Origin of the sequence: Clostridium beijerinckii, from assembly GCA_003129525.1 — a bacterium.
Lineage (GTDB): Bacteria > Bacillota > Clostridia > Clostridiales > Clostridiaceae > Clostridium > Clostridium beijerinckii_D.
In genome coordinates, this window is sequence record CP029329.1 from 1,984,216 (window position 1) to 2,445,588 (window position 461,373).

Here is a 461,373-nt window from a genome sequence, read left to right on the forward strand (position 1 = left end):
GAGTGCCTTTGAGGTTTATATAGATAAGACAGAAGAAATTACAGAGGTAAGTGAAATTTAGTAGGAAATTCAGTCATTTAATTAAAGGATAATAAAATGATGGAATGCCGTATGAGCTCGAAAGACTCACGTACGGTGTGAAGCGGAGAAAAAGATGGAGATTACGTAAAAATCTTACCTATTGTTATTGTGCAAGGATTATGTGGTGGAGTTTGAGAAGAATATAAACAATAATTATAGATTAAAATAAATTCATTTGGCAATAATTATAATTAAAGTAAATTCAATAATTGTAATTATAGAATTAAATAAATTATAAGTTTTAGGAGGCATTTGAAAATGAAAGAATCAGGAATAGTAAGAAAAGTTGATCCACTTGGACGAATTGTAATACCGAAAGAAATAAGAAAAGTAATGTCTATTAATGAAGGAGATCCTTTAGAAATAGTAAAAGAAAATAATGAAATATTATTAAGGAAATATCGTAGAGGATGTATCTTTTGTGGAGGTAATAAGAGCATCATTAAATTTAGGGAGATGCTTGTTTGTAATGAATGTAAGAAGGCTTTAATAGAAGCATAATATAATTAGTATATGGAGGTAGAGGGAATGAATAAAGAGGATATTAAAGAAATTATATGTGAAAATATTAAACTAACAGGAGAGAATATTAAACTTGGATATGAAAATAAACAACTAAAAGATAAATTAGAAACATTAAAAATCAAATTAGCATTAATGAAATTTAAACCAAATTATTTAGAGGAAACACGATTCGCTATTGCTCGTTGTGTAAGTTCGAATAGCCAAATTCAAGATGCTCACAGAGAAAGTTCTGTTAGCCAAACATAAGATTTGGAACATCACTTTTGGATTCTCACTTAAAAGAAAACATAGAAGATTTAGAAGTAAGATTAGATTTGGATTTAAAGAAAAAAGTATTGTCAGTTAAGAATAAATCACAATATGTTGTAGTGATGATTTCTAAACTAAATCGCCAGAATTTGTTTTAAAGATATTTTTAGAGATTATGATATCCATAAGAGCATTGGCTTGCTCTTTTGTAACAGCATAATTTTTTACTTCCTTTATTTTGCTTTAACAGAGGTATATGAATAATGATAGATTATTACATAATAAATTAAATATAATTTTAAGAATAAGAGTTCAAGAGACAAGTTTAAAATATTTAAAAAATGAATAAATGATATTAATCATTGTATAGAAATATTTTTAAGAATATGATATTCTATACTAATGCCTAATTTTAAAGTTTGGCTATTTTAAAAGGAGATGGTTGATATGATACCAATAAATCATAAAAGTTTTATAGATAATTCAATAAAAGTTTTAAAGAATGACTCTAGAATTGTAGGAGTTGCAACAGGAGGATCGTATATTACAAATGAAATGGATCAATATTCAGATATTGATTTTATAATTGCAGTAGATTCTAACTACTATGAAGAAGTAATGAATGAGAGGCTTAAAATAGCAGCAAATCTAGGTATATTATTATCAGGATTTACAGGAGAACATGTTGGAGAACCACGACTTTTAATATGCTTGTACGGTCCAGAATTACTTCATGTTGATTTGAAATTTGTATCAATAAATGACATAGCACATAGAGTTGAAGATCCTGTTATTTTATGGGAAAGAGATAATTGTGTATCAAAAGCATTAAAGGAAGATGATGCAAAATTTCCAATTCCAAGTTTACAATGGATTGAGGATAGATTTTGGGTTTGGATTCATTATGGAGCTACAAAAATAGGTAGAGGTGAAATTTTTGAGACTATAGAATTTATATCATCATTAAGGCAGATGGTAATAGGTCCATTAATATTGATGAAAAATGGAGAGTTACCAAGGGGAGTGAGAAAAATAGAATTTGTTGCTCCAGAGAGCATAAGCTTATTGAAAGATACTATACCATCATATAGTATAGAAAGTTGTATAAAATCGTTAAAGGTGATAATACAAATGTATTTGGAACTAAGAGAATACTTTATAACGGAAGATTTTATAAAACGTGTAGAAGCTGAAAAATATTCTATAAATTATTTAAATAAAATAAATCATGAGAATAAGTAATCTATAAAAATTAATCATAGAAATATAAACATTTTAAAATATATAGTAGTAAGTTAATAATTCTTAACCTTCTTTTGGCAAATACAATAAAGAATAAAGGAAAAACTTAAATATCACATTGTTAAATGTGATATTTTTTGTTGAGCAATACTAAAATTAAGTTTAGATAAAGTAACTAATATTTTTTTAGTGAAACTCAAATTATAATTGCAGACATTATTCCTGCACTTCCGCTTAAAAACAGAAGCTGTTGGAAAATTAATTATACTAATACATAGTTTGTAGACCTAGTGAATTAGCTATTAATTACGATAATTGAATTTTTATGTTTTTACATATTTTTATATTTTTTATCAAATAATATCCAAATATTGTTGTAAATTGGAAAATTACTTAGTATAATATACACATAAATATATGTAGTTCTGAAGAAAATCTAATATTGTAAACAATAATGAATTTTTTTTATTTGGTTACTTAGGAAATTCGGAGTTTGTAGTGCAACCTGCTAATATAAGACTAAAATCTTTAAAAGGTATTAGTTTTATGTTGGCTTTTTATTTTAACAAAGAGGATTAAAATTACTAGGAAAGAAATTATTATAAATATTATAGGAGTAATGTGATATTTAAATAATATTTAATTATTAATACACAACAATAATTTATAACGACATTATAAAAAATAGAATTAAAAACCTTGGAGGAATCTAAAATAATGATTGAAAACAATAATTACAATATTGATATAGATTTACTTGAAATAAAAGATGTTATAGATATAAAACTGTTGCAAAAATTTCAGGATAACTTCGCAGAAAGTATGGATATTGCAAGTATAACTGTAGATAGAAATGGAAATCCAGTTACCACACCAAGCTCCTATACAAGTTTTTGTATGGATTTTGTACATATTACTAATATAGGTGATAACAGATGTGCGGAATGTCATAGAAAAGGTGGCGAGGAAGCTGCACGAATAGGCAAGCCTTATATTTATACATGTCATGCTGGACTAATTGATTTTGCAGCTCCTATTTTAATAGATGGTAAACAAATTGGAACTATCTTAGGTGGACAAGTTTTAAGAAAGAAACCTGAAAAGTCAAGGTATATACAAATAGCAAAAGAAATAGGTGTAGATGAGGATGGACTTGTTGAGTCTGTAAGAAAAATTAAGGTTATTACAGAAAAAAATATAACGGCTGCTGCAGAAGTATTGTTTATAGTTGCAAATTCACTTTCAAAGATAGGCTACGAAGAACTAAAGCTTAAGAGGCTTTCGAACAGCTTAAAGATTGAGGTGCAAAATAAAAATTTGTTATTAGAAGAATCTAATGAATATAATAGATTAAAGTCTCAACTTTTTTCAACTATATCACATGAATTAAAGACTCCTATTAATATTATCTACAGTTCATTACAGTTATTAGAAAAATGCTACCAAGAGAGTCCATTTGTATTTACTGTTGAGACATTTTTTAAATATTCAAAAATAATGAAACAAAATTGTCATAGATTAATTAGGATGGTTAACAATATAATAGATATGAATAAAATAGAAGTAGGCTTTTTTAGTCTACACTTAAAAAATAGCAATATTATTAAAGTTATTGAAGATATTACATTATCAATAGTTGAATATGCAAGATTAAAGGATATTAATGTTGTTTTTGATACAGAAATAGAAGAAAAAATAACTGCATTTGATGAAGAAAAAATTGAAAGAATTATGTTGAATTTATTGTCAAACTCAATCAAGTTTACTGAGCATGGAGGAAACATAGGTGTCGCCATATATGATAGAAAAGAGCATATATTGATTTCGGTCAAAGATAATGGGATTGGTATACCGCAAGATATGTTTGAAAAAATTTTTAATCCATTTACTCAAGTAGATCCCTTATTTAGACGACATGCTGAAGGTAATGGCATTGGCTTATCACTTGTAAAATCCCTTGTAGAAATGCATGAAGGGGAAATTATTGTAGGAAGCCAATTAGGTATTGGTAGTGAGTTCATAATTAAGCTACCTATCAAGCTTGTGAAAAGTGAATTAAATGAAAATAAACATAAAGTCATAGATTTAAATTACAATATAGAAAATACTAAAATTGAGTTTTCTGATATATATTTTAACTAATATAAATGTAATTGTAATCTGATTAAATAATAAAATTGTTAAGTAACATTAATACATTATGAATTAATAAAAAATAAATAACATATTAAAATATCGCATTACTCAGTGAATTTGTGATATTTTTTTTCTGCATAATTCTAAAATTAAGTATAGATAAAGTGATTAATATTTTTAAAATTAATGTTCCTTAGTTTGGTATATTATTTACATAATTATCCTGTAATATAATCAGTATAAAATAGTTAAAATATTATTACCCCTTATTAAAAATAAATTATTAACCAGCAAAAAGAATGACCTATTCACCCTAGTAGGTCATTCTTTTTCGCCATATTGTTAATGGAGTAAATATTTAATGGAATATCGCAAGTGAGTTCTTGCAGCACAAGGTGCTGACAAAACAATGCAAGCAGTTTTAAGTAAATCAGCAGATATTGGTTTTTGTGGACCTGAGCAAACAATTTACATTAACAATCAAGGAAGAGAAGATTATCCTGTGCTTTTTGCACAGCTTACTCAAAAAGATGGCTCTTTCTTAGTTGGAAGAACTAAAGATGATAATTTTAAATGGAACAATATTAAAGGGAAAGATGTTATAGGTGGAAGACCTGGTGGGGTTCCTGCTATGGCTCTTGAATATGCATTGAAACAAAACAATATTAACCCTAAAACAGATGTTAACATGGTTACTAATATAGATTTTGCTGCAACTGCTGGTGCATTTAAAGGCGGTACTGGAGATTACGTAGCACTTTTTGAGCCAACAGCATCAGTTCTTGCAAAAGAGGGTACTGGAACTATACTTGCATCAGTTGGTGAAGAGTCAGGCCTTATTCCTTATACTTGCTATTTCACTACAAAATCTTATATGGATAAAAATCCTAAAGTTATTGAAAATTTTACAAAGGCAATTTATAAAGGACAACAGTGGTTCTTTAATCATAGTACAGAAGAAGTTGCAGATAGTATAATTGAATATTTCCCTGGTACTGAGAAAGAGACAATTATGACTGTTATAGACAATTACAAAAAAATTGATGCATTAGCACATACACCAGAAATTAAAGAAGAAAACTTAAATAGACTTATGGATATAATTGCAGATTATGATGCAAGTTTAATGCCACAAAGGCCTGAATTTAATAAAATAGTAGATAATTCATATGCTCAAAAAGTAGTTAAGTAGAGGTCACAAAAAGATGAGAAGGTGGTGATTTAATTTGAGCTTGCTTAAAATATCAGACATATCCATGAATTATCATTCGATTAAAGGAGAAACACAAGCTTTAAATAATGTGAATTTTGAAGTAAATGATGGTGAGTTCATTTCTATTTTAGGACCATCAGGATGTGGCAAATCTACGTTGCTTAATATTATGAATGGATTATTAGAGCCGTCAAATGGACATGTATTATATAAAGGTGAAGATATAAAAAAAAATTTAGATAAAATAGGATATATGTTTCAAAAAGATCATCTTTTTGAATGGAATACTGTTTGGGAAAACGTAACTTTGGGATTAAAAATAAAAAGGCAATTAAACAATGAATCAAAAGAAAGAGTAAATGAATTATTAGACACTTATGGATTACAAAGGTTTAAGGAGCATTATCCAAGTGAACTTTCTGGTGGAATGAGACAAAGAGTTGCCCTTATAAGAACTTTAGCTTTAAAACCTGAAATACTTTTTTTAGATGAGCCATTTTCAGCATTAGATTATCAATCAAGACTTTTAGTATGTGATGATGTTTATAATATAATTAAAACAGAAAAAAAGACAGCAATTATGGTAACTCATGATATTTCAGAAGCCATTTCTATATCTCAAAAAGTAATAGTATTAACTAAAAGACCATCAAATGTAAAAGTAGAAATTCCTATAGATTTTCAAAATGATAATCTAACTCCATTTCAAAAGAGAAAAAATCCACTGTTTAGTGATTATTTCAATAGACTATGGAAGGAGTTGGATCAAAGTAATGAGTAAGAAACCTGAGATATATTTTTTAAAAAAACCAAAAGAGGAAAATGAAAACAAAAAAAGTAATAGTTTAATTGAAGAGGTTAAAGTAGATAAAAAATATAAAAAAGCAAAATCAGAAGATAACGTCAGTGAAGAACATGAAATATATTTAAAAAAGGTAAAATCTACTAAAAGAAAAATTGTAATTACTAGAATTCTTATACTTGTTATTTTTATTGCTTTATGGCAAATAGCTGCTAGTTTAAAATGGATTGACCCATTTCTAACTTCAAGCCCAACTAGAGTTATTAAATCTTTTGTATCTTTATATGAAGATGGGAGTTTGTTTAAGCATATAGGAATTACTTGCTATGAAACTATTTTAGGATTTTCGTTAGGTACAATTTTAGGTGCTGTAATTGCAGTTATTCTATGGTCGTGTCCTTTTGTATCAAAGATATTAGATCCATATATAGTAGTTTTGAATGCACTTCCTAAGGTTGCTTTAGCTCCAATTATAATATTTTGGATTGGAAATGGCATGCCTGCTATAATTGTTATTGCACTTTTAATTTCAGTAGTAACAACAGTTATCAGTATTTTAACTGGATTTAATGAAATAGATAAAGAAAAAATTATGCTAATGAATACCTTCAGAGCATCTAAGACACAAATATTAAGATATTTAATATTTCCATATTCTATTCCAATTTTTATCTCAGCTTTAAAAATAAATGTAGGGCTATCTTGGGTAGGAGTAATAATGGGCGAATTCTTGGTAGCTAAGAATGGTTTGGGTTTTTTAATAGTCTATGGTGGACAAGTTGCTCAATTAGATATGGTAATGATGAGTATTGTAATTCTTTCTATAATTGCATTTATTATGTATGAAATGGTTGCATTTACGGAAAAAAAACTTGCGAAAGATAGAAATTAAATTTTAAATTTTCTAAATAAATATGTAATAATTAAACACAGTCTTAAAATGTAGAAATAGAGCGATATTTAGCAAAAAGGTAACCTTTACTTAACGTAAAAAGCAATTTTACTTATTGATGTAATAGTGGTAGATTAAATTGTATAAAGCAAATTAAAAAAATAACAGTCTAATATGCTATATATTAGACTAGTTATTTTTCTAAGATGTTTAAGTAATTGGAGGGTGGAAAATTGAAATTATTTAGAGAAGTACTAATTATATTGGGAATTTATTTGCTAGGGGAATTATTATCATCATTGCTCCACTTGCCAATACCAGGCAATATTTTAGGCATGGTAATATTATTTATTTTATTATGTACTAAGGTAATTAAGGTTGATAACATTTCTAATGTCACAAATTTTTTATTAGATCATTTGTCTTTCTTTTTTATTCCAGCAGGAGTGGGACTTATGACTTCAATTGGAATAATAAAATCAACATGGTGGCAATTATTAGTAGTATGTATATCAACAACAATAATTATAATCGGAGTAACTGGAATTATTGTTCAAATTATTTCAAGAAGAACAAAAGAGAAAACATTTAATTTAGGTACATTAAAAAAATAACAGACTAGTATGTTTGCTTATTTTGTACCGTAGATGAAAATTATAAGAAATGAAGGTGAAGTATTTGGAGATATTAACAAATAATGTTCTGTTTGGGCTAGTGCTTTCACTAGCAGCCTTTGAGATAGGTATATTTATTAACAGAAATACAAGAATACCAATTTTAAATCCATTACTTATTGCAATAGTAAGTGTAATATGTTTTCTATTTGCATTTAATATTGATTTTAATACATATAATAAAGGTGGCCAATTTATAAATATGTTTCTTGGACCGTCAACTGTAGTACTTGCAGTACCTTTATACAAGCAACTTGATTTACTTAAAAAGAATGCCAAAGCTATTTTAACTGGAATATTTGTAGGTAGCTCTATAGGGATAGTTTCTATAATTGTAATATCATATTTGGTGGGACTAGATTCAAGCATAATAAAATCATTAGTGCCTAAATCAGTAACAACACCTATAGGAATATCAATAAGTAGTCAGCTAGGAGGATTAGTTCCAATAACAGTGTTAGCTATTATAGTTACAGGTATAATAGGCGCTATTTTTGGACCAACTATATGTAAATTATTTAAGATAAAAGATAAGGTTGCAGTTGGAGTAGCTATAGGAACGGCTTCACATGCTGTTGGAACTAGTAAAGCATTAGAATTAGGAGAAATAGAAGGAGCTATGAGTAGCCTTTCAATAGGCATTGCAGGAGTCATGACAGTAATAATTGCACCTATTGCATATAATTTAGCAACAGTTATATATCACATGGTAAAATAGGTATAAATATAAATTAACTGTGATTTGAGGCATAAGGATATTATAAGTTGGAGGGAAAAGTTATGTCTATATTTGAAGCTTGCGTTGGAAATTATAAGGAAGCTGTTTTAGCAGCAGAAAGAGGAGCAAATAGAATTGAACTTTGTGATAATTTAATGGAAGATGGAACTACACCTAGCTATGGTACAATTAAAAGAACACTAGAAAAATTAGACATACCAGTCATGGTCATTATAAGACCACGTAGTGGCGATTTTGCTTATGCAGAAGATGAATTAGAAATAATGAAATATGATGTACAAATGTGTAAGGAATTGGGTGCCAGTGGAGTTGTAATTGGAGCAATTAAAGACTCTGTTGTGGATAAAGAGATAATAAGGGAATTAGTATCAATAGCAAAACCTATGACAATAACCTTTCATATGGCTTTTGATGAAATACAAGACAAATATTCTGCTATTGATGAATTAATTCAAATTGGAATCGATAGAGTACTTACTAAAGGTGGAAATGAAAATGCTATGGCAGGTAAAGATTTATTGAGGGATTTAGTTAAATATGCCAACGGTAGAATATCAATAATGCCAGGTAAGGGCATAAATAAGGAAAATAGAGATTTTATATTAGAATATACCGGAGCATACGAAATACATGGAAGTAAGGTTGTTTAATGATTTTAAAATAAAAAGTTTGGGGGAATAATATGAAAAAGTTAAAGGAATATGGAATTATAACAATAGGAGTAGTATTAGTACTTATATCCTTAGAATTTTTCTTCTTTCCAAATAAAATAGCGTCGGGCGGAGTATCAGGATTAGCACTAGCAATTAATAATATCTTTAAGATTGATACAGGAATAGTAATGGTAATATGCAATGCTATATTATTTGTGTTAGCATTTATATTTATTGGTGGAAATTTTGGGATTAAAAGTATGTATGCAGCATTTACATTATCATTTGCGTTATCAATTATAGAAAAAATGTATAAACCAATAGCTGTCACAAATAATTTAATGCTTGCTTCAATATTCGGAAGTGTACTTTTAGCTTTAGGAACAGCAATTATGCTTACTCAAGATGCCACTACAGGAGGTACTAGTATTACCGCAAAAATATTAAGTAAATATGGAAATATAGATTTTGGTAAGGGACTTCTAATATCTGATTCTATTGTAGTATTAATTGCAATGTATACATTTGGAACGGAATTAGCATTATTTGGACTATTAAGTATCTATCTGACTGGGACTTTAATTGATAAATTTATAGATGGATTTAATTTATCAAAACAAGTTATGGTATTTACTGAGCAAGAAAAACTTGTTGCTGATTATATAATTAATGATATAAAGAAAGGATGTACTGTATTTTATGGAAAGGGTGGGTATACTGGAAAACATACCTGCATGATTTTAACTATATTAACTAGAAGTCAATTTATAAAGCTCAAAAAATTCATTAAAAATAATGATTCCTATGCATTTATTACAGTTAATGAAACAAGCGAAGTTTTAGGAGAAGGATTCAAAAGTTTAAATGAATAAAGAAACACATTTATAGAAAAAGTTGTACATGATACAATATAAAGTGAAATTTTTCAGCAGGAGTTAATACTCCTGCTGAATTTAGTTGAACGGTAAATCTGAAATAAAAGATGTTTAGCAATATTTACTTGTTGATTATAATAATGAATACAAATTATAATTATGTATACAAACTAATTATAAAAAATAACAATATAATAACAAATCATATTGTTAAAATTAATAAGAGATGCGGGAGAAAAGTAAATATGGCTTGTGACGATGAATTACTTATAACTTACGGACTAGGATATGCTTTTGAAAAAAATAAATTATTAATTATTTCAGAAATTGAAGAAAAAACTGTATTAAAGCAAGAAATAAATATTATAGAAGAAATAAATATCATTAATAAATTTAAAGAAAAACTTTATAACAAATGTAATATTAAATTCCCTAATGATTATATTATAAACATTGAAGAAGTTCTAGAAGAAAAGTTAGCAAAAACTATTCCTATAATTACATCAATAAAAGCCAAGAATAAAAATATGGAAAAGCAAGTTAATCTTATGGAGGAATATGTTAAAAAAGATTTAAACCAGGTGAGATTAAAAAAAGAAGGGTACATACAAAAAGACTCAAACTTAGTTAAGGGATATTTAGATAATTGTGCTGAAGCTTTAGAACTAGAGACAAAAGATAAAGAGCAAAAAGTATTAAAATATAATAAAATAATTCTAAAAATTATTTTAACTACTAGCTTTGGAAATGAGTTTAGTAATTTTTTAAGTAAACATGGACAAGCTAGTATTATAAGCACAAATGATAAGCTTATAGAAGAACAATTAGAATATGAAATTAAGAATAATTTCTTAATAAAGAAGAAATATAGTGAACTTGATTTTTTGAATTTATTACTGTTTCTTGAAGAATGGCAAAAAAAATATTTTGTATGGGATGAAAAGTATACAAGCTTAATGTTTTCCATTGATAAAAATGGTAAGAAACATAAGGGTCAAAAATCAGAGTTAAAAGATTTTGTAATATCGTTTATTAAAGAAAAAAAATATTTATATTTTCCTTTTGGAAAGTATAATGAAGACAATATATTTATAACTTTGAATGATGAAATGTATCAGAATAATACGAAGAATAAAGAAAGTAACATAAAATCAGATAATAAACAAAGTAAGGTGATTTTAGAAAAGAAAGATAATAAATTATACGAAATTATGTCCATTAATTATAAAGGAATTGATTTAGAATATAACAAAGAAATAGGGTATTTACTTTCATATAGCAATGATGAGGTTTATATTTCTTTAGTTACTTATGATCAAAAAAATCAAGAAGTAAGTTATGTAGATAAATTTAATTGCTTTAAAACAAAAATGATTGAAGTAATTAAAAAATACTTTATAATATAAACAACTTTTTAAGTTTTAAGATTTTGAATATAGGTAAAAAGGTTAAAGATTTTCTTTATTAGAATAAATTTATAGTATACTGCGTGCATATACATAGATAACCAGCTTCTAAGTTATACTTATCCTATGAAAATATACTAAACTAGAAATTAAGGTCATGCTTTTGTGGAAGTGTTACTAAATCCTCACGTAACCTGAACAAATGCATGACCTTCATTTGGGTGGATTATACGCATAAGTATAATTCTGACTGTGAGTATCAACAGTTATTTTTTTGAGGATGCATTAAGTTGTCTACGTTTTTTGGTTTTCTTTTTCATAACTGAAAAACCAAAAGAACCAATAGGCTTTTTAGATAGGGGGAAATATTCACCATGACAGTAAGACATCATATTTGCATTTTCAAAGTGAATTTTACCTTTTTCATCTAATAAATCCTCATTAACATGAGAAGCAACAACTTCAGCTATAAACATATCATGAGTTCCAAGGGGAATTATATTTTTAACTTTACATTCAATATTTACAGGGCATTCATCAATATAAGGAACTGATACATTAAGACTTTCTTTTAATGTAAATCCCATTTCAGTTATTTTATCATTCTTTTTACCAGATCGAACTCCACAATAATCTACTTTTTTTACTAAGTCAGAACTAGGTAAATTTACAACAAACTCCATAGATTCTTTTATATATTCATAAGATAATCTTTCTGGTCTTATGGAAATATAAAGCATAGGTGGTTTTGTATTTATTGTACCAGTCCATCCAACTGTAAAAACGTTGGTTTTACCATCAGCATTTTTTGATGTAATTAAAACCACAGGTACTGGGTTTAAAATTACACTTCCTTTGAAATCAATTTTATCCATTTTAAATTACTCCTTTAAATAAAGGCATCTTCAAAAATAATTAGGAAGTATACAACCTATTTATTTAAAGATGCCCAATCACTTGTCTGTGGTCTAGCTGTTATTAACATCCATCTAAAAAGATGTGAGTGTTAAAATGGCTAGATATGATATAAAAAATAAGTAAGTAGATTAATATCTTCTTCTTTTAGTGTAATGATTCTTTTTACGTTTTGAATTAGATGCCATATTCTTAATAAGAGCAATTAAAGTAATAATAATAACTATTGCCACTATAGTAGCTATATATGTTATTAAATTATCTTTAACTATTGCACCAAGTGAAATATCTACGGCTCCTGCAACTTCCTCAGTATAATTTCTTGTACTATAAGTTAACTTAGTATCCTTATTAAAAAGTAAATTCCATGCACTTGAATCTGTGACCTTATAAGCTATTTGAGATTCAGCATCGTTTATTGTATTTTTATAATAAGATACGTCTTGAGTTAATTTAATTGGGACTGTAATAGTTTTTGTAGGTCCGAATAAAACAAAAGATTTATATTGTAATTGTGCAGTTCCAACATTTTCGCCACTTGATTTATAAATTTCTTTAGTAGATGCATAACTATAATCTATAATAGAATCCATGTCATTAAATTTTGTCATATCTGCATTATCAATTTGTCTATCTTTAAGAACAACACCGATTAAATGTCTGCCATCTCTCTCATACACAGCAGCTAAACATCCGCCAGCTTGACTAGTTGTACCAGTTTTTCCACCAACATTACCATTTTTATCAAGACCTAAATTTCTATTTTCTAGAATTATTCTTGAATTATTTAAAGTTATAGTAGCTTTTTGAAGTGCCATAGTTTCTTGTTCCCAAGGATTTGCATAAGCTGCTTTTGTAATTAATGAAAGATCATAAGCTGTAGTATAATGATTTTCATCATGCAATCCATTAGCAGTAATAAAATTACTATTATTAGCTCCAAGTTCTTTTGCTTTTTTATTCATTAATTGTGCAAATGATGCAGAATCGCCTGAAACATTGTCTGCAATTACATATGCAGTATCATTACCAGAAAATAATAGTAGCCCCTTCATTATATCATCAGCTAATATTTTATCACCAATTTGCATAGTGTTATGCATGTAATTGATATTTAAAGAATACTCAGGTTGTTCCTTTGCTGATTTAGTAAATTCAAGTTGATCAGTTTTTTCTTTATTTTCAGCTAATAATAAACCTGTTAAAAGTTTAGTTGTACTAGCTGGATATCTTTTGCTATCAGCATCTTTACAATATATTATTTCTCCAGTTTCTAAATCCATAGTTAAAGCTGCTTCAGCAGTAATTTCAGGTAAGTCTTGAGTAGCAGTCTCCGCTTTAGTAGTAGAATTTGCTGCATAGCTTGCTGTGATTAATGGACTAAATAAAGACAGAGAAAGGGTCAATGCAAGTGCTTTTAATATTAAATTTTTCTTCAAGTCAAATCTCTCCAATTCTATTTAGGCATATAAAAAAATAACTAAATTTTCTGTACATGCCGTAATTATATTAAAACATTATTAGTATAACATTTATGCAATGCTATAACAATCGATGTAAAGCTGAAAAATCCATACAATATATGGAATAATATTTAAATAATCCTAATTACTTAAATCGTTCAATCATAGATTTTTTTGCAGTTAGTTCAAACTCATCATTTAATGAAGCTAATTGTATTTCATTACCATATTTCTTTTGTAGTGCTAAAGTTAAAAGTCTATCTGCAAATTCAGGATTCTTAGAGAGAAAAGAACCGTGAAAGTATGATCCAAAGGTATTTTTATATATACATCCTTCAAATCCATCTTCTCCATTATTACCATATCCATGGATGCATTTCCCGAGTGGAGCGTGATTATTTATGTATGTTCTTCCAGAATGATTTTCAAAACCTACATAAGTTTCATTAAAAGTTTCATTAAAGATTTCAGTATTTCCAATGAATCTAGTATCTCCGCCTTCGGTATATACATCTAAAATGCCAAGGCCTTTTATTTTTTCACCATTGGGGGCAGTATAATATTTACCTAATAATTGATATCCACCACATATGGCAAGAAGAACTTTTTCATCTTCTATATATCTTGTTAAACCTTCTTTTTTTAGTTCATTTAAATCATTTGAAACTATAGATTGTTCATAATCTTGACCACCACCAAAGAAAATAATGTCCACATTTTCTTTATCTATAGTTTCACCTAAAGAACAATTGACTATATTTACATCAATATCTCTAAGTGCTGCTCTATGCTTTAAAATAAGTACATTACCTACATCACCATATACATTTAATAAATCGGGATATAAGTGACAAATAGTTAGTTCCATGAATTAAGCCTCCTTGCATTACCATAATTTATTGATATAACCTTTTGAATGAAGATATTTTCTATAATTAATCATTGCAGTATAAGTTGCAAGGATATATATTTTTTTAGAAACTGAACCTTTAATCTTATCTGTTAGATTTTCATAATCTTCTTCCAAAACGAATTTATCAACATTTAAACCAGCAATTTTTAATCTTACTGCCATATCATACATTCTAATTCCTGACACAAAAACATCTTCTATCTTTAACGTAGATATTTTTTCGAAATCTACATCCCATATCCAAGAAACATCACGACCATCAGCATAATTATCATTTAACATAAATACTGCTGAAAATTCATTTTGATTAAGAGCAAGAGTGTCTAATGCTTGGTTATATCCAGCAGGATTTTTAACTAATATAATTTGGATATCTTTATCATCTATTGTTATTTGCTCTTGTCTACCAAAACTTGAACTTTGATTTTGAAGAGAGGATTTAATTACTGAATCTTCTATGCCTAGTTCTTTTGAAATAGCAAAAGCACACAAAGCGTTATAAATATTATAAGCACCTGATTGACTTATGAAAACTTCAGTATCATTAATCAAAACAGAAGAATTATCAGAGGTTAAATCAAAAATCTTATTCACAGCATAACTAAGATCAGAACGTTTATAACCACATTCAGGGCAATAAAAATCTCCTAAATGATTATAAGTAACTAAGTTATAAGAATAAGGTGATTTACAAAACTTACAAAACTTTGCATCGGCATTTATATCTAAAGAAGTATTTTCTTTAATTGGTATATTAAAGCCGTAATAAACAATTGGATTTTTAATATCCAATTTTCCAAGTAAAGATTCATCGCCATTAAAAACTAACTTGGAATTTGGAACTTTAGATATACCTTCCAATATTTTTACTAAAGTTGTATAAACTTCTCCGTATCTGTCTAATTGATCTCGGAATAAGTTAGTTACAGTTATTATTTCTGGAGTTAAATGTTCTGTAATAAATTTCACATTAGCTTCATCAACTTCAATTACAGCATAAGTATTTTCTTTCTTTTTAAAGAAAGAATAATTTGCAATAAAACAAGCTACAATTCCAGGATATAAATTAGCACCAGTATTATTGGTAATAACATCGAATTTATTTTCTTTTAATATATTATAAAGCATGCTAGTAGTTGTGGTTTTACCATTGGTTCCTGTTACTAAAATTACTTTATATCCTTTGCTTACTGTTTTTAAAATCGACTTATCAATTTTTAAAGCTATTTTACCAGGAAAATTACTTCCACCTTTTACAATATGTTTTGCAAGAAATGCAGTAATTTTTGATGATAATATGCTTAAAATAGATTTAATATTTATTGTACTCACCGCCTAATTCTAATTATATATTAAGAATGATTAACAAAATAGTGTAATGATAATCATTAAAGAGAAAACACTTTAATTTTATGTTACTTTTCAAGAATGCATAAATTTTCTGTTGAAAATAAAGTAGTAACTTTAAAAATATTATTTATATAGTATTAAACACAAAATAATCAAAATAAGTATAGCACAAAAATCAAAAACTACGAAAATATTTTTAATAGTCAAAACAAAATTGAGATTTAGGAATTGAAAGAAAATAACTAATATAATAGACTATGATTTTTTTTCAAATGCCTAACGTTACATAATTGTTTTATTAGTTAATATGCCATATAATTAGAGGTAATTAAAGAATTTTAAGAGGTGTTATTATTATGATTAAAGTAACAATTAATATAAATGGAATGAATTATAACCTAACAGGAGAAAAAGATGAAAAATATTTGCTTGGGGTAGCAAATTATGTTGATGGAAGGATTAAAGAAATTATTTCTAAAAAGGACAACCTTAGCACAACAGCAGCAACTGTCTTGGCAGCTGTAAATATTGCTGATGAACTTTATGAATGTGATTTAGAATTAGACAAGACTATTAAAGCTATGAAGGGTATTGATGATGAAAATGCTTTATTGAAGCAAAAATTAGATGAAATTAAGCTACAACTAAAAAATACTATTCAAGAAAAAGTGAATGTTAAGGATACCTTTGGAAAAAGAGAAATAGAATTAAATAGAAAATATGAAAATGTAGAAGGAAATTTTAATTCATTGAATAATCAAATAAATCAGCTTAAGTCAGAAAATGAGAAACTAAAAATAGAAAATAAATTAATAACTGATGAAGTCAAGAGAAATAAGAATATTAATGAAACCTTAAATAAAGAAAGTATTGAATTAAAGGACAAAAATAAGATTCTATATAAAAAAGTAGATGAAGATAAAAATAAGGAACATAGATTAAATAAGCAACTTCAACAAGCTAATGAAGAAATAAACACTTTTAAAAGTGAAATAAATAATCTTAATAAAGAAAAAGATAATATTAATATAGAATTAGCTGAAATAAATACTAAGAATTTAGAATTAAACACAGAAATTAAAAAGATAAATGAAGATAAAATAAACTTAGTTAATGAAAGTTTATTGTTAAAAGAAAATGTCAGCCAATTAACTAAGAAAATAGAAGAAAACAATATGGAAAGAGCTGACCTTAATAAGCAATTAAATGATTTGTTTGAAGAATCTGATAGAGAAACTACAGAATATAAAGAAAAATTAAGTAAGTTAAATAAAGAAAATGAGAATTGCATAAATCAAATTAATTTCCTAAATGATGAAAAAGAAAATTTAGAAGTAGAAGTTGATAAGTTAAAAATAAATCAAGACATCTTAAATAATGAAATTAATAATATTAAAGATATTAATGATCGATTATCAAGGGAAATAGAGCAATGTAATTTACAAAAAGAAACTTTAGAAGTTGAAATTAATCATTTGAATACCAATCAAAATATTTTAATTGAAGAGAAAAATAATATGAGAGTTAAGAATGAAGAATTATTAAATGAAATTGAAAAATGTTATATAGAGAAAGACACTTTAAAGGGTGAAGTTATTAAGTTAAAAACAGATCAAAATATCTTAGATAATGAAATTAACAATATTAAAGCTAATAATGAAGAGTTATCCAAGGAAATAGAAAAATGTGATAGAGAGAAAGATGTTTTAGAAGAAGAAATAGAGCTTACAAGAAGTAATAATGAAAGATTAAAATATGAAGCTAAGGAAGCGCATGAAGAAAGTGAAGAACAAATTAATCTTAAAAATAAAGAAATAGAAGGATTAAGCAAAAGCTTAGAAGCTTCGGAATGTGATTTAAAAAGAACTAAGGAACAATTAGGAAGCAAAGAAAGGGCAGTAGTAAGATTAGAAAAGGAATTAGAAGATAAAGAAGATATTTTCTTAAATTTAAAAAGACAAATAGAATCAAATGAAAAAGATTTAAAATTTATAAATCAAGAATTAGAAAATAAAAATAAAGAGTTACTTAAATTAAAAGAAGTATTAAAAGAGAAAAATAATACATTAATAAACTTAGAAGAAAATTTAGATGCTAGTAAAGAGTCTATAAATGAGTTAGAAGAAAAGATTTCATTATTAATTAAGGAAAAAGAAGAAGTAACTAGTGAAAATAATAAACTTAATCAAGAATCTAGAACTTTTCAACATAAAGTATTTCAATTACAAGCTAAGATAATAGATACTGAAATAGAAGTTGCAAAAATAAAAAAAGAGCAAGTAGGACCGATTGTAAAGAGAAGATAAATCCTTGATATAAACACTTAAGATTAAAACTACACTTATGTATATGATCCACTGAAATAAGGGAGCCTGCATTTGTTCCAGTTATTGAAGATTTCACAAAAGTATGCCCTTATTTCTAGTTTAGAATATACATTCAAAGTGCAAAAAATGATTGATCCAATACTTATACTCACTAAAAATTAAAGATTGATAAATATTGTTTAAAATCAAATAATATTTATCAGTCTTTAATTTAGTTTTATTAGAAATTGATATTTAACAATACAAATAAATTAAAGCATGAAATGAAACAAATTTCATAACGATGAATTAAATATAAGAAGTGTAGAAACTTGACTCATTTATAAACATTAGTTAAGATTTAATATGATATAATAAATAAGCTATTTATATCAGGGAATTAGCGAAGCGCAACTAAGAATATTTCACTGATAAAAAAGTGTGAAGTTATCTTTACTATAAATTGGTTAACTAATATGTGTTCGTTGAGTAACCAAGTACGAGATTTGGTTATTTAAACTTAGGAGGAAAATATGAATAAAATTGAATTACTAGCTCCAGCAGGAAGCATGGAGAGTTTAATTGCAGCTATAAATAATGGAGCAGATGCAATATATCTTGGGGGAAATAAGTTTTCAGCTAGAGCTTATGCGTCAAATTTTGATAATGAAACTATGATGAAAGCTGTGGATTATGCACATAGCTATAACGTGAAGGTATATGTTACTATAAATACTGTTTTAAAACAAAATGAATTAAAAGAAGCTTTAAAATATGCAGGTTATCTTTATGAAATTGGTGTAGATGCACTAATAATTCAAGACCTTGGATTAACAAGTTTAATTAGTGATATATATCCTAACTTTGAACTTCATGCATCAACTCAAATGACAATTCATAATGGAGAAGGTGCTTTGTATTTTAAAGAAAAGGGTCTTCAAAGAATTGTTTTATCTAGAGAGCTTACATTAGATGAAATTAAGCATATTTCAAAGGATTTAGGGATTGAGACAGAAATCTTTGTACATGGTGCATTATGTGTGTGTTATTCAGGACAATGTTTAATGAGTTCTATGATTGGTGGAAGAAGCGGAAATAGAGGAAGATGTGCTCAACCTTGCAGAATGCAATATACATTGAAAAGTGAGACTTCAGGTGAAAAGAAGGGATATCTTTTAAGTCCTAAGGACACATGTTTCATTGATGATATAGATTCAATTATAAAGAGCGAAACATCATCTTTAAAGATTGAAGGAAGAATGAAAAAACCAGAATATGTAGCTGGTGTTACAAGAAATTATAGAAAATCCATTGATAAGGTATTAAATAATGGAAAGTTTGATTTAAATAAAGGTAGACATGAATTAGCTCAGCTATTTAATAGAGAAGGTTTTGCTAAAGCGTATTTATATAAAAATACAGGTAAAGACATGATGAGCTATAATTATCCTAAAAATACTGGAGTGTTTATAGGACAGGTTACAAGTAGTGGTGAAGTTGTCTTAGAAGAAAATGTAGCTTTAGGTGATGGAATAAGATTTCATGATGATGGATTCACTTTAAGCAAAATTTTAAAAAATAATAATGAAGTCAAAGAAGCATTTAAAGGAGATACAGTTAAGTTATTTCCAACTGGGGGATATAAAAAGGGTTATAGATTATATAAAATGTCTGATAAAAAGTTGTATGATGATTTAAAAGATGATCTAAAACCATATAAGAGGAAGATAGATTTAATAGGAATAGTTGAATTTAAAGTTAATGCTCCACTTGTTATAAAAACTAAATTTAATGGAAAAGAATATAAAGTTTTTGGTGAAAATGTTGAAATATCAACAAATACGCCTTTGACAAGAGAAAGAGTTGAAGAATCTTTAAAGAAATCGGGTGAAATTCCTTATAAATTTAATCAAATAGTTTTTGATACATTTGATGATGGATTTATGAGAATAGCATCAATAAATAATTTGAGAAGAGAATTATTTGAAAAGATTTTAAAAGAAGAAGTAAGTTCACATAGAAAAAGAAGAATTCAAGAAAGTCCTAAAACAAAGAATGTAAAATCTAATGAGGATTTAGGGTATATTTATAGCTGTATTACAAAAGACCAATTAAAAGCATTACTTGAAAATAAAAATGTCAAAAATATAGCATTAGATATCTTCTTTAGTAGACAAAAGAATGCTTTAAATAAAGAAGATTTAAAGAAATTATATGAACAAACTCCAAAAAATAAAAATATCTATTTAAAAGTACCTAACATTATTAAAGGTGAATTTAATAATGTTGTTAAAACTATAGAAGAATTAGCGCCTTTCATAAAAGGAATAATTACATCTAATGTTGGAATAATAAGGATTTATAAAGATAAACTATTTATAGTAGGAGATTATAAATTAAATATCTTCAATAAGGAAGCAGCAGAATTTTATGCAGAAGATATAGATATTCCATGTATAAGCTTAGAATTAAATAGAAAAGAAATAAAAGAAATGATGAAAGATATTAATTGCAAAGTTGGAGTTAATATTTATGGTAATACTGAGCTTATGGTTAGTGAATATTGTCCTATAGGTAGCACTTTTGGAAGTAAGTCTTCTAAAAAAGAATGCAATGGAGCATGTATGAAGGATAACTTTAAATTAATTGATAGAATGAATGAAAGTTTTAGTGTTCTAGCAGATAATAATTGTAGAAGTCATATATTGAATTCATTGGCTACAAATTTAATTGAACAAGTAGAAGAACTTAAATCTTTTAATATTACAAATTTTAGGGTAGACTTTAAAGATGAGAGCTATGAGGAAGTTAAGGATATTTTAAATCAAATTGCTCTTGGAAAGAAAAATGAAAATAAAAAATATACTCAAGGCCATTATAGACGTGGAGTGGAATAGCAATTGTTAATTAAGTCAAGGAGTGTTGTAAATGAATGAACGTTCTCTAAGAATATTAGAGTTTTACAAAATAAAAGATAGAATTAAAAAATATGCAAGAACAAATGCTGGTAAAAAAATGGTTGAAGCCCTTGAGCCTTATGATAATGTATATGAAATAAACAATAAACTTGAGGAAACAAATGAAGCTCTTGAAATTCTAATTACTAAGGGGAATCCACCTCTTGAAGGTCTTTTTGATATACAAGAAGGAATTGAAAGAGCTAAAAAAGGTGGTATTTTGACACCAGAACAACTACTTAGAGTTTCCGGTATGCTTAGAGTTTCTAGGAATATGAAAGAATTCGTTAAGAGAGAGGAAGCTGAAAAATCATATCCAAGACTTGAAGATTTAGCGTACATATTAGTCCCAATAAAAACATTAGAAGATGAAATAGATAGAGCTATAGTATCGGAAGAAGAAATCAGTGATAAAGCTAGTCAAACTTTATATAATATAAGGAGAAGTCTTAAGGAAAAGAATTCTTCTGTTAGGGAAAAAATAAATTCTATAGTTAAAAGTAATTCAAAGTATTTACAAGATGATTTGTATACTATGAGGGGCGACAGATATGTAATTCCAGTAAAATCAGAATATAAGAGCCAAGTGCCTGGACTTGTACACGATCAAAGTTCAACTGGAGCTACATTTTTTATTGAGCCCATGAGCTTAGTAAATTTAAATAATGAAATAAGAGAATTAGTTTTAAAAGAAAAAGCTGAAATAGAAAGAATATTAACTGAACTTTCCTTAAAAGTTCAAGTTAATGGAGAGCAATGTTTAAGTAATTTTAAAATACTTATTGAATTTGACTTTATATTTGCAAAAGGAAGATATGCATCTTATTTAAATGCAATAAAACCAATAGTTCGCGAAGATGGAGTATTTAATATAATATCAGCAAGACATCCTTTGATAGAAGCAGATAAAGTAGTACCAGCTGATATTTACTTAGGAGAAGAATTTCAAACATTGATGATTACAGGACCAAATACTGGGGGTAAAACTGTTACTATAAAAACTGTAGGATTACTTCATATTATGGCTTTAAGTGGACTGTTAATACCAGCTCGCGATAATTCATCGATAGCTTTCTTTAAAGAAATTTTTGCAGATATAGGTGATGAACAAAGTATTGAGCAAAGTCTTTCTACTTTCTCATCTCATATGACTAATATAGTTAATATTATGAAACATGTAGATGATAAATCAATGGTACTTTTTGATGAACTTGGTGCAGGTACTGATCCAGCAGAAGGTGCAGCACTTGCTGTATCCATTTTAGAAACGTTAAGAAGACGAGGGGCAAAACAAATTGCAACAACTCATTACAGTGAACTTAAAGCGTATGCATTAAAAACAGAGGGGGTTGAAAATGCTTCTGTTGAATTTGATATAGAAACTTTAAGTCCGACCTATAGATTATTGATTGGTGTACCAGGAAAATCTAATGCTTTTGAAATTTCTAAGCGATTAGGACTTGTGGAAGGCGTAATAAAACGAGCTAAAGAATATATGTCAGAAGAAAATCTTCAATTTGAGAATTTGATTAGAGAACTTCAAGAAAAGAGCATTATAGCAAAACAGGATGCAAGAGAAGCTAAGATTATTAAAGATGAAGCAGAAGAACTTAAGAAAAAATTTGAAGATAAGCTTGAGAAGTTAGAAAAGACTAGAGAAAAAGCTTATATGGATGCAAGGCGTGAAGCTAAAGACATTGTATCGAATGCCAAAGATGAAGCTGATGATATTTTAAAAGCTATGAGGGAACTTGAAAAGCTCGGGATATCAACTGGTGGAAGGCAAAGACTTGAAGAAGAACGCAAAAAGCTTAAAGCAAGTTTGGAGAAGCAAGAAAAAGGCATTCATAATATGAGAGAAAATGAAGGTGAAGTCATAACAAAAGTAACGCTTGGAATGGAAGCATTTTTACCTTCAGTAAATCAAACAGTAATCATTATTTCTATGCCAGATAATAAAGGCGAAGTTCAAGTTGAAGCTGGAATTATGAAAATTAATGTTAAGCTAAAAGATTTAAGAAAAACTCAAACTACTAAAGCGGAGAAGGTTAGAAAAAAGAGAGAAGTAAAACTTAATTTAAGTAGTGTGGAATCACGAGTAGATTTAAGAGGATTAGATGCAGAAGAAGCATGTTATAAAGCAGATAAATATCTGGATGATGCTTATTTGGCTAATTTAGGAGAAGTAACTATAGTTCATGGTAAAGGGACTGGAGTACTTAGAAAAGCTATAAACGATATGCTTAAAAGACATACTCATGTAAAGTCATATAGATTAGGTGCTTATGGCGAAGGTGGAGATGGAGTTACTATGGTTGAACTTAAAGGTTAAAACTTTAATTCAGTATTAAATTAAAAATATATATGATTTAAAATGCACAATTCAAAGTAAAGATGTACAATAAAAGAATAAATTTTTATAGAATATATTCTTTTGTGTAAATCTACAACTTGGATTGTGCATTAAAGAATTGGTGTGTATTAAAACTATAAATTATACAATGTAATTGTTACATTAAAAACGAGGTGGTTTTATGTATATAATAAGTGCATGTTTATGTGGAGTTAACTGCAAATATAATGGAAAGAATAATTTAAATGATAGATGTTTAAAATTATTTAAAGAAGGTAAGGCTGTTTTAGTGTGCCCGGAACAATTAGGGGGACTACAAACACCAAGAAATCCAGTTGAACTAAATAATATGGCAAGTGAAGTGTTGGAAAATAATGGGAAAGCACTAAGCAATAAAGGCAAAGATGTGACTAAGCAATTTTTAAATGGGGCTTATGAAACATTAAAAATTGCAAAAGAGCTTGGAGCTACTAAAGCTATATTAAAAGAAGGAAGTCCTTCATGTGGATCAAATTTTGTATATGATGGTACATTTACAGGAAATAAAATTAAAGGCAAAGGAATAACAGCATATCTTTTAGAAAAAGAAGGAATAACCGTATTCTCAGATGAAGACTTAGAAGTAGATAATAGTAAATTAGTATATCTTAATGAGTATGATAGAGAAAAGGCTAAAAAGAGAAAACTTTTTGAATTAGGGGAAGAATCAGAAGAGGAAGAAGAATATTTTGATTTAACTGAAAACTTGGCAGATATGTCAGACCTACCTCCAAAGGTTGAAGAAAATGTTAAGAAACTCATGATTTCGTTAGCATGCGATTTAATGGGGTTTGAAGAAGTGGACGAAATTGCTGAGGCAACAGGATTAAGTATTGAAGAAGTAGAAGAAATATTAGATGGAAAATAAAAATGACAGATATAAAGGCCATGAATTTGTTGGGGTTACTGAAAATTTTAATGGGTGATTCTAAGATTACAACCATCAAAATCATATAATGTAACATTCCAGTACGCCAAGCAAGGGCGTAGAAGATAATGAAAGCGAAGCTTTTATTATTACTATATAGCAGGTGGGAATCCTGCATGACAAAGGCTAGCAACCAGTCATTAGTTAGTCTTGGGCTTATTATGGTGATGTAATGAGTTAAGTGTAGACAAACAAGGTACCAGACCGCAAGCGAATGCTGAAACTAGTAGCCCCGAAATTACATTAATCGGAAAGGACGATAATTTTGGAGTCTTAGAAGTCAGTACATAGGTAGTCGTTATTGCAAGAATACCTATGCTTTCCCGGGGTTGTAAGGTGCAGTATGGTATACACAGTTATAGTACGTCAACTTGGGAGGACTCAATATTCTCTATTGCAGAGTATGGAAAACAATGATTAGTAATCAGAGATATCCAAATGATAATGAGTAGTCGGATTACATCATAGTACCGATGAAGTGAGTAATGACCATGGAGGGAAGGGTGTAACATATTATAGATCTTGAAAAGAGAAACAGAAATTCTTACACAGAGGAGAAATAAAATGTATACAAAACTTGAGAGGATAGCAGAAGTAGCTAGAAATAATCCTAAAGACAAATTTACATCATTAATGCATTTAGTTAACAAAGAAATGTTAATGATGTGCCATTATGAATTAAGTGGTAACAAAGCAACAGGGGTGGATAAAGTAACAAAAGAAGAATACGAAACTAATTTAGAGGTAAACATTGATGACCTAATAATTAGAATGAAAGCTTTTAAATACAGACCGCAACCTGTAAGGAGAGTATACATAGAAAAACCGGGTTCTGATAAGAAAAGACCGCTAGGTATACCAGCTTACGAAGATAAAATTGTTCAATTAGCCATTAACAAAATACTGAAATCAATATACGAGCAAGATTTTATGGATAATTCTTTTGGTTTTAGAGAAAATAGAAGTTGCCATGATGCTCTTAAAATTCTAAATGTATATCTATCTGAAAAGACTGTGAATTATGTAGTTGATGCTGACATAAAAGGATTCTTTGATAATGTAGACCATAAATGGATGATGAAATTTCTTGAACACAGAATTGCTGACAAGAATCTTTTAAGATATATTGGACGATTTTTGAAAACTGGAATAATGGAAGATGGACAATTTTATAAAGTTTATGAAGGAACACCTCAAGGAGGTATAATATCACCAACATTAGCTAATATTTATTTACATTATGTATTAGATATTTGGTTTAACAACTTTATTAAAAAGAAATGTAAAGGTGAAGCCTACATTGTGAGATATGCAGATGACTTTGTGTGTTGCTTTCAATACGAAAGCGAAGCGAATGAATTTTACAAAGAACTAAAGGATAGATTAAATAAATTCAATTTGCATATTGCTGAGGATAAAACTAAAATTTTATACTTTGGCAAGAATGCATACTACGATAGAAAATTTAAGAGAGCTTGAAATTCAGAATTATACAAAGAGAAAACCTTTGATTTTCTTGGTTTTACGCACTATTGCAGTTGCAGTAGGTATAGAAGATTTAGAGTGAAACGAAAGACTAGTTCGAAGAAATTTAGAGCAAGTGTTAAGAGATTAGGTGAATGGTTAAAGAAGAATAGAATATTACCGCTTACAGATTTGATGGAGAAACTAAAACAGAAAATGGTAGGATATTTCAGGTACTACGGAATTACTGATAATATTCTGAATTTATACAAATTCAGATATTTAGTAAGAAGATTAACTTTTAAATGGTTAAACAGAAGAAGTCAGAAAAGAAGTTATAACTGTACTGGTTTCGATAAAATGTTTAAATATTTTAAGGTGCCTAAAGCCCAACTATATGTTAATATATTCGAATTGAAAGAAGATATTACATATATTCTGTGAATTATAATATGGGGAGCCGTATGCGGGAAATCCGCACGTACGGTTCTGAGAGGGGCTAGGGAAGTGACTCCCTAGTCTACTTACCCAAAAGCATGACCTTTATTTATAGTTATAATTTAAATTATATAAGCAACTTAAAATTGGGGTATATCTATAATATATGCCAATATAATGGGGTGGAAAAATGGATAATCAAAATTTGGGCAAATTTCAATATTCTTATTTTGATAGTTTTTTCAATTTAATGGAAGAAGCATTTCCTAGTGTGGAAAGGCGAAGTTATGAAGATGCGAAGAAGCTTCTCTGTGAAGAGTTATATAATATTATTGTAGACAAGGATGAAAATGATAATATAACTGCTTTTATAGCAAGTTGGGAATTTGATGATTTTAATTATATTGAACATTTTGCTGTAGAGGGTAAAATAAGGGGCAATGGTATAGGTACATCAATGTTACAGGCTTATTTAAATAAATCTAATAAGCCTATATTCTTAGAAGTTGAGTTCCCAGAAAATGATGTTTCTTTGCGTAGAATTGAATTTTATAAACGTTTAGGGTTTCATTTAAATAACTTTGAGTATTTACAGCCACCTATGCAAAAACAACATGGGTTTTTGCCACTTAAGATTATGAGTTATCCTATAATAGCTGAAGAAAATGATTTTATTAATTTTAAAAATATAGTATATAATAAAGTTTATAAGATATAATTAATTGAATTTTTATTGTAGACACTTATTTATCCAAATTAAAATTAATTATTTTTGATAGCAGGCAGAGCTAATCAAATATTAAATTGGGATAATACTCACAGGTTTTGTGGTAAATGTGGTTCTAAAACAGAAAATAAAAAACATGATTAAAAAAATAGCAGAAGCTAAGGCGAAGGCACTGAACAAGTGCCCTCATTTTATTTTAATATAAATTATTTGATTTTAGATAATATTTTATTATATATTTTCATCATATGAGGTTCATTAGAATACAGATCTATTTCATCTATTGATATCCATTTAACATCACTATTTTCATCAGGTTTAACAATAAGTGGGTCCATATCATCTGCTTCAATTAAATAAGCAACTGATAGATGCAAATGTGAAGAAATATACTTTCCTTTTTTTATATGTGCAAACACAGGTAAAATATCTAATGATAAAATATCATTGCTAACAGGAAAAATGTTTTTTACTCCAGTTTCTTCTTGTGCTTCGTTAATTGCAACGAGCAATAAATTTTCTTCGCCATCAGCATGTCCTCCTGTCCAACACCATGAATTATATATATTATGATGTACCATTAAAACTTTAGTTCTATTTTTATTTACTATAAAAGCAGAACTTGTAATATGCATAATATTATTATCTCGTGACAGAATATCATCAAACATATTAAAGCATCGTAGTATTATTTCTTTATCATTTTCTTCTTGTTCATTGGAAGGAATATAATTTTTTATTGAATCAATCCAATTCATATCTTATCTCACTTTCACTATAAAAAATTTCAACATGTAATTATTATTTACTTATAATTAATATAACATAACTTTGAAATATTTTATAAGAAACTTATTTACGATGTTCACAATATTGGATAGTTAATGTTTTTCTTAAAAAAGGAAGTTTAAATAGAGCTTGGATGAAGGTTTGTCAATATAAGAATACTATGATAGTATATATAAGCATATAAGGAGCTCCTTATATGTTTTTAAAATTTTTAAGTTCGTGATTGCTATTCTTACGAAGTTGTAAAAATGGATTTAAAAATAATTTTTTAACAATAACGAATGGAGGAAATGAAAATATGTTGGATTTACCGAAATGTCCAAAATGTAATTCAGAATATACTTACGAAGATAGAGGTCTTTTTGTTTGCCCAGAATGTGCTTATGAATGGACTTTAGAATTAGAAACTGACAACAGTGAAGATAAAAAGGTTATTAAAGATGCAAATGGAAATATATTAAATGATGGTGATACTGTAGCTGTAATCAAAGACCTTAAGGTAAAAGGAAGTTCATCAGCAATAAAAATAGGGACAAAAGTAAAAAATATACGTCTAGTAGATGGAGATCATGATATTGATTGTAAAATCGATGGATTTGGAGCTATGCAATTAAAATCTGAATTTGTTAAAAAAGTATAAATGGAGTTTCAGTTGAACTAAAGATAAAGATATAGTCTGTGCTCACTTTATTTGATAAGTTATTATATTATATTTATAAAGTTTGCACGGACTATTTTACACACACTTTCTATCCATGATATTCATAGTAAGGCATTTCTATTGAATTTTCATAGCAAAGTTAGTCTATATATTAAAACACAGTAATTATAGATAAAATAAAAGGCAGAGAAGCTTTTTTTCAGCTATCTCTGCCTTTTAGAATACATTTTTTTATTATGACTTAAATTATTCAGGTAATTCTACTGCTTGAATAGTGCCATAATCATTATATCTTAGTTCAGTGTATTTCACGCAACGTTTGTTGTCAGCTCCACCTGATAAAGAACTATCATGATAGAATAGGTACCATTTATCTTGGAATTGAACAATTGAATGATGAGTAGTCCAACCTATTACTGGATTAAGTATTTTACCTTTAAAAGTATAAGGACCTTTTGGATTTTTACTCATAGCATATACAATATAATGAGTACTACCAGTAGAATATGAAAGATAATAATATTCATTGTACTTATGAACCCATGGACCTTCAAAATATCTTCTATCTTCATCACCAGCAAGTATAGGATTTCCATCCTCATCAACAATTAATATTTCTTCAGGATTCTCCTTAAAAGTAAGCATATCATCATTTAATTCAGCTACTCTTGGTCCTATAGCAGGTTCAGTTAGCGCTGGACCTTCAGCATCAGGAATAAAAGTACCAGTTTGCCATTTTTCTAATTGTCCTCCCCAAAGACCACCAAAATAAACATATGATCTATTATCATCATCCACTAATACAGCTGGATCAATGCTATAGCTGCCAGGGATATAATTTTCTTGAGCTTTGAATGGGCCAGCAGGATTTGAACTAGTAGCTACTCCAAGTCTAAAGATATCATCTTTATCTCTTGCTGGAAAAAATAAGTAGTATTTATTATTTTTATAAGCAGCATCTGGAGCCCATAATTGCTTACTTGCCCATGGGATATCTCTTAAGTGAAGTGCTTCACCATTATCAACACAATGTGAATTCATATCATCAAGAGATAAAATGTGATAATCCTTCATGTTATATTGGTCACCGTTATCGTTTGAAACCTGAACTTGATCAAGATCATGAGAAGGGTAAATATAAATTTTACCTTCGAATACGTGAGCAGAAGGATCTGCAGTATAAATATTAGTTACTAAAGGTTCGTTTGGTTTTGCAATGTTTTTCATATCATTCTCTCCTAATTAATTTATTTTAATAAATATATAATTGACTATATATTTATTAAAATAATAATCAAGCTAAATTACTTGATTCATGCATTATAGAAATAAATCGCTAAAAGCAACAGCTTGGTTTAGCAATTAAATTAGATTTAGTTTGTGTAGAAATAACTATAATATTTATAAATAAATAAAACCTATAGTTGGTTTATATATGCCATTATTGGTAGAGTTATCATAGATTATAATTTATGATAATGGTTAATATATTGATATCAAAAAAATTAAATAAAGAGACTAGGTTTGTGCACTAAATAGAAAAATATTAAGTCACTAGTCCTAATTTGGAAATAGTTGAATTAAAACTTATTCCGTTATCGCACAATTATGTGCGAAACTAACTATTTGTACCAATAATTGTTTCGGAAGTAGGATATTGTATCTACTAAACTTTCAGCTTTAGTAGATACAATATTTCACTCTGAAAATCTCGAAAAAAATATAAGCTAGTATGATTTGATTATCTAACGATATATTTGTACTTAATAGGAATCAATTAATAAAGATAAAAGTTATAGGATAAACTAAAATAATTCATGAAATCGATTAGCTGAAAGATAAGGTGGTAGAACTTGAGTAATTTATTAGAAATGAAGAATATACATAAAAGATTTCCAGGAGTTTATGCACTTAAAGGAGTACAATTGGAAATTAAAAAAGGTGAAGTACATGCTTTATTAGGAGAAAACGGTGCTGGAAAATCAACTTTAATGAAAATACTTGGAGGAGTTCATACACAAGATGAAGGACAAATATTTGTTGAAGGGGTTGATTGTGGAGTTATTGATCCTACTAAAGCTGCACAGTTAGGCATCGGATTTGTTCATCAAGAACTAAATTTAGCAGAAACATTGACAGTGGCAGAAAATGTTTATATGGGAAGGCTTCCATATAAAAACAAATCATTAGGTATTGTTGACTATAAAAAGTTATATGAAGATACAGATTCTATAATCCAAAGGTTGGAAATCAATATAAAATCTACTGACTTAGTTATGCAATTACCAACCGCAAAAAAACAAATGGTAGAAATAGCAAAAGCAATAAGTCTAAATGCAAAAATCATTATTTTTGATGAACCAACAACATCTTTATCTCAGAAGGATGTTGAAAACCTTTTTAAAGTTATAAAAACCTTAAAGAAAGAAGGCGTATCAGTAGTATATATATCACATAGATTAAAAGAAGTTTTTGATATTTGCGATAGAGCTACTGTTTTAAGAGATGGTACTTATATAGAAAGTTGCGATTTAGAAGGAATAAGTCAAGAAAAGCTTATAAATATGATGGTAGGAAGAGATTTAACTGAATTATTTCCTAAGGAAGTTTTTGAACCTAAGGAATATGTTTTAGAAGTTGAAGCTCTTAGTGATTATGATGGTAGAGTTAAAAATGTTAGTTTAAAAGCAAGAAAGGGTGAAATTTTAGGTATAGCTGGTTTAGTTGGTTCAGGAAGAACGGAACTTATGAGACTTATTTTTGGAGCTGATAAAATTAGTAAAGGAAAAATTATAATAAATGGAAAAGAAGTAAAGATTAACTCACCTATAGATGCAATTAATAATGGAATGTGCCTTTTGACAGAAGATAGGAAAAATCAAGGTTTATCACTGGTAATGAGTGTGCTTGATAATATAACGTTAACTAATTTAAAGGATTTTATTTTAAATCATAAGAATTTAAGAGAAACGGGGGAAAGATTTAGGCAAGCACTTCAAATCAAAACATCAAGTCTTGATGTTATGACAGGAACATTATCAGGTGGAAATCAACAAAAATTGATACTAGCCAAGTGGTTAAATACAGATTCTAATATATTCATTTTTGATGAACCAACTAAAGGAATAGATGTAGGTACTAAAGCAGAGATATATCATATAATGAATGATTTAGTTAGAAAAGGCAAAGTAGTTATTATGGTTTCTTCTGAATTACCAGAATTATTAGGTATGTCCGATAGAATATATGTTATGTGTGAAGGAAGAATGACAGGAGAACTTAGTAGAGAAGATGCGACACAAGAAAAGATTATGAAATTAGCTACGCTTGGAGGTATTAATGAAAGATGAAGGATATAATCAATAATAAAGTTATGCAAGAAGAAAGTATGAAGGCAAAAGCGGAAGGATCTAATTTTAGAAACTTATTTCTAAAATATTCAATTTACCTTGTGCTAGTTGTGCTTATTATAACATTTTCGATAGTAAGTCCAGATTTTTTAGGAGTTGCGAATGCTTCAAACTTTTTTAGACAAATTCCTACAGTAGGAATCTTGACGGTTGCTCTTACCATGGTACTAGTAACTGGAGGCGTTGACCTTTCCATAGGTGCAATAGCTGCTTTCTCAGGATGTACAGTAGCGTATTTAGCGGTAAAGGGACTCAATGCACCAATTGCTATTGCCGGAGGTTTAGTAGCAGGAGGATTTTGGGGATTATTCAATGGAATATTGATTACAAAATTTAAGCTAGAATCTTTTATACTTACTATGGGTACTACTTACCTAGTAAGAGGATTAATACTATTCTTCACAAATGGAATTTATATTAAAGGCGTTCCAGACTGGTTTTACAATCTTTCTAACATAGAAGTTGGAATATCAATAATACATACTAATACTGTAATATTCTTCATAATAATTATTATTATCGCCTATTTAATGAAAAATACACGATTCGGCAGATATTGTTATGTGGTCGGATCAAATAAAGAAGCAGGTAGGTTATCCGGAATAAATGTAAATAAGCATATTATAAAAGTATATGCAATTGAAGGTGTTTTAGCTTCAATTGCGGGTATATTACTAATGTCTAGCATTAATGTAGGTGCACCAAGCGAAGTAAGTGGACCAGACTTATTTGCATTGGCAGGTGCAATTATGGGTGGAGTCCAATTTGGTGGCGGAGTAGGAACTGTAGGAGGAGCTATGGTTGGAATATTTACTATACAAGTGTTCCAAAGCGGACTCGCAATCCTCGGAATCAACTCATTCTTACAACAAGCTGTAACTGGAGCAGTTATAATACTTGCAATAGTTGTAGATTTCTATAGAAAAGGAAGTTTATTTAATAAAAAAGGTTAGTTAAAAATTTTTATACATAATCAAGTTAATTTTTTCAACAAGAAGTATAAGAATTTACTAAATAAACAATATAAAAATAATAAATAAATTTAAAACAATGAAAGGAGATTAATTTTTATGAAGAAAAAGATTATTGCATTTTTGTCAACAGTAGTTATTGCTAGTAGTTTAGTAGGATGCGGAACAAAGACTCAAACCGGAGATACAGGAAAAACTGAAGAAAAAAGTAAGACTATTTATTTTATCCCAATAGTTGATACAGGAGCTTACTGGTCTCCTATGAAAAAAGCAGCCGAGGATGAGGCTAAGGCATTAGGATATGAGTTAGTAGTTAAAACATCACCACCAAATGAAACACAAAAGAATGAAAAGCATATAGGTTTTCTAGATGAAGCTATAAAAAATAAAGCGGCTGGAATAGCAATTGCTCCAATGGATCCAGATATGTTTGATAAGAAGGTTAAAGAAGCAAACGATAAAGGAATTCCAGTAGTAACTTTTGATGCAGATGTAAAAACAAAAGAAAATAGAACATCTTATATAGGAACAGATAATAAGTTAGCCGGAGAACAACTTGGAGAAAATGGTGCTAAAGCTTTAAAAGAAAAAGGTATTACAAAAGGTAAAATAGCATTAGCAGCTGTAAACTTAACTCAAACAACGATGACATATAGACAAGAAGGAATAAAAACTGGTTTTGAAAAAATCATGGGATCAGATGCTGCAAATTTCCAATGGTTAGAACCAATTCAAGATAATGATCAATCAGCAGAATCAAAGAGACAATTAGAAGGTCAAATAACTTCAAATCCAGATATGGTAGCTGTATTCTCATTAGGATCAGAAGGTCCAGATACAGGTGTAATGGAAGCTATAAAATCTCAAGGTAAAGCTGGAAGCATATATCACTTTGGTTTTGACTATACTCCAACTTGGGAAAATGGTATAAGTAATAATCTAATATCAGGTATTGTTGACCAAGACTCATATGCAATTGGAAAAACAATAATAGATACAATAGATAAGAAAATAAAAGGTGAAAAAGTAGATGATGTTTATCCAGTACCAGTTCAATGGATAACTGCAGATAAAATTGTTGAATATGGAAAAGAAAAACAAAAACAATTTACCACTGAAACAAAATAATAAATTTCTAATCAAATGGATGAAAATAAAAAATATAAAGGAGTGTAATGTATGAAAGAATATTTTGAGAATATTTCAAAAATAAATTATGAGGGGGCAAGTTCTAAAAATCCATATTCATTCAAATATTATAATCCAGATGAAGTAATTGGCGATAAGACAATGAAAGAGCATTTAAGATTTTCTTTATCTTATTGGCATACGTTGGATGCCAGTGGATCAGATCCGTTTGGAGCTGGAACTATGATTCGTCCATGGGATAATGAAACAAATGAAATGGATTTAGCTAAAGCTAGAATGGAAGCATCTTTTGAACTTATGGAAAAACTAAATATAGAATACTTCTGTTTTCATGATAGAGATATAGCACCTGAAGGCAAAACATTACAGGAATCTAATAAAAACCTAGATGATATAGTTAAGATGTGTAAGACTTTAATGGAGAAATATAACAAAAAGCTTTTATGGGGAACAGCAAATTGTTTTAATCATCCAAGGTATGTCCATGGCGCAGGAACTACATGTAATGCAGATGTATTTGCTCATGCAGCAGCACAAATTAAAAAAGCTATTGAAGTAACAAAAGAGTTAGGTGGAGAAAACTATGTTTTTTGGGGTGGACGTGAAGGCTATGAAACATTATTAAATACTAATATGGGATTGGAATTGGATAACTTCGCGAGATTACTCCAAATGGCCGTTGATTATGCTAAAGAAATAGGATTTACAGGACAATTTCTTATAGAACCGAAACCAAAAGAACCAACAAAGCATCAATATGATTTTGATACAGCAACAGTTTTAGGATTCCTTAAAAAGTATAATCTTGATAAATATTTTAAAGTAAATATTGAAGCTAACCATGCTACCTTAGCACAGCATACATTTCAACATGAACTTTATTTTGCAAGAATTAATAATTTCTTAGGAAGTATAGATGCTAACCAAGGAGATCCAATGCTTGGTTGGGATACAGATCAGTTTCCTACAAATCTATACGATTCTACTATGGCTATGTATGAAATACTTAAAAATGGAGGAATTGCACCAGGTGGAGTAAATTTTGATTCTAAAGTTAGAAGAGCATCATTTGAAAAAGAAGACTTATTCTTAGGATACATAGCTGGAATGGATACGTTTGCTAAAGGTATAAGAATAGCACATAAGCTTTTACAAAATGGTGATTTAGAAAACTTTATTAATGAAAGATATTCAAGTTTTACAGAAGGTATAGGTAAGGATATAGTTGAAAATAAAGTTGGACTTAAAGAGTTAGAACAATATGCATTAAATAATAGTGCTATAGTTAATAAATCTGGAAGACAAGAGTTGCTTGAATCTATAATTAATCAATATATACTTGAAGATAAATAAAAATATATAACTTACTTAAAAGATATTATATAAGAGCCCAAATTATCAAAAATATGATAATTTGGGCTTTTTTTATTGGTAAGTTTATATTTAATTAGGCTATAATAGGAGTATAAATTGGGAGAATATAAAAACTTAGGGAGGAATTAAGTTTGAGAATATTACATACAGGCGATTGGCATTTAGGTAAAAATTTAGAAGGCCAAAGCAGAATGGATGAGCAAGAAGAATTCTTAAATGATTTTATAAATATTGTTGAAGAAAATAATATAGATTTAATTATGATTGCAGGGGATGTTTATGATAGTTCAAATCCTCCAGCAAGGGCTGAAAAAATGTTTTATGATACGCTTAAAAGATTATCAGGAAATGGGGAGAGGCTTACTTTAGTCATTTCAGGGAATCATGATAATCCAGATAGACTGGTTGCAGCAGGACCACTTGCTCGTGATCATGGGATTATTATGGTTGGAACTCCAAAGACTGTTGTGTCTTGTGGAGAATATGGAAATCATAAAGTTTTGGATTCAGGGGAGGGGTTCATTGAAATTGAAATGAATAATGAAAGAGCAGTTATTTTAACTGTACCTTACCCAAGTGAAAAAAGATTAAATGAAGTGATTTATAATGGTATGGATGATGAAGACGAAAAAGCTAAATCATATAGTGATAGAATATTTTCTTTATTTGATTCATTAAAAACCCATTATAGAGAAGATACTATTAATTTGGCTATATCCCATTTATTTGCTATGGGAAGTGAAGAAAGTGGATCAGAAAGAAGTATTCAATTAGGTGGTACTTATATAGTTGATGGTAGCTGTTTTCCACAAGAAGCACAGTACGTAGCTTTAGGACATGTACATAAGCCACAGATAGTACCTGGTACAAATAAGAAAGCTAGATATTGCGGTTCACCTATTCATTATAATAAAAAGGAAATCAATTTTAATAAGAAATGTTTTATAGTTGATGCTAAAGCAAATGAAGAATGTAATATAGAAGAAATAAACTTAAAGGTTTATAAGCCTATTGAGGTTTGGAAATGTTCTAGCATTGAAGAGGCTATTTTAAAATGTGATGAAAATAGTGAAAGAAATTGTTGGGTTTATTTAGAGATTAATACAGATAGATATATAAGAGAAGATGAAATAAAACAAATGAAAGATTTGAAGAAGGATATTTTAGAAATAATTCCTAAAGTCAAGGGCGTAGAAGAAGAAATTGCTATAGATTTGAGTGATAAGTCCTTTGAAGATATATTTAAAGATTTTTATGCAAAAGAAAGAGAAACTATGCCTGAAGAAGAGGTTGTAGAGTTACTTCTATCAATTATTAGTGAAGAAGGTGAAATAGATGAAACCAATCAAGCTTAAAATTAAAGGTCTAAACAGCTTTATAGAAGAACAAACCATAGACTTTGACAAATTAACTGATAGAGGATTTTTTGGTATCTTTGGTCCTACAGGGAGTGGAAAATCAACGATATTAGATGGAATAACTTTAGCACTGTATGGAAATGTATCAAGAAAAAGTTCTAATTATATAAATACCAATTGTGATAGATTAAATGTAAACTTTGAATTTCAGATATCAGGAGCTGAAATTAAAAGATATGCTATAGATAGAGAATTTAAAAGAAAAAAGGATGGAACAATAAATTCTGGAAAGTGCAAAATAGTTGATATCACAAATCTAGAAGATGAAGAAGTTTTAGCAGATGGGGTTAAAACCATAAATAAAAAAGTTGAAGAGATAATAGGTCTTAATTTAGAAGACTTTACAAGAACTGTTGTACTGCCGCAAGGAAAATTCAGTGAGTTTTTAAAGCTTGAGGGTAAGGACAGACGAGATATGCTTGAAAGATTATTTAATCTTCAACAATATGGAGATAACTTATCTAGAAAGCTAAATTCAAAAATCAGTAAGGAGAAAACTGACAATAATGTTTTAATTGGACAATTAAGTGGATACGACCATATAAGTGAAGATAAATTAAAAGAAAAAGAAGAAATATTTGAAGGAATCAATAATAACTTAGAAATTTTAAAAAGTGAATTAGAAATAATTGAAAAAAATTATAATCAAAATGAAGAAATCTGGAAATTGCAACTAGAATTATTAGAATACAAAGATAAAGAAAAAATCTTTAAGGAAAAAGAAGAAGAGATAAATAAAGATAAAGAAAAAATAAAGCTAGGGGAATCAGGTGCAAAGGTTGTACCTTATATAAATACATTTGAAAATACTATAAAAGAATTTAATAAAAATGAAATTGAATTAAACAAATTAAAATCAGCAATAGATAAGGTTAAAGAAGAAAAAGAAAAAATAGAAAAGCTATGGATTACAGCAAAGGACAACAAGGATAATAAACTTCCTAAGTTAAATATAGATGAACAAAAGGTTAAAGATGCTATTGAAGAAAAAAAATTAATAGATGTTATACAAAATAAAATAAATAGATTAATATCAGAAGTTAAAGAACTTGAGGCTAAGAGTAAAAAATTCCAAAGGGAACTAATTAACATAGATGCAGAAATAAAAAAGAAAAATAAAGAAATTAAAGAAGATGAAAAAACATATGATGATTTAAAAATTGATGAAAATGTTAAAGAAAAGGTTCAACAAGGAATAATTGCAGAAGACAAAGCAGGAGATATAAAAGTAATTATTACTAAAGACAAAGAGAAGGAAACCTCTCTTAAAAAAGAAAATGATGAAACTATACTTAAAGGCACAGCATTAAAAGATATAATAGAAAAATTAAATAAGGATTTAGAAGAGAATGAAAAGCAATATGATTATTTACTTGAAAATTCACCGGGAGAGCAAAAAGATTTAGTGAATTTAAATCAATTGATAGTTGAAAATAATCAAAAGTGGAAGAGTTATGAGAAATTAAATTATGAGATAAAAGAGTCTAAAGATGAAATAAAATCTTTGAATATTGAAATCATAAATAAAAAAAATGAAGGAAAAAAACAAGAAGAAGAATTAGAAGAAATTAAAAATAAACAAAAAGAAATTATAAGAGAAAATTTAGCACATATCCTTAGAAAAGAGCTTAATGATGGTGATACATGCCCAGTATGTGGTTCTACTCATTATATTAAAGAAAATATAAAAATTGTAGAGATATCAGATTCAAAAGTTATAGAGGAAGAAATAAAAGATAAAGAAGAATTAATAAAAGATATTAATAATAAAGTTATTCAAAATGAAACGAAAGTTACTAATTTTAATGAAAAGATAAAAGTGAATGAAGTAGAAATAGAGAAATTAGGAACTGAATTTAAAGAAAAACCAATAGAAAAATTGAAAGCTGAATTTACGAATTTACAAAATGCTTTAGATAAATATGATAAAGATAAACAGAAATTAGAAAAAAATATCAATAACTTAAAAACTGAAATAAATACTAAAGATGGAGAAATAAAAGCACTACGAGCTGTCGTTACAACTAATAGAAGACAATTAAAAGAATTAGAAGATAATATTAAAGCTAATACAGAAGATTTAAATAAATTAAAAAATATCCTAAGTTTATTAAAATCAGAAACCAAAGTAGATGATTTCAATAAAAAGAATGAAGAAATTAAAACAATTGAAAAAGAAAGAGAAAAGATATCTAAAATATTTAAGCAAAATAGAAATTTAGTTGAAAGTTTAGAAACACAAAAAGATAAATTAAATATTGAATTAACGTCTATAAAAGAAAAATTAGCTACTGATAATGCAGATTTAGCTGGATACGAAAAAAATAAAGACGAAAAGCTTCAATCAATAAGAAATAAAGTTAATGATGAAAATGATTTGGATTCATTGCTTAATAAAGTTCAAAAAAACATAAAAGATATACACTTCTATTTCAACTGTGCTGAGAATAAGAAAAATATAATAGAAAAAGAATTTACAGATTATAATGAAAAACTAATAGCTGCAATTGGTAAAGACAAAGACTTAAGCAAGAGAAAAAAAGATGAAGAAGTACAATTAGAAGTAGCCATTGACAGTGAAGGTTTTAAGTCATTAGAAGAGGTTAAAAAAAATATAATTGAAAAAGATGAAATCAATAAGTACAAAGAAAAAGTAGATAACTATAATAACAATTTAGCAAGAATAAGTGGAACAATTGAAAGTTTATTAAAAAAAATAGAGGGTAAAGAGTTAACAAAAGAAAATTATGAGGAAACAAAATCATTAAAGAATAAAAAAGAAAAAGAATTTAATGAAGTAAATGAAAATAAAATTAAAGTTGATGAAGAATTAAAGAATATAAAGTCAAAGCTAGAAGAGCAAAAGGGTCTTTTAGAAAAAAAGAAAAAATTGGAACATAAACTAGCGTTATTAAGTGATTTGGATAAATTATTTAAGGGAAAGAAATTTGTTGAATTTGTAGCAACAAATAAGCTGAAATATGTATCTATTGAAGCATCGAAAAGATTGAAAGAAATAACTAATGGAAATTATGGATTAGAAGTTGATGAAAATGGTAGATTTATTATTAGAGATTATAAAAATGGTGGAGCTAAAAGAGATGCAACAACACTATCAGGAGGAGAAACCTTTTTAGCGTCACTTTCACTGGCTTTAGCCCTATCATCTCAAATTCAACTAAAAGGGACAGCCCCGCTAGAATTATTTTTCCTTGATGAAGGTTTTGGAACTTTAGATGATGATCTCCTTGAAGTTGTTATTAGTTCTTTAGAAAGAATTCATAATGAGAAATTAAAAGTAGGAATTATAAGTCATGTGGAATCTATAAAAAATAGAGTGCCAGTAAAACTCATAATTACACCAGCAGAATGTGGCAAAGGTGGAAGTAAAGTTAAAATTGAGAGAAGCTAAAACAAGAGGAACAGGCATGCAATAACTACACAAATAACCGATTTATATGCCATAAGTGAATAAAATTTTATGCAATATTACTATAACGTGATATAATATAGTAGTAACAACTATAGTAAATAAAAAATTTAATAAATTAGAGGCGAGATAAATGTTTAATTGAAAGTCTAATTTGATTTTATCTTTTCACAATTCTTCAGATAAAAACAATATTAGCAAAACTATTAGACCTTATAAATGTAAGAGGCCTACTTATTTTATTCCCACGTGAACAAATACTCTTAAATAATAAAAAGTTAAATAATTTAAAAATTAATTTTAGGAGATGTTCATAATGGAGGAATTAAATTTAAATAAAAGAATAAACACAATTGGTCATAGTGCTAGACAAGAAAGGAAACAAGGTAAGATTCCTGGAGTAATCTATGGTAAAAAAATAGGAAATGAACTTTTTTATGTAGATTCACTAGCATTAGCAAAAGAACTTTCAGTTAGTGGTGAACATGGAGTATTAAATTTTAATCTTGATGGTAAGAAGAAGGGTACTGCTGTAATTAAGGAAGTACAAAAAAACTCATTGGGAAATAAAGTAATCCATATTGATTTAGAAGAAATAGCAGCTAATGCTAAGATGCACACTGAAATTTCAATTAAAATTATTGGTAAAGGAATTTTAGAAAGCAAAGGATTATTGTTGCAAACTCAAAGAGATTTAGTTAAGGTAACTTGCATCGCAGCAAATCTACCAAAAGATGTTGAGTTAGATGTCTCAAATGCAACCGCAGGAACTGTTTATACATTTAATGATTTAGAGCTTGGCAAAGATGTTTCATTTGTAGATGATTTATCAACTGTCATAGGTTCAATAAGCGAAGATCAAAAAGAAGATGTAGAAGCTGAAACAGAAGAAACTAAATAATATCATAGTTTAAAATAGTATGAAAAATCATTCTTTTAATGAGTTGAGGCACATTAATAAGGATGATTTTTTTATCATACAAAGAAATTATATACCAATAAAAAACACGTACATATAAAAAGGCACGAAGTGCAACCAAAATCTTTTTACCGTGGACACTATTGACTTAGTTTTTTGAACTCTCTTCTTGAAGCTATCATACTCAATTAACCATAGTGTACCCTAAAGAATTTTAATTGTAAATTAAAGGATGGTGCAGTCAAGTTTGTTTAACATATATGAATAAAATCTCCTTAAATGAGAAACAATTATAAAATAGTTAGCTAATACTAGTTGATTGTGAAGCAAATTTAAGGAGGATTTAGAATGGATGAATTAATTTTAAATAAGAGATTAAATCAAACTGCTAATGCAGTTAAGCAAAAAAGAAGAGAAGGAAAAGTTCCAGGGGTTGTTTATGGTAAGAAATTAGGAAGTTTAATGTTTGAAATAGGTGAAATGGAATTAGTAGAAGAACTTTCAAGAACCGGAGAACATGGTGTTTTAAGATTTGATTTGGATGGATATAATGGAACCGCTGTAATTAAAGAAGTTCAAAAAGATCCAATATCGCACAAAGTAATGCATATAGACTTAGAAGAAGTAAGTAGATATGGCATGCTAGAAACAGAAGTGCCAATTAAACTTGAGGGTAAAGAATTTTTAAGTAAAAAGGGGATCGTAATACAAACACAGAAAGATTCAGTAAAAATATCTTGTAAAGCTCAAGATATACCTAAGTCCATAGATGTTAATGTTTCAAATGCAAAATTAGGCAGTGTTTATAAATTAAGTGATTTAGAGGTAGGAAGTGAAATTTCTATTATAGATAATTTATCAACTGTATTTGCATCTGTAGTTACACGTCAATTTATAGCAACAGAAGATTCAAAAGAAGAGTAAGCACTAAGAATTGGATTCTATCTGATAGTGTTAATAACATAAGTACTAAATAGTCTGAGAGAGTAAGTATTTCAGACTATTTTATTTAAAAACTAAATACGATTATCAAACGTTTATTAAAAATTATAAAGTAGTACATCATATTTTGTTATAATTTTAAAAGTTAAACATTAGATTTATAAAACTATTTTTAAATATAAGTAAATATTGTATAATAGAATAGAGAAAAAATGGGGAGGGTAACATGAAATGAATTACAAAGATAAGTATAACATGTGGATTGAATCTGATATTATTAATGAGGCAACAAAAAACGAATTAAAGAACATATCTGACGATAAAGAAATTGAAGATAGATTTTATAAAGACTTGGATTTTGGTACTGGTGGACTTCGAGGAGAAATAGGTGCTGGAAGCAATAGAATGAACGTATATACTGTTGCTCAAGCTACACAAGGATTTGCAAACTATTTAAATGATAACTTTGAAGATCCGTCAGTTGCAATTGCATATGATTCAAGAAATATGTCTAAGGAATTTGCTAAGGCGGCAGCCCTTACTTTATGTGCAAGTAATATAAAGGTATATTTATATGAAAGTTTAAGACCAACACCAGTGTTATCTTATACAGTAAGAGAACTAAAGTGTAGTGGTGGTATTGTAGTTACTGCGTCTCATAATCCTAAGATATATAATGGTTATAAAGTGTATGATGAATTTGGTGGACAAGTAACAGATGAAAAAGCAAATACAATTATTGATTGCGTTAATGCAGTAGATGATTTTTCAAAGATTAAGAATATAGATGAAAAAATTGCTTTAGAAAAAGGTTTGTTAACTTATATTGGAGAAGATTTAGACAAACTTTATTATGAAAAAGTTAAGGGATTGACTATAAGAACAGATTTAGTTAAAGAAAAAGCTGAAAACTTAAATGTTATATATACTCCAATTCATGGTTCGGGAAATGTTCCGGTAAGAAGTGTATTAGAACAATTAGGATATAGTAATGTTAAAGTAGTTAAGGAACAAGAAGCTCCAGATGGAAATTTTCCAACAGCATCTTATCCTAATCCAGAAAATCCAGATGTATTTGAACTAGCTGTAAAGATGGCTAAAACTGAAAATCCTGATATAATATTTGGAACTGATCCAGATTGTGATAGAATAGGTCTCGTTGCTAAGGATAGTAATGGAGAATATAAAGTTCTAACTGGTAACCAAACCGGATTACTTTTAACTCATTATGTATTAAGCTCATTAAAAGAAACTAACAAGTTACCACAAAATGGAGTTGTTATTAAAACAATTGTAACAACTGAAGGTGCTAGAAGTATAGCAGAAGATTTTAATATTGAAATTATGGATGTATTAACAGGATTCAAATATATCGGTGAAAAAATCAGAGAATTTGAAGATGCAGGAAATAAAACTTATCTTTTTGGATTTGAAGAAAGCTATGGATACCTTGCAGGAAACTTTGTACGTGATAAAGATGCAGTAATAGCTGCAATGTTAGTATGTGAAATGTGTCTTTATTATAAAGAACAAGGAAAGAGTGTCTATGATGCATTAATAGAATTATATGAAAAGTATGGATACTTTAAAGAAAATCTTGTATCATTAGAATTAAAGGGTAAAGAGGGTCAAGAAAAAATAACTGCTTGTATAGAAGCACTAAGAAATGATCCAATAAATGAAGTTGATAAAGTTAAAATTATTACAAGATTAGATTATAAATTAAGCATTGAAGAAAATACTGTAAATAACACTAAAGTGACTATTGACTTACCTAAGTCTAATGTATTAAAGTACATCTTAGAGGATGGTTCATATTTTGTAGTAAGACCATCAGGAACAGAACCAAAGATGAAGATTTATTTAGCAGTAAAGAGTAGTAGTTTAGATAATGCAGATAAAGATATTGCAAAATTTAAAGAAAAAGTAATGGAAATTATTAACTCAAAGTTAAACTAAATTTCCATATAAATTGCTATCATCTTTTAGATGGTAGCAATTTTTACTCAATTAACAATTAACAGTGAACAACTAAAAAAGAAAAGCTAAAATCATTTTAAAATGAAACTTTAAGTTTGATTTAGTAGTTGTTTAGTGTTAAATGTTAACCCAGTTCTAAAAGAACTGAAATTTATATAAAAAAATTATCAAATAATTGTTAACTGTTAATTGTTAACTGTTAATTGAACCAACGAGGTGTAAAATGAGTAATTATAAGACAATGTATAAAGATAAATTAAGTAAAATATTATTTTTAGAAATGAAAAAGGATGGATTTAAAAAGAGTATTAATATTCCTGAAAATGTAAAATTAAAAAATGATGATTTGTATATGCCTATAAGCGCTGAATATGTTGCTGCTAATGCAAATAATGAAATAAAACTAAGTAATTTGCCAATATATTATTTTATTGAAGGTATGTTCATAACTTTTGGTGCGGATAAAAATATTAAATACAATGAAGATTATGGAATAATTTTATCATATATTCCTGATTCTGAAGAATGTGTAAAGAGTCTTATCGCAGATAGAATAAAGAAAAATAGATTAGAAGATGCTTATATTTTATTAAAAGGACTTTATAGATATACTAAGGAAGAAGAAATTTTAACTAAGTTATTGGCTGTAGGAGAAACCATAAGAGAAAAGGATTCGAGTTTTGCGGAAATTTTATTAGAAGATATTGATGAATGTAAAGAAAAATTTGAAAAATCTCCAGAACCATATCTTTATAATGCATTAATACTTAAAGATAAAGGTGATTATAAAGGCGCAGAAGCAGAAATAAACGAATATATAAACAAGGGTGGGAAAAAAACACCTCAAATTGAACAAGTAGGAACTGATATTATCAATATAAGTCACTTTGAAAAAGCAATCGATTATTTAAAAGATGAACCTAAGAAATCAATTGAATTATTACTTCCATTATGTGAAGAATTTAAAGAAAATCCTTTAGTTTATTATTATTTAGGTGTTGGGTACAGAAAAATTGAAAATTATAAAACAGCTATACATTACTTAGAAGAAAGTCTTTCTCTTGAGTCTGGAAGCCTTGAAACTGTTAATGAACTTGGAATGAATTATGCATCTATTGGAGATTATGAAAAAGCAATAAAATACTTTAGGAAGGCTTTTGAAGCATCTAAAGAAGTAGAAATATGTACTAATATAGTAATGTGTTACATAAATTTAGGAGATAAAGAACAAGCCAAACTTAATTTAGATATTGCTAAAAAGTTGGCTCCAGATGATGAAATAGTAATAGAAATAGATCAAATGCTAAATAGAACAATAAAATAAGTTTTAGGAGATAATATGTTTACAAAAATACTCGATTTTAATATCTTTAATAAAGATAAAAAAACTTTAATGAATTATATAGAAGATCTTGATAAAGTAAATATAATATCAGGAAATCCAGAGGTTTTATTTAATGGATTAAATAATCCTATGCTTAAAGAAAACTTTAATGATAAATCGTCTATAATAATACCGGATGGAGTTGGAACAGTTCTTGCTACAAAATTATTAAAAAAGCCAGTTAAAGAGAAGATAGCTGGAATAGATGTTGTTAGAGAAGTTTTAATTAAAGCAAATTTAGAAGCGAAATCAATTTATTTATTAGGAGCAAAAGAAGAAATTCTTAAAAAATGCGTAGAAAATATTAAGCTTGAATTTCCTGATTTAAAAGTTTCTGGATTTCATAATGGATTTTTTGATTTAAATAACTGTGATGATATAATTGAAGATATAAAAATGTGTGAGCCTTGGGCTATTTTTGTGGCTATGGGTTCTCCAAGACAAGAAATATTTATACGGAAAATTATAAATATTTCCAATATTCATATATTTATGGGAGTAGGTGGTGTTTTTGATATATTTGCAGGCGAACTTAAAAGAGCACCAAAATGGATGATATCCTTAGGGTTAGAGTGGTTATACAGAGTTATGAAAGAGCCTTTTAGAATAAAAAGATTAGTTTTTATACCAAGATTTTTATTATTAGTATTAAAGAGTAAAGATAAAGTCAATAATGTTTAGGGTCGTGCAGTTTTTAGTTCAAAGTTTAAAAAAATATAGAAATATTATAATTGCTAGACATCAGGAAAAGTATATATGGGAATAAATAGGTGGAGAGAATGAAAAAAGGAAGCAGTTTAATTAAATCTACATTCATAATAATGATAGTGTCTTTAATAAGTAGAGCTTTAGGATTTATTCGTGATATGCTTATTGCAAAAAACTTTGGTGCAGGAATATATACTGATGCTTACAATATTGCTGTATCTGTACCGGAGATAATATTTACATTAGTTGGACTTGCAATATCAACTGCTTTTTTACCTATGTTAAGCAAAGTTAAAGCTAAAAAGGGCAAAAGAGAAATGTATAGTTTTGCCAATAACGTAATCAACATACTTTTTATTGTATCATTGATTTTTTTTATGATAACAAGTATTTTCTCGAAAGAAATAGTTAATATATTTGGATTTTCAGAAGAAACATCACTACTTGCAATTAAATTACTAAAAATTACACTTTTGAATCTTTTATTCTTATCAATTAATGCATGTTTTACATCATTATTACAAGTAAATGAAGATTTTGTTGTTCCATCTATTTTGGGGCTGTTTTTCAATTTACCTATGATATTATATTTATTATTATTTAAGAATTATGACATTGTTGGTTTAACAATTGCAAATGTTATAGGGAATTTCTTTAGGGTAGCTGTTCAAGTTCCATCATTGTTGGAACATGGATATGAATATAAATTCTTTATAAGCTTTAAAGATGAAAGATTGAAAGAAATTATGATATTAATAATTCCGGTAATTATTGGAGCCGGAGCAAATTCATTAAATATGGTAGTAGATAAATATATTGCTTCATATTTAGAAGTTGGATCAGTTTCAGCATTGGATTATGCCCAAAAATTGATATTTTTTATTAATACTATTATTACAACTTCAGTTACTAGTGTGGTATACCCACTTATGGCTAATATGCGACATAGTGGTGATAATGATGGTTTTATAAATATACTGAAAAAGGCTATTTTATATTTAGCTATATTATTAATTCCTATTACTATTGGAGTTATGATATTCGGTAAGGATATAGTTAAAATCGTATATGAAAGAGGAAAATTTACTGAACATGCAGTATATATTACAACTCTTGCTCTACTTGGATATGGCTTGGGAATATTCTTTACAGGAATAAGGGATATATTAAATTCAACATTATTCTCTATGGGAAAAACAAAAGCCACTACAATAAATGGAATTATAGGTGTTATAATTAATATAATTTTCAGTGTGATTTTATCAAAGTATATAGGCATAATGGGTGTTGCATTAGCTTCAGCAATAGCTATGATAGTGACATCAATGCTTTTATTTAAAAGTATAATTAAATTGGAAAAAGGTTTTATAATAAAGGATATAATTAAAAAGATAGGTATAATAACAATAAATTCTATAATTATGGGAGTGATAATTATAATTATAGTAATTTTTTTAAGAAGTAAACTAAATTCAATAGTTCTTTTATCACTTGGAACTATTATTGGAAGTATTATATATTTTATATTATGTTATCTATTTAAAATTGAAGAAATTATTGAAATAAAAAGTTTGATTTTAAAGAAAATTAAAAGATAGGAGGACATATGAAAATATTGTTTATTGCCTGCTACTCTCCATTAATAAATAATTCAGCGGCCATTGAAACGCTGCAATATTTAAATAAGTTAAGTGAAATTAATAATAATGAAGTGCATCTTTTAACTGTCAATTTTCCAAAGGATTCAATATATTATGATGAAGCACTTCGATCTATGATGGACCATAAAATAAAAATTCATATTGTCGATGGTGGAATTGTATTTAAAAAATTGATGCCTAAAAATATTAATGATTCTAAGGTGAAATCTAATAAATTAAAGCTAAACATTAAATATGGTAATGCAAAAAAGATATTGAGAAGAGTAAAAAATGCAGTAGTGATACCAGACATGTATTATGGATGGGCAATAAAAGCAGGAAAATATGGAATAGACTTAATGAAAAAAGAAAATTTTAATGTTATATTTTCAATGCATGAACCTCCATCTTCGCATTTATGTGCTTATTATATAAAAAAACAATATAGAAATATACCGTGGATTACATATTGGAGTGATCCATGGCTTAAGGATTCCACAAGGGAAAAGTCTTTTATTGTTAAAAAGATACTTGAGAAAAATATGGAAAAGGATATTGTTAACTTAGCAGACAAATTTATATTTGTTACAGATGCAAATAAAAATGAATATTTAAAAGATTATAAAGCATTAAGTGATGGTCATAAAAAGACTTTCATATTAAACAGAGGTTTTGATACGAAATTATATGATAGATTATTTCATGAAGAAGTTCCAACACTTATAGAAAAGGATAAGATTAACATTATTTATACTGGAGAAATATTTTCTAAACTTAGAGATATAAAACCCTTTATTAAGGCAATTGAAGAAATAAAGGAAGAAGATATAGAAGCATATAGTATGCTAAATATTTTATTTTTTGGGAATATAGATGATATAGAAGGTAAAAAGAAACTAGAAAGTTTAGATGTAGCAAAAGTATCACCTAGAATACCTTTTGATGAAGCACTTAAATATATGCTACATGGAGAAGTTTTGCTTTTATTTGGAAATAAAAATTCCAAACAAATACCGGCTAAAATTTATGAATACTTTGGATCTAAAGGCAGAATACTTGTAATTTATGGGGATGAAAATGATCCTATTAAAAGAGTAGTAAAAGATAATAAAAAATGTATTGTGACTGAAAATAATACTAAAGGAATAAAAGATAAAATTTATACATTAATAAAAATGCACAAAAGTAAGGATATAGATTGTGCACCAGATTTAAATTATGAATGGAATTCAATAGTTGAGAGATTAAACAATATCTTAGAAGGAAGTGATTAAATGCATATAATGGTCATTCCATCTTGGTATTCTTCTTCAAGAAATAAAATTCATGGTAGCTTCTTTAAGGAGCAATTTAAAGCTCTTGCAAATAATAATGAAAAAATTACTGTTGCATATAATGAGATTTGGCCAATCACTTTGATTGGGAAGATTCATGAAAAGCACGGGATAAACTTTAATGTGGAAGATAATCTCAGAACTTATAGATATAAAGATTATAATTATTTGCCTAAAACTTCACTGATGTTTAAGATTTTTAATAGAAGGATGGATAAACTTTATCAAGAAATTGTTAAAAAAGAAGGTAAGATTGATGTTATCCATGCTCATTCAGCCTTTTGGGGTGGAATAGCAGCAGCTTTTATAAGTAAAAAATATAATATTCCATTAGTAATAACGGAACATTCATCGCTTAAATATGCTAAGTATGTTAAGGAAAGTTATAAAGAATATATTTATGAAGCTTATAAAAATGCAGACTGTTTAATTGCAGTTGGAAATGGACTAAAGAAAGAACTGATGGAATATGTAAATAGACCTATTGAAGTGATTAATAATATGGTTGATTTGGAATTATTTTGTATAGATGAAAATATTGAAGATAAGAATTCAAACGATACTGAAGAATTTAAATTCTTTTCATGTGCTTTCCTTGAAGAGGGAAAAGGAATGGAATGTTTAATTAAGGCTTTTACTGTAGCTTTTAAAGATAAAAAGGTAACATTGAGAATAGGTGGAGATGGTTCACTTAAATTACCATTAAAGAAACTTATTGAAGAGTTAAGGATAGATAATCAGATAACACTTTTAGGAACCTTGTCAAGAGAAGACGTTTCTAAGGAAATGAAAAGATGCAATGCGTTTGTTCTGGCATCTGAACATGAGACATTTGGAGTTGTGTATATTGAAGCTCTTGCATGTGGAAAACCTGTTATAGGAGCTGATAATGGTGGTGCAGAAGATATAATAAAGGAATACAATGGGATAATAGCTAAAAAGAAGAATGTAGAGGATTTAACAAAAGCGTTAAGAACTATAAAAGACAATTATCAAATGTATGATAAATATAAAATAAGTAAAAAAGCAATTTTTAGCTATTCAGAAAAAGTATTAGTTGAAAAGCTAAAGGGAGTGTATAAAAAAGCATATGAAGGAAATAATTAAAAATATATATGATTTTGTAGATAATAAATTTTATTTTAAGTTGTTATATTTGTTTGTAAGTTTAACATTTGTGACTATTTTAAAGTATGTGCCAGGAATAATGATATTAAAGTATATAGCATTAGCGTGGGGAATAATTTTAGTTTTAATTATGATAATTGAAGATTATAAAAGAAGAAAGATTTATAAGTTTGATATTCCATTGGGAATCTTTATGATAATTACATTATTACTAAATATTATCTCTTACAGAAGTATTGATAATATAAAAACTTGGATGATTAACTTAATTTTGTTTGTCATAATATTTACAGTAGATGTTTTTAGATGTAAAAAAACTATTATTAAAGAGATGAACATAATAACTTATTTTTATGTTATTTTTATGTTTATTGCTTCTAGTATATCATTGATAATGAAATTTTTTGATATGAAAATTAAACTTGGAGATTTTATTTTTGAATTTAATGGCGTTAATGGTGGCGTATTTGAAAATAAAAATGCAATTGCAATAGCAGCCGCATTAGCTATTGTTATGTGCATTTATATTTATGACATATCTAAAAACCATAAAATCAGGATATTCTTGATACTCAATATAATATTGCAGACTATAATCATGATGGGAGAACACGGAAGAAGTGCTTTGCTAATAGTAATAGCTGTAGTATATACATTTATTTTTGTATACAATAAAAATAAATATATTAGAATTGTATTTATATTAATACCAATACTAATATGTGGAACATTCTTAACATATAAAGATAATATTAGAGATTTTACGAGTGGAAGAAGTAGCCTTTGGACTTCAGCAGCTATTGTAATAAAAGAGAATCCTTTAAATGGCGTTGGCAATAATAAACTTGTAGATGCTGTTAAAGGTGCACGTGAAACTGATGATTTACCTGGATTAGAAATTGGAGGATTACACAATATATATGTGCAAATAGCAACTGTAAATGGTATTATTTCATTATTATTATTTCTTACTTTTATTGGGATAATTTTAATGTTCATAATACAACGCTTAGATAAACTAAAGAGGAAAGAAAAGTTTCAAATGACAACATTAACTTCACTCGTAGTTGGAATTCTTGCGGTAAATTTATTCGAAAGTACATTAATATATATAGTAAGCTTTATTTCTATGATATTTTGGATATATTTAGGGTGTTTAGTGTCAATTTTGGATAATAAGAATATTCAATAATTAGACTTATATAAAATTGAATTTTTGAATTAGAGTTAATACCCTTAATTAAATTTAGTTAAAGTAATAAAATCAAGGGTGATAAAGTATCTTGTCTGGGGAGATGTATGTTATTTTCTTTCACATTCCTTAGACATAAGATAAAAAATACTAAAATAGAAGGGAATAACAACATATGAAATTTTGTGATGAAAGTATTAAACAGTTTTTAGAAGAATTAGGATCAGATTTATCTGCACCAGGTGGTGGTAGTGTAGCTGGACTTATTGCTGCATTATCAGGAGCACTAAATTCTATGGTTTATTCATTAACAGTAGGTAAAAAAAATTATATGGCTTTAGAAAATAACGAAAAAGAAACTATAGATAAATTTAAAAAAGAGTCTGAAGAATTTACATCAAGAAGCTTAGAACTTATGGAAGAAGATAGAGAAAATTTTTTGAAATTAATGGATTCTTATAAATTATCGAAGGATACTGAAGAAGATAAAGAAAGAAGAGCATTAGCTATAAAAGAAAATACTATGAAATCTATGGAAGCACCTTTAATTTTAGCGAGAGAAAGCTTAGAATTTTATAAGAATCTAAAAATTATGGCTAAGTATGGGAATAAAATGTTATTATCGGATTTGGCCATTTCTGCAATTTTACTTCATAGCGCTATAGAAAGCTCTATAGTGAATGTTAAAGTAAATTTAAATGCACTTAGAAGTGAAGAATTCTTTAATAAAGTTGACAATGAATTAAAAGGAATTATGGACAAATCAATTAAAGAAAAGAATTCTATTACTGAAGATGTAAACAGTGTTATTTATCCTAATTAATAATATGCTTTTTGATGTGTTGTTGTTTTTTATATGTATAAAGAGATACTTAGTTTTACTGAAATTATTACTAAGTATCTCTTTAATTTAGGCACAATCAAAAAAATAACAAGTCCATCTACCAAGCCTATTTTCCATCATTGGAAGCTCGATTCGCATACGCTCACTGAGTAAGCGATTCACACCAAATCATAGATTTGGGTTCACTGCTCACGTCAGCAGATTGCCCTAATAGGCTCGCTATGAGACCAATCTGCTTCCTTACCTGATGAAAAATAATCATGGCATTTTGGACTTGTTATTTTCTTTCATGTGCCTTAGTCTATAGGTTTTCCTTCAAAATTTGTATATTCAGGTTTAGTTTTATGATTTCCACCAAGGTTATCTTGTTTATCATGTAATTTTTGTCTTCTTGCACCTTTTTGTATAGAGTTAATGGCCCCTTCTTTATTTGGCATATTAATCACTCCTTTCATGTATCTTATTAAGTATTTTGCACTTATATTAAAATTTGATACATTTAAATTTTTGGATAATAATATGTACAAGTATTGAAAAATATTGTATATATGGTATATAATATTTGATAGTATGATATGTATACGTATAATTATTAATTGGAAAGAAATACGTAGAACTAAATAATCTAAAGGAGGAATAGACAATGGAGGGTACAAAGTTTCCTATTGTTATTAAAAAAAGAAATGGTGTAATGATAGGTGTTTCAATACTTGAAATAGCAATGGGAATAATGTTTGGAATTATTGCAGACGGACCAAAGAGCGTTCTTCTATGGATATTTGTATTTACTGGGATAATAACTGCACTTTCAGTTTTAGTAGAATACAATCAAGATATAATACTTAAAGAAAATAATGTGGAATTTTATAAAAATAATGATTTGATAAAATCAATAAAATATAGTAGTATCAATGCTATTTATATTTCAAAAGGAAATGAAACTAAAACTAAGAAAAAAGATTTTTTAACAATTGGATTTAACGGTAATGACAATAAAAGTAATAAAAATAGCAAAAATAATAAAAGCAAAAATTCTAAGGGCGAGAGTTATCCAATTAATCATAGTGTCTATAGCTCTCAAGATTTAAATACATTAAATAATATTATTCTAATGAAAAATTCTTCTATAAAAGTAAGTGATGACGTAAAAAATCTAACAAATAAAATACACACAAAGTAATAAATAAATCCCCTCAAAACAATTTTTGTTTTGAGGGGATGTTCTTATTCTGTAGGTAGATCATTTAATGATTTAAATTCATAGCCATCTTCTTTTAAAGTTTTAATAACTGTTGGGAGTATTTTTGTATTTGTATTTGAAACTGCATGTAAAAGCATTATAGAACCAGGATGAGCTCCTTTACATATTTTTTCTAAAGCATAACTTTCAGACGGTTGATTATTTACTAGCCAATCTTTATAAGCAAAACTCCAAAATATAGTTTTATATCCTAAATCCTTTGTCAATTGCAAAGATTCTTTTGAATATTTCCCCATTGGAGGTCTAAAGAAGGTTGGCATATCTTCTCCAATAAGTTCTTTATAGGCATCTTCTACACCATTAAGCTCTGCTTTGAATTTTTCGTTGTCATGTATTTGTGCCATAGAAGGATGATGTACGCTATGATTACCAACTATATGCCCTTCATCAACCATTCGCTTAATTAGCTCAGGCTCTTTAATAATGTAAGGTTTAACAACAAAAAATGCAGCAGGTACGTTATATTCTTTTAGTATATCGAGAATTTGCCCAGTATGACCGTTTTCATATCCTTCATCAAAAGTAAGATATAAAACTTTATTTGAAGTATCACCTAAGTAATAAGCAGAGTTTTCTTTAAGAAAATCAATAGATTCTCTTGGTGCTTCTGCGATTTGACCTTTCCCTTTTCCAACATAATACCAGTTAAGTTCGTCTTCATCGCTGAAAGAGGAAAAGATATCTTTTATATTATCAATATCTGAAATATCTCCCAAGACTCCATCTTCTTGAAAACATTCATTTGCATCAATATCTTCATTACTTGTAGCACTTACATATTGGGTTGGAGAAATTACAATTAGATCTAGAATTAAAGAAAGAGCAATAAAAGATTTTATTGATTTTTTCATTTTTTCACCTTCAATCTTCAAAATAGTATTGGCATAAGCTTTATATTGATAACTTAATGCTTAATCATTCATAGTATTTCAAATTTATTAAAGAATAACCATGGTAAATTATATATATACCTTAACTAAAAGGAATCTTTGCCATATACCCTATGGATATGAAATGAAATCTTTAAATATCGATTATAGGTATTCTGAAGTTAGAGTTGAAATAAAAAATGTTCTAGAGTATAATTTTTAAAGGTAAGGCATATGAAAGAAAATAACAAGTCAAAGATGCGATGTATATTTTGCGTCAGACGAGGAAGTGTGTTTACCTCATAGCAGGCTATTAGGTGAACATGCTGACGAAGTATGACACAAAATAGACTAGCATACTGACTTGTTATTTTTTGAATATGCCTAAATTAAAAGTTAGAAGTTAGAAAGGAATGTACATAGATGAAATTAGGTATGGTAGGTTTACCGAATGTAGGTAAGAGCACATTGTTCAATGCGATAACAAAAGCTGGGGCGGAATCAGCGAATTATCCATTTTGTACAATTGAACCCAATATTGGAGTTGTAAGTGTTCCAGATAAGAGATTAGAAGTTTTAGAAAAAATGTATAATACAAAGAAAAAGGTATACACAGCAATAGAGTTTTATGATATAGCAGGATTAGTTAAGGGAGCTTCTAAAGGTGAAGGATTAGGAAATAAATTTTTATCACATATTAGAGAAGTTGAAGCAATAGTTCATGTTGTTAGATGCTTTGATGATGGTAATGTTGTTCATGTTGATGGCTCTATTGATCCAATACGTGATATAGAAACCATAAATTTAGAATTAATATTTTCTGATTTAGAAGTTTTAGAAAGAAGAATGGAGAAATCATTAAAACTTGTAAGATCAGGAGATAAGACTGCAAAATTTGAATATGCAATCATGGAAAAAATGAAGGAGCAATTAGAAGCCAATAAACCTGTTAGGACTTTAGAAGTTACAGAAGAAGAAGACGCTTTTGCAAAAAGCTTATTTTTAATTACTTCAAAGAAAGTTTTATATGCTTGTAATATTTCTGAGGATGATGTTATGGAAGGTAACTTTGATAATGATTATGTTAAAAAAGTCAAAGAGTACGCAGCAGAAGAAAATTCAGAAGTTATGGTTGTAAGTGCTAAGATTGAGGAAGAATTATCAGGACTTGAAGATGATGAAAAAGCTGAAATGCTAGGCGAATATGGATTAGATGAATCAGGACTAGATAAATTAGTTGAAACTAGCTATAAATTACTTGGTCTTATGAGTTACCTAACAGCTGGAGTTCAAGAAGTTAGAGCGTGGACAATTAAAAGAGGAACTAAAGCACCAGCAGCGGCAGGTAAGATTCACTCTGATATTGAAAGAGGATTTATTAGAGCTGAAGTAGTTGGATATGATGATTTAGTTGAATGTGGTTCAGAAGCAGCAGCTAAGGAAAAAGGGAAATTTAGACTTGAAGGAAAAGATTATATAATGCAAGATGGAGATGTAGTTAATTTTAGATTTAATGTATAGGCATATTTTTATAGTATAAGTATAACTTAGAAGCAGGGTATGTATCTATATAAGTAAATAAATTGTATTAAAGAGTGAGGTTAAAAATCTTGCTCTTTTTCAGTGGAATTTTTAATTACTGATAAATTTATGAATATATAGTTACAATTGAATGAATATTATGTAAAATGTAGATTTTTATACTAAAGTTTGTTAAAATAAAGTGCAAGTCTAAGCTTAATATAATAGTAAGGTGTGATTTATTCGTGAAAAGATCAAGGGAAGAATATATAAGTGCTTTAAAAGAATATATAAGTGTCTTGAAAAGAAATACAACGTTCATAAAAGAAAAGATAAGTATTTTACAAGGAAATAAATATTTTATTCCAATCATAACTATTATTATATCTTTAAGTATAATAATGGGGATTAATGAAGTGGTCGAATCTAATATTGGGACAAATAAAGATGAAGTATCGATTGCTACTAATACTGCAGAGACAGATTTTTATAATAGAAAATATGAGGCGGCAATTGCTGGTTATACAAAACTTCAAGAAAAAGAGGACTGGCCTATATGGAATGTAAAAATCGCTGAAATTTATTCTGTTGAAGGAAACTTTGTAAAATCAAATGAGATGCTTGAACAAGTTTATGAAACTAGAAATAAAATTATAGATACGAAAAAGGAAGAAAAGGACAAACTTGAAATTAAAGATAGAGAATTAACCAATTATATAGCATTTACAGCTCTTATGAATGGTGACGATAAAAAAGCTTTAGAATATGGGGAAGTATTCCTACAAGATTATCCAGATGATAAGAATTTATTAAAAACAATGTTCACTATTTGTCTTGCAAATAGTAACAAAGTTAAGGCAAAGGAAATAGTTGATAAATATCCAATAAGTGATGAAACTGCAAGTGATTTAGCTGCTTTGGCTAGAATGAATTTGTTAATTGATGACTTTGATAAAGGATTTGCATTGTTAAAAGATGCTTGGTATAAAGATAAAAATGAAGTGAGAACATTTGATGTTATAGCTCAAATTGCAGATTATGATCAAGCTGATATTTTAAATAAAATTTCAAAACTTGAAGAAAAAGAACCTAATGAACTTGCATATAAAATGTGGAGAGCTAAGATTTACTCTATGAGTAAAGATTACGCAGAAAAAGCTGGTGAATTGGTTGATAAGCTGGATAGTGAAGATGTTGGAAATACAAATCTAATGCTTATTAAATCTAATATGTATCAAAATATGGGAGAAATAGAAAAATCAAAAGAAGTTTTAGATGAAATAATAAATAAAGATCCAAACTCATTTATAGGATATCACGCTGCGGCATGGCAAGATTATAATAATGAAAAGTACGATGACGCTTTTAAAAATTGCGAAAAAAGTATAGTTATGGACAAAGATTATCCAGATAATTATGGATTTCTAATACCTGAAATAATGGCAAAACAAAATAAGAGTGAAGAAGTAGAACCATATTTTAGAACTGCTTTATATAAAGAACCATTTAATTATAATATTATTATTAAAATAGCAGAATATTATGGGAATACAATGCAGGACACAACTAAGGCATTATATTATTATGACTTAGCTTCAAAAATAAAACCAAATGATGCAGAGATATATTACAATATGGCATTAATAAAAAGTAATAATCAAAGACAAGATGAAGCAATAGAGTTATTAAAAAAGAGTATTTCAATAAGTGATAAAGTTATCAAATATCATAGAGCACTTGGAACTGTATATTTAAATGCAGAAAAAAGTGAAGAAGCACTTAAAGAAATAAGAAATGCATATTCTATTGATAAAAATGATATTTTAACATTAAATAATGCAGGGTGCTATTACATAGCAATTGATGGTGATGTAGATAGAAGTATGACTAATTTAAAAGCAGCATATGATGGAATAAATGAAAAAACAAGTGCTGACGATAAAGATACAATAACCGAGAATTATAATAGAGTTAAAAATCTGTCTGATGCATACAATAAAAGAAATGGTGCAACACTAACAGTACCAGACCTTAGATTATTTTATTAGTAGGGGGAAGTAATATGTATCCAATTAAATTTGAAAACCTATATTATGAAAGAATATGGGGAGGAAAAAACCTAGAAAAATTTAGAGATAATGTTCCAGAAGGTGTCATAGGAGAAAGTTGGGATATTGCTTGTCATAAAAATGGTACAGGTAAAGTTGAAAATGGTGAGTTAAAAGGAAAAACTTTTGATGAAATAATACAACTTTATGGAGAAGAACTTTTAGGAAAAGAAATAGATAAAAAAGAATTTCCACTTTTAATTAAATTAATAACTGCTCAAGATAAACTTTCAGTTCAAGTTCATCCAAATGATGAATATGCAAACAGAGTAGAAAAAGATTCCGGAAAAACAGAAGCTTGGTATGTAGTAGATGCAGAAGAAGGAGCTTCATTAATAGTTGGAACAAAGGATTGTGATAAAGAAACATTTAGTAAAGCAATTAATGAAGGAAACTTAGATAAGTATTTAAATAAAATTTCAGTTAAAAAAGGGGACTTTTTCTATGTGCAAAGCGGACTTGTGCATGCCATATGTGAAGGCGTTTTGATCGCTGAAATTCAACAAAACAGCGATACTACATATAGAGTTTATGACTATAATAGAGGAAGAGAAATACATGTTGAAAAGGCATTAGAGGTAATAGATTTTTCTCTTGAAGGAAAGAATTCAAATGGTATATTAATAAAAAAAGATGGATATGACAAAACATATCTTTGCTTAGGAGAATATTTTACAATACAAAAATATAAAGTTAATACATCTGCAAAGGAAAAGAGTGATGAAGAAAGATTTTATTTATTCACTTGTGTTGAAGGAAATGGTGTAATAAAATATAGTGATGGAGAAGTAAAGATACATATAGGAGATAGTATTTTTATTCCAGCAACTCTTGGAGATTACGAATTAATAGGAGATTTTACTTTGTTAAAAAGTTATGTACCTAATGTAAAAAATGAAGAAATAGATGTATTAAGTATAATAGAAAAATAGTAATAAAAATTTAAGGAGGAACTAAAAGTTGCTCCTTAATTATTGAAATAAATTAATTAATAGAAAGAGAGTGATATTTAAGTGGGATTTGATATTTTATTTATAATTAAAGCTATTATTATAGCAATAGTTGAAGGGCTGACAGAATTTATTCCAGTATCTTCTACAGGACATATGATTCTTGCAGGAAGTATTATTAATTTTAATGAAGAACCATTTGTAAGTATGTTTGAAGTTGTAATTCAATTAGGTGCAATATTTGCAGTTGTAGTTTTATATTGGGACAAGATAAGAGACAGTGTAATTGATTTTTTAAAATATATATTTACAAATGGGAAAGAAGGCAAAGTTGGATTTAGATTTGGAATTAATATTATTGTTGGATCAATTCCAGCTCTAATAATAGGATTGATTTTACATGACAAAATAAAATCATTATTCGTAGTAGGAGCTGTTGTTATTGGATTTATTGTTGGAGGCATTCTTTTAATAGTAATTGAAAATAAGTTTAGAAAAAAGAAGCATTCAATAACAGATATAGATAAAATAACACCTATTGATTCTTTTAAAATAGGGTGTTTTCAATGTCTTGCTATGTGGCCAGGAATGTCAAGGAGTGCATCTACAATAATGGGTGGTTGGATAGCAGGACTTTCAACTACTGTCGCAGCTGAATATTCATTTTTCTTAGCAATTCCAGCCATGGTTGGTTCATCAGGATTAGATTTAATAAAATTTGATTATTCAACAATGAATTTAAAATATGCACTTGCTTTGATAATTGGATTTGTTGTAGCATTTATTGTTGCACTAATTGTAATGAGGAAGTTCATAGATTATTTAAAAAAGAGACCTATGCGAGTATTTGCTGTATATAGAATAGGTGCGGGTATAGTATTTGCCATACTTATGTTCTTTGGATTTTTAAAAATTTAAATTATAAAAAAGCGTTGTTTTAAAAGCAATAAATAATTCATAATTAGGTATATGAAAGAAAATAGCAGATCCAATATAAAAGCTATTGGTCTGTTATTTTTTAAATATGTTTTAAGTTAATATGTAAGAAGAAATTTGAAAAGCAAAATAAAAAAATGTTAATAAAAATGCTATTTTAATGAATCCGTTATGCACATGATGCACTAACTTGAATTCTTATTTAAAGAATGAATATATTGTAAATTAATGCTTTAAATAAATTAAAGTTTATGATATCATTAAGTAAATAGTCAGAAAATAATGATAATTTACTTTTAGTGATTATTTAAAAACAAGATCATGGTATAGGGGGAATTAAGAAATGACTAAAGATATTAAAAAAATAGCTCTATTAACTGGGGGAGGAGATTGCCCCGGATTGAATGCTGTTATAAGAGCTGTGACAAAGTCAGCAATATTAAATTATGGATATGAAGTTATTGGATATAGATTTGGGTATAGAGGATTATATAACAATGATTTTATTCAGTTAGATTTATCAACAGTATCAGGTCTTGTATCGAGAGGTGGAACAATACTTTATAGTTCAAATAAAGATAATTTATTTGATTATACAATAGAAGAAGACGGAAAAACGGTTAAAAAGGATGTATCAGATGTAGCAGTTGAGAATTTGAGAAAAGAAGGTGTAGACGTTTTAATAGTCATTGGTGGAGATGGAACATTAACATCAGCTAGAGATTTTTCAAGAAAAGGAGTTAATGTAATAGGTGTTCCTAAAACTATAGATAATGATCTAGGATCAACAGATATAACATTTGGATTTAACACTGCAATTGATATTGCAACTGAAGCTTTGGATAGATTGCATACAACTGCAGAATCACATCATAGAATTATGATTCTTGAAGTTATGGGAAGAAATGCAGGTTTCATAGCATTAGAATCAGGAATAGCTGGTTCAGCTGATGTTATTTTATTACCGGAAATTCCATATGATATAAATAAAATTGTAGAAAAGATTGAAGATAGAAAAAAGAATGGGAAGTTATTTACTATAATTGTTGTAGCCGAAGGTGCAAAACCTAAGGATGGTGAAGTTATGGTAGCTAAAATTGTGACAGATAGCCCAGATCCAATTAGACTTGGTGGAATTGGAAACAAATTAGCAGGGGATCTAGAAAAGTTAGTTAAAGAAAGAGAAGTCAGATGTACAGTACTTGGTCACATTCAAAGAGGTGGAATTACATGTACATTTGATAGAATATTATCAACAAGATATGGAGTTGCAGCTGTAGAGCTTATCAATGAAGGAAACTTTGGAAATATGGTATGCCTAAAGGGGAATGAAGTTACTTATGATAGTTTAGAAAATGTTATTGGAAATAATAAAAAAGTAGATCCAAATGGAGAATTGGTAATTATAGCAAAGAAAACAGGTATATCATTTGCTGATTAATTAATTTAAAATGAGTACTAATTTATGAATGATATTCTAGTGCTCATAAGGCATATGAAAGAAAATAACAAGTCCAATAGTTTGGTTAACTTATTTTTTAAATATGCCTAAGATACCTAATGACATTAATAGTATTTTAGAAAGCGGTGGGTATTATGAAAGAAATTAAAAGATATTTAGAATCTAGAATAGGAACATATGCATTTTTTTTCGAAGATTTAGAAAGTGGATTTACGTTTGGATATAATGAAAATGTACAGATGACAAGCGCTGGATGCATGAAACTTCCAATAGCAGTCTCTGTAATAAAGTATATTGAAGATGGAAAAGGTACATTTTTAGATAAGATAAAAATCGAAGAAGAAGATAAAGTTTATGGAACAGGAATATTACATGAATTTGATAATAGAGAATACACTATATTTGAATTATTAGTTGCAATGCTTATACAAAGTGATAATACAGCGGCAAATAAACTTATAGATATGGTAGGTATTGATAGCATAAATGAAGATATAATAGCTCAAGGATTAAAAAATACCAAATTGAATAGAAGGACTTCAGATGAAAGAGCAGCAAGCAGTGGAGTTGAAAATATAACAAGTGCTTTAGATTTAGCCAAGATATGGAGGCACTTATATAATTCAAGTTTTTTAAATAAGAAAAATAGCACAATGCTTATGGATATATTACAAAGACAACAAATGAAAAATAAATTAGCTCTCTATATACCAGACGATTTAAAATATGAAATTTCAAGTAAAACAGGTGATAAGACTAGTGTAGAAAATGATACAGCATTAATTCATGTTCAAAAGGGATCATTCACATTTACAGTTCTTTCAATGGGAATTCCTAATAGTGTATATGGAACAGTAACCCTTGCAAAGTGTGGTAAAATGATGTGGGATAGCGTAATGAATAATTTTTAGATTAAGTAATCTAATAACTCCTAGAAAGCTAGGAGTTATTTTCATATAATCACATAGATTTGATTTTATAAAGTAAAATTTATATTGAATAATTTATTATTGACACAACTTCAAAGAAATGTTATTCTTACACAAAGAATAACCTTTAATTTGATTCAGAGAAGTCAATAAGGAAGTTATATGATAACAGCTATTAGGATTATTATGCCTTCCTTTAATTTAAAGGGGGCTTTTTTTATATATTATTGTATAATTTTTTCCCTTTAAGGCATGTGAAAGAACATAACGAGTCAAACATACTAGCATACTGACTTGTTATTTTTTTAGATATGTTTAAATTAGTACAGAGAGGTTAACAAGGAGTGGTGATAAAATGACAAAAAGTATTAGACATCTAATAGAACCTATGGATTTTAAAATAGAAGAATTAGATGAAATATTTAATTTAGCGCATCAAATAATGGCACATCCAGAAAAGTTTTCTCATATATGTGATGGGAAAATTTTAGCTACTTTATTTTATGAACCAAGTACAAGAACTAGATTGAGTTTTGAAGCAGCAATGATGAGACTTGGTGGTAAAATACTTGGTTTTTCAGAACCTAGTTCAACATCAATTTCAAAAGGAGAAACTTTATCTGACACTATTAAAATGGTATCAATATATTCAGATATTATAACTATGAGACATCCTAAAGAAGGTGCAGCAAAAGTTGCAAGTATTTATTCTAATGTCCCAATAATTAATGCAGGAGATGGAGGACATCAGCACCCAACTCAAACTTTAGCAGATTTACTTACAATAACAAGCTTAAAGAATGGTTTGAATAATCATACTATTGGAATTTGTGGAGATTTAAAATTTGGTAGGACAGTACATTCACTTATAAAGGCAATGTCAAGATATAAGAATAATAAGTTTGTATTAATATCACCAAAAGAACTTGCAGTACCACAATATATAAGAGAAGAAATTTTAGAAAAGAACAATATTGAATATGTAGAAGTAGAGAAACTAGAAGATGTAATTGAAGATTTGGATATTTTATATATGACAAGAGTTCAAAAAGAAAGATTCTTTAATGAAGAAGAATATTTAAGACTTAAGGATAGTTACATATTAGATAAATGTAAAATGGATATGGCTAAAAATGATATGATAGTAATGCATCCACTACCAAGAGTAAATGAAATTGCATATGAAGTAGATGAAGACAATAGAGCTTCATATTTTAAGCAAGCGGAATATGGAATGTATGTGAGAATGGCATTAATGATTAAACTTTTGGGGGTGATGTAAATGCTTGAAATAACGAGTATTAAAAATGGAATAGTAATAGATCATATTCAAGCCGGAATAGGTGTTAAGATATTTAAGTATTTAGAGTTAGACACTAAAAATTATAGTGTTGCTCTTATAATTAATGCAGATAGTAAGAAACTTGGTAAAAAGGACATAATAAAGATAGAAAATTGTGATAAACTTGATTACACTGTTTTAGGATTACTTTCACCAACAATAACTATATGTGAAGTAAAAGATGAAAAAATCATTAATAAAGTGATGCCAACGCTACCGAATAAAGTGGAAAACATTATAAAATGCAAAAACCCAAGTTGTATAACAATTCAAGAAGAGTATGTCCCACATTCATTTATTTTAGTTGATAAAGAAAATGGAAGATATAGATGTGAATATTGTGATGAAATAACCAAATTATCAGATTTGTAGTGGTTATAGAAATAAACAAAATTAAAATTGTATTTATATTTGGAAATTAATTGTAAATTCTCAATAATCAATGTTTGAACATTGTAAATTGAGCATTGATTATTGGAAGTAGGTGTTATATGAAACTGTTAATTAAAAATGCAAGAATAGTAGATGTAACTCAAGATTTTATAGGAGACATATATATTAATAATGGGTTAATAGAGGAAATAGGCAAGGAAATACATAAAGATAATATAGAGATATTTAACTGTAATGGGAAAGTTTTAATGCCGGCATTTATAGATACTCATGCACATTTTAGAGATCCAGGACTTACTTGGAAGGAAGACATTGAAACAGGTTCTAGAGCGGCACTAAAAGGAGGATATACAGGAGTTTGTTTAATGGCAAATACAAATCCTATATGTTCATCAAAAGAAACTTTAGAATATGTGAGAAATAAAGCAAAAGAACTTGATTTAATAGATATTCACCAATGTCTATCAGTTACAAGGAATTTTGATGGAGTTACTTTAAGTCATTTAGAAGAACTTGCAGATGATGAGGAAATTAAAGCAATTTCAGATGATGGAGTTGGAATATCTAATTCAAATACAATGCTTGAAGCCATGAAAATTGCAAAGAAAAATAATTGGGTTATAATGTCTCATGCAGAAAGTCCAGAGTTTTCAAAAGTAGATATGAGAATAGCTGAAAACATGATGACTTTAAGAGATATTGAATTAGCTAAATTAAGTGGAGCCAGATTACATATGTGTCATGTTAGCACAAAAGAATGTATTAAATATATTATTGATGGGAAAATGAATGGGGCCAATATTACCTTGGAAATTACACCGCATCACATTGGACTTACAAGAGATATAAATGACTATAGAGTTAATCCACCAATTAGAGAAAAAGAAGATGTAAGGGAGATAATAAAGGCTATAAAACTAGGCGTGGTTGATACAATAGGAACAGATCATGCACCACACACGAAAGAAGAAAAGAAAAAAGGTTCTCCAGGAATGGTTGGGCTAGAAACAGCTTTTTCAATTTGTTATACGAAATTAGTTAAGGAAAATAATATTTCTTTAAATAAATTGAGTCAACTTATGTCTTATAATCCTGCAAAACTTTTAGGCATGAATAAAGGTAAGATTAGTGTGGGGACAGATGGAGATTTGGTTTTAATAGATATAGATAAAAAAATAAAAGTAAATTCAGAAGAATTTGCATCAAAGGGAAGAAATACACCATTTGAGGGTATGGAATTCTATGGAGAAGTACTCACGACAATAAAGGGTGGAGAAGTAAGATACAATTCATAGTTAACAGTTAACAATTAAGGAACAAGTTCCCATGGAACTTGAAAAACATATTTAAAGAAATTCTGAAAGAATTTCATCAATCATTTTTAACTGTACATTGTTAATTGTTAACTGAAAAAAAGGGAGGAACTTTAAAATGATAAGTTACATAATGGATAAGTTATATGATAGAGTTGAAAAAAGAGGAGTTGTTTGTGTAGGTTTAGATACAGCATTAGACTATGTTCCTAATCACATAAAGGACGGTAGAACTCCAGGAGAAGCAATCTTTGAGTTTAACAAGCAAATTATAGATGCAACATATGATGTTTCTGCATGTTTTAAAGTTCAAATCGCATATTATGAAGCATTAGGATTAGAAGGATTAACTGCTTATAAGAAGACTTTAGAGTATTTAAGAGGAAAAGATGAAATAATAATAGCAGATATAAAAAGAGGAGATATAGCAGCGACAGCAACAATGTATGCAAAAGCTCATTTTGAGGGGGATTTTGAAGCTGACTTTATAACTTTAAGTCCATACATGGGAATGGATAGTATAGAACCATATTTACCTTATTTAGAAAAAGGTAATAAGGGAGTATTTAGCTTGGTTAGAACATCTAATCCAGGAGCAGAGGATATTGAATATTTAGATGTTAGTGATAATAAAAAAGTTTATGAAGTTGTAGCAGATAAGATAAGTGAAATGGGAAAAGACTTCACAGGAAAATGTGGATATACTGCAATAGGTGGAGTTATGGGATGCACTCATGTTGAAGAAGGAAAGAAGATAAGAGCAAACTATAATAGTATGTTCTTCTTAATTCCAGGATACGGTGCACAAGGCGGAAAAGCAGAAGATGTTGCATTATATTTAAATAACGGAAATGGTGGTGTTGTTAATTCTTCAAGAGGTATATTGCTTGCTTATAAGAAAGAAAATAAACCTGAAGAATTTGCATTATGTGCCAGAGAAGAAGTTATAAAGATGAGAGACGAAATTAGAAGTCAATTAAGAATTAACAATTAACAGTTAACAATTAAGTAAACAAATCCTCGGAAGAGGATTTGTAATAAAATAGTTGCAAAGTACAATTAGAAAATTATTAATAACAAAAATTATTTCATAAATAAAAAAGTAAATATTTATTAATCAAAATATAAAATTTAGAAATTCTGTAAGAATTTCATCCAAAACTGTTGACTGTTAATTCTTAACTGTTAACTGAATATAGGGAGGCAGGACATGGCTATAACTTATAGAGATGCAAAGGTGATTTCAAATGAAGAAATTTCAAAGGATATATATAAATTAGTTGTAGAGGATGATAGCGAAATAAAAGCAGGGCAATTTTATATGCTTAAACTTAATGGAGCGACATTCCTTCCAAGACCAATAAGTATATGCGAAAAGTATGAAAATAAGCTAACATTTTTATATGCAGTAGTAGGAGCTGGAACTAAAGAATATATAAAGCTTAAAGAAAATGATGAAATAAGCTTAACAGGACCTCTTGGAAATGGATTTGATTTAGAAAAAGATTACAAAAAAGTTGCGTTAGTTGCAGGAGGAATAGGAACTGCACCTATGCTAGAGCTTGCAAAGAAGTTAAGAGAAAAGAATGCAAATCAAATAATAGATTTATATGTAGGTTTTAGAGATGAAATTTATTTGATAGATGAATTAAAAGAATATGTAAATAAAGTTCATATATCTACAAATACAGGAAAGCATGGATATAAAGGTTTTGTTACGGATATTTTAAAACCAGAAGATTATAATACAGTTTTATGTTGTGGACCTGAAATCATGATGAAAAAAGTTGTAGATATGTGCAAAGAGAAAAATGTTGGTATATATGTATCAATGGAAAAACATATGGCCTGTGGAGTTGGAGCTTGTTTAGTATGCACTTGTAAAACAAAAGAGGGGAATAAGAGGACTTGCAAAGATGGTCCAATATTTGATGGATACTATGTGGAACTATAATAAGCCAGAGGAGGAATAATAAAATGATGAAAGTAAACATTAATGGAGTAGAATTTAAGAATCCTGTAATTGCTGCATCAGGAACCTTTGGTTTTGGTGGAGAATACAATAATTTTTATGATGTTGGAATCCTTGGAGGGATATCGTCTAAAGGTCTTACAATTAATCCTAAAGAGGGAAATGATGGTCTTAGAGTATATGAAACGCCATCTGGAATGATGAATTCAGTAGGATTAAATAATCCAGGAATAGATTCATTTATATTAAATGAACTTCCTAAGATGAGAAAGCTTGGAACTAATGTCATAGCTAATATTGGAGGTGGATGTTTAGAAGATTATGAAGCAGCTGTAACCAAAATTAATAATACAGATGTAGATATGATTGAACTTAACATTTCTTGCCCTAATGTAAAACATGGTGGAATGGCATTTGGAATTAAAGCAGATGTAGCGTATGATGTAGTAAAAAAAATTAAGACTATATCTAAAAAACCATTAATGGTAAAGTTATCTCCTAATGCAGAAGATATAGTGAATATGGCTTTTAAATGCCAAGAAGCTGGTGCAGATTCTATTTCACTTATAAATACATTAAAGGGAATGGCTATAGATATATATAAGAGAAAACCAGTATTTAATAACATAACAGCAGGTCTTTCAGGTCCTGCCATAAAACCAGTAGCCCTTAGAATGGTTTATGAAGTATCTAAAGCTGTTGAGATACCAGTAATAGGACTTGGTGGAATTGCAAGTGGAAAAGATGCTATTGAATTTATGATGGCAGGGGCTAGCGCAATTCAAATTGGAACTATTAACTTTGTAAATCCTATGGCGGGAAAAGAAATTATTCAAGAAATCGAAGCATTTCTAAAAGAACAAGGTATAAAAGATATAAATGAAATAGTTGGAATTATATAAAAGTTCAATTCACATATATTAAAAATAAAAAATATTGGAGGAATTATTGATGAAAGCTTATAAAAAAGAATTTATTGATTTTATGATAGAATGTGGAGTATTAACATTTGGAGATTTTGTTACTAAGAGTGGAAGAAAAACTCCTTTCTTTGTAAACACAGGGAATTATCAAACAGGAAATCAATTAAAGAGACTTGGAGAATTTTATGCAGAAGCTATAAATGAAAACTTTGGAGACGATTATGATGTATTATTTGGACCTGCATATAAAGGTATTCCATTAGGTGTTACAACAGCAATAGCACTTTCAACTTCATTCGATATCGATGTTAAGTATTGCTCAAACAGAAAAGAAGTAAAGGATCATGGAGATACAGGAATCCTTTTGGGAAGCAAATTAAAAGATGGGGATAAAGTATTGATAGTTGAAGATGTTACAACAGCAGGAACTTCAATTTATGAAACTATGCCTATCTTAAAAAGTCAAGGAAATGTTAATGTTAAAGGACTTATAATATCGGTAGATAGAATGGAAAGAGGTCAAGGAGAGCAATCAGCATTAGTTGAAATTAGAGAGAAATTTGGATTTAAAACTTGTGCTATAGTTACTATGACTGAAGTTATAGAATACCTATATAATAGAGAAATTAATGGGAATATACTTATAACTGATGAAATAAAAGCAAGAATTGATGACTATTACAAACAATACGGAGCGAAATAAAAGTTAAGGCTATAAATTACCGAAATGAAGGTCATGCATTTGTTCGGGTTACTGAGGATTCAGCTGTGAATTTCTAACAGTAGAAGTTGTACCCATTTCTACATGCTCCCAATATACATTGGGACAAGTAAAAATGGAACAACTTCTACTGAAGAAATATCTACAGCTAAATCCTCTAATGTAACGCCTCCACAAAAGCATGACCTTCATTTCTGGTGTATTAGTATTAAACTTAAATTTTTGATATTACTGCAAGTATTTTTATGCTACGTAATACTTGTAGTATAGATTTTCTTATTTATCTTTTAGTGCATCAATATGAACTGTCGTATATTCATCAGATTTAAGGGTTTTAACTATTTGTTGTAATGGTGACTTTTCATCAAAGGTTACATTTAGTTTGTTGCCTATAGTATTAAAATTTATATAATCTATTTCAATAGATGGATGATAGTAAAAACTATTTAGTACGTCAGGGCTATCATCATTGAGTCCATTAATTATATCTGAAGCATCTGAATCATGAACACGTCCTAAAGGCGCTGGGACATATAAGTGATAATCATCAGGTGTATATATATTTTTGTGTGAATAATCAAAAGGCTCATATATAAATTGAAAATATTCTGCAATAACGTTTCGTTGAAGCTCAGTTTCTCTATAATGAGGGCTTTCGTAAAAGGAGATAGGAATATTCAAAGCACTTGCAGTATCAATTCCATTTTCAATTATAGATTTAGTTTCTGGAATAGTGTTATTTACATCTTTAGACATTTCTTCGCCAGATCCACTTATCTCATCAGCATGTTGATGAGTATAACCATGAAGTCCAATTTCTCCGCCTTTATTAAGTATATAGTCAAGCACGTTAACAAATCCTACATTTGTTATATTATCATTTGTTAATAGATCATTATCAATATTGTCTGGAGGAGACATAAATCTAGGAATCCAACCAACATGAAATTTCATACCTTGAGAATATAGAAGATTCACCATGCATTTTACTTTTGCTTGATTTTTGTCTACAGTATTTGTATATCCACAAGCAAAGTCTTCAAATCTAATTAAAGCAATTTTGTCAGTATACAATACTGAAGAGTCTTCAGGTGCTTTAACATTGCTAGGAAGTAAACTAATATTATTATTTTTAAAGTCAAAGATAGCAACTAAATTAAAAAGTTCTTCTATATCTGAGATTGAAATATAATTAGTTCCATTACTATTTATCAAATTACCACGAAGAGAGCTTGTCTCAGAATTTTTAGTATAAGAATTTTCAGTTAGTTCTATTTTAGTATCATTGTTAGATAATGAAATAGAACCGTCAGAAGTATCAATAGTATAATTAAGTTTCTTACAAATAAAATTAATAGGAATATAATATCTTTGAGCTTTAAGTAACATAGGTACATTAGTAATATTCGTTTCATTTAATATATTTAAGCTTATATCATTAACTTTTGTTACAGGTCTATCTGCAAACTTAATTTTTGCAGTGTAGTGACTGTTAAAGCTCTTTTCAGGAAGCAAATTAGAGTATACAGTCTTATTTATAATAATTAAATCATTTCTAAAAAAATTATAATAAGAAAGGGCTTGGCCAATTATAAGTATAGAGGTTATTATTGATAAAAGAGGGAAAATGTATGTTTTAAAATTCCTTTGCATATGTTTCGTCTCTCCTTCTAATTATGTATAAAGTGAAACTTTTCAGTTGAAATTATAACCACAAGGGTCACATTTATAAGAAAATTATACCATCGGTTTGTGTCAATTTATTTTTATAAATGTTAAATTTATGTTATAAATGAAAAAAATAATTGACATGATATGTGAAACAATTTGATAATTCACATATGAAACTAAATTAAAACTTCAATATATTATTTGACTTATATTAAAGTATAAATGATAATTTGAAAAATTCAATTAGTAATTTTCAAATTAAATAATAATTTGAAAGACAATAAAAAGTAACAATAATTAATGCGCAATACAATGAAAAAATTAATTTATGTATATAATAAAGCATAAATTAACTGATGAAAAACAACTGATTTTTATTGACAAATTAATTATTCCATAGTATTATAATGACAAGAAATCTAGTCATATGACTGACGGAAGTGGGTTTACCACATGAAGTATGACTATAAGAAAGCCGACCGTCTGGGCATGAAAGCCTGGATAGTGGGTTTTTTTATATGCAAAAATAAGTTTTGCTTAATGAAAATAATTTTGAGGATGAATATACTTTGAAGAAGGTGATAACAAATATTAAATGATAAAAGATATCATTGACAAGAGGTAAATTAATGTATACAATAAAGGTATGAATTGATTGATAAAACAACAACGAATTTTTTACTGCAAAGTATAAAGGAGGATAAAAAATGTTTAAACAATGGGATGGCTTTAAAGATGGAACTTGGCAAGAAGGTATAGATGTAAGAAACTTTATACAAAAAAATTATAAATTATATGAAGGTAATTCAAACTTCCTTGAAGATAAAACTGAAAAGACAGATAAGGTATGGAAAAAAGCATATGAATTAATAGTTGAAGAAGTTAAAAAGGGGATTATTGATGTAGCTACTGACGTAGTATCAGGAATTGATAATTATGCCCCAGGATATATAGATAAAGATAACGAAGTAATAGTTGGACTTCAAACAGATGCGCCACTTAAGAGAATTGTAAATCCATTTGGTGGACTTAGAATGGTTCAAAGTTCATTAAAAGAATATGGATATACACTTAATTCGGACATAGAAAAGTATTTTCCACAATATAGAAAGACTCATAATGAAGGGGTATTTGATGCTTATACAAAGGAAATCAGAGCTGCAAGAAGTGCAGGACTTTTAACTGGGCTTCCAGATGCTTATGGTAGAGGCAGAATAGTAGGCGACTATAGAAGAGTTGCACTTTATGGTATTGATTATTTAATAGAAGAAAAGAAAAGAGATCTTGATAATTTAACTGGTGATATGCTTGATGAATTAGTAAGAAAAAGAGAAGAAGTTAATGAACAAATAAGAGCATTATCGGCTATAAAATCAATGGCTGCTGGATATGGAGTTGATATTTCTGCGCCAGCTGAAAATGCTAAAGAAGCAGTACAAGCTTTATACTTTGGATATTTAGCAGGTATTAAAGAAAATAATGGAGCAGCAACATCATTTGGAAGAACTTCTACTTTCTTAGATATATATATTGAAAGAGATTTAGAAGCAGGATTAATAAATGAAAAAGAAGCCCAAGAATTAGTTGACCAACTTATAATAAAATTGAGGTTAGTTAGACATTTAAGAACTCCAGAATATAATGAATTATTTGGTGGAGATCCAACTTGGGTAACTGAATCAATTGGAGGCATGGGTATCAATGGCAAAGCACTTGTAACAAAGAATTCATATAGATATCTTCATACTTTAATAAATTTAGGGACATCAGCAGAACCTAATCTTACAGTTTTATGGTCAGATAAATTGCCTGAAAACTTTAAGAAGTATTGTGCAGAAATCTCAATAAAGACAGATGCTATCCAATATGAAAATGATGAAGTTATGAGACCACTTTATGGAGATGATTATACTATAGCTTGCTGTGTATCTGCTATGAAGGTTGGTAAGCAAATGCAATTCTTTGGAGCTAGAGCTAATGTAGCAAAATCATTATTATATGCTATAAACGGTGGAATAGATGAATTAAAGGGTATAAAAGTAGTACCAAACATTCCAAAGCTTACAGATGAAGAAGTTCTTGACTATGCTAAGGTTAAAGCAAATTATGATAAGGTATTAGAATATGTTGCTAAAATCTATGTAGATACAATGAACATTATTCACTGCATGCATGATAAATATGCTTATGAAGCTAGTCAAATGGCACTTCATGATACAACAGTAGAAAGATTAATGGCATTTGGTATTGCTGGACTATCAGTTGCTATAGACTCATTATCAGCTATTAAATTTGCTAAGGTTAAGCCAATTAGAAATGAAGCGGGAATAGCTATTAATTTTGAAGTAGAAGGAGAATTCCCTAAATACGGAAATGATGATGATAAAGCAGATGATTTAGGCGTAGCATTGGTTACCAAGTTCTCAAATGAACTTAAAAAACATCCATTATATAGAAATGCTAAACATACATTGTCAGCACTTACAATTACATCTAATGTTATGTATGGTAAAAAGACAGGTACAACTCCAGATGGTAGAAAGAAGGGCGAACCACTAGCACCAGGAGCTAATCCAATGCATGGTAGAGACATTAATGGAGCGCTAGCATCACTTAACTCAGTAGCTAAAATACCATATAATGAAATATGCCAAGATGGTGTGTCTAATACATTCTCAATTGTTCCAGAAGCACTTGGAAAAAATGAAGAGCAAAAGATTAACAACTTAGTTGCAATTTTAGATGGATATTTTGTTCAAGGAGCTCATCACTTAAATGTTAATGTTCTTAATAGACAAACATTGATTGATGCTATGGAAAATCCAGATAAATATCCAACACTAACAATTAGAGTTTCAGGATATGCAGTTAACTTTAGCAGATTATCAAAAGAACAACAATTAGAAGTTATAAGCAGAACATTCCATGAAAGTATCTAATCAATAGATTGGGTTAGGATTATATAAAAGTATAGAGGCAGAACCTTGGATAAAGAGTAAAATTACTTAATTAATCTAAGGTTCTGTCTGCTTTTATAATATGAATGCTATAGAATTTAATGGATAGAATACAGATGTAATGTAAACTAGAAAATTAAGTGACAAATCATTTAACTCAATAAAAGGGGGATGTTTATGATTAAAGGAAGAGTTCATTCAATAGAATCAATGGGCCTTGTAGATGGTCCTGGAATAAGAGTGGTAGTATTTCTTCAAGGATGTGCACTAAGATGCAAGTTTTGTCATAATCCTGATACTTGGACATCTAATGGAGGGGAAGAGTATACTCCGGAAGATTTGGTAAAAAAAATAGAAAGATTTAAAACTTATTTTGCAAGTAGTGGAGGCGGAGTTACATTTTCTGGCGGAGATCCTTTAAGGCAACCAGAATTTCTTCTTGAAGCACTAAAGTTATGTAAAAACAAAGGAATAAATACATGCATTGATACATCAGGATATGGATTTGGAGATTATGATGAAATATTAAAATATACAGATTTAGTATTGTTTGATGTAAAACATTTTACTCGTGAGGGGTATAAAAATGTTACCGGTATGGAAATCGATGAATCTTTAAAGTTTTTAGAAGCAATGAAGAAGAATAATACTAAGATGTGGATAAGACATGTTGTGGCACCCGGGTTAACAGATGGAGAAGATCATCTAAAAAAACTTAAGGAATATATAGATACAATACCAAATGTTGAAAAGGTAGAATTATTACCTTATCATGTTTTAGGCGTAAATAAATATAAAGTTTTAGGGATTAACTATCCACTAGATGGAGTAAATGCTATGGATAAAGAACTTATAAAGAAGTATCAAGAAGAGATATTCAATTAAGCATCTTTGGCTCATTAATTTATTTAATATGGATAAGAAAAAAGACTATAGGAGAAAATCTTATAGTCTTTTTAAGGTTTAAACTAGATATAGATGTATGGCAATTAAATTTCAATCGAAAAATTATCTTTGTTAAAAGAACATATAGGACAGACCCAATAATCTGGTAAATCGTCAAAATCTACACCTGGATTAATGCCATCATCAGAATCTCCAACTTCAGGATCATAAATATACCCACATACTTCACAAACATACTTTTTCATTTTACCACCTCGGTATAAAATTTAATAGAACGTAAATAATTAAGGCTATGAATGAATCATTAATATAGTATATGATTCATTCTTCAAGGTGTTAATTATAAAAACATTTTATTTTTTAGAATTAAAAATATTTGTAAAGTATCCTTTAGGGAAATGACCCTTTTTTAAGCCCTCTATAACAGTTAAATAAGTTGCCGCTGTATCAAATCGTGCATCGTGATAATTTCCACTACCTTCAAATAACTTTTCAGATGTTTGAACAATTTGATCAGTTGAAATATTAAGCCAATCTATTACTTCAGCCAATTTTGGGTTTTTAATTTCTCCATTAGCTTTTGGAATTTTACATATGTCTCTGTAATAAGCCATAGTGCAGAAAGCATTTTTGGGAGTAAAATCTTCTCCTAAGGATAATAATTCATGTTTTAAAAATCTAATATCAAAATTAACATTGTGTCCAATTAAGAAATCAGAATTGGTGAAATCGTCAATGAATTCTGGAACTAAATCTTCAAAATATTGTCCGTTAGATAATTCATAAAGTTTTTCTAATGAAAAACCATGAATTTCTTGAGCAGAAGGATCCATTTCATCAACTGCAAAGAAAAAGTTTTTACCTGTAGTTATTTGAGGTTTTACTCCAGCGTCAACAGTTATGTAACTTAATTGACATATGCTACCGGGTTTTATACTGGTGGTCTCTGTATCAAAAAATAATAATTTCATTAAATTGTACCTCCATATTGTACATAAGGTATCTAAAAAATAAAGGTTTAAAGATACCAAAGTCATCAATTCACTATTTAGGCATACTGACTTGTTATTATCTTTTTATATGCCTTAGGTTTCTAAATTTAATTATATAGTATTTACGAAAAATTTCAAATGAGTTATAATAAGTGATGAGAATAATTATTATTTGATAATATTTACAAGCAAGGAATAAATCATATATTTATATCATAATGTGGAAAATATTTAATAAGTAATAATAAATTCACAAGTTGTAAATAATAAATTAGTAATGTAAACAAGGAGGAAATTAAAAATGGTAGAAAGAAGACGTAAAGTATCTATAATAGGGGCAGGGTTTGTAGGAGCAACAACAGCATTTGCTTTAATGAATAGTGGTGTAGCTACAGAAATATGTTTATTTGATATAAATATGGATAAGGCAATGGGAGAAGTTATGGATTTGGTTCATGGCACATCTTTTGTAAAACCAGTTAATATCTATGCAGGTAATATTGAAGAAACTAAGGATTCAGATATTGTTATAATAACAGCTGGAGCAGCACAAAGAGAAGGGGAAACTAGATTAGATCTAATTGAAAAAAATTATAATATATTTAAAAGTTTTGTTCCACAAATTGCGGCAGCAAGTCCAAATGCAATTTTATTAGTTGTATCAAATCCATGTGATGTATTAGCATATATAACATATAAATTATCAGGATTTCCAAGTGAAAGAGTTATTGCATCAGGTACTGTATTAGATACATCAAGATTAAAATATGTTATTGGTAAGTACTTTAATGTAAATAACAATAATGTTCACGCATATGTTTTAGGAGAACATGGTGATAGTGAAGTCGTAAGTTGGAGTACTGCAAGTATAGCGGGAGAAAGCTTTGATGAATATGCAAAGAAGTTTAACTTAGAATGGGATAATGAGGTAAAAGCAGTAATTGAAAGCGATGTTAAAAATGCTGCTTACGAAATAATAAGTAAAAAAAATGCAACTTATTTTGCAGTAGCATTAGCAGTAAATAGAATAGTAGAAGCTATATTAAGAGATGAAAATACTATTTTAACTGTATCTTGCTTAATTCAAGGAGAATATGGAATTGACGATGTTTATTTAGCAGTTCCAACTATTCTTAATAGTACAGGGGTTGTAAGAATTGTTAATCCAATAATAAATGATGAAGAAGAGTTGAAAAAATTACAAGAATCAGCTAATGTATTAAAGGGTTATATCAAAAAAGTTATTAAGAAATAAAAATGATTTTAAAGTTGTTAAGTATGAATGTTGAAAATATTCCGGCATAATTTGACAAATGAAAAAAATATTTATATAATAAAATTTATTTATTATATAAAATTTAAGGGGGCACATATGGATATTCAAGGTATAATTATTCCAAAAGATTACAAGGGGAAATATTCACTAATTGAAACAGAAATTCATATTAAAAAAATAAAGGATTTTTTTGAAAAATCTTTAGCAGAAAATTTAAAATTAACTAGAGTTTCAGCACCGTTATTTGTTGAACCTAACACAGGAATAAATGACAATTTAAATGGGATTGAAAGACCTGTTAGTTTTGATTTATTAGAAGCAAAAAAAGACGTACAAATAGTACATTCACTAGCAAAATGGAAAAGATATAGTCTTTTTAGATATGGCTTTAAGCAAGGCGATGGATTATACACTGATATGAATGCAATAAGAAGAGATGAAGTGTTAGACAACCTTCATTCTATATATGTAGATCAATGGGATTGGGAAAAGATAATTGATAAAAGTGAAAGAAGTATTGAAACTTTAAAGAATATTGTAAACAAAATTTATGATACATTTAAAGCAACTGAAACGTATGCTTGCAATGAATTAATAAATGAAGAAAAATTCTTACCAGAAGAAATATTCTTTGTAACTACACAAGAATTAGAAGATACATATCCAGATAAGACTCCTAAAGAAAGAGAAGATATTATAGCTAAAGAAAAAGGTGCAGTATTTATAATGCAAATTGGAGGCGCTTTAAAATCAGGCGAAAAGCATGATGGACGTTCTCCGGATTATGATGACTGGACATTAAATGGAGATATAATATTCTACTATCCACTTTTAGAAAGAGCATTTGAAGTATCATCTATGGGAATCAGAGTTGATGAAGAAGCATTAGATAAGCAATTAACTATTGCAGGTGCTGATGATAGAAGAGAGCTTAAGTTCCACAAAATGTTATTAAATGGAGAACTTCCATATACAATTGGTGGAGGAATCGGACAATCAAGAATATGTATGTACTTTTTGAAAAAGGCACATATTGGAGAAGTTCAATCATCTGTATGGGATGATAAAAATACTAAAATTTGTGAAGAAAATGGAATCACTTTACTTTAAAGTGATTTAAATAAAAATGTACTGTTATTTAATAATTAATTTAAATAACAGTACATTTTTTATTTAATAATTCAATTTTCTAAGGAAATTATATAATAATTGTCATTGTTAACTGAACTTAGTTCATTCCATTGAAACTTATTTCACCAGTAAGTACTGATTTTTCATTTCCAGTACTGTCTTTGACAATAAGATCACCTGTGTCCGATAAAGAAATACAAGTGACAATTTCTTCATTGTTATATGTAATCAATTTTGCTTGTTTTCCAAATATATTGGAGTGCTCTCTACAAATTGAAATTGTCTCGGAAAGATCAAGATTATTTACAAATTTACTATATAATATTTCAAAGTGATTTAAAAATCTTGCAAGTATTTCGCTTCTTTCAAATTGTTTAGTACATTGAATTTTTAGAGAGGTTGCAATGGATTTTATATCTTCATCAAAATCATCTATATTAATATTCATACCTATGCCTAAAACTAAATAGTGTACACTATCCATATCACATTTCATTTCAGCTAATATGCCACAAAGCTTTTTATCATTTAGAAGTATGTCATTAGGCCATTTTATTGTTGTGTTAATATTAAAATCTCTTAAAGTTTTATAAATTGAAGCAGCTGCTATTTGAGTTATCTTAGGAGCTTCATTTGGAGGAATGGTTGGTCTTAAGACTAAAGTAAACCAAAGTCCACCACTAGGAGAAACCCATTTTCTATTGAAACGTCCCCCACCAAGAGTTTGTTTTTCAGCAATTATTATACTGCCGTCTTCAATGTTTTTTTGTGCAAGTTCCTTTGCTTTAATATTTGTAGAATCTATTTCGTCAAAGTGAATTATATTTTTACCGATTATAGATGTTTTTAGTAAGGATAAAAGTTCACTTTTATTCAATAAATCAGGGGAGTAAATCAGTTTATAGCCTTTATTTGATATACCTTCTATTATATAACCTTTTGATTTCAAGTTTTTTATATGTTTCCATATGGCAGTTCTTGAAACGCTTAATGTTGAACTTAAATATTCACCAGAAATATAATCTTTAGATATTTTTAATTCATTTAAAATTTTATCTTCCATAAATAAGTACCTCCTAGAATTTATTATATCATAATAATAAAGTTATTATTAGCTTCGGGCATATTCAAAAAATAACAAGACAGTATGATATTAAATTAACTATAGCCTTTCACATGGAAATCATATATAATATAGTTTGGTATAATTTAAAAATGCAAGTAAACTTAAGGCATTTCTAGAGAGGATAATAAAATGAATACAAATAAAAATAATAGAAATATAAATCAAAAATCAAAATCTAAATTAAAAAAAGGTAAGAAAAAGGCGAAAAGATTTTCGACTTTAACTTTAATGTCTTTTTTTATATTTGAATTTCTTTTTACAGCATGCACATTTCCATTTATGCTTTTATATGGACCATTTGAAAATTCAAAAAGTACATATGTTGGAGCTGCAATGACTTCAATGAATCATCAATATTTAGCAAAGTGGTTTTTATCAGATGAAAAGATATCAGAAATAATGGGACAAAATTCAACTGAAACTACGGATGAAACAACTAATACATCTCAAATTGAAATTCCAAAGATTAAGGATGATACTATAGAATTAAATGAGATTGATAATGACAAATATAAAGGTTATTACCTTGTGATAAAGGATTCAACAAGAGTTAAAATTGGATATACGTCTAAGTTAAAGGTAGAAGGTGAAACGACATCTCAAATTGCTGAAAATAATGAAGCTATTGCTGCTGTTAATGGTGGTGGATTTACAGATCAATCATCAAATGCTTTATGGACAGGAAATGGAGGATTCCCAATAGGTCTTATAATGAATGGAGGAGAAGTTAAATACAATGATTTGGGAAAAAGTGGTGAAGCTGATTTGCTTGGAATAACAAAAGAAGGCGTAATGCTTGTCGGTAAATATTCTGTAGAAAAACTTCAAGAACTTGGAGTTCAAGAGGCTTTAAGTTTTGGACCATCATTAGTTATTAACGGAAAAATGACAGCTATGAGTGGAGATGGGGGCTGGGGTATAGCTCCAAGAACCATAATAGGTCAAAGAAAAGATAGTGCAATAATTCTTTTAGTTATCGATGGTAGAGGAACAAGTAGTCTTGGAGCTACGTTAAAAGAAGCACAAGAAGTTATATATAAACTTGGTGCCATTAATGCAATGAATTTAGATGGTGGAAAATCAACAACAATGTATTATGATGGAGATATTATTAATACACCATCAAATAGTATGGGTGAAAGATCTATTCCAACAGCAATTATTGTTAAGTAAACAGAAGGTGAGGTCAAGTTATGAAAGTGTCTAAGAAGATAATTGCGTGGGCAATATTATCTATAGTATTACAAGTTGGTGGATTATATGTTTTAGATAACTTTGTATTTAAACATTCATCAGACTTTCAAAGTAAAAAGATAGAAATTCAAAAGGATAAGACAAAAGATATTAATGCAACTATTCCAACTGATGCTGAAGCAATAAATGTATCTTATGATGGAAAATATTTAACTTATAATGAAAATAATAATTTATATATGCAAGATACTAAAACGGGTACTAACACTCAAATAACGACAGAAAATGAAGGCGAAATTCTTTACTATAAATGGTTATCAGATAGAGATAGGCTTATAATAGCTAAAAAGGTTAAAAGTGAAGGGGAATATAAAATTCAACTTGTAACATATAGCCCTCAGAATGCTTCTGAAACATTTGTTAGCAATATATGTACATACCAAAAAGACATGGAAGTTAAAAAAGTAAGTGAATCTACTATTACAGGTGTATATTATGTAGATATTTATAAAGGTGGACTAAAAAATACAGTTTATAGAATAGATATAAATGATACTTTAACTAGGGTTTCACTTCAAACTAATGTTTTAGGAAATATGCAAGTAATACCCCATGAAGATAGACTGATTTATGAAGATAAAGTAAATGGTAAGTTCTTTGTTACAAGTCCTAATAAACAATTAGTATTTAATTCTAATAAAAAATTAACGCTTTTAGGGATTGATAGAAAAGATGTAGTATATATTGGTGAACTTAATGGAGATAAGATAGCAAGTATAGTTTACGGTAAAGTTAGTGAAGATACATCAACTTGGAAGAAAATAACTCTTGATTCAGTTGTAAATAGTGATGATTTATACTTTAGTAATGAAAGCGAAATACTAATTAATGATAATCTTAAAGGTAGTGTTAAGAACTTAACTAATGGAAATGAAGTTGAATATGAAGGAAAACTTATTCAAATTAAAGAAGATTTTATAGTTACTACAGATAGCAGTGGAAAATTAGTTTATAAAAATTTAAAATCAGAAAATAAATAATCATTAAGTATATTAAAGAAAATATACTAACATGTTATTTTTTGAATGTGACTGATAATAAAGAGCGCTCAATCTTGGAGGTTGAATGCTCTTTGTTTTCAAAAAATATGTATTACTATATATTAAATATGATATAATACAAGACATATACAATGAAAAAGGAGGAAAATATGAATTCAATACTTAATATGATATTAATGATTCCAGGTATGCTTATTGCTTTTACATTCCATGAATATGCACATGCATACGTTGCAGATAAACTAGGAGATAAAACACCAAGATTTCAAGGAAGATTAACTTTGAATCCAATTGCACATATTGATCCACTAGGATTTATAGCAGTTTTAATTTTTAGTTTTGGATGGGCAAAGCCAGTACAAACTAATCCATCAGCATATAAAAATTATCATAAAGATGATTTGAAGGTAAGTTTAGCAGGGCCAATGGCAAATTTTTTAGTTGCTATAGTAATTGCAGTAATATTAGGATTTTATGTGAGATTTGCATATGGAGTTTTACCATCAGCATTATCTGGAGTACTATTTTCAATGATACGCTTTGCAATTGTAATTAATGTGAATATTGGTTTGTTTAATTTAATTCCAATACCGGGATTGGATGGGTTCAGCCTTTTAAGAGATTTACGTCCAAATACTTTTTATAGATTTGAAGAGAAATTCTATCAATATCAAATGATAATAATGGTAGGACTCATATTTATTGGAGGAAGAATAATTTCAATACCAGCAGGAATTATAATAAATGCATTATTAAGCCTTGCTTCTCTAGTAGTTAATCTATTTTAATGTGAAAAGAATAAAGTTGACAAAATTTAATACAATTTGTATAATTTAATAAAATTAATATTGAAATATTCGAAGAAAAGGAGAGTATTTTAATTGATTCCTTAAGCGAATAGGGATAAGGTATATGCCTTGTGGTGAAAGCCCTATGGATAGATTAAAAGAAGAGAACCTTGGAGAAATCACCTGAAATGAGTAGGGATGGTCGCAATTAAACTTTGCGTTAAAAGTTAAGTGGTATTTTATTTAAACATATTAAAAAATCAATATGTTTTATACAAAATACAATTAGAGTGGTACCGCGGATAATCCGTCTCTTTATTATTAATAAGAGACGTTTTTTATGTGTCTGAAATTACTGAATGAAATTGACGATTGTCAATTAAATAGTGGCTTAGCCACAATTGTTAACTGTTAATTGTTAACTGTTAACTGAATTAGAGGAGGATATTTATGGATTACAAAATTAAAGTTGCAGAATTAATAAAAGAACATGTGGATTTAGATATTGAAATTATAGAAAAATTAATAGAAATACCACCAAAACCAGAAATGGGGGATTATGCTTTCCCATGTTTTCAATTATCAAAGGTTATGAGAAAATCACCTAATATGATAGCAGAAGAATTAAAGAATTCGATGTGCATTGATGGATTTGAAAGAATCGAAAATCTTGGACCATACGTTAATTTTTTTGTTGATAAAGGCGTTTTTGCAGAAAATACAATTAAGAAGATTCTAGAAGATGGTGATAGCTATGGTTCATCAAATATAGGAGAAGGAAAAACTGTATGCGTGGAATACTCTTCACCAAATATAGCAAAGCCTTTCCATGTTGGACATTTATTTACTACAGCTATAGGAAATGCTTTATATAAGATGTTTAAAAAAGAAGGATATAATACTGTAGGACTAAATCACTTGGGAGATTGGGGAACTCAATTTGGTAAGTTAATATCAGCTTATGACAGATGGGTAGATGAAGAAGCTTTAGAAAAAGCACCTATTGATGAATTACTTAGAATATATGTTAAATTTCATGAAGAAGCAGAAAAAGATTCTACGTTAGAAGATGAAGCAAGAGCAAACTTTAAAGCGCTAGAAACTGGTGATGAAAAAGCTACAGCTCTTTGGACTAGATTTAGAGATTTAAGTTTAAAGGAATTTGAAAGAGTTTATAATATTTTAGGCGTTAAATTTGATTCATTAGCTGGAGAAGCATTTTATAATGATAAAATGGATGTAATTGTTAATGAATTAAAAGAAAAAAAATTACTTGTTGAGAGTAATGGGGCACAAGTTGTAATGCTTGATGATTATAATATGCCACCATGTATTGTACTTAAAGGTGATGGAGCATCAATATATGCAACAAGAGATTTAGCTGCTGCTATGTATAGAAAGAAAACTTATGATTTCCATAAATGTGTTTATGTAGTTGGAAGCCCACAAGCGCTACATTTTAAACAAGTATTTAAGGTGTTAGAACTTGCAGGACATGAATGGTCAAAAGACTGTGTACATGTAGGATTTGGATTAGTTAAGTTTGCAGATAGAAAACTTTCAACTAGAAATGGTTCAATTGTTTTACTTGATGATTTAATTCGTGAAGCAATTGAAAAAACTATGGAAGTTATAAATGAAAAGAATCCAGAACTTGAAAATAAAGAAGAAGTTGCAAAGAAAATTGGTGTGGGAGCAGTGATTTTCACTTATCTTAAAAATTCAAGAGAAAAGGATATTGTTTTTGATTGGAAAGAAATTTTATCATTTGATGGAGAAACAGGTCCGTATGTACAATATTCATATGCTAGAGGAAATAGTATATTAAATAAAGGTAATGAATGTACAGGAACTGTAGATTATAGTAAATTATCATCAAAAGAAGAATTTGAATTAGTTAAGAGCTTAGCTAATTTTAATAATGCAATAACTTTTGCGTTAGAAAAGCTTGAACCATCAATATTAACTAGATATGTAATTGAAGTAGCAAAAGGATTTAATAAATTCTATAATGCACATTCAGTATTAAATTTAGAAGATGAAGATTTAAAAGCTACTAGATTAAGCTTGGTTAAAGTAACTCTTCAAGTTATAAAAAGTGGATTAGAACTACTTGGAATAGATGTAGTAGAAAAAATGTAAATAGAAATAGAGGAAAAGCTCTTTTTAGAGTTTAGCCTCTATTTTTTTACGTTTTTTTACACAAGAAAATTATATACTTCAGAAATATATAAGATTAAAAAAATGAATATATGATATAATTAAGTCATGATTGCAAGTTTTAACTAAAAAGGATTTAAAATCGTTTACTCCTCTGACATTGGGAAGAGGAGTTTCATATAAGTGGGAGTGTTACGGATGCTAGCTATCGGATAAAGGGATATTTAGCAATATGGAGGAGAAATGAGAAGAAACGAAATCGATTGGATTAGAAACATTTGTATATTATTATTATTTGTATTTCATACAGCATCCATTTTTACATATTATGAACCATGGTATATTTGGTCTGATAGTAAAAGTTGGTTAGCTACAATAGTCTTTATAGTATTTATTCCTTGGCATATGCCTGTACTATTCTTTTTAGCCGGAGCATCTACAAGATTCTCATTAGGTAGTAGAAATGGAAAAACATATATTTTAGAAAGAGTGAAAAAACTTCTAATTCCATTTGTACTTGGAATGTTAATTTTAGTTCCTCCTCAAGGGTATTTTGCACGAGTAAGTAGAGGAAAACCTGTAGAGAATTATTTGCAGCAATATAAGTATTTTTGGACTACTATTTCAGATATACCTTATGATGGAGGACTCGGGCCTGCACATTTATGGTTTATATTGTATCTATTTATTATTTCAATAGTTGGATTATTTATTATTAAAAGCTTTAAAAAAGAAGGAATGAAAAGTTTTTTATTAAGGATTAAGGATAAATTAACTAGTAAATATTCTTTGTTTTTTATAGTGTTAGTATTTTTTGTTGCTGATATAACTCCACTTGCAATTGCAGAAAAGAATATACTAATATTTTTAATAGTATTTTTATTGGGATATATTGTTTATAGTGATAATGATTATTTAGAATATATAGATAAGAATAAAATGAAGAGTCTAATTATAACAGTGATTTTTTTCATGGTTTATATAGGTGTAATTTTACCATACTACCAATTGAACAATAATGGTAGAAGTGGCTTGAAATTTTTATTATCTATAATGAGGAATGCTGCCATGATAACTACTATTGTAGCAATTATTGGATATGGAAGGAAATATTTAACTGGTAGAGGAAAAGTACTTGATTATTTAAATAAATCTTGTTTTCCAATATATATATTACATCAACCTATAATAGTTATAATTGCATATTATATTATGAATTATTATACATTACCCACATATTTATTAATTTTAATTATTTTAGGAAGTTCAATTCCTATAACTTTTGGAATTTATGAAATATTTAGGCGAATAAAAATAACAAGATATTTAATTGGTGTTAAGTAAGACATCAAAAAATAAATATAATAGGATATATTATTGAAGGAGTTTTATGGAAGAATTTTATGATTTAATAAATAAACGTCAGAGTTGCAGAAAATATTTGGATAAGCCTGTTGAAAAGGAAAAATTAATTAAATGTATTGAATCTGCAAGAATAGCTCCATCTGCATGCAATAGTCAACCATGGCATTTTGTTGTTGCAAATAATAAAGAATTATCATCAAAGATTGCCATGTGCTTGCAAGATAAGGTTATGAATAAGTTTACTAGTGAATGTCAATCATTTATAATAGTTGTTGAAGAAAGCGGTAATTTGACCTCACGTGCAGGAGCATTAATGAAACAACAGGATTATAGGTCTGTTGATATTGGCATCGCTACAGAACACATATGCCTATCTGCAGCACAACAGAATCTAGGGACCTGTATTTTAGGTTGGTTTAATGAAAAGAAGCTTAAAAAACTTTTAAATATTAATAAATTAAAAAGAATTAGATTAGTAATAGCAATAGGGTATCCAGAAAACAATGATATACGAAAGAAAATAAGAAAAAATATAAATGAAATTTCTACTTTTATAGAATAAGGTACATCAAATAAGATAAAATACTGGGTTATTAATCTTTTTAAGACACATGAAAATAAATAACAAGTCCAAAGTTGCCATGAATATTTTTTATCAGGCAAATGGATTTGTTATTTTTTTATTGTGTCTAATGTGACTAAACAAGAATATATTAAAACACTATAAATATAATTATGTTTTTATAGTGTTTTAATTATGTTAGGCATCTTTGACCTGTTATTATCTTACGTGTGCTTTGAATTATTAATATCTTGTTTCTAAGCTTTTCTGAATCACAAAAATAAAGTATAATAAATAAGTGAAAAAGGATGTGGTAAAATGTCAAATATAGGTGCATTTTTTGATTTAGATGGAACTCTATACAGAGAAGGGCTAATAACAGAAGTATTTAAAAAAATGGTTAAATATGAGATTATAGGGTCAGAAAGATGGTATAATGATGTAAGACCATATTTTATGAAATGGGATAAAAGGCAAGGTGATTATGATAATTACCTTTTAAAGATGATAGATATATATATTGAATCCATTAAAGGATTGCAAAAATATCAAATGGATTATATAGCACAAAAAGTTGTAGAACAAAAAGGTGACAGAGTTTATACTTTCACGAGAGATAGAATAAAGTGGCATAAAGCGAGTAATCATACTTTAATCATAATATCAGGATCACCTTCAGAGCTTGTAGGTCAAATGGCTAAAAAATATGGATTCACAGATTACATCGGGGCTAAATACGTTGTAGATAATGAAGGTGTATATACAGGAGATGTTATTCCAATGTGGGATAGTAGAAGCAAAGCTAGGGCAATAGGTGATTTTGTTAAAAAATATGATATAGATTTAAGTGTAAGTTATGCTTATGGAGACACAGCGGGAGATTATACTATGTTTAAAAATGTAAAACATCCTTATTGTATGAATCCAACTAAAGAACTTTTGCAAAAAGTTCTAAAAGACAGAGAATTAATAAAAAAAGTTAATGTCGTAGTTGAGAGAAAGGATGTAATATATAACTTGGATATTGAAGATATACAATTCTTATAGGAAAGAGTGATACTGTGATTATTCGTGAAAATAAGGTCAAGATAAAAAATTTTGAGGATGAATTTATTATGAAGTCTCAAGATAGAGAGTATAATCCTGAAGAAATTATCTTCTTTGATCTTGAACATTATGTTTATAAAAAACCTAAATGCATTGGAGTATTTGGTGCATGTGAGTATGACAATAAAAATAATCATATATTAGTTACTCAATATATGATCGAAGATAGAGATGAAGCCATAAATATATTATATCTTGCAAAAGAATATTTTATAAGAATGAAAGAAAAAGGTAAAAAAACAATAGTTACATTTTCAGGGAATAATGATTTTACAGTTATTAATTATCTTTTTAAGGAAAATGGCATAGACTATAATTTTAGCAAAGAGTTTGATTCAATTGATATTCAAAAGGAATATGAAAAAGAGAAAAAGGTATCTACTGGGCTTAAAAAGTTAGAAAAGATATTTGATATTGAAAGAGAAGGCGAAGTTATTAGTGGATCAAATTTAGCTAAAACTTTTCATAAAGTTATGAAGGATAAAAGTTATTTTAAAAGAATGCCAGAAGAAAAAATAGAAAAAATACTACTTTATAATGAGCAAGATGTTATAAATTTATTATATATATATATTAACTGGAAGAAATATGTTTTTGAAGATGCTATAGAAGATGAAATCACTCTGAAAAATATAGAAGATTTAGAAGATTATAATATGAATGAAGATGAATTAAATACGGATTTGTAAATTAAAAACATAGTAATCGCTACTTTCTTTTTAATTTACAACTTTCGGTAATTTAAATAAATTTATCTTTATTTTTTCTTTATATTAGATTAAAATTATTATAAGTAAAAATAACAATATAGTTTAAGAGAGAATGTTATTTTAAGTAATATACTCTTTTCTTAATTAAAATACATTTATAAGTGAGGTAATACTATGTCAAACGAAATTAATTCGTCTAATTTTATAAGGAATATCGTCATAGAAGATTTAGAACAAGGTAAACATAAGGAAATAATTACTCGTTTTCCACCAGAACCTAACGGTTACTTACATATAGGTCACGCTAAGTCTATTCTTTTAAATTTTGGTTTAGCAGATGAGTTTAATGGAAAAACCCATTTGAGATTTGATGATACGAACCCTGTTAAAGAGGATACGGAATATGTTGAATCAATTAAAGAAGATGTAAAATGGCTTGGCGGAAATTGGGATGAACTTTTCTTTGCGTCCAATTATTTTGATGAAATGTATAATAGAGCTATTCTACTAATAAAAAAAGGTAAAGCTTATGTTTGTGATTTAACAGCTGAAGAAGCTAAAGAGTATAGAGGAACATTAACTAAGCCTGGCACCGAAAGTCCTTACAGAAATAGAACAGTTTCTGAAAATTTAGATTTATTTGAAAGAATGAAAAATGGAGAATTTGCTGATGGTGAAAAAGTTCTTAGAGCCAAAATAGATATGACTTCAGCAAATATAAATATGAGAGATCCTATTATATACAGAATATCTCATTCTACTCATCATAACACTGGTGACAAATGGTGCATATATCCTATGTATGACTTCGCTCATCCATTAGAAGATGCTATTGAACATATAACTCACTCTATCTGTACTTTAGAATTTGAAGATCATAGACCACTTTACGACTGGATGGTAAGCGAATGTGAAATGGAAGCTACTCCAAGACAAATAGAATTTGCAAGATTAAATATTACTAATACAGTTATGAGTAAAAGAAAACTTAAACAACTAGTTGATGAAAAGGTTGTTGATGGATGGGATGACCCTAGAATGCCAACTATTTGTGGACTTAGAAGAAAAGGTTGCACTCCTGAAGCGCTTCGAAATTTCTGCACAGCCATTGGAGTTGCTAAAGCTAATTCTACCGTTGATTCTCAAATGTTAGATTACTTTGTAAGAGAAGATTTACAACTTAAAGCACCACTAGCTATGGCTGTATTAAATCCTCTAAAACTTGTAATAACTAACTATCCTGAAAATGAAACAGAAATGCTTGAAATAGAAAATAATTCTAAAGATGAAGCGCAAGGTACAAGATTCGTTCCATTCTCTAGAGAAATATATATTGAAAGAGAAGACTTTATGGAAATTCCAGCTAAGAAATACTTTAGATTATTTCCTGGTAACGAAGTTAGACTAAAGGGAGCATATTTTGTTAAATGTAATGAAATAATTAAAGATGAAAATGGCAGCGTTACAGAAATTCACTGTACTTATGATCCAGAAACTAAGAGTGGTTCTGGCTTCACTGGCAGAAAAGTAAAGGCAACTATCCATTGGGTAGATGTAAAATCTTGCGTTTCGGCTGAATTTAGATTATTTGAACCATTAATATTAGATGATATTGAAGAAAACGAAGGTAAAGACTTCCTTGAACAAATAAATCCAAATTCAATGGAAATATTACAAGGTTTCATTGAACCAACAGCAATTAAAGATGCTAAACCTCAAGATAAATTCCAAATGGTTAGAAATGGCTTCTTTACAGTAGATACTAAATATACCACACCTGAAAAGTTAGTACTTAACAGAATAGTGTCATTGAAATCATCATTTAAGTTGAGCTAATTTAGGAAAATCTAGTTTATAGAAAATATTCAAAAAAGGATAATTTTTTGCTAATGCAAAGGATTATCCTTTTTTTGCCGGCATAGAAGTATGACTTAATATGACATGCTACTTTTTTTCCAGTACAATGAATAAATTTTATATCAAAACACAACCTATATATGTTGCAATTATCAATGTCAAATACTCAATTCTCAGTTATAACTAGAATTATTATATGATTTTTGAAATTGACAATAAATAATTATTTTACAACATATATAGTACATAGATACAATAATTTAAGGAAATGTACATGGAGGGAAAAATGAATATAATAAAAAAAATACTGTCACTTATTATAATTTCTATATTACTATTCCATAGCGTTAAAACTAATGTATACGCTATTCAAAATACCACCACTCAAAATCCAGTTAATGTAGGAGTATTCTTACATAATTTTAATGACCCATTTCTTTCTAATGTTAAGAAAGGCTTAGAAGATATTCAACAGGAAAATGAAAACAAAGTCAGATTTACTTTTTTTGATGCGAAAGATAATCAACTTACTCAAAATGAAAGTATTGATCAAGCAATTAATAAAAAGATTGACCTTTTAGTAATAAATTTAGTTAATAGAAATAAATCTCAAATTGAAAGTGTTATTAATAGAGTTATTAATAGAAATATTCCATTAATCATATATGGATCTGCAAATAAAGAAATTACAGATTTTGTTAAAACTTATAATAGAGCTATTGTTATAGGTGGTGATAACAGGCAGTCTGGCTTTCTACAAGGAAAAGTTCTTGCTAATGAATGGAATGCGAATAAAGAAATTCTTGATAAAAATAAAGACAATATAATGCAGTATGTTCTGTTCCAAGGTACATATGATAGCTTAGCAGCAATTGAAAGAACTAAATATTCTATTCAAACAATTAATGATTCTGGAATAAAAACTGAGCAACTTTCATCAGTAGTTTGTAATTGGGACGAAGAATGTGCAAAAACTGCTATGGAATCAATGTTTTTAGTTAATGGTAATAAAATCGAAGCGATACTTTCTAATAATGATGCTATGGCAATAGGTGCTATTAAAGCCCTACAAAAATATGGACTTAATAAAGGTGATGACTCAAAGTATATTCCAATTGTTGGCGTTGATGGCTTGCCGGAGGCTAAAGAATTTATTAATCAAGGAATTATGACAGGTACTGTTGTGCAAGAGTTTGGTGAACAGGCAAAAGCCATTTATACAATTGGAATGAATATGATTTCTGGTATTACTCCTCTTAATAGTACAAATTATAAATTTGATGAAACAGGAATTACAGTTAGACTCTCTCCTCAAGAATATGTTAAATAATTATAAAATAAGAAGGGGTTTAAATTAACTTCTGATATTTATTTTACCTATAATTTATATAAATATAAGCACCGTATTTTAAGTACACTTGTATATTGTTACATCCCAGGTTGGTTTAAAAACTCAGTTTATACATACGCAAAAAAAGGAAAAAGCCAGTTAGTGTGTAATCACCCTAACTGGCTTTAATTATTAAGTCTGCATTATGTTTCGGATAACAAATTATATAATTCTCTTGTATCCATAAATTGATTATAATTGAATTTATTTATAGACTTAAAAATTTATCAAATCTGCTTCTAGTATTTTCTTCACCTATAATTTGCATGATTGTATAAATATCAGGGGAATTAGTTCTATGGGTTAAGGCAGCTCTAACTGCTCCTGCAACATCAGAAATCATACCTTTATATTGATCTGGATTTGCTTTGAAGTCTTTTCTATTAGCACAGTATCCAAGTCTAAGTCCAATCTCCTTTAAATCATCAAACCAAGCTTCTTGATTTTCTACATTAAAGTTAAATTCATTTTTATAAACTTCTACTACAGCCTTAGCAGCTTCTAATGTAACTCCTTTTGGTAGTTCTATTTGTTCTACTGTTTCTTTATCAAATAATTCATCAAAGAAATAGAATACTTTATCTTTTACTTCATCCCATTTAGCAAAGTCTTTTCTTGGTTTTGGACCTTCTTTATCTATATTAAACATTTCTTTTACCATAGTTTCATTTTCTGTAACTAATTTACACATTTCTGTATCAAACTCTTTAGTCCAAGCTATATAGCTATTATAAACATCAGTAGCTTTCATAGCAGCTATACGATCTTTAGACACGTCATTCAATTTAACTAAATCAAACAATGCTCCACTTTTACCCATTTTTTCTAAATGAACTTCAAACTCATGATAATCAGCTTTAGGATTCTCAGCTCTCCATTCTTCAAAAGTAGAGTTAACTATATTAAGTAAATATTCAATTACTGTTATAGTTGGGAATCCAACTTCCTTATAGTAAGAAACAGCAGCTTCTGGATCTTTTCTTTTCGAAAGCTTTCTCTTTGAGCCACCATCTTGCTTCATTATTGTTGGGATATGAGCATATTTTGGAGCTTCAAAGCCTAAAACTTCAAATAATTGAACATGTATAGGAAGTGAAGATAGCCATTCTTCTCCTCTTATTACATCTGTAGTTCTCATTAAGAAATCATCTATTGCATGAGCAAAGTGATATGTAGGAAGTCCATCTCCTTTAATAAGTACTATATCTTGATTGTTTTCTGGGAATGATATATCACCCTTTATTAAGTCGTGGAATTCAACTCTAGTTTCAGGATTACCTGGAGATTTTAATCTTATTATATATTGTTCTCCATTTTCAATTCTCTTTATAGCTTCTTCTTCAGTTATATTTCTGAACTTAGCATATTCTCCATAATAACCTGGAGTTATTTTATTAGCTATTTGCTTTTCACGGAGTTCTGCTAATTCTTCTGGAGTACAGAAACATGGATAAGCTAAGCCTTTTATAAGTAAATCTTTTGCAAAGGTATTGTATATATGTGCTCTTTGGCTTTGTCTATATGGGCCATATTCACCCTTAGAAGTTTCTTGTCCTGTCATACCTTCATTAAAATCCATACCAAAGTTATGCATAGTTGCTACAGTATCATCTATTGCACCTTCAACTTCTCTTTTTTGATCAGTATCTTCTATTCTTAAATAAAAAACTCCGTCTGTTTGACTTGCTAATCGTTCATTTATTAAAGCAGCAAAAATTCCACCTATATGTTGGAATCCAGTTGGACTTGGTGCATATCTTGTAACTTTCGCACCTTCTTTAAGATTTCTCTTTGGATATTTTTCCATATAATATTCAGTTGTATGTTCTACATTTCCCAATATCATATTTGCAAATTTTTCAAAACTCATTATGTATTTCTCTCCTTCAAATATATCCTGTACAAGGTATTATAAGCCCCTTGTCATGGCAATTTATATATAAACAATATAGCCTATAATGTACTATGTTATAATTAGCACAAAATTATAGAAAAGTGTGTACAAACGGAAGTTTAAAATATTAATTTGTACAATCTTATAATTTTAATAAGGATTTATAGAGTATAGATATGAATATATTATCCATATGATCGCAATAATAATTAACATAATTGCAGATGATACTATTAATATTTTGTTTTTCTGCATTCTTCCATAGATTAAACCTATAAGCGAAGCTACAATAAGAATAATACCCAACGCCATACCTTGCACCTCCATATTTTAATTTTATCTCAAAATGAGATAATAATTCTAATTAATTAACAATAGTTTACAATTCTAAATATAAAAAAAGCCCCTCGTCCTAAAATATCATTAGGACGAAAGGCTGACTTCCGCGTTACCACCTAAATTAATCAATCTAGACATACTCACTTTCTATATTAATATGTCTTAAATTAATTCACTTAATTATCTATAAGGGAATAACCCCACAAATATACTACATCTCACGATTTTCTATTTATTGCTCCAAAGCTTCCTTCAATAGCTTTAAATTCTAGGATTACACTATCCCTAGATCTCTTAAAAATAAAATACTATTTACTCTTCTTTTTCAACACACTTACTACTATTTTAAATTATAGTATTTACAAAACACAAATCAATTATACATTTTGAAAATAGTAATGTAAAGATAATTTATTTTTTAGTTACATTAGAACCGTCAGAAGTAATTATTACTGTACCATCTTTATCGGTTCTATATATTTTCGCTTTATTTTGAGTCAAACGCTTAATCGTATCCTCATTTGGATGATTATATGTATTATCTTCTCCAACGGAAATTACCCCAATTGATGGATTCACTTTATTAATAAAGTCCATGCTAGTAGAAGTGGATGAACCATGATGACCAACTTTAAGGACATCAGCACTAATATCTTCATTAGTAGCAAGTATTTCTTTCTCTACATCCTTTTCAGCATCTCCTGTAAATAGAAAAGAAGTGTTTCCATACTCAATTTTTATAACTAGTGAATAGTTATTTAAATTTTCATAAGAATCTTTTGCGGGGGAAAAGACTGTAACTTTAGTATTTTCGCCTAAATAAATAGTATCTGTTCCTTTCTTTAGCACATTAATTTTTAAGCTCTTAGCTTTTAAGGCTTCTACCATTTTTTCAAATGTCCTTGTTGTAGATTGCACTTTTGGTGCATAAAAATCTAAGACATTATAATCATTTATTACGTCATCCATGTTACCAATATGGTCTTCGTGTGGGTGCGTTGCAATTACATAATCTAATTTGTCTAAGTGTAAAGAGGATAAGTAATTTAAAAGCTTCTTTTTATCGGACTTAGGCCCAGCATCGATTAGAAGATTCTTATTATTTACTTGAATAAGAATAGAATCTCCTTGACCTACATCTATGTAATGCACAGACATATTTTTAGGCTGATTATTATTAGAATTTCTAGTGAAATCTAATGAAATGAAGCGATTTGCTATTAAAATTGAAATAAGTATAACTAGCATAAACAAAAATGAATATTTCTTTTTCTGTAAGTAATTTTTGTACATAAATATAGTCTCCTTTTTGACATTCCTGTATAATAGTTTATCATTACAAATAAATAAAATAAAGGAATAATATACATAGAAACTATAATATATTTATTTATAAGTTACTTAATTTATAAATTTACAGTAAGCTAAAAATTTATCAAAGAATAATGGAGGGTTAGTATAATATTAGAAACAAAATTTATATTGAAAAATATATAGTTAAGTAAAAATAAACTGCTAATAATAATTAAGTAATAAAAGTTATTGACTAATAAAAAAGAGTGGGTTATAATAAACTTAATAAATAACCTTTAAAAAGTATTTTATTATATGAAAGGGAGATGGAAAAAATGGGAAAATATTTTGAGAATGTACCAAAAGTAAATTATGAGGGAATTAATTCAACTAATATGTATTCGTTTAAGTACTATAATCCAGAAGAGATGATTGCAGGAAAATCAATGAAGGAACATTTAAGATTTGCTATGTCATATTGGCATACTTTATGTGCAACTGGTAATGATCCGTTTGGATCTGCTACTATGAACAGACCATGGAGTAATGAAGATGAAATGCAAGAGGCGAGAAATAAAGTCGAGGCAGCATTTGAATTTATGAGTAAATTACAAATCCCATACTTTTGCTTTCATGATATAGATATTGCACCAGAAGGAAAAAATATAGAAGAAAGTAATAAAAACCTTGATGAAATAGCTTCTTTACTTAAAGAAAAAATGAATGAAACAGGAATTAAGTTATTATGGGGAACAACTAATTTATTTAGTAATCCAAGATTCGTTCATGGCGCTTCTACTTCTTGTAATGCAGATATATTTGCATATTCAGCAGCAAAAGTTAAAAAGGTTTTAGAAATAACAAAAGAACTAGGTGGAGAAAATGTTGTATTTTGGGGTGGAAGAGAAGGTTATGAAACTTTATTAAATACTAATATGGAGCTAGAATTAGATAATTTTGCGAGATTTTTGAAAATGGCTGTAGATTATAAAAATAAGATTGGGTTTGAAGGACAATTTTTAATTGAACCAAAACCAATGGAACCAACTAAACATCAATATGATACTGATGTATCAACTGTTTTAGCATTTTTAAGAAAATATAATTTAGATAAAGATTTTAAAATGAATATAGAAGCTAACCATGCAACTTTAGCAGGGCATACTTTTGAACATGAGTTACATGTAGCTAGAATAAATGGAGTACTAGGTAGTGTTGATGCAAATCAAGGAGATCCAAATTTAGGCTGGGATACAGATCAATTTCCAACAGATATATATAATGCAACATATGCTATGTATGAAATTTTAAAGAATGGTGGCTTGCATAGTGGAGGATTAAATTTTGATTCAAAAGTTAGAAGAGCATCATTTGAAACAGAAGATTTAGCACTTGGATATATTTCAGGAATGGATACTTTTGCTATTGGATTAAAGGTAGCTAGCAAATTATTAGAAGATAAAATATTAGAAAATTTTGTGGGAGATAGATATTCAAGTTATAAAAGCGCTATTGGTAAGAAAATAGTTAATAATGAAGTTGGCTTTGAAGAATTAGAGAAATATGCACTTACATTAACTGAAATTAAAAATGAATCAGGAAGACAAGAATATTTGGAAAGCATAGTTAATAATTATATTATGAAATCAAATATTAAATAGATAAATTTCATGAATTACTTATTGGAATAATAAACCATGTGACAATAAGTGAAAGCTTTTCAAATTGAAAAATTAGAAAATATAAATTGATACCTATAGACTAGACATATGAAAAAATGTTTAGTTTATAGGTATTTTTATTACTATATAAAAAGATAAGTTATGTATATTAAATACGAACTAAGTACTTGTAAATCTAATGAATATTCATATTTACAATATATTTATCTATATTTGGTAATATATAAATTTAATTATTAAATCAAAATAGATAGTAATAAATACGTTTTTAATTAAAATAGTTAGAATTAATATTTATTAATAAAATTGAAAATTGAAAAAAATCTAGATTTAATATTGCAAAAAGTATGGTATAATTAATTCAATGTGTATAATTTGAAAAAAAATGCAATATTACAGTTTATAAAGATTCATATGGGGGGCAAGGGAATGAAAAAAGAATTTTCAATGAGTAATGACAAAGTGATGATAAATTTTACGGCGAAGTACTGTAATAATTTTGAATCTATATTAGAAAGTGATGGGTTTAGACGAATTTTAGAAGTTTATTTAAGGCGAGCTAAAAAGAGGAATTCAATATCATATAGATACTTAAATCAAGCATTAGATACAGATAGTCTTATAGATATTAGAAGATATTTAACAGTGCTCATGAAATATTTAACAGTTATGAGTGTAGAAGAAATTGTAGAAATTAGTGCAGCGTATTCAACATTATTAGAAGATAGAGATAAGTTTATAGTATTTATAGAAGATTTATATTTATTTTGGAGAAAACTTGAAAGATACGCTATAGTTCATAGATATAAAGTTCAAGAAGGACTTGCAGCTGTTAGTTTTACAGAAGCAAATGCTAATTTCTCTACATTGATTTTGAATTTATATAGAAAAGTTGAAATGCATGTAGCCGGATATCAACCAAAAGTCTACAGACAAATACCAGCAGGTGGAAATGCATGTATTATGATTCACGAAATGGAATGGGTTAGACCAAAGGGTTATGAAGTATTAGATGAAGTTCCATTTATAGACCATATTCTTCTAGAAACACCGTTTATTACTTACCCTAAGAAAAATACGAGAGATGGCATGTTTACAGAAATAAAATATAATCCTTTAAAATATGCTCAAATAAATAAGGAACATTGGTTCTGCTATCCAGCTAAAATAGGTGGATTACTTACTTTCATTTATTTCCATAGAGATTTTATGGAACATGGAATAAGTTTATGTAATTTATTTGAAATGGCAAGAAGCGAAGAGACAAGAGGTAGAAAACCAGATATTGTTTATGTATTTGGGGCTAAAGATGATGGAGAAGAACTTAAAACAGTATTTTATGATGATTCTGAAAATGATATAATGCTTGGGTATGTAAGTCATTCAGAAAAAATTGATTATTTTGGTTATATAAAGAAGATGACGCTAACACTCTACAATTTAATTATGATAAAAAGAGATTTCTTACCAATACATGGATCAATGGTAAACATTATTCTTAAAAGTGGAGATGAGGCTAATGTTGTTATTATGGGGGATAGTGGGGCAGGAAAGTCTGAAAGCTTGGAAGCTTTTAGAAGTTTAAGTGAAGATTATATTTCAGACATGACAATTATATTTGATGATATGGGTACATTTAAATTAGAAGATGGCGTTATTAATGGGTATGGAACTGAGATTGGTGCTTTTGTTAGATTAGATGATTTAGATCAAGGATATGCATTTAAAGAAATGGATAGAAGTATATTCATGAATCCAGATAAGATTAATGCAAGATTAGTTGTGCCAGTAGCATCATATAAAGAAATATCCAAAGGACATCCAATAGATTTCTTTTTCTATGCTAATAACTATGAAGGTGTTGAAGAGGGTGGAAAATATTTGAATTACTTTAGAAATCCAGAAGAAGCAATAAAGGTATTTAAATCAGGTGCTAGAATGGCTAAAGGAACCACTACTGAAACAGGACTCGTAGAATCATTTTTTGCAAATCCATTTGGACCAGCTCAAAAACAAGCTGAAACTAATATTCTTATTGAGAAATATTTTAAAACTATGTTTGAAAATGGACAAGTTAAAGTTGGACAAATCAGAACATGTTTAGGGGTAAGTGGCCAAGAAAAAGATGGTCCAAGAAATGCAGCAATAGAATTGTTTGATGAAATAAAGAAAATGAAATAAACGTTAGGAATATGAAAGGAAATAATAAGTCAGATACAATAACATACTGATTTATTATTTTTTGAATATACTAAAAAATGATTAAGGTTATTTACCTTAATCATTTTTTAACTTATTTTTCAAAGCTTTAAATATATGAGTTAATGATTTGTTTGAAATAGTATACCGTAAGTTTTTATTATTTAAATTAAATTTAAATTTCCCAAGAAGAGATTCAAAAGTTCTAATTGTATAAATAGCTTTCTCTCTTGTAGAATTTAATAATACGCTAGGCTTCTCCAATAAAAAATTAACTGGTACAAATTGAAATGCATAAAACATTTTATCAAATTGCATTAAGGACGCTAGAGTAAAACAAAAATCAAAAATAAAATAAATAACAATTCCAGAGAGTAATATATCACCTAATAGTGTAGGAATATTCATAACGAAATTATTAAGTATAGGATGTATTATTCTAATTACAATAATTTCACCAATACCCCACATTAATGAATAAAGTAAGCAAACCCGACCATGTATATTAAATGGATCATCAGTATAATCCCACCATTTAGTTTTAAAAGATTTTTCTAATATAAATCCTGTAAAATATTCTAAAATTGAAGTAAATATAACTGCTAAGAAAAATAGTATAAATATATTATTCTTATAGGGATCCAGAAATACTACAAGAGATACTGCTCCACAACCATATATTGGACAAAAGGGTCCACATAAAAAACCTCTATTAACAAATCTATGTTCATTTTTAAAATAATACAAAACTTCAACACACCAACCAGCAAAAGAATAAAATGCAAAGAAATATATTAAATTATAATAATTAAAATTTAACATTGCATGCAAATATATATCTACCTCCTAATAAAAATATTAAATAATTAGAATTTATTATATTATATATCAAAATACAATATAATAATATTAATTTTATATTAAAAATTTCTTAGGACATAGTATAAGAAATTTCATAAAAATACATTCCATTATATATATTATGTATTAAAAAATGTATTTTTATTCTGCAATTTAATAATTTCTTTATAAAGAAATATTTCTATCTATAGGTTGAGATAAAGAAACGAAGGTATCAGTTCGTTGTATTCCATCAATATTATTTATCTTATTAAGTAATACATCTTGCAAATCTGAAATATTAGTACAAACTATTTTTGCAAACATAGAATAGTTGCCTGTAGTTAAATGTAATTCCACAACTTCATTTATATGTGACATTTTATCGAATACAGTATTAAATGAAGAAGTTTTATCAACATATATTCCAACAAAGCAACATACATCATATCCTAATTTAGGAAGATTTAAAAGTATTCTAGAACCTTTTATTATTCCTAAGTCCTCCATTTTTTTCATTCTAACATGAATAGTACCACCACTAACATGACAAATTCTTGCAATTTCCAAATATGGTGTTCTGCAATCTTTTATTAACAAGTCCAATATTTGTAAGTCTAATTCATCTAAAGGGTTATTTGAAATTAAAGTCATTATATCACCTCACATTATTCTTATAACATACTTTTTTAATTTTATCAAAGATATAGAAAGAATTAAAGATAAAAATATAAAATTGTAAAAATAAATTTTATAATATTGATATTTTAATAAAAATTGTTATGTTATACTGATAATAGAAGTTTATAAATTAAAAAAGAAACTATAATGGATACTTGATAATAGTTTACATATAAATTATTATTAACTATATAAAGTAAAACTTTTCACTTGAAGGTACTAGGTGCCCCTTGAGGGTATAAACTTTTTTAGGAGGATGTGGGACAAATGAATTTATTAACAACAATTATTTCATTCATATTAATGTTTGCAATTATAGTAGGAGTTTATGTACTATGTAAAAAATTTGTTTTTGGGAAAGTAAAAATAAATAAATGGATTACTTTAGCAATAGCTATAGTATTATTTATAGCGCAAATACTTATGGGTACAACAAATAAATATATTTCAAGTGTATTATCAATATTTGCAGTATTGTTTTTTTTATGGTTTATGGATATTACACAAAGAGGTGGACCCAAAAAGAAAGAAAAACAAATAGTAATTAAACCAAAAGCTAAACCTAATAGAGTAAAGAAAAATAAGTAGAAATATAATTATGTGGATAACTCGCCGAAATAAGTAACATGCTTTTGTTTTGGGGAGTTATCCGCATAAGCACAAGTTTTCTTTATTCTCTAAAGATAGGAGAACTTATGGCAATTTTATTATTATCTAAGGTTACTTTGATTATATACCACAATTCATTTTTTAAGGATTCATGATTATATAAATATTTTACTTTATTTAAGTTCAAACCAGATATTTTTTTTACTATTATTCCACCGGCAGAAATAATATCAATTTGTAATATTTTATGAATTGGGTCATGAGCAAAAATTGAAAATTGTAAATCTTCATTATCTGATGGGATTATATCACCCATAAAATTATCATTTATTGTGAAATACATAATTAAAGATTTAGATTCAGTTGAATATGTGCGGCGATTTCTAAAAGCATTAACGACTGAAGTACTTGTAAGCTCATCTGAAATTACACATGTTAAGTTTTCATCATCACCAAAATTTAATTTGTGATTGTCTTGACCATTTATAGCCCCTAATTTCCAACCATTATCAAGTAAGTAATAATAATATTTCTCATATCTTAAATATTTGTTAGGAGAAGAACCATTACCAACTTCTATAGAAGTTATTAGTTTATTTAAAATAGGATTATATTCTAAATGCTCTATTGTTTTATGTGGATGATTAATTGAAACACATGCAGTGGGGTTATTAAGCATCCAAAGAACCAATAATTGAAGATTATTTACTGTGCCAGTGAAGAATCTATTAGAATTTATTATATTAATATCTCCAAAGGGATTGGTTTTGCTTTCAAAACCTATTAATGCTAAAAAATTATCATGTTTCTTATTATAGCGTGAAGCTAAATATTTAGCTGTATCCCACTTACTTAATTCAGTTCCTTTTAAATGTACAGTTTTAGTCAAATAATTATTATGATCTGTTAAAATTAGAAAATCGAGGCCAGCATGTCTTGCATAATCAAAAGCTTCAATAGGAGTACCACGTCCAGTTGAAAATACACAGTGAGCATGAGGGATACCATAATAGAAATTTAAAGCATCTATATTAAGACTATTCTTCGTTGATTTTTTTTTACCCAATATTATACCCCTAAAAATTATTTATAATATATATTATTATAAAGATGGGCAAAATAATGACAATAACTCAATCTAATGTTAAAATAACTTTAAGTATGTGGATGAGGTGATAAATTATGATAAAGAATTTCATGGATATGAAACCTATTTTAGAAGAAGAAATTTATATTGCAGAGACAGCAGTAATTATTGGAGATGTGACGTTAAAAAGAAATTCAAATATATGGTTTGGTGCTGTTCTTAGAGGCGATGAAGAAAGCATAGTTGTAGGAGAAAATACTAATATTCAAGAAAATGCTATAGTACATGTTGACGAAAACAATAAAGTAGAAATTGGGGATGGATGTACAATTGGACATGGTGTAATAGTACATGGATGCAAGATTGGAAATAATACTTTAGTTGGAATGGGTGCTATAATATTAAACGGAGCAAAAATTGGCAATAATACTATTGTAGGTGCAGGAAGTTTAATAACTCAAAATAAAGTATTTGAGGATGGCGTTTTAATTATTGGGAATCCTGCAAAAGTAGTGAGAAAGTTAACAGAAGAAGAAATTGATAATAATAAGAAATCTTATTTAAATTATATAGAACTAAGTAAGAAATTTAGGAATATGAAGTAAAATAGACGTGCAGACTGATTTGTTATTTTATTGAATGTGCCTTAAATAAAAGAAAAATAATTAGCCCGAAAATTAGGTGGCTGATGGAGGAAATAAAAAATGATGATAATTGGAGAATACAATAAATTAAAAGTGAGCAAAAAGGTGGAATTTGGATATTACCTTGAGGATGAATTTGGTGATGAAGTTTTACTTCCTAATAGTGCAGCAAAGGAACATGAAATTAAAGAAGGCGATAAGTTAGAAGTATTTATTTATAGAGATTCTAAAGATAGATTAATTTCAACTTTAAAAAAACCACTTGTAACAGTAGGTCAAATTGCCTATTTAGAAGTTGTGAGTCAAAATAACATTGGAGCATTTGTAAACATTGGACTTGAGAGAGATTTATTTGTTCCACTAAGAGAGCAAGGGTTTAAGCTTAAAGAAGGTAAAAAATACTTGTTTTACATGTATGTAGATAAAACTGATAGATTAGCAGGTACAACAAGAATAGATTCACACTTATATTTGGCAGAAGAAGGTAAATATAAATCTTCTGATGAGGTTAGTGCAATAGTTTATGATACGTGTGAAAATGGTACTTTAAATGTAATGATAGATGGGAAATATAGAGGATTAATATTAGCAAATGAGCATTTTGAGTACATACATCCAGGTGAAGAAATACAAGCGAGAGTTAAGATTATTTATGAAGATGGAACTCTTGGAATAACAACAAGAAAGAAACGATTAGATGAAAGAGAAGTATTAACGGAAAAAATACTTATATATCTAAAAGAGAACGGTGGATTTATGCCATTTAATGATAAGTCTTCTTCTGAGGATATAAAAAAAGAATTTAATACAAGTAAAAATTACTTCAAAATGACTCTTGGTGGATTGATGAAGCAAAAGTTAATAACACAAGATAAAGAAGGAACTAGACTTCTTTAAAACATACCTTAAAATAAAAGTATTTCTATAAAAGTTATAAAAAATGAAAATATAAAGAGGATTTAATACTAGGCAATAAAAATTTAGTATTAAATCCTCTTTAATTAATTTATTATTGAACATCTTTTGATATTCTTGTTCTAAATAATAAGTTTTTGAGTTTTTTCCAATTAAATGGTATTAATGGATAGAAGTATTTATCTCCTGCTACTGTTTTAGTAGTTCCCATGATTATAAGTAAAATTACAATACCTCCTATAAATCCCCAGAATCCAAATAATGCGCAAAGTACTAATAATAGCATCCTTGAAAATTTGATAGCAAAAGTCATTTCTAAACTAGGCTGAGTAAAATCCCCAAGGGTTACTATAGCCATATATAATATAGACTGAGTTGTAAACCAACCTGTCTTTATTGCATATTCACCAAGAATTAAACCCCCAATTAAAGAAAGTGAACTTCCAAGTGGACTTGGAGTATTTAAACCTGCTAATTTTAATACATCTACAGCAAATTCTAAAATTATAAATTGAATTGCCATAGGAATAGCGAATTGGTCTTGAGGTTTTAAAAAATCAAAAAATGGTGGTAAAAAAACATTACCGTTCACAAAAAGTAAATAAAGAGGAGTGATTAGAATAGTTGCTAATAATGTTAAATTTCTAATAATCCTTAAATAGTTCCCGGTAAATACTGGAAAATAATAATCATTTACATCTTGTAAAAAATCAAAAATTCCAGTTGGAAGAATCATAACATTTGGAGAATTATCTACAATGACTATTATTTTTCCTTCAACGATATGTGCAGCAGCTACATCAGGTCTTTCAGTATATCTTACTTTTGGAAATGGATTAAGCCAATTTTTTTTACACATAATATCAACTAAACTTTGATCTCCAAGAGTTAAGGCTTTTATATCTAATTCTGATAAACTATTAACTATTAAATCATGTACTTTAGGATCTGCAACTCCATCGATATACGCGAGACAAACATCTGTTTTTGAAATATCACCAACGGAATGCATTTCAAAAACTAATCTAGGATCACGTATTCTTCTTCTGATAAAAGCCGAATTAAATACTAATTTTTCTATAAAGCCATCTCTTCCGCCTCTTAAAGTTTTTTCTTTTTCAGGTTTTGATGAATCTGCCCCAGGATAAGTACGTAGGTCAAGAGCTATAAATGAATCATAACCACCAACAAACATTATTGTTTGACCAGTTAATAATGCATGTATAATTTTTTCTAAATCACTTTGTTTTTCAATAGATACATGAGGAATTTCATTATTCATAAAATCATCAACAGTTTTATATGAATTCATAGTTTCAGTAGATATTTTAAAAAATGATCTTAATATATCTTCCATAATATTGTCTTTAATAAAACCATTCAAGAAATATAGGACAGCATCACGTCCCCCTACAACAAATGTTCTTTCTACAATATCATAACTTTTATCTATTGCTAAATGTGAGTGTATTAATTCAATATTTTGTTTGCAATCGCATGTAACATTCAAATTATCTAACCTTCTCTCTAAAGAAATATGCCTTATATAGGTAGTATGTGATATATATAAAATTGTATTCATATTTTATTTTTTAAAGGTGTAAAGGATCTTAATTGTGCTGTCGCACTTTTTTTAGAGGTATAAAAGATCTTAAGTGTGCTGTCGCACTTTTTTCAGCAGTGTAAAAGATCTTAATGTGCTGTCGCACTTTTTTAAAAGGTGTAAAAGATATTAATTGTGCTGTCGCACTTTTTTAAAAGGTATAAAAGATCTTAATTGTGCTGTCGCACTTTTTTTAAAGGTGAAAAGTTCTTAATTGTGCTGTCGCACTTTTCTAAAAGGTGAAAAGTTCTTAATTGTGCTGTCGCACTTTTTTCAGCAGTGCATATTTTAATAAGATAAGGCATATGAAATAAAATTAACTAACATACTGATTTGTTATTTTTTGAATATGTCTAAATCTATTAGAAGGTGAAATAAATGTGTGGAATTGTGGGACTCGTAAATTTCAAAGAAGATATAGTAAAAGATAAAGAAATATTAGAAAAAATGATAAAGACATTGGAGAGAAGAGGTCCAGATTCTAAAGGATATTATATCTCTAAAAATGTTTTGTTAGGGCATAGAAGGCTAATTGTAGTAGATCCAGAGGGTGGCATGCAGCCAATGACTAAAATAGTCCAAGATAAAAAATATACATTAGTTTATAATGGAGAACTTTATAATACAGAAGATTTAAGAAAAGAATTAAAAGATAACGGATTTACCTTTGATTCTTATTCTGATACTGAAGTATTACTTACAGCTTATATTTATTGGGGTAAAGAATGTGTTAATAAATTAATAGGTATTTTTGCTTTTGGAATTTTTGATGAATATAAAAAAGAAGTATTTTTGGCTAGAGATCAAATGGGAGTTAAGCCCTTGTTTTATACTGTGAATAACAATACTCTTATCTTTGGATCAGAAATAAAAACTATTTTAGCAAATCCCAGAATTAAAAGGGAAGTTGATAGAGAGGGATTAACTGAGCTTTTTGGACTCGGACCTGCTACAATACCAGGAAGTGCAATATTTAAAAATATAAAAGAAATTGCACCTGCAAATTGTCTTTTAATTTCCAGTGATAATAATATTAAAACTTGGGAATATTGGACAGTGCAAGCAAGGGAATTTCATGAAACTCCAGAAGAAGCAATAATTCATACAAGGGAATTATTAATAGATGCAATAAAAAGACAATTAGTTGGTGATGTACCAGTTTGTACATTATTATCAGGTGGATTGGACTCTTCAATTATTTCAATGATAGCTGCAGAAGAATTTAAAAAACAAGGAAAGACACTTACTACTTATTCTATTGATTATGAAAATAATGAAAAGTATTTTAAATCATCATTATTTCAACCCACATCAGATGAATATTGGGCAGAAGAAATGTCTAAATTTATTGGTAGCAATCATAGAAAAGTAGTTTTAGATCATACAGATTTGGCAGTAGCACTAAAAGATGCTGTAATTTCAAGAGATTTACCAGGCATGGCAGATATTGATTCATCTATGCTTTTGTTCTGCAAAGAAATTCGTAAAGATTTTGTAGTTGGTCTGACAGGAGAATGTGCTGATGAAATTTTTGGAGGATATCCTTGGTTTACAAGAGATGAAATGTTCTATTTAGATACATTTCCATGGTCAAGATTTGTTAGTGACAGAAAAGCAATAGTTAATAAGAGTTTAAAGAATATGCCACTAGAAGATTTGGTTAGAACACAATATGAAAAATCCTTAAGTAAAGTACCTCATCTTGATGGTGAAAGCAAACGAGATTATAGAATGAGGGAGGTATCTTATCTAAACTTAAAATGGTTTATGGTACAACTCCTTACTAGAAAAGATAGGGTTAGTATGTATAATAGTTTAGAGGCAAGAGTTCCATTCGCAGATATTAGATTAGTAGATTATGCTTTTAATTTACCTGCAGATATAAAATTGTATAAGGGAAGGGAAAAGGGATTACTTCGAGCAGCCTTTGAAGGAATGTTACCAAATGACATTATATACAGAAAGAAGAGTCCTTATCCAAAGACACATAATCCAATATATACAGATATAGTATGTGACATGATGACACATATATTAGACGACAAATCATCATCAATTCATGAAGTAATTGATGATAAAGTAATTAGAGAAATTGTACAAACTAAAGGAAAATCCTATAAATCACCATGGTATGGACAACTAATGACAGGACCACAATTAATTGCTTATTTAATTCAAGTAAATATTTGGATTAAAGAATATAATGTAAATATATTGATATAGATCGTAACATGTACTCTAGGATTATGTAGTGGCTTACCGAAATTGAATGAAATCTGTTGTTTAGGTTGCTATAGAATATGACTGTGGATTTCTAACATTATAAGTTGTATCCATTTCAGATTGATCCCAAGGCAAGCTGAAATGGAACAATTTATAATGAAGAAATATCAACAGCTATATTATATATCATAACAACATCTACCATTAGTTTTTTCTAATTAACAAGTTAAATGTACCAGAATATGACTTGTTATTTTTTTGAAGCTCCCTTAAGTGAATTTCTAAAATAGAAATAAGTAACATATTGTGTGGAGTGTTTCATTGGAATTTTGATGGTAATGATTCTTGACTAGAAGTTGTCTCAAAATGCTTGTTCAACGCTTGTCGTTGAGGCAAGCATTTTGGGTACAACTTCTAGTCCTAGAATCATCCATAAAAATTCCTAGAAACCGGAACACAATATGTTACTTATTTCGGTTTATATGCACTTACATGTGAATTAGTTATATTTAAATTTTACAGATATTTCTTTAATTTCACCTTTAGAATTCTTTCTAATAGTAAATTGTTTAATGTCTTTAAAATTATTTTCTAATTGATAACTTAACTCTGTAATAGTAGCTTTAGTCTTTTTTGTTAACCCACCATCTTCAATAATGCTAAATCTTGTTTTTCTGCAAGTTGTTTCTTCATTTTTGTCATCAAGAATTACATAATATTCAGCAGCTTCCTCTATAACTACGTATTCCTTACTTAAAGTTAAAGTTGAGCAAAGGTTATTATCAATACATCTTATTATCATATTTATTACCTCCTAAAATCCCTTTTATCCGATAGCTAGAATCCATAAGACTCTCACTTATTCAAATGAGAGATAACGGTTGCATGCTCCTGGACATTGTGCCCCTTGTGGGTATAAGTTCTTCTAAGCTTCAGGAAGAAAGAAAATTGTATTACTACTAAGAACACTCAACCTAAAGCTAAGAATCACTTTATAACATAAATTTTATTATAGATAATTCATTGTTTCAACTATATTTAACAATATAAAAAAACTTTGGTAAAACTCATAAAAAAACATAATTTAAATAGTAAAATATTATAATAATAATTATGAAATAAGTACCTACTTACGATATTTTATTAGTTTAAATAATTCATTAACTACAAAAGGTATAAGTGATATAAAAGTAACGAGAATCCAATCTCTAGCATTTAAAGTAAATACATTAAATACTTGAGCAAAGAAAGGAATTATAATAATAAAAAATTGAATTAATATTCCAAGCAAAATTGAAGCTAATAAATACTTATTTGTAAAAAATCCAATTCTGAAAAGCGATTTTTCCTTACTTCTCATAGAAAGCGAGAAAAATAATTGAGAAAAACTTAAAACAACAAATGCCAAAGTTTGCGCATGAACTAAAGAATTCATATATAATCTTTCACCAACTTTGAAAGCAATTAAGGTTACTGCTCCGATTAATACTCCGTTTAATCCTAAAAACAATCCCATGTGATTGGCAAAAAGAGATTCCTTTGGATTTCTAGGAGGATAATCCATAACACTTGAATCTTTTGGATCTACACCAAGGGAAAGAGCAGGAAAACTATCAGTTATTAAATTTACCCATAAAATATGAATTGGTAATAGTGGTGGATTTAAGTTAAACAAAATTGCTATAAAGAGTGCAACTATTTCACCTAAGTTACAAGCTAGTAGAAACATTATAGATTTTCTTATATTATTATAAATATTTCTACCTTCTTCGACTGCGCTCACTATAGTGGTGAAATTATCATCTGTTAAAATCATATCAGCAGCACCTTTAGCTACATCAGTTCCAGTAATACCCATAGCAACACCTATATCAGCAGCTTTTAGTGAAGGTGCATCATTAACACCATCACCAGTCATGGATACAATATTTCCATGGGATTTAAATGCTTTTACAATTTTAACTTTATTTTCAGGTGAAACTCTAGCAAAAATTTTATAATTATTAACTATTTTATTAAAGTCTTCATCGCTATAAGTATCAATTTCGCTTCCAATCATACATTCATTTAAATTTTCTGCGATACCAAGTTCGCTAGCAATGGCAAAAGCAGTATTTTTATGATCTCCGGTTATCATAATAGGGGTTATACCTGCTTGTTTACATAAAGCAATGGAAGGTTTAACTTCTTGTCTAGGTGGATCTATCATTCCCATTAGCCCAATAAAAATCAAATCTTTTTCTAATGAATTTAAGTTGATATTTTCGTCAGGTATATCTTTATAGCCTAAACCAAGAACTCTTAAAGCTTCATCAGACATTAAATTAGAAAATTTAAGTATTTGATCTTTTTTATCTTGTGTAAAATCAATAATTTCTCCGTTTAATAATATTTTATTTGAAAGTTTAAGTAAATTATCAATAGCACCTTTTGTAAAAACCTTAAATTGTGTTTCATATTTATTTACCGTAGTCATTAATTTTCTGTCTGAATCGAATGGAACCTCATTAACTCTTTCATGAAGTGAATTTAAATCTTCCTTATATAGATCAAACTTAATTCCTGCATCTAAAAGAGCTATTTCAGTAGGATCACCTGTTTTTGAACCATTCTTTGAAGTAGCATCATTACATAAAATCATACCTTCAAATAATAATTTGGTATCATGATTAGCTAAATCACAATCATCAACAGATAAAATTTCATTATTTATACAGCACTTTTTTATTGTCATTACATTTAAAGTTAAAGTTCCAGTTTTATCAGAACATATTATATTTACAGAGCCAAGAGTTTCAACAGCTGGAAGTTTCTTAATTATAGAATTTTGTTTTATCATCCTTTGAACACCTATAGCTAAAACTATGGCAACTATAGCGGGAAGTCCTTCCGGAATTGCAGCAACAGCTAGGCTTATAGCGGTTAAGAGCATTTCAAACCAATCTCTACCTTGAAACATAGAAATTATAAATATTAATAAGCAAATTCCAACAGCTCCAAACCCTAAAGTCTTTCCAAGTGAAGCTAACCTTTTTTGAAGAGGAGTAGTATTATCCTCTTCTTTATTTAATAAATCTGCTATTTTACCTATTTCAGTATTCATACCAGTATTTATAACGACTCCAGTACCACGCCCGTAAGTAACTAAAGTGGACATAAATGCCATATTCAGTTGATCTCCTATAGGGATATTTTCAGCTGAATTTAGAACATTACTATTTTTTTCAGCTGGAACTGATTCACCAGTAAAAGCTGATTCATCAATTTTTAAATTAGAACTTTCAATTAGTCTTAGATCAGCAGGGATATATCTGCCAGCATCCAAAATAACAATATCTCCTACAACAACTTCTTCAGATGGAATCTCTTTAATATTTCCATCTCTTTTTACTATTGCTTTAGGTGTAGATAATTTTTTTAACGCCTCAAGTGATTTTTCTGCCTTTGACTCTTGGATAACTCCTATGAGTGCGTTTATTAAAATTACAATCAAAATAATAACAGCATCACTATATTCCTTCATAAAAGCAGAAAGAATAGCTGCACCTAAAAGTATATAAATCATAACATCATTTATTTGAGATAAGAAAAGTTGAAAAATGCTTTTTTTCTTTTGAGAGTTTAATTTATTTTCTCCATGTTCTTTAAGTCTTTGTTTTGCTTCTAATTCAGAAAGACCAGTATTTTGGTCAACGCTAAATTTCTGCAAAATGTCTTGTGAAGTTTTATCAAACCACATAGATAACATCACTCCATTCAAAAAAATTATATATATATATATATATTAGAAATTTTGCGAAATTATATACGTGGAAAAAAATGAAATATATGTTTTAGTCCTATAAAAAAATATAAGTAGAGAAGAATACGTAACTTTGATATAATTAATTAAGAATTATCAAATCTTTTAAGATTATATTTATATATATATTTTGTAGAAGTTTAATTGATAGAATGTGGATGTAATGAACAATGGACGATAAATAATCGAAAATGTAGAATGAAATTCCTACATCAATTTCATTATTAACTGTTAAATAAGTGCCTTGATATAAGAAAGGATTGAGTATATATGGAAATAGGGAGAGTAAGAAGAGGAAATGTAACATCTGAAAGAAAAATTGTTTCAGAAAAAAAAGACTTTTCTCAAAGTTTTAGTCAAGAAAGACATAAAAAATCAGAGGAACAGCTAAATAGGATGATAGAAGACATAAAAAAAAGAGGTAGTAAGCTAATAACTACTAAGACTTATGTTGATGTAATTATGTATAAGAAGATGATAAAGGAATATTTAGAATCAATACTAAAATTTATGTATGAAACAAAAAAAGATATTAGTTTTTGGCAAACTCAATATTTTATAACTGTTGATACGGTTGATAATAAACTTGAAGAATTAACGAAAGCTTTACTTTCAGATGAAAAAGACAATATAAATATTGCATCAACAATAGATGAAATACAAGGAATGATAGTGGATATATATAGATAGGAACTGAAAGATATATGAACACTTAAAATATAGTAAAGGCATATCTTTAAATTATTTTCAAGATATGTCTTTTTATATTAATAAAATACTATATAAATTTGATAAGACACAATTGTAGTTAAAACAACTAGAATTGAATTTGGTATTTATGTGTAAATATGATATTATAATTAAGAGTGAATATCAATTAGGGAGTATTACTGTTTAATTAAACTCATTTTTTATTTTGCGTCTTAATATAATTATTTGATATTTTAGTAATTAAATATAGCGTAGATAATTAGATATGTAAGGAGGATTCAAAAATGAAAAAGAAATTATCGTTAATTTTAGTTATAGTATTAGCAATGTTAACATTTATAGGGTGTGGAAATAGTAACACAACTCAAAGTGAGGCTACAAAGAATACAGCAGAAACTAAGGAAATTAATTTTATGGCACCGGATGGACTTCCAGCTATAGCTGTAGCTAAGCTTATAAAGGAAAAACCAGAAGTTAAAGCTGGATACAATATTAATTATACAATTGAAAAGAGTTCAGAAAGTTTAGTAACTAGTGTTATGAAGAGTGAACCAGACATAGCAATAGTACCATCAAATGTGGCAGCTACTGTATTTAATAAGAATAAAGAATATAAGATAGCAGGGACTGTTGGATTTGGATCATTTTATATAGGCTCAACTAATGAAAATCAAACTTTTGAAGATTTAAAGGGAAAAGAAGTTTATAACATAGGTAAGGGTTTAACACCAGATATAATTGCAAAAACAATACTTAAAGATAAAGGTATTGATGTAGATAAAGATATTAATTTTAGTTATGTAGATGGAGTAAATGAGCTTGCACCAATAATTTTAGCTGGGAAGACACAATATGCAATAATACCAGAACCGGCGTTATCTACAGTCCAAAGCAAAAATGAAAAGTTTAGTGTAATATTAGATTTAAATGAAGAGTGGAAAAAAATTAATAACTCAGAATATGGATATCCACAATCAACAATTATAGTTAAAAAGGATTTAAGTGAAAACCATAAGGCATTTGTAAAAGAATTTTTAGCACAAGTTAAAGCTGGAACTGAGTGGTTATATACAGATAAGGAAACTCTAGGGACGTATTGTGAAGAAATAGGAGTTTCAGCTAAAAAGCCAATAATAATAAAATCTATTGATAAATCAAATATAAAATATGTAGATATAAAGGATTCTTATAGAGAATATAAAACCTATTTTCAAAAACTAAATGAATTTGATTCAAAGACAATAGGAGGAAGTATACCAGATGATGAAATATACATGGAAAAGTAAATTATATACTTTATTATCATGTATATTTTTCATGGGAGCATGGCAGTTAATTGCAATATTAATTAATAATGATATATATATTCCAACAATACAACAAATAATTGAAGCTATCGGGATTATTTTTAAAGAACAAGATTTCTCGGAAATTATTTTAAGTAGTTTCTATAGAACTATGATTAGTTACCTTTTAGCTTTAATTTTCTCTATGATTTTAGGGGTACTCGGAGCTGTGTATCCATTTTTCAAATATTTAATGCAACCTATAAATTCATTTGGTAAAACAATTCCAACTATGGTTCTTGTTGTTCTTTCATTAGTATGGTTTGATAAAGATAAAACTCCTTTTGTAGTTGGATTTGCTATTACTTTTCCAATACTCTATGAGGGAATAAGAAACAGTATTATGCAGATAGATAAAAAAATAATTGATATGACAAAGATATATGAAGTTAGCTTAAAAGATAAAATTAAAAAAATATATCTTCCAGTCATGAAATTTTATTTTATGAGTATTTTTGTCTCAACATTCTCATTAACTTTTAAAGTGGTAATTGCTGGAGAGGTACACGGTCAACCAAAGTTTGGAATAGGATCTCAAATACAGTTAGAAAAAGTAAACTTTAATACAACGGGAATTTTTGCATGGATTGTAATTATTGTTATCATATCTTTGTTTTTAGAACTAATAAATAAGTTGTTGAAGGAAAAAATATATAGGTGGACGAAATGAACATAAGTATCAGAAATTTAAATAAATCCTATGAAAATGAAGTAATATTTAAGAACTTTAATTTGGATTTTTGTGACGAAAAGGTAAATTGTATAATAGGAAAGTCAGGATGTGGAAAAAGCACTTTATTAAACATAATAGCAGGACTCACCCAGATACAAAATGGAGAGATAAGTGGAATATCATTAAGCGATATAAGTTATGTATTTCAAGAAGATAGATTAATAGAGTGGCTTACTGTTAGAGAAAACTTGGAACTTGCGTTAAAGAAATATTTTGACAATTCCATTCTGCAGGTGAAAATTGATGATGTTTTAAAATTAGTAGGTATTTACGATATAAAAAACAAATATCCAAGTGCACTAAGTGGAGGAATGAAGCAACGAGTTAATATAGCAAGAGCATTTGGAAAACCATCAAAACTAATTCTAATGGATGAACCATTTAAATCTTTAGATTATAAATTAAAATATACTATAATAGATGAATTTAAGAATTTGCTTAATAAAGAAAAAAGAATGGTTATTTTAGTTACTCATGATTTAGATGAGGCAATATATTTCCAAGGAAATATAATAGTATTTAGCAATAAGCCAGTGCGAATAAAAGGAATATTTAATAAAAATTTAAATAAATGCAAGAATGAAATTCTAGAAATTATGTAGGTACCCAATGTGAAAATCATACTTATGCGTATAATCCACCGAAATAAGGTGGTATGCATTTGTTCCAGTTACTGAAGATCCCACAAAAGCATGCCCCCTTATTTCTACTTTGGGATATATATGCAAGGTATAAGAGTAACTTGTAATTTCGTATCTATATAGATAGCTAAACTAAAAATCGTACTTATGTGTATACCTCGCCGAAATGAAGGTCATTCATTTGTTCAGGTTACGTGAGGATTTAGCTGTGAGAAGAATGAAACTCGACTCGCTACGTTCGCTGAGTAAGTTCGAATATCCAAATGCAAGATTTGGATTCTCACTCAATAGCAGAAGTTGTACCCAAAATGCTAGCCTCAAAGTCAAGCGCTCACAGAGAAAGTTCGAAGAACGAAATGTAAAATTTCGATTCTCACTTTTTGAACAAGCATTTTGGAACAACTTCTACTAAAGAAATATCGACAGCTAAATCCGAAATAGTAACACTTCCACAAAAGCATGACCTTCATTTCTAGTTTGGGTATATTTTCATCAGATAAATATAACTTATACATCGAAAATTATTAGGTGATACTTAGGTTTATTAAGATGAATAAGTGCAACTTTGCACATGTGTATATAGAGTCCTGTAATTAGAACTTAAATATTCATAAAAGTATATTTGTTATTATCACCAATATGTCTTAAGTATAGTTAAATTTTTGAATATAGACCCTGTGAAATCCTCAAAACAAAGATCTAATGGGTATAATCAGCTCAAAGTAGATCCATATTTATTCAATAGGACTAATAAAGTTTCACAAAAATATATCAAATTTATCTGATTAGATATATTCCTAAGTAGAGTAAATATTTAATATAATAACAAGTATAAATATTACCGTGAACCTCCGTATCTAGAACTTTTAGCTATATATACAAATTTTACTTCCAACTACAATAAATAAAAAGCTTGCAAGTATAAAGCTAGAGATGCTTAGAAATTTTTTATTAGCATTTAACAAATTAATTCCAAGAAAAGTATCGCAGAAAGCTAAACAAATAAAAATTAAAGGAAAAAAGTTATTTGGATCTGATTTACTCATTATTATATTTAACGAAAACAGGGGTAAGAGTATTGCTAAGCTTAAATTAAGAATACAAAAAGTTTTTTTTATCAAATTCATTCACCACCATACAATTGTAAAATTATGTATCTTAATTTAATTATATACAAGCTATGTAGATTTTATTCCTTAGACAAATGAAAAAATAAAAACCAAAAGGTGTACGCACGTTTTGGAAATGTGTATCAAAAGGAGGGGTTTGAATGATAAAGAAATTTATTTCATTTTACAAACCATATAAATTATTATTTACTTTAGATTTAGTAGTAGCATTTATCGCATCTTTATGCGATTTAGTATATCCTATGATGACAAGGCAACTTGTCAATGATTCAATTCCTAATAAAGATTTAAGATTGATTATTATTTTTGCAATAACATTACTTATAATTTTTATAATCAAAGCTGCGTGTGGATATTTTATGCAGTATTGGGGGCATGTTGTAGGTGTTAGAATGCAAGGGGATATGCGAAGACATATATTTAGGCATCTTCAAAAATTGCCAAATAGATTTTTTGACAATAACAAGACAGGGGATATAATGTCTAGAATTATTAATGATTTAATGGACATTTCTGAGCTTGCTCATCATGGGCCAGAAGATTTATTTATATCGATTGTTATGCTTATAGGTTCATTTGCAATATTATGTACAATTAATATACCTCTTACAATATTAATTTTTGCATTTATACCTTTTATAGTATGGTTTACTTTGCATCAAAGAAAGAGAATGAATAAAGCATTTTTGGAAACTAAAGTAGAAACAGGAGTTGTTAATGCAAGTCTTGAAAATAGTATTTCAGGAATAAAAATATCGAAGGCATTTGTAAGTCATGTGTCTGAAGAAGAAAAATTTGAAAAGGGTAATGCAAAATTTATTACTGCTAGAGAGAAAGCTTATAAAGTGATGGCTGAGTATTCTTCAGGTTCTGGATTTGGAATAGATATATTAAATTATGTAGGGTTAATAGGCGGTGGTGTATTTACACTGATTGGATTTATAAGTGTTGGTGACTTTTTAGCATATATGCTATTTATAAAGTTATTTACTGAACCAATAAAAAAGCTAATTAATTTTATGGAACAATTTCAAAATGGAATTACAGGTTTCCAAAGATATTTAGAAATAATGGGTGAAGATAAAGAAAAAGATAAAGAAAATGCAATTGACCTTAAAAATGTAGAAGGAGAAATAGAATTTAAAAATGTAGATTTCAGTTATGAAGGGAAAAATGTTTTAAAGGATATTTCTGTTAAAATAAGTAAAGGGAAAATGTTAGCTCTAGTTGGAGAATCTGGTGGAGGCAAAACGACTTTTTGTAATCTTATTCCTAGGTTTTATGAACTAGAAAGAGGAGATATTTTAATTGATGATAAAAGTATTTATGATATTAAATTAGAATCACTTAGAGAAAATATCGGAATAGTTCAACAGGAAGTATTTTTATTTACAGGAACCATTAGAGATAATATATTATATGGTAAGATAGATGCAACTGAAGAAGAACTACTAAGAGCCACTAAAATGGCTAATATTGATGAATTTATAAATACTTTACCAGAAGGATATGATACTTATATTGGTGAAAGAGGCGTAAAATTATCAGGAGGACAAAAACAACGTATTTCTATTGCAAGAGTTTTTCTTAAAAATCCACCAATACTCATATTGGATGAAGCAACTTCAGCTTTAGACAATGCAACTGAACGTATAATTCAAGAATCATTAGAAAAACTATGTTCAGGAAGAACAACAATAGTAGTAGCACATAGGTTATCTACTATTAAAAATGCAGATGAAATTATTGTTCTTGGTAAGGAAGGAATAATAGAACAAGGTACTCATGAAAAACTAATGGAGAAACAAGGCGAATATAGTAAATTACATAAGTTGGCAACCATATAAGACTCGTAATTATGCTTATAGTCCACCGAAATAAGGGGGCATGCATTTGTTCCAGTTACTGAAGATTTTGATGGGTGATTCTAAGATCACAAGTTGTACCCAAAAGCATGCCCCCTTATTTCTACTTTGGGATATATATGCAAAGTAGAAGTTATGATATGCTTGGCATTATATTCAATAGTTACTACACTTATGTATATATCTAAACAGAGAAATATGTATCTAAATTCAGCATGGAGTCTGAATAAATTTAGTTTTTAATTTGGTATATAAATATAGATAGCTATAGTAGAATATTTAATTTATTCCAAGAAAATTTTTAAGCCAAGTTATATATAGATAACTTGGCTTAAAAATTGAAAATCATTAGGTTAGTTATATATATATATATATATATATATACGTACCTTTTAAGTTATACTTATACTATGCAAATATACTAAAACTAGAAATGAAGGTCATGCTTTTGTGGAAGTGTTACTATTTCGGATTTAGCTGTAGATATTTCTTTAGTAGAAGTTGTTCCATTTTTGCTTGTCCTGAGCTTGCCTCAGGAACATGCAGAAATGGGTGCAACTTCTGCTATTAGAAATTCACAGCTAAATCCTCACGTAACCTGAACAAATGCATGACCTTCATTTCGGGGGATTATCTGCATAAGTACGATTTTCACTGAGGGTGTCTATAACTTAAAATTACCTTTTCAAGGTATTAAGCAATTCAACTTTTTTGTATATAGTAGAAACATCAACGTTAACTTCCATAGCTTCACTGAGTTTATTAAGCAATTCAGTTTCAGCAATATTTTTGTCAGAATCAGAATGGTTTGAGTTGTTGTTAATAAATTTTGACTGAACTAATCTTAAATTTTCTTCACTTTTTAATCTTAACTTATTCTCTAATTCATTTGAGAAAGTTGTTGAATTATCATTTGATGAATTGTGTGGAGTAGTTGAGTGTAAAGTATCTTCAAAGGAATCAGAAGGATTTTTCTTTTTACGCGGTGGAACAGGTGGTTTAGTATAAGGTCTTTTGCTTATTCTGTTATCAACAGTAGAACCATTTACACTGTTCACAACATAGTGGCTGTCAGAGATTATTCTATTATCATACATAAATACCCCTCCTTTAAATAGAGAACCAAAATCCATGATTTGGTGTGAATCGCTTACTGAGCGAACGAATGTGAGTCGAGTTTCCTTAAGTAGATAAGTGAGAGTCCAAAAAGTGAAAATTGAAATTTTACATTTCATTCTTCGAACTTTCTCCTTGGAGCTTTCACATTTGGTTCCTCGAACTTAGTTAACTTGTGTATACAAGTTAATTTCCTTGAACACATGATTTGGTGTGAATCAGTTAAGCAGGCATCTCGAATCTATGATTTGATGATGGTCGCTTACTCTGTGAGTACTCAACGAACGAATGTGAGTCGAGTTTCCTTTAAGTAGAGAACCAAAATCTGTGATTTTGTGTGAATCACTTATTCAGCGAATGAATGTGAGTCGAGTTTCCTTTATAATAAAAAACTGTGCTTAGAATTATTATGTTATTTATATATTCGTATGATTTATAGAGAAGTTTACCATATATAAAATAAATATTGTTTATATATATTTATATGTAATATAAAAATGGGGTAGAATCATTTTTAACAAATGACTCTACCCTATTTTTATTAATTTGTATTTATTATTCTACTTCGTACATCCAACCTTCAGGTGCTTCAACATCGCCAAGTTGAATTCCATAAAGGGTATCATATAATTTTTTAATTACTGGACCAACTTCAGTTTCGCTATGGAATACATGTCTTGTACCTTTATAATCAATAGCACCAATTGGAGTTATTACAGCAGCAGTACCACATGCTCCAGCTTCTGCAAATTCATCTAAATTATCAACAAAAACATCTCTTTCATAAACTGGCATTTTTAAATAATGTTCAGCAAGATAAAGTAAAGAATATTTTGTTATACTTGGTAAAATTGAAGATGAGTTAGGTGTTACGAATTCACCTTTTTTAGTTATTCCAATGAAGTTTGCTGCTCCAACTTCATCAATTTTTGTATGAGTAGCAGGATCTAAGTAAATACAATCGGCATATCCACCTTCTGCAGCCTTTTTATGAGATTGCAGTGATGCAGCATAGTTACCACCAACTTTTTGTTTACCAGTACCATGAGGAGCGGCTCTATCAAATTCCTCTTCAACAATAAAATTACATGGTTTTAAACCACCTGAAAAATAAGGACCTACTGGCATACAGAATATTGTAAATATATATTCTGATGCAGGTTTTACACCAATATTATCTCCAACGCCCATAATAACAGGTCTAATATATAAAGTAGCACCAGTGCCATATGGTGGCACATACTTTTCATTGGCTTTTACAACTTGTTTAACAGCATCAATAAATTTTTCTTCAGGAATATTTGGCATAAGTAATTTATCACAACTTTCATTCATACGAGCCGCATTTCTGTCAGGTCTAAATAATTGGATTTTACCTTCCTTTGTTGTATATGCCTTAAGTCCTTCGAAAGAACTTTGACCATAGTGAAGAACAGTAGAAGCTTCACTCATATGAAGAGTATTATCTTCAGTAAGTTTTCCGTCATCCCATTTCCCATCTTTCCAAACTGAAATATAACGAAGATCTGTTTTTATATAAGAAAATCCTAATTTACCCCAGTCGATATCAGCTTTTTTCCCCATTTTCCATTCCTCCATATCTATCTAGGCTCAAAAACATATGTAGAAAATAACAAGTCAAAATACTAGTTTATTTTTTCTTAAGACAAGGTACCCCTTGAGGTCACTAGGTGCCCCTTGAGGTCATAAGTTCAACTAAATTCATCTGGAATATAAAATTCCACCTGAAAAGTTTCACTTCATATCATATGTTTTATTACCATTGTTTATTTAATAACATCTATTGTAGCACTACTTTGAAAAGAATTCTACAATTCATCATCAAAAGTGTAATTTTATTAATAAATCATTAAGTATTTAAAATAAAAAACAAATAATTAATAATAAGTACTAAGCAATTATCACAAATTAATAGTTGGAGAAATTGCTTAGTAAAAGATTAAAAGTAATTATATGCAAAATATACAGGGTATTGATGTATATTTAACTTGCTATTTTTTGATATATCTAAATTTACTTCCAACAAGGTTCAGCATCAGAAGGCATTCTGAAATCTCCTCTAGGACTTAAAGAAATACTTCCAACCTTTGGTCCATCAGGAAGAGCACTTCTCTTAAATTGTTGAGTGAAGAATCTAAACATAAATTTATCTAACCATTTTTCTATTTCTTCCTCAGAATAATCATCTTTAAAAGCAATTTTAGCTAAGAAAAATATTCTTTCTTTTATAGAACCATGTTTTATAAAATGATATAAGAAGAAATCATGAAGTTCATAAGGGCCAACAATATCTTCTGTCTTTTGGGCTATCTCCCCATTTTTATCTTTAGGCAATAATTCGGGACTAACAGGGGTATCTAATATATCCATAAGTGTATCGCGTACAACTTCAGTAGACTCGTTTTCAGCTACATATTTTACTAAATATCTAACTAGAGTCTTAGGTATAGAAGGATTTACAGAATACATTGACATATGGTCTCCATTATAAGTACACCAACCTAGAGCAAGCTCTGACAAATCACCGGTTCCTATTAAAAGCCCATTTTCTTTATTAGCAAGATCCATTAATATTTGAGTTCTTTCTCTTGCTTGAACATTTTCATAAGTAACATCATGAATATTTTTATCATGACCAATATCTTCGAAATGTTGAAGACAAGCTTTGACTATATTTATTTCCCTAAGGTCTGTTCCAAGTTCTTTGCATAAATCAATGGCATTATTATAAGTTCTATCAGTTGTACCAAAACCAGGCATAGTAATAGTCACTATATTCTTTTTATCTAAATTAAGTAATTCAAATGTTTTAACTATTACTAGTAATGCTAATGTTGAATCCAACCCACCTGAAATTCCAATCACTGCTTTTTTTGATTTAGTATGTTCTAATCTCTTAGCGAGGCTTGCTGATTGTATATTGAATATTTCTTTACATCTTAGTTCTCTTTCTCTTTCGAAAGAAGGAACAAATGGATGTTTATCTATATATCTATCAAAATTTTTAATAGAAGTATCACTAAATTCAAAGTTAATTAGAGTAGGTTTTTTATTTATAGATTTAGATGAATCTCTAAAACTAAGATTTTTCATTCTTTCAGCTTTTAGTTTAAAAACATCAACTACAGAAGATATTACTTCATTATCTCGTTGGAATCTATTGTTTTCTTTCAATAGTGAACCATTTTCACTTATTAGTAAATGACCACTAAATAATACATCAGTAGTAGATTCATGAACTCCAGCTGAAGAATATATGTAGCTACACATTGTTCTAGCACTTTGATTTGAGATAAGACTTTTTCTATAATCCATCTTACTTACGAGTTCGTTTGATGCTGAAAGATTTCCAATTATATGAGCACCCATAAGAGAAAGATAAGAACTAGGTGGAATTGTTACCCATAAATCTTCACAAATTTCAACTCCGAAATTAGCAATGTTAGATGAAAAAATTAAATTTGTACCAAAAGGCACATCTTTTTGAAAAGGTAAGTCTATGATTTCATTTTCTATAGAAAGTCCTTCACTAAACCATCTTTTTTCATAAAATTCACTGTAATTTGGAAGATATGATTTGGGAACTATGCCTAAAACACTTCCTTTAAATAATAAAAAGGCACCATTATATAAAACACTGCCAGAAATAAGTGGCGCACCAACTGCAATTAAAATATCACTATCTCTAGTAGCATTTAAGATTTGATTAATACCATCTAAAGATTTATTTATTAAATATTCTTGTAAAAATAAATCCCCACAAGTATAAGACGTAATGCAGAGTTCAGGGAAAACTATAAATTTATTTCCCTTATCCCTAGCATCATTTATGCATAGTAGAATATTTTCAACATTATAGTCAACATCAGCAACCCTAGTTTTAGGACAAGCAGAAGCAACTTTAATAAAATCCATGTGATCACTCCTTATAATAAGATTTCATGTGAGTTTCTTTAGTAGGTTATATAGGTACAATATGGAACATTACAATAATTAAATGTTTTATAAATATATTTTAATATGTCTTAATAAGCAAAAATATATCCTAATTATTATAAACTAAATATAAATGAAATCAAAGTGGGACAAAAGTGGTATAAAATAACTTATATAAAAGTAAATAATACCTTGATAAATAATTAGAGATGTTGTATAATAAAACTATGAGTTATAGCACTTTTATAATTAAGAGGAAATATATATACTAAAAGTAGAAAAAATCAGTATGATAATAATAAAGGGGGAGATTAGATGGGAGGAGCAATATTTTGGTTAATTATTGCAATTTTTGCATTTGCAATAGATATTTTAACTAGTAATTTTTGTTTCATGTTGTTTTCAATTGGAGCTATTGTAGCTGCAATATGTGGAGCTTTGGGTATACCGTTTATGACTCAAATAATAATTTTTTCAATAATAAGTATAATATCATTATCAATTGGCTATCCGTGGTTAAAGAAAAAATATAAGAATATGCATAAAAATACACCACTTATGGAAGAAACGTATATTGGCAAAATTATAGAGAGTGAAAAACAGATTATTAGCAAAGCTCAAGTTAAAGTTAATGGAGAATATTGGACTGTAATAAATGAAGGAGATGTGATTAATGTTGGTGAAAAGTTTATAATTACAGGAATTCAAGGTATAAAATTAAAAATAAAAAAAGTATAGGGGGATTAGAAAATGACTTTAATAATAGTTTTAGGCGTAATATTATTATTGGCTTTGGCAATAGTATTAGCATCGATAAAAATTGTAAATACAGGTTATTTATGTGTTGTAGAAAGATTTGGACAATTTGACAAGGTATTAGAGCCTGGCTGGCATTTTATAATACCATTTGTAGATTTTGTTAGAAAAAGAGTTTCAACAAAACAACAAATATTAGATGTTCAACCACAATCAGTGATAACAAAGGACAATGTTAAAATTTTAGTAGATAATGTTATCTTCTATAAATTATTAAATGCAAGAGATGCAGTGTATAACATAGAAGATTATAAATCGGGTATAGTATATTCAGCTACAACAAATATGAGAAATATACTTGGTAATATGACATTAGATGAAATTTTATCAGGAAGAGATTCTATAAACCAAGATCTTTTAAGTATTATTGATGAAGTTACTGATGCATATGGTATAAAAATACTTTCAGTAGAAATTAAAAATATAGTTCCACCAGATGAAATTCAACAAGCTATGGAAAAACAAATGAGAGCTGAAAGAGATAAGAGAGCTATGATTCTTCAAGCAGAAGGTTTAAGACAATCTCAAATAGAAAAAGCAGAAGGAGAAAAACAAGCTAAAATATTATCAGCAGAGGCAGAGAAACAAGCTAATATAAGAAGAGCAGAAGGTTTAAAAGAATCTCAATTATTAGAAGCAGAAGGTAAAGCAAATGCTATAGAACAAATAGCTATTGCAGAATCAGAAGCTATTAGAAAAGTAAATAAAGCTATTATTGAATCAGGTACAAATGAAACTGTTATAGCTTTAAAACAAGTTGAGGCTCTTGTAGAAATGTCTAAGAATCCAGCTAATAAGCTTATATTACCAAATGAAACCCTATCATCTCTTGGAAGTATAGCTGCAATTGGAGAAATGATTAAGGGAAACAAATAATATAATATTGAAATTGGAGGGAACAGGGTGACTTGTTCTCTCTAATTTTTTAAAAGTAATGTTTAACATACTGGTTTTTATGGAATAAATATATTATATAAGATACAATATTACAAAAGAAACTCGACTATATGCACTTACTAAGTAAGTTTAAAGGGCAAAATGTAAAATGGACTTGGTATTTATAAAATATACCTAAGCAGTGGAGGGTAATATAAAGAAATATGAAAGATAAAGATTTTAAAGAAGAAAGAGTTATACTTAATCAAAAAAATAAGTTAATAAAAATGGAAAATAAGATTTTGAACAAAAAGGAAAATATTTATATAAAAAATAAGATATTGCCAATAAGAGAAAAACTAGAAGAAAAGATTCCGGCTAAGATGATGGATACATTTCAAAAAGCTTTTGAAAAAGGATTTTATTATGTTTTTGAAAAAGGAACTGGAATAATAGAAAAGAGTTATAATTCAGAGAAATTAAGAAATGAAGCTGATATAAATGAATATATATTATCTAAGCAAATAAATAATAAAAATATAAATAGAATAGATAAAAATGTAAGAAAAAGTGCATTTATAAACAAAGGTATAACAACTATAGAGGGAATAGGATTCGGAGCATTGGGAATAGGGCTTCCAGATATACCAGTTTTTATAGGGATAATCTTAAAAACTGTATACGAAATTTGTTTAAGTTATGGTTTTAATTATGATTCAGAAGAAGAGAGAGTTTTTATTTTAAATATAATTTGTGCAAGCGCAAATAAAACACCAGAAAGAATTATATATTCTAATGAAGCAGATAGAATTGGATATAATATTGATAAGAATTTTCAGAGTATAGTAGACATGAATAAGATGGTAGAAGTAACTTCTATAAACCTATCTCAAAATATAATTTTATCTAAAGTTATACAAGGGGTTCCTATTATTGGTGTATATGGTGGTATTTCAAATTACATCTTAATAAGAGATATAAGCGAAATAGCAAGTATAAAGTATAAAAAGAGAATGTTATCTAAATTGTAATATAAAAAAGGAAATGAAGAAACATTATTTTGTTAACCATTGAGCATTTATAATTGATAATTAATCACAAAGCATAAGTATGATTTACAATGTAGGTATCTATATGCGGTTGAAATGATGATGAAAAAGTATTAATATATACTATACAGTATAAAAAAGATAATCTGGGGTGAAAAGATGAAGAAGAAAAATATAATAATTTTAATACTATGTAGTATAATGTCTTTTTCTTTAATTGGTTGTAACATTAAAGATGATTATATAATTGAAACAAAAACAAATACTGATGAAAAGCCATCAGGAGACAAGGTGAACGAAGTGTTTGATTCTGAAAAAATGACAGAGTTAATGGATAAATTAAAAACTACACCTAAAGAAGTTTCAGATAAATTAGATGAAGTTGACAGTGATACAACAAGAACCATTAGAGAATTAAATGATAAAGCTGATGAATTGACTGATGCCTTAAATAATGCTGATTTTCAAGGTAAAAGTGAAGATATAAAGAAGCAATTTGATGATATATCAGATAAATTGGATGAATTAAAAAATAATGTTGATGATGTAAAAGATAGAGCAGATACAATTAAAAATCCTATTGATGAAACTCAAGTTACAGATACTATAGATGAATTTACTTCACATATAGATAACTTACAAAGAGCCTTGGATAGAGCAACTTCAACTAAATAAATGATAAATGGTAAAATATCAATGTTCAATAATTGACCATTGATATTTTTTTGTATACCCAAATTTGGTAATCAAAAAATACTTGATTTCTTTGCTTTAGTATGATAAAGTGATAAATAGAGAAAAGCATTTTTAGGAGGAGATAATTTATGAAAATTAATACTTTAATAAAGAAAATAACGATAGTTGCTATTATAGCTACGCTAGGAACAAGTTTAGTTGCATGTACAGGAACTACTCAAAATAAAGCTTCAGAAACAAAGACTACAGGAAGCACATTAGATAAAGATGAATTAGTAGTAGGTTTAGATGATACTTTTGTTCCAATGGGATTTAAAGATGAAAGTGGAAAAATAGTTGGATTTGATGTAGAACTAGCAGATGCAGTTGCTAAAAAACTTAATAAAAAAATTAAATTCCAATCAATTGACTGGAGTATGAAAGAAACAGAATTAGCTAATGGAAATATAGATTTAATATGGAATGGATATTCAATTACTGATGAAAGAAAACAAAAAGTTGAATTTTCAAAACCGTACTTAAATAACACTCAAGTTATAGTAACATTAGCAGATTCCAATATAAAATCTAAAGCTGATTTAGCAGGGAAAAAAGTTGGTGCTCAAACTGGATCTACTGCAGTTGATGCTGTAGAAGAAGATGGAGACACAATAAAGGGTTTTGATGGCGGTAATCTTGTTACATTTGAAGATAATAATTCTGCATTAATGGATTTAGAAGCAAAAAGATTAGATGCTATTGTTGTAGATGAAATTTTAGCTAGATATTATATGAAAGCAAGAGGAACAGAAAAATATAAAATCCTAGATGAAAATTTCGGTAAAGAACAATATGGAGTAGGAATTAGAAAAGGTGATACTAAATTTGTAGATGCTTTTAATAAAGCATTAGATGAAGCAATTGCTGATAAAACTGCTGGAGAAATATCTAAGAAGTGGTTTGAAGATGATATAATTGTTAAATAAGATAGTTAAATTACTTAAATTTAGGCATATAAAATAAAATGACAAGTCAAAGATGCGATGTATATTTTGCATCAGATAAAATATAGTAGCATATTGACTTGCTGTTTTTAAAATTCTTAATAGATAGAATATTTGAAGTTTTTAATGGAATTTTGAATATTCATAATATGGAAACTACAAAGAGGAGGAAATGACCTTGACTTATATTTTAGAAATAATGCCTCAAGTATTAGAGGGGCTTAAAGTCACATTAGAAATTTTTGCATTAACATTAATATTATCTATTCCACTGGGAATAGTAGTTGCTGTGATGAGAACATCTAAATTGCTAATAATAAGACAAATAAGTGGGATATATGTTCTTATAATGAGAGGTACTCCTTTATTGCTACAGATTATTATAATCTTTTTTGGATTGCCTATAGTTGGTATAACTTTTGATAGGTTTCCAGCTGCAATTTTAGCATTTACTTTGAATTACGGCGCTTACTTTGGGGAAATATTTAGATCGGGAATAATGTCTATTGATGATGGACAAGTTGAAGGAGCTCAAGTTTTAGGTTTAAGCTCAAAAAATATATTTTTTAGAATTATACTTCCACAAGCATTTAAAAGAGTTATTCCACCAGTTGCAAATGAAATAACAACTTTAGTGAAGGATACTTCTTTGGTTTATGTATTGGGATTAGATGAAATGCTAAAGATAGGAAAAATGGCTGCAAATAGAGATGTTTCATTAATGCCACTTTTAATAGTTGGAGTTGTATACTTAATAGTAATAGCAATTCTTAGCCAAGTATTAAAGAAAATTGAAGAAAAATATGACTATTATAAGTAAGCACATTAAAAAATAGTGGATTAGTACACTTGCGTAGTTGATCTGTTATGTTATTTATTTTATGTGATTAGTGTGGAGGAATGTATATGCTTAAAGTTAACAATATAAAAAAGAAATTTGGGGATACAGAAGTCTTAAAAGGTGTTAATCTTGAAATAAAACAAGGTGAAATATTAGTTGTTGTAGGTCATTCAGGTGGTGGAAAAACTACATTACTTAGATGTGTAAATGCATTAGAACACTGTGATGAAGGCGACATAGAAGTAAACGGAAAAATTCTATGCAAGGATGGAAAGTATGTAGAGAAAAAAAGTCTCAAAGAAATAAGAAAAGACATAGGACTAGTATTTCAAAATTTTAACTTGTTTCCACATATGACTGTTTTAGAGAATTTAATAGAAGCACCTCAAAGAGTATTTGGATGGACAAAGGAAGAAGCAATTAAAAAGGCGGAAGAAACTCTTGGATTTTTAGATTTATTAGAAAAAAAGGATAATTATCCTTTTGAATTATCTGGTGGACAAAAGCAAAGAGTTGCTATTGGTAGAGCACTAGTGTTAGAACCTAAAATAATGTGTTTTGATGAACCAACTTCTGCATTAGACCCAGGACTCACTGGAGAAGTTGCAAATTTAATAAAGAGTTTAAGTGTAAAAGGTATGAGCATGATGATTATAACTCATGATATGGATTTTGCTAAAAAAGTAGCGGATAGAATAGTTTCTATGAATGCAGGAAAACTTCAAGATGGTTTGATTTTTGAAGATTAGGCATTTGAAGTCTTTTGAATTATAACTGTTTATTCTTAAACATTAGAAAACTGTTTCTCCTTCCTTATTTGGAATAATTTATGTTGAAATTTAAGAGGAAATATGGTAATGTAAAGGAGTAACATAATTCAAGATTTAATCAATACTGTACATTCGCCTCTGTTTCAGAGATTGGGTCAAGTATCGGGTTATATCTTTGAAAAAAAAGGGAGGATTTTATAATGGATGATAGAACTCTAGTATGCAAAGATTGTGGAAAGGAATTTATTTTCACAGCAGGAGAACAAGAATTTTACAAGGAAAAAGGATTTGAAAATGATCCTGTTAGATGTCCTGATTGTAGAAGAGCTAGAAAGCAAGAAAGAAACAATAGAAATTACGACAGATAGTAACCTAGAAGGTCATAAGATTAATCTTATGGCCTTTTCTTTTTATATAAAGTGAAACTTGGTTCAGGTGGGGTTTGATCCCCATCTGAATCTTAGTTGAACTTATACCCACAAGGGGCACCTCGTCCAGGAGCGTGCAGCCGTTATCTCCCAGTTAAGCAGAGAACCTAAATCTATGATTTAGTGTGAATCGCTTACTCCTCTGACTTTAGGAAGAGGAGTTTCATATAGAGGGCGTCTTACGGATGCTAGCTATCGGAAAAAAGAAAACTTTTCAGTTTTAAATATTTTATTTTACCGTTTATTGGTATTGTACTTGGCGTTTCGGGAAAGATATTCAGTATATATAAATATTAGTTGAATTCATTGATTTGAACATATAAGAAGTTTTACATAATTACATATTCGCAAAACACGAATTATAAAAGAAAAATATACATATAAAATCCGGGAATATATGAAATAAATGAAAAAATAACACGATATGAGTTGACATCATACGTGTTAAGTGATAATCTTAAGGTATCGATACGAAAGTTAACGGGGTGTTGTCAAAAAACATTCGCCATTGCAAAAAAAGTAGTGATTAAGCTAAAACTCATAATATTTTTTTGGAGGAATTAAGATGTTAGATATTAGAAGCGTATTCGTTGAAAAGAAAAATGGATTTAATGTAGAGGCTCAAAGTTTGTTAAATGATTTTAAAGATAACTTAGGAGTAGCTGGATTAGAAAATGTAAGACTTGTTAATAAATATATTATTTCAGATATATCTCAAGAATATTACAATAAGGCATTACATACAATTTTTTCTGAAGCAACTGTAGATGTAGTTTATGAAGCAGAATTACCAATTAAGGAAGGTGAAGTAGCTTTCGGCGTAGAATTTTTACCTGGTCAATATGATCAAAGGGCAGATTCAGCTTCTGAGTGTTTAGCTCTTTTAACAGCAGAAGATAAGGTGGAAATTAAAAGTGCTAAAATAGTTATATTAAAAGGAAACCTCTCACAAAAAGATATTGAAAAAATTAAAAATTATTATATAAATCCAGTGGATTCACGAGAAGTTGATATAAATAATAAAGATTTATCAACACTTTCAAACATACCTAAAGATGTTCAAATCTTAGATAAATTTACCCAAAAGACTTTAGAACAATTAAAAGAATTCCATAGTGAACAAGGTTTAGCTATGAGTACTTCCGATCTTGTTATGATCCAAGATTACTTTAAAGAAGAGAAGAGAGAACCAAGTATAACTGAAATTAAGGTTATAGATACATATTGGTCAGATCACTGTAGACATACAACATTTTCTACAATATTAGAAGATGTACAAATTGAAGATAACAAGTATACAAATCCTATAAAAGCAAGTTATGAAGGATATATAAAATCAAGAGAATATGTTTATGGGGAAAAAGAGAAAAACAAAACTCTTATGGACATGGCTGTAATTGCAATGAAGGAACTTAGAAAAAGAGGTAAACTTGAAGATTTAGATATTTCTGAAGAAATAAATGCTTGTTCAATTAATGTAAAAATTGAAACAGACAAAGGCATGGAAGACTATTTAGTAATGTTTAAAAATGAAACACATAATCATCCAACAGAAATTGAACCTTTTGGTGGCGCAGCAACTTGTCTCGGAGGAGCTATTAGAGATCCACTTTCAGGAAGAACTTATGTATATCAAGCAATGAGAGTTACAGGAGCAGCAGATCCAACAGTTGCAATTGAAGATACATTAGAAGGTAAACTTCCTCAAAGAAAGATAGTACTCGGAGCAGCACACGGATATAGTTCATATGGAAATCAAATTGGTCTTGCAACAGGTCAAGTTGAAGAAGTATATCATCCAAATTATGCAGCTAAAAGAATGGAAGTTGGAGCAGTTATTGCAGCAGCTCCAAAAGAAAATGTAGTAAGAGAAGAGCCTAAGCTAGGTGATGTAATAATTTTACTAGGTGGAAGAACAGGTAGAGATGGTGTTGGTGGAGCTACAGGTTCATCTAAGGAACATACAGTAGATTCAATTAACGAATGTGGAGCAGAAGTTCAAAAGGGAAATGCACCTACTGAAAGAAAAATTCAAAGATTATTTAGAAATTCAAAAGTAGCAAAAATGATTAAGAGATGTAATGACTTTGGTGCTGGTGGAGTTTCAGTGGCAATCGGAGAACTTTGCAGAGGGTTAGATATAGATTTAGATAAGGTTCCTAAGAAATATGATGGATTAGATGGAACAGAACTTGCAGTTTCAGAATCACAAGAAAGAATGGCAGTTGTGGTAACAAAAGAAAATGCAGACGAGTTTATAAGACTTTGTAATGAAGAAAATTTAGAAGCTAATTTAGTAGCTAATGTTACTGATACAGATAGACTCAGATTATTCTGGAGAGGGAAACAAATTGTTGATTTAAAGAGAACCTTCTTAGATACAAATGGAGCTACTCAAAGAACAAATGTTACAGTTAAAGCACCTAAAGAATATCCATATACAATAGCAGATATAAATGTTAAAGAAGAATGGATAAATAACTTAAAGAAATTAAATGTATCATCTAAACAAGGATTATCAGAAAGATTTGATGCAACAATTGGTGGAGGAACAGTGCTTATGCCATTTGGTGGTAAATATGCAAAAACTCCAGCAGAAGGTATGGCAGCTAAAATTCCAGTACTTCATGGAGAAAGCAAAGATGCTACATTAATGACATTTGGATTTAATCCAGAACTAGGAACTTGGAGTCCATATCATATGGCATATTATTCAGTAATTGAAAGTTTAACAAAACTTGCAGCTATGGGTGGCGATTACAGACGTGCCAGATTAACATTCCAAGAATACTTTGAAAGATTAGGGAGTGAAGCTTCAAGATGGGGAAAACCATTTGCAGCATTGCTTGGTGCATATAACGCACAAATGGCATTTGAAATTCCAGCAATTGGTGGTAAAGATTCAATGTCAGGAAGTTTTGGAGATTTAGATGTACCTCCAACACTAGTATCTTTCGCAGTTGGAGTTGAAAAAGCTAAAAATGTAATATCACCAGAATTTAAAGGAGTAGGATCAAGTTTAGTTTTACTTGAAACTGAAAAATTGGAAGATGGAACTATAAATATAGATAGGCTTAAGAAAAATTTAGATGTTCTTTATACATTAATACAAGATAAAAAAGTAATTTCTGCATCTGCTATTAAATTTGGCGGAGTTTCAGAAGCTCTTACTAAAATGACACTTGGAAATAGAATTGGAGTTGAATTTGAGAGTTTAACTAAAAATGAATTATTTGCTTTCAACTATGGAACTATAATATTGGAAGTTAAAAAGGGTATTAATATAGAAGAAGAATTTAAAAATTGTCTTTACAAAATGGTTGGTAAGACAATAGATTCTGCAACTATAGTAAGTAAAGAATATGACTTAAACTTAAATGTTTGTGATTTAGAAAAAACATATGAGGAAAAATTAACTTCAGTATTTAAGATTAAAACTGCAGATGTTAATGAAAAAATTGAAACAGTTTTATATGATAATAAATCTGTACTTTCTCCTAAGTTTAAAATAGCTAAACCAAGAGTAGTAATTCCAGTGTTCCCAGGGAATAACTGTGAATATGATTGTGCTAGAGCCTTTGAAAAAGAAGGCGCAGAAGTAACTCAAGTTGTATTTAGAAATATCACTAAAGAAGCACTTACTGAATCAATAGATAGACTTGCAAAAGAAATAAGTAATTCTCAAATTCTTATGATTCCAGGAGGTTTCTCTGCAGGTGATGAACCAGATGGTTCAGGTAAGTTTATTGCAAATGCTCTTAGAAATGAAAAGATAATGAATAGCGTAATGGAATTACTTAAAAATAGAGATGGATTAGCTATAGGTATTTGTAACGGCTTCCAAGCATTAATCAAATTAGGATTAGTGCCATATGGAGAAATAGTAGATATAAAAGAAGATATGGCAACATTAACTTATAATAATATAAATAGACATATGTCCTCAATTATCACAACAAAAGTAGTTTCAAATAAATCACCTTGGTTTAATGAAGTTAATCTAGGAGATATGCACTCAGTTGCAATTTCACACGGTGAAGGAAGATTTGTTGCACCAGAAAGCTTAATTAAAGAATTAATTAAAAATGGCCAAGTTGCAACACAATATGTTGACTTTGATGGAAATGTATCATTGAATATGCCGTTTAATCCAAATGGTTCAATGTACGGAATTGAAGGTATAACAAGTCCAGATGGAAGAGTTCTAGGTAAGATGGCTCATAGTGAAAGAATTGGGTCAGATTTATATAGAAATATTCCAGGAGACTTTGATCAAAAGATTTTCAAAGCAGGCGTAAAATATTTTAAGTAGGGAACCCAAAAGTGAGAATCGAAATTTCATATTTCGTTCTTCGAACTTTCCCTGTGGGCATCTACGATTTGGTGTGAGTCACTTACTCAGCGAACGTATGTGAGTCGAGTTTCCTTTGAAAAAGATTTGATTATTAGAATATAAGAATATAACCATATATATTCTGAAGAATATATATTCTTCAGAATATGCTTGAAAAATGCGAGTTAAAAGTATATTTTGAAAAAATAGGAGGTCTTTATGCAAGTAGGTATATTTTTTGGAAGTAAGTCTGATACAGAAGTTATGAGAGGAGCTGCCAATGCTTTAAAAGAATTTGGAATAGAATATAAAGCATTTGTGCTTTCAGCTCATAGAGTACCAGAAAAATTAGAAGAAACGCTTCAAGAAATTGAAGCACAAGGATGTCAAGTTATAATTGCTGGAGCAGGTTTAGCTGCACATTTGCCAGGAGTTATAGCATCAAAGACAATACTTCCTGTAATAGGGGTTCCTGTTAAGGCAGCACTTGAAGGTGTAGATGCACTTTATTCTATAGTGCAAATGCCAAAATCAATTCCAGTTGCAACTGTTGGGATTAACAACAGCTACAATGCAGGAATGTTAGCAGTTCAAATGTTATCAGTTAATAATGAAGAATTAAAAAACAAATTAAAACAATTTAGAATAGATATGAAAAAAAAATTTATTGAGGACAATGCGGAAGGGGTAGAACTATAATGGAAAAATTAGAAATGTTATATGAGGGAAAAGCAAAGAAGATTTATGCAACAGAGAAGGCTGATGAAGTAATAGTATATTACAAGGATGATGCAACAGCATTTAATGGAGAAAAGAAAGGTCAAATTGAAGATAAAGGTGTTATGAATAACGAAATTACATCAATTTTATTTGAACTTTTAGAAAAAAAAGGTGTAAAGACTCATTTCATTAAAAAGCTTAACGAGAGAGAACAATTATGCAAAAAGGTTGAAATAGTACCACTTGAGGTAATAGTAAGAAATGTAGCAGCTGGTAGTATGGCTAAGAGATTAGGTCTTGAAGAAGGATTTAAACTTAAAACTACAGTATTTGAATTTTCTTACAAAGATGATGAACTAGGAGACCCATTAATAAATAGTTATCATGCTGTAGCAATCGGAGCAGCAACTTTTGAAGAAATAGATACACTTTTAGCTATGACAGCTAAAATAAATGATATATTAAAAGAAGTATTTGCAGCACAAAATATTAACTTAATTGACTTTAAAATTGAATTTGGTAGATGTCCTGATGGAACAATAGTTTTAGCTGATGAAATCTCACCAGATACTTGTAGATTCTGGGACGCAACTACAGGAGAAAAATTAGATAAAGATAGATTTAGAAGAGATTTAGGTAATGTTAAAGATGCTTATATTGAAATATTAAAGAGAATCTCCAAATAACAGTTAACTGAATAAAGGTGAAAGGGTTGTGTAAATGAGTAATCCAAATTTTGAATTAATAATGGATCCAAGCAATGATAAATTCAAGGATGAATGTGGAGTTTTTGGTGTTTATGCCAATAATCCTATAGATGTTGCATCTATGACTTATTATGGACTTTATGCTCTTCAACATAGAGGGCAAGAAAGTGCAGGAATAGCAGTTGCAGATGGAGAAAAAATTGACATACATAAAGGTTTAGGTCTAATTACAGAAGCATTTAAACAAGATGATTTAGAAAAATTAAAAGGTCATATAGCTATAGGCCATGTAAGATATTCAACTGCTGGAGGAAAAGGAATTGAAAATGCGCAGCCAATACTCGCTACATCAAAAATGGGGCCAATAGCTATGGCTCATAATGGAACTTTGGTAAATGCTGATGTAATAAAAGAATTGCTTGAAGATGGAGGACAAATTTTCCACACTTCAACAGATTCAGAAGTAATTGCTTGCCTTATAGCAAGAAGTGCTAAGAAAGGTCTTGCAAAAGCAGTAGTTGATGCCATGTCAGCAGTTAGAGGATCATTTGCATTAACTATTATGTCAAAGGATAAATTAATTGGAGCAAGAGATCCACACGGAATCAGACCACTTTCATTGGGGAAAATTGAAGAAGGTTATGTACTAACTTCAGAAAGTTGTGCTTTAGATGCAATAGGCGCTGAACTCATAAGAGATATAGAACCAGGGGAAATAGTTATAATAGATGAAGAAGGTATACATTCATATAGATATTCTGAAAATACTCAATGTCAAACTTGTGCTTTTGAATATATATATTTTGCTAGACCAGACTCAAGAATTGATGGACTTGAAGTTCATACAACAAGAGTAAAAGCAGGAGAACAACTATTTAAGGAACATCCACTAGATGCAGATATAGTTATTGCTGTTCCAGATTCAGGAATACCAGCAGCTATAGGTTATGCAAAGGCATCAGGAATACATTATGATACTGGATTTATTAAAAATAGATATGTTGGAAGAACGTTCATATCACCATCTCAAGAAATAAGAGAAAGAGCAGTTGCAGTAAAATTAAATCCATTAAAGGTAAATTTAGAAGGTAAGAGAGTTATACTTATTGACGATTCAATAGTAAGAGGCACTACTTCAAAACATTTAATAGAATCACTTAGACGTGTGGGTGTAAAAGAAATTAGCTTTTTAATTGCATCACCAAGTGTTAAGTATCCATGTTATTTTGGAATAGATACTCCTTATAGAAGTGAACTTCTCGCAGCTAATAATACTGTGGAAGAAATGAGAGATATGATTGGAGCAGATTATTTAGGATATTTAAGTGAAGAAGGCCTTTATAAGAGCTGTGAAGGGAAAAAAGGATTCTGCATGGGATGCTTTAATGGAGTTTATCCAGTCGCAGCACCAGTAGAAAATCAAGTGCAATAAAATATCTAAAGATCATCTTGAAAGGTAGGAATTAATAAATGATTACTTACAAAGAAGCCGGAGTTAATATAGAAGAGGGATACAAATCAGTTAAATTAATAAAAGAATATGCAGCTAGAACTATGAGCGAGTATGTTTTAAATGGACTTGGTAGTTTTGCAGGAATGGTTGAATTACCATCTGGATATGAAAAGCCAGTTTTAGTTTCAGGAACTGACGGAGTAGGAACTAAGCTTGAAATTGCATTTAAGAATAAAAAATATGATACAGTTGGAATTGACTGTGTAGCAATGTGTGTAAATGATATTTTATGTCATGGAGCAAAGCCATTATTTTTCTTAGATTATATAGCTTGTGGAAAGCTTGAAGCAGAAGTTGCATCGGATTTAGTTAAAGGTGTATCAGATGGTTGTGTAGAGTCTGATTGTGCTTTAATTGGAGGAGAAACAGCTGAAATGCCAGGTTTTTACTCTGATGGTGAATATGATATGGCAGGATTTGCAGTAGGTATTGCTGATAAGGATAAAATCATAAACGGTAGCAATATTAAAGAAGGAGATAAATTAATAGGTATTGCTTCTTCTGGAGTTCATTCTAATGGTTATTCATTAATTAGAAAAGTATTCCCAGATTTAAATGAAGAATTTAATGGTGAAGAAGTATGGAAAACATTAATTACTCCAACTAAAATCTATGTTAAGCCAGTTCTTAAATTATTAGAAAGCTATGAAATTAAAGGAATGGCTCATGTTACAGGTGGAGGATTTATTGAAAATGTTCCAAGAATGTTCAATGGTGGAGATTTTACAGCTGTAATTAAAAAGGATTCATATCCACTTCCAGCTATATTTGAAAGAATTATTGAAAAGGGTGTAGATAAAGATCATATGTACAATACTTTCAATATGGGAATAGGATTTGTTCTTGCAGTTTCAGAGGCGGATGTGGCACCTATTATAAAGGCTTTAGTAGAAATGGGCGAAAAAGCTTATGAAATAGGATATGTAACATCTGGAGGTGAAGGTGTTTGTTTAAAATAGCAGTCTTAGTTTCAGGTGGAGGAACAGACCTTCAATCTGTAATAGATGCAGTAGAAAATAAATATATTGATGGCAAAATAGAAATGGTTATAGGTAGCCGTGATAATATTTATGCCTTAGAAAGAGCAAAAAAACATAATATAGACACTTTTGTTGTTTCACGACGCGAGTATGGGGAAAAATCTTCAGACAAGATATTAGAATTAACAAAGGGAAAAGTTGATTTAATAGTCCTTGCAGGATTTTTAGCAATTTTAGATGGAGAAATATTAAAGGAATTTGATAATAAGATTATAAATATTCATCCATCTCTAATTCCCTCTTTTTGTGGACCGGGAATGTACGGATTAAAGGTTCATGAAGCTGTAATTAAAAGTGGTGTAAAATTTTCAGGATGTACTGTTCATTTTGTAAATTCTGAAGTTGATGGGGGCGCAATACTTCTTCAAGAAGCTGTACCAGTTTATTTTGAAGATGATGCAGAAACTCTTCAAAATAGAATATTAGAAAAAGAGCACTTAATATTACCAGAGGCAATTAAGCTGATTAGTGAAGGTAGAGTTCAATTTGTTAACGGAAAAGCTAAAATCAATTAAAAATAAAATCAGTTACAATAATCGGTGTTAAGTTATCAGTTAAAAAATCAAAGAAACTCCGAAAGGAAAAGTGAATGTCCAAATTTTATATTTGGAAACATGAACTTTCCCTTTGAGGTTTCCTCCTAAATTGTTAATTGTAAACTGTTAATTGTTAACTGAATCAAGGGGTGTTTTTGTGAAAAAGAGAGCTTTAATAAGTGTATTTGATAAAGATGGAGTTTTAGATTTTGCTAAATTCCTAGTATCTAAGGATGTTGAAATTGTTTCAACAGGAGGAACTTACAAGTACTTAAAAGAAAATGGTTTAGATGTAATTGAAATTAATGAAGTTACTAATTTTCCTGAAATGTTAGATGGTAGAGTCAAGACTCTTCATCCATTAGTTCATGCAGGAATATTAGCTATAAGAGATAATGAAGAACATATGAATACATTAAAAGGAAGAGATATTCATACAATAGATTATGTTATTGTAAATCTTTATCCATTTTTTGAAAAAGTTAAAGAAGATTTAGAATTCGAAGAAAAGGTTGAATTTATAGATATTGGTGGACCTACAATGCTTAGAGCTGCTGCAAAAAATTTCCAAGATGTTGTAGTAATTTCTGATAAGAATGACTATAATGTTGTTATGGAAGAAGTTGAAGCAAATGGTGAAACTTCTTTAAAGACTAAGAAGAAATTAGCTGGTAAGGTATTTAATCTTATGAGTGCTTATGACGGAGCTATTTCAAACTTCTTATTAGCTGATGATGAAGAAGAATATCCAGAATATCTTTCAGTTTCATATAAGAAGATGCAAGGCCTTAGATATGGCGAAAATTCACATCAAAGTGCAGCAGTATATTCATCAACAATGCTTGATGGAGCTATGAATACTTTTGAAATGTTAAATGGTAAGGAATTATCTTATAATAATTTCAAAGATGTTGATATAGCTTGGAAATGTTCTAGTGAATTTGAAGAACCATCATGTTGTGCATTAAAACATAACACACCTTGTGGTGTTGCAATTGGCACAGACGCTTATGAAGCATACATGAAAGCTTATGAAGTAGATCCAACTTCAATATTTGGTGGAATTGTTGCTTTTAATAGAAAAGTAGACAAGAGAACAGCAGAAGAAATGGTTAAAATTTTCTTAGAAGTTATAGCAGCACCAGAATATGATGAAGATGCTTTAGAAGTATTAAAAACTAAAAAGAACTTAAGAGTTCTTAAGTTTAACAACACTCCAAAAGCTGATAAATGCATGGTTACAGTAGATGGAGCAATATTAGTTCAAGAAGAAGATAGCAAATTAATTGAAGAAATTAAAGTTGTAACAGAAGTTAAACCAACTGATGAAGAAATGAAAGATTTATTATTTGGCATGAAAGTGGTTAAATATGTTAAATCCAACGCTATAGTTGTAGCTCATAACGGAATTGCACTTGGAATTGGTGGAGGTCAAGTTAATAGAATCTGGCCAACAGAAGATGCCCTGAAGAGAGGGATTGGAGCTACAATATTAGCTTCTGATGCTTTCTTCCCATTCAGAGATGTAGTAGACCAAGCTGCAAAGGCTGGCATTAAAGCTATAATCCAACCAGGTGGATCTATGAGAGATCAAGAATCAATAGATGCTTGTAATGAACATGGTATAGCTATGGTGTTTACAGGACTTAGACATTTTAAACATTAGATTATTGTTATAATTAAATATAATCATTAATAAATTAATGCTCAATGGTCAATTTTCAATGACGAAATTCATAATTGGAATTTGAAAATTGGGCATTAAAACTTAATAATGATAACTAAAAACTAAATTTAATAATAATTATGAATTAGTAATAGTACATTATGTATTAATAAGTTAGAATTAAAAATTGATTCGGAGGTATATTTTATGAAACTTCTTTTAATAGGTGCAGGTGGTAGAGAACATGCTTTAGCTTGGAAACTTGCAAAGAGTGAAAAGGTAGAGAAAATATTTGTTGCACCAGGTAATGGTGGAACTGCAATTGAAAATAAATGTGAAAATATAAACATAACTGATATTGATGAGTTAGTTAAATTTGCACAAAAGGAAATTATTGATATTACAATAGTTGGGCCAGAAGATCCTTTAACAAAAGGGATTGTTAATGAATTTAAAAAAGAAGGATTAAAGATATTTGGACCAGCTGAAAATGGTGCGAGACTTGAAGGTAGTAAAAGCTTTTCTAAGGAATTTATGAAAAAGTATGGAGTTAAAACTGCAGAGTATGAAAAATTTACAAATGTAGATGAGGCATTAAAATACCTAGAAATTTGCCCATATCCAACAGTTGTAAAAGCTGATGGACTAGCTGCTGGGAAAGGCGTTGCTATATGTGTAAATAAAGAAGAAGCAATAAATGCAGTAAAATCTTATATGATAGAGGATATTTTTAATGGAGCAGGTCAAACAATAATAATCGAAGAATTCCTTGAAGGGGTTGAAGCTTCAATTCTTTCTATAACAGATGGAAAGGCAATAATTCCATTTATATCAGGAAAAGACCATAAACAAATATTTGATGGTGGCACTGGACCTAATACAGGTGGAATGGGAGTTTTAGCTCCAAATCCTTATGTTACAGAAGATGTGATGAAAGATTTTGAAGATAATATAATGGCTAAAACTTTAACAGGTATTCGTGAAGAAGGATTTGATTATAAAGGAATAATCTTCTTTGGTATTATGATAACTGAAAAGGGAACTTATCTGTTAGAGTATAATGTTAGAATGGGAGACCCTGAAACACAATCAGTTCTTTATTTAATGGAAAGTGATTTAGTAGAAGTTATTGAAGCTGCACTTAGAGAAGAATTAGATAAAACTATTATTAAGTGGAATGATGGAGTTTGCATAAATGTAGTTTTAGCATCAGGAGGATATCCAGGAGAATTCGTTAAGGGATATGAAATAAAAATAGATGAAAAAGTAAGAGATAAGGTATTTTTAGCTGGAGCTAAAGCAGAAGATGGAATTTTAAAGACAAATGGTGGTAGAGTATTATCAGTTGTTGGTCTTGGAAAAACTGTAGAGGAAGCCAGAATTGACGCATATGAGAATATTAAATATGTAACTTTCAAAGATGCATATTGCAGAACCGATATAGGAATTCATAGATAGATTATTTTTTTATGACGTTGCTACAAAATGATTAAAAAATCAATGAGTAGTAACGTCTTTTTTATATTTAAGTATATTATATATTTCAATTGGAAATTAGTTAATTAAATAAATATAATAAAGATTTAATATTATATACATTGAATTAATTATTGATTTTAACTGTAAATAATTGTATAATAACTAATAGATGTAATTGATTTCAAATTCAAGGAAACTGTGATTCGAATATTTACGTGGGCACTTTATATTCGATGAGTTAATAGTGCAACCGACCTTTTTATAAGGTCGGTTTTTTGTTGTTAGGTACATGAAAATAAATAACAAGTCCAAAGGTTGCCATGAATATTTTTCATCAGGCAAGGAGATGAATTGCCCTCATAGAGATTCTATTAGGTCAATTTGCCGACTCAGCATGATGGAAAACAGGCGGGTAAATGGAAATATAAATTCAAAATTAAAATTGAGGTGTGATTTGTATGGGTATTTTCAATATGTTAAAAAAATATGATGAGTATGGATTTGATTCAAAGGGATTTCATAGAAATGGTACAAAATTTAATGAAGATGGATTTAATGAAATTGGAATTCATAAAAACGGCACATGTTTTAATGACGAAGGATACAGTATAGAAGGATATGATAAAGATGGATATGATAAAGAAGGATATAATAATGGAGGATATAATAGGGAAGGATATAATGCAATGGGATATAATATGAAGGGATATGATAAACAAGGCGAATTTTTAGAAACAAAATACAAATGGAAAGTAAAGTAGAAAGATAATAATCATTATATATTGGAATATTAATTTATAAAAGTTGGAAGGGAATTGAAACAAGGTTGAGAAAGATTATATATTTAAAAAAATCAAGAAAATTAATGGTTGGTATTTCACTTATAGCTACAATATTATTTACATCTACAGGTGTATTTGCTGCAAATAATATTACATCAAATTCTATAAATAAATCAAATAAATTTGCTGTATTTGTGTCTAATGATGGGCTATATATGTCAGAGCTTAAAGATTATAATCCTGTTAAGCTAGATGAAGGAACACAAATCAAGTTACCTGTAATATCTAGAGATGGTTCATATGTTGCATATACTAAAAGTGATAATTTGGATATTTGCAATATTAAGACTAATGAAAAAGAAGAAGTTGCAAAAGATATAGAGTCATATGATTGGGATAGTAAAGGTGAGTTAATTTATTCTACAAAAAATACAGGAATATCAATGTATAACACAAATACAAAAAAATCAATCAATATTATTAACAATGAATATAAGTATTATAATATTAATTGTGATAGTAAAAATAAGATATATGCTAATAAGGAATATAGATACACTGAAGGAAAGTATTTGAATGGGAAAGCACTTGGTATAATTAGTTATGATTTAGACAATAAGTCAGAAAAACTTATTTTAGAAGGAAAAGCACCAACTGATAAAGAGATTGGAAAAGAACATACAAATTCTGAAATACTTACATCGCTTGGATCAACTCCTACGATTTCTCAAGTATCAAATGATGATAAATACATTTATATTTGGAATAAACCTAATTCAGCGTCAACAGCATCAGATATCACAGAATTTGCAATATATGATATTGTAAATAATAAGTTTATAGAATTTAATAATGATAATGCCTATGCATTAGCATATAAAAATAATATTTCACAAAATCCTGTAGATAGTAGTCTTGTTGCATTGAATTCAGGGACTGGAAGAGATATGTATTATAATAAAACTTTAGGAATTTTAAATACAAAAACAAATACATTTATAAATTTATCTCCTGAAAATCAAGTTTCAATGACACCATGTTATTCTGAGGATGGAAAAAATATTTTGTATTCAGGAGCTAAGATGTTAGACAATATAAACATTACGCAAAATTTAAAGATTTGGCAAAGTGAACCTCACAATATTTATGAAGTAAGCACAGAAACACAAAAAATAACACAAATAACTAATGGAAAATATTTTGATTTTGCACCTAAATATTTGTCAAATAATGAGATCCTTTTTGTAAGAGGAGATGGAGATTCATTTAGTTTGTGGAAAACAAAAGATGGAGTTGAAACTAAGCTTGGAGATTCATTAAGTTTTAATAAAGAATATACAAATAGTTGGTATTATGGACATTATAAAACTGAAATGGTCGTGGATGTATTTAAATGAAAAGTTATATTGTAGGAATTTAGTGTGCTAAATTATAAGAAAGAAACCAAACTCTAATTGTATTAAAGTTTGGTTTCTTTCTTATAATTGTATATTAAACATATTCAAAAAATAACAGGTTAGTATGTGAGTTTATTTTAGGCCATACGCCTTATTCTAATTTCTATATTTAACAGTAGATAAATCTGATACATGATCATACTCTATTGCTTCATTATTATATAAGAATTTTACACCATCAATCCATTCACCTCTAGATTTGTTATTAGATTGAAGGAAGTTTTCAATTAAAGTATTTGATGTTACTGCACCACCAGTTGAACCTTGGAATTTTGGTACCCATTTATTGGTGCCAGAATCAGCTAAATTTATAGTAGCGACTTTCTTCCCATTCACTGTATCTATAGATTTAACTTCAATAGCTAATTTATCAAATCTCTTTTCAGAAACTGTTTTTGATAATTCTTTCAATTTATCTTCTAAACTTAAACTTTCATCTACTTCAAGGGTACTTGATTCGTTAGGTTCTAAAGAATTTTCATCTATAGTATAGATAGAAAGCTTTATCTTATTTACCTTTGCCTCTTCTTTAGATGTATCAGAAGAGCTATTGCTGTCTTTATTTTGTTCTACAGTAGTATTACTATTGGAACTATCGGAACTATTAGTATCCTTAGGCTTTGTAGTACAAGAAACCATTGTAATACTTAACATTAAAACTGTAGCTAAAATTAATTTTCTAGTCATAATATGTACACCTCCTATATTATGGAATATTCCATAAATAATCTTAATTAATTATATCATATAGCATTTGAAAATAAAAGTATGCTTACATATGGAAGAAATTGAAAACTATTTGACAATGGATTTTTAGTATAGTATATTTTGATTATCAAACTATTTGATATTAAAACTTTTTTAGCTATACGTATTTTTAAGATGAAATAATCATCTTATATTTTTGTTTAATAATAAAATAATCATATTCAAAGGATAAGTAACTATATTATGTAGTGATTTTCATATGATGTTGCATTAGCATTCTGACTTGATATTTTTTTGAATATGCCTAAATGCAAAATATAAGTTTCATATTTAAAAAGGTATTTTTTTTAGAGGCCAAACTGGAGAGTGCAGATGAATGAATAAATCAACAATGATGATTAATGAACTTTTGGTGCAGTTATTTAATGAAGTTTTACAAATTGAAGAACAGAGTTTAAAAAATGGTATACTTTCAGATCTTTCAGTAACAGAAATACATACAATAGAGGCTATTGGAATGTATAGCGAAAGAACAATGTCAGAAGCAGCTCAGAAATTAAAAATTACTGTAAGTACTTTAACAACTGCTATAAACAAATTAATAAAAAAAGGATATGTAGAAAGAAAAAGAATAGAGGAAGATAGAAGAGTTGTGTTAGTCAAATTAACTAAAAGAGGTAAATTAGCTCTTAGACTTCATCAAAAATTTCATGGAGAAATGATAAATAACGCAATAGAAGGATTAAGTATGGAAGAGGAAACAATTTTAATTTCCTCTTTAAATAAATTAAATGACTTTTTTAAAGAAAAATACGAACTGGATTAAAGAAAAATATAAATTGCAATAATAAAGGAGAATACTATGATTAATGTTAAAATTTCTGGAATTGGTGCATATTTACCACCATTAGTAGTTACAAACCACAAAATCAGTGAATTTGTTGAAACTAATGATGAATGGATAGTTCAAAGAACAGGAGTTAGTGAAAGAAGAATTTCAGAAGGCGAAGATACATCTGATATAGCAACAAAAGCAGCTAAAATTGCTCTTGAAAGAGCTGGAGTTGATGCAAAAGATTTGGATTTAATAATAGTTGCAACTATTAGTCCAGATATGTTTATACCATCAGTTGCGTGTTTAGTACAAAGCAACTTAGATGCAGATAATGCTGCGTGCTTTGATATAAATGTTGCATGTTCAGGATTTGTATATGCATTAGAAATAGCAAATAGTATGATGCAGTCTATGAACTATAAAAATGCATTAGTAATTGGAGCAGAAGTTCTTTCAAAGGTAACTGATTGGACAGATAGAGGAACTTGCATTCTGTTTGGTGATGGTGCTGGAGCAGCTGTGCTTAAGCAAGATGAAAAAAAGGGAATTATTAAATCATATTTAAGATCAGATGGAAAAAAAGGAAATGCTTTAACTATAGGAGCAGCTGATTTTGATACTCCTTTTTCTAAAGAAAAGGTATTAAAAGATAGATTAATAAGAATGAATGGTAGGGAAGTATTTAAATTTGCAGTAGGTGCAATAGAAGACGCTATAAATGAAGTTATTAAAGATACTAATGTTTCATTAGAGGAAGTTAAATATATAATTCCTCATCAAGCAAATTCTAGAATTATAGAATTAGCAGCTAGAAAATTAAATTTAAATATAGATAAGTTTTATATGAATTTAGATAAAGTTGCAAATACATCATCAGCAACAGTTCCAATAGCTTTAAATGAAATGTATGAAAAAGGTTTATTAAATAAAGGTGATAAACTTATATTAGTAGCATTTGGTGGTGGATTAACTTATGCCTCTACTTTAATTGAATGGTAAGAATATCAAAGTTTATGGAGGTATAAGATTATGTTGTTTGAAGAAATTAGAGAAGTTATATGCGAACAATTAGGAGTTGAAAATGAAGAAGTAAAGCTAGAAACAACGTTTGAAGAGTTAGGTGCTGATTCTTTGGATTTATTTCAAATAGTAATTGAACTTGAAGAGAAATATGATATACAAATAGAAGATGTTGAAGAATTAAAAACTATAAAAGACTCAGTAGATTATGTAGAAAAAATAAATAAACAATGATTTTAGAGAATATGAACTTATTTTTAACATTTTAGTAATCAATTGATAAATACAAGTTATAATAGTAAAATTAATTTCATGTAGCTTATTTTACCAAGAATATATTTAAGGTACATTTAAAAAAATTCCATTATTATGTTAAACATAGTATGGCAGGAGGAATTTGTTGTGGAAAAAAATAGAGTATGTGAACTATTAGAAATAAAATATCCCATATTTCAAGGGGCTATGGCAAGAATTGCAGATGCTTCATTAGCTTCAGCAGTAAGTGAAGCTGGAGGACTTGGAATAATAACAGGTGCAGCACCAACAGAATGGGTAAGAGAACAAATACAAAAAACTAAGAAAATGACTAATAAACCATTCGGTGTGAATATAATGTTGATGGCCGAAAATGCTAGTGAAATAGCAGACTTAGTATGTGAAGAGGGAGTATCTGTTGTTACAACTGGTGCAGGAAGTCCAGGGAAATATATGGAGAAGTGGAAGTCTCATGGGATAAAAGTTATTCCAGTAGTAGCTTCAGTTGCTCTAGCTAAAAGAATGGAGAAATCAGGTGCTGATGCAATTATTGCAGAAGGAACTGAATCAGGTGGTCATGTAGGTCAATTAACTACAATGACATTAGTACCACAAGTAGTGGATGCAGTAAGTATTCCAGTTATAGCAGCTGGTGGTATTGGAGATGGTAGAGGTGTAGCTGCATCATTTATGTTAGGAGCTGAAGGAATTCAAGTTGGAACAAGATTCTTAGTAGCTAAGGAATGTACAATACATCAAAATTACAAAGATAAAATATTAAAAGCTAATGATATAGATACAGAGGTAACAGGAAGACCAACAGGTCATCCTGTTAGAGTTCTTAGAAACAAACTTGCAAGAACTTACCTGAGGTTAGAAAAAGAAGGGGCGTCTATCGAAGAATTAGAAAAACTTGGTGCCGGTGGTTTAAGGAAAGCTGTTGAAGATGGTGATGTAGAAAATGGTTCCCTTATGTCAGGTCAAATAGCAGGACTTGTTAATAAAGAACAAACATGTAAAGAAATGATTGAAGAATTATTTGAAGAAGCAAATGAAATATTTAAGCGTTTTGGAGGAAAACATGAATAGTAATAAAACTGCATTTCTTTTTCCAGGCCAAGGAGTTCAAACTATTGGAATGGCAAAGGAACTTTGTGAAAATATACCAGAATGTAAAGAAATTTTAGATCGTAGTGAAGAAATTTTAAATATGCCTATAAAAAAAATGATGTTTGAAGGACCAGAAGAACTTATTACTTCAACAGAAAATGCACAACCATTAATTGTTGTTGCTTCTCTTATTGCATTAAAAGCATTAGAGATAAATGGCATTGAAGCAGATTATGCAGCAGGACTTAGCTTAGGTGAATATCCAGCGCTTATATATGCAGGAGCACTTTCTTTAGAAGAGGGATTACTACTTATAAAAGAAAGAGGAAGAATTATGGGAAGCGCCCTTCCAAAGGGTTTAGGCAAAATGGCTGCTGTCTTAAAGTTAAATGATGAAAAGCTAAAGGAATTATTAACTAGAGCAGGAGAATTTGGAATAATAGAAGGGGCTAACTTTAATTGCCCAGGTCAAGTAGTAGTTTCAGGTGAAAATCAAGCAATAGACGAAGCTGTAAAGATTGCAAAGGAACTTGGAGGTCTTGGAATTCCTCTAAAGGTTAGTGGACCATTCCATAGTTCACTACTTGAACCTGCAAGTGAAGAATTCTTTAATACTATAAAAACTGTAAATATTAAAGAAATTAATAAAACAGTATATTCAAATGTTAAGGGGCTTCCTTATGAGCCAGAAGATGATATTAGAGAGCTATTAAAGAAACATATAAGAACTTCTGTGCTTTTTGAGAAAACAATAAATCATATGATAGATAGTGGTGTAGATACATTTATTGAAGTTGGGCCGGGAAAAGCACTTAGGGGATTTGTTAAAAAGATCAATAAAAGTGCAAATCTTTTAAATGTAGAAGACATGGAATCATTACAATTAACAATTAACAGTTAATTGTACATTGTCAATTGAATTAAGGGAGGTAATTATTTATATGTTAAAAGGAAAGTGTGCTATAATTACAGGAGCATCAAGAGGACTAGGAAAAGCAATTGCTTTAAAACTTGCATCTCTTGGAGTAAATATAGTTTTAAACTATAGAAGTAGCGAAAAAGAAGCAATAGATGTTGAAAATGAAATAAAAGAAATGGGTGTTGAAGTTCTAAGTGTAAAAGCAGATATTTCTAAGTTACAAGAAGTTGAAAATCTTGTAGCAGTGGCTAAAGAGAGATTTGGAAATATTGATATTATGGTAAATAATGCAGGAATCACTAAAGACACATTAATACTTAGAATGAAAGAAGAGGACTTTGATAGTGTTATTGATGTAAACTTAAAAGGAGTATTTAATTGTTTAAAATCTATTACTCCAATCATGGTTAAGCAAAAACACGGAAAGATAATAAGCATTTCATCAGTAGTTGGAATTTCAGGAAATGCAGGTCAAGTTAATTATGCTGCATCAAAAGCAGGTATAATTGGAATGACAAAGTCACTTGCTAAAGAAGTTGGTTCAAGAGGAATCACTGTAAATGCAGTAGCACCAGGATTTATTGAAACTGATATGACAGATGCTTTAAGCGATAAAGTTAAAGAAGAAGCAAAGAAAAACATACCACTTAAAAGACTTGGAAGTGCAGAGGATGTAGCAAATGTTGTAGCTTTCCTTGCAAGTGAAAGTTCAGACTATGTTACTGGGCAAGTTATTCAAGTTGATGGTGGAATGTTAATGTAATGGAGGAAGAGTGGATTTATGGAAAGAAGAGTTGTTATTACAGGAATGGGAGCTTTAACACCCATAGGAAATGATGTTGATACATTTTGGAATAATGCAAAGAGCGGAAAACTAGGAATAGATTTTATTACTTTAATAGATCATGATTTAATAGAAGTAAAAATTGCAGCAGAAGTTAAGGACTTTGATGCAGATACTTTAATAGGTAAAAAAGAGTCTAAAAGACTAGATAGATTTGCTCAATTTGGTTTAGTTGCATCAGATGAAGCAATAAAAAATTCGGGAATAGATTTAGAAAAAGAGGATTTAGATAGATTTGGAGTAATGCTAGGATCAGGAATAGGTGGATTTGAAACTATTGAAACTGAATGTACTAAAATTGCTACTGGAAAATCAAAGAGAGTATCTCCATTTTTTGTTCCTATGACAATCATAAACTTAGGTGCAGGAAATGTAGCTATTAAATTTGGATTAAGAGGACCTTGTACATCAGCAGTAACTGCTTGTGCTACAGGAACTAACAATATTGGAGATGCATTTAGAACAATAAAGCATGGCTATGCAGATGTGATGCTTGCAGGAGGTGCAGAAGCGCCTATAACTAGACTTGGAGTTTTAGGATTTGGTAGCATGAAAGCATTAAATTCAGACAATAATCCAACTAAAGCATCTATTCCTTTTGATAAGGATAGAAGCGGATTTGTAATGGGAGAAGGTGCAGGACTTGTAGTTCTTGAATCTTTAGAACATGCACAAGCTAGAGGTGCAAATATTATAGCTGAAATCGTGGGTTATGGTTCAACTTGTGATGCATATCATATTACATCACCAGCTCCAGACGGTAGTGGTGCTGCAAAGGCAATGACAGATGCCATAGCTGAAGCTGGAATTAAGCCAGAGGATGTTTCTTATATTAATGCTCATGGAACTTCAACACCATTGAATGATGAATTTGAAACAGCAGCTATTAAAAAAGCATTTGGAGAAGCTGCATATAAGGTTCCAATATCTTCAACAAAATCTATGACAGGTCATCTACTTGGAGCAGCAGGAGCAATTGAAACAATAATATGTGCAAAAGCTCTTCAAGAAGGATTTATTCCACCAACAATTGGATATACTACTCCGGATGAAGGCTTAGATCTAGATTATGTACCGAATGTTGGAAGAAAAAAAGAATTAGAATATGCACTTACAAATTCATTAGGATTTGGTGGGCATAATGCAACTTTACTTCTAAAGAAGTGGAAGTAGTATTTTATAATGAATCATTAATAGTGAATGATGAATGATGAAGGATGAAGGATGAATGATGAGATTACAAAGTAATTTCTTACATAATCATTAATTATTCATCATTAGTCATTCATTTATTTAGAGGAGGATATATTTATGGAATTTGAGAATATTAAGGAATTAATTAATTTAGTTGATTCTTCAAGTTTAGCTTTTTTTGAGCTTGAAAGTGGCAATGACCATATAAAAATGGATAAATCATTGAGCAGAGGATTATCAGATAATAATTCGAGTAGTTTAAGTAATGCTAATGGGGGAAATAATGTAGATAATATTAATACTTCATTAAAATCAGTAGAAAAATCAGAAATTCATGTAGAAAAAAATGAAGATTTAAAAGGCACTGAAAAAGAGATAGTTATAGAAGACAAGAATACAGAAGTTATAACATCTCCAATGGTAGGAACATTTTATTCTTCAGCATCACCAGAGAGTCCAGCTTTTGCAGAAGTTGGGAATACAGTTTCTAAAGGGAATGTTATTTGTATAATAGAAGCTATGAAACTTATGAATGAAATAGAAAGCGATTTTAATGGAATAATTGTTGAACGTTTAGTTAATGATGGAGATATGGTTGAATATGGTCAACCATTATTTAAAATTAAGGGGGAATAGGCTTTGCTTAACATAAAAGAAATAAAAGAAATTTTACCACATAGATACCCATTTTTATTAGTTGATAGAGTTATTGAAATGGAACTAGGAGAAAAAAAGTTTGTAAGAGCATATAAAAATGTTTCTGCAAATGAAGAATTTTTTAATGGACATTTTCCAGAAGAGCCAATTATGCCTGGAGTATTGCAAATAGAAGCATTAGCTCAAGCAGGAGCAGTTGCTCTACTATCAATGGATGAATTTAAAGGGAAAATACCATTATTTGCGGGTACAAATAAAGTTAGATTTAGAAATAAAGTTGTTCCTGGAGATAAATTAGAATTATATTGTGAAATTATAAAAATAAAAGGACCTGTGGGTATTGGAAAAGGAATAGCTACAGTTGATGGAAAGACAGTTTGTGAAGCCGAAATACTTTTTGCTATAGGGTAGGTGATAAAAATGTTCAAAAAAGTGCTAATTGCCAATAGAGGAGAAATTGCAGTAAGAATAATTAGAGCGTGTAGGGAAATGGGAATAAGTACAGTTGCTGTTTATTCAGAAATAGATAAAGAAGCGCTTCATACGCAGTTAGCAGATGAAGCTGTATGTATTGGACCTGCAATGCCTAAAGACAGTTATTTAAATATAACTAATATTTTAAGTGCATGTGTTTTAACTGGCGCCGATGCTATACATCCAGGATTTGGTTTTCTATCTGAAAATCCAAAGTTTGCAAAAATGTGTAGACAATGCAATATAAAATTTATAGGTCCTGATTATGAAACAATTGAATGGATAGGAAATAAAGCTAAGGCTAGAGAAATCATGAAATCTTGTGGAGTTCCGGTAGTACCAGGGTATGAAGGACAAATAAGAGATGAAGCACATGCTTTAGAACTAGGAAAAAACATCGGATATCCTGTAATGATAAAAGCAGCAGCAGGTGGCGGTGGAAAAGGAATAAGAATTGCTAATAATGATGAAGAATTCTTAATGGGATTTAAAACAGCTAAAGCAGAAGCAAAAGCTTGCTTTGGAGATGATACATTATATTTAGAAAAATTTGTTCAAAAACCAAAACATATTGAATTTCAAATATTAGCTGATGAGTATGGTCATGTAATACATTTAGGTGAAAGAGAATGTTCAATGCAAAGAAAAAACCAAAAGGTTTTAGAAGAAGCTCCATCTAATGTATTAAATGAAGAATTACGTGCTAAAATGGGTGAAGCTGCAAAGATGGCAGCTCTTGCTGTAGATTATAAAAATGCAGGAACTATAGAATTTTTATTTGATAAAGACAATAATTACTATTTCATGGAAATGAATACAAGAATACAAGTAGAACATCCAATCACTGAGATGATTACTGGCATAGATCTAGTAAAAGAACAACTAAAGATAGCGTCAGGAGAAAAGCTGGAGTATACACAAGAAGACATAAAATTAAAAGGGCATGCTATAGAATGTAGAATTAATGCAGAAGATCCAGAACATGATTTTAGACCATGTCCAGGAACTATAGAAGAGCTTTGTGTTCCAGGTGGCTTAGGCGTAAGAATAGATTCTGCAATATTTTGTGGCTATAAAATACCACATTGCTATGATTCTATGATAGCTAAGGTAATTACTTTTGGAAATAATAGAAATGAAGCTATTGTAAAAATGCACAGAGCATTATCAGAATTTGCAGTAGGTGGAGTAAAAACTAATATTAATTTTGAATTATCCATACTTGAAAGCAAGGAATTCTTAGAAGGGGATTATGATACTTCATTTTTATCAGAAAAGATGGTGAAGAAGGATGCTTAAGGATTTATTTACAAAAAGGCAATATGCGACTGTTAAGCCTTCAGTAATAAGAAAAAGTGTTGAAGAAGCTGTAGAAAAGCCTAATATTCCTTCAGGAATGTGGACTAAATGTGATAAGTGTAATGCAATGATTTATGGAGAAGACTTAGAGAATGTTAAGTATGTTTGTACAACTTGTGGTCATCATTTTAGATTAGATGCAAAAAAAAGAGTAAAAGTATTTTTTGATAAAGATACTTTTAAAGAACTTTGGGCAGAATTAAAAACTACAAACCCATTAAATTTTGAAGGTTATGAAGAAAAGCTAAAAAGTGGAAAATCCAAAACAGATAGTACAGAAGCAGTTGTTACAGGTGTTGGACAATTAAATGGATTAGATGTAGCCTGTGCAATTATGGATAGCTTTTTTATGATGGGAAGTATGGGAACCGTAGTTGGAGAGAAGATTACAAGGCTTGTAGAATATGCTACAGAAAATAGATTACCAATTGTAATCTTTACAGCATCAGGCGGTGCTAGAATGCAAGAAGGAATTTTTTCACTTATGCAAATGGCAAAAGTAAGTGCAGCACTTGCAAGACATGATGAAGCCGGTCTATTATATATTTCAGTACTTACAGACCCAACAACTGGAGGGGTAACAGCCAGCTTTGCAATGGAAGGTGATATTATTCTAAGTGAACCCAATGCATTAGTTGGATTTGCAGGAAGAAGAGTAATTGAAAATACAATCAAAGAAAGTCTTCCAGATGATTTTCAAAAGGCAGAATTTTTATTAAAAAAGGGTTTTGTTGACAGTATTGTTGAAAGAAAGAACATGAGAGCATGCATATATAAAATTCTTATTTTACATGGGGTGAGAAATAATGGATAAAGACTTTATAAAAATGAATACAACGCCATGGGAAAATGTTGAAATTGCAAGGCATAAAGACAGACCAACTGGAAAATACTATATAGAAACTATATTTAAAGATTTTATTGAATTTCATGGAGATAGAGCTTTTGGGGATGATAAGTCTATAATTGGCGGAATTGCATCATTAAATGATATAAGTGTTACAGTTATTGCAATAACAAAAGGTTCAAATACTACTGAAAACATTGAAAGAAATTTTGGAATGCCAAATCCAGAAGGATATAGAAAAGCATTAAGGCTTATGAAACAAGCTGAAAAATTTAAAAGACCAGTAATTTGTTTTGTGGATACACCAGGTGCATTCCCAGGTATGGGAGCAGAAGAAAGAGGTCAAGGGCAAGCTATAGCAAACAATCTTTTTGAATTAAGCAGATTAAAGACACCTATAATTTCTATAATTACAGGTGAAGGTGGAAGCGGAGGAGCATTAGCTTTAGCAGTAGCTGATAGAATTTTTATGCTAGAACATTCTGTATATTCTATTCTTACACCAGAAGGATTTGCTTCGATATTATGGAAAGATGCGTCTAGAGCAAAAGAAGCAGCAACAGTTATGAAAATCACTGCCAAAGACTTAAAGGATTTTAAAATAATTGATGATGTGATAAAGGAACCTAGAGGTGGAGCCCATAAAAATCCAGTTAAAGAAGCTGAAGTTATAAAGAAAAGTATCTTAGATTCTTTAACAGAATTAAGAGGAAAAGATTTAGATACTTTAATTAATGAAAGATACGATAAATTCAGACAAATGGGTAACTTTTATTAATAGACACTTAACTTGGGTAGATATATATTGAAAATATAAGTTCACATAGTTAAAACACTAATAAATTAAATTATTTTATTGGTGTTTTTTTAATTGGTGGAAAAAGTACAATATTTTTAAAATATTAAATATTGTATGCTATTTTATTTACAATGTACATATAATATCGTATAAATTATGAGGCATATGTGATTTGTTATTTTCTTTCATATGAACAAATTTAAAGTTTAAGGTGGTGTATTTTTATAGTTATGCAGAAAAGGTTTAATAGTACAGGAGTTTGTGTTTCAAGAAAACATTATATGGTTGATATAAGCAATAAACTTGAACAAATAAAAAAACTTATAGATAATGAATTTTATTTTACAATAAATAAGCCTAGGCAATATGGAAAAACAACGACTTTAAATGAAATAAATAACACATTAAATAATATATATTTAGTCATAAATATAAGTTTTGAGGGAATTAGAGATATTGTATTTGAAAATGAAAAAAGTTTTTGTAATAAATTTTTGAAATTACTGATTAAAGAATTAAATTTTGTAGATAAAGAAGAAAGTGAAAAATTAACTAATTTAAGTTTGGATATTCATGATATTGAAGAATTATCAGAAGCAATAACAAAATTTGTGAAGAATTCTAAAAAAGAAGTGATTTTAATTATAGATGAAGTAGATAAAAGTTCAAATAATCAATTGTTTTTAAGTTTCCTTGGTATGCTTAGAAATAAGTATTTAGCTAGAGAGATTGGACGAGATTTCACTTTTAAAAGCGTTATTTTAGTTGGGTTATATGATGTAAAAAAATTAAAATTAAAGATTGTAAATAAAGAAGAAGGAAAATATAACTCTCCATGGAATATTGCCGTAGATTTCAATGTGGATATGAGTTTTTCACCAAATGAAATAAGTACAATGTTAAATGAATACTGCATTGAAAATTCCCTTTCAATGAATATAGATAAACTAAGTGAAGAATTATACTTTTTTACAGGTGGATATCCTTTTTTAGTTAGTAGGATATGCCAAATTATTGATGAAAAAATTTACGAAGCAGATAAAAAACCTTGGAATATTGAAGATATTCAAAATGCAGTTAAGATAATCTTAGAAGAAAAAAATACTTTGTTTGATAGTTTAATTAAGAACTTAGAAAATAATAAAGAACTTTATGAGTATATAGAAGATATAATTGTAAGAGGAAATGATAAGAGCTTTAATAATGATAATCCTCTTATTGAATTCGGAATATTATATGGATATTTTAAAAATGTAAATGGAAAAGTTCAAATATCTAATAAAATATTTGGAGAAAGAATTTATAATTATATGATATCTAAACTTGAAAACAATTACAGCTCAATAAATGCTTATAATTTTAAAGGAGCATTCATTAAAGAAAATGGAGAATTAGATATAGAAAAAATCCTAAATAAATTTCAGCAATTTATGAAAGAACAATATTATGATGAAACTCCGCTTCTTTACATCGGTAGAGTAAGCGATTCACACAAAATCAAAGATTTTAGTTCTCTGCTTAAAGATAATGAATTTGTAGAGTATCATGGACGACTATTATTTTTAGCGTTCATAAAACAAATAATGAATGGAACAGGATTTAATTTTAAGGAAGTTCAAGTTTCAGAAGAAAAAAGATCAGATGTAGTTATAACCTATAACAATTTTAAGTATATAATTGAAATGAAAATTTGGAAGGGATTAAAATATCATGAAGATGGAGTCAAACAACTTTGTGATTATTTAGATATACATGATTTAAATAAAGGATACTTGCTAATTTTTAATTTTAATAAGAATAAAGAGTTTAAAGAAGAAAGAGTGAGCGTTGAAGCAAAAGATATTTTTGAAGTTTATGTATAGGACTTGGAACAAGTGAAGAAATGAAGGGTATTTATATATATATAAACATTCGATTGCAATGGAAAATGTACTACAATTCTGTATTACTTAAAACTACTAATAAATTAAAATAATTTTATTGGTAGTTTTTTATATGCTATAATTTAGTTACTAAAGTTAATGGGAGCGTGAAGAAATGGAAAGTAATAGTACAATAGTTGCAAAAATTGCAACTAAGATGGCTATATGCAATAGAAATGAAGAAGATGATTTAAAAAGACTTTATAATGAACAAGGAATAAAGGTTACAGCGGTAAATGTAGGAGGAAACATTAATTCATCTGTATCTAAAATATTAGAGAGTGCTTTAGTTGCAGCAAAAAGAAATGAATTAATAAGAGATGAACATTTACATGAAGGGGCTGTTATAGGTGCGACTAGAGATGCAATAATTCAGATTTCTACTCGCGCTAATGGCCTAAGTGTCGGAGGTAAAATAGGTATAGCAAGACGTGGAGAACATATATCAGTTTGCATATTTTTAAGTATTGGATTATTACACTTGGATGAAGTGGTTATTGGAATAGGACATAGATCATTACCGATATAGTTGAACTTTACAACTATTTTAAATTATGATATTATAATTTAAAAGATTTATAAATTATTGTCAATTTATTTAAGCATTTATTATAAATATAAGTATATATTTATAATAGTAGTATTTGGGTTATATGTATAATCTAGGAGTATAGTAGGAAATTGACAATAATAAGAATAAATAGGAGGATAGTATTATGGTAGGAAAAAGAAAATTATCTATGTTATTATGTACAGTTTTAGTTGGAGGAATCCTTGCAGGATGTGGACAAAGTGCAACAGATTCTAAAGGCGGAACAGCTAATTCGTCAGAAGTGAAAAATATTGGAGTTGTACAATTAGTACAACATGATGCTTTAGATGCATCTAATAAAGGCTTTATTGATGGATTAAAAGAAAAAGGGTATGAAGAAGGAAAAAACATTAAAATTGAACAACAAAATGCTCAAGGTGAACAAGCAAATGCACAAACTATTAGTAAACAATTTGTAGATGCAAAAAAAGATTTGATTTTTGCAATAGCAACACCAGCAGTTCAAGCAGCATATAATTCTACTAAGGAAATTCCAATAATATTTACAGCTGTAACAGATCCAGTAAAAGCAGAAATCGCAAAAGATTGGAAGAGTTCAGGTACTAATGTTACTGGTACATCAGATAAAGTTCCTGTGGACAAGCAAATAGAATTATTAAAAAAATTAATTCCAAATGCTAAAACTGTAGGAGTAATTTATAGTACTTCAGAAACAAATTCAGTAGTTCAAGTTGATGAACTTAAGGCTGCAGCAGAAAAACAAGGACTAGCAGTAAAGGAAATTGGAGTTACTACTGTAAATGAAATAAATCAAAACTTATCAAGTGCCCTTGGAGAAATTGATGTATTATATACACCAACAGATAATACAGTAGCTTCAGGATATGCATTAGTAGGAAAACTTTGCGTAGAAAAAAATATTCCTATTATAGGTGCTGAAGAAGCAATTGTAACTAAAGGTGGTCTTGCATCAATAGGAATAGATTATTATAAATTAGGAAAAGAAGCAGGATTTAAAGCTGCAGAAGTATTAGATGGAAAGAAACCTTCAGACGTTGAAATAACTACATTAAGTGAAATGGCATTTACTATAAATACTGATGTTGCAAAGAAGTTAAATATAACAATTGCGCAAGACATAGAATCAAATGCTAAAAAGGTAACTGGAGGCGTTGAGTAGTGGGTGTTTTAATTAACATTTTAGAACAAGGACTGCTATTCTCAATTGTTGCAATTGCAGTATATATAACTTACAAGATATTAGATTTTCCAGACATGTCCGTTGATGGTACTTTTCCTATGGGAGCTGCTATTTCAGCAGCTCTACTAGTACAAGGTGTTAATCCATGGGTTAGTATTATTGTAGCAGCTATTGGAGGTGCAATAGCTGGGGCAATAACAGGAATTTTGCATGTTAAATTTAAAATTGATAATTTAATGGCTGGAATACTTGTTATGATAGGATTATATTCAATAAATTTAAGAATAATGGGAAAAGCAAATGTTCCTTTATTCAATACACCAAATGTATTTAAATTGGGAATACCAACTATGGCTATTATTATAGTATTGCTTGCTATAGTAAAAATATTGCTTGATTTATATTTAAAAACAAAATCAGGATTTTTACTTAGAGCAGTAGGAGATAATGAACAAGTAGTATCTTCAATTGGAATTAATAAAGATATGGTTAAAATATTAGGACTTGTAATAAGTAATGCACTAGCTGCATCAGCAGGAGCATTAATGGCTCAATACCAAGGGTTTAGTGATGTTGGAATGGGAACAGGTACTGTAGTAATGGGTCTTGCTGCAGTAATTATTGGAAGTTCATTATTTGAAAGAATATCTTTTATAAAAGCAACTACATTATCAATATTTGGTGCAATTATTTACAAAGGTGCAATTGCTCTTGTATTAAAATATGGCGGAGTAATAGGATTAACTGCAAATGACTTAAAGCTAATGACAGCAATAATTGTAGTTATAGCACTATGTTCTAACAATGGAATTTTTAAATTCAAGAAAAAAAAACTTGTGGAAGGTGGTGCACAAGAAGATGTTATACGTAAAACAACTATCCAAGGTATTTAATCCAAACACTATAAATGAAAATAGAGTTTTTGATAGATTATCTTTAGATGTTAAGCAAGGAGATTTTATAAGTATTATCGGTTCAAATGGAGCAGGTAAATCAACTTTGTTAAATATGATATCTGGAACAATTGAAGCAGACTCAGGATCTATATTATTAGATGGAAATGAAGTAATTAATAAACCAGAGTTTGCTAGGTCAAAATCTATTGGAAGAGTATTTCAAAATCCGTCAATGGGCGTTGCTCCTAATATGACTATTTTAGAAAATATTGCTCTTGCAGATAATAAAGGCAAAACCTTTGGTCTTGGATTTGGAATAAATAAAAAGAGAATAGATTATTATAAAGAAATGGTAAGTGAACTTAATTTAGGTTTAGAAGATAAAATTTATAATAAAGTATTACTTTTATCAGGTGGACAAAGACAAGCATTAACACTACTTATGGCTGTAATGTCAAAACCAAAGTTATTATTACTAGATGAACATACTGCAGCCTTAGATCCTAAGACTTCAGAAACTATAATGGATATAACTAGAAACATTGTTAAAGATAGTGGAATAACAACACTTATGGTTACCCATAATCTTAAACATGCTCTTGAAAATGGTAATAGACTTTTCATGATGCATAGAGGTCAAATTTTAGCTGACATTAAAGGTGAAGAAAAAGAAAAATTAGATACTAATAAACTTCTTGGACTTTTTGAAAAAGCTAATGGCGCAGATGCTTTAAGTGATAGAACTTTATTTGGATAAATAGTACTTGTGGGTATAATCCGCCGAAATAAGGGGCATGCGTTTGTTACGGTTGCTGAAGATTTTGATGGGTGCTTCTAAGATCACAAGTTGTACCCAAAGTGCTAGCTTCAAAGGCAAGCTTTGAACAAGCACATTTGGAACAACTTATAATCTAAGAAGTACAACCATCAAAATCCTCTGATGCAACACTGCACAAAAGCATGCCCCTTATTTCTGGTTTGAGTTTATATTTCAAAGTGTAAACTACCTAAATGAGAGTATACATTTTGTTCAAAAACAACACTACATAAAAGCATGTCTCTTATTTCTGGTTTAGGTATATATTGAAAGTATAAGTAAGTGTAACTCACTTAAATAAGAGCATGCATTTGTTTCTCTGAATAACATTGAACAAAAGCATGGCCTTATTTATGATTTGAGTACATATTTACAGTATAAGTATCTATGATTAACGGGTTGTGTTAGCTAAATTAAATCTTTTTTAAACATTACCATCTGAGACCGCATTATTGGCGCATATTCTTCACCATATATATGGTAATATGGTTCTCCATACATATGGTAAACCATATTAGAATATGCAGTATTTGAGCATATATCTGACGCGGGATATACAGCACATCCCATTGACTTGTTATTTTCTCGTTCACGTTCCTAAGAACTAGCACAACGGGTATAATTATGATTTCTATATTACATTGGGACGCTTCGTAAGAATAAATTAAGCAGATAAATTAAGCAGTAAGAAATTTATGGATCTTATTGCTTAATTTTTTTTTATGTGTATATCTGTTAGATAATTAGTGTTTTTTGACACTATAAATGTTATCAAATTACAAGTACCATGCAAAAGGATTTTATGCTATAATGTTAATTATCAATAATTGGAAATAATTTGATAATTTGGGAGGTGGATTACTGAAGGGGATTAACAGATTAAGATCTTGGATAATTATAGAGCTGAGAATTATTACTTATGTATAAAGAAAATATTTTAATATAAAAGAAAATTCAGTGGAATTTAAAGGTAGAAAAAATATTAGGTATGGAGAGTTTAAAGATGAACGAAGAAATTATAAGGAATGAAGAAAATATAAGAATTGAAGATATAAAAAATATATTGATAAAGAGATGGAAAATGATACTTTCAATAACATTGATGACAACTTTAACAGTTGGAATTATTAGTTTTTTTGTAATTGCACCTAAGTATGAAGCAAGTACAAAAGTCTTTATAGGAAAGGAAAACACTAAAGATGAAAATTATAATAATGGTGATATACAAATGTATCAGCAACTATTAAAGACATATGCAGAAGTAATAACAACTAATAATTTAATTGAAAAAGCTATTGAGGCAGATGATTTGAATATAAATTCAGAGGAAGTTCTTAGAAGTTTAACAGTTACACCCAGCGCAAATACTCAAATTTTAGAAATAAAATATATAAGTACAGATAATGTATTAGCTAGGGATTTGATTAGTGCAGTTACAACTCAATTTATAAAATCATCTACAGAGCTTATACCAAATGGTAATGTAAAAATAATAGAAAGCGTGAAATTACCACAAATCCCAGTAAGCCCAAATAAAAAGATGAATATAGCTATTGCCTTTTTACTTGGATTAATGTTTAGTAGTGGATTAAGCTTCTTACTAAAATTTATGGATAATACTTTTAATACTAAAGAACAAATGGAAGAAGTATTAGGATTACCAGTTTTAGGTGCTATTCCTAATTCTATTAATAATTAGAGCGGGGTGCAAATATGTCATTGTTTAAAATAAGCAAAAATAAGCATATAAAAAAACAAATACAATCTGATAATAGAGCTCATATAGGTTTTGTAGTAGACAATAAACCAAAATCAATAGAAGCAGAAGCCTATAGAACTTTGAGAACTAATATACAATATTCTTCCTTTGACAAAGAAATAAAGACTATAGTTGTTACAAGTGCAGAAATGGCAGAAGGAAAATCAACAGTTGCAGGAAATATTGCTTTATCATTTGCTCAAAGTGAAAAAAAGGTTATTCTTATAGATTGTGATTTAAGAAAACCATCAGTGCATAAGAATTTTAGAACTTCAAATTTAGTTGGAGTTTCTGAAGTTTTACTTGGAAAATCTACACTTGAAGAATCAGTACAAAAATGTAATGATAATTTTTGTTTCTTAACTTCAGGAAAAATTCCACCAAATCCATCAGAAATGTTAGGATCATTAGCTATGACAGAGTTAATAGAAAGACTAAGAGAAGAATATGACATAATAGTGTTAGATACTGCACCACTCCAAGCAGTTACGGATGCTCAAGTACTTTCAACAAAAGTTGATGGAACTATTTTAGTTGTAAGAGCAGCAAGAACAAAAAAAGATGTGGTAATAGAAGCAAAAAATCTTTTGAATAAAGTAGGAGCAAACATAATAGGAACTGTATTGCATGCAGTAGAAAATACAAGGGGGAAATACAATTATTATTATTATGGAAGTGAAGAAGAAAAACAATTATAGATATTCATTCACATTTCTTAGAAGTTAAATTAATAAATATAAATGGAAGTATAAATATAATACATTATTGTTTCAGAGGACTAAGAAACAATAATGTATTATATTTTTTTGCTTTCATGGTATCAAGTTCATTTTTGATTAAAGATGTATTATATAGATTAAGTAATCCTAATGTAACAATATATTAGTTTCTAAATGTAACGTTATTTGTTATTTCAACAGTATGTGTAGATTTTAATATATAGATGTGGAAAGTGAAACATAGAATATAAAAAACATAATATATTCTTATTTTTACTCTAATTATGCAATATAATAAATAAAATGATATCGTTTACTAAATCTTACAAAAAATGGGTTTTAAGATATAATAGATATATTGGTAAGAAATTACTTGTTAGATTTAAGCAATTTATTTAAGGGGGGTAAAATGCAACAACTGGAGGTTAATAGAGAAGAGGTTTTGTTTGATGAACCAATAGAAGAGTCTAGGAATGGATATTATTTTTTTAAGAGAACTATGGACATAGTTTGTTCATTAATGGCATTAATAATTTTAAGTCCCATATTCTTGATTGTAGTAATAGCAATAAGAATTGAATCAAAAGGCTTTGCAATCTTTTCACAAAAAAGAGTTGGTAAGGATGGGAAAATGTTTGAAATGTACAAATTCAGGTCTATGGTAGCTAATGCAGAAGAATTGAAAGATAGGTTATGTGATAAAAATGAAATGTGTGGACCGATGTTTAAAATGAAAGAAGACCCCAGAGTAACTAAAGTTGGTAAATTCATAAGAAAAACAAGCATAGATGAACTTCCACAGCTAGTTAATGTATTAAAAGGTGACATGAGTTTAGTAGGGCCAAGACCATCACTTCCAAAAGAAGTTATGGAATTTGAAGGTTGGATGATGGAAAGGTTAAGTGTTAAACCGGGATTAACTTGTTATTGGCAAGTTTCAGGAAGAAGTGATATTAAGTTTGAAGAGTGGATGGAATTGGATGTTAAATATGTTGAAGAGAGAAATACTTTAGTTGATATAAGTTTAATATTTAGAACATTTGGGGTGCTTTTTGGGGATGAGCATGCAAGATAGAAGGGGTATTCAGGAGACATGTATCATGTAACAGTTAGATGTGACCTAAGAAATAACATATTCAAATAACAGATAAGATGAATTAATAAAATCTTATCTGTTTTTCTCTTAATAGATCCCAATGACCAAAGTTGATATGATCAAATTCATCTCTTCTGTTCCAAATTTTTTAATCATTGCAGGAATATTTCCAGACATTCCACATTCGGATGGTCTAGAAAAATAATTGACATAATAAAGAAAAAAATATACAATTAAACAAAACGTATATAATAGAGGTCATTATATGATAAAAATTCTAATTATATTAATAGTTGTTATAACAATAGTATTTATACTAGCTTTGTGCAAAGTATCTAGCAGAGCGGATAGAAATGCAGATATTATATTAAAAAAACATAAAGATAATAAACATAGCAACCACAGTCATTAGGAATTTAAAAGTACCCTAGGGAAAACGAGAATTTGTGGGTAAAAGCACTTCACTAAATGAAAATTTAGTGGAGTTTTTTTATATTAATTACTAACTATATTTTAAATGAATAACCTTTTCAAAGTCATTTCCGTATAAATACACAAAAGTTTTAGGAACAAAAATAAATACCAACTTTTCATGAGCATATGTAGTTTTAGTTTCTATCACTGACCATTTTTCTACAGGTCCATGAGAAGAAACATCTGTTTTTACGTTAGCATCAGAGTATGGAACAAATGTTGTAGCTGTTTTAGGGACCCAAAAAAATACTCTATAATGAGGCCAACCGTCATTTCCTGTTATTGTATCATATGATGGAGAACTTTTTTTCCCTACAGGATAATTTATATTTGGTGCATCATTTGGGACTGGGGCTGAGAAGAAAACTAAATTTTTCAACAAGGGAATACAAAGTAGTATGGGAAGACACAGGAATACTTCTATGAATAAAAAAACTAATATAAGCGTAAAATAATTTTTATGCTTTTTCATCATGTAAAAAACTCCTAATTATTAATATAGTAATAATCATTTCCTTAGTTATATTTTTTATACAGATAACATAAAAACCTTTATGAAGATTTTCTATTAGGTGAAATTATTATGCATATAGTTTTTCATAATATAAAATCATGCATATAAAAGAATAAGAATAAAAACAAATTGTAATTATATTGAAAATAATATAATATAAGGATATGTGGTTTAAATTGTTAAGAGGGAAATTATATGATTATATGATTTATAAATACTACATCTTTATGAATTGAAAGGGGATAAAATAAAAATGAAAATGAAAAAATTATTATCAGTTGGGGCACTTGTTTTAGTACTAGCTTCTTCTACATCAATTGGAGCATCAGCAACTACTATACCTGATGAACTTATGAATAAGGAATCTATATTAAACTTGATTGAAAACCAATATAAAAATGGTGAAAATCCAACAGACTTATTAGATGGAATTGACAAGGATGCTACAATTGGAGATCTTGTGAATGGAAAGGTGACTGATACCACTATTGAATTTTTTGCTAATAGACCAACAATATATAGAATTTTAATAAAAATTAATAATAATAACGGCAATAGTATAGCAACTGTTTTAGAAAAGGTTACTAAAGATGATGAGGCCTTTTCTAAATTTAAAGCTGATTTTATGACAGTTGCAAATAAATTAAAGAACATGAATGACACAAAGGGAAGTGAAAAAGTAGCGGCAGAAGAAATTGTTAGGTATGTTGTTTCAAAATATGAAAATAATATGAATGTTAATTTTGGTTTAGATAGTAAAGGATTGACTACTGCTTCTATTGAGAAAAATGGACAAGTAATAGTTCAAATTAACTCTGCAGATTATGAAAAAATTGTTACTAGGTTAGATAATTTAACTAAAGAGGATGTTACTAATGCTATAAAATAATAGCTATAATAAATTCAACAAATACAAATGGAGTTAATATTTTAGCATGAATAAAATAAAAAAAGCATTATTTATACCTACAATTAAAAAAATCTAAGTAAGTGAAATTAAAGAAAAGATGAATTATAACTTATTTTTAAAGTAATTTAAAAATATTAAGAGTTTATAGATAACATGGTATTTTAAATGGGGAAAAGTATTAAGGAGGATAATATAATAATGAAAAATTTTAAATTAAAAAAGTTAGTTGCAGTAGCGCTAACAGTTATGACAATAGTAACTGTATCGCCAGTAGGAGCATCAGCAGCTTGGAAGCAAGATTCTCATGGATGGTGGAATACAGAAGGAAATTCATATTCTAAAGGTTGGAGAACTATAGGTAACAATTGGTATTACTTTGGTTCAGATGGATATATGAGAACTGGTTGGGCTAAGGATAATGGAACATGGTATTATATGCAACCATCAGGTGCAATGAAGACAGGATGGGTTTATAATAATGGAACTTGGTATTATATGCAATCATCAGGAGCAATGAAAATAGGTTGGGTTTATGATAAGGGAACGTGGTACTTTACAAGTGAATCAGGAGCAATGCAAACAGGTGTAGTTGAAGTTAATGGAAAAGTGTATTATTTTGCACAAAGTGGAGCAATGGCAACAGGAAAGGTTACTATTAATGGAGTAATTTATACTTTTGCAGCAAGTGGGGAAGCTATAGGAACTGTAAAACCAACTCCAACTTTAGCATTTAAAATTGATGGACCTGAAGTAAAACCAACTCCAATTCCAACTCCACCGCCAACACCAACACCAGACGATAAATCACATCATAATTCAGGAACAAACTATGTGGCACTTTCACAAGAAGTTATAGATGCTCAATATAAATCAGCTACACAAATTACTAAGCCTATAGAAATAAGCAAAAATGCAGATGGAACACTTATACAACCTACATTTAGTTTTACACCAGGGCCATATGCTGAAAAAATATATGCAACTGGAAAATCATATACAGTTACAAAAGATGTATATGTTACTCTAAATGGCAAAGATGCTTATATAAAGGGTACTTATAAAGATGGATATACAATTGAAGCAGGCCAAACAGGAACAGTAACAATAACTGCAAGTATTTCTGTATATGATAGCACTAATGGTAAGCTATATTATGTGACTCCAAGTAGTGTAGAAACAGTTAAAGTTAACTAATTCAGAATTTAATAACAAATTAGTTGCAAACTTTTGACTAGGATGCCCTAGAAAAATGAAAACTATAAAATACAAGCACTCCATTAAATGTAGATTTAGGGGAGTGCTTGTATTTTAAGTAAATATTTTATTGTTTTTTTACAAGTAGATATCAAATTCTAAGTACTTCATAGGAGAATTTATGCTATAATGGTAATTGTTGAATGAATTTAGCATCGATGATGATTTGGGGGGAAGATTATGTTGAAGGGAAATAACCAATGGACATCTTGGAGAATTATAGAGCCTGAGATTATTACTTTTGTATCAAAAACAGCTTTTAGTGTAGATGAAAATTTGAGAGAGTTTAAAGGTCAAAAAAATAGTAGTTATGGAGAGTTTGAAATATGAATGAAGAAATTATAAGAGATGAAGAAATTATAAAAATTCAAGACATAATAGATATATTGATGAAAAGATGGAAGATGATACTTTCAATAGCATTAATTGCAACATTAACAGCTGGAATTATTAGCTTTTTTGTAATTGCACCTAAGTATGAAGCAAGTACTAAGGTTTTTATAGGAAAAGAAAATACTAAAGATCAAAATTATAATAATAGTGATATTCAAATGTATCAGCAATTATTAAAGACGTATGCTGGAGTAATAACAACTAATGATTTAGTTGAAAAAGCTATTAATACAGCAGATTTGAATATAACATCAGAGGAAGTTCTTGGAGGCTTAACAGTTACACCAAGTGCAAACACTCAAATTTTAGAAATAAAGTATATAAGTACTGATAGAGTATTATCTAGGGATTTAGTTGATGCGGTTACAACTCAATTTATAGAAACATCCAAAGAGCTTATACCAAATGGAAATGTTAAGATAATAGAAAGTGTAAAGATGCCAGAAAATCCAGTTAGTCCTAATAAAAAGATGAATATAGCTATTGCATTTTTAATTGGACTTATGATTAGTATTGGATTAGCATTTTTATTGGAGTTTATGGATAATACATTTAAAACAAAAGAGCAATTAGAACAAATATTAGGAATACCTGTTATTGGTGCAATTCCTGATGACTTGGATTAAGGGGGGCATGAGAGATGTTTACGGCAAAAAAAATACATAAAGCGGTATCAAATCAACAATATAGAGGTTTTGCAGTTGAAAAAAAACCAAAATCCATAGTATCAGAAGCATATAGAACTTTAAGAACAAATATACAATACTCATCTTTTGATAAACAAATAAAAACTATAGTAGTTACAAGCGCAGAAGCAGCAGAAGGAAAATCTACAGTAGCAGGAAATCTTGCTTTATCTTTTGCTCAAAATGAAAAAAAAGTTATAATAGTGGATTGTGATTTAAGAAAGCCTTCAGTACATAAGAATTTTAAATTATCAAATTTAGTGGGTGTTTCAGAAGTGCTTATAGGAAAAGAAAAGTTAGAAGAAGTAATACAAAGTCGTAATGAAAACCTTGATATATTAACATCAGGTAAAATTCCGCCAAATCCATCAGAAATGCTATCATCAAGTGCAATGACTAATCTCATAGAAACTATAAGAGAAAAATACGATATTGTTATTTTAGATAGTGCTCCACTTCAAGCAGTTACGGATGCTCAAATTCTTTCTACAAAAGCAGATGGAACTATACTTGTTATAAGAGCTCAAAGAACAAACAGAGAAGCGGTTATTGAGGCTAAAAATCTTTTGACTAAAGTAGGAGCTAACATAATAGGTACTGTTTTACATGCAGTTGAAAATACTAGAGGTAAGTACTACTACTATTATGGAAGTAATGATGAAAAGAAAGCGAAATAATCAATGGTAAATATAGATACCCACGGTGAAAATCATACTTATGTGTATATCCGCCGAAATAAAGGGGCATGCATTTGCTACAGTTACGGAAGATTTTGATGGGTGCTTCTAAGATTACAAGTTGTACCCAAAATGCTTGCTTCAAAGACAAGCGCTCACAGAGAAAGTTCGAAGAACGAAATATAAAATGCCCACAAGGAGAAAGTTCAGGAGGCCAAATATAAAATTTGGACCTTCACTTTTCGATTCTCACTTTTTGAACAAGCATATTTGGAACAACTTGTAATCAAGAAGCGCAGCCATCAAAATTTTCAATGTAACATTACGCAAAAGCAGGCCCCTTTATTTCTAGTTGGAAGTATATTCATAGTATAAGTATAACTTAAGGGGTGGGTATCTATATTCAATTAACAATTGATAATTGAACATTGAAAAAAGGAGTAAATATGATAGTAGATATTCATTCACATATAATACCAGGAATTGATGATGGATCTAAAAGTATGGAAATGACTTTGGAGATGATTAGAAACGCAGAAAAAGAAGGCACTAAAGAAATTGTAGCTACACCTCATTATTTACTTGAATATGGAGAAGCTACAATTATTGACGTGAAAAATCATGTAAAAGAAATTAATGTACTTTTAGAAAATGAAAAAATAGATGTGAAGATATATAGTGGACAAGAAGTTTATTTTACTAAAAAAATAATAGAAGATTATCTGGAAGGGAATATCGGAACAATAAATGATTCAAGGTATATGCTTATTGAATTGCCAATGGATAAATTTGATGAGAATACATTTGATATTCTTTATGAACTTCAAGTTAGAGATATTGTACCAACAATTGCACATCCAGAAAGATACAAGTTCTTTATAGAAAAACCTTCACTGATTAATGAATTTATTGATCAAGGATATTTATTTCAAATGAATTCAGGAAGTATAGAAGGAAAATTCGGACAAAATGTTAAAAAGACAGCTGATTTATTTTTAACAAATAATATATATAATTTCATAGGATCAGATGCACATAACATTAAAAGCAGAAATACAGGACTCAAAAATGCTATAGCTTTGCTTGGAAAAGGTATGAATAAAAGCATATTTCAAGATAGCTCTGAAAAAATTTTGAAAAATGTGGATATTGAGTTCCTTGGAGAACGAATTAAAGAGAAAAAATCAATATTCTCATTTCTTAAGAGATAATTTTATTGAAAATTGGCGTATTATGTAATACGATTTATACAATGGATTATTAGTTAAATGATAACAAATAATAAATTCTATGGTATAATTTATGCAATAAGTAAGCATTGTTATATTATATTTAGTTATTAAATTAATTGTTATATAAGTATAAAAATGTTAGATGATATAATAAAGTTAAAAAAATATGTACGAATATATCATGTATCTTATACAAATAAAAATTAATATGTTTTATTATCAAGGAAACAATGATCCATATATTTTAATTGGGCACTTTATATATGGTAAGTTAATAGTGCAACCGACCTTTATAGTTTATAGTCTATAAGTTTATAATTTATAGTTTATAAAGGTTGGTTTTTTTTGTGTGTAAAATTGGTTAAAATTTGTATTTTTATAAGAGGGAGGTATAAAATGCAACAACTAGAATTCGATAGGGATCAAGTTCTGTTTAAAGAACAAATAGAAGTAGAAAATAATAGGATTATATATTGTTTTTTAAAGAGAATTATTGATGTGGTTTGCTCATTAATAGGACTTATAGTTTTAAGTCCTATATTTTTGTCTGTGGCTATTTTAATTAGACTTGAATCTAAAGGAAATTCTATTTTTTCTCAAGTAAGAGTAGGGAAAAATGGAAAGAGATTTAAAATGTATAAGTTTAGGTCTATGGTAGCTAATGCAGAGGAATTAAAGGACAAGTTACATGATAAAAATGAAATGTGTGGACCAATGTTTAAAATGAAAGAAGATCCAAGAGTAACTAAGGTTGGTAAAGTCATAAGGAAGACAAGCATAGATGAACTTCCACAATTAGTTAATGTTTTAAAAGGAGAAATGAGCTTAGTAGGACCAAGACCTTCACTTCCAAAAGAAGTCATGAAATTTGAAAAATGGATGATGACAAGGCTAAGTGTTAAACCTGGCTTAACTTGTTATTGGCAAGTTTCTGGGAGAAGTGATATTGAGTTTGAAGAGTGGATGGAATTGGATGTTAGGTATGTTGAAGAAAGAAATACTTTAGTTGATTTGGGATTGATATTTAGGACTTTTGGGGTGTTTTTTGGGGATGAACATGCGAGATAGAAATAAAAATAGATAAAAGGTAAATCTTAGCTTTATGAATCAAAAAAGAATGATAGAATCAGACATTGAATTAGTAGTAAATTTTATTCTGCTTAAATAAAATGAAGCAGGATGTGATCAATCGAAGTTAAATCATTTCATTGTGTTGTGTGAATTGAGCGAAGCGAAAGGAAGAAATATAATTATGAAACGAGTCATTACTTATGGAACATTTGATTTATTACATTATGGTCATATTAATATATTGCAAAGAGCAAAGGCACTTGGAGATTATTTGATAGTTGTTCTTTCTGATGATGAGTTCAACTGGAATGAAAAGAATAAGAAGTGTTACTTCACTTACGAAGAGAGAAAACAGTTACTTGAATCCATTCGTTATGTTGATTTAGTTATTCCAGAAACTTGCTGGGAACAGAAGATAAAAGACGTGCACGAATATCATATTGATACATTTGTAATGGGCGATGACTGGAAAGGGAAATTTGATTTCTTAAAAGATGAAGGTGTTGAGGTTGTATATCTAAAGAGAACACCAGAAATCTCTACTACTCAGATTAAGAAAAATTTGAAAGACAGAATTAGTTAAATACTACAATATAGAACTTTTAGTGTATCTAAATTTTGCCTTGGACAGGAGAGAATAAACAAAATGACAAATAAGATTAAGAATAAAGTTAATCATAAATCAAAAAGTAGTATAGATAGCTTAGAGAATAGAACTAATATTAAAGTATGTTTAGTTGGCTCAAGTGGAGGACATCTAACACACCTATATATGCTTAAGCCTTTCTGGAAAAATAAAGAACGATTCTGGGTAACTTTCGATAAAGAAGATGCACAGAGTTTGCTCGAAGGCGAGAAAGTGTATCCTTGTTATTTTCCTACAAACAGAAATATTAAAAATTTAATACGAAATATAGGTGTTGCATGGTGGGTTCTTTGGAAAGAAAAACCGGATTTACTTATTTCATCTGGTGCAGCTGTTGCTGTTCCTTTCTTTTATTTTGCAAAATTAATGGGAAAAAAATTAATTTATATAGAAGTATTTGATCGTATTGATAAACCAACAATGACAGGAAAAATGGTATATCCTATTGTTGATAAATTTATTGTTCAGTGGGAAGATCAGAAAAAGGTTTATCCGAAAGCAATTAACTTGGGCGGAATCTTTTAATTATGTTTTTTGATAATTAATTTATTACAAATTATAGCTTTATTCATTGTTGTAGATTAGGAGGTAGAAATGATTTTTGTAACAGTTGGAACACATGAGCAGTCATTCAACAGACTTGTAGAATATATTGATAATTTAAAAGGATCAGGAAAAATTACAGAGGATGTTATTATTCAGACAGGATATAGTACATATGAACCTAAAAAGTGTAATTGGTATAATTTAATTCCCTATAAGGAAGTGATGAGAAATGTGGCTGAAGCCAGAATTGTTATCACTCATGGTGGTCCATCGAGTTTTATAATGCCTCTTCAGGCAGGGAAAATTCCAATTGTTGTTCCAAGGCAGAAGCAGTTTGATGAACATATAAATAATCATCAAATTGAGTTTGTAAGAGCAGTTCATGAGCGACAGGGCAATATAATTCCTGTTTATGAGATTGAAAAACTGGAAGAGATAATAAGAGATTATGAAAATATTGTTGCCGAGATGCCGAAAGAAATGCTTAGTAATAATAGGAAATTCAATAGAAAGCTGGATAGTATCGTTGGTAACATTTTCAAGGAAGGTAAATAAGATGGATTATAAAATTAGTATCATTATTAGAACATATAATGAAAGTAAGCATATAGAAGAAGTTTTAAAGAGTCTCTTAAAACAATCCTATAGAAACTTTGAAGTAATATTGGTTGATTCGGAATCAACTGATAATACAGTTGAAACTGCAGAAAAATACGACGTAAGAATAATCAAAATTAAAAAGAAAGATTTCAATTATAGTTACTCTAGTAACATTGGCTGTGAAAAAGCTACAGGAGATCTTTTATGTTTCTTAAGTGGGCATTCTGTAGTTGCTAACGATGATTATTTAATTCTGGCTAACAATATATTTCAAAATCAAGAAATTGGTGGATGCTATGGTGATGTAGTTGCTTTGGTGGATGGAAGTTGGATTGAAAAGTTATTTAATTATCTTGGCTATATTAAAAATAAAGTTAAAGGTACTGAAATAAAATTAGAAAGCCAAATTCATCCTGGAATACTAAGTTGTAGTAATGCATTAGTTAGAAAAACTTTGTGGGATAAACATAAATTCAAAGAGGAACTTGGAAAAGGTGGAGAAGATGTTGAATTGGCATATAGAATAATACAAGAAGGTTATTATGTTGCTAAGGCGCCCGCACTCTTAGTTAAACATTCCCATGGTAGCGGATTTATCAAATTCATAAAAGAGTTTAATGGTTGGCGTGCTATGTATGACGTTGTACTTAAATATATAGAAACCAATAAATAAATATGGTGAGAGGTGATATTATGAAAGTAAGTGTTATTACAATGCATTCAATAAGAAATTATGGGTCAGTTCTGCAAACTTACGCTACTCAAGAAAACTTAAAAGCATTGGGATTGGAAGTTGAATTCGTTGATTATTATAGAAAAGATTCAATAAATCCAAAAGCTTCTGTAGAAGACAATTTGGCAGTTAACTCAAAATGGAATAAGAACTTTATAACAAGAGAAGTTTTTAGAGCGATAAAAACTCCGATTCATAGAAAACAATTTCAAGTATTTGGTAGTTTTTTATCTAAGTACATTAAGTTAACGCCCAAGAAATATTATAGTAATGAAGAAATAAAACAGGAATTGCCGATTGCCGATTGCTATTGTACAGGAAGTGACCAACTATGGAACAGCACATATAACAGAGGAATTGAAGAGTCATATTTTCTTGATTATGTGCCTGAAGGAAGCAAGTGTTTTTCTTATTCCACTAGTATCGGTAAAGAACGATTAAATAAAAAAGAATCGAAAGAAATCTATAAAAGATTATTAAAATTTAGCCATTTATCTGTGCGAGAGGAATCGGCAAAAGAGATATTGTTAGAATTAGGGTTCAAAGACTGTGTTCATGTATTAGATCCCACATTTATGCTATCTATTGAGAAATGGAAAAAGATAATGGCTCCAAGAATAATTAGTGAAAAATATGTATTAATATATCAACTCAATAAGAATAAGACATTTGATCTATATGCAGAAAAGTTTGCTGAGAAGCATGGATTAAAACTTTATAGGATTGATACAACAAGAGAAAGGATTATTTCCCCAGGAAAATCTATATATCTTCCTTCTGTAGAGGAATTTATTTCTCTGTTTTACTACTCTGAATATATTATCACTGATTCTTTTCATGGAACTGCATTCTGTATAAGTTTTGCAAAGAATTTTTCAGTAATATATCCAGAAAAATTTAGCACAAGATTGGAGAGCATTTTGAAGCTTACTAATTTAGAAAATCGAGTTGTCTCTGATTGGAATGATTATGATGTCTATAATAATCCAATTGATTATGTTCCAGTCAATAGAGTAATTAATGAAGAAAGAGAAAAGACAAATTTATTTGTTGAAAATGTATTATCAAGTTTAAAATCATAAACTTACAGTTTATTTGCTGATTAAGTTAGAAAGAGAAAAAACTATGACTAAATATGGAAACGGAATTAATAAATTAAGAATTTTGATTTTTGTGGCATACAATATAACTTATGTTTTTTTTAAGGTTGGAATGATTCAACAATCAATCAATTTAGTTTTGTTAAGCTTATTTTGTATAATTAATATATTTTTATATTTAAACGATAGAGGAAGTTTAAAATTTAGAAAAGGTAAATTTTATAAAGAATTTACGCTTGGAATGGCAGCATGTTGTGTGATAATTGTTATATCATTAATAATCCAGGTAAAGAATGACAATTATCAGATGTACCTATTTGAGAGTGTTTTTCATATTATAATACCTTTAGTAAATGCTTATTTTTGGATAAACACAACTCAGAAAGAAGAACGTAATGTGTATTTCTATATTTTTTTTATACGATTTTTAATTCATTTTATTATTGATAATAGTGGTAATCTAAGTTTAACAAACATTTTGTCTATATCATGGAATAATAGCAAATCATCGATTTTTGAGTCTTCAAATGCACATGATTTTTTGATGCTATTAATGTATTTTAAATATCGTGGAAATAAAATAATGAGTATATTGTGCATGTTCCTTTGCATGGTTTCATTTAAACGATTGAGCTTTGTTTTAGCTCCATTGTTATTTATTTGTTATGAAATGATACCGAAAAAAGAAGTTAATAAAGTATTACTAGCAACAACAAAAATTATAGTCATGCTGACACCATTTATAATTTTAATACTAATTTCAGATGAAACGATGTCATATGTATATAGCCAGTATGGGTTTAGTGTGGCTGATTTTATTACGGGAAGGGTTACTTTGATAAAGAGTGTATCAGATAATTTATTTGATTTAAATGGCTTTGGCTCAATTCAAACAATTATGTCAAAATCGTCAATTAAGTTTGTTCGTGAAGTAGGGAGTATGCATTGTGACATACTAAGCCTTTATTGGGAAACGACAATAATAGGACTAATTGTTTTTGTAAACAATATGTTTGAAATAGTCAAGAAAGATTATAGAGCATATTTTATGATGATATATACATTTTCGGTAATAATTACTTCTCATTTTTTGGACTATATCAGTGCATGGCTTATTATGCTTATGGTTATTGCGATTATGTATGAAGAAAAAAATAAAAGTGAAATAAAATCAGTAAGACGTAAAATTAAAATAAAATTTAAATAGAGTAGAATTGAAGAATGAGTTTTTACAGATGGAGGTAAAATGCGCTATATAAAAATTAAAGATATAATAAAGATATTGATTTCGTATATTATAGCTTTTCCTTTTTACTTATTTAGAATTTTCCCGATAAACAATAAGAAAATAGCTGTTTTATGTTTTGGTGGAAAAGGATACGGTGATAATCCTAAATACATTATTGATGAAATTATTAATAAGCACTTTGAAGGTGATATTGTTTGGGTAGTTAGAGACATGGAAACTGAGTTTCCTAGTAACATAAGAAAGGTGAAACTACATTCTATAAAATCAATATATGAAATGGCAACATCAAGAATTTGGATAAATAATACACGAATGTCATTATATATAAGAAAGAGAAAAGAACAATATTATATTCAAACTTGGCACGGCGGTGTTGCTCTTAAGAAAATTGGAAAAGATGTTGATCCAAACACTGTTTCATTTTCACATTATTATGCTGCCCAAAGAGATGCAAAGATGACCGATTTATTATTATCAAATAGTTTGTTTTGCACTAATATGTATCATAATAGCTTTTGGTATAGCGGTGAAATTTTAGAATCTGGTTCTCCAAGAAATGATATTCTTATCAATAATTCAAGTGATAGCAAGAATATTAAAGATAAACTAGGAATTCATAAAGATACGAAAGTGATATTATATGCACCTACTTTCAGAGATAATGGACGGATTGATGTTTTTGACTTAGATTGTAAGCAAATAATATTTAATTTTGAAAAAAAGTATAAATGTAAATTTTGTATCATTATTCGTTTACATCCTAATATGAGCTCAACTGAATTAAATATAAAATTTTCAAAAAGTATTTTGAATGGAACAAGTTATTCAGATATGTATGAGTTATTAAATATTTCGGATGTATTGATTACTGATTATTCAAGTACAATGTTTGAATTTGGCATGCTTTTAAAACCTGTTTACTTGTATGTGAAAGATTTGGATGATTATACTAAGAGTCGTGGGTTATACCTAGATATAGAAAAATTACCATATGTTGTTTGCAAAGACAAAGAAAGCTTGTATAATAAAATACAAGAGTTTAATTTAGAAGATTATCAAGAGCATGTTCATAAATTTAATATGAATTTGGGGTTTTGTGAGAATGGAACTGCATCAAAAACTGTAGTGGAGAGAATTGAAAGTATAATTCAATCTTACAAATGAGTAATAATTTGAAAAAAGTTTTAGAATGAGTAAACGATCATGAAATCTTTAACTTGTTAGTGCATTACTCATTATTTAACACTAAAGGTTAATATATAAATTTAGGAGTAATAAATATAATGAAAATTGAAAGAGATAAATTAGTTATAAAGCTAAAAAATGCAATCAGTAATAAAGTCTTTTTAAAAACTATAATAATTGGTTTAAAAAAGGTTAGGCACATATTTTGGATAAATAATGATAGTATTAGAAGAAATCAATTAGATATATATGACTATAAAAAACTTAAAAAGAAATATTACCATATTATTGAAAAACGAAGAGTAGAAGAAAATATGCAATATAAACAGTCAAATAGAGTTTGGATATGCTGGTTACAAGGAATAGATAATGCTCCTCAGCTTGTAAAGCGTTGTGTGTATTCAATATATAAAAATCTTGATGAAAGAGATATTACTATAATTACAAGTGAGAATTACTACGAATATGTAAACCTACCTAAATATATTATAAATAAGTGGGAACATGGAATAATCTCTAATGCTCATTTTTCTGATTTATTACGTCTTGAATTGATAATAAATTATGGCGGCATTTGGATGGATTCAACTGTTTTGTGCACTGATAAAAAGATTCCTAAATACATTACAAATGTACCGTTATTTGTGTACAGTAATGAATATCGAGGATCTGACGTAATTGTTGCATCAAATTGGTTGATATCTGGAAATAAAAATAACAACATTTTAGTTGCTACAAGAGATTTGCTGTATGAATATTGGAAAAATGAAGATGTTTTAATAAATTATTTTATATTTCATTTATTTTTTACAATGGCCACTGAGAAATATACTGAGGAATGGAAACTTGTACACAAATTCAATAATATAAGTCCACATATATTGCAACATGAATTATTTGATAAGTATAGCGATGAAAGATTTGAAGAAATCAAATCTATGTCTGTGTTTCACAAGTTGAACAATAAAAGTGTTGGTCCGAAGTATAAATCAGACACATATTATGATTATATTATAAACAAAGGAATTGAATTATAATTAAAGGATTTAATATAGAGAAGAAGGATGTATTGTTATGAGTGGCATTAAAAAGAATTTAATTTATAATATTCTATATGAATTATTAATAATAGCGCTACCATTAATTACATCTCCATATATATCTAGAGTTTTAGGCGCTGAAACATCAGGTGTTTATACATATACTTATTCTATTGCATTCTATTTTTTAATGTTTTCTAGATTGGGTATTAGCATTTATGGTAACAGAAGTATAGCTCAAACTAGAGATAGTAAGGAGAACAGAAGCAGAATATTTTGTAGCATTTATGCATTTCAATTTATTGTTTCACTAATTAATATAATTATCTACATAACATATATAAAAGTATTTTATGAAGATTATTTTACGATAACATTAATTCAAGGGTTTTATGTATTTTCAGGGATTTTTGATATTTCATGGTTTTTTTTTGGAATGGAAGAATTTAAGGTAACTGTTACTAGAAATTCTATTGTGAAAATAATTTTAACAGTTTGTATATTATTGTTTGTAAAAAAACCTGAAGATTTATGGAAGTATACATTGATTATAAGTTTAAGTACATTAATTGGACAAATGTCTGTCTGGCCTTTTTTGAAAGGTAAAATATATTATGTAAAGCCAAAATTCAAGGAAATAACTGCTCATATAAAACCAAATTTAATTCTATTTATTCCAGTATTGGCTACAAGTGTATTTACTGTTATGGATAAAATAATGATTGGTACTTTCAGCAGTATGTCACAAGTTGGTTATTATAACTATTCAAATAATATTATTGATGTACCAAAAGTTCTTATTAGATCGTTGGGTACTGTAATGCTTCCGAGAATGACGAATTTAGTTTCAAATGGGAAAAAAAAGCAGAGTCTAATGTATATAGAAAATTCTCTATTGCTTGTATCATGTTTATCGATCGCAATGGCTTTTGGAATAGCAGCAGTAGCGAATAATTTCGCCCCATTATTTTGGGGAAATGAATACGAAGCTTGTAGTCCTCTGATTTTTGGGTTATCGGTAGCGGTAGTTTTCAGCGTTTGGGGAAATGTGTTAAGAACACAGTATTTAATTCCTAATTCTAGGGACAAAGAATATTCAATTTCTCTTGTAGTAGCTGCGGGTGTTAATGGAATAATTAATTTTATACTGATTAGATATTTAGGTGCACTTGGAGCTGTTATTGGAACCATTGCGGCTGAATTTGTATTGGCAGCATATCAGACTTTTATAATTAGAAGTGAATTAGATATACGTTCGTATTTAAAAAATGGGATAGTTTTTATACCTTTTGGATTAATAATGTATATCATTGTTAAATACATAGGTCTTTTGTTTGGAAGATCGTGGATAGTGTTAGCTATACAAATATTATGTGGAATTTTAATTTATATAGGATTGTGTGCAATTTATATATTTAAATCAAAAAAGCCAATAATTATTGAAATAAAGAAACAAGTAAAAGAATATATTTTAAATTTTATCAAGAAAACAGAACTTAAGAATAAATAGATACTAAAGTAAAATAATATGTATTAGCTCGTGAGGTAAAATGTGAAAAATAAGTCATCTATAACTAATAAAATAATTTTATTTAATGAAAAAAAGGATTGTTGCGCCTGTGGCGCATGCATGAACATATGTCCCCAAAAGGCTATTTCTATGGTAGAAGATGAATATGGTTTTTCTTATCCACAGATTGACAATGAATGTTGTGTTAAATGTGAAGCGTGTAAAACAGTCTGTGGATTTCAAAATGTAACTGAAACAAATTCGCCAATCGTAACGTATGCTTCTGCAATGAAAAATGAAACTGAAGTATTAGCTTCTGCTTCAGGTGGTATATTTGTAGCATTAGCAAAAGCATTTTTAGCTGATGGAGGAATTGTATTTGGAGTTTCAATGGAATATATTAACGGTCTATTAACACCTATGCATATTTCTATTAATAATATTAATGATTTGTATAAGCTACAAGGATCGAAATACGTTCAAAGTTATATCGGTGAAGTATCTTGTGAAGTAAAGAGGTATTTAATAGAAGGGAAAAAAGTGTTGTTTTCTGGAACACCATGTCAGGTTGCTGGATTGAAAGCATTTTTAAAAAGAGATTATAAAAATTTATTAACGATTGATATTATTTGCCATGGTGTACCAAATATAAAATTCTTTCAAGGATATATTAAACATCTTGAAAAAAAACTTAAAGGAAAAATAATTAAGTATAAATTTAGAGATAAGAAAAAGGGATGGGGTCTTAGTGGAAAAGTAGTTTATAAAACAGAGGTAGGAAAAGTAAAAGAAAAACTGATTCCGTGTAATGTTTCTTCATACTATAGTTTTTTTCTTAGTGCTGATATTTATCGAGAAAATTGCTATTCATGTAAGTATTCTTCATCTCATCGTCCAGGAGATATTACGATTGGAGATTATTGGGGGGTTCAAAAAGAACATCCAGAGATTATGGAAGAAAATGGCGGAATATTAAGTGAGATAAAGGGTATTTCCTGTATTATTGTAAATACGGAAAAAGGAAAAGAATATTTAAGTTCATATGGTTTTGAATTAATACTTTTTCCCTCCGAATTTGAAAAAGCAGCTAGAAAAAATAGTCAACTAAATACGCCAAGTTGTTCTAGTAAGTTCAGAGATGATATACTTATGATATTTAAAACTCAGGGTTATGATGCAGTTGAAAAATATTTTAGGAATAAAATGGGTATAAAGTATTATTATCATGTTCTAAATAGCAAAATACCCCAAAAATTAAAAAAGAAAATAAAGAAAAAACTATGCAAAATTAAACTATTTGGTAAAATCATATAGCAAGTCGCTCGTAAACTCCCGACTAGCACCCCCGGCAGGTTGTGCATAAATTAAACTTTTCGTATAAAATAACGCCTGTAACATTTAATTACGGGCGTTATTTCAGAGCAAGTCGCTCGTAAACTCCCGACTAGCACCCCCGGGGAAAACAGAAATTACCAGGTACAAGTTCAAAATAATAAAGAAATATAGATAACAGGTAAGATGAATTAATAAAATCTTATCTGTTTTTTGTTTTAAGTAAATAGTTTATACAAGAATATAATATTAATATTAGAGTTGATTATATGAATGAAATACTGAAAAATTGTTGGAGGAGTTTATGATGGATGCATTATCCGTTAGAAGTTTAACTACACAGACATATGATGAGAATTTGGCAAATAAAATGGTTAATGATATAGTTAATGTTTATTTTCCATAATTAAAGAAAATGCATGATAAATTAGAAAAGGAAGTATAATTTATGTATGGATTATTAGATAAGGATTTAAATTATATTTTAGATGCTTTGAGTAAATTTTCAGAAATCGAAAAGGCAGTCATTTTTGGAAGTAGAGCAATGGGAAATTATAAGAAGGGATCAGATATTGATTTAGTAATAATGGGAAGTAAAGATAACAGGTAAGATTTAATTAATTGAAAATCTCATCTGTTTTTTATTTTAAGTAAATAGTTTATAGTATATAATGTTAATATAAAATTAATCCGAGGAGTGATGAATTTGAATTTAGAACGAAGGATTGTTGATGAAATAGTAGGTATATGTCATAAGTATGAGCACATTAGAAAAGTCATTCTTTTTGGATCTAGAGCACGCGAAGATAATTCAATTAAAAGTGACATCGATTTAGCTATATATTGTGATAATTCAATAGTAGATTTTATTGAGGATATTGAAATGAATACTAGTACTTTACTAGAATTTGATTTTTCAGATATGAAAGGTATACAGGATGAGCTATTTATAGAGCAAGTAAAAAAAGAAGGAGTAGTTATTTATGCGAAGCATTGATTTCAAATATATGAATCTAAAAAAAGCTTATGATAGGCTTGTTGAGGTAAGCAATTTGTATGATGGAAAGAATGATATAATAAGAGACAGTTTAATTCAAAGATTTGAATTTACGTATGAACTTACTCATAAAACCCTTAGAGAATTTATGAAATATTTAGGTGTAACCCTGGAAAATTCATTTCCACGTACAATATATAAAAAAGCATATGTAAATAATTTAATATCTGATGATAAAGTCTGGATTAGTTTATTAGAAGATAGAAATTCTACGTCACACATATATAATGAAAATTTAGCAAATGAAATTGCTAATAGAATAGTAAATGAATATGTTAATGCAATAGGAGAATTAGTTGAGAATTTAGGAAAGCTTTAACCACGTGTTTTTTATCGTGGTTAAAAAATATCCACCTATAAAAAGTCAGTCGCAAACTCCTGACTAGCACCCCCAGGGAAAACAGAAATTACCAGGTACAAGTTCAAAATAATAAAGAAATAGAGATAACAGATAAGATGAATTAATAAAATCTTATCTGTTTTTTGTTTTAAGTAAATAGTTTATAGGATATAATATTAATATAAAGTAATTCATATAGTTAGGCGAAGTTTTCTTAATAGGAACACAATTTTCTTTACCTAAAGATTTTATAAGAACTTATACCTATAAGGGGTGATTGTAATGAATGAAAAAGTATTAGAATTTACTATATTTTGTGTTGAAAGCTTATCTGAGAGATTAAATATTAGTGCTAAAAGAGTGTATAATATGCTCAAAAATGATACAAATATTTTAGAGTATTATATAATTCCTTGCTATGAACCTTTGCACACGCAGAGCAAGAGTTATATTATAGATGACTTAATAACAGTATTAAAAGAAAAAGGTGTAGTTGTATGAGAGTATATCATGGTTCATATTGTGAAATTAAATATCCTAATATAGAATTTTCTAGAGATGCTTTGGATTTTGGAAAAGGATTTTACGTAACTAGTATTAAAGAACAGGCCATTAATTGGGCAAGTAGATTTAAACTAAGAGGAAAAAAATCATATATAAATATATATAACTTAGACTTGGATAAAATTAGAGAAAAGTATAGTATTAAGGAATATCTTACTTATAGTGAAGAATGGTTGGATTTTATCTTGGTCTGTAGAGGCGGTAGTGATGTATATTTAGAAAATGATATTATTATAGGTGGAATTGCTGATGATAGAGTATATAATACAATTGAATTATATGAAGATAATTTAATAAATAAAGAAGAAGCGTTGAAAAGATTGAGATATTATAAACCTAATAATCAAATTTGTATTGTTAATCAGGAAATCATTGATAAGTATTTAAATTATGAAGAAAGTAAAGTGGTGTAATTTATGGATGCTAATAAAATTTTACTACAGTCTTTGTATAAGAAAATAATAATTGAATTTTCTAGAGTAACAGGAAAAGACTTAGAAGAAAGTATGGACTATTTTTATAATTCAACTACATATGATTTAATAAGTAATGGAGTTGGAGATATGCATTGTCGTGGAGTAAAATATTTAACTGATGAATTGCTTCTGGAATATAGTATGATGGAACAGATAGGATATCCTAAATAACTAGCAACCTTAGCCCTTCGGTCTCCGGAAGTATCCCTGGGAGATAGCAAGTCGCTCGTAAACTCCTGACTAGCACCCCGGGGAAAACAGAAATTACCAGGTACAAGTTAATAGATTAAGAATTAACAAACAAGCAGGTGATAAAATTAATTCATCTGCTTTTTTAATATAAAAAATTTGTTTTATTATAATAGTAATGTTATTTTATTATTAATTCCTCTAAATTTATCTATTTGGAGATTATAAAAGATAAATAAGGTAATAATTAAAATGGTAAATGGTAATTTGAAAGATGGTGAAATAATGACTACTGCTAAAAGAGTATGGTATGAAGGTGCAGCGTATCACATTACAGCACGAGGTAATCATAGAAATGATATATTTAGGGATGATGAAGATTTCCAATATTATTTAACAGTGATAGAGGAAGCATTATTATATTATGGTATTAATAATTACCAACTAATTTGTTACTGCTTAATGGATAATCATGTTCATTTAATGATAAAGACTGATAATAAACCTTTAGCAAATTTGATTAGTAGAATAAGTTCAATATACACAAGATATTTTAATAAAAAATATCATTATATTGGACACTTATTTCAAGATAGATATTATTCAGAGCTTATCGAAGATGATAAACAAATGCTAGAAACAAGCAGGTATGTTCACTTAAATCCAGTAAGAGCAAAAATGGTAGAAATACCGAAAGAGTATAGATGGTCCAGTTACACTATGTTTATAGGAGAAAAAGAAGAAAAATTAATAAATAAAAGACCATTTAGATCACCACATCATAATGCATCAATGAATTCATTAGTAGGTGGAGGTATATTTGCTATGCCTGGAGAGATATCTTTAGCGCATAATGGAATTTTATTTTTAGATGAAATAGCAGAGTTTAATAAAGTGAAACTTTTCAGATGGAATTTTATATTCCATCTGAATTTAGTTGAACTTATCTAGGGTCGTGCCGTTCTTAGCGCCCATCTAAAGAGATGGGAGTGTTAGAACGGCTAGACATCAGATAAAAAGACTTTAGATGCTTTAAGGCAACCTATGGAAGATGGTAATGTAACTATTGCAAGAGTAAAGAATACACATTTATTCCCTACAAATTTTATGTTAGTTGCAGCTATGAATCCATGTCCATGTGGTTATTATGGTGAAAGTAGATGTCATTGTACAGATTATGAAGTATTGAAATATAGAGAAAAATTATCTGGTCCACTTATGGATAGAATTGATATACAAAAGTATTTTAAAAGTGTAGATATTATGGATTTATCTGAAGGAACTAAGGGACCAAGTTCTAAAAAATTAATAGAAAGGGTTGAGCTGGCAAGGGAGATCCAAAGAAAAAGATACCAGAATATAGTTGGAGTTTCTTGTAATGCCCAAATGCCACCTGAATTAATAAGAGAGTATTGCCAGTTAGATGAGGCAAGTAAGAATTTATTAAAGGTTGCATATGAAAAATTTAAATATAGCGCAAGAACTTATCATAAAGTGAAACTTTTCAGGTGGAATTTTATATTCCAGCTGAATTTAGTTGAACTTATCTAGGGTCGTGCCGTTCTTGGCTCTCATCTAAAGAGATGAGAGCTTTAGAACGGCTAGACATCAGATAAATTTTTAAGAGTAGCTAGAACTTTTGCAGATATGGATATGGAAGAGAATATAAATAAATCTTATATAATTAAGGCATTGATGTGTAGAGAAATCGAAAAGGAGCAAGCGACTATGGTTGTAGTATAGAAGATGGATAAAGAATTGTTATATGTATGGTTAAATAAAATAAGAGGTGTTGGACCAATATTAGCAAATAACTTAATTGAGTGTTTTAGTGATATAGATGAGATATATCATGCAGATATATCAGAATTATTAAAGGTTGATGGTATAGGAGAAAAGCTAGCAAAAACAATAGTTAATAATAAGGATTTAGATGAGAGTAAAAGGGTCATTCAGAAATGCAACAATAACAATATAGAAATAATAAATAAGTATTCTTCAAATTACCCTAAACAATTAAGTAAGCTGCCTAAAGCACCTTTAATATTATACGTAAGGGGGCAGCTTAAAGAATTTGAATCTTCAGTCGCAATTGTTGGTTCAAGAAGATGTACCGAATATGGAAAGAACGTAACTGTTGAATTATCAGAGGCATTATCGTTAAGAAAAATACCTGTAATTAGTGGAATGGCTAAAGGAATAGATAGCTATGCACATACAATAGCTATAAATAACAATAACTATACAATTGCAATTTTAGGAACTGGCGTAGATAAGTGTTATCCAAAAGAACATATTACTTTAATGAATAAAATAATAGAAAAAGGCGCTGTGATTTCTCAATTTGAGCCAGGTACAAATAATATTAAAGAAAATTTTTTGAAAAGGAATGAGCTCATAGCTATGTTGTCGGATAAAGTGGTAATTGTCCAAGCCTCTAAGGATAGTGGAGCACTTTATACTGCCACATGTGGTTTGAAATATAATATGATATAAAAATAGAAGAATTACTTTTTGAAATGGAGATTAGAGGAGATATAAAACAATTAGGAGGAGTATTCACACAACTAGCAAACGGGTCAAATCATTGCGACTAGCACCCCCTGAGTGTTGAAAAAACTATCAAGTAAAAAGTTGGATGATGGTCGCTTACTCTGTGAGCACTCAGGGAACCAATATGAGTTCAGTTTCCTTTATAATGCAATTTAGTTTAACCACGTGTTTTTTATCGCCGTTAAATAATATGTAGAAAAATAAGTATATATAAACAAAAAAATAGATGTTTGTTGAGCATCTATTTTTAAGTTAATTATGAATTAAGTACAGTTTCACCTTGGGTAGTTGTATCAATTACAATTCTAAGTTTAGTGGATATTATGGTATTGAGTTTATTAATAGATGATGATAAGCTAATTATTTGTCGTTTTATATATAGGAATAAAAATTTTGAATTATTCTGTGTGAGCGAAAATCTTAGAATTAATAGTCAGAAGAGAATAAGGTGGGAATAAAAGGAATAAAATATTTCAAAATTGAGAATTTAATATTGTACAAGTTTTCTGAATATGATAATATTTTTATATGGTAAATATTTACACTTGAATTAGGGGGAATAGTAACGCTTAGTTTTAGAATTAAAGAATTAAGAAAGAATTTAAATCTAACTGTTAAAGAATTGTCAGTTAAAAGTGGCGTGGTAATAGGATATGTGTCAACTTTAGAAAATGATAAGAAAGGAGAATAACTATGGGTAAAACTTTTTATAACAAAGTTTTAAAGCAACCATTAACAATTGATTCAAGAGATATAGCAAATATTATTGGAACTAAACATTATGAAATTCTAAGGAAACTTGATGGTGTAAATAACAAGGATGGAACTACAAGACTAAGTGGAATAATAGAAATTTTAAGTAGAGAGAAGATTCCTGTAGACAAGTATTTTATTGAATCTATGTATGTAGATGTAAAAGGTGAAAGTAGAAGATGTTATTTATGCACTCGTCTTGGATGTGATTTTTTAGCTAATAAATTTAATGGAAAAAAGGGGATTATATTTACTGCAAGATATGTGGACATGTTTCATAAAATGGAAAAATCCTTAAAGGAGAATAAATACAGCTATCTTATAGATGATCCAATAGAAAGAGCAAAGCGTTGGATTATGGAGGAAGAAGAAAGAAAACAATTAAGAAATTAAATTTTAGTATATGATAAAGGAAAATGCAACAGAAGATTAATTGAATTAATCAGTTTTGATTATAAATGAAAAAAATTAAGAAAAAGAGTTGAAAGTCATAGGGAAAAAGAAAATAAAACTAATACTAATGAAATCTTTTTAAAAGAAGCAGTAACGTTACTGTAACGTTATTGTAACGCAACAGAAAGAGAGAGAGAAGAAGAAAGAGAATAAGATAAAGAATAAGAATGAGAGAGAGATAGAGAGTGAAAATAATATACAAGTAAATAATCACGTTAAAGGTGAAAACATAGATAAAACTAATTCAAAGTCTATCTCTCCTATACATGAAGAACAAAGGTTGAAAAAGCAGTAGAATAGCACATGTTTTTTGAAAAAGCATAATTTCTAACAGTATTATTTTTAAAGAATATATACTGTATGAGTTCTTTTTCATCTTCAGTCAAATTGTTAAGAATATGAGTTAACTTAAATAATTACATGTATTAATAATATAAAAATTATAAAATATTAATTGGTTTAACCACGTGTTTTTTATCGTCGTTAAAAAAATACCTTTTTGTTTAATATAAATAATTATACAAGGTGAGTATATGAATCAAATACTGAAAAATTGTTGGAGGAGTTTATGATGGATGCATTATCCGTTAGAAGTTTAACTACACAGACATATGATGAGAATTTGGCAAATAAAATGGTTAATGATATAGTTAATATTTATTTTCCATAATTAAAGAAAATGCATGATAAATTAGAAAAGGAAGTATAATTTATGTATGGATTATTAGATAAGGATTTAAATTATATTTTAGATGCTTTGAGTAAACTTTCAGAAATCGAAAAGGCAGTCATTTTTGGAAGTAGAGCAATGGGAAATTATAAGAAGGGATCAGATATTGATTTAGTAATAATGGGAAGTAAAGATAACAGGTAAGATTTAATTAATTGAAAATCTCATCTGTTTATTATTTTAAGTAAATAGTTTATAGTATATAATGTTAATATAAAATTAATCCGAGGAGTGATGAATTTGAATTTAGAACGAAGGATTGTTGATGAAATAGTAGGTATATGTCATAAGTATGAGCACATTAGAAAAGTCATTCTTTTTGGATCTAGAGCACGCGAAGATAATTCAATTAAAAGTGACATCGATTTAGCTATATATTGTGATAATTCAATAGTAGATTTTATTGAGGATATTGAAATGAATACTAGTACTTTACTAGAATTTGATTTTTCAGATATGAAAGGTATACAGGATGAGCTATTTATAGAGCAAGTAAAAAAAGAAGGAGTAGTTATTTATGCGAAGCATTGATTTCAAATATATGAATCTAAAAAAAGCTTATGATAGGCTTGTTGAGGTAAGCAATTTGTATGATGGAAAGAATGATATAATAAGAGACAGTTTAATTCAAAGATTTGAATTTGCGTATGAACTTACTCATAAAACCCTTAGAGAATTTATGAAATATTTAGGTGTAACCCTAGAAAATTCATTTCCACGTACAATATATAAAAAAGCATATGTAAATAATTTAATATCGGATGATAAAGTCTGGATTAGTTTATTAGAAGATAGAAATTCTACGTCACACATATATAATGAAAATTTAGCAAATGAAATTGCTAATAGAATAGTAAATGAATATGTTAACGCAATAGGAGAATTAGTTGAGAATTTAGGAAAGCTTTAGTAATATAAATAATATAGGAATAAAGATACAGGTAAGATGAATTAAATAGTTAGACACTAGATAAAACATAAATATTAAAGGAGAAGAAAATATGGCTACATTTACGATAGATGAAAAAGCAAGGTGCTTGTTAGAAGATTTTAATAAATTTGTAGATTATCTAAAATTAAATCAAGTTAGTATAGGGAAGACAACTAAGTATATATCAACTAAATTTTTATACGAATTAAATCAACTAATGAGTATTAAACAAGAAGATATTACACTGAAAAGCAACCAGTTAGCTTATCCGTTGTTACATATGTTTTGTAACTTGGTTTTAAATGGTAAATTATTTATAGAAGAGACAGCAAGAGGCGGGAAATTAGTATTAAAAGCTACAGATAGAATTCATAAATTTAATGAGTTAAATAACACAGAAAAGTATATATTTTTATTAGAAATTTTGTGGATTGATTGTAATTTCGAAAATTTAGAATATCAAACTTATGGTGACCTTAATGTATATGCAGCTTATGAGTCTGTAATGTATCTTTATCAAAATAAATCTAATGTAGTGATATATCCTAATAGACATTTGACATATTATAGTACAATCCTATTATATTTTTCATACTTCGGTATTATGGATATTGAAGAAGATGAAGAAAAAAAATTACAGGATAAAAGGAAAAGAAAATTTATACCTAAAGAAATTATAATCTCCAAAATGGGATTTGAAATAATTAAAATTTTAAATAAAAAAAGGAATATACTACAATGGAATATACCTAATAGAAGAGAAAATGGTGAATGGAATATAGCATTTGATGAAGAATTTCATATTCCGTTTAAAAAAATTTTTAAAAGTGGAGAATTAGAGAATATATTAAAAAGAAGTAAACTTGAATTTGAAGAAGGAATATATACATTTAAAGTGTCGTTAGATAAAAATATATGGGCAAAAATAAGACTATCAGCACATGATACACTTTATGATTTACATAATTGTATTCAAGATGTTTTTGAGTTTGATGATGATCATTTGTATTCATTTTTTATGGACGGAAAGATGTGGTCAAAGAATAAATTCACATGTCCTTATGATGAGCAAGGGCCTTATGTAGATGAAGCAAAAATTGGAGAATTAGAGTTGTATGAAAAACAAAACTTTCTATATTTATTTGATTATGGAGACGAATGGAGATTTAATGTGGAAGTTTTTAATATTGAAGAGACTAATATGAGGTTATTAAATCCTGAACTCATTGAAAGTAAAGGAAAACTACCAAATCAGTATCCCAATTTTGATGATGAGTGGTAGAATAGCAAAGCACCCTAGAGGTCTAAAATTTAAAGGACCATTCAGAAATGCAACAATAACAATAACTATACAATTGCAATTTTAGGAACTGGCGTAGATAAGTGTTATCCAAAAGAACATATTACTTTAATGAATAAAATAATAGAAAAAGGCGCTGTGATTTCTCAATTTGAGCCAGGTACAAGCACTACACTATAATGTATGTTTAGTGAAGTGCTTTTTCAATTAAGCTAGAAACTTTTAAATTAAATAAAATTTGGAAATAATAACATGGCAATAGCTAAAATAATGATATAATATAATTAATGTAAATAATTATTATATGTTATTAAAAATAAGAAAAATAGAGGTATTGGCAATGAATAAAAAAATAAGAAAAGCGATAATCCCAGCAGCAGGTCTTGGTACAAGATTTTTACCTGCAACAAAGGCTCAACCAAAGGAAATGCTTCCTATAGTAGATAAGCCTACTATTCAATATATTATTGAAGAAGCGATTGCTTCAGGTATTGAAGAGATTCTTATCATTACAGGAAGAAATAAGAAGTGTATTGAAGATCATTTTGATAAATCTGTGGAACTTGAAATGGAGCTTGAAAAGAATAATAAAACTGAACTCTTAGAATTAGTTAAGGATATATCAGATATGGTTGATATTCATTATATAAGACAAAAGGAGCCTAGAGGGCTAGGACATGCTATTCATTGTGCCAAGAGTTTTGTGGGTAATGAACCTTTTGCTATTTTACTTGGTGATGACATTGTTTATACAGATGAAACTCAAAAGCCTTGTTTAAAGCAACTTATTGATTGTTATAATGAGTATAAGACAAGTGTTCTAGGAGTTCAAAGTGTTGATTTTGAAGATGTATCTAAGTATGGTATTGTTAATGGAATACCGATAGAGGGTAGAGTATGTAAGGTTAAAGGTTTAGTGGAAAAGCCAAGGAGAGAAGATGCTCCTTCTAATACTGCAATACTTGGTAGATATATAGTAACTCCTAAGATATTTGAAATATTAGAGAATACAAAACCTGGTAAGGGTAATGAAATCCAGCTTACAGATGCATTGTTAGAACTTATTAAAAGTGAAGCTATGTATGCTTATAATTTTGAAGGTAAGAGATATGATGTTGGTGATAAACTTGGATTTTTACAAGCAACAGTAGAATATGCTTTAAGAAAACCTGAACTTAGGGATGAGCTTATAGAATATTTAAAAAGTGTAATATAAGCACATTCAAAAAATTAATAAATATTAGTAACTTTAACATTTCAACTATTAGTAGTATTTTAAGAGAAAACAAAAATTACCAAATACAAGAACTTCACTAAATGCAAGTCTAGTGGAGCTTTTTGTGGTAATTACTAACATTTGTCTGATCACTTGGAGATGAGGCGGAGAAGGAAAATGATTCTTTCAAGGACTAAGTGATTGATATTTCCATTATTTTTTGTATTTTTTACTTTTTATTCTTATATAAAGAAATTATGTATTATTTTAGTTATATATGTAATATAATGTATATATAATATTTACAGGAGATTAATAAGATGGATGGAACAGATGGAATGGATTTTGAAGTTATATCTATTGAAGAAATACTTCAAATAATCAAAAGAAAATGGAAATTACTAATTTTAATACCACTCATCACAACAATAATATCTATTATCTATAGTTTTTATATAGTTAAACCTCAATATGAGACTTATACCAAAGTATTTATAGGAAAAGAAACTGAAGAACAAGAGAAATATAATGATAGTGATGTAGAAATGTATCAGAAATTACTAAAAACGTATTCAGAAATAATAAAAACTAATACTTTAGTCACAAAAGCTTTAAAGAAAAGTAATATAGATTTGCAATCAGCAGTTGTACTAAATACACTTACAACTGTTCCGATGCAAAATACTCAAATATTAGAAATAAGATATAAAAATTCAGATAAGTTATTAGCAAGAGATATAGTATACGCTATAACTGAGGAATTTATTAAAGTGGCACAGGAGCTTATTCCTAATGGTACAGTAAAAGTAATAGAAGAAGTAGTAATACCGGAGAACCCCACTAGTCCAAATAAAAAAATGAATATAGGTATTGGATTTATCCTCGGTTTTATGATAAGTTTTGGAATCATATTTTTATTAGAGTTTCTTAATAATACATTTAAAAACAAAGAAAAATTAGAAAGGATTATGGAGTTGCCAGCTCTTGGCGTGATTCCTGAGGATTCCAAGAGGCGTAGAATAAAAAATCATACTACATTAATAGTAGAAAAAAAGCCAAGATCGATAGTTGCAGAAGCTTATAGAACACTAATGACTAACATAAATCATTCTTCATCAGAAAAACAAATTCAAACCATATTAATTACAAGCTCAAAATTGCAAGAAGGAAAATCAACAGTTGCTGTAAATTTAGCTTTATCCTTTGCTGAAAATCAAAAAACAGTAATAATAGTAGATTGTGATTTTAGAAAACCTTCCTTGCACAAAAAGTTCAATATACCTAATACTTGTGGTTTGTCAGATGTAATTATAAAAAAAGAGTCTTTAGAAAGTGCAATTCAAAAGTATAATAAAAATCTACATATATTATCTTCAGGAAATTTTACAAAGAAGCCAGCTAGTATGTTATCATCACAAGCAATGGATGATATATTAATAGCTTTGAAGAAAAAATATGATGTGATTATATTGGATAGTGCACCTATACAAGCAGTTGTTGATGCTCAAATTCTTTCAGCAAAAGTAGATGGTACATTAATTGTAGTACATGCAGGAATAACAAATGTTAAATCTGTACTAGAAACTAAGAATCTACTAAATAAGGTTAATGGAATTATAAGTGGAACTGTATTATATAGAGTAGAAAACAATAAGAATAACTATTATTATAATAATCATAGCAGTTCAGCTATAAACTTCTAAGCAGCACCTTTGAAGCATAACATTCTCTAACTTATTAAAAGACTATTAATAGATACTTTGTTTGATTGAAGTAATACAATATTGTATAGGGGGCGATAAATTGAAGAAATTTATTATACTTTTATGTTTATTTTGGATGGGATTTATATTTTATATGTCAAGTAATAACGGGCAAATTTCACATGAAGAAAGTACTAAAGTAGTTAACTTTATTCAAAATAAAACAATAACTGAAAATTCTACTTCAAATAAAAAGAGTGTTAATGAACAGCAAGTGAAAGCAAATAAATTAGATTATATAATTAGAAAAAATGCTCATGCATTTATGTATATGGTATTAGCATTTTTAGTAGGTAGTATATTATTTATTTTTAATAAAAGAGGAGCGGATGCAATAATTTATATACTATTTATTTGTTTGTTTTATGCTTTAACTGATGAGTTTCATCAATCTTTTGTACCAGGAAGAACTTCTTTAGTTAGTGACGTTTTAGTGGATTTTGGAGGAGCTTTAATAGGATTAATATTTTTTTACATAGCTTATTATAAGATAGGGCACAAGAAGAACGTCTAAATGTATTTATTAAAATAAAAAAGATTAATAAGTCCTATAAATTAAGTGGTAATGAAAAATTTCATGCATTAAGTATTGTTATAAATACATATTATCTGGATTATTACCAGCAAATAAAGCTGATAAATTAGATCCTGTAGAATTTTTAAGACGGGAATAACTAAATATATGAAATACAGAAATAAGGGACATGCAATCTCAACAAATGCATGTCCCTTATTTCTGGTTTTATGTTTTTTTACTAGCACAACATATTAAATTAAGTTATTATTGTTTTTCTAATTTAAAAAGTTCTCCTACTACTAAAGTATATACAGTTCCATCATTTGTAGTAAAAATAGTTACATAATTGTCAGGTTTCTCAGTTTGGATTATACGAACATATTTAACTGTATCACCAGAGACATCTACGCTGTATGTGTTAGAAAACTCTAAAGAAGTCATAGTTCCTTCTTTAATAGTAGGATTAGAAATAGTCTTAGTATTAGTGCCTAAAGATAAACTAATGCTTTTACTTTTAATAGTCACTTTTTCTCCAATAAAAGAATCGAATATTGTTTCTACATTTGAAGGAATATGACTTCCGATTTTCCAAGTTCCATATAAACTTTTATATAAAGGGCTAGATGTATTAGTGTCAGGAACACTTGGACCAGAACCGCCACCTGAACCACCTGAACCACCTGAACCTCCTGATGTAGTTGGATCAGTTGCAACTGGTTTTGAAGCTGTAGTAGTTGCTGGTTTTGATTCAATTTGATTTACTTTTTCGCCATTTGCAGCAAATGAATAATTTACACCGTTAACTGTTACATTCCCAGTTTTCATTGCTCCAGATTCACTTAAATAATAAGTTTTATTATTTATTTCAACTAATCCAGTTTTCATATCACCTGATGTATTTAAGTAATACCAAGCACCGTTGTTAGATAGCCAACCAGTTTGCATAGCTCCTGATGAAGCTGTATAGTACCATTTACCTCCATCATTAATCCAACCAGTTTTCATCTCTCCTGATGTAGTAGTGTAATACCAAGAACCTCCATCTAAGAACCAACCTGTTTTCATTGTTGCATTAGAATCAAAGAAATACCACTTTCCATCAATTGATTTCCAACCTGAAACAGATGTATTTCCTTCAGTATAGCTCCAATTGCCGATATCTGATTGTTTCCAAGCTGCTGAAGCTTTAACTGGAAGTATAGCTACTGCAGTCATAAGTGTTACTGTCATTAAAGCTAACAATTTTTTAAGTTTAAAATTTTTCATTTTTACACTCCTCATAATATTGTATTTAAGTACATTAAAGAAAATAGCAGTTAAAAGATGCATATTATATGTATCATTAAATATTAGAATAAACTGTTATTATTTTTAATGTCATTATTATTAGTTTTTAAATTTTATTTACATAAAATTTGGACTACTATATATAATTTACCATTATAGTGGGTAAATTTCAAAGTAATTATAAAAATAACTATGGAAAATGGAATACTTAACAATAAATAGAAGTAACTATATTCAATAAATTTAAAATATTAATAGATTTTGAGGTGGAATTATTAAATATATATTTTTTAATATTATGAGGGTATGCAAATTAAAGAATAAAATGTAAAAAAAATTGTAATTGTATGTAAAATACTATAAAATAAGTATGTTGAGTATAAATTTATAATAGAAGGGATTATATATTTTAATATATGATTTTTAACAAATACTATATCTGTATAAATTGAAAGGGGATAAAATAAAAATAAAAAAATTATTATCAATGGGGGAAATTGCAAACCAATATAACAAAGGTGAAAACCAAGCAGGCTTATTAGTTTGAATTAATAGTTATAAGAATTTTCACAAACACAAGGAGGAATTAATATATCAGCATGAATAAAACAAAAAAGAGCATTAGTCTTATTGTTGAAATATTATTAATGTTTAGTATTATGCTCTCAGTATTATCTATATTTTTTAAAGTAGTTGTTTTAAATGAAAATACCTATATAAACATACTTAATGAAAATAATATTTATAATCAAGTTAAAGAATCGGTATATAATAAAATAGATGCATTATTGAGTGATAAAAATATTAATTATGACATTAAGGAATTAATAATAACAGAAGATGATATAAAAAGAGAAGCTGATAATGTGATTTCTGGCTTCATTCAATATTTGGAAACTGGGGAAAATAATATTAAACCTATAGATGTAGAACTATATAAGCAAAGAGTTAAAGATATTATGAGGAATGTTATAAAACCAACTAAAAATGATTTATCTTTTAATGGTAACTTACAAATTGAAAATACAGTATGTAAGGAAAATGAGTTGAAATATAATAATATGATAGCTTATAAAGAACAATCAAAAATTGGACAATCCTCTGCGAAAGTAGAAAAAATAATGACTCAAAGTGAGGCAGAAGCTAAAGTAAGAGATCTATTGAAGCAAAAAGGATTAACAGAAGAACAAGCAATTAAAAAGGCAACTGAAAAGGGAATAACAGAAGAACAAGCTTTAAGGATTTTGGCTGGTTATGGTATAACGATTGATGAGAATTCAGATGCAGAAGGAAACCAATCTACATCAGAAAGCTCTGATAATAGTGGTGTTTCTACTAAACAAGGTAGTGATAACACTACTAAAAATTTTAGCGGTGAAGCATCATCAAATGGTCAAACAGAAAACACTATAAATGAGAAGCAGGCGGATAAAAGTGTTAAAAGTCAATTAGATAGCGTATTGAATAAATTGCTAGATGAAGCTGGAAGCAATATTGAAAAGGAAATTGAAAAAATAAACGTAAATAATATATTAGAATCAGGTAAATTCAAACAATTAACACAAGTTACATCAATCATTTATAAAATGTTTTGGATGTTTATGATATTACCTATTGTACTTATAGCAATATTAATAAAGATAAACAGCAAAGATATGATTTCTGGAATAAGATATGTAAGAAATGCGTTTTTATTAGCAGGATTAATTTTATTTGCAATATTCTTTGGTGCTTATGCGTTAAAGGTTTATGAGAAACTTAATATAAATATAGTTTATTTGAAAGATGTGATTTCTTATACAATGAAGCATTTTTTAATAATTTTATCAACCTATGGAATTGTAACATTTATTATAGGATTATTTATGTTCATGCCTACAATTAAAAAATCAAATAAGTAAGGCATATTAAAAATGATAAACATTAATTATTTATAAAATTATTTTTTAAAATTTAATTTTTATAAATAATATAATATTTTAAATATCAAAAGAATTTTAGGAGGGTAATATAATAATGAAAAATTTTAAATTAAAAAAATTAATTGCAGTAGCATTAGTAGCTATGACAATAGCAACTATTTCTCCAATTGGCGCATCAGCTGCATGGAAACAAGATTCTAATGGATGGTGGAATACAAAAGGAAATTCATGGTCTACTGGCTGGGAATCTATAGATGGTAGTTGGTATTATTTTGGTTCAAACGGATATATGAAAACAGGATGGGCTAATGATAATGGAACATGGTACTTTATGCAACCATCAGGCGCAATGAAAACAGGTTGGATAAATGATAAAGGTACATGGTACTATGCAGCAGCATCGGGAGCAATGCAAACAGGCTGGGTAAATGATGGAGGTACATGGTACTTCACAGCAGCATCAGGTGCAATGCAAACAGGTGTAGTTGAAGTTGATGGAAAAGTATACTATCTTGCACCAAGTGGAGCAATGGCAACAGGAGCTGTTACTATTGGCGGAGTAACTTATACTTTTGCAGCAAGTGGAGAAGCTATAGGAGATAAAATACCAACTCCTACTGTAGCATTTACATCTGGTGGAACTGCAGCAACACCAAGCAAGCCAGCAACACCAACACCAACACCAAGCACAGGTGGAAGTTCATCTGGTGGCGGTGGTGGATCACATAATAACGGTAGTGATGCAAACGACATAACACCTCTTGTTTCAAGTATCTTTTCTAAGAAAATAGCTAGTATTTTGGAAAATCATCCTACATTAGCTAAAGAGATTAGTGTAAATACTACTGGAAATCCTATAGTTGTAACACTTTTGGATTCAAGATTAGAATCGCTAGAAAAAATATTTAATACTGCTAAAGGTCAAGATTCAGTTTTAATAGAGGCGAGATTAGCTAAAGCAGAAGAAATTATGAATACAAATTCTGAAATGTTAGATGTAAATGGGGGTTCATTTAAAGAATATCTTGCTAATGGTGTAGAGTCTACTTATTTCAAGGCTGATGGAAGTTTAAAAACATCTGTAATAGCTGAAAAAATAAGTGATGGTACATTAACATATGATAACTTTAGAAAAGCTTTAAAAGATAGAATTATCGCAAAGTGTAATGGAACTAATCCAGAAGTTAGTGTTTCATATGGTAAGTTATCGGAAACTGTAACAAAAATACAAAGAACTGGAACAGACTTAAAAACTATAACTATATATGATATAAATTCAACAGTAGATGAAAATATAGCTGGTTTAGTTAGCTTAGGAGATACTACTACAGGAACTTATACAATATACTGTGGAACTGAATATTTTAAAGTGAAAGTTACTAAGTAATTAACTAATTCTTAGAATAATATTTATTTAATAAGTACAAGCACTCAACTAAATGAATAATTTAGTTAATTAAATGATTTATGCAAAGTAGCAAGAATATTTTACATTCTTGCTACTTTTTTATTTTATTATATCTGATATAATATTACGTGGCGTAAACTTAATTTTTGCATTATGGAAATTAAATTTACACATTATTTTTTATGAAATGTAGTACAAAGTTTATATTATAAATTGAAACAATATATAATGGCATAAAGGGGTGGAAAAAAATGAGACCATTAGCAGATTTAATGAGACCTAGTGATTTAGAAGATTTTGCAGGGCAACAACAGATATTAAGTGAAGGAAAGCCATTATATAATTTGATAAAAAGCAAAAATATATGTAATTGTATATTTTATGGTCCACCTGGAACTGGAAAGACTACTTTAGCTAACATAATGGCTAATTACGTAGATAAGAAATTTTATAAGTTGAATGCGACAATAGCATCTGTAAAAGATATTCAAGATATAACTAATAATATGGATAATTTATTGAATTATAATGGGGTAGTTCTATATATAGATGAACTTCAGCATTTTAATAAGAAGCAACAACAATCATTATTGGAATTTATAGAAGACGGAAGAATAACTTTAATTGCAAGTACTACTGAAAATCCGTACTTTGTTATACATAAAGCTATAATAAGTAGATGCAATATATTTTCTTTTAAGCCGTTAAGTACATCTGATATTATAGTTGGACTAGAAAAGTCATTAAAAAGACTGATATCTGAAGGGGTAGAAGTTAAGTATTCTAAAGATGCACTGAACTATATTGGAGAAATTTCTCAAGGAGATTATAGAAAAGCATATAATATTTTGGAATTAGCTATAAATTCTCAAGTTAAGAATGTTAGAGTGATTTCTAGTGAGTATATAGAGAGTTTAGGTCAGTCTAGTATGAGAGCTGATAATAATGGGGATGAATTTTATAATTTATTAAGTGCACTTCAAAAGAGTATTAGGGGAAGTGACCCAAATGCTGCGATTCATTATTTAGCTAGATTAATTAAAGGCGGAAACTTAACTGCTATAGTTAGGAGAATATCTGTTATTGCAGCTGAGGATATAGGTCTTGCATTTCCAAATGCATTATCAGTTGTTAATTCTGGTATAGAACTTGTTTTAAAGGTGGGATTGCCAGAAGCAAGAATAATTCTTTCGGAAATAGTAATTTATTTAGCAACGCTTCCTAAATCTAATAGCGCTTGTTTGGCTATTGAGTCTGCAATGAATGATTTGGAAAATATTAATTTTGGTGATGTTCCTATGCATTTAAAAGATGCACATTATTCGGGGTCTGCAAGTCTTGGTGTTGGAGGATATAAATATCCACATAATTACAATAATCATTATGTAGAGCAAGATTATTTACCAAAAGAATTAGATGGGAAAATATATTATAATGAACAAAATAATAAATATGAAGATAGTTTAAAGAATTATTGGGAAAAAATTAAAAAACAATAATTATTATTTGACAAAAGCCGAGTATTTTGATAAGATATAAACGAAAATAAGATTCAACATTAAAAGGGGTGAAAAAATGAAACTTTCAACAAAAGGAAGATATGGAGTTAGAGCCATGGTTGATTTAGCAGCTAGTTATGGCGGTGCCCCAGTTTCAATTAAAAGTATATCTAAAAGAGAAAATCTTTCGGAATATTATTTAGAACAATTATTTAGTCCCCTTAGACGGGCTAATATTATAAGAAGTATAAGAGGAGCCCAAGGTGGATATGTTTTATGCAAACCTCCAAATGAAATAACTGTTGGAGATATAATGACTATTTTAGAAGGCCCTATTGAGATAGCAGATTGTATTGATGGAGTTGAATGTGATAGTTCAGATTGCTGTGCAACTAAAGTTGTATGGGAAAAAATAAAAAATAGTATAGATAGTGTTATGAATTCAATTACCTTACAAAATATAATAGATGATCATGAAATCATGAAGAATAAAAAAAATGGTATAAACATTGCAGACAGGAGTGAATAATTATGAAAAATGTATATATGGACTATTCAGCTACAACTTATGTTAAGCCAGAAGTTCTAGAAGAAATGCTTCCTTACTTTACTGAAAAGTTTGGTAACCCATCTTCATTTTACGGAATATCAAGAATAACAAAAATGGCTATAGATAAGGCTAGAGAGCAAGTAGCAAAATCATTAAACTGCTTACCTGATGAAGTATATTTTACAGGTGGTGGATCAGAAGCTGACAACTGGGCAATAAAAGGTATTGCATCAGCTCATAAAAACAAAGGGAATCATATAATAACTACTAAAGTAGAACATCATGCAGTTCTTCATACTTGTGCATACTTAGAAAAAAATGGCTTTGATGTTACATATTTAGATGTTGATGAAGAAGGTTTTATTAGATTAGAGGATTTAAAGAACGCTATTACTGATAAAACAATTTTAGTAAGTATTATGTTTGCTAACAATGAAATAGGAACAATCCAACCAATAAAAGAAATTGGAGAAATTTGTAGAGAAAAGAAAGTTTTCTTCCATACAGATGCAGTTCAAGCAGTTGGAAATATTCCAGTAGATGTTAAAGAAATGAATATAGATATGTTATCACTTGCAGGTCATAAGGTTTATGGTCCAAAAGGTATAGGTGTTCTATATATTAAGAAGGGAATTAAGATTGATAACTTAATTCATGGTGGAGCTCAAGAAAAAAATAGAAGAGCTGGTACAGAAAATATTGCAGCTATTGTAGGAATTGGTAAAGCACTAGAGCTTGCAACTAATAATTTAGAAGAACACATGAAGGAAATGATTATACTTAGAGACAAATTAATGGATGGACTTTTAGAAATTCCATATACTAGATTAAATGGACCAAAGGGAGATAAAAGATTACCTGGAAATGTTAATATATGTTTCAGATTTATAGAAGGGGAATCAATTCTTTTATCACTAGATTTCAAAGGGGTTTGTGCTTCAAGCGGTAGTGCTTGTACATCAGGATCATTAGACCCATCACATGTATTACTAGCAATTGGGCTTCCTCATGAAATAGCTCATGGATCATTAAGACTTACAATGGGAGATGGATCAACAGAAGAAGATGTAGATTATGTTCTTGAAGTTGTACCACCGATTATTGAAAGATTAAGAAATATGTCACCATTATGGGATGACTTTTTAAAGAAAGGGGAAAAATAATATGATATATAGTGAAAAGGTAATGGAACATTTCCAAAATCCAAGAAATGTTGGAGAAATAGAGGATGCAAATGGTGTAGGTGAAGTTGGAAACGCTAAGTGTGGAGATATAATGAAAATCTACCTTAAGGTTGAAGATAATATTATAAAAGATGTTAAATTTAAAACTTTTGGATGTGGATCAGCTATTGCATCCTCATCAATGGCAACTGAATTAATTAAAGGAAAAACTTTAGATGAAGCTTGGGATTTAACTAATAAAGCTGTTGCAGAAGCATTAGATGGACTTCCACCAGTAAAAATGCATTGCTCAGTACTTGCAGAAGAAGCAATTCATAAGGCTATAAACGATTATAGATCAAACAATGGATTAGAAGTAATACCAATGGAAGAGCATAGTGATGAAGAGTTACATGCTGCTGTTCATGGGGAAGAGTAATAGGTGAATTTATGAAGAAAAAAGTTTTAATAGGTATGAGTGGTGGTGTAGATAGTTCTGTTGCTGCATATTTATTGAAACAGCAGGGATATGAAGTCATTGGTGCTACAATGCAAATTTGGCAACATGATGATGAATTTGAAGAAAAAGAAGGGGGCTGCTGCTCCCTTTCTGCTGTTGAGGATGCAAGACGCGTATGTGACAAACTTGATATACCTTTTTATGTTTTAAATTTTAGAGATTATTTTAAGGAAAAGGTCATAGAGCCTTTCGTTCAAGAATACATAGATGGAAAAACACCTAATCCTTGTATTGAATGTAATAAACATTTGAAATTTGATGAACTTTTGAGACGTGCAAGAGGAATAGGAGCAGATTATGTAGCTACAGGTCATTATGCTAAAATTGAAGAACGTGATGGAAGATATCTTTTAATCCGATCTGATGATGATAGTAAGGATCAAACATATGCACTATATAATTTTACCCAAGATCAATTGGAACATACATTAATGCCTTGTGGAGACTATGAAAAAACAAAAATAAGAGAAATAGCAAAAGAAATTGGCTTAGCTGTTCATAACAAAAAGGATAGTGAAGAAATTTGCTTTATTCCAGATAATAATCATGGAAGATTTATTTCAGAAGCAAAACCAGGTAGGGTTAAGACTGGTAACTTTGTTGATAAAAGTGGTAACGTACTTGGAAAACATAAAGGAATTGTATATTATACCATAGGACAAAGAAAAGGACTTGGACTTTCTCTTGGAAGGCCAGTTTTCGTAACAAGTATAAATGCTAAAACTAATGAAGTTGTCTTAGGTTCTGAAGATGATATATTTAAAACAGATCTAATTGCAACAGAACTTAATTTCATTTCGTTTGATAAGTTAGAAAAAGAAATAGAAGTGCAAGCTAAAATAAGATATTCTGCAAAACCAGCAGAAGCAACTTTGACACCACTACCAAATGGTAGAGTTAAAGTTTCTTTTAAAGAAAAACAAAGAGCAATGACTAAAGGCCAATCAGTTGTATTTTATGATAATGAAGTAGTAGTTGGTGGCGGAATAATTGAAACAGTAATTTAATAATCAATGTTCAATGTTTAATTATTAATAAGTGAGAATTGAGTACTTATAATTGACAATTAAGGACTATATAAAAATAAATTTGAAATTTATTTTTATATAGTCCTTTTTATTGTATAACTGGTTTCGTATTTTCAAATACGAGGAAAGTATAAAAAATAAAAAGTTAAAGAAATTACGGAGTAATTTCATCAACCATTATTGATCAAAACCTTATTTAATTTCTTAACACCCAAGTTTTTCCCTAACATATTTTATTAGTTTGAATTTGCTTTTGTATCTGCAGCATTAACCCATATTTTAATTCATAGGCAGGGATTAGAACTATTTAAACTCACCTATTGTATAAGTAATATATCTAGAACAAATGTGCGTATAAAACAATTAGTTTTGGCAATCATTATAATATAGTAAATGTTAATTAAAATGAAAACTACAAATTATAATGAGGTGCTAAATGATTAAATTATTAGATCCTAAAAATGACTTGGTATTTCAAAAATTATTTGGGATGAAAAAGAACAAAAGTATCTTAATTAATTTTTTAAATGCAGTACTTGAACTCGATGGATTAGATAAAATAAAAGATGTATCTTTTGAGGAAAAACAACTTGATGTGACGCTTTTAACTAGTGAGAAATTAAGCATATTAGATCTACATGTAGTCACTGAAACACAAATAAATATTAATGTGGAAATTCAGCTTATAAATCAGTATAATATGATAAAGAGAACTATATTTTACTTATCAAAAATGATATTAAGCCAGTTGAAAAAAGGTGAAGATTATTCTGCTTTGAGTAGAACGATTACCATAAACATTTTAAATTTCAATTATTTAGAGGAAGATAATTTTATAAATAATTATCTTTATCACAATAAAAAAACGAAAAAAATGTTATCTGATTTATGCGAAATTATCTTTATTGAATTACCTAAATTTAATATAACACATAAAGACTATAATGATAAACTTCATAAATGGTTAACTTTTTTAGCAAATCCAAGTGGAGAGGAGATTCAAGATATGGCGAAAACTGATGGTGAAATAAAAGAAGCAATGGACACATTGTATGATATAAGTTCAGATGAAGAATTAAGAAGATTAATTGACTTAAGAGAACTAGCTATTATGGATGAACAAAATAGATTGAATGGTGCTAAAAAAGAAGGGATAAAAGAAGGAATAGAACAAGGAAAATCAGAACTTTTGATTAAGCAGCTATCAAAGAAATTTAAAATACTCCCAGAGGAATACAAAAAGAAAATAAAACTTTTACCACTAGAAACTATAGAAAGTATAGGTGTAGAAATATTTGATATGGAATCTATTGAGGATTTAAAAAAGTATTTTTAGATATACAATAAATTAAAGAGAATAGAATAAAGATTATATAAGGTTTAAGGACTAGTTACAAAATTAAGTGACTAGTCTAAATTTTTTTGTCTCGGAAAATTCAATTGCATTAGCAATCCTCTGCCACGGACTTCCTTTATTTCGGCGAGATACACGCATAATTTTCTTTTTTGGTGGGTAAGATATGGATAACAAAATTACCTATATTGATGCACTGGAGGGAGAAAATGTTTAAGACTAGGGATTTTTACTTCAAAAAAGTTTATAATATTAAAGGTAAAAAAATTGGAATTATAGAAGATTTATATATAGATTTTTATCTGGGAAAAGTTGTGGGCTTTAAAGTATCTAATAGTACTTTGTTTTCTAAAAAAAATTATGTTGATATGGAAGATATTATAGAGATAGGTGAAGATATAATAATAAACTCTATAAGAAAAGGAGAAGGGTTAACATTTAAAGAAATTAAATATATGGAAATAATTGATACTCTAAGCAATATAAAAGGAGTTTTGGAAGATATAATAATAGATATACAAGATTATTCAATAAAAGCTATTGTGATAAGTTCGGGATTAATAGATAAAATGATAAAAGGTAAGCAAATTATTCTTTTAAATAGGTGTATACTTGGAGAAAGGTATATATTATATACAGGAAATGAAGGCATTTCATTTAAATCAATGCCGCATAATATGGAGCAATATAATGCAATTAAGAAAGCATAAAAAGTTAATATTATCCATATTAATTTTATTATGTGTTGCAGCTTTAATATTATCTTACTTTTTTAATCATTCAATAAACACAATAGTAAATATCATTGTTATGTCCTTTATTTTAGCGTATACTTTAAATCCCATTAGAGATACATTAGAACTAAAATTTAAGATTAGCAAGAAAATGGCTTCTATAATAGTTATATCTATAATCGTAGGAATTGTTGGCACATGTATAATAGTTATAGTCCCTGCTTTATTCAATGAGATAGCTAATATTGGTAATATATTTGATAAAATAAATATTTTTTTAGAAGAAGTAGCTTTAAAATATAATTTAAATGACATTCCAGCAATTAATGTAATATATAATGAGATTTTAGAAAAAGGAAATACCGTTTTACTAAACTTTTCAGAAAGTGCTGTGGATAATTTAATTAAGTTTAGTGATAATATTATTTCATTTGCAATTATACCAATTATGATTTACTATTTTCTCTGTGATGGAAATAAGATATACAATAAAAGCTTGTTATTATTGCCTACAGAAAAGAGGGGAATAATTAAACAAATTTTAAAAGATATAGATAGGGTACTAACAAGATACATAACGAGTCAACTGATGCTATCAGGAGTTATAGGAGCCTTGACTTTTGTTTTGCTATTGGCATTAAAAGTCAAATTTCCTCTGTGGATTTCTATTTTAAATGCAATATTAAACATAATACCTTATTTTGGACCAATCTTTGGTGCAGTGCCAGCAGTTATAGTTGCACTTTTGGATTCGCCTATAAAAGCACTTTGGGTGATTGTTGGAATGTTTGTAATTCAACAAGTAGAAGGCGATATTTTAGCTCCTAAAATGACAGGAGATAGTACAGATATGCATCCATTTGTAATAATAATTTTATTGATTACAGGAGACAATTTTGGCGGGTTTATAGGAATGATATTGGCAGTTCCTATAGCTGTTATAATAAAAGTTTTATATGATGACATAAATTACTACTTATTTTAGTTGAGAGTTGAAAGGAAAATTGATATAGGTTAAAATCTTGACTCTCCATTTTCAATTTTCCACTAAATAAAGTTGTATATTGACATAATTATCTATATGAAATATAATTTTGATTAAATAATAAAATATTAAGCGATGAATAGGATGAGTAAATTTATTATAGGTATTCAGAGAAGAAGTGGATTTGGTGAAAACTTCTTATCTATATATTTTGAAGCTACCTAGGAGCTATAATTACTAAGTGATGTATATGATTTATATACATAATTAGGGTGGTACCACGGAATCTCAGCTTTCGTCCCTTTGTTTTTTAGGGATGAGGGCTTTTTATTTGGGAAATTATACAAATATACTGATTAACAATGGGCAAGTGGCTATTAATGATGACGGAACAAATCAATTAGATGGATTTGAATTAATTAAATAAGAAATTAAAAACACTTCTATATAATAATTTAATTTCCAAAGGAAATTGTACTGTCATTGTTAACTGTTAATTGTTAATTGTTAACTGAAAAAAGTGGAGGAATAATTTATGAAATTTACAAAAACAAATGACTTAAGAGAAGCATATTTAAAGTTTTTTGAAGGAAAAGAACATTTGAGACTAGAGAGTTTTTCTTTAGTTCCAAAGAATGATAAGAGTTTATTATTAATAAATGCTGGTATGGCTCCATTAAAGCCTTATTTTACAGGGTTACAACAACCACCTAAAAAAAGAATTACAACTTGTCAAAAGTGCATAAGAACTGGTGATATTGAGAATGTAGGAATTACAAGCAGACATGGTACATTCTTTGAAATGCTTGGAAATTTTTCTTTTGGAGATTATTTTAAAAAGGAAATAATCCCATGGGCGTGGGAATTTATAACAGACGTTTTAGAACTTCCAAAAGATAAATTATATGTAACAATATATTTAGAAGATGATGAAGCATATGAATATTGGACTACTCTTACAGATGTAGATAAAACTCATATTTTTAGATTAGATAAAGAAGAGAATTTTTGGGAACATGGTGCAGGTCCTTGTGGTCCTTGTACAGAAATTCATTTTAATAAAACTGACGAAATTGTTACAACAGCAGAAGAATTTTTAAACGCAGCAGATGAAGATAAGATTATAGAATTCTGGAATCTTGTGTTTACTCAATTTGATGGAGATGGAAAAGGTAATTACGAAAAACTTGCAAGTACTAACATTGATACAGGAATGGGGCTTGAAAGACTTGCAACTATAATGCAAGAAAAAAATAGTATATTTGAAATTGATACATTAGAAAATATATTAAATGAAGTTGCAAATCTTGCAAATGTTAAATACGGAGATGATCATAAAACAGATATTTCTTTAAGATTAATAACTGACCATATTAGATCTATAACTTTTATGATTTCTGATGATGTAATGCCATCTAATGAAGGAAGAGGATATGTACTTCGAAGACTTCTTAGAAGAGCTGCAAGACATGGAAAGACTTTAGGAATTAAAGATGCATTCCTTTGCAATTTATGTGATATTGTTATTAGAGATTCAAAGGATGCATACCCAGAAATAGAAGCGAAAAAAGATTATATTAAGAAAGTAATTAAGATAGAAGAAGATAAATTCAGAGAGACTTTGGATTCAGGAATTGAAATATTAAATGGATTCGTAGCTGAATTAAAAGAAAATAATGAAAAAGTTCTTAAAGGTGCAGATGGATTTAAATTATATGATACTTTCGGTTTTCCTATGGAATTAACAAAAGAAATATTAGAAGATGAAGGTCTGTCTTTAAATGAAGATGCTTTCCATGAAGAAATGAAGATTCAAAGAGATAGAGCTAGAAGTGCAAGAAAGACATCTAACTATATGGGTGCAGATGTTAAGATTTCAGATGCAATAGCTTCAGATATTGAAACTGCTTTTGACGGTTATGACAATGATACTTTAAATGCAGAAGTTAAGGTATTAATTGAAGGAGACGATTTTACAGATACTATAACTGAAGGAAATAAAGCTATTGTGGTTACAGATGTTACTCCTTTATATGCAGAAATGGGAGGACAAATAGGAGATACAGGTACTATATTCAATGATAGCTTTAAGGGTAATGTTGTTGACACTAAAAAGAATATTGGTGGAAAGATAATTCACTTTGTAGAAGTTTTATCTGGAGAACTTAAGGTGGGGGATAAGGTTACTTTAGAAGTGGATAAAACTAGACGTGAAAGTATTAAGAAAAATCATACTGCAACTCATCTTTTAGATAGAGCATTAGTTGAAGTTCTTGGATCACATGTTCATCAAGCTGGATCATATGTAAGTGATGATAGACTTAGATTTGACTTCTCTCATTTTGAAGGCTTAACAGAAGAAGAAATAACAAAGGTTGAAGATTTAGTTAATGAAGCAATAACTAGCGTAACACCAGTTGTTACAGATGTTATGGATCTTCAAGATGCAAAAAATAGTGGTGCTATAGGTATATTTGATGATAAATATTCTGACAAAGTTAGAGTTGTAAAAGCTGGAGAATATTCTAAAGAATTATGTGGTGGAACTCATATAGATAATACTGGAAAGATAGGATTATTTAAAATAATATCTGAAAGTGGTATTGCAGCAGGAACTAGAAGAATAGAAGCTGTAATTGGAAAAGAAGCTTATAAATTAGTAAATGAAAAGAAAGATTTGTTAAAAGAAATCTCAAGTAAATTTAAATGTTCAGAAAAGGAACTTTTAAATAAACTGGAACAACAAATTAAAGAATTGAAAGAAAAAGATAAAGAAATAGTAGCTTTAAAATCTAAATTTGCATCAATGGGATTAGATGATATAGTAGCATGTGCAAAAAGCGTTAAAGATATTAATGTAATAGCATATGAATTAAAAGATGTTGATTCTGATGCTTTAAGGGATGTTTGTGAAAAAGTAAGAGATAAGGTTGAAAATAGCATAGTATTACTTATGAGCGAAAATGCTGGAAAAGTTATTATATGTGCTATGGCAACTAAAGATGCAATAGCTAAAGGTGCTCATTGTGGAAAGCTAATTAAAGAGGTATCAACTATCCTTGGCGGCGGTGGTGGTGGAAGACCAGACATGGCTCAAGCTGGTGGAAAATTACCAGAAAAAATACAAGAAGCAATAAATGAGTCTTATAAAATAGTGGAAATTTTAGCAAAGTAGTATACTTTTTAAAAAATATAGGTTATAATCTAAGTATTGATTAGTGAATAAATTTTTAAGATTAAGCTAATAATACTATGGATATAGTTTCCTTATATACTGATTAGGGGGGTGTGTTGCTTTAGGCAACGATACTATGAGTAATAATATTGAACATACAATGCAATTTGATTTAAGTAAGAATAAAGAAGCCCTTACAAAAACAATATTAACAGAGGTTTATAATTCATTACAACAAAAAGGATATAATCCTATAAATCAGTTAGTTGGATATTTGATTTCAGGAGACCCTACTTACATCACTAATTACAACGGAGCAAGAGCTTTAGTACGAAAACTCGAAAGAGATGACATACTAGAAGAGGTTATAAAGTCTTATTTAGAGATAAAGTAGAGAGTGCCCGTTTATAACGGGCACTCTTATTTTTTAAGAGGTGCGGAAATTTGATGATTCGGATACTAGGATTAGATGTAGGTTCAAAGACTATAGGAGTTGCAGTAAGTGATCCATTAGGGTTCACAGCTCAAGGGTTGACTACAATAAGAAGAACTAAAAAAGAACAAGATATACAAGAAATAAAGAAGTTTTGTGATGAATATGATGTAAAAGTTATAGTAATTGGACTTCCAAAGAATATGAATGGAACAATAGGACCATCTGGAGAAATCACAATGGCTTTTGGTAAGCTTATCGAAGAAGAACTTAAAGTTGAAATAAGATTTTGGGATGAACGTTTAACTACTGTTGCAGCACATAAAGCAATGATTGAAGCTGATTTATCAAGAAGTAAAAGAAAAAAAATAGTAGATAAAGTAGCATCAACGTACATACTTCAAGGATATTTAGATATGATTTCAAGATAAAATGTGTAATTGTTTGGAGCTTAAAATTGAAATTTAAATAAGTATATTTATAGAAAAATTAAAAATTAAATATACTTTTATTAATAATTTTTAAAAAAATAAAAAGTAGAAAGGATACATTTATGGATAAAGATGCGAAATATGTATATATACCTGATCAAGACGGAAATGACGTTAAATTTGAGGTTATTATATACTTTGAAATAGAAAAATTAAAAGGCCAATATATAATTGCGTCACCAGCATTTGAAGAAAGTGATGAAGCATATGCTTTTAAAATTTTCAAAGATGAAGATGGTAGTGAAGTGTTTATAGCACTAGAAGACGAAGATGAAGAATTTGAAATGGTATTAGAAACTTATGATACCCTTATGAATGAAGACGGTTTAGTTGAAGAGTAGTATATTAGAGCAGTGATTATTAAAATATAAAGTGAGGTGTTATGTATGGAGGTATCAAATTTAATTGATATGAATGCCTTGAAAGAAGATTTAAAAAAGAAGGGTTATAAATTAACGCCCCAAAGAAGATCTATTGTTGATACAATTATAGATAATGAAGGCAAGCATTTAACAGCAGAGGAAATATATGATAAAGTTAAAGTGAGTTGTCCGGAAATTGGTTTAGCGACAGTATATAGAACTATTCTTTTGTTAGAAGAACTAGGCGTTATATCTAGATTAGATTTAAATGATGGATGTAGTAGATATGAAATTGTACATTCAGATGAAACACATAGACACCATCATCTTATTTGTAATATTTGTCATAAAGTTTCAGAAGTACAAGATGATTTATTAGAAGAGCTTGAAGCAGATATTGAGAAACAATATAAATTTAAGATTTTAGATCATAGTGTGAAGTTTTATGGAATATGTGACGACTGTCAAAAAAAACTTGGTGATGAATAAAAGGACTTTTAAATAAAGAAAGAACCTTTGTTTATAAATAATATAAGAAAAGGAGGGGAAATATGAAGAATGAAAGAGCGAAGATAAAAATAATTCCTCTTGGTGGCATAAACGAAATTGGGAAAAACATAACAGCTATTGAATATAAGGAAGATATTATAGTAATAGATTGTGGATTAAAATTCCCAGATGACGATATGTTTGGAATAGATATTGTAATACCAGATATTTCATATCTAATTAAAAATTCTGAAAAGATTAAAGGAATATTTTTAACTCATGGACATGAAGACCATATAGGAGCATTACCATATATATTAAAACAATTAAATGTTCCGGTTTATGGCACTAAGCTTACTCTTGGTATTGTTGAGACAAAACTAAAAGAACACGGTCTATTAGCTTCAACAGAATTAGTAAGAGTTAAGCCAAAGGATATAATTAAATTAGACAGCGTTTCAGTAGAATTCATAAAGACGAATCATTCAATTGCAGATTCAGTTGCAATTGCGATTCATACACCACTTGGCGTAGTACTTCATACGGGAGATTTTAAGATTGACTACACACCAATTGATGGAGAAATGATGGATTTTGGGAGATTAGCTGAATTAGGTAGAAAAGGTGTTTTGGTAATGATGGCGGATTCAACAAATGTTGAAAGGCCAGGGTATACTATGACAGAAAGAGTTGTGGGGGAAACCTTCTTGCGATTATTTAATAAAGCAAAAGGTAGAATAATAGTTGCCACATTTGCATCTAATGTTCATAGAATTCAACAAATCATTACAGCAGCTGAAGCTTATGAAAAAAAAGTAGCTGTATCGGGAAGAAGTATGGAGAATATTGTTCAAGTAGCAATAGAACTCGGATATCTTACAATTGGAACAGATGTACTTATCCCTGTAGATGAAATTTCAAAATATCCTAATGATAAAGTTGTGATAATAACAACTGGTAGCCAAGGAGAGCCGATGTCTGCACTGTCAAGAATGGCAGCTTCAGAACATAGAAAGATTAATGTGGTGCCTGGTGATACGGTTATTATTTCAGCAACACCAATACCAGGAAATGAAAAATTGGTTTCAAAGGTTGTAAATCAATTATTTAAAAAGGGCGCTGAGGTAATATATGATTCTCAAGAAAAGATTCATGTGTCAGGTCACGCTTGTCAAGAAGAATTGAAATTAATGCACTCATTAGTTAAGCCAAGATTCTTCATTCCAGTCCATGGAGAATATAGACATTTAAAAAAACATGGAGAACTAGCAGTGGAACTTGGATTATCAGAGAAAAATTTATTGATACCTGAAAATGGCGATGTAATTGAAGTTGCAAGGAATTATATTAAAAAGAATGGTGCTGTTCTTTCAGGGCAAGTCTTTGTTGATGGACTTGGAGTTGGAGATGTTGGAAATATAGTTTTAAGAGATAGAAAACATCTTTCGCAAGATGGTATCTTAACAATTGTCGTTACAATGGAAAAACAAACAGGTAAAATTGTATCTGGACCAGATATAATTTCAAGGGGATTCGTATATGTAAGAGAATCAGAAGGACTTATGGATGAAGCTAGAGAAATTGTAAAGTCAGTACTCAGAAATTGTGAAGAAAGACAAATCACTGACTGGGCAACATTAAAGTCTAAAATGAGGGATGAACTTAGAGAATTCCTTTATGAAAAGACCAAGAGAAAACCTATGATATTACCAATAATTATGGAATTTTAGAATATCTGAAATCAATAGTCGGATTGTACTAATATAACAACTAATTATTATTTTTTAATTAGTATATTAGTAAATTTGATAATTAATTTCGAATAGGGTTGACTTTTTTTGTTAGAGAGAGTAAAATTTAAGACAGTTGTGTAGGAAATTGGATACGTAAAGTGTCCAATTTTCTTTTGGAAAAAAACAGTTATAGGTTTACATAGAATATATATAAGTGGTTTTAGTTAAGTTTATTTATAAAAAATACAATTTTTAAAATATCAAATAAGAAATTATTTGCAATATATACTTAAATTTCAACGCATGTATATACATAACTATAGACAAACTAATAAAAATTTCGCAGCTAAATGCTGTATGGAGGAATAAAAATGGAATTAACTAAAAGAGAAGACATACGAAATATTGCTATCATAGCCCACGTTGACCATGGTAAGACAACTTTAGTAGATGCTTTGCTTAGACAAAGTCATACATTTAGAGTTAACGAAAAAGTAGAAGAAAGAGTAATGGATTCTAATGACTTAGAAAAAGAAAGAGGAATTACAATTCTTTCAAAAAATACTGCAGTAATTTATAATGATATAAAAATAAACATAGTAGATACACCAGGACATGCTGATTTTGGTGGAGAAGTTGAACGTGTACTTAAGATGGTTGATTCAGTTCTACTTGTTGTTGATTCTTATGAAGGACCAATGCCACAAACTAAATTCGTTTTAAAGAAATCATTAGAACTAGGCTTAAAGCCAATAGTTATAATTAATAAAATAGATAAGCCAAATGCTAGACCAACAGACGTTATTGATGAAGTATTTGACCTATTTGTAGAACTTGGAGCTAATGATAAACAATTAGATTTCCAAATTATTTATGCATCAGCTAGAGAAGGTTTTGCAAAATATAATGTAGATGACGAAAATAATGATATGACTCCTATATTTGACACAATATTAAAATATGTTGCGCCACCAGAAGGATATATAGATGAACCACTTCAAATGCTTGTTAGTACATTAGATACAAATGCATTTGTTGGGAAAATTGCAATTGGTAAAATACATAGAGGTACAGTTAAGAGAAATCAAACAGTTACTTTAATAAAGAGTGATGGATCAACTGGTAATTTCAAAATAACTAGTATATTTACGTATAAGGGATTAAAGAGAGAAGAAGCAGAAGAAGCTTCAATGGGAGATATAGTTGCAGTAAGTGGTGTTCTTGATGCTAATATAGGTGATACTATAGCAGATTCTGCAATGCCAGAAGCACTTCCATTCTTAGAAATAGATGAACCAACATTAAACATGAACTTCATGGTTAATGATTCACCATTTGCAGGTCAAGAAGGTGATTTTGTAACATCAAGACATTTAAGAGATAGATTAATGAAGGAACTTGAAACAAATGTAAGTTTAAGAGTAAAAGAACTTACTCCAGATTGTTTTGAAGTTGCAGGAAGAGGAGAACTTCATCTTTCAGTTCTTATTGAAACAATGAGAAGAGAAGGATATGAATTCCAAGTTTCAAAGGCAAATGTTATATTTAGAGAAGAAAATGGCCATAAGGAAGAACCAATGGAGTACTTAACAATTGATGTTCCAGAAGAATTCATGGGACCAGTTATGGAAAAATTAGGACCTAGAAAAGCCGAAATGGTTAATATGACATCAGCAGTAAATGGATATACAAGATTAGAATTCACAGTTCCAGCTAGAGGTCTTATTGGATTTAGAAGTGAATTAATGACTGATACAAAGGGTAATGGAATTATGAATCACGTATTCCATTCATATGAAAAATACAAAGGTGAAATTCCAGGAAGAAGCAGAGGATCAATAATTTCATTTGAAACTGGAGATTCAATAGCATATGGATTATTTAGTGCTCAAGAAAGAGGTCAATTATTCATAGGAGCTGGTGTTCCAGTTTATGGTGGTATGGTTGTTGGTGTTTCTGCAAGAGCAGACGATCTTGAAATTAACGTATGTAAAATGAAGAAACTTACTAATACAAGATCATCAGGTGCGGATGATGCATTAAAATTAACTCCACCACTTGAAATGTCTCTTGAACAATGTTTAGAGTTCATAAATAATGATGAATTAGTTGAAGTTACACCAAAAACTATAAGAATGAGAAAAAGAATATTAGATAGTGCTGAAAGAAGAAGAACAAGTAGCAGAAGCAAAAAATAATTTTGCTAAAAATACTTTAAGCATAAGGCGCATTTAAAAAATAACAGACTAGTATGATTGTATATTTTCAATCATACTAGGCCGTTAAATTTCTTTCATGTGACATAAATAAAATAAATATAATAAAAGTAAATGGTCTTTGTTAGACTATTTACTTTTAATTATATCTAGGAGAAAGTTTATGAATAAATACAAACCCTTTAGAAAATTAATAATATTAATAATATTTTTTTTATTTGCTATAGGATTTACGTTTGTAATTTCTTATAAAAGATTCATAGAAAAACCATTGAAATCTAATGAGGATACAATTATTATTGAGGTAAAACCAGGTGAAGGTTTTTATGATATATTAAATAAGTTAGATAAAGAAAATAAATTATCTAATAAAATTTTGCTTAAAGTAAAATTGGCAATAGACAAAACCAATGTTAACTTAAGAGAGGGAATATACGAAATAGATACTAACACCACATTAGAAAACTTGATAAATTCTCTTGAAAATGCAACTGATGATAAAGGTTTAGTCAAATTAACAATTCCAGAGGGATATTCAATAGAAGATATTGCAAATATAGTAGAAGAAAAAGGACTTTGCTCTAAGGAAGAATTTTTAAAGTCAGTTAAGAATTATGAATTACCGGAATATGTTAAAGCTAATGATAAAAAAAGATATAATTTAGAAGGGTTTTTATATCCAGATACATATTTAATAGAAAAAGGTTCAGATGCAAACTTAATAATTAAAACCATATTAAATAGATTCGAAGAGATATTAAAGCAAGTAAAAGATGAAACTAAAGTTGATATAAAAGATAAAGATGTGGAAAAGATAATTACTATAGCTTCTATGATAGAAAGAGAAGCTAGGGTTCAAAGTGATAGACCATTAATTTCATCCGTTGTTTACAATAGATTAGAAGACGGGATGAAACTTCAAATAGATGCTGCAGTAATTTATGGTTTAGGATATCATGTAGATGTAGTACTAAATAAGCATTTGGAAGTAGATTCACCATATAATGTTTATAAGTATACAGGGTTACCAGTAGGCCCTATAGCGAATCCTGGTATTGATTGTATTAAAGCTGCAATACTTCCGGAAAAGACAGATTATTTATATTATATTTTGAAAAAAGATGGTTCGCATTATTTTACTAGTAATTATGATGATTTTTTAAATAAGAAAAAAGAACTAGGATATTAGTGGAGGGAATTCATGAGTGAGATTACATATGACTATATGGAAGAATATATTAGAGGTTTAATTCCTGATAGAGATGGTACTTTAAAAGAAATAGAAGATTTTGCAAGAGAGAATGGTGTACCTATTGTTCAAAAGGAAACAGGAGTGTTTCTTGAATTTATGACTAGTATGAAAAAGCCTAAAAGAATATTAGAACTTGGAACAGCAATAGGTTTTTCATCAATATTAATGTATCAAGCTTCTGGGAATGAACCGGAAATTATAACAATTGAACGTGATGAAAAAATGATAGAACTTGCTACTTTGAATTTGGAAAAATTTAATTTAAGCCATAAAATAAAAATTGAAGAAGGCGATTGCTTAGAAATTTTAGAAAAATTAAATGAGCCTTTTGATTTAATATTTATGGATGCAGGAAAAGGTCATTACAATCACTTTTTGCCTCACTGCTTAAGATTACTTAAGGAAGATGGTATAATAGTAGCCGATAATGTTTTATTTAGAGGTATGGTTGCATCACAAGAATTAGTTAAAAGAAGAAAAATAACAATAGTAAAAAGAATGAGGACTTATTTGGAATTAGTTACTCAGGATAAAGACTTAATAACATCTGTCATACCTATGGGAGATGGAATTGCAGTCACTAAGAGGAGGTAAATTAAAATGATAAGACCAGAAATTTTAGCACCAGCAGGAAATTTAGACAAACTTAAAATAGCAATAGATTTTGGGGCTGATGCAGTATACCTTGGAGGAAGCAAACTTAATTTAAGAGCCTTTGCTGATAATTTTACAAATGAAAAATTAAAAGAAGGCGTAGAATATGCACATGAAAGAAACAGAAAAGTTTATGTTACAATGAATGTATTTCCTCATAATGAAGATTTAGGTGGAGTTGAGGATTATTTAAAAGAATTATATGAAACAGGAATAGATGCTATTATAGCATCAGATCCAGCAATAATATCTGCTGCCAGAGAAGTTGTACCAGAATTAGAAATTCATTTGAGTACGCAAGCTAATAATGTTAATTGGAGAGCAGCTAAGTTCTGGTATGATCAAGGTGTTAGAAGAATAGTTATGGCAAGAGAGCTAAGTTTAACTGAAATTAAGCAAATGAGAGATAACTTGCCAGAAGATTGTGAAATTGAAGCTTTTGTTCATGGTTCAATGTGTATAAGTTATTCAGGAAGATGTCTACTTTCTAATTATATGGTAGGAAGAGATGCCAATAGAGGTGCTTGTGCGCAACCATGCAGATATAATTACAGTTTGGTTGAAGAAAAAAGACCAGGAGAATATTATCCTATAGTTGAAGATGAAAATGGAACATATATAATGAATTCTAAAGATTTATGTATGATTGAACATATTGACGATGTTATTAATGCAGGAGTATACTCACTTAAGATAGAAGGAAGAATGAAAAGTTTATATTATGTAGCAGCTGTGGTTAAATCATATAAACAAGCTGTAGATGCATATATGAAGGATCCTGAGAATTATAAGTTTGATCCAAAATGGATGGAAAATTTAAATAATGTAAGTCATAGACAATTTCATACTGGTTTTTATTATGGACCAAATAATGAGCAAGTATATGAAGATTCTGGATATATAAGAAATGCTGATATAGTTGGAATTGTAAGAGAATATGATGAAGAAACACAAATAGCCACTATTGAGCATAAAAATAAAGTTTTAAATGGTGATACAGTAGAAGTTTTAAGACCAGAAGGCGACAACTTTGAAATTGTACTTCATGATATGACTGAAGAAAATGGCACTCCAATTGAAAAAGCAGCCAGAGCACAAATGACGTATAAAGTGAAAGTGGATATGCCTCTGATGCCAAAAGATTTATTAATTAAAAATAAGGAATAAATATAATTTATTTATTGAATAAAACACCTTCCTTAAGGCTAGAATTTAAGCTAAAGGGAGGTGTTTTATATTTTTACTGAAAAATTTAATGGAAACAGAAGACTAATAGAAATTTCAGCTGTATTTATAACTGCAATTACTATTTTAACAATACGTTTATCTATTCTACAAATATACCCATCTGAAAAGGTTCAGAGTTCTTATCAAAATCATCAGGAAGAAAATATTAGCGATACAAATTATATGATTTTAGATACTAATGGAAAAGATTTAATGAAGTATGATAAAAAACATGTACTTGTAATAGATACAAAACCATTCAGTTTAAATAATTATGAAGAAACACTGGAAGACTTAATGGCTTTAAATTTCATAATGAAGTCTGAAAATCCTGAGTTTAATTATACAGAAATAATGCAAAAAAGTGGGAAAATATATTATAACATTTCAGAGGATACATATAATAAAATAAATAGTCTTAAAAATATAAAAGGAATATATACGTATATTACAGATGAAATAGATACTAAAAAAGCATGGAGCATAAGTAATATGTTATCAAAGATATTAGATGAAGAGCATCAAGAAGGATCTCTTGAGGGTGAAATTTATAATTATGTAAAAGCGAATGAAAAGCCTAAGAGTGAATTTTATTTAGACGATAGGGCAGTTTATGCGAAACAATCAGTAAGCATAAGTGAAAGCAATAAAAACTTAAAATTAACAATAGATAGAGAGATAGAAGATAAGGTCAGAGCAGTTTTAGATAAACAGGAATACTCATACTTGAAAAATGTGGGTATAAGCATAATGGAAGCAGATACTGGGAAAATAAGAGTTATGGTACAAAAAGATGAAAGTGCAGCTAATATAAATCTAGGGATTCAACAAATAGGGTATGAGCCAGGTTCGATTTATAAAGTAATAACACTTGGTGCAGCTTTAGATATGGGATTAATAAATATAAATAATACATTTATGTGTAGTGGCAAGATATGCAAAGAGCCTCATGGCCAATTATCAGTTGAACAAGCGTTTGAAAAATCTTGTAATGATATATTTGCACAAATAGGTTCCAAGGTGGGATATGAAAAATTAATGGAATACTCAGAAGCACAAGGATTATATGATAGAGTATTAAATTTAGAAAGTGGAAATAGAAATGAGGCAAAAGGAATAAAACCAAGTAAGGAATCAGGAATAAACAATATATCCATAGGACAATGTATGAATGTAACTCCAGTTCAAATGTTAGGTGCTATAAATACCATAGTAAATAATGGGGTTTATGAAAAGCCATATATCGTTGAGAGCATTTTAGATAAAGACGATAATGTAGTAGAAGACTTCAAAACTGATAAAAAAAGAGTATATAGTGAAACAACGGCTAAACTGATTAAGAACTCTATGAGGCAGGTTGTTATAAAAGGTACAGGAATAAAGGCTTATATAGGAGATTTAGATATAGGTGGTAAAACTGGTTCTTCAACAGGCAATGAGGGGCAGACACATGGATGGTTTGCTGGATATTTCAGTATAGGAGAGAAGAATTATACCATGGTAGTATTTACACCAGAGATAGAGGCAATGAAAGGCTTTAATAATGAAGAACTAGGCGGAGGAGATACAGCAGCACCGATATTTAAAGATATAGTTAAAACTTTGAATATGAGAGAGTAAAATATCAATGCTCAATGACAATTGACTATCAAATATTGAACATTGAAAATTGAGCATTGACCATTAAAGATTGACTAAATTATGTAAAGTATAAGTATAAAGTAGAAATTAGGTATCTATATAATATTAGAATAGAACTAATATAAAAAATAAAAATGTACACGCAACTTTTTTTGTAGTCAAACATAGTATAATATTAAGCACTGCTATGGAGGAAAAAGGTGTTTATATTAAATAGCATCATAGACTTAATATTTAATTCGTTTTTTTTAACAGGATATGTAACAAACAGTAACACTTTTCCACTACCATTAGATGAGGCGGAAGAACAACTGTATTTGAAGAAGTTTAAAGATGGAGATAAAACTGCAAAAAACATTTTGATTGAAAGAAACTTAAGATTAGTGGCTCATATAGTGAAAAAGTATTCATTTCCCAATAAAGATGTGGATGAACTAATTTCCATTGGTACTGTTGGATTAATAAAAGCTATTGATTCCTTTGATTCTAGTAAAGGAACTAGACTTGCTACTTACGCTTCAAGGTGTATTGAAAATGAAATTTTAATGTTGTTTAGAAATAATAAAAAACAAAAAAGTGAAATTTATCTTCAAGATCCAATTGGAGTTGATAAAGAAGGAAACGAATTTTGCCTTATGGACATATTAAGTAGTGAAAAAGACTGCGTTTTAGATAAAGTTGAAAGTAATTTACAAATTAGAGCTTTATATAAAAAGTTAGTTGAGTCGCTAACTAAAAGAGAAAGTTCTATTCTAATAATGAGATATGGATTAATAGATGGAAAGTGCAAAACACAAAGAGAAATAGCAGTAAATTTAGGAATTTCACGTTCGTATGTGTCAAGAATAGAAAAGAAAGCGTTGAAAAAATTAAAGAAAGAGCTATTTACTAAGAACTAGAAAAATAAATATATTAGATTAATATAAAGAAATATTGACATACTTGGAATAAGGGTGCTATTTTTAATATAGTACTCTTATTTTTGTGAGTAAATTACAGAATTTCTAGGGGCTAGAATGCAGAGATAATATATAACTTAATAATTCACAATGAAGAACCAAATTGTTAAAGGGATTTAATAAGATTAGTAATAGTAAATAACCATATTATATTAAGAGAAGAATATGAAACTTGGATAAGAGATAATAAATAAATTTTATTAATTATATAAACAAAAGAGGAATTTTAATAGATGTGTTGAATTATAGTGCAAGTGGATTTTTTTCTTTAAAGAAAGGAAAGGCTTAATTTTATGCAACAAGAGATAATTACATCCATAGATTTTGGAAGCAGAAAGTTATCTGCAACTATAGCAGTTAAAGGAAAAGAAGAATTAGAAATATTATGTGTTAAATCTTGTAAATCGATAGGTATAGAAAAAGGATTGTTAACGGATATTAGTAAGTGCAAGGATGCTGTGATTAACTTATTAAAGGAATTAGAAGAAAAGACAAAAAGAGATATTAAATCATTAGCTATTGGTATTTCTTCAAATAAAGTTAGAATCACAGAAACAACAATTTCAATGGATTTAAAGGAAGAAAAGGTTAAAAGTGAATATATAAAAAAAGCACTAAAAAAGGCCAGAGAAACCATTACTGTAAGTAGTGATGAGTCTATAGTAGATATGCTAATAAATTTTTATATATTGGATGGTAAAGTAATACATAAAGATATAATAAATTGGAAAGGAAAAAAACTTGAACTAAATCTTACAGTGGTAATAGCAAAAACAAAAGAAATTGAAAAGTATTATGAGGTTTTTAAAGAGACTAAATATAATATTGAATTTATAAAGCTTAATGTATTGTCCGGAAAACAAATATTTTTAAATGAAAAAAATTCTATGGATTATATAGCTTTAGCTGATATTGGAGCAGGTATTGTTGATATAGTTTTGTTTGATAATGGTATTCCTAAAAACATCGATTGTGTACCAATAGGTGGAAACAATATCACTAATGATTTAGCTATTTGTGGAGAATTTTCTTTTCTAGAAGCAGATAATATGAAAAAAATTTATTCTAGTAATTACAAGGATCTATATAATGACAATTCTATTTCAGATAAAGTAGAGGTAGGAACTATAAAAGTATCCAAAAAATTATTCTATGAGGTTACAAATGCTAGGATTGAAGAGGTATTAAGCCATATTAATATAAAATTAAAAAATACTGGTCATTATGATAGAATTTGTAGTATAATTCTATATGGGGATGGTGTTGCCTATTTTGAAGATATAAATGAAACTGTTCACAATATCTTTAAAGGGAGAACCAAGGTCATAAAGAGAGAAGATTTAGGAATAAAGAATTCGGAAAATATAACTTCAATGGCAATAGCTAAAGAAATATATGATAGGTTAAATTTATTAGAAGATAAGAATATGGTTTTAAATGATAAAGGTAATGAAGACAAGCAAACAGTAGACGAAGAAAATTTATACAATAATGAAGATGAAAATAATATTTTGAAGAAAATTAAAGTTTTTTTTGATAAGCTTTTTTAAGGGGAGGAATTGTTTTGTTAGATTTTGAGGCAGATATGCAAGAATTAACCAACATAAAAGTAATTGGTTGTGGTGGCGGTGGAAGCAACGCTGTTAATAGAATGATAGTTGAGGGATTGAAAAATGTTGAATTTATTGCAATAAATACAGATAAGCAAGCATTATTGCTTTCTAATGCAAACCAAAAAATTCAAATTGGAGAGAAATTAACTAAAGGGTTAGGTGCTGGTGCAAATCCTGAAATAGGAAGAAAAGCGGCAGAAGAAAGTAGAGAAGAAATTACAGCTTCGGTAAAAGGAGCTAATATGGTATTTATTACAGCTGGAATGGGTGGCGGAACAGGAACTGGTGCTGCTCCTATAGTTGCAGAAATAGCTAAATCTATGGAGATATTAACTGTAGGTGTAGTTACAAAGCCATTCCCTTTCGAAGGAAAACGAAGAATGAGACATGCTGAAATTGGAATTGCAAATCTAAAAGAAAAAGTTGATACTTTAGTTATAATTCCAAATGAAAGATTACTTAGCATGGCCGATAAGAAAACAACACTATTAGATTCATTTAAATTAGCTGATGAAGTGCTAAGACAAGGTGTACAAGCGATTTCAGATTTAATTACAATAACAGGTGTAATTAATGCTGACTTTGCAGATATAAAAGCAGTAATGCTTGATAAAGGTTTAGCACATATGGGAGTTGGATTTGGTAAAGGCGATACTAGAGCGCAAGATGCTGTTAAGCAAGCCATATCATCTCCACTATTAGAGACATCAATAGAGGGAGCTACAGATGTTATTATAAACTTTACTGGTGGAGCAGACATGGGAGCACTAGAAGTATATGATGCAGCAGATGTTGTGCGTGAATCTGTTGATCCAGATGCAAATATAATTGTAGGAGCTGTAATAGATGAAAGTCTTAGTGAAGAAATAAGAATTACTGTTATAGCAACTGGATTTGAAAGCGAAAATAATAGAATATCATCAAGTCCATTAGTAGAAGAACTAAAGAGACCTCAAGTACAAGAAACGGTGAAGCCAGTGCTAGAAGTTGCTGTAGATAAAAAAGAACCAGAAACAACAAGCTCTAATAATTATGAAGCAGATGATTTGGATATTCCTGTTTTTTTAAGAAGACAAAAGAGACATTAAAATATAACATATAAGTAAAAATAACAGTCAATATAGATTATATATTGACTGTTATTTTTTTTTTTTTTTGAAATTATTTATATATAAGTTATAATTTTAATTCTTCAATAAATTAAGAAACTGTTATCTAATTGATGTAAATTATTTTTGGGAATATATGTAGTAAATTAAAAAAGAAAATTTAAGAAGTCACACTTCATTATACTTTTTATATCAAATTTATATAAGATAAAAGAATTTATTTCTACATATTAAGTTAGTTTTAAATATAAAAAAGTAAACTAAAAAATATGGTGTAAATATATGTAAAAAGTTAAATTAAAAAAACAAATTAATTTAATGTTATTGTGACAAATTTTTAAGATAAATAAGTATATAATAAAATTCATACAGACTGGAGGAGTTAAAATATGGAAATTTATGCTGACGTTGTAATTTTAGAGAATTGTATAGTAAATTTCTTTTTATTAACTTTAACCATGAAGTGTATAAAGCATAAGTGTAAGATGATTGTGCTAACGGGATCTAGTTTCATAGGCGGAATTTATACTGTGGTTTTACTAATTCCTAAGTTGAATATTTTATCTAGCTTACCGTGTGAATTAGCAGTAGCCTACATAATGCTTAGATTAGTATATGGAAAGACAAATATTTTCAACATGATTAAATTACTAGTTGTATTCTTAATGATAACATTTACTTTAAGTGGAGTATGTCTCTTATTTTCATTAAAACAAAATTTATGGTTACTAGGAAACACATTTAAAATAGAAAAGTATTCAATTAAATATATTATGCTAGGGATAATGATTATATATATAATTTACAGTAGATTTATAGAGTATATTAAAGACAAATTATTTACGAATAATTTTACATTTAATATTGAATTTGAAGTAGATGATAAACAATATAATTTTAAAAGTTTTTTAGATACTGGAAATGAACTAAGAGAGCCAGTTACTAATCTTCCATGTATTTTAATTGAAGAAAATTTAATAAGCCATATAAACTTTGAGGGTAAGAACATATATTATATACTTTATAGTTCAATTGGGTATGGAGGCAAGCTTAAAGGTATAAGAGTTAATAATATAAAAATAAAAAAAAGGGATTGTGTATATGAAAATGTTGATGCAATAATATGTCCATGTAAAGAAAATTTAAGTAGTGAACATGAGTTCAATGCTCTATTATCAAGAGGAATAGCATATAAGGGGGGAGATATATATGGAAAAACTAAGTCTGTTATTTAATAAGTTAATATGTAAATTAAAATTGTTTAGAAGAAAATTATATTACGTTGGAGGAAGTGATTCTCTACCACCACCATTATCTAAGGATGAAGAAGAAGAATTAGTAAACAAATTAGATAATGGGGATGAAAAAACTAGAGGTACATTAATTGAAAGAAACTTGAGATTAGTTGTTTATATAGCTAGAAAATTTGAAAACACAGGTGTATATGTAGAAGATTTAATATCTGTTGGAACTATTGGTCTTATTAAAGCTGTAAATACATTTAATCCAGAAAAAAAGATAAAGCTTGCAACTTATGCATCAAGGTGCATAGAAAATGAGATATTAATGTATTTAAGAAGAAATAGTAAAGTAAAAGCTGAAATTTCATTTTATGAACCATTAAATATTGATTGGGATGGAAATGAACTTTTACTATCGGATATATTAGGTACTGAAAATGACACAGTATACAATTTGATAGAAGATGAAGTTGATAAACAGTTATTGGTTGTAGCATTAAAAAGTTTAAATGAAAGAGAAAAAGAAATAGTACGTCTTAGATTTGGATTAAATGGAACAAGAGAAAAGACACAAAAAGAAGTGGCTGATATGCTTGGTATATCTCAATCGTATATATCTAGATTAGAAAAGAAAATAATTAAAAGATTGAAAAAAGAAATAAGTAGAATGATTTAGCTTGTCTTCAAGTATAAAAGTATGACCTATCGGAGATACTGTTTAATGCAATGGATTATTACTTTCGAAGGGGTTGATACTTGTGATAATTAACAAAGTAGAAATATGTGGCGTCAATACTTCAAAACTCCCTATACTTAAAGAAAAAGAAAAAAAGCAACTTTTTCTACAAATGGAGGCAGGAGACAAAAGTGCAAGAGAAACTTTCATAAAGGGAAATTTAAGATTAGTACTTAGTGTTATTAAAAGGTTTAATAATAGAGGAGAAAACATTGATGATTTATTTCAAGTTGGTTGTATAGGACTTATGAAGTCAATAGATAATTTTGATTTATCTCAAAATGTCAAATTTTCAACTTATGCAGTACCCATGATAATTGGAGAAATTAGAAGATATTTAAGAGATAATAATTCTATTAGAGTTAGCAGATCGCTAAGAGATATTGCATATAAAGCTTTGATTATGAGAGAGAAGTTTATAAAAGATAATAATAAAGAACCTACTATCTCGCAAATTGCAAAGGAACTTGAATTGCCGAGAGAAGAAGTGGTATTTGCATTAGATGCAATACAAGATCCAGTATCGTTATTTGAACCGATTTATCATGATGGAGGAGACGCTATATATGTAATGGACCAAATAAGTGACTCTAAAAATACAGATGAACATTGGCTCGAAAACATTTCAATTAAAGAAGCAATGAAGAAGCTCAATGATAGAGAAAAATTAATATTAAATTTAAGATTTTTTAATGGAAGAACTCAAATGGAAGTTGCAGATGAAATTGGAATTTCACAAGCACAAGTTTCAAGATTAGAAAAAACAGCCTTAAAGCATATGAGAAAACATGTATAGAAATAAGATATTAATAATATTATAATTATGGGGGATAATTATGGATCTAGAACTACATTCACTAAATGCTATGAGAAATATGGAAGTAATAGATATATTAACAGGAAGTAAAATAGGATTTATAAAAGACTTTAAAATAAACTGTGATGATAATAAAATAATTTCATTAATATTGCCTGGAGAAATAAAGTCATGGTTTGGAAAAGATGATGAAAAAGAAATCTTATGGAAAGATATAATTAAAATAGGAACTGATGTTATATTGGTAAAAACAAAAGATGAAGGAAATGTTAACAATATATAGCCATATTTCAAAAATATATGTATAATAATTATGAGATTTGAATACACGAAAGCAAAGAGGTGGGTGAAGGTATGAAATGTCCATTTTGCGGATTTGAAGAAAGTAAGGTTGTTGATTCTAGATCAACAGATGATAACACAACCATTAGAAGAAGAAGAGAATGCTTAAAATGTTCTAAAAGATATACTACATATGAAAAAATAGAGGATTTTCCTATTTTAGTAATAAAAAAGGACTTGACTAGAGAAAATTTCAACAAAGAAAAAATAATTAATGGTTTAATTATAGCATGTCAAAAAAGACCTATATCTAGAAAGCAAATTGAAGATATGGCATATGATATAGAGAAGACAATTTCTAATAGTATGCTTACAGAAATTCCATCAAAGGATATAGGAGAAATGGTTATGGCAAGACTGAAAGATTTGGATGAAATATCATATGTAAGATTCGCATCGGTTTATAGACAATTTAAGGACATAAATACTTTTCTAGAAGAAATAAAAAACCTTATAACATAATTATGTAGGGATGTTGAAAAATATAATTTCAACATCCTTTTTCTTATAAAGGAAACTCGACTCACATTCGTTCGCTGAGTAAGTGATTCACACCAAATCATAGATTTGGGTTCTCTACTTATGTTATATATAAGTTAAACTTTAGTTAATAAAGATGATAAATAGTAAATAGAATGTTAATATTAGATTATAAGATATATTTAGGAATTAGGAGTGTTACGGATGTATCTATCGGATAAAAAAATTTGTAATATGAATTTTATGGAGGATTAGATTGAATAAATTAGATTTAAAATTATTAAAGAAAAAAGATGATTTTATTATAATAGATAATGAGAAATCTCAAATTGTATTTACAAATGCGGAGAAGGAAAGAAGTTTTAATAGAAATACAGAAGAGGGAATAAAAGAACTTAATTCATTAAAAAAAGAATTTAATGGGAAAGATATTATATATCTTAAGCAAATTCATAGTGATAAAATATTAAAATACACATGTAATGGAAAAAGTATTAAGGATGAAGAAGGAGATGCAATAATAACAAATGAAAAAAATGTTATTATTGGAGTTTTTACTGCAGACTGTGTCCCTGTTATATTGATAGATGAAGAAAAAGAAGTTATAGCTGCAATTCATAGTGGGTGGAAAGGAACTTTTGAATCAATTACACTAAAAACTATTGAAAAAATGAAATCTGAATTCAATATTAATGAAGTTAATATTAAAGCATATATAGGGCCACATATTAAGAAATGTTGTTATGAAGTTTCAGAAGAACTAAAATTGAAGTTCATAGAGAAAAAAACAACAATGAGTGAAGAAGAATTATTTAATAAGAATAATCTTGATTTAGAAGCATGTATAATATCTGATTTAAAAAAAGCTGGAGTAAAAGATTATAATATAAATAGCTTGAATTTATGCACATATTGTAGTAATGATATTAAATTGCATTCATATAGGAAATCACAGGGATCTTATGGTAGAATGTTTTCTTCTATAATGTTACTTTAGGGAGGAAAGAATATGGCTAAAGAAAAAATATTAATAGTTGATGATGAGGAGCATATAGTTGAATTGTTGAAATTCAATTTACTAAATGCTGGATATGATGTTTATACAGCTAATGATGGTATAGAGGCAGTAAAGATAGCAAAAGCAGAGAAACCAAATTTAATGTTACTCGATTTAATGTTACCTGGCATAGATGGATTTGATGTTTGCAAGGAAATAAAAAGAGATAATGAAATGAAAAAGACATCTATAATAATGCTAACAGCAAAAGGCGAAGAGTTAGATAAAATACTTGGGTTAGAACTTGGAGCTGATGACTATATAACAAAACCATTTTCAGTTAGAGAATTACTCGCAAGGGTGAAGGCAGTTCTAAGAAGAACAAGCTCAGTTAATGAAACAGAAGATGATGTTTATGATTCACAAAATCTTAAAGTAGATTTTGAACGTCACGAAGTATGTGTTAATGGCAAAAAGATAGACTTAACATTAAAGGAATTTGAACTTTTACAAATATTAATAAAAAATAGAGGTAAAATTCTAAAAAGAGAAATTTTATTGGATAAAATTTGGGGTTATGAGTATATAGGCGAAACAAGAACTGTAGATGTTCATATAAGATATCTTAGAAAGAAGATAGAGGAAGATGATAAAAATCCACGATTTATTGAAACTATAAGAGGCGTGGGTTATAGATTTAACCCCGCAGAATAAGAATGAAAAATAAGATATTGACTTCTGTTATTATAACAGTATTATTTGCAATAATAATTGTAACATCTTCTTTTATGATATTAATCAATGTAGAAGAAATCAAGAATGCAAAAGAAGAACTTAAAAATATTAATTTTTTAATTTCTGAACTTAATAATGTTACGGATATTAGTAAGAATGATTATAATGATTTAAAAGTATTAAATAACATTAAAATAAAGGACATAAATGTAAGATTTACACTTATAGACAATAATGGTGTTGTATTATATGATAATGAGCAAAAAAGCACTGATAATCATAATTATAGAATAGAAGTTAAAGACGCGTTAGAAAAAGGTGAAGGATATTCAAGAAGATATAGCAATACAATTAAAGCTAACTTAATTTATTATGCAACTAAATTGGATGATAAGTATATAATTAGAAGTTCTGTACCTGTATATACAATAACTATATTACAAGAAGAAAATATTAATTATTGCATAATAATATTAATTTTAGTTATTACACTTTCTATAGTATTATCTTTGAGATTGGTTAAAAAAATAGTTGAGCCAGTAAAAGAGTTAGAAAGCGTAACTTTAAAAATGACTCATGGAGATTATAAAATAAGAGCTGACGTTAGAAGTAATGATGAACTGGGTACACTAGGAAATAGTTTTAACAATATGGCTGAACAACTACAAATAAAGATTCGTGAAGTTATAGAAAAGCAAACAAAAATTGAATCAATATTAAAAAGTATGGAAAGTGGCGTTGTGGCAGTAGATAATCATAATAATGTGATTTCAATTAATCCATGTGCGGAATCATTACTTGGAATAAAGAGAAATATTGTTGGCCAATGTTTGTTAGATTATGTGAATGATTATGATATAAATAAATTTTTACAACAAGAAGAAGAAAATGATAAAGAAATAAAGATACTTCATCCAATAGAAAGAGATTTTAAAATCAAAAAATCAGAAATGTTTGATGGTGTGGAAAATGTAGGTAAAGTTATAACGTTCCAAGACATTACAGATATAAATAGAGTCGAACTTATGAGAAGTCAGTTTGTTGCTAATGTATCTCATGAATTAAAAACTCCTTTAACATCTATAAAAGGGTTTGCTGAAACATTGAAATTTGTTAAAGATGAAGAGATAAGAGAAAAGTTTTTGGATATCATAGACAAGGAAGCTGAACGATTATCAAGGCTCATAAATGATATATTAGTATTATCAAATATTGAAAGTAATTTAATTGCTGATATTGATGAGTTTGAACCAGGATTAGTAATTGAAGAAGTCTTAAATATTATGAGAAAGAGTGCAATTAATAAAAATATTAGATTAGAATTTCAAAATAATAATAGTGAACGCATTCTAGGAGATAGAGATAAATTCTATCAATTAGGTTTAAACTTGATTGAAAATGCAATAAAATATTCAAAAGACACTTCTGGGCAAGTAAAAGTGTTGAGTTATAGTAAAAATGAATATTATTGCTTGAGGATAACAGATAATGGAATAGGAATACCTAAAGAAGATATATCAAGAATATTTGAAAGATTTTATAGAGTAGATAAGTCAAGGAAAAAAGGTGGAACAGGTCTTGGATTAGCTATTGTAAAACATATTGTTAAAATATTTAACGGAGAAATTAATGTTAAAAGTGAAATCGGACAAGGAACGACTTTTGAAGTAAAAATACCATATATTTAGAAAGAATATGAGTGAAATAACAAGAAAAATGAAAAAATAATATATATATTTTAAGAGGAATGTTAAATTTTTTTAACATTCCTTTAATATAACTTAACATAAATATAATAATAGATTAACTAAAAGGATATAATATTAGATATATAGTAAGAAGAGTATAATTTATTAGCGGAGGTAAATTATAATGAAAAAAAGAACGTTGAAATTAATGGTAAATTTTTTAGTTATAGTAATGATAGGAAGTGTTTTGGTAGGGTGTGGTAACAATTCAGCACGGGATGCTGAATCTATAACAATAGGTGGTTCATCAGCATTATTACCACTTATGGAACAATCCATTGAAAAATTTAATAAAAAGAATCCAAATGAAGAGATTGGCGCTCAAGCTGGAGGATCTGGCACAGGTCTTGCTCAAGTGTTAAATGGAACAATTGATGTTGGAAATTCAGATGTGCTTGCAGAAGCTAAATTAGGTAAGGAAAATGCTGAAAAATTAGTCGATCATAAAGTTGTAGCACAAGGATTTTGTGTTGTAGTAAACAAATCTTTAGGGATAGATAATTTAACTTCAGAGCAACTTAAAGACATATTCTCTGGAAAGGCTACTAATTGGAAGGATGTTGGAGGAGCTGATAAGGAAATTTTGTTAGTACATAGAACAGCAGGATCTGGAACAAGAGCAACTTTTGAAAATACAATACTTGATGGAAATAAGTCACTTGAAAATGATTCGCTGGGAATAACTCAAGATTCAAACGGCGCAGTTTTAAGTGTTATGAAAGAAAATGAGGGTGCAATTAGTTATTTAGGTCTTTCATATATGAATTCAAAGGAAGCTCAAGATCTTTTAACATTATTAAAAATTGATGGAGTAGCTTCTGATAAAGCAAACATAATTGATGGTTCTTATAAGTTTTGGTCATGGGGTCATATGTATACTAAGGGTGAAGCTACCGGACTTTCTAAGAAATTTATTGAATTTGTAGCGAGTGAAGATAATAGATCTAGTGCAGAAAATCTAGGGTTTATTTTAGGAACTGAAATGAAGGTAAAATAATTCGATTAAAGGATGAATAAATATGGAAAAAAGAAGTTTTAAAGAACGGCTTAAAAATGAATATTTAGGTCAAGGTTTTGCAGTATTATGTGGAATATTAATAATAATAATAACAATATCAATAATAGTTTTCATAGCATCAAAAGGATTGAGGATATTTACAAAGGATGGATACAGCCTCTCAGAATTTTTGTTCACGAATAACTGGAAGCCTAATAAAGGTGGAGAGCCTTCTTTTGGAGCACTAGCTTTTATTTTAGGTTCAACATTTGTATCAGTTGGTGCAGTAATTTTAAGTGCACCAATCGCTGTTGCCTTAGCAATATTTGTAAATGTTATATCTAGCAAATTTGGAAAGAAGATAATTAAGCCATCTTTAGAAATCTTAGTTGGAATACCTTCTGTTGTTTATGGGTGGGTTGGTATTTCGGTACTAGTACCATTTATTAAAAGTAACTTTACAGGAATGGGATTTTCTTTGATTGCAGGAATTTTAGTTCTTTCATTAATGATATTGCCGACTATAGCAACTTTAGCTATTGATGCTATAAAAATTATACCTCAAGATCATATAGAAGCATCTTATGGACTTGGAGCTACAAGATGGCAAACAATTTCTAGAGTTATTGTCCCTGGAGCAAAGACAGGAATACTTACAGGTGTTGTTCTTGGTATAGCAAGAGCTTTTGGAGAGGCATTGGCAGTACAAATGGTTATTGGAAATACTGTGAAAATACCAGATGGAATTTTTTCTTCAATGTCGACACTTACAAGTATTATAACAATGGACATGGCTAATACAGTCAGTGAAACAGCATGGAATGATGCACTATGGACTTTGGCATTAATTTTGCTTATAATTTCCTTTGTCTTTATACTTATTGTCAGAATGATTGAAAAAAGGAGTGAAGCATAATGGATGCAAAAAAGGTTGATAAGATTGCAACGATTATATTTTATATAATAAGTATATTCGTAGTATTATTACTAGGTGCATTTATCGCATACATTTTATACAAAGGCGGAAGTATGCTAAAGCCTTCATTTATATTTGGTAAACCTAAATTAACAGGTGCTGGCGGCGGAATTGGGCCACAATTGTTTAATTCATTTTATATGTTAGTTATTTCTTTGATAATCACAGTTCCAATTGGAATTGGAGCTGGTATTTATTTAGCAGAGTATGCAAAGGAAGGGCCTGTTCTTAGATTTATAAGAATGTCTCTTGAAACAATGTCTTCTCTGCCATCTATTGTTATAGGTATGTTTGGATTACTAGTTTTTGTTAATATGGCAGGATGGGGATATTCAATACTTGCAGGAGCATTATCAGTAAGTATATTAAATATACCATCTATGACTAGAATTTCTGAAAATGCTATAATAGCAGCAAGTAAAAGAGTAAAAGAAGCTTCGCTTGGCCTTGGAGCAACTAGATGGCAAACTTTAGAGAAGCTTACAGTACCAACAGCTATGGCTGAAATACTAACAGGTATAATACTAGCGGCTGGAAGAATATTTGGTGAAGCAGCAGCATTCTTGTATACTGCAGGATTAAGTTCAAAAAATTTAAACTTTAATTCAATAAGTTTAACTGGAAAAGCTTCCGCATTTTCACTTTTTAGACCATCAGAAACCTTAGCGGTTCATATATGGAAGTTAAACTCAGAGGGAATAGTACCTGATGCAGCACAAATAGCAAATGGAACAGCAGCAGTACTTATAATTGCAGTTCTATTATTCAATATAGGTGCAAGGTTACTTGGAAATAGATTAATGAAATCTTATAGTGGGAAGTAGGTAGAATTATGAATATTATAGAAACTAAAGACTTATGTTTATATTATGCAGAAAATAAGGCTCTTAAAAATATAAATATATCTATAAATAAAAATGAGGTTACAGCACTTATTGGACCTTCAGGTTGTGGGAAATCAACTTTTTTAAGAACTTTAAATAGAATGAATGATTTGATTGAAATTGTAAGAATCGAAGGGCAAGTTTTTTTTGAAGAAAAAGATATATATAAAGATTATGATGAAATATCTTTAAGAAAAAGAATAGGAATGGTGTTTCAAAGACCAAATCCATTTCCAATGTCTATTTATGATAATATTGCATATGGACCTAGAATACATGGGATAAAAAATAAAAAGATTCTAGATGAAATTGTAGAAAAAAGTTTAAAAGGAGCAGCACTTTGGGATGAAACTAAGGATAGATTAAAGTCAAGTGCTCTTGGAATGTCAGGTGGACAACAACAAAGACTTTGTATTGCTAGAACACTAGCGGTTTCACCAGAAGTAATTTTAATGGATGAACCAACATCAGCATTAGATCCTATATCTACTGGAAAAATGGAAGAACTTATGGATGAATTGAAAAAAAAGTACACAGTAATAATTGTAACTCATAATATGCAACAAGCAGGAAGAATAGCGGATAAAACAGCTTTCTTCTTAAGTGGTGAAGTTATTGAATATGGAAAAACTGAAGATATATTTTATAATCCAAGAGATAAAAGAACAGAAGATTATATTACAGGTAGATTTGGTTAGAAAGGAGTATTGATTAGTATGACGAGAGGGTCTCAAGAAGTAAGGGTAAAAATTATAAATAGAGAATTGTTAAATATGGCAAGTTTAGTAGAAAAACAAATATATGAAAGCATGGTTAGTTTAAAAAATTATGATGTGCAAAAAGCTGAACAAGTCATTAAAAATGATGATAAAGTAGATGATATGCAAAAAACAATAGAAGAGGAATGTATTAAATTCATTGCAACAGAACAACCACTTGCAACAGATTTAAGAAGAGTATTTACTGCCTCAAAGATAGTAACAGACTTAGAAAGAATGGCAGATTATGCAGTAGATATATGTAAGATAACAAAGCGATTAGTTGGAAATGTACAATCATTTCAAAAAAATTCAGATGAGCTGTGGGAAATGGATAAAAAAGTAAGAGCTATGATTAAATCATCTATAGATTCATATATTAATGAAGATGATGAAATGGCATATAGGATTTGTGAGAGAGATGATGAAGTAGATGCACTTTATAAGTCTTTGTTTTCTACTTTAATTAATGCAATCAAAGTAGATGAGAGTTTAATTCATGAGGGAACTCGATTGTTATTTGTAATAAAATGCTTAGAAAGAATAGGAGACCATGTAACTAATATATGTGAATGGACTATTTTCTCTAAGACCGGGGTTTATGTAGATTTAAATGAATAAAGTGATCCCTAGTCTTGAGCGGGATTTTTTTACATGATTATTATTTTTGGGGAACACTTTTTATTTTCATTATATACAATAATATAACGAAAACTGATAGTCATGCTCTTATTGACTTAATTAATAGATTAATGTAAAATAATATAATTATGAGAGTAGAAGAATCTGTAAATAACAGAGTTGGTTAAAGAGGTGTATAGTACAATGACAAGAGGATCACAAAATATTAGGGTAAACAATATAAACACACAATTATTAACTATGGCTAACTTGGTAGAACAACAAATATGCGGAAGTATGATAAGCCTAAAAAATCATGATAAAGAATTAGCAGATAATATTATTAATGAGGATGATAAAATTGATGAATTGCAAAAAATAATAGATGAGCAATGTATTAAGTTTATTGCAGCAGAACAACCTTTAGCAACGGATTTAAGAAAGGTAATGACAGCCTCAAAAATAGCAACCGATTTAGAGAGAATGGCAGATCATGCTGTAGATATATGCAAAATAACTAAAAAAATGGGTGGAAATATAAATTCATTTGGACAAAGTTCAGAAACATTGTGGGAAATGGAAAAAAAAGTAAGAGAAATGATAGGGCTAGCTATAAATGCTCATATTGATGACGATGATGAACTGGCATATAAGATTTGCGAGAAGGATGATGAAATAGATTCATTTTATCAATCATTATTTGCTGAATTCATTAGTGAAATAAAAGTGGATGAAAGTTTGGTTGAAAAAGGAATTAGACTTTTGTTTGTAATAAAATATTTAGAAAGAATAGGAGATCATGTAACAAATATTTGTGAATGGACTATTTATTCTAAAAGTGGGGCATATGTAGATCTAAATGAATAGAAAGTAAATGCAAAGGTTTTTTGAAAATAAGTAATTTGAATTAATTATTTTTTTAATGTTTATAGATATATATATGTTGCAAAAAATAATCTACATGAATTAGGTAACAGTATCTTAATTTGCTGAAGAATTAAAACCGTAACTTATATACTTAAAATGAATGCACAATTTACAATTCATAATTAAGGAATAATCTCAAAATGAAAATTTAAAGAGCGAAATATATAGGAAGAGACTTGTACCCACTTCCTATGACAGTTCAAATTTATACTCTTATTTTTGAGCATGATTTTTGAATTTTAACTCCAAATTTCGATTCTAACTTTTCGTTATGTGATTTGTAATAAAAATTTTATTTTTAGAAGCCTTAATTGAGTATTGTGAATTGTGCATTAATATTTTGCTTTAATTTAATATAGAATTATATATATATTAAAAAATATTGTTCATATGTAGTTGTAAATATGCCTTATTGACTTAACTAAGGGATTAATGTAATATAATAAGGATAAGTATGTTATAATTGGGAGTGAAAAGATGAAAAATATTATAACAAAAGTAATGTCAAATGGAATTGCAGAAGAAGTTGGGATTGAAGTAAATGATGTTTTACTATCTATTAATGATAATAAAATAAATGATATTATAGATTATAAATTTTTGTCGGCAGATGAAGAAATCATTCTGGAAGTAGAAAAGGCCGATGGAGAAGTATGGGAAATTGAGATTGAAAAAGAATATGGCGAAGATTTAGGCATAGAATTTGGTGGAGGTATAATGGATAAAGCAAAAACATGCAGTAATAAATGCATATTTTGTTTTATAGATCAGCTTCCAGATGGTATGAGGGAATCATTATATTTTAAAGATGATGATTCAAGATTATCTTTTTTACAAGGTAATTTTGTTACATTAACTAATATGAAAGATGAAGATATTGATAGAATAATACAATATCACATAAGTCCTATAAATGTATCTGTTCATACAACAAATCCAGATCTTAGAGTTCAAATGCTCAATAATAGATTTGCGGGTAAAGTATTTGAAAGAATGAAAAAGTTAGCAGATGCAGGAATTACAATGAATGCACAAATAGTTTCAGTTCCGGGAATAAATAATGGAGATGAACTTAACAGAACAATTAAAGATTTATATACATTATATCCAGAGGTTTCAGATGTTGCAGTAGTACCAATAGGCGTAACTAAATTTAGACAAGGACTTAAACATATTAATACATATACAAAAGAAGAGTCCATAGAAGAAATTGAAAGAGTCAAAAAACTTCAGGATACATATATGAAGGAAGTAGGAAAACCATTTGTTAGATTATCAGATGAATTTTATCTTGTAGCAGAAAAAGAAATTCCGAGTCAAGAATTTTATGATGATTATCATCAAATAGAAGATGGAATAGGTATGGTTAGATGCTTCAGAGATGCAATAGATGATACTTTAGAAAATTTAGACATGAGTATTAATGAAAGTTTCACTATTGTTACAGGAACTTTAGCTTATAATGAGCTTTTAGAAGCCAGTAATAAAATAAAAAAGAAGAATCCCAATATAAAGCTAGATGTTTATGGAATAGTAAACAACTACTTTGGAGATTCAATTACTATAGCTGGACTTTTAACAGGAACTGATATAATAGTTCAAATGAAGGGTATAATAAATAGTAAATATTTAATTATGTCTAATAATATGTTTAGAAAAGGATATGAACTAACAGATTCTACCGAACAAATTATGCTAGATAATATGAAAATAAAAGATATTGAATCAGCTTTGAATGTTAAGGTTATAGTGGTAGATTACACAGGAGAAGATTTAATTCAAAAACTAAATGAATACAAGTAGGAGGAATAATAAAAATGGCTAAACCGATAGTTGCAATAGTTGGAAGACCAAATGTTGGAAAATCAACGTTATTTAATAAATTGGCAGGAAAAAGAATTTCAATAGTACAAGATACACCAGGAGTTACAAGAGATAGGGTGTATGCAGAGGCTGAATGGCTAAATTATAACTTTACTATGATAGATACAGGTGGTATTGAACCAGAAAACCAGGATATTATAGTAAAACAAATGAGAAGACAAGCGAACATTGCAATTGAAACTGCAGATGTAATAATATTTATAGTTGACGGAAAAGAAGGATTAACAGCAGCTGATAATGAAGTTGCAACTATGCTTAGAAAGAGCAAAAAACCTGTGGTTTTAGTAGTTAATAAAGTCGACAATTTAAAAGATGAAAATAATGCATATGAGTTTTATAATTTAGGAATAGGTGAGCCTATAACAATATCAGCAGGCCAAGGACTAGGACTTGGAGATATGCTTGATGAAGTAGTTAAGAATTTTGATAAATCAATTTACGATACGGATGAGGATGAATATGTTAGAATAGCTATGATTGGTAAACCTAATGTAGGAAAATCTTCTTTAATCAATAAATTGCTTGGTGAAGAAAGAGTAATAGTTTCTGATATTCCAGGAACTACAAGAGATGCAATAGATAGTTATTTAGAAACTGAAGAAGGTAAATTTATCTTGGTTGATACTGCAGGAATTAGAAGAAAGAGCAAGGTAAAGGAAGAAATTGAAAGATATAGTGTTATAAGAACTTATACTGCAATTGAAAGAGCAGATGTTTGTATACTTATGATAGATGCAACAGATGGCGTTACGGAACAAGATGAAAAGATAATAGGATATGCCCACGAACTTAGAAAAGCTATTATGGTTATTGTTAACAAATGGGATTTAGTTGAAAAAGATGGTAAAACTTTAGATAAATTTAAAAAGGAATTACAAGGAAACTTAAAGTTCTTAAGTTATGCCGAATATCTATTTATTTCTGCATTAACAGGTCAAAGAACTAATAAGGTACTTAAAATGGCAAAATATTGTTATGATAATTACAATAAGAGAATTTCAACAGGAATATTAAATGATGTTGTAAGTAAGGCAGTTCTTATGAAAGAACCACCTACAGTTTCATGTAAGAGAATGAAGATTTATTATGCAACTCAAGTTGCAACTAAACCACCAAAGTTTGTATTCTTTGTAAATGATGAAAGTGCTAGACATTTCTCATATGAGAGATATTTAGAAAATCAACTAAGAAATAGTTTTGATTTTAAAGGAACTGGTATACAAATAGAATACAGATCAAGAAAGGAATAATTATGAGTAAAATTACTTTTCTAGGCGGGGGAAGCTTTGGAAGTGCCTTAGCGGTCCTACTTGCAGAAAAAGATAATATTGTTAGTATATACAACAGAGATGAAAATGTTGTTAATGAAATAAATATTAAAAGAAAAAATGAAAAGTATATGAATGAATTAATATTTCCAAAAGGTGTAACTGCATTCAATAATATTGAAGAAGCAGTTGAAGGTGCTGATTATATAGTATTATCAGTACCTTCTCATGTTATTAGAAGTATGTGCAAGATGATAAAAGGAAAAATATCTAAGGATATACCAATAATCTCAATTGCTAAAGGAATTGAAGAAAATAGTGATAAAAGATTATCAGTTGTAATTGAAGAAGAGTTAGATAATCCAGTAGTTATTTTATCGGGACCGAGTCATGCAGAAGAAGTTGCAATGAAGCTTCCAACTACTATTGTAAGTACATCTGAAAATATGAAATATGCAACTGATGTTCAAGATTTATTTATGAGTTCATATTTTAGAATTTATACTAATGATGATATAATAGGAGTTGAAATTGGTGGTGCTGTTAAAAATATAATAGCAATAGCTGCAGGAGTTATAGATGGTCTTGGATATGGAGACAATACAAAAGCTGCACTTCTTACAAGAGGTATGAAAGAAATTACTAGAGTTGGAATAGCACTTGGCGGAAGAATAGAAACTTTTTATGGGTTAACTGGTATGGGAGATTTGATAGTTACTTGCACATCAATGCATTCTAGAAACAGAAGAGCTGGTTTTTTAATTGGCAAGGGAATGTCTATTGAAGAAGCTTTGAAAGAAGTTGGAATGGTTGTTGAAGGTGTAAAAGCATGTAGGGCTTTTTATGAGCTGAAAGAAAAAATTGGCATATCAATGCCTATAACAGACGGTCTTTATAGAGGTTTATTTGAAGGAGAGAATCCTAAATTAATTATCGATGAACTTATGAATAGAGACAAGAAAAGTGAGACGTTTTAAAGCTAATCATATATACCAAAAAGAATCAAGTGAAACTTGATTCGGGTGGGGTTTGATCCCCATCTGAATCTTAGTTGAACTTATACCCACAAGGGGCACAATGTCCAGGAGCGTGCAGCCGTTATCTCCCACTTAAAGAAGTGGGAGTGTTACGGATGCTAGCTATCGGATAAATTTAATTTATATAGAATTCTAAGATAACTATGACCATATACTTAAATGGTTGTAATTATTTTAGAATTTTTTTTATTTAATATAAGTAAAAAGTTCTTGGTTGTATTTCGCACTCTTTTGAAAGGTGAAATGATTTTGGTTGTGCTGACGCACCTTTTTTATAGGGTGAAATGATCTTGGTTGTGCTTCGCACCTTTTTTATAGGGTGAAATGATCTTGGTTGTGCTTCGCACCTTTTTTATAGGGGCATATTTTTGTATGCAAAAAGATTTTAGATTGAAGAATAGCTGTTTTGGGGAGTTTGTCAAAAAAATTCTTGATTACAGCATAGCTGCTTTTGAAAAATGAAATGATTTTGGTTGTGCTGCGCACTTTTTTTATATGTGTGTATATTTTGAAATTAGAATGAATATATATATATTGGTAAAAAGAATATAGGAGGGAACTGAGTGGATAATTTTAACATATACAAAGATATAGCAGATAGAACCCAAGGGGACATATATGTGGGAGTTGTAGGACCAGTTAGAACTGGAAAATCTACATTCATAAAAAAATTCATGGATCTTATGGTAATACCAAAAATTGATAATACTTATAAAAAAGAAAGAGCAAAAGATGAATTGCCACAAAGCGGATCAGGGAAAAATATTCATACAACAGAACCTAAGTTTGTACCTAATGAGGCAGTTGAAATAAATTTAGGAGATGAAATTAAATTTAAAGTAAGAATGGTTGATTGTGTAGGGTATATTGTAAAAGGTGCTTTAGGTTATTTAGATGGAGAGGAAAGTAAAATGGTTCATACACCATGGTTTGATTATGAGATACCATTTGAAGATGCTGCTGAAATAGGAACAAGAAAGGTGATAAAAGATCATTCTACAATAGGACTTGTAATAACAACTGATGGTAGTATAACAGGAATAGATAGGAATGATTATGTAGATGCAGAAGAACGAGTAATATATGAATTGCAGTCTTTAAATAAACCTTTTATTGTCGTTCTAAATACAAGTAAACCTAATTCTCAAGAAACTAAAGTATTAAAGAAAGAATTAGAAGATAAATATAATGTAACTGTACAAGTTATGGATGTTTATAATATGGAAGAACAAGATATAGAAGATGTATTTAAACATGTACTTAAAGAATTCCCTATAAAAGAAATTAATATTGATATGCCTGAATGGTTAGAAAAATTAGAATGTAACCATTGGCTAAAAAAAGACTTCTTTAACATAATTATGAACATGAGTCAAGATGTTTCAAGAGTAAGGGATATTAAGTATTGTTTAAATAATTTTGAAGCAGAAGATTTCATGGGAACAGCTACAATAAAAGAAGTCGATTTGGGAAATGGAATGGCAAAAGTACTTATGAAACCAAAAGATGGGATTTTCTATAAAGTTCTTAGCGAAATATGTGATTTAGAAGTGAATTCAGAAAGTGATTTGCTTGGGATAATTAAAGATTTAACTCATGCTAAATGTGAATACGATAAAATAAAAGATGCATTGGAAGATGTAAAAGAAACAGGATATGGATTAGTTGCGCCACAACTTGCAGAAATGAAGTTTGAAGAGCCTGAAATAGTTAAACAAGGGAATAAATATGGAGTGAAATTAAAAGCGAGTGCTCCAAGCTTACATTTTATAAAATGTGATATAAAAACTGAAATAAGTCCTATAATGGGATCTGAAAAGGAATCAGAAGAACTTGTAAAAGGATTACTTGATCAATTTGCAACAGATCCAGCACTGCTTTGGCAAAGTAACATGTTTGGAAAATCCTTAGAAGTGTTAGTAAAGGAAGGGTTACAAAACAAACTATATAAGATGCCAGAAGATGTTCAAGTTAAGATTCAAAAGACTCTACAAAAAATTATTAATGAAGGCAATGGTGGATTGATTTGCATAATCCTTTAAAAGGTAAATGTAAAATTTTAGACAATCACCTTTGAACTCACACTTATCTAATCACGTTGGAATATTCATTTAATAATCCGCCAGAGAGTAAACATACGTCCTTATCTGACATAAAGTGAAACTTTTCAGCTGGAGCTTTATACTTCGGCTGAATTTAGTTTCATACGTCCTATAATTTTTTTATTTAATAAGTCAAAATACATAGTATTCGTATATAATAAAAGAAAGGATATAAAAGAGGGGTATTATGAAAAGAGAGTATAAAGCTTATAAGAAAGTTGGTAAAATAAAAGGATCTATAAGTAAGCTCTTAGAGTTTGATCTACCTAAAAATGTCTATGCCTCTCCAAGTGTTATAAACCATATAAAGAAAAGACATGGTAGGCAACTCACAAAAAGAATGAGAGAAAATATAATGGATATTATAGAAAAAGTAATAGAAGAACCTGAGTATGTTGGATTAAATTATAAACAGGGAGATAAAAGTTCTCTTGAATTAGTAAAGAAAGTTGATAATATTATTTTACTTTTAGGGTTGGAAATTGATTTAGATGAACAATATATATATGTAGCAACAATATATCCTATAATGTTATCAAAAATGAATTCGAGAATTTATAGAGGAAGATTAATTAGAATTGAAGAAACTGAATTGAAAGAAAATATATTATAATATATTCATAAAAAAATATTTTTTAAGGTAAGAAAAGGCGTCTCATGGGCTAGTTTTAGTAAACGGAGATCAGAATACGTTGACATACCAAAAAATAATTCGTACTAATTGAGATTGCTTAACAATGATTTTGAGAATAGTTGTTAAGCAATTTTTTTATTATTTAGGAATTTATAATTAAATTAAATCTGTGGATAACTTATATAACATACTATTCAAGTAGATTTGTCTAGAATCTAAAGAATAAAAAAATGAATATATTCGCCTGCTAGATTTTTCTCACATGGGTTCGAAAAGGCAGATGCGTAAAAATGTTAACAATATGTAAACAAAACATTGACAGTAAGTAACAACTTAACTTATGATTAGTATACTGAATTAGTAAAACTATATAGAAGGAGGTGCAAAGGTGATAAAAAGTATGACTAGCTTTGGTAGAGCTCAAAGTGAAGAAGGTAAGGATTCTTGCTTTTCAATAGAAATGAAAAGTGTAAATCATAGATATTTAGATATAAATATTAGAATGCCTAGAATGATGCTTGCATTAGAAGAAAAAATAAGAAATATAATTAGTAAAAAATTAAATAGAGGTAAAGTTGATGTTTTTATTAATTACAAGAATTATAGGAATGACATTGGAAAAGCAACTTTAAATATGGAATTAGTTAAGAATTATTATGAGTGTTTAAAACAAATACAAAAGGAATTAGATGTTATAGATGATATATCTGCAACAAAAATAGCTAGATTTCCAGATGTGATTAACATAGAAGAACACGAAGAAAATTTGGATAATATTTTCAATGAAATTTCTCCGTTAGTTGAGTCAGCTCTTAATCTCATGGAAGAAATGAGAAGTAAAGAAGGCGGAAAATTAAAGGAAGATATTTTATCAAAACTTCAAATAATAGATACATATGTTAGAGAAATTGAAAAGGTAGCAGATAGTATCCCTAAAAACTACAAAAAAAAGCTTGAAGAAAGATTAGGTGAATTATTATCTGGAGTAGACATAGATGAAAATCGAATAGCCCTTGAAGTTGCAATTCTTTCTGATAAGGCAGCTGTAGATGAAGAAATAACTAGACTTAAAAGCCATATAAGTCAAATGAAGAGTACTTTGGACTTAAATGAGCCAATTGGAAGAAAATTAGATTTCATAATTCAAGAAATGAACAGAGAAGCCAATACTATAGCATCTAAATCAACAGATATAGATATGACTAATAAAGTTATAGAAGTGAAAAATGCAATTGAAAAAATAAGAGAACAAGTTCAAAATATTGAATAATTAGGAGGAAAAAATGGGAATAAAGTTAATAAACATAGGTTTTGGCAATATAGTCTCTGCAAATAGATTAGTTGCAATTGTGAGCCCAGAATCAGCGCCTATAAAAAGAATTATTCAAGAAGCACGAGATAGAGGTATGTTAATAGATGCTACTTATGGAAGACGAACTAGGGCAGTAATAATAACAGACAGTGATCATATTATATTATCAGCAGTTCAACCTGAAACGGTGGCTCATAGATTAGCAACGAAAGATGATATAGTAGTTGATGAGGTTGATGAATAATGACGGTTGACGGAAGAGGTTTATTAATAGTTATATCAGGACCATCAGGAGCAGGAAAAGGTACTATATGTAAAAGCTTTATGGATAGAAATAAAAATGTGGCTTTATCTGTATCTGCAACTACACGAGCTCCACGAAAAGGGGAATTAGAAGGCATTAATTACTATTTTATGTCTAAAGAAAAATTTAAAGAAAAGATAAAATCTAATGATTTTCTCGAATATGCTGAAGTATATGATAACTATTATGGCACACCAAAGTCTAATGTTGAAGATATATTAGAAAGTGGAAGAGATGTTATTCTAGAAATAGATATACAAGGTGCATTAAAAGTAAAAGAAAATACAGAGGAGGGAGTTTTTATATTTGTACTTCCGCCATCTATGCAAGAATTAAAACAAAGAATTATAAATAGAGGAAGCGAAACTCAAGAGTCCTTAATGAAAAGATTTAATTCTGCATATAAAGAGATAAATTATATTTCTAAATATAATTATGCAGTAGTAAATGATAAAGTTGAGATCGCAGTTGAAAAATTAGAAGCTATAATATCTGCTGAAAAATGCAGAGTAGATAGAATAAAAGACAGTATATTAAATTCGAAGGAGGGCATGATAAATGAACAACTCTATGATTGAACCATCAGTGGTAGACTTATTAGAAAAAATACATGACAGATATTCTTTGGTAATGTTAACATCAAAGAGAGCTAGACAAATAATTGAGGGTTCTGATGCTAAAGTTTCAGTGGAATCCAAAAAACCTTTAACAATTGCAATTAATGAAATAGATAAAGATGCATTTGAATTTGAAGTTATAGAAGAAGGTACTAAATAAAATGAATAGAAATGTAGTTATAGGAGTAAGTGGAGGAATTGCAGCATATAAAGCCTTGGAAATTGTAAGTTTACTTATAAAAAAAGGTGTTAATGTTAATGTTATTATGACAGAGTCAGCTACTAAATTTGTAACACCGCTTTCTTTTCAATCTTTAAGTCAAAACATGGTTACATGTGATATGTTTATGGAACCAAAAGCATGGGAAATCCAACATATAAGTTTAGCAGAAAAAGCAGATGTGTTTTTAGTAGCACCTGCTACTGCTAATATAATAGGAAAAGTTGCAAATGGAATAGCTGATGATATGCTTTCAACTACAATAATGGCGACAAAGGCTAAAGTTATTTTTGCACCTGCAATGAATACAAATATGTATGAAAATCCTATAGTGCAAGACAATATTAAAAAGCTTAAATCTTTTGGATATGAATTTGTAGATCCAGCAGAAGGGCGACTTGCTTGTGGAACAAGTGGAAAAGGAAAACTTGAAAGTCCAGATGTTATAGTAGATCGTGTTTTAATGGAACTAAATGAGAAAAAAGATTTATTAAATAAGAATGTTATAGTAACAGCAGGACCAACTATAGCACCTATAGACCCTGTTAGATTTATTACAAATAGATCAACTGGGAAAATGGGTTATGCTATAGCTAAAGAAGCAAGAAACCGAGGTGCTAATGTAACTTTAATCTCTGGACCTACATCTCTAGAGGTTCCTAAGAACATTAATGTTGTTAAAGTTTCAACCAACGAAGAAATGAAAAATGAAGTTATAAAGCGATTTGAAGATGCAGATATAGTAATTAAGTCAGCAGCTGTTGCTGATTATAAACCTAAAAATTATAGTACCCAAAAGATAAAAAAAGGTGAAGGAGATTTAGGTATAGAATTCACTCGCGATAATGATATTTTAATGGAACTTGGAAATAAAAAAGAAAAACAAATTTTGGTTGGGTTTGCAGCTGAAAGTCAAAATTTGAAGGAAAATGCTATGTCTAAACTAAAAAGAAAGAATTTAGATTACATTGTAGCAAATGATATAACTGCAAGTGATACTGGTTTTGCCTCAGAAGATAATAAAGTAATAATCTTATCGAAAGAAGGAAAAGAAACACAGCTAGATAAGATGAGTAAAGAAAAAATTGCAAGTAATTTATTTGATATCATTTTTGAGAAGCGCTAGAAATTTGCGCTTCTTTATTAGTATTAGGCACTATCAAAGAAATAACAAGTCAGTATGTTAGTCTATTTTCTTTCTAGTGCCTTAATGAAATTTTTGTGATATAGACAGTGTAAAGTGTGGGAATAATATCAAAGTATTAATATTTAAATGCAAATTAAAAAAATAATTTCTATGGAAGTTTAGCATTATGTTATAAATAATTAATTATTTTAGTATTATGATATAATTATTTGAATATTGAACATTGAAAAATTTGGTCGTAAGGTGGTAGATGCAAATATTATGTATGCTGAAATAATTATAAACAGTGATGCCGTAGAGATAGATAGGCCATTTACATATAAAGTGCCTTATGAACTTATGGAAAATATAGATATAGGATTTAGAGTTAAGGTTCCTTTTGGGCAACGAAGTAAACCAATAGAAGGATTTGTATATTCATTATTGCAAGATGATTGTATAAATTTTAATTATAAGGTAAAAGAAATTTTAAATTTATGTGATGATGAGGCTATATTAACGAAAGACGATATTACAATGATTGAGTTTCTAAGAAAGAAGTATCTTTGTAAATTTATTGATGCTGTTCGTCTTATGATTCCAGTTGGTATTATGAAAGGTTCAAAGAATAAAAAGAAAAAGGTAATATCTATTAATAAAGAAATAAATGTAGATGAACTAAAAAAAGAAAATTACATAAAACTATATAACTTCATAGTTAATAATAATGCAATGTATACTAAAGCAGAAATTACAAATAATGAAGGATTTTCTCTATATTCATTAAATAAGCTTATAGAAAAAGATATCTTAAAAGTGGAAGAACAAGTGGTTTTTAGATATAATACTCGTAAATATGAAAATGATAATAATAAGTTATTAAATGAAGAACAAGAGAATTGTTTAAATACTATTTTGAATGAACCAAAATTAAAGTTTCTCATAAAGGGTGTTACGGGTTCTGGAAAAACAGAAGTATATATGAGACTCGTTCAAGATGTGTTAAATCAAGATAAGAGTGCAATTGTCTTGGTACCAGAAATTTCATTAACGCCTCAAATGATAGAGAGATTTAAAGGGAGATTTGGAGAAGATGTAGCATTATTTCATAGTAGACTAAGTGATGGAGAAAGATTTGATGAATGGTATAGAGTAAAGACTGGAAAAGCCAAATTAGTTATAGGGGCAAGGAGTGCATTATTTTTACCACTACAAAATCTTGGACTTATAATAATTGATGAAGAACACGAAAATACTTATAAATCAGAACATAATCCTAAATATCATACTAGAGAAGTAAGTGAATTTATATGTGAACTTAAAAACTGTAAATTAGTTTTAGGCTCAGCGACTCCAAACATTGAAAGTTATTATAAAGCACTTAAAGGTGAATATAAATTAATAGAAATGAAAAATCGAGTTAATGGAAATAAAATGCCTGAAATGCAAATAATAGATATGCGCGAAGAGTTGAAAAATAGAAATCTTTCTTTATTCAGCAAAAGACTTTTTGAGGAAATTGATATAACTTTAAAAAATAAAAAACAAGTGATTTTATTTTTAAATAGAAGAGGTTATTCTACCTTTATATCATGTAGAAGCTGTGGATATGTATTTAAGTGTCCAGAATGTGATGTTTCTATGACATATCATAAGAATGGATATTTAATATGTCACTATTGTGGAAGAGCAGAAAAAGTTAGCAAGGTGTGTCCAAAATGCAATAGTAAATATGTGAAATTTTTTGGAGCAGGAACAGAGAGAGTTGAATTAGAAGTAAAAAAGTATTTTCCGAGTGCAAAAGTATTAAGAATGGATGTAGATACAACAAGGCATAAAAATTCTCATGAGTCCATTTATAATTCATTTAAAAATGGAGAAGCAGATATTTTAATAGGAACTCAAATGGTGTCAAAAGGATTAGATTTTAAAAATGTTACTTTGGTAGGGGTGCTGGCTGCAGATATGTCTTTGAATTTACCAGACTATAGGGCTTCAGAAAGAACATATCAAATAATAACTCAAGTTGCAGGCAGAGCAGGTCGTGGTGAAGAAGAAGGCAGAGTGATTGTTCAAAGTTACACACCAAATCACTATAGCTTAAAATACGCTAAGGAAGAAGATTATGAAGCTCTATTTAAAGAAGAAATAAGCATCAGAAGATTGATGGGGAATCCTCCTTTTGGTAAAATATTATTAATTAATGGTTCTTCAAAATTTGAAGAAAAATTAAAAAAATTCATGTATACTTTGGAAGGAAATTTGAAAAAATTAGTAATAGAAGACTTAACTATACTTGGACCAGTCCCTTGTATTATTACTAAGTTGAAGGAAAATTATAGATGGCAAATAATAATAAAAGGAAATTTTGATGATGAGTTTTGTGAAAAAGTGAAAGATACACTTTATCTATTAAACAAGAGTGTATATAATGAAATAAGGATTAGTATAGATATTAATCCTAACAATATGATGTAGGGGGAAGATGAAGGATGGCTTTAAGAAATATAAGAAAATTTGGAGACGATGTTTTAAGAAAAAAATGTAGAGAAGTTAATGAGATAGATGAAAGACTATTAACTTTAATTGAAGATATGAAGGAAACAATGTATGAAGCAGACGGCGTTGGTCTTGCAGCACCTCAGGTTGGGATATTAAAGAGATTGTTTGTTATAGATATTGGAGAAGGTCCACTAGTATTTATAAACCCTGAAATACTAGAAACAAGTGGCTCACAAACAGATGAAGAAGGGTGCCTAAGCCTGCCAGGGGAAACAGAAGAAGTTATGAGACCTAATTACGTTAAAGCAAGGGCTCTAAACGAAAAAGGTGAAAAATTTGAAATTGAAGCAGAAGAACTTCTTGCTAGAGCTATTTTGCATGAATACGATCATTTAAATGGAACTTTATTTATTGACAGAGTAAAAAAATAAATAATGACAGGAGAAAAACAGAATGAACATAATATTTATGGGTACTCCTGATTTTGCAGTTCCTTCTTTAAAAAGATTAATTGAAGAGTATGATGTTACTGCCGTATTAACTCAACCAGATAAACCAAAGGGTAGAGGCAAAAAGATGGCATATTCGGCTGTTAAAGAAGAAGCATTAAAATATGGAATTCCAATATATCAACCTATAAAAATTAAAGAAGATATAAATTTAATTGAAAAATTAAAAGAATTGAAACCTGATTTCATAATAGTAGTGGCTTTTGGACAAATTCTGACTAAAGAAATACTAGATATACCTAAGTATGGATGTATAAATCTTCATGCATCATTACTACCTATGTATAGAGGTGCTGCACCGTTAAATTGGGTAATAATAAATGGTGAAAAGGTATCTGGAAATACTACAATGCTTATGGATGTAGGGTTAGATACAGGAGATATGATTCTAAAAGATGAAGTTGAAATTACTAATTATATGACAACTGGAGAATTACATGATATATTAATGGTACGAGGAGCAGATCTTTTAGTTAAAAGTATAGAAGGAATTGCAAATGAAAGTTTAGTTTTACAAAAACAAGAAGGAGAAACTTTTTACGCGAAAATGTTAGACAAAGATCTTGCAAATATAAATTGGAATAAGAGCTCGATGGAAATTCATAATTTAGTAAGAGGTTTAAATCCTTGGCCTATTGCTTATACTAATTATAAGGGCGAAAGAATGAAGATATATGAAACAGAATCTTTAGACGAAAAGAATTCAAAGGAACCTGGAACAATTATAGATGTAAGCAAAAATGGGATAAAGGTTGCATGTAAAGAAGGTGTACTTATTATAAAAAAAGTACAATTCCCAAATGGTAAGCCATTAACCATAGAACAATATATAAATGGACATGGAATAGATAAGAACATAATTTTAGGATAACGGAGGGATGTAAAATGCCTTTTTATTCATTTTTTGATCCTACAATGATAATATTAATTCCAGCAATAATAATTTCATTTTGGGCACAAAATAAAGTTGATAGTACTTATAGAAAATACAGTAAAGTTAGAACTATAAATGGATATACTGGACAGCAAGTTGCAAGAATGATGTTAGATGAAGCAGGACTTTTTGATGTTAGAATAGAAGTCGTAAATACTAAGCTTGGTGATCATTATGATCCTTCAAGTAGAATACTTAGACTATCTCCAGATGTTTATGCTGGTGGAACTATATCTTCAGCAGGAATAGCAGCTCATGAAGTCGGTCATGCACTTCAGCATAAAGAAAAATATAAACCGTTAACCATAAGAAATTCCATAGTACCTGTTGTAAATATTAGTTCGAATATATCTTGGGTACTATTCTTTATAGGAATATTACTAGGTTTTAAAGGCCTTACAATGCTCGGGGTTATTTTGTTTTCAGCAGTAGTAGTGTTTCAATTAATAACATTACCAGTTGAATTTGATGCTTCCACTAGAGCTTTAAATATATTAAAATCAAGAGGAATTTTATATGGAGATGAAACAAAGAACGCACAAAAGGTTTTAGATGCGGCAGCAATGACGTACGTAGCAGCAACATTAATGGCAATATCACAATTAATAAGACTCATTGCAATTAGCAATAGAGACGATTGAAGAAGAGGTAGAATATGAATTGTAGAGAATTAGCAGTAAAAGTATTAGATAGAGTTTTAAATGAAGGAGCATATTCTAATATAATACTATCAAAAGAACTAGATGAATGTGAATTAAGCGATAAAGATAAATCATTATTAACTGAAATTGTATATGGAGTTTTAAGAAGAAGAAAAACATTAGATATTATAATTTCTAACTTTGTAAAAGATATAAAGTTAATGAATAAAGATACTTTGAATATTTTAAGAGTAGCAATATATCAAATGAATTTCCTAGATAAAATACCAAGCTATGCTGCTTGTAATGAAGCGGTAGAAGAAGCAAAAGCAATATCTGAAGGTGATTCAAAATTAGTAAATGGAATACTTAGAAATTTTACTAAGAATCCAGATGATATTGAGGTTCCAGGAAATAAAATTGATGAATATGCATATAAATTTTCATTTGAACCTTGGATGATAAGACTTTTAATAAAGCAATATGGAGAACCAATATCCAAGAAAATAATGTCAGGCTTAAATGTAATTCCACAAGTTAGCGTTAGAGTAAATGAAATTAAAGCAGATTATGATGAAGCTTTTGAAGAATTAGAAAAACTTGAATATGAAGTTGAAGAAGGTTCTGTTTGCCCAGAAGCAATTTCAATTAAAGGTGGTAAATCTATAGAAAATAATCCTCTCTTTAATGAAGGAAAGATTACAGTTCAAGATGAAAGTGCAATGATTATAGCACCTTTATTAGAATTAGAAGAAGGAATGACAGTTATAGATTTATGCAGTGCACCAGGTGGAAAAACTACTCATATAGCAGAAATACTTCAGAATACTGGAAAAGTATTAGCTTTTGATCTTCATGAGTCTAAGCTTGGATTAATAAAAGAAAACTGCGAAAGATTAGGGTTAACTAATGTTGAAGTTAATACAAATGACGCAACTAAATTAAACAGTGAGTTAATTGAATGTAGCGATAGAATTTTATTAGACGTTCCATGTTCAGGAATTGGTATAATAAGAAAAAAACCAGAGATAAAATGGAATAAGACTAGAAATGACTTAAAAAATGTAATACCTGTTCAAAGAGATATAATGGAAAATGCATGGAAATATTTAAAAAATGGTGGAATAATGATATATTCAACTTGTACATTAAATAAAGAAGAAAATGAAGAAAATATTGACTGGTTTATTAGCAAGCATAAAGATTGTACAATTAAAAAAATCTTTATTGGTAAGCAAGATAACTTGGTTTACAATAGAAATGGTTCTTTAACTATTATGCCAAATGAAAGTATGGATGGATTTTTTGTGGCAAAATTAGAAAAAAGATAATAGTAGGTGAATAAATGAACAATTTACTAGATTATACTTTAGATGAACTTAAAGTATGGATGAATGAAAATGGTGAAAGTACATTTAGAGGTAAGCAAATATTATCATGGATTTATAAGAATATTAATGAATTTGATGATATGAAGAATATACCTAAATCATTAATAGCTAAATTAAAAGAAAACTTTACAATTAAATTACCTAAGGTAATAGAGGTTTATAAATCTGATATTGATGGGACAGAAAAATTTTTATTTGGATTTGAAGATGGAAATTTAATAGAATCTGTACTTATGAGATATAAACATGGTAATTCTATATGTATATCAACTCAAATTGGTTGTAGAATGGGCTGTAAATTCTGTGCATCTACTATTGAAGGGCGCGTTAGAAATTTAACGACTGGAGAAATTTTGTCACAAGTTCTTGCAGTTCAAAACTACATTAATGAAAGAATATCCAATATAGTACTTATGGGAAGTGGAGAGCCATTAGATAATTATGATAATGTTGTGAAATTTTTAGAAGTTGTTTCAGCAGAATATGGATTAAATATTGGGCAAAGACATATAACCTTATCTACTTGTGGGATTGTACCAAAGATATATGAATTAGCAGATAAAGAATTTAGCATAACTCTTGCAATTTCATTACATGCATTTAGTGATGAAAAAAGAAAAGAGATTATGCCCATAGCAAATAAATATAGTATTGATGAAATATTAGAAGCATGCAAGTATTATATTAATAAAACTAACAGAAGAATTACATTTGAATATGCATTAGTAAAAGAAATAAATGATGGCAAAGAAGATGCGAAAGCGTTAGGGAAATTATTAAAAGGAATGCTTTGCCATGTAAATTTAATCCCTATAAATGAAATAAAAGAAAACACTTATAAAAGATCTTCAAAAAAAGCGATAGACGATTTTTCTGAAATATTGAAAACTTATGGGATAGAAGTTACTACAAGAAGAGAAATGGGAAGTGACATTAATGCAGCATGTGGACAACTTAGAAGAAGTTACATAGAAACCCAAGAAATATAGAGGGGAGAATGAAATGGTAGGCTTAGTTAGTGATGTAGGATTAAAGCGGACGTTAAATGAAGATTTTGCTTCTTATTTAGAAAAAGAAGAATTTAAAATATATGTAGTAGCAGATGGAATGGGTGGACATAATGCAGGTGAAGTTGCAAGCAAAATGGCTGCAGAGCAAATTGTTAGTTATGTAAATGAAAAATTTTCTTTTTGTAAAGTAGAAAATTTAATTAATGAAGCTATTAATAAAGTGAATAGAGATATATTTAATTTTTCTAATACTAATGAAAATTTAAGTGGAATGGGAACTACTGTCACAGCTTGTTTTATGACTAAAAAGTTTATACATGTTGCAAATGTAGGTGATAGCTGCTGTTTTGCAATAAAAAACAATGAAATTATAAAGATTACTAAAGATCATTCTTTAGTACAAGAACTTGTTGATAGTGGAAATATAAGTGAAAAAGAAGCGGAAAATCATCCGAAGAAGAATATTATTACAAGAGCTTTAGGAACTAACAGTACTGTGAATGTAGATATATTCCAATTAGAAAAAGATGAATATGACTTATATATATTGTGCTCAGATGGACTTACAAATGAATTAACAAAAGATGAGATTCTAAAAGTTGTCACTGAAGAAGAAGATTATATAATTATGGCAAACAAGTTGGTACACTTGGCAAAAGATAATGGTGGCAGGGATAATATAACAGTATTGTTGTTTGGAGGAGAGATATAATATGGAAGGAATTGTACTTGGAAATAGATATGAGTTGCTTGAGAAAATTGGCGAAGGTGGAATGTCGGAAGTATTTAAAGCAAGATGTAATAAACTAAATAGGTTTGTTGCCGTTAAAATTCTTAAAAAACAATTTAGTGATAATACTGACATTGTTAAGAAATTCAAAGTAGAAGCAACTGCCATTGCAACTTTATCTGACAACAATATAGTAAATATACTTGATGTAGGCTCTCAAGATGATATAAATTATATTGTAATGGAATATGTTAAGGGTAAAACTCTAAAGGACATTATAAAACAAGTAGGAAAGATGAACTATGAAACAGCTATTTCTGTTGCTATTCAAATAGCTAGGGCTTTAGATTGTGCGCATAGAAATAATATAATTCATAGAGATATCAAACCACAAAACATTTTAGTAACAGAAGATGGAATTATGAAAGTAACTGATTTCGGAATAGCAAAATCAACAACTTCAGAGACTATCACAAATACCAGCACAATAATGGGGTCAGCTCATTATCTTTCACCAGAACAAGCTAAGGGAAGTTTTATTGATTGTAGAACAGATTTATATTCATTAGGAGTTGTGTTGTATGAAATGGTTACAGGAAATCTTCCATTTCAAGCTGATACTGCTGTGACTATAGTATTAAAACATCTCCAAGAAGAGGTTGTACCACCAAAAAATCTTAATTCAAAGGTTCCAGATAGCTTAAATCAATTAATTCTAAAAGCAATGGAAAAAGAACCAATAAAAAGATATCAAAGTGCTAAAGAAATGATTACAGATCTTCAAAAGATTAAGGATAATCCTAATGCACGTATAGATAAAAGTGAAGAAGATAATGATCATACCATAATAATGTCAGCTGTAACTGAACAAATAATAAAGCAAGAAGAGCAAAAAAATAAAAAAAATAATGAAGATTATGAAGACGATGATGATTATTATGATGATGATGAGGACGAAGCAATAGGTGGAATAAATAAAAGCAAAATAGTGAAAATTGCAGTAGGTGTAGCTTTAGTAGTATTATTATTAGTTTTAGGTGTTGGAGCATTTAAGTTAACTAATTCTATTACTACTAGTAATAAAGAAGTTGAAGTACCTAATATAGTTGGGAAAAATGTAGATGATGCAAAAAAACAACTTGAAGGCTTAAATTTAGTTTTAGTAGAAGGCGGAACAGAATCTAGTGACGAGCCAGAAGGAACAATTATTAAAATGAATACAGACGCGGGAAGTATGGTTAAAGAAAAGAGCCAAATCAGGGTTATTGTAAGTGAAGGGAAAACAAAACTTAAAATGCCTGATTTAGAGGATTATGATATAGATAATGCAAAAACTATTTTAAAGTCGTTAGGTCTTGAAATCACTAGTACCAATGAACAATTTGATGATAATGTACCAAATGGCCAAATAATAAGTCAAAATCCTAAAAAGGATACAGAAGTATCCTCAGGTGATAAAATAACAGTTGTGGTAAGTAAAGGACCAGAAGTTAGACTTACAACAGTGCCTAACGTAATAAGCTTAGATGCAGAAGCAGCTAAGAGTAAATTAAATGATGCTAGATTAAAGGTGTCTATTGAGGAAAAAGAAACTCAAAATGAGAGCGAAAATGCTAAAGTTATAAGCCAATCTATTGAAGATGGTAAAAAAGTAGAACAACAAACTACCGTTAAAATAGTAGTAGGAAAATATGTTGCAAAACAAGAGGAACATCAAACAACTAATCCTGGAAATACTGGCGAAAATCCAGGAACAACTCCAGGCACAGGAACAACTCCAGGTACAGGAACAACCCCAAACACAGGGAAAACGCCAAGTACAGGAACAACTCCGAGTACAGGAACAACTCCAAGCACAGGTACAACTCCGGGTCCAGGAACAACGCCAAGTACATCTACAGGTCCTTGGGATACTACAACTAAGAACTAATAATTAAAGAAGTACTTCACAAAATAAAGTAAAACTTAGCTAGAGTTATCACTTTTTGAAGAACTATTAATAAGAAAAATATGAGGAGAGGTTGGTGAAAACCCTCTCCTTATTTTTGTAGCTGTATAGAATCAGAAAAGATTAAATATAATAAAGTGTAAAACAATTAATAATTGTAAATATTAGTAGATAATATATTCAAGTTGTTGTTAAATAAAATATGTAAAGTTAAATTGTGAAATAATGGAGGGGAAATATGAATGGTAAGATAATAAAAGGCATTGGAGGCTTCTATTATATTAAGACAGAAGAAGGTTTAATAGAATGCAAAGCTAGAGGTATATTTAGACACAAGGATATAACACCTATGGTGGGCGATAATGTTACTATAAAAATAGAAAATGGAAAAGGTGTTATTGAAGAAATACATGAGCGAAAATCCAAATTAAGTAGACCGACTGTTGCAAATGTTTCACTAGCATTTATTGTTTTTGCAGTTAAGAATCCGGATATAAATTTTGATTTATTAAACAAATTTTTAATTTTATGTGAGTATAATAATATTGAAGTTATAGTTTGCTTAAATAAAATAGATTTAGTTTCAGAGGAAGAAAGAGATGAAATAAAAAAGAAAATAAATGATATAGGATATGAAGTTCTTTATATAAATGCAAAAGAAGGACTTGGAATAGAGAGATTAGAAGAAAAAATTAAAGGAAATATCACAGTTTTCTGCGGTCCATCTGGAGCAGGGAAATCTACACTAATTAATAAGCTCTCTAATAAGGCACATATGGAGACTGGAGTTGTTAGTGAAAAGATTGGAAGAGGTAAGCATACCACAAGACATAGCGAACTTATAGAAGTTTCGGGTGGATATATTGTTGATACACCAGGATTTTCTACACTGGAAATAAAAGATTTAATGGATAAAGATTCTCTTAAATATTGTTTTCCTGAATTTACTGAGTATAATGATAAATGTAAATATAGAGGATGTTTACATTATAAAGAACCAAGTTGTGCTGTAAAAGAGGCAATGGATAATGAAGAAGTTAATAAGTATAGATATAATTTTTATATAAAAACATTAGAAGAAATAATAAAGGAGGAAAAAAACAAATGGTAAAGATTGCACCATCAATATTATCAGCAGATTTTTCAAAATTAGGAGAGGACATAGAAAGAATAGATAAGGGGGGGGCAGATTTTATACATATAGATGTAATGGATGGATCTTTTGTACCTAATATATCTTTTGGATTACCAGTGATAAAATCAATACGAAATAGAACAGATAAGGTATTTGATGTACATTTAATGATAAACAATCCATCAAATTACATAGATGATTTTATAGAAGTTGGAGCTGATATAATTACGGTTCATTATGAAGCAGATAAACATATAGATAGAACAATTAATTATATTAAGTCAAAAGGTAAAAAAGCCGCAATTTCATTGAATCCAGGAACTCCAACAAGCGTATTAAAGGATTTAATAGTAAATTTAGATATGGTTTTAATAATGTCTGTAAATCCAGGCTATGGAGGACAAAAATTTATACCATATTGTCTAGATAAAATTAGAGAAATAAAAGAGATTAGCAATAAAGTTAACCCATCACTATTAATAGAAGTTGATGGAGGAGTAGATAAAACTAATGTTAAAGAAGTAATAGAAGCTGGTGCTAATGTAATTGTTGCAGGTTCTGCTGTATTCAATGGGGGAGAAATCAGTGATAACATAAAAGCTTTGAGGGGGTAATACTTTGAATGTGGCGATTGTAAGTGGGGGCACAGCACCTTCGGAAAAATTGTTAATGGGTTATCTTAATAAAGTAGATTTTATAATAGCTGCTGATAGGGGAAGTGAATGTCTCTATAATTATGGTATTATTCCAGATTTGCTCCTTGGAGATTTTGATTCTGTTAAAAAAGAAATTTTAGATACTGTAAAATTAGAAATAAAAGAAGTTTTAGAGTTTCCACCAGAAAAGGACTATACAGATACTGAAATTGCAATAATAGAAGCTATTAAAAGAGGAGCAAAAAAAATATATTTATTTGGAGCAACTGGATCTAGAATGGATCATACGTTAGGAAATATAGGGCTTCTTTTAACTACTAAAAAAAGAGGAGCAACTTTAGAAATAATTGATGATAATAATAGACTTTATCTAGGAGAAAAGAAAATGAAGCTGTTTGGAAAATATGGTGAAAACATATCTTTTCATGCACTATGTGATAAAGTTAAGAGCTTTAAAATTATAGGTGCTAAATACAATTTAGAGACTTGCGATATAAGTTTGCTAGATCCAAGAGCTATATGTAATGAATTTGTTGATACGCCAATAGAAATTAGCTTTGAAGAAGGAGAATTATTAATTCTTCACTCCATCGATTAAGGCATATTAAAGAAAATAATAAGTCGAGGATATTATATACCACTTGGGTGATACATTCTGCCCTAGAGAGTGGTAAGGTGCCTTTTAACGTCATATCAGACAAGGAAGTATGTTTCATTTATAAAGGAAATATGCTTCCTTGTTATTTTTTTATATACTAGTATATAGGTTATCATTAAAAGTTATTTTTTTTACAGGAACGAAAGTTGGAACATTTTTAGGAGTAGATGAATATTAATATAACAAGATGAAATTAATTCTAAGATAGGTGTTTTACATTATTAATATTTAGAGGGGGATAGTTATGAAAATAATAGCTTTCAAATTACCAAAGTTTCTATCAAATATAATAAGATTTTTTAGAAAAAAAAACTAGAGTATACATAAAGGCGTATTTTATTATTTTTTAAGGTGCCTAAATAACTCTAAAAAACAAAAAATGCAATTGAGATAACAATTGCATTTTTTATTATGAACTATATTGCTCTTTGAACCTTTCCAGATCTAAGGCATCTTGTACATACATGAACAGTTCTTGGTGTTCCGTTAACTAAAGCTTTTACTTTCTTTATGTTAGGAGCCCAAGTTCTCTTTGATTGACGATGTGAATGGCTGTATTGTACACCTGCTACAACACCCTTATCACAAATTTCGCATCTTCTTGCCATTAGAAAACACCTCCTTATATTGCAAAGATAATCATCTTCAATAGGACAGACTAAATTATACCATAGGAAAATATAATAGGCAAGATAAAATATTATATTTTATTTTGTAGCCTTAGTTTATAATATATATTGTTGAATACTTGAATAAAATATTGTTCTAATATAAAATATATATAGGATATAAGATTTAGGAGGAATATGAATGATTGGATTTTCAAATGAAAATGGTAGTATAAATTATTCAGAAGAAGTTTTAGCTAAGATTGTTGGATTATCTACAATGGAATGCTATGGAGTAGTTGGTATGGTTTCAAAAAATGCTAGCGAAGGACTTTGGGAGCTTATGGGTATAGAAAATTTAAGCAAAGGTGTAAAATTACAATTGATAAATGAAAATAAATTACAAATAGAATTGTTTGTAATGGTTGAATACGGAACAAAAATATCTGTTATATCTAATAATATAATTCAAAAGGTACGTTATAGTGTTGAAAATTATACAGGTCTTAAGGTTTCATCTATAACAGTGAATGTGCAAGCGGTTAGAGTTTAGGAGGTTAAACTGAATGGAATATACAAAAATCAATGGCCATGATTTTTATAACATGGTTGTTAATGCTAGTAATAGATTATTAGAACAAAGTGATTTTGTTAATGCACTAAATGTATTCCCAGTTCCTGACGGAGATACTGGAACTAATATGTCGATGACATTTAAAGCAGCAATTAAAGAAATAGAAAATATAAATACTGATTCTATAGGAGAGATATCTAAAAAGTTAGCCAAAGGTGCATTGATGGGTGCTAGAGGTAACTCAGGAGTTATATTATCTCAAATACTTAGAGGGATTTCTAAAGGATTAGAAGGAAAAAAAGAAGTAGATGTTACTGAGTTTGCAATTGGTTTTTTCGAAGGGTCAAAGTCAGCATATAAGGCAGTTATGAGACCAACGGAAGGAACTATACTTTCTGTAATTAGAGCAGCATCAGAGGCGGCAATAGCCTCTGATGCAAAAGATATAGTGAGTTTTATGGAAGAAGTAACAATTAAAGCAAAAGATATGTTAGACAGAACTCCAGAATTGTTACCAGCACTAAAAAAGGCTAAGGTAGTTGATTCAGGTGGTATGGGACTTTATATTATAATTAAAGGCATGTTTGAAGCTTTGAAGGACGGAATTAAAGCGGAAATAAAGGATATAACAATAGGTACACCAGGGAATACTGTAGTTAGCTCTATTGAAGAAATAGATATTAAGTTTGGTTATTGCACCGAATTTATAATTCTTGGAGATGCAAAATATGCAAAAAGCTTCCAAAATGAAATAGAACCTCTGGGAGATTCTATGATTGTTGTTGGATATGATGATGTTATTAAGGTTCATATACATACGAATAATCCTGGATTAGTATTATCAAAGGCAGTAGCTATTGGAGAACTATCAAAAATTAAAATTGATAATATGAGAGAAGAACACAGAGAACTTATAATTAATGCTAAGGATAAAGCATTAAATGGTTATAATATAGAAGAAAATAGTTCTAAAACCCAAGATGAGGATATAGAAGATGAAAAGAAAAAATATGGAATTATAACAGTAGCCATGGGAGATGGAATTTCAAACATATTTAAAGACTTAGGTATAGATTATGTTATTGAAGGTGGTCAAACAATGAATCCATCTACTCAAGATATTTTGGATGCTGTTAACAAGATAAATGCTGATCATATTTTTATTATGCCGAATAATAAAAATATAATTATGTCAGCTAATCAAGCAGCAGAAATATCAGCAAAAGATATACTTGTTGTACCTACAACAACTATTCCTCAAGGAATAGCATGTGCGACTATGTTTAATATTGATTCTGAGGTTGAGGATAATTTTAATAATTTAAAAGTTACCATTGAAGACTTGAAAACTGGTTCGGTAACTTATGCAGTTCGCGATACTGAAATTGATGGAATTGACATTAAAGAAGGAAATATGCTAGGGCTCGTAGAAGGTAAGATAAAAGAAGTTGGCGAAGATAAGAAAATTGTTGCAATGAAAGTCCTAGAGGACATGATAGATGATGAGAGTGAACTCATTACTGTGTATTATGGTGAAGAAGTAACAGATGAGGAAGCTAATGAATTTGAACTCGAGTTACAAGGCAAATATGAAAAGCTAGATGTTCAATTCTATAAGGGAAATCAACCCCTTTACTATTTTTTAATGTCAGTAGAATAAGACAATAATAAACTGTTTCAAAATAAATAGCTTGAACTAAATATTTTGAAATTGTTTATTTATAAAATTTAAATTAATGCACAATGCACAATGAACAATTCACAATTAATGAATTAAATACTATTTTATAAAGATAGTATTTTTAGAAATCTTTAATTGTGCATTGTAAGCTGTACATTGTGCATTAAAGTTTTTAGTTTTAATATGGGTCTAAAGAGGAAAGTGTGTTAGTGGCACTTAAATATAGAATGAATTAGACTATTGAGATAAATGTTTATTAGTTGGAAGGAGGCAGAACGTTGGATATATATAGTAATATTTCTGCTTTAAAAGGAGTAGGTCCAAAAGCTACTGAAAAATTAAATAGATGTGGAATTTTTAATATATTGGATATTTTATTATATTTCCCAAGAGATTATGAATTTGTAGATGGGAATGCACAGTTTGAAAGTATTACTGGAGAAGATAAGCAAATATTAAAATGTGAAGTTGTTAGATTTAGAAGTGACATTAAAACAAAAACTGGTAAAGTGATCACAACAATAGAATTTAATTATGATGGACATACGGTATCTGCTAAGTGGTTTAATCAAAGATATATAAGAAATTCTTTTAGGTTAGGTAGAATATATAATTTAATGGGTAAGTTTAAAAGAATAGGTAATACGTTAGAAGTAGTTAATCCTGTTATTACTTGTGAAGAAGCACTTTGCAGCGAAATCTTACCTAAGTATCCTTTAAAGGGAGACATAAGTAATAAATTATTTGAAAAGCTAACTAATGAGATCTTATCGAATATGGAAGTTAAAGAAAATTTATCTAAGGAAATAGTAGATAAATATTCTTTACTATCTTTAAATGATGCTATAAGAAGCATACATTTCCCAGACAATAAGGAGATACTAGAAAAAGCAAAAATAAGACTAAAGTTTCAAGAATTATTTACATATTCATTAAAATTATTGCTTCTAAAGTATAAGCTTAAAAAAAATACAAACGGAATATTTTTTGAATGGGTAGATGAATTTAGTGATTTTAAAGAAAAATTACCATTCCCACTCACAAACGCGCAAACTAGAGTTGTACGTGAAATTTTAAGAGACCAAAAATCAAATTTTTCTATGAATAGATTAATTCAAGGTGATGTTGGAAGTGGAAAAACCATAGTTGCTCTAATAGCTATTTTTAATGTTATTAAGAATGGATACCAATGTGCTTTTATGGCTCCAACAGAAATTCTTGCAAGTCAACATTTTGAAGAATCTAAAAAGATTTTTGAAGATTTTAATATAGAAATAGAATTATTAACAGGATCAACTACTTTAAAGGAAAAGCAAAGAATCAAAGAGAGAATTAAAACGTTAGAACCTATTTTGGTAATAGGAACTCATGCACTTTTCCAAGATGATGTAGAATTTAGAAAATTAGGACTAATAGTAACTGATGAACAACATAGATTTGGTGTGGAGCAAAGAAGCAGGCTTATAAATAAAGGGAAAAGAGCAGATTGTTTAGTTATGACAGCTACGCCGATTCCTAGAACTTTAGCTTTATACCTTTATTCAGATTTGGATGTATCTATAATTGATGAATTACCTCCAGGTAGAAAGAAAATAGATACTAGATTTTATGTAGAAGCTCAAAGAGATATAGGTTATGATTTGGCGTATAATGAAATAAAAAATGGAAGACAAGTATATATTGTTTGTCCGCTTATCGAAGAAGATGAAAAGGAAGAATTAAGTTCAGTTGAAACTGTATATAATAGACTTACAACTGGAATTTTTAAAGATTTAAAAGTTGAAATTCTTCATGGAAAAATGAAAGGCTCTGAAAAAGATGAAATAATAAAGAGATTTAAAAATAATGATTTTAATGTTTTAATTTCAACTACTGTAATTGAAGTTGGTGTCAATGTTCCTAATGCTTCAGTTATGATCGTTGAAAATGCAGAAAGATTTGGTCTTTCTCAGCTTCATCAATTAAGAGGGCGAGTTGGACGTGGAGCATATTCATCTTATTGCATATTAATAGCAAAAGCTAAAAGCAATACAACTAAAAAGAGGATGCAAATAATGACAGAATGTAGTGATGGTTTTTTAATATCAGAAAAAGATTTGGAACTTAGAGGTGCAGGAGAAATGTTTGGCAGAAAACAAAGTGGAGATGAAGGATTTATACTTGCAAATCTTTATGATGATATAAAAATATTAAGATGTGCTAAACTAGAGGCAAATAATATGTTGCAAAATGAATGTGATTTAAATAGAGAAATAATAAATGAAATCACCAAAAACTTAGAAAAAAGCAGTAAATATATTTGCTTCAATTAAATTGAAATATTATGCATAGTTGTGTTAATATATCATTAGCACATTAGAAAAGAATAACAAGTCAGTATGCTAGTATATTTCGTGTCAAACTATGTTGCCATGTTTGCCTAATAGGCCCACTATAAGACAAACATTACTTCTTGTCTAACGCAAAATATACATGGCATCTTTGACTCGTTATTTTCTATTATATACTTTAAGGAGGAATAAAATTTTGAGGATAATAGCAGGAAAAGCAAGAGGACATAAATTAATACCTCCAGCGACAATGGAAACTAGACCTACATTAGATAGAGTTAAGGAAGCTATGTTTAGCACAATTCAGCCATATATACCAGAGGCGGTGGTTGTAGATGTTTTTTCAGGAACAGGAAGTTTGGGATTGGAATCTGCAAGCAGAGGAGCAAGCGAGGTTTACTTATTTGATAAGAGTTCAGAAACATTTCCATTATTAAAGCAAAATGTTGAAAATCTTAAATTTCAAGATTTTTGTTTTCCAATAAATACTGATGCATATGCAGGCCTTAAACAATTAGCAAGTAAGGGGAAAAGATTTGATATAATATTTATAGATCCACCTTATTGTAAAGAAATGATTCCAGAAGCTATGAAAATAGTTAAGGAATACCAATTGTTAAAGAACGATGGAATAATAGTTACTAAAATAGATAGTATTGAAACAATTTATGAAGGATATGAGGACATAAAGTTAATTAAGAGCAAAAGGTATGGAAATACAACTGTATGTTATTATAAGTATGAGGAGAAATAAACAATGAAAATTGCAGTATATCCAGGAAGCTTTGATCCTATAACTAATGGACATCTTGATATTATAAAACGAGGGGCAAAGGCTTTTGATAAAATTATAGTAGCAGTATTAGTTAATGTGGATAAAAAGTGTCTTTTTGAAGTTGATGAAAGAGTTGAATTAATAAAGAAAGTGACAAGAGATATAGAAAATGTCGAAGTTAGAAGTTTTAATGGGCTTTTAGTAAACTTTCTGAAAGAATGTAATACTAATATAATTTTAAAGGGATTAAGAACGACTTTTGATTTTGAATATGAGTTACAAATGGCATTTATGAATAATGAATTAGATCGCAATATTGAAACTATATGTATGATGTCATCTTCTGAAAATCTACATATAAGTTCGTCAAATGTTAAGCAAGTAGCTAAATTTGGAGGGAATATTGAGAGGCTTGTTCCGAATGAAGTTGTATCGGATATAATATCTAGAATAAATATCTAAGGAGTGTTTTTATGGAAAAGATGGATGTAAATATTATAGAATTATTAGAATATTTACAAGACTTGGTGGAAAATTCATCAAAGGTGCCAATGAGTGGTAAGGTTATGATTGATAAAAAAGAAATTATTGAAGTTATTGATCAAATAATTAATTATATGCCAGATCAATTTAAAAAAGCTGAATGGGTTATGAATGAGAGAGAACGAATATTAAATGAAGCTAAAAAAGAATATGATTCTGTTAGAAAAGATACTATGACAATGATGAAGCAAAATGTTGAAAAACATGATATTGTAAAGGAAGCAAAAATAAGAGCTGAAGAAATTATAAACTCAGCACAACGAGATGCTAAGGCTATAAGACTAGGCTCTAGAGATTATTCTGATGAAATATTAACTCAATTAGATAAAGAAATAGAAGATCAAAAAATAAAATTAATAAAAAGCCTCCAAACTAGTTTTGAATCAGTTGCAAAGAACATAGATACAAGTTTAACTGGTGCATGTGATGTTATAAAAGATAATGTTAAAGAATTACGTAGCATGAAAAAATAATTTAGAAGCCTTATTAAGTATATATAATAAAAATGTTAATAAAAATAGTACCAACATTGGATAAAAATGTGTATATTCACTCATAGAAGAATTTATTCCAAGATTAGATGTGTATATACTTGTAGGTAAAATTTGTAACAATATATAAGTTATAATAAAACTAAATATTCCTTGGATTAGCTTTAAAAAAATATATTTACTATAATGAATTTTAGTATCGCTGACAAAGGAGCTGACTTGTGCAATTACAGCTAGACCTGAAAATGAACATAAGAAGCTTATCATACTTAATTTAAGTGGAAGTGGAAGAGAAAGCGTAGATATTAGACTACATCCATTTGTCATTTCTATACTTCCTAAAAATAAAAAGTATAAAGTCCCAACAGGTAAGCTAAAAAAATTCTCCAATTGTTCAAACATAATATAAAAATAAACATTATTTTTAATTAGAGTTATTAAAACAGAAAAGATTACAATAAAACCACCAATAGATAAGGCGGTGTTTATTCCATTTTGAACTGCATTTTTTATTGCGGAACCAAAATTTATAATTTCATATTTAGGACGAGACAGAGAACTTACTTTGATTGGGGTTCTCTTTTTTTTTGTTATAAATCCTATGAATATGAGTGATGAGTAATTTCCAATAAGCAAAATATAACCTAAAGCTAGATTCCCGAGTAAAGTCCCAGCAACAGAACCGATTAAAAATAATGGACCGACATTAGAAGCTATATTTAAAAGCCTCTCATACTCACTTTTTTCAATATATTCCATAGAATATAAATCAACACAGTACTTTGCACCTAAAGGATATCCACATAAAATGCTGGCTACAATAGGAAAAGAACAATTCTTAGAAAGTCCTAAAGGTTTGCAAATTAAAGGGCCAAGAAATTTGGAATAAAGGGTTATTCCATCATAATATATTAATAAATTACAAATAACTATAAAGGGAAATGTTGTTGGTAATATGGATTTATACCATAATTCACATCCATCAATGGCAGCAGAAATACATTGTTTTATATTTAATATAAAAAGAATTATTAATATGGAAATAAATATGCAAATAATAATATTTTTTTTTATATTAAGTTGCTTAATTAAAATAACAATTAAGCTTATAATTAAAAACCATAAGATAACAACATATAGCATAAAATCACTCCAATCTTTATTTCGTATTCATGATTATGTATATTCTTATGGTTATGTAAAATATTACTATATTATAATAGGACCTTTTAAATAATCTTCCATAGGATGTATTTTTGAATTTAAAAGAGAATATGCCTTAGTACCTAAAATATCAATTTTCATATGGTCACATAAATTATTTTTTGGAACTTTAGTTATCACATTAATATTATCTTTAGATTTTATATTCTTTAGCATATTACGTCCCGTAGAATTAAAACCAAGAACCCTTGCATAAGGCGCAGGCATTTTAGATAAGTTAAATAAATCAAAGTCTTCAAGATTCAAAAAACTTTGAGCAAGTATTCTGTTAATTCTAGTATAAGTATATCTTTTACTCTTAGAATTTAGGATTAATTCATTTAAAGAATTTGAATTTAAAATTTCTTTTAATATTCTGTTTTCTAAGCCCTCTGAAATATCAGGCAATTTTAAAAGAGATTTTTCGTTTGTGAGGAATTTATATTTAATATATTTAAACATATCCTCTTCAAAAGTAAATGGATAACCTGAACAAGATAAATCATATAAAATATCGTAACTAACTTGTGGGAGAACATTAATTAATTCACTTAGTGAATTTTCCCTAAGGTGTTTTCTTATGGAAGTAGCAGAAGAAAAAAGTGAATCTAAATTACTATTGTTGTAAGATGAACCTTCTCTTTTTAATGTTTTAGGTATTATTAAACTATTTAACGTTCTTAAAGCTTTTATGTATTCAATGCCTAAAATATTATTGGAATTAGATAATACATTAAAAACATCATTACAATTTAAATAATCATTAAGAGCATTTGCACGGCTTAAGTGGAAAGGTAAGCCTAAATTCAAATTATTTTTCAAACGACTTTTATATTCATAAGGCTCAGAAACTAGAACTTTCGCTATATCATCTAATGTATCTATATTTCCTTCTTCACTTCCGAAGTATAGATGGTCCACTATACCTAAAGAATTAAGAAGAGATACACTTCCAAAAGCAAAATGTTCTGCAGAAGATATTGAATAAACTAGGGGTAATTCTAAAACCAAATCAACTCCATTTTTAATAGCCATTTCTGCTCTTTTCCACTTATCTACAATTGCAGGTATTCCTCTTTGCATAAAATTTCCACTCATGATACAAACTATACCCTCTGCATTTGTATGGTATTTTGCATTTTGAAGATGATATTCATGCCCTTTGTGAAAAGGATTGTATTCTGTAATTATTCCTGTAATTATTATAATCATCTCCTTTTTAATAAAAATAAAAAATCCAACTTATAAATTATAATTTATAAGTTACATTATTTTCAAGTAACTTGGCACCTAAAGTTAGTATAGCATATATAATATATTTGCAAAGAGAAGTAATTAAAATGCTTACAAAATAATTGTTAAAAAATATACTTTAATGGTATTGCTATATTAAGGAGGAATTTCAGGAATATTCGAAATATTATGAAAACAATAAGTTTTATATGAATGGAGTTTTTGGAAAGAAATTAGCATATATTGTATTTATATTAAGATTATGTGCTTTTAAATTGTTCAGAGTTAAAAATATGTTAGAGTATATTAAAATTTTTGATATATATACATTACTTAAAAGATAGAACATATAGTGATATTTACTAATGAATTAAAAAGTAATTTCATACAAAATACAATTGTTAAAAAAAATACTTTTACTATATTGTTATTTTACAATCCAGTTATCAGACAATTTAGATTATTGCCAATCTAAAGACTTCTATTTTATAGTTAATTTATGTTGAAAAAATCACTGATTTAGGAGTATAGTAGTATTAGAGATAGAATACAGAGGGGAGAAAACATATATGGATCTTATGAAAAAAATATGGACTGATGCACAAGCAAATAAAAAGAAAATTGTTCTTCCAGAAGGTAATGAAGAAAGAACTATTGCAGCAGCAGAAAAAATACACAAATTAGGATTAGCGTATCCAATTTTAGTTGGTAATAAAGAAGAAATAATGAATAAGTCGAAAGATTTGGATGTAGATTTATCAGGAGTTGAAATAATAGATCCAAATGAAGCGGATAACTTAAATAAATATATTACAGCCTTTTACGATCTTAGAAAGAAAAAAGGTATGACAATGGAGAAGGCAGACAAAATAGTGAGGGATCCTCTATATTTTGGAACAATGATGGTTAAGTTAGACGATGCGGATGGAATGGTATCAGGAGCTGTTCATACTACTGGAGACTTATTAAGACCAGGATTACAAATAATAAAGACAGCACCAGGCGTATCTGTTGTTTCAAGCTTTTTTATAATGCAAGTTCCAGGATCAAATTATGGAGAAGAGGGACTATTGCTATTTGGAGACTGTGCAGTTAACCCAAACCCTAATGAGGATCAACTAGCTGCAATTGCAATTGCAACAGCAGAAACAGCTAAAACTTTGTGTAAAATGGAGCCTAAAGTAGCAATGTTATCGTTCTCTACTATGGGAAGTGCTGATAATGAATTAGTAGATAAAGTTAGAAACGCAACACAAAAAGCAAAAGAACTAAGACCTGATTTAGATATAGACGGAGAATTACAGTTAGATGCAGCTATAGTTAAAAAGGTTGCAGATCAAAAAGCACCAAATAGCAAGGTTGCAGGAAGAGCTAATGTTTTGGTATTCCCAGATTTACAAGCAGGTAATATAGGATATAAACTAGTTCAAAGATTTGCTAATGCAGATGCTATTGGACCAGTTTGTCAAGGTTTTGCAAAACCAATAAATGACTTATCAAGAGGATGTAGTTCAGATGATATCGTAAATGTTGTTGCATTAACAGCAGTTCAAGCACAAACTAATAAGTAGTATCTGAATTATAAAGTGAATATTAGTTTCAGATGGAGTTTTATTAATATGAATATAATTTCTTCTTCATCTGAAGCTTACAAGAAGTGATAGTGTAACCGATGTTAGCTATAAGATAATATGTTCTCATAAATTTAAATGAAATAATTAGATTGAAGAATAATAAGGGAGGAAAAATCATGAAAGTATTAGTTATAAATTGTGGAAGCTCTTCATTAAAGTATCAACTTATTGATATGTCTAATGAGGAAGCTTTAGCACAAGGCCTTGTAGAAAGAATTGGAATGGATGGGTCAATCTTAACACAAAAGGTTGAAGGCAAAAATAAATATATTATTGAAACACCTATGAAAGATCATCAAGTTGCAATTGAACTTGTATTAAAAAGCTTAGTTGATGAAACACATGGTGTAATTAAATCAATGGATGAAATATCGTCAGTTGGACATAGAGTTGTTCATGGTGGAGAAAAATATGCAGCTTCAGTAATAATTGATGAAGAAGTTCTTAAAAATCTTCAAGATCTTTCAAAACTTGCACCACTTCACAATCCAGCAAACATAACTGGAATAAAGGCTTGTCAAATGATTATGGCAAATACGCCAATGGTTGCAGTATTTGATACAGCATTTCATCAAACAATGTCTCAAAAAGCATTTATGTATCCAGTACCATATAAATTATATGAAGAAGATCATATAAGAAGATATGGATTCCATGGAACATCACATAAGTATGTAGCTGGTAAAGTTGCTGAATGTATGAACAAGGATATTAAAGATTTAAAGATTATCACTTGTCATATAGGTAATGGAGTAAGTGTTACTGCTGTTCAAGGGGGTAAGTCAGTTGATACAACAATGGGATTCACTCCGTTAGATGGTATAATGATGGGGTCAAGATGTGGAAGCATAGATCCATCAATAGTTACTTATTTGATGACAGAAAAAGGATATTCTGCAACAGAAGTAGATAAGATTTTAAATAAAGAATCAGGATGCTTAGGAATAGCTAATCTTGGAACAGACTTTAGAGATATAAGAAGTGCTGTTGAAGAAAGAAATGATCCTAAAGCAGTACTTGTTATGGACATTTATGGATACCAAATCAAAAAGCAAATTGGTGCTTATGCAGCAGCAATGGGCGGAGTGGACGGAATTGTATTTACTGCAGGACTTGGAGAACATGCTCCAGAAATTAGAATAAGAGTTTTAAATGATATGGAGTTCTTAGGGATAGAAATAGATGTAGAGAAAAATGATAATCAAAATATTGGAGATGGAATGGAAATTTCAAAACCAAATTCAAAAGTAAAAGTATTTGTAATTCCAACTAATGAAGAAGTAATGATTGCTAGAGAAACCTTAGAATTAGTTAAAAAATAACAAGTCAGTATGCTAGTCTAGTTTGTGTTATACTATGTGGGTATGTTTGGCTAATAGATTGCTATAAGCCAAACATACCCACATGTTTGATGTAAAATATACATCAAATATTTGACTTGTTATTTTATTTTATATGTATGAAAAGTAATTTATAATAAATACCTTGACTTTTTGGTACTCAATTTATATAATTAGTTGTGTTTGTTTTATAAATATATGTGCTAAGGAGTGAAAAGGGGAGATTGTTATATAGTTTACAATAAGTTTGTTATATAATATACTCTATAATTTTATGAAAGTACAAATTTTAGATATTATTTCAGGTAAAGATAGAAGCAAAAAGATTGATTACACATTTGAGATGCCACAATTCAGCTTTGAAGGAGATATAATTAAACCTATAGGCTCTTGTGAAGTTGTTGGAGTGATTTCATCAGATAGTGATATGTTGATAGTAAATGCTAAAATTAAAGCTGATTTAGAAATGACATGTTCAAGATGCTTAGATACCTTTATCTATCCAATAGATATTGATATAGAAGAAAGGTTTACAACTAATAGTAAATCACAAGATGATGAAGCTATTGTTGTAATGGATGATGTTTTAGACATCACCGAGATTGTTGAAACTAGTATAATTTCAACTTTCCCGATTCAAAGAGTCTGCAAAGACGACTGTAAGGGACTTTGTCAAGAATGTGGATGTAATTTAAATTACAATAAATGTTCTTGTAATAAAGAAAACGTAGATATACGTTTTGAAGCCCTAAAAGGTTTGTTTGACAATAAGGAGGTGTAAGTATGGGAAATCCAGCAAGAAAATGTTGTAGCGCAAGAACTAAGAAAAGAAGAGCTCAAACTTTTAAAGCTAGTTTACCTGGCATAGTTGAATGTCCACAATGCCACGAAATGAAACTTGCTCATAGAGTATGTAAAAACTGTGGTTTTTACAAAGGTAAGGAAGTTGTAGCTTCTGAAAACTAAAAGAAAGTCTTTATGACTTTCTTTTCTTATATACATAATAATATAAACAATAATTGCCAATATTCAACAAAAACCAACTTTAAATAAATAATTTTAAAAATATGCCTAAATGAAGGAGGGATTATTATATGAAAATAGCTATAGATGGTATGGGTGGAGATAATGCACCTGTAGCTGTAATAGATGGTGCAATTCAAGCGCTAAAAGAATATGATAATATTGAATTATATATTACAGGACCAAAAGAAATTATAAGCTCAGAATTAGCTAAATATACTTATCCTAAAGATAAAGTTACTGTTATTGATGCTAAAGAAGTAATTTTACCAAGTGAACACCCTGTAATGGCACTCCGAAGAAAAAAAGATGCTAGTATAGTTAAGGCGTTGAATTTAGTTAAAGAGGGAACTTGTGATGGAATAATATCTGCCGGGAGTACAGGCGCATTTTTAGCCGGATGTACGCTAATAGTAGGTAGAATTAAGGGCGTAGAAAGACCTGCTCTTGCACCTATAATGCCAGGTAGACGTGGAAATTTTATGATAGTAGATGTTGGAGCTAATGTTGATTGTAAACCAGCATTTTTAGTTCAATTTGCAAAAATGGGGAAAATCTATTATCAAAAGATTTTTAATGTAAAAAATCCAAGTATAGGACTTATAAATATTGGCGAAGAAGAAGAAAAAGGAAATGAACTTGCAAAAGCAACATTTAAACTTTTGAAAGAAGAAAATTCTCTTAATTTTAAAGGCAATGTAGAACCAAGAGAAATACCTACAGGGGACATTAACATCTTAGTAAGTGATGGTTTTGTAGGAAATACAGCTTTAAAAATGTATGAAGGCTCTGCTTCAAGTATCTTAGGGATAATAAAGGATGAAGTACTTAAATCATCAATTATATCTAAATTAGGAATAGTACTATTAAAACCAGTATTAAAAAATATTATGAAAAAGTTTGATTACAAAGAATATGGAGGAGCACCATTTTTAGGTGTTGATGGAATATGCATAAAAGCTCATGGCAGTTCAGATGCAAAAGCATTCAAAAATTCTATTAAGCAAACTAAGATTTTTTACGAGAATGATGTGTTAAAAGATATAAAAAATGAGTTTTTAAACGAAAATTAATTTAAATATTATTAAAACTAATATTGACGATTTAAAAAATATATACTATTATCTAAATGTAGAACTTGGGAGGTGAAAATAATGTTTGAAAAAATCCAAGCAATTATTGCGGATAAGTTAAGCGTCGATGTAGGAAGCGTTGTTATGGAAGCATCATTTATTGAAGATTTAAATGCGGACTCATTAGATATAGTTGAACTTATAATGGCTCTAGAAGATGAACTTGATATGGAAATACCTGACGAAGACGTTGAAAACTTTAAAACAGTTGGAGATGTTGTCAATTACGTAAAAGCTCATCACGAAGAATAAAATAATCCCGCATGATTGCGGGATTTTATATTTTCTTGCAAAATGAAACTTTTCAGATGAAGTTTTATATTTCATCTAAATTTAGTTGACATTATACTCTTGTGGGAAGATGCATAACCACAAAGATCAACTAGTGTACTCTCAAGGGCACCACGTAACCAAGGGGTTACAATGTACCTAGAAAGAAGAAACGAACAATCCAAAGAGCCAAGATGCCTTATAAGGGGTATTAGGTTAGACTAGGTGGTTCTTAAAGCTCCTCTGAAAAAAGGGAGCCCTAGAATAGCTAAAAATCATATTAATTAGTTTATTCTTGAATTTGTTATATTATATATCTGAAATAAAATGTCGTAGCAAGTTGAAGAATAAACTTCAAGGAGTGGAATAAATGAATAGATATACACTTAAAGAAATAGAAGAAAACTTGGGAGTTTGTTTCAATAATCCTACTTTGCTAAAAACAGCACTTACACACAGTTCTTTTGGGAATCAATTTAAAGATGCTGAATATAATGAAAGACTTGAATTTTTAGGAGATTCAGTGTTACAACTTTGTATTACGGAATATCTTTTTAATAATTTTAAGCATAAGAGTGAAGGCGAATTAACGAAAATAAGAAGTTTGATAGTTTGTGAAAATTCTCTTTATGAAATTGCAAAAAAAATAAATCTGGGATCTTATATTAGAATGAGTAAAGGTGAAGAGCTTACAGGTGGAAGAGAAAGAATTTCAATACAAGCGGATGCTGTTGAAGCAGTGCTTGCAGCTGTTTATTTAGATAAGGGTATTGGTTTTGTAAGAGATTTTATATTACTTCATTTTGAAGAAGTGATAAATAAGGCTATAAATAATGAAATAATATTAGATTTTAAGACAAAGCTTCAAGAACTCCTTCAAAAAGATGGAGAGATAGTAATTCAATATGAATTAACAAGATATGAAGGACCACCTCATAGAAGAGAATTTTTTACAAATGTGATTATAGATAAAAAGCTTATGGGTGAAGGCTCAGGCTACAGTAAAAAAGAATCAGAACAAAATGCAGCTAAGCAAGCTTTAGAAATATTGGATAAGACAAATGAGTAAAAATTATTATATAATACCTATATTTGTGCCACATGAAGGATGTCCTCATAACTGTGTGTTTTGTAATCAAGACAGAATAACTGGTGCTGCAGACGATGTTACATCACAAACTGTAAGGAGTACAATAAATTATTATTTAGAAACAATACAAAATAAGAGTGCAACTATTGAGGTTTCATTCTTTGGTGGAACATTTACAGGTATAAGAGAAGAAAAACAAAAAGAACTCTTAGAAGTAGCTAAAGAGTTCAAAGATAAAAAGCATATAGATAAAATAAGGCTTTCAACAAGACCAGATTATATTAATGATTATATATTAACTTATCTTAAAGAGTATGGAGTTGATATAATAGAACTTGGAGTTCAATCGCTTGATGAAGATGTACTAAAAAAAGCTGGAAGAGGACATAGTGCGCAAGATGTTATAAATTCATCTAGACTAATTAAAGAATATGAATTTGTTTTAGGACATCAAATAATGCCAGGACTTCCAGGAGATACATTTGAGAAGGATATAAATACAACTAAAGCATCACTGGAGATGAAACCAGATATTTGCAGAATATACCCATCTTTAGTTATAAGAGATACACCTATGGAAAAAATGTATAAATGTAATGAGTATGTTCCATATTCTTTAGAAGAAGCAGTGGATATAAGTAAAGTTATGTATGAGATGTATAGAAAAAATAATGTTAATGTAATAAGAATAGGACTTCAACCAACAGAAAGTATAAATGAAGGCGGAGATATTATAGCTGGACCATTTCATCCCTCTTTTAGGGAATTAGTTGAAGGAAGCTTATTAGTTGATATAATTTTAGAAAATATGCATGACGAAAAAGAAGCATTAATTCTTATTAATCCTAAAGACTTAAGTAAGCTTTATGCTAATAAAAAAGTATATTTTAATAAAATTAAAGAAAATAATAAGCGTGTTGTAGTAGAACAAAATGATAAAATTGAAAGAGGGCATATAAAGCTCTGTCTAAAAGATGAAAAATTAGATATAATATATTAGCGAGAGGTTTCCTCTCGCTTTTAATATTATAATTAAGTGTTGTATTGATATTTGTTAATCTTTACTATAAACTAAATTACAATGGGGAGTGTTTGATATGAAGAAAAAGACTAGAGAAAAAATGAAAATTGCAATGGCTATTTTCATTATAGTAATTTTTATTATAGGATTATTACCTACTATACTTTATTTGTAAGGAGTGGGCACATGTTTTTAAAATCTCTGGAAATAAGAGGATTTAAATCCTTTGCTGATAAAACAGAATTAAAATTTAGAAAAGGTGTAACAGCAGTTGTAGGACCTAATGGAAGTGGAAAAAGTAATATTTCTGATGCTGTAAGATGGGTACTTGGAGAACAAAGTGTGAAGGTACTGCGAGGCGGAAAGATGGAGGATGTAATATTCTCTGGAACTCAGTTTAGAAAGGCTGTTGGACTGGCGCAAGTTTCACTAACACTTGATAATAGTGATGAACAATTAGCTACAGAATATAATGAAGTGACAGTATCTAGAAGAATATTTAGGTCAGGAGAATCTGAATATTTAATAAATAATTCAAAATGCAGACTTAAAGACGTAACAAATCTTTTTATGGATACAGGAATAGGAAAAGAAGGATATTCATTAATTGGACAAGGCAAAATCGAAGCCATTTTAAGTGGTAAGCCAGAAGACAGAAGATCTCTTCTAGAAGAAGCTGCAGGCATTGTAAAATTTAAGAATAGAAAAGAAGAAGCAGAAAAAAGGTTAAGTAATACTGATGATAATTTGGTTAGAATAAATGATATTTTATCAACTTATGAAGAGAGAATAGAACCTTTAAGAATTGAAAGAGAAAAAGCATTAGAGTTTAATGAATTCTCTAAGGACTTAAAGAAAAAGGAAGTATCACTTATAGTTCATACCATAAAGAATATGGAAGATGAATTAAAAGGTTTCAATGAAGATTTAGAATTGAAAATTAAGGGTATTGAAGATAAACGAAAAGAGATAGCTACTGATAAAGAAAAACTCAAGTCTTTGGAGAATAAGATAGAGGAAATAGAAAGAAAAAATTTAGAAGATAAAGAACAATATTATAATTTAAAAGAATTAGTTGGTGAAAATCAAAAAAACATTGAACTTTATAGAGAAAGAATCAAGAGTTTTGAAGAAAAAAATAATAGAAATAACTATGAATTAAGTGATATAGCAACTAAAATAAATCAAATAAATGAAAATAAAATAATATTGGAAGAAGAATTATCTAAAAGGCTAGAAGAACAAAAGTTTAAAAATCAAGATATTGAAAAGCTAGAAGAGCACAATATAAAAAGTTCTACAGAACTTAAAAGTATTGAAGAAGAGCTTAAAGTATTAAAACAAGGAGAATTTGAATTTTTAAGAAATAATTCAGATATAAAAAATGAGATTACTATATTAAATAAAGATATTTCACTTAGAGAAGAAAAGAAAACAATTTTAAATTCATCTATATCATCTTTAGAACATAACATAGTGATTAATTTAGGAACTTATAAGGGATTAAGTAATGATATTGAAAGTAAGAAAGATAAGATAAATGCGTTAAATCTAGAAATAGTAGAAGATAAGAAAAAAATAAGTTTACTATCCACTAATTTAATTAAAAAGGAAAATGAGCTTAGAGAATTAAATAGAATATTAACTAAACTTGATGCAAATAAGTCAATGTTAGAAAACTTAGAGAAGCACTATGAAGGGTATAATAGGTCTGTAAAATCGTTAATGGAGTCAATTCACAATGAGAAAATTACCTCAGCTCGTGATACTAAAGTTTTAGGTGAAGTTTTTACTGTTGAAAAGAATTATGAAACGGCTATAGAAATAGCATTAGGAGCTGCAATATCTAATGTAATAACAAAAAATGAAGAAATAGCTAAAGTTCTTATTGGATATTTGAAAAAAAACAATTTAGGACGAGCAACATTTTTGCCGATAAACATAATAAGAGGTAGAAAACTAGAGTTAGATAAAAACATTACTACAGCTAATGGTTATATTGGAATTGGAAGTGACATAATTTCTTATGATAAAGAGTATGATAATGTAATGAATTATGTACTTGGAAGAACAATAATTTGTACTAATATGGATTGTGCGCTCAAAATTGCACAGATTGGAAGATATAATTATAAGATTGTTACCTTAGAAGGTGAAGTCTTAAATCCAGGAGGATCTTTAACTGGCGGTAGCATAAAAGGAAAAAATTCTAACGTATTAGGTAGAAAAAGAGAAATTGAAGAATTAACAAAAGAAATAAATGATAAGAAAGATAATTATGAAAAATTAACGAAATTAGTGGTAGATATTAAAGAAGAAATAAAAAACTCAGATGAAGGCATATTAAATAAAAGAGATGCAGTTCATGAAAAAAATATTGAATTAACTAAAAAAGAAAGTGAAATTCAAGGCTTACAAAATGATACTGATAAATTGAAAAGAAATTTAGAAATATCTAAAGAAGAACTTGAAAGAATAGTCAATGAAAAAGAAATTATCCTTGGAAAGCTTAAAATTAAAGAAGTTGAAATTAAGTCAATTGAAAATGAAAGTACATTCAATAAAAGTAAGAGCATACACTTAGAAGAATTAATAAGAGTAAGAGTACAAGAAGTAAATGACAATGATACTAAGCTTACAGAGATGAAAATAAATAAGGCAACCTTGGACGAAGCTATTGAAAATAAAAAAAATGAATTTACGCGTCTGGAAAAAGAAATTCATAATGTATCTATTAAAAATGAAATTTTAAATAAAGAAAATTTGGAAAATAAAAATAGCATTGAAAGTTTAAATTTAAATATAAAAGTTAAAAATAAAAATATAGAAGAAAATATTAGTGACATTACTAAATTGGAATTAAAGTTTAAAAATGAAGAAATAATAAAAGAAAAACTAAAACAACAATTTAAAGAAAAAGATAATATGATAAGTAATATTTTAGATGAAATTAGCTTGAAAGAGATGGAAGTTAATAAAAGAGAAATAATTAAGGCTAAAAAGGAAACTGATAAGGAACATACTTATAAAAAACTTAATGAGGAATTGGACCTAACATATGCAGAAGCACTAGATATATGTGAACCGGTAAGTGATGAAGAAATTTTAAAACAAGATATTTTTGCTATAAAGAGTAAAATAACAAAACTTGGAACCGTAAATCTAGCAGCTATTGAAGAATATGAAGAAATAAAAGATAAGTATGAATTTATGGCAGCACAAGCTGAAGATTTAGAGAAAGCTAAAGAAGAATTAAATTCTGTGATTAAAGATATGACTAATGAAATGAAAATTTTATTTAGAGAAAACTTTAAAATTCTAAATTACAACTTTAATGAGACTTTTAAAGAGTTATTTAAAGGTGGCAGTGCAGAACTTATTTTAGGGCAAGGTGATGAGCTTACAGCTAATATTGATATAAATGTAGAGCCGCCAGGTAAAAAACTTCAAAATATAAATTTAATGTCAGGCGGAGAGAAAGTTTTATCGGCAATAGCATTACTTTTCGGAATTTTAAAAATGAAGCCAACTCCATTTTGTATATTAGATGAAATAGAAGCAGCACTAGATGATGCTAATGTTTATAGGTATGCAGAATTCTTAAAAGTATTTTCTAAAAATACTCAATTTATAATTATAACTCATAGAAAAGGTACCATGGAAGTTAGTGACATTATATATGGTGTAACTATGGAAGAAAAAGGAATATCAAAAGTAGTATCAGTAGACTTATCAGAAAATTTTAATTAGGAGGAAATGAATTTGTTTGGAAATTTATTTAATAAACTAAAAGAAGGATTAACAAAGACTAGGGATGGATTAACTGATAAAATAAATGAAGTTTTAAATTTAGCAATAACTATAGATGAGGATTTATATGATGAACTAGAAGAAATATTAATTATATCAGATGTAGGCATGGACACTACTGTAGATATTATTGAAAGATTAAGAGTGAAGATACGTAAAGAAAAAATAAATGATCCTAAAGAGGTTAAGCCTGCGCTAAAGGAAGTAATTAAAGATATATTACTTGAAGGTTCTTATGAAGATGACGAAACAGCAAAAAAAGTAATGCTTGTAATTGGCGTGAATGGTGTTGGTAAAACTACATCTATTGGAAAGCTTGCTGCTAAAAACAGACAAGATGGAAAAAAAGTATTATTAGCTGCAGCAGATACATTTAGAGCAGCAGCTATAGATCAACTTGAAGTTTGGAGCACTAGATCAGAGGTAGATATAATAAAACATCAAGAAGGTTCAGATCCAGCGGCAGTAGTTTTTGATGCCATACAAGCAGCAAAAGCTAGAAATGTTGATTTATTAATCTGTGATACAGCAGGAAGACTTCATAATAAAAAGAATTTAATGAACGAACTTGAAAAAATAAATAGAATAATAGACAGAGAATTAGAAGGTTATAAAAAAGAAACATTGCTTGTTTTAGATGCAACTACAGGACAAAATGCTGTAATCCAAGCTAAACACTTTATGGAGGCATGCCCTATTGATGGTATAATATTAACAAAATTAGATGGAACTGCAAAAGGCGGGGTAGTTTTATCCATAAAGCAAAGTTTAAATATCCCAGTTAGATATATAGGCGTAGGAGAAGGCATTGATGATCTCCAAAAATTTGATGCAGAAGGATTTGCTGAAGCACTAATTTAAATCAATTAACAATTGACAATTAACAGTTAACAATTGCTGAAAAGAGTGCAAAGCACAATTAGAAACTTATTAAGCACAACTAAGATCGTTTCAAACATGAGAAAAATATTAATAATTAAACGCAACTCTGGCAGGAGTTTCATCCTAAATTGTCAATTGTACATGGAGAATTGTCAATTATTTAAATGTGTTAAGTAAAAGTACTTGACACATATAAAAAATCCTGTTAAAATCTTTTTTGTGGGTAAGGTGATTAAATGGAAGATAGAGTTGAAATTTCGTTGCTTGTGGATTTTTATGGTCCATTATTAACACAAAAGCAAAATGAAATTATGCAGTGGTATTATAATGATGATTTATCTTTATCTGAAATAGCAGAACTCAATAAAACGAGTCGTCAGGCTACACACGATTTAATCAAGAGATGTTATAAACAACTTCTATCCTATGAAAGTAAGCTTAACTTACTTCAAAAGAGTATGAACAGAGAAAAGGAAATTATAAATTTTTTAGAGTGTTTAAAAGATAAGTATTCCATAAATAATGAGGATATTATAAAGTATAAAGAAAAACTAGAAAATTTATAAGGAGGAGATAACATGGCTTTCGAAGGATTAGGTGAAAAATTACAGGAGACTTTCAGAAAATTAAAAGGCAAAGGAAAGTTGAATGAAAAAGATATAAAAGAAGCTATGAGAGAAGTAAAGCTTGCCTTATTAGAAGCAGATGTTAACTATAAAGTTGTTAAACAATTTATTTCTTCTGTTAGTTCTAAATGTGTTGGGAATGAAGTACTTGAAAGCTTAACACCAGGACAACATGTAATAAAAATAGTTAATGAAGAACTTACTAATCTTATGGGTGGAAGTGAAAGTAAACTTAACTACAGTAGTTCAGGACTTACAGTTATAATGTTAGTTGGACTACAAGGAGCGGGTAAAACTACTATGTGTGGTAAGCTTGCGTTAAACCTTAGAAAAGATAATAAGAAACCATTACTTGTAGCATGTGATATTTATAGACCTGCAGCTATAAAACAATTAGAGGTTGTAGGAAAACAAATTGAGATTCCTGTATTCTCTATGGGGGATAAAGTGAATCCAGTTGAAATTGCAAAAAAGGCAATAACTCATGCAAAAGATAATGGAAATAATGTAGTTATTATAGATACTGCAGGTAGACTTCACATTGATGAAGAATTAATGCAGGAACTAAAAAATATAAAAGAAAATGTAAAACCATCAGAAATATTATTAGTTGTTGATTCAATGACAGGTCAAGATGCTGTTAATGTAGCAGAAAGTTTTAATAATGATTTAGACTTAAGTGGAGTTATATTAACAAAGTTAGATGGTGATACTAGAGGTGGAGCTGCACTTTCAATCAAAAGCATAATTGATAAACCAATCAAATTCGCTGGTATTGGCGAAAAAATGAATGATTTTGAAGTGTTCCATCCTGACAGAATGGCATCAAGAATACTTGGAATGGGTGATGTATTATCACTTATTGAAAAGGCTCAAGAAGCTATCAATGAAAAGGACGCTGCTGACTTAGGCAAGAGAATGTTAAATCAAGAATTTAATTTTGAAGATTACCTAATGGCAATGGAACAAATGAAGAAGCTTGGACCGTTAAATAAAATTATGGAAATGATACCTGGTATGAATTCGAAAGAACTTCAAGGGGTTGATTTTGATAAAGGAACAGAAGCACTTGATAAAACTAAGGCAGTTATTCAATCGATGACAGCTAAAGAAAGAAAAAATCCGAATCTTATAGTAAAATCGCCATCAAGAAAGAATAGAATAGCTAAAGGATCAGGTACAAGTGTTCAAGAAGTTAATAAGCTTATGAAGGGCTTTGAAATGATGAAAAAGCAAATGAAACAAATGAAGTCATTGACAAAGCAATCAAAGAAGGGCGGCGGCTTATTTGGTAAGCTACCATTCTAGAAAAAAAGACATATTTGGTTAAGTATTTTTATCCGATAGCTAGCATCCGTAACACGCCCACTTCTTCAAGTGGCAGATAACGGCTGCACGCTCCTGGACGAGGTGACCCTTGAGGTTATAAGTTTAACTAAGATTCAGATGGGGATCAAACCCCACCTGAATCAAGTTTCACTTGATGCGATACCTAAAATATATAATTATATTTAAAGGAGGTGAAATTAAAAATGGCAGTAAAAATTAGATTAAGAAGAATGGGTTCTAAAAAAGCACCTTTCTATAGAATAGTTGTTGCAGATTCAAGAGCACCAAGAGATGGTAAATTCATCGAAGAAATTGGATACTACAATCCATTAACTGAACCAGTTGACTTTAAAGTCAATGAAGAAAAAGCTACTGAATGGATTGCTAAGGGAGCACAACCAACAGATGTAATAAAAAGACTTTTCACTAATGCAGGCGTTACTAAGTAATTTTTGGAGGTGAATTCTACAATTGGTACATACTAATTGTGGACGTTTATGAAGGAATTAGTTGAATTTATGGCTAAATCCCTTGTTGACAACCCGGATGCAGTTACTGTTAATGAAGTAAATGGAGAACAATCCATAATACTAAAATTAACAGTAGCACCTGAAGATATGGGTAAAATTATAGGTAAGCAAGGAAGAATTGCGAAGGCTATAAGAACAGTTATAAAAGCTGTAGCAGTTAAACAAAATAAACGAGTTATAGTAGAAATCATCTAAAAATTAAGAGTTAGGGTTAACCTAACTCTTTTTAGGTATATAAAATAATTAAAAACTAAATTGATGTATATTCTATAGTATATACGTTAATTATCTTAAATATATAAAAATAGAGGTGAAAACAATGGATAAATTATTTAAAATTGGTCAAATCATAAATACTCATGGAATTAAAGGTGAAGTTAAGGTTTATCCTTTAACAGAAGATGTTAATAAATTTAAACGTCTAAAAACTGTTTTAGTAGGTGGAGTAGAAAAGAATATCTTAGGAGTTAAATTTCAAAAGGATAGGGTTATATTGAAAATAGAAGGAATAGATTCTATGAATGATGCCGAAACATATAAAGAAAAGTATATTGAAGTGCCAAGTGATAATGAACCTGAACTTCCACCAGATACTTATTATGTTTCAGATTTGAAAGAATGTACAGTATATGATACGAATGGAAAAGAACTTGGAAAAATATTTGATATAATAAACACTCCTAATAATGATGTATATTGGATTCAAAAACCTAAAGAATTATTAATACCAGTTCTTAGAGATATAGTACTTAGCGTTGACATTAATTCTAAGAAGATAGTTATTAAACCAGTTGGTGAATGGCAAGATGAAGATTAGCATATTGACATTATTCCCTGAGATGTTTTCTATTTTTGAACATAGTATTATAGGAAGAGCAAGAGAAAATAATTTAGTTGACTTCAGTTTATTAAATATACGAGATTATACTTTGAATAAACATAAAAAAGTTGATGATTATCCTTACGGTGGTGGACCAGGTATGGTTATGGCACCTCAACCTATAGTGGATACCATAAGGAAAGCCAAGGAAAATAACAAAGGCAAGGTTATATTTCTAGGGCCTAGAGGAAAGACTTTTAATCAAGAACTTGCAAAAGACCTTTGTAAAGAAGAAAATCTCATATTTCTATGTGGGCATTATGAAGGGATAGATGAGAGAGTCTATAAACACATAGATATGGAAATTTCACTTGGTGATTTTGTTTTAACTGGAGGAGAAATGGCGGCAATTCCAGTTATAGATTCCATTTTAAGACTTATTCCAGGCATTCTTGGAAAAGAAGAAAGCTTTATGGAAGAATCGTTTTATAATGGATTATTAGAATATCCTCAATATACTAGACCGGAAGATTTTGAGGGGCATAAGGTACCAGAAGTATTATTATCTGGACATCATGAAAATATAAGGAAATGGAGACGGGTTAAGTCTCTGAATATAACTAAAAAAAATAGACCGGATTTATATAAAGATATAACTTTGACTAAAGAGGATATTAAGATTTTGAAGAATAGTACAGATAAATAAAATATAATACATAATTTTTGTTGAAAAATAAAAAAATATGTGATATGATTAAAAACGTGTTAGTACGGGCGTTCCTCTGTCAGTATATTTTATGTTAAGAACGTCAAATTATCTTTAAGGAGGGAATACACAATGAACGAAATAATAAGAGCTATTGAAGCTGAACAAATTAGAACTGACCTACCAAACTTTAAAGTTGGAGACAACATAAAAGTTTATGTTAAGGTTAAAGAAGGTACAAGAGAAAGAGTACAAATGTTCGAAGGTACTGTAATGAAAAAACAAAATGGTGGGTTAAGAGAAACTTTCACTGTAAGAAGAGTTGCTTTAGGAACTGGAGTTGAAAGAACTTTCCCAATGAATGCACCAATCATCGAGAAAATCGAAATCTCAAGAAGAGGTAAAGTAAGAAGAGCTAAACTTTACTACTTAAGAGATAGAGTTGGTAAATCTGCTAAAGTTAAAGAATTATTAACTAGATAGTATTAAAAGGGACTGTTTCAGTCCTTTTTTTTATACTTACAAATAAATATAAGGAGGAATCTACATGGTAATTAATTGGTTCCCGGGACATATGAAAAAAACTCAAAGAGAAATTAAAGAAAATTTAGCATTAGTTGATGCTGTTATTGAAATAAGAGATGCTAGAATTCCTAGAAGCTCAGCTAATCCTGATATTGAAAAGTTATTAGAAGGAAAACCTAGAATTATACTTTTAAACAAAAGTGATTTAACTGATGGTGCAGTCACTAAAGAATGGATTAAACATTTAACTAAAGAAGATGTTAGAGTATTAGAAGTCAACTGCTTAAAAGGTGATGGACTTAAAAATATAAAACCTATGCTACTAACTCTTCTAAAAGAAAAGCATGATAGATTAAGAACAAGAGGTATGGATAATATAACGACAAGAGTTATGGTTGTTGGAATACCTAATGTAGGAAAATCTACGTTTATAAATAGATTGGGAAAAAATAATATAGCTAAAACAGGAGATAGACCGGGTGTTACTAAGAGTAAACAATGGATAAAGACAGACATAGGAATTGAACTTTTAGACACACCAGGAGTATTGTGGCCTAGATTTGAAGATAATATAACAGCTTTAAATTTAGCTTTTACAGGCGCTATAAAAGATGAAATAATGGATATAGAAGAATTAGCCTTAAGGCTTGTAGAAAGACTGCAAATAAGTTATGCAGCTAAATTAAAAGAAAGATATAAAATAGCAGAAGTTTTTGAAAATCCAATAGATACGCTAGATGCTATAGGTAAAAAGCGAGGAACTCTAATTTCAGGAGGACAAATTGACTATAATAGAATAGCTGTTATATTACTTGACGAGTTTAGAGGCGGAAAAATGGGTAACATTTCTTTAGAACGCCCAGTGGAAGAAAAAACTGATGATAATCAATAAAGATATAAAATCTTTGTCGTTTAGCGAAATTAAAGAAGAAATAAATAAGATTTCAATAATAGATTTATATAAAAGTGGCCATAGCACAAAAATTATAGATTGGTTAGAAAATGACAAAAGAAAGAACGTATTATCGATTAAAAATAAAATTCAAAGACAATTAGATTTATATTTAGATGAAGTTCAAAGAGTTAAAGCAATGTATGATTTTGATAAATCTTTTGGAGACTATAGATATGTGGCAGGAGTAGATGAAGTTGGAAGAGGCCCTCTTGCAGGGCCTATAGTTGCTTGTAGTGTTATATTGGACTTAAATGTTCTAGATGAAGAGTTGATTTTATATTTAAATGATTCTAAAAAAGTAAAAGAATCTAAGAGGGAAGAACTTTCGGAAATTATAAAAGAAAAAGCACTGAGTTACTATATATCAGCTTCTTCAAATGAGGAAATAGATGAAAAAGGTATATCTTTTTCTAATAATAAAGTGTTTTTAGAGAGTTGTAATTCACTTAGTATAAAGCCTGACTTAGTATTATCTGATGGATATTTAGTTAAGAATATTAGGATAGAAAATAAGTCAGTTATCAAAGGAGACACAAAAAGTGCCTGTATTGCTGCAGCATCAATTGTTGCAAAGGTATATAGAGATAATCTTATGAAAGAATATGCTAAAAAATATCCAAATTATGATTTCGAAAATAATGTTGGATATGGCACTTCAAAACATATAGAAGCTTTGAAAACCTATGGAAAATGCAGCATACATAGAAGTAGTTTCTTAACAAAATTATTATAAATCATGCTCAAAAAGTAAGAGTCCAAATACAAGATTTGGGCTCTTACTTTTTTGATTTTTGCTTATAATCTAAAGGCATCCTTTATATGATTTATTTTGAAAAATGTAGTTTGGGGATTTAAATAAACTTCTATAACATCAAATCTTATATTAATATCAAATAGTTTTTTATAATAAATATAAGAGTTAGCAACTTTTATTATTGATTTTTGTTTTGAAAAAGTGATTGATTCTTTAGGTAAACCATAATCATAACTATATCTACCTTTAACTTCAACGATTATTAACAAATTATCTTGAATGCATATAATATCTATCTCGCCTAAAAAATTTCTAAAATTACAATCTAATATATGATATTTATTTTTTTGTAAATAATCTTTAACTAAATTTTCGCAATAATTACCTATTTCCTTATTTAATTTTTTCACTAAATCACTCCAATTTTAAGTTGTTATTAACGTATATATGTTGCAATTATCAATTGTCAATTTATGTTGAAATACTTTCGTGATTTCTTAAAGCTTAATTATTGGTAATTTAAATATTTAATATATAATCATGCTTTATAGCTTAGTATGTTGGTATTTTACAGTAAGAGTTCATAATTAGAAAAACATAACTAATTATTAGTTTCATAAAATATATAGTACTATTGCCTGCGTTTTTCTTTTATATATTTAGGATTATTAACAATTTAAAAATAAGTTAAACAAATTTATTTTTAAAGAATTAATCATTATAAGTGTGTCTATAATCTCTAGTGGGTGATTTATATGGCAGTAAAAATAATTAGTGCAACGCACAATGGATTGGAAGGTTTTTTAATAAATGTTGAGGTAGATATATCTAAGGGATTACCGGTATTTAATATAGTCGGACTTCCTGACGCCTCAGTAAAAGAAGCTAAGGAGAGAGTGAGAGCTGCAATTATAAATTGTGGCTTTGAATTTCCACTAGGTAGAATTACGATTAATTTAGCACCGGCAGATGTAAGGAAAATAGGATCTCTTTTGGATTTACCTATTGCACTTGGAATTCTTATGGAGTCTAATCAAATATGCAGAAAAAGTATGGATGATTGCATAGTATTTGGAGAATTATCTTTATTTGGAGAATTGAAGGGAGTAAAAGGAACAATACCAATAATAATTGAAGGTACTAAGGAGAAAATCAATAAATTTATTTTTCCTTATGAAAATTTAGAAGAAAGTTATTATTTTGAAGGAGGAGAGTATTATCCTTTAAAAACCTTGAAAGAAGTAATTTCGTATATTATCTATGAAGATGTACTACCTTATGAAGCAAACGATGAACTTAAAAGTGAAGAAATTTATGATTCATTGGATTATGGCAGTATTATAGGTCAATATTCATCAAAAAGGGCTCTAGAAATAGCTGCAGCTGGAAATCATAATATTATTCTTTATGGAGAACCTGGATGTGGTAAAACAATGCTTGCAAAAGCATTAATATCAATTTTGCCATCGTTATCTCAAGAAGAATTAATAGAAATTGCGAAAATTTATAGTGCATGTGGCCTTATAAAGAAAATTTCACATATTAAAAGACCTTTTAGAGCTCCACATCACACAACTACAAGGGCAGCATTAATTGGTGGTGGAAAAGAAATAAAGCCTGGAGAAATAACACTTGCACATAACGGAATATTGTTTTTGGATGAAATTTTAGAATTTAAAAAAGAAGTTTTAGAGTCGTTAAGAGAACCTCTTGAAGAAAAATATGTAAATATAAATAGACTTAGTGGCAGTTATCAAATGCCAGCTGATTTTCTATTAATTGGCGCATTTAATCCTGTTGAAAATAATGAAGATAAAGATTGTAATGATGATAAGTACTATTTTAATACTAGGATTAAGAAGTATTCTAAAAAATTCTCGAGTGCTTTATTAGATAGAATTGATATTGTAAATTATGTACCTAGATTGAATTATGATGAAATAAAAAATGAAAGAGATCCATATGATTCAAAAATTATAAGAGAAAATGTTCTTAGAGCTAGGGAAACTCAAAAAGATAGATTAAAAAACACTTCATATAAATATAATTCTGATATAAAAGGAAAAGATATTTTTGAAATATGTAGAGTTAATAAAAAATGTACGGAAATTCTAAAACACTATTATAATACATCAAGTGTGTCTTTAAGAGGATATGGAAAGGTTATAAAATTATCAAGAACAATAGCAGATATAGATAATGAAAATGACATATTAGAAGGACATATATTAGAAGCTTTTAGTTATAGAAAAAATATTAATGGAGAAATTATTTAGAAGGGGATACAGATGAATGGATTATGATTTATGGTTAATACTTGTTAATCTATCAAATTATCGAAAAAGAAAGCTAATAGATAAATATAAAACTGCAAAAAATGTATATAATAATTTTGAAGATATATTGAAAGAAAATAAAATAATCTCAAAAAAATTAAAAGATTTTCAAAAGGAAGATTTGTACTATGAAGTTTCAAATCTCAAAGAGACATTATCTAGAAAAAGTATAGGTTATATTACATACGCTAATCCTTTATATAGAGAGAAATTGAGTGGAATTTTGGATTCTCCATATTTTTTGTTTTATATGGGAAATATAGATATTATAAACAAGAAATCTATAGGAGTTGTAGGAGCTAGAAAATGCTCTAGTTATGGAATGGCTGTAACAAAACTCTTGACAAAGGAGCTTATTACTAATAATATAACGCTTATAAGCGGAGGTGCAAGAGGAATAGATTCAATTGCACATAAAACTGCTTTAGAGAATAATGGATGTAACATATCTGTATTAGGGTGTGGATTAGACATAACTTATCCACCTGAAAACAAAGCTTTGTTTTCAAAGATAGCAGAAAATGGCGTAGTAATTTCTGAGTTTTTACTTGGTACACCACCAATAGGAGAAAATTTTCCTAGGAGGAATAGAATAATTAGTGGACTTAGTAAAAGTATAATAGTAATAGAAGCTTCAGAGAAAAGTGGATCATTAATAACAGCTAGGTTAGCGCTAGAACAACATAAAACTGTTATTGCTGTACCTGGTTCAATATTTTATAGTGGAGCAAAGGGTTCTAATAAATTGATTAGAGATGGTGCTACCATTTGTACCGATGTGGAAGATTTAAGAGTTATACTTAGCTTGGAACATGTTCGCATTAAACCTATGAAGTTTACTCCTGAAAAAAATGAAATATTAGAGATGATAACAGATTCACCAGTTCACATAGATGATATTTTTAAAAATACGTCTGTTGATAGAGGGGCGTTATATGCATTGTTATTTGAAATGCAGATAAAAAGTGAAATTATTTGTTTACCTGGAAATTACTATGTAAGAACGATTTAAAATGTATAGGGGGTGAATACTTCATAAATTTTATGAAGTTGTAATATGGGACAAAAACTAGTAATTGTTGAATCGCCGGCAAAAGCAAAAACAATCGGCAAATATTTAGGAAAAAATTATATTGTAGAAGCATCTATGGGGCATGTAAGAGACTTACCTAAAAGTAGATTAGCTGTTGATATAGAAAATAACTATACTCCTAAATATATAACTATTAGAGGAAAGGGCGAATTAGTTGATAAATTGAGAAAAGCTGCTAAAAAAGCAGATAAAGTTTATCTAGCTACCGATCCAGATCGTGAAGGAGAAGCTATTTCATGGCATTTAGCTAATATTTTAAAAATTTCAGAAGATGACACATGTAGAATTGTATTTAACGAAGTTACAAAATCAGCAGTCAAAGCATCTATAAAAGAAGCAAGGAAAATAGATTTAGATTTAGTAGATGCACAACAAGCAAGAAGAATATTAGATAGGCTTGTTGGTTATGAAATAAGTCCAATTTTATGGAAAAATGTGAAATGGGGACTTAGTGCAGGGAGAGTACAATCAGTAGCTTTAAAATTAATATGTGATAGAGAAAAGGAAATAAATGAATTTATTCCTAAAGAGTACTGGTCTATAGATTGTATACTTAAAAAAGAAAGAAAGAAGTTTCCTGTGAGACTTTCAACATATAAAGGAAAAAAGATTGAAATTGAAAATGAAGAAATATCGAATAGAATTGTAAATGAACTTGAAGCTGGAAACTTTATTGTGAAAAACATAAAGAAGGGTAAGAAAACTAGAAATCCACTTCCACCTTTTACAACAAGTACACTTCAACAAGAAGCAAATAAAAAATTAAATTTTATGACTAAAAGAACTATGTCTATAGCACAAGGGCTTTATGAAGGTGTAGAAATAAAAGGTTACGGAACAGTAGGATTAATAACATATATGAGAACTGACTCAATGAGAATTTCAGACGAGGCACAAGCAAAAACTAAAGAATTTATTGAAAATACTTATGGTGAGAAATATGTGCCAAGTTCTCCAAGAATATATAAAGGTAAAAAAAATATTCAGGATGCCCATGAAGCAATAAGACCAACTTATACGGAAATCACACCACAAATTGCAAAAGAAAACTTGAATTCAGAACAATTTAAATTATATTCATTAATATGGAACAGATTTGTAGCAAGCCAAATGGAATCATGTGAACTAAATACAAATTCAATAGATATATTAAATGGCGATTATAAATTTAAAGCATCAGGTTCAGTAATTTCTTTTGATGGTTTTATGAAGATATATGAATATTCAAATGAAGATGACGAAAATTCAGTATTATTACCAGAATTAGAGGAGAATGAAGAACTTAAAACAGATTCACTTAAAGGGACTCAACATTTTACTCAACCGTTACCTAGATACACAGAAGCATCATTTGTTAAATTATTAGAGGAAAAAGGTATAGGCAGACCAAGTACTTATGTACCAACTATTTCAACTATACTTGGAAGGAACTACGTTATTCGTGAAAAGAAAAACTTAGTACCAACAGAACTTGGAGATATAGTAAATAATATTATGAGTGAATATTTCGAACAAATAGTAGATGTAGATTTTACAGCGGATATGGAGAGAAAACTTGATAATGTAGAAGATGGAAATGAAAATTGGACAAAAATAGTTGGAGAATTTTTTGATCCACTTAAAATTGCTATTGAAAAGGCTGAAAAAGAAATATCAAAGGTTGTAATTGAAGACAAGGTCAGTGATGTGAAATGTGAAAAATGTGGACGTATGATGGTTATTAAAAGAGGCAGATATGGTGAATTTTTAGCATGTCCAGGATATCCAGAATGTAAAAATGCTAAGCCTATAGTTGAAGAATTGGATGTACCATGTCCAGAATGCGGGAAAACTATAGTGGTTAAAAAAAGCAAAAAGGGGAAAAAATTCTTTGGATGTATGGGATATCCAGAATGTAAATTTGTAAGTTGGTATGAACCAGTAAAAGATAAATGCCCTGAATGTAATTCTTATATGGTATTGAAGTATTCAAAATCAAAAGGAAAGTATATACAATGTTCAAACAGTGAATGTAATTATAAAGAAGATTTAAAAAAAGATATAACAGAAGAAGAAAAATAAATATAAAAAAAGATGTGACGAAGAATAAATATTATTTTGTCGAATTGCAAAAAAAAGAGTGTTGAAAATCAGAATTTTATATGATAAACTAGTGTTAATAGCAACTTGTAAAAAAATTCGATTAATTAAGAATTTTCTAACAATTTTATTCTTTTTATTTAAGGTATCTTTAGACATTTATTTTTCATGCTTAAATAATATTGTTATACAGTTGCCAAGGAGGATAATGATATGTCATCACTATTAAGTAAAACTAGAATGTTAAACAAGATCTTACAGAAGACTGGCACAGAACCTGTAGCATTCCAAGATATATGTACACTGTTAAGTGAAGTTCTTGAATGCAATGCATATATAATAAGTAGAAAAGGCAAAGTACTTGGATATACTTTTGGCAATGATTTTGAATGTGAAGCTATGAAAAAAAAGGTGATAGAAGATAAAAAATTTCCGGAAGATTATAATAAGTCGCTTTTACAAGTTAACGAAACATTGGCAAATCTTCCTAACGAAGGCAGATGCGTATTTCAAGAAATTGGTAATTGCAAAAAAGTAGATAAGCTATCAACAATAGTTCCGATTATAGGAAGTAGAGAAAGAATAGGAACACTAATATTAGCTAGATTTGGTAATGCATTTACTGATGAAGATTTAGTATTAGTAGAATATAGTGCAACTATTGTAGGCATGGAAATGCTTAGAGCTATGCAAGATGAAATTGCAGATGAAACAAGAAAAAAAGCAGTTGTCCAATTAGCTATAGGAACTCTTTCTTATTCTGAACTAGAAGCGGTTGAACATATATTTGAAGAATTAAATGGAAGCGAAGGCTTATTGGTAGCTTCAAAGATTGCAGATAAAGTAGGAATAACTAGAAGTGTTATAGTGAATGCATTAAGGAAATTTGAAAGTGCTGGTGTTATTGAATCTAGATCGCTTGGCATGAAAGGAACTTATATTAAAATATTAAATGAAAAATTAACAGAAGAATTAAAAAAGATTAAATAAATTAAGTAGCTATAGGTAAAAAATTCTATAGCTATTTTTGACGTTTAAAGTGTTATAAATGAAAATGAAATAGCACATATTTAATAAGTAGATTTTTTAAAAATGTCAAAAATAAAAAATTTTTGTTGATACGTTAAATACCTTATGATATACTACTTAAGATAAGAAATACACACATTATCCAATTTATAGATTAGGTGCCCTTAATTTAAGGGAAATCTATAAGCTAAAGATAGTGGCGGTAAAAACCAAGGAGGTAACAAAATGTCAGTTATATCAATGAAACAATTATTAGAAGCAGGTGTACATTTCGGTCACCAAACAAGAAGATGGAACCCTAAAATGGCTCCTTATATCTTCACAGAAAGAAACGGAATCTATATTATAGATCTTCAAAAAACAGTTAAGAAGGCTGAAGAAGCTTATAACTTTATTAAACAAGTATCTGAAGAAGGAAAAGATATACTTTTCGTTGGAACTAAAAAGCAAGCTCAAGAAGCAATTCAAGACGAAGCTATAAGAAGTAACATGCATTTCGTAAATAACAGATGGTTAGGTGGAATGTTAACAAACTTCTCTACTATTAAAGGTAGAATAAGAAAATTAGAACAAATAGAAAAAATGCAAGAAGATGGAACTTTTGATGTTCTTCCTAAGAAAGAAGTTATAAAGCTTAAGGGACAAATGGAAAAGCTTACAACTAATCTTGGCGGTATCAGAAATTTAGACGTTGAAAATGTTGGAGCAATGTTTATCGTTGATCCAAGAAAAGAAAAGAATGCTATATTAGAAGCTAGGATTTTAGGAATACCAGTAGTTGCAATTGTAGATACTAACTGTGATCCAGAAGAAGTTGATTATGTAATTCCAGGTAACGATGATGCTATTAGAGCTGTTAAATTAATAACTGCTAAAATGGCTGATGCTATTATGGAAGGAAGACAAGGCGAACAATTAGCTGAATAATTCAAATATAAAGGGTAAGTGAGGTTCACTTTACTGCCCTTTTATTAGAAGTTAAAGGATTACTTTATTATTTAGGAGGAATTTAGATTATGGCAAATATAAGTGCACAATTAGTTAAAGAACTAAGAGAAATGACTGGTTCTAAAATGATGGATTGTAAAAAGGCTTTAGTAGAAACAGATGGAGATATCGAAAAAGCTGTTGAATTTTTAAGAGAAAAAGGACTTTCCGATGCAGCTAAAAAATCTAGTAGAGTTGCTGCAGAAGGTGTAGTTAAAACATATATTGCAGATGATAAGAAAATTGGAGCAGTTCTTGAATTTAACTGTGAAACAGATTTCGTTGCTTTAAATGAAGAATTTGTTGGATTTGCTGATAAGTTAGCTAAAATAGTAGTTGAAAATTCAATTACTACAGTAGAAGAAATTCTTGACCAAAAAATTGAAGGCGAAGTTAAAGTTTCAGAAAGCTTAAAAGCTTTAATAGCAAAACTTGGTGAAAACATGTCAGTTAGAAGATTCACTAAATTCTCTATTGAAAATGGAGTGGTTAAGAGCTATATTCATGGTGGCGGAAGAATTGGAGTTCTAGTAGAAGTTGCTTGTGACAAAGATTCAGAAGTTCTTGAAGAAGTTGGGAAAGAAGTTTGTATGCAAATTGCTGCATCAAATCCATTATTCTTAAGTAAAGATGATGTTGATACAGAATCTATGGAAAAAGAAAAAGAAATATATAGAGTTCAAGCTTTAAATGAAGGAAAGCCAGAAAAAATCGTTGATAAAATGGTTATTGGAAGAATTAATAAGTACTTTAAAGAAGTTTGTCTTTTAGAACAACCATGGGTTAAAGATGGCGATAAGTCAATTGCTAAATTCTTAGAAGAGAAATCTAAAGAGGTTGGTTCTCCAATTACAGTAACTAGATTCGTAAGATACGAAAGAGGAGAAGGAATCGAAGTTGAAAAGGTAGACTTTGCTGAAGAAGTTGCAAGACAAATCGGTAAATAGTTTAAACCTAAAGAGAACACTTTGTGTTCTCTTTTTTTAAAGAATAAAGTAAATCTAATCTCTAAAAAATTCAGGAGGTAATTATAAATGGCAGATTGTAAATACAAGAGGGTAATTTTAAAGATTTCAGGAGAAGCATTAGCTGGAGTTAGTGGGTTTGGACTTGATTTTAATGTGGCTAAAAGAATAGCACTTGAAATTAAAGAATTAGTCGACATGGGTGTTGAAGTAGGAACTGTAGTTGGTGGCGGAAACATTTGGAGAGGCAGAAGTGGTGAAGGCATGGACAGAACCACTGCAGATTACATGGGAATGATGGCAACTTGTATAAATGCATTAGCGCTTCAGGATTCGTTAGAACAAGTGGGTGTTAAAACAAGAGTACAAACTGCTATAGAAATGAAAGAAATTGCAGAACCATTCATAAGAAGAAGAGCAATGAGACATTTAGAAAAAGGCAGAGTTGTTATTTTTGCTGCTGGTACAGGAAACCCATATTTTTCAACAGATACTACTGCAGCACTTAGAGCCGCTGAAATTGAAGCAGATGTAATTCTTTTAGCTAAAAAAGTTGATGGGGTTTATGATAAAGATCCTCATAAGTATTCAGATGCTAAAAAATATGATACACTATCATATATAGAAGTATTAGAACAAGGATTACAAGTTATGGATTCTACAGCAACTTCATTATGTATGGATAATGAAATTCCAATTCTTGTATTTGGATTAGATGAGCCAGGAAATATTAAAAGAGCAATGTATGGAGAAAGTATAGGTACATTAGTAAAAAAGAAATAGGAGGATAATCATGATTAAGGAAATCATTAAAAATGCAGAGGAAAAAATGAAAAAAACAATATCTGTGTTAGAGTCAGATCTATCAACAATGAAGGCAGGTAGAGCAAACCCAACAATGCTCGATAGGATTCAAGTTGATTATTATGGAAGTATGTGTCCACTTAGCCAAGTGGCAAATGTTTCAGCTCCAGAACCAAGAGTACTTATGATAACACCATGGGAAAAACCTCTATTAAGAGAAATAGAAAAAGCTATTTTAAAATCAGACTTAGGGTTAAATCCTTCAAATGATGGTTCAATTATTAGATTAGTAGTTCCAGAATTAACAGAAGAAACTAGAAAGATTCTTGTTAAGAAAGTAAAGAAAACAGGAGAAGACGCTAAGGTAGCTATAAGATCAATTAGAAAAACTGCTAATGATAAGATTAAAGATTTAAAAAAGGATTCTGATTTTTCAGAAGATCAAATAAAAAAAGCTGAAGATGAGGTTCAAAAGAAGACTGATGCAGTTGTAAAGCAAATAGATAATATTATTTTAGCAAAAGAAAAATCAGTTTTATCAGTTTAAAATTCAATGAAAACCTGCTGCGAAAGCAGGTTTTTTCCTTAAGCAGATAAGTGAGAGTCCAAATTTTATATTTGGTTTCTCAAACTTAGTTAACAACCGAAGGGTGTTAGCCTCCTAAGGGAAAGATTTGGAGTGGATCGCTTACTCTTTGAGCAAGCAGATTCACAGAGCGATATTTAAAGAAAGCCATAGGCTTTCAACCTTAACTGTTAATTGTTAACTGTTAATTGTTAACTGGCAATGAACTAGGGGGAGAAGACATGTTCAATATATTTAAATCAAAAAAAGAATATGAAAAAAATTTTGACTTGGATATGAATAACATACCAAATCATATAGCTATAATAATGGATGGTAATGGACGATGGGCTAAAAAACAAAACTTGCCAAGAAGCATGGGACATAAAGCAGGCGTTGAAACTATTAGAATAATTCTAAAGGAAGCTAGTAGACTAGGCGTAAAAAATTTGACTTTATATGCTTTTTCAACTGAAAATTGGTCAAGACCTAAAGATGAAGTTGGAACATTAATGAAACTTTTAGTTAATTATTTAAAAAAAGAATTAAAAGAATGTAATGACAATGGCGTTAGAATGAATGTTTTGGGAGATGTTACAAAGCTACCTGAAGAATGTCAAAAAGCTTTGAGAGAGTCTATAGAAGCTACTAAGAATAATACAAAGATAAACTTGAATTTTGCTTTAAACTATGGAGGCAGAAATGAAATAATTAGAGCTATTAAGCTTATTAGTTCAGATATAAAAAATAATAAAATAAAAGAAGAAGAAATAAATGAAGAATTGGTAGAAAAATATTTATATACTAAAGGCATACCAGATCCAGATTTAATTATTAGACCATCTGGAGAACAAAGACTTAGTAATTTTTTACTATGGCAATGTGCTTATTCTGAATTTTGGTATTCTGATATAAATTGGCCAGATTTTAAAGAAATAGATTTAAAAAGAGCCATAGCGGATTATCAAAATAGAGATAGACGCTTTGGAAAAGTTAAATAGAGGAGTGGTTAGATTTTGAAGTCTAATAATAGATATTTAGGTGCTGCGATGATTGCTCCATTTATAATATTTGTTTTTCTTGGAGGAATGTATCTTAAAGGCTTTGTATTTGCATTATCTATACTATCACTTTGGGAATTTTATAATGCATTAAAAGAGAAAAATTTTAAACCTGTAAAAAGTGCGGGTTATATTCTTTTAATAATATATTATCTTTTTAACAACAATTTTGAGTATATGATGTATGTTATTGTTGTTGCAGCATTTATATTATTAATACTTCCAGTCTTAAATTTGAAATATACTTTTATTGATGTTTCATTAACATTACTAGGATTTATATACTGTGGAATTTTATTTAGTTTTCTATATTTAGTTAATGCAAAACCATATGGTGAATTTTTGATTTGGATCATATTTATTGGTTCATGGCTTTCAGACACAGCAGCTTTTTATAGTGGCAAATTATTTGGGAAACATAAACTTTCACCAAGAGTATCGCCTAAAAAGACCATAGAAGGGTCAATAGGTGGACTTATAGGGGCAACAGTTTTCTGTGGAATTTTTGGAATTGTAGTACAAAAATACATAAATATTATGCCAATATATAATTATTTTATAATAGGTGCTTTGTGCGGGATATTTGGACAATTAGGAGATTTAGTTGCTTCTTCAATTAAAAGACATGTAGAAATTAAAGACTATAGTAATTTAATTCCAGGACATGGAGGAATATTAGACAGATTTGACAGTATAATATTTTCAGCAACTGTTGTTTTTTATTACGTAACTTTTATAATAGGACTTTAGTATAAAATCGCAAATTTATAGATTTGCGATTTTTTTTTGTAAATTGAATTATGAAGTTTTTAAGCAAACATAATAAGCATATACTATAAAGTGAAAAATTTTATCTGGAGTTTTATACTCCAACTGAATTTCAGGTACACTCAAAAAAATAACATAAGAGTATGTTATTTTATTTAAGGTGCCTTAGTGAGGTGAAGAATATTTTTAAAACATATAAAAAGCTTTTCTCGCTTTTGTTATCTCTTATTTTAGTAGTAATAGGAACACTTTTGATAAAATATTATTTTAAACCTTTTGTATCTATGGTTGTAATGTTTATAATTTGCACACCTATATATAAAATTATGATTAAAGCTAAAATGCCAAATAAAATTGCTGGTGCTTTGAGTATTATTATTGTTAATATTATTATAATTCTTATAGGTATATATTTAGGAAGCGAAATTATTGATGTATTTAAAAAGGTTTATTTAACAAATTTAGAATGGATAAATAAGTTTATTCAGGATATTTCTATTGCGCTAAATGTAGATTTTAAAAATTTTAAAACTGGAAAAAGTGTGATTTCTATAATTTATGACCAAAACATAAGAAGAGGTGCAGTAAGTACTGGGGAAAGCATTCTAGCTTATTTTATAGGCAATATATGCACTTTTTTTGTACTAATAGATAAACAAAAAATACTAGAATTGATTTCAATGTTGTTTCCAAAAGAGATAATATTAAAATTTAAAAATCAAAAGGAAAATTTTACTGAAATGATTGGAATAGAAGGAATACTAGTGCTAATTTCCACTTTAGAAATTATAATTGGATTTCTTATACTTAAGGTTCCCAATTTCTTTACCATTGGAATCATATGTGGCATTTTAGATATTTTGCCATACGTTGGCACTATAATTGTATTTATTCCGATTATAATATACAATATTATAATGAAGAATTTTCTTACTGCATTTGGACTTATGTGTTTATATGTATTCGTGCAAATTGTTAGGGAAATATTAGAGGCTAAATTTTTAGGTGACAAATTAGATATTCACCCTCTTGTTATATTATTATCTATATATGTTGGAGTGAAGATCTTTGGAATTCTAGGGATATTAGTTGGACCAATGTACAGTATTTTAGCAAAAGAAATAATTTATAGCACAGATTAATTCAATTAACAATATACAATTAACAGTTAACAATGAAGGATAAAAGCTCACAGAGAAAGTTCTGCACCTCTAAAAAGAGTGGCTATGCAACAATACGGAACTTATACTTCTGATCAAATACAAGATTTGGAGCATCACTTTTCCTTCAGAGTTCATAAAAGTTTATTCTAATCTTCATATAATTGTAGATATTTTTAAATTAATTATGGTGATTGTTGTGCTTGAATTTTAGGAGGAAAAAGAATGAGAAAACTTTCTATACTAGGGGTTACAGGTTCTATAGGGACTCAAACCTTAGATGTAATTAGAAAATCAAATGGAGAATTAAGATTAATTGGAGTAACTGCAAATACTTCTGTAGAAAAAGTTATTGAAATAATAGAGGAATTTGAACCTTCTTATGTAGCTATGATGGATTCGAAAAGTGCTTATGCAATAAATAACTATTGCAAAGAACAAAATAAATCAATTAAAGTTTTAGAGGGAATAGAGGGTCTTAATAAAATAGCTTCCTTAGATGAAATTGACATAGTAGTGACATCTGTAGTTGGTATGATAGGGCTAGAACCTACAATGAAAGCTATAGAAGCTAAAAAAGATATTGCTCTTGCCAATAAAGAAACTTTAGTCGTTGCAGGAGAAATCGTCATGAAGGCTGCTAAAGAAAATAATGTAAAGATACTTCCAGTAGATTCAGAACATAGTGCTATTTTTCAGTCTTTAAGAGGGAATGATATGAATACATTAAGAAAAGTGATTTTAACTGCATCAGGAGGTCCGTTTAGGGGGAAAATAATAGAAGAATTACAAGAAATAAAAGTAGAAGATGCACTAAAACACCCTAAGTGGAATATGGGAAGAAAAATTTCAATAGATTCCGCAACACTAATGAATAAAGGACTTGAAGTGATAGAAGCACATTGGCTTTTCAATTGTGATTATGATAATATACAAGTTGTAGTACATCCACAAAGTATTATACATTCTATGGTGGAATATACTGACGGAAGTATAATATCACAGCTTGGTGCGCAAGATATGAGATTGCCAATACAATATGCTCTCAATTATGAAAAAAGAGAAAATCTAATTGCTGATACAATAAATTTTTATGAAATATCAAAATTAACTTTTGAAAAACCAGATCTAGATACGTTTAAGGCTTTAAATTTATCATTTAAAGCTGGAAAAATAGGTGGGCTTATGCCAACTATTTTAAATGGAGCTAATGAAGCCGCTGTAGAATTATTTTTAAATGAGAAAATAAAGTTTTTAGAAATTTCGGATATAATAGAAAAATGTATGGAAGTATTTAGAGAGGAAGCTCAGAAAGAATTAACATTAGAAAATATTATTGAATTAGATCAAAAAGTTAAAAAATATGTGGTAGATAACGCAGTAATTTAAGGAGGGAATTTAAAAATATGTATATAATTATGGCTATATTAGCCTTTGGAGTTTTAATAATTGTTCATGAACTAGGACATTTTACCTTAGCAAAATTAAATGGAGTAAGGGTTGAAGAATTTTCTATTGGAATGGGACCAAAGATTTTCTCAAAACAGGGAAAAGAAACAAAATATTCTTGGAGACTTTTCCCTATAGGTGGATATGTAAAAATGATGGGAGAAGAAGAAGCAGTTGAGGATGAAAGAAGCTTTTCAGCAAAATCTCCTTTAAGAAGAATAAGCATAATAATTGCAGGAGTAATAATGAATTATGTATTGGCAATAATAATTTTTACAGCTATAATACATAACTTTGGATATACAAGTACAACATCAACAGAAATTGTTCCGTCATCACCTGCATACGAAGCGGGGATTTTAGCGGGAGATAAAATTCTAAAAGTAAATGGGTTAAGAGCTTTTTCATATGATAATATTGCTGCAGGAGTAGCTTTGTCTTATGGGAATCCCATAAATGTTTCTATTGATAGAGATGGAGAGAAAAGAGATATAACTGTAACGCCAAGAAAAAATGAAAATGGTCAATTATTAATTGGTATTAATTTCTCAAAAGTACAAAATCCAGGAATGGGTGAGAGTTTTAAACAAAGTTTTAATCAAACAGCATCTCTAGTCACTCAAACATTTAAAGGGCTAGAAATGATATTTACAGGGAAAGCAAACCTTAAAACTGATGTTGGTGGACCTATTACAATAATTAAAATGTCAGCAGCGACTGCACAAGCAGGGATTTGGAATTTAGTTTATTTCGTTGGATTTTTAAGTGTAAATTTAGCAGTATTTAATTTATTGCCATTTCCAGCATTAGACGGTGGTTGGTGCGTAATATTATTAATTGAATTAATAACTAGAAGAAAAGTCCCAGACAAGATAGTTGGAGTATTAAATTATATAGGTTTTGCAGCACTTATAGGGCTTATGATATTAGTAACTATAAAAGATATAATATTTCCAGTAAAATTTTAGGTGATAATATAAGGTATATTTTTAAATATGCCTAAAGCTTACTCAGATAAAGTGAAACTTGATCTATATGAGTAAGCTATTTACATAAATAAATAGATATATGTTAATAAAAAGCTACAATTTTTTTTAGGGAAGAGTTAGGAGAGATACATATGGAAAGAAGAAAATCGAGAAAAGTCAAAGTAGGAAATATATATGTTGGAGGAGATGCTCCTATTACAGTACAATCAATGACTACAACTCGTACTAAAAATGTAGAAGATACCTTAAACCAAATAGAAAAGTTATACGATGCAGGATGCGATATTATAAGATGTGCAGTGCTGGATATGGATGATGCGGAAAGTTTAAGGGAAATAACAAAGAAATCGCCTATTCCAGTAGTTGCAGATATACATTTTGATTATAAGTTAGCTCTAAAGGCAATTGAAAATGGAGTTTCAGCTCTCAGAATAAATCCTGGGAATATAGGAAATATAGATAAAATTAAGATTCTTAAAGTAGCTTGCACTGAAAAACAAATACCTATAAGGATTGGTGTTAATTCTGGATCTTTGGAAAAAGATATATTAGAAAAGTATGGTATGCCAACAGCAGAAGGATTAGTTGAAAGTGCATTAAGACATGTTAAGATTTTAGAAGATTTAGATTTTCATGATATTGTTATATCAATAAAGTCGTCAAATGTAACTATGATGATAGAGTGTTATAGATTAATAGCAAAAAAATGTGATTATCCTCTTCATTTGGGAGTGACAGAAGCGGGAACTATTCAAAGAGGAACAATTAAATCAAGTATAGGAATTGGGACTCTTCTTGCAGAAGGTATAGGAGATACTATAAGAGTATCATTAACTACTGATCCTATTCATGAAATAAAAGTTGGTATTGAAATTTTAAAAAACTTAGGATTAAGAAAAAAAGGTGTTGAATTCGTATCTTGTCCCACTTGCGGAAGAACTCAAATAAGTTTAATAAAGATTGCAGAAGAAGTTGAAAAAAGATTAGAAAATTATACCCTAAAGGGCACGCGTAAAAAAGATATTAAAGTTGCAGTTATGGGATGCGTAGTAAATGGACCAGGAGAAGCTAGAGAAGCTGATATTGGAATTGCTGGTGGCATAGGTGAAGGAATTATCTTTAAAAAAGGTAAGGTTATAAAGAAAGTTAAGGAAGAAGAATTAGTTGATGCTCTTATGGAAGAAATAGAAAAACTATACACAGATTAAAAAAGCACGCACTTCTGAAAAGAGTGCGAAGCATAATCAGGAACTTATTAAGCGCAACCAAGATCATTTCGCAGATTAAAAAAGCAAAAGTGATATAAACTATATAACTATGTAACAAGGTAAGTATTTAAGAATATAACTGTATAAATATTTAACTATGTAACAAGGTAAATATTTAAATATGTAACTATATAAATATTTAACTATGTAACAAGGTAAGTATTTAAGAATATAACTATATAAATATTTAACTATAAAACTGTTAACTGAATAAAGGTGGGGATTATCCTTTGGGTCAAGAGTTTATAAAAATTCTTAAAAAAGAAATTAATAACAATGAAGATTTAGAAGATAAAGAAATTCAAATTTTAAGATTTCAATTTTATAAAAAAAGTCAAACTCTTAAAATTATATTAAAAGCAGTAGAAACATTGAACCAACAAGATGAAGAGGCCTTAAAAAAAATAGTTATAAAAAGTTTGGGGTTCGATGTAAATATAGAAATTCTATGTTATAAAGACGTAAATAATATAGGGTTAGAAGATATTATAGGAAGAGAATGGAGCAATGTTGTAGAAGAAATAGCAAGAAAAGTTCCTTTATGTAGACCTATTTTATATTCAACTAACAAGCAAATTGATGGAAAAACTATTAATATATATTCAGGTAATGAAACATTAATTAATCATGCTGTTAATAAAAAGATAACTTCATTAATTGAAAGCTCAATTAATGATATATTTAATATAAAAGTGAAAGTGCAATTTAATTTTAATGAAGATTTAGTGCTTCAAGAAAAATACGAAGCTAAGAAAAAAGAAGAAAATATTAAAATAATAAAAGAAACTATGGATAATCGAGTAGTAACTGGAAGTCAAACTTCAAATAGTAATTCTAGCAACGAAAATTACAATGGGCCTAAAGTAGAAAAGAAAACTGATTATCAATCTTATAAGAGAGAACCTAAAGATGAAAATACTGTATATGGTCGCTCTATAAGAATGGATACTACAGAGATAAAAGATATAGATGAAACAAGTGGTTATGTTGCGATAATTGGAGAAGTATTTAAAACTGAAATGATTGAAACAAAAACAGGAAAGACTATTTTAACATTTTTTATTACTGATTATACTAGTTCAATTTCTGTTAAGTTATTCTTAAAACCTCAAGAGAAGGATGCAGTCATAGATGAAGTTAAAAAAGGATTTTATTGCAAGGTCAGAGGAGAAGCTACCTATGATACTTATGCAAGAGAAGTTGTAATCATGGGCAGAGATATATCTAGGATGAAAAAGATTCAAAAGATGGATGGTGCAACTGAAAAGAGGATAGAACTTCATCTTCATACGACTATGAGTACAATGGATGGAATGACATCAGCAGGAAAACTTATTGAAAGGGCTGCATCTTGGGGACATGAAGCAATTGCAATAACAGATCATGGTGGAGTTCAAGCTTATCCAGAAGCTCAGAGCTGTGCTAAGAAATTTGGTATAAAGATTCTTTACGGAGTAGAGGGTTATTTAGTTGATAATGGAATTCCAGTTGTATTAAATGAAAAAGGAGATACCTTAAATGATACTTTTGTAGTCTTTGATTTAGAAACTACAGGATTCTCACCTGTAAATGATAAGATTATAGAAATTGGAGCAGTGAAAATTAAAAATGGAGAAGTTATAGATAATTTTAGTCATTTTGTTAATCCCAAAAGAAGTATCCCATATAAGATAACTGAACTTACAAGCATTAATGACGATATGGTAAGAGATTCAGAGACTATAGATACCATTTTGCCAAAGTTCATGGAGTTTTGCAGTGATAGCGTTATTGTGGCTCATAATGCAAGTTTTGATACGGGGTTTATAAAGAAAAACTGTAGAGATTTAGAAATAGATTTTGATTTATCAATAATGGATACAGTTCCACTTGCTAGATTTTTATATCCTGAACTAAAAAAAGTTAAATTAAATATAGTTGCAAAGCATTTAGGAATTTCTCTTGAAAATCATCATAGGGCAGTGGATGATGCAAAAGCAACTGGAGAAATACTCTTAAAATGTTTTGAAAAATTAAAAGAAGAGTATGAAGTAGAAGATTTAAAATCATTAAATGAATTGTTTTTATCAAAGTTCGATATTAAGAAGCAACCAACATATCATATAATTATATTGGCTAAGACTCAAGCTGGATTAAAAAATTTATATAAATTAATTTCAGAAGCTCATTTGAATAATTTCTCGAAAAGACCTAGGACTCCTAAAAGTTTGCTTTCAGAAGTGAGAGATGGTCTTATAATAGGTTCTGCATGTGAAGCTGGTGAGGTTTATAGAGCGATTTTGGATGGTAAAAGTGATGATGAACTAAAACCGATAATAGATTTTTATGATTATTTAGAAATTCAACCAATTGCGAATAATAACTTTTTAATTCAAAAGGGAATGGTTCAAGATGAAGATGAACTTAAGGCAATAAACAAAAGGATATATGATTTAGGTAAGAAATATAATAAGATGACAGTTGCTACTTGCGATGTTCATTTTATGGATCCTAAAGATGAAATGTTTAGAAGAATACTAATGGCAGGGCAAGGATTTAAAGATGCAGATAATCAGCCTCCACTTTATTTTAGAACAACTGAAGAGATGTTAAAAGAATTTGAATATTTAGGACGCGATATAGCAAAGGAAGTTGTTATTGATAATCCTAAAAAAATATCAGATGCAATAGATGTTTTGAAACCTATTCCAGATGAAACTTATGCTCCTAAAATAGAGGGGGCTGAAGAAGATATTAAAAATATGACCTTAAATAAAGTTCACTCTATATATGGAGATGTACTTCCAGAAGTTGTTCAAAAGAGATTAGATAAAGAATTAAATTCCATAATAAATAATGGATATGCCGTACTGTATCTTATTGCACAAAAACTTGTTGCAAAATCTACTGAAGACGGATATTTAGTTGGTTCAAGAGGCTCGGTTGGATCTTCCTTTGTAGCTACTATGTCAGACATTACAGAGGTTAATGGACTTCCACCTCACTATGTTTGTACAAAATGCAGAAAATCAGAGTTTTTCTTAGATGGATCAGTTAGTTCAGGAGCTGATTTAGAAGATAAAGATTGCCCCGATTGTGGTATTCCTTATAAAAAAGATGGTCATGATATACCATTTGAAACTTTCTTGGGATTTGAAGGTGATAAGGAGCCTGATATAGATCTTAACTTTTCTGGCGAATATCAAGGTGTTGTTCATAGATATACAGAAGTTCTATTTGGTAAAGGGCACACCTTTAAAGCTGGTACAATTGGTACTGTTGCTGAAAAGACAGCATATGGATATGTAAGAAAATATTTAGAAGAAAGAAACCTTAGGGTATCTCAAGCGGAAATAGATAGACTTACTTTAGGCTGTACAGGAATAAAAAGAACTACAGGGCAACATCCAGGAGGAATTATGGTTGTGCCTGCAGATAATGAAATTTATAATTTTTGTCCAATTCAACATCCAGCAGATGATAATGATACAGACGTAATAACTACTCATTTTGATTATCACTCAATAAGTGGAAGACTTTTAAAACTAGATATACTAGGCCATGATGATCCTACAGTACTTAGAATGCTACAGGATTTAACCGGAGTTGATCCTAAGTCAATACCTTTAAATGATGAAAAAGTTATAAGTCTTTTCACATCGCCAGAGGCACTTGGAGTTACAAGAGAAGAACTTGGGTGTGAAGTTGGAAGTTATGGACTCCCTGAGTTCGGAACAAAATTTGTTAGAGGAATGCTTGTAGATACTCAACCTAAAAGTTTTTCGGATTTAGTTAGAATATCGGGTCTTTCTCATGGTACGGACGTTTGGCTTAATAATGCACAATATTATATAAAAGAAGGATTTACTACATTAAAAGATTGTATTGCGACAAGAGATGATATAATGGTTTATCTTATGTATAAAGACCTACCACCTAAAAGTGCATTTACTATAATGGAAAAAGTCAGAAAAGGTAAAGGACTTTCAGAAGATGATGAGAAATTAATGAGAGAACATGAAGTTCCTGATTGGTATATAGATTCTTGTAAAAAGATAAAATACATGTTCCCTAAAGGGCATGCTGTTGCATATGTTATGATGGCAGTTAGAGTAGCATATCATAAGGTATATAATCCTGAAGCTTATTATGCAACTTATTTTACTGTTAGAGCAGATGATTTTGATGCTAATTTAATATGTCTTGGAGAAAGTGCAATTCATGCTAAACTTCAAGAATTATATGAACTTGGAAATAATGCAAGTGTAAAAGATAAGGGACTTATTACAGTACTTGAGCTATGCTTTGAAGCTTATAAGAGAGGGGTAAAAATTTTGAGAGTTGACTTATATAAATCTGAAGCTACAAAATTTATAATTGAAAACGGCGCACTTCGTCCACCTTTAAATGCTATCCCAGGACTTGCAGATAATGCTGGAAAAGGCATAGTTGAAGCTAGAAAAAATGGAGAATTTATTTCGAAAGAAGATTTAAGAATAAGAGCAGGAATTTCAAAAACCGCTATAGAAGGATTGAATATTCATGGATGTTTAGATGGAATGTCTGAGACCAATCAATTATCACTGTTTTAATCAATTAATAATTAACAATTAACAATGGAGGATGAAATTCCTACGGAATTTCTTAAAAAAGATTTTTTTGAAATCCTGGAAGGATTTCATCATTAATTGTTAATTGTTCTTTGTTAATTGTTAACTGAAATAACCCTTGTATTGTAAAGATATTTGTGATATCATGTAAGTAGATTTATTTCTAATAGCTAGAAAAAAAGGAGTGGGAAAATTACCCGCTCTTTCTGTTTGTAACGCAACTAATTTAAGATAGTTGCGTTTTTGATTACAAATTTTAAAAATGCATAAGATAGTTATAAGCTAGGTGTTTTTAAAAGATGAAAGTGAGGGTTAGAAAATTGAAAAAGGATATATTGATTGAAAAAATTGAAGAACTAGTTAAACCTATTATTTCAGAATTATTGTATGAATTATATTATGTAGAGTATATAAAGGAAAATGGAGAATTTTATTTAAGAATATATATAGAGAAAAAAGATGATAGAATATCATTAGATGATTGTGTAGCAGTTTCAAGACGAGTTAGTGAAATTTTAGATACTGAAGATCCAATTGAAGATGCATATTACTTAGAAGTTTCTTCACCAGGCCTTAATAGAGGATTATATAAAGAAGAACATTTCAAACAAGTCATCGGAAAAGAAGTATTGGTAAAACTTACTAGTGCTATTAATGGAACTAAAAGTGTAAAAGGAATATTAAAAGATGTTTTGGAAGACTACATAGTAGTTGAAGCAGAAACAGAAGTTGAAATTCTAAAAGATAAAATAAAATTTGCAAATTTAGAAGGGGAAATATAGCAAGGAGGGTATAAAAATGAATGAAGAGTTTGTAGGTGCTCTTAAAGAATTGATTAAAGAAAAGGGAATTTCAGAAGAGTTACTTTTTACAACAATTCAAGATGCAATGGTTGCAGCATATAAGAAAAATTATGCTAATGCTAATAGCAATGCACAAAATGTAAAAGTAAATATGGACAGAGAAACGGGAGAAATACATGTATATGCTCAAAAAACAGTAGTAGATGAGGTATATGATGATGTTACAGAAATTTCAGTAGAAGATGCAAAACAATTAAGTCCTAAAAATGAAGTTGATGATATAATAAACATAGAAGTAACTCCTAAGAATTTCGGAAGAGTTGCAGCTCAACTTGCAAAGCAAGTTGTCACTCAAAGAATCAAGGAAGCTGAAAGAAACATAATATATGATGAATATAAAGAAAAGGAATTTGATATAATTACAGGAATCATACTAAGAAAAGATAAAGGTATTGTTTTTGTTAATTTAGGAAAGTTAGAAGGCATAATAGGTCCTAATGAACAAATTCCAAATGAGGAATATAAATTCAACGAAAGGTTAAAACTATATATAGTTGAAGTTAAGAATGGAACTAAGGGTCCTCAAATACATGTTTCAAGAACACATCCAGGATTAGTTAAAAGATTATTTGAACTTGAAGTGCCAGAAATTTTTGAAGGCGTAGTTGAAATTAAAAATATTTCAAGAGAAGCAGGTTCAAGAAGTAAAATAGCTGTATACTCTAATAATGAAGAAGTAGATCCAATGGGAGCTTGTGTAGGGCCTAAAGGAACAAGAGTACAAAGCATAGTTAATGAACTAAAAAATGAAAAGATAGATATAATAAAATGGAGTAAAGAACCAGAAGAATTTATAGCTAATTCATTGAGTCCAGCAAAAGTTTTGGACGTAGTAGTTAATGAAGTGAACAAATCTTGCCAAGTTATTGTAGATGATAATCAACTTTCACTAGCAATTGGAAAAGAAGGTCAAAATGTAAGACTTGCAGCTAAACTTACAAATTGGAAGATAGATATTAAGAGTAAATCTCAAAAAGATGCACAAGATGCAGAAGAAGAAAGAATTCTAAACACTGAAGTAGAAATAGAAAATGAAAATATTACTGATTTAAGTGAATTAGAAATTTCAGAAGATATTGAAGTTAATGATTCAAAAGACATGGAAGCTTCAATTGAAAAAATAGAAGAATAGTGGGGTGCTTTTCATGAAGGTTAAGAAAATCCCTTTAAGAATGTGCACTGGTTGCATGGAAATGAAACCAAAGAAAGAATTAATTAGAATAGTAAAAACTCCAGATGAAGATGTCTGTGTTGATTTAACTGGTAAAAAATCAGGAAGAGGCGCATACATTTGCAGAAATATAGAATGCTTAGAAAAAGCATTTAAAACAAAGAGACTTAGTAGAAACTTAGAAATTACTATAAGTGAAGAAATTTATGATAAACTAAAGGATGAAGTGAATAATGAATAAGTTTTTTAACTTTCTAAGTATTGCAAAAAAATCAAGGAATTTACTTGAAGGATATAGTAAATGTGATGATTATAGAAATAAAACTAAAATCTATATGTTTATAATATCTAATGATTTATCAGATAAGTCTAAGAATAAATTTAAAAAACATTGTATAGAAAAAAATATACCATATATTCAAGATTTCTCGAAAGAACAACTAGGAACTCCGATTGGGCGAAAAGAAGTTATGCTACTTGGAATACTAGATGACGGTATAGCAAAAACAATGCTGTCGTTATACGAGGAGGAAAAAAATATATGAGTATATAATAATATGGGGGTGACTGCATGTCAAAAATAAGAGTGCACGAATTAGCAAAAGAACTAAACATAGAGTCAAAGGATTTAATAACTATATTAATGGAAGAATTTAATATAGAAGCAAAAAATCATATGAGTACAATTGAAGATGAGGATGCGATATTAATAAAAGAATTATTAGCAGGAAGAGCAGAAGAAAATTTAGCAGGAATTCAAGTTTCAAAGAGCATTGTTGATGTATATGAAGATGAATTAGCAGAACAACTTAACAACGTAAGCAGAAAAAAGAAAAAAACTAGAAGAGAAGAAGAAGAAGAGGCCTTAAAGATTGAGGCTGAAAAAAGCATGGAAGATGCTCCAATAATAGAAATAGGTGAAAGCATAACAGTTAAAGAATTAGCTGAAAAGTTAGATAAACCTACAAATGATGTAATAAGAACATTAATTTTCTCAGGCGTTATGGCAGGGGTAAATCAAGAAGTAGATTTCGAAACAGCAAAAAAAGTATGTGCTGAATATCAAGTTATTGCTGAAAAGAAAGAAGAAAGCCAAGAGTTAGAAGTTTTGGAAATCGAAGAAGATAATGAAGAAGATCTTCAAAAGAGACCACCAATTGTAACTGTTATGGGCCACGTTGACCATGGTAAGACATCACTACTTGATTGTATAAGAAAAGCAAAGGTTACTGATACAGAAGCAGGTGGTATAACTCAACATATAGGAGCTTATACTATTACATTAAATGGAGAAGAAATAACATTCTTAGATACTCCAGGACATGAAGCCTTCACAGCAATGAGAGCTAGAGGAGCACAAATTACGGATATTGTTATATTAGTAGTTGCAGCAGATGATGGAATTATGCCACAAACTAAAGAAGCTATTGATCACTGTAAAGCAGCAGGAGTTCCAATAGTAGTTGCAATAAACAAAATTGATAAGCCAGGTGCAAATATCGATAGAGTTAAACAAGAATTGGCAGATAAGGGCTTACTTACAGAAGATTGGGGTGGAGATACTATATGCGTAGAAGTATCTGCAAAACAAAATTTAAATATTGATAAGTTACTTGAAATGGTTCTTCTTTCAGCAGAAATGCTTGAACTTAAAGCTAATGAAAACAGAAGAGCAAGAGGAACTGTAATTGAAGCTAAACTTGATAAGGGCAGAGGTGCAGTTGCTAGTTTATTAGTTCAAAATGGAACTTTAAGAGTTGGAGATTCAATTTTAGTTGGTTCTACATATGGTAGAATAAGAGCAATGTTTGATGATACTGGTAAAAAAATTAAATCTGCTGGGCCATCAATTCCAGTAGAAGTTCTAGGACTTTCAGATGTTCCAGTAGCAGGAGATAGATTCAATCAAGTAAAAGATGAAAAAACTGCTAGAAATATGGCTGAGACTAGAAAAGATAACTTAAAAGCAGAAACACTACTTGCGAATCATAGAGTTTCATTGGAAGAATTATATAATCAAATTAAAGAAGGTAGCGTTAAAGAGCTTGCTATAATAGTAAAAGCAGACGTTCAAGGTTCTATTGAAGCTATTAAGGGATCTTTAGATAAACTTTCTACTGATGATGTAAAAGTAAGAGTTATTCATGGTGGTGTTGGAGCTATAACTGAAACAGATATAACACTTGCAACTGCATCTAATGCAATAGTTATAGGTTTTAATGTAAGACCTGATAATAATGCAGCATTGCTAGCTGATAGAGACGGAGTAGATATTAAGACTTATAGAATTATCTATGACGCAATTGATGATGTTAAAGCAGCAATGATAGGAATGCTTGATCCAATATACAAAGAAGTTATATTAGGTTCTGCAGAAATAAGATCAATATATAAAATTTCAAATATTGGAACAATAGCAGGATGTTACGTATTAAATGGTAAGCTTCAAAGAAATGCAGAAACAAGAGTTATAAGAGATGGAATAGTAATTTTTGAATCAACATTATCATCACTTAAGAGATTTAAAGATGATGCAAAAGAAGTTAATGCTGGATATGAATGTGGTTTAACTGTTGATAAGTTCAATAACATTAAAGAGGGCGACATCATTGAATGCTTTATGATGGAAGCAATTAAGAGAAAAGAACTTTAAAAGAGGTGAAATAAACATGGCTAATTATAGAGGTGGAAGAATTAACGAAGAAATGAAAAGAGAAATCAGTAATTTAATTCAAAATGAAATTAAAGATCCAAGGCTTACAGCTATGATTTCAGTTACTGATGTTAAAGTTACTAAAGACTTAAGATATGCTAAGGTTTATGTAAGTATATTCTCTAAAGATGATGAAGAAAAGAAAATTAATCTTGAGGCATTAAAGCGTTCAAGTGGATTCGTAAGAAAATCAGTAGGCCAAAAAATAAATTTAAGACACACCCCAGAAATAATTTTTGAATTAGATGATTCTATAAACTATGGTATGCATATGGATGAATTAATTCACAAGATAAGTAAAGAATAATGAATTTTAGGGCGATAAAAGAAGAAATTTTAAAGTCAAGAAGAATTGGTTTGTCATTTCATACATCTCCAGATGGAGATGCTATAGGTAGCGCATTAGCATTGCTTAATGCACTCCGATATTTAGGAAAGGATTGTTATATTATATCAAGAGATGTTATTTCTGATAACTTCTCTTTCCTTTCTCTATTCAATGAAGTAAATAATAATGCTATAGAGCCTAAAATAAATACTGATTTAGTAATAGTATTAGATTGTGGTAATTTTGAAAGAATATCTGCAAATTTAAGTAATTATGATGGTAAAATAATTAATATAGATCATCATATTTCTAATGAAAATTATGGATTTATTAATTATGTTGATGTAAAAGCATCAGCTACATGTGAAATAGCATATTTGCTAATAAAAGAATTAGGTATTAATTTTAATGAAAAAACTGCTACTGATATAGCTATAGGAAATGCAGTTTATACAGGTATTTTAACAGATACAGGTTCTTTTAGACATTCAAATGTCACAAGCAGAACTCATAGTATAGTATCAGAACTTATAGAAATTGGAGTGAATAACAGTAAGATTCATAGCAATCTTTTTGATAATAAGCCTTTTAACAAAGTGAAATTAATGGGAAGTGTTTTATCTAATATAGAACTTGTTTTAGACAACAAGGTAGCAGTCCTTCAGATACCAAAAGGAATGCTAGAAGATTTTAATTTACCAAATACTGATACTTCAGATATAATTTCAGTTGGTCTTGAAATTAAAGGTGTGGAAGTTTCTGTGCTTTTAAAAGAAGTTGATGATGGTGTTAAAGGAAGTTTAAGATCTAAAAATAATGTAGATGTACGAAAAGTTGCTGAAGTATATGGTGGTGGTGGCCACATAAAGGCTGCTGGAATTATGCAAAAGGGCGTTCATATTATGGAAGCAAAAGAAAATTTAATAAAGACACTTAAAGAAGAGATGCACTTATGAAACAAGGAGTAGAAACTTCAATTATGAAGAAGGAAATAAAAACTTCACATATAAATGGAGTGTTAAATGTCTTCAAAAATAAAGGAATGTCTTCTTTTGATGTAGTTAGAAAGATAAAATTTTTAGCTAATGAAAAAAAAGTTGGACATACTGGTACCTTGGATCCTGAAGCAACTGGAGTTCTTCCAGTTTGCCTTGGAAAAGCTACTAAAACTATAGATTATATTATGAATAGCAGAAAAGTATATAATGTTAAATTATTACTTGGAACTAAAACAACTACGTATGATTTAGAAGGTGAAGTAGTAGAAACAAGAGAAACAGAACTTCTTACAGAAGATGAGGTTTCAAAAGTTGTATTATCTTTTATTGGAGAATACGATCAAGTTCCACCAATGTATTCTGCACTTAAGAAAAATGGAGTAAGGCTTTATGATTTAGCTAGGCAAGGTATTGAAATAGAAAGAGAAGCTAGAAGAATTAATATATTTAATATATCTGACTTGAAAATTGATTTGCCATATGTAGATATGACAGTAACTTGTTCAAAAGGAACGTACATAAGAAGTTTATGTTATGATATTGGTGAGAAACTAAATGTAGGCGGAACTATGGCAGCATTAAATAGATCTGAAACATCAATTTTTAAACAAGAAGATAGTGTTAATATAGAAGATTTAACTAAAGAAAATATACAAGATTATATAATAACGATTGAAGAAGCTCTTTCATTTTATCCTAAAATCACGGTAAACAGTTCATTTACCAAATTACTAGTAAATGGAGTTAAAGTGTTTGACATGCGATTAACAAATGAGAAGAGAGAAAAAAATGTTTTGTATAGGGTATATGATAGTGAAGAAATTTTCATAGGTATTGGAAAACAATATGATGAAGGCTTTAAAATTGAAAAATTGTTGCTTTAGGCATATTTTACTTGTTATTTTACATGCCTGATATGCTTTGATTTAGGAGTAAAGACATGATTATTATAGATAAAGATTTAAAAGATATTCAAAATTCTAATAATTATATAGCTCTTGGAAGTTTTGACGGACTCCATATTGGGCATCTTTCTTTAATATATAAAGTAGTAGAAGTTGCAAAAAAAAATAATGGGAAAAGTATGGTTTTTACATTTAAAAATCATCCTAGAACTTTTATAAATAAAGAAGAGGCGCCAAAACTTTTGATGGATAATAATAGAAAAGCTGAAATTCTAAAAATCCATAAAGTAGATATAGTTTGTTTTCAAGAATTTAATTTTAAATTTATGAAAATGACACCTAAAGAATTCATAGAGTTTTTGGTGTTTCAGTACAATGTAAAGGGATTTGTTGTGGGATTTAATTATAAATTCGGATATAAAAACCTAGGTGATGTAGAGCTTTTAAGAAAACTACAAAATGAATATGGATATGAATTATATGTTATGGAGCCATGTACATATAAGACTCAGGTTATAAGTAGCACTAGAATAAGGAAAGCTTTAGAAGATGGAGAAGTTTTAGATGCAAGTAAAATGCTTGATTTACCGTATACATTAAGTGGAGAAGTTATTCATGGAAAGCAACTTGGAAGAACCATAGGTTTTCCAACAGCAAATTTAAAATATAATCAAAACTTTATATTGCCTAAAATTGGTGTATATTATACCAATATAAAGGTAAATAATAATATATATAAGTCAATTACATCTGTAGGGAATAATCCTACAGTAGATGGCAAAGCTTTAACAATAGAAACATATATATTAGAATTCGATAAAGATATATATGGAGAAAAAATAGATATAAGTTTTATAAAAAAAATTCGAGATGAAAAAAAATTCAATAGCTTAGAAGAGCTAAAAGATCAACTTCAAAAGGATAAATCTTTTGCACAAGACGAGAATTACATGTCGAGTTTAATAATATAGTTTACAATAATAGTTACTTTTGATATAATAACACATAGAACCTAATTCTAAGTTTTAAGGTGCCATCTTTTTACTTGGAACTAGGGGATAATTAATATAATACACGGAGGTGCACTTATAATGGATAAGGCAAGAAAATTAGAATTAATCAAACAATTTGGAAGAAGTGAAGGGGACACTGGTTCACCAGAAGTTCAAGTAGCATTACTTACTGAAAGAATCAAATCTTTAACTGAACATTTAAAGATTCACAAAAAAGATCACCATTCAAGAAGAGGACTATTAATGATGGTTGGTCAAAGAAGAGGTCTTTTAAACTATTTAAGCGATCAAGATATCGAAAGATACAGAACTTTAATCAAAGAATTAGGTTTAAGAAGATAATTTTTAGAGCGGAGTTTTCCGCTCTATTATTTTAAAAATATACACATATAAAAAGAGTGCGCAGCACAACTAGGAACTTTTCACATATAAAAAAGCGCGTAAGCGCAATTAAGAATATTTCACATATAAAAAGAGTGCGCAGCACAACCAGGAACTTATTAAGCGAAATCAATAACTTTTCGCCTATAAAATATAAGTATAAAAATGAGATGAACCTAAAGGGAGGTCACAAATTATGAATAACGTTCTAACGACTGAAATCGCTGGAAGAGTATTGAAAGTTGAATTCGGAAAAGTAGGTATGTTATCAAATGCAGCAACATTTACTAGCTATGGTGACACAGTAATTTTAACTAATGTCAATGCATCAGAACAGCCAAGACAAGGAATAGATTTCTTTCCTCTAAGTGTTGAATACGAAGAGAGATTATATGCAGTAGGTAAAATTCCTGGTGGATTTATTAAGAGAGAAGCAAGACCATCAGAAAGAGCTATATTGAATGGTAGAGCTGTTGATAGAACTCTAAGACCTCTATTTCCTAAGGGATACAGAAATGATGTTCAAGTAGTTAATACAATAGTATCTGTTGAAAACGACAACTTGCCAGAAATATTAGCTATTAATGCAGCATCACTTGCACTATGCCTTTCAAGTATTCCATATACAATTCCAGCTGCTGCAGTTCAAGTAGGAATTATAGATGGTAAATTTGTTACGAATCCGGATACTGAAGGACGTGAAAAGAGTACTCTTTTTCTAACAGTATGTGCTACAAAAGAAAGAGTAATGATGGTTGAAGCTGGTGGAGATGAAATACCAGAAGATATCATGATAGATGCTATTAAATATGGATTCGATGAATGTCAAAAAATCATTGCGTTTCAAGAAGAAGCTGTAGCTAAATTTGGAAAGAAAAAGGATGTACCAGTATTATATACTGTAGATCCAGAACTTGAAAAAGATATTAAAGATTTTGCTCAAGATATGGTTAAAGAAGCAATGTATATCATGGAGAAAGATCCAAGAAATGCAGCTATAGATGCAGTAAATGAAAAAGTTAATGAAGAATTTGGCGAAAAATATGCTGACAAATCAGGGGATATAAAAGAAGTTCTTTACACAATGCAAAAGAAAGTTGTAAGAAACATGCTTTTAAAGGAGAAGAGAAGACCTGATGGAAGAGCATTTGATCAAGTTAGACCTTTAGGTTGTGAAGTAGGTATTTTACCTAGAACACATGGTACAGGATTATTTACAAGAGGATTAACTCAAGTAATGACTGTTGCAACACTTGGATCAATTAGCGAAATTCAAATATTAGATGGAATAGATGAAACGAAATCTAAAAGATATATGCATCACTATAATTTCCCAGGATATAGTGTTGGAGAAGTAAAACCTTTAAGAGGACCTGGTAGACGTGAAATTGGTCATGGAGCATTAGCAGAAAGAGCTCTTTTACCTTTACTTCCATCAGAAGAAGAATTCCCATATACAATTAGACTAGTATCAGAAGTTTTAAGTTCAAATGGATCAACTTCTCAAGCATCAGTTTGTGGTTCAACACTAGCATTATTAGATGCAGGTGTACCTCTTAAAAGACCAGTTGCAGGTATCGCAATGGGATTAATCACATCAGATGACTTATCAGAAGAAGCAGTAATAACTGATATTCAAGGAATAGAAGATTTCTTTGGAGATATGGACTTTAAGGTAGCAGGAACAACAGAAGGTATAACATCAATTCAAGTTGATACTAAGCTTCATGGCTTCAGTTTTAATGTAGTAGAAAATGCAATTCGCGATGCTAGAAAAGCAAGACTTACTATAATTGATAAAATAAATGAATGTATGAATGCACCTAGAGAAGATGTTTCATTATATGCACCAAAGACTCAAACAATGAACATAAATCCAGATAAGATAAGAGATGTAATTGGCGCTGGTGGTAAGGTTATTAATAAGATAATACAAGATACAGGTGTTAAAATTGATATAAAAGAAGATGGAACTGTATTTGTAAGTTCAACTGATCACGAAGGTGTTACAAAAGCACTTAAGATAATAGAAGCTTTAACTAAAGAGTTTAAGGCTGGAGAAGTTTATTTGGGAAAAGTTACTAAAATAACTACTTTTGGAGCATTTGTTGAAATTTTACCTGGAAAAGAAGGCTTAGTTCATATTTCTAAGTTAGCTAAGGAAAGAGTAAATAAAGTAGAAGATGTAGTATCTATTGGAGATGAAATTTTAGTTAAGGTTACAGAAGTTGATGGCCAAGGCAGAATAAATCTTTCAAGAAAAGATGCTCTAGAAGAACAAGAAAATAAAGATGAGAAATAAAGGCAATTAATTGCCTTTTTTTTTACTAAGAAGGAGGGCAAATAAAACATGTATAATACATATACCCTTAAAAATGGATTGAGAGTAGTCACTGAAAAAATAGAATATTTAAATTCTATTAGTGTTGGAGTTATGGTTCAAAATGGTTCAAGAAATGAAAGTTTAGAGGTTAATGGAATATCGCATTTCATTGAGCATATGCTATTCAAAGGAACTGATAAAAGAACTTCTAAAGGTATTATGGAAGAAATAGAAAATGTAGGTGGACAAATTAATGCTTTTACAAGTAAAGAAGCTACTTGTTATTATATTAAGGCATTAGATACTCATTTGGATTTATCATTAGATGTACTTTCAGATATAATGTTAAATGCAAAATTTGATTCAGAAGAAATAGAAAAAGAAAAAGGTGTAGTAATTGAAGAGATTAATATGAGCGATGATTCACCAGAAGATGTATTAGATGATGTACATTCTAAAGCTTCATTTGGAGAAGGCTCACTTGGATATCCAATTCTTGGGACTATACCTTTGGTAAAATCTTTTACTAGAGAGAAAATACTGAATTTTATCAGTGAAAAGTATACTCCTTATAATTCTGTAATATCAGTTTGTGGTAAATTTGATGAAAAAGAATTAGAAGATTTAATCAATAAATACTTTGGTTCTTGGGAAAATAAAAATCAATATAAACCAGAATATAATGAAGCAATAATACATATTGATTCTGCATATGCTAAAAAAGAAATTGAGCAACTTCATATTTCTTTAGGTTTAGAGGGATTACCTTATGGCGATGAAAATAATTATGCACTAGTACTTCTTAATAATATATTTGGAAGTGGAGCATCATCAATTCTTTTTCAAAAGGTAAGAGAAGAATTAGGGTTATGTTATTCTATAACATCATATTTACAACCATTTCAAGGTGTTGGTACATTAAATATATATGCAGGTTTAAATAGAAATTATGGAGAGAAAGCTTTAGAAGTTATAGATAAAGAAATTTCTTTATTTAGTAAAAATGGAATAACTGATAGACAACTCGAGATAAATAAGGAAAAAATTAAAGCTAATTATATTTTAGGACTAGAAAGTACTAGTTCAAGAATGTTTTCCAATGCAAAAACATATCTTTTTAGAAATAAGATAAAGAGCCAAGAAGAAGTTATAAAAAAGATAGATGATATAAGTAAAGATAATATTCAGTATGTTTTAGATAGATGCTTCAAAAAGGGAGTTTTAAATACTGCTTATGTTGGGCAAGACGTAGAATATGATAAATTAGATTCTATAATTTTAAAAAACGCCAAGGCTTATGATAACTCTAAAAATAATAAGAAGTTTAAGCTATAAAAAATAATGTAATAATACACCTCCTTTATTCATATTATTTTATGAGTGCTAAAGGAGGTTTTTATTATGAGTGAAGAAAATAAAATCAAGTATTTGAGTGATATAGAAAGATATGAACTTATAAATATTAATGATGGAGAAAAGTATGATTATCTATTAAATAATGATTTAATAATAGATGATGAAGGAAATTTCAAATATTTAATAGTTAATTTAAGTGGAGGAAAGTTTAATTTTTTTAGTAGTAAAGATTTTTTGGAAATTCCATGGGAGTGTGTGAAAAAGATTGGGGCTAAAACTATTATATTAGATGCAGATGATGAAGTGATAAAAAAGGTTAAGCTATAATTAGGAGGAAAAAACAGTGAAAATAATTGTACAAAAATTTGGAGGAACTTCAGTATCAACTGATGAAAGTAGAAAACAAGTCATAGAAAAGGTTAAAAATGCAATTAAGGATGGATATAGTCCTGTTTTAGTAGTATCTGCAATGGGAAGAAAAGGTGAACCATATGCTACAGATACATTATTATCATTAATAGATGATAAATTTAAAAATACAAATAAATTAGCTCAAGATTTACTTATGTGTTGTGGAGAAACTATAAGTTCGGTTGTTATGAGTAGCGATTTATATAGTGCTGGAATCGATGCTATGCCACTTACTGGTGGGCAAGCAGGAATATTAACTGATAACAATTTTACAGATGCCACTTGTATTGAAGTAAAACCGGATAAGATTTTAGAATTAGTGTCACAAGGAAGAGTTCCTGTAATAACAGGATTTCAAGGGATTACAGAAAATGGATATTTAACTACATTAGGTAGAGGTGGAAGCGATACTACAGCTTCTATTTTAGGAGTTGCACTTAAAGCTTCAGCTATTGAAATATATACTGATGTAGATGGAATTATGACAGCTGATCCAAGAATAGTTGAAAATGCTAATTTAATTGATGTAATAAGTTATAATGAAGTATTTCAACTAGCTGATAAAGGTGCTACTGTAATTCATCCAAAGGCTGTAGAAATTGCAATGGAAGGCAATATTCCTATATTAATAAAGAATACTATGAGTGATTGCAAAGGAACCTTAATAAATAATTTTGGTGATAAAGGCAAGGATAGAATTATGACTGGAATTACCAGCCAAAAGAATAGGGTTCAAGTTTCTATTAAAGCCTATGAAAACAAAGAAAATGTTAAATATAAAAATGTTTTAGATTTAGCTGCAGCAAATAAAATCAGTTTAGATTTAATAAATATATTTCCAAGTGAACAAATTTTTACTATAACTGAAAAAGATAAAAATACTTTAATAGAAATTTTAAATAATGCTAAATTGAAATATAATTTGATAGAAGAATGTAGCAAAGTGGCTGTTATTGGATCAAGAATGAAGGGCATACCAGGTGTTATGGCGAAGATAATAAAGGCCTTAAGTGACAGTAATATCGAAGTGCTGCAAACTGCAGATTCGCATATGACAATTTGGTGTTTAGTTCACTCTAAGAATGAAAAAGAGGCAATAAATGTTTTACATAAAACTTTTAAGCTTTAATATAGATACCCATAGTGGAAATCATATGTAGGTGTTAATCCATAGAAATTGAATACATGTTTATAACCACAAGGGTCACAATGTTCCAGCGGATTAAGAAAATTTCGCTGGAAACTTATTTATTATAAATAAGTTTGTAACATTAATTTCATTAAATTATCTGTCTGCTCATCTTCACCCAATTTGAAAATATGTGTATCAAATTTTTCAAATCCTTGCTTTTCATAAAATTTTATCGCATTAATGTTGTTTTCCCATACGCCTAACCAAATGTAAGTTATACTACTATTTTTTCCGATTTCTATAGCTTTTTGTATTAATCTTTTGCCAATATGCTTACCTTTAAATTCTTGTAATATATAAATTCTTTGAACTTCTAATGTGTTATGATGCTCTGTCTCTGTTTGCGCTTTGTCAAAATTAAGTTTCATATATGCAACTACGTCTTTGTTATTTTCAACTATGTAAAATCTTGAACCATTATTTTTAATTTCACTCTCTAACTGCCCATAAGAAAAGTTTTCTTTTAGATAATTTTCCATATCTTCTTTTGTATTCTCATTAGAAAATGTTTCATAAAATGTTTTTTCACTTATGTATTTAAGTTTTTCTATATCTTCTAAACTACATTCTTTAATTAAAAAATTCTTCATAAATTTCATTCCTCCAACTATATATATTAAATTAATTTTATAATAAAATATAGAAATTTGCCATTATATAATTTAATGTGTCGTAATAAATTACCGCTACGTAGTTATCTATTATTGGTTATTAGATTATGTTTCATATTATGCAATTATATCATAATTCACCAAATATCTTATGCGATATATTAATTTTATATTTGAAAAATCTTTTGTTTTGCTATATGAATGTATTTCATTGATTTAAAACATAGCCATAAATTAAAACCATGAATAAAATAATTCCTACTGTACAAAATAAAAGTATATAGAGGAGGAATTATTTTATGGATAAAAATATTTTTAAGAGCGAAGATTCAGAAAGAGAAAAAAATAAATCGGAAGTACAAGATAAAATAGAAAATGTTAAGGAACTTGGAAATACAGATTTAACAAATCCAAATAAAAAAATTCAAGTTTTATCTATAATTGGTCAAATTGAAGGACATTCAGTTCTTCCACCACAAACAAAAGCCACCAAATATGAACACATTATACCTCAGTTAATAGATATTGAACAAAATGATGAAGTTAAGGGGTTACTCATAGTATTAAATACTGTTGGAGGCGATGTAGAGGCTGGTCTTGCTATATCGGAAATGATTCGTAGTATGTCTAAAGCCACAGTCTCTATAGTGATTGGTGGGGGACATTCTATCGGTGTGCCCCTTGCAACATCTTCAGATTTTTCATTTATTACTCCATCTGCAACTATGATAGTTCATCCGGTGAGAATGAATGGATTTGTAATTGGAGTATCTCAAACATTTGAATATTTTAAAAAGATGCAAGAGAGAGTAAATGAATTTATAGTAAGAACATCAAATATAAAGCAAGAAACTTTAGAAAAGCTTATGTTACAAACAGATGATTTACTTAATGATGTGGGTACAATGCTAATTGGGAAGCAGGCAGTAGACTGTGGACTGATTGACAAAGTTGGGGGAATACATGATGCTTTAGATAAACTTAATGAACTTATAGAAAAATAAGAAAATCGGTTATAGAAAAAATCTATAGCCGATTTTTGTTTTTAGTGTTATCTTATTAAAGGAGAATAAACGTTTGATTTTACTAAATATACGTTGAAGTAAGTATATTTAATAAAAATAGAGGATAATAATTATTTAATGTAGAATAAAAAATATGAGGTGATTTAAGTTGGCTAGGACTAAAGGCAAAAATAGCACTGTGAAAAGCAAAAAAGATGACAATACAATAAATCCGGATATAGTAGGAATAGTGTATATTGCAACAGGAATAATACTTGGAATAGCAATATATACATCTTTAGCTGGAATATTATCATCTTTAGCACAAAGAATATCGTATACAGTAATTGGTATAGGTGCAAATGTATTGCCTATTTATTTAATATATTTTGGATTTGAATATATAAAGACAAGAGGGAATATTAAGTTGAATAAGAAATTTTTTGGAATAAGCATATTAGTAGTTGTTATTACGTTAATATTTGGAATTATAAATATTCAAGGCTTAGATAATCCAATTAATTTTTTTGAAAACATAAAATGGATAATTAGTGATAATACTATAACTGTCCATGGAGGAATAATATCATATCTTATATGTTATCCACTTTATAAAATGGTAGGAGTATTAGGAACATATATAATTCTCCTTGCTTTTTCAATAATAGCTGTTATTTTAATCTTTGATATTACTTTATATGATTTAGGTATAAAGGCATATAACAAAGGAGAAAAAATAAGAAATAATAGAAATAAAAAGATGAAAGAAAGAGAAAAAAACTCGGAGAAAAAAACTCGTGAAAACTTCATAAACATAGTAGAAAAAGATGAAAGTGAAGAAAAAAACAAAATTGAAAAAGAAGCATTTTTATCTGGAGTTAATAAAAAAATAAAAATTTTAGATTTTATGAAGGATTCGAATGAGGAAGAAGAAACTCTGCCACAGTTAAAAGCTGAAATTTCATCAGATATTCAAATAGATAATTTCTTAGAAAAGACAGGACAAAATCATACCCGTAAAAAAGAGAATTTAGATAATGAAGTTAAAGATGTGGTTAATAAAGAGATACAAGAACATATGTCTGAGCATAAAGAGGTAAAAGAGTATAAACATCCTGCTATAGAATTATTAAAATTAAATGCTAATACAAAACTTAATAGTACGGATAAAAAAGAGTTGATAGAAAATGCAAATAAACTTGAAGAGATATTATCGAATTTTGGCGTTGATGCAAAGGTGACTCAAGTAACTAAAGGTCCGTCTGTTACAAGATTTGAACTTCAACCAAGTCCAGGAGTTAAAGTTAGTAAAATTGTAAACTTATCAGATGATATAGCACTAGGACTTGCGGCTTCAGGAATAAGAATAGAAGCTCCAATTCCAGGAAAAGCAGCAGTTGGTATAGAAGTTCCAAATGGAAAACAAACTCCTGTATTTTTAAGAGAAGTATTAGAAAATGATGAATTCATTAATTCTAAGAAAAAGTTAGCATTTGCACTTGGAAAAGATATTTCTGGCAAATGTGTTGTGGGAGATTTAAGCAAAATGCCACACACATTAATTGCAGGGGCAACTGGTTCAGGCAAGAGTGTATGTATAAATTCACTTATAATAAGTTTACTGTATAAATATAATCCTGATGAGGTTAAACTTCTTATGGTTGATCCTAAAGTTGTTGAATTAAATGTTTATAATGGAATACCACATCTTCTAATTCCTGTTGTAACAGATCCTAAAAAGGCAGCGGCAGCTTTAAATTGGGCAGTAAATGAAATGACCAATAGATACAAGCTTTTTGCAGATTGCGGAGTTAGAAACATGGAATCTTATAACGAATTATTTAATAAAGGAATTATAGAACAAAAGATTCCTTATATAGTTATAATCGTAGATGAGCTTGCTGACCTAATGATGGTATGTCCAAATGATGTGGAAGATTATATTGGAAGATTAGCTCAAATGGCAAGAGCTGCTGGTATGCATTTGGTTATAGCAACTCAAAGACCATCAGTAGATGTAATAACAGGAGTTATTAAAGCTAATATACCATCTAGAATATCCTTTGCTGTTTCATCTCAAATAGATTCAAGAACCATTTTAGATGGATCAGGTGCAGAAAAACTTCTTGGAAAAGGAGATATGCTATATTATCCTGTTGGAGAAAGCAAACCTCTTAGAGTTCAAGGTTGTTTTATATCTGAAGAAGAAGTAGAACAAGTTGTTTCATTTATTAAAAGTGAACAGGGTGATAGTAATTATGAAGAAGATATAATTGATCACATTAATAGTGCGACAGATTCGAAATCATCAGAGTCAGGTCAAAATAATGATGATGTAGATGAATTACTTAATGAGGTAATAAATGCGGTAATAGAGTATGGTCAAGCATCAACTTCATTTATTCAAAGAAAATTTAGAATAGGATTTAATAGAGCTTCTAGAATCATGGATCAATTAGAAGAAAGAGGAATTATATCTGAAAAGGATGGAAGTAGACCAAGACAAGTGCTTATTACAAGGCAACAACTTTTAGATGATAATAATGAAAATAATTAAGGTATTTTTAAATTGCTTTTAAAAATGTATAAATTCAAATAAAATTTGAAATTAAATTAAAATTTATGTTAATTTTAAAAAATAAGTTTACGAAATGTTCAAAAAATAACAAATTGGAAGCTTGTCTATTTTATATATTAATTTGATAAGTTCACTTATAGCTTGCTATGAGTGGAACTTGCTACATTACATAAAAAAAAGAGTGGCATAATGTACATTAAGGGATAATGTATATCAAAGGGGCATTTTAGATTAAGATAAAATATATAGAGTATATATTCACTATAATTTTATTTTTTTGTACTTAAAGTCCAATAATTAAATGATTTTTATGTAATGTAATAGTATATATTGCAATAGTAGCTTGTAAAATATAGTTTTAATTTGTTATAATTAGAACTATTAGAATACAGGAGGATATAAAGACTTGAGTGAGAATAAAATAGAAATAATAAATGTAAAAGAAAAACACAATACTATATCAAATAAATATAAAGTAGGAATGGTTAGTTTAGGCTGTGATAAAAACAGAGTTGATTCAGAAATAATATTAGGTAGGATGAGCAGTGAATATGAAATAACAAGCAATCCTAAAGATGCAGATATAATTATTGTAAACACATGTGGATTCATAGAAAGTGCCAAGCAAGAATCTATTGATACAATACTCGAAATGGCAAATTATAAAATTAATTATAAATGTAAACTACTTATAGCAACAGGATGTCTTACTCAAAGGTATGGGGAAGAATTAAGAAATTTAATACCTGAAATAGATATAATGCTTGGAGTTAATGATTATAATAAAATAAATGAATTTATAACAGATTTTATAGAGGGAAATAGAATTGCTTCAGAACTTTTAAATTACTCTGATGAAAATATTAATGAAGGAAAAAGAATTCTTACAACTCAAAAAGAAAGTGCGTATATTAGAATAGCTGAGGGATGTAATAATTTTTGCACATATTGTATAATTCCTAAAATAAGAGGGAAATTTAGAAGCAGAAAAATGGAAAATATTATAAATGAAGCTAAAGATTTAAGCGAAAGTGGAGTTAAAGAAATAATACTTATAGCTCAAGATACCACTTTATATGGCAGTGATATTTATGAAAAGAAAAGTCTTCATCTATTACTTAGAGAGTTATCTAAGGTTGAAGGAATTAAGTGGATTAGAGTGCTTTATTGCTATCCAGAAGAGATATATGATGAACTTATAGATGAAATTGCAAGTAATGAAAAAGTTGTAAAGTACTTAGATTTACCAATTCAACATATAAGTAATAATATTTTAAAGCTTATGGGAAGAAAAACAAGTAAGCAAGATATAATAAATAAAATAAACAAATTAAGAGAAAAAATTTCAGGAATTATATTAAGAACAACTTTTATAGTTGGATTTCCGAAAGAAACTGAAGAAGATTTTAATGAAATTATTGATTTTATCGAAGAATATAAGCTTGATAAAGTAGGAGTGTTTACATATTCTCAAGAAGAAGATACTCCAGCGGCAATAATGGAAGGACAGATAATAGAAGAAGTCAAGAAAAAAAGAGAAGAAAAATTAATGTTAGTACAAAAGGGTATATCAGAACAAATAAATAAATTGAAAATTGGAAAGTTATATGATATTCTTGTTGAGGGATATAATGGTAAGTGTTACTATGGAAGAAGCTACGAAATGGCTCCTGATATAGATGCAAGTGTATTATTTGAATCATCGAAAAAGATAGAAGTTGGTGAATTTATAAAGGTCAAAATAATTGAGAATATGGATTACGATTTAGTGGGAGTTGTTGTTGATGAATCTTGCAAATAAGTTAACCTTAATTAGAATATTTTTAGTTCCTGTATTTTTGTTATTTATAGCTACGAAAGATATTCCATATGGAAGTTTTATAGCTACTTTCATATTTATCTTAGCGTCAATAACTGATAAGTTAGATGGATATGTTGCTAGAAGCAGAAATCAAATAACTAACTTTGGAAAATTCATGGATCCCTTAGCAGATAAATTATTAGTTACTACAGCATTAATTTCATTAGTTGAATTACATGTAGTACCAGCATGGGCAGTAGTTGTTATAATTGCACGTGAATTTGCTGTTTCTGGATTAAGATCAATAGCAGCAGCACAAGGTAGAGTTATTGCTGCAAGTTGGTGGGGAAAAATTAAGACTGTAATACAAATAATAGCTATAATTTTATTGCTATTGAAAGTAAATATACATGATTCAATAGATCTAAGACATTTTGTGGCTGATAATTATTATTTAAGGGAATTTTTTGTAATAGTTCCAACTATTATGCTTATGGCTGCAGTTATTATAACTTTAATTTCAGGTTATGATTATTTTAAAAAAAATAAGGAAGCTGTGTCTATTGATAAATAAAATAAATGAATGGAAAATTTAAATTATAAATAAAAATTATGTTTAAGAATATAAAAAGTGGATATAAATTAGATAATTCCTTCTTTTAATGAATTTAAAGAAGGAATTTTTCTTAGAATTAATTATTGACTATACTTTACAAGTAATTTATAATAAAGACAGAACGTAAGTTCGATGGGAGGAATTTAATATTATGGGACATATAGATGCAGAGAAATTAAAAGCAATTGAAAGTGCAATGGGTCATATAGAAAAACAATTTGGAAAAGGATCGGTAATGATACTTGGAGATCACAACATTGCAAAAATGGAGGCCATATCAACTGGGTGTTTAGATTTAGATATAGCACTTGGAATTGGCGGAGTACCTAAGGGTAGAATTATTGAAATTTATGGACCAGAAAGTTCAGGAAAAACTACAATTGCCCTTCATATAGCTGCTGAAGCACAAAAAAAAGGTGGGGCTGTAGGATATATAGATGCAGAACATGCTTTAGATCCTAGTTATGCTCAAAAGCTTGGCGTTGATGTAGATAGTTTAATAATATCTCAACCTGATACAGGAGAACAAGGTCTTGAAATTGCAGAAGCTTTAGTTCGTTCAGGAGCAATTGACGTTTTAGTAGTAGATTCTGTTGCGGCACTCGTGCCTAAAGCCGAAATTGAAGGAGAAATGGGAGATTCACATATGGGTCTTCAAGCAAGACTTATGTCACAAGCCTTAAGAAAACTTGCTGGATCAATAAATAAGACTAATTGCGTTGCTATATTCATTAACCAATTAAGAGAAAAAATTGGAGTTATGTTTGGTTCTCCAGAGACAACAACTGGGGGAAGAGCATTAAAATTTTATGCATCAGTAAGAATGGATATTAGAAGAATAGATTCTATAAAACAAGGCGATGCAATGATTGGTAATAGAACAAGAATTAAGATAACAAAAAATAAAGTAGCTCCACCATTTAAACAAGCAGAGTTTGATATTATGTACAATGAAGGAATTTCTAGAAATGGTAACATAGTAGATGTTGGAGTAAAAGAAGAAATAGTTCAAAAAAGTGGAGCTTGGTTTTCTTATGGTGATATAAGATTAGGTCAAGGAAGAGAAAATTCTAAAATATATTTAAAAGAAAATCCAGAAGTAGCATTAGAAATAGAAAATAAAATAAGAGAAAAATACAATCTTCCATTAGCAGAACTAGTGAAAGAAAAGATATCAGACAAAACTAAAGATGATAAAGTTAATGAAACTAAAGATAATAAAAATGATACAGTTAAAGACGTTGCTAAAGATATAAAAAAATAGAATTTAATGACAAAAAATAAATATGATATTATTGCATTAATGTACTAGTAAATGCAATGAATAATATAGCTACATTTGTGCTGATTAGCACTATGTAGCTATATTTAGAATTAAGTATTATACAGTATAATGAGGATGCAACCATTATATGAGCAAACTTGACATAATTTTATTTTTAATATAAAATAAAAGGGAATACTGGTTTATCATATTCCAAAATGCAGTGCGAAGAGTATGACACCTACTATACTTTCTTGTTAGAATATAATGAGAAAATAATAAATTGGGAGGTGTTTATGTGGGAATAGCGTTAATGATATTAATAGATGTAATAGTTTTATTGGTATTAGGAATATTGGTTTATAAAACGATTCAAAATGCGTCAAAAACTAAAGTTGAATCGCTTGAAAAAGAAGCTGAAGAAGTTTTAATTAGAGCTAAAAAGGATGCAGAAACAGCTAAGAAAGAATCAATCCTTGAGGCAAAGGAAGAACTTCATAAATTAAGAAATGATTTTGATAAGGAATCTCGTGAAAGAAGAAGTGAGATTCAAAGGCTTGAAAGAAGAGTAATCCAAAGAGAAGAATCGCTTGATAAAAAAGGTGAACTTCTTGAAAAGAAAGACGAAACAATCAATGAAAGAATGCTTGAAGTAGAACAAGTAGAAGCAAAGGTACAGAAACTTTATGAGAATAGAAGAGCGGAACTTGAAAGAGTATCAGCCCTTTCTGGTGAAGAAGCTCGTGCAATTCTTTTAGATGAAATTAGAAAAGAAATTACACATGATGCTGCTTTAATGATAAAAGATATTGAAAGTAAGGCAAAAGAAGAAGCAGACAAGAGATCAAGGGAAATAATTACAACTGCGATCCAAAGATGTGCTGCTGATCATGTGTCTGAAACAACTGTACACGTTGTTGCACTACCGAATGATGAGATGAAGGGTAGAATAATAGGTAGAGAAGGAAGAAACATTAGAACCTTAGAAACATTAACGGGGGTTGATTTAATTATAGATGATACTCCAGAAGCAGTTATTCTTTCTAGCTTCGATCCGATTAGAAGAGAAGTTGCAAGAATGGCACTAGAAAAGTTAATAGTGGATGGCAGAATACATCCAGCAAGAATCGAAGAGATGGTTGAAAGAGCAACTAAGGACGTAGAGAATAGTATAAAAGAAGAAGGGGAACAAGCAGCCCTTGAAACTAGTGTACATGGACTACACCCAGAAATTATAAGACTTCTTGGTAGATTAAAGTATAGAACAAGTTATGGTCAAAATGTTTTAAAACATTCCATAGAAGTTTCATACTTAGCTGGTTTAATGGCTTCAGAGCTAGGTTTAGATGTTACTCTAGCTAAAAGGGCAGGATTGCTACATGATATTGGAAAAGCAGTTGATCAAGAACAAGAGGGGCCTCATGCTTTAATTGGTGGAGATCTAGCTAAAAAGTATCATGAATCACCATTAGTGATAAATGCAATAGCCGCGCATCATTCAGATGTAGAAATGCAATCTTTAGAAGCCGTACTAGTTCAAGCAGCAGATGCAATATCAGCAGCTAGACCAGGGGCTAGAAGAGAGACATTAGAAGCATACATTAAGAGATTGGAAAAGTTAGAGGAAATTGCAAATTCACATGAAGGTGTAGAAAAGTCATATGCCATTCAAGCTGGTAGAGAGATTAGAATTATTGTTAAACCAGATAAGATTGATGATGCTGGGACAATTGAATTAGCACATAATTTAGCTAAGAGTGTCGAGGAAGAACTTGAATATCCTGGACAAATTAAAATTAATGTGATAAGGGAAACTAGAGCAGTAGATTTTGCTAAGTAAAAGAGGAAGTATATTTTGTTTATATAATAAAATATACTTCTCTTTTTATATAAGGTGCATTCAAAAAAATAATGAGCAAGTATATGAATATATTTTACCCATTATTTTTTCACGTGGGTAAATGAAATATAATATGTAAATTTAATTTGTAACATCTATAATGTTAATAATAATCAACTAAATGAAAAAAATTACAAATTTTACGAATTATAAGAAGGATTTTTAGAAAAGTTATAGAATATATCTAATGTAAACGATTTGCATAATAAATTCTAGGAGGAATAACAAAAATGGACGTATTAAAAGTATCAACAAAATCAAATCCTAATTCTGTAGCAGGTGCACTCGCAGCAATAATAAAAGAAAAGAACATTGCAGAAATGCAAGCAGTGGGAGCAGGTGCGATAAATCAAGCTGTTAAGGCAATTGCTATAGCGAGAGGGTTTATAGCTCCCAGTGGAAAGGATATAGTTTGTGTACCGGCATTTACAGATATAATAATAGATGGAGAAGAAAGAACAGCTATAAAATTAATAGTACAACCTAGATAAATAAATTTATTTTCAAATTAATGAAGAACTAGTGATATTTAAGTTGAAATTATTTATAAAAACGATTATACTATAATAGTTAAATGCTATATTTATTTAATTTTTTGTAAAGAGGTGTATAATATGATAGCAAAAGAAGTTTCCGTAAAAAATTCATCTGGTCTTCATGCTAGACCAGCAACATTATTAGTTAAAAAGGCTTCATCATTTAAATCTGACGTTAGTATAGAATATAACGGTAAGAAAGCAAATGTTAAAAGCTTAATCGGAGTATTATCTTTAGCAGTAACTAAAGATGCTTTAATTAAAGTTGTAGCTTCAGGAGATGACGAAGCTTTAGCAGTTGAAGAAATTGTAAAATTAGTTCAAACTTTAGAAGACTAATATACAAGTAAGGTTCCATATTTTTAATATGGAACCTTTTTCTTTTGAATCAAGTAAAATTTTATTCGAATCGGGTTTAATCCCTATCTGAATCTTAGCTGAACTTATCATAAAAATATTTTAATAGTATTAGTATATCTATTTTCTGCACATTCTTAGTAAATATTTAATTTTCATCAACAATTAAATTGCATCTGAATAATAACATAACTAAATTTATAGCAGCAAAGAATATAAGAATATAGATCACTCTTTCTATTAATGGACTATTTAAAGAAATTATGTTTAATAAGTTTAGGTCGAATAATCCTATTGTTCCCCAATTTATAGATCCTATAAAAACTAGCAAAAAAGAAAGCTTATCGAAAATATTTAGTTTACACACAGTTTTTCACTCCAATCTTTTATATAAATATTAGGCATATGAAAGAAAATAACAGTCCAAAGATGAAAATCTATATTTTTAAATGTGTCTTATTATATTTATATGAATATAAGAGACAATAATAACAAAAAGTTAAACTTTAATTTGTGAATAATTTGGGAACATGAAATAAAATATCATAACATACAGCTAAATATATTGGTCTATTATTTCTTATACTGTAACTTTAAAAGAAAAATGAAATATAGATTATCATAAAATAAAATTTTAATAGGCAAAAATGAAAAAAATATGATATAATACGAATATTGAAACAAAAAGCTTAAAATATATTCGTGTGGAGGTTTTTTAATGAGAAATTTATACAGCACACCTTTAAATTCAAGGTATGCATCTAAAGAAATGAGTTTCATTTTTTCAGATGACATGAAATTTACAACATGGAGAAAATTATGGGTAGCTCTTGCAGAGGGTGAAAAAGAATTAGGATTAAATATAACAGATGAGCAAATAAAAGAACTTAAAGAACATATAAATGATATAAACTATGAAGAAGCAGCAAAACGAGAAAAAGAAGTGAGACATGATGTAATGAGTCATGTATATGCATATGGTCTTCAATGTCCATCTGCTAAGGGAATTATTCATCTAGGTGCTACATCGTGCTATGTTGGAGATAACACTGATGTTATAATAATGAGAGATGCTTTAAATTTGATAAAGAATAAAATTGTTACTGTTTTAAATCATTTGAAAAACTTTGCATTAGAATATAAAGATATGCCAACACTTGGTTTTACGCATTTTCAACCAGCTCAATTAACTACAGTAGGTAAAAGAGCTACATTATGGATGCAAGATTTAGTAATGGATATTGAAAATATAGATTTTGTAATATCAAAATTAAAGCTTCTAGGTGTTAAAGGAACTACTGGAACACAAGCAAGTTTTATGGAACTTTTTGATGGTGATGAAAGTAAAGTTAAGATATTAGATAAAATGGTAGCAGAGAAAATGGGATTTGATAAAAGCTTTGGAGTTACAGGTCAAACTTATCCAAGAAAGCTTGATTCAATAGTTTTAAATACTTTATCAGAAATTGCTCAAAGTGCTTACAAATTCAGTAATGATTTAAGATTACTTCAAAGTATGAAGGAAATGGAAGAACCATTTGAAAAGAATCAAATAGGATCATCAGCTATGGCATATAAGAGAAATCCTATGAGAAGTGAAAGAATAAGTGCATTAGCTAGATATGTAATAGTAGATTCATTAAATCCAGCAATAACTGCAGGAACTCAATGGTTTGAAAGAACTTTAGATGATTCAGCTAATAAGAGATTATCTGTTGCTGAAGGATTCTTAGCATTAGATGGAGTATTAAATCTGTACATAAATATTTCTGAAAACATGGTAGTATACGAGAAGGTAATAGCTTCTCATGTATTAAATGAGTTACCATTTATGGCTACTGAAAATATAATGATGGAAGCTGTAAAAAGAGGTAAGGATAGACAAGAGTTACATGAAAATATTAGAGTTCACTCAATGGCAGCAGCTCAAAGAGTAAAGGGTGAAGGTTTAGATAACGACTTAATAGATAGAATCATAAATGATGGTTCATTTGGTCTTACTAAGGAAGAAATCTTAGGTATTATTGATCCTACTAAGTTTGTTGGAAGATCACCAAGCCAAGTTACAGAATTTATTGATGAATATGTGGATCCAATTATAAATGATAATAAAGATGCATTAAAAATTAAGAGTGAGATAACTGTTTAATATTTTAATGAGTTTGCTAATATATCTAAAAGAATAACATTTTGATTCAATAATATAGATACTCAAACTTAAAATTTCAATTATACTGTTAAATACATACAAAATAGAAATAAAGGGTACTCTTTTGCGAAGTGTTGCATGAGAGTACCCTTTATTTTGACATGCCATATTAGTTTATTTTTAATGCTCTAAGCGTTGGGTACCTATTTGGGAAGATTTCACTAAGTGGATAATTTAATTTATTATAACTATGACAACAATAAAGATAATCATTATTTGGAAGTTCGTAAGTAATAAATCCATTATGAAAAAATCTTCCGATTTGAGGCGTATAAAATTGAATTAAGCATCCTTTAGATAATGAAGTTTCATTAGGGAGTTTAGTGGCTAATTTGTTTGTTGTTAGGTATAAATAAATATCTTCAACTCTAATCCAAGAGTTAGTATAGGGGCTCCAAGCTTTAGTTTGCTTAACTCCACCTGCATAAAGGATTTGAGAAATAAAATTTGTACAGTCACCGCCAATATCTTCAAAAGATTTATAATTAGGATTTGGGTTTAATGCAAAAGTTTCTGCATAATTACAAGCCTCTGAGATATTAAAGTTTGACTCTTTACGTTGACTACTATTATTAGCGGAAAAGAAACTAGAGGTCATAAAAACTTCATAAAATAAGTCGATTGAAGAAAGTTTATTCGTGCTTAAACTTTGTTTTTTAGAAAAAATCAAATTGTCTATATGAGATAAGTCAGTTTTTAATGCATAGTTATATAAAAGTGGATTTTCTTCATTTTCAATTAAATACTGAAATTTAAATTTGTTGTGTAAGTATTCCAAAATTACAATATATTCTTGGATGCTAGTAGAACATATGTTATTTGGAGAATTTTCTACTATAAAATAAATCTTTAAATTAATTTTTAGTTTAATAAAATTAGAGTTTTGATCTAATATCTCATAGATATAGTCAAATTGAAAGTTTTTAAATGAAGAATTCAGTTTTTTTCTCCATTTAAAATTAAATAGTTTCTTTAAATATATTTCTTCAAGTATAGGATAATCCAAATCACAAATTTCATTTGAAAATAAATTTAGGTTTTCGTAGGGAGTAGATATGAGAAGACATAAATTATATAAACTTTTTGATAGCATATATATATTTCCTATTATAAATTAATCATTAATATATGTTTATTAATAACATTATAAAAATATATCAAAACAAGAATATAAAATATATGATAAAAAACATAATATTAGTCGAATTTAAGGATAATAAAAAAACAAGAATCATAAAAATTAATAAGTAGATATATTTGTAAATAATATGATATAATATAACGTGACTGAATTCATAAAGACAATATGTAATATTTTTCATACATAAATATGATTAATTTAGAGCAAAAAATATAAGTTTGGTTAATATAATTGTGAATAGTAATTATTATGTATAAAATCAAATTTGTTAAAGATTTTTATAAAGGAGCTATGTAAGAAATGCAAGAATCATCTAACGTAATAGCTGGCAAATATGAAGAAATAATTGAAAAGATAAAGAATTTTTCGAGTGAATATCTTAATGAAGAATATAAGAATATTTGTGTTATGGCTGCAGAGACATTATTTTTAAATAATGAAGAACAATTTAAAAAGGGAAAAAGCTTTTCATGGGCAGCAGGAATAGTGCATGCTATAGGAACTATAAATAATTTGTTTGATTCAAAGGAAGAACCATATATTAAAGCGACTGATTTATATAAGGCGTTTGGTGTTAGTAGTAGTACGGGCTCTAGTAAATCAAAAGAAATAAAAAGTTTATTGGATTTATCAAAAGAAAACAAACAATGGATAATAGGTGAAGGTAAAAATAACGAATCTTCAAAGAAACATACGCTAGACGAAAAAGAAGAAGCAGCAGTAACAGTTGAAGATATGGTAAAAGAAAAGAAAGAACCTTTTAAATTTGTAGTTAATAAAAATTTTATAGTAGCACAAAGAATTATAGATTATGCATGGAAACAAAAAAATTATAAGAATAAAGCAAAATATGCAAATGAAGCATTAGGAATATATGAAGATTGTGCAGATGCGTATATTATTTTATCAAGAGATTCAAGCTTAAATAATATTGAAAAGAAGGCTCTTTTAGAAAAGGCAGTCAAGGCAGCACAAAATCTATTAAGAATAGATAATTTAGAAAATGCAGAGCCAGAACTATTTAAATTAAAAATAGCAAAACCTCTTTTTGGTGCTAAATACTGTTTAGCAATTCATTTGTGGAAAAATGGAGAAAAAGACGTAGCAATAGAAAATGCTTTTGAGATTTTAAAATATAATGAGCATGATAATCTAATGATTAGAAATTTATTAGTAAATTGGCTTTTAATTGAAGAAAAATATGAACAATTAAAGGATTTGTTAGAAAAGTATGAAAAAGATAATTTAGCAGCTATAAACTATAGTAGAGTTGCATTGTTATATAAAACTAATAAAATTAAAGAAGCAGAAAATGCATTAAGAAGAGCATATAAGAGAAATCCATTCGTAGTGCCTTATATACTAAAGCAAAAGAGGGTTCCAAGTACATTGCCACATATGTTCAAACTTGGTAGTGAAGAAGAAGCTATAAAATATTTTAGCTTGGGATTTGAAGTTTGGAATGATCCTAAAATCATTCAATGGATTAAAGAAAAGAAAAATGATTTTGATATAATAAATTTTAAATAAAACTTTACACTAATATAATTATGTGATAATATGATGTTAAATTTAATAAAGTGTCTTCAGGGTTGGGTGAAATTCCCTATCGGCGGTAAAGCCCGCAAGCTTAAATAGCAGATTCGGTTAAATTCCGAAGCCGACAGTATAGTCTGGATGAAAGAAGATAGTAATTAATATAAATTATATTTAAAATTAAAATTTTAAATTATTCTATTAATTTGTATTTGTGCCCTGGATTTTAAAAAAATTCAGGGCTTTTTGATTTTAAAAAATAATAAATTAAAGTATATAGTTAAAAGATTATATAAAGCAAACAAAAATTTATTTATTTTTATATGATAATAAACAGTAAAACAAATTATTTTGAAATTTTAATTGTAAATAAAATTAATGATTACGGTTACAAAAAAGACTCTGAAGATTTTCAAACTTCAGAGTCTTTTTGAATTTAGAAATTTATAATGGGCAAAATATATATATAGGGAGATGATAATTCTTGGATGAGAAATATATGGATAAAGCCTTAGAATTAGCTAAGAAGGGAATAGGAAAAGTAAATCCTAATCCATTAGTGGGAGCTGTTATAGTTAAGGACGGTGAAATAATAGGAGAAGGGTACCATGAATGTTATGGAAAAGCACATGCGGAGAGAAATGCAGTAAAAAATGCAATTAAATCAGTAGAAGGAAGTACAATTTATGTTACTTTAGAACCTTGTGCTCATTATGGGAAAACACCTCCATGCGTAGATTTAATAATTGAAAAGAAATTCAAAAAAGTTGTAATAGGGATGTTAGATCCCAATGAAAAAGTTGCAGGAAAAAGTATTGAGAAATTAAAAAAACATGGGATTGAAGTTGTGATTGGTGTTAAAGAAGAAGAATGTAAAAAGATGAATGAGATATTTATAAAATATATTACATCAAAAATCCCATTTGTAATTTTAAAAAGTGGCATGTCTCTTGACGGGAAAATAGCAACCTATAGTGGAGAATCTAAATGGATTACGTCTAAAGAATCTAGAGAGGACTCACAAAATTTAAGAAATAGATTGAATTCAATTATGGTAGGAGTAAATACAGTTATTGCTGATGACCCAGAGCTTACATGCAGAATTAATAATGATAAAAATTTAATAAGAATTGTTGTAGATACTAATCTTAGAATTCCTTTAGATTCAAAGGTTGTTAAAAACAATGATAAACAAACTATTGTTGCAACTACATTAAGCTCAGATGGAAAAAAGAAAAAAGCTTTAAGAGATTTAGGCATTAAAGTTATAGAAGTCTCTGAAAAAGATGACAGAGTAAATTTAAAGGAACTTGTAAAGAAGATTGGTCAAGAGGGTATAGATTCAATACTTATTGAGGGTGGTGGAACATTAAACTTTTCTGCATTAGAAGAAAATATAGTAGATAAAGTGATTTTTTATATAGCTCCTAAAATATTAGGTGGAGAAGACAGTAAAAGTAGTATAGCAGGAAGAGGATTTTCAACATTAGATCAGTCAGTTAACTTGAAGAATATTAGTTATAGAAAAATAGGTGATGATTTAGTAGTAGAAGGATATATAGAATGATTTTAGATAAAACAATAGATTAAAATATAAAAAATAATTTTTTGAAGAAGGAGAAAAAATGTTTACTGGAATTATTGAAGAAGTTGGAATATTGGAAGAACTTAGTACAGGTAACAGTTTTGGAGTAATGAAAATCAAATGTAGTAAAGTTTTAGAAGACACTAAAATAGGCGATAGTATAGCTACAAATGGAGTTTGTCTAACAGTTAAAGAGAAAGATTCATATTCATTTAAAGCAGAAGTAATGGGAGAAACTTTAGCTAAAAGTAATTTAGGAAGCTTGAAAGCTGGTAATAAATTAAATCTTGAAAGAGCATTAAGATTTAGTGATAGACTTGGTGGACATATTGTAAGTGGACATATAGATGGAGTTGGTACAATAGTGTCAATACAAAGAGAACAAGATGGAACCTGGTTTACCATTTCTGCATCAAATGATGTTTTAAAGTACATTATATATAAAGGTTCCATTGGAATAGATGGAGTAAGTTTAACTGTTGCTGATGTTAATGATGAAGTATTTAAAGTTTCAGTTATACCACATACTTTAGAGAATACTATTCTTGTAAATAAAAAAGTTAATTCTAAGGTTAATTTAGAGTGTGATCTAGTTGGAAAGTATATAGAAAAATTATTTGCGCCAAAAGCTGAAAAAGAAGAAGTGGAAAAAAGTCATATAAATATGGAGTTCTTAAGAGATAATGGGTTTTAAGTGAGGCATTTTAATAGTAATAAATTAGATTATATAGGTACTGATAGTATAAGAAATTTTGAATACAGTATAAATATTAAAAATTAAGGGGATAAAAAGATGAAATTTAATAGTATAGAAGATGGATTAAAGGATATTAAAGAAGGTAAAATGATAATAGTTGTTGATGATGAGGGAAGAGAAAATGAAGGGGATTTAGTAATTCCAGCAGAAATGGCTACTGGAGAAAATATTAATTTCATGATTAAGTATGCAAGAGGACTCGTTTGTGCACCAGTAGAAGAGGAAATTGCGGTAAAGCTAGGATTGAATCCAATGGTTGAAAATAATACAGATAATCATGGAACAGCATTTACAGTAGCAGTAGACCATGAAGATACAACAACAGGAATATCAGCATTTGAAAGAGCTTATACAATAAATAAGCTTGCAACTTCAACTGAAAAAACTGATTTCAGAAGACCTGGGCATATATTCCCATTAATAGCTAAGAAAAATGGAGTTTTAGAAAGAATTGGTCATACTGAAGCTGCAGTAGATTTAGCAAAGCTTGCAGGTTTTAAAGGTGCAGCAGCTATATGTGAAATAGTAAAAGATGATGGAACTATGGCAAGACGTGATGATCTAATAAAATTTGCTAAAGAGCATAATTTAAAGATTTTAACTATTGAAGAATTAATCAAGTATAGGAAAGAAACGCATTTAAGTGTAACTAAAGAAGCTGAAACTAAATTACCAACTAAGTATGGAGATTTTAAAGTATTAGCTTTTAATGAGAAAAATACATCAAAATGCCATTTAGCTTTAGTTAAAGGAGATATCACAACCAATGAACCTATGCTTATAAGAGTTCATTCTGAATGTTTAACAGGAGATGCTTTAGGATCTAGAAAATGTGATTGCGGTGAACAATATGCATCAGCAATGGAAATGATAGAAAAAGAAGGTCGTGGAATACTACTATATATGAGACAAGAAGGACGAGGAATAGGTCTTTTAAATAAATTGAAAGCATATGAACTTCAAGACTCAGGATTGGATACAGTAGATGCAAATTTAGCACTAGGATTTAAAGAAGACATGAGAGATTATAAAGTAAGTGCAGATATTCTTAAAGTTTTAGGAATAAATAATATAAGATTAATTACAAATAATCCAGCAAAAATAGAGGGACTTGAAAAACATAATATTGAAGTAGTTGAAAGAGTTCCAATACAAATGCCAATAAACAAAAGTGATGAATTTTATTTAAAAACTAAAAAACAAAGAATGAATCATTTGTTAAATATAGATAACTAAAACTGAAAATTTACTTATATTTAGGTACTGAAGTATTAATTAGCAATGCTCAACTATCAATTTCTTAACATTAAGCATTTACAATTAGTAATCTATAATTACCAATAAAATTTAAAATGTAAGTACAACTTAGAAGTTATTTATCTATTAATTAAAATAATTAAAATAATGGAGGAAAAAGTAATGAATATATTTGAAGGAAATTTAATATCAGAAGGATTGAAATTTGGAATAGTAATAGGAAGATTTAATGAATTTATAGGTGGAAAGCTTTTAGATGGTGCATTAGATGGATTAAAAAGACATGGTGTCAAGGAAGAAGATATTGATATTGCATGGGTGCCAGGTGCATTTGAAATCCCATTAATAGCTAAAAAAATGGCGAAAAGCTCTAAGTATGATGGAGTAATATGTTTAGGTGCAGTAATAAAAGGCTCTACTTTACATTATGATTTAGTTTGTTCAGAAGTATCAAAGGGAATTGCAAATGTTTCACTTGAAAGTGAAAAACCAGTAATATTTGGTGTACTTACAACAAATACCATAGAGCAAGCAATTGAAAGAGCAGGAACTAAAGCTGGGAATAAAGGATATGAATGCGCAGTTTCAGCTATTGAGATGGCTAATTTAATAAATACAATAAAATAGTAAGTCAAAGTTATCAATAAATAGTGTTGATGCATAACCTATGAATATTATGAGCTGCTACAGAACTAATTAATTTAGTTTTTTAGCAGTTCATTTTTATAAAAATATAAAATCATTTTAGGGTGTAGTTTAAGAATAATATTTTTTAATATTGCTACAAAAATTTGTTTATAGGAATATATTTATAACAGTTAAATTAGTTGATTATTTATTTTAACAGATCTAATATTTCGTCCTCTGTAATTGAAGAATCGCAACGAACCTCTATTTCTCTATTTTTGCTAACAATAAATCCAGGTACAGTTACAATATTATATTTTTCTCTAAATGAGTTAATTAAATTATCTGAAAAATTAGAACTATCGACATAGTAAATAGTTGTATTAATTTTATTAGTCAAGCCACTTAATTTTTTAGCAAATTTACGGCAGAATGGGCATGTTGCACGACCAATATAAACAACAGCTAAGTCTTTATTAGATAATAATTCGTCTGCTTGTGTAGAAATCACTTTTTCAAATAACTTTACATCTTCTTCATAGCTATCTTTTTCAAACATTTGTATCCTCCTAGTTTTTTATAATATTATATCAAAGCTAAATTATTAAATCAATTTAGTTAGCTTTTCTAGTAGTTAGATTGAGGAATTAGAGAAGCTATGGATGTGTTATACAAAATTAGAGGAGATAAAGAATCTATAATGCTTGCAGAAATGAGAAAAAAAGTAATTATGGATGAGCTGAGCAGGTTGAATGAAGCTAGAAAAGAAGGCATAGAAAAAAATTAAAATATGGCTAGTGACAACTTGAATTTACTTATTGAAAATATTCTATTCTTTACAGTCATTCATACAATACTATCCTTTTAGATAGTATCTCACTAAAAAGTGCATACTTGTTATTTGATTGACATTAGAATATCATGGAGATAATCAAAATTTAAGGAGGATAATTTAGAATGAAAAAGGAAATCGAATTATTTGATTATGCAGGAGATATTATGAAGGCACTAAAAAAAGGTGTCTTATTGACTACAAAGGTAGATGACAAAGTAAATTCTATGACAATTAGCTGGGGAATGCTCGGAATTGAATGGGCAAAACCAATTTTTACAGTTTTCGTTAGAGAACATCGTTTTACACAAGAGCAAATTGAGAAAAGCAGAGAATTTACAATTAATATTCCATATGGTGAGTATGATAAAAAAATATTGGGAGTTTGTGGTTCAAAATCCGGTCGTGACATAGATAAAGTCAAAGAACTTGGGTTGACACTGGAAAAGCCTAATATTGTTTCTGCCCCTGCTATTAAGGAATTTCCTTTAACGCTTGAGTGCAGAGTTATATACAAGCAAAAACAGGATGAAAAAGAAATGACTCAGGAAAACAAGGATGAATTCCATCCACAGGATGTTGATGGTTCATTCCCAATTGCAAACAGGGATTATCATACTGCTTATTATGGTGAAATTGTTAGTGCATATATCATTGAGTAAATATCTAAAAGTTACTTTAGTTCATATGCAAGGGTGTGAGCAACTTTATGAAATTGTACCCAACAGAGAATATAAGTTTTTCTGTTGGGTACAATTTTATCACTTGAATTATATTAACGCTATACGTAGATTCGATTACGCTTACGAAGGATGTAATAACTTTTTTCATTTCTCTTAAATGTTAATTAATTCAGTCCCCTCTATAAAGTCTTAGCGTAAGACATCTAAGACTTCCACCACCAGCAAGGAGGGCATCATCTGGATGAAACTTTATAATTTTTACATTGCGATCATAAAGCATTTTTTGAGTTTTTGTGCTTAATGAAAAGTCATAATGAATAATTACATTAGGTTCAAGAGGAACGAAGGAGGTTCCCCAATACAATTGTTCACGATTTGTAATGTTGATTATTTCTATACCGTTATTAGCCATGTAAGTTTTAAAATCTATCTGAATTTTGGTATCTTTTGTAATAAGAAAAGTTTTTAGAAAAGCAGGAAGGTACGCTAGAGCTAAGGTGTCGCTAATACGATTATAAATCATATCGGGATGCATATACCTTCGGAGCTTAGGAATTTTTACATAAATTACTTTCTTAAAAATCTCTAAAAACTTTGGAATACCTTTCATAATAGAAGCTTCAGTATGCCTTTCGGTGTTTGCTATTAAAAGAGTGTCTGGAGATAACATTAAGCATCCTTCAAAATTATCACTTGCATTAAATTCATGGAATATAGGGATTCCAAGATTTGTTAGAGCCTCCTTCAGAACAATATCTTCATGTTCTCTTCCCCCATGGCACATCTTAGATAAAATAGCTCCATTTGTATTAACAACTCCAACATCGTGTAGGTATGTTAGATTAGGGTGTTTATTCATTAAATCTATATTTTCACTTACAAGACTACTTAACTCAAAAACCTCTATTCCAAGAGATTTTAAAAATTGTGAGTATCTTATATGTTCATTTATGAACTTGTTATAATTAGGTGCTTTATTAAATAGATAATACTTATAGTTATTTTTGTTTATTATATTAAGAGACGCTTTAGGAGTATGAAGCATAACACTTTTCAATTTGCCAAGCTTTTCAGTACCATATTGCTCTATAAAGAGATTTGTTTTCACTTCAGTTAAATGTTTATCCATATATTATTACAGCTCCTCATCTTTTTTATATCATTTAGTTTATGCAGATTTACTTTATTTATAATGTATATATACTGTAAGAAAGACTCACCATAATAACGAAGCAATTAAATTTTAAATTATAATCATAATATTTTAAATTATGATTATAATAAAGATACTAAAAACAAAAATAGAAATTAGGTGTTAAAGATGAAAAAGACATTGTATGATTATAGGGATAAAATCAAGAGATTACCCATAAAAGATAAATATAATAAAGATGACATTTTAATAAATGATTTTCTAATAGAAAAAGAGAAAGACATAGAAATATATTATTCACCTCATAATGAGTATATAAATTCAAAGGCAAGGGTATTTATAGTTGGAATAACTCCTGGCTTTCAGCAAATGAGCACTGCTATTTCTACGGCAAGAAGAGAATTGGAAAATTCTAATGATATTGAAGAAATTCAATATCAATGTAAGAAAGAAGCACGTTTTAGTGGTAGTCTTAGAAATAATCTAATTAATATGCTAGATGAAATAGAAATTAATAAATATTTAAATATAAATACCTGTAGTGAGTTATTTAAAGAAAAGGATTATTTATTACATACTGTTTCACTAATACCATATTCTGTTTTTGTAAAAGGCAAAAACTATTCGGGCCACACTCCCAAGCTTATGAAAAGTGAATTTCTAATGAAATATATTAATGAAAACTTCGTTAATGAATTAAAAAGTTTGGATAATGAAGACAATATTCTTATAATACCTTTAGGAAGATCAGTAGAAGAAGTTTTATATAAGCTATGTGAAAATAATATCATAAATGAAAATCAAATTCTAAAAGGATTTCCACATCCATCTGGAGCCAATGTAAATAGATTAATTCAATTAAAAGAAAATAAAGAAAAGATGATTGAAATAATAAAAGATAATTTTAAATAAGATGTGTAAAAGAATTATATGCTCAATATAATTTCTATTTATGATAAAATTAAATTAATAGGATGAAGAAAGGTAGGATTATGATGAAAATAAGAACCGTATCAATTATTGGATTAGGTGCATTAGGAATTTTATTTGGAAATCACTTATCTAAAAGAATGCCAAAGGCAGATTTAAGAATAATTGCTGATAGAGATAGAATAAAGAAATATGAGAGCAATCATATTTATTGTAATGGACAAACTTGTGAATTTAATTATATGACACCAGAAGAATTATTTGAACCTGCTGATTTAATCATTTTTGCAGTTAAATATGATGGTTTAAACGATGCTATCCAAGCTGTTAAAAATCAAGTGGGAGAACAGACAATTATTTTATCTGCTTTAAATGGAATTACTAGTGAGGCTGTTATTGGAGAGACTTATGGCATGGATAAAATTTTACATTGCGTTGCACAGGGAATGGATGCAGTAAAGATAGGAAACAAGCTAACTTATGAACATATGGGAATGCTATGTTTTGGAGAAGGGCAACCAGAAGTTATATCTCCAAAAGTAAAGAAGGTGACAGAGTTTTTTGAAGATATGGAATTTCCATACGAGGCTGTTACTGATATGAATAAGAGGCTATGGGGTAAATTTATGCTAAATGTTGGTGTAAATCAAACAGTAGCTGTATATGAAAGTAATTATGGTGAGATTCAAAAAGAAGGACAAGCAAGAGATACAATGATTTCAGCCATGAGAGAGGTTATGGTACTGTCAGAGATTAAAGGTATAAATTTAAATGAAGATGATTTAAACTATTGGTTACAGGTATTAAGCACTTTAAGTCCAACTGGAAAGCCATCAATGGGTCAAGATTTAGAAGCAAAGCGTTATAGCGAGGTTGAGTTGTTCTCAGGTACGGTAATTAAAATGGGGAAAAAGTATTGTATTCCAACACCTGTAAATCAGCAGCTGTATGATAAAATTAAATTTATAGAAAGCCAATATTAAAAGTATTAATATAAATTATTCAAGGAGATATTAATTATAGAATTGCTGAGAATATAAAACAGTCATAAGGTTTTTGTAAAAAACATGAATTTATCAGCTTTGAAGGTATGATTATGATGAGAAAATAAATTTCAAGATAATTTAGGTGGAGTATAATACTCCACCTAAAAGGGGTCACCAAAGTTTTGATTGGTATTATTTATAATCAAAGCTAGAACATTGTGTCTCAGAGTATATTTGAACTCCGGATCCTGAAACATTTATAGAGTTCAAATCGCAAAGTTTATTATAGTTATGAGCGCAGCTTTTAACGTTGCAAGTAAGAGAATCACATTGTCCCTTAGAATTTGTATTATCAGTTAAATCACTATATAAAGATTTATTTAAAAATGAGCCACAACAAGTTCCCCGTTCACTACTTGCAGAGATACCTCCAATATCAACTCTGTTTGAATAACAAATACCAGTTTCATTATGTGAGCAATTAGTCACATCACAATTAATTCTTTGCATTAAAAAACACTCCTTTAATCAAATTTTAATTTAGCTATACTATTATTTAGTAAAGTATCTATCAAGTAACCCTTTAAATGCTTTACCATGTCTAGCTTCATCTTTACACATTTCATGAACAGTATCATGGATAGCGTCTAAATTGTTTTGTTTAGCTAATGTTGCAAGTTTCTTTTTACCTTCACAAGCACCATATTCAGCTTCAACCCTAGCACTTAAGTTAGACTTAGTATCAGCAACTACTACTTCACCTAAGATTTCAGCAAATTTAGAAGCATGTTCTGCTTCTTCAAAAGCAATTCGTTTGTAAGCTTCAGCCACTTCAGGGTAACCTTCACGATCAGCTTGACGAGACATTGCTAAATACATTCCAACTTCAGTACATTCACCCATGAAATTAGCTCTCAAACCTTCCAATATTTCATCATTAACGCCATCTACAACTCCAATCCTATGTTCATCAGCAAAATTTAAATCATCTTTCATTTCTTTAAATTTATCAGCTCCAACTTTACAAATAGGACAAATATCAGGTGGGGCATAGCCTTCATGAATATAACCACACACAGTACAAATAAATTTCTTCATTTAAAATTCCTCCATCAACTATTATTGTATTTTTCAGATATGTTTAGGTATCATATAACCTAAGAAATAGTATTACCTTTTAGTAGAATTTATATGTAAAGTTTAATTAGAAAACCATTCATAAATTTACTTAATTTTCGGAATATAGTATAATTAATCATAAAAACAATAAATATATTGGCTAAATATTAAAATTGTGGTAATTTTATTAAAATATGAGGTAATTTGTATAAAGCATAGCATTAATGTTTTGGTATTTACTATCAGTATGCTTAAAGTTAATATTATTAAAGGGGAATGTTAGAGATGTATGAATATAATAAATTGATTTATTTAAAAGAAGAAAATTGTGTTGGATGTAACAAATATATAAAAAATTGCCCAGTTATAGGTGCTAATATTGCGTACTTAGTAGATGGAAACGATAAAGTTAGAATAAATGAGGAAAAGTGTATACATTGTGGGGAATGTATCAAGGTATGTGATCATTCTGCAAGAGATTTTAATGATGATACTGATGATTTTTTTAAAGATTTATCTTCAGGGAAAAAAATATCATTAATAGTTGCACCATCAATTAGAGTTAATATTCCTAATTATAAGAAGGTATTTGGATATTTTAAATCAATAGGTATTAATTTAATATATGACGTTTCTTTTGGAGCGGATATAACTGTTTGGGCATATTTAAAATCTATTAAGGATAAAAATTTATCATCTATAATTGCGCAACCGTGTGCTCCTATAGTTAATTACATAGAAAGGTACGATACTATGTTAACAGAACATTTGGCACCTATTCAAAGTCCAATGTTATGCACCGCTATTTATATGAAAAAATATAAAAATATTACTGATAACATTGCTTTTATATCTCCATGTATAGGAAAATCAGATGAAATTCATGATAAAAATACACATGGATATGTGAATTATAATGTAACGTTAAAAAGACTGCTTGAGTATTTCAATAAAAACAATATAAATATTGATAATTGTGAAGAATATGATTTTGATGATGTAAAATGTGATTTGGGATTTTTATTTAGTAGACCTGGTGGCTTAAGAGAAAATATTGAAGCTAGAGTAAAAAACGCATGGATACGTCAAATCGAAGGTCAACATCATTCATATAATTATTTAAATGAGTATAAACAACGTATTAGTGAGGGGAAAGAAGTTCCATTAGTTGTAGATATTTTAAATTGTTCTAATGGGTGTAATTTTGGAACTGCTATAATAAATAAAGATAAATTGTCAATTGATGATTGTGACGAAAAATTTAACAATTTAAAAAAGATTAAACTTGAAAAAAATAATAAATTATTTATGAAAAAAAAGAAAGATAATCTTTTTAAAATGTTTGATAAAACGTTTAAATTAGATGATTTTACAAGAGTGTATAATAAAAATGAAGTTATATCTGATATAAAGGAACCTACAGAGTTACAATATAATGAAATATTTAAAAGTTTAAATAAACTTACTGATAAATATAAAAATATTAATTGTTCTGCATGTGGATATGATACATGCAAGGATATGGCTAAAGCAATACATAATGGATTAAATATGCTACATAATTGTATAGATTATAATAGACAGGAAGTTAGTAATGAACAAGAACTTTTAAATTATAAAAATGAACAAATGCACACTTTAGAAAATTTAAATGAATTGTCTGAAGAAAAAATTAGGAACGCTGAAATCTTAAAGAAAAGAGTTTCGGAAATAATATGTGCAATTGAAGAAGTTTCAAAAGGAAATGAAGGAAGTGCAATATCTATTAGTAAAATTTCTATTGATATAGCGGATGTTTTGGAAACGACAAAAGTTCTTAAAGATAATGTTAATGAAATGCAAGATAAATTAAATAAATTTTCTAGTGCGTCAGAGAAAATTGTAAATATTGCAAGCCAAACTAACTTATTAGCTTTAAATGCAGCAATTGAGGCTGCAAGAGCAGGAGAATCAGGTAAAGGTTTTTCAGTAGTAGCAGATGAGGTAAAAAAATTATCTTATGAATCAAAAGATGTAGCTACATCTACACAAAGTGACCAAGCTTTAATGGTGAAACTTATAGAACAAATGCATGAAGTGTCAGAAGTTTTATCAAGAAAGATGGAAAGTGTTAATAATTTAATAAATGATATTTCTTCTGTTACTGAAGAAGTATCCGCAAATAGTGAAGAAATAAGTGCATCAGCTTCTAGCCTTTTAGAGGAATAAAGTGAAACTTGATTTAGGTGGGGTTTGAGCCCCATCTGAATCTTAGTTGAACTTATAACCTCAAGGGTCACAATGTACCCTCAAGGGGTACCCAGTCCAGGAGCGTGCAGCCGTTATCTCCCACTTAAAGAAGTGGGAGTGTTACGGATGCTAGCTATCGGATAAATGCTTAGAATTTTTGTGGTCTTTTAAAGTTATTAGTTGTGCTATTACACTGTTTGTACATGTGTATATTAAAAAAATGTGCTATAATTTATATATAGAATACAGCATGCAGAAGCAAGGAGGAATTTTTACTTGAATAACAATTTTGAATACATATTATTTGACTTAGATGGAACAATTACTGATTCTGGTGAGGGGATAACTAAATCCGTTCAATATGCTTTAAAATTTTTTGATATTTCAGCTGATAATCTAGAGGATTTACGTAAATTTATTGGACCACCTTTAAAAGACTCTTTTAAAGAATATTATAAGTTTGATGAAGAAAAAGCAAATCTTGCATTAGTGAAATACAGAGAATATTATGCGGATAAAGGCATTTATGAAAATAATTTATATGATGGAATAATAGAACTTTTGGATACACTTAAGAAAAATGGTAAGAAAATTATACTAGCTACATCAAAACCAGAGATATATGCTAAAGAAATTCTAAAATACTTTAAGATAGATAAGTATTTTACTTTTGTAGCTGGATCTGATTTTGAAGAAACACGAGTTAAAAAAGGTGATGTTATAAAGTATGCATTAGAAGGTGCTAAAATTTCTGACTTATCAAAGGTTATTATGATAGGAGATAGGGAACATGACATTATTGGAGCAAAGGAAAATAATATTAAATCAATAGGAGTTCTCTATGGATTTGGAAATGTAATAGAATTAACACAGGCTAGAGCAGAATACATAGCAAGTAATATTAAAGAATTATTAAATATTCTTCTTTAAGTAATGCAAGAGCATTAAATAAATAATATAAGCAATCCCTGGTTTATTGGCAACCAAATTTGATGGCAGTTAAAGTAATTGCCATCTTTTTTGTGATAGATACTAAGGTGATAGTATTTAAAAGTTTACTTGGAAAATATTTCTAAAAATCTTGCAAATAAATAGAAAAAAATGTAATATAATTATAGTTACAGAATAATTATAAGCCAATAAAAAGGGGGATTTTTAAATGATAAAAAAGTTAATAATATCATCATTAGTTGCAATATCAGTAATTGGAATGATACCAATAGCGGCTTCAGCTAAATGGAAAGAAGATTCACATAAAAATCGCAGTTGGGTAGAAAAAGGTGTAGTAGCTAAGGGTTGGAAGCAAATTGATGGGAAATGGTATAACTTTGGTAATAACGGAATAATGCAAAAAGGATGGATGCTGAAGGATGGAATTTGGCATTATGTATGGTCAGATGGAATTGTGGCATCTAATAGTTGGGTAAGTAATGGTGGCTTTTGGTACTATTTTGATGAAAATGGTAATAGGGTAGCAGATTCATCTGTTATTGAAAAGAGAAAGTATGATTTTACTGACCCGACAATTATATTATCACAAGAATTAGATGCTAATACATCCATGATAAACATTATTGCTTCAAATAATAAGTAAACATAAAGACTTTGATAGTTCTAAATTAGAATTAGCAAGGTCTTTAAAGTTAATTAGATAATAGTAACTTGAAGTTTTCTTTATATTCAATTAAAATGATGTTAGTAAATAAAATATAAAAATATATTATGAATAATAGTCTTTTTAGAATTAAGGGGGACAATAACCTTATGAGTCAGTTAAGAGCAAATGAAAAGATATTTTTAAGTGGAGGAGATATGAATATATCACCAGAAGTAGTTGAAGAAAAAATAGAAGAAATGAATGCGACTTTACTTATTTATCGTTCAGCTATAAAAGAAGTTAAAACTAAATTAGATATTTTAGATGATGAACTTAAAATAAGAAGAAAAAGAAATCCAATAGAGTATATGAAGTCTAGGGTTAAAACACCAGGTAGCATTATGGATAAATTGCAACGTAAAGGCTTTGATATGAGCATTGATTCTGCTAAAAAGAATTTAAATGACATTGCAGGAATACGAGTAATTTGTTCATTTGTTGGAGATATATATGATATTGCGGAAATGCTTAAAAGACAAGATGATATTAAATTAATTGAAGAGAAGGATTATATAAAGAATCCAAAGTCAAATGGATATAGAAGTCTTCATTTAGTTGTGGAAGTTCCTATATTTTTTTCAGACCATGTAGAACCCGTTAGAGTAGAAGTACAAATAAGAACAATAGCCATGGATTTTTGGGCAAGCCTTGAACATAAACTATATTATAAAACATTGGGAGAAAGTCCGGTACATATTACAAATGATCTAAAAGAATGTGCAGATGTTATAGCATCAACAGATATGAGAATGCAAGATATACAAAGAGAAGTTGAAAAATTGAGATAGATAGAAAATGAGGTGCAATTATGATTAAAGAACTTATATTAAAAAATAGATCATATAGAAGATTTTATGAAGACAAGCCTATTGAAATGAATACTTTAAAAGAATTAGTAAATTTAGCAAGGTTATCACCATCAGGTGGTAATATGCAATCATTACGATATATTTTATCAAACACAAAAGAACAAAATGATAAAATAAATAAAAATATATTTTGGGCAGGATATTATAAAGACTGGAATGGACCTAAAGAAGGAGAAAAACCAAGTGCTTATATGGTAGTAGTTAGAGATACTACTATTGGGTCAAGTATGCCACAAAATGAAGGTATAGCAGTACAAAGCATTTTACTAGGAGCAGTTGAAAAAGATCTTGGAGGATGCATAATTGCAAATATAAATAAAAAAAGTTTGGCGGAAGAACTTAACTTAGATGAAAAATATGAAATTACATTGGTACTAGCATTAGGATATCCGAAAGAAAAGGTAGTTATTGAAACTATTAATGAATCTGGTGATGTTAGATATTGGAGAGATGAAAATGAAACTCATCATGTACCAAAAAGAACTTTAGATGAATTGATTTTATAGTTTTCCTAGTAAAATCAATAATTATTCATACAATAAACAATTAAAATTTCATATAATAAAATGATTTTGAACATACTATACTTGTAAAATTCTATAAAAGGAGAATAGTATGTATGGAAAGAGAACACTATATTGTTGATGGATTAGTTAATGAAAATATGAAGACACAAGTTAAAAATGCACTTGAAAAAATTGATGGTGTAAGTAATGTTTGTGTAGATCTTGGGCGTGGAAGCGTTGAAGTGATATACAATGAACCTGCAACACAAGAAGAAATTAAAAGCTGCATAGAAAATACAGGCCATAAGACACATGGAATGGATTAGAATATTGACTTAGTATTTGCTTAATATGCCTAATGTCTAATAAAGAACTAATCATTAATTTGTTAACTAAAGAGGAATGTATATAAAATGCATTCCTCTTTAGTTTTTGTATAATGAAAATAACTACATAATATAAAAGACTCTTTTAATATTTTTTACATAGAAAGTTCTGTTTAGAAGATATTTATATTCACGGAATCATATACTACTAATATTAAAATTTAATTCTATTTTATAAATTATGTTAATAAATATCATATATAAATATATTTTATAAATTAGAGAGGACACTAAGATGAAAAAAAATAAAATTTTAAATGGTATATTAATATTTGGAATTATAATTTTATGTACAATTGAATTTGGGAGAATTAATGAGGTAAAAGCAAATGCAGAATCAAATGGTTGGATAAATGTTAATAACAGTTGGCGCTATTATAGTGGTCCTTCTATAAAAACTGGTTGGTCAGAAGATAAGGGGGACTGGTATTACTTAGATGAAAATGGAATGATGAAAACAGGATGGATTAAAAGTGAAGGAAAATGGTATTATCTTGACTCTGATTCTGGTAAAATGGTAACAGGATGGATTGAAGATAAGGGACATTGGTATTGTTTAAATAACTCTGGTGAAATGAGAATAGGATGGTTTGAAGAAAATGGAAATTTATATTACTTAAATAATTCTGGCATAATGGTTAAGAATTATTATATTGACTAATATGTTATTTGTGATAGATGACTTTTGAAACCGGGGGAATTATCAAAATGCGAAGGCACATGTCTATATATAAAATAAAAATGAATACCTATTCCAATATTTTGGAATAGGTATTCATTTTTATAAATTTACAATTATTTTCCTATAAGTTTATCATTTTCAAAGATATGTCCTGTTAACCAATCATTTAGAAGTTGCAATATACTAATTATATAATCATCTTGATTATGATCAATCTTTTTAAAATCTACATCTTTAATTCTTTTAACAAATGCATCATGTTCAATCTTTTGAGTGAACATTCTTTTGTAATGAATACTCTTCATATATTCTTCTTCAGCATTAAAATGAAATACAGTATAGTTTTGAAGTTCCTCTATTAGCGCCACTATCTTGTCATATTTATCAAGTGCAAAATCATTTTTCAACAAATTATAAGTTTTATCAGCTATTTCGAAAAGAACTTTATGTTGTTCATCAATAAAGTCTATTCCGGTTTTGTACTCTTCTTTAAATTCATACATTATTATTACCTTCTTTCACCATAAATATATAATCATATAATCCAATATAGTATAATTATACAACTGATTTCAAAATTTGACTATAAGTTATTAATAATTTATATTAAATAATAATATTTACTTTAAAAATATATATTAAATAAATTCAAAATTATATTTATATATAAAAATAGGTTATATTTAATAAGGCATATCAAAGAAAATAAAAAGTCAAATGCTATGAATATTTTGTGACAGATAAAGAGTTCTATTTTCCTTTTAGGAGCTATAAAGTGAATATGAAGATATGGTATGATATAAAGTGAACATTGTAGGTGGAAATTTATATTAAAAATCCATGTACTAAAAATTACACACGGAAGGATACTTCGTAACCTTAAGGGTGATAATGTATAATCTGAGCGGAACCTCGTCTAGAAATTAGATGAAGATGAAATATGACTGTAGGAGATGAAATTATGGGCTGGAATTGTGCAGTATGGCACAGTAATAGTGTAAAAAATAAAAGAGATGCAGAAGAATTATATGAGAAACTATGTGAAGGTGATACTTCATTAATAGGACCAACACAAAGAATACAAGAGTTTTATGAGGAATTAACATCGAAGCATCCAGAAGTTGATGATGTGGGTGAAAATGAGATTGATAACTTAGATTTATGTCCGTGGAGTTTTGCTTTTGATAAATCAGAGGGACATATTATTATGTCCTGTGAATTTAGTAAAGTTGAGTATATAAATGTTTTAATACAAGAACTAGCTAAAAAATATGAAGTATCTTTTTACGAACCTCAGAATACAACATTTATCTTATAACTTAATAATAAGTAATTTTATTGACCTTTGATATTTGTGGAAAAATATGGTATTATAATCAAGCGGTTTTAAATTATAGATTTTCAAAATTTAAAACTTGTTGTGTATAAAAAAATATTATATTAAGGGGGATATAAAATATTATATGGTCAAAGTAAGATATTCTGCTTTATATACTGATAGTTTAGGATGTGAGCAAGCATCAGTATATTTTTTAAAAGGAGAAATTCAGCTTAATGTTAGAGGGTGCACTTTCAAGAGTGACAGCTTAAATTTTGATTTTTATTCTAATAATAATAAAGAAATCAGACATCTTTTTTATGTTAAGGATGATGAATTAATAGAATATGTTGTAGACATTAAAATTCCTTTAATATTATTTTGTGATAATAAAGAATTTATAGAGGAATTTTTATTGCGTATTGAAAGGCATAAAAATTATTATAGCAATACACTTTCGATTTATTTACATGGTGAAACATATACGGTTAGAGGGTATGATTTACTGCAATTATTAATTAATATGAAGAAAGAATTGCCTAAAAAGTATAATATGAAATGCAGTTTATCAAGTATGGTTAGAGGATATGATATTGAAAGCGGTAATGAAAACATTTTTTATTATTTGAAGAAATTTGAATTTGAATGGAAAATAAAAAATAATAAAGTTCGTTATTTGAATTTATTTAACAGTGAACCCAAAAGAGAATTTGACAAACTTAAAAACGTTTCAATTACTTATATTTGTGATGATTACTGTTTAAGTTAATTTAGTATTTCGATTGAAAATTGAAACTATGAATAATAATTTTGTTATTTGTATATAATATAATGAATACGATTTTATTAATTGTTCTAATTAACCTAAAGAGGGGCTGTTTCGACAGTCCCTTTTTATAATTGATAAAATATTAATTAATCATTCATAGCTGAATCTCCAATATACTTTAATGTAATTGAATATTAGTAAATACTTAGTTGAATTCAAGGCGGTTTTTTATAGTTAAAGTTTAAAATGTAGAATAATTCAAAAATGCATGTCATAAAATTATATAAGTATAAATAAACATTAATGTTCTACTTGGGTGAAAAAGTATTTCTAAAATAATTAAATTATTAAAGAAAAGTTATGGGGAGGAAATATTGTGAATGAATATGAGGAAAAGTTAAATGAAAATAAGAATATAATAATGAGAAACATAGAACAAGGTAAAAAAGCTGGTGTTAATAAGGTTTCAGCTGTTTTTGCTATAAGTAAGAAAGATGAAATTAGAAAAAACATGATTACAGATTTGGCAACTTGGTTACTAACGGATGGTTATAAAGTGTCACTTAAGGAAGGTGAATTGGAAATATTAACAATTGAGTGGAACTAAAACATAAGGTTAAATAAATGGGATACTTCAATCTCTTACATAAAGTAATTCTTAGCTTCAAATGGAATTTCCTTAATAGGAATATAATTATCCATCTGAAGATTAGAAGAACTTATCCAGGAGCATGCAACTGTTATCCCAATTTAAAGAAGTGGGAATCTTACAGAAGCTAGCTATTGGATAAACTTAGGAGATGTTTAAATACAGGGGCGTATTAGAATTTTTAGATATCAGATAAATTTTCTTACTAAAATAAATTTAACTATTAAATAAGAGAAAGAATATTCATTATATTATGAATAAATAAAGGCAAACATGATTTTTATGTGTTAATCGTAACATATAACTCCAAATGTTAGTTTATGGAGGTTGAAAAAAAACTTTGATAAATATATAATTTTAATAACAGGAAGGGGTGAAAGCTATGAAAGTTGAGTTTTGTCTTGTAGATAGTGGTGATATTGTATTTACAAAAGAATCAAAAGATTTGAAAGATATAATTGAGATCATTACAAAAGTAGGAACGGAAATAAATTTATTTTTTAGTAAAGATGATTTCATCCATGGATATGTACAAAGTATAATGTATCAAGTTAATGCTGAAAGTAACGATGAAAGTTTAAGGATATATTTTTCAAATGATTATACAAAATCTAAAAATAAGGAAAGAATATCTAGCGAACATTTAAGTACTACAAAGCTAAATGAAAAGAAATAATATTAATCTAAGATATAATTTAAAGCAGCAAGTATAATGAACTTGCTGCTTTAGTTATTAATATGGTTAAGATAGTATTTATAAAAACATAGAAACTAGAAGTTATACCTTAATATTAAATTTATTAGGGATTAGTATAGTAAAATGTAAACTGAATTAAAGAAATATTTCTATATTATCACTTCGCAAATTGTAAATCAAAAGAAATAACACGAATAAAACAAAGAAATTATCATAAAATATTCTGTAAAAATTGACAAAATATAATATAAATTATAGAATAAATATAGCAATGATGATGCTTTGCAGATATTATCCAATTCAATGCGAATTGGATAATATTTTTATAGGGTATCTAAAAAATAAACTTATGAATGGAGTAGATAAGCATGAAAGCAATATTAACAGTAATTGGGCAAGATAAAGTTGGTATCATAGCAGGCGTTAGTCAAAAAATGTTAGAATACAGTATCAACATATTAGATGTTAATCAAACTATAATGCAAGGATTTTTTACTATGATAATGGTATTAGACTGCAAAGATATGAAGGGTAGTTTTGAAGATGTTCGTACTGGATTAACAGCTGAAGGCGAAAGACTTGGGGTAGAAATAAAGATACAAAGAGAAGAAATATTTAAGTCAATGCATTCATTATAATTAGGAGGGGCTTATGAATACTAATAATATACTTGAAACCATAAAAATGATTGAAGAAGAAAGACTTGATGTAAGAACTATAACAATGGGTATTTCATTACTTGATTGTATAGATTCAGATGGAGATAAAGCTAGAATTAAGATATATGATAAGATTACAAAATCTGCTGAACATTTAGTAGAAGTTGGTAGACAAATAGAATCAGAGTTTGGTATTCCTATAGTTAATAAGAGAGTTTCAATAACTCCAATGTCAATAATTTGCGGAGCTACAGATGAAACTGATTATGTTGAATTTGCTAGGACTTTAGATAGAGCAGCTCATACTTTAGGGATAGATTTTTTAGGTGGATTCTCAGCATTAGTTCAAAAAGGTTGCACTAAAGGAGATAAAATCTTAATCAATTCAATTCCAGAAGCGCTAGCAGTAACTAAAAAAGTTTGTGCATCTGTTAATGTAGGTTGTACAAAGTCTGGAATAAATATGAATGCTGTGAGAGACATGGCAGAAGTTATAAAACGAACTGCAGAGCTTACTAAGGAGCAAAAGGGATTTGGATGTGCCAAATTAGTTGTATTTGCAAATGCAGTTGAAGATAATCCATTTATGGCAGGATCATTCCACGGAGTTGGAGAAGCTGAAAGAATCATAAATGTTGGAGTAAGTGGACCAGGAGTTGTTAAAAGAGCTCTTGAAAAAGTAAGAGGAGAATCTTTTGACGTAGTTGCGGAAACAATTAAGCAAACTGCATTTAAAGTTACTAGAATGGGTGAATTAGTTGCAAAAGAAGCATCAAGAAGACTAAATGTACCTTTTGGTATAATTGATTTGTCTCTTGCACCAACGCCAGCGATTGGAGACTCTGTTGGTGAAATTTTAGAAGAAATAGGGTTAGAACAAGTAGGAACTCATGGTACTATAGCAGCACTTGCAATGCTTAATGATGCAGTTAAAAAAGGTGGAGTTATGGCATGTAGTCATGTTGGGGGCTTAAGTGGAGCTTTCATTCCAGTATCAGAAGATTCAGCTATGATAGATGCAGTTACTAGTGGAGCAATTAATTTAGAAAAATTAGAAGCTATGACATGCGTATGTTCAGTTGGTCTTGATATGATTGCAATACCAGGAGATACACCAACTTCAACAATTGCAGGCATGATTGCTGATGAAGCAGCAATCGGAGTAATTAACAATAAGACTACAGCAGTTAGAATTATACCAGCGCCAGGATGTGTCGTTGGAGATATGGTTGAATTTGGTGGCCTTTTAGGTAGAGCACCTGTAATGAAAGTAAACGGAAAATCATCAGAATTATTTGCGAGCAGAGGTGGAAGAATTCCAGCACCTATACACTCATTTAAAAACTAATTAAAAATAAATTTTATTATAAAGATAAAGCAGTTTTAATAAAAATACTTAAAATAATACATATATGAAAAAATAAAAATGCATGAAAAGTTTTATTTAAGAGCTTTTCATGCATTTTTTATTATAATATATACTTTAAGAGAACATTACAACTTGCAAAGATATATAATTTTTATCATTAGTGTTTTTAGCATAAGAGTAATTCGTTCAAAAAACTAGTAGCTATTAAGATTTAAAAGAAAAATAACAATGGCCACAAATTAAAAAATCCATTATTAAATCCATTATTAAATCCATTATTAAATCCACAACAACAATTATTACAACATCTATTGCAGCAACATCTACAGCAATTTCTATGACAACATCTACTCATAGTTCATTTCTCCTTTGTTTTTGATATTTTGTTATATTAATAATATATTCAACATAATTAAAAAGTGTTACAGTATTAAGAACATTCAAGAAAATAACATAAAATATGCAGTGCTTATTTGTATTTTATTTTATTTCATATACCTAAAGGATACAGAACTGAGTTCCTTTATGTTATAATAGCGAAAGAGAAAATTAAAAACACAAGAAAATTAAGTAGGTGGAAAAATGTTAGATGAAAAAAAGTTTTTACCCATAAGTAAAAAAGACATGGAAGAAAGAGGCTGGCATGAATTAGACTTTATAATTGTTACAGCTGATGCATATATAGATCATCATAGTTTTGGAACTTCAATTATTTCAAGGATTCTTGAAAAACATGGATACAAGGTAGGAATAATAGCTCAACCTGAGTGGAAGACTAATGATGATTTTCAAAAACTTGGGAGACCTAAGTATGGATTTTTAGTTAATGCAGGAAATATGGATTCTATGGTTAACCATTATACTGTAAGTAAGAAGCTGAGAGAAAAAGATCTTTATTCTCCAGGTGGAAAGATGGGACTTAGACCTGATAGAGCTACTATTGTTTATTGTAATAAGATAAGAGAAGCTTATAAGGATATTAATATTGTAATAGGGGGAATTGAAGCTAGTCTTAGAAGATTCGCTCATTATGACTATTGGAGTGACAAAGTAAGAAAATCAATGCTTATTGATAGCACAGCAGATCTTTTAATTTATGGTATGGGTGAAAAACCAATTGTAGCAATAGCAGAAAGCTTGAAAAATGGAGTGGCTGCAAAGGACATAACTTATGTAAGAGGTACTTGTTATGCCACAGAAAGTTTAGAAGACGTGCAGGATTATATTGAAATTCCTTCTTATAAAGAAGTTTGTGCAGATAGATATAAATATGCAGAAGCTAGTAAAGTTGAGTATCAGGAACAAGACTCAGTAAGAGGAAATATTATTGTACAAAAATGTGGAAATAAATATGTAGTTCAAAATAAGCCTGAAGCACCTTTAAATAGAGAAGAATTGGATGAAGTTTATGCACTTCCATATATGAGAAATTATCATCCTATATATGAAAGTCAAGGTGGAATAGCTGCAATTGAAGAAGTTAAGTTTAGTACAGTAAGTTCAAGAGGCTGTTTTGGTGACTGTAAGTTTTGTGCTATAACATTTCATCAAGGTAGAGTTGTTCAAAGCAGAAGTAAGGAATCAATATTACAAGAAGTTGAAGAAATTACACATATGTCTGATTTCAAAGGGTACATACATGATGTTGGGGGACCCACAGCAAACTTTAGAAAACCTGCATGTAGTAAACAACTAGCATTTGGTGCTTGTAAGGCAAAAGAATGTTTATCACCAGGAGTTTGTAAAAACATGGATGTGGATCATAGTGAATATTTAGATTTACTTAGAGCCATAAGGGAAGTTCCAGGTGTTAAAAAGGCATTTATACGTTCAGGACTTAGATATGATTATATAATGGCTGATAAAGATGATACGTTTTTCAAAGAATTAGTTGAACATCATGTAAGTGGAAAGTTAAAGGTAGCGCCAGAACATGTCTCAGAGCAAGTTCTAAAATACATGGGTAAGCCAGCAGGGGAAACATATGATAAATTTGTAGCCAAGTTTGAAAAAATAACAAAAAAGATTGGTAAGAAACAATATGTAATTCCGTACTTAATGTCATCACATCCAGGAAGTACATTAGATTGCGCTATTGAGCTTGCAGAATATTTGAGAGATATAAATTATAGACCAGAGCAAGTACAAGATTTTTATCCAACACCAGGTACGTTTGCTACAACAATGTATTATACAGGGCTTGATCCTATGACCATGAAAGAAGTTTATGTTCCAAAGACTAAGCATGAAAAAGCTATGCAAAGAGCACTTCTTCAATTTAAAAACCCAAAGTATTATACATTAGTATATGAAGCATTAACTGAAGCGGGCAGGACTGATTTGATTGGTAATGATCCTAAGTGTCTTATAAGAGATAAGAATCATGGTAGCACTAATAGATATAGGGAAAACCAAGTTCAAGGAGAAAATAATAAGAATAATGCGCATAAAAGGATTGGAGCTACTGAAGAAAAGATTAGAAATAAAACTGCAAAATCAAATGACAAAAACTCATATGCACAAGGGAAGTTTAAAGATAAAAATGAAGGCAAATGCAAAGGTAAGAATGAAAGCAGACATGAAGATAAAACACAAACTAGCAGAGGTAAAAGTACTCCAATAGGTAAAGGGAAATCTAATACAAGAAATAAATCTAAACGTAAATAAGAATTCACTTTTTAAGCCTTCTAATAGCAATTTTGCTATTAGAAGGCTTTTTAAACTTTGTAAAAATGACTGAAATTGACATATAATTAAACAAATTCTATACACGTAGGTGTTGGAATAGTTTCTGAGTTAAGAAATGTTAATGCACCCGTTGTTTGATTAATAGAAAATATAGATATATTATCGGAGTTTTCGTTAGCACAAAGTAAGAAGTTACCTGTTGGGTCTAATTGAAAATCTCGAGGTGAATCTCCGTTGCAATAAAAAGAATCTATATATTTTAATTTTCCATCATCTTGATTTATAAAAAATAAACTTAGTGAATTATTGCCTCTATCTGAAGTGTATAAAAATTTATTGTTTTTATGAATACGTATAGCAGCTCCCCCTTTTTTACCTTTATAATCGTTAGGTAAACTGCTTATAGTTTGAATGTTTTTAAAAGGAATTGCCAATTTTGAGTTATATTTAAAAGCAAAAATTTCAGAAGTTAGTTCACTTAAGACATAATAATAAGGTTTTGACTTTGAATAAGTTATATGTCTTGGACCAGTTCCAGCTGGAAAGGTGTGACTAAGGTCATCTCTTTGAACAAGCTTATTATCCTCTAAGGTTGAAACTATCATTTTATCAATTCCTAAATCAATGGAAACAATATATTTTTCATCAGCTGTAAACATAGAACAATGAATGTGCGGTTTTTCTTGTCTTGAAATATTTATGCTACAACCACTATGACTTCCGAGCATAGGAGAATTTAATATTAAGCCATTTAAAGTATTATAGATAAGCATTTTATTTTCATGGTAGTTTGATGAAATTAATATTTCTTTGCTATTACTTATACTTAAATGACAAGGTGTTTTTTCTTCTGAAAGAGTAGAATTTATTAAATGTAATTTATTATCTTCTTGCCAATATTTAAATGATGATACCCCAGACTTTTCACCAATTTTACAAGCAGAATAAATAATATGTAGTACTTTATCAATGGATAAATATGTTGGATTCTCTATTTCATAAGCTAAATTACTTTTTTGAATTTCACCAGAAGTTATATCGAAATTAATTCTATAAATTCCTTTACTTTTATCTTTGGTATAAGTTCCAATAAATCCAACTATAATATTTTGTTTCAATACCATTTAGTATGCCCCCTTTGTAGTTATACATTATCTGATGCCTAGCCACAGGAAAACTCCCTGAAGCTAAGTTTCACCCTATAAGTATATCATAAATATAATTATAAGACTTTCATACTTGTAGCGTGATAAATATTCATTTTTATTATTTCATTGTAAAGTATAAAAAAATAAAAAATTAGCAATTATCAATGGTAATTAATATTAAAATATAAATTTATTGGGTTAAATTTTTATAAATGATAAATTATATGATTTTAATTTAGCAAAAGTCATAACATATGTTAATATTAGTTACTTTTAGCAGGTAACTTCATACAAATTCGGTGAATAAAATTAATTAGAATATTGATAAGGTATAGAATTTTGATATAATAGTTATAATGCATCTTTGACCTATTGTTTTTATTCACATGCATAATTGAACTAATTAAATAATTAGTGTTGTTAAATAAATATTCAAATAGAAAGGGGACTTTAGGAATGCCAATAAAAATTCCTATAGAATTGCCTGCATTTCAGGTTTTATCTAATGAAAATATATTCATTATGAATGATGAGAGGGCTAATAACCAAGATATAAGACCGCTAAAAATAGCAATTCTTAATTTAATGCCTAAAAAAATAGTAACAGAGAATCAATTGCTTAGATATTTATCTAATACACCATTACAAGTAGAAATAACATTGATTCAAACTAAAAGTTATATTTCTCAGAATACACCATCAGAGCATTTAAACAAATTTTATAGTTATTTTGATGATATAAAACATGAAAAATTTGATGGACTTCTAATAACTGGAGCTCCAGTTGAAAAAATGGAATTTGAAGATGTTACATACTGGAAAGAGCTTACTGAAATAATGGATTGGAGCAAAACTAATGTATTTTCAACTGTCCATATTTGCTGGGCAGCTCAAGCTGGCTTGTATTATCACTATAATATACCCAAATATGATTTAAAAGAAAAGATGTTTGGAATATTTTCACATGGAGTAAATGATGAAAAGGCTGATCTTACAAGAGGTTTAGATGATGTGTTTTATGCACCTCATTCTAGGCATACTGAAGTTAGACGTGAAGATATAGAAAAAAATTCGGAACTTGAAATTTTATCTGAATCAGAAGATGCTGGAGTATTTATTGTAGCAACAAAGAACAGAAGAAATGTATTTATAACAGGTCATATGGAATATGATAGAAATGCATTAAAAGATGAGTATATAAGAGATAAAGAAAAGGGCGATAATATAGCACTACCTAAAAACTATTTCAAAAATGATGACGTAAATGAAACCCCTCAATATATATGGAGAGGTCCTGCAAGTATAGTTTTTGGAAATTGGCTGAATTATTGTGTATATCAAAATACACCTTATGATCTTAATACGCTTTAAAATATAATATAGTTAAGAAAATCTGCATAAGAAGTATAAACGGAACTCCGATTGTAAACTTCTTATGCTTTGTTTTATGTCTAAAACTAGACATTCCGAGTAGCATACCAATAGCCCCTCCAAAAACAGAAATTCCTATAAGAGTCTTTTCCGGTACTCTCCATTCTTTATGAATAGCTCTTTGCTTATCTATAAGCATAATAAAGAAACCAAGCAAATTAATGATAAATAAATAGGTTGAAATAATTTTAAGCATGATTTTCACTCCAATATATAAATAATATAATTTATTAACATGATAACATAATTTATATTGGAGTACAAAAAGATTGATGTTTTAAAGATGCCATAGTTTATTAGCCACCAAGAGTTACATCTTGTTCATTGTACCAAGAAAGTGCGGTATAAAAATCCTTTTCTTTAAAATCTGGCCAATAATTATCTAAAATATAAAAATCTGAATAAACTGATTGAACTGGCAACAAACCGCTTAATCGTCTTCTACCACCCCATCTTATTATGAGATCGATTCTAGAAATATTCTTTGAATGTAAGTATGGCTGAATGTGCTTTTTTGAAGAATCATTGTTTTTTAATAAGTTTAGATCCCATTCCCAACCATAATTAATTAAAAAGTTCGCTTTAATTCCACCTATGCCAAATTTTTGTCTAGTGGTAAAAGGTAATAATTCTTTAGGGAAACAACTAGATTCTGTATTTCCTAAGACTAATATTTCACAGTTTTCTTTTGTCAAAAGCATAACTGAATCTATACAAGCTTTTATAAATGCCTCTTTTTGTTCCTTAGGACGTTTGGTATTATCTATTGTAAATCCATAAAATGTTACTTCCTGAACATTTTCTTTTTCGCATAATTTAAAAACTTGTAGTCCGGGATTTATTCCATGATCATATCCTTTGTCTTTACTTAATGCATTGGATAAAGCCCAACGTCTATTGCCATCAGGAATAATACCTATATGTTTTGGGATTCTCATAATTTTATTTCACCTCTCAATTTAGTTGGTTCATACTAATATAGTAGAAAATAATTTTTTTATACCTTAGTATTGCTTTAAAGAGTATAACCAATTAAGTAAAAAAAATACACACAAGTGAAAAAGCGCGAAGCGCAATCAAGAACTTTTCACAAGTGAAAAAGCGCGAAGCGAGCCAAGAACTTTTCACAAAGTAAAAAAACTAAGTATAAGATATTAAACCTTATGCTTAGTTTAGTTATTTTTATGCAAAATGATCACTACTATTACTTCTATTTTAAGTTTGAGTTATTAATTAGCTATTTTATTTAATCTACATAAAATGACTTTAGATTAAAAAAATATAGATAAAAACTTTGGAGTGTTATATAATAATAATTATTATATAAAAGTTGTTGCGGCTAAAGAGTAGGAGGATATAAATGAAAAAATTAATTTCGTGGAATGTTAATGGAATAAGAGCTTGTGTTAAAAAGGGTTTTGTGGAATATTTTAAAGAAACAGATGCGGATATATTTTGTATACAAGAAAGTAAACTTCAAGAAGGCCAAATAGATTTAGAATTAGAAGGATATAAAGCTTACTGGAATTATGCAGAAAAGAAGGGGTATTCAGGGACAGCAGTGTTCACAAAGGAAGAGCCAATAAACGTGAAAATAGGTATGGGAATTGAAGAACATGATAATGAAGGTCGAGTAATTACGTTAGAATTTAATGAGTTCTATTTAGTAAATGTTTATACTCCAAACTCAAAACAAGGATTAGAGCGAATTGAATATAGAATGGTGTGGGAAGATGTCTTTAGAGATTATTTAAAGTCTCTTGAAGAAAATAAACCTGTGATAGTGTGTGGAGATTTAAATGTTGCGCACAATGAAATAGATCTTAAAAATCCAAAGAGTAATAGAAAAAATGCTGGATTTAGCGATGAGGAAAGAGGTAAGATAACTGAACTTTTAGATGCTGGATTTATCGATACATATAGATATTTTTATCCTGATAAAGAAGAAGCATATTCATGGTGGTCATATAGATTTAATGCAAGGGCAAATAATGCAGGATGGAGAATAGATTACTTTTTAGTTTCAGATAGTTTAAAAGATAAATTAAGAGATGCTAAAATCCACATGGAAGTAATTGGATCAGATCACTGTCCTGTTGAATTAGTTATTGAATTATAATATGAAGTGAAACTTGATTCAGGTGTTAGCTATCAGATAAATAAAGCTATAAATTAATTACCGGTATACAACATATTGTATACCGGTAATTAATTTATAAAGATAATATGGCATTTTTAATCACTTTATGATAAATTTCTTTATTCCTGGCCATGTGGCAAAGCTAGTAGTAAAAGACAATATACTAAACGTAAAAATTAAAAAAAATGGAAAAGTTAAAGGGAAAAAGAAAATATTAAGTCCTAAAATAATTGCGCAAGCTAAAGAGCCAAATAATGTATTCTTTAGGCATACTATACTAAGCAATAGAGAATTTTTGAAAATATCCTTTAAAGAAAGAGAAACGGTGGTGATTAAAGTCATGATATACAACCAAGCAAGTCCCAATAAAATAGTAATAAAAAGACATAAAAAGAAAATTGCATAAAAGATAGTTTTTTCTTGTGAAAGCCTAAAATAGAATACTAGTGAAATCCCTAATAATGTAAAGATAAAACAAATTATAAAGCTACACATTACTGATTGCTTCCAATTATCTTTAAAGGCCTTTTGAAAATCAGACAAAATATAAATATGCTTATTCTGAACCATTGACATTGTAATAGAAGTTAAAGCGCTAAGGGCAGGAACAATTGTTACGATCGGAATACAATATAAAATAAAAATAATATTCAGTTTAAGAATATCCCAAAATCTCATAATAAATAGCTGGAAAAATAACGATATACCTTCTTTTGGAGGTTCGTCTTTTAGCACCCCAGGACCTTCGCGTTCAAAGTTAGGTGAAAATATTCTCATAAAAATCAATCTCCTTAAGTATTTCTAAAGTTTTGTAGTAAATCATATAATAATTATTATAAATTCTATGTAAGATTTTTGAAGTTGATTTTAAAAATAGTATATCATTTGGAAAAATAATCTGCAATGTTTATTAATATAGTTGATTATGATTTAGAAATATTTAAAACAATTCAACAAAATGTAATTGGAAAGTATTTACTTTAATATAGATAAGAATATAATAAATGTATAATAGTAAAGCAAAACATAATATCATAATTAATGAAAAGGGTTACTAAATTATTAAGTCAACTTAATTGTAGAAACTAATACAAAAAAAGTATTATATATTAACGTATGGAAATATTAAAATTTAAATATATATAAATTTAGTTTATATATATTTAAACTAAAGTGATAGAATGTTTATTGCATTGGTCATTATTCTTTTTCAAAGCATAGTTATTTAAATTTCAGCTTAGAGAAGAAAAATGTTCATATAATATTTCTAATATACTGACAAAAATAATGGGAGGTAAATAAATATGAAAAGTGCAAAAGTATTAAAAAAAATTGCGACTATAGTTGCAGCGACTTCTCTTATAGCTACAATGTTCATGGGATGTGGTGGCAGTACTGTTACTAAAACTGATAGCGGAAAGGATTCAGCGACATCTTCAGGTGATAAACTTGAAATGTGGACATTCGTTGATATGCATGCTAAATTCTTTGAAAAAATGTTAGTTAGTTGGAATGAGAAGAATCCAGATAAGAAACTTGATATTAATTTCTCAGTACTTCCTTATGATGATATGCATAATAAGTTACAATCAGCATTGTTGTCCGGACAAGGTGCTCCTGATATGGTAGACATAGAACTAGGAAAGTTCCCTAACTTCTTAAAGGGAGAGCCTCAGTTAGAGATACTTGATGATGTTATTGCACCTTATAAGGATAAGGTAGTTAAATCTCGTCTTGACATCTATAGTAAAGATGGACACTCATATGGAATTGATTACCACGTTGGTGCTACTGTTGCATACTATAATACTGAACTTTTAGAAAAAGCAGGAATTGATTATAAAACTATAGTAACTTGGGATGATTTCAAAAAAGCAGGAGAAAAATATTATGCTGCAACTGGTAAAAATTTCGGTACAGCTGATACAAGTGCTATTTGGCAAACTAGTGCTATGTTAGCACAACAAAAATCTGACTATACTGATGCTAGTGGTAAGCCACAAATAAACAGCCCTGAAATGGTTAAAGCACTCACTACGTTAAGAGATATGCAAGATGCTCATGCTATAGCTACTATTCCGGGTGGACAACCTGATACAACAGATGCTGAAGGTGCAATAAACAATGGAGACTATGCAGTTGTAGTTAAAGCTATGTGGTATATGTCAAGATTTTTAGAATATATGCCTGACCAAGCAGGTAAATGGGCAATTGCTCCAGTTCCAGTATTTGAAAAAGGTCAACCACGTTCTGTAGGTCTTGGTGGTACTGGCACAGCTGTAACTAAGAATGCTAAAAATAAACAAAACCTTAAAGAATTCATAGCATATGCTAAACTTTCTGAGGATGGAGAAAAAGCTATATGGGAAGATTTGGGATTTGACCCACTAAATACAGAATTATGGAGTAACAAGGAAATTGCTAATAATCCAGAAAACAAATTTGTAAAATACTTCAAGACTAATCCTTTTGATACATTAAATGAAATCAAAAATGAAATCGCATTAATTAAATCAACAGAAGCTAGTCCAAACATCAACAACGTTTTATGTACAGTTACTTTAAATAGCATATTTGAAGATAAAAAAGATATAAAAGAAGCATTAGATGAAGCACAACAACAAGTGGAAAATGAATTAAAGTAATAAGATAATTATGCAGAGAAGCTGTTTTGAAGCTAGAAAAATGGCTTCTCTGTGTTATCTATAAGTGTAATAGGAGGCAGTTAAGCAATGTTTAAGGGATTTATTTATAATAAAAAGGCAGCACCATATGTATTTATATTGCCATTTATTCTTGTATTTTTAGTATTTTTTGTTTCTCCGATGATGAACACAATAATAATGAGTTTTCAAACTGTATTACCAGGTTCAAGAAAATTTGTTGGTTTGGATAATTATACAAAGTTATTAGGCGATAAAGTCTTTTTAGTTGCATTATGGAATAGTTTTAAGTATATGATATGGACATTAATATTACTTATTCCAATTCCAATGGTACTTGCATGTATAGTAAATAGCAAGTTGATGGTTGGCAGAGAGTTTTTTAAAGCTTCATTATATTTACCTGCTTTAACATCTGTTGCCGTAGCCGGTATAGTTTTTAGATTTAGTTTCGGAGAACAGGCTACTTCATTAATGAATCAATTAGTTGCATTGTTTGGAATGGATCCATACAAATGGCTAAAAGATGGAACTACAGGGTTTATTGTATTATTAATTTTAGCTTGTTGGAGATGGACTGGCGTTAACATGTTATATTTCTTGTCTGGGTTAAAGAATATTCCAGCAGAATTATATGAATCAGCAGACATTGATGGAGCAAGTATATGGCAAAAATTTAGATATGTAACAATACCTCAACTTAAACCAACAACCATCTATGTGCTTACAATATCTATATATGCAGGTCTTGCAATGTTTATAGAAAGCTACATGGTATTTAATGGTAATAATTCTCCAAACAATATAGGTCTCACAATCGTAGGATATTTGTATAGACAAGGTATTGAAAAGAATTCCATGGGTTATGCATCAGCTGTAGGCTTAGTATTGTTTCTTATTGGAATGGCTATTAACTTAATACAATTAAAGTTAAATGGAACATTTAAGAAAGGGGATTAGTATGCAAAGTAATATAAGTTTAAATCATAAAATAAGCAATAAAAAAATACTCAAAATATAACAGGTCAGGGAAAAAATATACCTACTAGAGTATTAATTTTTATATTATTTGCTCTAATAGCAATAGTACTACTAATTCCATTTTATACACTTTTTATCTCTACTTTTAAAGATGGAGCAATAGTAATTGCAAATGGTATGGATGTATCTATAGATATTGCTAAAATGTCTCTTAAAAACTATGTAATATTATTTACAGAAAAGAATAGTTTCTTCGCATGGTTTTTTAATAGTTTGTTTTTAACAATAGGTCAAGTAGCTCTTCAATTATTTGTTAGTGCATTTGTTGCATATGGATTTGCAATGTATGATTTTAAGGGGAAAAATTTCTTGTTCGTTTGTGTATTATTCGTTATGATGGTACCTTTTGAAATCTTAATGTTACCTCTTTATAGTCAAATAAGCAACATGCACCTAACAAATAGTTACGCTGGTATTATTTTGCCGGATATAGCAAAGGCGGGAACTATATTCTTCTTTAGACAATATTTATCTGGAATTCCTAAAGATCTTGTTGAGGCAGGAAGAATAGATGGATCATCAGAATATGGTATTTTCTTTAGATTAATTTTACCAATAATGAAACCATCCTTTGCAGCAATGGCAATTTTAAATGCTATGGGTAGCTGGAATAACTTATTGTGGCCAATGTTAGTATTAAAGAGTCCTGCAAAATTCACGTTACCAATAGGGTTAAACACATTAATGACACCTTATGGAAATAACTATAATTTGTTATTTGTTGGTTCCTTCCTTTCAATCATACCAATATTTATATTATTCATGTGCTTCCAAAAGTATTTTGTTGATGGTATGACAGCTGGAGCATTAAAAGGTTAAGATATTTTTATGAATAATAAAAATTTAACCTAAATAGTTAAGGAGATGAATTATAATGCAAAAAAAAGCAAAAATGGTAATAGATAAAGATTTTAAAATATCTGAAATAGATAAAAGAATTTATGGTTCGTTCATTGAACATTTAGGAAGAGCAGTATATGGAGGAATTTATCAACCGGGACATATATCATCTGATGAAAATGGATTTAGAACAGATGTAATGGAACTTGTGAAGGAATTAAACGTTCCTATTATAAGATATCCAGGAGGAAATTTCGTATCAAATTTCTTTTGGGAAGATAGTGTTGGTCCTGTTCAAGAAAGACCAAAGAGACTGGAACTTGCTTGGAGAAGCCTTGAAACTAATGAAATTGGATTAAATGAATTTTCTAAATGGGCAAATGAAGTAGGTTCTGATGTGATGATGGCAGTTAATCTTGGTACGAGAGGAATTGTTGATGCGTGTAACTTATTAGAATATTGTAACCACGATAGTGGAACAAAATATAGTGATTTAAGAATTAAGCATGGAATTAAATCACCACATAAAATTAAAACATGGTGCTTAGGTAATGAAATGGATGGACCATGGCAAATAGGTCACAAGACTTCAGAAGAGTATGGAAGACTTGCAACAGAAACAGGAAAGGCTATGCGTTTAATAGATCCTAATATTGAGTTGGTTTCATGTGGAAGCTCAAATACAGCAATGCCGACTTTCCCGGAATGGGAAGCATCTACATTAAATCATACTTATGAGGTGGTTGATTTTATATCGCTTCATCAATACTATGGTAATAAAACTAATGATACAGCTAATTTTTTGGCTCAGAGTGTAGATATGGAACACTTCATAAAGACTGTTATTTCTACTTGTGATTATATTAAGGCAAAAAAGCGTAGTAAAAAAACTATGAATTTAAGCTTTGATGAATGGAATGTATGGTTTCATTCGAATCAAAATGATGATGATATAATGAAAAATCATCCGTGGAAAAAGGCTCCAGCTCTTTTAGAAGATGTTTATAACTTTGAAGATGCTCTTTTGGTGGGTTTGATGCTAATTACTTTAATGAAACATTCTGATAGAGTCAAAATCGCATGTTTAGCACAGTTAGTTAATGTTATTGCACCAATTATGACTGAAGAAAATGGACCTGCATGGAAACAAACTATATATTATCCATATTTACATGCTTCAAAATATGGTAGAGGAATTGCCCTAGAATCAGTGATTTCTTCTCCAAAACATGACACTATAGATTTTACAGATGTAACGGATATTGAATCTATTGCAGTATATAATGAAGAAAATGATGAAGTTACTATATTTGCAGTTAATCGTAACTTAGAAGAAGATATTGCATTGAATTGTGATATAAGAAGTTTTGAGGATTTTAAGATTATTGAGCATATTGTTTTAGAAAACAATAATATGAAAATAGTAAATTCGCCTAAGAAAGAGGCAGTTGTACCAATTAAAGTTGAGAGAAGTGACATGAATGAAGGAATTCTTACAACTTGTTTGAGCAAAGCATCATGGAATGTAATTAGATTGGGGAAATAATAGGGAAGAAATAGATAGTATATTAAGATTAAAGTTTAAATAAATACTTTAATCTAATAGCTTTAATTAAATTAATGTCCTATAAATGGGAGGATGAAGATGAGCAGATTAGTAATTAATGCGTACAATAAAAAGAGCAAAATAAACAAGGAAATTTATGGACATTTTTCAGAACATTTAGGTAGATGCATTTATGAAGGAATATATGTAGGTGAAAATTCAAAGATACCTAATGTAAATGGTATGAGAAGTGATGTTGTAGAAGCTTTAAAAGAAATAAATATACCTGTTCTTCGTTGGCCTGGTGGATGTTTTGCAGATGAATATCATTGGAAAGATGGTATTGGACAAAAAGAAAATCGTAAAAGAATGGTTAATACTCATTGGGGCGGTGTTGTAGAAGATAACAGTTTTGGTACACATGAATTTATGGAATTATGCAGACAGTTAGGATGTGAACCATATATAAATGGAAATGTTGGGAGTGGCACAGTACAGGAAATGTCAGAATGGGTTGAATACTTAACTTTTGATGGGATTTCTCCAATGGCAGAACTAAGAAAACAAAATGGACATGAAAAGTCTTGGAAAGTTAAATATTTTGGTGTTGGAAATGAAAATTGGGGTTGTGGAGGAAACATGACACCTGAATTCTATGGAAATATGTATAGAAGATATCAAACATATTGTAGGAATTATAGAGATAATAAACTTTATAAAATTGCTTGTGGGCCTAATGTGGATGATTATGACTGGACTGAAGGAGTAATGAAGGTTGCGGGTAAATTTACGGATGCATTAACTTTGCATTATTATACACATCCAGGTGGATGGCAAAATAAAGGACCAGCTACTGATTTTGATGAGAAAACTTGGTATATGAGCATGAATAAAACTTTAAAGATGGAAGAACTAATTAATAAACATCTTGAAATTATGAATAGATATGACCCAGAAAAAAGAGTGGATTTAATAGTGGATGAATGGGGTGGATGGTATGATGTAGAGCCAGGAACTAATCCGGGATTTTTATATCAACAAAATACTATGAGAGATGCACTTATTGCTGGTGTAAATTTAAATATATTTAATAAACATTCTGATAGAGTTAAGATGACAAATTTAGCTCAAATTGTAAATGTACTTCAATCAGTTATATTAACAGAAGGCGAAAAGATGGTATTAACGCCAACATATCATGTATTTAACATGTATAAGAATCACCAAGAAGCTACTTTAGTTGAAAGCTATATAGATACTAAAATGATTGGTGTTGAAGAAGAAAATCTAGTGCCAAACTTGCATGAATCAGTTTCTGTAGATCAACAAGGCAGAATAAATATAACACTAAATAATTTATCTATTAGTGAATCTTATGATATTGAAGGAATAATAGTTGATAGATGTGTTAAATCTGTAAAAGGCACAATTTTAACAAACGAAATGGGAGCATACAATACATTTGATAATTCAGAAATTGTGAAACCTGAAGAATATAATAAATTTACAATAACTGATAAGGGATTAAACTTTACAATTCCTCCATGCAGTGTATTAAGCTTTATAGTGGAATGATTTTATGGAAAAAATATTTTGCAGAAGATGCCTGTTAGATGAGGTATTCGAAAAAGATGAATATAGAAACATGCAAGAATATATTAAGTTTATAGATACGCAAATAAAAACAGAAAAACATGAATATAACAGAAGATTAGATATTTGTAGGGAATGTGACAATCTTATTAATGGCATGTGTAAAATATGTGGATGTTTTGTAGAGCTTAGAGCAGCTGTTAATAAGAATTATTGCCCAAATGTTGAAAAGAAATGGTGAAAAATAATTCATAAAGATATTAGTTAGTTTACGAATGAATAAAAGAAATAGTTAACCCTTCAGCATATACAAGAATCTTTGAAGTTTAATATATTTATAATAAATTTAATTGAAATGTCTTGATGTTAGTTTTTAATCTAAAAGCGGCTGTTGTAAAATTTAAAACAACAGTCGCCTTTTATGTATTGCTTTATAAAGAGAATAAAAACTCGTACTAAAGGTAAATACATTTTAAGCTATTAATTAGTTAAGGTATTATAAATAAGTCTTACACTTATGCCTTGGCTATAATTACCAAAGTTCTTTCCAAATATAGTCAAAACACCGACGTGTTTTGTTTCTTCTGGAACAGCTAATTTAAGTAGGATATCACTTTTATAATTCAATCCTAAATCTGCTAGAGTTATGTCTGAAATTTTTATTCCATCAATAAAGGTCCCAAAAGAATTTATGGTTAAAAGTTTTAATAATCCGTATTGGTTCCAGTTAGGGAACCACCAAGAAGGTGTTAAAATTCCTTTGCTATCTCCAAAATCACCAGGACTAGTCCAGCTACCTACATTTACATTGTTAATGAAAAAATGTATATCAGATGGCCAGATGTTACATGAACCAGGAGCTTCTGAACTTATTTCCATAGATACTTGTAATTCTGAAAATGTCTCATTAGGTTTTAGATAATTTGGAATTCTATACTCTATAAATCCTTTAGTAAACCACAATATATCTGCATTAATTCTTTCTGGATCAGCAAAATAATTAGGATTATCTACTTCTCCTATAATCTTATATTTAGTTGCTAGTCCGCAAGTAGGAGCAATATCATAATTAGAATAATGTCCTATATTTAAATCTATATCATAAGAATCTGCAACATCTTGTGCGCTTATATCAATTATAAATTTATCTTCATGAATAGAACATATTTTTTGTAAACCATGCTTCCCAGTCAAATTGGTAGTATTAATTAATCCGCAGTCTTCTAATTTTTTTATATGCATGGTAACTGCGCCATTAGTTAAATTAAGCTTTTCAGACAATTCATTCATGTTCAGTTGCTTATACTCAGATAAAATATCTAGTATATTCACTCTTACGTCAGAACTCAAAGCTTTAAATAGTGGTAAACTGTCTTTTAAATTAGTAATATGAATCATAATAATCTCCTTTATAAATTAATATGCAGAAATAAATATATAGACTAAATATTTATTTGAAAAAATTGTTATATAAATAGTTAATTTATTTATATAAACATAGAATTGGGTTTTAGAACAAGATAACGTATAATATTAAAACTATTATACTATTTAATAAGTTAAAAGTGAACAATTGTTTTAAGTATTTATAAAGTAAAACTAAATATATTAAGTTTATTTAGTAAAAGCACATAATATAAATAATTTAAATGAAATTATGATAGATATAGTTTATATTTATATAAAATATTATGATATAATATAAAATAAAAATAAACTAGTTAAAAATATCATGATTTAGACGTTATATAAGTTTTAGGAGGAATTAATAATGGAAAAAAGCAAATTTAGTAAACCTTTACCTATTGATTCGATAAATATAGCTGATAATTTTTGGAGAAAGATGATGGAACTTGTAAGGATACATGTCATTCCGTATCAATGGGAAGCACTCAATGATAGGATTGAAGGTGCAGAACCTAGCTATTGTATGCAAAATTTTAAAATTGCAGCGGGGATAATGGAAGGAGAATTTAAAGGATTTGTATTTCAAGACAGTGATTTTGCAAAATGGATAGAAGCTGTTGGATTTTCACTCATGTGGCATAAGGATGAGAATTTAGAAAATACTGCTGATGAAGCAATTGATATTGTTTGTGCAGCACAACAACCAGATGGATATTTAGATACTTATTATATTATAAATGGATTAGATAAGAGATGGACAAACCTAAGAGATAATCATGAATTATATTGTTTAGGGCATATGATAGAAGGGGCAGTAGCATATTATCAAGCAACAGGTAAAGATAAACTTTTAAATGCAGTAATTAAATATGTAGATTATGTAGATACTATTTTGGGGAGTGAAGAAAATAAAAAACATGGATATCCAGGTCATGAAGTGATTGAAATGGCATTAATTAAACTTTATACAATAAAAAAAGATGAGAAATATTTAAAACTAGCAAAATATTTTATAGATGAAAGAGGCAAATTACCTTTATACTTTGAAGAAGAAGGTATTAGGTATGAAAATAAATTTTGGTGGGATGACAGTTATTTTAAATATGAGTATTATCAAGCAGGAAAGCCAATTAGAGAACAAACTGTGGCTGTAGGACATGCTGTAAGAGCGGTATATTTATATTCTGGAATGGCTGATGTAGCTAAAGAAACCAATGACGATGAGTTGTTAGAAGCTTGTAAACGTCTGTGGATAAATATGACTAGAAAGCAAATGTATATAACAGGAGGCATTGGCTCATCACAATATGGTGAAGCCTTTACTTATGACTATGATTTACCAAATGATACTATTTATGCTGAAACTTGTGCATCTATTGGACTAGTATTTTTTGCAAGAAGGATGCTTGAAATTATACCAAAATCGGAATATGCAGATGTTATGGAGAAAGCATTATATAATGGCATCATAAGTGGAATGTCACTTGATGGGAAAAAGTTTTTCTATGTAAATCCGTTGGAAGTAGTACCAGAGGCTTCTGAAAAAGACCATTTAAGAGCACATGTAAAAGTTGAACGTCAAAAATGGTTTGGATGTGCATGTTGTCCTCCTAATATTGCAAGACTTTTATCATCAATTGGAAGTTATGCGTATTCACTAAGAGAGAATACTCTATTTATGCATTTATATATGGGCGGAGAGATATCTGTTAATCTTTCTAGTAAAGACATAATATTGAGTGTTAATTCAAATTATCCTTGGAGTGAAAACATTAATATTAGCTTAAATATGAAAGAGGAAGCTACTTTTGAATTTGCATTAAGAATACCAGAGTGGTGTAGGAATTATAATATAAAAGTAAATAATCAAGAAGTAGAATACGAAATGCTTGATGGATATGCTTATATTATAAGGACTTGGAAAAACAATGATGAAATTAATATATATTTTGAAATGCTTGTAGAAATAATGACAGCTAATCCTAGTGTGAGGGAAAATATTGGAAAGGTTGCTATTATGAGAGGACCGATTGTTTATTGTCTTGAAGAAGAAGATAACGGAAGAGATTTACACAGAGTTTATTTAAGTGAGAATCCTGAATTTACTTATGAATATGAAAAAGATTTACTTGAGGGAGTTGTAACAATTGAAGGAAACGGGAAAATACTCCTAAAGAAAGACTGGGATGAAGATAGCCTATATAAATCTAATGCAGAAATTAAATTTCAAGATAAAAAATTAAAATGGATACCTTATTATTCATGGGCGAATAGGAATTCAGGAGAAATGATAGTATGGGTAAAAAATGCTCATTTATAATATAGGGAACATTCAATTTTACAATATGATGAAAATGAAGTTTGGTTTTATGTCAGTTTTTTATTGTGCCTTAAATAGTGTATTAAATATATATTTCTTAAAGATAATATTTGATATAATATAAATATACAACAACTGGTTAGGGGGAGATTATAGAATATGAACATAAATGATATAAAAAATAAAATAAAGAACAATAAACCTTACATTAACGGTTGGGAAAGAATGAAAAGATCAGCTATAATTATTCCACTAGTAAAAATAGATAATCAAGTGTTTATATTATTTGAAGTAAGAGCAAAGAAATTGAATAGCCAACCCGGGGATATATGTTTTCCAGGTGGAAAAATAGATGATAATGAAATACCTAAAAAAGCAGCACTAAGAGAATTGTTTGAGGAATTAGGGATTGAAAATATTGAAATAATAAAAGAATTAGATACTGTGGTTAGATACGATGGTATAATAATTCATCCTTACTTGGGAATTATTGAAGACATTGAAGAAATTAATATAAATGAAAGTGAAGTTGATCATGTATTTTATGTTCCACTAAATTATCTTTTGAATCATGAACCTTTAGAAGTAAATAGTAAATTAAAATTTGAGAGACCAGAAGAATTTCCATATGATTTAATAGTTAACAAAGAAAATTATAAATTCAGAGAAGCTAATTATAGATCTCTATTTTATAAATATCAAAATTACAATATATGGGGAATTACAGCGGAAATGTTAAAAAACTTTTTAGAGAAATTGTAGCCAATTTGAGAAATGACAATAAATTTCCAAAATGATAATTAAAAGAGGGACTGTCGCTAAATAGAAAAATAGTACAATGTATTGCTTGCTTTCAAAGTTTAATTGCAATACATTGTATCTAAACTTTATTTTAAGACAGTCCATTTTTATTTAAAGATGAAAGTAAATTCAACATGGATTGGAATATATCGATAGGTTATTCATTACTCAAATATATTTAAGACTTAATAAGTATTTAAATTATATTTTAAACTTTTGTACCATTTTATTAAGTTCTAGTGAAAGTTCAGCTTGACTTTGTGATGATTTTGCAACATCAGTAATAGCAAATGTTATTTCAGTAACATTATTTAATATTTCTTTAGTGTCAGTTGCAGATTCTTGAGCAACTTCTGAAACATTTTGTATAGAACTACTTACTTGCATTACAACTTGATCCATTTGTTTTGCTGATGATGCAAATTCTTCTATTAGATTATTCATAAATTCAGCATCTTTTTCATATTGAACACCTGTATTCATAAGAAGCTCATAACTAGGTTTTACATTAGTAGACATGAATTCAAGTACATCTTGTCCACTTTTAGACAGGCTTCCAACTGCAATTTGAACTTGTGATACCATATTTTGAATATTAGCAACTGCTTCAGATGATTGTTCGGCAAGAATTCGTACTTCATCAGCAACAACAGCAAATCCTTTGCCTTGTTCTCCAGCTCTTGCTGCTTCTATAGCAGCATTTAAAGCAAGCAAATTGGTTTGTGCTGCTATATCTCCAATAGAATCAGCCATTATTTTAACTTTTTCTACAACCTTAGAATCTTCTATAGCCTTTAGAATATGTGATCGGTTATCACCATAAATTAAATTACTTTTTTCTATATTTATTAATGCTTTATCCTTTATGTCAGTAGCACGTCTTTTTATTTGACTTACGGATATTGCTGCATCATTTGCATTTTTGGAAAGTATATTTGTGGTAGCGCTTATTTCTTCTGTTGAAGCAGTCACTTCTTCGGTAGTAGAACTTAGTTCGTGGGTTCCTTTAGATATTTGCTCAGCAGATTCGTTTACTACTTCCATTTTAGATGAAATCTCTTCGGTCGTAGCGGAAAGTTCTTCACTTGTTGCACTTATATCATTAGCTCTATTAAGTATTTCAACTATTAAACTTTTTATGTTTTCATTTGCATTATTTAATGCTTTTGAAAGATTGCCTATTTCATCTTTTGAGTTAATTTTTATTGTTTTAGTTAAATCTCCATTTCCAAGAGCTTCAGCAAATATTAGTACTTGATTAATTTGTTTTGAAATCATAATTGATATTGATGAACCTAATGCAATTGCAATAATAAAACCTAATATTACTATGCAAATTGCAAGATACAAAGAAGTTGTGTAAGTTGAATTATTTGCTTGATTGAAATTATCTGCTTGAGTAGTACTGTTTTCTATTAGGGTGCTTAGATTTGTATATATATTTTTTCTGGCTTCAGTAACACTAGTGAGACTAGTTTCCGCATCAGCGTATTTATTATCATGAGAAAAATTGATTACTTTATTACAAGCAGCCATATAAACCCCTATATTTTCTTTTAACTGCGAGAAGGTTGTTTCATCTGATTCAGAAAGTAATGAATTTTCATATTTATCAATCAGAAGATAATTTTCATTAATTATTGAATTAATTTCTTGTTCTAAAACAGTATTTTTTTCATATTTATTTTTTTGATATACAAGTTCTAATAAATCAGCTCGAATATCAGTGAAATTTTGCTTTATGGTTGTTAAATACTTTATTGTTTCCAAATCGTGGTCATGCATAGTAACCGCATTAGAATTAATCGTATTCATGTTATATATTCCGATAAATCCAACAAGTCCTATCAATATTGCAACTATCATGAAAGCTGATATCAATTTTTGTACTATTTTTAATTTTTTAAACCAATTCATAAATATACTCCTTTTATTTATTTTTTTAGTAACAGATGATTTAACACACTAAAATATTTATTAAAATAAAATAAATGTTTTATGTAAAAAGGATTACAATTATTTCATTATTCAATATATTATTCCAAAATATTAAATAAATCAAACCAATTTCTATCATAAATTTTTAAAATAATTCTATTAAATACAATATATAACAAATAACATGTTAGGGGGTGGAATGGAATATATACGGCAACAAGAGGAATGGCAATGCATGGACAAAAAATATTGACTAACAAAAAAAAGAACGTTAAAATAACATTATTAAAGAACATTTAAAAAGTATTTTAGAATGCTAGGTATAATTTATTTATGTTTGTAAATGTTTTCTGGACGTTATTATTGAAAATTCGGAGTATATTGGTAAAGATAAATTAAAAAAACACATATATTTTATGAATACATATAAGGAGTCTTAAATAATGAATAAATATTTTAAATGGAGTGTAATTATTGGGTTATTACTACTTTTTTGTAGCAGTAATTTATTTTTCTTATATTTACTAAGAGATAAAGGGGTGGAAATAAGTCCTATAAAACCTAAAATAGTATTAATATCTCATATAAAGACAAACCCTTATTGGGTGAATGTAAGAGAAGGGGCAGAAAGAGCTGCTAAGGAAAGAGGCGCAGTAATAGAATTTATTGGGCCAACAACTGCAAGTACAGAGGAAGGATTAAAACTTTTTGAAATGGCTACATCTGCTAAAGTGAGTGGAATAATAACATATGTTCAAGAAGAGGGGAAATATAAAAAGCAAATTAATAGTGCAATGGAAAAGGGAATACCGGTAGTGACAATAGATTCAGATGAAGTAGATAGCAATAGGTTATCATATGTTGGAACTGATAATATTTTAGCTGGACAAGTTGCAGGAAAGGAAATGGTACAACAAGTTGGAACTACTGGAAATATTGCAATAGTAATGGGAGGAAAGGACGTTAAAAATCAAAAAGAAAGAGTAGAAGGCTTTAAGAATTATATAACTTCAAATTCTAATTTGAAAATTATAGATGAAGACTCATCCGATGCTATGCTTCTTGAAGCAGAAATTATAACTAGAAAGATATTGAATAGAAACAATAAGGTGGATGCATTATTTTGTACGTCAGCCCTTGATGGTATTGGAGCAGCTAAAGCAATAAAAGGGCTGAATGATCAAGGTAAAGTAAAAATTATATGTTTTGATGATTTAGAAGAAACTTTAAATAATATTAAAAATGGATTGGTAACAGCAACAATAGTACAGAAAAGTGATGAAATGGGATATAAAGCTGTTAATATCATTATGGATAAAATTGAAGGAAATACTAATATTGATTCAAAATACTTAACTAATGTAAATATAATTAATAAAACTAACGTAGATACTTATAGGTAAGGAGACGACAAATTTGAAAATTAGAAGTTTAAATAGCAAATTTATTATATTTGTTATATGTTTAATTATCCCAATAGGTATATGCAATATTATATCCTTAGCAATGAGCAAAAAAATTGAAGATGGGTATGTTAATATGCTTAATAATATGCTTATAACAAATGAAATTAAACAACACATTGATGGTTCTTTAGACAGTTTTAATCAATATATATTAAATGGCACTGAACAAAGTAAAGAAAGTTATAATAATGAAGTATTTCTAGCAAAGCAAAAAATACAAACATTGAAAAAAAATTCTGATAGCAGAAGTCAATATATTTTACGTGATTTAGATAATACTTTAGGATCATATAAAGAAAGTTCAGAAAAAACAATTTCAGCTTATGAAAATAAAGAAGGATATATTTTTTATTATGATGATTTTATAGCAACTAAAAATATTGCTTCATATTTCAATATATATGCATCTACTTTGATGCAAAACTATTTAGAAACTAGCAGTATAGCTTATAAAGAATTGAATAAAAATAGTAGAATTGTATATATAGCTTTAGCAACTTATCTAATATTGATTTTATCTATGTGTGTAATATATGCTATGTTTTTTATAAGAAATATTTCAAAAGGGTTAAAAGGAATAGTTGAAACATCTAATAAGGTATCTAAAGGGCAATTTGAATATTATGAAGGAAATAAAACTGATATATATGAATTAGATGTGCTTATAAAAACGTTTAATACTATGATAAAAGATATAAAAAACTTCATAAGTTCAATTAATGATAAGCTTATATTAGAAAAAAAATTAAAAGAAGAAGAAATGAAAAATCTCCAATATGAAAACGCTTTAAAAGAATTTGATTTAAAAGTGTTGCAATCCCAAATAAATCCACATTTTTTGTTTAATACTTTAAATTGTGTAAATGCAACAGCTATAATGGAAAATGCTACGACTACAAGTAAATTAATAAAATCAGTATCAAATATACTAAGATATTCTTTAAGAAGTATGAATACAAATTCACTGTTAGAAGAAGAGATAAATATTGTAAAAGATTATATATATATTCAAGAACGTAGGTTTGACGATAGAGTGAAATTTAATTTAAATGTAAATATGGATATGAAAAAAGTAAAGGTTCCAGGGATGACAATACAGCCATTGGTAGAAAATGCATTTATACATGGGATAGAATCTAAAGAAGAGGGTGGATGCATAGATATAAGTATAAGCAATGAATATGGAATTTGCAGTGTTATTGTTCAGGATGATGGTGTTGGAATTCCAAAGGAAATTTTGGATAAAATTAATAACTATAATTATGATACTCAACATATTGGGCATACAACTGGACTTGGAATAAATATAGTCGAAAAGAGACTTAGATATTTATATGACAAAAAAGATATGTTTAAAATAGAGAGTGAAGAGGGGAAGGGGACAAAGGTTTATTTAAAAATACCAATAATGGGGGATGGCAATAATGATGAAAATATTACTTGCTGATGATGAAAAATATGATAGAGAAACACTTAATCATATAATAAAAGAAAGTTTTCCGGATGAATTAGACGTATATGAAGCTAGAAATGGGAGGGAAGCAATTGAATTATCGGAAAGTATTAGACCAGATATAGTTATAATGGATATAAAAATGCCAGGAATAGACGGAATACAAGCTTTAAAGGAAATAAATACTACATTACCTAATTTATATAGCATAATTTTAACTGCTTATGATTATTTTGATTTTGCATTAGAAGCTGTGAAAATAAATGTAAAGGAATATCTTCTAAAGCCATTCACAAAAGAGGAAATAATTGAGAAAATTTCTTCAGGAATTCAGTTTGTGAAGAAGGAACAGAATAAGAGGAAAAGTGAGATTGAAAACAAAGAGAAAATATATACATTATTACCAGTATTAGAAAATCAACTAAGTGATTTAATAATCAATGATAAACTCGAAGATGTCGATTATAGAATGTATTTGCAATGTTTAAATATGAATTTCATCAATAGCTATGCAATGGTTATATCTATTAAAGACAAGTATGATTATGAACATGCAAGTAGGAATGAAAAAGATAAAATTAAAATTAAGATAGGCGAGTATATTAAGGAATACATTAATAGAAAGGATAAGTGCATAGGGAATTATGTGTTTTATCAGGAATTAACTTATTTTATACAAATAGAAAATGAAGATATAAATGATTTTAAAAATTTAGAAATTGATCTTGCCTTTAATTTGAGAAGGGAAATAAAAAAGAGATTTAATGTTTCAATAAGAGCTGGACTTGGAGAAATATATAATTCAGTAGAACAAATAGTTGAATCATATAGACAAGCTACAAAATGTCTAATATATAACTCAGATAATGTAAATATTATTCATATAGGTGATATTAATGATAAATTAAAGAATGATAAATTTATTAATAGTAATATTGATAATAGTAATTTTATTGATGTAAAAAATAATAAAAGTGCTAATAAAATAAAGGCAAAGTTATTTGAAAATGTAAAGAATTTTATTAAAGAAAATATTGAGACAGAGTTAGAACTGGAGAAAGTTGCTAGTAACTTCAGTTTAAGTGTATATTATTTTAGTAGAACTTTTAAAGAAGTTACAGGTACAAGTTATTCAGATTATATAAATAAATGTAGAATAGATATAGCTAAGGAATTACTTTCAAGTGGGAAAATGAATGTTAAAGAGGTTTGCTATAAAGTTGGATATAACGATCCTAATTATTTCAGCAAAGTATTTAAAAAATACGAAGGAGTAAGTCCAGTTAACTTCAAAATAACATATGAAGAAAAATTTATGTAAAAAAACAGTAGACAGATGATTTCTACACTAAATAATAACTATTTTTATGCATTACGTAAAGAGTAGACACATAGTTCAAATAAAAAACTATGGTAATAAGCAATATATTACTATCATATTATTAAAATAATCTAGATTGATATCTTATATTAGAACTCAATCTAGATTATTTTTTTGTTTTAAATACATAGGACCTAATGTAATAGATGAAAGGAGTAAGGAAACTCGACTCATATGCATTTGCTAAATAAATTATTCATAATAATCTTTAATTTGGAATGAATCATTCATAGTAAAAAATTGCGATGTAAAAGATAGCAATATAAAATTATAAGTTAGCAAATGAGTCTATTTTAAACGTTTACTAAACAATCTATAATTGAGATTGTAAAAAGGATTTAAAATTATTGAATTTGAAGGGGAGATAAACTTATGAAATCCAAAAAGATGGTTAAATTATTAGGTCTAACATTAAGCGGAATATTAATATTTTCAGCATTAACAGGATGTGGAGCAAAAACAGGTGGACAAACAGCTGATAGTGGAGACAAGAAAATAAAAATTGGTGTAAGTATGGATGATTTGAGACTTGAAAGATGGCAACATGATAAGGAAATCTTTGAAGAAGAAGCAAAGAAGCTTGGAGCAGAAGTTGTTTTTCAGTCTGCAAATGGAGATGATACAACACAAATGTCACAGGCTGAAAACCTTATATCTCAAGGGGTAGATATTTTGGTTATAATACCACATAATGGAGAATCAATAGCACCTATTGTAGAAGAAGCTCATCAAAATAAAATAAAAGTTTTAGCTTATGATAGATTAATTACCAATAGTGATGTAGATTATTATGTATCATTTGATAATGTTAAAGTTGGAGAATTACAAGGAAAAGCAATTGTAGATAAAACTCCAAAGGGGAATTATTTTATGATGGGAGGCTCTCCAACAGACAATAACGCAAAGTTATTTAGACAAGGACAAATGAATGTAATACAACCTTATGTAGATAAAGGTGATATAAAATTAGTTGGAGATCAATGGGTAAAAGATTGGAATGCAGAAGAAGCATTAAAGATAATGGAAAATGCGCTAACTGCAAACAATAATAAAATAGATGCTGTTGTTGCTTCAAATGATAGTACTGCTGGTGGAGCTGTTCAAGCATTACAAGCACAAGGATTATCAGGGAAAATTACAATTTCTGGACAAGATGCTGATTTAGCAGGTTGCCAAAGAGTTGTTGAGGGAGCTCAATCAATGACAGTATATAAACCTATTAAGGATATTGCTACAAAAGCAGCTGAAATGGCTGTAAAGATGGCCAAAGGTGAAGAAATTCAAACAAATGGAAGCATAACTAATAATGGGCAAAAGGATGTTCCTTCAGTATTACTTACTCCAATAGCAGTTTCAGCTGATAATATGAATGATACTGTTATAAAAGATGGTTTCCAAAAATTTGACGATGTATATAAGAATGTACCAGAAGATAAAAGACCAAGTAAGTAAGTAAGTAAATAAACAGCATATTGGGATCTGAAATTAGAATTTTAGATCCCAATATAGAAAGGAGATATGCATTTCATGAGTGAGTATATTTTAGAAATGAAAGATATAGTCAAAGAATTCTTTGGAGTAAAGGCATTAGATAGAGTATCTTTAAAAGTTAAAAAGGGAGAAATTCATGCTCTTTGTGGTGAAAATGGAGCGGGAAAATCTACACTAATGAAAGTTTTAAGTGGAGAGCACCCGGCTGGGTCTTACTCAGGAAAAATAATTTTTGAAGGCAAAGAATTAAACCAAATAAGTATAAAAGATTCTGAAAGAGTTGGTATAGCAATTATCCATCAGGAATTAGCTCTTATTAAGCAATTATCTGTAGCAGAAAATATTTTTTTAGGAAATGAAATAGGCGAACATGGACTGGTAAATTTTAGTGAACAATTAAATAAGACAAATGAATTATTAAATAGGGTTAAATTAAATGTTAGTCCACTTACTAGAGCAGGAGATTTAGGTATTGGGCACCAACAATTAGTTGAAATTGCAAAAGCTCTATCTAAAAATGCTAAATTATTAATTCTTGATGAACCTTCAGCTTCTTTAAGTGAAGGGGAAGTAGAAGTTTTAATGGGAATATTAGATGATTTAAGAAAAGATGGAGTTACATGTATATATATTTCTCATAAACTTAACGAAGTTACAAGAATATGTGACAATGTTACTGTAATTAGAGATGGCTCAACAATAGGTCAAGTTTCTATTAAAGAAATAGACCAAGATAAATTAGTACAAATGATGGTTGGAAGAGAAATGAAAAATTTATTTCCAAGGGAAGAACATAAAATAGGTGAAGAATTTTTTGAAGTAAAAAACTTCAATGTTATAGATCCATTTAATAAGAACATAAAAAGAGTGAAGAATGCAAGTTTTACATTAAGACGTGGAGAAATACTTGGGATTTCAGGTCTAGTTGGTTCAGGCAGAACAGAAATGGTAGCAAGTATATATGGAAGTTTCCAAGGTGAAAAGAATGGTGAAGTATATTTTGAAGGTAAAAAAATTAACATAAAAAATCCAAGTGATGCTTTAAGTAAAGGAATAGCTATGGTTCCGGAAGATAGAAAAAAAGATGGAATAATTGCAGGCATGAGTGTAGCTAAGAATATGACAATAAGTAATTTGTTAAAATATAAAAAAGGATTAAGTGTAATAGATAATGATAAAGAAATGATGGATGTTCTACAATTTATTGATGAAATAAAGATAAAGACTGCATCAACAGAATTAGCAATAAAAAATTTAAGCGGTGGAAATCAACAAAAAGTAATACTAGCAAAAAATCTTTTAGCCGAACCGAAAATATTAATATTGGATGAGCCAACTAGAGGGATTGATGTTGGAGCTAAGTATGAAATTTATAAGTTAATTTTTAAATTAGCTAAACAAGGAATATCCATAATAATGGTTTCATCTGAATTGCCAGAAGTTCTTGGAATTAGTGATAGAGTTTTAGTAATGAATGAAGGTGAAATAAAAGCGAATCTTGAGAATAAAGGATTAACTCAAGAAATGATTATGAGATATTCTGTAGGAAAGAAAGATGAAAATGTGAGTGCAAGTTACAAAGAAGAAAGTATGACTTCTGTAGGAGGGGTATAAGGATGCAATTAAGTAAAAGTACAGGTTCAGAAAAAGAAAAGAAATTTGAGTTTAATGTAATATTTAAATCTAAGATGACAGCAATATTATTAGCAACAGCAGTATTGTGGGTTTTATTTACAGTTTTAACAGATGGGAATTTTTTAACAACAAGAAATTTATCAAATTTATTTAGACAAATGTCAATTACAGGGGTACTTTCTATAGGAATGTGTTTTGTAATTATTTTAGGTGAGATAGACCTTTCAGCAGGATCAACTCTTGGATTACTAGGAGGAATTGCAGCAATATTAAATGTTTGGTTTGGTTTTTCAGCTATTCCAACAGTAGTAATAACATTAATACTTGGTGTAATTATGGGAGCTTGGAATGGATATTGGATAGCAGTTAAGAATGTTCCATCATTTATAGTTACTTTGGGTAGTATGCTTATTTTTAGAGGAATATTAATAGGGATTACTGGAGGAAATACTGTAGCTCCATTATCACCAGATTTTAAAGCAATAGGACAAGCTTATCTACCAACAGCCCTTGGGTATGTCTTAGTGGTATTAGCAATTGCAGGTTCAGCATATTTAGTATTAAATAATAGAAAAAATAAAATTAAATACAATATTGATGTTAAACCAATGGCTTTTGATGTATTTACAATAGTTGGAATTGGAGTTGTATCGTTAGCATTAGTAGTAATTCTTAATGACTATCAAGGATTCCCAATACCTGCCTTCATAATGTTACTTATAGCTTTGATATTAGGATTTGTAGGAACAAAAACTATATTCGGTAGAAGAATGTATGGAATTGGTGGCAATAGAGATGCAGCAAGATTATCAGGTATAAATGTAAAAAAACATATTATAGTTATATATTCAGTACTTGGCTTACTTTGTGGAGTTGCAGGAATATTATTAACAACAAGATTAAATGCAGGGTCAGTTTCAGCTGGTCAAAGTGCAGAAATGGATGCAATTGCAGCATGTGTTATTGGCGGTGCAAGTTTAGCTGGTGGTAGCGGTACAGTTGTTGGAGCATTAGTTGGTGCTCTTGTAATGGCAAGCATAGATAACGGTATGAGTATGATGAATACACCTACGTTTTGGCAATATATTGTTAAAGGTCTAATATTACTGATTGCTGTATGGATGGATATATCATCTAAAAACAAAAAATAATTAATTATGATTAAATAAAATTTTATATACATATTTTTTAATGTATAAAAGTAAGTGGTATATAATGAATATAGTCGTTTTATAAAATACAAAAATAAAGCAACTAAAAACTCACTTTAAAGACTTTAGTCTAAGAAGTGAGTTTTTTAGTTTTGACTATTAAGATATATAATTTTTCTGTTTGAAACAGTAAGTTTAAATGTTTACAAGAAGATATAAAATTATAGAAAAAAGTCAAATTTTTCGATTTTTACTTAAAGTTGGTAATGTTATTATTTAAATGTAGCAAAACTATAAAAGAATTTAGGGGGTAGAAAAAAACATGAATAAGAATTTAAAGAGAATGGCAACAGTAATAACGACTGTTGTAATGATGTCATCGTTACTAATTGGTTGTGGAAGTAGTAATTCATCAGCAGTTAATGGAACAGCATCAGAAAAGACAAAATTAACATTATGGCATATTCAAACAGCAACTGCAAAAGATGCAATACATGCTTCTGCAGAAAGATTTATGAAAGAAAATCCACAATATGAAGTAGAAATCGTTGATCAGGTTAATGACTCGTATAAACAAAAATTAGCTATGTCAATGAGTTCAAATCAAACTCCAGATGTATTTATGCAATGGGGAGGATCAGGATTAATTGATTATGTTAATTCAAATAAAATTGCTGATCTTACAGACTTGATGAACAAAGATAACTATAAAGGTAAATTTATAGATGCTGGAATTAATCAATCTTCATACAATGGTAAAATTTACGCTGTTCCAGTTGAAAACGTATCCGTTGCAGGTTTCTTCTATAACAAAGATGTTTTCACTAAATATGGAATAGAAGAACCAAAAACTATTTCTGAATTAGAAGCAGCATGTGATAAGTTAAAAGCAAACGGAGTAGCACCATTTGCTTTAGCTAATGCTACAAAATGGACAGGCTCAATGTATTATATGTATTTAGCAACTCGTTTTGGCGGACTTAACGCATTTGCAGATGCAGCATCAGGAAAAGCTTCATTTGAAAGCCCAGCATTTGAATTTGCTGGAAACAAGATTCAAGATTGGGTTAAAAAAGGATACTTTATAAATGGCTTCAATGGTATGGACGATGATAGTGGTCAAGCTAGACAAGCATTATATAAAGGCGATGCAGCTATGGACTTAATGGGATCATGGTTCTCAGGTACAGTAATCGGTGAAAATCCAGATTTTATCAGTAAATTAGGATTCTTCGCATTCCCAGCATTAGATGGTTCAAAAGAAGATCAATCACTTTGTGCAGGAACTGTTGGAGATAATTTATATTCAATTTCAGAAACATGTAAAGATAAAGAAGGTGCTTTTAAATTAATTCAATCTTTATTAGATGATCAAGCATTACAAGACCGTAAAAAGTTAGGTAAAATTATTCCACTTAAAGATTTCAAACCTGATGATGCATTAACACAAGAAATCTTAGATACAGTTAATAATGCAAAAGGAGTTCAATTATGGTATGACCAATATTTACCAGCAGAAGTTGCAGAAGTACACAAATCAACTAGCCAAGAAATATTTGGTTTAACTAAGACTCCACAAGATGCAGATAAAGAATTACAAGCTGCTATGGATGCATATAAAGCAAAAAATAAATAATTATAGCAACATTAAAAAAAATTAAAGCTGTTGCAAAATAAAGATTTCATAATAAATATATTTAATTTAATAAATTAAATATATATGAATGATTGAGTTTTGCAACAGCTAATTAATTATAAAGGAGAGAGAAAAAGTGGAATCACAAACTAATAGTTTGGCTAAAAGACGTGCCGCGTCAACAAGAAATGCAGCAATTATATTTCTTGTACCAGCATTATTATTTCTAATAATATATATAGCATATCCAATTGTCTATTCTTTCAATTTAAGTTACTATGATTGGAATGGATTTGCATCAAATAAGATCTTTGTAGGTTTGAATAACTGGAAAGAACTTATTAACGATGTGGTTTTCAAAAAAGCCTTTTTAAATAATCTTATTATCATGGTATTATCTATAATTATTCAAATACCAATTGGTATTTCCCTTGCAACTTTTTTAGATTTTGGTGGGAAAAAATTAAATGTGTTTAAAGTAATTTGGTTTATACCAATGCTAATGTCATCTGTTGCAATTGGTTACTTATTTAAATATGCATTAGATGCGAATTCAGGTATAATAACTGGAATATCAAAGGCATTAGGCGGACAATCAATAGATTTATTAGGCAATCCTAAGACAGCGCTAATTACGATTACAGTAGCTATATGTTGGCAATTTATCCCTTTCTATATGGTGTATTTTCTAGCAGCATATAGTGGTATACCATCAGATTTATATGAAGCAGCAATTATTGATGGTGCTAAAAAAAGCCAATACTTTTGGAGGATAGCACTTCCACTTATGAAACCAGCTATTAAAAGTGCAATTGTATTATCAATGGTTGGGTCATTAAAGTATTTTGATCTTATATACGTTATGACCGGTGGAGGACCAGGTACTGCATCAGAACTCATGGCAACTTATATGTATAAAAATGCGTTTTCATCTCAAAGAATGGGATATGGTTCTACAATAGCGTCAGGAATGTTTATTCTTATAACAATAATATCATTAGTTACAATTAAAGCATTAAATAGAAAGGAAGATTGATTATTATGAAGCAGAATTTATCAATAAAAAAATTATCTACAAAAACTATAATTGGAATACTCGCAATAGTTTGGCTTTTAATCACAATAGTTCCTTTTATATTTATGTTACTAGCAGGATTTAAGCAACAATTTGAAATGCTTATGGGAAGTGTATTTGATTTACCTAAAAGTTTATATTTAAACAATTTTATGGATGTATTTAAAGGGAACATATTTATATATTTTAAAAATAGTGTATTAGTACTTATAGTTTCACTAGTAATATTATTATTCTTAAGTGCATGTGCATCTTATCCATTATCTAGATTTAAATTTAAGTTAAATAAACCAATTTATGCTATAATAGTAGCATGTATGTCAGTTCCAGTTCATGTGACACTCCTTCCTATATTCTTAATGACTACTAAGATAGGTTTATATGATAGTCCTTGGGCATTAGTAGGTCCATATGTAGCTTTTAATCTACCAATTTCAGTATTTATACTAGTTACATTTATGCAGGCTATCCCTAGAGAATTGGAAGAAGCAGCTGAAATAGACGGTTGTAATAAATATAAAATTTTCTTTAATCTTATGCTTCCGCTAGTAAAGCCAGGACTTGCAACTTTAGCTATTTATAATGGTGTTGCTATATGGAATGAATTTAGTTTTGCATTAGTTTTAACTCAAACTTTACCTAATAGAACATTGCCACTTGCTATTTGGGAATATCAAGGACAATATACAATGAATGTGCCAATGATTATGTCAGTTCTAACTATTTCTATGTTACCAATGATCATAGCATTTATTTTTGGACAAGATAAATTAATTAAAGGCATGATGGCTGGTGCCGTTAAAGGATAGAAGCATTATGGTATACATAGAAAGTATTGTTTCTATAGCATACAAAAAAATAATATAGAAAAGGGTACTAATATGTATAAAGCAATAGTAAAAATCATAAGTAAATTATCCAGCATGAAATTTAATCAAAAAATCACTATTCTTTTTATTCTAGCAGTTTTAATTACAAATACTTTTGTAATTTATACAGTATATCAATTAGCAGGAAAAGAGATTACTCAAAAATCTACTGGACTTGTACAAGGACAATTTGAAACTATAACAGATATATTAGATATAACATTAAAAAACTTTATTGAAACAGCAAATATCATTAAATCAGACAGTCGAGTACAAGAATTTTTAATGAATAATAATTTAACTTCAAAGAATTATTATAAAGATACAAAAGATGCTTATTCCTCAATAAGATATCTTTTAGATTCTAATAGTTATATAGATTATATTGCATTGGTAAAATTTAATGGGCCAGAATTGGCATATGTAGGAGAAGTTTGGACTAACAGTGATTTTAGAACTCAAACATTGGAGGATTATAAAAATGCAATAGCAACTCAATTTGGAAATTGTAAAATAAGTATGAAAAGAAAAGTATTTTATCCAGAACAGTATGTTTTAAATATTTATCAACCTATTAGCGATAAATATGATTCAAAATTGAACACTGGGTTTTTAGTTATAGGAATTGGAGAAAAAAATATTAAAGAATTTTATTCCAATTTAGATAAAGAATTGAAAATGCAAATTTATTTGGCGGATAAAGATGGAATTGTTATATCTGATACAAGCAAATCTTCGATCGGAAAGGAAAGTTTGTATAAGGATGTATTAAAAGGAGAAAGTGGACAACAAAAGGTTGAAAACAAAATGGTTGTTTATCAAAAACTTAATAATTGGGATTGGTATATGGTAGGGGAGATTCCAATGGAATCATTATTAAAAGATACTAATACGGTAATATATTTTATAATATTATGGGTATTAATATCTGGAGTACTCATTAGCATAGTGTGTTATAAATTAAGCAAGAATTTATATAAACCTATGGAAACCATTGTAAAGAAAATGAATGAGGTTTCTAAGGGGAACCTTGAAGTCAGAATGGAAAAAGAGTATAAAGGAAATGATTTTAAACAACTTGCAAGTGGTTTTAATATTATGATTGAAGAAATTAATATACTGATGTTTAGAATAAAAAAGGAACAAACCGAGATTAAACAAATTGAACTAAACAGGTTACAGTCTCAAATCAAACCACATTTCTTATATAATACTTTAGAGTGTATCCATTGGCAGGCATTATCTGATGGAAATAAGGATGTATCGCGAATGGTAAAAGCTTTAGCTAATTATTATCGTTTATGTTTAAGTAAAGGAAAAGACATAATACCGCTTTCACAAGAATTAGCAAATATAAATAATTATTTGATTATCCAAAATATGAGGTATAGTGATATTGTCCAATGTCAAATTAATATAGATGATCGTTTTTCAAATGTTTTGATACCTAAGATGACGTTACAACCTTTAATAGAAAATTCAATTTATCATGGGATAAGGGTTAAGGATGGGTATAAAGGTAAAATATCCATTACTATAGAAGAAGTAAATAATAAAATAGTTATATCAGTAGCAGATACTGGAATGGGTATGGAACAAGAACAAATTGATCAAATCAATAATTCTATATCAGTATTTGATGAAAAAACAGGATATGGGTTAAGAAATGTACACAAAAGAATAGAAATATTGTTTGGTAGTGGGTATGGATTATACTATAGGAAAAATAAGTTTGATGGAACTACAGTAGATATTCTATTACCTAAAGGGGAGAATAATTAATGTATAAAGCTATGATTGTAGATGATGAAGAGATGATTCGAAAAGGAATTCGCAATGTTATTCCTTGGGACAAGCTAAGCATAGACACGGTTAAAATGGCTTCCTCTGGGATTGAAGCAATTAATTTAATGAAAGAAGAAACTTTTGATATTATGGTCACAGATATTTGTATGACTGAAATGGATGGATTATCTTTAGTAGAAAAAATGAATTGTTTAAATCCAAAGCTTAAAATTATTGTCTTAACAGGATATGATAATTTTGAATATGCCCAAAAGTGCTGTAAGATGCAAGTTGAGGATTACCTTTTAAAGCCAGTAGATGAAGCTGAACTTGAAAATGTCATTGAAAAACTAATAAAAGATTTAGATAATCAAAAAGCTATAAATCATGAGCAAAAGATTAAGCGTAGGATACAAGGCGTAACTGACCAATTAAAAATTGAGCAGATTATGCAAAATTTACTTTATGACCGAATGAAGATAGATGATATTAAAGGAGAGTTAGATCAATATTTTTATAACAAAAGAGAAACATTGCAAGTTGCATTAGTTTGTACAATTATAGATGATAATTTGGCATGGAAACAACATTTTGAATTATTGAATTTATATATTAAAAATACTTGTATTGAATTATTTGATTCTAAAAAAGAAGGGATTACTTTTGAAGATAAAAACAAAAATATCGTTGTTGCCATGTTTGTAAGAGATGAATTTGAGGAAGTAACAGAAAGAATGCAATATTTAATTCAATATTTGAAAAATGAATATGATATACATCAAAAAGTAATTCTTGGAAGTGTTGTATGCGGTTTTAATAAAATCAATGTTTCATATAATGATGCTTGCGTTTTATTAAATAATAAAAATACAGATGACGAAATTATTACAGGTGAACCAAGAGAATTAACGCTAAGATCATTTAATGCAAAAGTGCAAGAAATCCGTACAAGTATGATTAACAATATAGATGACTTTGAGAAAGTAATGAATATTTATGAATCATATAGTAAAATAATAGAATTCCATAATTTATCCATTTCCTTAGTAAAAAAAACATGTTTTGACATTCTAGCAACATTATATTTCGCTTATATGATGGAAAAAGGAGACGTAGTTGATAGCAAGTTGGATTCTTTATCTATTTCTTTGCAAAACTGCAATCGTGATGACTCATTAAAAATCACCAGAGACTTTATAGTACAGATGTTTCAAGCAGACATTGGAGAAAGTCATGAAATAATAAGAAAAGCAAAATTATATATTAAGGATCATCTTAATGAATCAATTTCAGTTTACAATATTGCAGAGATACTTTACGTTACTCCAACTTATTTCTCCAAGTTATTTAAGAATAATACAGGAGAAGGATGCAATAATTATATTGTTCGTAAACGAATAGAAAAAGCAAAATTGCTATTAGAAACAACGAGTATGAAAACGGGAAAGATTGCAAATTTAGTAGGATATAAAGATACAAATTATTTTTCATTAGCATTCAAAAAGCAAACAGGAATGTCTCCAACTGAATTTAGAGAAACTGGAGGAAGATATAATGAGAAAAATCAATTTAATTTCAACCACAAAATATGAAGTGTTGACAAATGAAAATGTATATATTAATAATGAAAAAGCATATCACACATTGGAGCTAAGTGGACAATCATATCAAACTATGGAAGGATTTGGAGCTTGTTTTAATGAATTGGGATATATAGCCTTAAATAAAATTACAGTAGATAAAAAAGAAGAAGTAATGAAAAATTTATTTGATCCATCAGAATGTAATTTTACTTATTGCAGATTGCCAATTGGAGCAAGTGACTATGCAGCAAGCTGGTATAGTTTAAATGAAATTAAAGGCGATTATGAAATGAATAACTTTACTATTGAAAGAGATAAAGAATGTTTAATTCCTTTTATTAAAGATGCAGAAAAATATAGTGGAAAGCTTAATTTATTTGCATCTCCTTGGAGTCCTCCAACATGGATGAAGTATCCTGAGGTATATAATTTTGGGACATTAATCTGGGAAGAAAAGAATCTAAAAGCATATGCCCTTTATTTTAAAAAATTTATTGAAGAATATAAAAATGAAGGCCTTAAGATTGACCAAATACACATACAAAATGAGCCAATAGCAGATCAAAAGTTTCCTTCTTGTGTTTGGTCAGGTGAAAAAATGCGTGATTTTATTAAAGGATACATTGGACCATTATTTGAAGAAAGCAAATTGGATACAGAAATATGGTTAGGTACGCTAAATTCGCCTTATGACGATTATGGTGATAAAAATTGGCAATTTGGTCAATATAATAACTTTGCTAATACTGTATTAAGTGATAGAGATGCCAGGAAATATATAAGTGGAGTTGGATATCAATGGGGTGGAAAGCATGCTTTGTTGCAAACCAAAGTAGCATATCCTGAAATGAAATTAATACAAACAGAAAATGAATGTGGAGAAGGAAAAAATAGCTGGGAATATGCTGAATATGTATTTAATTTAATATGGACATACCTAATTAATGGTGTATGTGCTTATACTTATTGGAATATGATACTTGAAGAAACTGGTGTAAGTACATGGGGATGGAAACAAAATTCCCTAATCACAGTTACAGAAGATAATGATATAAGATATAATCCAGAATATTATTTGATGAGACATTTTTCGAAATATGTAAAACAAGGAGCCTTAATGAAAGGACTAAAAGGTGATTATGCTGGAAATGCACTAGCTTTTGAAAATCCAGATAGAAGTATTATATTAGAGTTATTAAATCCTTTTGATGAGATGCAAGAAGTCACTTTTTGTTTTGAAGATATAAATTATAACTTTACTGTAAAGCCACATTCGTTTAATACATTAGTAGTTATATAACGGAAATTATTATAGAAAAAAACACAAAAAATTTTTGAGTTATTTAAGAGGAGATGTATAAAAATGGTTAAAGAGAAAAGAATTACTCACGAATACGCTTTAGAAAAAGCAAAAGAAATAGTGGCAAAGATGACATTAGAAGAAAAAGCAGAACAATTAACTTATAAATCAGCACCTGTAGAGAGATTAGATATACCTAGATATAATTGGTGGAATGAAGGTTTGCATGGTGTAGCAAGGGCAGGTACAGCAACTGTTTTTCCTCAAGCAATTGGACTTGCCGCTATGTTTGATGATGAATTACTACATGAAATTGCAACGGTTATATCAACAGAAGGTCGTGCGAAATACAATGAAAGCAGCAAAAAAGATGATAGAGATATTTATAAAGGAATAACTTATTGGTCACCAAATGTTAATATTTTTAGAGATCCTAGATGGGGGCGCGGCCATGAAACTTATGGAGAAGATCCATATTTAACTTCTAGACTTGGAGTAGCTTTCGTAAACGGACTACAAGGAGACGGAAAATATTTAAAAATAGCAGCATGTGCAAAACATTTTGCAGTACACAGTGGACCAGAGGGATTAAGACATGAATTTGATGCTGTCGTAAGTCAAAAAGATCTATACGAAACTTATCTACCAGCTTTTGAAGCTTGTGTAAAAGAAGGCGATGTAGAAGCTGTAATGGGAGCGTATAATCGTACAAACGGAGAACCATGCTGTGGAAGTAAGGCTTTATTAAAAGATATATTAAGAGGAAAATGGGAGTTTAAAGGTCACGTGGTATCTGATTGCTGGGCAATTGCAGATTTTCATTTACATCATAAGGTAACAAGTACTATCACTGAATCAGCAGCCTTAGCTATGAAAAATGGCTGCGACTTAAATTGTGGAAATGTATACCTTCAAATATTATTGGCATATCAAGAAGGACTAGTTACAGAAGAAGATATAACAACTGCGGCGGAAAGATTAATGGCAACAAGAATAAGACTTGGAATGTTTGATGAAGACTGTGAATATAACGAAATACCATATGAATTAAATGACTGTAAGGAACATAATGAATTATCCTTAAAAGCTTCAAGAAAGTCAATGGTATTATTAAGAAACGATGGAACACTACCATTAGATAAATCAAAGCTAAAAGCAGTTGCAGTAATTGGACCAAATGCTGATAGTAAAATAATGCTTAAAGGAAATTATTCAGGAACTGCATCTCAATATATTACTGTATTAGATGGAATACATGAAGCTGTTGGAGAAGATGTAAGAGTATATTATTCAGAAGGATGTCATTTATATAAAGATAGAGTTGAGGACTTAGCAAATCCCGATGATAGAGTAGCAGAAGCAATATCAATAGCAGAAAGATCAGATGTTGCTATTCTATGCTTAGGTTTGGATTCTACCATAGAAGGAGAGCAAGGTGATGCTGGTAATAGTGAGGGAGCTGGTGATAAGGCAACCCTAAACTTACCAGTGAAACAACAAGAGTTATTAGAAAAAGTGATTGCAACTGGAACACCAGTTATAGTAGTTATTGGAGCAGGAAGTGCTTTAACATTTAATGGAGTAGAAGACAAATGTGCGGCTATATTAGACGCATGGTACCCAGGTAGCCGTGGTGGGCGAGCAGTAGCAGATTTATTGTTTGGGAAATGTTCACCAAGTGGTAAATTGCCTGTTACATTTTATAAAGACACTAATGACTTACCAGAATTTATAGATTATGCTATGAAGGGTAGAACATATCGATATATGGAAGGAGAAAGCTTATATCCATTTGGGTATGGTTTAACTTATTCTAATGTAGAGTTGTCTAATTTGAACGTAGAAGAGATTAAAGAAAATTTTGAAGATGTTAATGTGAATATAGCTATTAAAAATATAGGGGATTATGATATAGATGAAGTAGTGCAATGTTATACAAAAAATTTAGAATCAAAATTCGCAGTAAAAAATTATAGTTTAGCAGGATTTAAACGTATAACATTAAATAAGAATGAAAGTAAAATCATAACAATGAAAATAAACAAGAAAGCTTTTCAAGTTGTGAATAATGAAGGTGAAAGAATTTTTGATGGAAATAAGTTCAAGATATATGTAGGTATATCACAACCAGATAAGAGAAGTGTAGAGCTTACAGGAATAGCTCCGTTAGAAATTAATATTGAATTAATATAAATCTTTTAAAAGTGATAGTTATTTAAGAGATTATTAAAAATTAATATAATATATATGAAAAAATATTATTTATAATAACAGTAGTTAATTTTGCTTGAAATAAAATTAGCTACTGTATATTTTTGTATTAATTTAACATGTTAGGATATTAAAATTTAATTATCTTATCATATATGAAAAGCCATACAAAAAATATTGACTAAAAAATAGAAGAATTATAGAATGACCCTCAATTTATTATCAAGGTTTATTACCAAAAATGCCATATTAATAACACACTCAGCAGTTTCTTTTAAATCTGCGAATATTCTAGCTAAACCATATCTAGTTTTACCAGTTCCAAACTTTCCCTCAACTTCATTTCTTTCACATGTATCAACATACTCTTGTTTTTTTTCAAGTGTAGTTTTATTCTTTTTAGGTCTGCCTAAAGCAGGTCCGGTAATGCTAATTCCATTTTCTTTGCAATAGTTTAAGTTTTTTCTATTTCTATAAATTTTATCAGCTAATATTCTTTCAGGATAAAAGCCATTTCTTGCTTTATAATCCTCTGTTATAGGTATTAAACTCTCGCATTCATTGTAAGGGTGGCGCAAGTTTAGCAGGTGGTAGTGGTACTGTTGTTGGAGCTTTAGTTGGTGCTCTTGTAATGGCAACTATAGATAATGGTATGAGTATGATGAATACACCAACATTTTGGCAATATATTGTTAAAGGTCTAATATTATTGATTGCTGTATGGATGGATATAGCTTCTAAAAATAAAAAATAATTAATGCAGCAATATCTGTAGGTGAAATACATAAATCTGCTACGGATATAAAAGACAAAGCATTGGAAAATATAGCAAAGAGTAATTTAATTTACGATGAGAATCGTTCAAATATTCTTAAATCTATAGAAGATTCGAAGATTGCGGAAGAAGTTAAAATGATGACTGGTTCTATTGAAGAGATAGCAGAACAGACAAATTTACTTGCTTTAAATGCTGCTATAGAGGCGGCAAGAGCTGGAGAACAAGGCAAAGGATTTGCTGTAGTTGCTGATGAAGTAAGAAAACTTGCAGAACAATCTTCTGAAGCAGCTCATAAGATTCAAAATATGGTATCACAAGTCCAAACTGCATTTATAAGTTTATCTAAAAGTGGACAAGATGTACTAGAATTCATGTCTACTAATGTAAAACCTAGCTACGAGCTTCTTATGAATACAGGAACTCAATATGAAAAAGATGCTGAATTTATGCATAATCTCATAGGCAAATTCGAATCATCATCAAAACAAATTGATGATGTGGTAATGCAAGTAAGTAGTTCTATACAAAATATATTTGGCGGAGCTCAAGAATCTGAAACTAGTACTGAAGAAATATAGAGGAATGTTAATGAAATAACGTTTGCGATTGCTGATGTTGCAAAATCATCACAAAGTCAAACAGAACTTTCACAGGAACTTAATGAAATGGTACAAAAGTTTAAAATAGACGTTAGGGATATTCAAATAAAATAATTATGAAAAAGTTTAATGAAACATATTGATCAACGGTTGCAGTATTCTGCAACCAACTAAAATTAAATTAAAGAAAGGAATGCATAATATGAAAAATGCTTATGATTTAACAAAAGAATTTATTTCTGTTGCAGTTAATATTGAAAATTATTTGAATGAAAAAGCACAAACAAATAATGAGGCTAAATTAGATGAATTAGATTTAAAAATAACTAGCTTAGAAAACAGAATATTTGAAATTAAAAATATTTTAAAATTAATAAAGGCTGAATAATGTGTAAATCAAAAAGTTTTTGACTTTAGAATTAATAGTTAGAGTCTAAGAACAAATATAAGGAATGTACTAGAAACGTAAGCAGTTAATTTGAAGAGATTGAAGTTACTCTTCGGGCACATGCTGGTAAAAAAAACTATTAACAAGATTTTTGTATTCAGAATATCCCGCCTAAAGTATAAGTATGAACAGTTCATATCCTGCTGGAGAGATTAAAGAAGTTGCTGGCACACCTATGGACTTTATATTTTTAACTTCTATTGATTGGCAACCATTATTGATGAATTGGATGAGTATATATTTCTTTATACTCATCTAATGGTATAATTTTTATTAATCTAACCTATCTATTATTTTTATCTAATTCTCTATGTGGAAATATATATAAATTCACTTCTAGTGCAAGTTTTTTTTAACCTATATTTAAAACGTAGTATTCCATAAAATAGACAACACATCACTAATTTAAATACTTAAGCCGATTTGGAGCAACACTCTATTATAATTCTAAAGGAAAATTCACATAAAAGAAAATAAGTATCATTGATATTTTTATAATAACTTTTAAAACATCTTTTGAAATAACTTTTAAAAGTTTGTTTGAAAAGATTACAAAAAGTGATATAATAGTATTATGTTTCGTCTATAGAATAATGAAAACGAAATAAAGTATCTCAAGTGTAAGAGTTAATGGACAAATACAAGGACTTGTTATTCTAGATAAAAATAATAAAGTTCTTTGCATTCTATATTGTGATGTGACTAGAGAATGCAGAAAAGCAATCAAACTTATTACTTATTAATAAGTGAAAAATACATAATAAAAGGGGACTGTAAAAAATGATAAACAACAAAATTACTGACATTGATTATTCTTCCGAAAGTTATTTGAAAAAAGTAGATGCGCATTGGAGAGCTGTTAATTATATTTCAGTTGGACAATTGTATCTTATGGGCAATCCTTTATTAAAAGAGCCACTAAAACCAGAACATGTAAAAAATTCCGTTTTTGGTCACTGGGGAACAATTGCTGGACAAACTTTTATTTACTCACATTTAAACCGTGTTATTAACAAATATGATTTAAATATGTTATACATTTCTGGTCCTGGTCATGGTGGACAAGTTATGGTTTCTAACTCTTATTTAGATGGTAGCTATAGTGATATTTACCCTGAAATTACTCAAGATATAAGAGGATTATCAAAATTATACAAGGAATTCTCATTTTCAGGTGGAGTAGGTTCTCATGCAACTCCAGAAGCTCCTGGTTCAATACATGAAGGTGGAGAATTAGGTTATTCTGTAATGCATGGTTTTGGTGCTATATTAGATAATCCTGATTTAATTGCTGCAGTTGTTGTTGGAGATGGTGAAGCAGAAACAGGACCATTAGCTACTTCTTGGCAATTAAATAAATTTATAAATCCTGTTACAGACGGTGTTGTTTTACCAATACTTTACTTAAATGGATTTAAGATTAGCAATCCTACTATAATGGCCCGCATGACAGATGAAGAATTACAAAAATATTTTGAAGGCTTAGGATGGGATCCAATCTTTGTTGAAGGTAACGATCCAGAAGTAATGCATCGTTTAATGGCAGACAAAATGGATGAAGCTATAGAAAAAATTCAAGCTATTAAAAAGAATGCAATTGAAAATAATGATATGTCTAGACCAAAATGGCCAGTTATCCTTAATAGAACACCTAAAGGATGGACAGGACCAAAAGAATTGAATGGACAACCAATTGAAGGTTCATTCCGTGCACATCAAGTTCCAATTCCTTTTGATAGAAAACATATGGAATATGCAGATGAATTCGCAAAATGGATGAAAAGCTATCGCCCAGAAGAATTATTTACTGAAGAAGGTAAGCTAGTTGAAGAAATTGCAGAAATAATTCCTAAAGGCAATAAGCGTATGTCTTGCAACCCTGCAACAAATGGTGGTAAAATCATGAAAGGTTTACGTTTACCAAATTATCGTGATTATGCTATTAATAATGAAGAAAAAGGTAAAAATGTCGCACAAGATATGCTTATTTTAGGTAATTATGTACGTGACGTTATGAAATTAAATAAAAAAGAACGTAATTTCCGTGCTTTCAGTCCAGACGAAGCTGCCTCAAACCGTTTATATGCAATGTTTGAAGAAACAAGCCGCCAATGGGTTGGAGAAATCAATGAACCTTATGATGAATTCCTATCACCAGATGGACGTGTATTTGATTCAATGCTTAGTGAACATGTAGCTGAAGGAGCTTTAGAAGCTTACCTATTAACTGGTCGTCATGGCTTTATACATAGTTACGAATCATTCTTGCGTGTTGTAGACTCAATGGTTACACAACATTTTAAATGGCTTAACCAATGTGAATCCATTGATTGGAGAGAAAAGATTGCATCATTAAACTTAATTATGACTTCTCATATTTGGCAACAAGATCATAATGGTTATACTCACCAAGATCCAGGAATGCTTGGACATTTAGCTGATAAAAATTCGGGTTTAATCCATGAATACTTGCCAGCAGATGCCAATACTTTACTTGTAACATTTGATAAATGTTTAAGAAGCCGTAATCAAGTAAATCTTTTGACAGCTTCAAAACATCCAAGACAACAATGGTTTACTATTGATGAAGCTGAATATTTAGTTAGTAACGGCTTAGGTATCATCGAATGGGCAAGCACAGATAAAAACGGAGAAACAGATATTATATTTGCAATGGCTGGTGATACTCCAACACTGGAAGGTTTCGCTGCTGTTCAATTATTACATGATTATTTACCTGAACTTAAGATTAGATTTGTTAATATTGTTGATTTATTGAAATTACAATCTCCAGAAAGCTATGAACATGGTATGTCCGATGCAGAGTTCAATATGATATTCACTACAGACAAACCAATCATCTTCGGTTTTCATGGATATGAAAACTTAATAGATACTTTGTTCTTCAAACGTGCGAACCATAATGTTTCTGTTCATGGTTACAGAGATAATGGTGAAATCACAACTGGATTCGATATGCGTGTCTTGAACGAATTAGATCGTTACAATCTTGTTAAAGATGCAATCCATCACTTGCCACAATTGGGTAATAAAGGCGCTTATATCATCCAAGAAATGAATGAAAAATTAGATATGCATACTAAATATGTACATGAAAATGGTATTGATTTACCAGAAATCGCTAACTGGGAATGGAAAGGACTTAAGTAATTCTCATCATTCAAGTCAAGAATGCATAGAGGTATATATAATTTTTCTGTTGAAAATAATTGATTTGAGTGTTTATAAGAGTATATAAAATAATAAGAGTAGAAAAGTATATGAATAATCTGGGCGTTGATATGTAATGATAATACAAGAAGTGATAGTTTTATATGATAAAAAAATTATTGGATTTATCTAATAAGGCAAAAGGAGAATTTGTATGGTCATTACAGAAGAATTCATCAGGTTATAGTATTTATATTTCTGCGAAAGTAAATCAATCAATAACTGGCAAAATTTAGGAGTGATACTGGAACAATTAAGTTCAAAATTATTTGTTTCAGAAGAGACTTATGCGACTATTGAATAGGTATCAGCTGGAGAGCAAAAACAAATTATAGAAATTCAAAAGGCGTTTAAGTTTTCAGAAGAATTAAATATAGCAGTTGAAAAACTAAATTTTGCCGTAGATTAATTTAGAGTTAATTATATTATGAGCTAGTATTAATTTGTTATTAAAGTTCATTTTAAAAAAGATAATGAAAAAGTTTACTGAAATATATTGACTAAACAAAAAAAGAGAAGTAAAATAAACTTATTAAAACACATTTAAAAAGTTATTTTAAATTTAAGATTATATAAAAACAAGGTGTATTAAAAACAGGAGGTTTATCATGAGATATTTGTTAGGATTAGATATTGGAACATCAGGAACTAAGACGGCTTTATTTAATGAAGAAGGAAAAACAATAAAAACTGCTACCTATGGTTATGATTTATTTCAACCACAAGTAGGATGGGCAGAACAAAATCCAGATGACTGGTGGGAAGCTTGTGTTAAAGGAATAAAAGATGTTATTGAAAAAAGTGATGTAAAAGCTTCTGACATTAAAGGTATTGGTTTAAGCGGCCAAATGCATGGACTTGTTTTAGTAGATAAAGACTATAAAGTGATAAGAAATTCTATAATATGGTGTGATCAAAGAACAGAAAAAGAGTGCGATTACATGACAGAAGTTATTGGAAAAGAAAGATTAATTAAAATAACAGGAAATCCTGCGTTAACTGGATTTACACTTTCAAAATTATTATGGGTTAGAAATAATGAACCAGAAAATTATGAAAAGATATATAAAATACTTTTACCAAAGGATTATATAAGATTAAAATTAACAAATGTATTTGCAACTGAAGTTTCAGATGCTAGTGGAATGCAAATGTTAGATATAAACACCAGAAATTGGAGTGAAGAACTGCTTAAGGATTTAAACATAGATAAAAATATATTAGCAGATGTTTATGAATCAGTAGTTGTTAGTGGAAAAGTCACAGAAGAGGCTGCTAAATTAACAAATCTAGAAGTAAATACTCCAGTTGTTGGTGGTGCAGGAGATCAAGCTGCTGGCGCTATAGGAAATGGAATAGTAAGTGAAGGAATAATATCTACAACTATAGGTACATCAGGAGTTGTATTTGCAGCAACAGATACACCAAGATTTGATAAAGAAGGAAGAGTTCATACTTTATGTCATGCAGTACCTAATAAGTGGCACATAATGGGGGTAACTCAAGGTGCAGGTTTATCATTGAATTGGTTTAAAAGAACATTTTGTGCTAAAGAAGTTGAAGAGAGTGAAAAGTCAGGAAGAGATATATATGATATTTTAACTGAAAAAGCAGCTGCATCAAAACCAGGGTCTAATGGAATAGTTTATTTACCATACCTTATGGGAGAAAGAACTCCACATATAGATCCAAATGCAAAAGGTGCATTCTTAGGAGTATCACTTATAAATAATCATGATGATTTTGTAAGAAGTATATTAGAAGGTGTTAGCTTTAGCTTAAAGAATTGCCTTGATCTTATTGAAGGTATGAATGTAAATATTGATGAAATAAGAGTAAGTGGTGGTGGTGCAGAAAGTAGTGTTTGGAGACAAATATTAGCTGATATTTTTGGGTATCCATTAACTACAGTTAAGGCATCAGAAGGTGGAGCTCTTGGTGTAGCAATACTTGCAGGAGTTGGAGCTGGAATATATGATTCAGTAGAAGATGCTTGTAGCAAAATAATAAAAGGAAATTCAAAGGTAAATCCAAATACTGATTTGAAAGATATATATGAAAAAGTATACGAAATCTATAATGCTAGTTATCCAAGGACAAAGGATTTACACCTTTAAAAAGATAAAAGTAGAACAAAAAAACAGTTTAAAGACAAATAATTAAAATAATATAAGAAAAAATAACAAATGAGATGCTTAACTACACAAAATAGTGATATCATTAACTAAGGGAAAGAATGGGGGTAATTTAAAAATTGATCGAAGTAAATCACAGCAAAATTAAGGAAACAAACAGAAAAAAAATAATTAAATTACTACTGGTAAAAAATGAAATTACTAAGTTAGATATCTCTAGAGAACTTGATATAAGTATTACAACAGTTTCTACTAATATTACAGAATTAAAAGAAGAGGGAATTGTTGAAGATGTAAGGTCATTAGAATCTACTGGTGGTAGGAAAGCAATGGCAATTAAGTTAAATGAAAATTGTAGATATTCATTAGGAATAGCCTTATCACCTAAACATATAAAATTATCATTAATTAATTTAAAAAGTGAAGAAATTGATAATATTAGAGTAAGACACAAAAATAATAATGCTGATGAAATAGTTCAAGTAGTAAATGATAATATATATGAAATTTTACAGAACAATAACATACAAACTACTCAGCTTTTAGGAATTGGAATTTCTATACCAGGAACTGTAGATTCAGAAAGAGGGATAATAAAAAATTCTTATTTGCTTAATATGAAGAATTTTAATTTAAAAGAAAAATTTGAATATTTAAATGTACCTATATATATAGATAATGAAGCAAATTTATCAGCATATTATGAATATTTAAATAAAAAAGATATAGTAGATAATTTATTATATGTTTCAATAACAGATGGATTAGGTCTTGGAATAATAATAAATGGAGCAATATATAGAGGAAGTGATAATTCATCTGGAGAGATGGGTCACACAAAAATAAATCTAGATGGAAAGCTATGTAAGTGCGGAGCTAGAGGATGTTTAGAAGCATATACTTCTAAAAACGTACTTTTAGAACTATACAATGAAAAATTATCAGATGAATTAGACGAGATAGAAGATATAGAAACGTTAGAAAAAGCATATGATAATGGTGATGAAGATGCTATACAAATATTAAAAGAATACTTATATATTTTAGGAAATGGGATAGTTAATTTAACTATGATTTTAGATCCTAATCGTGTAGTTATTGGTGGAGAAATAAATAATTTAATCAATAATGAAATAGAGTACTTAAAAGAAGTAATATATAAAGATAATTTATTTATTAATGATAGTAATTGCAAAATAGAAATTACAAAGTTCAAGGAATCATTTCTTTTAGGAGCAGCAATGATGCCTATAGAGGAATTTTTAGAAATTAAATAATAAGGTAGTATTTACTACCTCATTTATAAAAACTTATTAAAGGATATTTAAAAATATATTATTTAAGTATTTAAGCAATTAATAATTTAAAAATATTCGTTGTAAATAAAAAAAGAGGAGATGTAAGAAAAATGAGATTTTTTTTAGACACAGCAAACATAGAACATATTAAAGAAGCAAATGAAATGGGAGTAATATGTGGTGTAACTACAAACCCATCATTAGTTGCTAAAGAAGGTAGAGACTTTAATGAAGTCATAAAAGAAATAACAGAAATAGTAGATGGACCAATAAGTGGAGAAGTTATAAGTGAAGATGCGCAAGGGATGATTAAAGAAGGAAGAGAAATCGCAGCAATTCATAAAAATATGATTGTAAAGATTCCAATGACAGCAGAAGGACTTAAGGCAACTAAGGTTTTATCTAAAGAAGGAATTAAAACAAATGTAACTTTAATTTTCTCAGTAACACAAGCTCTTTTAGCTGCAAATGCAGGAGCAACATATGTAAGCCCATTCTTAGGAAGAATAGATGATATATCAATGGATGGAATGGAACTAGTAAGAAATATTGCAGATATATTTGCAATTCACGGAATAGAAACAGAAATAATTGCAGCTAGCGTAAGAAATCCAATTCATGTTATTCAAGCAGCACAAGCTGGAGCAGATATAGCAACAATTCCATATAGCTTAGTATTACAAATGATAAAGCATCCATTAACAGATCAAGGACTTGAAAAGTTTAAGGCAGATTGGGCAGCGGCTTTTGGAAAGTAAACGTTAAGAGTTAACAATGAACAATTAACAATTAACAATTAACAGTTAACAACTAATAATGAATAATTATGGAACAAAACTCACAGAGAAAGTTCGAAGAACGAAATTTAAAATTTCGATTGTCACTTTTCAGGAGGAGTTTGAAAAAATATATATTAAAGAAATTCCGTAGGAATTTCATCCTTAATTATTCATCAATCATTCATATTTAAATAATAATGTAAAGTGAGGAAAAAAATGAGTAGAGAATTCGATAAATTATCTATTAATGCAATAAGAGTACTTTCAGCAGATGCAATTGAAAAATCAAAATCTGGTCATCCAGGACTTCCACTTGGAGCAGCAACTATGGCCTTCACTTTATGGTCAAAAATGAACCATAATGGAAAGAATCCAACTTGGGATAATAGAGACAGGTTCGTATTATCAGCAGGACATGGTTCAATGCTTGAATATTCATTATTACACTTATTTGGATATGGAGTAACAGTTGAAGATATTAAAAACTTCAGACAAGTAGGAAGTTTAACTCCAGGACATCCAGAGTTTGGTCATACTAAAGGTGTTGAAATTACAACAGGACCACTTGGACAAGGTATATGTAATGCTGTAGGAATGGCAATGGCAGAAGCACATCTTGCAGAAAAGTTTAATAAAGAGAACTATAATGTAGTTAATCACTATACATATGCAATATGTGGAGATGGTTGTCTTATGGAAGGAATTTCAGGAGAAGCATCATCACTAGCTGGAACTTTAGGTCTTGGAAAATTAGTTGTATTATATGATTCAAATAATATTTCAATTGAAGGAAGTACTGATATAGCATTTAGAGAAGATGTAGCCAAGAGATATGAAGCTTATTGTTGGCAAGTATTAAACATTGCTGATGGAAATGATATAGATGCAATAGAAGCTGCTATTGAAGAAGCTAAAGCAGAAACTTTAAAACCTTCAATTATAATAGTTAAAAACCAAATTGGTTTCGGATGTCCTGCAAAGCAAGGAAAAGCATCAGCTCATGGGGAACCATTAGGAACTGAAAATGTAATTGCAATGAAAGAAAACTTAGGTTGGAAGACAGAACCAGCATTCTATGTACCAGATGAAGTATATACAAATATGAATGAACACATAGAAGAAGGCGCTTCAAAAGAAGAAGCTTGGAACAAATTATTTACAGAATATAAGAAAGCCTATCCAGAATTAGCTGTAGAATATGCTAATTGGATGAGTGGTGAAATAGATAAAGAAGCATTATTAAATAATGAAGAACTTTGGAGCTTTGATAAAGAAATGGCTACAAGAGAATCTTCAGGAATAATGATAAATAGATTAGCTAAATTAATTCCTAATTTAATAGGAGGATCAGCAGATTTAGCTCCTTCAAATAAAACTTATATGGCTGGCAAGGGAGACTTCTCAGATACTGACAGAAGCGGACAAAATCTTCACTTTGGAGTAAGAGAACATGCAATGGCAGCTATAGTTAATGGTATGTATGTACATGGTGGACTTAAGGTATTCTGTTCAACATTCTTCGTATTCAGTGACTACATGAAGGGTGCTATGAGATTATCAAGTCTTATGAACCTTCCAATAGCTTATGTTTTAACACATGATAGTATTGGAGTAGGAGAAGATGGTCCAACTCATCAACCAATAGAACAATTAGCAGCACTTAGAAGTATGCCAAACATGACAGTATTTAGACCAGCTGACTCAAAAGAAACAGCAGCAGCTTGGTATTATGCTGTAACTAATGGGACTACACCAACATCATTGGTATTAACAAGACAAAAGTTACCACTATATGATGGATGTCCTAAGAGAGCATTAAAGGGTGGATATATCCTTAAAGATTCTAAAAAGGAAACTCCAGATGTACTTCTTATGGCATCAGGTTCAGAAGTTGAATTAATATTTAAAGCAGCTGACGAATTAGCAACTAAAGGAATAGACGCAAGAGTTATAAGTATGCCATCATTCGAGTTATTCGAAGCACAAGATGAAGCTTATAAAGAATCAGTTATGCCAAATAAAGTAAGAGCAAGAGTTGCTGTTGAAGCATTAACATCATTTGGATGGCATAAATATGTAGGTCTAGATGGAAATGTTATTTCATTAGATACTTTCGGAGCATCAGGAAATGCAAATACATTATTTAAACAATTTGGATTCACTGTAGAAAATGTTGTTGATACTGCTGCTACAGTAGTAAATAAATAAAATCTTAAACTAAGTAGATTTAGCATATTGCAATAAAATAGATAAGAATTAAATAAATATGTGTTGAAAGACATCTTGAATATTTGTGAACTATCAAAATATTGCAATATGTATATAAATATAAGAAATATGAAATATGAAAGGTAGGGTTAAGATGATTATAAAAAAAGTTACTGACATTGATTTTAAAAAATATGGACAAGTTTTAAATAACTATGATTGCTCTGAAATAATTGAAAAAATGAAAAGTATTACACCTATGCCTACTGATGTAATTTATGAACCATCTATAAAAGAACTTGAAGATTTAAAAATTGCTGAAGATTTAAGAACAAGAGAATTTGGTGAATTACCAATTCAAATAGGATATTGTAATGGCAATAATTATATGCTAAATGCAGTTGAATATCATCGTTCATCTGAAATAAATATAGCAGTAACAGATCTTATTTTGCTTATAGGTAGCCAACAAGATATCGAAAACGATTATTCTTATGATACTGCCAATATAGAAGCTTTTATGGTTCCAGCTGGAACTATAATTGAAGTATATGCAACTACCCTTCATTATGCACCTTGCAATGCACAAGAAGATGGATTTAAATGTGTTGTTGTTCTACCAAGAGATACTAATTTGCCTTTAGAAAAAACAATTGAAAAAGTAGGAGAAGATGCATTGTTATTTGCTAGAAACAAGTGGTTAATTGGTCATAAGGACACAGATTTAGGTGAGCAAGGAGCATTTATAGGCTTAGTTGGAGAAAATATTCACCTTTAAAAAAAGTGCGAAGCACAATTAGGAACTTATTTAGCGCAACCAAGAATATTTTGTCATAATTGACTTAATATAAACCGTAATTGAAAACTTAATTGATAAAAAGATAAAATTAGAAATGTATAAAAAAGATTAAAGATAAAAGTGTGTGTAAAATATTAACTAAGATAAAGATATGTATTAAAAATAAAAAAATATAATAAATGGAGGAATTAGAAATGAATAATATACCAAAAGTAAAATTAGGAATTGTTGCAGTAAGTAGAGATTGTTTCCCAATGGAGTTATCAGTTAATAGAAGAAAGGCTGTAGTAGAAGCTTATAAAAAATCTAACGGGGATATTTATGAATGTCCAACAGCTATTGAAAATGAAAAACATATGGAAAAAGCATTGGCAGAAGTTAAAGAAGCTGGCGTAAATGCATTAGTAGTATTCCTTGGAAACTTTGGACCAGAAACTGCTGAAACTTTACTTGCTAAGAAATTTGATGGACCTGTAATGTTTGTTGCAGCTGCTGAAGAAACTGGAGATAACTTAATTAATGGACGTGGAGATGCATATTGTGGAATGCTTAATGCAAGTTATAATTTAGCACTTCGTAATATAAAAGCATATATCCCTGAATATCCAGTTGGAACAGCATCAGAAGTTGCAGATATGATATCTGAATTTGTACCAGTTGCAACTGCTTTACTTGGAATACAAAACTTAAAAGTTATTTCATTTGGACCTCGTCCACAAGATTTCTTAGCTTGTAATGCACCTATTAAGCAATTATATAACTTAGGTGTTGAAATAGAAGAAAACTCAGAACTTGATTTATATGCTGCATTTAATGAACATGCAAATGACTCAAGAATTCCAGATGTAATTGCTAGCATGGAAAAAGAATTAGGAGAAGGAAATAAAATGCCTGGTATCCTACCAAAACTTGCACAATATGAAATTACATTATTAGATTGGATGGAAGAACATAAAGGTTCAAGAGAATATGTTGTATTTGCAAATAAATGCTGGCCATCATTCCAAACACAATTTGGATTTGTACCTTGCTATGTAAACAGCCGTTTAACAGCAATGGGAATTCCAGTAGCTTGCGAAGTTGATATTTATGGTGCATTAAGTGAATATATAGGAACTTGCATAAGCCAAGATGTTGTTACTTTACTTGATATTAATAATTCAGTACCAGCTGATATGTATGAATCAGAAATTAAAGGTAAATTTGATTACACATTAAAAGATACATTTATGGGATTCCACTGTGGTAACACATCAGCTTGCAAATTATCATCTTGTACTATGAAAAATCAAATGATTATGGCAAGAGCATTAGAACCAAATGTAGAACCAAATATAACTAGAGGAACTCTTGAAGGAGATATTCTTCCAGGAGATATTACATTCTTCAGATTACAAAGCAATGCAGATGCAGAATTAACAGCTTATGTAGCTCAAGGTGAAGTTCTACCAGTTGCAACTCGTTCATTTGGAGCTATTGGTATATTTGCAATTCCTGAAATGGGAAGATTCTATCGTCATGTATTAATAGAAAAGAATTATCCACATCATGGAGCAGTTGCATTTGGACACCACGGAAAAGCAATTTACAATTTATTTAGATATCTAGGTGTTAAAGAATTTGGATTTAATCAACCTAAAGGAATGCTTTATAAAACAGAAAATCCTTTTGAAAAATAATAAGAATAGTTAAATTTTAAATAAGTTGGGTAAGTGAGTTAGTATTTAGTTAACTTTCTTGCCCAACTTTTAATTATTGTTTAATAATTAAAAGTGACATAAAAAAATCATGAAATGAGATATGAAAGAAATAACTAAAGATGAAGATAATCTATACGAGAGATTATCTTCATCTTTTTTATTTATAATTGCGAGAAAAGTATAAGTTCGGAAATTGAAATTTGAATGTAAGGATTATCTTAAAATAAGTAAAAACACTTTTATGAGAACTCTTTTATAGATGAAAAATTCTTATTTGTGCTTCGCACTTTTTTTGATGGTGAAAAGTTCTTGATTGTGCTTCGCACTTTTTTAATATGGGAAAAGTTCTTGATTATGCTTCGCACTTTTTTTAGTGGTGCATATAATAAATTAAATTAATAGATGTGTATGGGATTAATATATGGGTGAAAATTGTGCGAAAAGTAAAAATTTCATTAAAAGAATATTAGAAACAGGTAAGATAGTTGAATTTAATGAAGATTCAAAGATAGTTTTAATAAGTGATTCGCATAGAGGGGATGGAGGATATGCAGATTCTTTAAGGCAAAATAAAAACATTTATAAAGCTGCACTTGGATTTTATAATAAAAATGGCTATACTTTAATTGAACTAGGTGATGGAGATGAGTTGTGGAAAAACAAGGATTGTTTAGATATAGCTTATAATTATAAAGATATTTTTAATATATTAAATAAGTTTCATAAAGATAATAGACTATATTTAGTTTTTGGAAATCATGATATAGTTAAATCAAATCCAGAATTTATGAAAAAACAAGAAAAACTTTTTGAGGCTACAGGCTATGGGTTTGGACGTGAAATGATTAGTCTTTATAGAAACATAAAATTTTATGAGGGGATTATACTTAGATATACGCCTTTAAACAAAGATATAATTGCGTTTCATGGACATCAAGTTGACTTGATTAACTGTGACATGTGGAAAAGTAGTAGATTTTTAGTTAGATATGTATGGCGATTTCTAGAGGGGATTGCTGGATTTAAATCGCCCACTAGTCCTGCAAATAATTATAACAAGGGAAATAAGATAGACAATATATTAGAAAAGTTGGCAAGAAAAGAAAGGAAAATGATTATTTGTGGACATACACATAATGATATATTTCCAGAACCTGAAGAAGGGCTTTATTTTAATGATGGATGTTGTGTGTTCCCATCATCAGTAACTTGTATTGAAATAACTAACGGAGAAATTTCTTTAGTAAAATGGGAAATAGAAGTGGGCAAGAAAGAAATTTTATATATTAATAAAAGTATAACAGGAGGTCCCGAAAAAATACGGAAATATTTAGATTTTGCTAGAAACCTTTAGTAAGGGAAACAATTAAAAAATATTCTATAAAAATGTAATTAGAGTTTTTGAAGAAATTTTTAAATAATATAAAATTGACATTTATAAAGTAAATTGTACGAAACAAAGTTGAAAGGTGGTGGACGTTAGTAGAGATTTAATATGTATAATATATTATCTCGCTAAGACAATTATGAATAAATTAAGTGGAAAAGTTGCACTGATTACAGGAGCATCAAGAGGCATAGGAAGAGCTATAGCTATAGAATTTGCAAGACAAGGTGCAAGTATAATAATAAACTATTCAACAGATGATGAAGGCGCAAAAGAAACGTTAGAAGAAGTAAAAAGAGTAAGTGGATATGGAATTATAATAAAAGGAGATATATCATCTTTTGAAAAGTGCAATATAATAGTTAATGAAACTTTAAAGATAATGGGTAAAATAGATATTTTAGTAAATAATGCAGGTATAAGCTACATTGGATTATTTATGGATGCTACAGAAGAGGAAATTCAAAGAATTGTAAGTACTAATCTTTTAGGTGCAATGTATTTAACAAAACATGTTCTTAAAGAGATGATTTCGAGAAAAAGTGGAAATATAATAAACATTTCTTCTATGTGGGGAGAGGTTGGAGCATCCTGTGAAGTATTGTATTCAACTACAAAAGGTGGATTAAATGCATTTACAAAAGCTCTTGCAAAAGAAGTTGCACCTTCAAATATAAGAGTAAATTGTATTGCACCAGGAGTAATAGATACAAAAATGAATTCTTTTCTAGGAGAAGAAGAAAAAAAGGCCCTAGAAGAAGAAATTCCTCTAGGGAGATTTGGAAATCCAAGTGAAATAGGAAAACTTGCAGTATTTTTATGTAGTGACGATTCTTCATATATAACAGGGCAAATCATCCGTGCAGATGGTGGATTCATCTGATAGCTAGTTACATTCAAAAATAAATGGAGACATTTGATTTATTATATCTATATCTCTGATTTAATAAAGTATTGAGATCATTACGCATTTTTATAACATAATGTTATATTTATACTTTAATCTTCTTCGTTTTCAGGCGATACTATTTTGTCTAAGTAGAAGTAAAATTCTACTCCTTTATCTATGTTTTTAAGGTTAAATTCACTATTATGAAGATGTAAAATGTTTTTAACTATTGATAATCCAATACCTGTGCTATTTTTTTGAGTTCTTTCTCTAGATTTATCTAGTCTATAGAATTTATCAAAAAGCTTACTTATTTCTTCTTCAGGGATGCTCACGCCCATATTTTGAACTGATATTTTAAACTTATCTAATTCCTCTTCAATGTTTATATTAATATCATTGCTTGGAGGAGTATATTTAATTGCATTGGTCATAAGATTAGTAAAAACTTGCTCCATTTGAAATGGATCTGCATAAACATAACTATAAGGCGTTGAAGAATTAAAATTCACATTGAATTTATTTTCTTCAAAGTCAGGTTTATGCTTTTTAAGTACTTTGGTAATTAATCGATTTATATTAAAGGCTTCAGGATTTGGTTTGATTGTTCCAGATTCAAGTTTTGAAAGTTCCAACATATTAGTGACTAAAACACTCATTTTTTTAGATTCATCAATTATAGTTTCTAAATACATTTTTGCATCTTCACCAGATACAATACCATCTTTAAGCCCTTCTGCATAACCTTCTATTATTCCAATTGGAGTTTTAAGTTCGTGACTTACATTAGCTGTGAATTCCTTCCTCATGTTATCTAATTGTCTTTCTTTTTCGATATCATCTTCAAGTTTTTTATTTTTCTTTTGTAGATCTAATAGTGATGCTTGAAGATTTTTTGATAAAAAGTTTAAGGATTTAGCAAGACTACCTATTTCATCTTCTCTATCAGTTTCACAAGTTACAGAAAAATCCATGTTAGACATTTTATTAGCAACAAAGGTTAAAGTCACAAGAGGTTTAGAAATTAAATTAGAATAAATTAAAGCAAGTATTATAGAAACAGTAATTAGACCATAAAATAAATATATAAAAAATTCACTTATAACTTCAGAGGCTTCTTTTATGGGCTGAATAGAAGAAACACAAAAAATAAGGCTATCATTTTTACTGCTTAAAGACATAGGGCTAACAACACCAATCTTTTTTAGTCCACTACTTTTGTTATCAAAATTTGTATATTTAGTTTGAGAATGTGTAATAACTTGATTTATTAAATCTTTATTGTTAATTAATTCTGTGCCAAAAGCAGTTAAAGTGTCAAAGCTTTCCTTATCACCATTAATATTATTAGAAATATATTTAATGTCTCCAGTTAAAGACGTAACAATAACTTTAGCATTATTATCATTTTCAAGTTTTTGAAGGGCTTTATATAAGTCAGAATCATTGTCAATATGAAGAGAATATAAATCATGAAACTTATTAACTTCTTGTACTAATGATATTGTTTTTTTATAAGAATAAAATCTTTCAAAGAAAAAAGCTTGTGCAAAGTATGTTATAAGCATTAAGCCGATAATTAGAGACAAGGTTATAGTAAACAGTCTTTTAGATAAACTGTACCTCATTATTTAGCCTCAAATTTATAACCACTGCCACGAACAGTAATTATATAAGTAGACTTATCTAATAATTTTTCTCGAAGTCTTTTAACATTAGTGTCTACAGTACGAATATCCCCATAATAATCAATACCCCATACGTTATCTAAAATATTATCTCTATTTAAGGCAATACCTTCATTAGTGATCAAATATATTAAAAGCTCATATTCTTTTGGTGACAATATTATTTCTTTTCCATCAATTTTAACTTCATGAGAAAGCTTATTTACTGTAAGACCATTAAAATTTTGAGAGCTTGAATCCAAGTCTTCTCTAGTCCTTTTAAGAAGGGCTTTAACTTTAGCAATTAAAACCTTAGGGCTAAAAGGCTTTGTCATATAGTCATCAGCACCATAATCATATCCTTGAAGTTTATCTTCTTCCTCTCCTTTTGCAGTAAGCAGAATTACTGGAACAGTTGAAACCTCTCTTAATTTTTCAAGCATAGTTAATCCATCCATAATAGGCATCATTATATCTAAAAGAACCAAATCGATTTTTTGAGTGCTAAATATAAACAAGCCCTCTTCACCATTTGAAGCTTCAAAAACATTAAAATCTTCCTTCATTAAATAGTCTCTAAGTAAAAATCTAATTCTAAGTTCATCCTCTACAATTAAAATAGATTTCCGCATTATTATGTCATCTCCTTTATCAAAATAAATTGAAATTATTTGGTAATATATGAAAAGTTTATTCATAATTAATAATACAATATAAATAAGGCAATTATATTACAACCTTATCATATTAATTTCTACGTTATAAGAGCAAAGATATTTTTATAATTTAATTAGTAATTATAAGCATTTTGATATTAATTATATTTAATAATAATATAATTAATATTATTATCGATATAACTTTCTTTAATTATATTGAATTAGAAGATATAAGGATAGAAGAATATTTTATAAATTATACATTCAAAACTATAAAGTATACATTTGATACGTTATAATGTTACTATACATTATTTTAGACTTCAGAAATAGTAGGAATATATTTTTAATTATGATATGATTAGGGGTGCAAAGTTAACGATAGAGGTTATAATAAAATAATTGGATTTTACCAAAACATATCGATTAATACAGAAAAATATTAATTATAAATATGAAAAGATTAGATAACAAGTAGGAGATTGATAAATGATAAAATTAAATTTTGATGTAAAGAGACATACTTTAGCAAATGGGCTAGAAGTAATAACAATAAATAAAGATACTCAGATTGCGGCTATAAATATAGGAATTAAAGTAGGCGCATTATATGAGAGTTTAGAACAAAAAGGTATAAGTCATTTTATTGAACATACATTATTTAAGGGAACTACAACTAGAAGCGATGAGGAACTTAATGAAGAATTAGAAGCTTTGGGTGGAGAATACAATGCTTATACAGACTATGATGCAACAGTGTATACAATTAATTGTTTGATGGAAGAATTTGAAAAAGCAGTAGAACTTTTAGGTGATATGGTGATAAATCCAAAGTTTGACAAGGGTGAAATTGAAAAGGAACGGGGAGTTATTTTATCTGAAATAAGGATGAGTAAAGATGATATAGAAGATTTGAGTTTTAAGAATGTAAATAGAATTGCATTTACTAAGAGTGCGCTTAAATATGAAGTAACTGGACTTGAAGAGAATGTTTCAAGATTTACTAGAGAAGAAATAGTATATTATTATACTAAACACTATACTCCTAAAAATTCACTTATAACTATGGTATCATCTTTAAGTCATGAAGAAGCATTAAAATTGGTAGAAGATCAATTTAAAGGATGGAAAGGCGAAAAGCCTAAGCGCATAGATATTATAAAAGAAAAAAATAAGAAAATAACATCAATAAGCTATAAAAAAGATATTGAACAAAGTACAATAGTTTATTTGTACACCTTCGATGATTTGGAAAAATCTGATGAGCTTTCTCTTAGAATATTAAATCATAGGCTTGGTGAAAGTTCAAATTCACTACTTTTTAGAGAAATAAGGGAAAATAGAGGATTAGCTTATGATATTTATACTCATCTTGAAATAACTAATAGCATAAAAACTCTTTATATATATACCGCAGTTGGAGAAGAAAATGTTGACGAAGCTAAAGATGCAATTGATGAGACTTTGAAGAAGTTAGTTGATGGGGAAATTCAAATTGTAGATAAAGATTTAAATATAATGAAGAAAGTTCATAAAACGGCTGTAATATCTACGTTAGAGGATTCTTCAGAATTATGCAATTATATGCTTCATCAAGCTTTAGAAGATGAAGATATATTTGAATTTGTTAAGGATATGGACAGATTAAATAACTTAGATACAATTAAAATCAATGAAGTAGGTAAAAAGGTTTTAATAAATCCAACAATTCATATACTAAAATCTAATTAGCAAATATAAATTATAATTATAAGTAAAGGTGAAAATAAGGAATTATGGCGATAATAACAAAAATAGAAATTCAAAAGAAAAATAAAGAAAGAGTTAATTTATTCTTAGATGGAGAATATGCCTTTTCTCTTTCCGTAGAGTTAGTTTATAAAGAAGGTCTTAATAAAAATGAAGAGATAGATTCAGAAAAACTTAAAATTTTAGCAGAGCATGAGAGCTTAATAAGATGCAAGAATTCTGCTTTAAGAATAATTGAAAAAAGTTATAAAACTGAAAAAGAGGTAAGAGATAAACTAATACTAAAGGGGTATGAAGATAACTCCATAAATAAAAGTATTGAATTTCTTAAAGAATATAATTTCATAAATGACAGCAATTATACAAAAGCATTTATAAGTGATAAATTAAAGTCTCAAGGAAGTCAGAAAATTAAGTATACCCTAATTCAAAAAGGTATACCAAAAGATAAGATAGAGGAAGAATTATCTAATTTAAATAAAGAAAATGAAAAAAATATTGCACTTAATTTAGCAAAGAAAAAGCTTGATATCATAAAAAAGAAGGAAAATGATAATTTCAAGATTTCAGGTAAGTTGTATAGATACTTAATTTCTAAGGGATATGGATATGATGTTACAAGTGAGGTTGTTAAGGAAATTATGTCATTAGATGAGTTTTAATGCAATATATTAGGCATATTCACCTAATAGTCCACAAGGATGTAATATATCTCCTTGTAAGATTCAAAATATACATCACATCTTTAACATGTCAATCTCTTTTTAATGTCTTAAAGGCAAATATTAACTTACAATAATGGTATAAGTTTTGGTATAATGATAGTATAAAGTGAAACTTTTTAGATGGAATTTTATATTCCAGCTAAATTTAGTTGAACTAATCTAGGGTCGTGCAGTTCTTAGCTAGCATCTATGATGGGAGGTTAGAAATGCTAGACATCAGACAAAGTGAAACTTTTTAGATGAAATTTTAAGTTTCAACTAAATTAAAATTAGGTAGGATATTATTTATGGAGGAAAAAATCATGAAGGAAAATAAATTTTTACTAGTGATTTCTGGAATTGCTTCAGGGTGTGTTCAAATAAGTATAATTATTGCAATGTTAGTTTTTTCTAATATAACATTTAATCCTACAACTAACAGTTCTTTTTCAGAAAATGGACTAAAACAAGAGATTTCATTTAATGAATATAGTTCAGATAGCAAAAACAAAATTAGTGGATTTTTTAAGAATAGACAATCAAGTAAAAGTGAATCTTCTAATACAGTTACTATCTATAATGGAATTACTATAGATGAAGGAATAAAATCAAACTCAAATATTAATAATAAAGCAGTTGAATTAACAGAAAGTGCTACAAGTGATAGAGAAAGAGCTAAAATTTTATATACTTGGGTTGGAAGAAATATAAAGTATGATAATGATAAAGCTGAGAAAGTATTATATGGGAGTGACAATCGCCAAATGCCAGAGAGTGGTGCTATATGTGCCTTTGAAAGTAAGTCAGGAATATGTTTTGATAAAGCATGTCTTTATGTAGCTATGTCTAGAGCTATAGACCTTAAAGTAAGATTGATAGGTGGACAGGCGTTTGATGGTGAACAATATGTAGGGCATGCATGGAATCAAGTTTATCTAAATGACGAAAATATGTGGATAAATGTAGATCCGACATTCTATGATGGAGGAAATTATTTTGATTCCAATCTATTTAATAATCATAATGCAGAAGAAATTGCTGGAGAATGGTAGTAACATATTATTATGACATTTAAAGAAAGCCAGCGGCCTTCAATCCTAGCAGTTAATTGTTAGCTATTAGCTGACTTAAGTATTAAATTATTTTTTTATATAGCTTTGAAATAATAAGATTAATAGCTTTTTCACAGTCATTATCATTAGGATCTATTGACCAAGCTAGATTAAAAAGACGCAAAGCTGTATCAAGACATTCCTTCATAACATAACAATATCCTAGGTTGAAAAAGTATTTACTTTCATGTTTAAGGGAAATTGCTTTATTTAGCATTATTATTGCATCATCAAAGTTTTTTAGTTTAATAAAGCAAACACCACAATTATAATATGAACAGGCTTCATTTGCATTTTGAGATGCAGATTTTTTATAACAATCAATAGCCCTTTCATAATCTTGTATATTATAAAATTTATTTCCTTCATTAAAATAATTCATTTGTAACCTCCAAAAGTCAAATTGTAAATACTGCCTTAAATACTTTATAATTATAGACAATATTTTAAATAACTATACATATGAACTTATTAATTTATAGTTTTAATTTATTAAGACATAGCATACATGCAAATTGAAAAAATAGTGTATGTTAATTGAAAAAAACAAAGAGGTGAATGCTAGAATATGATAAATTATAAAATTGGATTAGATATAGGATCAACAACAGTAAAGTTAGCAGTTCTTAATAATGAGGACAGCATAATATATAGTAAATACCAAAGACATTTTTCAGATATAAGAAGCACTATTATAGATTTAATAAAGGAATCTTATGAAGTCTTGGGAGATATTAACTGCAAGATTAGTATAACTGGATCAGGGGGGATGTCAGTTTCTAAATGGCTAGGGATTGGTTTTGTACAAGAAGTAATCGCGTGTTCAAAAACAGTTGAGACACTTATTCCACAAACTGATGTTGTAATAGAACTTGGTGGTGAAGATGCTAAAATAACATATTTTAAAGGTGGACTAGAGCAACGGATGAATGGAAGTTGTGCAGGAGGTACTGGGGCTTTCATCGATCAAATGGCAATATTGTTAAACACAGATGCGTTAGGATTAAACGAATATGCAAAAGAATATAAGGTATTATATCCTATAGCATCAAGATGTGGGGTTTTTGCTAAAACAGATGTACAACCATTGATAAATGAAGGGGCTCATAAAGCAGATATAGCTGCATCAATACTTCAAGCAGTAGTAAATCAAACTATAGGAGGCCTTGCTTGTGGTAAACCAATAAAAGGGAATGTAGCCTTTCTTGGTGGACCATTATTCTTTTTATCAGAACTAAGACAAAGATTTGTTGAGACGTTAAATTTAGAAGGAGACCAAATAATTGCTCCAGAAAATTCTCAACTTTTTGTTGCTATAGGAGCTGCACTTTTATCACAAAAAGAAAAATTAACATCTTTAAAAAAGATAGTAGGTAAGATTTCAGATATATCGGATATAAAGGATGATAATCAAGCAAGACTTGAACCATTATTTAAGGATCAAGAAGATTATAAAATATTTAAAGATAGACATAATAAAAATGTATTAAAAAGAGCAGAACTAAATAGTTACAAGGGCCAAGCATATCTAGGAATAGATGCAGGTTCGACAACAACTAAAGTGGCGCTCATAAGTGAAAATTCTGAGCTTTTATATTCTTACTATGGAAGTAATGAAGGAAATCCATTAAATAAAGTCGTAGATATTATAAAAGACTTATATGAAAAACTTCCAGACACTGTGGAAATTATGAATTCTACAGTTACAGGTTATGGAGAAGCTTTAATTAAATCTGCGTTACATATAGATATTGGAGAAATTGAAACAATTGCACACTATAAAGCCGCAGATTACTTTTTGCCAGGCGTAGACTTCATTTTAGATATAGGTGGACAAGACATGAAGTGTCTAAAAATTAAAAATGGAGCAATAGATAGCATACTCTTAAATGAAGCTTGTTCATCAGGATGTGGATCATTTATTGAAAGTTTTGCTAAAACTCTTGATATGAAAATTGAAGATTTTGCAAAGGAAGCACTATTTTCAAAAGCACCAGTAGATTTAGGTTCTAGATGTACAGTATTTATGAATTCTAGAGTTAAGCAATCTCAGAAGGAAGGCGCAACGGTTTCTGATATTTCAGCAGGAATTTCATATTCTGTTATAAAAAATGCTTTGTTTAAAGTAATAAAATTAAGAAGTGAAAGTGATATAGGTGAAAAAGTTATAGTACAAGGCGGAACTTTTTATAATGAAGCTGTACTTAGAAGTTTTGAACTTATTTCAGGTAGAGAAGTCATAAGACCAGATATATCAGGTCTTATGGGTGCCTTTGGATGTGCAATTATTGCAAAGGAGAGATATATTGAAGGCGAAAAGTCTAGTTTATTACAAAAAAATAAAATAGATGAATTTGAAATGGAATCATCTTTTAGAAGGTGTGGAAAGTGCGGAAACAACTGTTTACTTACTATAAATAAATTTTCTACGGATGAGGAGTTTATTTCAGGTAATAGATGTGAAAGAGGATTAGGCATAGATAAACCTAAAGAGGATAAATTACCTAATTTATATGACTATAAATATAAGAGAACCTTCAATTATAAGCCTCTCAAAGAAGACGAAGCAAAACGTGGCGTTATTGGAATTCCAAGAGTACTTAACATGTATGAGAATTACCCATTTTGGTTTACTCTTTTAACTAGTTTAGGATTTAGTGTTAAGCTATCGCAAGCTTCAAGCAAGAAAATATATGAACTTGGAATAGAGACAATTCCATCAGAATCAGCTTGTTATCCAGCAAAACTTGCTCATGGTCATGTAATTAATTTAATAAATAGAGGAATTAAAAATATATTCTATCCTTGTATATCATATGAAAAAAATGAGTTTAAGGATGCTCAAAATAATTATAATTGTCCTATGGTAATTTCTTATCCAGAAGCCATAAAAAACAATATGGATGAATTAAAATCAAATGATATTAATTTTATGGAACCATTTTTATCTTTAAATGATGATAATGAACTTGCTAATAGATTAGTAACAGAATTTAAAATATTTAATGTTACGCTACAAGAAGCAAAAATAGCAATAAATAAAGCAAGTATGGAAAGAGATGCTTACAAAAAAGACATACAAAACAAAGGCGAAGAAGTTATAGATTATTTGAGAAAAAATAATAAAAAAGGAATAGTATTAAGTGGAAGGCCATATCATATAGATCCAGAAATAAATCATGGTATTCCTGATATTATAAGTTCCTTTGATATGGCAGTATTAACTGAAGACAGCGTATCACATTTAGGAGTATTAAAAGATAAATTGAGAGTCGTAGATCAATGGACATACCATTCAAGATTATATAGAGCTGCAGCTTTTGTAGCTGAAGAGTCATGCTTGGACATAATTCAATTAAATTCTTTTGGATGTGGACTAGATGCTGTTACTACAGATCAAGTAAATGAAATAATTTCATCTACAGGCAAAATATATACAGTTCTAAAAATAGATGAAGGAAATAATTTAGGAGCAGCCAAAATAAGAATAAGATCATTAAAAGCTGCAATGGATGAAAGAGAAAGAAAGAATTATAAACCAATTGAAGAAAAAATTATATATAAAAATCCAATATTTACAGCTGAAATGAGGAAAACTCATACAATTTTATGTCCTCAAATGTCTCCAATACATTTTGATTTAATTGAAACAGCAGTAAGAGCAGCTGGGTATAATATTGATGTGTTACCATCCATGGATATGAAAGCAGTGGATGAAGGATTAAAATATGTTAATAATGATGCTTGTTATCCTTCAATAATAGTAGTTGGTCAAATGATTGAAGCTTTAAAATCAGGTAAATATGATGTGAATAATACTTCAGTTATAATGTCACAAACTGGTGGAGGCTGTAGAGCTACAAATTACATTGGTTTTTTAAAGATGGCATTAAAGCAAGCTGGATTTGAACAAGTACCAGTTATATCTTTAAATGCAATAGGACTTGAAGAACAACCAGGGTTTAAAATTACAGCAAAACTTCTTCATAAAGCAATTATGGCTTTAGTTTATGGTGACTTATTTATGAGAGTTTTATATAGGACAAGACCTTATGAAAAACTTAAGGGGTCAGCAAATGAACTTCATAAAAAGTGGAATGAAAGAGCTAAATCCAATTTAATTAATGGAAGTAAAAGAGAATTTAATAAAAATGTAAAAGAAATAATTAGTGATTTTGATAATTTACCATTATTAAACATAAAAAAACCTAAGGTTGGTATTGTTGGAGAAATATTAGTTAAATTCCATCCAACAGCTAATAATGATATAGTAGGAATTTTAGAAAATGAAGGAGCAGAAGCAGTAGTTCCAGATCTTTTGGATTTCTTCTTCTATTCAGCTTTTGATGCAGATTTTAAAGCTAAATTTCTTGCAGGAAGCAAAATGTCAAAGAATTTATGTAATATAGCAATTATGTATATGGAAACTTATAGAAAAACAATGAAGAAATATCTAGAAAAAAGCAATAGATTCTATAAACCTAAACATATAAAAGAACTAGCTAACATGGCATCACCTATACTATCACTTGGAAATCAATGTGGAGAAGGATGGTTTTTAACAGCTGAAATGATTGAACTTATAAAAAGTGGAACTAGCAATATAGCTTGTCTTCAACCTTTTGCATGTTTACCTAATCATGTGACTGGAAAAGGAATGATTAAGACTTTAAAGGAAAGATATCCAAGCTCAAATATAGTGGCTATAGATTATGATCCAGGGGCATCAAATGTAAATCAATTAAATAGAATTAAACTTATGCTATCAGTAGCATTTAAAAATTTAGAAGAAGAACCTACAATTCATAAGGAACAAGAAGAAGGCATAGAGAAACAACAGTTCCATAATGAAGTAAGTCTAACTTAGCATACAGATACACTCTTTAGGCTTTTTATTTATCTAGAGGTACAAATTCAAAATTGAGCGTATACTTTTAGATAAACTTTGAAATATTCACAATTTAAATTAATATATAGAAATTACTTTTAGTTGTGAATCTTATCTTAAAATTATTAAATACTATTATGATTAATTTGAGTAGAAGGGACAATTGTTCCTTCTATTTCTGGTTTATTTTATATGATGTTTAGAAAATAATGGGTAAACTTATTGTCAAAGTGTGCTTAGGAGTGTATCTTATATATAGTAATGTATAATTGTTAATTACTATGTAGTTGTTAGCAATAATATTCTAAAGAGTTGATAGCTAAGAACTGATATACATGGAAAAAATTTAAGATATGCAATTTGGAGGTAATAAATGGACACGGAAGATAATCAAGGGACAGTGGAAAAATCAAAAAGTAAGAAATTTAAACCATTAGTATTTCTTATGGGAATAATATATATAGTTGTTTTTTTAGGAATAACAACTCCGCTTGTATTGGTTTTCGGACCATATGAAAATACGAGAAGGGTATTTGTATCAACTTTACTTGGAACAAGACATGCATATTTAATAACTGATTTTATTTCGCAACAAAGTATAAATGAAATTTTAGGAGTAAAGCAAGAAGAGCCAAAAGAACAGATTACTCAAAATATTGCTACAGATATTAATAAAATAAAGGTTAAATACACAAGTGGAAATGATATAAGTCGATATGATATACATACAGATAGGTACGATGGATATGTATTAGAAATAAAGAATCCCTTAGGTGTTAAGGTTGCAATGACAAAATATGTAGGTAAAATAGGACAAAAGACAAGTGAAATGGCAAATGAATATAATGCTATTGCTGCTATTAATGGAGGCGCTTTTGTTGATGAGTCTTCAGATGGAACACTTTATGCAGGAACTGGGGCAGAACCGGGTGGCTTTGTAATTTCTGCAGGAAAAGTTGTATACCCAAAAACTAATGTGAAGAAAAATAATATTGAAAATGTCATTGCTTTTACAAAAGGAGGAAAACTTATAGTTGGAGATCATACTCTTGTGGAACTTCAAAAATTAGATGTACAGGAAGCAATGTGTTTTAGAAGACCTAATATTATAATTAATGGAAAGCCGCAGGTTAGAGACAAAATGGCAGATGGACTTAACCCTAGAACTGCAGTTGGACAAAAGGAAGATGGAACAGTAATATTTTTGGTTATCGATGGCAGAAAAATTACAGCGCCAGGAGCAAGTATATATGATGTGCAACAAATAATGATTGAAAGAGGAGCTATTAATGCAGGTGCACTAGATGGCGGATATTCATCAACAATGTATTATAAAGGTGAGGTGATAAATTCTCCTAATGCGTGGGATGGAGAAAGGTCTGTTGCTACAGCATTTTATGTTGAGTAATACACATGAAAGAAAAGAAAATCTTTCTAAATCTTATGGAACTGAAATAAAATAAGTATCCAAAGATACGACGTATATTTTGTGTAGGAGAGGATTAATTAATGAAAAACTTGGTGAGAATATTAGCATGGACTCTTATAGCATTAGTAATTCAACAAAGTATATTTTTATATGTAGAAAAGGTATATCTAGCTACAGATGTAAAAATAGAAGCTGAAAAAGTTGAAGAAAAAGAAATTCCAAAAGAGAAGAATCTAAATGAAATTAATATAAAAGATGGAATAGGTCAAGTTTCATTATCATCAGACGGAAGATTTGTAGCTTTCTTAGAAGATAATAAGCTTAAAGTTTTGGATAGTAATGATAACAGTGAAAAAGAATTTCAAAGTGATAGCGATGGGGAAGTAGTATTTTATAAGTGGTTAACAAATGAAAATAGCATAATTATTATTCAGAAAGTACAGAAAGATGGAGATTTTTACTTTGAACCAGTATCATTTACTGCAAATAAAGGAGAAGCAAGACAACTTACAGATGTTAATTTAAATGAAGTAAAAATAAACATAAAAAATAGAAATGATAAAATTGATAACGTAGTATTTTCAAATGCAACACATAGTCTTTACATAAAGGTTCAAAAGCAAAATGGGAAAAGTGATTTGTATTATGCAAATGTAATGAATCAATTAGCAGAAGTTAGGACAAACAAAGATATAGGGAATATTATAGTTCCAACTACAAATGCAAATGCAGTAATGGAAATGGGAGAAAATGCAACTATATTAAATAGTCAAGGAAATATAGAAATACCTAATGTTAAAATCACAAAAGTATTGGGTACTGATATTGGTGATAATGTATACTTTGGTGAGCAAGTAAATGATAAAATTACTAAAATTTATTATACAATATTAAATAATGATAAGCTTCAATGGAAGACATTAACGTTATCAAAGCCGGTAGACAAGGAAGATATAATAGTAGATTATTCTGGCAAAGTTTATGTGAATGATAAACTTGCAGGGAGTGTTTTAGAGCTTACGAGTAAAAAGACAATTAAATATCAAGGACAATTAGTACAAGCATATTCTAAAGGAATTATCTCTAGAGATAACAATAAATTAATAAAGAATGAAATAGTAGAAAATAAAATATCTATTAATTAATCGTGTGAAATATAGATACCCACAGTGAAGACTGCACTTAAATGTATGTCACACCGAAATGAAAGTCATGCATTTGTTCAGGTTACGTGAGGATTTAGCTGTGAATTTCTAATAGCAGAAGTTGTACCAAAAAGCTAGCCTCAAAGGCAAGCACTCACAGAGAAAGTTCGAAGAACGAAATGTAAGATGCCTACAAGGGGAAAGTTCAGGAGGTCAAATATAAAATTTGGACCTTCACTTTTCGATTCTCACTTTTTTTAACAAGCATTTTGGAACAACTACTACTAAAGAAATATCTACAGCTAAATCCGAAATAGTAACACTTCCACAAAAGCATGACCTTCATTTCTAGTTGGGTATATTTCCATAGTATAAGTACAATTTTAGGTATGTATATCTACATAAGGTATGGATTATATAAAAATAATTGATAACAGAGTTATACTTAGTATTAATAGAAGATAAGAAATTATGTTATAAAAAAACAAGTTTGTATTGTCACAGATATTCATAGGCAGGTAATTTAGTCGTGGAATTAGTGTGTAAAGGTAGAAATTAATTATCTGATAATTTGAATTTTGATACAAATACTTCTATAATAATATAGTATATTCATATTATTATAGTTGTTAACGTGAACAATATATTTTACTATATAATGAATTTATGGACAGCAAATAACAAGGGAGATGTCATAAAATGTTAATACGAAAAAATATTTTAAAGTTAGCAGTACCAATAATGATAGAGCAAACTTTTGTTATGCTACTTGGAGTATGCAATACCATGATGGCAGGACATATTGGAGAAGAAGCAGTTTCAGCAATTGGAATGGTTGATTCAATAAACATGCTGTTTATATCTTTCTTTGCAGCGTTATCAGTTGGTGCAACTGTAGTAGTTGCGCAACAAATTGGACAAGAGCAAATTAAAAAGGTTAATGAAACCGCCAAACAAGCATTAATATCAGGAATTATAATATCAGGAATTATAACATTGTCTTTATGGATTTTTCGTGTATCTATAATAAATTTTCTTTATGGTTCAGCGGAAGAGTTGATTAAATCAGATGCTAAATTATATATAGAATTTACTTTATTTACATATCCATTTATTGCTGTAGAGCAAATTGCCAATGGTATACTTAGGGGATGTGGCGATACTAAAACCCCAATGTATATTACAATGTTTATGAATATGATTAATATTATTTTAGGATACATATTAATATATGGAATTCAAGTTCTTAATGTGCCGTCAATTGGAATAATGGGAGCAGCTCTATCAATAGCCATAGCAAGAATAATTGGTACTATGATTATAATGATAGTTTTATTTAGAGGAAGTAAAATTATAAAAATAAGGAAATTATTTCCGTTCAAATTTGATATTGACGTACAAAAAAGTATATTTAATATAGGAATACCTGCAGGTATAGAACAAGTGATTTTTAATGCAGGAAAATTAATAGTACAGGTATTCATAGTAACAATGGGAACAACTTCGATTGCGGCTAATGCTATTGGAATGTCAATAGCACAAATAATTAATGTTCTAGGAACTGCACTTTGCTTAGCTGCAACTACTATAGTTGGTCAGAATATTGGTAGAAATGATGTTAAAGGCGCAAAAAGTGAATTAATTTACTTAGTTAAGTTTGCTACTATTTGTTTAGTATCTTTAGGACTTTTATTTATACCAATTTCTGAATGGCTGGCAAGTCTTTATACATCTGATCTAGAAGTAATAAAACTTACAGCAATGTTAATTAAAAGCAACAGTCTAGCATGGTTAGCATGGCCAATTTCATTTATACTCCCGGCAGGACTTAAAGGAGCAGGTGATACTCTATATACTATGATGACTGCTTTTATAGGTATGTGGATTTTTAGAATATGCTTTGGCTATATATTGGGGGTTGTATGTGGGTTTGGAATTCTTGGAATATGGATTGGAATGTATATGGATTGGGTTATTCGTGGAATAATGTATTTAATTAGACTAAGAGGGACTAAGTGGCTTAAACATAGGCTTATAAATTGAATAAATATAGTATTATAAATAATAATACAATAATAAGGAATATTTTCATTAATTATTGAAAATATTCCTTTTAAAATTAAGCAAAATTGAAATATAATTGTTTATATTTCAATTTTTACCAAGATAAGATATAATAATACTGTGATTAATGAAATATTTAAATAAATAAAAAAATATGACATTAAATAATTTATTTAAATCAACAAATAAATATAATAAAACAAGAAGGGAACGATCAAAATGATTAAGAGAAATGTAAACATTATCGTTATTGCAGTAATAATTATAACGAGTTCTTTAATACCTGCATTTTTAGAAAAGTCTGTTATAGCTACAGGAATAATCGCATTGATATCAGCCATAATTGCAGCAATATATTTAATAATATTTGGAAAGTATGATGATGTAAAAATTGAAAATAAAGGAATGCATGAAGAAATTACGGACACAACAGTAATTCCAATGGCAAAAGAAGAAGCGTCTATAAATATAGTTAATGTTGTTGATAATAAGAAAAAACATGAAATGCAAGAATTGGCATTATTTCAAGAAGAAACAGTACAAGCTTTAAATAATACTATAAGTGAAATGGTTTGTAGTGTTAATGAAATAAGTAATAATCTTAAAGAATTAACTAATACGTCTGAATCTGCAAACGATGGTACTATAAAACTTGCAGAATCACTAGCTAAGACAATGTATTTTACAAGTGTAGGTACTGAGAATATGGAAAATATGGACGCTTCAATGGAAAAAATATATCGAGCTAATAAATTATTGGACGATTCTGTACAAGTCGCAAATAATTCTACAAAGGAAGCAATAGATATTATTCAGCTTATAGGAAATATAGCAAATCAAACTAATTTATTAGCTTTAAATGCAGCTATAGAAGCAGCAAGAGCAGGGGACGCAGGACGCGGATTTTCAGTAGTTGCAACAGAAATTAGAAAACTAGCAGATGATGTTAAAACTGCAGTTAATAGTGTTTATAGTATAATAAATGATATAACACTTGCAATAAATAAAACAACTCAAAATGCAAGAGAGGGTGGGGAACTTATACAAGAAAGTATAAATACAGTAAAGATGGCAGAAGAAACTTTTAAACAAATAGTAGAAGAGATAAATCAGATTGATACTCATGCAAATTCTGTATCAGAATTAAATTGTAGATGTGAAACTATTAAAACAGCAGTATTTGAAATGTCAACATCACAAGCTAAATCAATTGATATTTTACTAGGAACTGCAAGAAAATTAAATGAAACAACAAAGTCAATAAAAAATAAAATATAAAAAAGTTGTCATAATTAGATTGTTAGATGTATAAAATAACTATGAAAAAAGGGGGGACAGAATTTATGAATAAAGATAAAAAAACTAAATTAATAGGTACTGGTAGGATATTAGGAACTATGGTAGTTTTAGGTGGTGCCCTAGCCATAACTAAAAAGATTAGGATTAATAAAATACAGAAGCTTTTAAAAAGTGAAAAATACTCCACGGGTAATACTAGAAAATTTGGAACATTGTATTTAGATAATGAAAAGCAAAAAAGACCAGAAGATTTTTTTGAGTTTAAAGATGTTCCAGTATATTCAGGACAAAAAATAGAAATAAGGGATACAAATAAAAGTGACGAAGATAAATTATCATGGGTAGAAATAAATGATAATGATAAGAGACTTTTAGTTTGTGATAGAAACATCTTAAAGGAAGTATCTTGGAACGAATTAAATGAACAAAATTTAATTTTTGGCAAAGTAGTAATAATAGAAAGTAAAAAGTATATTTTAAGACTTTTAACTGGATATGCTGAAAAGAAAAATAATAAATCTAGTGAATGGGATAGATATATAGTAAACGTAGATAATATTGTAGGTCTTCCCCAATATACCAAGTACCACATAGGTAATATATCAAATGAAGATAGTGAAGATGAAATAAATGAAGAAAACAAGAATTTGTGGCATTGGTTTAATTTTGCTAGTCTTACACAAAGTGAGTATTTTAAAAATCAAAAATTCTGTATAATAAGGGGATCACAGTCTAATAAGTCAGATAAGGACTTGAAATATGCAACAGTAGGATATAGACCAGTTTTAGAAGTGATTGAATAAACAAACTAGCATTCTAAATTAGTATTTTTAAAATGTACCAAAAGGCATATAAACGCTTGACTAAGTGCTTATATGCCTTTTGCTATATCCTTAATAGAAATATAAATATATGGAACCACCAAAAATAACATGAACAATATAAAATAAGCAAATGGTAAAGAAAGAAGAGTAAATTATGATTTCTCTAAAAAAGATTTATAGTTAATAGAACGATGAAAAAAATCAATAAATTATCAAATATATAGAGACAAAACTTATAATAATACTAAAAAAACAATTAAAATTGGATTAAATATTAATAAAAGATTGAATTATTAATATTTTATGAATTATTAAAAGTATTTTTTACAAGAATAGATAATTGCAGTATAATTTATGTTATAGAAAAATTAAATTTAGGAATAACTTATACAGAATATTTTTAAATCTAAAAGTAAATAGTATTATTTTAATAGATTTAGAATTTGTAATAATTACTTCAAAGTTTAGATTAATAAGGATGTGAGACATAGCTATGATGTTCAATAAACTTTTTGAAATAGATAAAGTAAGTGATTCAATTGGGAATATTAATTTTAGGGAAGCTGTTAGAGGAATTATAATAAAGGATAACAAAATTCTAATGGTACATTCTAAAAATAAAGACTACAAATTCCCTGGTGGAGGAATAAAAAGAGATGAGGGACACATAGATGCACTAAAAAGGGAAATAGAAGAAGAAACAGGCTATGTTTGTAACGCAGTAAATAATCAAGTTGGAATTGTAACTGAAAGAAGTAAAGACAGGTATTTTAACGATTGTGTTTTTAAGATGATATCATATTATTATATTGCTGAGGTAACTAATATAATAAAATCTCAAAAACTAGATCCATATGAAGCAAAGTTAGAATTCAAACCTGAATGGGTTAATATAGACGATGCAATAAAGAACAATGAGAACATAATAGATACAGGAACTGAACCTATTGCAAATTGGATTTTTAGAGAAACTTATGTATTAAAAGAAATTCAAAATTATATAAAGGAAAGATAAGTTCATAGTATGATGAAATACTAGGAAGTATATTTATAAAAAGTTATAATTACTAGCAATGAAAAGAGGATATTTTATGCTCATAAGAAAAGATGATTAGCCTTTTTTTTATATTATTGAACTCCATTCGTGGAGTTCTTTTATTATATAGTGAGAAGAAATGATTTATTAAGATGTCTACAAGTTACATATTTTTCGACAGTTGTATTGCGGATTTCCAAGATGAAATTCTATATTATTAAAAAAAGTATTATGGTATAATAAGAATAATTAAGATATATGGTAATAATTTGGAGGGCTTTAACAGAATAAATTTGAATTATTGTTTTGAAGGGAAGGTGAACAGCTAATTTAAAAATTAAATAAACCTAATTTAAAGGTATATATATTGAAAATTTAGAGAAAGAAAGAAGGTATTTACTGATGAAAAAATTTATTAAAAATCTAATATTAGGATTAATAGTAATATTAGCAATAGGTGGACAACCTGCATTTGCTGTAGATTATGATTTAAACACGTCTGTATATAACCACTTAGAAAATTGGGATACAGAATTTGAAATTAATTACTATAACTCTGATGTTTTAGATGTAATAAAAGATATTGCTCAAAAAGATGATTATTTAACTAGATCATTAAAGAGGTTAGAATATGAAAGAGTGGGAAATAGAGCAACCGTAAAAGTCACTTATTTAACAACCAAAGAACAAGAAGAGTATATAAATAAAGAGTTAACAACAATAGTTAATTCTATAATTACAAACAACATGAGCGATTATGATAAAATCAAAACAATAAATAAGTATATAGTTGATAGATATGAATATGATGATAGTCTGCTATCTAATAATGTATATTCTGCATTAACAACAGGAAAGACTATATGTCAAGGTTATGCAATGACTGCTTATAAGATGTTTAATTTAGCAGGAATAGAAAATAAAATTATCATTGGTGATTTAGATGGAGTTGCACATGGATGGAATTTAGTTAAGATTGATGGGAAATGGTACCATTTGGATGCTACAAATAATGATGTAACAAATAATAAATATTTTCTTAAAAATGATAAAACTTTAAGAAGTGATGGATTTACTTGGGAAGCTAATAATTATCCAATATGTGATGAAAATTATGAAGTAACATCAAATAGTAATCAAGGGTCAAGTAATTATGGACAACCTTCAATAGGTTATAAATCACATCTAGATGGCAATTGGTATTTTAGTAATAATTCATGGTATTTCTTAAGGAATACGAGTATTTATGCTACAGGTTGGAATATAATAGATAATAATTGGTATTGCTTAGGAAATAATGGTGCAATGCAAACAGGTTGGATATATTATAATGGGAAGTGGTATTACTGCTATCCAGTTAGTGGAGATATGGCAACTAACACTATTATTGATGGGTATAGAGTTGATTCAAACGGGGCATGGATATCATAAATTGAAATTTTTCAGGTGAAGGATTAACACTTCACCTGAATTTAGTTAAAATAGGTATTTAATACAAGAGGTTATTTTATTATTTGAACAAACTTTTTTTTGCCTAGTTTAATTATATCGCCACTTGAAATGGTTGTATTATCAAAATCAGTTACTTTATCCTTATTTATTTGAACGCCACCTTGATTTACAAGCCGTCTAAATTAATCATACGATTAACTCTTCAAGTACGCCAAAAATTTGGCTATCCAATTCTACTTATTCTTTTCATTGCTTTTACTATCAAATCTCATACTCAGAAATAAAGGAAACCCGACTCACAGACCTTCGCTGAGTAAGTTCGAAGACCCAAATGCAAGATTTGGATTTTCATTTAAGAATTATCTTGTTTTCTCATATAATTTTCGTACCAATTATTAAATAACACTTTAAAAGAAGCTGCAATTGGAACTGCAAGAAGCATTCCGAGCAATCCGCCTACATTACCACCAATCAATATTGCCAGCATAGTAAATACTTCATGTAAGCCTACACTATTTCCAACAATTTTAGGTGCGAGAAGGTTATTATCAACTTGCTGAACAAATAACATTGCAATGATTGCATAGAGCACTTTAATTGGTTTTCCACTAAGTAATCCAATTATTGCAGCAAGAATAGTACCAACAACTGGACCTACATAAGGAATCATATTGCATATACCTGCAATTATACCAATAATAAAAGCATAATCTATACCTGCAATTGAAAGTGCTATTGCAGATAAAACCCCAACAAAAAATGCTTCTAATAATTGACCTCGTAGGTATTTACCAAAAACCTCATGAATAACTCTGAAAATATAAGCAATCGTACCACCAACATTACTTTTTCTAAATACTAAATAATAAAGTTTATTCCATAAGCTCATAAAGTATTCAACATCTTTTATAAGATATATGCTAATTATCAGTGCAATAAAAAATGTCGCAATGCTGCTTCCAATAGACATTATGTAAGATGTCATATTCCCAAGGTTATTTTCAAGATACTTTTGAATATAACTAATTCCATCTATAATATATGGTTTAATGATGTCAACCAAAGAATTATTTAAACCATCTAAGGTTTTCGTTATGGATTCAGTTGAAAAGGATGTATGACTTAAGTATTGAAAAATAGTTTGAGTCATATTAGTTATAGTGATATTGTTTGACAATTGACCACCAATCATAAAATAAATTCCACAAAGCAATCCTAAAAAAATACCTATTATTAAAAGGTATGAAAAGATAATAGCTAAGACACGTCTTGTTTTTGCTTTTTGAATTCTATGGATATTATTTTTTTCTAAAAAGTTTTCGAGAATTCTAGTAATTGGGTATAAAAGATAAGCAATTACGATTCCTATGAGTAGTGGCTTAACTAAATTAACTAAATAGCCTACAATATCGAATGTAGTTTTAAATAATGTAGCAATATTTAAAATAATTAAAAATGCCATATATATTATAACGGCTGTAATAGTTATATATATCGAATATTTAAGTAGTTTTTTATCAAATTGAATTTTCATATGATAATATTAATCTCCTTAATCTTTTTTTATTTATTTTTCAAAAATTTATATGGTTTTTTATAGATTTATTTATTGTTAATCACTCAAAACATCTATATGTTTTACTGTAATTTAGAAACGATGTGAATTTGAATATATTTATTATTAACATTATACCATATTTTTTGAATGTGTCTTAATGGAATACTTCAAACTAATACAAGGAAATAATCCTGTACAATTAAATATTATTAAACAATTCTAATAACGTGTATACAATTGCTTAATATATTTTTCAAATTATTATATGTATCCATAATAGAATTATTAAATGATAGGATAACTAATCTAAATAGAAATAACATTTAAATAAACTCTAATCTTATTGGGATATCAATAGAATTATGGTTATATAATGTTAATTATTTTAATATATTTAAAATAGTTAATATTATAAAGGGCCGTGGTTAAAATGGGAGGAAGTTTTAACTGTCATGAAAATGAAAATTTAACTTATGATGATTTATATGATCAATCTAATAATTTAAAACAAGAATATGAGTTTTGTATGCCAATTGATGAATTTGATAATCTTGATAAGGATAATGAAAAAATAATATACTCCAAGAAGGAAATAGAAAATATATTAAAAGAATGTATAGAAAACATGGTTATAGAAATTGAAAATGTAATAGATGAAAAGTTTGGACAATATAATTTTATAACTACGTATAATAGGTACATTGATGATTGGAATGAAGTACTATGTAGTATTGAGGTTAATGGAAAGCTGGTCGATGTAAAGCTTACCAATGACTATATATGTGATGATACCAATAATATAAGTTCAGTTTATATTACATTATCTAGTGGTGGACAAGGTATTTTTACCGAATGTATAGAACGTATTAACCAAGAATATGAATTCATAGGTTCATCTTATGCTTATGTTCCTGTAAATGAAAATGAAATATGTTTTAAAGAGATAGATAAAGATAAATTCATAGAATCTATAATTTTAGAAATAAATAGAATAATATAAATCCAATATATTGCCATGGTAAAAACTCTACTTATGAGGATAATCAGTCGAAATAAGGAGCATGCTTTTGTTACGGTTTCTAATGAAACACTTAACAAAACATGCTCCTTATTTCTAGTAGAGGATATTTTCAATAAAAAAGAAATATAGGGATTTTAGAAATTGATAATTAGAAAAGACTTAAGAATTAAAGAATCTAATCGATAATTAATTATAAAATTATAATTTTCGATAAAATAATGATTTACATAAAATATTCTAGGAGATGAAAAAAATGAAGAGTAATAAATTTAGAATTTTAACTTTAGCCATAGTAGCAGTTTTAGCTCAAGGAACGTGTGCTTATGCAGCAAGTTCAACTGAGGATGACTATACTAAGGATGAATTAAATAATTTAGAACCAGGATTTGAATGGACGGATATTGATAAAAGCAACTATAGAGTTAGCAAATATATAAATAGTTTTTCAAGTGAAATGACTCCGCAGCAGGTGGCAGAGAGTGAGGACACCACTTCGACAACGGCGACTACTACTACATCAACAACGAATACTACAAATCAAACTATAGATTCAAATGTAGGAAATACTATAGTAAGTACTTCACCAAGTACAGGTAATAGCGGTGATTACTGGGGGAAGACTTCAGATGGAAAATGGGTATTGCTTGAACAAGGAGTCCCAGCAAGTGGATGGAAAATGGTAAGAGGAAAATGGTATTACATGGATCCAGATGGAGTAATGCAAACTGGTTGGATAAATGATGGCCAATCATGGTATTATCTAAATTCTGGAGGCGACATGGCATACAATACAATCATTAATGGATATTACCTTGACTGGAGCGGAGCTATGCAATAGATACCAACAGTGAAAAATATACTTGAGTATAACTTAGAAGGTGAGTATCTATGTAGATACTCCTAAGTGTAGTTTTAGCCTTGGGTATTTACAGACTTTTATTAATTTCTCTAAACTCTCTTGGAGTAAGTTTATATTTAGATTTAAATAATTTATTAAAATATGATACATTGTTAAAGCCAACTTCAAAGGATATATCCATTATAGAATTAGCAGTAGTATCTAAAAGTTTCGAGGCTATCTCAAGTCTATAAGTATTTATATATTCAATGCATGTCATTCCGATATACTTCTTAAAAAATCTCATAAAGTGATATTCGCTAAAATTACAAATAGAGCACATGTCTTTTATTGAAATATAATCCATGTAATGCTCTTTTATATAATTTAATATTATTTTTATTTTATTAGTTACATCACTTGATAAAGATGTAACTTTATTTTTTGCTATTAAATCATATTTATAAAGAAGTCCAAAAAAGTGATATAGAAGGGATTTTAATTCGATTTCAAAAGCAATACCCTTGGAATTATAACAATCAAAAATTTTTGTGACAGTATTAAATAATTCATCATAACCTTTAGAATTTTTTTTAATAATTAAAGGCAATTGATGTTCATTATTTAATATTGGAGCAAAATATTTAATAAGACAACCATCTGTAATAGCGCTTTTCAACATATTTAAATTGAACACCATAGTGCTCCAATACATATTTTTGTTATCTATTGGATGGATGGAATGCAAAGAGAAGGGCTTTACTAACACCAAATCTCCTGTTTCCAATTGATAGGAAATTAAATCTATTTTATATTCACCTATACCTTCATTTATTATAGTAAATTCTATTTCTTCATGCCAATGTATTGGTATAGCATAATATATTTCAGAAAATCCACAGTAATAAGTAGTAAAAGGTAAGATAAAATCACCATGAACAGCATTTTCTTTTAGATTTTTTAATTCAACATTATTCATATAAACCTCCATTGCAGCAGAATTGTGTTAGTATTAGCTGTAAATTTGCAAGAAATTTAGATATTATCACTATATAATAACATTATAATGATATTCAAAAGTAGATACAAATAAAAAATAAGCACAGAGTGAAATTAAAAACTTTTTAAGAAAGATAAGATCATTTTATAAAAATTATCCATTACTATTTAAAATGTGGTATAGCCACTTTGTTATTATCTTGTATAGATTTAATTGGAGGAGAGAGTTATGAAAAAATGTAAACAAGAAAATGATATCTTTGGGAAATTATTAAGTTATGAAGTTGATGGGAATGTAATTAATATTAAATTTGAACAAGAAAAGGTTTTTATAAAAATAATAAGCGCTCATATTATTAATTTTTTTGCTCCTTTATTTAGGGAAGAAAGAAATTCTAAATCAGTTGAAAATCTAAAAGTTAGCCATTGTGACTTTGAAATTGAAAATATAGAAAAAGGAATACAAATATCTACAGGAAAATTATTAATTAAGATATATGATGAATTTAAAGTTGACATTTATGATAAAGAAGAAAAATTATTATGTGCAGATTATAGAGGTGAAAAAGAGCCATTTATAAGAAGGACTGGAGATTATGAGGTTGCAGAGGCTGAAGGTCACAATCTAAATGGAAGTTTTGATTGTAAAGTATATGTTTCAAAGAAAATGGAAGAAGATATGTATTTTTATGGACTTGGAGAAAAGAGTGGTCATTTAAATAAAAGGGGATATCACTATGTAAACTGGAATACAGATAATCCAAAACCTCATGGTGAAACTTTTGATAGACTTTATAAATCAATTCCATTTTTAATTACACTTAATAAAGAAAATGCATTTGGCATATTTTTTGATAATCATTTTGAAACTCATTTTGATATGGGAAGAGATAATTCTAAATATTACTATTTTTCAGGAGCAGATGGTAACTTAGATTATTACTTTATTTATGGACCATCAGTTAAAAAGGTAGTTGAAGGATATACTAAAATTACTGGAACAATGCCTTTACCTCAAAAGTGGACACTAGGATATCAACAATGCAGATGGTCTTATGAAAATGAAGAAAGACTTATGGAAATTGCAAATAGCTTTAGAGAAAAAGGAATACCTTGTGACACATTATATTTAGATATAGATTATATGGATGGATATAGAGTATTTACTTGGAATAATGAAAGATTCGAAAATCCAGAAGTCATGATTAAAAAGTTAAACAGTATGGGATTTAAAGTAGTAACTATAATAGATCCAGGTGTTAAGGTGGATAAGGGATATAAAATCTATGATGAAGGTCTTAAAAATGGATATTTTGCAACTGATAATCAGGGAATAGTATATAGAAATGAAGTTTGGCCAGGTGATTCTGTTTATCCTGATTTTTTAAATTCAAAGACACGAAAATGGTGGGCAGAAAATCAAAAGGTAATGACAGATATTGGTGTTAACGGTATTTGGAATGATATGAATGAACCAGCAAGTTTTAAAGGTCCTCTTCCTGACGATGTTATGTTTAATAATGATGGAATACCAGTAACTCATAAAGAAGCACATAATGTATATGGACATATGATGGCTAAAGCTACTTATGAAGGATTAAAAAAAGAGACTGGAAAGAGACCATTTATAGTAACTAGAGCATGTTATGCAGGAACACAAAAATACTCAACTGTATGGACTGGAGATAACCAAAGTACATGGGAACATTTAAGAATGTCAATTCCAATGCTCATGAATCTTGGACTTAGTGGAATGGCTTTCTGTGGAACTGATGTAGGTGGATTTGGACATGACTGTAGTGCAGAGTTATTAAGTAGATGGGTACAAGTCGGAACATTCACTCCACTATTTAGGAATCATTCATCAATGGGAACACGAGATCAAGAACCTTGGGCTTTTGATAAAAATACAGAAGAAATTAATAGAAAGTATATAAAGTTACGTTATAAATTACTTCCATATATTTATGATGCAATGTGGAATTGTAGTAACTGTGGTGCGCCACTTATAAGACCACTATTATTTAACTATCAAAATGATAAAAATACTTATGAAATTAATGATGAATTCCTTTGCGGAGATAATATTTTAGTTGCACCAGTTGTTGAACAAGGAATAAAAGCTAGAATAGTATATCTTCCAAAAGGAGAAACTTGGATAGATTATTGGACAAAAGAAGAATATAAAGGTGGACAAAATATAATTAAAGAAGCACCTCTAGATAGTTGCCCAATATTTATTAAAGGAGGAACTTTAATTCCAATAGCTGAGGAACAAAACTATATTGGTGAGAAACAAGCTGATAAATTAACATTAGAGGTTTACTTAAGCAATGAAAATACAGAAACAAGATATCATCACTATATAGACGATGGAGAAAGCTTTAAATATCAAGCAGGAGAGTTTAGTCATTATAAGATAAAGGTAACAACCGGTGATAAGGTTGAAATAAAAGTTAAAATAATAGATCATAAATATGATGATAAGTATGAAGATATAGAATTTATTATTCATAATTTAAATGGAAAGATTGTAAATGTCAATGGAGAAAATGTGGAAATTATAAATGGAAAAGCTATTATTTCTAATAAAATAGCTTATAATTAATATTTATATAGTTAGTAGTTAAGTGTTGTATGAATTTAAATTAGTATAGCATTTAACTGCTTTAAACGTTAGCTAGAGTATAGTCTATTTTTTACATGGATGTGTAATTTCAGCACAAAATTTATACCCACTATTCTTTGTATTTCTTTTTAAAATAACTGAGAACTTGTTAAATCTAAACTTCTGTATTATATATAGTATAAAAGTATTTAATTGCTAAATAATATAATGTGAGAATATAAAAATTTTGAGTTAATTGTTTTCATATAAAAAACAATATAGGAATGATGTAAAAGGTGACTAATCATATTGCAACTGACATAATAGAAGATTATATTGTGAATATAATAAGTTATTTTTGCTTAAGTGGAGACTATTAAAACAAACTATTGACTTATAGTTAACTCTAAGGTGTAACATATAATATATATAACTAAATCATAAAAGGAGAGAGTATTTATGGAAAATTTCAATTATTCAATACCAACAAAAGTTTACTTTGGAAAAGGACAAATAGAGAATCTTGCAGCTGCAATTAAAGAATATGGAAATAAAGTTCTTATAGCTTATGGCGGAGGAAGCATAAAGAAAATTGGATTATATGATCAAATGACTAAAATTTTAAGCGATAATGAAATATCTTATGTTGAGCTTTCAGGAGTTGAGCCTAATCCTAAAATTGAAACTGTTAGGAAAGGAATTGAACTTTGTAGAGAAAATAATGTAAATGTTGTTCTTGCCGTAGGTGGAGGAAGTACTATTGATTGTGCGAAGGTTATTGCAGCAGGTGTAAAATATGATGGTGATGCTTGGGATTTAGTAACTAATCCAAATAAAATTGATAAGGTTTTACCTATAGTTACAATATTGACACTATCAGCTACTGGTTCAGAAATGGATAGTTTTGCAGTAATTTCTGATATGAATACTAATCAAAAGCTTGGCACAGGCCATGAGAATATGAAGCCAAAGGCTTCAATTTTAGATCCAGAATATACTTATTCAGTACCTAAAAATCAAACAGCAGCAGGAACAGCTGATATTATGAGTCATATTTTCGAAAACTATTTTAATCATACACAAGGTGTAGACATTCAAGACAGTACAGCAGAAGGATTACTTAGAGCTTGCATAAAATATGGAAAAGTAGCAATAGAAGAACCTACTAATTATGATGCAAGAGCAAACTTAATGTGGGCATCAAGCTGGGCTATTAATGGATTAATATCTTATGGAACAAATTCACCATGGGTTGTACATCCAATGGAACATGAATTAAGTGCATTTTATGATATAACACATGGGGTAGGTCTTGCAATACTAACACCTCATTGGATGAAATATTCTTTAGATGATACTACTGTTAATAAATTTGCACAATATGGAGTAAATGTTTGGGGAATAGACAAAAACTTAGATAATTTCGAAATAGCAAATATTGCAATAGAAAAAACAGCAGAATTCTTTAAGGAACTTGGAATTCCAAGTACTTTAAGAGAAGTTGGAATTGAAGAAGAAAAATTTGAAATAATGGCAAAGAAAGCTATAAATCCATACTTTAAGTATGCATTTAAACCACTTGATGAAAATGATATAGTTAATATTTATAAAGCAGCATTTTAAGTATATAGATACTAACTTCTAAGTTGAATTATATTGGTAATTATAAAAGCACTAATTGTTAATGTTCAATTCTAAATGATTAATAATTAAGCCTTGGCAATTGAATATTAAGCATTAATTCTTAAAACATGTGGAGTGTTTGAATTTTAAATATATATAATTTTAATTAAATCATAATAGTTATTAATTTAACTTATTATGGTTTAATTTACTTTGTGTTAATATCTGGTATATAATCAAAGCATATTTTGATGTATCAAAGGAGTAGATTTATGAGCTTATTAAATTATGGTGATAAAGTAGCCATTGTTGCTTGTTCTAACGGATTGGATGAAAGTAACATAATAAAGATGAAAAAATTAGAAACTACATTAAATACTATTGGTCTTAAAACTGTATTCAGTGAAAAAATATATAAAAAAATTTCTAATTTCAATGGAACTGGTGAGGAAAGAGCTAAAATTTTGATGGATTTTTTTAATGATTCTAGTATCAAAGCTATATTTGATGTGTCTGGTGGAGATTTAGCTAATGGAATTTTGGAGCATTTGGATTTTGAAATTATGAAAGATAATCCTAAACCTTTCTTTGGATATAGTGACTTATCTGTAATTATAAATTCTTTATATTCAAAAACAGGAATGAAAACTTATCTGTATCAAATAAGAAATTTAATAGAAGTTAATAAGAATAAACAAATTGAAGACTTTAAAAATACATTTATGAGTAGTGGTAATGAACTTTTAACTTTTAATTATCAATGGATACAAGGAAATTCCATGAATGGAATTGTTGTGGGAGGAAATCTTCGTTGCTTCTTAAAACTTTCAGGCACAGAATATATGCCGGATTTTCAAGATAAAATTATATTTTTAGAAAGCTTAGGGGGAGATGTGCCTAAAGTGACCACATATTTAACTCAATATAAACAAATTGGTGTATTTAAAAAGGTTAAAGGAATAATACTTGGAAGTTACACAGAAATGGAAAGAGAAAAATATTCTCCAAGTGTAGTAGAAATAATAAAAGAAATTGTAAATAATCCTAATATGCCAATTGCAAAGACAAATGAAATTGGACATGGAAAAGATTCAAAATGTATAATCATCGGTGGAAGAATAGAACTATAATGTGGTGATTTATGGATTTGCAGGTTTTATGACTATTGTTTTATTAATTGGAGTAACTGGATTTTTCGGAAAGTTTGGTATGTCAAAAATGGAAAACAGTGTGCAAGAAATGTATATTAATAATCTTCAACGTATTGATGAAATACACATCATTAAATGTAATTATTTACTTGTTCCTTTTAAATATAAATGCTATATTAAAAGAGAACGAATTTTTTAACAAATTTTGTATTAGTTTTTATTTTGGGGGATAAATATGCAAAAGGATGAAGGAGCTAAAGTTGTTAATGGGGAAATAATAGTTGTGGATAGTTCAAATGAAGAACGCATAACAATAAAAGCTCGTAAGAATATAAAATTATTTATTAATGATAAAGAATGTGAGATTCATAAGGTATATGAAGTAACTTCAAGTGACAAAATAACATATAATTGTGAAAAAACTCAATCTAATAGGAAAGCAAATGTAATTATTTCTGAAGACAAAATGAAAGCATATATAACTGTAGAGTATATACCTGAAATTGAGTACAAACTAAAAGATAGGGAAGCCTTTTTTAATTTAGCTATCTCTACTGAAATCATATCTCAAAAGGAACCAGAACATTTTACAACTTTTGAGTTAAAGGCAATTCTAAAAGAAAAGGGTATAGTCTATGGAATTAAAGAAGATCAATTAGAATTAGCAACAGAAGGCTCTGTGAAAGAAATTTTAATTGCAGAAGGTAAAAGCCCTGTAAAGGATATACCTAGTGAAGTAAAGTTATTTTTTACGCCAACTCAAATTATGTTTCCAGAACCAGATTCTAAAGAAAAAGTTGATTATAAAAATCTATTTAGAATTTCAAATGTTAATGCAGGCGATAAAATTGCAGAAATAGTTCCAGAAGTGATTGGTGAAGATGGAATTAATATATTAGGAACAGTGATAAAGAGAGAGTATATTAGAAAAATGCCAATAAACACTTCAAATGGATGTAAAGTTGAAGATAATAATATTATAGCAATTATTGATGGAAAAGCTCATATAGCAAATCGAAATGTTAGCGTTAACCCCATCTATACTATAGAGTCTGTAAATATGAATACTTGTAATATAAAGTTTTATGGAGATATAGAGGTTTATAATAGCGTTGATGACAATATGTATGTTAAGGCAGGCGGTTCTTTAGATGTAAGTCAAAATGTTAATACTTCAAGTGTAGTTACTGGTGGAGAAATAACTATACTCGGAAATGCAATTAATTCGAAAATTTTATCAGGACAAATTGATATAAGAAAAAAGGAATATTCAGATGTATTAGTTGAATTTAAAGATATTGTATTAAACATGATTAATGCTATAAATTCGCTAAATCCTAATAAATCAAAATTTGAAACTAGCGACTATATAAGAACTTTAACTGAAAGAAATTTTAGTAATTTTCAAAAAGTAGCTTTAAATATAGTATCATTAAATATAAAAAATAAAATAAAGCATAATAAACTAGTTGATTTTATTAAAGATAAAGTACTAGGATATAATATCTTAAAAATGAACACTTTAAATGATTTATATAACCTAATTAAGATATTAGAAAATGAAATAGATTATTATGAAAAAAATATAATAGTTCCATTAGATATACGAATAGGATATTGTCAAGATTGTGAGATAAAATCTACAGGAAACATTATAATAGGAGGAAAAGGAGAATACATATCAAAACTTACTGCAATGAAAGACATACTTTTTACAAGGTCTGATTCTGTTGCAAGAGGTGGAATATTATGTGCTGGTGAAAATATTAGTGCAGGAATTGTAGGAAGTAAAGCAGATATACCTACAACACTAATTGTACCTAAATTTGGGAAAATAAGTGTTGCTGTAGCATTTAAAAATACAATATTTTGCTTTGGAAAAACAAAAATGATTCTAGAAGAAACCTGTGAAAATATTAATGCTCATTTTAATGAAGAAACGAGAAGAATTGAAATTGGTAAGTCATCATCGTAATAATAAAAATATATAATATGAAGAAAAAGACTTTAACAATGAAACAACTAAATTATTTGTATAAAAAGAACGAATATGATATAATGAATAATCAGTTCATACAAAAAACTCGTATATTTCCGATAATATGGTTGGAAAGTTTCTACCTGCTATCCATAAATTAGCAGACTACGAGGTAGTGTTTTAGTGTTAAGTATTATTAAAGATATTTATCTAGAAATACAGCACCTCATTTATATTGGAGGTGCTTTTTATTTTGGAAAAATTTACTTGAATAGTATATTTGTAAGTTGCTATTTTTATCTGATGTCTAGCCGCTGTAACACTCCCACTTCTATAAGTGGGAGATAAGTGAGAGTCCAAATCTTGTATTTGGTTAGTCGAACTTATTCAAATCACATTAGTGGTTGTATAACAGCGGCACGACTCTAGATAAGTTCAACTAAGATTCAGATGGGGATTAAACCCCACCTGAATCAAATTTCACTTGATGTATGGGTGAATTTTTTATATAGGAGATTGATTATAATATGAAGCTCAGCAACAAGGACAAGTTAGAAAAAACTGATTGCACTATTAATGAAAATAGTGAACTTCTTTATGGGATTAACGACAAACCTAACTTATCAACACAAATTTTATTGGGTTTTCAGCATATATTTGCTGCTTTTGGTGGAATTATAGTGGTTCCATTAGTCATTTCAAGTGCATTGGGATTTGATGCGACTATATCAACAGCACTTATGAGTGCAACAATATTAGCGGCTGGAATAGCAACATTTATTCAATCAAGAGGAATTGGTCCAGTTGGAGCAAGAGTTGCATGTATAATGGGAACCGATTTTACATTTGTAGCACCTTCAATTGCTATTGGAAGTGTTTATGGAATGCCAGGAATTATAGGTGGTACTATACTTGGAGCATTTGTATCAGTATTTTTAAGCTTTATAATAAAACCGATAATGAAATTATTTCCACCACTTGTTACAGGTACAGTAATAACATTAATAGGATTAACTTTGCTTCCAGTATCAATGGATTGGGCAGCTGGTGGAAGTGGATCACCAAATTATGGGGGATTAATCAATATTTCAATAGCGATGAGTGTAATGATTATTACTTTACTTTTAAACAGATATGGAAAAGGCTTAGTAAGCAGTGCTTCAATATTAATTGGAATGGTATTTGGATATCTTATTTGTATTCCTCTTGGTATAGTTGACTTTTCAGCAATTAGTGAAGCAAAATTCATATCATTTCCTAAGATATTTTCATATGGAGTAAATTTTGATTTGAAATTAGTAATTCCGTTTATACCAGCGTATATTGTTTCAATTATTGGAACTGTGGGGTGTCTTAAGGCTATTGGAGAAGTTTCAAAAGTTGAAATGGATGATAAAAGAATTGGAGCTGGAGTATTATCAGATGGTATTGGAAGTATGATTGCAGGTGTCCTTGGAACTTTTCCAAATACATCTTTTAGCCAAAATATTGGATTAATTCCTTTAACAAAAGTAGCAAGCAAATATGTTGCTATGATGGCAGGTATAATACTAATTATCTTGGGATTTCTTCCTAAGCTTGCAGCTTTAATAAATATAATGCCACAGCCCGTTTTAGGTGGGGTTGGGATAGTTATGTTTGGAACAGTTGCCGCATCGGGGATTAAAACGTTAAGTAACGTAGAATTAAACAATCGTAATTTATTAATAATAGCAACATCAATAGGACTTGGAGTTGGTGTTACATTTCGTCCAGAGTTTATAAGTCAATTCCCAGAGGGGTTAAAGATGATTTTTTCATCAGGGATTTCAACTGGAACTATTGTTGCATTAATATTAAATTTAGTTTTAAAAGAAGAAAAGAGTGGAGTGAAGTAGTAATGGAAAGTTTACATAAGCGTATATTAGAAGAAGGTCAAGCGTTATCAGAAAGTGTATTAAAAGTTGACTCATTTTTAAATCATCAAGTTGACCCAGCATTAATGTATGAAATGGGTACATATTTTAAAAATTATTTTGAAAATCATAAGGTTACAAAAATATTTACAATAGAAAGTTCAGGTATTGCACCAACTGTGATGACAGCAATGCAAATGAATTTACCTATGGTTACATTAAAAAAGCAAGGTTCAAAAATTCTAAATGGTGATGTTTATCAAACAACAGTACATTCATATACAAAAGATTTAAATTATGAATTGACACTATCTAAAAAATACATAGATAAAGATGATAATATATTAATTATAGATGACTTCTTAGCAAACGGGGAAGCAGCACTTGGTGCAGCTCGTTTAGTAGAAGAAGCAGGAGCAACTGTTGCTGGAATAGGTATTGTAATAGAAAAATCATTTCAAAAGGGTCCACAAATGTTAAAAGATAAGGGTTATGATGTTTATTCATTAGCAAGAATAGCTAAATTATCAAAGGGAACTATAGAATTTGTAAAATAATTATATATAGATAAAAAATCGTGGCTTGCTGTCACGATTTTTTGTTTTATTTGAGTACTTTTTTGAAATAATAATCTTATTTTTAGTTATATTATTCACACACATTACTATTTCATCTTATTTGATTTTGCTAAAAATAGTGCAAAGTCTATAAATAAATAAATAAAAACACTTAACAATTTATGCTTATAATGTGAGCTGAGAGTGAGTATATTAAAAAATGTTTAAGAATTAGGTGAAATGCTATATAATAAAGTTAAATATAATTAATAAATTTATACTTATATGGAGGATAATATGTTTTTAAGAGAGTTTAAAATTAAAGATAAAGACAAAGACAACATAATTGCTTTAGCTCTTTTCGGTAGTTATAATACACAAGCATGGATAAAAAATAAAAGCGATATAGATGTATTAATATTATTAAATGAAAAGAGAGATGTTTCTTTTGAATTTGAATTAGAAGATGAACTAATTCCATCATTAGAAGAATTTTTTAAGTATAACAATATTCATTTAACTTTCTTATATATAAATGAATTTGATTCTTCTTTAGCTAGGTGTTATATAGATAGTCAAGATAAGATAATTATTGATTATAACAGGGAAATTGACTTTAGACTGTATATAAATAAATATTTAAGAAATAATGAATGGCTAGATTCTTTAATAAAAGAGGATACAAAATTATTAAGGAGGCAAAAATAAAATGTCACCATATTATAAGTATAAAAAAGAAAGATTAGAAAAAAAATTTTATGTAGCTAAAGATACGCTTTCTCTACTTAGAGGTGCTATGAAGGAGTTTAACAATACAAATTCTATTTTTTTGAAACGATCGATTTTAGGATATTTTCAAGACTTTACAGAATATATAATTGATATGTCTGAAACCTATTTAGTAATGACAGATAATTATGTAGATGGGTGTTCAGCTGTAGAATTAATAAAAAGAGCACGGATTCATAATTTTCTGGAAGATACGTTGAGTGAATTTTTACTGAAAATTATAAGATTAAGAAATAGATATACTCACGATTATTATAAGAGAGATGGTATTGAAGAAGATATATTTAAATGTTGTTTTTCAGAAATAATGTATATGGAAATATTTTTAGAAGTTAGTGATACAGAAATACATCTAAAAAATATAGAAGATAAGAAATAAGAGAAAACTTATATAAAATTTAAATATAAGAATAAAAAAATCATAAGTGAGATTTCATTTATGAAGATTATATGTAATTAGAAGGAGAGAAAATATATGAAAGCCTATGAACGTTTATTAAAATATGTTGGGGTATACACAACATCAGATGAAAATTCGGATACACATCCAACAACTATAAGACAATTTGATTTAGCAAATATACTTGTAAAAGAAATGAAGGAACTTGGGATTCAAGATGTTAAAGTTGATGAAAAGTGCTATGTGTATGGTTATATTCCAGCAACTAAAGGATATGAAGAAAAGTTAAGTATAGGACTTATAGCTCATATGGATACTGCACCGGCAGCTAATGGAAACAATGTAAAACCACAGATAATTGAAAATTATGATGGAGGAGATGTGGTTTTAAAAGGAAACAACAGCATTTTATCTCCAGAGAGATTTCCTCATTTGAAAACTTTAAAGGGTAGAACTCTTATTACTACTGATGGAACTTCATTACTTGGTGCTGATGATAAAGCAGGTATTGCTGAAATACTTACAGCATGTGAATTTATAATGAAAGAAAATATTCCTCATGGAAAAATATGTGTAGGATTTACTCCAGATGAAGAAGTAGGACTTGGAGCACATTTCTTTGATGTAAAAAACTTTGGTGCAGATTTCGCATATACAATTGATGGTGGCATCGAGGGTGAAATTTCTTTTGAAAACTTCAATGCAGCAGCTGCTAAAGTAGAAATTAGTGGTGTATCAGTTCATCCAGGGTCTGCAAAAAATACAATGATAAATGCTTTAAATGTAGCTATTGAGTTTAATTCAATGTTACCTGCATGTGAAAGACCAGAACATACAGAAGGATATGAAGGATTTTATTATTTAGAGAAGCTTAGTGGAAATACAGATAATGCAACTATGGAATATATTTTACGTGATCATAGTGGTGAAAAATTTGAAATTAAAAAATCAATGATACAATTAGCAGAAAAACTTATAAATGAAAAATATGGTGAGGGGACAGTAAAAGTTACAATAAGAGATCAATATAAAAATATGGTTGAGCTTATAAAACCTTGTTTTCATCTTATAGATAACGCCACAGAAGCTATGAAAAGTTTAAATGTCACACCAGTTATAGAACCAATTCGTGGGGGTACAGATGGAGCAACTCTAAGTTATATGGGATTACCTTGTCCAAATCTTGGAACAGGTGGATTTGCATATCACGGAGAATTTGAACATATTACAGTAGAAGGTATGGATATTTGCACAAATATTATTGTTGAAATATTAAAAAGGTATGCCCATTAATAAAGGCACGAAGTGCAACCAAGAACTTATCACATTAGAAAAGGTGCGTCAGCACAACCAAGAACTTATCACATTAGAAAAGGTGCGTCAGCACAACCAAGATCCTATCCAATTAATAAAGGCACGAAGTGCAACCAAGAACTTATCACAATAGAAAAGGTGAATATATAAGGCTAGAGAGTAATTCTCTAGCCTATTTTTTTGAATCAATATATCTAGAAATAAAAAAGAATAACTTATTTAGATATACTATTATTTTCTATTATATAAATAATTCTTGTGTATAGAATCAAAGAAAAAATTAGTTATTTTTTCATTAATTTCATCATTATGTGTAGAGGTAATAATATTTTCTTCAGATTTATAAGGATGAATAGGTTTATTTACTTCTATTTTCTCAGCAGGTTTAAAAGGTATTATTTTCGAATCATTAATTATGATATTTCCACCTTCATTTATAATAGAATATCTTCTTCCATGTATATATTTTAAGTACATAACATCCATAAATAACACCACCTTTTATATTATTGACACTAATCTGAAATGAATGTAAAACTTATTGATTATTTAATATATGAATTTAATTTATGGAATATTACATAATAACTTAGAGCATTTTTAGCTAGCAAAACTAAGAGTATGGTATAATTTTCATGTAATTATATAAAATAAGAATAGATAGAAGAATATTTTAAAGATTAAATATGTAAGGAAATATGAAGATCATAAGTAAAAATAGAAGTTTTGTATATGGAGTGGAATAAATGAAAAATAATGCAGCACAAAGAGATTTTAAAAAATATAAAAGTCAAATAAATCAAATAGAAGAAATAGTAGAACATTCAAAACCAGGAGCACTTATAGAACATGAAAGTTCATTAAGAAAGAAACTCAAAAAGCTTAAAGAATTAGAAAATCAAAACTTAAAAGATTTTAATGATGTATGTGAGAGGTATGAAGAGATATTAGAAAATGTCTCAAAGAGAATGCTGGATTCTTATAATAAAAATAATAATACTGAATTTGATTTTTATGAAGTAGTACGTGGAAATTATAATAATTTTTTAAATCAAGGATTAATGACAATACTGACAAAACAACACATACCTAAATTAATAGCAAAAGAATTTGAAGAGAACTTCCCAAGCAATCCTAAAGATGAATATATTAAAGCTAGAAGCATGAAGAGAAAGTTTTATATACATTTAGGTGATACTAATACTGGCAAAACATATAATGCGTTAGAGCGTCTTAAAAGTGCAAAAAAAGGTGTATATTTATCACCACTTAGAATTCTTGCTTTAGAGAATTTTGAAAAACTTAATAAAGAAGGAGTAGTTTGTGACCTTTCAACTGGGGAAGAAGAAATTATAAATATTGGCGCTACTCATATTTCATGCACAATTGAAAAAGTTAACCTAAAAGAACATTATGATATAGCTGTAATTGATGAAATTCAAATGATTAGAGATCCATTTCGAGGGATGGCATGGAGCAAATCAGTACTAGGCCTTCAATGTGACGAAATACATATATGTGGGGCTGCTAATGCAAAATTTATATTAGAGACAATATTAAATGATTGCAAAGATGAATATGAAATAAAAGAATATAAAAGAGCAATCCCATTAGAAGTTGAATATAAAAACTTTAGTTATAAAGATACTAAAGAAGGAGATGCTATTGTAGTTTTTTCCAAAAAAAGAGTCTTAGAGATAGCACAGGAGTATTCTAGCAAAGGTATTAAAGCAAGTATAATATATGGTGATTTACCACCAGAAGTTAGGAAAATGCAGTACGAACAATTTGTAAATAAAGAGACAAAGGTACTAGTGACTACTGATGCGATAGGAATGGGAGTTAACTTGCCAATAAGAAGAATTGTATTTATAAGTATAAGAAAATTTGATGGAGAAGAAGTACGAGAATTAACTTCACAAGAAATTAAACAAGTTGGAGGACGTGCAGGAAGAATTGGTATTTATGACACTGGATATATTGCAAGTATAGGTGGAAATGCAGATATAATTAAATCTAAACTAGAGGCTGAAGATGAAATTATAAGAGAAGCTGTCATTGGGCCATCAGAAGCAATCCTTAAGATTAGAAGTTTACCTTTAAATGAAAAGCTTGCTCTTTGGAGCACTCGCGAAGAAAAATTAGATTACTATACAAAAATGGATATTAGTGAGTATATTTTGATTTTAGATAAAATAAAGAAATATAAACTTAGAGAAGATATACAATGGGATTTATTGAAAGTTCCATTCGATGTTACAAGAGATGAATTAATGAATACATTTTTAGACTATGTAGATGAGTTATTTGTAAACAAACAAAAAGAATTATTTATACCACAGTGCTATAACGGAAATTTAGATGATTTGGAAATATATTATCAAAAGATAAATATGTATTATTCATTTTCTAAAATATTTAATTTAAAAATGGATGTAAATTGGGTTTATGATGAAAGAATTAAAATAAGCGAAGAAATAAATGAGATACTTTTGAAAATTTAATACTAAATTCTATGGAAAGACCAGATATAGTGAGTTTTGGAGATGTTGCAATTAGAAGAGGTATGATGAAATTATATGGTCTTTCCAATATTACAGAGGAGGAATTTAGCAGATAAAAAAATAATTATTCTTTATATTGTTCTTTAGCATTTGTTAATTTCAATCCACTACAAAAACTATCACAGACAGCCCAGTTATCAATTTTAGGAATAAAGTTATATACATATTGAAGAATAGTCTCAATATCTGTATTCACATATCCAATAACCATACCTTTTAATATAATTTCCTCAAAATAATCATTTGGTGAAGTACATAAAAATTTTCCCCAATCATTTTTAGCTAATTCTTTAGCAAGGTTTCTAAGAAGAGGCATACGTACACCTATAATATTATTAACCCCAATAATATAAAGTTGGAAACTTAGATTATATAGTATTTAATAAAGTAAAATTAAATTTTTATATTGATGAAATAGGGGAGGGAGTTAATTGAATAATAATATCATTGAAATGAGGAACATTACAAAAAGTTTTTTTATAGGAAAATCAAACCAGTTAGATATTCTTAAAGGTATTAATATTAATATAAAAAAGGGGGAATTTGTAGCTATTGTTGGTGCATCTGGATCAGGTAAAAGCACTTTAATGAATATTATAGGTGCCCTTGATAGACAAACTTCAGGTGAATATATTCTTAATGACATAGATATTAGCCAAATTAATGACAATAGTTTATCAGAAATAAGAAATAAGAAGATAGGCTTTGTCTTTCAAACTTCTAATTTGATACCTAGAACAAATTCATTACAAAATGTAGAACTACCAATGCTATATTCTGGAGTAGATAGAAAAACAAGAAGAAATCGAGCTAAGGAGCTCTTACAATTAGTAGAGATGGAAGATAGAATGACTCATCTACCAAATGAGTTATCAGGTGGACAAAAGCAAAGAGTTGCAATTGCTCGTGCTCTTGCTAATGATCCTGATATTATACTTGCAGATGAACCAACAGGAGCCCTTGACTCAGAAACAGGAAGATTAATTATGAATATATTTCACAGTATTCACGAAACACAAGGAAGAACCATAATATTAATAACTCATGAAATGAAACTTGCAAGTGAAACTCAAAGAATAATAACGTTAAAAGATGGACAAATAATAGATGAAAAAAATAATGTTTCTAAAAAGTATATAGTCTAAATTAATTATTGACAAAATTCGAGATTAATTGGCGTTATATATAAACGTTTTAATGCATTCATGTATAGTACCACTTTATTTTATTAAGTCAAATTTTAGAATAAATTCAAAAAACTTAGAAAATAAGAGGAATAATATTATTAAATTTTAATAATATTAGCAATAATATATTTATATCTATATAAAATTAGGGTATAATTTATTTGTTTGAGATTTTTTTAAGAAAATAATAATCATACTTATTAAGTGAAACTTTTCAAGTGGAGTATCATACTCTAGTTGAATTTAGTTATAATTGTACCCACAAAGGGCACTTCGTCTAGTGTTATGCAGTTTTTAACTGCCATTTAAACAATTTGGCAAGTTAGAATAGCTATATATTAGATAGAATAATTAAAAAAGGGGAAAACAAATGAGCGAATTAAATCATGAACTTGGAATCATAGCACTAGAAAGTTGTACAGAGATAGGTAATGCTATAGACAGGTATATCCAAAAGATTAGAAATTCTAATGAATCATTCTTAATACCACTTAATGAAATCAGATTTTCTAATGGAGAAGGAAAAGTTAAAATTTCTGATTCTGTTAGAGGAAAGGATATTTACATTTTATGTGATGTTGGAAATTATAGTTGCACATATAAAATGTTTGGAATGGAACATCATAAAGCTCCTGATGAACATTTTCAAGACATTAAGAGAACAGTTTCAGCTATTAAAGGTAAAGCAGAAAGATTAACTGTAATAATGCCACTTTTATATGAATCAAGACAACATAGAAGAAAAGGTAGAGAATCTTTAGATTGTGCAATAGCGCTTCAAGAACTTGAAAGATTAGGTGTTGATGAAATTATTACTTTTGATGTGCACGACCCTAATATTCAAAATGCTGTTCCACTTTTATCTTTTGAAAACTTTTATCCAACTTATGATATAGTAAAATCAATTATATCTAAGGAAGAAACATTCGAACATAATAAAGAAAAACTACTAGTAATCAGTCCTGATACTGGTGCTATGGATAGAGCTATTTATTATTCAAGTGTTTTAGGTGTTGATGTTGGTTTGTTTTATAAGAGAAGAGATCATTCTACAATAGTTAATGGAAAAAATCCTATTGTTCAGCATGAATATGTGGGAAGAAATGTTGACGGAAAAGATGTTTTAATTGTTGATGATATGATAGCATCTGGAGAGTCTGTTCTTGATATTGCTAGAGAATTAAAGAGTAGAAATGCAAGAAATGTATATGTGGCTTCAACTTTTGCTTTCTTTACAGAAGGACTTGAGAAATTTAACAAAGCTCATGAAGAGGGGTTAATAACAAGAATATACTCTACTAATTTAACATATATACCACAAAACTTAAATGATGCACCATGGTTTAATTCAGTTGATATGTCAGAATTCTCAGCTAGAATAATAAATAGATTAAATCATGATGATTCAATTGCTAAATATATGGATGCAACAACAATAATACATAAATTGTTAAATAAATAATATAAATTTATTTAAGCAGGAATTCAAGTGATATACTCCCTTTGTAGCGGACAGTTAAAATAATAAAACTGTTTCTATGAAGGGAGTATTTTTCAATTTAAATTTAAAATCAATCTCAAAATAAAGAACAAGTAATCATAGATTTTGGTTCTCTGGCGGTAATAAAACAATGCCAGATCCAAGAATAGGGCCAATTATAAGTCCACAAAGGGTTATAAGTCCAATATTTTTGTTCATATGTTCCTCCTAGTAGTATTTTTGGTAGAGTATGTATCTTATAGTATCATTTAGGCGTGCATTTATAAAATTTGAGAGAGTTTCTACAAAGCTAAACAACTAGAAACTGTACTAAGAATTTTTTATAGTAAATATACAAAAAGGTCATGAAGCATGACGCTTCATAACCTTTAAAAAACTTTATTTAATTAATACTGAATTTCTATATTATAAAAAAGTTCTTCTAGAAGCTTTTAATTGTAAATCAGTAATATCTCTAAAATAATAATTATCATTGCAAGGTTTGCAAGTATCAGAAACCTCATCATAAACATATTTTGTAGGTGCAAATATTGAATTTAAAAAAGATTTACATCCTTTAATAAGAGAATTTGAGAAATCTAATAAAATATTTGAAGCTTTATTATGAGTAATACCTTTAACAAAATGATAATGGATTAAGTTAGATTTTGAGTTTTTAATAATTCTATAGTTCATAATAATCCCTCCAATTTGTAAACGTTTATAAAAGTGTTTCTTTAATCTACTTCTATACTCATACTATAATCCATTCTAAACAAAATTACATCTTTCTAAAAATAGAAGTTTGTTAAAAATATATAAGTAATATTAACTATATTTATTTAAATATAGTTGGTATTGCATTTATAATAAGGAAAGCTTGTAAATACTTTATAATTAATAAAAATAATAGAATTTAAAATATTTTTTTGAGTAATACTTGTCATTATTTCTATTATAATAATATTTATTATGAAGGTAATGTTACTCTAATAACATTATCTTCTGATATTTCTGACAAGACTAAGGCAGTGATGAAAGAATCTAAAAAATATTTAAGAATCCCCCTATATTTCTATTTAGTAATTCTCTTTTTATAAAAATATAGTATTAAAATAAATATAAATATTTCTTTTACGCATACTATATATGTTACAATTGACAATTGAAGAACAAATTTCTATAAGGCTTTATCTGTAAATGTAAATTGTAAACTATATATTAGAGTGTAGATTTGAGGCCTATATAAGAAAATAACTAATTTGGAGGAAAAAAATGAATACAAAAGAGAATTTTTTAAGTGACATGAAAAGTGGAGAGACTATAAAAATATCATTAATGGTAATGAAAATAATATTTAAAGACTCCGACAAAGCTGTATGTATATTAGCAGACAAAAGTGGAGAAATAAAGGCTAATATATCAAATAAAAATGGCGATATTAAAGAAGGAAGAGTCATAGACATTGAAGGAATTAAAGATGGTAAACTTGATGTAAAAAAATATGAATTTATTTCAGAGTATGATGTTTCAGATTATCTTCCAACGTTAAATAGACCAATTCAAGAGATTATGGAGGAAATTGAATTATATACAGATAAATATATAATTTCAAGGGAAGGCAAAGCTTTAAATGATTATTTCTTTAAAGATGAAGAATTTTTAGATAAGTTTAAAAGGGGTATAGGTGGTGTATCAATGCATCATAACTATATAGGAGGACTCGCAGAACATACTTTAAATGTAATGTACATAACTATAATGCTTTGTGAAAGGTATGATTGCAGAAGAACAGAAATGGCAGTTCTTGGTGCAAAGCTTCATGATATTGGTAAGATTTATGAATTATATTATGATGGTCCTTTCAAATATACTCTTAGAGGAGAAATGGAAGGTCATATTGTTATTGGTGCAGAGTTAATAGATAAGGCTATTAGGGAAAATCCTTCATTCTACTCAGAGGATTTTGCTATGAGAATAAAGGGATGTATTATTCAACATCATGGAAAGCTTGAATATGGTTCTCCAAGAGAAATGAAAATGGAAGAATCATTCATAGTCAATTATGCTGATTCTATAGATGCTACTATGAACAAGATTTCTCAAATGAAAGATAAAACAGAATATGGCAATTGGTCAGAATATGATAGAAGAATTGACACTAAATTATATTTATAATTAAAAGAGAGTGTGAGGAATATATGAATATTTTAATTATGGAAGTTACTCTAAGAGCATCATGGGTACATTCATTAAAAGAAAAAAGAATGGTTGTTAAAAGTATAGTCCAAAAACTAAAAAATAAGTTTAACATATCAGTAGCAGAAATAGAGAATCAAGATATTCATAATACAATAGTTATTGGAATCGCAGGTATATGTGCAAATTCATCACAATCGGATTCTACAATGGAGCATATTATAACTTTTATAGAATGTAATACAGATGCAGAAATAGTTGATGTTCAAAAAGAAGATATCAGAAATTAAAATATTTTATTAGTGTTTAGCCAAGAGAAATTTCTCTTGGTTAAAATTTTGAATCAAAATAGCATAAACAGATGTATAAATTTATGCATCCATAGAATAAGGGGAAATAAAAATGAAAAAATATATTAAAAATTGGTGGGAGAGAGCAGGGAAATGGAAGATGAGATTTTAATTATAAAAGTCTTCCATTATTTTTCCTATTATCATATGTAGAGACATATTTAAAGCCAATATCTTTTAACATATCATATATATAACTAATATTTTCACCGACTCTATTACAACTATGAGCATCAGAACCTACAGTTAAAATTTCACCTTTAAGATCTTTGTACATATGTAATATTTCTAGCTTTGGGAAAAGTAAATTATTAGATAAGCCGGAAGTGTTTACTTCAAGTCCTTTTCCCCTAGAAATTATTGTTTTCAAAATATCATATATGTAGTCCTTATAATCTTCAAAATTATATACATTGTCAACTTTAAAAGCATATCTTTGAACAATATCAAGATGTCCAAGGATATCGAAATCTCCCATTTGCACAAAAGCTAAAACTTCCTTAAAATAAGTCTCATAAGTGTATCGAACACCGTTTTCAGAAATATTTGTATTAAAGCCTTTTCCGCCTAGATTATGTATTGAGCCTATTATAAAGTCTAAATTATGTTCTTTAAAATATTTATCAAAATCTTCTTTGTAAAGGTGATATTCACTAACTTCTAATCCCCTTTTTACATTGATTTTTCCATGATATTCACTAGAAAGTTTTTGTATTTCATTTTCATAGTCTTTAAAATCAAAGAAATTATAACTAATATCTTTAGGATCAAAGCTAATATGTTCTGTTATGCATATTTCATTTAACTCCATAGAAATAGCTTTAAGTATAATTTGTTCAATGGTTTGATTCCCATCAAAAGAATATTTTGAATGTAGGTGGTAATCACTTAAGTATCTCATTTGTATTTATCATCTCCGTTATGTTAATTCTTAATTATAAAAAAATTTAAGAATTAATTTTTTCAAATTAACAATGGACGATTATTAATCGTCCATTGTAGGTATTAAAAATATATATTTAAGAAAAGCCAGTTGGCTTTTCTTCCTTAATTGTTAACTGTTCATTGCTAACTGCTAACTGAATTAAACTTGTTCAGCCATATAATAAAGTAACTTTTCAGTAGCTTCCCAACCTAAGCAAGGGTCAGTGATTGATTTACCGTAAATATGGTCATCAACTTTTTGAGTTCCTTCTTCTATGTAACTTTCTATCATAACACCCTTAACTAACTTTTTAATATCGCTATTATATTCTCTGCTATGAAGTACTTCTTTTACTATACGAGGCTGTTCAGCAAATTTTTTCATAGAATTAGCGTGATTTGCATCAACAATTACTGCTGGATATGGAAAATCAGCTTCACCATAAGCTTCAGCAACTCTTACTAAATCTTCATAATGATAATTAGGAATATTATTACCATGTTTATTAACTGATCCACGCATAATAGCATGTGCATATGGATTACCAGTTGTATTAACTTCAGTATGTCTATATAAGAAGTTATGTTTTGCATGTGCTGCTTGAATTGAATTAAACATTACTGATATATCGCCACTTGTTGGATTTTTCATACCAACAGGAACATCAATTCCACTAGCTGTAAGTCTATGTTGTTGATTCTCAACACTTCTTGCTCCAACAGCTACATAAGATAATAAATCATCGCAATACATATAGTTTGAAGGATAAAGCATTTCATCAGCTGGTGTAAGATGAGATTCTTCGATTGAACGAATAAACATCTTTCTAATAGCTATTAATCCCTCAAGGATATTAGGTGATTTTTCTGGATCTGGTTGATGAAA

At 28.8% G+C, this 461,373-nt stretch carries 410 protein-coding genes, 4 pseudogenes and 5 riboswitches (2 of these 419 cut by a window edge); of the genes and pseudogenes, 358 read left to right on the forward strand and 56 right to left on the reverse strand.

What is annotated here, in order from left to right; genetic code table 11:
• From DIC82_08750 to DIC82_08760, 3 genes and pseudogenes are all read left to right on the forward strand, one after another.
• A pseudogene (locus DIC82_08750) lies at nt 1-55 on the forward strand (hypothetical protein); it begins 86 nt to the left of the window's first position.
• A 284-nt stretch (nt 56-339) separates the two neighbouring features.
• The gene (locus tag DIC82_08755; protein ID AWK51098.1) at nt 340-582 is read left to right on the forward strand and encodes an AbrB family transcriptional regulator; all 243 of its coding nucleotides are present in this window, start codon (nt 340-342) and stop codon (nt 580-582) included.
• Between the two features lie 27 nt (nt 583-609).
• Nucleotides 610-852, forward strand: a complete 243-nt coding sequence (locus tag DIC82_08760; GenBank protein AWK51099.1) for a hypothetical protein — start codon at nt 610-612, stop codon at nt 850-852.
• A 132-nt stretch (nt 853-984) separates the two neighbouring features.
• Here DIC82_08760 and DIC82_08765 read toward each other — a convergent pair whose 3' ends face one another.
• Complete coding sequence (locus DIC82_08765; protein ID AWK53057.1) at nt 985-1,092, reverse strand: hypothetical protein; 108 nt, start codon at nt 1,090-1,092, stop codon at nt 985-987.
• 210 nt (nt 1,093-1,302) lie between these two features.
• Here DIC82_08765 and DIC82_08770 point away from each other — a divergent pair, with 210 nt between their 5' ends.
• The 10 genes from DIC82_08770 (at nt 1,303) to DIC82_08815 (ending at nt 11,487) form a co-directional block, all read left to right on the forward strand.
• Complete coding sequence (locus tag DIC82_08770) at nt 1,303-2,097, forward strand: oxalate:formate antiporter (protein ID AWK51100.1); 795 nt, start codon at nt 1,303-1,305, stop codon at nt 2,095-2,097.
• Between the two features lie 435 nt (nt 2,098-2,532).
• Nucleotides 2,533-2,616, forward strand: a riboswitch (cyclic di-GMP riboswitch).
• Nucleotides 2,617-2,814: 198 nt separating this feature from the next.
• The gene (locus DIC82_08775) at nt 2,815-4,239 is read left to right on the forward strand and encodes a histidine kinase (GenBank protein AWK51101.1); all 1,425 of its coding nucleotides are present in this window, start codon (nt 2,815-2,817) and stop codon (nt 4,237-4,239) included.
• 403 nt (nt 4,240-4,642) lie between these two features.
• Entirely contained in the window at nt 4,643-5,425 is a 783-nt protein-coding gene (locus DIC82_08780) for a nitrate ABC transporter substrate-binding protein (GenBank protein AWK51102.1), read from the forward strand.
• Nucleotides 5,426-5,459: 34 nt separating this feature from the next.
• On the forward strand, nt 5,460-6,227 hold the full coding sequence (locus DIC82_08785) for a spermidine/putrescine ABC transporter ATP-binding protein (GenBank protein ID AWK51103.1): 768 nt from the start codon (nt 5,460-5,462) through the stop codon (nt 6,225-6,227).
• Nucleotides 6,220-7,140, forward strand: a complete 921-nt coding sequence (locus DIC82_08790; protein AWK51104.1) for a sulfonate ABC transporter permease — start codon at nt 6,220-6,222, stop codon at nt 7,138-7,140. Before DIC82_08785 ends, DIC82_08790 begins: the two co-directional genes overlap by 8 nt.
• A 233-nt stretch (nt 7,141-7,373) precedes the next feature.
• Entirely contained in the window at nt 7,374-7,754 is a 381-nt protein-coding gene (locus DIC82_08795) for a CidA/LrgA family protein (protein ID AWK51105.1), read from the forward strand.
• A gap of 64 nt (nt 7,755-7,818) precedes the next feature.
• Nucleotides 7,819-8,532 (forward strand): hypothetical protein, encoded by a 714-nt coding sequence (locus tag DIC82_08800; GenBank protein AWK51106.1) that lies wholly within the window; start codon nt 7,819-7,821, stop codon nt 8,530-8,532.
• Nucleotides 8,533-8,594: 62 nt separating this feature from the next.
• Nucleotides 8,595-9,203 (forward strand): copper homeostasis protein CutC, encoded by a 609-nt coding sequence (locus DIC82_08805; GenBank protein AWK51107.1) that lies wholly within the window; start codon nt 8,595-8,597, stop codon nt 9,201-9,203.
• Between the two features lie 32 nt (nt 9,204-9,235).
• Nucleotides 9,236-10,078 (forward strand): hypothetical protein, encoded by an 843-nt coding sequence (locus DIC82_08810; GenBank protein AWK51108.1) that lies wholly within the window; start codon nt 9,236-9,238, stop codon nt 10,076-10,078.
• 248 nt (nt 10,079-10,326) lie between these two features.
• Complete coding sequence (locus tag DIC82_08815) at nt 10,327-11,487, forward strand: hypothetical protein (protein AWK51109.1); 1,161 nt, start codon at nt 10,327-10,329, stop codon at nt 11,485-11,487.
• Nucleotides 11,488-11,753: 266 nt separating this feature from the next.
• Here the strand turns inward: DIC82_08815 and DIC82_08820 are convergent, their stop codons facing one another.
• From DIC82_08820 to DIC82_08835, 4 genes are all read right to left on the reverse strand, one after another.
• The gene (locus DIC82_08820) at nt 11,754-12,362 is read right to left on the reverse strand and encodes a flavin reductase family protein (GenBank protein AWK51110.1); all 609 of its coding nucleotides are present in this window, start codon (nt 12,360-12,362) and stop codon (nt 11,754-11,756) included.
• 171 nt (nt 12,363-12,533) lie between these two features.
• Nucleotides 12,534-13,841 (reverse strand): D-alanyl-D-alanine carboxypeptidase, encoded by a 1,308-nt coding sequence (locus DIC82_08825; GenBank protein AWK51111.1) that lies wholly within the window; start codon nt 13,839-13,841, stop codon nt 12,534-12,536.
• Nucleotides 13,842-14,010: 169 nt separating this feature from the next.
• Nucleotides 14,011-14,733 (reverse strand): glutamine amidotransferase, encoded by a 723-nt coding sequence (locus tag DIC82_08830; protein ID AWK51112.1) that lies wholly within the window; start codon nt 14,731-14,733, stop codon nt 14,011-14,013.
• An 18-nt stretch (nt 14,734-14,751) separates the two neighbouring features.
• Nucleotides 14,752-16,110, reverse strand: a complete 1,359-nt coding sequence (locus DIC82_08835) for a DUF1727 domain-containing protein (GenBank protein AWK51113.1) — start codon at nt 16,108-16,110, stop codon at nt 14,752-14,754.
• 374 nt (nt 16,111-16,484) lie between these two features.
• Here DIC82_08835 and DIC82_08840 point away from each other — a divergent pair, with 374 nt between their 5' ends.
• The 8 genes and pseudogenes from DIC82_08840 (at nt 16,485) to DIC82_08875 (ending at nt 27,478) form a co-directional block, all read left to right on the forward strand.
• A complete protein-coding gene (locus DIC82_08840) occupies nt 16,485-18,434 on the forward strand; it encodes a cell division protein ZapA (GenBank protein ID AWK51114.1) in 1,950 nt (649 codons plus the stop codon).
• A 533-nt stretch (nt 18,435-18,967) separates the two neighbouring features.
• Nucleotides 18,968-21,331, forward strand: a complete 2,364-nt coding sequence (locus DIC82_08845) for a peptidase (GenBank protein AWK51115.1) — start codon at nt 18,968-18,970, stop codon at nt 21,329-21,331.
• Nucleotides 21,332-21,362: 31 nt separating this feature from the next.
• Nucleotides 21,363-23,723: an endonuclease MutS2 gene (locus DIC82_08850; protein AWK51116.1), complete on the forward strand. Its 2,361-nt coding sequence runs from the start codon at nt 21,363-21,365 to the stop codon at nt 23,721-23,723.
• 202 nt (nt 23,724-23,925) lie between these two features.
• The gene (locus tag DIC82_08855) at nt 23,926-24,651 is read left to right on the forward strand and encodes a DUF523 domain-containing protein (GenBank protein AWK51117.1); all 726 of its coding nucleotides are present in this window, start codon (nt 23,926-23,928) and stop codon (nt 24,649-24,651) included.
• 624 nt (nt 24,652-25,275) lie between these two features.
• Nucleotides 25,276-26,190, forward strand: a complete 915-nt coding sequence (gene ltrA / locus DIC82_08860) for a group II intron reverse transcriptase/maturase (protein ID AWK51118.1) — start codon at nt 25,276-25,278, stop codon at nt 26,188-26,190.
• An 84-nt stretch (nt 26,191-26,274) separates the two neighbouring features.
• Nucleotides 26,275-26,619 carry a hypothetical protein gene (locus DIC82_08865; GenBank protein ID AWK51119.1) on the forward strand — a complete coding sequence of 115 codons (345 nt, stop codon included), beginning with the start codon at nt 26,275-26,277 and terminating at the stop codon, nt 26,617-26,619.
• Nucleotides 26,620-26,803: 184 nt separating this feature from the next.
• Nucleotides 26,804-27,331 carry a GNAT family N-acetyltransferase gene (locus DIC82_08870; GenBank protein AWK51120.1) on the forward strand — a complete coding sequence of 176 codons (528 nt, stop codon included), beginning with the start codon at nt 26,804-26,806 and terminating at the stop codon, nt 27,329-27,331.
• 63 nt (nt 27,332-27,394) lie between these two features.
• A pseudogene (locus DIC82_08875) lies at nt 27,395-27,478 on the forward strand (NADH pyrophosphatase).
• Between the two features lie 68 nt (nt 27,479-27,546).
• On the opposite strand, the gene DIC82_08880 reads toward DIC82_08875, so the two are convergent.
• Nucleotides 27,547-28,098, reverse strand: coding sequence for an NUDIX hydrolase (locus DIC82_08880; GenBank protein AWK51121.1), 552 nt, complete (start codon nt 28,096-28,098; stop codon nt 27,547-27,549).
• A 329-nt stretch (nt 28,099-28,427) separates the two neighbouring features.
• Between DIC82_08880 and DIC82_08885 the strand changes: the two genes are divergently transcribed.
• Nucleotides 28,428-28,769 (forward strand): alkylphosphonate utilization protein, encoded by a 342-nt coding sequence (locus tag DIC82_08885; GenBank protein AWK51122.1) that lies wholly within the window; start codon nt 28,428-28,430, stop codon nt 28,767-28,769.
• Nucleotides 28,770-29,036: 267 nt separating this feature from the next.
• On the opposite strand, the gene DIC82_08890 is transcribed toward DIC82_08885, so the two are convergent.
• Entirely contained in the window at nt 29,037-30,017 is a 981-nt protein-coding gene (locus tag DIC82_08890) for an alpha-N-arabinofuranosidase (protein AWK51123.1), read from the reverse strand.
• Nucleotides 30,018-30,643: 626 nt separating this feature from the next.
• Here DIC82_08890 and DIC82_08895 point away from each other — a divergent pair.
• The 17 genes from DIC82_08895 (at nt 30,644) to DIC82_08975 (ending at nt 53,793) form a co-directional block, all read left to right on the forward strand.
• The gene (locus tag DIC82_08895; GenBank protein ID AWK51124.1) at nt 30,644-32,140 is read left to right on the forward strand and encodes a D-xylose ABC transporter ATP-binding protein; all 1,497 of its coding nucleotides are present in this window, start codon (nt 30,644-30,646) and stop codon (nt 32,138-32,140) included.
• Nucleotides 32,137-33,153 (forward strand): ABC transporter permease, encoded by a 1,017-nt coding sequence (locus DIC82_08900; protein ID AWK51125.1) that lies wholly within the window; start codon nt 32,137-32,139, stop codon nt 33,151-33,153. The genes DIC82_08895 and DIC82_08900 overlap by 4 nt, the downstream gene beginning before the upstream one ends.
• Nucleotides 33,154-33,270: 117 nt before the next feature.
• Nucleotides 33,271-34,299 carry a sugar ABC transporter substrate-binding protein gene (locus DIC82_08905; protein ID AWK51126.1) on the forward strand — a complete coding sequence of 343 codons (1,029 nt, stop codon included), beginning with the start codon at nt 33,271-33,273 and terminating at the stop codon, nt 34,297-34,299.
• A gap of 51 nt (nt 34,300-34,350) precedes the next feature.
• On the forward strand, nt 34,351-35,673 hold the full coding sequence (gene xylA / locus DIC82_08910) for a xylose isomerase (GenBank protein ID AWK51127.1): 1,323 nt from the start codon (nt 34,351-34,353) through the stop codon (nt 35,671-35,673).
• Nucleotides 35,674-35,825: 152 nt separating this feature from the next.
• Complete coding sequence (locus tag DIC82_08915; protein AWK51128.1) at nt 35,826-37,049, forward strand: exonuclease SbcCD subunit D; 1,224 nt, start codon at nt 35,826-35,828, stop codon at nt 37,047-37,049.
• Nucleotides 37,030-40,524 carry a chromosome segregation protein SMC gene (locus DIC82_08920; protein AWK51129.1) on the forward strand — a complete coding sequence of 1,165 codons (3,495 nt, stop codon included), beginning with the start codon at nt 37,030-37,032 and terminating at the stop codon, nt 40,522-40,524. Before DIC82_08915 ends, DIC82_08920 begins: the two co-directional genes overlap by 20 nt.
• A gap of 334 nt (nt 40,525-40,858) precedes the next feature.
• The gene (locus tag DIC82_08925) at nt 40,859-41,443 is read left to right on the forward strand and encodes a 50S ribosomal protein L25 (protein AWK51130.1); all 585 of its coding nucleotides are present in this window, start codon (nt 40,859-40,861) and stop codon (nt 41,441-41,443) included.
• 366 nt (nt 41,444-41,809) lie between these two features.
• Nucleotides 41,810-42,385 (forward strand): 50S ribosomal protein L25, encoded by a 576-nt coding sequence (locus DIC82_08930; GenBank protein AWK51131.1) that lies wholly within the window; start codon nt 41,810-41,812, stop codon nt 42,383-42,385.
• Nucleotides 42,386-42,634: 249 nt separating this feature from the next.
• Nucleotides 42,635-44,362 (forward strand): phosphoglucomutase, encoded by a 1,728-nt coding sequence (locus DIC82_08935; protein AWK51132.1) that lies wholly within the window; start codon nt 42,635-42,637, stop codon nt 44,360-44,362.
• Nucleotides 44,363-44,606: 244 nt separating this feature from the next.
• Nucleotides 44,607-45,707 carry a hypothetical protein gene (locus tag DIC82_08940; GenBank protein AWK51133.1) on the forward strand — a complete coding sequence of 367 codons (1,101 nt, stop codon included), beginning with the start codon at nt 44,607-44,609 and terminating at the stop codon, nt 45,705-45,707.
• Between the two features lie 15 nt (nt 45,708-45,722).
• Nucleotides 45,723-46,448 carry a glycosyltransferase gene (locus tag DIC82_08945; protein ID AWK51134.1) on the forward strand — a complete coding sequence of 242 codons (726 nt, stop codon included), beginning with the start codon at nt 45,723-45,725 and terminating at the stop codon, nt 46,446-46,448.
• 98 nt (nt 46,449-46,546) lie between these two features.
• Nucleotides 46,547-48,073: a murein biosynthesis integral membrane protein MurJ gene (mviN, locus tag DIC82_08950; GenBank protein AWK51135.1), complete on the forward strand. Its 1,527-nt coding sequence runs from the start codon at nt 46,547-46,549 to the stop codon at nt 48,071-48,073.
• An 8-nt stretch (nt 48,074-48,081) separates the two neighbouring features.
• A complete protein-coding gene (locus DIC82_08955; GenBank protein ID AWK51136.1) occupies nt 48,082-49,389 on the forward strand; it encodes a glycosyl transferase group 1 in 1,308 nt (435 codons plus the stop codon).
• Nucleotides 49,390-50,556 carry a glycosyltransferase family 4 protein gene (locus DIC82_08960; protein ID AWK51137.1) on the forward strand — a complete coding sequence of 389 codons (1,167 nt, stop codon included), beginning with the start codon at nt 49,390-49,392 and terminating at the stop codon, nt 50,554-50,556.
• Complete coding sequence (locus DIC82_08965; GenBank protein ID AWK51138.1) at nt 50,540-51,769, forward strand: polymerase; 1,230 nt, start codon at nt 50,540-50,542, stop codon at nt 51,767-51,769. The genes DIC82_08960 and DIC82_08965 overlap by 17 nt, the downstream gene beginning before the upstream one ends.
• 175 nt (nt 51,770-51,944) lie before the next feature.
• The gene (locus DIC82_08970; protein ID AWK51139.1) at nt 51,945-52,592 is read left to right on the forward strand and encodes a formiminotransferase-cyclodeaminase; all 648 of its coding nucleotides are present in this window, start codon (nt 51,945-51,947) and stop codon (nt 52,590-52,592) included.
• Between the two features lie 664 nt (nt 52,593-53,256).
• Nucleotides 53,257-53,793, forward strand: a complete 537-nt coding sequence (locus tag DIC82_08975; protein AWK51140.1) for a hypothetical protein — start codon at nt 53,257-53,259, stop codon at nt 53,791-53,793.
• Between the two features lie 44 nt (nt 53,794-53,837).
• Here DIC82_08975 and pdaA read toward each other — a convergent pair whose 3' ends face one another.
• Entirely contained in the window at nt 53,838-54,725 is an 888-nt protein-coding gene (gene pdaA / locus DIC82_08980) for a delta-lactam-biosynthetic de-N-acetylase (GenBank protein ID AWK51141.1), read from the reverse strand.
• A gap of 441 nt (nt 54,726-55,166) precedes the next feature.
• Between pdaA and DIC82_08985 the strand changes: the two genes are divergently transcribed.
• From DIC82_08985 to DIC82_09045, 13 genes are all read left to right on the forward strand, one after another.
• A complete protein-coding gene (locus DIC82_08985; GenBank protein AWK51142.1) occupies nt 55,167-56,264 on the forward strand; it encodes a redox-regulated ATPase YchF in 1,098 nt (365 codons plus the stop codon).
• A gap of 245 nt (nt 56,265-56,509) precedes the next feature.
• Nucleotides 56,510-58,312: a hypothetical protein gene (locus tag DIC82_08990; GenBank protein AWK51143.1), complete on the forward strand. Its 1,803-nt coding sequence runs from the start codon at nt 56,510-56,512 to the stop codon at nt 58,310-58,312.
• 14 nt (nt 58,313-58,326) lie between these two features.
• The gene (locus DIC82_08995) at nt 58,327-59,304 is read left to right on the forward strand and encodes a mannose-6-phosphate isomerase (GenBank protein ID AWK51144.1); all 978 of its coding nucleotides are present in this window, start codon (nt 58,327-58,329) and stop codon (nt 59,302-59,304) included.
• Nucleotides 59,305-59,385: 81 nt separating this feature from the next.
• Nucleotides 59,386-60,240 carry an undecaprenyl-diphosphatase gene (locus tag DIC82_09000; GenBank protein ID AWK51145.1) on the forward strand — a complete coding sequence of 285 codons (855 nt, stop codon included), beginning with the start codon at nt 59,386-59,388 and terminating at the stop codon, nt 60,238-60,240.
• A 361-nt stretch (nt 60,241-60,601) separates the two neighbouring features.
• Entirely contained in the window at nt 60,602-61,699 is a 1,098-nt protein-coding gene (locus tag DIC82_09005) for a 6-phosphofructokinase (protein ID AWK51146.1), read from the forward strand.
• 155 nt (nt 61,700-61,854) lie between these two features.
• Complete coding sequence (locus tag DIC82_09010; GenBank protein ID AWK51147.1) at nt 61,855-62,631, forward strand: serine hydrolase; 777 nt, start codon at nt 61,855-61,857, stop codon at nt 62,629-62,631.
• Nucleotides 62,632-63,004: 373 nt separating this feature from the next.
• A complete protein-coding gene (locus tag DIC82_09015; GenBank protein ID AWK51148.1) occupies nt 63,005-63,931 on the forward strand; it encodes an aspartate carbamoyltransferase in 927 nt (308 codons plus the stop codon).
• Entirely contained in the window at nt 63,932-64,363 is a 432-nt protein-coding gene (locus tag DIC82_09020) for an aspartate carbamoyltransferase regulatory subunit (protein AWK51149.1), read from the forward strand.
• 119 nt (nt 64,364-64,482) lie between these two features.
• Nucleotides 64,483-65,679: a dihydroorotase gene (locus tag DIC82_09025; GenBank protein ID AWK51150.1), complete on the forward strand. Its 1,197-nt coding sequence runs from the start codon at nt 64,483-64,485 to the stop codon at nt 65,677-65,679.
• A 136-nt stretch (nt 65,680-65,815) separates the two neighbouring features.
• Nucleotides 65,816-66,691 carry an orotidine-5'-phosphate decarboxylase gene (pyrF, locus tag DIC82_09030; GenBank protein ID AWK51151.1) on the forward strand — a complete coding sequence of 292 codons (876 nt, stop codon included), beginning with the start codon at nt 65,816-65,818 and terminating at the stop codon, nt 66,689-66,691.
• Nucleotides 66,692-66,907: 216 nt separating this feature from the next.
• On the forward strand, nt 66,908-67,651 hold the full coding sequence (locus DIC82_09035; protein AWK51152.1) for a dihydroorotate dehydrogenase electron transfer subunit: 744 nt from the start codon (nt 66,908-66,910) through the stop codon (nt 67,649-67,651).
• 23 nt (nt 67,652-67,674) lie between these two features.
• Complete coding sequence (locus DIC82_09040) at nt 67,675-68,571, forward strand: dihydroorotate dehydrogenase (GenBank protein AWK51153.1); 897 nt, start codon at nt 67,675-67,677, stop codon at nt 68,569-68,571.
• 49 nt (nt 68,572-68,620) lie between these two features.
• A complete protein-coding gene (locus DIC82_09045; GenBank protein AWK51154.1) occupies nt 68,621-69,295 on the forward strand; it encodes an orotate phosphoribosyltransferase in 675 nt (224 codons plus the stop codon).
• Between the two features lie 294 nt (nt 69,296-69,589).
• On the opposite strand, the gene DIC82_09050 is transcribed toward DIC82_09045, so the two are convergent.
• Entirely contained in the window at nt 69,590-70,966 is a 1,377-nt protein-coding gene (locus tag DIC82_09050; GenBank protein ID AWK51155.1) for a hypothetical protein, read from the reverse strand.
• A 725-nt stretch (nt 70,967-71,691) separates the two neighbouring features.
• Here DIC82_09050 and DIC82_09055 point away from each other — a divergent pair.
• Together DIC82_09055 and pflA are read left to right on the forward strand one after the other, a co-directional pair.
• Nucleotides 71,692-73,923 (forward strand): formate acetyltransferase, encoded by a 2,232-nt coding sequence (locus DIC82_09055; protein AWK51156.1) that lies wholly within the window; start codon nt 71,692-71,694, stop codon nt 73,921-73,923.
• Nucleotides 73,924-74,118: 195 nt separating this feature from the next.
• A complete protein-coding gene (gene pflA, locus DIC82_09060; GenBank protein ID AWK51157.1) occupies nt 74,119-74,826 on the forward strand; it encodes a pyruvate formate lyase-activating protein in 708 nt (235 codons plus the stop codon).
• A gap of 104 nt (nt 74,827-74,930) precedes the next feature.
• Here pflA and DIC82_09065 read toward each other — a convergent pair whose 3' ends face one another.
• Both DIC82_09065 and DIC82_09070 read right to left on the reverse strand, forming a co-directional pair.
• Nucleotides 74,931-75,092, reverse strand: coding sequence for a rubredoxin (locus DIC82_09065; protein AWK51158.1), 162 nt, complete (start codon nt 75,090-75,092; stop codon nt 74,931-74,933).
• Nucleotides 75,093-75,200: 108 nt separating this feature from the next.
• Entirely contained in the window at nt 75,201-75,818 is a 618-nt protein-coding gene (locus DIC82_09070) for a 3'-5' exonuclease (protein ID AWK51159.1), read from the reverse strand.
• A 322-nt stretch (nt 75,819-76,140) separates the two neighbouring features.
• Here DIC82_09070 and DIC82_09075 point away from each other — a divergent pair, with 322 nt between their 5' ends.
• Together DIC82_09075 and DIC82_09080 are read left to right on the forward strand one after the other, a co-directional pair.
• The gene (locus tag DIC82_09075; GenBank protein ID AWK51160.1) at nt 76,141-77,094 is read left to right on the forward strand and encodes an L-lactate dehydrogenase; all 954 of its coding nucleotides are present in this window, start codon (nt 76,141-76,143) and stop codon (nt 77,092-77,094) included.
• Nucleotides 77,095-77,211: 117 nt separating this feature from the next.
• Nucleotides 77,212-78,225 carry an aspartate--ammonia ligase gene (locus DIC82_09080; protein ID AWK51161.1) on the forward strand — a complete coding sequence of 338 codons (1,014 nt, stop codon included), beginning with the start codon at nt 77,212-77,214 and terminating at the stop codon, nt 78,223-78,225.
• A 118-nt stretch (nt 78,226-78,343) separates the two neighbouring features.
• Here the strand turns inward: DIC82_09080 and DIC82_09085 are convergent, their stop codons facing one another.
• Nucleotides 78,344-79,309, reverse strand: a complete 966-nt coding sequence (locus DIC82_09085) for a biotin--[acetyl-CoA-carboxylase] ligase (protein ID AWK51162.1) — start codon at nt 79,307-79,309, stop codon at nt 78,344-78,346.
• 192 nt (nt 79,310-79,501) lie between these two features.
• Between DIC82_09085 and DIC82_09090 the strand changes: the two genes are divergently transcribed.
• The 10 genes from DIC82_09090 to DIC82_09135 all read left to right on the forward strand — a co-directional run bounded on the left by DIC82_09090 (nt 79,502) and on the right by DIC82_09135 (nt 91,506).
• The gene (locus tag DIC82_09090; protein AWK51163.1) at nt 79,502-80,545 is read left to right on the forward strand and encodes an exopolysaccharide biosynthesis protein; all 1,044 of its coding nucleotides are present in this window, start codon (nt 79,502-79,504) and stop codon (nt 80,543-80,545) included.
• Between the two features lie 20 nt (nt 80,546-80,565).
• Nucleotides 80,566-81,606, forward strand: a complete 1,041-nt coding sequence (locus DIC82_09095) for a dipeptidyl-peptidase IV (GenBank protein ID AWK51164.1) — start codon at nt 80,566-80,568, stop codon at nt 81,604-81,606.
• 170 nt (nt 81,607-81,776) lie between these two features.
• Nucleotides 81,777-82,415: a site-2 protease family protein gene (locus DIC82_09100; protein ID AWK51165.1), complete on the forward strand. Its 639-nt coding sequence runs from the start codon at nt 81,777-81,779 to the stop codon at nt 82,413-82,415.
• A 450-nt stretch (nt 82,416-82,865) separates the two neighbouring features.
• A complete protein-coding gene (locus tag DIC82_09105; protein AWK51166.1) occupies nt 82,866-84,557 on the forward strand; it encodes an arginine--tRNA ligase in 1,692 nt (563 codons plus the stop codon).
• A 261-nt stretch (nt 84,558-84,818) separates the two neighbouring features.
• Nucleotides 84,819-85,919 (forward strand): hypothetical protein, encoded by a 1,101-nt coding sequence (locus DIC82_09110; protein AWK51167.1) that lies wholly within the window; start codon nt 84,819-84,821, stop codon nt 85,917-85,919.
• A 46-nt stretch (nt 85,920-85,965) separates the two neighbouring features.
• A complete protein-coding gene (locus DIC82_09115; protein ID AWK51168.1) occupies nt 85,966-86,502 on the forward strand; it encodes an NAD(P)H nitroreductase in 537 nt (178 codons plus the stop codon).
• 318 nt (nt 86,503-86,820) lie between these two features.
• On the forward strand, nt 86,821-87,549 hold the full coding sequence (locus DIC82_09120; protein ID AWK51169.1) for an HAD-IB family hydrolase: 729 nt from the start codon (nt 86,821-86,823) through the stop codon (nt 87,547-87,549).
• 14 nt (nt 87,550-87,563) lie between these two features.
• Complete coding sequence (locus tag DIC82_09125) at nt 87,564-88,298, forward strand: exonuclease (GenBank protein AWK51170.1); 735 nt, start codon at nt 87,564-87,566, stop codon at nt 88,296-88,298.
• A 195-nt stretch (nt 88,299-88,493) separates the two neighbouring features.
• The gene (locus DIC82_09130; GenBank protein ID AWK51171.1) at nt 88,494-90,155 is read left to right on the forward strand and encodes a glutamine--tRNA ligase; all 1,662 of its coding nucleotides are present in this window, start codon (nt 88,494-88,496) and stop codon (nt 90,153-90,155) included.
• Nucleotides 90,156-90,462: 307 nt separating this feature from the next.
• Nucleotides 90,463-91,506 (forward strand): galactose ABC transporter substrate-binding protein, encoded by a 1,044-nt coding sequence (locus DIC82_09135; GenBank protein ID AWK51172.1) that lies wholly within the window; start codon nt 90,463-90,465, stop codon nt 91,504-91,506.
• A gap of 268 nt (nt 91,507-91,774) precedes the next feature.
• Here the strand turns inward: DIC82_09135 and DIC82_09140 are convergent, their stop codons facing one another.
• Complete coding sequence (locus DIC82_09140) at nt 91,775-93,436, reverse strand: glutamate--tRNA ligase (protein AWK51173.1); 1,662 nt, start codon at nt 93,434-93,436, stop codon at nt 91,775-91,777.
• A 774-nt stretch (nt 93,437-94,210) separates the two neighbouring features.
• Entirely contained in the window at nt 94,211-95,092 is an 882-nt protein-coding gene (locus DIC82_09145) for an MBL fold metallo-hydrolase (GenBank protein ID AWK51174.1), read from the reverse strand.
• A gap of 335 nt (nt 95,093-95,427) precedes the next feature.
• Between DIC82_09145 and xylA (DIC82_09150) the strand changes: the two genes are divergently transcribed.
• Nucleotides 95,428-96,753 (forward strand): xylose isomerase, encoded by a 1,326-nt coding sequence (gene xylA, locus DIC82_09150; protein AWK51175.1) that lies wholly within the window; start codon nt 95,428-95,430, stop codon nt 96,751-96,753.
• Nucleotides 96,754-97,203: 450 nt separating this feature from the next.
• Complete coding sequence (locus tag DIC82_09155; GenBank protein AWK51176.1) at nt 97,204-98,955, forward strand: phosphoenolpyruvate carboxykinase; 1,752 nt, start codon at nt 97,204-97,206, stop codon at nt 98,953-98,955.
• Between the two features lie 96 nt (nt 98,956-99,051).
• On the opposite strand, the gene DIC82_09160 is transcribed toward DIC82_09155, so the two are convergent.
• Both DIC82_09160 and DIC82_09165 read right to left on the reverse strand, forming a co-directional pair.
• Nucleotides 99,052-99,804 carry a hypothetical protein gene (locus DIC82_09160; protein AWK51177.1) on the reverse strand — a complete coding sequence of 251 codons (753 nt, stop codon included), beginning with the start codon at nt 99,802-99,804 and terminating at the stop codon, nt 99,052-99,054.
• Between the two features lie 195 nt (nt 99,805-99,999).
• Nucleotides 100,000-100,467 carry a transcriptional regulator AsnC gene (locus DIC82_09165; protein ID AWK51178.1) on the reverse strand — a complete coding sequence of 156 codons (468 nt, stop codon included), beginning with the start codon at nt 100,465-100,467 and terminating at the stop codon, nt 100,000-100,002.
• 294 nt (nt 100,468-100,761) lie between these two features.
• On the opposite strand from DIC82_09165, the gene DIC82_09170 reads away from it, so the two are divergent.
• Nucleotides 100,762-101,082: a hypothetical protein gene (locus tag DIC82_09170; protein ID AWK51179.1), complete on the forward strand. Its 321-nt coding sequence runs from the start codon at nt 100,762-100,764 to the stop codon at nt 101,080-101,082.
• An 82-nt stretch (nt 101,083-101,164) separates the two neighbouring features.
• On the opposite strand, the gene DIC82_09175 is transcribed toward DIC82_09170, so the two are convergent.
• Nucleotides 101,165-102,169, reverse strand: a complete 1,005-nt coding sequence (locus tag DIC82_09175; protein AWK51180.1) for a histidinol phosphatase — start codon at nt 102,167-102,169, stop codon at nt 101,165-101,167.
• Between the two features lie 116 nt (nt 102,170-102,285).
• Between DIC82_09175 and DIC82_09180 the strand changes: the two genes are divergently transcribed.
• On the forward strand, nt 102,286-102,795 hold the full coding sequence (locus DIC82_09180) for a gamma carbonic anhydrase family protein (protein ID AWK51181.1): 510 nt from the start codon (nt 102,286-102,288) through the stop codon (nt 102,793-102,795).
• 99 nt (nt 102,796-102,894) lie between these two features.
• On the forward strand, nt 102,895-103,731 hold the full coding sequence (locus tag DIC82_09185; protein ID AWK51182.1) for a DNA-binding protein: 837 nt from the start codon (nt 102,895-102,897) through the stop codon (nt 103,729-103,731).
• Between the two features lie 112 nt (nt 103,732-103,843).
• Here DIC82_09185 and DIC82_09190 read toward each other — a convergent pair whose 3' ends face one another.
• Nucleotides 103,844-105,259, reverse strand: coding sequence for a spore germination protein (locus DIC82_09190; protein AWK51183.1), 1,416 nt, complete (start codon nt 105,257-105,259; stop codon nt 103,844-103,846).
• A 471-nt stretch (nt 105,260-105,730) separates the two neighbouring features.
• Between DIC82_09190 and asnB the strand changes: the two genes are divergently transcribed.
• Nucleotides 105,731-107,575, forward strand: coding sequence for an asparagine synthase (glutamine-hydrolyzing) (asnB, locus tag DIC82_09195; GenBank protein AWK51184.1), 1,845 nt, complete (start codon nt 105,731-105,733; stop codon nt 107,573-107,575).
• A gap of 499 nt (nt 107,576-108,074) precedes the next feature.
• On the opposite strand, the gene DIC82_09200 is transcribed toward asnB, so the two are convergent.
• Together DIC82_09200 and DIC82_09205 are read right to left on the reverse strand one after the other, a co-directional pair.
• Nucleotides 108,075-108,377 (reverse strand): hypothetical protein, encoded by a 303-nt coding sequence (locus tag DIC82_09200; protein AWK51185.1) that lies wholly within the window; start codon nt 108,375-108,377, stop codon nt 108,075-108,077.
• Nucleotides 108,378-108,701: 324 nt separating this feature from the next.
• On the reverse strand, nt 108,702-111,314 hold the full coding sequence (locus tag DIC82_09205) for a calcium-translocating P-type ATPase, PMCA-type (GenBank protein AWK51186.1): 2,613 nt from the start codon (nt 111,312-111,314) through the stop codon (nt 108,702-108,704).
• Nucleotides 111,315-111,647: 333 nt separating this feature from the next.
• Between DIC82_09205 and DIC82_09210 the strand changes: the two genes are divergently transcribed.
• The 4 genes from DIC82_09210 to DIC82_09225 all read left to right on the forward strand — a co-directional run bounded on the left by DIC82_09210 (nt 111,648) and on the right by DIC82_09225 (nt 114,769).
• On the forward strand, nt 111,648-112,067 hold the full coding sequence (locus tag DIC82_09210) for a DUF327 domain-containing protein (GenBank protein AWK51187.1): 420 nt from the start codon (nt 111,648-111,650) through the stop codon (nt 112,065-112,067).
• A 305-nt stretch (nt 112,068-112,372) separates the two neighbouring features.
• Nucleotides 112,373-113,374 carry an ABC transporter substrate-binding protein gene (locus tag DIC82_09215; GenBank protein ID AWK51188.1) on the forward strand — a complete coding sequence of 334 codons (1,002 nt, stop codon included), beginning with the start codon at nt 112,373-112,375 and terminating at the stop codon, nt 113,372-113,374.
• The gene (locus DIC82_09220; GenBank protein AWK51189.1) at nt 113,349-114,104 is read left to right on the forward strand and encodes an ABC transporter permease; all 756 of its coding nucleotides are present in this window, start codon (nt 113,349-113,351) and stop codon (nt 114,102-114,104) included. The genes DIC82_09215 and DIC82_09220 overlap by 26 nt, the downstream gene beginning before the upstream one ends.
• A complete protein-coding gene (locus tag DIC82_09225; GenBank protein ID AWK51190.1) occupies nt 114,101-114,769 on the forward strand; it encodes an ABC transporter in 669 nt (222 codons plus the stop codon). The genes DIC82_09220 and DIC82_09225 overlap by 4 nt, the downstream gene beginning before the upstream one ends.
• Nucleotides 114,770-115,674: 905 nt before the next feature.
• On the opposite strand, the gene DIC82_09230 is transcribed toward DIC82_09225, so the two are convergent.
• On the reverse strand, nt 115,675-115,929 hold the full coding sequence (locus DIC82_09230; protein AWK51191.1) for a hypothetical protein: 255 nt from the start codon (nt 115,927-115,929) through the stop codon (nt 115,675-115,677).
• 149 nt (nt 115,930-116,078) lie between these two features.
• Here DIC82_09230 and DIC82_09235 point away from each other — a divergent pair, with 149 nt between their 5' ends.
• Nucleotides 116,079-117,785, forward strand: coding sequence for a thiamine ABC transporter permease (locus tag DIC82_09235; GenBank protein AWK51192.1), 1,707 nt, complete (start codon nt 116,079-116,081; stop codon nt 117,783-117,785).
• A 695-nt stretch (nt 117,786-118,480) separates the two neighbouring features.
• On the opposite strand, the gene DIC82_09240 is transcribed toward DIC82_09235, so the two are convergent.
• The 3 genes from DIC82_09240 to DIC82_09250 all read right to left on the reverse strand — a co-directional run bounded on the left by DIC82_09240 (nt 118,481) and on the right by DIC82_09250 (nt 122,855).
• Complete coding sequence (locus tag DIC82_09240) at nt 118,481-118,900, reverse strand: hypothetical protein (protein AWK51193.1); 420 nt, start codon at nt 118,898-118,900, stop codon at nt 118,481-118,483.
• A gap of 574 nt (nt 118,901-119,474) precedes the next feature.
• On the reverse strand, nt 119,475-120,503 hold the full coding sequence (locus DIC82_09245) for a branched chain amino acid aminotransferase (GenBank protein AWK51194.1): 1,029 nt from the start codon (nt 120,501-120,503) through the stop codon (nt 119,475-119,477).
• Between the two features lie 450 nt (nt 120,504-120,953).
• Entirely contained in the window at nt 120,954-122,855 is a 1,902-nt protein-coding gene (locus tag DIC82_09250; protein AWK51195.1) for an NAD(+) synthase, read from the reverse strand.
• Between the two features lie 336 nt (nt 122,856-123,191).
• Here DIC82_09250 and DIC82_09255 point away from each other — a divergent pair, with 336 nt between their 5' ends.
• The 18 genes from DIC82_09255 (at nt 123,192) to DIC82_09340 (ending at nt 143,508) form a co-directional block, all read left to right on the forward strand.
• A complete protein-coding gene (locus DIC82_09255) occupies nt 123,192-123,614 on the forward strand; it encodes a nodulation efficiency protein D (GenBank protein AWK51196.1) in 423 nt (140 codons plus the stop codon).
• A 12-nt stretch (nt 123,615-123,626) separates the two neighbouring features.
• A complete protein-coding gene (locus tag DIC82_09260) occupies nt 123,627-124,568 on the forward strand; it encodes a peptidase (protein AWK51197.1) in 942 nt (313 codons plus the stop codon).
• Between the two features lie 224 nt (nt 124,569-124,792).
• Nucleotides 124,793-125,599 (forward strand): EcsC family protein, encoded by an 807-nt coding sequence (locus DIC82_09265; protein ID AWK51198.1) that lies wholly within the window; start codon nt 124,793-124,795, stop codon nt 125,597-125,599.
• 177 nt (nt 125,600-125,776) lie between these two features.
• A complete protein-coding gene (locus tag DIC82_09270) occupies nt 125,777-126,292 on the forward strand; it encodes a hypothetical protein (GenBank protein AWK51199.1) in 516 nt (171 codons plus the stop codon).
• A 149-nt stretch (nt 126,293-126,441) separates the two neighbouring features.
• Nucleotides 126,442-127,278: an amino acid ABC transporter substrate-binding protein gene (locus tag DIC82_09275; GenBank protein AWK51200.1), complete on the forward strand. Its 837-nt coding sequence runs from the start codon at nt 126,442-126,444 to the stop codon at nt 127,276-127,278.
• Between the two features lie 196 nt (nt 127,279-127,474).
• A complete protein-coding gene (locus tag DIC82_09280; GenBank protein ID AWK51201.1) occupies nt 127,475-128,116 on the forward strand; it encodes an amino acid ABC transporter permease in 642 nt (213 codons plus the stop codon).
• A gap of 86 nt (nt 128,117-128,202) precedes the next feature.
• Complete coding sequence (locus tag DIC82_09285) at nt 128,203-128,886, forward strand: polar amino acid ABC transporter ATP-binding protein (protein AWK51202.1); 684 nt, start codon at nt 128,203-128,205, stop codon at nt 128,884-128,886.
• Between the two features lie 221 nt (nt 128,887-129,107).
• Nucleotides 129,108-129,275, forward strand: a complete 168-nt coding sequence (locus DIC82_09290; protein ID AWK51203.1) for a cytochrome C551 — start codon at nt 129,108-129,110, stop codon at nt 129,273-129,275.
• 625 nt (nt 129,276-129,900) lie between these two features.
• Complete coding sequence (locus DIC82_09295; protein AWK51204.1) at nt 129,901-133,647, forward strand: phosphoribosylformylglycinamidine synthase; 3,747 nt, start codon at nt 129,901-129,903, stop codon at nt 133,645-133,647.
• Nucleotides 133,648-133,887: 240 nt separating this feature from the next.
• Nucleotides 133,888-134,367 (forward strand): 5-(carboxyamino)imidazole ribonucleotide mutase, encoded by a 480-nt coding sequence (gene purE, locus DIC82_09300; protein ID AWK51205.1) that lies wholly within the window; start codon nt 133,888-133,890, stop codon nt 134,365-134,367.
• The gene (locus DIC82_09305; protein AWK51206.1) at nt 134,367-135,074 is read left to right on the forward strand and encodes a phosphoribosylaminoimidazolesuccinocarboxamide synthase; all 708 of its coding nucleotides are present in this window, start codon (nt 134,367-134,369) and stop codon (nt 135,072-135,074) included. Before purE ends, DIC82_09305 begins: the two co-directional genes overlap by 1 nt.
• 34 nt (nt 135,075-135,108) lie before the next feature.
• The gene (locus DIC82_09310; GenBank protein AWK51207.1) at nt 135,109-136,527 is read left to right on the forward strand and encodes an amidophosphoribosyltransferase; all 1,419 of its coding nucleotides are present in this window, start codon (nt 135,109-135,111) and stop codon (nt 136,525-136,527) included.
• A gap of 38 nt (nt 136,528-136,565) precedes the next feature.
• A complete protein-coding gene (locus tag DIC82_09315) occupies nt 136,566-137,567 on the forward strand; it encodes a phosphoribosylformylglycinamidine cyclo-ligase (GenBank protein AWK51208.1) in 1,002 nt (333 codons plus the stop codon).
• Nucleotides 137,555-138,163, forward strand: a complete 609-nt coding sequence (locus tag DIC82_09320) for a phosphoribosylglycinamide formyltransferase (GenBank protein AWK51209.1) — start codon at nt 137,555-137,557, stop codon at nt 138,161-138,163. Before DIC82_09315 ends, DIC82_09320 begins: the two co-directional genes overlap by 13 nt.
• A 178-nt stretch (nt 138,164-138,341) precedes the next feature.
• Nucleotides 138,342-139,850 (forward strand): bifunctional phosphoribosylaminoimidazolecarboxamide formyltransferase/inosine monophosphate cyclohydrolase, encoded by a 1,509-nt coding sequence (locus DIC82_09325; GenBank protein ID AWK51210.1) that lies wholly within the window; start codon nt 138,342-138,344, stop codon nt 139,848-139,850.
• Nucleotides 139,851-140,057: 207 nt separating this feature from the next.
• On the forward strand, nt 140,058-141,308 hold the full coding sequence (locus tag DIC82_09330) for a phosphoribosylamine--glycine ligase (protein ID AWK51211.1): 1,251 nt from the start codon (nt 140,058-140,060) through the stop codon (nt 141,306-141,308).
• A gap of 203 nt (nt 141,309-141,511) precedes the next feature.
• Nucleotides 141,512-141,594, forward strand: a riboswitch (cyclic di-GMP riboswitch).
• Nucleotides 141,595-141,787: 193 nt separating this feature from the next.
• Nucleotides 141,788-142,090: a hypothetical protein gene (locus DIC82_09335; protein ID AWK51212.1), complete on the forward strand. Its 303-nt coding sequence runs from the start codon at nt 141,788-141,790 to the stop codon at nt 142,088-142,090.
• Between the two features lie 65 nt (nt 142,091-142,155).
• The gene (locus tag DIC82_09340; protein ID AWK51213.1) at nt 142,156-143,508 is read left to right on the forward strand and encodes a hypothetical protein; all 1,353 of its coding nucleotides are present in this window, start codon (nt 142,156-142,158) and stop codon (nt 143,506-143,508) included.
• 156 nt (nt 143,509-143,664) lie between these two features.
• Here DIC82_09340 and DIC82_09345 read toward each other — a convergent pair whose 3' ends face one another.
• Nucleotides 143,665-144,255, reverse strand: coding sequence for a hypothetical protein (locus DIC82_09345; GenBank protein ID AWK51214.1), 591 nt, complete (start codon nt 144,253-144,255; stop codon nt 143,665-143,667).
• Between the two features lie 397 nt (nt 144,256-144,652).
• Between DIC82_09345 and DIC82_09350 the strand changes: the two genes are divergently transcribed.
• The 20 genes from DIC82_09350 (at nt 144,653) to DIC82_09445 (ending at nt 163,531) form a co-directional block, all read left to right on the forward strand.
• Nucleotides 144,653-145,102, forward strand: a complete 450-nt coding sequence (locus tag DIC82_09350) for a MarR family transcriptional regulator (GenBank protein AWK51215.1) — start codon at nt 144,653-144,655, stop codon at nt 145,100-145,102.
• 36 nt (nt 145,103-145,138) lie between these two features.
• Nucleotides 145,139-146,110, forward strand: a complete 972-nt coding sequence (locus DIC82_09355; GenBank protein ID AWK51216.1) for a 3-oxoacyl-ACP synthase — start codon at nt 145,139-145,141, stop codon at nt 146,108-146,110.
• Nucleotides 146,111-146,140: 30 nt separating this feature from the next.
• A complete protein-coding gene (locus DIC82_09360) occupies nt 146,141-146,365 on the forward strand; it encodes an acyl carrier protein (protein AWK51217.1) in 225 nt (74 codons plus the stop codon).
• Between the two features lie 168 nt (nt 146,366-146,533).
• Nucleotides 146,534-147,475: an enoyl-[acyl-carrier-protein] reductase FabK gene (gene fabK / locus DIC82_09365; GenBank protein AWK51218.1), complete on the forward strand. Its 942-nt coding sequence runs from the start codon at nt 146,534-146,536 to the stop codon at nt 147,473-147,475.
• Nucleotides 147,468-148,397 carry a [acyl-carrier-protein] S-malonyltransferase gene (fabD, locus tag DIC82_09370; GenBank protein ID AWK51219.1) on the forward strand — a complete coding sequence of 310 codons (930 nt, stop codon included), beginning with the start codon at nt 147,468-147,470 and terminating at the stop codon, nt 148,395-148,397. The genes fabK and fabD overlap by 8 nt, the downstream gene beginning before the upstream one ends.
• Nucleotides 148,398-148,437: 40 nt before the next feature.
• Nucleotides 148,438-149,178: a beta-ketoacyl-ACP reductase gene (locus tag DIC82_09375; GenBank protein ID AWK51220.1), complete on the forward strand. Its 741-nt coding sequence runs from the start codon at nt 148,438-148,440 to the stop codon at nt 149,176-149,178.
• Nucleotides 149,179-149,196: 18 nt separating this feature from the next.
• Nucleotides 149,197-150,432 (forward strand): beta-ketoacyl-[acyl-carrier-protein] synthase II, encoded by a 1,236-nt coding sequence (gene fabF, locus DIC82_09380; GenBank protein ID AWK51221.1) that lies wholly within the window; start codon nt 149,197-149,199, stop codon nt 150,430-150,432.
• Between the two features lie 138 nt (nt 150,433-150,570).
• A complete protein-coding gene (accB, locus tag DIC82_09385; protein AWK51222.1) occupies nt 150,571-151,089 on the forward strand; it encodes an acetyl-CoA carboxylase biotin carboxyl carrier protein in 519 nt (172 codons plus the stop codon).
• A 3-nt stretch (nt 151,090-151,092) separates the two neighbouring features.
• Nucleotides 151,093-151,521: a 3-hydroxyacyl-[acyl-carrier-protein] dehydratase FabZ gene (fabZ, locus tag DIC82_09390; protein ID AWK51223.1), complete on the forward strand. Its 429-nt coding sequence runs from the start codon at nt 151,093-151,095 to the stop codon at nt 151,519-151,521.
• Nucleotides 151,522-151,530: 9 nt separating this feature from the next.
• Nucleotides 151,531-152,883: an acetyl-CoA carboxylase biotin carboxylase subunit gene (locus tag DIC82_09395; protein AWK51224.1), complete on the forward strand. Its 1,353-nt coding sequence runs from the start codon at nt 151,531-151,533 to the stop codon at nt 152,881-152,883.
• Complete coding sequence (locus DIC82_09400; protein ID AWK51225.1) at nt 152,876-153,757, forward strand: acetyl-CoA carboxylase carboxyl transferase subunit beta; 882 nt, start codon at nt 152,876-152,878, stop codon at nt 153,755-153,757. Before DIC82_09395 ends, DIC82_09400 begins: the two co-directional genes overlap by 8 nt.
• A complete protein-coding gene (locus tag DIC82_09405) occupies nt 153,750-154,568 on the forward strand; it encodes an acetyl-CoA carboxylase carboxyl transferase subunit alpha (protein ID AWK51226.1) in 819 nt (272 codons plus the stop codon). The genes DIC82_09400 and DIC82_09405 overlap by 8 nt, the downstream gene beginning before the upstream one ends.
• 251 nt (nt 154,569-154,819) lie before the next feature.
• Nucleotides 154,820-156,451 carry an AAA family ATPase gene (locus DIC82_09410; GenBank protein ID AWK51227.1) on the forward strand — a complete coding sequence of 544 codons (1,632 nt, stop codon included), beginning with the start codon at nt 154,820-154,822 and terminating at the stop codon, nt 156,449-156,451.
• A gap of 175 nt (nt 156,452-156,626) precedes the next feature.
• On the forward strand, nt 156,627-157,040 hold the full coding sequence (locus DIC82_09415) for a hut operon positive regulator HutP (protein ID AWK51228.1): 414 nt from the start codon (nt 156,627-156,629) through the stop codon (nt 157,038-157,040).
• Between the two features lie 187 nt (nt 157,041-157,227).
• Complete coding sequence (locus DIC82_09420; GenBank protein AWK51229.1) at nt 157,228-158,244, forward strand: ABC transporter substrate-binding protein; 1,017 nt, start codon at nt 157,228-157,230, stop codon at nt 158,242-158,244.
• A complete protein-coding gene (locus DIC82_09425; GenBank protein ID AWK51230.1) occupies nt 158,244-159,158 on the forward strand; it encodes an ABC transporter permease in 915 nt (304 codons plus the stop codon). The genes DIC82_09420 and DIC82_09425 overlap by 1 nt, the downstream gene beginning before the upstream one ends.
• Nucleotides 159,124-159,918 (forward strand): ABC transporter ATP-binding protein, encoded by a 795-nt coding sequence (locus tag DIC82_09430; GenBank protein ID AWK51231.1) that lies wholly within the window; start codon nt 159,124-159,126, stop codon nt 159,916-159,918. The genes DIC82_09425 and DIC82_09430 overlap by 35 nt, the downstream gene beginning before the upstream one ends.
• A gap of 1,063 nt (nt 159,919-160,981) precedes the next feature.
• Nucleotides 160,982-161,677 (forward strand): capsular biosynthesis protein, encoded by a 696-nt coding sequence (locus DIC82_09435; GenBank protein AWK51232.1) that lies wholly within the window; start codon nt 160,982-160,984, stop codon nt 161,675-161,677.
• A 14-nt stretch (nt 161,678-161,691) separates the two neighbouring features.
• Nucleotides 161,692-162,435, forward strand: coding sequence for a capsular biosynthesis protein (locus DIC82_09440; GenBank protein ID AWK51233.1), 744 nt, complete (start codon nt 161,692-161,694; stop codon nt 162,433-162,435).
• A gap of 430 nt (nt 162,436-162,865) precedes the next feature.
• Nucleotides 162,866-163,531, forward strand: coding sequence for a multidrug MFS transporter (locus DIC82_09445; protein AWK51234.1), 666 nt, complete (start codon nt 162,866-162,868; stop codon nt 163,529-163,531).
• A 523-nt stretch (nt 163,532-164,054) separates the two neighbouring features.
• On the opposite strand, the gene DIC82_09450 is transcribed toward DIC82_09445, so the two are convergent.
• Nucleotides 164,055-164,501, reverse strand: a complete 447-nt coding sequence (locus DIC82_09450) for a hypothetical protein (GenBank protein ID AWK51235.1) — start codon at nt 164,499-164,501, stop codon at nt 164,055-164,057.
• Between the two features lie 292 nt (nt 164,502-164,793).
• On the opposite strand from DIC82_09450, the gene DIC82_09455 reads away from it, so the two are divergent.
• From DIC82_09455 to DIC82_09625, 35 genes are all read left to right on the forward strand, one after another.
• The gene (locus tag DIC82_09455; GenBank protein AWK51236.1) at nt 164,794-165,429 is read left to right on the forward strand and encodes a hypothetical protein; all 636 of its coding nucleotides are present in this window, start codon (nt 164,794-164,796) and stop codon (nt 165,427-165,429) included.
• A gap of 219 nt (nt 165,430-165,648) precedes the next feature.
• Nucleotides 165,649-166,644, forward strand: coding sequence for a cell wall-binding protein (locus tag DIC82_09460; protein ID AWK51237.1), 996 nt, complete (start codon nt 165,649-165,651; stop codon nt 166,642-166,644).
• 386 nt (nt 166,645-167,030) lie between these two features.
• Nucleotides 167,031-167,723 carry a capsular biosynthesis protein gene (locus DIC82_09465; protein ID AWK51238.1) on the forward strand — a complete coding sequence of 231 codons (693 nt, stop codon included), beginning with the start codon at nt 167,031-167,033 and terminating at the stop codon, nt 167,721-167,723.
• 14 nt (nt 167,724-167,737) lie between these two features.
• Entirely contained in the window at nt 167,738-168,460 is a 723-nt protein-coding gene (locus tag DIC82_09470; protein ID AWK51239.1) for a capsular biosynthesis protein, read from the forward strand.
• Nucleotides 168,461-168,906: 446 nt separating this feature from the next.
• Complete coding sequence (locus DIC82_09475; GenBank protein ID AWK51240.1) at nt 168,907-169,671, forward strand: capsular biosynthesis protein; 765 nt, start codon at nt 168,907-168,909, stop codon at nt 169,669-169,671.
• 235 nt (nt 169,672-169,906) lie between these two features.
• A riboswitch (cyclic di-GMP riboswitch) is annotated at nt 169,907-169,990 on the forward strand.
• A gap of 98 nt (nt 169,991-170,088) precedes the next feature.
• On the forward strand, nt 170,089-170,760 hold the full coding sequence (locus tag DIC82_09480) for a multidrug MFS transporter (GenBank protein AWK51241.1): 672 nt from the start codon (nt 170,089-170,091) through the stop codon (nt 170,758-170,760).
• Between the two features lie 184 nt (nt 170,761-170,944).
• A complete protein-coding gene (gene tagD, locus DIC82_09485) occupies nt 170,945-171,346 on the forward strand; it encodes a glycerol-3-phosphate cytidylyltransferase (GenBank protein ID AWK51242.1) in 402 nt (133 codons plus the stop codon).
• A 63-nt stretch (nt 171,347-171,409) separates the two neighbouring features.
• Nucleotides 171,410-171,934 (forward strand): UDP-N-acetylglucosamine--LPS N-acetylglucosamine transferase, encoded by a 525-nt coding sequence (locus DIC82_09490; protein ID AWK51243.1) that lies wholly within the window; start codon nt 171,410-171,412, stop codon nt 171,932-171,934.
• A 69-nt stretch (nt 171,935-172,003) separates the two neighbouring features.
• A complete protein-coding gene (locus tag DIC82_09495) occupies nt 172,004-172,510 on the forward strand; it encodes a multidrug MFS transporter (protein ID AWK51244.1) in 507 nt (168 codons plus the stop codon).
• Complete coding sequence (locus DIC82_09500) at nt 172,404-173,228, forward strand: hypothetical protein (GenBank protein ID AWK51245.1); 825 nt, start codon at nt 172,404-172,406, stop codon at nt 173,226-173,228. The genes DIC82_09495 and DIC82_09500 overlap by 107 nt, the downstream gene beginning before the upstream one ends.
• A gap of 2 nt (nt 173,229-173,230) precedes the next feature.
• A complete protein-coding gene (locus tag DIC82_09505; GenBank protein ID AWK51246.1) occupies nt 173,231-174,370 on the forward strand; it encodes a polysaccharide pyruvyl transferase family protein in 1,140 nt (379 codons plus the stop codon).
• Nucleotides 174,371-174,413: 43 nt separating this feature from the next.
• A complete protein-coding gene (locus DIC82_09510) occupies nt 174,414-175,595 on the forward strand; it encodes a hypothetical protein (GenBank protein ID AWK51247.1) in 1,182 nt (393 codons plus the stop codon).
• A gap of 39 nt (nt 175,596-175,634) precedes the next feature.
• On the forward strand, nt 175,635-176,801 hold the full coding sequence (locus DIC82_09515) for a CDP-glycerol--glycerophosphate glycerophosphotransferase (GenBank protein ID AWK51248.1): 1,167 nt from the start codon (nt 175,635-175,637) through the stop codon (nt 176,799-176,801).
• 119 nt (nt 176,802-176,920) lie between these two features.
• Nucleotides 176,921-177,859, forward strand: coding sequence for a capsular biosynthesis protein (locus DIC82_09520; protein ID AWK51249.1), 939 nt, complete (start codon nt 176,921-176,923; stop codon nt 177,857-177,859).
• Between the two features lie 37 nt (nt 177,860-177,896).
• The gene (locus tag DIC82_09525; GenBank protein AWK51250.1) at nt 177,897-179,372 is read left to right on the forward strand and encodes a flippase; all 1,476 of its coding nucleotides are present in this window, start codon (nt 177,897-177,899) and stop codon (nt 179,370-179,372) included.
• 120 nt (nt 179,373-179,492) lie between these two features.
• Nucleotides 179,493-180,686, forward strand: coding sequence for a coenzyme F420 hydrogenase (locus DIC82_09530; protein ID AWK53058.1), 1,194 nt, complete (start codon nt 179,493-179,495; stop codon nt 180,684-180,686).
• A 466-nt stretch (nt 180,687-181,152) separates the two neighbouring features.
• Nucleotides 181,153-181,314: a hypothetical protein gene (locus DIC82_09535; protein ID AWK51251.1), complete on the forward strand. Its 162-nt coding sequence runs from the start codon at nt 181,153-181,155 to the stop codon at nt 181,312-181,314.
• A gap of 96 nt (nt 181,315-181,410) precedes the next feature.
• Nucleotides 181,411-181,701 (forward strand): nucleotidyltransferase domain-containing protein, encoded by a 291-nt coding sequence (locus DIC82_09540; protein AWK51252.1) that lies wholly within the window; start codon nt 181,411-181,413, stop codon nt 181,699-181,701.
• A complete protein-coding gene (locus tag DIC82_09545; GenBank protein ID AWK51253.1) occupies nt 181,688-182,080 on the forward strand; it encodes a nucleotidyltransferase in 393 nt (130 codons plus the stop codon). Before DIC82_09540 ends, DIC82_09545 begins: the two co-directional genes overlap by 14 nt.
• Before the next feature lie 303 nt (nt 182,081-182,383).
• Complete coding sequence (locus DIC82_09550; protein ID AWK51254.1) at nt 182,384-182,602, forward strand: transcriptional regulator; 219 nt, start codon at nt 182,384-182,386, stop codon at nt 182,600-182,602.
• Nucleotides 182,599-183,078, forward strand: a complete 480-nt coding sequence (locus DIC82_09555; protein ID AWK51255.1) for a sortase — start codon at nt 182,599-182,601, stop codon at nt 183,076-183,078. Before DIC82_09550 ends, DIC82_09555 begins: the two co-directional genes overlap by 4 nt.
• Nucleotides 183,079-183,081: 3 nt before the next feature.
• Nucleotides 183,082-183,312: a hypothetical protein gene (locus DIC82_09560; protein AWK51256.1), complete on the forward strand. Its 231-nt coding sequence runs from the start codon at nt 183,082-183,084 to the stop codon at nt 183,310-183,312.
• A 303-nt stretch (nt 183,313-183,615) separates the two neighbouring features.
• Nucleotides 183,616-184,281 carry a transposase gene (locus DIC82_09565; protein ID AWK53059.1) on the forward strand — a complete coding sequence of 222 codons (666 nt, stop codon included), beginning with the start codon at nt 183,616-183,618 and terminating at the stop codon, nt 184,279-184,281.
• A 93-nt stretch (nt 184,282-184,374) separates the two neighbouring features.
• On the forward strand, nt 184,375-184,881 hold the full coding sequence (locus DIC82_09570) for a hypothetical protein (protein AWK51257.1): 507 nt from the start codon (nt 184,375-184,377) through the stop codon (nt 184,879-184,881).
• 96 nt (nt 184,882-184,977) lie between these two features.
• Nucleotides 184,978-185,073 (forward strand): hypothetical protein, encoded by a 96-nt coding sequence (locus DIC82_09575; protein AWK51258.1) that lies wholly within the window; start codon nt 184,978-184,980, stop codon nt 185,071-185,073.
• A gap of 3 nt (nt 185,074-185,076) precedes the next feature.
• A complete protein-coding gene (locus DIC82_09580) occupies nt 185,077-185,826 on the forward strand; it encodes a hypothetical protein (GenBank protein ID AWK51259.1) in 750 nt (249 codons plus the stop codon).
• A 750-nt stretch (nt 185,827-186,576) separates the two neighbouring features.
• Nucleotides 186,577-187,029, forward strand: a complete 453-nt coding sequence (locus DIC82_09585; GenBank protein AWK51260.1) for a hypothetical protein — start codon at nt 186,577-186,579, stop codon at nt 187,027-187,029.
• A 772-nt stretch (nt 187,030-187,801) separates the two neighbouring features.
• Nucleotides 187,802-187,963 carry a hypothetical protein gene (locus tag DIC82_09590; GenBank protein ID AWK51261.1) on the forward strand — a complete coding sequence of 54 codons (162 nt, stop codon included), beginning with the start codon at nt 187,802-187,804 and terminating at the stop codon, nt 187,961-187,963.
• Between the two features lie 96 nt (nt 187,964-188,059).
• Nucleotides 188,060-188,350, forward strand: coding sequence for a nucleotidyltransferase domain-containing protein (locus DIC82_09595; GenBank protein AWK51262.1), 291 nt, complete (start codon nt 188,060-188,062; stop codon nt 188,348-188,350).
• The gene (locus DIC82_09600) at nt 188,337-188,729 is read left to right on the forward strand and encodes a nucleotidyltransferase (GenBank protein AWK51263.1); all 393 of its coding nucleotides are present in this window, start codon (nt 188,337-188,339) and stop codon (nt 188,727-188,729) included. The genes DIC82_09595 and DIC82_09600 overlap by 14 nt, the downstream gene beginning before the upstream one ends.
• Before the next feature lie 91 nt (nt 188,730-188,820).
• A complete protein-coding gene (locus DIC82_09605; protein ID AWK51264.1) occupies nt 188,821-190,032 on the forward strand; it encodes a hypothetical protein in 1,212 nt (403 codons plus the stop codon).
• A gap of 39 nt (nt 190,033-190,071) precedes the next feature.
• Entirely contained in the window at nt 190,072-190,230 is a 159-nt protein-coding gene (locus DIC82_09610) for a hypothetical protein (GenBank protein AWK53060.1), read from the forward strand.
• A 160-nt stretch (nt 190,231-190,390) separates the two neighbouring features.
• Entirely contained in the window at nt 190,391-191,266 is an 876-nt protein-coding gene (gene galU / locus DIC82_09615) for a UTP--glucose-1-phosphate uridylyltransferase (GenBank protein AWK51265.1), read from the forward strand.
• Nucleotides 191,267-192,234: 968 nt separating this feature from the next.
• Nucleotides 192,235-192,969, forward strand: coding sequence for a capsular biosynthesis protein (locus DIC82_09620; protein ID AWK53061.1), 735 nt, complete (start codon nt 192,235-192,237; stop codon nt 192,967-192,969).
• Nucleotides 192,970-193,069: 100 nt separating this feature from the next.
• Nucleotides 193,070-193,543 carry a teicoplanin resistance protein VanZ gene (locus DIC82_09625; GenBank protein AWK51266.1) on the forward strand — a complete coding sequence of 158 codons (474 nt, stop codon included), beginning with the start codon at nt 193,070-193,072 and terminating at the stop codon, nt 193,541-193,543.
• 267 nt (nt 193,544-193,810) lie between these two features.
• Here DIC82_09625 and DIC82_09630 read toward each other — a convergent pair whose 3' ends face one another.
• A complete protein-coding gene (locus DIC82_09630) occupies nt 193,811-194,812 on the reverse strand; it encodes a cell wall-binding protein (protein AWK51267.1) in 1,002 nt (333 codons plus the stop codon).
• Nucleotides 194,813-195,432: 620 nt separating this feature from the next.
• On the opposite strand from DIC82_09630, the gene DIC82_09635 reads away from it, so the two are divergent.
• From DIC82_09635 to spoVM, 60 genes are all read left to right on the forward strand, one after another.
• A complete protein-coding gene (locus DIC82_09635; protein ID AWK51268.1) occupies nt 195,433-196,734 on the forward strand; it encodes a hypothetical protein in 1,302 nt (433 codons plus the stop codon).
• A 115-nt stretch (nt 196,735-196,849) separates the two neighbouring features.
• Nucleotides 196,850-198,142: a hypothetical protein gene (locus tag DIC82_09640; protein AWK51269.1), complete on the forward strand. Its 1,293-nt coding sequence runs from the start codon at nt 196,850-196,852 to the stop codon at nt 198,140-198,142.
• A 272-nt stretch (nt 198,143-198,414) separates the two neighbouring features.
• Nucleotides 198,415-199,662, forward strand: a complete 1,248-nt coding sequence (locus DIC82_09645; protein ID AWK51270.1) for an AAA family ATPase — start codon at nt 198,415-198,417, stop codon at nt 199,660-199,662.
• A gap of 76 nt (nt 199,663-199,738) precedes the next feature.
• Nucleotides 199,739-200,191 carry a transcriptional regulator gene (locus DIC82_09650; GenBank protein AWK51271.1) on the forward strand — a complete coding sequence of 151 codons (453 nt, stop codon included), beginning with the start codon at nt 199,739-199,741 and terminating at the stop codon, nt 200,189-200,191.
• A gap of 2 nt (nt 200,192-200,193) precedes the next feature.
• On the forward strand, nt 200,194-201,375 hold the full coding sequence (nifS, locus tag DIC82_09655) for a cysteine desulfurase NifS (GenBank protein ID AWK51272.1): 1,182 nt from the start codon (nt 200,194-200,196) through the stop codon (nt 201,373-201,375).
• A 1-nt stretch (nt 201,376) separates the two neighbouring features.
• On the forward strand, nt 201,377-201,814 hold the full coding sequence (nifU, locus tag DIC82_09660; GenBank protein AWK51273.1) for a Fe-S cluster assembly scaffold protein NifU: 438 nt from the start codon (nt 201,377-201,379) through the stop codon (nt 201,812-201,814).
• Between the two features lie 11 nt (nt 201,815-201,825).
• Nucleotides 201,826-202,902, forward strand: a complete 1,077-nt coding sequence (locus DIC82_09665; protein AWK51274.1) for a tRNA 2-thiouridine(34) synthase MnmA — start codon at nt 201,826-201,828, stop codon at nt 202,900-202,902.
• 457 nt (nt 202,903-203,359) lie between these two features.
• Nucleotides 203,360-204,259, forward strand: coding sequence for a transposase (locus DIC82_09670; GenBank protein ID AWK51275.1), 900 nt, complete (start codon nt 203,360-203,362; stop codon nt 204,257-204,259).
• 227 nt (nt 204,260-204,486) lie between these two features.
• Nucleotides 204,487-204,987: a photosystem reaction center subunit H gene (locus DIC82_09675; protein ID AWK51276.1), complete on the forward strand. Its 501-nt coding sequence runs from the start codon at nt 204,487-204,489 to the stop codon at nt 204,985-204,987.
• Nucleotides 204,968-205,996 carry an AI-2E family transporter gene (locus DIC82_09680; GenBank protein ID AWK51277.1) on the forward strand — a complete coding sequence of 343 codons (1,029 nt, stop codon included), beginning with the start codon at nt 204,968-204,970 and terminating at the stop codon, nt 205,994-205,996. Before DIC82_09675 ends, DIC82_09680 begins: the two co-directional genes overlap by 20 nt.
• Nucleotides 205,997-206,531: 535 nt before the next feature.
• Nucleotides 206,532-209,171, forward strand: coding sequence for an alanine--tRNA ligase (locus DIC82_09685; GenBank protein ID AWK51278.1), 2,640 nt, complete (start codon nt 206,532-206,534; stop codon nt 209,169-209,171).
• A 136-nt stretch (nt 209,172-209,307) separates the two neighbouring features.
• Entirely contained in the window at nt 209,308-209,565 is a 258-nt protein-coding gene (locus tag DIC82_09690) for an IreB family regulatory phosphoprotein (protein AWK51279.1), read from the forward strand.
• Between the two features lie 56 nt (nt 209,566-209,621).
• On the forward strand, nt 209,622-210,035 hold the full coding sequence (locus tag DIC82_09695; GenBank protein AWK53062.1) for a Holliday junction resolvase RuvX: 414 nt from the start codon (nt 209,622-209,624) through the stop codon (nt 210,033-210,035).
• A gap of 122 nt (nt 210,036-210,157) precedes the next feature.
• On the forward strand, nt 210,158-210,436 hold the full coding sequence (locus DIC82_09700) for a hypothetical protein (GenBank protein ID AWK51280.1): 279 nt from the start codon (nt 210,158-210,160) through the stop codon (nt 210,434-210,436).
• Between the two features lie 45 nt (nt 210,437-210,481).
• On the forward strand, nt 210,482-210,946 hold the full coding sequence (locus DIC82_09705) for a transcriptional repressor (GenBank protein AWK51281.1): 465 nt from the start codon (nt 210,482-210,484) through the stop codon (nt 210,944-210,946).
• Between the two features lie 62 nt (nt 210,947-211,008).
• Nucleotides 211,009-212,676 (forward strand): ribonuclease J, encoded by a 1,668-nt coding sequence (locus DIC82_09710; protein ID AWK51282.1) that lies wholly within the window; start codon nt 211,009-211,011, stop codon nt 212,674-212,676.
• Nucleotides 212,677-213,050: 374 nt separating this feature from the next.
• Nucleotides 213,051-214,877 carry a translational GTPase TypA gene (gene typA, locus DIC82_09715; GenBank protein ID AWK51283.1) on the forward strand — a complete coding sequence of 609 codons (1,827 nt, stop codon included), beginning with the start codon at nt 213,051-213,053 and terminating at the stop codon, nt 214,875-214,877.
• A 181-nt stretch (nt 214,878-215,058) separates the two neighbouring features.
• Entirely contained in the window at nt 215,059-216,084 is a 1,026-nt protein-coding gene (gene mltG / locus DIC82_09720) for an endolytic transglycosylase MltG (protein ID AWK51284.1), read from the forward strand.
• A 12-nt stretch (nt 216,085-216,096) separates the two neighbouring features.
• Complete coding sequence (locus DIC82_09725) at nt 216,097-216,741, forward strand: O-methyltransferase (protein ID AWK51285.1); 645 nt, start codon at nt 216,097-216,099, stop codon at nt 216,739-216,741.
• A gap of 6 nt (nt 216,742-216,747) precedes the next feature.
• Nucleotides 216,748-217,968 (forward strand): peptidase U32, encoded by a 1,221-nt coding sequence (locus DIC82_09730; GenBank protein AWK51286.1) that lies wholly within the window; start codon nt 216,748-216,750, stop codon nt 217,966-217,968.
• Between the two features lie 60 nt (nt 217,969-218,028).
• Nucleotides 218,029-219,648, forward strand: a complete 1,620-nt coding sequence (locus DIC82_09735; GenBank protein AWK51287.1) for a penicillin-binding protein — start codon at nt 218,029-218,031, stop codon at nt 219,646-219,648.
• 221 nt (nt 219,649-219,869) lie between these two features.
• The gene (gene sigK / locus DIC82_09740) at nt 219,870-220,568 is read left to right on the forward strand and encodes an RNA polymerase sporulation sigma factor SigK (GenBank protein ID AWK51288.1); all 699 of its coding nucleotides are present in this window, start codon (nt 219,870-219,872) and stop codon (nt 220,566-220,568) included.
• A gap of 353 nt (nt 220,569-220,921) precedes the next feature.
• Nucleotides 220,922-222,178, forward strand: coding sequence for a cell division protein FtsA (locus DIC82_09745; protein AWK51289.1), 1,257 nt, complete (start codon nt 220,922-220,924; stop codon nt 222,176-222,178).
• 14 nt (nt 222,179-222,192) lie between these two features.
• The gene (locus DIC82_09750; GenBank protein ID AWK51290.1) at nt 222,193-223,329 is read left to right on the forward strand and encodes a cell division protein FtsZ; all 1,137 of its coding nucleotides are present in this window, start codon (nt 222,193-222,195) and stop codon (nt 223,327-223,329) included.
• A gap of 410 nt (nt 223,330-223,739) precedes the next feature.
• Nucleotides 223,740-224,585, forward strand: a complete 846-nt coding sequence (locus tag DIC82_09755) for a peptidase U4 (protein ID AWK51291.1) — start codon at nt 223,740-223,742, stop codon at nt 224,583-224,585.
• Nucleotides 224,560-225,267 carry an RNA polymerase sporulation sigma factor SigE gene (locus DIC82_09760; protein AWK51292.1) on the forward strand — a complete coding sequence of 236 codons (708 nt, stop codon included), beginning with the start codon at nt 224,560-224,562 and terminating at the stop codon, nt 225,265-225,267. The genes DIC82_09755 and DIC82_09760 overlap by 26 nt, the downstream gene beginning before the upstream one ends.
• Nucleotides 225,268-225,349: 82 nt before the next feature.
• Nucleotides 225,350-226,123 (forward strand): RNA polymerase sporulation sigma factor SigG, encoded by a 774-nt coding sequence (locus tag DIC82_09765; protein ID AWK51293.1) that lies wholly within the window; start codon nt 225,350-225,352, stop codon nt 226,121-226,123.
• A gap of 40 nt (nt 226,124-226,163) precedes the next feature.
• The gene (locus DIC82_09770) at nt 226,164-226,427 is read left to right on the forward strand and encodes a YlmC/YmxH family sporulation protein (protein AWK51294.1); all 264 of its coding nucleotides are present in this window, start codon (nt 226,164-226,166) and stop codon (nt 226,425-226,427) included.
• A gap of 71 nt (nt 226,428-226,498) precedes the next feature.
• On the forward strand, nt 226,499-226,948 hold the full coding sequence (locus DIC82_09775) for a transcriptional regulator NrdR (GenBank protein AWK51295.1): 450 nt from the start codon (nt 226,499-226,501) through the stop codon (nt 226,946-226,948).
• Between the two features lie 274 nt (nt 226,949-227,222).
• Nucleotides 227,223-227,963, forward strand: a complete 741-nt coding sequence (gene pgeF / locus DIC82_09780) for a peptidoglycan editing factor PgeF (GenBank protein ID AWK51296.1) — start codon at nt 227,223-227,225, stop codon at nt 227,961-227,963.
• Nucleotides 227,964-227,975: 12 nt separating this feature from the next.
• A complete protein-coding gene (locus DIC82_09785; protein AWK51297.1) occupies nt 227,976-228,677 on the forward strand; it encodes a DNA-binding response regulator in 702 nt (233 codons plus the stop codon).
• Nucleotides 228,678-228,679: 2 nt separating this feature from the next.
• Nucleotides 228,680-230,386 (forward strand): PAS domain-containing sensor histidine kinase, encoded by a 1,707-nt coding sequence (locus DIC82_09790; GenBank protein AWK51298.1) that lies wholly within the window; start codon nt 228,680-228,682, stop codon nt 230,384-230,386.
• A gap of 184 nt (nt 230,387-230,570) precedes the next feature.
• A complete protein-coding gene (locus DIC82_09795) occupies nt 230,571-231,443 on the forward strand; it encodes a phosphate ABC transporter substrate-binding protein (protein AWK51299.1) in 873 nt (290 codons plus the stop codon).
• 22 nt (nt 231,444-231,465) lie between these two features.
• Entirely contained in the window at nt 231,466-232,359 is an 894-nt protein-coding gene (pstC, locus tag DIC82_09800) for a phosphate ABC transporter permease subunit PstC (GenBank protein ID AWK51300.1), read from the forward strand.
• Nucleotides 232,359-233,243 (forward strand): phosphate ABC transporter permease PtsA, encoded by an 885-nt coding sequence (gene pstA / locus DIC82_09805; GenBank protein ID AWK51301.1) that lies wholly within the window; start codon nt 232,359-232,361, stop codon nt 233,241-233,243. The genes pstC and pstA overlap by 1 nt, the downstream gene beginning before the upstream one ends.
• An 8-nt stretch (nt 233,244-233,251) precedes the next feature.
• On the forward strand, nt 233,252-234,001 hold the full coding sequence (pstB, locus tag DIC82_09810; protein ID AWK51302.1) for a phosphate ABC transporter ATP-binding protein: 750 nt from the start codon (nt 233,252-233,254) through the stop codon (nt 233,999-234,001).
• An 18-nt stretch (nt 234,002-234,019) separates the two neighbouring features.
• Nucleotides 234,020-234,682 (forward strand): phosphate transport system regulatory protein PhoU, encoded by a 663-nt coding sequence (gene phoU, locus DIC82_09815; protein AWK51303.1) that lies wholly within the window; start codon nt 234,020-234,022, stop codon nt 234,680-234,682.
• 204 nt (nt 234,683-234,886) lie between these two features.
• Entirely contained in the window at nt 234,887-235,549 is a 663-nt protein-coding gene (gene phoU, locus DIC82_09820) for a phosphate transport system regulatory protein PhoU (protein AWK51304.1), read from the forward strand.
• Between the two features lie 537 nt (nt 235,550-236,086).
• Nucleotides 236,087-237,412 carry a radical SAM protein gene (locus DIC82_09825; protein ID AWK51305.1) on the forward strand — a complete coding sequence of 442 codons (1,326 nt, stop codon included), beginning with the start codon at nt 236,087-236,089 and terminating at the stop codon, nt 237,410-237,412.
• Nucleotides 237,413-237,426: 14 nt separating this feature from the next.
• Nucleotides 237,427-238,743: a ribosome biogenesis GTPase Der gene (locus tag DIC82_09830; protein ID AWK51306.1), complete on the forward strand. Its 1,317-nt coding sequence runs from the start codon at nt 237,427-237,429 to the stop codon at nt 238,741-238,743.
• A gap of 2 nt (nt 238,744-238,745) precedes the next feature.
• Nucleotides 238,746-239,738, forward strand: coding sequence for an NAD(P)H-dependent glycerol-3-phosphate dehydrogenase (locus tag DIC82_09835; GenBank protein AWK51307.1), 993 nt, complete (start codon nt 238,746-238,748; stop codon nt 239,736-239,738).
• 623 nt (nt 239,739-240,361) lie between these two features.
• Entirely contained in the window at nt 240,362-241,840 is a 1,479-nt protein-coding gene (gene spoIVA / locus DIC82_09840; GenBank protein ID AWK51308.1) for a stage IV sporulation protein A, read from the forward strand.
• A gap of 247 nt (nt 241,841-242,087) precedes the next feature.
• Nucleotides 242,088-242,513 (forward strand): hypothetical protein, encoded by a 426-nt coding sequence (locus DIC82_09845; protein AWK51309.1) that lies wholly within the window; start codon nt 242,088-242,090, stop codon nt 242,511-242,513.
• A gap of 409 nt (nt 242,514-242,922) precedes the next feature.
• On the forward strand, nt 242,923-243,804 hold the full coding sequence (locus DIC82_09850; protein AWK51310.1) for a YicC family protein: 882 nt from the start codon (nt 242,923-242,925) through the stop codon (nt 243,802-243,804).
• A gap of 13 nt (nt 243,805-243,817) precedes the next feature.
• Nucleotides 243,818-244,090, forward strand: a complete 273-nt coding sequence (locus tag DIC82_09855; protein ID AWK51311.1) for a hypothetical protein — start codon at nt 243,818-243,820, stop codon at nt 244,088-244,090.
• Complete coding sequence (locus tag DIC82_09860) at nt 244,090-244,728, forward strand: guanylate kinase (protein AWK51312.1); 639 nt, start codon at nt 244,090-244,092, stop codon at nt 244,726-244,728. Before DIC82_09855 ends, DIC82_09860 begins: the two co-directional genes overlap by 1 nt.
• Nucleotides 244,709-244,927, forward strand: coding sequence for a DNA-directed RNA polymerase subunit omega (locus tag DIC82_09865; protein ID AWK51313.1), 219 nt, complete (start codon nt 244,709-244,711; stop codon nt 244,925-244,927). The genes DIC82_09860 and DIC82_09865 overlap by 20 nt, the downstream gene beginning before the upstream one ends.
• A 1-nt stretch (nt 244,928) precedes the next feature.
• Nucleotides 244,929-246,113, forward strand: a complete 1,185-nt coding sequence (gene coaBC, locus DIC82_09870; GenBank protein ID AWK51314.1) for a bifunctional phosphopantothenoylcysteine decarboxylase/phosphopantothenate--cysteine ligase CoaBC — start codon at nt 244,929-244,931, stop codon at nt 246,111-246,113.
• A gap of 282 nt (nt 246,114-246,395) precedes the next feature.
• Nucleotides 246,396-248,591 (forward strand): primosomal protein N', encoded by a 2,196-nt coding sequence (locus tag DIC82_09875; protein AWK51315.1) that lies wholly within the window; start codon nt 246,396-246,398, stop codon nt 248,589-248,591.
• A gap of 14 nt (nt 248,592-248,605) precedes the next feature.
• Nucleotides 248,606-249,046, forward strand: a complete 441-nt coding sequence (gene def, locus DIC82_09880) for a peptide deformylase (protein AWK51316.1) — start codon at nt 248,606-248,608, stop codon at nt 249,044-249,046.
• A 22-nt stretch (nt 249,047-249,068) separates the two neighbouring features.
• Nucleotides 249,069-249,995: a methionyl-tRNA formyltransferase gene (locus tag DIC82_09885; protein AWK51317.1), complete on the forward strand. Its 927-nt coding sequence runs from the start codon at nt 249,069-249,071 to the stop codon at nt 249,993-249,995.
• Between the two features lie 14 nt (nt 249,996-250,009).
• The gene (locus DIC82_09890) at nt 250,010-250,699 is read left to right on the forward strand and encodes a peptidase (protein AWK51318.1); all 690 of its coding nucleotides are present in this window, start codon (nt 250,010-250,012) and stop codon (nt 250,697-250,699) included.
• A gap of 14 nt (nt 250,700-250,713) precedes the next feature.
• Complete coding sequence (locus DIC82_09895; protein AWK51319.1) at nt 250,714-252,030, forward strand: 16S rRNA (cytosine(967)-C(5))-methyltransferase RsmB; 1,317 nt, start codon at nt 250,714-250,716, stop codon at nt 252,028-252,030.
• A gap of 14 nt (nt 252,031-252,044) precedes the next feature.
• Complete coding sequence (locus tag DIC82_09900; GenBank protein ID AWK51320.1) at nt 252,045-253,079, forward strand: 23S rRNA (adenine(2503)-C(2))-methyltransferase RlmN; 1,035 nt, start codon at nt 252,045-252,047, stop codon at nt 253,077-253,079.
• 13 nt (nt 253,080-253,092) lie between these two features.
• Complete coding sequence (locus DIC82_09905; protein ID AWK51321.1) at nt 253,093-253,812, forward strand: Stp1/IreP family PP2C-type Ser/Thr phosphatase; 720 nt, start codon at nt 253,093-253,095, stop codon at nt 253,810-253,812.
• A 1-nt stretch (nt 253,813) separates the two neighbouring features.
• Nucleotides 253,814-255,760, forward strand: coding sequence for a Stk1 family PASTA domain-containing Ser/Thr kinase (gene pknB, locus DIC82_09910; protein AWK51322.1), 1,947 nt, complete (start codon nt 253,814-253,816; stop codon nt 255,758-255,760).
• Between the two features lie 256 nt (nt 255,761-256,016).
• Nucleotides 256,017-256,889: a ribosome small subunit-dependent GTPase A gene (gene rsgA, locus DIC82_09915; GenBank protein ID AWK51323.1), complete on the forward strand. Its 873-nt coding sequence runs from the start codon at nt 256,017-256,019 to the stop codon at nt 256,887-256,889.
• Nucleotides 256,883-257,527 carry a ribulose-phosphate 3-epimerase gene (locus DIC82_09920; protein ID AWK51324.1) on the forward strand — a complete coding sequence of 215 codons (645 nt, stop codon included), beginning with the start codon at nt 256,883-256,885 and terminating at the stop codon, nt 257,525-257,527. Before rsgA ends, DIC82_09920 begins: the two co-directional genes overlap by 7 nt.
• 4 nt (nt 257,528-257,531) lie before the next feature.
• Nucleotides 257,532-258,167 (forward strand): thiamine diphosphokinase, encoded by a 636-nt coding sequence (locus DIC82_09925; GenBank protein AWK51325.1) that lies wholly within the window; start codon nt 257,532-257,534, stop codon nt 258,165-258,167.
• Nucleotides 258,168-258,471: 304 nt separating this feature from the next.
• The gene (spoVM, locus tag DIC82_09930; GenBank protein AWK53063.1) at nt 258,472-258,543 is read left to right on the forward strand and encodes a stage V sporulation protein SpoVM; all 72 of its coding nucleotides are present in this window, start codon (nt 258,472-258,474) and stop codon (nt 258,541-258,543) included.
• 100 nt (nt 258,544-258,643) lie between these two features.
• On the opposite strand, the gene rpmB is transcribed toward spoVM, so the two are convergent.
• A complete protein-coding gene (rpmB, locus tag DIC82_09935) occupies nt 258,644-258,835 on the reverse strand; it encodes a 50S ribosomal protein L28 (GenBank protein AWK51326.1) in 192 nt (63 codons plus the stop codon).
• Nucleotides 258,836-259,037: 202 nt separating this feature from the next.
• On the opposite strand from rpmB, the gene DIC82_09940 reads away from it, so the two are divergent.
• The 6 genes from DIC82_09940 to DIC82_09965 all read left to right on the forward strand — a co-directional run bounded on the left by DIC82_09940 (nt 259,038) and on the right by DIC82_09965 (nt 265,211).
• Nucleotides 259,038-259,388 carry an Asp23/Gls24 family envelope stress response protein gene (locus DIC82_09940; protein AWK51327.1) on the forward strand — a complete coding sequence of 117 codons (351 nt, stop codon included), beginning with the start codon at nt 259,038-259,040 and terminating at the stop codon, nt 259,386-259,388.
• A 13-nt stretch (nt 259,389-259,401) separates the two neighbouring features.
• On the forward strand, nt 259,402-261,069 hold the full coding sequence (locus tag DIC82_09945) for a dihydroxyacetone kinase (protein AWK51328.1): 1,668 nt from the start codon (nt 259,402-259,404) through the stop codon (nt 261,067-261,069).
• A 299-nt stretch (nt 261,070-261,368) separates the two neighbouring features.
• The gene (locus DIC82_09950; protein ID AWK51329.1) at nt 261,369-263,402 is read left to right on the forward strand and encodes a DNA helicase RecG; all 2,034 of its coding nucleotides are present in this window, start codon (nt 261,369-261,371) and stop codon (nt 263,400-263,402) included.
• Between the two features lie 214 nt (nt 263,403-263,616).
• Nucleotides 263,617-264,174, forward strand: coding sequence for a 16S rRNA (guanine(966)-N(2))-methyltransferase RsmD (gene rsmD / locus DIC82_09955; GenBank protein ID AWK51330.1), 558 nt, complete (start codon nt 263,617-263,619; stop codon nt 264,172-264,174).
• A 3-nt stretch (nt 264,175-264,177) separates the two neighbouring features.
• Nucleotides 264,178-264,657: a pantetheine-phosphate adenylyltransferase gene (locus tag DIC82_09960; protein AWK51331.1), complete on the forward strand. Its 480-nt coding sequence runs from the start codon at nt 264,178-264,180 to the stop codon at nt 264,655-264,657.
• Between the two features lie 11 nt (nt 264,658-264,668).
• Complete coding sequence (locus tag DIC82_09965; GenBank protein ID AWK51332.1) at nt 264,669-265,211, forward strand: ATPase; 543 nt, start codon at nt 264,669-264,671, stop codon at nt 265,209-265,211.
• Here the strand turns inward: DIC82_09965 and ylbJ are convergent.
• Nucleotides 265,191-266,372 carry a sporulation integral membrane protein YlbJ gene (gene ylbJ, locus DIC82_09970; protein AWK51333.1) on the reverse strand — a complete coding sequence of 394 codons (1,182 nt, stop codon included), beginning with the start codon at nt 266,370-266,372 and terminating at the stop codon, nt 265,191-265,193. The genes DIC82_09965 and ylbJ overlap by 21 nt on opposite strands.
• 66 nt (nt 266,373-266,438) lie before the next feature.
• The gene (locus tag DIC82_09975) at nt 266,439-267,644 is read right to left on the reverse strand and encodes a nucleotidyltransferase (protein AWK51334.1); all 1,206 of its coding nucleotides are present in this window, start codon (nt 267,642-267,644) and stop codon (nt 266,439-266,441) included.
• A 590-nt stretch (nt 267,645-268,234) separates the two neighbouring features.
• Here DIC82_09975 and DIC82_09980 point away from each other — a divergent pair.
• The 19 genes from DIC82_09980 (at nt 268,235) to DIC82_10070 (ending at nt 286,092) form a co-directional block, all read left to right on the forward strand.
• The gene (locus tag DIC82_09980) at nt 268,235-269,236 is read left to right on the forward strand and encodes a phosphate acetyltransferase (GenBank protein ID AWK51335.1); all 1,002 of its coding nucleotides are present in this window, start codon (nt 268,235-268,237) and stop codon (nt 269,234-269,236) included.
• Nucleotides 269,237-269,415: 179 nt separating this feature from the next.
• Complete coding sequence (locus DIC82_09985) at nt 269,416-270,621, forward strand: acetate kinase (protein AWK51336.1); 1,206 nt, start codon at nt 269,416-269,418, stop codon at nt 270,619-270,621.
• A gap of 292 nt (nt 270,622-270,913) precedes the next feature.
• Entirely contained in the window at nt 270,914-271,420 is a 507-nt protein-coding gene (locus DIC82_09990) for a metal-binding protein (GenBank protein ID AWK53064.1), read from the forward strand.
• Between the two features lie 2 nt (nt 271,421-271,422).
• Nucleotides 271,423-271,605 carry a 50S ribosomal protein L32 gene (locus tag DIC82_09995; GenBank protein AWK51337.1) on the forward strand — a complete coding sequence of 61 codons (183 nt, stop codon included), beginning with the start codon at nt 271,423-271,425 and terminating at the stop codon, nt 271,603-271,605.
• A gap of 128 nt (nt 271,606-271,733) precedes the next feature.
• The gene (locus tag DIC82_10000; GenBank protein AWK51338.1) at nt 271,734-272,735 is read left to right on the forward strand and encodes a phosphate acyltransferase PlsX; all 1,002 of its coding nucleotides are present in this window, start codon (nt 271,734-271,736) and stop codon (nt 272,733-272,735) included.
• An 81-nt stretch (nt 272,736-272,816) separates the two neighbouring features.
• Nucleotides 272,817-273,047, forward strand: coding sequence for an acyl carrier protein (acpP, locus tag DIC82_10005; protein ID AWK51339.1), 231 nt, complete (start codon nt 272,817-272,819; stop codon nt 273,045-273,047).
• A 388-nt stretch (nt 273,048-273,435) separates the two neighbouring features.
• Entirely contained in the window at nt 273,436-274,134 is a 699-nt protein-coding gene (locus DIC82_10010; protein AWK51340.1) for a ribonuclease III, read from the forward strand.
• On the forward strand, nt 274,127-275,155 hold the full coding sequence (locus DIC82_10015) for a radical SAM protein (protein ID AWK51341.1): 1,029 nt from the start codon (nt 274,127-274,129) through the stop codon (nt 275,153-275,155). Before DIC82_10010 ends, DIC82_10015 begins: the two co-directional genes overlap by 8 nt.
• Nucleotides 275,156-275,362: 207 nt before the next feature.
• The gene (smc, locus tag DIC82_10020; GenBank protein AWK51342.1) at nt 275,363-278,926 is read left to right on the forward strand and encodes a chromosome segregation protein SMC; all 3,564 of its coding nucleotides are present in this window, start codon (nt 275,363-275,365) and stop codon (nt 278,924-278,926) included.
• Between the two features lie 12 nt (nt 278,927-278,938).
• Nucleotides 278,939-279,847, forward strand: coding sequence for a signal recognition particle-docking protein FtsY (locus DIC82_10025; protein AWK51343.1), 909 nt, complete (start codon nt 278,939-278,941; stop codon nt 279,845-279,847).
• 257 nt (nt 279,848-280,104) lie between these two features.
• Complete coding sequence (locus tag DIC82_10030) at nt 280,105-280,434, forward strand: putative DNA-binding protein (protein ID AWK51344.1); 330 nt, start codon at nt 280,105-280,107, stop codon at nt 280,432-280,434.
• A gap of 12 nt (nt 280,435-280,446) precedes the next feature.
• Complete coding sequence (locus DIC82_10035) at nt 280,447-281,802, forward strand: signal recognition particle protein (GenBank protein ID AWK51345.1); 1,356 nt, start codon at nt 280,447-280,449, stop codon at nt 281,800-281,802.
• Nucleotides 281,803-282,026: 224 nt separating this feature from the next.
• Nucleotides 282,027-282,272, forward strand: a complete 246-nt coding sequence (locus DIC82_10040; GenBank protein ID AWK51346.1) for a 30S ribosomal protein S16 — start codon at nt 282,027-282,029, stop codon at nt 282,270-282,272.
• Between the two features lie 48 nt (nt 282,273-282,320).
• Complete coding sequence (locus tag DIC82_10045; GenBank protein AWK53065.1) at nt 282,321-282,548, forward strand: KH domain-containing protein; 228 nt, start codon at nt 282,321-282,323, stop codon at nt 282,546-282,548.
• 124 nt (nt 282,549-282,672) lie between these two features.
• Nucleotides 282,673-283,170, forward strand: a complete 498-nt coding sequence (gene rimM / locus DIC82_10050) for a 16S rRNA processing protein RimM (protein ID AWK51347.1) — start codon at nt 282,673-282,675, stop codon at nt 283,168-283,170.
• Nucleotides 283,160-283,879 carry a tRNA (guanosine(37)-N1)-methyltransferase TrmD gene (trmD, locus tag DIC82_10055; GenBank protein AWK51348.1) on the forward strand — a complete coding sequence of 240 codons (720 nt, stop codon included), beginning with the start codon at nt 283,160-283,162 and terminating at the stop codon, nt 283,877-283,879. The genes rimM and trmD overlap by 11 nt, the downstream gene beginning before the upstream one ends.
• A 132-nt stretch (nt 283,880-284,011) precedes the next feature.
• On the forward strand, nt 284,012-284,362 hold the full coding sequence (locus DIC82_10060; protein ID AWK51349.1) for a 50S ribosomal protein L19: 351 nt from the start codon (nt 284,012-284,014) through the stop codon (nt 284,360-284,362).
• Nucleotides 284,363-284,426: 64 nt separating this feature from the next.
• Nucleotides 284,427-285,296, forward strand: a complete 870-nt coding sequence (locus DIC82_10065; GenBank protein ID AWK51350.1) for a ribosome biogenesis GTPase YlqF — start codon at nt 284,427-284,429, stop codon at nt 285,294-285,296.
• Complete coding sequence (locus DIC82_10070; protein AWK51351.1) at nt 285,280-286,092, forward strand: ribonuclease HII; 813 nt, start codon at nt 285,280-285,282, stop codon at nt 286,090-286,092. Before DIC82_10065 ends, DIC82_10070 begins: the two co-directional genes overlap by 17 nt.
• A gap of 62 nt (nt 286,093-286,154) precedes the next feature.
• Here DIC82_10070 and DIC82_10075 read toward each other — a convergent pair whose 3' ends face one another.
• Nucleotides 286,155-286,523 (reverse strand): YraN family protein, encoded by a 369-nt coding sequence (locus DIC82_10075; GenBank protein AWK51352.1) that lies wholly within the window; start codon nt 286,521-286,523, stop codon nt 286,155-286,157.
• Nucleotides 286,524-286,868: 345 nt separating this feature from the next.
• On the opposite strand from DIC82_10075, the gene DIC82_10080 reads away from it, so the two are divergent.
• From DIC82_10080 to DIC82_10220, 29 genes are all read left to right on the forward strand, one after another.
• Entirely contained in the window at nt 286,869-288,389 is a 1,521-nt protein-coding gene (locus tag DIC82_10080; GenBank protein ID AWK51353.1) for a magnesium chelatase, read from the forward strand.
• 16 nt (nt 288,390-288,405) lie between these two features.
• Complete coding sequence (dprA, locus tag DIC82_10085) at nt 288,406-289,461, forward strand: DNA-protecting protein DprA (GenBank protein ID AWK51354.1); 1,056 nt, start codon at nt 288,406-288,408, stop codon at nt 289,459-289,461.
• A 45-nt stretch (nt 289,462-289,506) separates the two neighbouring features.
• The gene (locus DIC82_10090; protein ID AWK51355.1) at nt 289,507-291,603 is read left to right on the forward strand and encodes a type I DNA topoisomerase; all 2,097 of its coding nucleotides are present in this window, start codon (nt 289,507-289,509) and stop codon (nt 291,601-291,603) included.
• A 231-nt stretch (nt 291,604-291,834) separates the two neighbouring features.
• Nucleotides 291,835-292,611, forward strand: coding sequence for a GTP-sensing pleiotropic transcriptional regulator CodY (locus DIC82_10095; protein AWK51356.1), 777 nt, complete (start codon nt 291,835-291,837; stop codon nt 292,609-292,611).
• A 264-nt stretch (nt 292,612-292,875) separates the two neighbouring features.
• Complete coding sequence (gene rpsB, locus DIC82_10100; GenBank protein AWK51357.1) at nt 292,876-293,577, forward strand: 30S ribosomal protein S2; 702 nt, start codon at nt 292,876-292,878, stop codon at nt 293,575-293,577.
• Nucleotides 293,578-293,666: 89 nt separating this feature from the next.
• Nucleotides 293,667-294,584 carry an elongation factor Ts gene (locus DIC82_10105; protein AWK51358.1) on the forward strand — a complete coding sequence of 306 codons (918 nt, stop codon included), beginning with the start codon at nt 293,667-293,669 and terminating at the stop codon, nt 294,582-294,584.
• Nucleotides 294,585-294,671: 87 nt separating this feature from the next.
• A complete protein-coding gene (locus DIC82_10110) occupies nt 294,672-295,385 on the forward strand; it encodes a UMP kinase (protein ID AWK51359.1) in 714 nt (237 codons plus the stop codon).
• A gap of 10 nt (nt 295,386-295,395) precedes the next feature.
• Complete coding sequence (locus tag DIC82_10115) at nt 295,396-295,953, forward strand: ribosome recycling factor (protein AWK51360.1); 558 nt, start codon at nt 295,396-295,398, stop codon at nt 295,951-295,953.
• 260 nt (nt 295,954-296,213) lie between these two features.
• Nucleotides 296,214-296,972, forward strand: a complete 759-nt coding sequence (locus tag DIC82_10120) for an isoprenyl transferase (protein ID AWK51361.1) — start codon at nt 296,214-296,216, stop codon at nt 296,970-296,972.
• Nucleotides 296,973-296,987: 15 nt separating this feature from the next.
• The gene (locus tag DIC82_10125; GenBank protein AWK51362.1) at nt 296,988-297,782 is read left to right on the forward strand and encodes a phosphatidate cytidylyltransferase; all 795 of its coding nucleotides are present in this window, start codon (nt 296,988-296,990) and stop codon (nt 297,780-297,782) included.
• Nucleotides 297,783-297,973: 191 nt separating this feature from the next.
• Nucleotides 297,974-298,942, forward strand: a complete 969-nt coding sequence (locus DIC82_10130; protein AWK51363.1) for an AI-2E family transporter — start codon at nt 297,974-297,976, stop codon at nt 298,940-298,942.
• A gap of 243 nt (nt 298,943-299,185) precedes the next feature.
• Nucleotides 299,186-300,349 (forward strand): 1-deoxy-D-xylulose-5-phosphate reductoisomerase, encoded by a 1,164-nt coding sequence (locus tag DIC82_10135; GenBank protein ID AWK51364.1) that lies wholly within the window; start codon nt 299,186-299,188, stop codon nt 300,347-300,349.
• A 17-nt stretch (nt 300,350-300,366) separates the two neighbouring features.
• Entirely contained in the window at nt 300,367-301,377 is a 1,011-nt protein-coding gene (locus tag DIC82_10140) for an RIP metalloprotease RseP (protein AWK51365.1), read from the forward strand.
• Nucleotides 301,378-301,529: 152 nt separating this feature from the next.
• Nucleotides 301,530-302,606: a 4-hydroxy-3-methylbut-2-en-1-yl diphosphate synthase gene (locus DIC82_10145; GenBank protein AWK51366.1), complete on the forward strand. Its 1,077-nt coding sequence runs from the start codon at nt 301,530-301,532 to the stop codon at nt 302,604-302,606.
• 290 nt (nt 302,607-302,896) lie between these two features.
• Nucleotides 302,897-307,237 carry a PolC-type DNA polymerase III gene (gene polC / locus DIC82_10150; protein ID AWK51367.1) on the forward strand — a complete coding sequence of 1,447 codons (4,341 nt, stop codon included), beginning with the start codon at nt 302,897-302,899 and terminating at the stop codon, nt 307,235-307,237.
• Between the two features lie 338 nt (nt 307,238-307,575).
• The gene (locus DIC82_10155; protein AWK53066.1) at nt 307,576-308,037 is read left to right on the forward strand and encodes a ribosome maturation factor RimP; all 462 of its coding nucleotides are present in this window, start codon (nt 307,576-307,578) and stop codon (nt 308,035-308,037) included.
• Nucleotides 308,038-308,053: 16 nt separating this feature from the next.
• Nucleotides 308,054-309,250, forward strand: a complete 1,197-nt coding sequence (nusA, locus tag DIC82_10160) for a transcription termination/antitermination protein NusA (protein AWK51368.1) — start codon at nt 308,054-308,056, stop codon at nt 309,248-309,250.
• A gap of 13 nt (nt 309,251-309,263) precedes the next feature.
• Nucleotides 309,264-309,530 (forward strand): DUF448 domain-containing protein, encoded by a 267-nt coding sequence (locus DIC82_10165; protein AWK51369.1) that lies wholly within the window; start codon nt 309,264-309,266, stop codon nt 309,528-309,530.
• A complete protein-coding gene (locus tag DIC82_10170) occupies nt 309,523-309,834 on the forward strand; it encodes a 50S ribosomal protein L7ae-like protein (protein ID AWK51370.1) in 312 nt (103 codons plus the stop codon). The genes DIC82_10165 and DIC82_10170 overlap by 8 nt, the downstream gene beginning before the upstream one ends.
• Nucleotides 309,835-309,860: 26 nt before the next feature.
• On the forward strand, nt 309,861-311,942 hold the full coding sequence (locus DIC82_10175; protein AWK51371.1) for a translation initiation factor IF-2: 2,082 nt from the start codon (nt 309,861-309,863) through the stop codon (nt 311,940-311,942).
• Between the two features lie 16 nt (nt 311,943-311,958).
• Complete coding sequence (locus tag DIC82_10180) at nt 311,959-312,309, forward strand: 30S ribosome-binding factor RbfA (GenBank protein AWK51372.1); 351 nt, start codon at nt 311,959-311,961, stop codon at nt 312,307-312,309.
• On the forward strand, nt 312,309-313,286 hold the full coding sequence (locus tag DIC82_10185; protein ID AWK51373.1) for a DHH family phosphoesterase: 978 nt from the start codon (nt 312,309-312,311) through the stop codon (nt 313,284-313,286). Before DIC82_10180 ends, DIC82_10185 begins: the two co-directional genes overlap by 1 nt.
• Before the next feature lie 50 nt (nt 313,287-313,336).
• The gene (locus DIC82_10190; protein ID AWK53067.1) at nt 313,337-314,212 is read left to right on the forward strand and encodes a tRNA pseudouridine(55) synthase TruB; all 876 of its coding nucleotides are present in this window, start codon (nt 313,337-313,339) and stop codon (nt 314,210-314,212) included.
• 56 nt (nt 314,213-314,268) lie between these two features.
• The gene (locus DIC82_10195; GenBank protein AWK51374.1) at nt 314,269-315,204 is read left to right on the forward strand and encodes a bifunctional riboflavin kinase/FAD synthetase; all 936 of its coding nucleotides are present in this window, start codon (nt 314,269-314,271) and stop codon (nt 315,202-315,204) included.
• A gap of 120 nt (nt 315,205-315,324) precedes the next feature.
• Nucleotides 315,325-315,588 carry a 30S ribosomal protein S15 gene (locus tag DIC82_10200; GenBank protein AWK51375.1) on the forward strand — a complete coding sequence of 88 codons (264 nt, stop codon included), beginning with the start codon at nt 315,325-315,327 and terminating at the stop codon, nt 315,586-315,588.
• A gap of 235 nt (nt 315,589-315,823) precedes the next feature.
• A complete protein-coding gene (locus tag DIC82_10205; GenBank protein ID AWK51376.1) occupies nt 315,824-317,929 on the forward strand; it encodes a polyribonucleotide nucleotidyltransferase in 2,106 nt (701 codons plus the stop codon).
• A 48-nt stretch (nt 317,930-317,977) separates the two neighbouring features.
• A complete protein-coding gene (locus tag DIC82_10210) occupies nt 317,978-319,285 on the forward strand; it encodes a peptidase M16 (GenBank protein AWK51377.1) in 1,308 nt (435 codons plus the stop codon).
• Nucleotides 319,286-319,351: 66 nt separating this feature from the next.
• Nucleotides 319,352-319,633: a YlmC/YmxH family sporulation protein gene (locus DIC82_10215; GenBank protein ID AWK51378.1), complete on the forward strand. Its 282-nt coding sequence runs from the start codon at nt 319,352-319,354 to the stop codon at nt 319,631-319,633.
• A 16-nt stretch (nt 319,634-319,649) separates the two neighbouring features.
• Nucleotides 319,650-320,846 carry an aspartate kinase gene (locus tag DIC82_10220; GenBank protein AWK51379.1) on the forward strand — a complete coding sequence of 399 codons (1,197 nt, stop codon included), beginning with the start codon at nt 319,650-319,652 and terminating at the stop codon, nt 320,844-320,846.
• A 122-nt stretch (nt 320,847-320,968) separates the two neighbouring features.
• On the opposite strand, the gene DIC82_10225 is transcribed toward DIC82_10220, so the two are convergent.
• Nucleotides 320,969-321,499 (reverse strand): GNAT family N-acetyltransferase, encoded by a 531-nt coding sequence (locus DIC82_10225; GenBank protein AWK51380.1) that lies wholly within the window; start codon nt 321,497-321,499, stop codon nt 320,969-320,971.
• 320 nt (nt 321,500-321,819) lie between these two features.
• Here DIC82_10225 and DIC82_10230 point away from each other — a divergent pair, with 320 nt between their 5' ends.
• The 8 genes from DIC82_10230 to DIC82_10265 all read left to right on the forward strand — a co-directional run bounded on the left by DIC82_10230 (nt 321,820) and on the right by DIC82_10265 (nt 331,558).
• Nucleotides 321,820-322,524 carry a Clp protease gene (locus tag DIC82_10230; protein ID AWK51381.1) on the forward strand — a complete coding sequence of 235 codons (705 nt, stop codon included), beginning with the start codon at nt 321,820-321,822 and terminating at the stop codon, nt 322,522-322,524.
• Nucleotides 322,525-322,693: 169 nt separating this feature from the next.
• Nucleotides 322,694-325,081, forward strand: a complete 2,388-nt coding sequence (locus tag DIC82_10235; GenBank protein ID AWK51382.1) for a cell division protein FtsK — start codon at nt 322,694-322,696, stop codon at nt 325,079-325,081.
• 427 nt (nt 325,082-325,508) lie between these two features.
• The gene (gene rimO, locus DIC82_10240) at nt 325,509-326,903 is read left to right on the forward strand and encodes a 30S ribosomal protein S12 methylthiotransferase RimO (protein AWK51383.1); all 1,395 of its coding nucleotides are present in this window, start codon (nt 325,509-325,511) and stop codon (nt 326,901-326,903) included.
• Nucleotides 326,887-327,477, forward strand: coding sequence for a CDP-diacylglycerol--glycerol-3-phosphate 3-phosphatidyltransferase (pgsA, locus tag DIC82_10245; protein AWK51384.1), 591 nt, complete (start codon nt 326,887-326,889; stop codon nt 327,475-327,477). The genes rimO and pgsA overlap by 17 nt, the downstream gene beginning before the upstream one ends.
• Before the next feature lie 193 nt (nt 327,478-327,670).
• On the forward strand, nt 327,671-328,783 hold the full coding sequence (gene recA / locus DIC82_10250; protein ID AWK51385.1) for a recombinase RecA: 1,113 nt from the start codon (nt 327,671-327,673) through the stop codon (nt 328,781-328,783).
• 298 nt (nt 328,784-329,081) lie between these two features.
• Complete coding sequence (rny, locus tag DIC82_10255; GenBank protein AWK51386.1) at nt 329,082-330,623, forward strand: ribonuclease Y; 1,542 nt, start codon at nt 329,082-329,084, stop codon at nt 330,621-330,623.
• 290 nt (nt 330,624-330,913) lie between these two features.
• Nucleotides 330,914-331,174, forward strand: coding sequence for a stage V sporulation protein S (locus DIC82_10260; GenBank protein AWK51387.1), 261 nt, complete (start codon nt 330,914-330,916; stop codon nt 331,172-331,174).
• A gap of 123 nt (nt 331,175-331,297) precedes the next feature.
• Nucleotides 331,298-331,558 carry an HPr family phosphocarrier protein gene (locus DIC82_10265; protein AWK51388.1) on the forward strand — a complete coding sequence of 87 codons (261 nt, stop codon included), beginning with the start codon at nt 331,298-331,300 and terminating at the stop codon, nt 331,556-331,558.
• Nucleotides 331,559-331,724: 166 nt separating this feature from the next.
• Here the strand turns inward: DIC82_10265 and DIC82_10270 are convergent, their stop codons facing one another.
• A complete protein-coding gene (locus tag DIC82_10270; protein ID AWK51389.1) occupies nt 331,725-331,943 on the reverse strand; it encodes a DUF378 domain-containing protein in 219 nt (72 codons plus the stop codon).
• Between the two features lie 351 nt (nt 331,944-332,294).
• Between DIC82_10270 and DIC82_10275 the strand changes: the two genes are divergently transcribed.
• Nucleotides 332,295-333,725 carry an adenylosuccinate lyase gene (locus DIC82_10275; GenBank protein ID AWK51390.1) on the forward strand — a complete coding sequence of 477 codons (1,431 nt, stop codon included), beginning with the start codon at nt 332,295-332,297 and terminating at the stop codon, nt 333,723-333,725.
• 169 nt (nt 333,726-333,894) lie between these two features.
• On the opposite strand, the gene DIC82_10280 is transcribed toward DIC82_10275, so the two are convergent.
• The gene (locus tag DIC82_10280; GenBank protein ID AWK51391.1) at nt 333,895-334,878 is read right to left on the reverse strand and encodes a hypothetical protein; all 984 of its coding nucleotides are present in this window, start codon (nt 334,876-334,878) and stop codon (nt 333,895-333,897) included.
• A gap of 348 nt (nt 334,879-335,226) precedes the next feature.
• Here DIC82_10280 and DIC82_10285 point away from each other — a divergent pair, with 348 nt between their 5' ends.
• The 5 genes from DIC82_10285 (at nt 335,227) to DIC82_10305 (ending at nt 340,688) form a co-directional block, all read left to right on the forward strand.
• Nucleotides 335,227-336,456: a hypothetical protein gene (locus DIC82_10285; protein AWK51392.1), complete on the forward strand. Its 1,230-nt coding sequence runs from the start codon at nt 335,227-335,229 to the stop codon at nt 336,454-336,456.
• Nucleotides 336,457-336,504: 48 nt separating this feature from the next.
• A riboswitch (FMN riboswitch) is annotated at nt 336,505-336,619 on the forward strand.
• Nucleotides 336,620-336,946: 327 nt separating this feature from the next.
• The gene (gene ribD, locus DIC82_10290) at nt 336,947-338,029 is read left to right on the forward strand and encodes a bifunctional diaminohydroxyphosphoribosylaminopyrimidine deaminase/5-amino-6-(5-phosphoribosylamino)uracil reductase RibD (protein AWK51393.1); all 1,083 of its coding nucleotides are present in this window, start codon (nt 336,947-336,949) and stop codon (nt 338,027-338,029) included.
• A gap of 58 nt (nt 338,030-338,087) precedes the next feature.
• Nucleotides 338,088-338,741, forward strand: coding sequence for a riboflavin synthase (locus tag DIC82_10295; GenBank protein AWK51394.1), 654 nt, complete (start codon nt 338,088-338,090; stop codon nt 338,739-338,741).
• Nucleotides 338,742-338,840: 99 nt separating this feature from the next.
• Entirely contained in the window at nt 338,841-340,040 is a 1,200-nt protein-coding gene (locus DIC82_10300) for a bifunctional 3,4-dihydroxy-2-butanone-4-phosphate synthase/GTP cyclohydrolase II (GenBank protein AWK51395.1), read from the forward strand.
• A gap of 183 nt (nt 340,041-340,223) precedes the next feature.
• Entirely contained in the window at nt 340,224-340,688 is a 465-nt protein-coding gene (locus DIC82_10305) for a 6,7-dimethyl-8-ribityllumazine synthase (protein AWK51396.1), read from the forward strand.
• Nucleotides 340,689-340,896: 208 nt separating this feature from the next.
• On the opposite strand, the gene DIC82_10310 is transcribed toward DIC82_10305, so the two are convergent.
• Nucleotides 340,897-341,247 carry a thiol reductase thioredoxin gene (locus DIC82_10310; GenBank protein ID AWK51397.1) on the reverse strand — a complete coding sequence of 117 codons (351 nt, stop codon included), beginning with the start codon at nt 341,245-341,247 and terminating at the stop codon, nt 340,897-340,899.
• 398 nt (nt 341,248-341,645) lie between these two features.
• On the opposite strand from DIC82_10310, the gene DIC82_10315 reads away from it, so the two are divergent.
• Nucleotides 341,646-342,182, forward strand: coding sequence for a hypothetical protein (locus DIC82_10315; protein AWK51398.1), 537 nt, complete (start codon nt 341,646-341,648; stop codon nt 342,180-342,182).
• Between the two features lie 190 nt (nt 342,183-342,372).
• Here DIC82_10315 and DIC82_10320 read toward each other — a convergent pair whose 3' ends face one another.
• The gene (locus tag DIC82_10320) at nt 342,373-343,332 is read right to left on the reverse strand and encodes an arginine deiminase (protein AWK51399.1); all 960 of its coding nucleotides are present in this window, start codon (nt 343,330-343,332) and stop codon (nt 342,373-342,375) included.
• Between the two features lie 192 nt (nt 343,333-343,524).
• Between DIC82_10320 and DIC82_10325 the strand changes: the two genes are divergently transcribed.
• Nucleotides 343,525-344,268, forward strand: coding sequence for a hypothetical protein (locus DIC82_10325; GenBank protein AWK51400.1), 744 nt, complete (start codon nt 343,525-343,527; stop codon nt 344,266-344,268).
• A gap of 80 nt (nt 344,269-344,348) precedes the next feature.
• On the forward strand, nt 344,349-345,269 hold the full coding sequence (locus tag DIC82_10330; GenBank protein AWK51401.1) for a 2-dehydropantoate 2-reductase: 921 nt from the start codon (nt 344,349-344,351) through the stop codon (nt 345,267-345,269).
• 195 nt (nt 345,270-345,464) lie between these two features.
• Here DIC82_10330 and DIC82_10335 read toward each other — a convergent pair whose 3' ends face one another.
• Nucleotides 345,465-345,782 (reverse strand): hypothetical protein, encoded by a 318-nt coding sequence (locus DIC82_10335; protein AWK51402.1) that lies wholly within the window; start codon nt 345,780-345,782, stop codon nt 345,465-345,467.
• A gap of 42 nt (nt 345,783-345,824) precedes the next feature.
• On the reverse strand, nt 345,825-346,370 hold the full coding sequence (locus DIC82_10340) for a reverse rubrerythrin (GenBank protein AWK51403.1): 546 nt from the start codon (nt 346,368-346,370) through the stop codon (nt 345,825-345,827).
• A gap of 306 nt (nt 346,371-346,676) precedes the next feature.
• Between DIC82_10340 and DIC82_10345 the strand changes: the two genes are divergently transcribed.
• The 7 genes from DIC82_10345 to DIC82_10375 all read left to right on the forward strand — a co-directional run bounded on the left by DIC82_10345 (nt 346,677) and on the right by DIC82_10375 (nt 352,699).
• The gene (locus tag DIC82_10345; protein AWK51404.1) at nt 346,677-348,599 is read left to right on the forward strand and encodes a transcriptional regulator; all 1,923 of its coding nucleotides are present in this window, start codon (nt 346,677-346,679) and stop codon (nt 348,597-348,599) included.
• Nucleotides 348,600-348,896: 297 nt separating this feature from the next.
• Nucleotides 348,897-349,550: a phosphoglycolate phosphatase gene (locus tag DIC82_10350; protein AWK51405.1), complete on the forward strand. Its 654-nt coding sequence runs from the start codon at nt 348,897-348,899 to the stop codon at nt 349,548-349,550.
• 229 nt (nt 349,551-349,779) lie between these two features.
• A complete protein-coding gene (locus DIC82_10355) occupies nt 349,780-350,214 on the forward strand; it encodes a phage tail protein (protein AWK51406.1) in 435 nt (144 codons plus the stop codon).
• Nucleotides 350,215-350,384: 170 nt separating this feature from the next.
• Nucleotides 350,385-351,065, forward strand: coding sequence for a GTP pyrophosphokinase (locus DIC82_10360; protein ID AWK51407.1), 681 nt, complete (start codon nt 350,385-350,387; stop codon nt 351,063-351,065).
• A 20-nt stretch (nt 351,066-351,085) separates the two neighbouring features.
• Entirely contained in the window at nt 351,086-351,652 is a 567-nt protein-coding gene (locus DIC82_10365; protein AWK51408.1) for a nitroreductase, read from the forward strand.
• Nucleotides 351,653-351,765: 113 nt separating this feature from the next.
• On the forward strand, nt 351,766-351,978 hold the full coding sequence (locus DIC82_10370) for a heavy metal transporter (GenBank protein ID AWK51409.1): 213 nt from the start codon (nt 351,766-351,768) through the stop codon (nt 351,976-351,978).
• Nucleotides 351,979-352,273: 295 nt separating this feature from the next.
• The gene (locus DIC82_10375; GenBank protein ID AWK51410.1) at nt 352,274-352,699 is read left to right on the forward strand and encodes a cell wall-binding protein; all 426 of its coding nucleotides are present in this window, start codon (nt 352,274-352,276) and stop codon (nt 352,697-352,699) included.
• Nucleotides 352,700-352,833: 134 nt separating this feature from the next.
• Here DIC82_10375 and DIC82_10380 read toward each other — a convergent pair whose 3' ends face one another.
• Entirely contained in the window at nt 352,834-353,223 is a 390-nt protein-coding gene (locus tag DIC82_10380; protein AWK51411.1) for a bacteriohemerythrin, read from the reverse strand.
• A gap of 458 nt (nt 353,224-353,681) precedes the next feature.
• Between DIC82_10380 and DIC82_10385 the strand changes: the two genes are divergently transcribed.
• The 7 genes from DIC82_10385 (at nt 353,682) to DIC82_10415 (ending at nt 360,848) form a co-directional block, all read left to right on the forward strand.
• Nucleotides 353,682-354,038: a hypothetical protein gene (locus DIC82_10385; GenBank protein ID AWK51412.1), complete on the forward strand. Its 357-nt coding sequence runs from the start codon at nt 353,682-353,684 to the stop codon at nt 354,036-354,038.
• Nucleotides 354,039-354,183: 145 nt separating this feature from the next.
• On the forward strand, nt 354,184-354,807 hold the full coding sequence (locus DIC82_10390; GenBank protein AWK51413.1) for a hypothetical protein: 624 nt from the start codon (nt 354,184-354,186) through the stop codon (nt 354,805-354,807).
• Nucleotides 354,808-355,183: 376 nt separating this feature from the next.
• Nucleotides 355,184-355,414, forward strand: coding sequence for a hypothetical protein (locus tag DIC82_10395; protein AWK51414.1), 231 nt, complete (start codon nt 355,184-355,186; stop codon nt 355,412-355,414).
• Between the two features lie 424 nt (nt 355,415-355,838).
• Nucleotides 355,839-356,132, forward strand: coding sequence for a hypothetical protein (locus tag DIC82_10400; protein ID AWK51415.1), 294 nt, complete (start codon nt 355,839-355,841; stop codon nt 356,130-356,132).
• 389 nt (nt 356,133-356,521) lie between these two features.
• On the forward strand, nt 356,522-356,791 hold the full coding sequence (locus DIC82_10405; GenBank protein ID AWK51416.1) for an ACT domain-containing protein: 270 nt from the start codon (nt 356,522-356,524) through the stop codon (nt 356,789-356,791).
• 13 nt (nt 356,792-356,804) lie between these two features.
• Complete coding sequence (locus DIC82_10410) at nt 356,805-358,160, forward strand: hypothetical protein (GenBank protein ID AWK51417.1); 1,356 nt, start codon at nt 356,805-356,807, stop codon at nt 358,158-358,160.
• A 603-nt stretch (nt 358,161-358,763) separates the two neighbouring features.
• Entirely contained in the window at nt 358,764-360,848 is a 2,085-nt protein-coding gene (locus DIC82_10415; GenBank protein ID AWK51418.1) for a YgiQ family radical SAM protein, read from the forward strand.
• Nucleotides 360,849-360,934: 86 nt separating this feature from the next.
• Here the strand turns inward: DIC82_10415 and DIC82_10420 are convergent, their stop codons facing one another.
• Nucleotides 360,935-361,993: a 6-phosphogluconolactonase gene (locus tag DIC82_10420; protein AWK51419.1), complete on the reverse strand. Its 1,059-nt coding sequence runs from the start codon at nt 361,991-361,993 to the stop codon at nt 360,935-360,937.
• A gap of 480 nt (nt 361,994-362,473) precedes the next feature.
• On the opposite strand from DIC82_10420, the gene DIC82_10425 reads away from it, so the two are divergent.
• On the forward strand, nt 362,474-363,388 hold the full coding sequence (locus tag DIC82_10425) for a homoserine O-succinyltransferase (protein ID AWK51420.1): 915 nt from the start codon (nt 362,474-362,476) through the stop codon (nt 363,386-363,388).
• On the opposite strand, the gene DIC82_10430 is transcribed toward DIC82_10425, so the two are convergent.
• Together DIC82_10430 and DIC82_10435 are read right to left on the reverse strand one after the other, a co-directional pair.
• Nucleotides 363,375-363,644: a DUF1294 domain-containing protein gene (locus DIC82_10430; protein AWK51421.1), complete on the reverse strand. Its 270-nt coding sequence runs from the start codon at nt 363,642-363,644 to the stop codon at nt 363,375-363,377. The genes DIC82_10425 and DIC82_10430 overlap by 14 nt on opposite strands.
• A 100-nt stretch (nt 363,645-363,744) precedes the next feature.
• On the reverse strand, nt 363,745-364,386 hold the full coding sequence (locus DIC82_10435; GenBank protein AWK51422.1) for a dihydroorotate dehydrogenase: 642 nt from the start codon (nt 364,384-364,386) through the stop codon (nt 363,745-363,747).
• A gap of 422 nt (nt 364,387-364,808) precedes the next feature.
• Between DIC82_10435 and xth the strand changes: the two genes are divergently transcribed.
• Nucleotides 364,809-365,567: an exodeoxyribonuclease III gene (xth, locus tag DIC82_10440; GenBank protein AWK51423.1), complete on the forward strand. Its 759-nt coding sequence runs from the start codon at nt 364,809-364,811 to the stop codon at nt 365,565-365,567.
• A gap of 120 nt (nt 365,568-365,687) precedes the next feature.
• On the opposite strand, the gene DIC82_10445 is transcribed toward xth, so the two are convergent.
• On the reverse strand, nt 365,688-366,365 hold the full coding sequence (locus tag DIC82_10445; GenBank protein ID AWK51424.1) for a hypothetical protein: 678 nt from the start codon (nt 366,363-366,365) through the stop codon (nt 365,688-365,690).
• 527 nt (nt 366,366-366,892) lie between these two features.
• On the opposite strand from DIC82_10445, the gene DIC82_10450 reads away from it, so the two are divergent.
• The 6 genes from DIC82_10450 to DIC82_10475 all read left to right on the forward strand — a co-directional run bounded on the left by DIC82_10450 (nt 366,893) and on the right by DIC82_10475 (nt 373,512).
• Complete coding sequence (locus tag DIC82_10450) at nt 366,893-368,233, forward strand: ABC transporter substrate-binding protein (protein AWK51425.1); 1,341 nt, start codon at nt 366,893-366,895, stop codon at nt 368,231-368,233.
• A gap of 87 nt (nt 368,234-368,320) precedes the next feature.
• Nucleotides 368,321-369,211, forward strand: a complete 891-nt coding sequence (locus DIC82_10455; GenBank protein AWK51426.1) for an arabinose transporter permease — start codon at nt 368,321-368,323, stop codon at nt 369,209-369,211.
• Between the two features lie 78 nt (nt 369,212-369,289).
• Complete coding sequence (locus tag DIC82_10460) at nt 369,290-370,111, forward strand: arabinose transporter permease (GenBank protein ID AWK51427.1); 822 nt, start codon at nt 369,290-369,292, stop codon at nt 370,109-370,111.
• Between the two features lie 55 nt (nt 370,112-370,166).
• Nucleotides 370,167-371,678, forward strand: coding sequence for an alpha-N-arabinofuranosidase (locus tag DIC82_10465; GenBank protein AWK51428.1), 1,512 nt, complete (start codon nt 370,167-370,169; stop codon nt 371,676-371,678).
• Nucleotides 371,679-371,777: 99 nt separating this feature from the next.
• Nucleotides 371,778-373,253 carry an alpha-N-arabinofuranosidase gene (locus DIC82_10470; GenBank protein AWK51429.1) on the forward strand — a complete coding sequence of 492 codons (1,476 nt, stop codon included), beginning with the start codon at nt 371,778-371,780 and terminating at the stop codon, nt 373,251-373,253.
• A gap of 4 nt (nt 373,254-373,257) precedes the next feature.
• Nucleotides 373,258-373,512, forward strand: a complete 255-nt coding sequence (locus DIC82_10475; protein ID AWK51430.1) for a hypothetical protein — start codon at nt 373,258-373,260, stop codon at nt 373,510-373,512.
• Between the two features lie 239 nt (nt 373,513-373,751).
• On the opposite strand, the gene DIC82_10480 is transcribed toward DIC82_10475, so the two are convergent.
• The gene (locus DIC82_10480) at nt 373,752-374,669 is read right to left on the reverse strand and encodes a transcriptional regulator (GenBank protein ID AWK51431.1); all 918 of its coding nucleotides are present in this window, start codon (nt 374,667-374,669) and stop codon (nt 373,752-373,754) included.
• Nucleotides 374,670-375,042: 373 nt separating this feature from the next.
• Between DIC82_10480 and DIC82_10485 the strand changes: the two genes are divergently transcribed.
• Together DIC82_10485 and DIC82_10490 are read left to right on the forward strand one after the other, a co-directional pair.
• Nucleotides 375,043-376,998, forward strand: a complete 1,956-nt coding sequence (locus DIC82_10485) for a hypothetical protein (GenBank protein AWK51432.1) — start codon at nt 375,043-375,045, stop codon at nt 376,996-376,998.
• Between the two features lie 159 nt (nt 376,999-377,157).
• Nucleotides 377,158-377,760 (forward strand): coenzyme A pyrophosphatase, encoded by a 603-nt coding sequence (locus DIC82_10490; protein ID AWK51433.1) that lies wholly within the window; start codon nt 377,158-377,160, stop codon nt 377,758-377,760.
• A gap of 240 nt (nt 377,761-378,000) precedes the next feature.
• Here DIC82_10490 and DIC82_10495 read toward each other — a convergent pair whose 3' ends face one another.
• Nucleotides 378,001-379,716 carry a methyl-accepting chemotaxis protein gene (locus DIC82_10495; protein AWK51434.1) on the reverse strand — a complete coding sequence of 572 codons (1,716 nt, stop codon included), beginning with the start codon at nt 379,714-379,716 and terminating at the stop codon, nt 378,001-378,003.
• Nucleotides 379,717-380,180: 464 nt separating this feature from the next.
• Between DIC82_10495 and DIC82_10500 the strand changes: the two genes are divergently transcribed.
• The 13 genes from DIC82_10500 to DIC82_10560 all read left to right on the forward strand — a co-directional run bounded on the left by DIC82_10500 (nt 380,181) and on the right by DIC82_10560 (nt 398,755).
• Nucleotides 380,181-381,140 (forward strand): sugar ABC transporter substrate-binding protein, encoded by a 960-nt coding sequence (locus DIC82_10500; protein AWK51435.1) that lies wholly within the window; start codon nt 380,181-380,183, stop codon nt 381,138-381,140.
• Between the two features lie 13 nt (nt 381,141-381,153).
• A complete protein-coding gene (locus DIC82_10505; protein ID AWK51436.1) occupies nt 381,154-382,650 on the forward strand; it encodes a sensor histidine kinase in 1,497 nt (498 codons plus the stop codon).
• The gene (locus DIC82_10510) at nt 382,628-383,977 is read left to right on the forward strand and encodes a DNA-binding response regulator (GenBank protein ID AWK51437.1); all 1,350 of its coding nucleotides are present in this window, start codon (nt 382,628-382,630) and stop codon (nt 383,975-383,977) included. The genes DIC82_10505 and DIC82_10510 overlap by 23 nt, the downstream gene beginning before the upstream one ends.
• Before the next feature lie 432 nt (nt 383,978-384,409).
• Nucleotides 384,410-385,489, forward strand: coding sequence for a D-xylose ABC transporter substrate-binding protein (locus DIC82_10515; GenBank protein ID AWK51438.1), 1,080 nt, complete (start codon nt 384,410-384,412; stop codon nt 385,487-385,489).
• Nucleotides 385,490-385,564: 75 nt separating this feature from the next.
• A complete protein-coding gene (locus DIC82_10520) occupies nt 385,565-387,142 on the forward strand; it encodes a xylose ABC transporter ATP-binding protein (protein ID AWK51439.1) in 1,578 nt (525 codons plus the stop codon).
• 2 nt (nt 387,143-387,144) lie between these two features.
• The gene (locus DIC82_10525) at nt 387,145-388,314 is read left to right on the forward strand and encodes a sugar ABC transporter permease (protein ID AWK51440.1); all 1,170 of its coding nucleotides are present in this window, start codon (nt 387,145-387,147) and stop codon (nt 388,312-388,314) included.
• 322 nt (nt 388,315-388,636) lie between these two features.
• Nucleotides 388,637-389,950, forward strand: a complete 1,314-nt coding sequence (locus DIC82_10530; protein ID AWK51441.1) for an ABC transporter substrate-binding protein — start codon at nt 388,637-388,639, stop codon at nt 389,948-389,950.
• A gap of 136 nt (nt 389,951-390,086) precedes the next feature.
• Nucleotides 390,087-390,986, forward strand: coding sequence for an ABC transporter permease (locus DIC82_10535; GenBank protein ID AWK51442.1), 900 nt, complete (start codon nt 390,087-390,089; stop codon nt 390,984-390,986).
• 5 nt (nt 390,987-390,991) lie between these two features.
• Nucleotides 390,992-391,834, forward strand: coding sequence for a carbohydrate ABC transporter permease (locus DIC82_10540; GenBank protein AWK51443.1), 843 nt, complete (start codon nt 390,992-390,994; stop codon nt 391,832-391,834).
• 72 nt (nt 391,835-391,906) lie between these two features.
• A complete protein-coding gene (locus DIC82_10545; GenBank protein AWK51444.1) occupies nt 391,907-393,676 on the forward strand; it encodes a two-component sensor histidine kinase in 1,770 nt (589 codons plus the stop codon).
• Nucleotides 393,676-395,271, forward strand: a complete 1,596-nt coding sequence (locus DIC82_10550) for a DNA-binding response regulator (GenBank protein AWK51445.1) — start codon at nt 393,676-393,678, stop codon at nt 395,269-395,271. Before DIC82_10545 ends, DIC82_10550 begins: the two co-directional genes overlap by 1 nt.
• A complete protein-coding gene (locus DIC82_10555; GenBank protein ID AWK51446.1) occupies nt 395,234-396,562 on the forward strand; it encodes a glycosyl hydrolase in 1,329 nt (442 codons plus the stop codon). Before DIC82_10550 ends, DIC82_10555 begins: the two co-directional genes overlap by 38 nt.
• Nucleotides 396,563-396,625: 63 nt before the next feature.
• The gene (locus DIC82_10560) at nt 396,626-398,755 is read left to right on the forward strand and encodes a glycosyl hydrolase (protein ID AWK51447.1); all 2,130 of its coding nucleotides are present in this window, start codon (nt 396,626-396,628) and stop codon (nt 398,753-398,755) included.
• Nucleotides 398,756-398,970: 215 nt separating this feature from the next.
• Here DIC82_10560 and DIC82_10565 read toward each other — a convergent pair whose 3' ends face one another.
• On the reverse strand, nt 398,971-399,411 hold the full coding sequence (locus tag DIC82_10565) for a hypothetical protein (GenBank protein AWK51448.1): 441 nt from the start codon (nt 399,409-399,411) through the stop codon (nt 398,971-398,973).
• On the opposite strand from DIC82_10565, the pseudogene DIC82_10570 reads away from it, so the two are divergent.
• From DIC82_10570 to DIC82_10625, 12 genes and pseudogenes are all read left to right on the forward strand, one after another.
• Nucleotides 399,342-399,527, forward strand: a pseudogene (locus DIC82_10570) (sugar ABC transporter permease). The gene DIC82_10565 and the pseudogene DIC82_10570 sit on opposite strands and share 70 nt — an antisense overlap.
• A gap of 5 nt (nt 399,528-399,532) precedes the next feature.
• Nucleotides 399,533-400,264 (forward strand): annotated as a pseudogene (locus tag DIC82_10575) (methyl-accepting chemotaxis protein).
• A gap of 88 nt (nt 400,265-400,352) precedes the next feature.
• Entirely contained in the window at nt 400,353-400,538 is a 186-nt protein-coding gene (locus DIC82_10580) for a hypothetical protein (GenBank protein ID AWK51449.1), read from the forward strand.
• Between the two features lie 855 nt (nt 400,539-401,393).
• On the forward strand, nt 401,394-403,769 hold the full coding sequence (locus DIC82_10585; protein AWK53068.1) for a phosphoketolase: 2,376 nt from the start codon (nt 401,394-401,396) through the stop codon (nt 403,767-403,769).
• Nucleotides 403,770-404,437: 668 nt separating this feature from the next.
• On the forward strand, nt 404,438-405,946 hold the full coding sequence (gene xylB / locus DIC82_10590) for a xylulokinase (GenBank protein ID AWK51450.1): 1,509 nt from the start codon (nt 404,438-404,440) through the stop codon (nt 405,944-405,946).
• A gap of 137 nt (nt 405,947-406,083) precedes the next feature.
• Nucleotides 406,084-407,241 (forward strand): ROK family transcriptional regulator, encoded by a 1,158-nt coding sequence (locus DIC82_10595; protein ID AWK51451.1) that lies wholly within the window; start codon nt 406,084-406,086, stop codon nt 407,239-407,241.
• A gap of 131 nt (nt 407,242-407,372) precedes the next feature.
• Nucleotides 407,373-408,020, forward strand: coding sequence for a fructose-6-phosphate aldolase (gene fsa / locus DIC82_10600; GenBank protein ID AWK51452.1), 648 nt, complete (start codon nt 407,373-407,375; stop codon nt 408,018-408,020).
• A gap of 237 nt (nt 408,021-408,257) precedes the next feature.
• Nucleotides 408,258-410,249, forward strand: a complete 1,992-nt coding sequence (gene tkt / locus DIC82_10605) for a transketolase (protein ID AWK51453.1) — start codon at nt 408,258-408,260, stop codon at nt 410,247-410,249.
• A gap of 154 nt (nt 410,250-410,403) precedes the next feature.
• Entirely contained in the window at nt 410,404-411,027 is a 624-nt protein-coding gene (locus DIC82_10610; GenBank protein AWK51454.1) for a DUF4867 domain-containing protein, read from the forward strand.
• Between the two features lie 215 nt (nt 411,028-411,242).
• Nucleotides 411,243-412,727 (forward strand): fucose isomerase, encoded by a 1,485-nt coding sequence (locus DIC82_10615; GenBank protein AWK51455.1) that lies wholly within the window; start codon nt 411,243-411,245, stop codon nt 412,725-412,727.
• Nucleotides 412,728-413,169: 442 nt separating this feature from the next.
• The gene (locus DIC82_10620; GenBank protein AWK51456.1) at nt 413,170-414,102 is read left to right on the forward strand and encodes a serine/threonine protein phosphatase; all 933 of its coding nucleotides are present in this window, start codon (nt 413,170-413,172) and stop codon (nt 414,100-414,102) included.
• A gap of 172 nt (nt 414,103-414,274) precedes the next feature.
• Nucleotides 414,275-415,018, forward strand: coding sequence for a short-chain dehydrogenase (locus tag DIC82_10625; GenBank protein ID AWK53069.1), 744 nt, complete (start codon nt 414,275-414,277; stop codon nt 415,016-415,018).
• A gap of 116 nt (nt 415,019-415,134) precedes the next feature.
• Here the strand turns inward: DIC82_10625 and DIC82_10630 are convergent, their stop codons facing one another.
• On the reverse strand, nt 415,135-416,652 hold the full coding sequence (locus tag DIC82_10630; protein ID AWK51457.1) for a two-component sensor histidine kinase: 1,518 nt from the start codon (nt 416,650-416,652) through the stop codon (nt 415,135-415,137).
• Nucleotides 416,652-417,323: a DNA-binding response regulator gene (locus tag DIC82_10635; GenBank protein AWK51458.1), complete on the reverse strand. Its 672-nt coding sequence runs from the start codon at nt 417,321-417,323 to the stop codon at nt 416,652-416,654. Before DIC82_10635 ends, DIC82_10630 begins: the two co-directional genes overlap by 1 nt.
• Nucleotides 417,324-417,839: 516 nt before the next feature.
• Here DIC82_10635 and DIC82_10640 point away from each other — a divergent pair.
• The 3 genes from DIC82_10640 (at nt 417,840) to DIC82_10650 (ending at nt 420,855) form a co-directional block, all read left to right on the forward strand.
• On the forward strand, nt 417,840-419,081 hold the full coding sequence (locus tag DIC82_10640; GenBank protein AWK51459.1) for a peptidase M16: 1,242 nt from the start codon (nt 417,840-417,842) through the stop codon (nt 419,079-419,081).
• A 44-nt stretch (nt 419,082-419,125) separates the two neighbouring features.
• Nucleotides 419,126-419,761 (forward strand): recombination regulator RecX, encoded by a 636-nt coding sequence (locus DIC82_10645; protein ID AWK51460.1) that lies wholly within the window; start codon nt 419,126-419,128, stop codon nt 419,759-419,761.
• Between the two features lie 365 nt (nt 419,762-420,126).
• The gene (locus tag DIC82_10650; protein ID AWK51461.1) at nt 420,127-420,855 is read left to right on the forward strand and encodes a transglutaminase; all 729 of its coding nucleotides are present in this window, start codon (nt 420,127-420,129) and stop codon (nt 420,853-420,855) included.
• A gap of 82 nt (nt 420,856-420,937) precedes the next feature.
• Here the strand turns inward: DIC82_10650 and DIC82_10655 are convergent, their stop codons facing one another.
• On the reverse strand, nt 420,938-421,297 hold the full coding sequence (locus DIC82_10655) for a hypothetical protein (GenBank protein AWK51462.1): 360 nt from the start codon (nt 421,295-421,297) through the stop codon (nt 420,938-420,940).
• A 186-nt stretch (nt 421,298-421,483) separates the two neighbouring features.
• On the opposite strand from DIC82_10655, the gene DIC82_10660 reads away from it, so the two are divergent.
• From DIC82_10660 to DIC82_10695, 8 genes are all read left to right on the forward strand, one after another.
• Nucleotides 421,484-425,782 carry a 2-hydroxyglutaryl-CoA dehydratase gene (locus tag DIC82_10660; protein AWK51463.1) on the forward strand — a complete coding sequence of 1,433 codons (4,299 nt, stop codon included), beginning with the start codon at nt 421,484-421,486 and terminating at the stop codon, nt 425,780-425,782.
• 394 nt (nt 425,783-426,176) lie between these two features.
• Nucleotides 426,177-427,211, forward strand: a complete 1,035-nt coding sequence (locus DIC82_10665; protein AWK51464.1) for an exopolysaccharide biosynthesis protein — start codon at nt 426,177-426,179, stop codon at nt 427,209-427,211.
• A gap of 101 nt (nt 427,212-427,312) precedes the next feature.
• Nucleotides 427,313-428,377, forward strand: a complete 1,065-nt coding sequence (locus tag DIC82_10670) for a hypothetical protein (GenBank protein AWK51465.1) — start codon at nt 427,313-427,315, stop codon at nt 428,375-428,377.
• Nucleotides 428,378-429,076: 699 nt separating this feature from the next.
• Complete coding sequence (locus DIC82_10675) at nt 429,077-430,420, forward strand: MATE family efflux transporter (protein ID AWK51466.1); 1,344 nt, start codon at nt 429,077-429,079, stop codon at nt 430,418-430,420.
• A 243-nt stretch (nt 430,421-430,663) separates the two neighbouring features.
• Nucleotides 430,664-431,719 (forward strand): chemotaxis protein, encoded by a 1,056-nt coding sequence (locus DIC82_10680; protein AWK53070.1) that lies wholly within the window; start codon nt 430,664-430,666, stop codon nt 431,717-431,719.
• A gap of 65 nt (nt 431,720-431,784) precedes the next feature.
• The gene (locus DIC82_10685) at nt 431,785-432,543 is read left to right on the forward strand and encodes a hypothetical protein (GenBank protein AWK51467.1); all 759 of its coding nucleotides are present in this window, start codon (nt 431,785-431,787) and stop codon (nt 432,541-432,543) included.
• 508 nt (nt 432,544-433,051) lie between these two features.
• The gene (locus tag DIC82_10690; GenBank protein ID AWK51468.1) at nt 433,052-433,579 is read left to right on the forward strand and encodes an NUDIX hydrolase; all 528 of its coding nucleotides are present in this window, start codon (nt 433,052-433,054) and stop codon (nt 433,577-433,579) included.
• Between the two features lie 423 nt (nt 433,580-434,002).
• A complete protein-coding gene (locus DIC82_10695) occupies nt 434,003-435,031 on the forward strand; it encodes a cell wall-binding protein (protein ID AWK51469.1) in 1,029 nt (342 codons plus the stop codon).
• Between the two features lie 373 nt (nt 435,032-435,404).
• On the opposite strand, the gene DIC82_10700 is transcribed toward DIC82_10695, so the two are convergent.
• Nucleotides 435,405-436,586: an AI-2E family transporter gene (locus DIC82_10700; protein AWK51470.1), complete on the reverse strand. Its 1,182-nt coding sequence runs from the start codon at nt 436,584-436,586 to the stop codon at nt 435,405-435,407.
• 454 nt (nt 436,587-437,040) lie between these two features.
• On the opposite strand from DIC82_10700, the gene DIC82_10705 reads away from it, so the two are divergent.
• Together DIC82_10705 and DIC82_10710 are read left to right on the forward strand one after the other, a co-directional pair.
• Nucleotides 437,041-437,610 (forward strand): hypothetical protein, encoded by a 570-nt coding sequence (locus DIC82_10705; GenBank protein ID AWK51471.1) that lies wholly within the window; start codon nt 437,041-437,043, stop codon nt 437,608-437,610.
• A 274-nt stretch (nt 437,611-437,884) separates the two neighbouring features.
• Complete coding sequence (locus DIC82_10710; protein AWK51472.1) at nt 437,885-438,469, forward strand: cell wall-binding protein; 585 nt, start codon at nt 437,885-437,887, stop codon at nt 438,467-438,469.
• A gap of 88 nt (nt 438,470-438,557) precedes the next feature.
• Here DIC82_10710 and DIC82_10715 read toward each other — a convergent pair whose 3' ends face one another.
• A complete protein-coding gene (locus DIC82_10715; GenBank protein ID AWK51473.1) occupies nt 438,558-439,448 on the reverse strand; it encodes an AraC family transcriptional regulator in 891 nt (296 codons plus the stop codon).
• Between the two features lie 249 nt (nt 439,449-439,697).
• On the opposite strand from DIC82_10715, the gene DIC82_10720 reads away from it, so the two are divergent.
• The 10 genes from DIC82_10720 (at nt 439,698) to pepT (ending at nt 451,762) form a co-directional block, all read left to right on the forward strand.
• Complete coding sequence (locus tag DIC82_10720) at nt 439,698-442,076, forward strand: alpha-glucosidase (protein AWK51474.1); 2,379 nt, start codon at nt 439,698-439,700, stop codon at nt 442,074-442,076.
• 459 nt (nt 442,077-442,535) lie between these two features.
• On the forward strand, nt 442,536-443,699 hold the full coding sequence (locus DIC82_10725; GenBank protein ID AWK51475.1) for an NADH-dependent alcohol dehydrogenase: 1,164 nt from the start codon (nt 442,536-442,538) through the stop codon (nt 443,697-443,699).
• 272 nt (nt 443,700-443,971) lie between these two features.
• Nucleotides 443,972-444,829: an LD-carboxypeptidase gene (locus DIC82_10730; GenBank protein ID AWK51476.1), complete on the forward strand. Its 858-nt coding sequence runs from the start codon at nt 443,972-443,974 to the stop codon at nt 444,827-444,829.
• Between the two features lie 28 nt (nt 444,830-444,857).
• Nucleotides 444,858-445,049 carry a hypothetical protein gene (locus DIC82_10735; protein AWK53071.1) on the forward strand — a complete coding sequence of 64 codons (192 nt, stop codon included), beginning with the start codon at nt 444,858-444,860 and terminating at the stop codon, nt 445,047-445,049.
• Between the two features lie 36 nt (nt 445,050-445,085).
• Nucleotides 445,086-446,825, forward strand: coding sequence for a DUF342 domain-containing protein (locus DIC82_10740; GenBank protein ID AWK51477.1), 1,740 nt, complete (start codon nt 445,086-445,088; stop codon nt 446,823-446,825).
• An 89-nt stretch (nt 446,826-446,914) separates the two neighbouring features.
• A riboswitch (purine riboswitch) is annotated at nt 446,915-447,016 on the forward strand.
• Between the two features lie 339 nt (nt 447,017-447,355).
• Complete coding sequence (locus tag DIC82_10745; protein ID AWK51478.1) at nt 447,356-448,705, forward strand: purine permease; 1,350 nt, start codon at nt 447,356-447,358, stop codon at nt 448,703-448,705.
• A 2-nt stretch (nt 448,706-448,707) separates the two neighbouring features.
• Complete coding sequence (locus DIC82_10750) at nt 448,708-449,280, forward strand: xanthine phosphoribosyltransferase (protein ID AWK51479.1); 573 nt, start codon at nt 448,708-448,710, stop codon at nt 449,278-449,280.
• Nucleotides 449,281-449,577: 297 nt separating this feature from the next.
• Nucleotides 449,578-449,988, forward strand: coding sequence for a hypothetical protein (locus tag DIC82_10755; GenBank protein AWK51480.1), 411 nt, complete (start codon nt 449,578-449,580; stop codon nt 449,986-449,988).
• Nucleotide 449,989: 1 nt separating this feature from the next.
• Nucleotides 449,990-450,448 carry a hypothetical protein gene (locus tag DIC82_10760; protein AWK51481.1) on the forward strand — a complete coding sequence of 153 codons (459 nt, stop codon included), beginning with the start codon at nt 449,990-449,992 and terminating at the stop codon, nt 450,446-450,448.
• Between the two features lie 96 nt (nt 450,449-450,544).
• Entirely contained in the window at nt 450,545-451,762 is a 1,218-nt protein-coding gene (gene pepT, locus DIC82_10765; GenBank protein ID AWK51482.1) for a peptidase T, read from the forward strand.
• Nucleotides 451,763-452,014: 252 nt separating this feature from the next.
• Here pepT and DIC82_10770 read toward each other — a convergent pair whose 3' ends face one another.
• Nucleotides 452,015-452,269: a hypothetical protein gene (locus DIC82_10770; protein AWK51483.1), complete on the reverse strand. Its 255-nt coding sequence runs from the start codon at nt 452,267-452,269 to the stop codon at nt 452,015-452,017.
• 260 nt (nt 452,270-452,529) lie between these two features.
• On the opposite strand from DIC82_10770, the gene DIC82_10775 reads away from it, so the two are divergent.
• Entirely contained in the window at nt 452,530-454,287 is a 1,758-nt protein-coding gene (locus DIC82_10775; GenBank protein AWK51484.1) for an RNA helicase, read from the forward strand.
• Between the two features lie 124 nt (nt 454,288-454,411).
• Here the strand turns inward: DIC82_10775 and DIC82_10780 are convergent, their stop codons facing one another.
• Nucleotides 454,412-454,663, reverse strand: coding sequence for a hypothetical protein (locus tag DIC82_10780; GenBank protein AWK51485.1), 252 nt, complete (start codon nt 454,661-454,663; stop codon nt 454,412-454,414).
• A gap of 115 nt (nt 454,664-454,778) precedes the next feature.
• Between DIC82_10780 and DIC82_10785 the strand changes: the two genes are divergently transcribed.
• Both DIC82_10785 and DIC82_10790 read left to right on the forward strand, forming a co-directional pair.
• Nucleotides 454,779-455,492, forward strand: a complete 714-nt coding sequence (locus tag DIC82_10785) for a peptide ABC transporter ATP-binding protein (protein ID AWK51486.1) — start codon at nt 454,779-454,781, stop codon at nt 455,490-455,492.
• Between the two features lie 412 nt (nt 455,493-455,904).
• A complete protein-coding gene (locus DIC82_10790) occupies nt 455,905-456,996 on the forward strand; it encodes a phosphoribosylpyrophosphate synthetase (GenBank protein ID AWK51487.1) in 1,092 nt (363 codons plus the stop codon).
• Nucleotides 456,997-457,440: 444 nt separating this feature from the next.
• Here the strand turns inward: DIC82_10790 and DIC82_10795 are convergent, their stop codons facing one another.
• Nucleotides 457,441-457,710: a hypothetical protein gene (locus DIC82_10795; GenBank protein AWK51488.1), complete on the reverse strand. Its 270-nt coding sequence runs from the start codon at nt 457,708-457,710 to the stop codon at nt 457,441-457,443.
• A 579-nt stretch (nt 457,711-458,289) separates the two neighbouring features.
• Between DIC82_10795 and DIC82_10800 the strand changes: the two genes are divergently transcribed.
• Together DIC82_10800 and DIC82_10805 are read left to right on the forward strand one after the other, a co-directional pair.
• Nucleotides 458,290-459,192, forward strand: coding sequence for a phosphohydrolase (locus DIC82_10800; GenBank protein AWK51489.1), 903 nt, complete (start codon nt 458,290-458,292; stop codon nt 459,190-459,192).
• 23 nt (nt 459,193-459,215) lie between these two features.
• Nucleotides 459,216-459,503, forward strand: a complete 288-nt coding sequence (locus DIC82_10805) for a DUF503 domain-containing protein (GenBank protein ID AWK51490.1) — start codon at nt 459,216-459,218, stop codon at nt 459,501-459,503.
• A gap of 172 nt (nt 459,504-459,675) precedes the next feature.
• On the opposite strand, the gene DIC82_10810 is transcribed toward DIC82_10805, so the two are convergent.
• On the reverse strand, nt 459,676-460,464 hold the full coding sequence (locus DIC82_10810) for a histidinol-phosphatase (GenBank protein ID AWK51491.1): 789 nt from the start codon (nt 460,462-460,464) through the stop codon (nt 459,676-459,678).
• A gap of 183 nt (nt 460,465-460,647) precedes the next feature.
• Nucleotides 460,648-461,373, reverse strand: the 3' portion of a protein-coding gene (locus tag DIC82_10815) for a 3-deoxy-7-phosphoheptulonate synthase (GenBank protein ID AWK51492.1). It continues 303 nt past the right edge of the window; 726 of the gene's 1,029 nt are visible here — the last part of the coding sequence; the start codon falls outside the window, past its right edge; the stop codon is at nt 460,648-460,650.

What these genes read in the sequence shown, in the direction of transcription:
- DIC82_10655 (AWK51462.1), bottom strand. Translation starts at nt 421,297, where the DNA reads ATGAATTATTTTAATGAAGGAAATAAATTTTATAATATACAAGATTAT.
- DIC82_09065 (AWK51158.1), bottom strand. Translation starts at nt 75,092, where the DNA reads ATGAAAAAGTATGTTTGTGAAGTATGTGGGTATATTTATGATCCTGAA.
- DIC82_10645 (AWK51460.1), top strand. Translation starts at nt 419,126, where the DNA reads ATGGCGATAATAACAAAAATAGAAATTCAAAAGAAAAATAAAGAAAGA.
- DIC82_10115 (AWK51360.1), top strand. Translation starts at nt 295,396, where the DNA reads ATGATTAAGGAAATCATTAAAAATGCAGAGGAAAAAATGAAAAAAACA.
- pgsA (AWK51384.1), top strand. Translation starts at nt 326,887, where the DNA reads ATGAATCTTGCAAATAAGTTAACCTTAATTAGAATATTTTTAGTTCCT.
- DIC82_08855 (AWK51117.1), top strand. Translation starts at nt 23,926, where the DNA reads ATGTATATAATAAGTGCATGTTTATGTGGAGTTAACTGCAAATATAAT.
- DIC82_09405 (AWK51226.1), top strand. Translation starts at nt 153,750, where the DNA reads ATGGATAAAGACTTTATAAAAATGAATACAACGCCATGGGAAAATGTT.
- DIC82_10530 (AWK51441.1), top strand. Translation starts at nt 388,637, where the DNA reads ATGAATAAGAATTTAAAGAGAATGGCAACAGTAATAACGACTGTTGTA.
- DIC82_09835 (AWK51307.1), top strand. Translation starts at nt 238,746, where the DNA reads ATGAGTAAAATTACTTTTCTAGGCGGGGGAAGCTTTGGAAGTGCCTTA.
- DIC82_10730 (AWK51476.1), top strand. Translation starts at nt 443,972, where the DNA reads ATGAGCTTATTAAATTATGGTGATAAAGTAGCCATTGTTGCTTGTTCT.
- DIC82_09495 (AWK51244.1), top strand. Translation starts at nt 172,004, where the DNA reads ATGATTTTTGTAACAGTTGGAACACATGAGCAGTCATTCAACAGACTT.
- accB (AWK51222.1), top strand. Translation starts at nt 150,571, where the DNA reads ATGGAATTTGAGAATATTAAGGAATTAATTAATTTAGTTGATTCTTCA.
- DIC82_10195 (AWK51374.1), top strand. Translation starts at nt 314,269, where the DNA reads ATGATTATTATAGATAAAGATTTAAAAGATATTCAAAATTCTAATAAT.
- DIC82_09445 (AWK51234.1), top strand. Translation starts at nt 162,866, where the DNA reads ATGCAACAACTGGAGGTTAATAGAGAAGAGGTTTTGTTTGATGAACCA.
- DIC82_09085 (AWK51162.1), bottom strand. Translation starts at nt 79,309, where the DNA reads ATGGAAGATAAAATTTTAAATGAATTAAAAATATCTAAAGATTATATT.
- DIC82_10095 (AWK51356.1), top strand. Translation starts at nt 291,835, where the DNA reads ATGTCATCACTATTAAGTAAAACTAGAATGTTAAACAAGATCTTACAG.
- DIC82_09790 (AWK51298.1), top strand. Translation starts at nt 228,680, where the DNA reads ATGAAAAATAAGATATTGACTTCTGTTATTATAACAGTATTATTTGCA.
- DIC82_09575 (AWK51258.1), top strand. Translation starts at nt 184,978, where the DNA reads ATGGATATGGAAGAGAATATAAATAAATCTTATATAATTAAGGCATTG.
- DIC82_09730 (AWK51286.1), top strand. Translation starts at nt 216,748, where the DNA reads ATGATAAGACCAGAAATTTTAGCACCAGCAGGAAATTTAGACAAACTT.
- DIC82_10715 (AWK51473.1), bottom strand. Translation starts at nt 439,448, where the DNA reads ATGAATAATGTTGAATTAAAAAATCTAAAAGAAAATGCTGTTCATGGT.
- DIC82_09875 (AWK51315.1), top strand. Translation starts at nt 246,396, where the DNA reads ATGTATGCTGAAATAATTATAAACAGTGATGCCGTAGAGATAGATAGG.
- DIC82_09890 (AWK51318.1), top strand. Translation starts at nt 250,010, where the DNA reads ATGCCTTTTTATTCATTTTTTGATCCTACAATGATAATATTAATTCCA.
- DIC82_09245 (AWK51194.1), bottom strand. Translation starts at nt 120,503, where the DNA reads ATGGGGAAAAAAGCTGATATCGACTGGGGTAAATTAGGATTTTCTTAT.
- DIC82_10385 (AWK51412.1), top strand. Translation starts at nt 353,682, where the DNA reads ATGGGCTGGAATTGTGCAGTATGGCACAGTAATAGTGTAAAAAATAAA.
- coaBC (AWK51314.1), top strand. Translation starts at nt 244,929, where the DNA reads ATGAATAGAAATGTAGTTATAGGAGTAAGTGGAGGAATTGCAGCATAT.
- DIC82_09255 (AWK51196.1), top strand. Translation starts at nt 123,192, where the DNA reads ATGGGAGGAGCAATATTTTGGTTAATTATTGCAATTTTTGCATTTGCA.
- DIC82_09585 (AWK51260.1), top strand. Translation starts at nt 186,577, where the DNA reads ATGGGTAAAACTTTTTATAACAAAGTTTTAAAGCAACCATTAACAATT.
- DIC82_09975 (AWK51334.1), bottom strand. Translation starts at nt 267,644, where the DNA reads ATGATTATAATAATTACAGGAATAATTACAGAATACAATCCTTTTCAC.
- DIC82_09185 (AWK51182.1), top strand. Translation starts at nt 102,895, where the DNA reads ATGATGATAATTGGAGAATACAATAAATTAAAAGTGAGCAAAAAGGTG.
- DIC82_09235 (AWK51192.1), top strand. Translation starts at nt 116,079, where the DNA reads ATGATAAAGAAATTTATTTCATTTTACAAACCATATAAATTATTATTT.
- DIC82_09100 (AWK51165.1), top strand. Translation starts at nt 81,777, where the DNA reads ATGAATTCAATACTTAATATGATATTAATGATTCCAGGTATGCTTATT.
- DIC82_09535 (AWK51251.1), top strand. Translation starts at nt 181,153, where the DNA reads ATGTATGGATTATTAGATAAGGATTTAAATTATATTTTAGATGCTTTG.
- DIC82_09130 (AWK51171.1), top strand. Translation starts at nt 88,494, where the DNA reads ATGTCAAACGAAATTAATTCGTCTAATTTTATAAGGAATATCGTCATA.
- DIC82_09520 (AWK51249.1), top strand. Translation starts at nt 176,921, where the DNA reads ATGAAAATTGAAAGAGATAAATTAGTTATAAAGCTAAAAAATGCAATC.
- DIC82_09050 (AWK51155.1), bottom strand. Translation starts at nt 70,966, where the DNA reads ATGCAAAGGAATTTTAAAACATACATTTTCCCTCTTTTATCAATAATA.
- DIC82_10015 (AWK51341.1), top strand. Translation starts at nt 274,127, where the DNA reads ATGAGTAAAAATTATTATATAATACCTATATTTGTGCCACATGAAGGA.
- DIC82_10710 (AWK51472.1), top strand. Translation starts at nt 437,885, where the DNA reads ATGAAGAGTAATAAATTTAGAATTTTAACTTTAGCCATAGTAGCAGTT.
- DIC82_09400 (AWK51225.1), top strand. Translation starts at nt 152,876, where the DNA reads ATGCTTAAGGATTTATTTACAAAAAGGCAATATGCGACTGTTAAGCCT.
- DIC82_09525 (AWK51250.1), top strand. Translation starts at nt 177,897, where the DNA reads ATGAGTGGCATTAAAAAGAATTTAATTTATAATATTCTATATGAATTA.
- DIC82_09295 (AWK51204.1), top strand. Translation starts at nt 129,901, where the DNA reads ATGTTAGATATTAGAAGCGTATTCGTTGAAAAGAAAAATGGATTTAAT.
- DIC82_09705 (AWK51281.1), top strand. Translation starts at nt 210,482, where the DNA reads ATGGAGGTATCAAATTTAATTGATATGAATGCCTTGAAAGAAGATTTA.
- recA (AWK51385.1), top strand. Translation starts at nt 327,671, where the DNA reads ATGGGACATATAGATGCAGAGAAATTAAAAGCAATTGAAAGTGCAATG.
- DIC82_10580 (AWK51449.1), top strand. Translation starts at nt 400,353, where the DNA reads ATGAAAAATGCTTATGATTTAACAAAAGAATTTATTTCTGTTGCAGTT.
- nifU (AWK51273.1), top strand. Translation starts at nt 201,377, where the DNA reads ATGATATATAGTGAAAAGGTAATGGAACATTTCCAAAATCCAAGAAAT.
- DIC82_09710 (AWK51282.1), top strand. Translation starts at nt 211,009, where the DNA reads ATGAAGAATGAAAGAGCGAAGATAAAAATAATTCCTCTTGGTGGCATA.
- DIC82_08770 (AWK51100.1), top strand. Translation starts at nt 1,303, where the DNA reads ATGATACCAATAAATCATAAAAGTTTTATAGATAATTCAATAAAAGTT.
- DIC82_09510 (AWK51247.1), top strand. Translation starts at nt 174,414, where the DNA reads ATGACTAAATATGGAAACGGAATTAATAAATTAAGAATTTTGATTTTT.
- DIC82_09025 (AWK51150.1), top strand. Translation starts at nt 64,483, where the DNA reads ATGAAACTGTTAATTAAAAATGCAAGAATAGTAGATGTAACTCAAGAT.
- DIC82_10745 (AWK51478.1), top strand. Translation starts at nt 447,356, where the DNA reads ATGAAGCTCAGCAACAAGGACAAGTTAGAAAAAACTGATTGCACTATT.
- DIC82_09430 (AWK51231.1), top strand. Translation starts at nt 159,124, where the DNA reads ATGTTATACGTAAAACAACTATCCAAGGTATTTAATCCAAACACTATA.
- DIC82_10280 (AWK51391.1), bottom strand. Translation starts at nt 334,878, where the DNA reads ATGCTATCAAAAAGTTTATATAATTTATGTCTTCTCATATCTACTCCC.
- DIC82_08885 (AWK51122.1), top strand. Translation starts at nt 28,428, where the DNA reads ATGTTGGATTTACCGAAATGTCCAAAATGTAATTCAGAATATACTTAC.
- DIC82_10370 (AWK51409.1), top strand. Translation starts at nt 351,766, where the DNA reads ATGGAAAGAGAACACTATATTGTTGATGGATTAGTTAATGAAAATATG.
- DIC82_10515 (AWK51438.1), top strand. Translation starts at nt 384,410, where the DNA reads ATGAAATCCAAAAAGATGGTTAAATTATTAGGTCTAACATTAAGCGGA.
- DIC82_10355 (AWK51406.1), top strand. Translation starts at nt 349,780, where the DNA reads ATGATAAAAAAGTTAATAATATCATCATTAGTTGCAATATCAGTAATT.
- DIC82_10775 (AWK51484.1), top strand. Translation starts at nt 452,530, where the DNA reads ATGAAAAATAATGCAGCACAAAGAGATTTTAAAAAATATAAAAGTCAA.
- DIC82_10525 (AWK51440.1), top strand. Translation starts at nt 387,145, where the DNA reads ATGCAATTAAGTAAAAGTACAGGTTCAGAAAAAGAAAAGAAATTTGAG.
- DIC82_10445 (AWK51424.1), bottom strand. Translation starts at nt 366,365, where the DNA reads ATGAGAATATTTTCACCTAACTTTGAACGCGAAGGTCCTGGGGTGCTA.
- DIC82_10770 (AWK51483.1), bottom strand. Translation starts at nt 452,269, where the DNA reads ATGGATGTTATGTACTTAAAATATATACATGGAAGAAGATATTCTATT.
- DIC82_09450 (AWK51235.1), bottom strand. Translation starts at nt 164,501, where the DNA reads ATGATGAAAAAGCATAAAAATTATTTTACGCTTATATTAGTTTTTTTA.
- DIC82_10625 (AWK53069.1), top strand. Translation starts at nt 414,275, where the DNA reads ATGAATAAATTAAGTGGAAAAGTTGCACTGATTACAGGAGCATCAAGA.
- DIC82_08840 (AWK51114.1), top strand. Translation starts at nt 16,485, where the DNA reads ATGATTAAAGTAACAATTAATATAAATGGAATGAATTATAACCTAACA.
- DIC82_10300 (AWK51395.1), top strand. Translation starts at nt 338,841, where the DNA reads ATGAAATTTAATAGTATAGAAGATGGATTAAAGGATATTAAAGAAGGT.
- DIC82_09545 (AWK51253.1), top strand. Translation starts at nt 181,688, where the DNA reads ATGCGAAGCATTGATTTCAAATATATGAATCTAAAAAAAGCTTATGAT.
- DIC82_09940 (AWK51327.1), top strand. Translation starts at nt 259,038, where the DNA reads ATGATTGGATTTTCAAATGAAAATGGTAGTATAAATTATTCAGAAGAA.
- nusA (AWK51368.1), top strand. Translation starts at nt 308,054, where the DNA reads ATGAATGAAGAGTTTGTAGGTGCTCTTAAAGAATTGATTAAAGAAAAG.
- DIC82_09355 (AWK51216.1), top strand. Translation starts at nt 145,139, where the DNA reads ATGATTAATGTTAAAATTTCTGGAATTGGTGCATATTTACCACCATTA.
- pdaA (AWK51141.1), bottom strand. Translation starts at nt 54,725, where the DNA reads ATGAAAAAATCAATAAAATCTTTTATTGCTCTTTCTTTAATTCTAGAT.
- DIC82_10495 (AWK51434.1), bottom strand. Translation starts at nt 379,716, where the DNA reads ATGAATTGGTTTAAAAAATTAAAAATAGTACAAAAATTGATATCAGCT.
- DIC82_09475 (AWK51240.1), top strand. Translation starts at nt 168,907, where the DNA reads ATGATAGTAGATATTCATTCACATATAATACCAGGAATTGATGATGGA.
- DIC82_10120 (AWK51361.1), top strand. Translation starts at nt 296,214, where the DNA reads ATGTTCAATATATTTAAATCAAAAAAAGAATATGAAAAAAATTTTGAC.
- pyrF (AWK51151.1), top strand. Translation starts at nt 65,816, where the DNA reads ATGATAAGTTACATAATGGATAAGTTATATGATAGAGTTGAAAAAAGA.
- DIC82_09020 (AWK51149.1), top strand. Translation starts at nt 63,932, where the DNA reads ATGCTTGAAATAACGAGTATTAAAAATGGAATAGTAATAGATCATATT.
- DIC82_09905 (AWK51321.1), top strand. Translation starts at nt 253,093, where the DNA reads ATGGTAGGCTTAGTTAGTGATGTAGGATTAAAGCGGACGTTAAATGAA.
- DIC82_09200 (AWK51185.1), bottom strand. Translation starts at nt 108,377, where the DNA reads ATGATAATAAGATGTATTGATAATAACCTTTGCTCAACTTTAACTTTA.
- xylA (AWK51175.1), top strand. Translation starts at nt 95,428, where the DNA reads ATGGGAAAATATTTTGAGAATGTACCAAAAGTAAATTATGAGGGAATT.
- DIC82_10080 (AWK51353.1), top strand. Translation starts at nt 286,869, where the DNA reads ATGGCAGTAAAAATAATTAGTGCAACGCACAATGGATTGGAAGGTTTT.
- DIC82_09015 (AWK51148.1), top strand. Translation starts at nt 63,005, where the DNA reads ATGACAAAAAGTATTAGACATCTAATAGAACCTATGGATTTTAAAATA.
- DIC82_10500 (AWK51435.1), top strand. Translation starts at nt 380,181, where the DNA reads ATGAATAAATATTTTAAATGGAGTGTAATTATTGGGTTATTACTACTT.
- DIC82_08845 (AWK51115.1), top strand. Translation starts at nt 18,968, where the DNA reads ATGAATAAAATTGAATTACTAGCTCCAGCAGGAAGCATGGAGAGTTTA.
- xth (AWK51423.1), top strand. Translation starts at nt 364,809, where the DNA reads ATGAAAAAATTAATTTCGTGGAATGTTAATGGAATAAGAGCTTGTGTT.
- DIC82_08890 (AWK51123.1), bottom strand. Translation starts at nt 30,017, where the DNA reads ATGAAAAACATTGCAAAACCAAACGAACCTTTAGTAACTAATATTTAT.
- DIC82_10635 (AWK51458.1), bottom strand. Translation starts at nt 417,323, where the DNA reads ATGCGGAAATCTATTTTAATTGTAGAGGATGAACTTAGAATTAGATTT.
- DIC82_08775 (AWK51101.1), top strand. Translation starts at nt 2,815, where the DNA reads ATGATTGAAAACAATAATTACAATATTGATATAGATTTACTTGAAATA.
- DIC82_10805 (AWK51490.1), top strand. Translation starts at nt 459,216, where the DNA reads ATGAATATTTTAATTATGGAAGTTACTCTAAGAGCATCATGGGTACAT.
- DIC82_10675 (AWK51466.1), top strand. Translation starts at nt 429,077, where the DNA reads ATGTTAATACGAAAAAATATTTTAAAGTTAGCAGTACCAATAATGATA.
- DIC82_09135 (AWK51172.1), top strand. Translation starts at nt 90,463, where the DNA reads ATGAATATAATAAAAAAAATACTGTCACTTATTATAATTTCTATATTA.
- DIC82_09630 (AWK51267.1), bottom strand. Translation starts at nt 194,812, where the DNA reads ATGAAAAATTTTAAACTTAAAAAATTGTTAGCTTTAATGACAGTAACA.
- DIC82_10265 (AWK51388.1), top strand. Translation starts at nt 331,298, where the DNA reads ATGATAGCAAAAGAAGTTTCCGTAAAAAATTCATCTGGTCTTCATGCT.
- DIC82_09260 (AWK51197.1), top strand. Translation starts at nt 123,627, where the DNA reads ATGACTTTAATAATAGTTTTAGGCGTAATATTATTATTGGCTTTGGCA.
- DIC82_10260 (AWK51387.1), top strand. Translation starts at nt 330,914, where the DNA reads ATGGACGTATTAAAAGTATCAACAAAATCAAATCCTAATTCTGTAGCA.
- DIC82_09690 (AWK51279.1), top strand. Translation starts at nt 209,308, where the DNA reads ATGAGTAATAATATTGAACATACAATGCAATTTGATTTAAGTAAGAAT.
- DIC82_10315 (AWK51398.1), top strand. Translation starts at nt 341,646, where the DNA reads ATGAAAAAGGAAATCGAATTATTTGATTATGCAGGAGATATTATGAAG.
- def (AWK51316.1), top strand. Translation starts at nt 248,606, where the DNA reads ATGGCTTTAAGAAATATAAGAAAATTTGGAGACGATGTTTTAAGAAAA.
- DIC82_10105 (AWK51358.1), top strand. Translation starts at nt 293,667, where the DNA reads ATGGCAAATATAAGTGCACAATTAGTTAAAGAACTAAGAGAAATGACT.
- DIC82_10650 (AWK51461.1), top strand. Translation starts at nt 420,127, where the DNA reads ATGAAGGAAAATAAATTTTTACTAGTGATTTCTGGAATTGCTTCAGGG.
- DIC82_08925 (AWK51130.1), top strand. Translation starts at nt 40,859, where the DNA reads ATGGAGGAATTAAATTTAAATAAAAGAATAAACACAATTGGTCATAGT.
- DIC82_10795 (AWK51488.1), bottom strand. Translation starts at nt 457,710, where the DNA reads ATGAACTATAGAATTATTAAAAACTCAAAATCTAACTTAATCCATTAT.
- DIC82_09360 (AWK51217.1), top strand. Translation starts at nt 146,141, where the DNA reads ATGTTGTTTGAAGAAATTAGAGAAGTTATATGCGAACAATTAGGAGTT.
- DIC82_09225 (AWK51190.1), top strand. Translation starts at nt 114,101, where the DNA reads ATGAACATAAGTATCAGAAATTTAAATAAATCCTATGAAAATGAAGTA.
- DIC82_08960 (AWK51137.1), top strand. Translation starts at nt 49,390, where the DNA reads ATGCATATAATGGTCATTCCATCTTGGTATTCTTCTTCAAGAAATAAA.
- DIC82_09550 (AWK51254.1), top strand. Translation starts at nt 182,384, where the DNA reads ATGAATGAAAAAGTATTAGAATTTACTATATTTTGTGTTGAAAGCTTA.
- DIC82_09395 (AWK51224.1), top strand. Translation starts at nt 151,531, where the DNA reads ATGTTCAAAAAAGTGCTAATTGCCAATAGAGGAGAAATTGCAGTAAGA.
- xylA (AWK51127.1), top strand. Translation starts at nt 34,351, where the DNA reads ATGAAAGAATATTTTGAGAATATTTCAAAAATAAATTATGAGGGGGCA.
- DIC82_10375 (AWK51410.1), top strand. Translation starts at nt 352,274, where the DNA reads ATGAAAAAAAATAAAATTTTAAATGGTATATTAATATTTGGAATTATA.
- DIC82_10405 (AWK51416.1), top strand. Translation starts at nt 356,522, where the DNA reads ATGAAAGCAATATTAACAGTAATTGGGCAAGATAAAGTTGGTATCATA.
- DIC82_08945 (AWK51134.1), top strand. Translation starts at nt 45,723, where the DNA reads ATGTTTACAAAAATACTCGATTTTAATATCTTTAATAAAGATAAAAAA.
- phoU (AWK51304.1), top strand. Translation starts at nt 234,887, where the DNA reads ATGACAAGAGGATCACAAAATATTAGGGTAAACAATATAAACACACAA.
- smc (AWK51342.1), top strand. Translation starts at nt 275,363, where the DNA reads ATGTTTTTAAAATCTCTGGAAATAAGAGGATTTAAATCCTTTGCTGAT.
- DIC82_10520 (AWK51439.1), top strand. Translation starts at nt 385,565, where the DNA reads ATGAGTGAGTATATTTTAGAAATGAAAGATATAGTCAAAGAATTCTTT.
- DIC82_09990 (AWK53064.1), top strand. Translation starts at nt 270,914, where the DNA reads ATGAAAGTACAAATTTTAGATATTATTTCAGGTAAAGATAGAAGCAAA.
- DIC82_09755 (AWK51291.1), top strand. Translation starts at nt 223,740, where the DNA reads ATGGAAATTTATGCTGACGTTGTAATTTTAGAGAATTGTATAGTAAAT.
- DIC82_10720 (AWK51474.1), top strand. Translation starts at nt 439,698, where the DNA reads ATGAAAAAATGTAAACAAGAAAATGATATCTTTGGGAAATTATTAAGT.
- ltrA (AWK51118.1), top strand. Translation starts at nt 25,276, where the DNA reads ATGTATACAAAACTTGAGAGGATAGCAGAAGTAGCTAGAAATAATCCT.
- DIC82_10620 (AWK51456.1), top strand. Translation starts at nt 413,170, where the DNA reads ATGGGTGAAAATTGTGCGAAAAGTAAAAATTTCATTAAAAGAATATTA.
- DIC82_08900 (AWK51125.1), top strand. Translation starts at nt 32,137, where the DNA reads ATGAAGGATATAATCAATAATAAAGTTATGCAAGAAGAAAGTATGAAG.
- DIC82_09350 (AWK51215.1), top strand. Translation starts at nt 144,653, where the DNA reads ATGAATAAATCAACAATGATGATTAATGAACTTTTGGTGCAGTTATTT.
- DIC82_10685 (AWK51467.1), top strand. Translation starts at nt 431,785, where the DNA reads ATGAATAAAGATAAAAAAACTAAATTAATAGGTACTGGTAGGATATTA.
- tagD (AWK51242.1), top strand. Translation starts at nt 170,945, where the DNA reads ATGAAACGAGTCATTACTTATGGAACATTTGATTTATTACATTATGGT.
- DIC82_09270 (AWK51199.1), top strand. Translation starts at nt 125,777, where the DNA reads ATGAAGAAGAAAAATATAATAATTTTAATACTATGTAGTATAATGTCT.
- rsgA (AWK51323.1), top strand. Translation starts at nt 256,017, where the DNA reads ATGAATGGTAAGATAATAAAAGGCATTGGAGGCTTCTATTATATTAAG.
- DIC82_09455 (AWK51236.1), top strand. Translation starts at nt 164,794, where the DNA reads ATGAAAATGAAAAAATTATTATCAGTTGGGGCACTTGTTTTAGTACTA.
- DIC82_09420 (AWK51229.1), top strand. Translation starts at nt 157,228, where the DNA reads ATGGTAGGAAAAAGAAAATTATCTATGTTATTATGTACAGTTTTAGTT.
- DIC82_09570 (AWK51257.1), top strand. Translation starts at nt 184,375, where the DNA reads ATGGAAGATGGTAATGTAACTATTGCAAGAGTAAAGAATACACATTTA.
- DIC82_10215 (AWK51378.1), top strand. Translation starts at nt 319,352, where the DNA reads ATGAGTGAAGAAAATAAAATCAAGTATTTGAGTGATATAGAAAGATAT.
- DIC82_09620 (AWK53061.1), top strand. Translation starts at nt 192,235, where the DNA reads ATGGAGTTGCCAGCTCTTGGCGTGATTCCTGAGGATTCCAAGAGGCGT.
- DIC82_09515 (AWK51248.1), top strand. Translation starts at nt 175,635, where the DNA reads ATGCGCTATATAAAAATTAAAGATATAATAAAGATATTGATTTCGTAT.
- DIC82_10410 (AWK51417.1), top strand. Translation starts at nt 356,805, where the DNA reads ATGAATACTAATAATATACTTGAAACCATAAAAATGATTGAAGAAGAA.
- DIC82_10210 (AWK51377.1), top strand. Translation starts at nt 317,978, where the DNA reads ATGTATAATACATATACCCTTAAAAATGGATTGAGAGTAGTCACTGAA.
- DIC82_08790 (AWK51104.1), top strand. Translation starts at nt 6,220, where the DNA reads ATGAGTAAGAAACCTGAGATATATTTTTTAAAAAAACCAAAAGAGGAA.
- DIC82_09170 (AWK51179.1), top strand. Translation starts at nt 100,762, where the DNA reads ATGAATTTATTAACAACAATTATTTCATTCATATTAATGTTTGCAATT.
- DIC82_10455 (AWK51426.1), top strand. Translation starts at nt 368,321, where the DNA reads ATGTTTAAGGGATTTATTTATAATAAAAAGGCAGCACCATATGTATTT.
- DIC82_10540 (AWK51443.1), top strand. Translation starts at nt 390,992, where the DNA reads ATGAAGCAGAATTTATCAATAAAAAAATTATCTACAAAAACTATAATT.
- DIC82_10750 (AWK51479.1), top strand. Translation starts at nt 448,708, where the DNA reads ATGGAAAGTTTACATAAGCGTATATTAGAAGAAGGTCAAGCGTTATCA.
- DIC82_08850 (AWK51116.1), top strand. Translation starts at nt 21,363, where the DNA reads ATGAATGAACGTTCTCTAAGAATATTAGAGTTTTACAAAATAAAAGAT.
- DIC82_09140 (AWK51173.1), bottom strand. Translation starts at nt 93,436, where the DNA reads ATGAGTTTTGAAAAATTTGCAAATATGATATTGGGAAATGTAGAACAT.
- DIC82_10555 (AWK51446.1), top strand. Translation starts at nt 395,234, where the DNA reads ATGAGAAAAATCAATTTAATTTCAACCACAAAATATGAAGTGTTGACA.
- DIC82_10670 (AWK51465.1), top strand. Translation starts at nt 427,313, where the DNA reads ATGAAAAACTTGGTGAGAATATTAGCATGGACTCTTATAGCATTAGTA.
- rpmB (AWK51326.1), bottom strand. Translation starts at nt 258,835, where the DNA reads ATGGCAAGAAGATGCGAAATTTGTGATAAGGGTGTTGTAGCAGGTGTA.
- DIC82_10780 (AWK51485.1), bottom strand. Translation starts at nt 454,663, where the DNA reads ATGCCTCTTCTTAGAAACCTTGCTAAAGAATTAGCTAAAAATGATTGG.
- DIC82_09265 (AWK51198.1), top strand. Translation starts at nt 124,793, where the DNA reads ATGAAAGATAAAGATTTTAAAGAAGAAAGAGTTATACTTAATCAAAAA.
- pstC (AWK51300.1), top strand. Translation starts at nt 231,466, where the DNA reads ATGGAAAAAAGAAGTTTTAAAGAACGGCTTAAAAATGAATATTTAGGT.
- DIC82_08975 (AWK51140.1), top strand. Translation starts at nt 53,257, where the DNA reads ATGGAGGGTACAAAGTTTCCTATTGTTATTAAAAAAAGAAATGGTGTA.
- DIC82_10180 (AWK51372.1), top strand. Translation starts at nt 311,959, where the DNA reads ATGGCTAATTATAGAGGTGGAAGAATTAACGAAGAAATGAAAAGAGAA.
- DIC82_09855 (AWK51311.1), top strand. Translation starts at nt 243,818, where the DNA reads ATGGGAATAAAGTTAATAAACATAGGTTTTGGCAATATAGTCTCTGCA.
- trmD (AWK51348.1), top strand. Translation starts at nt 283,160, where the DNA reads ATGAAGATTAGCATATTGACATTATTCCCTGAGATGTTTTCTATTTTT.
- pknB (AWK51322.1), top strand. Translation starts at nt 253,814, where the DNA reads ATGGAAGGAATTGTACTTGGAAATAGATATGAGTTGCTTGAGAAAATT.
- DIC82_09900 (AWK51320.1), top strand. Translation starts at nt 252,045, where the DNA reads ATGAACAATTTACTAGATTATACTTTAGATGAACTTAAAGTATGGATG.
- mviN (AWK51135.1), top strand. Translation starts at nt 46,547, where the DNA reads ATGAAAAAAGGAAGCAGTTTAATTAAATCTACATTCATAATAATGATA.
- pstB (AWK51302.1), top strand. Translation starts at nt 233,252, where the DNA reads ATGAATATTATAGAAACTAAAGACTTATGTTTATATTATGCAGAAAAT.
- DIC82_10420 (AWK51419.1), bottom strand. Translation starts at nt 361,993, where the DNA reads ATGGTATTGAAACAAAATATTATAGTTGGATTTATTGGAACTTATACC.
- DIC82_09640 (AWK51269.1), top strand. Translation starts at nt 196,850, where the DNA reads ATGAAAAATTTTAAATTAAAAAAATTAATTGCAGTAGCATTAGTAGCT.
- DIC82_09560 (AWK51256.1), top strand. Translation starts at nt 183,082, where the DNA reads ATGGATGCTAATAAAATTTTACTACAGTCTTTGTATAAGAAAATAATA.
- DIC82_09675 (AWK51276.1), top strand. Translation starts at nt 204,487, where the DNA reads ATGTTTAAGACTAGGGATTTTTACTTCAAAAAAGTTTATAATATTAAA.
- DIC82_09275 (AWK51200.1), top strand. Translation starts at nt 126,442, where the DNA reads ATGAAAATTAATACTTTAATAAAGAAAATAACGATAGTTGCTATTATA.
- DIC82_09945 (AWK51328.1), top strand. Translation starts at nt 259,402, where the DNA reads ATGGAATATACAAAAATCAATGGCCATGATTTTTATAACATGGTTGTT.
- DIC82_10660 (AWK51463.1), top strand. Translation starts at nt 421,484, where the DNA reads ATGATAAATTATAAAATTGGATTAGATATAGGATCAACAACAGTAAAG.
- DIC82_09500 (AWK51245.1), top strand. Translation starts at nt 172,404, where the DNA reads ATGAAAATATTGTTGCCGAGATGCCGAAAGAAATGCTTAGTAATAATA.
- DIC82_09165 (AWK51178.1), bottom strand. Translation starts at nt 100,467, where the DNA reads ATGACTTTAATTTCAAATAACCCTTTAGATGAATTAGACTTACAAATA.
- DIC82_09005 (AWK51146.1), top strand. Translation starts at nt 60,602, where the DNA reads ATGACTAAAGATATTAAAAAAATAGCTCTATTAACTGGGGGAGGAGAT.
- DIC82_10470 (AWK51429.1), top strand. Translation starts at nt 371,778, where the DNA reads ATGAGCAGATTAGTAATTAATGCGTACAATAAAAAGAGCAAAATAAAC.
- tkt (AWK51453.1), top strand. Translation starts at nt 408,258, where the DNA reads ATGAGTAGAGAATTCGATAAATTATCTATTAATGCAATAAGAGTACTT.
- DIC82_09110 (AWK51167.1), top strand. Translation starts at nt 84,819, where the DNA reads ATGAGAAGAAACGAAATCGATTGGATTAGAAACATTTGTATATTATTA.
- DIC82_09410 (AWK51227.1), top strand. Translation starts at nt 154,820, where the DNA reads ATGCAGAAAAGGTTTAATAGTACAGGAGTTTGTGTTTCAAGAAAACAT.
- DIC82_09210 (AWK51187.1), top strand. Translation starts at nt 111,648, where the DNA reads ATGGAAATAGGGAGAGTAAGAAGAGGAAATGTAACATCTGAAAGAAAA.
- DIC82_09590 (AWK51261.1), top strand. Translation starts at nt 187,802, where the DNA reads ATGTATGGATTATTAGATAAGGATTTAAATTATATTTTAGATGCTTTG.
- DIC82_09045 (AWK51154.1), top strand. Translation starts at nt 68,621, where the DNA reads ATGAAAGCTTATAAAAAAGAATTTATTGATTTTATGATAGAATGTGGA.
- DIC82_09075 (AWK51160.1), top strand. Translation starts at nt 76,141, where the DNA reads ATGGTAGAAAGAAGACGTAAAGTATCTATAATAGGGGCAGGGTTTGTA.
- DIC82_10325 (AWK51400.1), top strand. Translation starts at nt 343,525, where the DNA reads ATGAAAAAGACATTGTATGATTATAGGGATAAAATCAAGAGATTACCC.
- DIC82_09345 (AWK51214.1), bottom strand. Translation starts at nt 144,255, where the DNA reads ATGACTAGAAAATTAATTTTAGCTACAGTTTTAATGTTAAGTATTACA.
- DIC82_09885 (AWK51317.1), top strand. Translation starts at nt 249,069, where the DNA reads ATGAACATAATATTTATGGGTACTCCTGATTTTGCAGTTCCTTCTTTA.
- DIC82_09725 (AWK51285.1), top strand. Translation starts at nt 216,097, where the DNA reads ATGAGTGAGATTACATATGACTATATGGAAGAATATATTAGAGGTTTA.
- typA (AWK51283.1), top strand. Translation starts at nt 213,051, where the DNA reads ATGGAATTAACTAAAAGAGAAGACATACGAAATATTGCTATCATAGCC.
- DIC82_10700 (AWK51470.1), bottom strand. Translation starts at nt 436,586, where the DNA reads ATGAAAATTCAATTTGATAAAAAACTACTTAAATATTCGATATATATA.
- DIC82_10360 (AWK51407.1), top strand. Translation starts at nt 350,385, where the DNA reads ATGAGTCAGTTAAGAGCAAATGAAAAGATATTTTTAAGTGGAGGAGAT.
- DIC82_10425 (AWK51420.1), top strand. Translation starts at nt 362,474, where the DNA reads ATGCCAATAAAAATTCCTATAGAATTGCCTGCATTTCAGGTTTTATCT.
- DIC82_09310 (AWK51207.1), top strand. Translation starts at nt 135,109, where the DNA reads ATGAGTAATCCAAATTTTGAATTAATAATGGATCCAAGCAATGATAAA.
- fsa (AWK51452.1), top strand. Translation starts at nt 407,373, where the DNA reads ATGAGATTTTTTTTAGACACAGCAAACATAGAACATATTAAAGAAGCA.
- DIC82_09565 (AWK53059.1), top strand. Translation starts at nt 183,616, where the DNA reads ATGACTACTGCTAAAAGAGTATGGTATGAAGGTGCAGCGTATCACATT.
- DIC82_09105 (AWK51166.1), top strand. Translation starts at nt 82,866, where the DNA reads ATGGATTACAAAATTAAAGTTGCAGAATTAATAAAAGAACATGTGGAT.
- DIC82_10335 (AWK51402.1), bottom strand. Translation starts at nt 345,782, where the DNA reads ATGCAAAGAATTAATTGTGATGTGACTAATTGCTCACATAATGAAACT.
- DIC82_10705 (AWK51471.1), top strand. Translation starts at nt 437,041, where the DNA reads ATGGGAGGAAGTTTTAACTGTCATGAAAATGAAAATTTAACTTATGAT.
- DIC82_09480 (AWK51241.1), top strand. Translation starts at nt 170,089, where the DNA reads ATGCAACAACTAGAATTCGATAGGGATCAAGTTCTGTTTAAAGAACAA.
- galU (AWK51265.1), top strand. Translation starts at nt 190,391, where the DNA reads ATGAATAAAAAAATAAGAAAAGCGATAATCCCAGCAGCAGGTCTTGGT.
- DIC82_10310 (AWK51397.1), bottom strand. Translation starts at nt 341,247, where the DNA reads ATGTTTGAAAAAGATAGCTATGAAGAAGATGTAAAGTTATTTGAAAAA.
- DIC82_09865 (AWK51313.1), top strand. Translation starts at nt 244,709, where the DNA reads ATGAACAACTCTATGATTGAACCATCAGTGGTAGACTTATTAGAAAAA.
- fabD (AWK51219.1), top strand. Translation starts at nt 147,468, where the DNA reads ATGAATAGTAATAAAACTGCATTTCTTTTTCCAGGCCAAGGAGTTCAA.
- DIC82_10475 (AWK51430.1), top strand. Translation starts at nt 373,258, where the DNA reads ATGGAAAAAATATTTTGCAGAAGATGCCTGTTAGATGAGGTATTCGAA.
- DIC82_09635 (AWK51268.1), top strand. Translation starts at nt 195,433, where the DNA reads ATGAATAAAACAAAAAAGAGCATTAGTCTTATTGTTGAAATATTATTA.
- DIC82_10065 (AWK51350.1), top strand. Translation starts at nt 284,427, where the DNA reads ATGGTAATTAATTGGTTCCCGGGACATATGAAAAAAACTCAAAGAGAA.
- DIC82_08870 (AWK51120.1), top strand. Translation starts at nt 26,804, where the DNA reads ATGGATAATCAAAATTTGGGCAAATTTCAATATTCTTATTTTGATAGT.
- mltG (AWK51284.1), top strand. Translation starts at nt 215,059, where the DNA reads ATGAATAAATACAAACCCTTTAGAAAATTAATAATATTAATAATATTT.
- DIC82_09070 (AWK51159.1), bottom strand. Translation starts at nt 75,818, where the DNA reads ATGAAATTATTATTTTTTGATACAGAGACCACCAGTATAAAACCCGGT.
- DIC82_10550 (AWK51445.1), top strand. Translation starts at nt 393,676, where the DNA reads ATGTATAAAGCTATGATTGTAGATGATGAAGAGATGATTCGAAAAGGA.
- DIC82_09665 (AWK51274.1), top strand. Translation starts at nt 201,826, where the DNA reads ATGAAGAAAAAAGTTTTAATAGGTATGAGTGGTGGTGTAGATAGTTCT.
- DIC82_10305 (AWK51396.1), top strand. Translation starts at nt 340,224, where the DNA reads ATGAATATATTTGAAGGAAATTTAATATCAGAAGGATTGAAATTTGGA.
- DIC82_09115 (AWK51168.1), top strand. Translation starts at nt 85,966, where the DNA reads ATGGAAGAATTTTATGATTTAATAAATAAACGTCAGAGTTGCAGAAAA.
- DIC82_09845 (AWK51309.1), top strand. Translation starts at nt 242,088, where the DNA reads ATGAAAAGAGAGTATAAAGCTTATAAGAAAGTTGGTAAAATAAAAGGA.
- DIC82_09825 (AWK51305.1), top strand. Translation starts at nt 236,087, where the DNA reads ATGAAAAATATTATAACAAAAGTAATGTCAAATGGAATTGCAGAAGAA.
- DIC82_10435 (AWK51422.1), bottom strand. Translation starts at nt 364,386, where the DNA reads ATGAGAATCCCAAAACATATAGGTATTATTCCTGATGGCAATAGACGT.
- DIC82_09250 (AWK51195.1), bottom strand. Translation starts at nt 122,855, where the DNA reads ATGGATTTTATTAAAGTTGCTTCTGCTTGTCCTAAAACTAGGGTTGCT.
- DIC82_10640 (AWK51459.1), top strand. Translation starts at nt 417,840, where the DNA reads ATGATAAAATTAAATTTTGATGTAAAGAGACATACTTTAGCAAATGGG.
- DIC82_08880 (AWK51121.1), bottom strand. Translation starts at nt 28,098, where the DNA reads ATGAATTGGATTGATTCAATAAAAAATTATATTCCTTCCAATGAACAA.
- DIC82_10040 (AWK51346.1), top strand. Translation starts at nt 282,027, where the DNA reads ATGGCAGTAAAAATTAGATTAAGAAGAATGGGTTCTAAAAAAGCACCT.
- DIC82_08905 (AWK51126.1), top strand. Translation starts at nt 33,271, where the DNA reads ATGAAGAAAAAGATTATTGCATTTTTGTCAACAGTAGTTATTGCTAGT.
- DIC82_09290 (AWK51203.1), top strand. Translation starts at nt 129,108, where the DNA reads ATGGATGATAGAACTCTAGTATGCAAAGATTGTGGAAAGGAATTTATT.
- DIC82_09090 (AWK51163.1), top strand. Translation starts at nt 79,502, where the DNA reads ATGAATACAAATAAAAATAATAGAAATATAAATCAAAAATCAAAATCT.
- DIC82_09605 (AWK51264.1), top strand. Translation starts at nt 188,821, where the DNA reads ATGGCTACATTTACGATAGATGAAAAAGCAAGGTGCTTGTTAGAAGAT.
- DIC82_10630 (AWK51457.1), bottom strand. Translation starts at nt 416,652, where the DNA reads ATGAGGTACAGTTTATCTAAAAGACTGTTTACTATAACCTTGTCTCTA.
- DIC82_10145 (AWK51366.1), top strand. Translation starts at nt 301,530, where the DNA reads ATGGAAAGAAGAAAATCGAGAAAAGTCAAAGTAGGAAATATATATGTT.
- DIC82_09375 (AWK51220.1), top strand. Translation starts at nt 148,438, where the DNA reads ATGTTAAAAGGAAAGTGTGCTATAATTACAGGAGCATCAAGAGGACTA.
- DIC82_09680 (AWK51277.1), top strand. Translation starts at nt 204,968, where the DNA reads ATGCAATTAAGAAAGCATAAAAAGTTAATATTATCCATATTAATTTTA.
- DIC82_10090 (AWK51355.1), top strand. Translation starts at nt 289,507, where the DNA reads ATGGGACAAAAACTAGTAATTGTTGAATCGCCGGCAAAAGCAAAAACA.
- DIC82_09985 (AWK51336.1), top strand. Translation starts at nt 269,416, where the DNA reads ATGAAAGTATTAGTTATAAATTGTGGAAGCTCTTCATTAAAGTATCAA.
- DIC82_09770 (AWK51294.1), top strand. Translation starts at nt 226,164, where the DNA reads ATGGATCTAGAACTACATTCACTAAATGCTATGAGAAATATGGAAGTA.
- pflA (AWK51157.1), top strand. Translation starts at nt 74,119, where the DNA reads ATGATTAAAGGAAGAGTTCATTCAATAGAATCAATGGGCCTTGTAGAT.
- DIC82_09860 (AWK51312.1), top strand. Translation starts at nt 244,090, where the DNA reads ATGACGGTTGACGGAAGAGGTTTATTAATAGTTATATCAGGACCATCA.
- DIC82_10110 (AWK51359.1), top strand. Translation starts at nt 294,672, where the DNA reads ATGGCAGATTGTAAATACAAGAGGGTAATTTTAAAGATTTCAGGAGAA.
- DIC82_09830 (AWK51306.1), top strand. Translation starts at nt 237,427, where the DNA reads ATGGCTAAACCGATAGTTGCAATAGTTGGAAGACCAAATGTTGGAAAA.
- DIC82_09155 (AWK51176.1), top strand. Translation starts at nt 97,204, where the DNA reads ATGAAAAAAGAATTTTCAATGAGTAATGACAAAGTGATGATAAATTTT.
- DIC82_10610 (AWK51454.1), top strand. Translation starts at nt 410,404, where the DNA reads ATGATTATAAAAAAAGTTACTGACATTGATTTTAAAAAATATGGACAA.
- DIC82_10320 (AWK51399.1), bottom strand. Translation starts at nt 343,332, where the DNA reads ATGGATAAACATTTAACTGAAGTGAAAACAAATCTCTTTATAGAGCAA.
- DIC82_10140 (AWK51365.1), top strand. Translation starts at nt 300,367, where the DNA reads ATGTATATAATTATGGCTATATTAGCCTTTGGAGTTTTAATAATTGTT.
- DIC82_09980 (AWK51335.1), top strand. Translation starts at nt 268,235, where the DNA reads ATGGATCTTATGAAAAAAATATGGACTGATGCACAAGCAAATAAAAAG.
- DIC82_09745 (AWK51289.1), top strand. Translation starts at nt 220,922, where the DNA reads ATGCAACAAGAGATAATTACATCCATAGATTTTGGAAGCAGAAAGTTA.
- DIC82_08965 (AWK51138.1), top strand. Translation starts at nt 50,540, where the DNA reads ATGAAGGAAATAATTAAAAATATATATGATTTTGTAGATAATAAATTT.
- asnB (AWK51184.1), top strand. Translation starts at nt 105,731, where the DNA reads ATGTGTGGAATTGTGGGACTCGTAAATTTCAAAGAAGATATAGTAAAA.
- DIC82_10480 (AWK51431.1), bottom strand. Translation starts at nt 374,669, where the DNA reads ATGATTCATATTACTAATTTAAAAGACAGTTTACCACTATTTAAAGCT.
- DIC82_09555 (AWK51255.1), top strand. Translation starts at nt 182,599, where the DNA reads ATGAGAGTATATCATGGTTCATATTGTGAAATTAAATATCCTAATATA.
- pepT (AWK51482.1), top strand. Translation starts at nt 450,545, where the DNA reads ATGAAAGCCTATGAACGTTTATTAAAATATGTTGGGGTATACACAACA.
- DIC82_09995 (AWK51337.1), top strand. Translation starts at nt 271,423, where the DNA reads ATGGGAAATCCAGCAAGAAAATGTTGTAGCGCAAGAACTAAGAAAAGA.
- phoU (AWK51303.1), top strand. Translation starts at nt 234,020, where the DNA reads ATGACGAGAGGGTCTCAAGAAGTAAGGGTAAAAATTATAAATAGAGAA.
- DIC82_10485 (AWK51432.1), top strand. Translation starts at nt 375,043, where the DNA reads ATGGAAAAAAGCAAATTTAGTAAACCTTTACCTATTGATTCGATAAAT.
- DIC82_09795 (AWK51299.1), top strand. Translation starts at nt 230,571, where the DNA reads ATGAAAAAAAGAACGTTGAAATTAATGGTAAATTTTTTAGTTATAGTA.
- DIC82_09650 (AWK51271.1), top strand. Translation starts at nt 199,739, where the DNA reads ATGAAACTTTCAACAAAAGGAAGATATGGAGTTAGAGCCATGGTTGAT.
- fabF (AWK51221.1), top strand. Translation starts at nt 149,197, where the DNA reads ATGGAAAGAAGAGTTGTTATTACAGGAATGGGAGCTTTAACACCCATA.
- DIC82_10045 (AWK53065.1), top strand. Translation starts at nt 282,321, where the DNA reads ATGAAGGAATTAGTTGAATTTATGGCTAAATCCCTTGTTGACAACCCG.
- DIC82_08970 (AWK51139.1), top strand. Translation starts at nt 51,945, where the DNA reads ATGAAATTTTGTGATGAAAGTATTAAACAGTTTTTAGAAGAATTAGGA.
- DIC82_09305 (AWK51206.1), top strand. Translation starts at nt 134,367, where the DNA reads ATGGAAAAATTAGAAATGTTATATGAGGGAAAAGCAAAGAAGATTTAT.
- DIC82_09040 (AWK51153.1), top strand. Translation starts at nt 67,675, where the DNA reads ATGATGAAAGTAAACATTAATGGAGTAGAATTTAAGAATCCTGTAATT.
- DIC82_09055 (AWK51156.1), top strand. Translation starts at nt 71,692, where the DNA reads ATGTTTAAACAATGGGATGGCTTTAAAGATGGAACTTGGCAAGAAGGT.
- pstA (AWK51301.1), top strand. Translation starts at nt 232,359, where the DNA reads ATGGATGCAAAAAAGGTTGATAAGATTGCAACGATTATATTTTATATA.
- DIC82_10400 (AWK51415.1), top strand. Translation starts at nt 355,839, where the DNA reads ATGAAAGTTGAGTTTTGTCTTGTAGATAGTGGTGATATTGTATTTACA.
- DIC82_10755 (AWK51480.1), top strand. Translation starts at nt 449,578, where the DNA reads ATGTTTTTAAGAGAGTTTAAAATTAAAGATAAAGACAAAGACAACATA.
- DIC82_09580 (AWK51259.1), top strand. Translation starts at nt 185,077, where the DNA reads ATGGATAAAGAATTGTTATATGTATGGTTAAATAAAATAAGAGGTGTT.
- DIC82_09035 (AWK51152.1), top strand. Translation starts at nt 66,908, where the DNA reads ATGGCTATAACTTATAGAGATGCAAAGGTGATTTCAAATGAAGAAATT.
- DIC82_09440 (AWK51233.1), top strand. Translation starts at nt 161,692, where the DNA reads ATGTCATTGTTTAAAATAAGCAAAAATAAGCATATAAAAAAACAAATA.
- DIC82_09600 (AWK51263.1), top strand. Translation starts at nt 188,337, where the DNA reads ATGCGAAGCATTGATTTCAAATATATGAATCTAAAAAAAGCTTATGAT.
- DIC82_10295 (AWK51394.1), top strand. Translation starts at nt 338,088, where the DNA reads ATGTTTACTGGAATTATTGAAGAAGTTGGAATATTGGAAGAACTTAGT.
- DIC82_09335 (AWK51212.1), top strand. Translation starts at nt 141,788, where the DNA reads ATGGGTATTTTCAATATGTTAAAAAAATATGATGAGTATGGATTTGAT.
- DIC82_10035 (AWK51345.1), top strand. Translation starts at nt 280,447, where the DNA reads ATGGCTTTCGAAGGATTAGGTGAAAAATTACAGGAGACTTTCAGAAAA.
- DIC82_10510 (AWK51437.1), top strand. Translation starts at nt 382,628, where the DNA reads ATGATGAAAATATTACTTGCTGATGATGAAAAATATGATAGAGAAACA.
- DIC82_08780 (AWK51102.1), top strand. Translation starts at nt 4,643, where the DNA reads ATGCAAGCAGTTTTAAGTAAATCAGCAGATATTGGTTTTTGTGGACCT.
- DIC82_10200 (AWK51375.1), top strand. Translation starts at nt 315,325, where the DNA reads ATGGATAAGGCAAGAAAATTAGAATTAATCAAACAATTTGGAAGAAGT.
- DIC82_10380 (AWK51411.1), bottom strand. Translation starts at nt 353,223, where the DNA reads ATGTATGAATTTAAAGAAGAGTACAAAACCGGAATAGACTTTATTGAT.
- DIC82_09010 (AWK51147.1), top strand. Translation starts at nt 61,855, where the DNA reads ATGAAAGAAATTAAAAGATATTTAGAATCTAGAATAGGAACATATGCA.
- DIC82_09645 (AWK51270.1), top strand. Translation starts at nt 198,415, where the DNA reads ATGAGACCATTAGCAGATTTAATGAGACCTAGTGATTTAGAAGATTTT.
- DIC82_09415 (AWK51228.1), top strand. Translation starts at nt 156,627, where the DNA reads ATGGAAAGTAATAGTACAATAGTTGCAAAAATTGCAACTAAGATGGCT.
- DIC82_10790 (AWK51487.1), top strand. Translation starts at nt 455,905, where the DNA reads ATGAGCGAATTAAATCATGAACTTGGAATCATAGCACTAGAAAGTTGT.
- DIC82_10010 (AWK51340.1), top strand. Translation starts at nt 273,436, where the DNA reads ATGAATAGATATACACTTAAAGAAATAGAAGAAAACTTGGGAGTTTGT.
- DIC82_08935 (AWK51132.1), top strand. Translation starts at nt 42,635, where the DNA reads ATGAATTACAAAGATAAGTATAACATGTGGATTGAATCTGATATTATT.
- DIC82_10175 (AWK51371.1), top strand. Translation starts at nt 309,861, where the DNA reads ATGTCAAAAATAAGAGTGCACGAATTAGCAAAAGAACTAAACATAGAG.
- DIC82_09330 (AWK51211.1), top strand. Translation starts at nt 140,058, where the DNA reads ATGAAACTTCTTTTAATAGGTGCAGGTGGTAGAGAACATGCTTTAGCT.
- DIC82_10060 (AWK51349.1), top strand. Translation starts at nt 284,012, where the DNA reads ATGAACGAAATAATAAGAGCTATTGAAGCTGAACAAATTAGAACTGAC.
- DIC82_09490 (AWK51243.1), top strand. Translation starts at nt 171,410, where the DNA reads ATGACAAATAAGATTAAGAATAAAGTTAATCATAAATCAAAAAGTAGT.
- DIC82_09960 (AWK51331.1), top strand. Translation starts at nt 264,178, where the DNA reads ATGAAAATTGCAGTATATCCAGGAAGCTTTGATCCTATAACTAATGGA.
- xylB (AWK51450.1), top strand. Translation starts at nt 404,438, where the DNA reads ATGAGATATTTGTTAGGATTAGATATTGGAACATCAGGAACTAAGACG.
- DIC82_09435 (AWK51232.1), top strand. Translation starts at nt 160,982, where the DNA reads ATGAACGAAGAAATTATAAGGAATGAAGAAAATATAAGAATTGAAGAT.
- DIC82_09895 (AWK51319.1), top strand. Translation starts at nt 250,714, where the DNA reads ATGAATTGTAGAGAATTAGCAGTAAAAGTATTAGATAGAGTTTTAAAT.
- DIC82_08805 (AWK51107.1), top strand. Translation starts at nt 8,595, where the DNA reads ATGTCTATATTTGAAGCTTGCGTTGGAAATTATAAGGAAGCTGTTTTA.
- DIC82_10725 (AWK51475.1), top strand. Translation starts at nt 442,536, where the DNA reads ATGGAAAATTTCAATTATTCAATACCAACAAAAGTTTACTTTGGAAAA.
- DIC82_08820 (AWK51110.1), bottom strand. Translation starts at nt 12,362, where the DNA reads ATGGATAAAATTGATTTCAAAGGAAGTGTAATTTTAAACCCAGTACCT.
- DIC82_10810 (AWK51491.1), bottom strand. Translation starts at nt 460,464, where the DNA reads ATGAGATACTTAAGTGATTACCACCTACATTCAAAATATTCTTTTGAT.
- purE (AWK51205.1), top strand. Translation starts at nt 133,888, where the DNA reads ATGCAAGTAGGTATATTTTTTGGAAGTAAGTCTGATACAGAAGTTATG.
- acpP (AWK51339.1), top strand. Translation starts at nt 272,817, where the DNA reads ATGTTTGAAAAAATCCAAGCAATTATTGCGGATAAGTTAAGCGTCGAT.
- DIC82_10800 (AWK51489.1), top strand. Translation starts at nt 458,290, where the DNA reads ATGAATACAAAAGAGAATTTTTTAAGTGACATGAAAAGTGGAGAGACT.
- DIC82_09180 (AWK51181.1), top strand. Translation starts at nt 102,286, where the DNA reads ATGATAAAGAATTTCATGGATATGAAACCTATTTTAGAAGAAGAAATT.
- DIC82_09760 (AWK51292.1), top strand. Translation starts at nt 224,560, where the DNA reads ATGGAAAAACTAAGTCTGTTATTTAATAAGTTAATATGTAAATTAAAA.
- DIC82_10665 (AWK51464.1), top strand. Translation starts at nt 426,177, where the DNA reads ATGGACACGGAAGATAATCAAGGGACAGTGGAAAAATCAAAAAGTAAG.
- DIC82_10365 (AWK51408.1), top strand. Translation starts at nt 351,086, where the DNA reads ATGATTAAAGAACTTATATTAAAAAATAGATCATATAGAAGATTTTAT.
- DIC82_10735 (AWK53071.1), top strand. Translation starts at nt 444,858, where the DNA reads ATGACTATTGTTTTATTAATTGGAGTAACTGGATTTTTCGGAAAGTTT.
- DIC82_10760 (AWK51481.1), top strand. Translation starts at nt 449,990, where the DNA reads ATGTCACCATATTATAAGTATAAAAAAGAAAGATTAGAAAAAAAATTT.
- DIC82_10465 (AWK51428.1), top strand. Translation starts at nt 370,167, where the DNA reads ATGCAAAAAAAAGCAAAAATGGTAATAGATAAAGATTTTAAAATATCT.
- DIC82_09460 (AWK51237.1), top strand. Translation starts at nt 165,649, where the DNA reads ATGAAAAATTTTAAATTAAAAAAGTTAGTTGCAGTAGCGCTAACAGTT.
- DIC82_10000 (AWK51338.1), top strand. Translation starts at nt 271,734, where the DNA reads ATGAAAATAGCTATAGATGGTATGGGTGGAGATAATGCACCTGTAGCT.
- DIC82_09965 (AWK51332.1), top strand. Translation starts at nt 264,669, where the DNA reads ATGGAAAAGATGGATGTAAATATTATAGAATTATTAGAATATTTACAA.
- DIC82_10695 (AWK51469.1), top strand. Translation starts at nt 434,003, where the DNA reads ATGAAAAAATTTATTAAAAATCTAATATTAGGATTAATAGTAATATTA.
- DIC82_10170 (AWK51370.1), top strand. Translation starts at nt 309,523, where the DNA reads ATGAATAAGTTTTTTAACTTTCTAAGTATTGCAAAAAAATCAAGGAAT.
- DIC82_10165 (AWK51369.1), top strand. Translation starts at nt 309,264, where the DNA reads ATGAAGGTTAAGAAAATCCCTTTAAGAATGTGCACTGGTTGCATGGAA.
- DIC82_09205 (AWK51186.1), bottom strand. Translation starts at nt 111,314, where the DNA reads ATGTGGTTTGATAAAACTTCACAAGACATTTTGCAGAAATTTAGCGTT.
- DIC82_10285 (AWK51392.1), top strand. Translation starts at nt 335,227, where the DNA reads ATGCAAGAATCATCTAACGTAATAGCTGGCAAATATGAAGAAATAATT.
- DIC82_09285 (AWK51202.1), top strand. Translation starts at nt 128,203, where the DNA reads ATGCTTAAAGTTAACAATATAAAAAAGAAATTTGGGGATACAGAAGTC.
- ylbJ (AWK51333.1), bottom strand. Translation starts at nt 266,372, where the DNA reads ATGCTATATGTTGTTATCTTATGGTTTTTAATTATAAGCTTAATTGTT.
- rimM (AWK51347.1), top strand. Translation starts at nt 282,673, where the DNA reads ATGGATAAATTATTTAAAATTGGTCAAATCATAAATACTCATGGAATT.
- DIC82_10390 (AWK51413.1), top strand. Translation starts at nt 354,184, where the DNA reads ATGGTCAAAGTAAGATATTCTGCTTTATATACTGATAGTTTAGGATGT.
- rpsB (AWK51357.1), top strand. Translation starts at nt 292,876, where the DNA reads ATGTCAGTTATATCAATGAAACAATTATTAGAAGCAGGTGTACATTTC.
- DIC82_09120 (AWK51169.1), top strand. Translation starts at nt 86,821, where the DNA reads ATGTCAAATATAGGTGCATTTTTTGATTTAGATGGAACTCTATACAGA.
- DIC82_10330 (AWK51401.1), top strand. Translation starts at nt 344,349, where the DNA reads ATGATGAAAATAAGAACCGTATCAATTATTGGATTAGGTGCATTAGGA.
- DIC82_10450 (AWK51425.1), top strand. Translation starts at nt 366,893, where the DNA reads ATGAAAAGTGCAAAAGTATTAAAAAAAATTGCGACTATAGTTGCAGCG.
- DIC82_09215 (AWK51188.1), top strand. Translation starts at nt 112,373, where the DNA reads ATGAAAAAGAAATTATCGTTAATTTTAGTTATAGTATTAGCAATGTTA.
- DIC82_08940 (AWK51133.1), top strand. Translation starts at nt 44,607, where the DNA reads ATGAGTAATTATAAGACAATGTATAAAGATAAATTAAGTAAAATATTA.
- DIC82_08955 (AWK51136.1), top strand. Translation starts at nt 48,082, where the DNA reads ATGAAAATATTGTTTATTGCCTGCTACTCTCCATTAATAAATAATTCA.
- DIC82_10030 (AWK51344.1), top strand. Translation starts at nt 280,105, where the DNA reads ATGGAAGATAGAGTTGAAATTTCGTTGCTTGTGGATTTTTATGGTCCA.
- DIC82_08810 (AWK51108.1), top strand. Translation starts at nt 9,236, where the DNA reads ATGAAAAAGTTAAAGGAATATGGAATTATAACAATAGGAGTAGTATTA.
- DIC82_09785 (AWK51297.1), top strand. Translation starts at nt 227,976, where the DNA reads ATGGCTAAAGAAAAAATATTAATAGTTGATGATGAGGAGCATATAGTT.
- DIC82_09220 (AWK51189.1), top strand. Translation starts at nt 113,349, where the DNA reads ATGATGAAATATACATGGAAAAGTAAATTATATACTTTATTATCATGT.
- DIC82_10205 (AWK51376.1), top strand. Translation starts at nt 315,824, where the DNA reads ATGAATAACGTTCTAACGACTGAAATCGCTGGAAGAGTATTGAAAGTT.
- dprA (AWK51354.1), top strand. Translation starts at nt 288,406, where the DNA reads ATGGATTATGATTTATGGTTAATACTTGTTAATCTATCAAATTATCGA.
- DIC82_09465 (AWK51238.1), top strand. Translation starts at nt 167,031, where the DNA reads ATGAATGAAGAAATTATAAGAGATGAAGAAATTATAAAAATTCAAGAC.
- DIC82_10740 (AWK51477.1), top strand. Translation starts at nt 445,086, where the DNA reads ATGCAAAAGGATGAAGGAGCTAAAGTTGTTAATGGGGAAATAATAGTT.
- DIC82_08755 (AWK51098.1), top strand. Translation starts at nt 340, where the DNA reads ATGAAAGAATCAGGAATAGTAAGAAAAGTTGATCCACTTGGACGAATT.
- DIC82_10230 (AWK51381.1), top strand. Translation starts at nt 321,820, where the DNA reads ATGGATAAAAATATTTTTAAGAGCGAAGATTCAGAAAGAGAAAAAAAT.
- DIC82_08995 (AWK51144.1), top strand. Translation starts at nt 58,327, where the DNA reads ATGTATCCAATTAAATTTGAAAACCTATATTATGAAAGAATATGGGGA.
- DIC82_08985 (AWK51142.1), top strand. Translation starts at nt 55,167, where the DNA reads ATGAAATTAGGTATGGTAGGTTTACCGAATGTAGGTAAGAGCACATTG.
- DIC82_10415 (AWK51418.1), top strand. Translation starts at nt 358,764, where the DNA reads ATGTTAGATGAAAAAAAGTTTTTACCCATAAGTAAAAAAGACATGGAA.
- DIC82_09530 (AWK53058.1), top strand. Translation starts at nt 179,493, where the DNA reads ATGAACATATGTCCCCAAAAGGCTATTTCTATGGTAGAAGATGAATAT.
- DIC82_09240 (AWK51193.1), bottom strand. Translation starts at nt 118,900, where the DNA reads ATGTATGATAATAGAATAATCTCTGACAGCCACTATGTTGTGAACAGT.
- DIC82_10185 (AWK51373.1), top strand. Translation starts at nt 312,309, where the DNA reads ATGAATTTTAGGGCGATAAAAGAAGAAATTTTAAAGTCAAGAAGAATT.
- DIC82_09670 (AWK51275.1), top strand. Translation starts at nt 203,360, where the DNA reads ATGATTAAATTATTAGATCCTAAAAATGACTTGGTATTTCAAAAATTA.
- DIC82_09505 (AWK51246.1), top strand. Translation starts at nt 173,231, where the DNA reads ATGGTGAGAGGTGATATTATGAAAGTAAGTGTTATTACAATGCATTCA.
- DIC82_10430 (AWK51421.1), bottom strand. Translation starts at nt 363,644, where the DNA reads ATGCTTAAAATTATTTCAACCTATTTATTTATCATTAATTTGCTTGGT.
- DIC82_08830 (AWK51112.1), bottom strand. Translation starts at nt 14,733, where the DNA reads ATGGAACTAACTATTTGTCACTTATATCCCGATTTATTAAATGTATAT.
- DIC82_10225 (AWK51380.1), bottom strand. Translation starts at nt 321,499, where the DNA reads ATGAAGAATTTTTTAATTAAAGAATGTAGTTTAGAAGATATAGAAAAA.
- DIC82_09470 (AWK51239.1), top strand. Translation starts at nt 167,738, where the DNA reads ATGTTTACGGCAAAAAAAATACATAAAGCGGTATCAAATCAACAATAT.
- DIC82_09315 (AWK51208.1), top strand. Translation starts at nt 136,566, where the DNA reads ATGATTACTTACAAAGAAGCCGGAGTTAATATAGAAGAGGGATACAAA.
- DIC82_10545 (AWK51444.1), top strand. Translation starts at nt 391,907, where the DNA reads ATGTATAAAGCAATAGTAAAAATCATAAGTAAATTATCCAGCATGAAA.
- nifS (AWK51272.1), top strand. Translation starts at nt 200,194, where the DNA reads ATGAAAAATGTATATATGGACTATTCAGCTACAACTTATGTTAAGCCA.
- DIC82_09095 (AWK51164.1), top strand. Translation starts at nt 80,566, where the DNA reads ATGAAAGTGTCTAAGAAGATAATTGCGTGGGCAATATTATCTATAGTA.
- DIC82_10615 (AWK51455.1), top strand. Translation starts at nt 411,243, where the DNA reads ATGAATAATATACCAAAAGTAAAATTAGGAATTGTTGCAGTAAGTAGA.
- DIC82_09080 (AWK51161.1), top strand. Translation starts at nt 77,212, where the DNA reads ATGGATATTCAAGGTATAATTATTCCAAAAGATTACAAGGGGAAATAT.
- DIC82_09685 (AWK51278.1), top strand. Translation starts at nt 206,532, where the DNA reads ATGAAATTTACAAAAACAAATGACTTAAGAGAAGCATATTTAAAGTTT.
- DIC82_10135 (AWK51364.1), top strand. Translation starts at nt 299,186, where the DNA reads ATGAGAAAACTTTCTATACTAGGGGTTACAGGTTCTATAGGGACTCAA.
- DIC82_08815 (AWK51109.1), top strand. Translation starts at nt 10,327, where the DNA reads ATGGCTTGTGACGATGAATTACTTATAACTTACGGACTAGGATATGCT.
- DIC82_08920 (AWK51129.1), top strand. Translation starts at nt 37,030, where the DNA reads ATGAAACCAATCAAGCTTAAAATTAAAGGTCTAAACAGCTTTATAGAA.
- DIC82_09145 (AWK51174.1), bottom strand. Translation starts at nt 95,092, where the DNA reads ATGTACAAAAATTACTTACAGAAAAAGAAATATTCATTTTTGTTTATG.
- DIC82_10345 (AWK51404.1), top strand. Translation starts at nt 346,677, where the DNA reads ATGTATGAATATAATAAATTGATTTATTTAAAAGAAGAAAATTGTGTT.
- DIC82_09920 (AWK51324.1), top strand. Translation starts at nt 256,883, where the DNA reads ATGGTAAAGATTGCACCATCAATATTATCAGCAGATTTTTCAAAATTA.
- DIC82_10560 (AWK51447.1), top strand. Translation starts at nt 396,626, where the DNA reads ATGGTTAAAGAGAAAAGAATTACTCACGAATACGCTTTAGAAAAAGCA.
- DIC82_08930 (AWK51131.1), top strand. Translation starts at nt 41,810, where the DNA reads ATGGATGAATTAATTTTAAATAAGAGATTAAATCAAACTGCTAATGCA.
- DIC82_08760 (AWK51099.1), top strand. Translation starts at nt 610, where the DNA reads ATGAATAAAGAGGATATTAAAGAAATTATATGTGAAAATATTAAACTA.
- DIC82_10490 (AWK51433.1), top strand. Translation starts at nt 377,158, where the DNA reads ATGAACATAAATGATATAAAAAATAAAATAAAGAACAATAAACCTTAC.
- DIC82_10275 (AWK51390.1), top strand. Translation starts at nt 332,295, where the DNA reads ATGAGAAATTTATACAGCACACCTTTAAATTCAAGGTATGCATCTAAA.
- DIC82_10340 (AWK51403.1), bottom strand. Translation starts at nt 346,370, where the DNA reads ATGAAGAAATTTATTTGTACTGTGTGTGGTTATATTCATGAAGGCTAT.
- DIC82_09700 (AWK51280.1), top strand. Translation starts at nt 210,158, where the DNA reads ATGGATAAAGATGCGAAATATGTATATATACCTGATCAAGACGGAAAT.
- DIC82_09775 (AWK51295.1), top strand. Translation starts at nt 226,499, where the DNA reads ATGAAATGTCCATTTTGCGGATTTGAAGAAAGTAAGGTTGTTGATTCT.